This window comes from Mucilaginibacter sp. UR6-1 (assembly GCF_020880975.1).
GTDB lineage: Bacteria > Bacteroidota > Bacteroidia > Sphingobacteriales > Sphingobacteriaceae > Mucilaginibacter.
Genome location: NZ_JAJIWP010000002.1, coordinates 346,028 through 807,400 on the forward strand (window position 1 = coordinate 346,028; position 461,373 = coordinate 807,400).

Annotated in this window: 439 protein-coding genes and 4 tRNA genes (2 of these 443 only partly in view); 213 read left to right on the forward strand and 230 right to left on the reverse strand. The window is 44.3% G+C overall.

The window, feature by feature from the left end:
• From LJ707_RS06700 to LJ707_RS06715, 4 genes are all read right to left on the reverse strand, one after another.
• A protein-coding gene (locus LJ707_RS06700; RefSeq protein WP_228950040.1) for a DUF262 domain-containing protein crosses the window boundary here: on the reverse strand, positions 1–121 show its start. The gene continues 1,469 nt to the left of window position 1, outside the view; the window shows 121 of its 1,590 coding nt (coding positions 1–121); its start codon is at positions 119–121; the stop codon falls past the left edge of the window.
• Between the two features lie 2 nt (positions 122–123).
• Complete coding sequence (locus LJ707_RS06705; protein WP_228950041.1) at positions 124–1,110, reverse strand: hypothetical protein; 987 nt, start codon at positions 1,108–1,110, stop codon at positions 124–126.
• On the reverse strand, positions 1,100–2,338 hold the full coding sequence (locus LJ707_RS06710; RefSeq protein WP_228950042.1) for a DUF3696 domain-containing protein: 1,239 nt from the start codon (positions 2,336–2,338) through the stop codon (positions 1,100–1,102). The genes LJ707_RS06705 and LJ707_RS06710 overlap by 11 nt, the downstream gene beginning before the upstream one ends.
• Before the next feature lie 584 nt (positions 2,339–2,922).
• The gene (locus LJ707_RS06715; protein WP_304610897.1) at positions 2,923–3,249 is read right to left on the reverse strand and encodes a hypothetical protein; all 327 of its coding nucleotides are present in this window, start codon (positions 3,247–3,249) and stop codon (positions 2,923–2,925) included.
• A gap of 207 nt (positions 3,250–3,456) precedes the next feature.
• On the opposite strand from LJ707_RS06715, the gene LJ707_RS06720 reads away from it, so the two are divergent.
• The 7 genes from LJ707_RS06720 to LJ707_RS06750 all read left to right on the forward strand — a co-directional run bounded on the left by LJ707_RS06720 (position 3,457) and on the right by LJ707_RS06750 (position 10,580).
• A complete protein-coding gene (locus tag LJ707_RS06720) occupies positions 3,457–4,566 on the forward strand; it encodes an adenine-specific methyltransferase EcoRI family protein (protein ID WP_228950043.1) in 1,110 nt (369 codons plus the stop codon).
• Between the two features lie 4 nt (positions 4,567–4,570).
• A complete protein-coding gene (locus LJ707_RS06725; RefSeq protein ID WP_228950044.1) occupies positions 4,571–5,593 on the forward strand; it encodes a DNA adenine methylase in 1,023 nt (340 codons plus the stop codon).
• Between the two features lie 3 nt (positions 5,594–5,596).
• Positions 5,597–6,157: a hypothetical protein gene (locus LJ707_RS06730; RefSeq protein ID WP_228950045.1), complete on the forward strand. Its 561-nt coding sequence runs from the start codon at positions 5,597–5,599 to the stop codon at positions 6,155–6,157.
• Positions 6,147–7,301, forward strand: a complete 1,155-nt coding sequence (locus tag LJ707_RS06735; RefSeq protein ID WP_228950046.1) for an AAA family ATPase — start codon at positions 6,147–6,149, stop codon at positions 7,299–7,301. The genes LJ707_RS06730 and LJ707_RS06735 overlap by 11 nt, the downstream gene beginning before the upstream one ends.
• Positions 7,301–8,566, forward strand: a complete 1,266-nt coding sequence (locus LJ707_RS06740; RefSeq protein WP_228950047.1) for an McrC family protein — start codon at positions 7,301–7,303, stop codon at positions 8,564–8,566. Before LJ707_RS06735 ends, LJ707_RS06740 begins: the two co-directional genes overlap by 1 nt.
• 330 nt (positions 8,567–8,896) lie before the next feature.
• Entirely contained in the window at positions 8,897–9,253 is a 357-nt protein-coding gene (locus tag LJ707_RS06745) for a MobC family plasmid mobilization relaxosome protein (RefSeq protein WP_228950048.1), read from the forward strand.
• Positions 9,228–10,580 carry a relaxase/mobilization nuclease domain-containing protein gene (locus LJ707_RS06750; RefSeq protein ID WP_228950049.1) on the forward strand — a complete coding sequence of 451 codons (1,353 nt, stop codon included), beginning with the start codon at positions 9,228–9,230 and terminating at the stop codon, positions 10,578–10,580. The genes LJ707_RS06745 and LJ707_RS06750 overlap by 26 nt, the downstream gene beginning before the upstream one ends.
• A gap of 8 nt (positions 10,581–10,588) precedes the next feature.
• On the opposite strand, the gene LJ707_RS06755 is transcribed toward LJ707_RS06750, so the two are convergent.
• Both LJ707_RS06755 and LJ707_RS06760 read right to left on the reverse strand, forming a co-directional pair.
• Entirely contained in the window at positions 10,589–11,380 is a 792-nt protein-coding gene (locus tag LJ707_RS06755) for an enhanced serine sensitivity protein SseB C-terminal domain-containing protein (RefSeq protein ID WP_228950050.1), read from the reverse strand.
• A gap of 38 nt (positions 11,381–11,418) precedes the next feature.
• The gene (locus LJ707_RS06760; RefSeq protein ID WP_228950051.1) at positions 11,419–11,847 is read right to left on the reverse strand and encodes a helix-turn-helix transcriptional regulator; all 429 of its coding nucleotides are present in this window, start codon (positions 11,845–11,847) and stop codon (positions 11,419–11,421) included.
• 192 nt (positions 11,848–12,039) lie between these two features.
• On the opposite strand from LJ707_RS06760, the gene LJ707_RS06765 reads away from it, so the two are divergent.
• The 3 genes from LJ707_RS06765 to LJ707_RS06775 all read left to right on the forward strand — a co-directional run bounded on the left by LJ707_RS06765 (position 12,040) and on the right by LJ707_RS06775 (position 14,927).
• On the forward strand, positions 12,040–13,458 hold the full coding sequence (locus LJ707_RS06765) for a HEPN domain-containing protein (RefSeq protein ID WP_228950052.1): 1,419 nt from the start codon (positions 12,040–12,042) through the stop codon (positions 13,456–13,458).
• A gap of 241 nt (positions 13,459–13,699) precedes the next feature.
• Positions 13,700–14,221 (forward strand): hypothetical protein, encoded by a 522-nt coding sequence (locus LJ707_RS06770; RefSeq protein ID WP_228950053.1) that lies wholly within the window; start codon positions 13,700–13,702, stop codon positions 14,219–14,221.
• Entirely contained in the window at positions 14,214–14,927 is a 714-nt protein-coding gene (locus LJ707_RS06775; protein WP_228950054.1) for a nucleotidyl transferase AbiEii/AbiGii toxin family protein, read from the forward strand. The genes LJ707_RS06770 and LJ707_RS06775 overlap by 8 nt, the downstream gene beginning before the upstream one ends.
• Positions 14,928–15,187: 260 nt before the next feature.
• Here LJ707_RS06775 and LJ707_RS06780 read toward each other — a convergent pair whose 3' ends face one another.
• Positions 15,188–15,463, reverse strand: coding sequence for a helix-turn-helix domain-containing protein (locus LJ707_RS06780; protein ID WP_228950055.1), 276 nt, complete (start codon positions 15,461–15,463; stop codon positions 15,188–15,190).
• Positions 15,464–15,744: 281 nt separating this feature from the next.
• On the opposite strand from LJ707_RS06780, the gene LJ707_RS06785 reads away from it, so the two are divergent.
• The 4 genes from LJ707_RS06785 to LJ707_RS06800 all read left to right on the forward strand — a co-directional run bounded on the left by LJ707_RS06785 (position 15,745) and on the right by LJ707_RS06800 (position 18,490).
• Positions 15,745–16,026 carry a helix-turn-helix domain-containing protein gene (locus LJ707_RS06785; RefSeq protein WP_228950056.1) on the forward strand — a complete coding sequence of 94 codons (282 nt, stop codon included), beginning with the start codon at positions 15,745–15,747 and terminating at the stop codon, positions 16,024–16,026.
• Positions 16,027–16,112: 86 nt separating this feature from the next.
• The gene (locus LJ707_RS06790) at positions 16,113–17,282 is read left to right on the forward strand and encodes a site-specific integrase (protein ID WP_228950057.1); all 1,170 of its coding nucleotides are present in this window, start codon (positions 16,113–16,115) and stop codon (positions 17,280–17,282) included.
• A 45-nt stretch (positions 17,283–17,327) separates the two neighbouring features.
• Positions 17,328–17,822, forward strand: a complete 495-nt coding sequence (locus tag LJ707_RS06795; protein ID WP_228950058.1) for a plasmid maintenance system antidote protein — start codon at positions 17,328–17,330, stop codon at positions 17,820–17,822.
• A 5-nt stretch (positions 17,823–17,827) separates the two neighbouring features.
• The gene (locus LJ707_RS06800; RefSeq protein ID WP_228950059.1) at positions 17,828–18,490 is read left to right on the forward strand and encodes a nucleotidyl transferase AbiEii/AbiGii toxin family protein; all 663 of its coding nucleotides are present in this window, start codon (positions 17,828–17,830) and stop codon (positions 18,488–18,490) included.
• Between the two features lie 48 nt (positions 18,491–18,538).
• Here LJ707_RS06800 and LJ707_RS06805 read toward each other — a convergent pair whose 3' ends face one another.
• Positions 18,539–20,161, reverse strand: coding sequence for a site-specific integrase (locus LJ707_RS06805; RefSeq protein ID WP_228950060.1), 1,623 nt, complete (start codon positions 20,159–20,161; stop codon positions 18,539–18,541).
• Positions 20,162–20,422: 261 nt separating this feature from the next.
• Positions 20,423–20,496, reverse strand: a tRNA-Asp gene (locus LJ707_RS06810).
• A 395-nt stretch (positions 20,497–20,891) separates the two neighbouring features.
• Here LJ707_RS06810 and LJ707_RS06815 point away from each other — a divergent pair.
• The 4 genes from LJ707_RS06815 to LJ707_RS06830 all read left to right on the forward strand — a co-directional run bounded on the left by LJ707_RS06815 (position 20,892) and on the right by LJ707_RS06830 (position 23,781).
• Positions 20,892–21,908: a sugar kinase gene (locus LJ707_RS06815; protein WP_228950061.1), complete on the forward strand. Its 1,017-nt coding sequence runs from the start codon at positions 20,892–20,894 to the stop codon at positions 21,906–21,908.
• Positions 21,901–22,560, forward strand: a complete 660-nt coding sequence (locus LJ707_RS06820; RefSeq protein ID WP_228950062.1) for a bifunctional 4-hydroxy-2-oxoglutarate aldolase/2-dehydro-3-deoxy-phosphogluconate aldolase — start codon at positions 21,901–21,903, stop codon at positions 22,558–22,560. Before LJ707_RS06815 ends, LJ707_RS06820 begins: the two co-directional genes overlap by 8 nt.
• A 96-nt stretch (positions 22,561–22,656) precedes the next feature.
• Positions 22,657–23,064, forward strand: coding sequence for an Rrf2 family transcriptional regulator (locus LJ707_RS06825; RefSeq protein ID WP_228950063.1), 408 nt, complete (start codon positions 22,657–22,659; stop codon positions 23,062–23,064).
• Positions 23,065–23,130: 66 nt separating this feature from the next.
• Positions 23,131–23,781: an NAD(P)-dependent oxidoreductase gene (locus LJ707_RS06830; RefSeq protein ID WP_228950064.1), complete on the forward strand. Its 651-nt coding sequence runs from the start codon at positions 23,131–23,133 to the stop codon at positions 23,779–23,781.
• An 80-nt stretch (positions 23,782–23,861) separates the two neighbouring features.
• Here the strand turns inward: LJ707_RS06830 and LJ707_RS06835 are convergent, their stop codons facing one another.
• Positions 23,862–24,479, reverse strand: a complete 618-nt coding sequence (locus tag LJ707_RS06835; RefSeq protein WP_228950065.1) for a hypothetical protein — start codon at positions 24,477–24,479, stop codon at positions 23,862–23,864.
• A 243-nt stretch (positions 24,480–24,722) separates the two neighbouring features.
• On the opposite strand from LJ707_RS06835, the gene sucD reads away from it, so the two are divergent.
• A complete protein-coding gene (gene sucD / locus LJ707_RS06840; protein ID WP_228950066.1) occupies positions 24,723–25,601 on the forward strand; it encodes a succinate--CoA ligase subunit alpha in 879 nt (292 codons plus the stop codon).
• 232 nt (positions 25,602–25,833) lie between these two features.
• A complete protein-coding gene (locus LJ707_RS06845; RefSeq protein WP_228950067.1) occupies positions 25,834–26,199 on the forward strand; it encodes a methionine-R-sulfoxide reductase in 366 nt (121 codons plus the stop codon).
• Here the strand turns inward: LJ707_RS06845 and LJ707_RS06850 are convergent.
• From LJ707_RS06850 to LJ707_RS06860, 3 genes are all read right to left on the reverse strand, one after another.
• Entirely contained in the window at positions 26,196–26,609 is a 414-nt protein-coding gene (locus LJ707_RS06850; RefSeq protein ID WP_228950068.1) for an HIT family protein, read from the reverse strand. The two genes, LJ707_RS06845 and LJ707_RS06850, sit on opposite strands and share 4 nt — an antisense overlap.
• A gap of 156 nt (positions 26,610–26,765) precedes the next feature.
• Positions 26,766–27,239, reverse strand: coding sequence for a transcription elongation factor GreA (gene greA, locus LJ707_RS06855; protein WP_228950069.1), 474 nt, complete (start codon positions 27,237–27,239; stop codon positions 26,766–26,768).
• Positions 27,240–27,526: 287 nt separating this feature from the next.
• Complete coding sequence (locus LJ707_RS06860; protein ID WP_228950070.1) at positions 27,527–28,459, reverse strand: NAD(P)-dependent oxidoreductase; 933 nt, start codon at positions 28,457–28,459, stop codon at positions 27,527–27,529.
• 70 nt (positions 28,460–28,529) lie between these two features.
• Here LJ707_RS06860 and LJ707_RS06865 point away from each other — a divergent pair, with 70 nt between their 5' ends.
• Positions 28,530–29,684 carry an acyltransferase gene (locus LJ707_RS06865; protein WP_228950071.1) on the forward strand — a complete coding sequence of 385 codons (1,155 nt, stop codon included), beginning with the start codon at positions 28,530–28,532 and terminating at the stop codon, positions 29,682–29,684.
• Positions 29,685–29,708: 24 nt separating this feature from the next.
• Positions 29,709–30,260, forward strand: a complete 552-nt coding sequence (locus LJ707_RS06870; protein WP_228950072.1) for an EcsC family protein — start codon at positions 29,709–29,711, stop codon at positions 30,258–30,260.
• 3 nt (positions 30,261–30,263) lie between these two features.
• On the opposite strand, the gene LJ707_RS20400 is transcribed toward LJ707_RS06870, so the two are convergent.
• Genes LJ707_RS20400 through rsmA form a run of 3 tightly spaced genes read right to left on the reverse strand, consistent with a single transcriptional unit; the run spans position 30,264 to position 31,575 of the window.
• Complete coding sequence (locus LJ707_RS20400) at positions 30,264–30,557, reverse strand: type II toxin-antitoxin system RelE/ParE family toxin (protein WP_370632380.1); 294 nt, start codon at positions 30,555–30,557, stop codon at positions 30,264–30,266.
• Positions 30,541–30,777, reverse strand: coding sequence for a hypothetical protein (locus LJ707_RS06875; protein ID WP_228950073.1), 237 nt, complete (start codon positions 30,775–30,777; stop codon positions 30,541–30,543). Before LJ707_RS06875 ends, LJ707_RS20400 begins: the two co-directional genes overlap by 17 nt.
• A gap of 18 nt (positions 30,778–30,795) precedes the next feature.
• Positions 30,796–31,575, reverse strand: coding sequence for a 16S rRNA (adenine(1518)-N(6)/adenine(1519)-N(6))-dimethyltransferase RsmA (gene rsmA / locus LJ707_RS06880; RefSeq protein WP_228950074.1), 780 nt, complete (start codon positions 31,573–31,575; stop codon positions 30,796–30,798).
• A gap of 186 nt (positions 31,576–31,761) precedes the next feature.
• Between rsmA and pdxA the strand changes: the two genes are divergently transcribed.
• The 12 genes from pdxA to LJ707_RS06940 all read left to right on the forward strand — a co-directional run bounded on the left by pdxA (position 31,762) and on the right by LJ707_RS06940 (position 43,041).
• Positions 31,762–32,817, forward strand: a complete 1,056-nt coding sequence (gene pdxA / locus LJ707_RS06885) for a 4-hydroxythreonine-4-phosphate dehydrogenase PdxA (protein WP_228950075.1) — start codon at positions 31,762–31,764, stop codon at positions 32,815–32,817.
• 224 nt (positions 32,818–33,041) lie between these two features.
• Positions 33,042–33,566 carry a DUF177 domain-containing protein gene (locus LJ707_RS06890; protein WP_228950076.1) on the forward strand — a complete coding sequence of 175 codons (525 nt, stop codon included), beginning with the start codon at positions 33,042–33,044 and terminating at the stop codon, positions 33,564–33,566.
• A 17-nt stretch (positions 33,567–33,583) separates the two neighbouring features.
• Positions 33,584–33,775, forward strand: coding sequence for a 50S ribosomal protein L32 (rpmF, locus tag LJ707_RS06895; RefSeq protein ID WP_194102421.1), 192 nt, complete (start codon positions 33,584–33,586; stop codon positions 33,773–33,775).
• 18 nt (positions 33,776–33,793) lie between these two features.
• Positions 33,794–34,732: a phosphate acyltransferase PlsX gene (gene plsX, locus LJ707_RS06900; protein WP_228950077.1), complete on the forward strand. Its 939-nt coding sequence runs from the start codon at positions 33,794–33,796 to the stop codon at positions 34,730–34,732.
• Between the two features lie 15 nt (positions 34,733–34,747).
• The gene (locus LJ707_RS06905; protein ID WP_228950078.1) at positions 34,748–35,737 is read left to right on the forward strand and encodes a beta-ketoacyl-ACP synthase III; all 990 of its coding nucleotides are present in this window, start codon (positions 34,748–34,750) and stop codon (positions 35,735–35,737) included.
• 181 nt (positions 35,738–35,918) lie between these two features.
• A complete protein-coding gene (gene accB / locus LJ707_RS06910; RefSeq protein ID WP_228950079.1) occupies positions 35,919–36,413 on the forward strand; it encodes an acetyl-CoA carboxylase biotin carboxyl carrier protein in 495 nt (164 codons plus the stop codon).
• Between the two features lie 143 nt (positions 36,414–36,556).
• Positions 36,557–37,900 carry an acetyl-CoA carboxylase biotin carboxylase subunit gene (accC, locus tag LJ707_RS06915; RefSeq protein ID WP_228950080.1) on the forward strand — a complete coding sequence of 448 codons (1,344 nt, stop codon included), beginning with the start codon at positions 36,557–36,559 and terminating at the stop codon, positions 37,898–37,900.
• 68 nt (positions 37,901–37,968) lie between these two features.
• Positions 37,969–38,838 (forward strand): twin-arginine translocase subunit TatC, encoded by an 870-nt coding sequence (gene tatC / locus LJ707_RS06920; RefSeq protein WP_228950081.1) that lies wholly within the window; start codon positions 37,969–37,971, stop codon positions 38,836–38,838.
• Between the two features lie 44 nt (positions 38,839–38,882).
• On the forward strand, positions 38,883–39,317 hold the full coding sequence (gene rpiB, locus LJ707_RS06925) for a ribose 5-phosphate isomerase B (RefSeq protein WP_228950082.1): 435 nt from the start codon (positions 38,883–38,885) through the stop codon (positions 39,315–39,317).
• 77 nt (positions 39,318–39,394) lie between these two features.
• Positions 39,395–41,005, forward strand: a complete 1,611-nt coding sequence (locus tag LJ707_RS06930) for a M28 family peptidase (protein ID WP_228950083.1) — start codon at positions 39,395–39,397, stop codon at positions 41,003–41,005.
• 93 nt (positions 41,006–41,098) lie between these two features.
• The gene (locus LJ707_RS06935) at positions 41,099–42,487 is read left to right on the forward strand and encodes a LutB/LldF family L-lactate oxidation iron-sulfur protein (protein ID WP_228950084.1); all 1,389 of its coding nucleotides are present in this window, start codon (positions 41,099–41,101) and stop codon (positions 42,485–42,487) included.
• A gap of 8 nt (positions 42,488–42,495) precedes the next feature.
• Complete coding sequence (locus tag LJ707_RS06940; RefSeq protein WP_228950085.1) at positions 42,496–43,041, forward strand: dihydrofolate reductase family protein; 546 nt, start codon at positions 42,496–42,498, stop codon at positions 43,039–43,041.
• A gap of 2 nt (positions 43,042–43,043) precedes the next feature.
• On the opposite strand, the gene LJ707_RS06945 is transcribed toward LJ707_RS06940, so the two are convergent.
• Entirely contained in the window at positions 43,044–43,898 is an 855-nt protein-coding gene (locus LJ707_RS06945) for a DUF4198 domain-containing protein (RefSeq protein WP_228950086.1), read from the reverse strand.
• 171 nt (positions 43,899–44,069) lie between these two features.
• Here LJ707_RS06945 and LJ707_RS06950 point away from each other — a divergent pair, with 171 nt between their 5' ends.
• A complete protein-coding gene (locus tag LJ707_RS06950) occupies positions 44,070–45,272 on the forward strand; it encodes a cation:proton antiporter (protein WP_228950087.1) in 1,203 nt (400 codons plus the stop codon).
• Here the strand turns inward: LJ707_RS06950 and LJ707_RS06955 are convergent, their stop codons facing one another.
• The gene (locus tag LJ707_RS06955; protein WP_228950088.1) at positions 45,273–45,977 is read right to left on the reverse strand and encodes an SDR family oxidoreductase; all 705 of its coding nucleotides are present in this window, start codon (positions 45,975–45,977) and stop codon (positions 45,273–45,275) included.
• A gap of 11 nt (positions 45,978–45,988) precedes the next feature.
• Positions 45,989–46,939: a lysylphosphatidylglycerol synthase transmembrane domain-containing protein gene (locus LJ707_RS06960; protein ID WP_228950089.1), complete on the reverse strand. Its 951-nt coding sequence runs from the start codon at positions 46,937–46,939 to the stop codon at positions 45,989–45,991.
• Between the two features lie 126 nt (positions 46,940–47,065).
• On the opposite strand from LJ707_RS06960, the gene LJ707_RS06965 reads away from it, so the two are divergent.
• From LJ707_RS06965 to LJ707_RS06985, 5 genes are all read left to right on the forward strand, one after another.
• Positions 47,066–47,935 (forward strand): carbon-nitrogen hydrolase, encoded by an 870-nt coding sequence (locus LJ707_RS06965; RefSeq protein ID WP_228950090.1) that lies wholly within the window; start codon positions 47,066–47,068, stop codon positions 47,933–47,935.
• Positions 47,936–47,991: 56 nt separating this feature from the next.
• Complete coding sequence (locus LJ707_RS06970; RefSeq protein WP_228950091.1) at positions 47,992–48,354, forward strand: four helix bundle protein; 363 nt, start codon at positions 47,992–47,994, stop codon at positions 48,352–48,354.
• Positions 48,344–49,426 (forward strand): agmatine/peptidylarginine deiminase, encoded by a 1,083-nt coding sequence (locus LJ707_RS06975; RefSeq protein WP_228950092.1) that lies wholly within the window; start codon positions 48,344–48,346, stop codon positions 49,424–49,426. Before LJ707_RS06970 ends, LJ707_RS06975 begins: the two co-directional genes overlap by 11 nt.
• 177 nt (positions 49,427–49,603) lie before the next feature.
• Positions 49,604–49,945 (forward strand): hypothetical protein, encoded by a 342-nt coding sequence (locus LJ707_RS06980; RefSeq protein WP_228950093.1) that lies wholly within the window; start codon positions 49,604–49,606, stop codon positions 49,943–49,945.
• A gap of 60 nt (positions 49,946–50,005) precedes the next feature.
• Positions 50,006–51,541, forward strand: coding sequence for a DUF4394 domain-containing protein (locus LJ707_RS06985; protein ID WP_228950094.1), 1,536 nt, complete (start codon positions 50,006–50,008; stop codon positions 51,539–51,541).
• A gap of 203 nt (positions 51,542–51,744) precedes the next feature.
• On the opposite strand, the gene LJ707_RS06990 is transcribed toward LJ707_RS06985, so the two are convergent.
• Positions 51,745–53,226, reverse strand: coding sequence for a glycine--tRNA ligase (locus tag LJ707_RS06990; protein ID WP_228950095.1), 1,482 nt, complete (start codon positions 53,224–53,226; stop codon positions 51,745–51,747).
• A gap of 407 nt (positions 53,227–53,633) precedes the next feature.
• Here LJ707_RS06990 and LJ707_RS06995 point away from each other — a divergent pair, with 407 nt between their 5' ends.
• The 8 genes from LJ707_RS06995 to LJ707_RS07030 all read left to right on the forward strand — a co-directional run bounded on the left by LJ707_RS06995 (position 53,634) and on the right by LJ707_RS07030 (position 61,334).
• Positions 53,634–54,353 (forward strand): ATP-binding cassette domain-containing protein, encoded by a 720-nt coding sequence (locus LJ707_RS06995; RefSeq protein ID WP_228950096.1) that lies wholly within the window; start codon positions 53,634–53,636, stop codon positions 54,351–54,353.
• Between the two features lie 209 nt (positions 54,354–54,562).
• Positions 54,563–55,183 (forward strand): porin family protein, encoded by a 621-nt coding sequence (locus LJ707_RS07000; RefSeq protein WP_228950097.1) that lies wholly within the window; start codon positions 54,563–54,565, stop codon positions 55,181–55,183.
• Positions 55,184–55,319: 136 nt separating this feature from the next.
• Positions 55,320–57,713, forward strand: coding sequence for a gliding motility-associated ABC transporter substrate-binding protein GldG (gldG, locus tag LJ707_RS07005; protein ID WP_228950098.1), 2,394 nt, complete (start codon positions 55,320–55,322; stop codon positions 57,711–57,713).
• Between the two features lie 39 nt (positions 57,714–57,752).
• Complete coding sequence (gene dnaN, locus LJ707_RS07010) at positions 57,753–58,877, forward strand: DNA polymerase III subunit beta (protein ID WP_228950099.1); 1,125 nt, start codon at positions 57,753–57,755, stop codon at positions 58,875–58,877.
• Positions 58,878–58,948: 71 nt separating this feature from the next.
• Positions 58,949–59,179 carry a hypothetical protein gene (locus LJ707_RS07015; RefSeq protein WP_228950100.1) on the forward strand — a complete coding sequence of 77 codons (231 nt, stop codon included), beginning with the start codon at positions 58,949–58,951 and terminating at the stop codon, positions 59,177–59,179.
• Between the two features lie 63 nt (positions 59,180–59,242).
• Complete coding sequence (locus LJ707_RS07020) at positions 59,243–59,896, forward strand: DUF4397 domain-containing protein (protein ID WP_228950101.1); 654 nt, start codon at positions 59,243–59,245, stop codon at positions 59,894–59,896.
• A 14-nt stretch (positions 59,897–59,910) separates the two neighbouring features.
• Positions 59,911–60,642: a DUF4397 domain-containing protein gene (locus LJ707_RS07025; RefSeq protein ID WP_228950102.1), complete on the forward strand. Its 732-nt coding sequence runs from the start codon at positions 59,911–59,913 to the stop codon at positions 60,640–60,642.
• Positions 60,643–60,680: 38 nt separating this feature from the next.
• Positions 60,681–61,334, forward strand: a complete 654-nt coding sequence (locus tag LJ707_RS07030; protein WP_228950103.1) for a DedA family protein — start codon at positions 60,681–60,683, stop codon at positions 61,332–61,334.
• 12 nt (positions 61,335–61,346) lie between these two features.
• Here the strand turns inward: LJ707_RS07030 and LJ707_RS07035 are convergent, their stop codons facing one another.
• The gene (locus tag LJ707_RS07035; RefSeq protein ID WP_228950104.1) at positions 61,347–62,234 is read right to left on the reverse strand and encodes a zinc dependent phospholipase C family protein; all 888 of its coding nucleotides are present in this window, start codon (positions 62,232–62,234) and stop codon (positions 61,347–61,349) included.
• Positions 62,235–62,362: 128 nt separating this feature from the next.
• Here LJ707_RS07035 and rpsT point away from each other — a divergent pair, with 128 nt between their 5' ends.
• The 3 genes from rpsT to LJ707_RS07050 all read left to right on the forward strand — a co-directional run bounded on the left by rpsT (position 62,363) and on the right by LJ707_RS07050 (position 63,827).
• Positions 62,363–62,617: a 30S ribosomal protein S20 gene (rpsT, locus tag LJ707_RS07040; protein ID WP_194103699.1), complete on the forward strand. Its 255-nt coding sequence runs from the start codon at positions 62,363–62,365 to the stop codon at positions 62,615–62,617.
• 235 nt (positions 62,618–62,852) lie between these two features.
• Complete coding sequence (gene radC / locus LJ707_RS07045) at positions 62,853–63,551, forward strand: DNA repair protein RadC (protein WP_228950105.1); 699 nt, start codon at positions 62,853–62,855, stop codon at positions 63,549–63,551.
• A 57-nt stretch (positions 63,552–63,608) separates the two neighbouring features.
• Entirely contained in the window at positions 63,609–63,827 is a 219-nt protein-coding gene (locus LJ707_RS07050) for a hypothetical protein (protein ID WP_228950106.1), read from the forward strand.
• A 9-nt stretch (positions 63,828–63,836) separates the two neighbouring features.
• Here LJ707_RS07050 and LJ707_RS07055 read toward each other — a convergent pair whose 3' ends face one another.
• Together LJ707_RS07055 and rlmN are read right to left on the reverse strand one after the other, a co-directional pair.
• Complete coding sequence (locus tag LJ707_RS07055; RefSeq protein WP_228950107.1) at positions 63,837–64,535, reverse strand: ComF family protein; 699 nt, start codon at positions 64,533–64,535, stop codon at positions 63,837–63,839.
• A 3-nt stretch (positions 64,536–64,538) separates the two neighbouring features.
• A complete protein-coding gene (gene rlmN / locus LJ707_RS07060) occupies positions 64,539–65,600 on the reverse strand; it encodes a 23S rRNA (adenine(2503)-C(2))-methyltransferase RlmN (RefSeq protein WP_228950108.1) in 1,062 nt (353 codons plus the stop codon).
• A gap of 149 nt (positions 65,601–65,749) precedes the next feature.
• On the opposite strand from rlmN, the gene LJ707_RS07065 reads away from it, so the two are divergent.
• Positions 65,750–66,925: an amidohydrolase family protein gene (locus LJ707_RS07065; protein WP_228950109.1), complete on the forward strand. Its 1,176-nt coding sequence runs from the start codon at positions 65,750–65,752 to the stop codon at positions 66,923–66,925.
• Positions 66,926–66,977: 52 nt separating this feature from the next.
• Here the strand turns inward: LJ707_RS07065 and LJ707_RS07070 are convergent, their stop codons facing one another.
• From LJ707_RS07070 to LJ707_RS07110, 9 genes are all read right to left on the reverse strand, one after another.
• Positions 66,978–68,858, reverse strand: a complete 1,881-nt coding sequence (locus tag LJ707_RS07070) for a DNA topoisomerase IV subunit B (protein WP_228950110.1) — start codon at positions 68,856–68,858, stop codon at positions 66,978–66,980.
• 79 nt (positions 68,859–68,937) lie between these two features.
• Positions 68,938–69,576, reverse strand: a complete 639-nt coding sequence (locus LJ707_RS07075) for a hypothetical protein (RefSeq protein WP_228950111.1) — start codon at positions 69,574–69,576, stop codon at positions 68,938–68,940.
• Positions 69,577–69,721: 145 nt separating this feature from the next.
• Entirely contained in the window at positions 69,722–70,711 is a 990-nt protein-coding gene (ftcD, locus tag LJ707_RS07080; protein ID WP_228950112.1) for a glutamate formimidoyltransferase, read from the reverse strand.
• Between the two features lie 40 nt (positions 70,712–70,751).
• Positions 70,752–71,249: a hypothetical protein gene (locus LJ707_RS07085; RefSeq protein WP_228950113.1), complete on the reverse strand. Its 498-nt coding sequence runs from the start codon at positions 71,247–71,249 to the stop codon at positions 70,752–70,754.
• A 4-nt stretch (positions 71,250–71,253) separates the two neighbouring features.
• Entirely contained in the window at positions 71,254–71,556 is a 303-nt protein-coding gene (locus LJ707_RS07090; RefSeq protein WP_228950114.1) for a hypothetical protein, read from the reverse strand.
• Between the two features lie 26 nt (positions 71,557–71,582).
• The gene (locus tag LJ707_RS07095) at positions 71,583–71,993 is read right to left on the reverse strand and encodes a DUF6157 family protein (RefSeq protein ID WP_228950115.1); all 411 of its coding nucleotides are present in this window, start codon (positions 71,991–71,993) and stop codon (positions 71,583–71,585) included.
• Positions 71,980–72,486 carry a hypothetical protein gene (locus LJ707_RS07100; RefSeq protein WP_228950116.1) on the reverse strand — a complete coding sequence of 169 codons (507 nt, stop codon included), beginning with the start codon at positions 72,484–72,486 and terminating at the stop codon, positions 71,980–71,982. Before LJ707_RS07100 ends, LJ707_RS07095 begins: the two co-directional genes overlap by 14 nt.
• Before the next feature lie 5 nt (positions 72,487–72,491).
• Positions 72,492–72,878 carry a DUF3037 domain-containing protein gene (locus tag LJ707_RS07105; RefSeq protein WP_228950117.1) on the reverse strand — a complete coding sequence of 129 codons (387 nt, stop codon included), beginning with the start codon at positions 72,876–72,878 and terminating at the stop codon, positions 72,492–72,494.
• Positions 72,856–73,647, reverse strand: coding sequence for a HipA family kinase (locus LJ707_RS07110; protein ID WP_228950118.1), 792 nt, complete (start codon positions 73,645–73,647; stop codon positions 72,856–72,858). Before LJ707_RS07110 ends, LJ707_RS07105 begins: the two co-directional genes overlap by 23 nt.
• 192 nt (positions 73,648–73,839) lie before the next feature.
• Here LJ707_RS07110 and LJ707_RS07115 point away from each other — a divergent pair, with 192 nt between their 5' ends.
• Positions 73,840–76,125 (forward strand): prolyl oligopeptidase family serine peptidase, encoded by a 2,286-nt coding sequence (locus LJ707_RS07115; RefSeq protein ID WP_228950119.1) that lies wholly within the window; start codon positions 73,840–73,842, stop codon positions 76,123–76,125.
• A 20-nt stretch (positions 76,126–76,145) separates the two neighbouring features.
• Here the strand turns inward: LJ707_RS07115 and LJ707_RS07120 are convergent, their stop codons facing one another.
• A complete protein-coding gene (locus LJ707_RS07120; protein WP_228950120.1) occupies positions 76,146–79,646 on the reverse strand; it encodes a family 43 glycosylhydrolase in 3,501 nt (1,166 codons plus the stop codon).
• Positions 79,647–80,520: 874 nt separating this feature from the next.
• Here LJ707_RS07120 and LJ707_RS07125 point away from each other — a divergent pair.
• Genes LJ707_RS07125 through LJ707_RS07135 form a run of 3 tightly spaced genes read left to right on the forward strand, consistent with a single transcriptional unit; the run spans position 80,521 to position 83,549 of the window.
• Positions 80,521–82,755 carry a cation-translocating P-type ATPase gene (locus tag LJ707_RS07125; RefSeq protein ID WP_228950121.1) on the forward strand — a complete coding sequence of 745 codons (2,235 nt, stop codon included), beginning with the start codon at positions 80,521–80,523 and terminating at the stop codon, positions 82,753–82,755.
• A 20-nt stretch (positions 82,756–82,775) separates the two neighbouring features.
• Positions 82,776–82,988, forward strand: coding sequence for a heavy-metal-associated domain-containing protein (locus LJ707_RS07130; RefSeq protein ID WP_228950122.1), 213 nt, complete (start codon positions 82,776–82,778; stop codon positions 82,986–82,988).
• Between the two features lie 6 nt (positions 82,989–82,994).
• On the forward strand, positions 82,995–83,549 hold the full coding sequence (locus LJ707_RS07135; RefSeq protein ID WP_228950123.1) for an AraC family transcriptional regulator: 555 nt from the start codon (positions 82,995–82,997) through the stop codon (positions 83,547–83,549).
• 6 nt (positions 83,550–83,555) lie between these two features.
• Here LJ707_RS07135 and LJ707_RS07140 read toward each other — a convergent pair whose 3' ends face one another.
• The 3 genes from LJ707_RS07140 to LJ707_RS07150 all read right to left on the reverse strand — a co-directional run bounded on the left by LJ707_RS07140 (position 83,556) and on the right by LJ707_RS07150 (position 85,630).
• Positions 83,556–84,152: a DUF4202 domain-containing protein gene (locus LJ707_RS07140; protein ID WP_228950124.1), complete on the reverse strand. Its 597-nt coding sequence runs from the start codon at positions 84,150–84,152 to the stop codon at positions 83,556–83,558.
• A gap of 51 nt (positions 84,153–84,203) precedes the next feature.
• The gene (locus tag LJ707_RS07145; protein WP_228950125.1) at positions 84,204–84,785 is read right to left on the reverse strand and encodes a TetR/AcrR family transcriptional regulator; all 582 of its coding nucleotides are present in this window, start codon (positions 84,783–84,785) and stop codon (positions 84,204–84,206) included.
• Between the two features lie 95 nt (positions 84,786–84,880).
• Positions 84,881–85,630 carry an SDR family NAD(P)-dependent oxidoreductase gene (locus LJ707_RS07150; protein ID WP_228950126.1) on the reverse strand — a complete coding sequence of 250 codons (750 nt, stop codon included), beginning with the start codon at positions 85,628–85,630 and terminating at the stop codon, positions 84,881–84,883.
• Positions 85,631–85,843: 213 nt separating this feature from the next.
• Between LJ707_RS07150 and LJ707_RS07155 the strand changes: the two genes are divergently transcribed.
• On the forward strand, positions 85,844–86,929 hold the full coding sequence (locus LJ707_RS07155; protein WP_228950127.1) for a hypothetical protein: 1,086 nt from the start codon (positions 85,844–85,846) through the stop codon (positions 86,927–86,929).
• A 327-nt stretch (positions 86,930–87,256) separates the two neighbouring features.
• On the opposite strand, the gene LJ707_RS07160 is transcribed toward LJ707_RS07155, so the two are convergent.
• The 6 genes from LJ707_RS07160 to LJ707_RS07185 all read right to left on the reverse strand — a co-directional run bounded on the left by LJ707_RS07160 (position 87,257) and on the right by LJ707_RS07185 (position 90,926).
• Positions 87,257–87,329 (reverse strand) — tRNA-Phe (locus LJ707_RS07160).
• A gap of 111 nt (positions 87,330–87,440) precedes the next feature.
• The gene (locus LJ707_RS07165; protein ID WP_228950128.1) at positions 87,441–88,421 is read right to left on the reverse strand and encodes a type I phosphomannose isomerase catalytic subunit; all 981 of its coding nucleotides are present in this window, start codon (positions 88,419–88,421) and stop codon (positions 87,441–87,443) included.
• Between the two features lie 16 nt (positions 88,422–88,437).
• Complete coding sequence (locus LJ707_RS07170) at positions 88,438–88,782, reverse strand: DUF86 domain-containing protein (RefSeq protein ID WP_228950129.1); 345 nt, start codon at positions 88,780–88,782, stop codon at positions 88,438–88,440.
• Positions 88,775–89,026, reverse strand: coding sequence for a nucleotidyltransferase family protein (locus LJ707_RS07175; RefSeq protein ID WP_228950130.1), 252 nt, complete (start codon positions 89,024–89,026; stop codon positions 88,775–88,777). The genes LJ707_RS07170 and LJ707_RS07175 overlap by 8 nt, the downstream gene beginning before the upstream one ends.
• Before the next feature lie 119 nt (positions 89,027–89,145).
• Complete coding sequence (locus LJ707_RS07180; protein ID WP_228950131.1) at positions 89,146–89,613, reverse strand: hypothetical protein; 468 nt, start codon at positions 89,611–89,613, stop codon at positions 89,146–89,148.
• Positions 89,614–89,696: 83 nt separating this feature from the next.
• The gene (locus tag LJ707_RS07185; RefSeq protein ID WP_228950132.1) at positions 89,697–90,926 is read right to left on the reverse strand and encodes an NADP-dependent isocitrate dehydrogenase; all 1,230 of its coding nucleotides are present in this window, start codon (positions 90,924–90,926) and stop codon (positions 89,697–89,699) included.
• A 194-nt stretch (positions 90,927–91,120) separates the two neighbouring features.
• Here LJ707_RS07185 and LJ707_RS07190 point away from each other — a divergent pair, with 194 nt between their 5' ends.
• The gene (locus LJ707_RS07190; protein WP_228950133.1) at positions 91,121–91,834 is read left to right on the forward strand and encodes a hypothetical protein; all 714 of its coding nucleotides are present in this window, start codon (positions 91,121–91,123) and stop codon (positions 91,832–91,834) included.
• A 64-nt stretch (positions 91,835–91,898) separates the two neighbouring features.
• On the forward strand, positions 91,899–92,360 hold the full coding sequence (locus tag LJ707_RS07195; protein WP_228950134.1) for a hypothetical protein: 462 nt from the start codon (positions 91,899–91,901) through the stop codon (positions 92,358–92,360).
• Between the two features lie 202 nt (positions 92,361–92,562).
• Here the strand turns inward: LJ707_RS07195 and LJ707_RS07200 are convergent, their stop codons facing one another.
• From LJ707_RS07200 to LJ707_RS07210, 3 genes are all read right to left on the reverse strand, one after another.
• Positions 92,563–94,398 (reverse strand): DNA polymerase III subunit gamma/tau, encoded by a 1,836-nt coding sequence (locus LJ707_RS07200; RefSeq protein ID WP_228950135.1) that lies wholly within the window; start codon positions 94,396–94,398, stop codon positions 92,563–92,565.
• Positions 94,399–94,656: 258 nt separating this feature from the next.
• Positions 94,657–95,052, reverse strand: coding sequence for a DUF1801 domain-containing protein (locus LJ707_RS07205; RefSeq protein WP_228950136.1), 396 nt, complete (start codon positions 95,050–95,052; stop codon positions 94,657–94,659).
• Positions 95,053–95,125: 73 nt separating this feature from the next.
• Positions 95,126–95,368, reverse strand: a complete 243-nt coding sequence (locus LJ707_RS07210; RefSeq protein ID WP_228950137.1) for a hypothetical protein — start codon at positions 95,366–95,368, stop codon at positions 95,126–95,128.
• 212 nt (positions 95,369–95,580) lie between these two features.
• Between LJ707_RS07210 and rpsF the strand changes: the two genes are divergently transcribed.
• The 4 genes from rpsF to mtgA all read left to right on the forward strand — a co-directional run bounded on the left by rpsF (position 95,581) and on the right by mtgA (position 97,541).
• Entirely contained in the window at positions 95,581–95,946 is a 366-nt protein-coding gene (gene rpsF / locus LJ707_RS07215) for a 30S ribosomal protein S6 (protein WP_228950138.1), read from the forward strand.
• A complete protein-coding gene (gene rpsR, locus LJ707_RS07220; RefSeq protein WP_067054791.1) occupies positions 95,946–96,209 on the forward strand; it encodes a 30S ribosomal protein S18 in 264 nt (87 codons plus the stop codon). The genes rpsF and rpsR overlap by 1 nt, the downstream gene beginning before the upstream one ends.
• Before the next feature lie 15 nt (positions 96,210–96,224).
• Positions 96,225–96,668 carry a 50S ribosomal protein L9 gene (gene rplI, locus LJ707_RS07225; protein ID WP_228950139.1) on the forward strand — a complete coding sequence of 148 codons (444 nt, stop codon included), beginning with the start codon at positions 96,225–96,227 and terminating at the stop codon, positions 96,666–96,668.
• Positions 96,669–96,830: 162 nt separating this feature from the next.
• Complete coding sequence (gene mtgA, locus LJ707_RS07230; RefSeq protein ID WP_228950140.1) at positions 96,831–97,541, forward strand: monofunctional biosynthetic peptidoglycan transglycosylase; 711 nt, start codon at positions 96,831–96,833, stop codon at positions 97,539–97,541.
• Here mtgA and LJ707_RS07235 read toward each other — a convergent pair.
• The 5 genes from LJ707_RS07235 to LJ707_RS07255 all read right to left on the reverse strand — a co-directional run bounded on the left by LJ707_RS07235 (position 97,538) and on the right by LJ707_RS07255 (position 101,004).
• The gene (locus LJ707_RS07235; protein ID WP_228950141.1) at positions 97,538–98,119 is read right to left on the reverse strand and encodes a 2'-5' RNA ligase family protein; all 582 of its coding nucleotides are present in this window, start codon (positions 98,117–98,119) and stop codon (positions 97,538–97,540) included. The two genes, mtgA and LJ707_RS07235, sit on opposite strands and share 4 nt — an antisense overlap.
• Positions 98,119–99,081: a nucleotidyltransferase domain-containing protein gene (locus LJ707_RS07240; RefSeq protein WP_228950142.1), complete on the reverse strand. Its 963-nt coding sequence runs from the start codon at positions 99,079–99,081 to the stop codon at positions 98,119–98,121. Before LJ707_RS07240 ends, LJ707_RS07235 begins: the two co-directional genes overlap by 1 nt.
• Positions 99,082–99,293: 212 nt before the next feature.
• Positions 99,294–99,767: a hypothetical protein gene (locus LJ707_RS07245; protein WP_228950143.1), complete on the reverse strand. Its 474-nt coding sequence runs from the start codon at positions 99,765–99,767 to the stop codon at positions 99,294–99,296.
• A gap of 12 nt (positions 99,768–99,779) precedes the next feature.
• Entirely contained in the window at positions 99,780–100,400 is a 621-nt protein-coding gene (locus tag LJ707_RS07250; protein ID WP_228950144.1) for a YdeI family protein, read from the reverse strand.
• Between the two features lie 130 nt (positions 100,401–100,530).
• Positions 100,531–101,004, reverse strand: a complete 474-nt coding sequence (locus LJ707_RS07255; protein ID WP_228950145.1) for an ABC transporter ATPase — start codon at positions 101,002–101,004, stop codon at positions 100,531–100,533.
• 46 nt (positions 101,005–101,050) lie between these two features.
• Between LJ707_RS07255 and LJ707_RS07260 the strand changes: the two genes are divergently transcribed.
• Positions 101,051–101,536 (forward strand): hypothetical protein, encoded by a 486-nt coding sequence (locus tag LJ707_RS07260; RefSeq protein WP_228950146.1) that lies wholly within the window; start codon positions 101,051–101,053, stop codon positions 101,534–101,536.
• A gap of 16 nt (positions 101,537–101,552) precedes the next feature.
• On the opposite strand, the gene LJ707_RS07265 is transcribed toward LJ707_RS07260, so the two are convergent.
• The 3 genes from LJ707_RS07265 to LJ707_RS07275 form a co-directional block, all read right to left on the reverse strand.
• A complete protein-coding gene (locus LJ707_RS07265) occupies positions 101,553–103,934 on the reverse strand; it encodes a PAS domain-containing protein (RefSeq protein WP_228950147.1) in 2,382 nt (793 codons plus the stop codon).
• A gap of 78 nt (positions 103,935–104,012) precedes the next feature.
• Positions 104,013–104,381 (reverse strand): response regulator, encoded by a 369-nt coding sequence (locus LJ707_RS07270; protein ID WP_228950148.1) that lies wholly within the window; start codon positions 104,379–104,381, stop codon positions 104,013–104,015.
• A gap of 123 nt (positions 104,382–104,504) precedes the next feature.
• Positions 104,505–105,074: a thymidine kinase gene (locus LJ707_RS07275; RefSeq protein ID WP_370632381.1), complete on the reverse strand. Its 570-nt coding sequence runs from the start codon at positions 105,072–105,074 to the stop codon at positions 104,505–104,507.
• 74 nt (positions 105,075–105,148) lie between these two features.
• Here LJ707_RS07275 and LJ707_RS07280 point away from each other — a divergent pair, with 74 nt between their 5' ends.
• The 3 genes from LJ707_RS07280 to LJ707_RS07290 all read left to right on the forward strand — a co-directional run bounded on the left by LJ707_RS07280 (position 105,149) and on the right by LJ707_RS07290 (position 107,195).
• Positions 105,149–106,351, forward strand: a complete 1,203-nt coding sequence (locus LJ707_RS07280) for a hypothetical protein (protein ID WP_228950149.1) — start codon at positions 105,149–105,151, stop codon at positions 106,349–106,351.
• 30 nt (positions 106,352–106,381) lie between these two features.
• Positions 106,382–106,765 (forward strand): hypothetical protein, encoded by a 384-nt coding sequence (locus LJ707_RS07285; RefSeq protein WP_228950150.1) that lies wholly within the window; start codon positions 106,382–106,384, stop codon positions 106,763–106,765.
• A gap of 244 nt (positions 106,766–107,009) precedes the next feature.
• Positions 107,010–107,195 (forward strand): hypothetical protein, encoded by a 186-nt coding sequence (locus LJ707_RS07290; RefSeq protein WP_228950151.1) that lies wholly within the window; start codon positions 107,010–107,012, stop codon positions 107,193–107,195.
• A gap of 415 nt (positions 107,196–107,610) precedes the next feature.
• On the opposite strand, the gene rodA is transcribed toward LJ707_RS07290, so the two are convergent.
• The 6 genes from rodA to purH form a co-directional block, all read right to left on the reverse strand.
• A complete protein-coding gene (rodA, locus tag LJ707_RS07295) occupies positions 107,611–108,882 on the reverse strand; it encodes a rod shape-determining protein RodA (protein WP_228950152.1) in 1,272 nt (423 codons plus the stop codon).
• Positions 108,869–110,866 (reverse strand): penicillin-binding protein 2, encoded by a 1,998-nt coding sequence (gene mrdA / locus LJ707_RS07300; RefSeq protein WP_228950153.1) that lies wholly within the window; start codon positions 110,864–110,866, stop codon positions 108,869–108,871. Before mrdA ends, rodA begins: the two co-directional genes overlap by 14 nt.
• Positions 110,867–111,382 (reverse strand): rod shape-determining protein MreD, encoded by a 516-nt coding sequence (locus LJ707_RS07305; RefSeq protein WP_228950154.1) that lies wholly within the window; start codon positions 111,380–111,382, stop codon positions 110,867–110,869.
• Positions 111,375–112,208, reverse strand: coding sequence for a rod shape-determining protein MreC (gene mreC / locus LJ707_RS07310; protein ID WP_228950155.1), 834 nt, complete (start codon positions 112,206–112,208; stop codon positions 111,375–111,377). Before mreC ends, LJ707_RS07305 begins: the two co-directional genes overlap by 8 nt.
• A 116-nt stretch (positions 112,209–112,324) precedes the next feature.
• Positions 112,325–113,347: a rod shape-determining protein gene (locus tag LJ707_RS07315; protein ID WP_194100907.1), complete on the reverse strand. Its 1,023-nt coding sequence runs from the start codon at positions 113,345–113,347 to the stop codon at positions 112,325–112,327.
• Positions 113,348–113,443: 96 nt separating this feature from the next.
• Positions 113,444–114,970, reverse strand: a complete 1,527-nt coding sequence (purH, locus tag LJ707_RS07320; RefSeq protein ID WP_228950156.1) for a bifunctional phosphoribosylaminoimidazolecarboxamide formyltransferase/IMP cyclohydrolase — start codon at positions 114,968–114,970, stop codon at positions 113,444–113,446.
• A 109-nt stretch (positions 114,971–115,079) separates the two neighbouring features.
• Here purH and LJ707_RS07325 point away from each other — a divergent pair, with 109 nt between their 5' ends.
• Positions 115,080–115,328, forward strand: coding sequence for a hypothetical protein (locus LJ707_RS07325; RefSeq protein WP_228950157.1), 249 nt, complete (start codon positions 115,080–115,082; stop codon positions 115,326–115,328).
• A gap of 11 nt (positions 115,329–115,339) precedes the next feature.
• Positions 115,340–115,624, forward strand: a complete 285-nt coding sequence (locus LJ707_RS07330) for a type II toxin-antitoxin system RelE/ParE family toxin (protein ID WP_228950158.1) — start codon at positions 115,340–115,342, stop codon at positions 115,622–115,624.
• Between the two features lie 33 nt (positions 115,625–115,657).
• Here the strand turns inward: LJ707_RS07330 and purN are convergent, their stop codons facing one another.
• The gene (gene purN / locus LJ707_RS07335; protein ID WP_228950159.1) at positions 115,658–116,236 is read right to left on the reverse strand and encodes a phosphoribosylglycinamide formyltransferase; all 579 of its coding nucleotides are present in this window, start codon (positions 116,234–116,236) and stop codon (positions 115,658–115,660) included.
• Positions 116,237–116,301: 65 nt separating this feature from the next.
• The gene (locus LJ707_RS07340; RefSeq protein ID WP_228950160.1) at positions 116,302–116,793 is read right to left on the reverse strand and encodes a hypothetical protein; all 492 of its coding nucleotides are present in this window, start codon (positions 116,791–116,793) and stop codon (positions 116,302–116,304) included.
• Between the two features lie 162 nt (positions 116,794–116,955).
• Between LJ707_RS07340 and LJ707_RS07345 the strand changes: the two genes are divergently transcribed.
• Positions 116,956–117,999, forward strand: coding sequence for an NAD(P)-dependent alcohol dehydrogenase (locus LJ707_RS07345; RefSeq protein WP_228950161.1), 1,044 nt, complete (start codon positions 116,956–116,958; stop codon positions 117,997–117,999).
• Between the two features lie 55 nt (positions 118,000–118,054).
• On the opposite strand, the gene LJ707_RS07350 is transcribed toward LJ707_RS07345, so the two are convergent.
• The 3 genes from LJ707_RS07350 to panB all read right to left on the reverse strand — a co-directional run bounded on the left by LJ707_RS07350 (position 118,055) and on the right by panB (position 119,840).
• Positions 118,055–118,198 (reverse strand): hypothetical protein, encoded by a 144-nt coding sequence (locus tag LJ707_RS07350; RefSeq protein WP_228950162.1) that lies wholly within the window; start codon positions 118,196–118,198, stop codon positions 118,055–118,057.
• 15 nt (positions 118,199–118,213) lie between these two features.
• A complete protein-coding gene (locus LJ707_RS07355; protein WP_228950163.1) occupies positions 118,214–118,912 on the reverse strand; it encodes an RluA family pseudouridine synthase in 699 nt (232 codons plus the stop codon).
• Positions 118,913–119,024: 112 nt separating this feature from the next.
• Complete coding sequence (gene panB / locus LJ707_RS07360; protein ID WP_228950164.1) at positions 119,025–119,840, reverse strand: 3-methyl-2-oxobutanoate hydroxymethyltransferase; 816 nt, start codon at positions 119,838–119,840, stop codon at positions 119,025–119,027.
• Between the two features lie 291 nt (positions 119,841–120,131).
• Here panB and carA point away from each other — a divergent pair, with 291 nt between their 5' ends.
• The 5 genes from carA (at position 120,132) to LJ707_RS07385 (ending at position 124,506) form a co-directional block, all read left to right on the forward strand.
• Positions 120,132–121,232, forward strand: a complete 1,101-nt coding sequence (gene carA / locus LJ707_RS07365) for a glutamine-hydrolyzing carbamoyl-phosphate synthase small subunit (RefSeq protein ID WP_228950165.1) — start codon at positions 120,132–120,134, stop codon at positions 121,230–121,232.
• A 197-nt stretch (positions 121,233–121,429) separates the two neighbouring features.
• Positions 121,430–122,323 carry a LiaF domain-containing protein gene (locus LJ707_RS07370; RefSeq protein WP_228950166.1) on the forward strand — a complete coding sequence of 298 codons (894 nt, stop codon included), beginning with the start codon at positions 121,430–121,432 and terminating at the stop codon, positions 122,321–122,323.
• Between the two features lie 47 nt (positions 122,324–122,370).
• On the forward strand, positions 122,371–122,706 hold the full coding sequence (locus LJ707_RS07375) for a DUF4288 domain-containing protein (protein ID WP_228950167.1): 336 nt from the start codon (positions 122,371–122,373) through the stop codon (positions 122,704–122,706).
• A 19-nt stretch (positions 122,707–122,725) separates the two neighbouring features.
• Complete coding sequence (locus LJ707_RS07380; RefSeq protein WP_228950168.1) at positions 122,726–123,760, forward strand: sensor histidine kinase; 1,035 nt, start codon at positions 122,726–122,728, stop codon at positions 123,758–123,760.
• Positions 123,757–124,506 carry a LytTR family DNA-binding domain-containing protein gene (locus tag LJ707_RS07385; protein WP_228950169.1) on the forward strand — a complete coding sequence of 250 codons (750 nt, stop codon included), beginning with the start codon at positions 123,757–123,759 and terminating at the stop codon, positions 124,504–124,506. Before LJ707_RS07380 ends, LJ707_RS07385 begins: the two co-directional genes overlap by 4 nt.
• 613 nt (positions 124,507–125,119) lie before the next feature.
• On the opposite strand, the gene LJ707_RS07390 is transcribed toward LJ707_RS07385, so the two are convergent.
• Positions 125,120–125,419: a septum formation initiator family protein gene (locus LJ707_RS07390; RefSeq protein ID WP_228950170.1), complete on the reverse strand. Its 300-nt coding sequence runs from the start codon at positions 125,417–125,419 to the stop codon at positions 125,120–125,122.
• A gap of 312 nt (positions 125,420–125,731) precedes the next feature.
• On the reverse strand, positions 125,732–127,057 hold the full coding sequence (locus LJ707_RS07395) for a DEAD/DEAH box helicase (protein WP_228950171.1): 1,326 nt from the start codon (positions 127,055–127,057) through the stop codon (positions 125,732–125,734).
• A 277-nt stretch (positions 127,058–127,334) separates the two neighbouring features.
• Here LJ707_RS07395 and LJ707_RS07400 point away from each other — a divergent pair, with 277 nt between their 5' ends.
• The 10 genes from LJ707_RS07400 to LJ707_RS07445 all read left to right on the forward strand — a co-directional run bounded on the left by LJ707_RS07400 (position 127,335) and on the right by LJ707_RS07445 (position 139,028).
• Positions 127,335–128,717, forward strand: coding sequence for a pitrilysin family protein (locus tag LJ707_RS07400; RefSeq protein WP_228950172.1), 1,383 nt, complete (start codon positions 127,335–127,337; stop codon positions 128,715–128,717).
• An 18-nt stretch (positions 128,718–128,735) separates the two neighbouring features.
• Positions 128,736–130,070 carry a pitrilysin family protein gene (locus LJ707_RS07405; protein WP_228950173.1) on the forward strand — a complete coding sequence of 445 codons (1,335 nt, stop codon included), beginning with the start codon at positions 128,736–128,738 and terminating at the stop codon, positions 130,068–130,070.
• A 114-nt stretch (positions 130,071–130,184) separates the two neighbouring features.
• Positions 130,185–130,397: a DUF2945 domain-containing protein gene (locus LJ707_RS07410; protein WP_228950174.1), complete on the forward strand. Its 213-nt coding sequence runs from the start codon at positions 130,185–130,187 to the stop codon at positions 130,395–130,397.
• A 270-nt stretch (positions 130,398–130,667) separates the two neighbouring features.
• A complete protein-coding gene (locus LJ707_RS07415) occupies positions 130,668–131,429 on the forward strand; it encodes an ABC transporter ATP-binding protein (RefSeq protein ID WP_228950175.1) in 762 nt (253 codons plus the stop codon).
• A gap of 141 nt (positions 131,430–131,570) precedes the next feature.
• The gene (locus tag LJ707_RS07420) at positions 131,571–132,752 is read left to right on the forward strand and encodes an ABC transporter permease (protein ID WP_228950176.1); all 1,182 of its coding nucleotides are present in this window, start codon (positions 131,571–131,573) and stop codon (positions 132,750–132,752) included.
• Between the two features lie 123 nt (positions 132,753–132,875).
• Positions 132,876–133,577 carry a DUF2490 domain-containing protein gene (locus LJ707_RS07425; RefSeq protein WP_228950177.1) on the forward strand — a complete coding sequence of 234 codons (702 nt, stop codon included), beginning with the start codon at positions 132,876–132,878 and terminating at the stop codon, positions 133,575–133,577.
• A 95-nt stretch (positions 133,578–133,672) separates the two neighbouring features.
• The gene (gene eno, locus LJ707_RS07430; protein WP_228950178.1) at positions 133,673–134,968 is read left to right on the forward strand and encodes a phosphopyruvate hydratase; all 1,296 of its coding nucleotides are present in this window, start codon (positions 133,673–133,675) and stop codon (positions 134,966–134,968) included.
• Positions 134,969–135,098: 130 nt separating this feature from the next.
• On the forward strand, positions 135,099–136,628 hold the full coding sequence (gene guaA, locus LJ707_RS07435; protein ID WP_228950179.1) for a glutamine-hydrolyzing GMP synthase: 1,530 nt from the start codon (positions 135,099–135,101) through the stop codon (positions 136,626–136,628).
• Complete coding sequence (locus tag LJ707_RS07440; protein WP_228950180.1) at positions 136,585–137,862, forward strand: ABC transporter substrate-binding protein; 1,278 nt, start codon at positions 136,585–136,587, stop codon at positions 137,860–137,862. Before guaA ends, LJ707_RS07440 begins: the two co-directional genes overlap by 44 nt.
• Positions 137,859–139,028, forward strand: a complete 1,170-nt coding sequence (locus LJ707_RS07445) for an RsmB/NOP family class I SAM-dependent RNA methyltransferase (RefSeq protein ID WP_228950181.1) — start codon at positions 137,859–137,861, stop codon at positions 139,026–139,028. Before LJ707_RS07440 ends, LJ707_RS07445 begins: the two co-directional genes overlap by 4 nt.
• 2 nt (positions 139,029–139,030) lie before the next feature.
• On the opposite strand, the gene LJ707_RS07450 is transcribed toward LJ707_RS07445, so the two are convergent.
• The 5 genes from LJ707_RS07450 to LJ707_RS07470 all read right to left on the reverse strand — a co-directional run bounded on the left by LJ707_RS07450 (position 139,031) and on the right by LJ707_RS07470 (position 145,327).
• Positions 139,031–139,606, reverse strand: coding sequence for a MarC family protein (locus tag LJ707_RS07450; protein ID WP_228950182.1), 576 nt, complete (start codon positions 139,604–139,606; stop codon positions 139,031–139,033).
• A 20-nt stretch (positions 139,607–139,626) separates the two neighbouring features.
• Positions 139,627–140,778 (reverse strand): MFS transporter, encoded by a 1,152-nt coding sequence (locus tag LJ707_RS07455; RefSeq protein ID WP_228950183.1) that lies wholly within the window; start codon positions 140,776–140,778, stop codon positions 139,627–139,629.
• 92 nt (positions 140,779–140,870) lie between these two features.
• Positions 140,871–142,355, reverse strand: a complete 1,485-nt coding sequence (locus LJ707_RS07460; RefSeq protein WP_228950184.1) for an amino acid permease — start codon at positions 142,353–142,355, stop codon at positions 140,871–140,873.
• A 138-nt stretch (positions 142,356–142,493) separates the two neighbouring features.
• A complete protein-coding gene (locus LJ707_RS07465) occupies positions 142,494–142,892 on the reverse strand; it encodes a response regulator (protein ID WP_228950185.1) in 399 nt (132 codons plus the stop codon).
• 200 nt (positions 142,893–143,092) lie between these two features.
• Positions 143,093–145,327, reverse strand: a complete 2,235-nt coding sequence (locus LJ707_RS07470; RefSeq protein ID WP_228950186.1) for a sodium-translocating pyrophosphatase — start codon at positions 145,325–145,327, stop codon at positions 143,093–143,095.
• Between the two features lie 251 nt (positions 145,328–145,578).
• Here LJ707_RS07470 and LJ707_RS07475 point away from each other — a divergent pair, with 251 nt between their 5' ends.
• Positions 145,579–147,033 carry an APC family permease gene (locus LJ707_RS07475; protein ID WP_228950187.1) on the forward strand — a complete coding sequence of 485 codons (1,455 nt, stop codon included), beginning with the start codon at positions 145,579–145,581 and terminating at the stop codon, positions 147,031–147,033.
• The gene (gene dacB / locus LJ707_RS07480; RefSeq protein ID WP_228950188.1) at positions 147,005–148,417 is read left to right on the forward strand and encodes a D-alanyl-D-alanine carboxypeptidase/D-alanyl-D-alanine-endopeptidase; all 1,413 of its coding nucleotides are present in this window, start codon (positions 147,005–147,007) and stop codon (positions 148,415–148,417) included. Before LJ707_RS07475 ends, dacB begins: the two co-directional genes overlap by 29 nt.
• A gap of 3 nt (positions 148,418–148,420) precedes the next feature.
• Here dacB and LJ707_RS07485 read toward each other — a convergent pair whose 3' ends face one another.
• The 16 genes from LJ707_RS07485 to atpD all read right to left on the reverse strand — a co-directional run bounded on the left by LJ707_RS07485 (position 148,421) and on the right by atpD (position 166,201).
• Positions 148,421–149,008, reverse strand: a complete 588-nt coding sequence (locus LJ707_RS07485; RefSeq protein ID WP_228950189.1) for a DUF4230 domain-containing protein — start codon at positions 149,006–149,008, stop codon at positions 148,421–148,423.
• 369 nt (positions 149,009–149,377) lie between these two features.
• Entirely contained in the window at positions 149,378–149,797 is a 420-nt protein-coding gene (locus LJ707_RS07490) for an OsmC family peroxiredoxin (RefSeq protein WP_228950190.1), read from the reverse strand.
• A 141-nt stretch (positions 149,798–149,938) separates the two neighbouring features.
• Positions 149,939–151,009: an NADPH dehydrogenase NamA gene (gene namA, locus LJ707_RS07495; RefSeq protein ID WP_228950191.1), complete on the reverse strand. Its 1,071-nt coding sequence runs from the start codon at positions 151,007–151,009 to the stop codon at positions 149,939–149,941.
• Between the two features lie 129 nt (positions 151,010–151,138).
• On the reverse strand, positions 151,139–152,389 hold the full coding sequence (gene ilvA, locus LJ707_RS07500) for a threonine ammonia-lyase IlvA (protein WP_228950192.1): 1,251 nt from the start codon (positions 152,387–152,389) through the stop codon (positions 151,139–151,141).
• Between the two features lie 6 nt (positions 152,390–152,395).
• Complete coding sequence (locus LJ707_RS07505) at positions 152,396–153,559, reverse strand: 2-isopropylmalate synthase (protein ID WP_228950193.1); 1,164 nt, start codon at positions 153,557–153,559, stop codon at positions 152,396–152,398.
• Positions 153,560–153,696: 137 nt separating this feature from the next.
• A complete protein-coding gene (locus LJ707_RS07510) occupies positions 153,697–154,455 on the reverse strand; it encodes a class I SAM-dependent methyltransferase (protein WP_228950194.1) in 759 nt (252 codons plus the stop codon).
• Between the two features lie 140 nt (positions 154,456–154,595).
• Positions 154,596–155,666, reverse strand: coding sequence for a 3-isopropylmalate dehydrogenase (gene leuB, locus LJ707_RS07515; protein ID WP_228950195.1), 1,071 nt, complete (start codon positions 155,664–155,666; stop codon positions 154,596–154,598).
• 82 nt (positions 155,667–155,748) lie between these two features.
• The gene (gene leuD / locus LJ707_RS07520; protein WP_228950196.1) at positions 155,749–156,342 is read right to left on the reverse strand and encodes a 3-isopropylmalate dehydratase small subunit; all 594 of its coding nucleotides are present in this window, start codon (positions 156,340–156,342) and stop codon (positions 155,749–155,751) included.
• Positions 156,343–156,361: 19 nt separating this feature from the next.
• Positions 156,362–156,799 carry a GxxExxY protein gene (locus tag LJ707_RS07525; RefSeq protein WP_228950197.1) on the reverse strand — a complete coding sequence of 146 codons (438 nt, stop codon included), beginning with the start codon at positions 156,797–156,799 and terminating at the stop codon, positions 156,362–156,364.
• 14 nt (positions 156,800–156,813) lie between these two features.
• The gene (gene leuC / locus LJ707_RS07530; protein WP_228950198.1) at positions 156,814–158,232 is read right to left on the reverse strand and encodes a 3-isopropylmalate dehydratase large subunit; all 1,419 of its coding nucleotides are present in this window, start codon (positions 158,230–158,232) and stop codon (positions 156,814–156,816) included.
• A 188-nt stretch (positions 158,233–158,420) separates the two neighbouring features.
• A complete protein-coding gene (ilvC, locus tag LJ707_RS07535; RefSeq protein ID WP_228950199.1) occupies positions 158,421–159,479 on the reverse strand; it encodes a ketol-acid reductoisomerase in 1,059 nt (352 codons plus the stop codon).
• Positions 159,480–159,659: 180 nt separating this feature from the next.
• Positions 159,660–160,307, reverse strand: a complete 648-nt coding sequence (ilvN, locus tag LJ707_RS07540; protein WP_228950200.1) for an acetolactate synthase small subunit — start codon at positions 160,305–160,307, stop codon at positions 159,660–159,662.
• A 59-nt stretch (positions 160,308–160,366) separates the two neighbouring features.
• Positions 160,367–162,106, reverse strand: a complete 1,740-nt coding sequence (ilvB, locus tag LJ707_RS07545) for a biosynthetic-type acetolactate synthase large subunit (RefSeq protein ID WP_228950201.1) — start codon at positions 162,104–162,106, stop codon at positions 160,367–160,369.
• A gap of 175 nt (positions 162,107–162,281) precedes the next feature.
• Entirely contained in the window at positions 162,282–164,015 is a 1,734-nt protein-coding gene (gene ilvD / locus LJ707_RS07550) for a dihydroxy-acid dehydratase (RefSeq protein ID WP_228950202.1), read from the reverse strand.
• A 311-nt stretch (positions 164,016–164,326) separates the two neighbouring features.
• Positions 164,327–164,575, reverse strand: coding sequence for an ATP synthase F1 subunit epsilon (gene atpC / locus LJ707_RS07555; RefSeq protein WP_228950203.1), 249 nt, complete (start codon positions 164,573–164,575; stop codon positions 164,327–164,329).
• Positions 164,576–164,695: 120 nt separating this feature from the next.
• Complete coding sequence (gene atpD / locus LJ707_RS07560) at positions 164,696–166,201, reverse strand: F0F1 ATP synthase subunit beta (RefSeq protein ID WP_228950204.1); 1,506 nt, start codon at positions 166,199–166,201, stop codon at positions 164,696–164,698.
• A 469-nt stretch (positions 166,202–166,670) separates the two neighbouring features.
• Here atpD and dapA point away from each other — a divergent pair, with 469 nt between their 5' ends.
• Positions 166,671–167,552, forward strand: a complete 882-nt coding sequence (dapA, locus tag LJ707_RS07565; RefSeq protein WP_228950764.1) for a 4-hydroxy-tetrahydrodipicolinate synthase — start codon at positions 166,671–166,673, stop codon at positions 167,550–167,552.
• A 60-nt stretch (positions 167,553–167,612) separates the two neighbouring features.
• Here dapA and LJ707_RS07570 read toward each other — a convergent pair whose 3' ends face one another.
• From LJ707_RS07570 to mraZ, 15 genes are all read right to left on the reverse strand, one after another.
• The gene (locus tag LJ707_RS07570) at positions 167,613–167,789 is read right to left on the reverse strand and encodes a histone H1 (RefSeq protein WP_194101056.1); all 177 of its coding nucleotides are present in this window, start codon (positions 167,787–167,789) and stop codon (positions 167,613–167,615) included.
• A 320-nt stretch (positions 167,790–168,109) separates the two neighbouring features.
• Positions 168,110–169,696, reverse strand: a complete 1,587-nt coding sequence (ftsZ, locus tag LJ707_RS07575; protein ID WP_228950205.1) for a cell division protein FtsZ — start codon at positions 169,694–169,696, stop codon at positions 168,110–168,112.
• A 126-nt stretch (positions 169,697–169,822) separates the two neighbouring features.
• Positions 169,823–171,172, reverse strand: a complete 1,350-nt coding sequence (ftsA, locus tag LJ707_RS07580; protein ID WP_228950206.1) for a cell division protein FtsA — start codon at positions 171,170–171,172, stop codon at positions 169,823–169,825.
• Position 171,173: 1 nt separating this feature from the next.
• Positions 171,174–172,046 (reverse strand): cell division protein FtsQ/DivIB, encoded by an 873-nt coding sequence (locus LJ707_RS07585; RefSeq protein WP_228950207.1) that lies wholly within the window; start codon positions 172,044–172,046, stop codon positions 171,174–171,176.
• Positions 172,036–173,394 carry a UDP-N-acetylmuramate--L-alanine ligase gene (gene murC / locus LJ707_RS07590; protein ID WP_228950765.1) on the reverse strand — a complete coding sequence of 453 codons (1,359 nt, stop codon included), beginning with the start codon at positions 173,392–173,394 and terminating at the stop codon, positions 172,036–172,038. The genes LJ707_RS07585 and murC overlap by 11 nt, the downstream gene beginning before the upstream one ends.
• A 50-nt stretch (positions 173,395–173,444) precedes the next feature.
• Positions 173,445–174,599 (reverse strand): undecaprenyldiphospho-muramoylpentapeptide beta-N-acetylglucosaminyltransferase, encoded by a 1,155-nt coding sequence (gene murG / locus LJ707_RS07595; protein ID WP_228950208.1) that lies wholly within the window; start codon positions 174,597–174,599, stop codon positions 173,445–173,447.
• A gap of 41 nt (positions 174,600–174,640) precedes the next feature.
• Positions 174,641–175,792: an FtsW/RodA/SpoVE family cell cycle protein gene (locus LJ707_RS07600; RefSeq protein WP_228950209.1), complete on the reverse strand. Its 1,152-nt coding sequence runs from the start codon at positions 175,790–175,792 to the stop codon at positions 174,641–174,643.
• An 89-nt stretch (positions 175,793–175,881) separates the two neighbouring features.
• The gene (gene murD, locus LJ707_RS07605) at positions 175,882–177,252 is read right to left on the reverse strand and encodes a UDP-N-acetylmuramoyl-L-alanine--D-glutamate ligase (RefSeq protein WP_228950210.1); all 1,371 of its coding nucleotides are present in this window, start codon (positions 177,250–177,252) and stop codon (positions 175,882–175,884) included.
• Between the two features lie 134 nt (positions 177,253–177,386).
• A complete protein-coding gene (gene mraY, locus LJ707_RS07610; protein WP_228950211.1) occupies positions 177,387–178,628 on the reverse strand; it encodes a phospho-N-acetylmuramoyl-pentapeptide-transferase in 1,242 nt (413 codons plus the stop codon).
• A 141-nt stretch (positions 178,629–178,769) separates the two neighbouring features.
• Positions 178,770–179,072: a four helix bundle protein gene (locus tag LJ707_RS07615; RefSeq protein ID WP_228950212.1), complete on the reverse strand. Its 303-nt coding sequence runs from the start codon at positions 179,070–179,072 to the stop codon at positions 178,770–178,772.
• Positions 179,073–179,151: 79 nt separating this feature from the next.
• Positions 179,152–180,612, reverse strand: coding sequence for a UDP-N-acetylmuramoyl-L-alanyl-D-glutamate--2,6-diaminopimelate ligase (locus LJ707_RS07620; RefSeq protein ID WP_228950213.1), 1,461 nt, complete (start codon positions 180,610–180,612; stop codon positions 179,152–179,154).
• Entirely contained in the window at positions 180,609–182,711 is a 2,103-nt protein-coding gene (locus LJ707_RS07625) for a penicillin-binding protein (RefSeq protein WP_228950214.1), read from the reverse strand. Before LJ707_RS07625 ends, LJ707_RS07620 begins: the two co-directional genes overlap by 4 nt.
• Positions 182,701–183,111 carry an FtsL-like putative cell division protein gene (locus tag LJ707_RS07630; protein ID WP_228950215.1) on the reverse strand — a complete coding sequence of 137 codons (411 nt, stop codon included), beginning with the start codon at positions 183,109–183,111 and terminating at the stop codon, positions 182,701–182,703. Before LJ707_RS07630 ends, LJ707_RS07625 begins: the two co-directional genes overlap by 11 nt.
• Entirely contained in the window at positions 183,108–184,013 is a 906-nt protein-coding gene (gene rsmH / locus LJ707_RS07635; protein ID WP_228950216.1) for a 16S rRNA (cytosine(1402)-N(4))-methyltransferase RsmH, read from the reverse strand. Before rsmH ends, LJ707_RS07630 begins: the two co-directional genes overlap by 4 nt.
• Entirely contained in the window at positions 184,006–184,470 is a 465-nt protein-coding gene (gene mraZ, locus LJ707_RS07640; RefSeq protein WP_228950217.1) for a division/cell wall cluster transcriptional repressor MraZ, read from the reverse strand. Before mraZ ends, rsmH begins: the two co-directional genes overlap by 8 nt.
• A 354-nt stretch (positions 184,471–184,824) precedes the next feature.
• Between mraZ and LJ707_RS07645 the strand changes: the two genes are divergently transcribed.
• The 3 genes from LJ707_RS07645 to LJ707_RS07655 all read left to right on the forward strand — a co-directional run bounded on the left by LJ707_RS07645 (position 184,825) and on the right by LJ707_RS07655 (position 186,458).
• Positions 184,825–185,388, forward strand: coding sequence for a hypothetical protein (locus LJ707_RS07645; RefSeq protein ID WP_228950218.1), 564 nt, complete (start codon positions 184,825–184,827; stop codon positions 185,386–185,388).
• 64 nt (positions 185,389–185,452) lie between these two features.
• On the forward strand, positions 185,453–185,707 hold the full coding sequence (locus LJ707_RS07650; RefSeq protein ID WP_228950219.1) for a hypothetical protein: 255 nt from the start codon (positions 185,453–185,455) through the stop codon (positions 185,705–185,707).
• Between the two features lie 25 nt (positions 185,708–185,732).
• Complete coding sequence (locus LJ707_RS07655) at positions 185,733–186,458, forward strand: DUF3667 domain-containing protein (protein ID WP_228950220.1); 726 nt, start codon at positions 185,733–185,735, stop codon at positions 186,456–186,458.
• Positions 186,459–186,506: 48 nt separating this feature from the next.
• Here LJ707_RS07655 and LJ707_RS07660 read toward each other — a convergent pair whose 3' ends face one another.
• The 8 genes from LJ707_RS07660 to gcvH form a co-directional block, all read right to left on the reverse strand.
• Entirely contained in the window at positions 186,507–187,676 is a 1,170-nt protein-coding gene (locus LJ707_RS07660; protein ID WP_228950221.1) for a glycoside hydrolase family 172 protein, read from the reverse strand.
• 100 nt (positions 187,677–187,776) lie between these two features.
• Positions 187,777–188,160 (reverse strand): hypothetical protein, encoded by a 384-nt coding sequence (locus tag LJ707_RS07665; RefSeq protein ID WP_228950222.1) that lies wholly within the window; start codon positions 188,158–188,160, stop codon positions 187,777–187,779.
• A 92-nt stretch (positions 188,161–188,252) separates the two neighbouring features.
• A complete protein-coding gene (locus LJ707_RS07670) occupies positions 188,253–188,672 on the reverse strand; it encodes a hypothetical protein (RefSeq protein WP_228950223.1) in 420 nt (139 codons plus the stop codon).
• Between the two features lie 65 nt (positions 188,673–188,737).
• The gene (locus LJ707_RS07675) at positions 188,738–189,325 is read right to left on the reverse strand and encodes a SprT-like domain-containing protein (protein ID WP_370632393.1); all 588 of its coding nucleotides are present in this window, start codon (positions 189,323–189,325) and stop codon (positions 188,738–188,740) included.
• 66 nt (positions 189,326–189,391) lie between these two features.
• Entirely contained in the window at positions 189,392–191,506 is a 2,115-nt protein-coding gene (feoB, locus tag LJ707_RS07680; RefSeq protein WP_228950225.1) for a ferrous iron transport protein B, read from the reverse strand.
• Between the two features lie 11 nt (positions 191,507–191,517).
• Positions 191,518–191,733 (reverse strand): ferrous iron transport protein A, encoded by a 216-nt coding sequence (locus tag LJ707_RS07685; protein WP_228950766.1) that lies wholly within the window; start codon positions 191,731–191,733, stop codon positions 191,518–191,520.
• Positions 191,734–191,945: 212 nt separating this feature from the next.
• A complete protein-coding gene (locus LJ707_RS07690) occupies positions 191,946–192,332 on the reverse strand; it encodes a VanZ family protein (RefSeq protein WP_228950226.1) in 387 nt (128 codons plus the stop codon).
• Positions 192,333–192,340: 8 nt separating this feature from the next.
• Entirely contained in the window at positions 192,341–192,721 is a 381-nt protein-coding gene (gcvH, locus tag LJ707_RS07695; protein WP_228950227.1) for a glycine cleavage system protein GcvH, read from the reverse strand.
• Positions 192,722–192,864: 143 nt separating this feature from the next.
• Between gcvH and LJ707_RS07700 the strand changes: the two genes are divergently transcribed.
• The 3 genes from LJ707_RS07700 (at position 192,865) to LJ707_RS07710 (ending at position 195,113) form a co-directional block, all read left to right on the forward strand.
• On the forward strand, positions 192,865–193,455 hold the full coding sequence (locus tag LJ707_RS07700; protein ID WP_228950228.1) for a DUF4142 domain-containing protein: 591 nt from the start codon (positions 192,865–192,867) through the stop codon (positions 193,453–193,455).
• Between the two features lie 104 nt (positions 193,456–193,559).
• A complete protein-coding gene (locus tag LJ707_RS07705) occupies positions 193,560–194,576 on the forward strand; it encodes a Gfo/Idh/MocA family oxidoreductase (RefSeq protein WP_228950229.1) in 1,017 nt (338 codons plus the stop codon).
• 9 nt (positions 194,577–194,585) lie between these two features.
• Positions 194,586–195,113: a redoxin domain-containing protein gene (locus LJ707_RS07710; protein WP_228950230.1), complete on the forward strand. Its 528-nt coding sequence runs from the start codon at positions 194,586–194,588 to the stop codon at positions 195,111–195,113.
• A 3-nt stretch (positions 195,114–195,116) separates the two neighbouring features.
• Here the strand turns inward: LJ707_RS07710 and LJ707_RS07715 are convergent, their stop codons facing one another.
• The 7 genes from LJ707_RS07715 to LJ707_RS07745 form a co-directional block, all read right to left on the reverse strand.
• Complete coding sequence (locus tag LJ707_RS07715; RefSeq protein WP_228950231.1) at positions 195,117–196,112, reverse strand: transglutaminase family protein; 996 nt, start codon at positions 196,110–196,112, stop codon at positions 195,117–195,119.
• Between the two features lie 12 nt (positions 196,113–196,124).
• The gene (locus LJ707_RS07720) at positions 196,125–197,060 is read right to left on the reverse strand and encodes an alpha-E domain-containing protein (protein ID WP_228950232.1); all 936 of its coding nucleotides are present in this window, start codon (positions 197,058–197,060) and stop codon (positions 196,125–196,127) included.
• A 94-nt stretch (positions 197,061–197,154) separates the two neighbouring features.
• Positions 197,155–198,603: a circularly permuted type 2 ATP-grasp protein gene (locus LJ707_RS07725; protein ID WP_228950233.1), complete on the reverse strand. Its 1,449-nt coding sequence runs from the start codon at positions 198,601–198,603 to the stop codon at positions 197,155–197,157.
• Positions 198,604–198,845: 242 nt separating this feature from the next.
• On the reverse strand, positions 198,846–199,532 hold the full coding sequence (locus tag LJ707_RS07730) for a DUF4397 domain-containing protein (RefSeq protein WP_228950234.1): 687 nt from the start codon (positions 199,530–199,532) through the stop codon (positions 198,846–198,848).
• Positions 199,533–199,779: 247 nt separating this feature from the next.
• Positions 199,780–200,565 carry a succinate dehydrogenase/fumarate reductase iron-sulfur subunit gene (locus LJ707_RS07735; protein ID WP_228950235.1) on the reverse strand — a complete coding sequence of 262 codons (786 nt, stop codon included), beginning with the start codon at positions 200,563–200,565 and terminating at the stop codon, positions 199,780–199,782.
• Positions 200,566–200,654: 89 nt separating this feature from the next.
• A complete protein-coding gene (locus LJ707_RS07740; RefSeq protein ID WP_228950236.1) occupies positions 200,655–202,589 on the reverse strand; it encodes a fumarate reductase/succinate dehydrogenase flavoprotein subunit in 1,935 nt (644 codons plus the stop codon).
• Between the two features lie 56 nt (positions 202,590–202,645).
• Positions 202,646–203,440, reverse strand: a complete 795-nt coding sequence (locus tag LJ707_RS07745) for a succinate dehydrogenase cytochrome b subunit (RefSeq protein ID WP_228950237.1) — start codon at positions 203,438–203,440, stop codon at positions 202,646–202,648.
• A gap of 171 nt (positions 203,441–203,611) precedes the next feature.
• Between LJ707_RS07745 and LJ707_RS07750 the strand changes: the two genes are divergently transcribed.
• Together LJ707_RS07750 and LJ707_RS07755 are read left to right on the forward strand one after the other, a co-directional pair.
• Positions 203,612–204,757, forward strand: a complete 1,146-nt coding sequence (locus LJ707_RS07750) for a thioredoxin-like domain-containing protein (RefSeq protein ID WP_228950238.1) — start codon at positions 203,612–203,614, stop codon at positions 204,755–204,757.
• A gap of 4 nt (positions 204,758–204,761) precedes the next feature.
• The gene (locus LJ707_RS07755; RefSeq protein WP_228950239.1) at positions 204,762–205,256 is read left to right on the forward strand and encodes a GNAT family N-acetyltransferase; all 495 of its coding nucleotides are present in this window, start codon (positions 204,762–204,764) and stop codon (positions 205,254–205,256) included.
• Positions 205,257–205,341: 85 nt separating this feature from the next.
• Here LJ707_RS07755 and LJ707_RS07760 read toward each other — a convergent pair whose 3' ends face one another.
• A complete protein-coding gene (locus LJ707_RS07760; protein WP_228950240.1) occupies positions 205,342–207,774 on the reverse strand; it encodes an ABC transporter permease in 2,433 nt (810 codons plus the stop codon).
• Positions 207,775–208,031: 257 nt separating this feature from the next.
• On the opposite strand from LJ707_RS07760, the gene LJ707_RS07765 reads away from it, so the two are divergent.
• Entirely contained in the window at positions 208,032–208,616 is a 585-nt protein-coding gene (locus LJ707_RS07765) for a lipopolysaccharide assembly protein LapB (protein WP_228950241.1), read from the forward strand.
• Here the strand turns inward: LJ707_RS07765 and LJ707_RS07770 are convergent, their stop codons facing one another.
• The 3 genes from LJ707_RS07770 to LJ707_RS07780 all read right to left on the reverse strand — a co-directional run bounded on the left by LJ707_RS07770 (position 208,617) and on the right by LJ707_RS07780 (position 211,486).
• Positions 208,617–209,573, reverse strand: a complete 957-nt coding sequence (locus tag LJ707_RS07770; RefSeq protein ID WP_228950242.1) for an MBL fold metallo-hydrolase — start codon at positions 209,571–209,573, stop codon at positions 208,617–208,619.
• 43 nt (positions 209,574–209,616) lie between these two features.
• Positions 209,617–210,708, reverse strand: coding sequence for an AI-2E family transporter (locus LJ707_RS07775; protein ID WP_228950243.1), 1,092 nt, complete (start codon positions 210,706–210,708; stop codon positions 209,617–209,619).
• Between the two features lie 91 nt (positions 210,709–210,799).
• The gene (locus tag LJ707_RS07780; RefSeq protein WP_228950244.1) at positions 210,800–211,486 is read right to left on the reverse strand and encodes a GDSL-type esterase/lipase family protein; all 687 of its coding nucleotides are present in this window, start codon (positions 211,484–211,486) and stop codon (positions 210,800–210,802) included.
• Between the two features lie 75 nt (positions 211,487–211,561).
• On the opposite strand from LJ707_RS07780, the gene LJ707_RS07785 reads away from it, so the two are divergent.
• The 3 genes from LJ707_RS07785 (at position 211,562) to LJ707_RS07795 (ending at position 216,756) form a co-directional block, all read left to right on the forward strand.
• Positions 211,562–211,732: a DUF6496 domain-containing protein gene (locus LJ707_RS07785; RefSeq protein ID WP_228950245.1), complete on the forward strand. Its 171-nt coding sequence runs from the start codon at positions 211,562–211,564 to the stop codon at positions 211,730–211,732.
• Between the two features lie 323 nt (positions 211,733–212,055).
• Complete coding sequence (locus tag LJ707_RS07790; RefSeq protein WP_228950246.1) at positions 212,056–215,070, forward strand: SusC/RagA family TonB-linked outer membrane protein; 3,015 nt, start codon at positions 212,056–212,058, stop codon at positions 215,068–215,070.
• A 24-nt stretch (positions 215,071–215,094) separates the two neighbouring features.
• Complete coding sequence (locus tag LJ707_RS07795; protein WP_228950247.1) at positions 215,095–216,756, forward strand: RagB/SusD family nutrient uptake outer membrane protein; 1,662 nt, start codon at positions 215,095–215,097, stop codon at positions 216,754–216,756.
• A 35-nt stretch (positions 216,757–216,791) separates the two neighbouring features.
• On the opposite strand, the gene LJ707_RS07800 is transcribed toward LJ707_RS07795, so the two are convergent.
• The 14 genes from LJ707_RS07800 to LJ707_RS07865 all read right to left on the reverse strand — a co-directional run bounded on the left by LJ707_RS07800 (position 216,792) and on the right by LJ707_RS07865 (position 234,391).
• Positions 216,792–218,891: a M48 family metallopeptidase gene (locus LJ707_RS07800; protein WP_228950248.1), complete on the reverse strand. Its 2,100-nt coding sequence runs from the start codon at positions 218,889–218,891 to the stop codon at positions 216,792–216,794.
• A gap of 107 nt (positions 218,892–218,998) precedes the next feature.
• Complete coding sequence (gene mgrA / locus LJ707_RS07805) at positions 218,999–219,988, reverse strand: L-glyceraldehyde 3-phosphate reductase (protein ID WP_228950249.1); 990 nt, start codon at positions 219,986–219,988, stop codon at positions 218,999–219,001.
• Between the two features lie 69 nt (positions 219,989–220,057).
• Positions 220,058–221,353, reverse strand: coding sequence for a folylpolyglutamate synthase/dihydrofolate synthase family protein (locus tag LJ707_RS07810; RefSeq protein WP_228950250.1), 1,296 nt, complete (start codon positions 221,351–221,353; stop codon positions 220,058–220,060).
• 107 nt (positions 221,354–221,460) lie between these two features.
• Complete coding sequence (locus LJ707_RS07815; protein WP_228950251.1) at positions 221,461–222,270, reverse strand: energy transducer TonB; 810 nt, start codon at positions 222,268–222,270, stop codon at positions 221,461–221,463.
• Between the two features lie 150 nt (positions 222,271–222,420).
• Positions 222,421–222,822 carry a biopolymer transporter ExbD gene (locus LJ707_RS07820; RefSeq protein WP_194101102.1) on the reverse strand — a complete coding sequence of 134 codons (402 nt, stop codon included), beginning with the start codon at positions 222,820–222,822 and terminating at the stop codon, positions 222,421–222,423.
• A complete protein-coding gene (locus tag LJ707_RS07825; protein ID WP_228950252.1) occupies positions 222,819–223,523 on the reverse strand; it encodes a MotA/TolQ/ExbB proton channel family protein in 705 nt (234 codons plus the stop codon). The genes LJ707_RS07820 and LJ707_RS07825 overlap by 4 nt, the downstream gene beginning before the upstream one ends.
• Entirely contained in the window at positions 223,520–224,806 is a 1,287-nt protein-coding gene (locus LJ707_RS07830; RefSeq protein WP_228950253.1) for an SPOR domain-containing protein, read from the reverse strand. The genes LJ707_RS07825 and LJ707_RS07830 overlap by 4 nt, the downstream gene beginning before the upstream one ends.
• 21 nt (positions 224,807–224,827) lie before the next feature.
• On the reverse strand, positions 224,828–226,633 hold the full coding sequence (locus LJ707_RS07835) for a TonB-dependent receptor (protein WP_228950254.1): 1,806 nt from the start codon (positions 226,631–226,633) through the stop codon (positions 224,828–224,830).
• Between the two features lie 34 nt (positions 226,634–226,667).
• A complete protein-coding gene (locus tag LJ707_RS07840; protein WP_228950255.1) occupies positions 226,668–229,763 on the reverse strand; it encodes a tetratricopeptide repeat protein in 3,096 nt (1,031 codons plus the stop codon).
• 146 nt (positions 229,764–229,909) lie between these two features.
• Positions 229,910–230,278 carry a PleD family two-component system response regulator gene (locus LJ707_RS07845; RefSeq protein ID WP_228950256.1) on the reverse strand — a complete coding sequence of 123 codons (369 nt, stop codon included), beginning with the start codon at positions 230,276–230,278 and terminating at the stop codon, positions 229,910–229,912.
• An 845-nt stretch (positions 230,279–231,123) separates the two neighbouring features.
• Positions 231,124–231,477 carry a PleD family two-component system response regulator gene (locus tag LJ707_RS07850; protein ID WP_228950257.1) on the reverse strand — a complete coding sequence of 118 codons (354 nt, stop codon included), beginning with the start codon at positions 231,475–231,477 and terminating at the stop codon, positions 231,124–231,126.
• Between the two features lie 254 nt (positions 231,478–231,731).
• On the reverse strand, positions 231,732–232,949 hold the full coding sequence (locus tag LJ707_RS07855; RefSeq protein ID WP_228950258.1) for a BamA/TamA family outer membrane protein: 1,218 nt from the start codon (positions 232,947–232,949) through the stop codon (positions 231,732–231,734).
• A 112-nt stretch (positions 232,950–233,061) separates the two neighbouring features.
• Complete coding sequence (locus LJ707_RS07860) at positions 233,062–233,361, reverse strand: YMGG-like glycine zipper-containing protein (RefSeq protein ID WP_228950259.1); 300 nt, start codon at positions 233,359–233,361, stop codon at positions 233,062–233,064.
• Between the two features lie 55 nt (positions 233,362–233,416).
• Positions 233,417–234,391: a GlxA family transcriptional regulator gene (locus LJ707_RS07865; protein ID WP_228950260.1), complete on the reverse strand. Its 975-nt coding sequence runs from the start codon at positions 234,389–234,391 to the stop codon at positions 233,417–233,419.
• A gap of 144 nt (positions 234,392–234,535) precedes the next feature.
• On the opposite strand from LJ707_RS07865, the gene LJ707_RS07870 reads away from it, so the two are divergent.
• A complete protein-coding gene (locus LJ707_RS07870; RefSeq protein WP_228950261.1) occupies positions 234,536–234,970 on the forward strand; it encodes a nuclear transport factor 2 family protein in 435 nt (144 codons plus the stop codon).
• Positions 234,971–235,070: 100 nt separating this feature from the next.
• Positions 235,071–236,300 carry a multidrug effflux MFS transporter gene (locus tag LJ707_RS07875; protein WP_228950262.1) on the forward strand — a complete coding sequence of 410 codons (1,230 nt, stop codon included), beginning with the start codon at positions 235,071–235,073 and terminating at the stop codon, positions 236,298–236,300.
• Between the two features lie 197 nt (positions 236,301–236,497).
• Here the strand turns inward: LJ707_RS07875 and LJ707_RS07880 are convergent, their stop codons facing one another.
• Positions 236,498–236,899 (reverse strand): hypothetical protein, encoded by a 402-nt coding sequence (locus LJ707_RS07880; RefSeq protein ID WP_228950263.1) that lies wholly within the window; start codon positions 236,897–236,899, stop codon positions 236,498–236,500.
• A gap of 248 nt (positions 236,900–237,147) precedes the next feature.
• On the opposite strand from LJ707_RS07880, the gene LJ707_RS07885 reads away from it, so the two are divergent.
• Complete coding sequence (locus LJ707_RS07885; protein ID WP_228950264.1) at positions 237,148–239,022, forward strand: SPFH domain-containing protein; 1,875 nt, start codon at positions 237,148–237,150, stop codon at positions 239,020–239,022.
• Positions 239,023–239,079: 57 nt separating this feature from the next.
• Here LJ707_RS07885 and LJ707_RS07890 read toward each other — a convergent pair whose 3' ends face one another.
• The 4 genes from LJ707_RS07890 to LJ707_RS07905 all read right to left on the reverse strand — a co-directional run bounded on the left by LJ707_RS07890 (position 239,080) and on the right by LJ707_RS07905 (position 241,546).
• Positions 239,080–239,571: a hypothetical protein gene (locus LJ707_RS07890; RefSeq protein ID WP_228950265.1), complete on the reverse strand. Its 492-nt coding sequence runs from the start codon at positions 239,569–239,571 to the stop codon at positions 239,080–239,082.
• On the reverse strand, positions 239,552–240,037 hold the full coding sequence (locus tag LJ707_RS07895; RefSeq protein WP_228950266.1) for a hypothetical protein: 486 nt from the start codon (positions 240,035–240,037) through the stop codon (positions 239,552–239,554). Before LJ707_RS07895 ends, LJ707_RS07890 begins: the two co-directional genes overlap by 20 nt.
• 79 nt (positions 240,038–240,116) lie before the next feature.
• The gene (locus LJ707_RS07900) at positions 240,117–241,034 is read right to left on the reverse strand and encodes a DUF6263 family protein (protein ID WP_228950267.1); all 918 of its coding nucleotides are present in this window, start codon (positions 241,032–241,034) and stop codon (positions 240,117–240,119) included.
• A 44-nt stretch (positions 241,035–241,078) separates the two neighbouring features.
• Positions 241,079–241,546, reverse strand: coding sequence for a DUF4126 family protein (locus LJ707_RS07905; RefSeq protein WP_228950268.1), 468 nt, complete (start codon positions 241,544–241,546; stop codon positions 241,079–241,081).
• A 333-nt stretch (positions 241,547–241,879) separates the two neighbouring features.
• Here LJ707_RS07905 and LJ707_RS07910 point away from each other — a divergent pair, with 333 nt between their 5' ends.
• Positions 241,880–242,353, forward strand: a complete 474-nt coding sequence (locus LJ707_RS07910) for a hypothetical protein (protein ID WP_228950269.1) — start codon at positions 241,880–241,882, stop codon at positions 242,351–242,353.
• Between the two features lie 84 nt (positions 242,354–242,437).
• Here the strand turns inward: LJ707_RS07910 and LJ707_RS07915 are convergent, their stop codons facing one another.
• From LJ707_RS07915 to LJ707_RS07925, 3 genes are read right to left on the reverse strand one after another with little or no spacing between them, the layout of a single operon-like run.
• Positions 242,438–243,424 carry an MlaD family protein gene (locus LJ707_RS07915; RefSeq protein ID WP_228950270.1) on the reverse strand — a complete coding sequence of 329 codons (987 nt, stop codon included), beginning with the start codon at positions 243,422–243,424 and terminating at the stop codon, positions 242,438–242,440.
• Positions 243,425–243,438: 14 nt separating this feature from the next.
• A complete protein-coding gene (locus LJ707_RS07920) occupies positions 243,439–244,212 on the reverse strand; it encodes an ABC transporter ATP-binding protein (protein WP_228950271.1) in 774 nt (257 codons plus the stop codon).
• A gap of 1 nt (position 244,213) precedes the next feature.
• Positions 244,214–245,020, reverse strand: coding sequence for an ABC transporter permease (locus LJ707_RS07925; protein WP_228950272.1), 807 nt, complete (start codon positions 245,018–245,020; stop codon positions 244,214–244,216).
• A gap of 200 nt (positions 245,021–245,220) precedes the next feature.
• Here LJ707_RS07925 and LJ707_RS07930 point away from each other — a divergent pair, with 200 nt between their 5' ends.
• Entirely contained in the window at positions 245,221–245,475 is a 255-nt protein-coding gene (locus LJ707_RS07930) for a hypothetical protein (protein WP_228950273.1), read from the forward strand.
• Positions 245,476–245,492: 17 nt separating this feature from the next.
• Here LJ707_RS07930 and LJ707_RS07935 read toward each other — a convergent pair whose 3' ends face one another.
• The 3 genes from LJ707_RS07935 to LJ707_RS07945 all read right to left on the reverse strand — a co-directional run bounded on the left by LJ707_RS07935 (position 245,493) and on the right by LJ707_RS07945 (position 248,037).
• Positions 245,493–246,404, reverse strand: coding sequence for a DUF4131 domain-containing protein (locus LJ707_RS07935; RefSeq protein ID WP_228950274.1), 912 nt, complete (start codon positions 246,402–246,404; stop codon positions 245,493–245,495).
• 70 nt (positions 246,405–246,474) lie between these two features.
• Positions 246,475–246,918 (reverse strand): hypothetical protein, encoded by a 444-nt coding sequence (locus LJ707_RS07940; RefSeq protein ID WP_228950275.1) that lies wholly within the window; start codon positions 246,916–246,918, stop codon positions 246,475–246,477.
• A 99-nt stretch (positions 246,919–247,017) separates the two neighbouring features.
• Positions 247,018–248,037, reverse strand: a complete 1,020-nt coding sequence (locus LJ707_RS07945) for a fatty acid desaturase (protein ID WP_228950276.1) — start codon at positions 248,035–248,037, stop codon at positions 247,018–247,020.
• Between the two features lie 198 nt (positions 248,038–248,235).
• Here LJ707_RS07945 and LJ707_RS07950 point away from each other — a divergent pair, with 198 nt between their 5' ends.
• The 5 genes from LJ707_RS07950 (at position 248,236) to LJ707_RS07970 (ending at position 251,164) form a co-directional block, all read left to right on the forward strand.
• On the forward strand, positions 248,236–248,484 hold the full coding sequence (locus LJ707_RS07950; RefSeq protein ID WP_228950277.1) for a hypothetical protein: 249 nt from the start codon (positions 248,236–248,238) through the stop codon (positions 248,482–248,484).
• 46 nt (positions 248,485–248,530) lie between these two features.
• Positions 248,531–248,722, forward strand: a complete 192-nt coding sequence (locus LJ707_RS07955; protein ID WP_228950278.1) for a hypothetical protein — start codon at positions 248,531–248,533, stop codon at positions 248,720–248,722.
• A 200-nt stretch (positions 248,723–248,922) separates the two neighbouring features.
• Entirely contained in the window at positions 248,923–249,444 is a 522-nt protein-coding gene (locus LJ707_RS07960; RefSeq protein WP_228950279.1) for a DUF2911 domain-containing protein, read from the forward strand.
• 84 nt (positions 249,445–249,528) lie between these two features.
• Positions 249,529–250,620, forward strand: a complete 1,092-nt coding sequence (locus LJ707_RS07965) for a DUF3810 domain-containing protein (RefSeq protein ID WP_228950280.1) — start codon at positions 249,529–249,531, stop codon at positions 250,618–250,620.
• A 58-nt stretch (positions 250,621–250,678) separates the two neighbouring features.
• Entirely contained in the window at positions 250,679–251,164 is a 486-nt protein-coding gene (locus LJ707_RS07970; RefSeq protein ID WP_228950281.1) for a hypothetical protein, read from the forward strand.
• 3 nt (positions 251,165–251,167) lie between these two features.
• Here the strand turns inward: LJ707_RS07970 and LJ707_RS07975 are convergent, their stop codons facing one another.
• On the reverse strand, positions 251,168–251,971 hold the full coding sequence (locus LJ707_RS07975) for an alpha/beta hydrolase (RefSeq protein ID WP_228950282.1): 804 nt from the start codon (positions 251,969–251,971) through the stop codon (positions 251,168–251,170).
• Between the two features lie 102 nt (positions 251,972–252,073).
• Here LJ707_RS07975 and LJ707_RS07980 point away from each other — a divergent pair, with 102 nt between their 5' ends.
• Positions 252,074–253,747, forward strand: coding sequence for a glycosyltransferase family 39 protein (locus tag LJ707_RS07980; protein WP_228950283.1), 1,674 nt, complete (start codon positions 252,074–252,076; stop codon positions 253,745–253,747).
• 161 nt (positions 253,748–253,908) lie between these two features.
• On the opposite strand, the gene rfbA is transcribed toward LJ707_RS07980, so the two are convergent.
• The 11 genes from rfbA to LJ707_RS08035 form a co-directional block, all read right to left on the reverse strand.
• Positions 253,909–254,769 (reverse strand): glucose-1-phosphate thymidylyltransferase RfbA, encoded by an 861-nt coding sequence (gene rfbA, locus LJ707_RS07985; protein ID WP_228950284.1) that lies wholly within the window; start codon positions 254,767–254,769, stop codon positions 253,909–253,911.
• 44 nt (positions 254,770–254,813) lie between these two features.
• Positions 254,814–255,674 (reverse strand): dTDP-4-dehydrorhamnose reductase, encoded by an 861-nt coding sequence (gene rfbD / locus LJ707_RS07990; protein ID WP_228950285.1) that lies wholly within the window; start codon positions 255,672–255,674, stop codon positions 254,814–254,816.
• 17 nt (positions 255,675–255,691) lie between these two features.
• On the reverse strand, positions 255,692–256,246 hold the full coding sequence (gene rfbC, locus LJ707_RS07995; protein WP_228950286.1) for a dTDP-4-dehydrorhamnose 3,5-epimerase: 555 nt from the start codon (positions 256,244–256,246) through the stop codon (positions 255,692–255,694).
• Positions 256,247–256,255: 9 nt separating this feature from the next.
• Complete coding sequence (gene rfbB / locus LJ707_RS08000) at positions 256,256–257,308, reverse strand: dTDP-glucose 4,6-dehydratase (RefSeq protein ID WP_228950287.1); 1,053 nt, start codon at positions 257,306–257,308, stop codon at positions 256,256–256,258.
• 209 nt (positions 257,309–257,517) lie between these two features.
• Positions 257,518–258,432 (reverse strand): tRNA (adenosine(37)-N6)-dimethylallyltransferase MiaA, encoded by a 915-nt coding sequence (gene miaA / locus LJ707_RS08005; protein ID WP_228950288.1) that lies wholly within the window; start codon positions 258,430–258,432, stop codon positions 257,518–257,520.
• Between the two features lie 102 nt (positions 258,433–258,534).
• Complete coding sequence (locus LJ707_RS08010) at positions 258,535–259,182, reverse strand: plasmid pRiA4b ORF-3 family protein (protein WP_228950289.1); 648 nt, start codon at positions 259,180–259,182, stop codon at positions 258,535–258,537.
• Between the two features lie 36 nt (positions 259,183–259,218).
• Positions 259,219–260,631 carry a CCA tRNA nucleotidyltransferase gene (locus tag LJ707_RS08015; protein WP_228950767.1) on the reverse strand — a complete coding sequence of 471 codons (1,413 nt, stop codon included), beginning with the start codon at positions 260,629–260,631 and terminating at the stop codon, positions 259,219–259,221.
• Between the two features lie 67 nt (positions 260,632–260,698).
• Positions 260,699–261,265 (reverse strand): L-threonylcarbamoyladenylate synthase, encoded by a 567-nt coding sequence (locus tag LJ707_RS08020; protein WP_228950290.1) that lies wholly within the window; start codon positions 261,263–261,265, stop codon positions 260,699–260,701.
• Positions 261,258–262,244, reverse strand: coding sequence for a lipopolysaccharide heptosyltransferase II (gene waaF, locus LJ707_RS08025; protein ID WP_228950291.1), 987 nt, complete (start codon positions 262,242–262,244; stop codon positions 261,258–261,260). Before waaF ends, LJ707_RS08020 begins: the two co-directional genes overlap by 8 nt.
• A gap of 95 nt (positions 262,245–262,339) precedes the next feature.
• Positions 262,340–263,155, reverse strand: a complete 816-nt coding sequence (locus LJ707_RS08030; protein WP_228950292.1) for a 2,3,4,5-tetrahydropyridine-2,6-dicarboxylate N-succinyltransferase — start codon at positions 263,153–263,155, stop codon at positions 262,340–262,342.
• A gap of 55 nt (positions 263,156–263,210) precedes the next feature.
• Positions 263,211–263,675, reverse strand: a complete 465-nt coding sequence (locus tag LJ707_RS08035) for a hypothetical protein (protein ID WP_228950293.1) — start codon at positions 263,673–263,675, stop codon at positions 263,211–263,213.
• Positions 263,676–263,793: 118 nt separating this feature from the next.
• On the opposite strand from LJ707_RS08035, the gene LJ707_RS08040 reads away from it, so the two are divergent.
• Complete coding sequence (locus tag LJ707_RS08040) at positions 263,794–264,213, forward strand: RNA-binding S4 domain-containing protein (RefSeq protein WP_228950294.1); 420 nt, start codon at positions 263,794–263,796, stop codon at positions 264,211–264,213.
• 101 nt (positions 264,214–264,314) lie between these two features.
• Here LJ707_RS08040 and LJ707_RS08045 read toward each other — a convergent pair whose 3' ends face one another.
• A complete protein-coding gene (locus LJ707_RS08045; protein ID WP_228950295.1) occupies positions 264,315–264,935 on the reverse strand; it encodes an OmpH family outer membrane protein in 621 nt (206 codons plus the stop codon).
• Positions 264,936–265,082: 147 nt separating this feature from the next.
• Between LJ707_RS08045 and gyrB the strand changes: the two genes are divergently transcribed.
• Entirely contained in the window at positions 265,083–267,041 is a 1,959-nt protein-coding gene (gene gyrB, locus LJ707_RS08050) for a DNA topoisomerase (ATP-hydrolyzing) subunit B (protein WP_228950296.1), read from the forward strand.
• A 53-nt stretch (positions 267,042–267,094) separates the two neighbouring features.
• Here gyrB and LJ707_RS08055 read toward each other — a convergent pair whose 3' ends face one another.
• The 3 genes from LJ707_RS08055 to LJ707_RS08065 form a co-directional block, all read right to left on the reverse strand.
• On the reverse strand, positions 267,095–267,535 hold the full coding sequence (locus tag LJ707_RS08055) for a retropepsin-like aspartic protease (protein ID WP_228950297.1): 441 nt from the start codon (positions 267,533–267,535) through the stop codon (positions 267,095–267,097).
• A gap of 588 nt (positions 267,536–268,123) precedes the next feature.
• Positions 268,124–270,409 carry a BamA/TamA family outer membrane protein gene (locus LJ707_RS08060; RefSeq protein ID WP_228950298.1) on the reverse strand — a complete coding sequence of 762 codons (2,286 nt, stop codon included), beginning with the start codon at positions 270,407–270,409 and terminating at the stop codon, positions 268,124–268,126.
• A gap of 4 nt (positions 270,410–270,413) precedes the next feature.
• On the reverse strand, positions 270,414–275,567 hold the full coding sequence (locus LJ707_RS08065) for a translocation/assembly module TamB domain-containing protein (RefSeq protein ID WP_228950299.1): 5,154 nt from the start codon (positions 275,565–275,567) through the stop codon (positions 270,414–270,416).
• A gap of 239 nt (positions 275,568–275,806) precedes the next feature.
• Between LJ707_RS08065 and dnaE the strand changes: the two genes are divergently transcribed.
• Both dnaE and LJ707_RS08075 read left to right on the forward strand, forming a co-directional pair.
• A complete protein-coding gene (gene dnaE / locus LJ707_RS08070) occupies positions 275,807–279,397 on the forward strand; it encodes a DNA polymerase III subunit alpha (RefSeq protein ID WP_228950300.1) in 3,591 nt (1,196 codons plus the stop codon).
• Positions 279,398–279,447: 50 nt separating this feature from the next.
• Positions 279,448–279,759: a hypothetical protein gene (locus LJ707_RS08075; protein ID WP_228950301.1), complete on the forward strand. Its 312-nt coding sequence runs from the start codon at positions 279,448–279,450 to the stop codon at positions 279,757–279,759.
• Positions 279,760–280,119: 360 nt separating this feature from the next.
• Here the strand turns inward: LJ707_RS08075 and LJ707_RS08080 are convergent, their stop codons facing one another.
• The 9 genes from LJ707_RS08080 to LJ707_RS08120 all read right to left on the reverse strand — a co-directional run bounded on the left by LJ707_RS08080 (position 280,120) and on the right by LJ707_RS08120 (position 287,597).
• Positions 280,120–280,614, reverse strand: a complete 495-nt coding sequence (locus tag LJ707_RS08080; protein ID WP_228950302.1) for a hypothetical protein — start codon at positions 280,612–280,614, stop codon at positions 280,120–280,122.
• A 2-nt stretch (positions 280,615–280,616) separates the two neighbouring features.
• Complete coding sequence (locus LJ707_RS08085; protein ID WP_228950303.1) at positions 280,617–281,444, reverse strand: hypothetical protein; 828 nt, start codon at positions 281,442–281,444, stop codon at positions 280,617–280,619.
• Between the two features lie 66 nt (positions 281,445–281,510).
• Positions 281,511–282,068, reverse strand: a complete 558-nt coding sequence (locus LJ707_RS08090; protein ID WP_228950304.1) for an RNA polymerase sigma factor — start codon at positions 282,066–282,068, stop codon at positions 281,511–281,513.
• 29 nt (positions 282,069–282,097) lie between these two features.
• On the reverse strand, positions 282,098–283,063 hold the full coding sequence (locus LJ707_RS08095; protein WP_228950305.1) for a transketolase family protein: 966 nt from the start codon (positions 283,061–283,063) through the stop codon (positions 282,098–282,100).
• A 140-nt stretch (positions 283,064–283,203) separates the two neighbouring features.
• Positions 283,204–284,079: a transketolase gene (locus LJ707_RS08100; RefSeq protein ID WP_370632394.1), complete on the reverse strand. Its 876-nt coding sequence runs from the start codon at positions 284,077–284,079 to the stop codon at positions 283,204–283,206.
• Between the two features lie 42 nt (positions 284,080–284,121).
• A complete protein-coding gene (gene bcp / locus LJ707_RS08105; protein ID WP_228950307.1) occupies positions 284,122–284,583 on the reverse strand; it encodes a thioredoxin-dependent thiol peroxidase in 462 nt (153 codons plus the stop codon).
• Between the two features lie 5 nt (positions 284,584–284,588).
• The gene (locus LJ707_RS08110; RefSeq protein ID WP_228950308.1) at positions 284,589–286,301 is read right to left on the reverse strand and encodes a M23 family metallopeptidase; all 1,713 of its coding nucleotides are present in this window, start codon (positions 286,299–286,301) and stop codon (positions 284,589–284,591) included.
• Positions 286,302–286,309: 8 nt separating this feature from the next.
• Positions 286,310–286,921 carry a fumarylacetoacetate hydrolase family protein gene (locus LJ707_RS08115; RefSeq protein WP_228950309.1) on the reverse strand — a complete coding sequence of 204 codons (612 nt, stop codon included), beginning with the start codon at positions 286,919–286,921 and terminating at the stop codon, positions 286,310–286,312.
• Positions 286,922–287,111: 190 nt separating this feature from the next.
• Positions 287,112–287,597, reverse strand: coding sequence for a T9SS type A sorting domain-containing protein (locus LJ707_RS08120; RefSeq protein ID WP_228950310.1), 486 nt, complete (start codon positions 287,595–287,597; stop codon positions 287,112–287,114).
• A gap of 190 nt (positions 287,598–287,787) precedes the next feature.
• Between LJ707_RS08120 and LJ707_RS08125 the strand changes: the two genes are divergently transcribed.
• On the forward strand, positions 287,788–289,731 hold the full coding sequence (locus LJ707_RS08125) for a KUP/HAK/KT family potassium transporter (protein ID WP_228950311.1): 1,944 nt from the start codon (positions 287,788–287,790) through the stop codon (positions 289,729–289,731).
• Between the two features lie 59 nt (positions 289,732–289,790).
• Here LJ707_RS08125 and LJ707_RS08130 read toward each other — a convergent pair whose 3' ends face one another.
• Positions 289,791–290,519, reverse strand: a complete 729-nt coding sequence (locus LJ707_RS08130) for a DUF1080 domain-containing protein (RefSeq protein ID WP_228950312.1) — start codon at positions 290,517–290,519, stop codon at positions 289,791–289,793.
• An 11-nt stretch (positions 290,520–290,530) separates the two neighbouring features.
• Positions 290,531–291,901 (reverse strand): Gfo/Idh/MocA family protein, encoded by a 1,371-nt coding sequence (locus LJ707_RS08135; RefSeq protein ID WP_228950313.1) that lies wholly within the window; start codon positions 291,899–291,901, stop codon positions 290,531–290,533.
• 253 nt (positions 291,902–292,154) lie between these two features.
• On the opposite strand from LJ707_RS08135, the gene LJ707_RS08140 reads away from it, so the two are divergent.
• From LJ707_RS08140 to LJ707_RS08270, 27 genes are all read left to right on the forward strand, one after another.
• Positions 292,155–292,403 carry a hypothetical protein gene (locus LJ707_RS08140; protein ID WP_228950314.1) on the forward strand — a complete coding sequence of 83 codons (249 nt, stop codon included), beginning with the start codon at positions 292,155–292,157 and terminating at the stop codon, positions 292,401–292,403.
• A 115-nt stretch (positions 292,404–292,518) separates the two neighbouring features.
• The gene (gene ubiE, locus LJ707_RS08145) at positions 292,519–293,250 is read left to right on the forward strand and encodes a bifunctional demethylmenaquinone methyltransferase/2-methoxy-6-polyprenyl-1,4-benzoquinol methylase UbiE (protein WP_228950315.1); all 732 of its coding nucleotides are present in this window, start codon (positions 292,519–292,521) and stop codon (positions 293,248–293,250) included.
• Positions 293,247–293,990: an outer membrane beta-barrel protein gene (locus LJ707_RS08150; RefSeq protein ID WP_228950316.1), complete on the forward strand. Its 744-nt coding sequence runs from the start codon at positions 293,247–293,249 to the stop codon at positions 293,988–293,990. Before ubiE ends, LJ707_RS08150 begins: the two co-directional genes overlap by 4 nt.
• 76 nt (positions 293,991–294,066) lie before the next feature.
• The gene (locus LJ707_RS08155; protein ID WP_228950317.1) at positions 294,067–294,831 is read left to right on the forward strand and encodes an SDR family NAD(P)-dependent oxidoreductase; all 765 of its coding nucleotides are present in this window, start codon (positions 294,067–294,069) and stop codon (positions 294,829–294,831) included.
• 234 nt (positions 294,832–295,065) lie between these two features.
• Positions 295,066–295,515 (forward strand): GatB/YqeY domain-containing protein, encoded by a 450-nt coding sequence (locus LJ707_RS08160; protein WP_228950318.1) that lies wholly within the window; start codon positions 295,066–295,068, stop codon positions 295,513–295,515.
• 108 nt (positions 295,516–295,623) lie between these two features.
• Entirely contained in the window at positions 295,624–296,385 is a 762-nt protein-coding gene (locus LJ707_RS08165; RefSeq protein ID WP_228950319.1) for an alpha/beta fold hydrolase, read from the forward strand.
• A gap of 3 nt (positions 296,386–296,388) precedes the next feature.
• Positions 296,389–297,051, forward strand: a complete 663-nt coding sequence (locus tag LJ707_RS08170; RefSeq protein WP_228950320.1) for a CBS domain-containing protein — start codon at positions 296,389–296,391, stop codon at positions 297,049–297,051.
• Positions 297,052–297,061: 10 nt separating this feature from the next.
• Positions 297,062–297,943 carry an NAD kinase gene (locus LJ707_RS08175; RefSeq protein ID WP_228950321.1) on the forward strand — a complete coding sequence of 294 codons (882 nt, stop codon included), beginning with the start codon at positions 297,062–297,064 and terminating at the stop codon, positions 297,941–297,943.
• 9 nt (positions 297,944–297,952) lie between these two features.
• A complete protein-coding gene (locus LJ707_RS08180) occupies positions 297,953–298,744 on the forward strand; it encodes a DUF6089 family protein (RefSeq protein ID WP_228950322.1) in 792 nt (263 codons plus the stop codon).
• Between the two features lie 96 nt (positions 298,745–298,840).
• Positions 298,841–299,368, forward strand: coding sequence for a biopolymer transporter ExbD (locus tag LJ707_RS08185; protein WP_228950323.1), 528 nt, complete (start codon positions 298,841–298,843; stop codon positions 299,366–299,368).
• A 216-nt stretch (positions 299,369–299,584) separates the two neighbouring features.
• Complete coding sequence (locus LJ707_RS08190; RefSeq protein WP_228950324.1) at positions 299,585–300,319, forward strand: isoprenyl transferase; 735 nt, start codon at positions 299,585–299,587, stop codon at positions 300,317–300,319.
• Between the two features lie 63 nt (positions 300,320–300,382).
• Complete coding sequence (bamA, locus tag LJ707_RS08195; RefSeq protein WP_228950325.1) at positions 300,383–302,911, forward strand: outer membrane protein assembly factor BamA; 2,529 nt, start codon at positions 300,383–300,385, stop codon at positions 302,909–302,911.
• 15 nt (positions 302,912–302,926) lie between these two features.
• Positions 302,927–303,457 (forward strand): OmpH family outer membrane protein, encoded by a 531-nt coding sequence (locus LJ707_RS08200; RefSeq protein ID WP_228950326.1) that lies wholly within the window; start codon positions 302,927–302,929, stop codon positions 303,455–303,457.
• 52 nt (positions 303,458–303,509) lie between these two features.
• Positions 303,510–304,019 carry an OmpH family outer membrane protein gene (locus tag LJ707_RS08205; RefSeq protein WP_228950327.1) on the forward strand — a complete coding sequence of 170 codons (510 nt, stop codon included), beginning with the start codon at positions 303,510–303,512 and terminating at the stop codon, positions 304,017–304,019.
• Positions 304,020–304,083: 64 nt separating this feature from the next.
• The gene (murI, locus tag LJ707_RS08210) at positions 304,084–304,914 is read left to right on the forward strand and encodes a glutamate racemase (protein ID WP_228950328.1); all 831 of its coding nucleotides are present in this window, start codon (positions 304,084–304,086) and stop codon (positions 304,912–304,914) included.
• Between the two features lie 328 nt (positions 304,915–305,242).
• The gene (gene nuoH / locus LJ707_RS08215; protein WP_228950329.1) at positions 305,243–306,313 is read left to right on the forward strand and encodes an NADH-quinone oxidoreductase subunit NuoH; all 1,071 of its coding nucleotides are present in this window, start codon (positions 305,243–305,245) and stop codon (positions 306,311–306,313) included.
• Between the two features lie 124 nt (positions 306,314–306,437).
• Entirely contained in the window at positions 306,438–307,025 is a 588-nt protein-coding gene (locus LJ707_RS08220) for a 4Fe-4S binding protein (protein WP_228950330.1), read from the forward strand.
• Entirely contained in the window at positions 307,022–307,570 is a 549-nt protein-coding gene (locus LJ707_RS08225; protein WP_228950331.1) for an NADH-quinone oxidoreductase subunit J, read from the forward strand. The genes LJ707_RS08220 and LJ707_RS08225 overlap by 4 nt, the downstream gene beginning before the upstream one ends.
• Positions 307,567–307,872: an NADH-quinone oxidoreductase subunit NuoK gene (nuoK, locus tag LJ707_RS08230; RefSeq protein ID WP_255678801.1), complete on the forward strand. Its 306-nt coding sequence runs from the start codon at positions 307,567–307,569 to the stop codon at positions 307,870–307,872. The genes LJ707_RS08225 and nuoK overlap by 4 nt, the downstream gene beginning before the upstream one ends.
• Positions 307,873–307,874: 2 nt before the next feature.
• Entirely contained in the window at positions 307,875–308,345 is a 471-nt protein-coding gene (locus LJ707_RS08235) for a hypothetical protein (RefSeq protein WP_228950332.1), read from the forward strand.
• A gap of 2 nt (positions 308,346–308,347) precedes the next feature.
• Positions 308,348–310,405: an NADH-quinone oxidoreductase subunit L gene (locus LJ707_RS08240; RefSeq protein ID WP_228950333.1), complete on the forward strand. Its 2,058-nt coding sequence runs from the start codon at positions 308,348–308,350 to the stop codon at positions 310,403–310,405.
• Between the two features lie 7 nt (positions 310,406–310,412).
• Positions 310,413–312,014: a NuoM family protein gene (locus LJ707_RS08245; protein WP_228950334.1), complete on the forward strand. Its 1,602-nt coding sequence runs from the start codon at positions 310,413–310,415 to the stop codon at positions 312,012–312,014.
• An 84-nt stretch (positions 312,015–312,098) separates the two neighbouring features.
• Entirely contained in the window at positions 312,099–313,949 is a 1,851-nt protein-coding gene (locus LJ707_RS08250; RefSeq protein WP_228950335.1) for a DUF4139 domain-containing protein, read from the forward strand.
• A complete protein-coding gene (locus LJ707_RS08255; RefSeq protein WP_228950336.1) occupies positions 313,950–315,455 on the forward strand; it encodes an NADH-quinone oxidoreductase subunit N in 1,506 nt (501 codons plus the stop codon). It begins immediately after the preceding gene.
• A gap of 107 nt (positions 315,456–315,562) precedes the next feature.
• On the forward strand, positions 315,563–316,870 hold the full coding sequence (locus LJ707_RS08260; protein ID WP_228950337.1) for an ammonium transporter: 1,308 nt from the start codon (positions 315,563–315,565) through the stop codon (positions 316,868–316,870).
• A gap of 71 nt (positions 316,871–316,941) precedes the next feature.
• On the forward strand, positions 316,942–317,994 hold the full coding sequence (locus tag LJ707_RS08265; RefSeq protein WP_228950338.1) for an acyltransferase: 1,053 nt from the start codon (positions 316,942–316,944) through the stop codon (positions 317,992–317,994).
• A gap of 107 nt (positions 317,995–318,101) precedes the next feature.
• Positions 318,102–320,009 (forward strand): class II glutamine amidotransferase, encoded by a 1,908-nt coding sequence (locus LJ707_RS08270; RefSeq protein ID WP_228950339.1) that lies wholly within the window; start codon positions 318,102–318,104, stop codon positions 320,007–320,009.
• An 86-nt stretch (positions 320,010–320,095) separates the two neighbouring features.
• Here LJ707_RS08270 and LJ707_RS08275 read toward each other — a convergent pair whose 3' ends face one another.
• The gene (locus tag LJ707_RS08275; protein ID WP_228950340.1) at positions 320,096–320,752 is read right to left on the reverse strand and encodes a LysE family translocator; all 657 of its coding nucleotides are present in this window, start codon (positions 320,750–320,752) and stop codon (positions 320,096–320,098) included.
• 170 nt (positions 320,753–320,922) lie between these two features.
• Between LJ707_RS08275 and LJ707_RS08280 the strand changes: the two genes are divergently transcribed.
• Both LJ707_RS08280 and LJ707_RS08285 read left to right on the forward strand, forming a co-directional pair.
• Complete coding sequence (locus tag LJ707_RS08280) at positions 320,923–322,533, forward strand: MFS transporter (protein WP_228950341.1); 1,611 nt, start codon at positions 320,923–320,925, stop codon at positions 322,531–322,533.
• Between the two features lie 166 nt (positions 322,534–322,699).
• On the forward strand, positions 322,700–323,164 hold the full coding sequence (locus LJ707_RS08285) for a dCMP deaminase family protein (RefSeq protein WP_228950342.1): 465 nt from the start codon (positions 322,700–322,702) through the stop codon (positions 323,162–323,164).
• Here the strand turns inward: LJ707_RS08285 and cmk are convergent.
• A complete protein-coding gene (cmk, locus tag LJ707_RS08290) occupies positions 323,154–323,831 on the reverse strand; it encodes a (d)CMP kinase (protein WP_228950343.1) in 678 nt (225 codons plus the stop codon). The genes LJ707_RS08285 and cmk overlap by 11 nt on opposite strands.
• A 58-nt stretch (positions 323,832–323,889) precedes the next feature.
• Between cmk and arfB the strand changes: the two genes are divergently transcribed.
• On the forward strand, positions 323,890–324,300 hold the full coding sequence (gene arfB, locus LJ707_RS08295; protein ID WP_228950344.1) for an alternative ribosome rescue aminoacyl-tRNA hydrolase ArfB: 411 nt from the start codon (positions 323,890–323,892) through the stop codon (positions 324,298–324,300).
• On the opposite strand, the gene LJ707_RS08300 is transcribed toward arfB, so the two are convergent.
• The 3 genes from LJ707_RS08300 to lon form a co-directional block, all read right to left on the reverse strand.
• Positions 324,297–325,250, reverse strand: coding sequence for a lipid A deacylase LpxR family protein (locus LJ707_RS08300; RefSeq protein ID WP_228950345.1), 954 nt, complete (start codon positions 325,248–325,250; stop codon positions 324,297–324,299). The genes arfB and LJ707_RS08300 overlap by 4 nt on opposite strands.
• A 59-nt stretch (positions 325,251–325,309) precedes the next feature.
• Positions 325,310–325,876, reverse strand: coding sequence for a hypothetical protein (locus LJ707_RS08305; RefSeq protein ID WP_228950346.1), 567 nt, complete (start codon positions 325,874–325,876; stop codon positions 325,310–325,312).
• A 104-nt stretch (positions 325,877–325,980) separates the two neighbouring features.
• Positions 325,981–328,455 (reverse strand): endopeptidase La, encoded by a 2,475-nt coding sequence (lon, locus tag LJ707_RS08310; RefSeq protein WP_228950347.1) that lies wholly within the window; start codon positions 328,453–328,455, stop codon positions 325,981–325,983.
• A gap of 339 nt (positions 328,456–328,794) precedes the next feature.
• Here lon and LJ707_RS08315 point away from each other — a divergent pair, with 339 nt between their 5' ends.
• On the forward strand, positions 328,795–329,427 hold the full coding sequence (locus tag LJ707_RS08315; protein WP_228950348.1) for a hypothetical protein: 633 nt from the start codon (positions 328,795–328,797) through the stop codon (positions 329,425–329,427).
• Here the strand turns inward: LJ707_RS08315 and LJ707_RS08320 are convergent.
• On the reverse strand, positions 329,424–329,960 hold the full coding sequence (locus LJ707_RS08320) for a hypothetical protein (protein ID WP_228950349.1): 537 nt from the start codon (positions 329,958–329,960) through the stop codon (positions 329,424–329,426). The two genes, LJ707_RS08315 and LJ707_RS08320, sit on opposite strands and share 4 nt — an antisense overlap.
• Complete coding sequence (gpmI, locus tag LJ707_RS08325; RefSeq protein ID WP_370632382.1) at positions 329,947–331,470, reverse strand: 2,3-bisphosphoglycerate-independent phosphoglycerate mutase; 1,524 nt, start codon at positions 331,468–331,470, stop codon at positions 329,947–329,949. Before gpmI ends, LJ707_RS08320 begins: the two co-directional genes overlap by 14 nt.
• A gap of 98 nt (positions 331,471–331,568) precedes the next feature.
• Between gpmI and LJ707_RS08330 the strand changes: the two genes are divergently transcribed.
• The 5 genes from LJ707_RS08330 to LJ707_RS08350 are packed head-to-tail and all read left to right on the forward strand — an operon-like array spanning position 331,569 to position 335,152.
• Positions 331,569–331,964: a DUF4783 domain-containing protein gene (locus LJ707_RS08330; protein ID WP_228950350.1), complete on the forward strand. Its 396-nt coding sequence runs from the start codon at positions 331,569–331,571 to the stop codon at positions 331,962–331,964.
• Positions 331,965–332,009: 45 nt separating this feature from the next.
• Positions 332,010–332,852 (forward strand): carboxylating nicotinate-nucleotide diphosphorylase, encoded by an 843-nt coding sequence (nadC, locus tag LJ707_RS08335; protein ID WP_228950770.1) that lies wholly within the window; start codon positions 332,010–332,012, stop codon positions 332,850–332,852.
• Between the two features lie 47 nt (positions 332,853–332,899).
• A complete protein-coding gene (gene plsY, locus LJ707_RS08340) occupies positions 332,900–333,547 on the forward strand; it encodes a glycerol-3-phosphate 1-O-acyltransferase PlsY (RefSeq protein WP_228950351.1) in 648 nt (215 codons plus the stop codon).
• Between the two features lie 29 nt (positions 333,548–333,576).
• Positions 333,577–334,362 (forward strand): M48 family metallopeptidase, encoded by a 786-nt coding sequence (locus tag LJ707_RS08345; RefSeq protein WP_228950352.1) that lies wholly within the window; start codon positions 333,577–333,579, stop codon positions 334,360–334,362.
• A 40-nt stretch (positions 334,363–334,402) separates the two neighbouring features.
• Positions 334,403–335,152 (forward strand): YqjF family protein, encoded by a 750-nt coding sequence (locus LJ707_RS08350; RefSeq protein ID WP_228950353.1) that lies wholly within the window; start codon positions 334,403–334,405, stop codon positions 335,150–335,152.
• Between the two features lies 1 nt (position 335,153).
• Here the strand turns inward: LJ707_RS08350 and LJ707_RS08355 are convergent, their stop codons facing one another.
• The 6 genes from LJ707_RS08355 to LJ707_RS08380 all read right to left on the reverse strand — a co-directional run bounded on the left by LJ707_RS08355 (position 335,154) and on the right by LJ707_RS08380 (position 341,360).
• Entirely contained in the window at positions 335,154–335,552 is a 399-nt protein-coding gene (locus LJ707_RS08355) for a type II toxin-antitoxin system VapC family toxin (protein ID WP_228950354.1), read from the reverse strand.
• Complete coding sequence (locus LJ707_RS08360; protein ID WP_228950355.1) at positions 335,540–335,776, reverse strand: hypothetical protein; 237 nt, start codon at positions 335,774–335,776, stop codon at positions 335,540–335,542. Before LJ707_RS08360 ends, LJ707_RS08355 begins: the two co-directional genes overlap by 13 nt.
• 63 nt (positions 335,777–335,839) lie before the next feature.
• The gene (locus LJ707_RS08365; protein ID WP_370632383.1) at positions 335,840–337,102 is read right to left on the reverse strand and encodes an anthranilate synthase component I family protein; all 1,263 of its coding nucleotides are present in this window, start codon (positions 337,100–337,102) and stop codon (positions 335,840–335,842) included.
• 69 nt (positions 337,103–337,171) lie between these two features.
• Complete coding sequence (locus LJ707_RS08370; RefSeq protein ID WP_228950356.1) at positions 337,172–338,455, reverse strand: adenylosuccinate synthase; 1,284 nt, start codon at positions 338,453–338,455, stop codon at positions 337,172–337,174.
• A 36-nt stretch (positions 338,456–338,491) separates the two neighbouring features.
• Positions 338,492–338,959, reverse strand: a complete 468-nt coding sequence (locus tag LJ707_RS08375) for a Fur family transcriptional regulator (protein ID WP_194101335.1) — start codon at positions 338,957–338,959, stop codon at positions 338,492–338,494.
• 175 nt (positions 338,960–339,134) lie between these two features.
• Positions 339,135–341,360 carry a bifunctional (p)ppGpp synthetase/guanosine-3',5'-bis(diphosphate) 3'-pyrophosphohydrolase gene (locus tag LJ707_RS08380; RefSeq protein ID WP_228950357.1) on the reverse strand — a complete coding sequence of 742 codons (2,226 nt, stop codon included), beginning with the start codon at positions 341,358–341,360 and terminating at the stop codon, positions 339,135–339,137.
• Between the two features lie 111 nt (positions 341,361–341,471).
• On the opposite strand from LJ707_RS08380, the gene LJ707_RS08385 reads away from it, so the two are divergent.
• Genes LJ707_RS08385 through bshB1 form a run of 3 tightly spaced genes read left to right on the forward strand, consistent with a single transcriptional unit; the run spans position 341,472 to position 343,330 of the window.
• Positions 341,472–342,095, forward strand: a complete 624-nt coding sequence (locus tag LJ707_RS08385) for a DUF4294 domain-containing protein (protein WP_228950358.1) — start codon at positions 341,472–341,474, stop codon at positions 342,093–342,095.
• Position 342,096: 1 nt separating this feature from the next.
• Positions 342,097–342,600, forward strand: a complete 504-nt coding sequence (locus LJ707_RS08390; protein ID WP_228950359.1) for a glutathione peroxidase — start codon at positions 342,097–342,099, stop codon at positions 342,598–342,600.
• 7 nt (positions 342,601–342,607) lie between these two features.
• Positions 342,608–343,330 carry a bacillithiol biosynthesis deacetylase BshB1 gene (bshB1, locus tag LJ707_RS08395; RefSeq protein ID WP_228950772.1) on the forward strand — a complete coding sequence of 241 codons (723 nt, stop codon included), beginning with the start codon at positions 342,608–342,610 and terminating at the stop codon, positions 343,328–343,330.
• 3 nt (positions 343,331–343,333) lie between these two features.
• Here bshB1 and LJ707_RS08400 read toward each other — a convergent pair whose 3' ends face one another.
• From LJ707_RS08400 to LJ707_RS08415, 4 genes are all read right to left on the reverse strand, one after another.
• The gene (locus LJ707_RS08400; RefSeq protein ID WP_228950360.1) at positions 343,334–343,759 is read right to left on the reverse strand and encodes a hypothetical protein; all 426 of its coding nucleotides are present in this window, start codon (positions 343,757–343,759) and stop codon (positions 343,334–343,336) included.
• Between the two features lie 194 nt (positions 343,760–343,953).
• Positions 343,954–345,285 (reverse strand): L-lysine 6-transaminase, encoded by a 1,332-nt coding sequence (gene lat, locus LJ707_RS08405; protein WP_228950361.1) that lies wholly within the window; start codon positions 345,283–345,285, stop codon positions 343,954–343,956.
• A 140-nt stretch (positions 345,286–345,425) separates the two neighbouring features.
• Positions 345,426–346,316, reverse strand: a complete 891-nt coding sequence (locus LJ707_RS08410) for a 1-aminocyclopropane-1-carboxylate deaminase/D-cysteine desulfhydrase (RefSeq protein ID WP_370632384.1) — start codon at positions 346,314–346,316, stop codon at positions 345,426–345,428.
• An 87-nt stretch (positions 346,317–346,403) separates the two neighbouring features.
• Complete coding sequence (locus tag LJ707_RS08415; RefSeq protein WP_228950362.1) at positions 346,404–346,763, reverse strand: hypothetical protein; 360 nt, start codon at positions 346,761–346,763, stop codon at positions 346,404–346,406.
• A gap of 125 nt (positions 346,764–346,888) precedes the next feature.
• On the opposite strand from LJ707_RS08415, the gene LJ707_RS08420 reads away from it, so the two are divergent.
• Together LJ707_RS08420 and LJ707_RS08425 are read left to right on the forward strand one after the other, a co-directional pair.
• Positions 346,889–347,932 carry an RluA family pseudouridine synthase gene (locus tag LJ707_RS08420; RefSeq protein ID WP_228950363.1) on the forward strand — a complete coding sequence of 348 codons (1,044 nt, stop codon included), beginning with the start codon at positions 346,889–346,891 and terminating at the stop codon, positions 347,930–347,932.
• Between the two features lie 71 nt (positions 347,933–348,003).
• Entirely contained in the window at positions 348,004–348,837 is an 834-nt protein-coding gene (locus LJ707_RS08425) for an aminotransferase class IV (protein WP_228950364.1), read from the forward strand.
• Between the two features lie 3 nt (positions 348,838–348,840).
• Here LJ707_RS08425 and LJ707_RS08430 read toward each other — a convergent pair whose 3' ends face one another.
• Positions 348,841–350,061 (reverse strand): FtsX-like permease family protein, encoded by a 1,221-nt coding sequence (locus LJ707_RS08430; protein ID WP_228950365.1) that lies wholly within the window; start codon positions 350,059–350,061, stop codon positions 348,841–348,843.
• A 6-nt stretch (positions 350,062–350,067) separates the two neighbouring features.
• Between LJ707_RS08430 and LJ707_RS08435 the strand changes: the two genes are divergently transcribed.
• Together LJ707_RS08435 and fmt are read left to right on the forward strand one after the other, a co-directional pair.
• Entirely contained in the window at positions 350,068–351,396 is a 1,329-nt protein-coding gene (locus LJ707_RS08435; protein ID WP_228950366.1) for an exo-beta-N-acetylmuramidase NamZ domain-containing protein, read from the forward strand.
• Between the two features lie 86 nt (positions 351,397–351,482).
• The gene (fmt, locus tag LJ707_RS08440; RefSeq protein WP_228950367.1) at positions 351,483–352,400 is read left to right on the forward strand and encodes a methionyl-tRNA formyltransferase; all 918 of its coding nucleotides are present in this window, start codon (positions 351,483–351,485) and stop codon (positions 352,398–352,400) included.
• An 86-nt stretch (positions 352,401–352,486) separates the two neighbouring features.
• Here fmt and LJ707_RS08445 read toward each other — a convergent pair whose 3' ends face one another.
• Positions 352,487–353,242 (reverse strand): hypothetical protein, encoded by a 756-nt coding sequence (locus LJ707_RS08445; protein WP_228950368.1) that lies wholly within the window; start codon positions 353,240–353,242, stop codon positions 352,487–352,489.
• A gap of 117 nt (positions 353,243–353,359) precedes the next feature.
• On the opposite strand from LJ707_RS08445, the gene LJ707_RS08450 reads away from it, so the two are divergent.
• A complete protein-coding gene (locus tag LJ707_RS08450; RefSeq protein WP_228950369.1) occupies positions 353,360–354,151 on the forward strand; it encodes a DUF3050 domain-containing protein in 792 nt (263 codons plus the stop codon).
• Positions 354,152–354,154: 3 nt separating this feature from the next.
• On the opposite strand, the gene LJ707_RS08455 is transcribed toward LJ707_RS08450, so the two are convergent.
• From LJ707_RS08455 to abc-f, 3 genes are read right to left on the reverse strand one after another with little or no spacing between them, the layout of a single operon-like run.
• The gene (locus tag LJ707_RS08455; RefSeq protein WP_228950370.1) at positions 354,155–354,682 is read right to left on the reverse strand and encodes an acyl-CoA thioesterase; all 528 of its coding nucleotides are present in this window, start codon (positions 354,680–354,682) and stop codon (positions 354,155–354,157) included.
• Between the two features lie 48 nt (positions 354,683–354,730).
• Positions 354,731–355,996, reverse strand: a complete 1,266-nt coding sequence (locus LJ707_RS08460; protein ID WP_228950371.1) for a DUF5103 domain-containing protein — start codon at positions 355,994–355,996, stop codon at positions 354,731–354,733.
• A gap of 51 nt (positions 355,997–356,047) precedes the next feature.
• Positions 356,048–357,958, reverse strand: a complete 1,911-nt coding sequence (abc-f, locus tag LJ707_RS08465) for a ribosomal protection-like ABC-F family protein (protein WP_228950372.1) — start codon at positions 357,956–357,958, stop codon at positions 356,048–356,050.
• 195 nt (positions 357,959–358,153) lie between these two features.
• Here abc-f and LJ707_RS08470 point away from each other — a divergent pair, with 195 nt between their 5' ends.
• A complete protein-coding gene (locus LJ707_RS08470; RefSeq protein ID WP_228950373.1) occupies positions 358,154–359,191 on the forward strand; it encodes a quinone-dependent dihydroorotate dehydrogenase in 1,038 nt (345 codons plus the stop codon).
• Positions 359,192–359,230: 39 nt separating this feature from the next.
• On the opposite strand, the gene LJ707_RS08475 is transcribed toward LJ707_RS08470, so the two are convergent.
• The 3 genes from LJ707_RS08475 to LJ707_RS08485 form a co-directional block, all read right to left on the reverse strand.
• On the reverse strand, positions 359,231–359,401 hold the full coding sequence (locus LJ707_RS08475) for a spore protein (protein ID WP_228950374.1): 171 nt from the start codon (positions 359,399–359,401) through the stop codon (positions 359,231–359,233).
• Between the two features lie 35 nt (positions 359,402–359,436).
• A tRNA-Cys gene (locus tag LJ707_RS08480) sits at positions 359,437–359,507 on the reverse strand.
• A gap of 49 nt (positions 359,508–359,556) precedes the next feature.
• Entirely contained in the window at positions 359,557–360,306 is a 750-nt protein-coding gene (locus tag LJ707_RS08485) for an RNA methyltransferase (protein WP_228950375.1), read from the reverse strand.
• Between LJ707_RS08485 and LJ707_RS08490 the strand changes: the two genes are divergently transcribed.
• Positions 360,297–362,690: a BamA/TamA family outer membrane protein gene (locus LJ707_RS08490; protein WP_228950376.1), complete on the forward strand. Its 2,394-nt coding sequence runs from the start codon at positions 360,297–360,299 to the stop codon at positions 362,688–362,690. The genes LJ707_RS08485 and LJ707_RS08490 overlap by 10 nt on opposite strands.
• Positions 362,691–362,705: 15 nt before the next feature.
• Here the strand turns inward: LJ707_RS08490 and LJ707_RS08495 are convergent, their stop codons facing one another.
• Both LJ707_RS08495 and LJ707_RS08500 read right to left on the reverse strand, forming a co-directional pair.
• Entirely contained in the window at positions 362,706–363,236 is a 531-nt protein-coding gene (locus LJ707_RS08495) for a hypothetical protein (protein WP_228950377.1), read from the reverse strand.
• 44 nt (positions 363,237–363,280) lie between these two features.
• The gene (locus LJ707_RS08500; RefSeq protein ID WP_228950378.1) at positions 363,281–363,781 is read right to left on the reverse strand and encodes a TspO/MBR family protein; all 501 of its coding nucleotides are present in this window, start codon (positions 363,779–363,781) and stop codon (positions 363,281–363,283) included.
• Positions 363,782–363,857: 76 nt separating this feature from the next.
• On the opposite strand from LJ707_RS08500, the gene LJ707_RS08505 reads away from it, so the two are divergent.
• Together LJ707_RS08505 and LJ707_RS08510 are read left to right on the forward strand one after the other, a co-directional pair.
• The gene (locus tag LJ707_RS08505; protein ID WP_228950379.1) at positions 363,858–364,220 is read left to right on the forward strand and encodes a hypothetical protein; all 363 of its coding nucleotides are present in this window, start codon (positions 363,858–363,860) and stop codon (positions 364,218–364,220) included.
• A 22-nt stretch (positions 364,221–364,242) separates the two neighbouring features.
• Entirely contained in the window at positions 364,243–364,632 is a 390-nt protein-coding gene (locus LJ707_RS08510) for a transmembrane 220 family protein (RefSeq protein ID WP_228950380.1), read from the forward strand.
• On the opposite strand, the gene LJ707_RS08515 is transcribed toward LJ707_RS08510, so the two are convergent.
• Complete coding sequence (locus LJ707_RS08515; protein ID WP_228950381.1) at positions 364,629–365,474, reverse strand: transglutaminase family protein; 846 nt, start codon at positions 365,472–365,474, stop codon at positions 364,629–364,631. The two genes, LJ707_RS08510 and LJ707_RS08515, sit on opposite strands and share 4 nt — an antisense overlap.
• 3 nt (positions 365,475–365,477) lie before the next feature.
• Complete coding sequence (locus LJ707_RS08520) at positions 365,478–366,221, reverse strand: peptidase (RefSeq protein ID WP_228950382.1); 744 nt, start codon at positions 366,219–366,221, stop codon at positions 365,478–365,480.
• A gap of 275 nt (positions 366,222–366,496) precedes the next feature.
• On the opposite strand from LJ707_RS08520, the gene LJ707_RS08525 reads away from it, so the two are divergent.
• On the forward strand, positions 366,497–366,676 hold the full coding sequence (locus LJ707_RS08525; protein ID WP_228950383.1) for a hypothetical protein: 180 nt from the start codon (positions 366,497–366,499) through the stop codon (positions 366,674–366,676).
• A 20-nt stretch (positions 366,677–366,696) separates the two neighbouring features.
• Positions 366,697–367,542, forward strand: a complete 846-nt coding sequence (locus tag LJ707_RS08530; RefSeq protein WP_228950384.1) for an SPFH domain-containing protein — start codon at positions 366,697–366,699, stop codon at positions 367,540–367,542.
• Between the two features lie 45 nt (positions 367,543–367,587).
• On the opposite strand, the gene LJ707_RS08535 is transcribed toward LJ707_RS08530, so the two are convergent.
• The 3 genes from LJ707_RS08535 to LJ707_RS08545 all read right to left on the reverse strand — a co-directional run bounded on the left by LJ707_RS08535 (position 367,588) and on the right by LJ707_RS08545 (position 372,302).
• Positions 367,588–369,579, reverse strand: a complete 1,992-nt coding sequence (locus LJ707_RS08535) for a PAS domain S-box protein (RefSeq protein WP_228950385.1) — start codon at positions 369,577–369,579, stop codon at positions 367,588–367,590.
• Between the two features lie 133 nt (positions 369,580–369,712).
• Positions 369,713–371,449: a phospho-sugar mutase gene (locus LJ707_RS08540; protein ID WP_228950386.1), complete on the reverse strand. Its 1,737-nt coding sequence runs from the start codon at positions 371,447–371,449 to the stop codon at positions 369,713–369,715.
• Positions 371,450–371,615: 166 nt separating this feature from the next.
• Entirely contained in the window at positions 371,616–372,302 is a 687-nt protein-coding gene (locus tag LJ707_RS08545; RefSeq protein WP_228950387.1) for a GNAT family N-acetyltransferase, read from the reverse strand.
• Between the two features lie 160 nt (positions 372,303–372,462).
• On the opposite strand from LJ707_RS08545, the gene LJ707_RS08550 reads away from it, so the two are divergent.
• Positions 372,463–373,911 (forward strand): MAC/perforin domain-containing protein, encoded by a 1,449-nt coding sequence (locus LJ707_RS08550; RefSeq protein WP_228950388.1) that lies wholly within the window; start codon positions 372,463–372,465, stop codon positions 373,909–373,911.
• A 187-nt stretch (positions 373,912–374,098) separates the two neighbouring features.
• Here LJ707_RS08550 and LJ707_RS08555 read toward each other — a convergent pair whose 3' ends face one another.
• The 5 genes from LJ707_RS08555 to LJ707_RS08575 form a co-directional block, all read right to left on the reverse strand.
• The gene (locus LJ707_RS08555) at positions 374,099–374,737 is read right to left on the reverse strand and encodes a hypothetical protein (RefSeq protein WP_228950389.1); all 639 of its coding nucleotides are present in this window, start codon (positions 374,735–374,737) and stop codon (positions 374,099–374,101) included.
• Between the two features lie 95 nt (positions 374,738–374,832).
• A tRNA-Arg gene (locus tag LJ707_RS08560) sits at positions 374,833–374,907 on the reverse strand.
• 62 nt (positions 374,908–374,969) lie between these two features.
• Positions 374,970–375,773, reverse strand: coding sequence for an AraC family transcriptional regulator (locus LJ707_RS08565; RefSeq protein WP_228950390.1), 804 nt, complete (start codon positions 375,771–375,773; stop codon positions 374,970–374,972).
• Positions 375,774–375,845: 72 nt separating this feature from the next.
• Positions 375,846–376,730 (reverse strand): oxidoreductase, encoded by an 885-nt coding sequence (locus LJ707_RS08570; protein ID WP_228950391.1) that lies wholly within the window; start codon positions 376,728–376,730, stop codon positions 375,846–375,848.
• 96 nt (positions 376,731–376,826) lie between these two features.
• Positions 376,827–377,408 carry an HPP family protein gene (locus LJ707_RS08575; protein WP_228950392.1) on the reverse strand — a complete coding sequence of 194 codons (582 nt, stop codon included), beginning with the start codon at positions 377,406–377,408 and terminating at the stop codon, positions 376,827–376,829.
• A 99-nt stretch (positions 377,409–377,507) separates the two neighbouring features.
• Between LJ707_RS08575 and LJ707_RS08580 the strand changes: the two genes are divergently transcribed.
• The gene (locus LJ707_RS08580) at positions 377,508–378,929 is read left to right on the forward strand and encodes a hypothetical protein (RefSeq protein WP_228950393.1); all 1,422 of its coding nucleotides are present in this window, start codon (positions 377,508–377,510) and stop codon (positions 378,927–378,929) included.
• A 65-nt stretch (positions 378,930–378,994) separates the two neighbouring features.
• Here LJ707_RS08580 and LJ707_RS08585 read toward each other — a convergent pair whose 3' ends face one another.
• The 6 genes from LJ707_RS08585 to LJ707_RS08610 all read right to left on the reverse strand — a co-directional run bounded on the left by LJ707_RS08585 (position 378,995) and on the right by LJ707_RS08610 (position 387,459).
• On the reverse strand, positions 378,995–380,695 hold the full coding sequence (locus LJ707_RS08585) for a sodium/sugar symporter (RefSeq protein WP_228950394.1): 1,701 nt from the start codon (positions 380,693–380,695) through the stop codon (positions 378,995–378,997).
• A 77-nt stretch (positions 380,696–380,772) separates the two neighbouring features.
• Positions 380,773–382,263, reverse strand: a complete 1,491-nt coding sequence (gene araA, locus LJ707_RS08590) for an L-arabinose isomerase (RefSeq protein ID WP_228950395.1) — start codon at positions 382,261–382,263, stop codon at positions 380,773–380,775.
• A gap of 34 nt (positions 382,264–382,297) precedes the next feature.
• Positions 382,298–384,205: a glycoside hydrolase family 97 protein gene (locus LJ707_RS08595; protein ID WP_228950396.1), complete on the reverse strand. Its 1,908-nt coding sequence runs from the start codon at positions 384,203–384,205 to the stop codon at positions 382,298–382,300.
• 14 nt (positions 384,206–384,219) lie between these two features.
• A complete protein-coding gene (locus LJ707_RS08600; RefSeq protein WP_228950397.1) occupies positions 384,220–384,921 on the reverse strand; it encodes an L-ribulose-5-phosphate 4-epimerase in 702 nt (233 codons plus the stop codon).
• Positions 384,918–386,618, reverse strand: a complete 1,701-nt coding sequence (locus LJ707_RS08605; RefSeq protein WP_228950398.1) for a ribulokinase — start codon at positions 386,616–386,618, stop codon at positions 384,918–384,920. Before LJ707_RS08605 ends, LJ707_RS08600 begins: the two co-directional genes overlap by 4 nt.
• Positions 386,619–386,748: 130 nt before the next feature.
• Positions 386,749–387,459, reverse strand: a complete 711-nt coding sequence (locus LJ707_RS08610) for an NUDIX domain-containing protein (protein ID WP_228950399.1) — start codon at positions 387,457–387,459, stop codon at positions 386,749–386,751.
• A 280-nt stretch (positions 387,460–387,739) separates the two neighbouring features.
• Here LJ707_RS08610 and LJ707_RS08615 point away from each other — a divergent pair, with 280 nt between their 5' ends.
• From LJ707_RS08615 to LJ707_RS08655, 9 genes are all read left to right on the forward strand, one after another.
• Positions 387,740–388,903: an aldose epimerase family protein gene (locus tag LJ707_RS08615; RefSeq protein WP_228950400.1), complete on the forward strand. Its 1,164-nt coding sequence runs from the start codon at positions 387,740–387,742 to the stop codon at positions 388,901–388,903.
• Positions 388,904–388,944: 41 nt separating this feature from the next.
• A complete protein-coding gene (locus LJ707_RS08620) occupies positions 388,945–390,486 on the forward strand; it encodes an alpha-N-arabinofuranosidase (RefSeq protein ID WP_228950401.1) in 1,542 nt (513 codons plus the stop codon).
• Positions 390,487–390,514: 28 nt separating this feature from the next.
• Positions 390,515–392,488, forward strand: coding sequence for an alpha-L-arabinofuranosidase C-terminal domain-containing protein (locus LJ707_RS08625; RefSeq protein WP_228950402.1), 1,974 nt, complete (start codon positions 390,515–390,517; stop codon positions 392,486–392,488).
• 51 nt (positions 392,489–392,539) lie between these two features.
• Positions 392,540–394,171, forward strand: a complete 1,632-nt coding sequence (locus tag LJ707_RS08630) for an alpha-L-fucosidase (protein ID WP_228950403.1) — start codon at positions 392,540–392,542, stop codon at positions 394,169–394,171.
• A 15-nt stretch (positions 394,172–394,186) separates the two neighbouring features.
• The gene (locus LJ707_RS08635; RefSeq protein WP_228950404.1) at positions 394,187–395,188 is read left to right on the forward strand and encodes a glycoside hydrolase family 43 protein; all 1,002 of its coding nucleotides are present in this window, start codon (positions 394,187–394,189) and stop codon (positions 395,186–395,188) included.
• Between the two features lie 8 nt (positions 395,189–395,196).
• The gene (locus LJ707_RS08640; protein ID WP_228950405.1) at positions 395,197–397,548 is read left to right on the forward strand and encodes a glycoside hydrolase family 127 protein; all 2,352 of its coding nucleotides are present in this window, start codon (positions 395,197–395,199) and stop codon (positions 397,546–397,548) included.
• A gap of 4 nt (positions 397,549–397,552) precedes the next feature.
• On the forward strand, positions 397,553–398,533 hold the full coding sequence (locus tag LJ707_RS08645; protein ID WP_228950406.1) for an arabinan endo-1,5-alpha-L-arabinosidase: 981 nt from the start codon (positions 397,553–397,555) through the stop codon (positions 398,531–398,533).
• 193 nt (positions 398,534–398,726) lie between these two features.
• Positions 398,727–399,626: a hydroxypyruvate isomerase family protein gene (locus LJ707_RS08650; RefSeq protein WP_228950407.1), complete on the forward strand. Its 900-nt coding sequence runs from the start codon at positions 398,727–398,729 to the stop codon at positions 399,624–399,626.
• 39 nt (positions 399,627–399,665) lie between these two features.
• Positions 399,666–403,046: a ThuA domain-containing protein gene (locus tag LJ707_RS08655; protein ID WP_228950408.1), complete on the forward strand. Its 3,381-nt coding sequence runs from the start codon at positions 399,666–399,668 to the stop codon at positions 403,044–403,046.
• Positions 403,047–403,104: 58 nt separating this feature from the next.
• Here the strand turns inward: LJ707_RS08655 and LJ707_RS08660 are convergent, their stop codons facing one another.
• From LJ707_RS08660 to ychF, 4 genes are all read right to left on the reverse strand, one after another.
• Positions 403,105–403,626 (reverse strand): hypothetical protein, encoded by a 522-nt coding sequence (locus LJ707_RS08660; RefSeq protein WP_228950409.1) that lies wholly within the window; start codon positions 403,624–403,626, stop codon positions 403,105–403,107.
• Positions 403,627–403,654: 28 nt separating this feature from the next.
• Positions 403,655–404,266 (reverse strand): papain-like cysteine protease family protein, encoded by a 612-nt coding sequence (locus LJ707_RS08665; RefSeq protein WP_228950410.1) that lies wholly within the window; start codon positions 404,264–404,266, stop codon positions 403,655–403,657.
• Positions 404,267–404,412: 146 nt separating this feature from the next.
• Positions 404,413–406,185, reverse strand: coding sequence for a DUF885 domain-containing protein (locus tag LJ707_RS08670; protein WP_228950411.1), 1,773 nt, complete (start codon positions 406,183–406,185; stop codon positions 404,413–404,415).
• 310 nt (positions 406,186–406,495) lie between these two features.
• Positions 406,496–407,596, reverse strand: coding sequence for a redox-regulated ATPase YchF (gene ychF / locus LJ707_RS08675; protein WP_228950412.1), 1,101 nt, complete (start codon positions 407,594–407,596; stop codon positions 406,496–406,498).
• Positions 407,597–407,793: 197 nt separating this feature from the next.
• Here ychF and mgtE point away from each other — a divergent pair, with 197 nt between their 5' ends.
• Complete coding sequence (mgtE, locus tag LJ707_RS08680; protein WP_228950413.1) at positions 407,794–409,164, forward strand: magnesium transporter; 1,371 nt, start codon at positions 407,794–407,796, stop codon at positions 409,162–409,164.
• A gap of 4 nt (positions 409,165–409,168) precedes the next feature.
• On the opposite strand, the gene LJ707_RS08685 is transcribed toward mgtE, so the two are convergent.
• Positions 409,169–409,768, reverse strand: coding sequence for a Crp/Fnr family transcriptional regulator (locus tag LJ707_RS08685; protein WP_228950414.1), 600 nt, complete (start codon positions 409,766–409,768; stop codon positions 409,169–409,171).
• A 227-nt stretch (positions 409,769–409,995) separates the two neighbouring features.
• Between LJ707_RS08685 and LJ707_RS08690 the strand changes: the two genes are divergently transcribed.
• Together LJ707_RS08690 and LJ707_RS08695 are read left to right on the forward strand one after the other, a co-directional pair.
• Positions 409,996–410,580: a hypothetical protein gene (locus tag LJ707_RS08690; RefSeq protein ID WP_228950415.1), complete on the forward strand. Its 585-nt coding sequence runs from the start codon at positions 409,996–409,998 to the stop codon at positions 410,578–410,580.
• Between the two features lie 145 nt (positions 410,581–410,725).
• Entirely contained in the window at positions 410,726–411,241 is a 516-nt protein-coding gene (locus tag LJ707_RS08695; protein ID WP_228950416.1) for an SMI1/KNR4 family protein, read from the forward strand.
• 59 nt (positions 411,242–411,300) lie between these two features.
• Here LJ707_RS08695 and LJ707_RS08700 read toward each other — a convergent pair whose 3' ends face one another.
• Both LJ707_RS08700 and LJ707_RS08705 read right to left on the reverse strand, forming a co-directional pair.
• A complete protein-coding gene (locus LJ707_RS08700; protein WP_228950417.1) occupies positions 411,301–411,618 on the reverse strand; it encodes a DUF3276 family protein in 318 nt (105 codons plus the stop codon).
• 131 nt (positions 411,619–411,749) lie between these two features.
• Positions 411,750–413,534 (reverse strand): ABC transporter ATP-binding protein, encoded by a 1,785-nt coding sequence (locus tag LJ707_RS08705; protein ID WP_228950418.1) that lies wholly within the window; start codon positions 413,532–413,534, stop codon positions 411,750–411,752.
• A gap of 199 nt (positions 413,535–413,733) precedes the next feature.
• Here LJ707_RS08705 and nusB point away from each other — a divergent pair, with 199 nt between their 5' ends.
• The 8 genes from nusB (at position 413,734) to LJ707_RS08745 (ending at position 418,682) form a co-directional block, all read left to right on the forward strand.
• The gene (nusB, locus tag LJ707_RS08710; RefSeq protein WP_228950419.1) at positions 413,734–414,681 is read left to right on the forward strand and encodes a transcription antitermination factor NusB; all 948 of its coding nucleotides are present in this window, start codon (positions 413,734–413,736) and stop codon (positions 414,679–414,681) included.
• A gap of 38 nt (positions 414,682–414,719) precedes the next feature.
• Positions 414,720–415,163 (forward strand): DUF1573 domain-containing protein, encoded by a 444-nt coding sequence (locus LJ707_RS08715; protein WP_228950420.1) that lies wholly within the window; start codon positions 414,720–414,722, stop codon positions 415,161–415,163.
• 33 nt (positions 415,164–415,196) lie between these two features.
• A complete protein-coding gene (yajC, locus tag LJ707_RS08720) occupies positions 415,197–415,493 on the forward strand; it encodes a preprotein translocase subunit YajC (protein WP_228950421.1) in 297 nt (98 codons plus the stop codon).
• A 66-nt stretch (positions 415,494–415,559) separates the two neighbouring features.
• The gene (locus tag LJ707_RS08725) at positions 415,560–416,507 is read left to right on the forward strand and encodes a YbbR-like domain-containing protein (RefSeq protein ID WP_228950422.1); all 948 of its coding nucleotides are present in this window, start codon (positions 415,560–415,562) and stop codon (positions 416,505–416,507) included.
• A complete protein-coding gene (gene coaE, locus LJ707_RS08730) occupies positions 416,508–417,101 on the forward strand; it encodes a dephospho-CoA kinase (RefSeq protein ID WP_228950423.1) in 594 nt (197 codons plus the stop codon). It abuts the gene before it with no gap.
• Positions 417,101–418,039, forward strand: coding sequence for an MBL fold metallo-hydrolase (locus LJ707_RS08735; protein ID WP_228950424.1), 939 nt, complete (start codon positions 417,101–417,103; stop codon positions 418,037–418,039). The genes coaE and LJ707_RS08735 overlap by 1 nt, the downstream gene beginning before the upstream one ends.
• Positions 418,039–418,197: a DUF5522 domain-containing protein gene (locus LJ707_RS08740; RefSeq protein ID WP_255678805.1), complete on the forward strand. Its 159-nt coding sequence runs from the start codon at positions 418,039–418,041 to the stop codon at positions 418,195–418,197. The genes LJ707_RS08735 and LJ707_RS08740 overlap by 1 nt, the downstream gene beginning before the upstream one ends.
• Before the next feature lie 35 nt (positions 418,198–418,232).
• Positions 418,233–418,682: a MarR family winged helix-turn-helix transcriptional regulator gene (locus LJ707_RS08745; protein WP_228950425.1), complete on the forward strand. Its 450-nt coding sequence runs from the start codon at positions 418,233–418,235 to the stop codon at positions 418,680–418,682.
• A gap of 2 nt (positions 418,683–418,684) precedes the next feature.
• On the opposite strand, the gene LJ707_RS08750 is transcribed toward LJ707_RS08745, so the two are convergent.
• On the reverse strand, positions 418,685–419,392 hold the full coding sequence (locus LJ707_RS08750; protein WP_228950426.1) for a ZIP family metal transporter: 708 nt from the start codon (positions 419,390–419,392) through the stop codon (positions 418,685–418,687).
• Positions 419,393–419,400: 8 nt separating this feature from the next.
• On the reverse strand, positions 419,401–419,964 hold the full coding sequence (locus LJ707_RS08755) for a phosphatase PAP2 family protein (RefSeq protein ID WP_228950427.1): 564 nt from the start codon (positions 419,962–419,964) through the stop codon (positions 419,401–419,403).
• Positions 419,965–420,219: 255 nt separating this feature from the next.
• Here LJ707_RS08755 and LJ707_RS08760 point away from each other — a divergent pair, with 255 nt between their 5' ends.
• The 6 genes from LJ707_RS08760 to LJ707_RS08785 all read left to right on the forward strand — a co-directional run bounded on the left by LJ707_RS08760 (position 420,220) and on the right by LJ707_RS08785 (position 425,690).
• On the forward strand, positions 420,220–420,402 hold the full coding sequence (locus LJ707_RS08760; protein WP_228950428.1) for a hypothetical protein: 183 nt from the start codon (positions 420,220–420,222) through the stop codon (positions 420,400–420,402).
• 6 nt (positions 420,403–420,408) lie between these two features.
• Positions 420,409–421,449 carry an LPO_1073/Vpar_1526 family protein gene (locus LJ707_RS08765; protein ID WP_228950429.1) on the forward strand — a complete coding sequence of 347 codons (1,041 nt, stop codon included), beginning with the start codon at positions 420,409–420,411 and terminating at the stop codon, positions 421,447–421,449.
• 317 nt (positions 421,450–421,766) lie between these two features.
• The gene (gene glmM, locus LJ707_RS08770) at positions 421,767–423,152 is read left to right on the forward strand and encodes a phosphoglucosamine mutase (protein ID WP_228950430.1); all 1,386 of its coding nucleotides are present in this window, start codon (positions 421,767–421,769) and stop codon (positions 423,150–423,152) included.
• 91 nt (positions 423,153–423,243) lie between these two features.
• Positions 423,244–424,380, forward strand: coding sequence for a cysteine desulfurase family protein (locus tag LJ707_RS08775; RefSeq protein WP_228950431.1), 1,137 nt, complete (start codon positions 423,244–423,246; stop codon positions 424,378–424,380).
• A 129-nt stretch (positions 424,381–424,509) separates the two neighbouring features.
• Positions 424,510–425,142, forward strand: coding sequence for a hypothetical protein (locus tag LJ707_RS08780; protein ID WP_228950432.1), 633 nt, complete (start codon positions 424,510–424,512; stop codon positions 425,140–425,142).
• 146 nt (positions 425,143–425,288) lie between these two features.
• Positions 425,289–425,690 (forward strand): hypothetical protein, encoded by a 402-nt coding sequence (locus LJ707_RS08785; protein ID WP_228950433.1) that lies wholly within the window; start codon positions 425,289–425,291, stop codon positions 425,688–425,690.
• 63 nt (positions 425,691–425,753) lie between these two features.
• Here LJ707_RS08785 and LJ707_RS08790 read toward each other — a convergent pair whose 3' ends face one another.
• Positions 425,754–426,539 carry an SDR family oxidoreductase gene (locus LJ707_RS08790; RefSeq protein ID WP_228950434.1) on the reverse strand — a complete coding sequence of 262 codons (786 nt, stop codon included), beginning with the start codon at positions 426,537–426,539 and terminating at the stop codon, positions 425,754–425,756.
• Positions 426,540–426,721: 182 nt separating this feature from the next.
• Here LJ707_RS08790 and LJ707_RS20405 point away from each other — a divergent pair, with 182 nt between their 5' ends.
• Together LJ707_RS20405 and LJ707_RS08800 are read left to right on the forward strand one after the other, a co-directional pair.
• Complete coding sequence (locus LJ707_RS20405) at positions 426,722–429,523, forward strand: ATP-binding protein (protein ID WP_228950435.1); 2,802 nt, start codon at positions 426,722–426,724, stop codon at positions 429,521–429,523.
• A gap of 509 nt (positions 429,524–430,032) precedes the next feature.
• Positions 430,033–431,613: a M20/M25/M40 family metallo-hydrolase gene (locus tag LJ707_RS08800; RefSeq protein ID WP_228950436.1), complete on the forward strand. Its 1,581-nt coding sequence runs from the start codon at positions 430,033–430,035 to the stop codon at positions 431,611–431,613.
• A 66-nt stretch (positions 431,614–431,679) separates the two neighbouring features.
• On the opposite strand, the gene LJ707_RS08805 is transcribed toward LJ707_RS08800, so the two are convergent.
• On the reverse strand, positions 431,680–431,889 hold the full coding sequence (locus tag LJ707_RS08805; RefSeq protein ID WP_228950437.1) for a hypothetical protein: 210 nt from the start codon (positions 431,887–431,889) through the stop codon (positions 431,680–431,682).
• Positions 431,890–431,952: 63 nt separating this feature from the next.
• On the opposite strand from LJ707_RS08805, the gene LJ707_RS08810 reads away from it, so the two are divergent.
• Positions 431,953–432,426, forward strand: a complete 474-nt coding sequence (locus LJ707_RS08810; RefSeq protein ID WP_228950438.1) for a response regulator transcription factor — start codon at positions 431,953–431,955, stop codon at positions 432,424–432,426.
• A 110-nt stretch (positions 432,427–432,536) separates the two neighbouring features.
• Positions 432,537–433,070, forward strand: coding sequence for a DUF4199 domain-containing protein (locus tag LJ707_RS08815; protein ID WP_228950439.1), 534 nt, complete (start codon positions 432,537–432,539; stop codon positions 433,068–433,070).
• A gap of 173 nt (positions 433,071–433,243) precedes the next feature.
• On the opposite strand, the gene LJ707_RS08820 is transcribed toward LJ707_RS08815, so the two are convergent.
• The gene (locus LJ707_RS08820) at positions 433,244–434,683 is read right to left on the reverse strand and encodes a DUF3943 domain-containing protein (RefSeq protein WP_228950440.1); all 1,440 of its coding nucleotides are present in this window, start codon (positions 434,681–434,683) and stop codon (positions 433,244–433,246) included.
• Positions 434,684–434,924: 241 nt separating this feature from the next.
• On the opposite strand from LJ707_RS08820, the gene LJ707_RS08825 reads away from it, so the two are divergent.
• The 8 genes from LJ707_RS08825 (at position 434,925) to LJ707_RS08860 (ending at position 449,533) form a co-directional block, all read left to right on the forward strand.
• Positions 434,925–436,139, forward strand: coding sequence for a Pycsar system effector family protein (locus tag LJ707_RS08825; protein WP_228950441.1), 1,215 nt, complete (start codon positions 434,925–434,927; stop codon positions 436,137–436,139).
• On the forward strand, positions 436,129–438,180 hold the full coding sequence (ppk1, locus tag LJ707_RS08830; protein ID WP_228950442.1) for a polyphosphate kinase 1: 2,052 nt from the start codon (positions 436,129–436,131) through the stop codon (positions 438,178–438,180). The genes LJ707_RS08825 and ppk1 overlap by 11 nt, the downstream gene beginning before the upstream one ends.
• Positions 438,164–439,051 (forward strand): SdiA-regulated domain-containing protein, encoded by an 888-nt coding sequence (locus tag LJ707_RS08835; protein WP_228950443.1) that lies wholly within the window; start codon positions 438,164–438,166, stop codon positions 439,049–439,051. The genes ppk1 and LJ707_RS08835 overlap by 17 nt, the downstream gene beginning before the upstream one ends.
• A 26-nt stretch (positions 439,052–439,077) precedes the next feature.
• Positions 439,078–439,707, forward strand: coding sequence for a phosphatase PAP2 family protein (locus tag LJ707_RS08840; protein ID WP_228950444.1), 630 nt, complete (start codon positions 439,078–439,080; stop codon positions 439,705–439,707).
• Complete coding sequence (locus LJ707_RS08845; RefSeq protein ID WP_228950445.1) at positions 439,697–443,308, forward strand: BamA/TamA family outer membrane protein; 3,612 nt, start codon at positions 439,697–439,699, stop codon at positions 443,306–443,308. The genes LJ707_RS08840 and LJ707_RS08845 overlap by 11 nt, the downstream gene beginning before the upstream one ends.
• 15 nt (positions 443,309–443,323) lie before the next feature.
• Positions 443,324–445,669, forward strand: coding sequence for a hypothetical protein (locus tag LJ707_RS08850; RefSeq protein ID WP_228950446.1), 2,346 nt, complete (start codon positions 443,324–443,326; stop codon positions 445,667–445,669).
• Positions 445,670–445,708: 39 nt separating this feature from the next.
• A complete protein-coding gene (locus LJ707_RS08855) occupies positions 445,709–448,285 on the forward strand; it encodes a BamA/TamA family outer membrane protein (RefSeq protein WP_228950447.1) in 2,577 nt (858 codons plus the stop codon).
• A 231-nt stretch (positions 448,286–448,516) separates the two neighbouring features.
• Entirely contained in the window at positions 448,517–449,533 is a 1,017-nt protein-coding gene (locus LJ707_RS08860) for a LacI family DNA-binding transcriptional regulator (protein WP_228950448.1), read from the forward strand.
• Positions 449,534–449,542: 9 nt separating this feature from the next.
• Here the strand turns inward: LJ707_RS08860 and LJ707_RS08865 are convergent, their stop codons facing one another.
• Positions 449,543–451,918 carry a mechanosensitive ion channel family protein gene (locus LJ707_RS08865; protein ID WP_228950449.1) on the reverse strand — a complete coding sequence of 792 codons (2,376 nt, stop codon included), beginning with the start codon at positions 451,916–451,918 and terminating at the stop codon, positions 449,543–449,545.
• A gap of 194 nt (positions 451,919–452,112) precedes the next feature.
• Between LJ707_RS08865 and LJ707_RS08870 the strand changes: the two genes are divergently transcribed.
• The 3 genes from LJ707_RS08870 to guaB all read left to right on the forward strand — a co-directional run bounded on the left by LJ707_RS08870 (position 452,113) and on the right by guaB (position 456,593).
• Positions 452,113–453,390 carry a pitrilysin family protein gene (locus LJ707_RS08870; RefSeq protein ID WP_228950450.1) on the forward strand — a complete coding sequence of 426 codons (1,278 nt, stop codon included), beginning with the start codon at positions 452,113–452,115 and terminating at the stop codon, positions 453,388–453,390.
• Positions 453,391–453,505: 115 nt separating this feature from the next.
• Positions 453,506–454,786, forward strand: a complete 1,281-nt coding sequence (locus tag LJ707_RS08875) for a pitrilysin family protein (RefSeq protein ID WP_228950451.1) — start codon at positions 453,506–453,508, stop codon at positions 454,784–454,786.
• A gap of 337 nt (positions 454,787–455,123) precedes the next feature.
• The gene (guaB, locus tag LJ707_RS08880) at positions 455,124–456,593 is read left to right on the forward strand and encodes an IMP dehydrogenase (RefSeq protein WP_228950452.1); all 1,470 of its coding nucleotides are present in this window, start codon (positions 455,124–455,126) and stop codon (positions 456,591–456,593) included.
• 98 nt (positions 456,594–456,691) lie between these two features.
• On the opposite strand, the gene LJ707_RS08885 is transcribed toward guaB, so the two are convergent.
• A complete protein-coding gene (locus tag LJ707_RS08885; protein ID WP_228950453.1) occupies positions 456,692–457,093 on the reverse strand; it encodes a DUF1573 domain-containing protein in 402 nt (133 codons plus the stop codon).
• Between the two features lie 131 nt (positions 457,094–457,224).
• On the opposite strand from LJ707_RS08885, the gene LJ707_RS08890 reads away from it, so the two are divergent.
• From LJ707_RS08890 to LJ707_RS08905, 4 genes are all read left to right on the forward strand, one after another.
• The gene (locus LJ707_RS08890; protein ID WP_228950454.1) at positions 457,225–459,657 is read left to right on the forward strand and encodes a thiamine pyrophosphate-dependent enzyme; all 2,433 of its coding nucleotides are present in this window, start codon (positions 457,225–457,227) and stop codon (positions 459,655–459,657) included.
• 230 nt (positions 459,658–459,887) lie between these two features.
• Positions 459,888–460,148 carry a hypothetical protein gene (locus LJ707_RS08895; protein ID WP_228950455.1) on the forward strand — a complete coding sequence of 87 codons (261 nt, stop codon included), beginning with the start codon at positions 459,888–459,890 and terminating at the stop codon, positions 460,146–460,148.
• A 360-nt stretch (positions 460,149–460,508) separates the two neighbouring features.
• A complete protein-coding gene (locus LJ707_RS08900; protein ID WP_228950456.1) occupies positions 460,509–461,090 on the forward strand; it encodes a nitroreductase family protein in 582 nt (193 codons plus the stop codon).
• A gap of 195 nt (positions 461,091–461,285) precedes the next feature.
• On the forward strand, positions 461,286–461,373 hold the 5' end (the start) of the coding sequence (locus tag LJ707_RS08905) for a murein L,D-transpeptidase catalytic domain family protein (RefSeq protein WP_228950457.1). The gene runs 722 nt beyond the window's last position; the window shows 88 of its 810 coding nt (coding positions 1–88); its start codon is at positions 461,286–461,288; the stop codon falls past the right edge of the window.

Below are 461,373 nucleotides of genomic sequence, written 5' to 3' on the forward strand. Positions count from 1 at the left end.
CCAGTTTCTCCTTTTTTCCCCAAACAAAGTCGCGCTGAAAAGTAGGAATCTGTAATTTACCCTCTTCGATATCCCTGATATAATTTATCAGTCGTGTTACTTTTGGTGTTACTTTTAGCATCCTTACAATAGCTTTTTTATTTTGTCCAAAACTGTTTCGAGTTCGTCCGGATTTGTTCCCTGATGTACCACCCTTTGCTGAAGGTTATCACGATTAACTTCATTGTGTAAAAACAGTTTTGGAAAATCCAGTTTGAAGTTATCCATTTTTATCCCACCTTTTCGAAAAATCTTCATATCTGCCTCGCTGACATCGCCAAAAAGCTCTTGAATTTGCTGATCATAGTGGTTTAAAGGATTAACAAACCCATTTTCCAGATCAAAATAGTCCCGTTGTAGAGGATTAAGTCTTAAGTAAGCCGAAATGATATCGTCGTTGTTGTCAATTAATGCAAATCCTTCGTCAGGCATATAATTCTCCATTTCCCTTTTTACCAGTACATGGTAATCGATATCAAGTGTGGTTAATAAAGTTTTTAATTCTGCCAACTCGTTTGATTCATGCCCAGGGTATTTGCTATCACTGTCGACAAGCACAAAACATCTGAGATAAAAATTTGGCGGCTTAGGACGATTTTCAAAGGTCGCAAGCTGTTCGTTGATTACGTGCTTGATATTCCCGCGACCACCACCATTAACAATATTAATCCACCTGTGCTCCTGATAGCGACTTATCTTTTTGCTTCTTTTTTTAAAATTCTTTACTAGTGATTCTAAAAAAGGTTTATCATTCAGACTATTTTCAACGATGATAGAAAGCGGTTGATTAAAATAGATGATACCCTCAACCAAACTTAAAACGTCATCATCTGGCTCTATGGAAACAAAATAATCTGGTGCAACGCTTTGTGTGATAAATTGGTTGTAATAATACTCTAATGTTTCTTTGTCATTTTTGCTCAAGCTGATATATAGCATGGATTCGCGTATCAAACTTAAATCCACAAAGATATCATAGCGATGATCGATAGCGCTTAAATGCAATAACAAACAGAACTGGTTATGATTGGCCTCAGACTCAAAGATGGCCGGGTCAAATTCAATGATCATCTTTCTTATCGGCTGAAGCGGTTCGAGTGGCAAGTTGAGCTGTTCGGATAGCTAGCGTTTCATCCAAAGTTTCGCTAAAGACATTTTCAGGCCAAAAATCAACCTCTCCAGATGCGTTGACATTGATTTCTTTTAAAGAACTGGAGTTGGTTTCTCCGTCGTAATCGACCCAATACATTTTAAGATCTTCCGGATCAAGCTTCCCTTCTGCAATCATCCTTCTTAATCTCAGCACAAAGTTTTGCGAATGGGTCTCAATCAGGTATCGTTTACTCAATTTTTGGGTGGCTTCCGCAAAAAGCTGCGCCAGGTTGCCATGGGCAGCAGGGTGTAGATGCAACTCGGGTTGTTCTATGATCGTGAGATAATCATTTCCCGGCAAATGCGCATTAACCACCAATGGTAAAGCCTGACTCATACCCTGACCCGCATCAGCAATATTGACATTAAATTTTTTATCTTCTCTGGTAAGTTCAACCTTACAAAATGATTGAAGGTTGTTATTTACGGTCAATCCCCAGCCGTCAAAATTTGCCTTATACCAATCACTAACCGCCTTGACAAGCTCACCTTCTGATTTCAGAGAATCAATACCAAGAATATAATAGGCATCGATACCATCTACACCAACCTTGTCTATCGCCCGGAACGTCCGCAATTGGAATGTCCGCATGCTATTTGCATACACACGAAAGGGTCCAATATAATCGGTTTTAATCCTGATATCGTTTAGCCATAAGTGCCGGTCTGTTTCACTACCATCAGCATTTCTGATCTCGTCCAGATTAAATCCCTCAAATGTCAGTAAATACTCTTTCCCATCTACCGCATCTTTATAATTGTTGGTGGCGGCTGAGTAATTAAAATCGCCCGTGTTGTTTAACCGCCAAGAGTAAATATTGGGTATTGTATTTTTTTCAAAATCAGAAACAATCTTAATGTTTAGCACATTATTTTGGGCCGAGGTCACCTCAAATTCCAAAACAGCATTTGGAATTCGCCCATAAAAGATATCACGATAATCGTCTCCAAATTGTACGCCGTCATAATCCACCGTAAATGGTTCACCGATAACATTATTAAAAGAATTATCGATCAACACCGGAAGCTTTGTAACCGCGCTTTTGCCAGAACTGTTTTTACCGATAATGATCGTCATCGGTTTTAGCTCAAGTTCCTGGTAGTCTTTGAATGATTTATAATTTTTAAAGCGAATCTTATTTATCATAGGTTTCTTTTGAGCAAAACAAAACTAACTAATTTAAGAAAGTTATTTGGTCTCTCTTTTGAAAATCCCGAACTAGATCAATAATAAGATATTGCGACAAGTTGAACGTGGAAACTGCTGATTTCAATCGAACTAAATTCGCTTTAAAATTTTGACTCCCCCGTTGGCTGCTTACCTTACTGTTGCTATCCTTTAGGAAATAGTCATCGAATCACTTTTTGGAGGTTTTAAAGCTTTCCGGTTAAGCGACGACGACGACAGTGATACTCCGACCTTTAATCTTTCTTTCAACTACCTCTTTATTTCCATATTGGGGGTTGAATTAAGCACATAGCCGAATTATTGCCCGAACTACTTTTCTTTTTAAAGAAAAGTAGCAAAAGAAACATTAGTTTAGACAGATCAGTTATTTGCTAATGGATAGAATTTTTATTTCACCTGGGGTGTAAATCAATTGAGTTAGCGCGGTGTCTCGGATTTGGGAGGTAGCCATTTTGAATATTCTAAAACATCATAGGCACCGTTCCACTAAATTGCAGCAAAGAAATAAGTTTAAAAAGGAATGCTGTTGCCGGTTTACCAGGTTAAACAAAATCGTAGTCATCGTTATCTGGAATCAAGTTAAAGTAACCATGAGCTGCAATACAACCTATATCTAACACGTTAAGTTCCTTTTTTAAGCTGTTCTTTAAAGCTTCTCCTATACCAGGCGTCCAATCACTTTCAAAAGTTAAAATACCACCAATTATCTTAATAGGTGGCTTTGCAGCGTACGTACCACCCGCGTGAGGTATCGGCAAACTGGTTCTATGTAGATCTCGCACTGTTTTAAGCTTCTCGGCGGCATATTTAACATATTGGGCGTTGATTGTTTGCTTGGCCTCAAAACCCGCATAAAGGGTTATTCGCAAAATTCATAATGACTTGTGATTTATGAATAAGCCATGAGGCAGTAAAGTTTTTTCTTATTCCGTCAGTGAGCTAATGGGTTTTTACTAACTTTTTTAGTGGCACAAGACCGGCATTTTAACTAATTTAGCACAGATTTGGAGTGAAGTGATGTCAATCACGCAAATGCATCCATTAATCGCTGAGATTAATTATTATATCAAATGACAATGCACTATGACAAATACCATCAGACAGAATCAATCCTTGAAAATGTATCTTTTCAAGAGTCTGAAATTTTAAAAATTAAGAATACTTCGACTAGAAATCAGGATTTTCAACAAGCTAAACAAGGGAAGAATGACGAGTTTTACACCTCTTTAGAAGATATAGAGCTAGAAATGATTCATTACACTAATCACTTTACGGGAAAGGTTGTTTATTGCAACTGTGATGATCCTCGTGAAAGTAATTTCTTTCGATATTTTTATAAGAACTTCGAAAAACTTGGTCTAAAAAAATTAATAACATCGTGCTATAAGAGCCTAAATGCAAATTCATTTAATAGCGAGATATCAGAAAAAGCGGTATACCTTGAATATTGTGGCAGGGAAAGTTATAATAATTATTCAAAAGATGAATTTGTACACACAAAACAATTCGAAGGGGACGGCGACTTTCGTAGTGATGAAAGTGTAGAACTACTACAACAAGCAGATATTGTTGTAACGAATCCTCCGTTTTCACTTTTTAAGGAATATTGCGCTCAATTAGTGCGATACAAAAAAAAGTTCATCATAATAGGTAATATGAACGCTGTCACCTATAAGGATATCTTTCCGCTAATTCAAAATAATGAATTGTGGTATGGTCCAAGTATTCGAAGTGGTGACAGGGAATTTCGTGTTCCTTCTACTTACCCACTCGCAGCATCAGGAACACGAAAAGATGAGGACGGAAACAAATATGTTCGGGTTAAGGGCGTGCGTTGGTTCACTAACCTTGATTTTCAAAGCAGACATAGGGATTTACCCCTCGAAAAAAACTACTCCCCTATTAAAAACCCAAGGTATGCAAATTATGATGCTATAGAAGTTAGTAAAACGAAAGATATACCGTTCGATTTTGAAGGACAAATGGGCGTCCCCATTTCATTCTTAGATCAGTATAATCCCGATCAATTCGAGATACTTGGCACAAGTAGAACCTTGAGTCGACCAATGTCTGAAATAGCGAAAAAAGGGACATACTCACAAGGTGGCCCACGTTTCTATTTGCCCAATGGTGATGGTACCTATCGTCGAATGTATGAACGAATAATTATTAAAAAAAAAAAGTAAAAGTATGTCATTCCGTTATTTGGGAAACAAGACAAAACTTACAGATTGGATAATTGGTGAGATAAGTAAGGTAATACCTTCTGGTTCTTCAATTGCGGATCCTATGTGTGGTACTGCATCTGTTTCATTAGCGTTGGCTCAAGCAGGATATTCTGTGACTGCTGCAGATTCTTTAGCTTTTCCGGTTATTCATGCCCGCGCTCGTTTGTTAGCCAAAAAACCTCCAGCATTTAAAGCTTTTGGAGGATATGATAAAGCAATAACTTGGCTTCGATCCGTTCCATCAAAGGAAGGATATTTTTTTAAAGAGTTTGGTGATAAGGGGCAACCTGCTAATGGACGTCAGCCTCGTTTATACTTCTCTGCTGATAATGCTGCACGTATCGATGGAGTTAGGGAAGCTATACGCGATTTAGCAAGGTCTGGCGATTTAGATGAACTTGAACATAGCTTGATGCTTCATAGCTTAATATTATCAACTAATAAAGTTGCTAATATTAGTGGCACTTATGGCTACTTCTTGAAAGAGCTATCCAAAAATGCTCAACAGACAATAACATTCGAACCTCTTTACTTTGAGGAAACGCCTGGCAATCATTCTGTAATGTTGGGCTCTATTGAAAAACACGCCTCTAGCATTTCTACAGATGCAGTTTATCTAGATCCTCCTTATACAAAAAGACAATATGCCGGTAATTATCACATTCTCGAAACTTTGGCCAGAGAGGATGAGCCAATAGCTGAAGGCGACGGTGGCCTCAGAGCATGGCAAGAGCACGCATCGGACTTCTGTTACCGGCGCTTTGCTGGTCAGGCGTTTCGTAAAACTCTTGAACTTCTAAGTGTTCCTCATATATTTATATCTTATAGCCAAGATGGGCAAGTTCACGAAGATGAACTTCTTGCAATTTTGCAAGATTATGGAAAAGTGACAGTACATGAAAAATTCTATAATAGATATCGTAGCAACAAAAAGGTGCAAGCAGGCAATCTTTTAGAGCGCCTTTATCATGTTGAAAGATTTTAATCCATGGCAACAAAATTAAATATTGAGAGTATCTGGTGGCGAAACGTACAGCCAGGAGAATTTTATAACATAGAGCGCCACCACAGGATTGAGGGTGGTGGAGGGTCATTATATATTGAAATCCCTAGTTCTATGGTTCCTCAAACTCTTAATTTCCTCGATGTTACAGAAACCGACTTTAATTCTATGGCATCTTTAGTTATCGAGGCTTTTGTTATTGGAAATCCTAAAATATCTGGACCGATTGAATTTCGCAGTAAAGCCGGTGGACGTATGCGCATAGCGAATCAAAATCGACGACAACCTAGCTCACAAAGACATCCAGCTTGGACATCTACGCTTGGTTTCCCTAGGGCGTCAGACGAAGTATCTAATAAAAATGAAGCTTTAGAATTTTTTCCTGAAGGTGGCTTGCGTATTTATATCGCCAAGACTGTTGATGGAAACTATTATGCAGGTTTTACCAAAGGGCATCGTCCCTCCAATATAAAAGAAAATAACCCAATGTTCGAACTTTATAGTACCAATGTTGGCGGAGTAATTAATGCAAAACATGACAGATAAACTGAGTGATATTCTTGCCTCGTGGGAAGAGGGGCGGAATGTATTGTTATATGGCCCTCCGGCAACAGGCAAAACAAGATTAATAAGTGAGCTGTTCCAAATATTGAAATCATCACATGAGAGTGATAATGGTATTGTTCTCGATCCAGATGATGCAAACGCTCCATTTAGCAGGCCAGAACAAGTTTTACCGATTCCGAAGCCAGTTAAAGTTATTTGGACTACATTCCATCAATCTTACGGTTATGAGGATTTTGTTCTAGGATTAAGACCTGAAATAACAATATCAGGTACTAAGCTTAAGCCATTTGCTGGAGTTTTTCTTGATGCTGCTTTGGAACTATCCGACACTTCATCAAAATACAAATCAGTCGTGATTTTTATTGATGAAATTAACCGAGGTAATGCGGCTCGCATTTTTGGCGAGTTTATGACATTTCTCGATTTTGATTACCGTAGCGACGGTCGTTCACCCCTTCCTATACCGCTTCGACAACTCAAGTACATAGACGGCCAAAGTGAAGATATTTACCGAGCCGAAGGGCAAGTTGCTAAAATTCCCGTTGGATTTGAATTTCCAAAGCACATTTATATTATCGCCACGATGAATAGTGTCGATAGAGCTGCTGTACCAATTGACAGCGCTCTTGCAAGAAGATTTGACCGAATTGAAATGCGTCCAGATCCATCGGTGCTTGCACAAAAATGGGGATTAAACGAAAGTTTGCTTCGTGCTCCAACAGATGATAACTGGGAAGCTTTAAGTCCTCTGGAATCTGCATATCTGATTCTCGATCGTTTAAATTTAGCCATTGCTGCTGACCTTGGAACTGAATTTGAGCTTGGTCATGGTCTACTTACCCAGCTGTCAATTAGTGATACAGCAGACGATGCTATCTGGCAAGATCTAGCTAAGTCATGGGATGAAGTTATTTACCCTCAACTGGAAGACAGATATTCAGGTAGGCCAGAACAATTAATTGAATTACTTCGGGTTGATACCGCGCCGCCAAATGGTGATTATGCATGGACACTTCGATCCCAATTAGGTAGTAACATACAGGCGAGAACTCTAACTCCAGTTCGCGTAAGCGAGCTTACTCCTGAAGTAATAAAGAGGTCATTTAGGTGGCTTACTCGTTGATGGAAAATAAAAGAATCCAACTCCAAGAGTATGGAGAACCTGTTGTTCTTCGATCTAATGAGATTGATATTCCAACTCTTATCGAAGCAAGTAATCGTTGGAGAAAAATTTTAGGCCTTTCTGGTGAGCCTTTTAAAATCGAAACTATCGCAAATGGGCAAATTCAATTGCGTGCGGAAGCAATTACAGGCGTGGTACGAGTTGGAAATACAGATATTGAGATTGCACCAAAGTTTTTAGATTCTTCCGAAGGAATTTGGCAAAGCGTACTTTGGAGAATACTTATGGTAGTTGAGGGTGGATATATTGATACAAACTTAACCTCAGCTCACCATGGTACAGCGTTATCCATTCCAGACCTTCTCGCTGAAATGTTTTTAGCATCTTATGCGCAAGGTGCGGCACGTGGGTTACCAAGAAACTATTTATCCGAGCAAAATCAAGGTGAATGTCTCAAAGGAGCATTTGATGTGTCTCGTATTAGTGAGTGGGTTTCCCGACCATGGATTATGCCCTACGTGGCTGACTATTTCACAGATGATACAACTCTAGCAAGATTACTTTATTGGTCGGCAAGGTGCCTATCCGCAACAGTAAAACTTCCAAGCAGGGCTAAGTCGTTGCGCGAGATTGCATCTAGCCTTGCTCATGTTGGCAGGCATCCACCGCATTTAATAGAAGCAAGACGAACTCAACTTAGTGCTCAGCATCAAGGCCTCGAAGCTGCAAGAATGGTTGGATTGCTGCTTTTGGAAGGCGCAGGAGTGAACTATGCTAAAGGTAAACATGCACTTTCAGGTTTTTTGTGGAACTCGGACGCCATCTATGAGAACTACATCTTTTGGGTCTGTCAACGAGCAGCAAACAGACGAGCGATGAAAGTAACAAAAAATGAATTAATTTTTGGTAATGTTCAAAATGGATTAGGTAGTAAGCTAAAAACGACACCCGATGTAGTATTCCGAGACGCAAGTGGCAAGCCTTTTGCCATAACTGACGCGAAGTACAAACTCCTGGGTTCTCGCCCGAAAGCATCAGATATTTATCAAGTTTTTACCGCAGGCCATATCTTGGGCTGTCAAAAAGTATCGCTCACTTATCCTTCATCCAACAGTCGAGAACCAACGGTTTGGCGCATTCCCTCTGCGTTGGAAGGGAAAGATATAATATTAACAGCCCTTCCAATAAATTTGATGAGTTTGTCTACGCCACTTGGGCAAGAAGCATTAATCGAAGATGTCGTTTGTTGGCTAGATGCTGAATGAAAGATTTACCCTTTCTGTAAAAGGCTATAATAGAGAAGCAAATTTACTAGGCCTTTTCGCATTAAATATTTACTGGATTACATAACAAAATAGTTATTGACCTACAGATAATGCTGACTTAATGTGCAGCCCTACTTGATAGTCAAGCAAGCCATGTTTTGGGCAGCCCAAAACGTCTTGCCGGGATACCCGGACCCGATATACCTCACTTCGTTCCGCATATCAAAACTAACTAATGCAGTTTAAAGGGTTTAACGGCTTGTAACAAACAGGCGCCTTGTTACGCTTAATGCTAAACGGCAGTTTAAAGCCGCAGAAGATTAATTGAACATGGCGCGACCAAAAGTATCGGAAGAAGCAAAGCGAAAATATAAAATAACCGTCCGGCTGAACAGCAGGGAACGGCTTCGCATTGAAGAGGCCGCTAAGACTACCGGCGTGTCAACTTACCGGCTTGTTCGTGATAAACTTTTGAAAGGCAAATTCCCTGAACCGAAAATAGCCAAAACGGACATCGGCGTGTATATCGAGCTGAAGCGAATCGGCAACAACATCAATCAACTGGCGAAACACGCCAATACAGGCAAGTTTTCGCCAGATATACGCTCCACGCTGTCGCAACTGCGTGAGCAGCAGCAACTCATCTTAAAGCTCTTACTTTATGATAGCGGTTCAAAAGATCGGTAAGAGTTTTATGGGAGCGTTTCGGTACAACGGGAAAAAAACGCTTCACCCGGATAAGAACAAACGGGCGGTAGTGTTGGACAGCAACTTTACGGCTATTGACCACTGGGGCATCCAAAGGGAAGTGGACATGGTCCGTAGCCTGCGGCCGTCACTTAATCGCTATGTTTACCATACCAGCCTGAACTTTCATAAAGATGACCGGCTTGACAACAAGACGCTATTGGCGATAGCGCATGATTACCTAATAGCTAATGGTTTTGACGATAACCAGTACATGATCTATCGCCATCACGATGCCGATCACCCGCACCTGCACTTGTTGGTCAACCGTATACGCTATGATGGAAGCGTGGTTTCAGATAGCAACAATTACCGGCAAAGCGAAGTCATACTCCGAAAGCTCGAAGAACGCTATAACCTGGCAACTGTAGCATCAGCGCATCAGGTAACGAAAGAGCGGCGTAGCGGCAAATCCAGCGAACTAAAAAGCTATGCAATCAACGATCAACGTAACAATAGAACAAGCTATCCGGATAACTATATATCCGCTGAGTCTGGTAGCAATAGAGCAAAAAAGCCATATAACGCTAATACAACATATCAAGATACCGACATAGCTTGGGATCGGAATAACACAACAGCCAAACGGGCGCCGACAAAGGACGAGCTGGAAATGATGAGCCGTACCGGACATGTCTCTGAAAAGCTCTTGCTACAGGAAAAGCTAACGATGCTGGTACCGCTACACAATGTAACGATCGAGCAATTTATAGCCGCCTGTAAAAAGGAAGGCATAGACCTGCTTTTCAACCAGGCATTGACCGGCCGGGTGAGTGGTATTACTTATTTTCATAATGGCTTCAAGATACGAGGCCAGGCATTAGGCAACCGTTTTAAGTGGGGCGAAATCATCAAACACATAGACTATGAACAAGGCAGAGACAGCGCGGCAATTAGCGCAGCAAATGATAATACAAGAGCAAAATACGACCAATACAAGAGCGGCGAAGGAAAAGGTGCCGCAAGACGAGATCGATATCGCATTGAAGGAGTTCCTGCAAACGATAAAGGAACACACGGAGAAGACAGCGATCAATCAGCCGTTACTTCGCGAGCTCATACAGCGGCAGGAAGCTATGCATCAAACTCTGAAACGAAACAGGGCTTATCAAACAGTACTGATCTACTTCATCGTGATGAGCGCTATCCTGAATATGATAGGCTGGATACTCCTTTGAATATTCAGATCGCGGATGATGTGGATGATGAAGCCATCAACGGGATGAAACGGCGCAGGCGGGACATGCCTCGCCGAAACAGGCGATGAATGATATTTTATCTTTTATAAAAAGGGGTTGTCGAACGGAAATAAGACGATATACCGTTGTCTTTGCTTACCAGGATCAGATCAACTATCTCGCCGGGGCCAAGGTGGCTTTGCGCAAGAAAGCCCACTTCATTATTTACCGTTTGGTCGGCGCTATCCATGTCAAGACCGATGATGTAATGCGGTTCGATGCCGGAGGAAGGATCATGTATAAATGCAAGAAAAGCCGCTTTTACTGCCGGTTTAGTGGCTAACAATATTTTTAGTGATTCGACCAGCTTTTCGGGATAACTCGCCGGTTGGCCAATAAGAACCTGCGTTTCCTTTTCTACCGTGATCTGCTGGTGTACAGGTTCTAAGACCGTTCCATTAAGCATGTTTGTTATTTCTTCGGCCAGCAACTCCTTGCCGTAATCCGAATAAGGGTTTAGGATAAACTTTGCACCGGAGGTCATCTTGAACAGGTCTTTACCTTTCATGGCAACGAATGGGACCTGATGTCTGATCACCCCTTTATCGAATATCCTATCCGTAGAGGTAAAGACAGGAACCCGCCCGTCGCTGAGGGTCGCGATGCTGATAGTGGTATTTTCTTCAGCTATGAAACTACCTTCAGGCAGCCCGGTATCCTGTGTGATGACAACAAGGTCTTCAGAAAGTAACAGCTGGTAGAATTCCAGCCTGTAGGCAGGTTCACTTGCGGCTTTTTGGAGGACCGCTTCCAGCCGGTTAGCAGGCTCAGGCACTTCGAGGGGTGCAGAAACTTCCTTTTTCGTTTTCAGCCAGTCAAAGATGCCCATGGTTGGTGCAGGGTGTGATTCTAATCGGGTTAAACGAGTTACGGTTTGATTGCGCTTTTTAACAGTTCAACCTTTTCCCTTTCGCTGGCAAGGAGTTGTTCGTAGAGATTTTTGTTGGCTTCATACAACTCTATAACTTTGTCAATAGGATTAAAAGTAGGTTGATAATTTATAGCATTTAGAGTAGAGCTGTCTTGACTTGTAAATGTGTTTGAAATAATATTTAGCGCACTTTCTTCATTGAAGTTCTTTATTGCCTCTTCAGGAACTTTCAAGACTTCAGCAATCGCCTTGATAATATCATCTTCTATTACATCCTTCCCTTCCAGCAGGGAAACACGTTTTTGATTCCAATCACCACCCAGCTCGAAAGCAAGGGCTTCCTGTTTCAGCCCCAGCATTTCGCGAAAGCGCTTCACATTACGGCCTTGATGTATCTGGTTTGGTCTGTCTGCTGTAGTACTCATCGATGTAAATGTAAGGTCTTAAACAAATATAACAAAAAATGCCCTTCAGGCATCCTGTAGCCAAAGAGACAATTGCAAAGCTAAGTTATCCCGGTGCCATTCTTCGATAGAAAGTGCAGGAATAGTTTAGAAATAATGCCTTGCTGAAATTTGATAAGCTTGCCAATACCGACAGGCATAATTCAATCTATTATGCAAGCAGATATCGTTCAAACCACTAAATACTATAAAGCAGACGGCCTGATGCAGGCGCTTTCCGATTTCTTCGATGACGACTGGCTGCCGGAACAACTGGCGCAGCTGGAACGCTGGCGGGACTACATCCTGAAGAATGATTATTACGTCGACGCCAAAGGCAATCCCGGGGGCCTATTGACCTTTTATGAGCTTAACGTATCGCTGATAGAAGCGATGTGGGAACTGTTTAAACATGCACAACCTATTGACTTTTATGACAGCAATACCATTACCACCGAACAAGCCAACTGGCGTGATTATCCGAAAAACCTCGCAGAGCAGGAACTGATCGACCCGCTGCTAGTGATCACGTTCTTTTTTAAAGACTATTCCGTAGACGATTACCGCAAGCAGCTGCGCGAGTGGCTAGAGCATGGTCTCAACCGGATCAGCGCCGATGGCTGGATCAACGCAGGGGATATTGTCAGGGTGTATGAGAACCTGCAAAAGCTTTATTCCGCCGCATGGATCATCTACCAGCGTTCCAGCGATACGCCGCACCTAAATAACAATATAGCTATTGACCCCGATATCCCTATAACTGTAGAGCAGCGTAGCGATGTATCGTTGTACCGGCTGAACAATGTAATTCCGTCTGTTTATAACGAAATACTCAAAGAGCTGGTAAAGATCATCATTCAAAAAGTGCCTTTGGTCCAATGCGTATTTTATCTCGGCGTCAGGCCGGATATAGCCGACTGCATTTTCCTGTTTCTGCTAACATCCGACAAGGAAGACCGGCAGGCTTTTGAGATCGCGAACCAGGTTGAGGAAAATTGCAGGCCGGTTTCAAAAGTAACCATACTGGTTCACCACGCATCCATGTTGTTTACGGCTATCAAGCGTCAGGATCATTTCTTCAATCATGCGTTGAGCTGCCCGGTCGTTTACCTTTCAGGTGAACTGTTGCCGCCACCGCCGAAACCAGATAGCTCATTGCGCTCGGAAAGTGCCGTAGCTTTTAATTGGGACAGGTGGAAGAAACAGGGTGATGACTTCCTGTCAGGCGCATCGCATCATATGATGAACAGGGCTTATAACGCGGCCTTGTTCTGTCTGCACCAATGTGCCGAGTGTCTGCTGATCGCCCTGGTTAGGGGTGTGCTGGACTACCGGGTAAATAACCATAACCTGTCAAGGTTGCTGTCGATAAGCAAGATGTTTACTGCTGACCTTTCAGCCTTATTTGACCTTGATGATGCAAGCGATAAAGAGCTGTTCGACGTGCTAAAGAACGCCTATGTTAACGTTCGTTACCGTGACCATTATGAAGCTGATGCGCAAACGGTAGCAGAGTTGGAAGAGCGGGTAAGACGGCTTATTGAGGTATGCCAATCGGTATACGCAAAAAACTTGTTGAGTAAAGGGTTGTAGCCCTTACCGACGCTCCTGCAGAAGCCGCATCGGTTTTTCTATAGGATTTGATTCATTCCGTTCAAACCCTGTGCACAATGCTATATCTTGTTAAGGTAACAATTCCTACGATATATAGTTATAGTTTATTCCTTGCAGTATTGATGGTTGCATAGATGTCGAATTAAATTAGTGTATGAGTAAATGACGAGATTTTCAATTCGCGATTTGCAAATTAACTGGGTGTTTCTTATCTTCGGATATGAAAGCACATAATGGTATGCGTCCGCATGATGTCGTCGTGTTATTAAAAATCGCTTTGTCTGAAGAACCGGTCTTAAACAAAGAACTGGCTTCGAGCCTGTACATCAGTAATTCGGAGATCAGCGAGTCCCTGAATCGGTCGATGATCGCAAAGCTGATCAGCCCGGACAAACGGAAAGTGTTCAAAACGGCGTTTTATCGTTTCATTGAACACGGCCTGAAGTATGTGTTTCCGGCGGAACCAGGAGCAATCGTTAAAGGAATACCGACCGCGCACAGCGCACCGGTACTGAAGGACTTTTTCGTTTCGGATGAGCAATACGTTTGGCCGAGTACCGAAGGGAAAGTAAGGGGACAACTGATCTTGCCGCTGTACCCGAACCAGGTACTGGCGGCACTGAAGGACGAGCGGCTGTATGCGGGTCTCGCTTTGATCGACGCTATTCGCGTTGGTAAGGTAAGGGAACAGCAGAAAGCACTGGAACTGTTAAAACTTTCATTTGAATCAAAATATGCATGAAAACCTGATCAGGATCAAAGCGGTAAACCAGGTATTACAAGGCCTGGAGCATGAGTTCGTTTTTGTCGGTGGGGCCACAGTTGCATTGTACGCGACGTCGCCGGAAGTTGCCGAGGCCGTTCGCCCGACTGATGACGTCGACGTCATTGTGGAACTGGCCGGTTACGGGGGCTACGTGGCCCTGGATGCCCGGTTACGTGAGATCGGCTTTCGTAACGATATTCAATCAGGTGTGATCTGCCGGTATAAAATACAGGGCATTACCGTTGACGTGATGCCAACGCAGCCGGAAGCTATCGGGTTCAGTAACTTTTGGTACCCGGAAGGCTTCCAGCATGCGGTGAACCGCCGACTGGACGACGATACGAGCATCAAAATATTTTCCCTGCCATACTTTATCGCATCAAAGTGGGAAGCATTCAAAGGACGCGGCCGGGACTACCGCACCAGCACTGATTTTGAAGATTTGGTTTACGTGTTTGAGAATGCGGACGACTTGGAAGCGCAGTTGAAAGCATCACCTCGACATTTGATTGCATACTTACGCGATGCCTTCGCGCCGCTGCTTGACCGGGACGACTTTGAGGAAGGGTTGTATTCACATCTATCAGGCGGTTACGGTGGTATCGACCCGAATTACATTCGCAACAGGCTGATCGACGCTTTAAATATTCCCAGGAAAAGATTCAGAGGATTCACGCGTTAGCCCCGCCGCTAAGTCTGTTATAGTGCGATACCGATTATCTTGGTGAACCTGCATGACATCGCGCGCACAAAATTAGCACCGCAGGGAATTAGTAAAGAGTATAGTAAATGGCGCAATCCGGTTTCAGCCTTTACTGCGCCACCCTTGACAAATTCCCTGCTTACGCTTCCGGTTGTTCAAGCGCAGTAATGCCGTCGTGAATGTGTTGCATTTAAGTGTATCGGCTGACTTGTATGCAAGCACGCTTACGGGTTGATCCTCTACTTGTGCTTCCCTTTTTGCTTTCCCTCCAATAGTTTCAGAATGTCCTCGTGTTTGTAATAAAGAATACCGCCGATCTTTGTATAAGACAAGGTGCCGTTCACCCGCAGGGTCTGCAGCGTTCCGGGTGATATCCGCAGCATATTCTTAACCTGGTAGCTCTTTAGCCATTTCTTCGGCTCGGGAGTCGTGTTGCCAAGCAGCTGTTCTATTTTCTGGAGCAAGCGCTGCTCGAATTCCTCCAGGTCGTCTTTGGTGATGATTTCTGTTGCCATAGCTTCTTATTTTTTTCAAAGCTAAAGGGGCTTAGAATTATTTATTCAGTAGTTCTTCGTACTACCGAACGATTTATTTTTTGACCTCAAAACGGTGCAAACCCGGCTTTTTATAGGTAAATGGTGCTAAAATTTTCTGTTTCAGCCGCTGCAGTTTGATTTTTCGGTAGTTGTTCGGTAGTACGAAAAAGTTAAAATCGATCATATACCGAGATAAATTAGAACGCTGCTGATTTTTTTATCCTGACGCCAGCCAGTATGTTCGCCGAAAACAATTCATTGTGACCCCGAACGATCTGCTTACAAAACAGGATTTAGAAAAATTCAAAAAGGAACTGTTTGACCTGCTCAAACCGTTAACTGAATCAAGACAAATCAGCACTCAAAAATGGCTGCGCAGCAAGGATGTCCGTGAGCTGTTAAATATCTCTAACGGTACGCTACACCATCTTCGGGTCACCGGCGCGTTGGCTGCCCGCAAAATGGGAAGTATTTATTTCTACAGTGCGGAAGACATCGACAAGGAACTGAACAAAGCTGAAAAAAAAAGCCCGAAGAGCTGATCGAAATTAAAAGAGGTGTCCCTTTTAGTGTTCTTTTTTATCCAAAATCAAGGCCGGGACAGGTAAAGCCGCAGCGTCCTATTTACATGCGTATTACCGTAGACGGCCTACGTACAGAATGGTCGACCGGTCGCCATTGTGACCCGGCAGAATGGGACAAGCATACTAAACGGGTACGTGGCACCAAAGAACAGGCCCGCTCGGTCAACAGTTGGCTGGATGTATTATACTCCCGGGCGCATGCCTGCAGGCAGGAACTCTATCTTGCGGGTAAGCGTTTTACCCCGCAGCACATCCGCAAAATGATGCAGGGCGAAGAGTTGGAACCACCGAAAATGCTGTCGGACGTCTGGAACTATCATACCAACCAGATCGCTGGCCTGCTGGGCAAAGGCTACACACCGGCAACACTACAAAAGTACAGGTCAGTTTTCCGGATCCTGCGAAAGTTCCTTTTTTCACGAAACAAGCAGGACGATATCAAACTGGATGATATCGACTTTCAACTGGTCAGGGATTTTGATTATTACCTGAAGACGGAACATAAGGTAAAAATCAACACCGCTGTGCAGATGGTGAAAAAGCTGCGCACGGTGATGAAGCTTGCTAACGAGATCGGCTGGGCCAAACGCAATCCCTTTGCCGCTTACCGGGCAAAAAAGGAAGAAGTACACCGGGAATTTCTGACCACCGTGGAACTGAACGACCTCGCAGTTAAGAAACTGAAAAAGCGGCTGGTGTTAACGCGTGATCTTTTTCTTTTCAGCTGTTATACAGGTCTGTCGTACTCCGATATCGTCAGCTTGAAAGCGGAGGATATCCGCAAAGGAGAGGACGGCGGCATCTGGCTGGAAACGCACCGAATCAAGAACAACAACCGCGTGCGTGTGCCCCTGCTGTCGCCAGCGCTACGTCTGATCGAGCATTATAAAAACTATCCGCGCATATTGGACGAGGATTTCCTGCTGCCGAAAATCAGTAATGCGAGGGCAAACTATTACTTAAAAGAAATCATGAAAGAAATGGGCTGGACAAAGTGGCTCACCTTCCATTGCGCCAGACATACCTTCGCTACAACGGTTACGTTGACCAACGGCGTTCCCATTGAAACCGTCGGACAGATGCTTGGCCATAAGAATATCCGGTCTACGCAGATCTATGCGCGTGTGACGGATACCAAGGTCAGCCAGGATATGAAACCCCTGAAGAAAAAGTTTGCCCGGCAGGAGTTGACGTTGACACAAAAGGAAGATTAATTAAAATAAACTTTTTTAGATAAACAAAATTGTTTATTTTAGAATATGCAAAACACTTTTGAAAGTTATTACGGGATACATCCGGGAAGAGTACTCGAAAGGGAGCTGAAGAAAAGGCACTTAAAAAAAGGCCCTTTCGCCATATCCGTTGGTGAATATCCACAGGTGATCAATGAGGTAACAAAAGCCAGGCGCGGTCTATCGCCGATGCTTTCGCTTAAGATCGATCAGGCGCTAGGATTGGAAAATGGCGCTTTTTACCTGTTACAAGCGCACTATGATATTGACCAGGCTCAGAAAAAATTAAATAAGCAGGAAGCGCCCGCATTCCGCAAGGAGTTGTTTTGGGATACTGACATGAAGAAGATCGACTGGTCGAAACAATATAAAGCGGTTATACAACGGGTATTCGAGAGAGGTAATGAAGACGAAAAACAAGCCGCTTTAGATTATTATGGTAGTGATAAAATCCTGGAAGTGACAGGAAGGGATAATATAGATGGCATTTCTTTAAAAATTATGGCTCACACACAAACCTGATTGATATGCTTTACTGGAATACGGTGTCGCCGGCTTTAAAAAAAAATCTCCTTACAATCATGCAAGGACAACCATTCGGAGAATTTCGATTAGTTGGTGGCACTGCGCTAAGTTTATATTGGGGACATCGGATGTCAATTGATATAGATTTATTTACTGATGCACAATATGGCAGCGTTGACTTTGCTTCAATTGAAGCTTATTTGAGGCAGGCCTTTCGCATTGTTCAAGGCGATTTCGGTGCCAATCCGGCTATTGGTAAATCGTACCTGATTGGTGACAAAGAAAATGAGCTCATTAAGTTGGATGTTTACTATTCGATGGATCCTTTTCTATGGCCATCCAATATGCTGGAAGGGGTACGAATGGCAACAGTGGAGGAGATAATTGCAATGAAAGTGGATGTTGTTCAACGAGGGGGAAGAAAGAAAGATTTTTGGGATTTGCACCAGGCGATGCGGATTTATACGATTGACCAAATGGTAAGCCTGCATCAACAGCGCTATGAATGGACGCACAACAGCGAGTTGATAAAACGAAATTTTATTGACTTTTCATTGGCGGATAATGACTTTGACCCTATCGCATTGACTAATAATGAGTGGGTTTTTATCAAAGAGGACATAGCCGCTGCGATTGAGTCTCCACGAAGAAGGCGCGGGCGCTAGTTTTTCAACAGTAAGAAATTTAAAAGCGGTTGGATATGTCAGTACATATCAAATTAAGACCCATCTATGCAAACCATCGTCTGTCGGATTTAACATCAATTTTGCTTTCAGATTTCTCTCTAAAAAGTAAAAGGATGAATCCAATGTTTGCGCGGCATACCCAAGTTTCTCCGACGGGCCGAGATAGTTAATTATTAGCGCAAAAGGGGATACGCTATCTAGTTGCCTATCCCATTCGATCAAATTCTCCTGCCGGTATTTCAAATACGCGCGGTAGGAAACCCAGCTGATTGAAACCTTCAAGCCTTTAAAATCGTCCAACTCCCGAAGAATCGGTGCAATGAAAGCTACAGTCTCTTCATATGCTTTATTTCGTACATCAGTTACATTGATAGCCGCTTTCGCCATATCACCCTGGCTTGTTGGTGCGGCCTGACTAGATTTTGAATCCAAACCTGACCTCAGTATTTTCATATCGTTACTTACTTTTCTGTCTTTAACCCTGGAGTAAATTTGTGTGGTAGTGATCTTGGTATGCCCAAGCATCTTGCTAACGGATTCAATTGGTATTCCATTTTCTAAAGTCACGGTTGTTGCAAAGGTATGCCTGGCCGTGTGGGTAGTTAGCTTTTTGTTGATGCCACATAATTCCGCTATTTCGTGTAAGTACTCATTCATTTTCTGGTTGCTTCGCATTGGCAACAACCTGTTTCTCGTGGTACACAAAGGGTGCTCTTTGTATTTTTCGATAATGGCTATAGCTTTCTGCATCAAGGGTACGTTTGCTTCAATTTTTGACTTGGTGCGCTCTGTGATGATCCAGAGTTCGCCGTCTGTTTTACGAACAACGTGCTGTGGCGTCAGTTTACAGGCGTCGACAAAGGCATATCCTGTGTAGCAAGAGAATAAATAACAATCAGCAATTTCTTTTAGCCTTTCAGTAGTGAAAATTTTAGATTCCAGAATTTGCAATTCTTCCGATTCAAGCTCTGTACGGGAAACCTTATGGGTGGTGCAGACGAATGCTGCAAATGGATTATGGGCGATCCATTTATTTTGACAGGCGATATTTATAATCCGCTTTACTCGTTTAATGTAACTCATCGTTACATTGTGACTTATATTATCATGCACTTTCAGATAATGTTCGAAATCGGTTATAAACGAATACTGTAGGGCATCTAGGTACATGTCCGGGACTTTGTATTGGTGCCTTAGGAATTCAGCAACTTTAACCTTTATGGTTTCATATTTCGTATGCGTCGCCTTGACCACCCCCTTGCCGATCAATTCGTACATCTTCAGGTTATGCTCTTCGAATACTGCGAGTAGTTTCCGTCGCGCATCTACTTGCTTGTCTTTACCAAGATATTTTATTTTAATGAGTTCTGCCGAAACAGTCGCGTCCGCATTAATAAGTCGATCGAAAGTCCGTTCGATCTCTTTTTTAATTACGCCAATTTCTGTGTTGATCTTCTTTGACGAAGCGCTTCCATCCATCATCAAACCATAACTCGCACTCCAGTTATTCAACTCCACTCTTAGATTTGTTGAGATTTCAGCCCGTTTTCCTAAATAAGTAAGTCTGACGTAGAGGGGAACCAGATTATCCGGTGACTTTCTTGCCCTGTTAGCCCATACTAAAACTGATAAATTGCCTGCATTGTTCATTTGTTGCTCCTTTTAAGCCTTTTGTAATTGAATTAATTGATGCCTTTTGGTTCGTTTTAGATTGATTTTATTCGCTCTAAAACTCTATAAGTCAATTAATTAAAAGCTTATTCGGTTAACAAATATAGCAGACCTTCCTTGTTAACCGAACTGTTAACCGAGGATGGCATTTTAGATGATTTGAAACGAGTGGTTTTGACATAAAAAAACCGCTTAATTCGTTGAATTAAGCGGTTTCGGTGAGTTTTGAAACTCTCTAAGCGGAATGGACGGGACTCGAACCCGCGACCCCATGCGTGACAGGCATGTATTCTAACCAGCTGAACTACCACTCCTTGTTCGTTTTGGTGGTGCAAATATACGCACGATTTGATATTCTGCAAGAGGTTTTTGAAAAAAATGTGCGATTGTGTAGCGTTACTTAACGTTTTTTTATTGTAAATATTTCATAATCCATAGGTTAGGCTCATGTAAAAAAAAATAATTTTTTTACATGAGGAGATTAATTGATGCTTGCTTTGCAGCAAGAGTGTCAAAATCGTGATCTAACTTTACAATAGGGTTTGGTTGCGGCACAGTAAATAGCGGTTATCGCAAATATTCGTCAAGGTATGTATTGATTGGGCAGTTTTAATAGGCGTGGCTACTTAACAATTTGGTTGCAAATGCCTGCAAAAAACTCGTTATTTGATCAACAGGCACGATCATCTGCCGCTCCTGTAAATATTTTATGGAAAAAAACATTCTTTGTTTTGGTGAGTTGCTGTTACGCATTACCCCGGATGCGGGTGGCGACTGGTTGAATACTAACAATTTGCCATTTTTTATAGGTGGTGCAGAATTGAATGTGGCCACCGCGCTTGCTTTATGGCAGTTACCGGTGCAGTATTATACCGCTTTGCCCGATAATTATCTGTCTAAACAATTGCTTGGTCATCTGCAGCAAAATGGTATAGTTACTGATAAGGTCAGGTTCTGGGGTGATCGTATAGGGTTGTATTACCTCACCAAAGGTCAGGATGTAAAGCATGATGCGCTGATCTATGACAGGGCGCATTCATCCTTTTCCGAGTTAAAACCGGGTATCATTAACTGGGATGAGGTGCTGGCTGATGTAAGCTGGGTTCATTTTAGTGCCATATCGCCCGCGGTTAGCCAAAGCGCGGCTGATGTTTGCCTGGAGGCGGTTAAGGCGGCTTCGGCAAAAGGTATTACCATATCGGTGGATCTGAATTACCGGGCCAAGTTATGGAAGTACGGCAAATCTCCTGTCGAAATTATGCAGCAGTTGTTACCATATTGCGATGTGGTGATGGGCAATGTATGGGCGGCCGAAGCGATGCTCGGCATAGAGGTAGTGCCGGATATTCATGAAAGCGGCCAAAAAAGTATTTATTTAAAAGAAGCGCTCAATACGTCCGAAGAAATAGTTAAACGCTACCCAAAATGTAAAGCAGTGGCCAATACCTTCAGGTTTGGTAATGATAACGATATCAATTACTATACCGCACTGTACACAGCCGGCCAATTTATCAGTTCAAAAGAATATTCATCAAACCAGATAGTTGATAAGGTAGGCAGTGGCGATTGTTATATGGCCGGGCTTATTTATGGCATGTACAACAATTGGGCACCTGCTGAAGTGCTGGAATATGCTACAGCCGCCGCCTTTACCAAATTATTTGTAGAGAGCGATACTACTAACAAAACCGTTAACGACATACAAAAAGCGATAAGCAATGAATAAAAAGGAACAGGTACTTGACAGCATTATAGCGCAGGGCATGCTGCCGCTGTTTTTTTATGAAGATGCACAGGTAAGCGTTGATGTTACCAGCACGCTTTACAAGGCAGGAGTAAGGGTGTTTGAGTATACAAACCGTGGTCCGCAGGCTTTGGATAATTATCGTGAACTGAAAAAATTACAGAAAAAGGAATGGCCTGATCTGTACCTGGGTATTGGCACTATTAAATCTGTTGATGAGGCCGAGGCATTCATTAGTGCCGGTGCCGATTTTATTGTATCGCCCATAGTTAACCCGGAGGTGGCCAAAGTAGCTCAAAAACACAAATTGCTGTGGGTGCCCGGTTGTATGACGCCAACCGAAATATATACCGCCCAGCAGCACGATGCCGGCCTGATAAAGCTTTTTCCGGCGGGTACATTGAAGCCGGATTTTTTAAGCGCTATAAAAGAATTATTCCCGGGGCAACTGTTTATACCTACCGGTGGTGTTGATACCACAAAGGAGAGTATTTTAGCCTGGTTTAGGGCAGGCGTGTGCGCCGTAGGCATGGGCAGCAAGCTTATCAGCAAAAAGGTGCTTGAGGAAAAACTGTACGATCAATTATATACCGATACCGTTTACGTTACCGAACTCATCCAAAGCTGTAAATAACACCGATGGTCATTTTTTTGTAATTGTATGATGTGTAGCTATTGGCATATCAACCAATAATTTACATTTATACTGTAATAAAAAACATTACAGTTAATGAACAACGTAAGGTTTTCAACAGCGCTACATATTTTAACCCTCCATTATTACATGAAGGATGAAATGCTTACGTCGGATTTTATAGCAGGCAGCATGAATGTAAATGCCGCTATTGTACGTAAAGAAACCAGCAACCTGCGCAAGTGCGGGTTGGTCACCACTAAAGAGGGCAAGGGTGGAGGTACCATGCTGGCAAAACAGGCAAAAGATATCCGCCTTTCCGACGTTTATAATGCCGTGCGGCAAACATCCCCGTTAGGAAAAAAAAATGTACCCAACCCTGCTTGTCCGGTTGGGAAACAGATAAATACCGAACTTGACATTTTGTACAACAAAGCTGAAGAAGCGATGGTGAGCAAATTGGCCGCTGTTACGCTGGAGGCTTTTTGCAAACCGATAATATAAATTTTTTAATTAATACTGTAATTATATAGGTTACAGTTTTATCAAACAACTTAAATAAACATAAAAATGAAAGTAGCATTAATTGGCGCCACAGGCTTTGTAGGTACCGCCGTATTGAACGAACTGGACAAAAGAGGGCATGAGGTTATAGCCATTGCCCGTAACATTGACAAAGTAAAGCAGGGTGCTAAAATTACCCCTGTTAAGGCTGATGTTTATAATGAGGATGAAGTGACCGCCGCCGTAAAAGGTGCTGATGTGGTAGTGAATACCTTTAATTCCGGCTGGACTAACCCTAATATTTATGATGACTTTTTGCGCGGATCAATAGCCATACAAGAAGGTACTAAAGCAGCAGGCGTTAAGCGTTTCTTCACCGTTGGCGGTGCAGGTAGTTTATATGCGGCACCCGGTGTGCAATTGGTGGATACCCCACAGTTTCCGGCTGAATACAAGGCAGGAGCAACCGCGGCACGCGATTACCTGAACCATATCAAAAACGAAACTGAGCTTGACTGGACATTTTTGAGTCCGGCTATTGAAATGCACCAGGGTACGGCAGGTATTATTAAAGGTACCTACCGCGTAGGGCTGGATGAGCCTGTTTTTGACGAGAACCACCGCAGCATCATCTCGGTTGAAGATATGGCTACCGCTATTGTTGATGAATTGGAAAACCCGAAACACATTCGCCAGCGCTTTACGGTGGCTTATTAATCAATTCCGGAGGCGATATAAAGTAAATCTCCGGTTAAAGGAAACGGGCGTTACACATTGTTAGTAACGCCCGTTTCTTTTTATTTTTTAGGATCGCAAATAGTAGTGAGTTTTTTGGTGTAGTCGGGCTCAAGCGGCTCGTTGGTTTGGGCCAGGCGCTGGGCGCCTACATTTGCCGGGCAAGCTATACCATAGGGGGCATCATAAATAATAGGGTCATTACCGGCTTTGTCTATCAATTCTTTCGGCACAAATATTTGTACTTTGGTTATGGAGTATCCCTGCGGAATGTAGCGGATGTAATACCCATCCGGGTGTAATGCCCACGTGCCTGATGGGTACTCGCTATTGTTATTAGGAGCTATCCCGGCCAGCACCGCGTACTTTTCCATCTCCTCGTAACTGGTCATTTCGTACAGTCCGGCGCATAATATATAACCGCCACCTGTTGCTTTAGGTAGCAGGTACAGGGGCTGAGCTGTAACACCTTCCTGGAATGATGGGGGTTTTGAACCGGTAACAATGGCATCATCCTTAAAATTGGTGGTGATAGCGGCCGGCTGTTTAATGATCTTATTCAGATTAAGGCCACTGCTGCCCAGCATATCGCTGCCTTTTTTTAGTAAACCGCCCAACTGCGCGTAGCCGGGCTGTGTAATGGCAATACAGGTAATTATTGCAAATAATAATCTTTTCATGGTAATAGGTGTGTTTTAGAGTTCCGAAAGATATTAATAGCTTTTTGTAGGCGCAATAAAAAGTTTCCTGTAGATTAAAAAACAACAGGCGAAACGTATTTTACATGGGGTAAAGCTGACGATATGATAAAGTATAACAACATCATTTAAATGTTAGATTGTAAAAAAAAGATGCCATTACCTGCGTAGGGTAGCTTAGTTAATAAAATAATTTTAGCTTTGCGTTGAATAAAAAAAAAGCCAATGAGTGTTCTTGTAAATAAAGATTCCAAAGTAATAGTTCAGGGTTTTACCGGTAACGAGGGTACTTACCATGCCTCGCAAATGATTGAGTATGGTACGCAGCTTGTAGGTGGTGTAACACCTGGCAAAGGCGGCCAAACGCATCTTGATCGTCCGGTTTTCAATACCGTTAAAGACGCTGTTGATACCACAGGTGCTGATGTATCTATCATCTTTGTGCCTCCGGCTTTCGCGGCCGACGCTATTATGGAAGCTGCTGAGGCAGGCATCAAAGTTATTGTTTGTATTACCGAGGGCATCCCTACAAAGGATATGATCCAGGTGAAAGAATATTTGACAGACAAGGATTCTCGTTTGATCGGTCCTAACTGTCCGGGTATCATTACTGCCGATGAGGCTAAGATCGGTATCATGCCGGGCTTTATCTTCAAAAAAGGCAATGTAGGTGTGGTTTCAAAATCAGGTACCTTAACTTACGAGGCGGTTGACCAGGTGGTTAAAGCCGGGTTAGGTATCACTACCGCTATCGGTATCGGTGGCGACCCGATCATCGGTACACCAACTAAAGAAGCTGTTGAGTTGTTAATGAACGACCCGGAAACTCACGGTATCATCATGATAGGTGAAATTGGCGGTGGCATGGAAGCTGAAGCTGCCCGCTGGATAAAAGAACACGGTACTAAACCGGTAGTAGGCTTTATTGCCGGCCAAACAGCGCCTCCGGGCCGCCGTATGGGCCATGCCGGTGCTATTGTTGGCGGTGCTGATGATACTGCCGCAGCTAAGATGAAGATCATGGCTGAGTGTGGTATCCGTGTTGTAGAGTCACCTGCTGAAATTGGTGCGGCTATGGCTGAGGAACTGGCTAAGTTAGCATAAGGCTAAAAGCGTAAAGGCGAAAGCTAAAAAGCTATTATAATATTGAAAATCCTGGTTGAAAGACCGGGATTTTTTGTTTTGACAGGTGATGTCAAACTCATGTAAACAACATGGCGAAAAAAACTATTGGTCTTAAAATTGATTATATTTATATATCGATAAAACCAATATAACAGTGAAATCACCTAAGTAATCGGTGAAATCATAATCAAATCAGTGTAATCTAAATAATATGAAATACAACGAACTGACACCCGACGAAGAAAGGGTAATACTTTATAAAGGCACCGAGCGCCCGTTCACAGGCTCGCTGTTAAATAATAAAGCGCAGGGTATATACGTGTGTAAGCGCTGCGATACGCCGCTCTATCGGTCTGACGATAAGTTTGAGAGCTTTTGCGGCTGGCCAAGCTTTGACGATGAGATACCCGGTGCCGTGCAACGCATAACGGATGCCGATGGCCGCCGTACCGAAATACTTTGCGCTAACTGCGGGGCACACTTAGGCCACGTGTTTTTGGGCGAAGGCTTTACCTCCAAAAACACACGCCATTGTGTAAACTCAGTATCGATGAAATTTGTTCCGCTGGAAGATTAAATGTCCTCGGAGTTTTGGCGGAGGGCTTCCTTTATCTGGTCTTTGGTGGCTTCAAACTGCTCCGGGGTAAAGCTTAGCTTCGGACGGGAGAAGTTAATATCATCCACATGATTAACCGGGATAAGGTGTATATGCACATGCGGCACCTCAAGGCCTATAACCGCTACGCCGATACGCTGGCAGGGTACGGCCTTTTCAATACCCTTGGCTACTATTTTAGCAAAAATGTGTAAGCCGGTATACGTTTCATCATCAAGATCAAAAATATAGTCAACCTCTTTTTTGGGGATCACCAGTACATGACCCTCAGCCAGCGGAGAGATATCTAAAAAGGCTAAAAAATCATTGCTTTCGGCAACAACATGGGCCGGTATTTCGCCCGCTACTATTTTTGAAAATATACTTGACATGAATGTAGTTATTGATTTATTGAGGGAGTGAATTATTGATTCAGTTAGCTTTTTATTATCGAATAATTGAAGGATTGAATTAGTGAATTGTTTTTTTAAAATCAATAATTCACTAATTCAATAATTCAATAATTCAATAAATCATCCCTCCATAAACTATCTGCTTATTTCAAGCACCTCAAATTCTATTTTACCGGCAGGTACGGTAATTTCAATTTTTTCACCAACTGATTTACCTAATAAGCCCTGGGCAATAGGTGAACTTACCGATATTTTACCTGCCTTGAGGTCAGCCTCGGTTTCTGATACCAATTGGTAGCTCATGGTCGCGCCATTCTTCACATTTTTGATCTTTACGATAGAAAGCGCTAATACTTTTGAATTATCCAATTTTGACTCATCAAGCAAGCGTGCGCTGGATAGTACCCCTTCAAGTTTGGCTATCTTGCCTTCGTGCAAGCCCTGCGCTTCTTTAGCGGCATCATATTCGGCGTTCTCTGAAAGGTCGCCTTTATCGCGTGCTTCGGCAATTGCTTTGGCAATGTTAGCACGGCCTGTAGTTTTTAAATACTGTAATTCTTCCTTTAATTTCTCTAAACCATCTTTGGTATAGTATGATACCTCTGCCATAACGCACTAATTAAAATTTTAAAACTGTTAATGTTGTTGGTTCGTGTCAAAAAAAAACCGCCCTTCCTTTTCATCACAAAAGAAGGACGCGACTCTTTTAAAAAACAAACAAGACTATGTGAGCCATGAGCACGCATAGTCTTGCTTTGATATAAAACGAAGATAAAGGATTTAAATTTTATTCTCCAAATTTTTTATCGGTTTTGAGGGGAGTTCATGGTTCATGGATCATAGTTCATGGGTATAATTATTCTTAAGATACCATTCTAACTATGATCCATGAACTATCAACTATGAACTACAAAAGGCAGCTTCCCGGCCAGTACCTCGCTTATTTTTCGGTATGATTCAAAGGTCCAGCCGGCAACGTGCGGGGTCAGGATCACCTTGTTGGTTTTGCACAAATCGGCATACCATTCCTGCTCGCCCAGGGCCGGGAATTTTTCAACCTCCAATACATCCAGCGCGGCGCCTATTATTTTGCCCTGCTCAATAGCATTCAGTACCGAACGTACCTTGGCCGTTTTACCGCGCGAGGTATTGATGAAGAATATCGACTTTTTAAAGTGAAAAAAATATTCATCATTGGCAAGGTACTGCGTTTCGGCAGTAAGCGGCACGTGCAGGCTTAGTATATCGCTGTGCTTAACAATTTCTTCCATACTTACCTCGCGGGCGTATTTATCGCTAAAGCCGGTTTTATACTTATCGTAAGCAATAACGTTAACCTCAAACCCACTTAGCTTGCGGGCAAAGCTTTGGCCCATGTGGCCATAACCGATAATGCCTACGGTGCGGCCCTTCAGTTCGTAACCGCGGTTTTCTTCACGCAGCCATTTGCCATCGCGCACCTCAAGGTTGCCAATGTTAAACTTGTTCATCAGCGCCAGCAGCATACCTACGGCATGTTCGCCAACGGCATCTGAGTTGCCCTCAGGGGCATTATATATTTCGATGCCTTTTTGGGCGGCATAGTCGCCATCAATATTATCAATACCGGCACCGGCACGGGTAATAAAACGCAGGTTAGGGGCGGCATCCATAAAGGCTTTATCAACCTCAAATTTTGAGCGGATAGCCAGTCCCTCATAATCAGCAATTACGGCAAGGGCATCGGCCAGTTTATAATCAGGGTGATAATCGCAGGTGTAGCCCTTAGCCCCGGCTATTTCCATGTACGACGGATGCAGGTCGTCAACTATTAAAATGTTATTTTTCAAAGTCAAACTGTTATATTCGGCAGCCAAATTACAAATTATTATCGCTCATAAATCCGCACCGGTTACAGTTATGACAATCAATCAACCAGTGCCTGCCACTGATGCTCCTAAAAGCAAGCTTAGTTATATCAATAATGTAAAAGTACTGCTTACCGGCCTTGTTATTATACACCACGTGCTGGTTACTTATGGCGCGCCGGGCGGTTGGTATTATTCTGAAAAAACAAGCCTCGCAGGTGCCCTTATTCCCATGACGATAGTTGTTGCCATCAATCAATCGTTTTTTATGGGTTATTTTTTCTTTTTGTCGGCGCTGTTTGTGCCATCATCCTATAATAAAAAAGGTGCCGGCCGTTTCATAACCGATAGGTTGCTGCGCCTGGGTATTCCGTTAATGTTTTACTCGTTTGTTTTATCACCCTTTATGAACTACCTTGTTTATTATTACGCCGGTGAACATCATATCTCCTTTGGCCAATATTTAAGCGGGTATGATGATTGGGTGAGCTTTGGCGTAATGTGGTTTGTGGTTGCCTTACTGTTATTTACTATTTGCTACGCGGTTATCAGGCTTGTATCAAAAAGCGCCATAACTATAAGGATCAATCTGCCATCTAATAAACGCATCCTGCTTTTTGCAACAGGCGTAGGGGTAATAAGCTTTGCCGTACGAATAATTTTTCCGGTTGGCTGGGTGCTTAAACCGCTGGGCTTTCAGTTGGGGCATTTTACGCAATACATAGCTTTATTTACGCTGGGTATAATAGCGTCTAATAATAACTGGCTCGGGCAGATTAGCCAGGAGCAGGCACGCCGTATGCGGCGCATAGCCATCAGCATCGGCGGCTTGGGCCTGTTATCCATCTATGCCATTAAAGTTATATTTAACGTGCCAATTGAATGGTTTAGCGGTGGTTTTAATTATATCTCGCTACTTTATTCTGTTTGGGAGCAGCTTACCGGTTTTGCTATTTGCGTGGCTGTAACAGGCATAGCCAAATATCGTTGGGATAACAGGTCAGCCATGCTTGGCAATTTGTTGCGGGCGGCATTTGCTACTTACATTTTTCATCCGCTGGTGCTTATCGTGTTATCTATACTTTTCAGGCCTTTGGCTATTGATCCGGCTGTAAAAGCGTTGCTGGTAGCTCCGCTGGGTGTTGCGGGCAGTTTTGCTTTGGCACTGCTTTTGGTACGTATGCCATTGGTGAACAGGGTTATTTAAAGCCTGCTTGCCGTTACTTACCAAATGAGATCATTTAAAGAAATTACCGCCGGCCTGAAGCATCAGGCTGACACACTGGCACAACGCGGCTTCAGGCAGATATTTGATCGTATAGATCAGTTCAACATAAAAAAAGGCGTTGATAAACTGGGCCTCGAAGGTTTTATTAACCAATGCGCTTACCTGGCAGCGGGTACCGGTGTACTGTCGGGCACTGGTGGTGTACTTACCATGGCCCTGGGTATTCCGTTTGATGTGGTGAATCTTATCACACAGCAATTCCGCATTACCATGGCTATAAATTACTACAAAAAAGGTACGTATAAAATCAGCTTTGATGAGTTTATGAAGATTGTTGCGGCATCCCTAAAAGTAGAGGCCAGCATAGCCCTCACCAAAAATGTGCTCGAAGCTGTAGCCGAAAAGTTAATGCTGAAACTTGGCGCACGTGCTGCCCAGCGCCTGGTGCCCGTAGTAGGCGCGGTAATTGGCGGTACTGCTAATTATCTTTTTATCAAACGCATGGCCGAATCTGTTAAGGATTTGCATGGTAAGGATGAGGTGATTAAGCTGTAAGGCTTAGTATTTGCGTTTATCGGGGTTTTGTCTGTTATCCCAAAATTGAAGCAAAAAAATCTCGTCTGATCGGATAATGTAGAACAGTGAGTTTTGCTTACCGATTGTGGCTTTACGGATTTGTTTAATGGATGAGGCTTTAAATAGATATGGCTGGATGGAAATATTATTTATTAATGCGTTTACACATTCATTAAAGTATTCAACATCTTTTATTGTCCATTCTTGTTGTAGATAGGAGATAATGCTTTCGTAAGAGTTTACAGCCTCTGTAGTCCAGTTAACCTTTAAGGCCATATTTGTTTCTCATGTCACGCATTACTGATTCATGATCTCTTACACGGCCATTGTTCATGTCATCAATACCGCGTTCAATACCAGTTTTTACATGTCCAGGCAGATCATTGTAAAAGTCATAATCGTCTTTTAGTACAGCCTTAACTTCATTAAGCGTGCGTTCATCCTCTACATCTAATAAAAGCCGAACTAACTCTATTTTTTCTGCCTGTAAGTCCATATTCAAATATAACGAATATTACCTCGTTTCAGTTATCCTATTTGTCAGCGCTACAAAATCATTAACCGTCAATCTTTCGGCACGGAGTTCAAGCATGGGTTCATCGGTAAGCTTTTCTTTGTTGATGAGTGATGAAAGAGCGTTACGCAACGTTTTTCGGCGCTGATTAAATCCTGCTTTAACTACCTGCCAAAACAGCTTTTCGTCACAACCTAATTCCTGCACCTCGTTGCGTGTCATGCGTATAACGGCCGATAGCACTTTTGGCGGCGGATTAAATACCCCGGCTTTTACCGTAAACAGGTATTCTACCTTATAATAAGCCTGTAAAAACACACTTAATATACCATATTCCTTACTGCCTGCTTTGGCATTACAGCGCTCGGCAACCTCTTTTTGGAACATGCCCACTACTTCGGGCACCTGGTGGCGGTTATCCAGTATCTTAAAAAGTATTTGTGATGATATATTGTACGGAAAGTTACCAATAACAGCCAGCGGCCCGTTAAAGGTAGCCGCGAAATCCAGCTCCAAAAAGTCGGCATTGATCAGCCTGCTGCCCAACTGCGGATATTTTTTACCTAAAAACTCGTACGATTCGGTATCAATATCAATCAGGTAGGTTTCATAATCTGTTTTTTGTAACAGAAAATCCGACAGGATGCCCATACCCGGACCAACTTCCAGCACCTGCTTGTAACCTAACTGCGGCCTTAATGCTTCCACAATTTTTGAGGCGATATTTTTATCGGTAAGAAAATGCTGGCCGAGGTGTTTTTTAGCCCTGACTATTGACATGGTGAACAAATATTTGGCAAATTAAGGCATATTTGTGCTTTTATCAGGCAGTTTAAACCTAAAAATATTTAATTTGCGTGATTATTGCCTCACCTCGCAATAACTGTTTTGGCAGATATTTCAGGCTTTGGCAATTAAAAAACCGGTGAAAACAAAAATCATCACCGGTTAAAAATCATAAACAGTATGAGCGGTAAAATAAAGGTTGGTATCAGTATAGGCGATGTTAATGGTATTGGTTTAGAGATAATTATAAAAACCCTGTCAGAAAGTAAGGTATATGATTATTGTACGCCTATTGTGTATGGGCACACCAAAGTAGCCTCCTTTTACCGCCGTTTAAGTAATACCAGCGAATTTGTTTTTAACGTGATAGGTGATGCATCTCAGGCTCAGCACCGCAAACCCAACATGATCAATTGCTGGGAAGAGGATGTAAAGCTGGAGCCGGGCATTATCAATGCAACAGGCGGCAAGTACGCTTTGCTCTCGTTAGAACGCGCTACCAATGATCTGCTGGCCGGTGAAATTGATGTACTGGTTACCGCGCCGATCAATAAAGAGAATATACAAAGCGAAACCTTTCATTTTCCGGGCCATACCGAGTATTTGCAGGAGCGTGATAACGCCACCGATTCGCTCATGTTTTTGGTGAGCGATAACATCAGGGTAGGGGTGGTTACAGGGCATATTCCTATCTCGCAGGTGTCAAACAGTATTACTGCCGACAAAATATTGAGTAAGCTAAAGCTGATGGAAGCCAGCCTTCGTAATGATTTTTGGATACGTAAACCCAAGATTGCCGTACTGGGCCTTAACCCGCATGCCAGTGATAACGGACTGATAGGTGATGAGGAGCAGAAAGTGATCATTCCGGCTATTGAGGAGGCGCGTAACAATGGTATTCTGGCTTTCGGGCCTTACGCTGCCGATGGCTTTTTTGCCAGCGGCGCCTATAAACAGTTTGATGCCGTGCTGGCCATGTACCACGATCAGGGTTTGATACCTTTTAAACAAATAGCCTTTGAGGATGGGATTAATTTTACGGCAGGCCTAAGCTTTGTACGTACCTCGCCCGATCATGGTACCGCTTATGATATTGCCGGCAAGAACCAGGCATCAGAGCGCTCGTTCCGTGAGGCGTTGTTTGCTGCCCTGCACATCATCCGCAACCGCCGCGAAAATGCCGAGCTTACTGAAAACCCGCTAACCCATCATAAACTGACGAGGGACAGGGATTAATTTGGGCATTTGTCAATAGGCATTGGTCATTATATTTGTCATTAGGCAATAATAATTAGTCATTGTTCTGTTGTTTGGCAATAATTATTGGTTGGTAATTACCAACCATAATTATTAATGCCTTATGTCCAATAACTAACGCCCCAATGCCTAATCACTATAAATAAAAAAACACTTTCCACATTTAGGAAAAATCCCTACATTTGCGGGCTAATTGTTGCTCATTGAAATCACTAAGGAAATATACGATACCATTTTCCGGCTTAAAGCTGGGTAAGCATCGTTTTGACTTTGATGTTGATGATTCCTTTTTTGAGGAATTTGAATATTCGCTGGTAAAAAAAGCTAAGCTTGTATGCAATGTTGAGCTTGATAAACAGGAAACTATGATGATCCTGAATTTCGAGATAGACGGTTGGATAGAGCTTACCTGCGACAGGTGTTTGAACGAGTATCAGCACCCGGTACATTCACGCGAACAGCAGATAATTAAATTCAGTGAAGAAGAGATAGATGAGGATGATGAGATCATAACCCTCGGAAAGAATGACCATGAGATAGATATTTCAGGTTTGATATACGAGTATGTTACTGTAGCCGTGCCCTTTATAGCATCGTGCAGTGGTGACGATAGTACAGATAAGTGTAATAAAGAAATGCTTGATAAGCTTAACGCGCTATCGGGCAGTGATGATGATAAGAACGAGGCGCCTGACCCGCGTTGGGACGCACTCAAAAACATTAAGTAATAATTATTTAGGAAATTATGCCAAATCCAAAAAGAAAACTCTCGAAATCAAGAAGAGATAAACGCAGAACGCATTACAAAGCCGAAGCGCCAACTTTAACAACCTGCCAAACTACAGGTGCTGTTCACCTGCCACACAGAGCTTATACTGTTGATGGTAATGTTTACTATAACGGTAAATTACTGATCGAGAAAACAGCAGTAGCTTAAGCTTAATTTTCACATCTGATGAAGATTGGCTTAGATATTATGGGCGGTGATTACGCCCCTAAAGCAACTGTTTTAGGAGCTATTGAAGCCCGTAAATCCCTCTCGCCCGAACAAACGCTGGTGCTTATCGGCGATGAAAACGTGGCGAAAGAGATTTTGCAGCAAAACAACGTCAGTGCCGACCTTTTTGAGTTTGTGCACACCACCGAGGTGATCGGCATGGGTGAGCACCCTACCAAAGCCATTGTGCAAAAGCCGGGTGCCAGCATAAGCTTAGGCTTTAAAATGCTAAAGGAAGGGCAAATAGCGGCTTTCTCATCAGCAGGCAACACAGGTGCCATGCTGGTAGGAGGCATGTTTAGCGTAAAAACTATTCCGGGTGTTGTACGCCCGGCCATGACTACCATTGTACCCAAACTGAAAGGCGGTTTGGGTATTTTGTTGGATGTAGGCGCCAATGCCGATTGCAAGCCCGATAACCTGCTGCAATTTGGCGTACTGGGCAGTTTGCTTGCCGAAAGCGTTTACGGCATTGATAACCCGCGCGTGGCGCTCATGAACATTGGCGAGGAGGAAGAGAAAGGCAATATGCTTTACCAGGCCACCTACCCGGTGATGAAAGACACCAACATGTTTAACTTTGTGGGTAACATTGAAGGGCGCGACCTTTTTGGCGACAAATTTGATATTGCCGTGTGCGATGGCTTTACCGGTAACGTAATACTTAAACTAGCCGAATCATTCTACGTAATTACCCTTAAAAAGGGATTAAAGGACGAGTTTTTTGACCGTTTTAATTATGAGCAGATAGGCGGCAGCCCGATACTGGGCCTTAACGCGCCAGTTGTTGTAGGGCACGGCATCTCAAGCCCCGAGGCCATCAAAAACATGGTACTCCTCTCAAAAAATATGGTTGAAAGCAACCTGATCGAAAAAATTAAGCAAGCATTTCATTAAATTTATTTAAATAAAATGAGCAAGATTCATGCTGCGATAACAGCTGTTGGCGGATATGTTCCTGATTACGTATTAACCAATAAGGAGCTTGAAACCATGGTTGATACCAACGACGAGTGGATAACCTCGCGTACCGGTATCAAAGAGCGCAGAATACTAAAAGGCGAAGGTTTAGCCACATCAGACCTTGCCGTGCCCGCGGTAAAGCAACTGCTTGAAAAACGCGGCATCGGCGCTGATGAAATTGACCTGATCATATTTTGTACCACCACACCTGATTATCCTTTTCCGGCAACGGCAAACCTGTTTGCTGATAAAATAGGCGCTAAAAACGCTTGGGGCTGGGATCTGCAGGCTGCCTGCTCGGGCTTTGTGTTCGGTTTAACAACCGGCGCGCAGTTCATTGAATCAGGCAAGCACAAAAAAGTGCTGGTGGTAGGTGCCGATAAAATGTCGGCCATGGTTGATTATACCGATCGTGCTACCTGTATATTATTTGGCGATGGCTGTGGTGCTGCCCTGCTTGAGCCTGATTATGAAGGTTACGGCGTGATTGACTCGATACTTAAAAGTGATGGTGCCGGTATACCTTACCTGCATCAAAAAGCGGGCGGCTCATTACGCCCTGCAAGCCACGCTACCATTGATGCCCGCCAGCATTATGCTTACCAGGAGGGCCAGGCCGTATTTAAATTTGCGGTTACCAATATGGCCAATGTTGCTGCCGAAGTTATGGAGCGTAACAACCTTACTGCTGATGATATTGCGTGGTTAGTGCCGCACCAGGCCAACAAACGCATTATTGATGCCACGGCTAACCGTACCGGCGTACCGGCAGATAAAGTAGTAATAAATATTGACCGTTACGGAAATACCACCAATGCCACCATACCACTTTGTTTATGGGAGTGGGAAAGCAAATTCAAAAAAGGCGACAATATTATATTGGCAGCCTTTGGCGGCGGCTTTACCTGGGGCTCGGCATATTTAAGGTGGGCTTACTAAATCAGCTTTAATAATGGTACTGTTAACAGCCGCAAATGTTGTTAATAGTGCTGAACATTATTTTATCTGATTTGTTAACCAATAATTGCCTGCATATCTGCATATTTGCAAGTACGCAACTGTCGTAACTAATTTTAGATAATATAAATTTATCCAAGAGAAAACCTATTAACACCCCGATATGGATATTAAACAAATACAGGATCTGATCCGCTTTGTTTCAAAAGCAGGCGTAAACGAAGTTTCAATTGAGCAAGAGAATTTCAAAATAACAATTAAAACTAACCAGGCGCCAACCATAGTTAATGCAACTATTCCAACAGCACAGCCTGTTGTTTCGGCTGCGCCAACAGCTATACCGGCTGCTGCTGCCAGCGTTGCTGAGCCTGTTGCCGCTGCTGCCGCCGCGGTTTCTGCTGCTGCCGATACATCAAACTACATCACCATCAAATCACCAATGATCGGTACTTTCTACCGTTCGGCTGGTCCGGATAAGCCGTTATTTGTTAACGTTGGCGACGAAATAAAAGCCGGTACAGTAGTATGTATCATAGAGGCTATGAAATTATTTAACGAGATCGAGTCTGAAGTTTCAGGCCGTATTGTTAAAGTACTGGTAGATAATTCATCACCGGTAGAGTACGATCAGCCATTGTTTTTGGTTGAACCGGTATAAATGTGCAAATGAGTAGATATGCGGATGTGCAAATGTTCCATCTGTGGTATCACCTTAATTTGTTAATTTTTTAATTGTGTTGCGTGCGTATTCAGATCATCTGCATATCTGCACATTTAAAATCAGCACATCACATTTAAATTATGTTTAAAAAAATACTGATAGCCAACCGTGGCGAAATAGCCTTGCGCATCATCCGTACTTGTAAGGAGATGGGTATAAAAACGGTAGCTGTATATTCAACTGCCGATCGTGAAAGCCTTCACGTACGTTTTGCCGATGAGGCCGTATGTATAGGGCCGCCGCCAAGCAGAGATTCATACTTAAATATACCAAACATCATCTCGGCTGCAGAACTTACCAATGCCGATGCTATTCACCCGGGTTACGGCTTTTTATCAGAGAATGCCAAGTTCTCCGCTATCTGTGCCGAGTATGGTATCAAATTCATCGGTGCTACCGCTGATCAGATCAACGCCATGGGCGATAAGGCATCAGCGAAGGAAACCATGAAAAAAGCCGGTGTACCGACTATCCCGGGGTCAGACGGTTTGCTGAGCAGCGTAAAGGATGGCATTGCCATAGCGCGTAAAATTGGTTACCCGGTTATACTTAAAGCAACTGCCGGTGGTGGTGGCCGTGGTATGCGCGTGGTATGGAATGATGAGGAGTTTGAACCGGCCTGGGATTCAGCCCGTGCCGAATCAGGCGCCGCTTTTGGTAATGATGGTATCTACCTCGAAAAATTTGTTGAAGATCCGCGTCACATCGAAATACAGATAGTAGGTGATCAGTATGGTAAGGTATCTCACCTGTCTGAACGTGACTGCTCTATACAGCGCCGTCACCAAAAGTTGGTTGAAGAATCACCTTCGCCGTTCATGACTGATAAACTGCGTAAAAAAATGGGTGATGCCGCCGTTAAAGGCGCTAAAGCTGTTAAATACGAAGGTGCCGGTACCATAGAGTTTTTGGTTGACAAGAACCGCAATTTCTACTTTATGGAGATGAACACCCGTATACAGGTTGAGCACCCGGTTACCGAAGAGGTTATCAACTTTGATTTGATCAAAGAGCAAATAAAAGTTGCCGCGGGTATCCCTATCTCAGGTAAAAATTACGAGCCGACAATGCACGCCATTGAATGCCGTATAAATGCCGAAGATCCGTACAACAATTTCAGGCCGTCACCCGGTAAAATCACCAATTTTCACTCACCGGGTGGGCATGGTGTAAGGGTTGATACGCATGTGTATTCAGGCTACTCCATCCCGCCAAATTACGATTCAATGATAGCCAAGGTAATTTGCGTGGCCCAAACCCGCGACGAAGCCCTGAGCACCATGGAGCGCGCACTGAGCGAATTTGTGATAGAAGGTATAAAAACAACCATACCATTCCATCTGAAATTATTGAAAGACCCTAACTTCCGCGCCGGTAACTTTACCACCAAGTTTATGGATACTTTCGAAATAAACGAGAATTAAAAACTATCCTGATAAAATAAAACGTAAATACCCTTGTTAGTAACAGCAGGGGTATTTTATTTACATAGATGAGCGATAACAAACTTATAAAGGCGATAAAGGATAAAGGCAAAAATATTGAGGCCGAAATGTCATTCTTTGACCATTTGGAGGCCCTGCGCTGGCATTTGATCAGGGCATCAATAGCCATTGTTTTATTTACCATACTGGCCTTTGTTTTTTATGATTTTGTTTTTGATACGGTAATTATGGGCCCAATGGACCCGCAATTTTTTACCTACCGTATGCTATGTAAACTGGGCGATTATCTTAACCGCCCCGGTTTTTGTATCGATAAAATACCGGGTAAGATCATCAATACCGAAATGGCGGGGCAATTTACCCTGCAGATCAATTCGGCGCTGCTTATCGGCATTACACTGGGCTTTCCGTACCTGTTGTTCGAGATATGGCGCTTTGTTAAACCTGCCCTGCACGAAAATGAGCGTAAGGCAGCCAGTGGTTTTGTATTCTATGCCTCTATGCTGTTTATCCTGGGCATATTGTTCGGTTACTATGTGGTTACACCCGAGTCGATCTCCTTTTTGGCGGGTTACCAGGTAAGTAAGGTTATTGAAAATACGTTCACTATTGATTCATATCTCTCATCAGTATCAACACTTACCTTAGCCACAGGTATTGTATTTGAGCTGCCTATATTGGTTTACGTACTGTCAAACATTGGCATACTCACCGCTAAAACTATGCGCCAGGGGCGCAGGTACGCCATTGTGGGTATATTGATAGTGGCGGCGGTTATTACCCCTACACCCGATGTGCTTACCATGATGGTGGTAACCATACCGCTGTTCCTGCTGTATGAGGTGGGTATAGTGGTGGCGGGCACGGTTGAAAAGCGCAGGCTTAAACGTGAGCGCGACGAAGCCGCAAAAGCATAATAACGTTACTTTCCATTTAAAATATTATTGATATTTTAGAGCCCATGAAACAAGGGCTTAAAATAGCTATAGGCGCAGATCATGCCGGCTTTGAATTAAAAGAAGTTTTATTGGATGGTGTTGAAGGCATCGAAGTGAAAGACTTTGGTACCTACACTCCCGGGTCTGTTGATTATCCGGACTTTGCCCATTTGGTGGCATCAGCAGTTGAAAAAGGCGAGGCCGATTACGGTATCCTGATCTGCGGATCAGCAAATGGTGTAGCCATGACAGCCAATAAGCACCAGGGCATCCGCGCCGCATTGTGCTGGAAACCTGAAGTTGCCGAGCCTGCCCGCAGCCATAACAACGCTAACGTATTATGTATACCTGCAAGGCATGTAACCGTTGAGGAAGCGCGCGAAATTGTAAACGTGTTTTTTACTGTTGAATTTGAAGGCGGACGCCACGCTACACGTGTGGATAAGATCTCATGCTAATATAATATCTCATATAAGTCCTGGCATTTGGCCGGGATTTTTTTATCATACGAATTTTTTTTAACTGACCATTTTTAATGAAAAGAGTACCATTATTATTCTTAGCCCTGGCGGCAGCCTCATGCAGCTATGCGCAAAAAGATCCGAACGCGGTAAAGTTCGCAAAGTATATTACCGTTGAGGATGCAACAAAACATCTTTCCATACTCGCGTCTGACGAGTATGAAGGCCGCGAAACCGGTAAAGCCGGTGCCGATAAGGCCGCGAAATACATCGCCAACGAGTTTAAAAAATTAGGACTGCAAGGCCCGGTTAAAGGTTCGTACTTTTTAGATGTACCGCTTACCGAAAACTCCTTCAAGGTAAACCCTATAACAGTAGGAGGAAGCACCTTTACCAACGGTAAGGATTTTTACTCGCTAACTGCGGCCCCTGCCAATACCGTTAAAGCTGCTGATATTGTATTTGTAGGCTATGGCATAAGCGATGAAAAATATGACGATCTGAAAGGTATTGATATTGCCGGCAAGGTAGTTTTGGTAATTAATGATGGCGAGCCGATGAAAAACGGCGTGTCATTAATAACCGGTACCGCTACCCGTTCGCAATGGAGCATTAGCCGTGGCAAACGTGTAGGAGCGCTGCAAGCTAAAAAACCTGCGTTGATACTTGCCGTTAACCCGATTGTTGCCACTAACCTGCAACGTTTTGGTTCAAGTATCTTAGCGCCGCGTATGGGCATCAAAAAGGAAGGTGCTGCTCAGGCTAACACCGGTGCGGTAGTAATCAACATCACTGCTGATATGGCTAACGCGCTGTTAAAAAGTACAGGCAAAACTTACACCCAGTTAAAAGAAGAAATTGATGCTGCCGGCGCACCTAAAACCCAGGTTGTAAAAACTCCGGTTGAAGTAAGCTACAGCACCGAAGAAAATGCGGTGAAAGCGGTTGATGTATTAGGTTACCTGCCGGGCTCTGACGCTAAATTGAAAAATGAAGTGCTGGTGATCTCTGCGCATTATGACCATATTGGTATAGAGCCGGAAGGCAGCACTAAAACCGACAAGATAAATAACGGTGCCGATGATGACGGTTCAGGAACTACCGGTATGCTTGAACTGGCCCGTGCTTTCAGCATGGCTAAAAAAGCAGGTAAAGGACCTAAACGCAGCATCCTCTTTTTGGGTAATGTTGGTGAAGAGAAAGGCCTGTTAGGTTCTGAATATTATTCTGACCATCCTGTATTCCCGCTGGCTAATACCATTGCCGATCTGAACATTGATATGATTGGTCGTGTAGGCGAAGAGTATGCCGGTAAGCCTGATTCAGCTAACTACGTATATTCAATCGGTTCAAAAATGTTAAGCACTACCTTGCACAAAATAGGTGAGGACGCTAACAATACCTATACCCAAATGAAACTGGATTACAAGTATGACGATCCGAATGATCCGAACCGTTTCTACTACCGTTCAGATCATTATAACTTCGCGCGTTATAACGTGCCGATCATATTTTACTTTAACGGTGTACATGCCGATTATCACCAGCCGGGCGATGAAGTGAGCAAAATTAACTTCCCGCTGCTGGTTAAACGCAGCCACCTGGTTTACTACACTGCCTGGGAACTGGCTAACCGTGCCGAACGCCCTGCGGTTGATGTTAAAACAGAACAGGGTGTAAAATAGTTATAAGGGCTATCAGCCACTGTTAATAAATTGAAAAGGGATGATTAAAACTCATCCCTTTTCGTTTTTATAAAAAACACTACTTTAGCTTTTATGGGTAACACTGCCGATGATTTTTTGATTGCTGCTGAGGATAAGGCGTTTGATGCAGCCCATCGTAATATAATAAACTATAATATTGGTAAGTATGATGCCGCGGTAGACCGTGGCCTCTCTCGCCTGGCTAATTTGGATGTAGCAAAAAAGAAGGGTCATCTTATTAAATGGAAGGCCATGGAAACGCTGGATAAGCTGTTACCCGAGTTTGAGGCCAATTTTCAGCGCAGGGGCGGCAAGGTAATATGGGCCAATGATGCCGAAGAAGCTAACCGCGAGATACTGAACATACTGCAAAAGGCAGGTGCCAAAACCATTGTCAAATCAAAATCAATGGTTACGGAAGAGATTCATCTGAACGAGTTTTTGGAGCAAAACCAGATTGAGAGCCTTGAAACTGATCTGGGAGAATACATTGTTCAACTGCTTGGCCAGCCGCCTTACCATATTGTTACCCCGGCTATGCACCTCTCCAAAGAGGATATTGCGCAGCTATTTAACAAGCACTTTGGCACCCCCGCGGATGCCACCCCCGAACAGCTTACCCAAAAAGCACGCGAGTTGTTGCGCGAAAAATATTTACAGGCTGATGCCGGCATAACAGGCGGTAACTTTTTGATAGCTGATAGCGGGAGCATCGCCCTTAGCGAAAATGAGGGTAACGCCAGGCTAAGCACCTCGTTCCCTAAAATACATATAGCGGTTGTGGGTATCGAAAAGATCATTCCGTCACTGGTTGATCTCGACCTGTTTTGGCCCATGCTGGCCACCCACGGCACCGGGCAAAACCTTACGGTATATAATACCATACTAAGCGGGCCCCGCCAGCCTGATGAAACGGATGGCCCGGAAGAAATGTATGTAGTACTACTTGATAACGGGCGTACTAACCTGCTCGCGCAAAAAGATCAGCGGCAAGGCTTATATTGCATACGCTGCGGAGCTTGCTTAAACGCCTGCCCGGTATATAAAAACATTGGCGGCCATAGCTACCAAACTACTTACAGCGGCCCCATCGGTTCGGTAATTACACCGCATACCAAGGGGATGGAAGATTTTAAGCACCTGAGTTATGCCTCAAGCCTTTGCGGCAAATGTACCGAGGTATGCCCGGTTAAAATAGATATACACAAAATGCTGCTGCTTAACCGCCGCGACGCGGTTAAGGATGATAAGGTAAGCAAAACTGAAAAGTGGGGATGGATGATCTGGAAAAAAGGAATCCTCAGCCGTAAACTGGTCGATTTTTTTGGTGGTAAAATGAAAAACCGTTTCATAAAACTGCTGTTCAACAAAACCTGGGGGCACTACCGTGATATGCCGCGTGTGGCTGAAAAATCATTCAGCAAGCAATGGCAGGAGCGGGGTAAAAACGATCTTCATTAATAACACCGATGCGCAAAATAATTTTAAATGTAGCTGTAAGCCTCGACGGCTTTATTGAGGGCCCCAACGGTGAATATGATTGGTGTTTTACTGACCAGGATTATGGCATAGAGGCATTTACAGCCGATACCGATGCCGTTTTTATCGGCAGAAAAAGCTACGAAGTTTTGCAGGAGTACGGTAACCCATGGCCGGATAAAATGCTGTATATATTTTCGGATACGTTAACAAGCGCGGACGGTAATGCCGAGATCATACGGTCAGACGCATATACTGAGCGTATTGATGCTATCCGCCATGCCGATGGTAAAAACATCTGGCTGTTTGGCGGGGCTAACTTGCTGTCGCAATTGCTTGCCAAAAATTACGTGAATGAGTTGCTGCTATCAGTACACCCTGTAGTATTAAGCACAGGTACCCCGCTGTTTAAAGATCTTACCGAACGGTTGGAACTAAACCTGCTTGATAGCGCGGTATATGATACAGGCCTGGTACAGTTAACCTATTCGCTAAAGCCACGCTTTGATCTGGATATGCTGCCCGAGTTAGATTAAGCTTAATGCTTATTACCAAAGCCAAATTCCTTATAAGTGTTCGGCAGTTCGTTAGCGCTGCTAAAGGCAAAGCTGTATGATGTCCACCAGGTTTCAAAATCAGCATCCTTACCGGTTGCCGCAACATCCGTGCGTGTAGCGCGCAGCATATAAATACCCTCGCGGCTCAGTTTAAAAAATACCTGGCCTTTTGCATTCGATGATAGATTTTCAGGGTAAATAGTTCCTTTAGGTGTTTTTACATACAGTTTTAATGGGGCTGATTCCAGCGGCTTATTTTGAAAGTAAACAACAGCGGTAACATCATCACCGTAATTCATTTTATACGGATTGGTTTTAAGGATGATCTCAAACTCATCACCCACCAGCTTTTCATAAGCGTTGCCTGATGGTTTATCAACCATTACCAGTGTTTTTATGGAACGGTTATATTTTTCGCGCACGTTCATAGTATGAAAGCTCTTGGCCTTTTTAACCGATTCTTCATTTCCGTCGGCCTCCAGGTGTTTCAGGAATGTTTCGCGGTCTATCTCCTGCGTTGCCGATTGGCTTAATTGAAGCAGGGCAAGGCCGCCATTTTCAACCTGGTAATCCTTAATGGTAACAACGGTATCATTAGCCACAGTGGTGAGCGGTATTTTTTTTGAACCCTCGTAAAGTGCGAATTTGGCATCTTTGGCTTCGGGGGTTTCGTAATCATCGTCGGTATTGGTTACATTGGCCTTGAACATACGCACGCTCAGTTTATCGCCTTTGTGCAAAAAAAAGTTCTCGGCCAATAAGAAATCCTCATTGGTGGCAGCAGTAAAAACGGCTGCGATGAACAGGGCGGCTGTCAGCAGGTAAAAACGCTTCATGGGTATAAATAGTGATGGAGTACCAAACATACAAAGTTTTAAAAACATCAGTAGTTTAGCAGGGTAATTTTTGCGTTATCGTTACAAAACTTACATTGCCGTGCCTTAACACGCCGAACAATTTATGCAAACTGCCGTTTGCTTTGTTTACATTTAATAAAATTTAGCCTTTTGAGTACGTATACTACCTTAATGATTTTATGCGGACTGGTGATATTTTCATACCTGTTCGATTTGATAGCCGGCAAAACCAAGTTGCCATCGGTGTTACTATTGCTTTTTTTGGGTATGGCCATTAGGCAGGTGGTGGTTTACTTTAACTGGATTACACCTGATTTTAATAAGATATTGCCCACCCTGGGTACGCTTGGCTTAATACTTATTGTATTTGAAGGCGCGCTCGAACTTAAATACACACCCGAAAAAAATACGGTGATCAAACGGTCGTTCCTATCAGCATTATGTATATTGTTAGGTACAACAGCCATCATCACTACCATATTCTATTACATATCCGGGGCGGGTATTTACCGGTGCATCATCAATGCTATTCCGTTTTGCGTGGTCAGTTCGGCCATTGCAATACCCTCGGCATCGGGCTTGCCAAATGATAAAAAGGAGTTTATTATTTACGAATCATCATTCTCTGATATCCTCACCATCGTTTTCTTTAACTTTATGCTGAGCAATAAGTACTTCAATTTTACAGCGTTCAGCAGTTTAGGGGGCGAGTTGTTGCTGATACTGTTCTTCGCGGTGGTATCGTGCCTGTTGCTGTTGTATCTTATCAAGAATATAACACATCACGTTAAATTCTTTCTTATCATATCCATCATCATCATGGTATATGCTATAGGGCAGTCATACCATTTATCGGCATTGATAGTTGTGCTGGCTTTTGGGTTGTTTTTAAATAATGCCAGCCAGATACGGTTTCCCTGGTTCCGCCACAATTTTTTGTACCCACAGTTGGGGCATGAGTTAAAACAGTTGCTGCAGCTATCAGCAGAGAGTGCCTTTTTAATGCGAACCTTCTTTTTTGTGCTGTTTGGGTTTACGATGAACATCAATCAGCTTAATGATGTAGGATTGCTGGTGTTGGGTGTGTTGGTGTTGATCGCTATTTATTTAGTACGATTTCTGTACATCAAACTGGTTTCAAAAACCGATATGATGCCCGAACTGGTTTTGATACCCCGCGGGCTGATCAGTGTATTGCTTTTTTATAACCTGCCTCAAAAACTCCAACTACCGCAGATAGATACCGGCTTGTTGTTTATCGTTATCCTGTCAACCAGCGTGATCATGAGCCTGGGCTTGTTGGGTAGCCGCAAGTACAAAATTCCCGAAGGGCAGGAGTTTAATAACGTTTAACTATGGCGTGGTGAGCGCTACCGGCAATATTTTGCCGTTAAAGAATTTATGCCCGGTCAGCGCAAAATCGGCAATGTACTTGCCCATCTCAAAAGCCATAACAGGCGATTGATAACCCGGAAAAGCCTTCTCCAGCATCTCGGTCTGCGCCGAGCCCAAGGCCAGGCAGTTAACACTGATCTGCTGTTCGGCAAGCTCTTGCGCTAAACATTCGGTGAATACATGCAGGGCTGCCTTGCTGGCTGAATAGGCTGATAATCCGGCAAATTTAGCGCTGCCCTGGTAGCCGCCCATGCTGCCTATGTTCACAATATGGCTTCCGGCAGGCATCACGCCTAATAGGGCTTGGGTAATGCGTACATGGCTCAGGTAATTGCTTTGCAGCATATCCACAAAGTCAATTTCTTCGAGCTCCTGAAAAGGTTTATTGATCAATACCCCGGCATTGTTAATCAGGGCATCAACACGGTTATCCATGTGTGTGCCGATGAATTGCAGTAGCGCGGCCGGGTCATCACTAACCAGGTCAAAAACTATCGGGTACAAAACACAATCAGGGTTTATGCTGCGCGCTATCTCGAACAGGCGCTGCAGTTTATCCTGCGAACGGGCAATGGCCATCACCTTGTGCTTGCCCGATGTAATGAGTTCAATCACGGCTTCAAAGCCTACGCCACTGCTGGCACCGGTTATAATGATGTTCATGGTAGTAGTGGTTAGTTGGTAGCTGGTTTAACTTCTTCTTCTTCGTGTTCTTCAATGCCTGGTAAACCTTCTTCCAATCTACTGGTACGTATTACATAGTAAACGCCTGTAAGCGCCACCAGCAGCGAAATAATGTAGAATGATATACTTAAAAATACAGCCAGGCCAACATCCATGTTAAAAATGCCTGATAGCTGTGTGAAGATGGTTTCGCGCGCGCCTGCGCCGCCGATGGTGATGGGCACTACCGCCGCCAATGCCGATACCAGGAATGATAGCAGGTATGGCGCGAACTTACCATCAAAATCCTGACCTAAAAGCACAAAGATGATACACAGCACCTGCAAGCCTTGTACCAGTACAGCCTTAGCATGTGCCTGGAAAAAGTATTTAGTGTATTCGCGAAAGAATTTATAAGCCACGAAGTAATACACTGCCGATCCGGCTAAAAATATACCCCCTGGTATGGCTAAATGCACATCAATCTGGGGGATGAAAATAATAAGCGCGCAAATAATAAAACCGATGGCCCATAACCCGCTCAGCCTGTCAAACAATATGGCCCAGAACATTTTTTTTCCCGGTAGTTTATAGCGTTTGTTCAGCAGCCATATTTTGTAGCCATCGCCGCCAATACCGCCCGGAAGCAAAAAGTTATAAAACATACCAAGCATGTACAGGCGCATATTAAAACGCGGGTCAAGCCGCAGGTTTATCGATTTAAAAAAGCTCAATAACCGCCATGCCGAAACTACCATGGAGCCAAAAAATGTTATCAGCGCCACGGCCATCCACCAATAGTTGGCGTGTAACAGCCTGTACTTCACCTTTTCGATAGGCACTTTGCTGAATACATAGTACAGCAGTGCCGAGGTAACAGCTATTTTTAGTATCAGCTTTGCGGCATCCCACAATTTTTGTTTCCCGGTTTTAGGCTCCGGGGCATCGGGCATATTTGTCATTACCGCAAAGCTAATAAAATCAGTACATTTTGTCCGGCATATTCCTGATAGGGGTATAACATTTAGGCCTGGTTTTTGACATACAGGTTAACATTAAAACCGTATTTTTGCGCAAAATTTAAAGGGATGAGCAAAGTTAAAGTTGGTATTGTACAAATGAGTTGTGTTGCCGATAAGCAGCAGAACCTTGAAAAAGCTATTGTTAAAGTGCGTGAGGCCGCGGCCAAAGGTGCCCAGATAGTTTGTTTACAGGAACTTTTTACATCACTGTATTTTTGTGATGTAGAGGATTACGACAATTTTAAACTGGCCGAGGCTATCCCCGGCCCTTCAACCGAGGCTATTTCGGCTGTTGCCGCTGAGCTGAATGTGGTGGTTATCGCTTCACTATTCGAGAAACGCGCGCAGGGTGTTTACCACAATACCACCGCCGTTATTGATGCTGATGGTGCTTATCTGGGTAAATACCGCAAAATGCACATTCCGGATGATCCGGGTTTTTACGAGAAATTCTACTTTACCCCGGGCGACCTGGGTTATAAAGTATTCAATACAAAATATGCCAAAATAGGCGTGCTCATCTGCTGGGATCAATGGTACCCTGAAGCTGCCCGTATTACCTCATTAATGGGTGCCGAAATACTGTTTTACCCAACCGCTATCGGCTGGGCAACCACACAGGATGAGGCAACCAATACCGAGCAGTATAACGCATGGCAAACCATACAACGCTCGCACTCGGTAGCTAACGGTGTACACGTGGTAAGCGTGAACAGGGTAGGCGAAGAGGCCGGATTGAAATTCTGGGGCGGCTCATTCGTATCAAACCCATTTGGTTCAGTGCTTTACCAGGCATCACACCAGGACGAAGAAGTGACCGTACATGAGCTTGACCTCGACAAATCCGACTATTACCGCAGCCATTGGCCATTCCTGCGCGACAGGAGGATCGAAACCTATCAGCCGATAACAAAAAGACTTATTGACGAGGATTAATTTAGTCCGAAAGTCGGTAAGTCCGGAAGTCCGAAAGTGAAAAGAAAATAGAAGGTATGGCTTTTAAATTCGAGAAATTGATCGTTTGGCAAAAGGTTGTTGAGTTATCTGCCAACATACATGATCTATGTAAAGGGTTCCCAAAGGATGAATTATTTATTTTAACCGGACAGATCAAAAGAGCTGCTGATTCAGTTTCTTTAAATATCGCTGAGGGATCAACAGGGCAATCAAATGCGGAGTTTAATAAATTTTTAGGTTACGCACTGCGTTCAAATATTGAGGTTGTAGGCGCGTTGTATCTGGCTCGAACAAGAAAATTGATAAACGATCTGGAGTTTTCAAAACTGTATCAGCACTGCGAGGAAATATTAGTTATGTTAAACTCGCTGCGTAATTCTTTAAATAATGATAAATAGAGATATAAATCTTCCGGACTTCCGGACTTCCGGACTTTCGGACTCGCTGAAAGGCTTCCACTTCCCTGCCGAATGGGCCCCGCATGTGGCTACCTGGCTTAGCTGGCCGCATAAGGAAGCATCATGGCCGGGTAAGATACAGATGATATACCGCCGCTATTGCGAATTTATAAAGGAGATCGCCGTAGGGGAGTTTGTGCGCATCAACGTGGTGAATAAGGAGATGGAAGCCTTTGCTCAGCAGCAGCTTACTTTGGTAGGGGCTGACCTGAGCAAGATCGAGTTCTTTGAATTCCCTACCAACGATGCCTGGTGCCGTGATCATGGTCCGGCGTTTTTGATCAATCCCGAAACCAAACAAAAGTTAGTGGTTGATTGGGGCTACAATGCTTGGGGCGATAAATATCCTCCGTATGACCTGGATGATGTGATACCAACCCGCATTGCCGAATATTATGATCTGCCGGTTTATCATCCCGGAATTGTGATGGAAGGCGGCTCGGTTGATTTTAACGGCAAGGGCACGGTGCTTACTACAACAGCCTGCCTGTTAAATAAAAACCGTAACCCGCATTTAAACCAGCAGCAAATTGAAGGCTATTTGCAAAACTACTACGGCGTTGAGCAGGTACTTTGGCTGGGCGATGGTATTATTGGTGACGACACCGATGGGCACATTGATGATATTACCCGTTTTGTGAACGAGGATACCGTAGTTACCGTTGTTGAAGAAAATAAGAACGACGAGAACTACCATATTTTACAGGAAAACATGCAATCGCTTAAAACCATGCGCCTGATCAATGGCAAGCAGTTAAATATTGTTGAACTGCCCATGCCTGATCCGGTGATATATGACGATCAGCGCCTGCCTGCATCATACGCCAACTTTTATATTGGCAATGCCGCTGTAGTAGTACCAACCTACCGATGCACCAATGATGATAAGGCTTTAGATATATTAACGCAATGCTTCCCCGACCGCAAGGTGGTAGGTGTCGACTCAACCGACATTATCTGGGGTTTGGGCAGCTTTCATTGCCTGAGCCAGCAGGAGCCGGAAATAGTATAAATGAATGAGGCTGTGACTGAAACAGCCTCATTTTAATAACTTTCTAATAAGTACTGCCAAAAGTACTGTCTTTTAAAACTACTTTACTCTAAACAGCTCTAATCGGATTTCCTTAAAAACCAGAGGTATGGCCTGAACGTAATTGAAAGCAACATCTACCAAGTTGTTTAACATTACGTGAAAGCGAAGCTGTACCATAGGGCCATTTATCTGCGTATTGCCACCGGCATGTTGTTTGTCCTGTTGATAGGATTTAAAACGGTGTTGCCCGTGTTCATCGCGTCAATGTATGCCGATAAGGAATTTGCTACCAACGCCGATGAAGATGGTGGTGAGAAAAAAGCCGAGAGCGCCTTTCCGCACGAAAAAGAATTTACACGCCCCTCAAATTATATCTCCAATAATGTTTTTTGGGATAGTTATATTGAACATTGTACTATCTACAAAGGCAGTTATCAATCATCGTATTACCAAAAGATCACTATTCCGCCTCCTGATAGTGCTCCTCATTATTGCTAAACAAGCTTAACCACGGCATATCGCCGTATTGTATTTACTTATAATCTATCTTTTTAAAAAATGAAAACATTTAACCTTTCTGTGCAAAGGCTGGCTATGTTATGCGCCGCCGCAATTTTATTGATCACCACGTCGTGCTCTAAGGATAACGATATTGATAATTCTATTGAGGGCTCAATAACAGGCCCAGACATGGCGGTATATGCTTTAACATCAAACAATACCCTGGTGAGTTTTAATGCTAAAAATCCATCATCAGCCACCAAAACAACCAGTATTACCGGTTTACAAAGCAATGAAACTATTTTAGGAATTGATTTCAGGCCTGCTACCGGTGAGCTTTACGGCTTAGGCAGCAGCAGCCGGATTTATGTAATCAACACGCAAAGCGGCTCGGCACGTGCTATAGGTGCTGGAGCCTTTACACCAGCTATAAACGGTACTGCCGTAGGTTTTGATTTTAACCCAACGGTTGACAGGATCCGTTTGGTTACTTCAAGCGGGCAAAACCTGCGCCTGCACCCTGAAACAGGCGTGGTTGCTTTTACGGATGGTGTGCTTAACGGCGCAGCCAACGCGAGTGTTACTGCCGCTGCCTATACCCAAAATAAGGCCGGTGTAACCACTACCGAGCTTTTTGTAATAGATGTTGCCAACGACAAGCTTTATAAACAAGATCCGCCTAATGACGGTAAACTTGTTGAAATAGGCAGCCTTGGCGTTAACGTTGAGCAAGCCGGTGGTTTTGATATCAGTCCGGATGGAAAGGCTGCGCTGGCCGCGTTAGCCGTAGGAGGTAAAACCAGCTTGTACAGCATTAACACTACTACAGGCAAGGCTACCAAAATACAAAATGATTTTGCAGGCACTGTAACAGGCCTGGCCATACCTACCGAGCCGGTAGCTTATGCCGTAAATGAAGCCAATGAACTGGTGATATTTAACCCAATGAGCCCGAGCCCGGTGGTTAAACCCATAAGCGGCATAGCCGGCGGCGAGAATATTCTGGGTATTGATTTTCGCCCGGTTAACGGGCAGTTATATGCTTTGGGCAGTTCAAGCAGGTTGTACACCATCAATACATCATCGGGCGCAGCAACCGCGGTTGGTGTAGCACCTTTTGCTACCTTACTTTCGGGCACACAGTTCGGGTTTGACTTTAACCCTACGGTTGACCGTATCCGTGTGGTAAGCAACACCGGCCAAAACCTGCGACTGAACCCTGATAATGGTCTTTTGGCTTTTGTTGACGGGCAGTTATCTCCGGGCAGCCCATCAGTTACCGCCGCGGCATATACCAATAATTTTGCCGGTGCAACCTCAACAGTGCTTTTTGATATCGATACACAAAATAATACCCTGTACAGGCAGGACCCGCCAAATGATGGTACGCTGGTTAGCGTTGGCGCATTAGGCGTAACCGCTACCGCTACAAACGGGTTTGATATTGGCAGCACCAGCGGCACAGCTTATGCTTTACTTAATGTAGGTGGTACCACTAAAGTATACACCATTAACCTAACCACCGGCGCGGCAACCGCGGGCGCAACGGTTACAGGTAATTTTAAAGCATTTACTTTAGGTTTAGGATTTTAATTGAAATTGCCATAAACGTAAAACGCCGGGTAGTATTCACTACCCGGCGTTTTACGTTTTATATCACAACCACGTCATTGCGAGGTACGAAGCAATCCCTGAGTGATTTGCTTGAACAATATTCTAAAGAGATTGCTTCGTACCTCGCAATGACGTGTTTGTCTTGCTCCCTCTCCTTCAGGAGAGGGCTGAGGTGAGGCTTCTTATTTCAACACCGTTTTCCAGCTCACCATATCACCGATGATCTTCTCCAGTTGATCGGCAGCCACGCGTTCCTGTTGCATGGTGTCGCGGTAGCGTATGGTTACGGTATTGTCTTCCAAAGTTTGGTGATCCACCGTGATGCAAAAAGGTGTACCAATAGCATCCTGACGGCGGTAGCGTTTACCGATAGCGTCTTTCTCCTCGTACTGAACATTGAAATCCAGCTTCAGCTTGTCCATAATTTCACGGGCCTTTTCAGGCAGGCCGTCTTTTTTGGTAAGCGGGAATATAGCGGCCTTAACCGGTGCCAGTACAGGCGGCAGGCGCAGTACGGTGCGGCTGTCCTGTTTCTCGTCGTTGCTCAGGTCTTCTTCCTCGTAAGCGTTGATCAGCGTAAGCAGGAACATTCTGTCTAACCCTATTGAGGTTTCAATAACGTAAGGTATATAGTTACCAAAAGGCTTGCCTGTTTCAGGGTCAACCTCCGGGTCAAAATACTGCATTTTTTTGCCCGAATACTGCTGATGCTGGCTCAGGTCGAAATCGGTACGGCTGTGTATCCCTTCCACCTCTTTAAAACCGAACGGAAAGTTGTATTCAATATCAAAAGCGGCATCGGCATAATGCGCTAATTTAGTATGCTCGTGGTAACGGTATTTTTCGGGAGCGGTACCAAGGGCAAGGTGCCATTTAAGGCGAGCTTCTTTCCACTGGTTAAACCATTCCTTTTGCGTGCCGGGGCGAACAAAGAATTGCATCTCCATTTGTTCAAACTCACGCATCCGGATGATGAACTGACGCGCGATCACCTCATTACGGAAAGCTTTACCTATCTGAGCGATCCCGAAAGGGATCTTCATACGGCCTGATTTCTGCACGTTCAGGTAGTTTACAAATATACCCTGCGCGGTTTCTGGGCGTAAGTATATCGTGTCCGACTCATCAGCAATTGCGCCAACCTGCGTGCTGAACATCAGGTTGAATTGGCGTACGTCTGTCCAGTTACGTGTGCCGCTTACCGGGCAGGCAATCTCCTGTTCAATAATCAGCTCTTTAAGGCGGGGCAGGTCTTCTGCTTTCAGGGCATCGTCCATTGCGGTTTGTAAAGCAGCGGCTTTTTCGGTTTTACCTTCTGCCTCATATTTGGCAATACGGTCTTCCAGTAATTGATCGGCACGGTAACGTTTCTTTGAATCCTTGTTATCGATCATCGGGTCGCTAAAACCGTCAACGTGTCCGCTGGCCTTCCAGGTGGTGGGGTGCATAAATATGGCGGCATCAATGCCCACAATATTTTCGTGCATTTGCACCATGGCTTTCCACCAGTAAGTTTTAAGGTTGTTTTTTAACTCCGAGCCGTTTTGCCCATAGTCATAAACAGCACTGAGGCCATCATATATTTCGCTCGACTGGAATACGAAACCATACTCCTTAGCGTGTGATATTACGTTCTTAAAAAGTTCGTCGGTTGCTTTACTCATAACATGGCAAAGATACAATTTAAGGTGAAAGGCAAAAGGTAAATGGTATAATGCTAAAAGTATTGCATTCAATAGTTTGTTACCTGTCCTCAACTTCTTTTGTGCAGACAAAAGAAGCAAAAGCTGCCGGCTACGCCCTGCCCGGTTAAAGGGTGTGCGTTAGCAAGGCTTGTGCTACTCCGGGCATTTCTGATGCCGGAATTTCAGGTAATTAACGGTTTGTGCTTTTGTTTTTTAGCTCTGTTTCTTATAAGAGGGGCTGGGAAATTAAATCGAGTAATTTCATTATGCCCTGTTCGAAATAAAAAAGTGCTTTCTCCTTTAACCTTTCTGCTTTTGGCTTTCGCCTTTCGCCTTTAACCTTTCTCCTTTAACCTTTCCCCTAAACCCGTATCTTTACCGCCATCATGAGTATCCGGGTATCAGCACTTACCAAAGTATATGGCAGCCAAAAGGCGGTTGATAGTATTTCATTTACTGCTGATAAGGGCGTGCTGGGTTTTTTAGGGCCGAACGGCGCAGGCAAATCAACCACCATGAAGATACTCACCGGCTTTATACCACAAACATCAGGCACAGCCGAAGTTTGCGGGTTTGATGTAAGCAAACAATCGCTTGAGGTTAGGCGGCACATAGGCTACCTGCCCGAAAATAATCCGTTGTACCTGGATATGTATGTAAAGGAGTCGCTGGGTTTTATTGCGGGTATTCATAAAATGGTATCACCCCAACAGCGTATCAGCGAAGTAATAGAACAAACCGGGCTGGGTGTTGAGCAGCATAAAAAAATCGGCCAGCTATCTAAGGGCTACCGCCAGCGTGTGGGTTTGGCGCAGGCTATATTGCACAACCCGGAAGTGCTGATACTTGACGAACCTACAACCGGCCTTGACCCTAACCAGCTTATTGGCATCAGGCAACTGATCACTGAACTGGGTAAAAGCAAAACTATCATCCTATCAACCCATATTATGCAGGAGGTTGAGGCGGTTTGCAATAAGGTGATCATTATCAATAAAGGAAAAATAGTTGCCGATAATAACTTACAAGCCTTAAAGGAACAAAATGGCAATTCTTCTCTCGAAGATGTATTTATCAAACTAACTAATAGCAATTTTTATAGTTGATTTTTAATGAGTTATAATTTTTTCATATAGATGGATGTAACCTTTTGCCCTAAGCAATGTCTATGTTCCTGAGTTAAAAATAACAGTTAAAATAAAAGTATAGTTTACTGGCCCGGGTTGCTTATTAAGAAATGGGAAAGTTTGATATTCAAAATTAATTTTACTTTTGACTCCGAAAAACAACTTAAATTTTAAAACATTCAACTACAATGAAAAAAACATTACTTGCGTTAGTAGTACTAACAGGTGCGGCATTCAGTTCATTCGCACAAACCAGCAAACCGGTATCTTTTGGTATTAAAGGTGGTTTAAACTTATCAAAACTTACAGCATCAGGTGGCGGTGAGTCAATGTCAACAGGAACATTAACCTCTTTTCATGCAGGTTTATTTGCTGATGTTGCCGTTTCAGAAACCTTTTCAGTACAGCCGGCTTTATTGTTCACTCAATTAGGTTCAAAAGAAACCGAAGGCGATGCTTCAGCAAAAACTACCATTAATTATTTGCAGTTACCGGTAAACGCTATTTATAGCGCCCCTACAGGTACCGGTAAATTTTTTATAGGTGCTGGCCCGTTCTTAGGTTATGGCTTATCAGCTAAATACAAAATCAGCGGCGCTGGTGAGGCTAACGGTTCTGCCGATATTGATTTTGGCGACAATGGTCTTAAAAGAGTAAATGTTGGTGTAGGCGCATTAGCAGGCTACAAACTGGAAGACGGATTTTTATTAAACGTAGGTTACGATTTAGGTTTAACCAATATTGCTGATACTGATGGCGGTTCATTAAAAACACGCGCTTTCACCGTGTCAGTAGGTTACGCTTTCTAAAAGTAGAGAAACCTCATAAATTAAGCAACAAACAAAAAGCCCTGCAGGTCATCTGCAGGGCTTTTTGTTTGTTTAATATTCAACATCGGGTAATCAACCTAAATTATCGTAAATTCGGCGTTTACATTGTTTATTTGTGTTAAGCATCTTTAAAAAAGAAATATCAGCCTATTTAAGTTCACTGGTAGCCTATATCACCATTGGTGTTTTTTTGCTGGTGATGGGGCTTTTTTTATGGGTATTCCCTGATTCGAGCATACTGGAGTACGGCTACGCCAGCCTGGAGAGCTTGTTCAATACGGCGCCTTTCCTGTTCATGTTTTTGATACCGGCCATCACCATGCGCTCGCTGGCCGAGGAACGCCGTGAGGGCACGTTTGAGCTGCTGCTTACCCGGCCGCTTACCCATTTACAAATTGTGTTGGGCAAATATTTGGCTTGCCTGCTGCTGGTGCTGTTCGCGTTGCTGCCAACACTGGTTTACTACTATTCGGTGTATACACTCGGCGCTACCGAGGGTAATGTAGATACCGGTGCGGTTATCGGCTCATACATCGGCTTGTTTTTGTTGGGCGGAGTGTTTGTAGCCATCGGCCTGTTCGCATCGTCTATTAGTAAAAACCAGATCATCGCTTTTACTATTTCAGTATTTCTTTGTTACTTTTTCTTCAGCGGGTTTGATTCGTTGAGCCGTTTGCTCTCCCTGCAAAATACCGATATTCAAAGCCTGGGCATTACTGAGCATTACGAGTCGGTTAGCCGTGGTGTGTTGAATACGCGCGACCTCGTTTATTTTGTTTTGCTTGCCGCTTTGTTTATTTGGTTAACTGTATTTGTACTCATCATGCAGCAGCAAAAAAGCATCAGGGGTACAGTTATGCTAAGCGTTTTGAGCCTGTTTTTCCCGCTTACGCTGATGGCGACCAAAGCATTTACACGGTTTGATTTTACAAAGGAAAAACGCTTCACCCTTTCAATAATAAGCGAGAACGTGATGGATAGCCTGGCTGCGCCGGTAAAGGTTACCGTGTTTTTAGAGGGTGATAACTTTCCGGGTGGATTTAAGCGCTTGCAGCGTGCCACGCGCGATATGCTGAGCGACCTGCAATCCTACAGCCATGGTAAAATGGAGTTTGATTTTGTTGACCCTCTGGATGGATTAAATACTGAAGAGCAAAATACGGCCATCGCAAGTTTCCAGGACAGGGGCATTGAGCCAACCAACCTAAGCGTGAAAACAGATGACGGCCTGTCGCAAAAAATGATATTCCCGGCGGCTATGGTGTCTGCCGGTGGTAAAGAAATTCCGGTAAAGCTGCTGCAAACCCGCATCGGCCTCTCGCCCGATGAAGTGCTGAACAACTCCATCCAGAATTTAGAATACGCCTTTACATCAGCCATAAAAAAAGCAACCGGCGGCGGTAAGCCACGTGTAGGTTTTACCGAGGGGCATAATGAGTTAAGCAACCTGCAATTAAATGATGCGCTGCGGTCATTATCCGATGGTTTTTTGGTTGGCAGAGTTGACCTGAAAAGCATTCCTTTTGATAGCCTTAAAAAACTAAGCCTGCTGGTTATACCCAAGCCGGATGCGCCGTTTACCGAGACCGAAAAATTCAAACTGGATCAGTACATCATGAATGGCGGCCGTGTGCTTTGGGCCATTGATCAGGTTAGCGCCGAACTGGATAGCCTGCGCGGCAAGGGCGGCGAGCAACTCGCCTTTCAAAAGAAACTTAACCTTGACGATCAGCTTTTTCGTTATGGCATTCGCATCAATGCCGACCTGGTGGCCGATATGAGCTGCTCACAAATACCTGTCGCGGCGGGTAATGTGGGCGGACAGGCGCAGATCCAGCTTGCGCCCTGGCTGTTTTACCCGGTGTTTATCCCGCAATCAAAACATCCGGTAGTAAAAAATGTAGACGGTATAACCAGTCAGTTTGCCAGTACCATTGATACTATCTCGGTTAAAAACGTAAACAAAACCATACTGCTCAGTACTTCGCCTTATGCTAAAAAGCTCACTGTACCTTATATGTTAACCTTGCAGGCTTTGGAGCAGGAGCCCGACCCAAAGGAATTTTACAGCGAGCCAAAAACTACAGGTGTATTACTTGAGGGCAGGTTTGCCTCAAACTTTCGTAACCGCCCGGTGCCCGAAGGGGTTGAGCATTTTACGGTGCTGCCCGAAAGTAAGCCCACAAAAATGATAGTATTTAGCGATGGCGACCTTTTCAAAAACCAGGTGGCTGCCGATGGCTCACCTTACCCGCTGGGGTACGACCGCTATAGCCGCCAAACTTACGGAAATAAAAACCTGCTGCTTAATATTGCCGATTACCTGACGGATGATTCGGGCCTTATTGAGTTGCGCGGCAAGGAGATACAGTTGCGCCTGCTTGACAGGGCTTTGGTTAGGAGCCAAAAACTGTACTGGCAAATAATAAATATGAGCCTGCCATTGGCAATAGTGTTAATATTTGCTATTTTTCAACATTATGTGCGCAGGCTAAAGTATGCCCGCTAATTTTTATACTTTTGATTGACTAAGATTTAAGAAAAATATATGCGATTTATCGTTTCTACATCAACATTGCTTAAGCAGTTACAGGCTGTTAGCGGTGCTCTGAGCAACAGCACGGTTTTGCCCATTCTGGAGAACTTTTTGTTCGAGATAAAAGATGGCAACTTAACCATATCGGCAACCGACCTGCAAACCAGCATGACCACATCGCTGGCGGTAGAGGCTAAGGAGAACGGCCGTATAGCTATACCTTCGCGTATATTGCTCGATACCCTGAAATCATTGCCTGAGCAACCTGTAGCCTTCTCGGTTGATGATACCACATTCGCTATTGAAATAAGCGCCGGCGACGGTAAATACAAACTAAGCGGCGAAAACGGTGAGGACTTCCCGAAAATTCCGGTAGTTGAAAATGCATCGTCAGTTAACCTGCCTGCATCAGTATTGGCCGAGGCTATCAATAAAACCATCTTCGCGGTAAGTAATGATGAGCTGCGCCCTGCCATGACAGGCGTATTCTGCCAGTTATCGCAGCAGCACCTTACCTTTGTAGCTACTGATGCGCATAAGCTGGTACGCTACCGCCGTAAGGATGCACAGGCGGCCAGTGCTACCTCATTCATATTGCCTAAAAAAGCGTTAACCCTGTTAAAGGCTGCTTTGCCGGCTGATGATGTAAACGTATCAGTTGAATATAACAACACCAGCGCCTTTTTTAAATTTGGCAGCATTAACCTGGTTTGCCGTTTAATTGACGAGCGTTACCCTGATTACGAAGCGGTTATTCCGTTAAATAATCCTAACAAATTAAATATTGACCGTTTGGCATTCCTGGGCTCACTTAACCGTGTGGCTATTTATGCTAACAAAACCACGCACCAGGTAAGGCTGAAGATAAACGGTAGTGAGTTGCATATCTCGTCAGAAGATATTGACTTTGCCAACGAGGCGCACGAACGTTTAAGCTGCCAGTACGAAGGTGAGGATATTGAAATAGGTTTTAACGCGCGCTTTTTAATTGAGATGCTTAAAAACCTGAGCAGCGAAGAGGTGGTATTGGAAATGTCGACCCCTAACCGTGCCGGATTATTGTTACCGCAAGGCGGAGATGAAAACGAAGATGTGCTGATGCTGGTAATGCCGGTTATGCTTAACAGTTATGCATAAGTTGTAAACTCAAATTATAAATCCAAACTAAAAGCCGTGCACTTGTGCATGGCTTTTTTAATAACAAGGCCATGCGTAAAACATCGGGAATAATTTTGATTGTGTTGAGCTGTTTGATTGTTGTTTTCGCTATTGCTGATCAGCTATCATTCCAAAAATATAGCAGTGCATCGGGCACTGGCGAAAAGCTGGGTATTGCTTTAGATATAAATGGTTTGCTATTATTTGGTGTTCTTTTGGTATTGGCAGTGTTTATGTTTATAAGAGGCAGAAGGTTGCTTTTACAGGCTAACAATGCATAATAAGATCAACTTTTTGCTTTCAACTATAACAAACATCACAAACATCAGTTATATATTAGCGCCATGAAATTTAAGGTTACTGTTATTGTTTTAGCTGTTGTTGCAGCGTTGGTATCCTGCCAGGATGAGGATGTAGCGCCAACCGTGCCGCCATCAGCCGCCATTAGCTTGGTGAACGTTAGCGCGCGCAGCTTTAACTTTTTTATGAATGGTACCCGCCTTAACAATACTTCAACCATTTATCCGGATGGTATATCAGGTTACCTTGAGGTTTACTCAGGCCGGCAAAATTATCAGTTTAAAAATGATGGCTCGGCTGAGGTAGGCCTTGCCTTGCCGTTATCTCTTGATTCGGCAAAGAGCTACACCCTTTTTGCTGCAGCGCTTGATACGGCCAACATCATCCTGGTTAATGATGACCTTACGGTTGATACCGGCAATGTGGCCATGATACGTTTTGTGAATGCATCGCCAAAAGTTAACCCGGTTGCGCTTTCACTCAATGATACAACAAAGGTTAACGCCGCGGCATATCGTTCGGTGTCTGATCTGATCCGCATAACTCCGGGCATCAAAAAGCTTTCTGTTACCGGAGGGGGTAAAACAGTAAGCGACAGTGTTACCTTTACCCGGGGCAATGCGTATACCATATATACAAAAGGCGACCCGGCCATAACCGGCGACGGTGGATTTAGCGCGGACATTATTCAAAATTAATGAGGCTCAAGTAAATGAATAACCATAAAAGTAACCTCCTGTTAACCCTTACACTGCTTGTTGCGGGTGTAATGTTCTTTCCGCTTATATCATCGTGCACCAAAAACGGTAACATCAACCCAACCGAAGCTAAAATAGAATACCAGGTTATTAATTTGAGTTATGATGCTTTGCCGCTTAACCTGTATGTAAAACTGCTAAAGCAAAATACCAGTGTATTCAGGTATCCTACACCATCCGGCTATTTCGGGCTAACAACTATTGATACACCTTTTCAAATACGTTCGGCCGCTACGGGAAGCGTGGTTAACCTGCTTAAAATTGATAGTACAAACCTGTCGCGCGAAACAAAGTATTCGTTATTCATTACAGGTTCACGGGCTCAAAATACTTTGAGCTACATATTTTTAGTTGATACCAGTACGGTTCCACGTGTTGGCCGGGGCAAAATACGTTTTGTTAATGCCTCGCCGCGAGTGAATGGGGGGGCTGACGGTTTAGTGTTAACTGCCAATGAAACAGAAGCTTTTAAACAGCAAAAATTTAATACAGCGAGTGATTATATTGAACTGCCAGCAGGGATATATGATTTTAAGATAAAGCCCTTTGGCTCACCTACGCAAACGCTTGAAGAAATTGAGAATACCACTATTCAGGATGGTAGGTTGTACACAATTTACGCTTATGGCCGGCCCTCTTTTACTGATTCAACAGCGTTTGGCGCAGCTATTTTAACCAACAGATAGTCGATTTTATTTATATTTTTACGGCAAAATTTACCGCTGTGGAAGTAATAAAGAGCATCATTGATTTTATACTGCATATTGATAAGCACCTTGCCCAAATCTCGCACGATTACCAGGGCTGGACTTACCTGATACTTTTCCTGATCATTTTTGCTGAAACAGGCTTTGTTGTTACCCCGTTCCTTCCCGGCGATTCCTTACTTTTTGCCGCGGGCGCACTTATAGCCGGTGAACAAACCGGACTTAATATTTACCTGCTGGCCTTACTGCTTGTGGTGGCAGCGTTTTTGGGTAATACCGTTAATTATATGCTTGGTAATTACCTCGGCCCCAAGGTTTTTAAAGAAGACAATAAAATACTTAAGCTTGATTATTATCTGCAAACCAAGGCCTTTTTTGATAAGCATGGCGGTAAGGCAGTAATATTCAGCAGGTTTTTGCCTATTATACGTACCATTGCACCATTTGTGGCAGGCGTAGGCAGTATGCCTTTCGGCAGATACAGCCTTTATAACATTGCCGGAGGCTTTGCATGGGTGATCAGTTTTTTATTCCTGGGTTTCTTTTTTGGTAATATCCCGGTAGTAAAGGAGAATTTTACGCTGGTGGTATTCGCCATAATATTATTCTCGATAGTGCCGCCAATATGGGCCGCCATAAAAAGCAGGAGCAACAAAAAAAAGAGTATCTAAAATTTTGCCGGGTTAATTAGTCGGCTTAACTATCAATTTACTCAAATCAGGCTGCCCGGCATCAACCCAGGCTGAAAACCAATAACTCGCAGCCTCATACATAGCCGAGCGCATTTGCCGCTCAACCATGCCTTTTAACAGGGTATGATAGGCCCGGCAATATTCGGGCGCGTATACTTTTACCTTACGTTGCCCGCGTTTTTCAATAGCGTATTTTTTATCAGCCGGGAAGCGCTTGTTGAGTAATCGCTCCAGCCGCAACACACTATCAGCTTTGCCGAATGATCGCTGGCAAATAACGAAGGCCTGGGTAAGAGGATTATTAATATATTTTGCCTTTTTAACCGGATAACGATACTTGTCAGCAAATAATTCAGGCAGGCGGCTTTCCCATAAAGCGTGGATGCCGTCCTGGCCGCTCAGTTGCCCGTCATGATTCAGCACCAGGTGCAGGGGCACATGAGCATCGGCCACGTAGTGTGCCAGGTCGGCTGAGTTGCGCAGGATGGAGGTGGTATCATGCTCCTTAAATGCCTTTACCAGCCAATAGTAACGTTGTTGTATGGTCCAGGGCAGGGTGCCGTGTTTCAGTAAGGTATCGTGCGTGTAGCGTTTTTCAAAATCCTTCCACTTACGTGGAATAGTTTTGAACGGGGTTTTGCCATAGCGGTCGGCATTAAAAAAGTGGCGGGGTATCTCAGCCGAGTCAACATAACGTCGTTTATCGGCCGTGGTGGCATGTTCAACAATAAAATCAATATTAGCCTTGTAAAAAGATGCCATGGCTTTGGGCAGGGCCAAAACGGCCATGCGGTTAATACGCTGATGGGCATAATAGCCCCATGAGGATAGTATTAAAAGGGTTAGGATAGCCACCGCGCTGTACGCCGCTCTTTTCATACCCAAATATGCTGATTAACTTTAACATGCAAAATAAAACGAATTTTAAAAAGGCTTTGTATAATTAAAAAAATCCTTCTATCTTTGCAGTCTTAAAATTCAAGAAATAAAGGATAACAAGCTATAAGATGGCAAATCATAAATCATCATTAAAAAGAATCAGGGCAAATGCTGCGAAGCGTCTGCGCAACAGGTATCAGGCTAAAACCACCCGTAACGCAATCAAAAAATTAAGGGGTGCAACAACTAAGGCTGAAGGAACAGAGCTTTTAGGTAAAGTAATTTCAATGCTTGACCGTTTAGCTAAAAAGAACGTTATTCACAAAAATAAAGCATCAAACAATAAATCAAAACTTACTAAATTCGTTAACGGTTTAGCATAAGCTTTATTTATTAAATAATATTGAAGGGGATAGTGCATTGCATTATCCCTTTTTTTGTTGATCGGTTTTTTATTATACACGCTATAACTCACCCCGCCTACGCTTCGCTGGACACCCCTCTCTGCGTAAGCAAAGAGGGGAACTTGTTTAAATCCCCCTCTCTACCGCAAGGGGTGTCCAGCGAAGCGTAGGCGGGGTGAGTTATTTCCGATAAATTCCATAAATTCGAGTCCTGATGAGCAATTACCAGAACCATATCAGCATTAAGGCATGGGCCGAGGAGGATCGTCCGCGCGAGAAATTGAGCGGACAAGGAAGGCGTTCGCTTACCGATGCCGAGCTGATAGCGATACTCATCGGTTCGGGGAGCCGTGATGAATCGGCAGTTGAACTGAGCAAACGCATACTGCACCATTACGAAAATGACCTGAACAAGCTGGGCAAAGCATCCATTAGTGAGCTTTGCCGGTTTAAGGGTGTAGGGGAGGCTAAGGCTATCTCTATTATAGCAGCCCTTGAGGTTGGCCGCCGCCGTAACGAAACGGAGAGCAAGCCGCCCGAGGAGGTAAAAGGCAGCCAGGATGTTTTTAAGCTAATGCGCCGCCACCTGATGGACCTGAACCATGAGGAATTTTGGATAGTGCTGCTCAGCCAGTCATCAAAAGTACTGTCAAAAGAGTTGGTGAGCCGGGGCGGTATATCAGGCACGGTGGCCGACCCGAAGATCATCTTTTATATGGCCTTACAGCAGCAGGCCAGTGCCATTGTGCTGATCCACAACCACCCATCAGGTAATTTGAAACCCAGCCAAATGGATATTGACCTTACCAAGAAGGTAGTGAATGCCGGTAGGATGCTGGATATTAATGTGCTCGATCACCTCATTATTACCGACAAAGGTTATTTTAGCTTTGCGGATGAGGACCTGTTATGATATTTTTGAAACAACCAGCTAACTGTGCCGTTGTACTAACAATAAAACACAAACACCATGATAGAGCCAGAAGACGACGAATTACAACAAGACGATCAGTTAAGTCAAAACGACGAACAAGCCAGCCAGCAGGATATTCATTCCAATGGGTTTGACGATACCGTTGAGGATTTTGGCGAGGTTGATGAAACCTCTAAAGCCGAGCAGGCTTATGATGCTTCAGAAAGCTCATACCTGCTTGATTTTGGTGATGATACCGACCCTGACGAAGATTAATAATTATACTTACTCGGCGTAAGCAATAGTAGCAATACTTAGTTTAAGGCCGGGTACTTTAAGCAATTCAATACCGCAGGCTTCTAAAGTGGAGCCTGTGGTTACAATATCATCAACAAGCAGTACATGTTTGTTGATGAGTTTAGCGGCATCAGCAACGGCAAAAACCTGCTGCATATTCTCAAACCTTGCAAACCGCGATTTCCGGGTTTGTGTTTCGGTAGCCATAGTTCGTATCAGGTTATCAACCTCAACAAGCGCATTAAGTTTTTGGGCTAAGCCATCAGCAAATAACCTGCTTTGGTTGTAACCCCGTTTGCGTAGTTTGCTTTTATGCAGCGGCACCGGTATAATGTAATCTATTGTATCGGTTTGATGAATGGTTGTAAGTTGTTCACCTGCAATATTGCCTAATAGTACGCCTATCTGTTTCTCGCCATCGTACTTAAAACGGTGTACCATGTTTTGCACTTTGCCACCTTTGGTAAAGTATAATAGTGCATAAGCATGCTCAACTTTAAGCTTACCCCAAAACTGGCGGGCAACAATATTATCCTTATGCTGATGAAAATTGGTATAAGGTAAATCATACCGGCAATGGGTACAAATAACTTGTTCGCCTTTTATCAACTGCCCGTTACAGGCGGCACAAAGGTCGGGGAATATGAGCGCAATAAAATCGGCCAGGTAGGTGTTACGCAGCCACATGTATTATACGGCTTTTTCTTTCTCTTTAATAGCAAGTTGTCCGCAGGCGGCATCAATATCCTTGCCACGGCTGCGGCGCAGGTTGGTAATAATGCCCTGCTTGCGCAGGTAAGCGGCAAAGGCCTCAACCTTATCCTCGCCCGCGTTAATGTAGCTGGCAAAAGCTATGGGGTTATACTCAATAATGTTAACCTTGCAAGGCAGGTGCTTGCAAAAACGGGCAAGCTCAATAGCATCCTGAATATTGTCATTAACACCATCAAATATAATGTACTCGTACGTTACCGGGTTTTTGGTTTTGGCGTAATAATATTTAAGCGCGTCGGCCAGTGCTTTTAATGAGTTTTGCTCGTTAATAGGCATAATGGTATTGCGCTTTTCATCATTAGCGGCGTGTAACGAAAGCGCAAGGTTAAACTTAACCTGGTCATCACCCAGTTTTTTGATCATTTTGGCAATACCCGCGGTTGATACCGTTATGCGTTTGGCGGCCATGTTCAGGCCATCCTCTGACGTGATCTTTTCAATAGACTTCATTACATTGGCATAATTAAGCAGCGGCTCGCCCATGCCCATGTATACTATATTGCTAAGCGGCTGATCATAATTTTCACGGGCCTGCTTGTCAATCAGCACAACCTGGTCATAAATCTCATCAGGATTTAAGTTGCGTTTGCGCTCCATATAGCCGGTAGCGCAAAATTTACAGGTAAGGCTGCAGCCCACTTGTGATGATACACAAGCCGTCATCCGCTCTGGCGTTGGTATTAATACACCCTCAATTAAATGGTTGTCGTGTAAAATAAAAGAATTTTTTATAGTTTTATCACCACTTAGCTGTGAGGTATGAATTTTAACATTGTTAATGGTGAAATTCTGCTCAAGCTTGGTACGCAGTTCTTTTGAAATATTGCTCATTTCGTCAAATGAAAAGCAAGATTTTTTCCAGAGCCACTCGTATACTTGTTTAGCTCTGAACCCCTTTTCGCCCATTTGGATGAATTTATCCTGTAAAGCGTTGAGGGTTAAGCTTCGGATGTCAGTTTTAACAGTTGCAGTGTTCACGGTATAAAGGTACTTAAATTTAAAAGTTTTTGTGTTTTTGTAAAATCATTTCTTTTTATTTGATTAAAAAACAACAACTATAAGTTAATTGTATTAAATACATGGGGCATATTTGGAAAGAAAGTTTGAGAAGATGCTAACAGATACCAATGAGAAATTTTAGAGCCGATTACGTTTTTCCAGTTTATGCCGATCCGATAAAGAATGGTATCGTTACCGTTGATGATAATGGTAAGATATTAGCGATCTCCGACGATCCTTCAACAGTTACAGGTGATATAGAGCAATTGAGCGGCATTATTTGCCCCGGCTTTGTAAATACTCACTGCCATCTGGAGCTTTCGCACATGAAAGACAAGATAGCTTCAGGCAACGGGTTGGTAAACTTTGTAAAAGAAGTGATCACAATGCGCCGTACCGTTGTTGCTAATGAGCGGCAAGTAACGGATGCCGCCATTGCTGCCGATAAACTGATGTATGACAATGGTATTGTTGCCGTAGGCGATATATCAAATACTGATGTAACCGCGCCTGTAAAAAAGGCAAGCAAGTTATACTACCATACGTTTGTAGAAGCCATGAGCTTTATACCCGAACGGGCGCAAGCGGTTTTTGACAGTGCCCTGCAAACGCTCGAAAGCTTTAAGCCCCTGCCGGTTTCTATCACCCCTCATGCGCCGTACTCGGTATCAAAGGAGTTATTCAGGCTGATAAAGAAGTATAGCGATACCGGTAAAAATCTTATCAGCATACATAACCAGGAGTGTGAGGACGAGAACAAGTTTTACCGCTACAAGCTTGGCGAGTTTAACGATCTGTATAAATTTTTAGAGATCGATATTGATTACTTCAAACCGCAGGCGCGCAACTCCGTACAATCTATTGTGCCTTTGCTAAGCAATAACCAGGAGATACTGCTTGTGCATAACACCTGCACCAACTTAAAGGATATATATTTTGTACGCCGGTTTGATAAGCGGGTAAACTGGTGCTTTTGCCCCAATGCCAACTTATATATTGAAAAGCGCCTGCCAAAAATAAACCTGTTTATTGATCAGGGCTTTAATATTACTTTGGGTACCGATAGCCTGGCATCAAACTACGGGCTTAGCATATTGAGCGAGATGGCCACTGTGCAGCAACATTTTCCGCAGATAAGCACCGAGCAGTTAATAAAATGGGCAACCATTAATGGTGCCGAATTTTTAGGTATCGATAAAAAATATGGTACGCTGTTACCGGGCAGGTCGCCGGGGTTGAACCTGATCACCGGGCTTGATAATTTGAAGATAACCGCCGAAACCCAGGTAAAAAGGTTGATATAAAAAAAATGCCTGCTTAGTATAAGCAGGCATTTTTTTATGGAATTCAGTTTACTTAAACTGCCACGGCTAATTCGGCATCGGCAACAAGCGGGTTAATGCTTTCATCATCCTTTTCAACACGCAGGTTTTGCACAATGTGCTGCTGACGGGCAGGCGTATTCTTGCCCATAAAGTATTCTAACAAACCTTTGATGTTGGCATCCTTTAAAAAAACCGGGTCAAGGCGTATATCCTTACCTATAAACAGGCCAAACTCATCCGGAGATATTTCACCCAAGCCTTTAAAGCGGGTTATCTCGGGTTTGTTGCCCAGTTTGGCAATGGCGTTGCGGCGTTCTTCGTCGCTGTAGCAATAAATGGTTTCCTTTTTATTACGCACGCGGAAAAGCGGGGTTTGTAATATGGATACGTGCCCGGCCTTTACCAAATCTGGGAAGAACTGTAAAAAGAAGGTCATCAGCAGCAGGCGGATGTGCATACCATCCACATCAGCATCGGTAGCTATCACAATATTATTGTAGCGCAGGTTATCAATACCATCCTCAATATTTAAGGCGTGCTGCAGCAGGTTAAATTCCTCGTTCTCGTAAACTACCTTTTTGGTTAAGCCAAAGCAGTTAAGCGGCTTGCCTTTCAGGCTGAATACAGCCTGCGTCATCACATCGCGGGATTTGGTGATCGATCCGCTGGCCGAATCACCCTCGGTAATGAACAGGGTGGTTTCCTGTTTGCGCTCGTGGTTATCATCAAAATGCAGCTTGCAATCCCGCAGTTTGCGGTTGTGCAGCGATGCTTTTTTGGCACGCTCGTTGGCCAATTTTTTAATGCCGGCAATATCCTTACGCTCACGCTCTGATTGCAGTATACGTTTTTGCAACTCATCGGCAACGGCCTGGTTTTTATGCAGGTAATCGTCGAGCTCCTTTTTAACAAAATCATTAATAAAACCACGTACAGTAGGCCCGTCAGGCCCAACGTTTTGCGAGCCCAGCTTGGTTTTGGTTTGCGACTCGAACACCGGTTCCTGCACCTTAATGGCAATTGCCGCCACAATGGATGCACGCACGTCGGCCGCGTCAAACTCTTTTTTATAATACTCGCGGATGGTTTTTACCACCGCCTCACGGAAAGCCGCCTGGTGTGTGCCGCCCTGCGTGGTATGCTGTCCGTTAACAAATGAGTAATACTCCTCGCCGTATTGCTGCCCGTGCGTCATGGCTATTTCGATATCCTCACCCTTCAGGTGGATGATAGGGTAGCGAATGGTATCCGGGTTGGTATGGCGGCTAAGCAAGTCGTGCAGGCCCCGTTCCGAAAAAAATTTTTGCCCGTTAAAGTTGATGGTAAGCCCCGAATTAAGGTAAACATAATTCCATATCATGTTCTCCACAAACTCCGGTATAAAACGGTAATGCCTGAAAATGGTATCATCGGGCATAAAGTTTATGGCCGTACCATTGCGCTGGCTGGTTTCTTTTTCAGGTTCGTCCCTAACTATCTCTCCTTTGGCAAACTCAGCTATCTTGGTGCGCCCGTCGCGGTATGATTGTACGGTGAAAGCGGTAGACAAAGCGTTTACCGCCTTGGTACCCACACCATTTAACCCTACCGATTTTTGAAAGGCTTTGCTATCATACTTACCACCGGTATTTATTTTTGATACGCAATCAATCACCTTACCCAGCGGTATGCCACGCCCGTAATCGCGCACGCTAACCTTGTGGTCGCTCATGTTTACCTCAATGGTGCGGCCGCTGCCCATCACAAATTCATCTATCGAGTTATCTACAATTTCTTTCAGCAACACATAGATTCCGTCATCATACGCCGAGCCATCGCCCAGTTTACCAATGTACATGCCGGGGCGCAGGCGTATGTGCTCTTTCCAGTCGAGGGAGCGTATGCTATCTTCACTATAATTCGGTTCAGCCATATATGCAAACGTTGTTTGTTGGGTGCAAAAATACACCCGGTTAAAGCAAAAATAAAGTTTTACATGAGTTAGTCAGTCCTTAATCTGCTAACTTGTTAACATTTTGGGGTATCGGTTTAAATTTGAGGCTGCTGCCGGCGCGCTCAACATTCTTGTAAAACTCCGGATCTTTTTGGTTGGTAAAGCAAACTATCAGTATAGTGCCGGTATGATATTTTTGCAGGGCAATAAGCAAGGCATACTGGTAATGCTTGGTTTCGGGCATATCCTCCAGTGTTAACATGTACGACCGGCCTGCATCGGCATTGTAACGTTTAAGCGCCGCAGGCGGCAACACGCGTACAAAGGAGTTACGCTGCCCGGTAAAAGCAATGGCATGGGCACGGGCAATGTCCTTATATATCGAATCGGGATTAGCCAGTTTCAGTTGCTCGTCAGACTTAAAGCGCTCATAACTTGCCCAATTCTCCTTTTGCGATCGCACCTGGTACCATACCTCAAATTCATGGCCGGGTATATCCATGGCGTAATCAAACGTAAAGTCTTCATTATTTAAAGCAGGTACTTCCCTGAAACCGTTTGGCGCTTTAAAGCTCACGTTGGCACGGTTGGCAATGCTGTCAAACACGGTGTATTGCGTGGTTGCCTTTGTTTTTATGGGTTGTTTTTGGGAATGCTTTACCTGGGCACTGGCAGTAATACAAATGGCAAATAACATGTACAGCAAAACTAATTGCGTTATTTGTATTTTACTTAGCCTCATTAATTACAGGAGATATTAATCGAATGTAGAACAAACAATTTTTAAATCAAAATAATATTCGGCAGTTGTTTACGAAGTATGAAAAGAATGAAGAAGTTTCTTAAATATTTAAGATGTACTCGATCACTCTTTGGTCAACCTCAAACTTTCCCAACGCGCCGAGTTTTAATTCGTTTACGGCTGTTTCTACGTTAAAATTTTCGTCCGGGTTATAATTTATTCCCTCAAGCTCTAAAAAATATTTGCCTGCTTCAACTAAGCAGCTAAGCGGTATCAGGCCGATAAGCTCACTGCCGGTAACATTTGCACCAAGCTTTTGAGCCTGCCTGCGCACTTCCTCAAATACAATATGCACCGGTGTATGCTCAATGTTAGTGAGATTCATGGATACCTGGGCGGCATTATATTCATCCATATACCAGCCTATGGCCTTAACAAATTTAAGGCTGCCGGGCGCGCCCTTATAACCGCTTTCGCGCACGGCATAAGCTATTTTTTTTGCTACGTCTACAGATTTTGTATCAAGTGTAATGTTATAAGCCACCAGGTAATTGCGTGCGCCGATCACGGTTGCGCCACGTTTGGCATCCATTTCGTCAGGGCCGTAGTCGGGCTGCCAGCCGGGTTGATTAATCTTATCAAAAAAACCTTCATACTCGCCCGAGCGGATGACAGACAAATTGCTGCGACGATTATCGGGCTGCGAATTTTCGTACAGGTAAACGGGTATCTGTAACTCTTCGCCAACACGGCGGGCCAGTAAATCGGCATATTTAACCACTTCATCCATGCTGATGCCCCGCACCGGTACCAGCGGACAAACATCGGTAGCGCCCATGCGGGGGTGCTCGCCCTTCTGGGTGCGCATATCAATCAGTTGGCCTGCCGTTTTAATGGCGGCAAAGGCAGCATCAACCACGGCCTGCGGCTCACCAGCAAAGGTGATCACCGTGCGGTTGGCATCGTGCCCGGGGTCAACATTAAGCAGGCGTACACCCTCAACACTACTTATGGCATTGGCTATCGCGGCAATAGTTTCGGCATTGATGCCCTCGCTAAAGTTGGGTACGCATTCTATGATTTGTTTCATGGGGATGATGTCGAATTTCAATGATCGTTATATTGATCGGTCATTCCTTACTTAAAGTGTCAACTTTTTTCAATAAGTCAGGCATTCGGTTATAACCTTTCATTTCTCTGATTATTTGGGTTGCTTCTTTCAAGTTTATTCCTACTGATGAAACATACAATGGTTTTTGGCTCTGTCCGCGTAATAGCTCGTCTACAGTAGTAGAGTTGTTTTGAAATTTTGCCTTTGCAACACCAATTATAGCAACCTGTCCATTTAACGCTTCCCAAAGCTTACCACCTAAGCCATAGTTGCCATTATCATCAATAAATACATGACCATCGATAATAATTACATCTATATCACTAAGCCTTATTTTTGAAAGAAGTTTAAGAATGCAAGGAAGCTCCCTTTTGTAAAATCTCCCAGGTTCGTAATCTTCAATATTTGCAGCATATTCTACTATTGTAGCTTTTACTTCCTCCGAGCCAGGTATAAATATCAAACCAACCGCTTTTGCAATAGTACCTACGTAGTATACATCTATAGCTAAATACATAATTTTAGGGCTTGGGACCAAAGTCAAACTCATCAATCAAGTTACCCTGCTCATCCCATTCACGGTACAACCCATAACGTTTATTAAAAGCTATGAACCACTCTTCTTTGATTTGTCCGTTGAGATAATAATCCCTTTGTGCGCCTCCTAAATGACCATTTTCAAATTCCTCTTCACTTACCAGTATTCCGTCAATATATTGCACTATCGTGCCGGTAAACGGCTGCCCCTGATAATATAATATTTCTCCCCCGCCAGCGTCAAATCCTTTGTTCTCAAGATCTTCGTATGCTACTCTGAGTTCCATATTAAAAAATAACTTATATGTTAATATTAAGCTCTTTTCGAGCGCATGGCCTTTACCTGTTTCAACTGTTTGTTTTGGCTGAGCTGCTCATACTCGTCACTGCCCAAACCAAAAATTGCAACCTTTCCATCGGCATTGCTGTGTATGCCCCAGCCGTAGCGCTTGGCCAGGGTTGACGAGCGCAGACAGGCTTGCCCTTTTGAAAAATATTGTTTACGCCCGGCAGCTTTTTCTGTTCCGCTGATATTATTCTTCAACGCGTAAGCCTCAAATATCACATCATCCGAAGTAAACTCATACGGATGATGCGCCATCATATCAAACTGAATGTTGGCGATTGATTTATTATCACCCTTTACCGGCGGAACCTCGGCCACCGTAACCGGACAATCGTCAGCTACCCGAATAAATGTATCGTAGTAATTAGTGGTGTGCATTGGGTGATGTTTTGTACGCTTCTTTAAAACTATTATGATAAAATTTTAATAGCTTATCTAATGTTCGCCGATTAACATTCAAGTCTTCTACCAAAAATTGTTCATGACCTTTGGGGTGTTTATAAGTTAAATACGTTTTAGGGTATTTATAGCTTCCGGCGCGTATTGTTTTTATCCCTTTAATCTGATTCCATGTATAAAATGAAGTTGATGCTGTTTGTACACCTTTATTGTTAAGTATAATTTGAGGGGCAGGGTTGGTTGCTCGTCGATATTTCTTTACACCCAAATAAGCGCCTGTACATGTCAATACAAAGCCAATCGGTTGTTCGTTAAATACTGTTAAATAAATAATTCCAGCTATAGCGATGATTATGCTTATAGTCATCTGGATTAAATTAGATGGTTTTGAATAATAAATGATTGTTTCTTCGGGCAACAAGTCGCTGTCATAACTCACTGCATCATCAGTAAATCGTTTAGTTTTTTCCATCTAATTTACAAAACCAATTTCTCAAACAATATCTTCAACTTTTGCGCCGGGTCACCATCGCATAAACCCGGGTGTGTTTTTGATGATTGTACCACCGTGCTGCGGGTAGCGGTTAACCACCTGAAACGTGAGGCTACATCCAGCGTACCGATAGGCCCACCGGCCTTGCTGCCCAGGCTGATCTGCTCAAAGGCGGCAAAGTGATGCTGCAAATCGTCAATATCAAGCTCGCTGTACAGGGCTTTCAGCCGGTCGGCATCAAGCTTGTACTCAAAGCCCAGATATTTTTGCTTCGGGCAATATAATATTACTCCTACGTTGATGAATTCCTCGCGTTCTACCCTGGGTACTACGCGCACTACGGCATACTCAAACAGTTGCGGCTCGGGCATGCTGTACCTCCTTTACAAAAACTTCCGACGCGGCAATGCGGCGGATCAAAAATTCATAATAAACATCTCTCCGCGCCTCGGGCTCCTCATCGCCCAGCCAGCTAACGGGTATCAGTTCAACTATTTTGCGGATGCGCTCATTGGTCAGTATGGCTTTAAAGTCCGCATCGGCCTGTTCTATCTGTGTAGCTAATGGCAGCAGCACATGGTCTTTTATCTGCGCGAAAGGGCGCAGCGCCATTTCCTGCCAGTTATCCCACGAGTGGTGGAAGTATAAGGATGCGCCATGATCTATCAGCCACAACTCCTTATGCCAAACCAGCATATTGGTATTGCGCGGCGTGCGGTCAACATTGGTGAGCATGGCATCCAACCATACAATACGCGAGGCTAACTGCTCATCCAGGCGGGTAACCACCGGGTCGAACGTTATAGCGCCCGACAGGTAATGCAACGCCAGGTTAAGGCCAACGCTGGCTTTCAGCAGGTCCTGTATCTCCTCGTCGGGTTCTGAGCGGCCAAAGGCAGTATCCAGGTTAGCGAAAACCAATTCGGGCACCCTGAAACCAAGCAGGCGGGCCACTTCGCAGCCTATCAGTTCGGCAATCAGCGCCTTAACGCCCTGCCCGGCACCGCGAAATTTGAGCACATATAAAAAATCGTCGTCGGCCTCGGCAATGGCCGGGAGCGAGCCTCCCTCGCGCAGTGGTGTAACGTAACGGGTTACGTTTACCATGCGCAGCTCCGGCTTAAAATCCGCGTTCTCCATCCCGCTAAAATAAGGCAATAATGTTGAATTATATAGCCGCTTTGCAGTGCTTTGTAACAGCAATATAACCAAGCCGCATTAAATATTACCTGATAATCTTCGGATTTTAACCGATGTGCCGCGGGTTGGTGTTTTTACTGTTTTGGTGTTGTAATTTAACGTCATATAATCCCCTAAGCAATATTAAATATAATGAAGATCAGCTCAGTTATACCCTGCCTCGCTGCAATGTTGTTGATGCAAAACACGTTTGCCCAGCAGCAAAAAACCACGCCTTATTTACCTACACAACAGGAGGTGCTACAATCGTTCAAAAAAGCTAACGAGTTAGATACCGCACTGAAAAACATAAGCGTAGTAACCAACATTACCCCCAACTGGCAAGCTGATGGTAACAGCTTTTGGTATCGCAAACCGCTTGATAACCGTGAGGCCGAATACTACCTGGTAGATGCCGCCACCGGCAAAAAACAGTTAGCGTTTGACCATGAACGCCTGGCTAAAGCCATTACTAAACTGACGGATAGAAAAACAGACGCGCAAAAGCTATGGATAAATGAGCTGTTTTATAGCGATGATAAAAGTAGTATAACCTTTAAAACAGGTAACGACTGGTTTAAAATAGACCTGAAAAATTATAAAGCTGAAAAAGCTACCAAGCCCGACCAGCAGGCTTACAACCCCAACCGTCCGCTGCAACACCGCCGGTACCGCTGGGGAGGTTTTAATACCGATTCAGTATCGCCGGATAAGCAGTGGACGGCCATGCAAAAAAAAGGTAACCTTGTAATTAAGAATGCTAAAACCGGTAACGAGATAACATTAAGCACCGATGGTACAACCGAAGCGCCGTATGGCGAGTTCACCTGGTCGCCGGATGGGCAATACGTTGTAGGCTATCACATTAACTACAAAAAAATAAAGGATGTTTATTATGTGCTGAGCTCGGTACCGGGTACCACCCGCGGGCAATTGCGCACCCGCGATTATGCCCAGCCCGGAGATGACTTTACCAGTTACGAGCCCTTCATCTTCAACACAAAAACAAAAAAACAGTTAAAGATAGAGGCCGATAAGATAGACTTTTTTGGCGCGCCCGAACTGCATTTTCGGGAGGGTAACAGCCGCTATTTTACGTTTGAAAAGGTTGACCGCGGGCATCAGCGTTTCCGCCTGATAGAGGTGGACGGCCAAACCGGCAAAACCCGCAATATTATTGACGAGCGCACTAAAACGTTTATATATGAGCAGCGGATATTTACCTATTATCTGCCCAAAACCAACGAGGCGGTTTGGGTAACCGAGCAAGATGGCTGGCGGCATGCTTACCTGGTAAACACTATTACCGGTAAACAACAACTGATAACCAAGGGTAACTGGGTATTGCGCGATATTGATAGTGTTGATATACAAAAAAGGCAGCTATGGTTTAAAGGCAGCGGCATGAACGCAGGGGAGGACCCTTACTTTATACATTACTACCGCATAGGTTTTAATGGCAGGGGATTGATCGATCTTACTCCTGAAAAAGGCAACCACCAGGTAACTTACTCGCCCGACCGTAAGTATATGATCGACGCTTACTCGCAGGTTGATGTGGCACCGGTGGTGAGTTTGCGCAGCACGGCAACCGGTAAAAAGATTGCGGATATTGAAAAGCCCGATCTGGCAAAACTATTGGCTACCGGCATTAAACTGCCCGAGGTTTTTGTGGCCAAAGCCCGCGATGGTAAAACAGATATCTGGGGGGTAATTTATCGCCCGGCCAATATGGACCCAAACAAGGCTTACCCGGTTATCGAAAATATCTACGCCGGTCCGCAGGACTCATTTGTACCCAAGAATTTCGCGGCAGTTAACGAGATGCAGAGCATTGCCCAATTGGGTTTTATTGTAGTACAGATAGATGGCATGGGTACTGCAAACCGCTCAAAGGCTTTTCATGATGTATGCTGGCATAACCTGGCCGATGCGGGCTTTCCTGACCGTATATTGTGGATGAAGGCGTTGAACGCCAAATATCCGCAGGCTGATATTGATAGGGTGGGCTTATACGGTACATCAGCCGGCGGGCAAAATGCCGCAGGCGGTTTATTGTTCCATCCCGAATTTTACAAGGCTGGCGTGGCCGCCTGTGGTTGTCATGATAACCGCATTGATAAGCAATGGTGGAACGAACAATGGATGGGTTACCCGGTTGGCCCGCATTATGGCGCGCAATCAAACATTACCAATGCTGCCAAGCTGCAGGGCAACTTAATGCTGATCGTAGGGGAGGCCGATGAGAACGTTCCGCCGGAGTCAACCCTGCGCTTTGCGGATGAACTTATAAAGGCTAATAAGGATTTTGATTTGCTGGTTATACCCGGCATGGGCCATAGCGATGGCGGGGTATATGGCCGCCGCAGTAAAAAGAACTTTTTTATAAAACACCTGCTCAAAGCCGAATCGCCGGTTAGGGGTGCTGAAGGGATTTAGTAAAACAACAACTGCCGGGTTTACCTGGCAGTTGTTGTTTTAGGCTGTACCAGTTTAAAATATTTAAACCTGCCATAAGCGCTGCGCCCGCCGTAAATGGCCTGATATAAGCCGATCTGTAACGATTTGCCATCCAGGTCAGTACGTAGTATCGGGCTGCCGGGCAGGTTATTCCAATGCTTGCCATCATTACTGCCACGCAGGTAAAACAGGCTGCCGCTGCGCTGTATCTGCAAGTACGGGTAAAAATTAAACCCCGACTGGTTGTTGCTTTGCATACGGTTACCGTTTTGCAGGTTGGTAACCAGGTTGCCTACACTCCATGCGGTAAAAATGCCGTTCTGTACCAGTTCGTCGGTTTTGCCTGAGCTATCTGCAACAAGCCTAACCATTAAACCCGCTTCGTTTGATCCGGACACTTTCTTCTCAGTCAGGCCGCTTACATCAGTAACCTGAGTTTCGGCAACAAAATCGCCTTGTAGGGTTTTGTATAAAAAAGGGCCATTGGGTTTGTTTCCATCCCATTTTGAGTCGGTTGATGATAGCAGTAAGCCGTTGGTGTCAACAGTTATTTTATCAGCCGTTTGCTGTGTGCCTTTGCCGATGATGCCATCCCAAATGCTACCTTTTGTTCCGGTGTTTAAATAGCTATGTGGCTTGTTGAAATCATCGTGCAGCGTAACAAAATTTTTGGCTGACGTATTTACGTTGAATGCTTTAGTGCTTGCGGATATATTACCCGAAGCATCGCGCGTTTTTAAGGTATAACTGTAACCGGTATTAGGCTGCAGGCCATCGTTCACAAAATAAGGTTCATCTGTCCATCCGCTTGAGCGCCCACCGGCATGGCCCGATGTTTCGGTAAAATAATATTGCCTGCCGCTATTAACTGTTGTGTCCGCTTGCATGGCAATCATGTCCGCGCTTAGCGCTGTCGGAGCTTGATCCATCATTGGTGCTTTAGATGATATTTTTAGTTTATTCTGCCATGCTGCGGTGAGCGATTGTAGTCCGCTATCACCCAATGTTTCGTTGATTATGATCAACCCGGCAATACTGTTAACAGCTACACGCTTTCCGTTTATATCGATAATGGATGGGATGGCATACCCACCGTTATTTTTAATAATCAGAGAACCGGCGTTTACTTCCTCGCCATCTAAAAGCGTTTTAGTGCTGTTGCCGTTTACCGCTGTAGCTAAGTAATGCCAACCTTTTACACCGTTTATTTGCGCAAATATTGCCATGCCCAGCGTATAGTTTTGTAATGGAACGCTGCTATTTATACTGATATTTTTGATATTTGAAACCGTCATCCGCCCGGCTTCATCCTTAATTTCGGTGTTGTCTTCGCCTGAAAATTGCCCGCCCGAGGCGCCTTCATTTACCCACATATTAAGCCTGCCATAATTAAGCTTGGACGCGTCAAAATAATAACCGATGTTCTCTTTTTTGTTAGCGGATGCCAGAACCGTTATCGCCGAATCCGTAAGTGCATAGTCATACACCTGCAAGGCCGATATCGCCCCGCTAAACCCGGCACGGCCATCATCCAACCCGCCAATCAGCATGTTTTTGGCCGGGCGTAAAAAAAGCATCTTGCCTTCGCTGTTATCCGGCTTGCCGTCAATAAATGTCTTTTCCACGCTGCCATCAAACGTAACGGCCATGTGGTGCCATTTTGCCGCCTCGGGTACGTTGGTGTAAGCGATATCGCCCCAGCCCCAATGCTGTACCGCGCCAAAATCCTTACTGCTGCCGTAGCCAAAAATAGCGTTGCGCAGGTCGTAATCGCCGTTGGTCCAGGTGAGGTAAGGTTCTTCCGGCTGGATAGCAGGGTTATAGATCCATGCCGATACGGTATAGCTGCTATTGCCGGTTAATGACAAGGGCACTTCAAAATCAGATGCCAGCCTTTCTATGCCGGTAAATACCAGTGCTTTGCGCCCGGCTACCATGTCTGCTACCGGCGCGTTGCTTCCCGCAGTAAAGTTTCCGCCTTGTTTGCCGTGGTTTGTCCACTGTTTAACAGCTTCGCCCGGCATCAGTTTATCAGCAGTCAGATCTACTACTAAACCATGATGTTGCACATCGGGCTGTTTGGCTGAGGCTGCGATGTCGCTTTCAGGCAGATCAAGATCAGCACCATAAACCTTAACATTCCATATTGCTTTGTACAGGCCGGGGTATTCGGTGTTATTGATGGTGATCCTTATATAACGGGCTTTAACGTTTGCTTTATCAACCATCGGGCTGCCATGCTGCAGGTTGTCGGTTCTGTCGGCAAAGGTTTGCCACTGTTTGCCATCGGCCGAATATTCTATTAAATATTGGTAATACCAGGTAGGATATTCAAACTGCGTAAGAATGGTTTTTACGGTTTGTGTTTTACACAGGTCAACCTGCAGCCAGGCAGGGGATTGGTTATCGCCCGATTTCCAAAGGGTGCCATTGTTATTATCCAGGGCAAATTCCGGCTTAAAATCATCGCTGTAATATGAGGAGGCCGTAACCGGTTTTTGATATGCCAGATCAGCAGCGGTGATTGTATTCTTGGCCAATAAACCAATGCCAATATGAGTGGGTATTACTTTTTCAATATTGCCATCTTTATCAAAAACCAATTTATCGGCACATACCTGCCGGTGAAAACCGCCGCCCGAATGCGGGTTGTTATGCCGGTGATAAACGATGTAATACTCGCCCTTAATCTCAATCACCGATTGATGGCCCGGGCCGTGTACCGTACCATCGGCATTGGTGGTAAGTATAGGGTTGTTTTTACCGTAGGTGAATGGCCCCATCGGGCCTTTGTTACTCATTACATATTGCACGCGGTAAGTTTCGTTTTCGCAATAGCCCGATGAATAGGTGAGGTAATAAATTCCCTTACGTTTAAACATGAACGGTGCCTCAAAAAAATCTTTGGCGATGGTATTAGGTATCTTATCCAGCGCCGAAAAAGTTTTCATATCGGCATTAAGCCTGCCAACGCCCACGCCGCTGTTGGGGTATATGCCCCAGGTGCCCCAATGCATGTAAAACTGCCCGTCGTCATCTCTAAAGGTTTGCCCGTCAAGCGTGATCACATTGGGTATCATTAAGTTGGTTACGATGGGTTTATTGTCTGCGTTCAATGGTGTCCAGGGGCCTATAGGGGTGTTACTCCATGCGCCGAAAATTTCAACCGGCTGGCAATAGTACATGTAGTATTTACCATCGTTACCCAAAGTAACATCGGGCGCCCAGATGAACTTAGTGGTAGGCCAGTTCATATCGTGCATGGTCCAGTTCACAAAATCCTTTGATGTCCATACCTGCGATGGGCCGTGTCCGCCGCCATTGCCATCGGTAGTGGCGTAAATGTAGTAGGTGTCGCCAAATTTTTTCACTGTAGGGTCGGCAAAGTAGCCGGGGATGATGGGGTTGCCATTACCGGGCTTCTGGGCGGCATTGGGCTGTGCAAATAATGGATAACCAAACAACATCATTATCAGCAACAGGCAGGCATTACGCGGCATATATAATCAAGCTAAGTTTAAACCGACCAATGTAGTTAACCTTGTAGGTTGTTTTTTAACTGAAATTAGCTGTTAGTTACCGTTAATTAACCTCAGCCCATCCCTCTCCAAAGGAGAGGGAGTGTGCGCTTTAACAACAATCATGTCATTTCTCCTTGCACAACCCCTCCTAAATCCTCCCGAGGGGAAAACAGGAGGACTTCTACAAAACTTTAAATATAGAAAAGGAGCGTAGGCCTGCCGGGAAACCGGGCCAAGGAGTATGGCCTGTGCGGATGAAGGTTTTTTCCGGCTTGATGTTTGGTTACTTTCGCACCAAGGGAATTAACTGGCCTCTGCGGCCAAGAGCAGACTGACGATGGTTAAAGCATAAATCCATCATAAAGCATAGCATCTTCACTACCTGTCCTCAATTTCTTTTGAGCGATCAAAAGAAACAAAACTCGCCGGCTACGCCCTGCCCGGTGAAAGTTTGTGCTTTGGCAGGGTTTGTGCTGCTCCGGGCATTTCTGATGCCGGTAATAGAGGTTATTTAAGGTTGTGCTTTTGCTTTGTGGAGCTAAATCAATTCCCTCCTTGTGGAGGGTAGGGAGGGGTTTCACCGAATTTTAATTTCTACTTACTTCGCTCTAAAAATTTATGTCATTTCGAGCGCCAGCGAGAAATCTGTACGCATTCAGTAGCAAAGCGACAGATTTCTCCTCGTACCTCGTTCGAAATGACAAGAGTTATAAAGCCATTATCAAAGTCCTCCCCCTGGGGGAGGACTTAGGAGGGGTTGAGGGGTTCAATATTCTATAAATCTTTTACATAATGATGTAAGAGATGAGCACCTTGCTATAGGTAAATTTGTAATGTAAATTAAAGGATCATTATGGCGGCACATAGTTTAAAAACAGAAACCTTCCCGGTAACGGGCATGAGCTGTGCGGCCTGTGCAAACAGTGTTGAAAGTATGGTGGCAGCGCAGGATGGGGTTAAGGAAGCTGCCGTAAATTATGCCGCCCAAACACTCCGGGTTACTTATAACGATGTTGACGTAGATCCTCTTGCCATGCAAAAGGCGGTTCAGTCCATAGGGTATGACCTGATAGTAGATACCGAGAACGCCAGCGAAAAGCAGGCCGAAGCGCAGCAGGGTCATTATAAAAAGCTAAAAAATAATTTTATTTACGCGGCTATACTAACCCTGCCCGTGGTAGTCATCGGTATGTTTTTGATGGATCTGCCGTATGCTAACTATATTATGCTGGCGCTTAGCGCGCCGGTGTTGTTTGTGGCAGGCCAAGGTTTTTTTGTGAACGCCGTTAAGCAGGCATCACACGGCAAGGCAAATATGGATACGCTGGTGGCCATGAGCACTGGCATCGCTTTTTTGTTCAGCCTGTTCAATACTTTTTACCCGCAATTTTGGCACAGGCAGGGGCTGCATCCGCATGTGTATTACGAGGCTGCTTCGGTGGTGATCGTTTTTATTATGCTGGGGAAATTGCTGGAAGAAAAAGCCAAATCCAACACCTCATCGGCCATAAAAAAACTAATGGGTTTGCAACCCAATACGGTTTTAGTGTTAAAGAATGGGGCAGAGGTTGTACAGCCGCTTGCCGAAGTAAATGTTGGCGACATCATCATCGTTAAACCCGGCGAAAAGGTAGCGGTGGATGGCACAGTGACCGAGGGCAACTCATTTGTTGATGAAAGCATGATCAGCGGTGAGCCTATACCGGTTGAAAAGCAAACGGGTGATAAAGTGCTGGCCGGTACCATCAATCAAAAGGGCAGCTTCCGTTTCAGGGCCGAAAAGGTTGGTGCCGATACCATGCTGGCCCACATCATTAAAATGGTGCAGGATGCCCAGGGCTCAAAAGCGCCCGTACAAAAACTGGTTGATAAAATCGCGGGCATATTTGTGCCCGTGGTAATTGTAATTGCCCTGATAAGTTTTGCCGTTTGGCTGATAGCGGGCGGACAGCATGCCTTAACCCACGGCTTAATGGCCTTGGTTACGGTACTGGTTATTGCCTGCCCCTGCGCGTTGGGCTTAGCCACGCCAACGGCCATTATGGTAGGTGTGGGCAAAGGTGCCGAAGAAGGTATTTTGATAAAGGATGCCGAAGCGCTTGAAATGGGCCACAAGGTAAATGCCATTGTATTTGATAAAACCGGAACCCTCACCATAGGCAAACCCGAGGTAAATGAGTTGTTATGGACTAACACCTCCACGCACAATGTATCAACCCTTAAAAGTATCTTTCTTAGCCTTGAGAAATACTCCGAGCATCCCTTGGCCGGGGCTATTGTGGTGTTTGATGACCTGAAAGAGGCTTTACCTGTAAGGCTTGAGGCTTTTGAAAGTATAATCGGTCGTGGCGTACAGGCTGCATATAATGGCGTAAATTATTACGCAGGCAGCCATAAGTTGATCGCCGAAAAGCATCTCAATATTCCGGCTGACCTGGGCGAGGCTACGGCCCGTTTTAAGGGTGAAGCAAAAACTATTATTTACTTTGCTGATGATAAGCAGGTACTGGCCATTGCCGCTATAAGCGATGCTATAAAGGATGGTTCGGCAGAGGCAGTACGGCAATTAATCCGTCAGGGCATAGAAGTATATATGCTTACCGGTGATAACCAGCAAACCGCCGCCGCCATTGCCCGGCAGGCCGGTATAAAACATTACCAGGCTGATGTATTGCCATCAGATAAAGCCGGTTTTATAAAACAATTACAGCAACAGGGTAAAGTAGTAGCTATGGCCGGCGATGGAATTAACGATAGCCAGGCGCTGGCGCAGGCTGATGTAAGCATAGCCATGGGTAAGGGTACTGATATAGCGATGGATGTAGCCAAAATAACCCTGGTTTCCTCTGATCTGCGACAGGTACCAAAGGCACTTCGCTTATCACGCTTAACAGTGAAAGCCATACGGCAAAACCTGTTTTGGGCGTTTATTTATAACCTGATAGGCATACCCGTTGCCGCGGGTTTATTGTATCCGGTTAACGGTTTTTTACTCAACCCCATGATAGCGGGTGCTGCCATGGCGCTGAGTTCGGTATCGGTAGTGAGCAATAGCCTGCGGTTAAAATTTTCAAAACTCTACATTTAATTTTGTTATTATTAACATATATGGAAACGTTAAAATTTAAAACCAACATAAAATGCGGTGGCTGTATAGCCGCTGTTACCCCGGCGCTTAACAGTTTAGAAGGTGTTAAAGACTGGCAGGTTGACGTAGCCTCGCCCGAAAAGGTGCTGACCATAAACAGCGACGATATGCTATCTGAACAAGCTATTATAGCCGCGCTTAAAGAAAAAGGCTACCAGGCCGAAGCAATCTGATCACCGATGGTGCTGTATATAAAAAATATGGTATGCGATCGTTGTATACTCGTGGTACGGCAGCAACTGGAAAGCCTGGGCTTTACGGTTGCGGATATTGACCTGGGTAGTGCTACGGTACAGCCCGAACCGGATGCCGCTGCCATTGCATCAGCATTAAAAGTATTGGGTTTTGAGCTGATAGATAATGAGAAGGATAAACTGGTTGAGCGTATCAAAAACCTGATCATCGAAAAGATACATCATAGCGATTTGGCGGAGCAGCAGATGAATTTTTCAACTTACTTATCAGAAAACCTGCATAAGGATTACGGGCAGCTAAGCCGCCAGTTTTCAGACGGTGAGGATACTACCATCGAGAAATTCATTATCCAGCAAAAAATTGAGAAGGTTAAAGAGCTGCTTGAATATGGCGAACTCAACCTTAACGAGATTGCCTGGAAAATGGGCTACAGCAGCAGCGCGCACCTTTCGGCACAGTTTAAAGCGGTTACGGGTTTAACGCCGAGCCAGTTTAAAAGCGATAGCAAAGGCAGGCGTAAGGCGTTGGATAAAATATAGTTCTACTTATTTGGTCATGCGGGTAAGCGCCTGCTTGATCAGCTCTAAGCCACCCTCGGAGTAATTTAATTTTAAAGCGAAACTGTGCCCGTGCGCGTCCATCTTTAAAAGAGATTTGTAAAGGATGTTTACCATCTTCTCCGGGTCACCCTCGTATTTTTTGCGGAAGTCTTCATACTGATACTCCAGGAAAACCAGGCAAAGCGCGTTCTCCATGGTTTGTACCTCGGCATCAACCTTAATACGTTTTTTCAGGATGATCTCGCTTACACGGGCAATCTGCTCATCGCTGTAACCGGCCTGCTGCATTAGCCGGGCGGTAACGGTAGCGTGATGCTGGGCAAGGTCTTTACGCCATTTCAGGTATGGTTCACGCCCTTCGGGATAGCTTTCGCGCGGCATTTCCCAGCGGCCAATGTGCTGGCTGCGCGATGCTAAAAGCAATTCCTCACCGGCATCGGGCTGTAGTTTTAATACCCAATCATACAATCGCAAAGCATACGCATACTCAACGGGATAGGTAGTGCCTTCCCATTCCAGCGTGCGCGGGTCGTGCATGTTGTACTCATCAAACAGCCTGAATGCTTCCTGTAGCTTGCTCATGGCTGCAAAATAACATGTTTTAGTTAAAGTAAAAAGATAAGGTATGTGAAATCAATCCAGAACGGATAAGGTGGTGTTGATCACATCGTCAAAAAACGCCTTATCGGTACTTGATTTTGCCAGCACTTGTATACCTTTTACGGCGTTGTATAAAAAACGGGCCAGCGCCCTTGCATCCTGTTTACTGGTGATTTCACCGTTTTCCTGCCCTTTTTTTATAGCGATATAAAAGCTTTCCTCGGTACGCTGCACGGTTTTGCAAACAATATCGCGCACCTCGGTATCATGCGGGGCAACTTCCACCTCGGCATTTACCATAAAACAGCCCTTTTGCTGGGCGTCACTTAAAAGCGCGGTAGCGGTGTATTCCAGCATCTGGCGTATAGCTTGTTTTGCGGGTATGGGGCTGTTGGCTATATCGCACATGTGGTTGCTGCCCGAGTTTTGGTAATGTTCAAGCGCCTTAATGTACAGCGTATGTTTATCGCCATAGGTATCGTACAGGCTTGAGCGGCTTATGCCCAGGGCATCCACCAAATCCTGCATGGATGTAGCATTGTAACCCTTATGCCAAAATGTGCATACGGCCTTCTTCAATACCTCTTCTTCATCAAAATCTTTACTTCGTGCCATAACTTAAAAAGCTTTGCCCTTTAGTGGGCAAAGCTAATTTATTTAATTTAAATGTTAACAGCCGCGCACATTTACATGTTTGCGACGGTTAATGTTTAGCGTACGCCGCCGCTCACTACCAGTATTTCGCCGGTTAACCAGCGTGAATCGTCAGATGCCAGGAACACGGCTACAGGGGCAATGTCATCCGGCTGACCGATACGGCCAAGCGGGGTGGTTTTTACTGATTCGTGGTGGAAATCACTGCCGATAACACCTGCGGTGTGTGTGCCTTCAGTTTCAACCATACCCGGGTTAATTGAGTTTACGCGAATGTTTTTAGGCCCAAGCTCTTTTGAATGCACCTTGGTAATGGCATCAACCGCGCTTTTTGTAGCGGTGTAAATTGAGCTGCCCGGAATGTTCAGGTTAGTTATTGTTGAGCCGATGTTGATAATGCTGCCACCATCCTCGCTAAAGTTTTTAACCGCGGCCTGGCTTGCAAGCAGTAAGCCTAAAACGTTGGTATTAAACTGGCGGTGATATTCGTTCTCGTCAAAATCTTCAATGGTGCCAAAACTGTATACACCGGCATTGTTTACCAGTATATCCAGGCGGCCATAAGCTTGTTTAGCTTCAGCAAACAAACGCTGTACATCGGCAGCCTTGGCTACGTCGCCTTGTACAGCTATGGCCTTGCCGCCGTTGCTTACAATTTCGGCAACTACTTTTTCAGCACCTTCTTTTGATGATGCGTAATTTACTACCACGGCGGCACCTGCTGCTGCCAGATCTTTAGCTATACCGGCACCTATACCTTTTGATGCTCCTGTTATTATCGCTACTTTGTTTTCTAACTTTTTCATTTTTGTGATCTTGTTGAATTATGTTTTTTGGAATAATCGTTCCGCAAATATATATTCAATTCGGAATGAATGTTCCATAATAATGTCATGTGATTTGAAGATGGCAATAGGATGACTATTAAGAAAAACAGAAGATAATAAAGCAAGCTATATGCAAGGCTTATAATAAAATCCTGTTCCGCAGGTTATTTATATACCGATGATCTTACACTTATGAAAGCCGGAATACTATTATTTATCATCATTATGCTTGCACCGGGCCTGTTATTCAGCCAGGATAAAAGCGTATGGACATCTTTTTGGAACAGTGATACCACGCTGAGAGGTTTTAAAGACGCAGCGGGCAAGGTAATGATCGCGCCAAAGTTCGCCCCGATCACATCGGCCAATAAATTCATCAATATAATAGCCGCAGTAGAAAAAAAGGGCGATAAATGGTTGTCTTATTATTTAACCAAATCAGGCAGAAAGGTTGGCCAGGATCAGCTTTATGTTTTTGATATTACTCCTGATTGCGAATGCGAAGGTTACATTCGTTTCAGGGATGCTGTAACGCATAAAGTAGGTATGTTTAACGGAAAGGGAGATATAGCTATACCTGCGGAATACAATAATCTAATGCCCGTTGCCAACGGACTGATCGTAGCCTTAAAAGGCGGAATCTTTGACGCAAGTAAAATAGACGAACATAACCAATACCCCTGGGTGGGCGGTAAAGAGGTGCTGATAGATACGCGGAATAAGCTGCTGATTAACGATTTTAAATATGATGCGGACATTAACTTTTATTCGCTTAAAGTATTAAAGCAACCAGGCAATGACCCGGGAAGGGATAATTTTAAAACCCTGACAGGCGAGTATTACTCGTTCATTAATTACGATAAGGAGTTTAAGGCATGGTTAAAAACCGCGCTGCTGGACGATCTCACTCCCGAACGTTTGCTTAAAGCGGCGTATATCAATGTAATGGTTAATATAAGCGCTGATGATAAGGAATGGAACCTCGATAAGGCCCGCTTTGTGGATGAATGGTTCAGCATCATTCGCCTCAAATTATTGGAATTGAATAAACCCGGAGTTGAATACCATATTTTTACCGAGGGGTTAAATCCATTCATCTACGATTACACATCAGCAGCGTTTGAAAAATACTTTGACAACTGCGGCTCCGCATTACATAACAAATACCCCGTTAAACAAGTGGTAATAACGCGCCACGTAAACGGAGAAATCAAACAAGATCATTTTGAATTTTTACGTACTGACAGCGGCTATAAGCTTATATCGGTGTCTTTATAGATTGTTATATATGTATGAATGCGGTTTTGTACGGTTTTATCAGCCCGCATTTAAATTGATTGCATTTTTAATACCCTGCTATAGCTGATCCCTATTACCACCAACTCGTCAGCAACGGCTCAGTATGCCAAATTGTACCTAAACCTTGTCGCTCATTATATTCAGCTTGCCCAAACCGACCGCATGTTAGTATTCGAGAAATTTTATAAGCCAAAGCGCTGTTAAAGCCGCCGCCGCGTGGGTAAAGCATATAGCGGACAGGTTGGTGAGGCGTGGTGGCCATAGGCGTAAAAAAAAGCCTCTCAGATTTCTCTGAGAGGCTTTTTGTGGTATCAGCTGGAATCGAACCAGCGACACAAGGATTTTCAGTCCTTTGCTCTACCAACTGAGCTATGATACCGCTCCCGTTTTTGGGTCTGCAAATGTAGCTTGTTTTTTTGTTTATGGAAACTTTTTTTGAAAAAACATTCGCAATACGGGTTAACTGCCTGTAATGCAGCTAAAATATTTTTTACGGAACGTAGCTCTCCAATATTTTAAAGCCACCTTCGGTAGTAATATCAATATGGTTAATGTTTTTTGGCAGTAATATGCTGTCGCCCATTTTAACATCAAGCGTGCCGCCATCATATTTGATGGTATACGCGCCCGCTACGCAAACGTGTATTACAAACGAATCAATACTGCTGTAATCGCGCGTGGTGCCCTCGGTAAAGTCAAGTACGCTGGTGGTGAAATACTGGCAGCTAACAGCTTCTATAGCCTCATTTTGCGTGTGCTCGTACGCTGTTTTGTATTCAGGGTAAAACTTGTAGTCAATAGCTGCTAAGGCTTCTTCAACGTGCAATTCGCGTTTGTTGCCTTTATCGTCAACACGGTCAAAGTCGTATATACGGTACGTAATGTCTGATGTTTGCTGAATTTCAGCGATCAGCAGGCCCGCGCCAATAGTGTGTACACGCCCGGCCGGTAAAAAGTAAATATCGCCCGCGGTAACATCCTCACGGTTCAGAATATCAGTAAGGTGGCCGCTGTTAAATTTTTCGAGATAAACCTGCTCGTTCACTTCCTGGTTAAAGCCCGTGATCAGCGTAGCACCCGGATCAGCCTCAATAACATACCACATTTCGGTTTTACCAAATGAGTTGTGGCGCTCCTTGGCCAGTTTATCGTCAGGGTGCACCTGTATAGATAAGTCCTCATTGGCATCAATAAACTTAACCAGCAGCGGGAAGGTATTGCCAAAGCGCTCGTACACTTTTTCGCCTACCAGTTCGCCTTTGTATTCTTCAAGCAAATCGGCTAATGAACGGCCTTCAAGCGTGCCATTGGCCACTACGGATACATCACTTTTAACGCCCGATATTTCCCAGGTTTCGCCGCAGTTTGGCAGGCTGCCAAAATCTTTATTTAAGTATGTTCTTATTTTCTGGCCGCCCCAAATTTTGTCTTTGTAGATGGTCTTGAATTTCAGAGGATATAATGCTGACATGGATAATGAATTTATATTACTTGTAATTATTTGATAATGTTATTATTTGAGCGATAAGATTAGCTAAATAATCTTGTTTTATAGACCATATTATGTTATAGTCAATGCCGAAATAATCATGCACAATCCGGTTGCGAAGACCTCTTATTTTGTGCCAGTCAATTTCGGGATTAGCGTCTCTAAAATCTTCAGGCAAGCGATTAGCAGCTTCACCAATTATTTCAAAATTTCTTACAACAGCATCGATAGTTTTACTATCGTTTATAAATTCTTCATAATTTAAAGATGCCGTGTAAGCAAATATCTTTTCAGCACTTTCCAGTATGTCTTCCAATAAAAGATTCGGCTGACGTTTAGACATAGATAATTTCAGGCTCGATTAGTTTGAGGTATTTTAGTTTTATACCACTTTTTGATACGAGGTCAATTTTGCGTTTCAGGCTATTTTCTAATTCATCTGCCAGTGTAATAAACTCAATCCCTATTGGTTTATTAAAATCCACGATAATGTCAATGTCACTTGAGTCGTTGAAATCATCACGTACAACAGAGCCAAATAAGCCAATGGAGTTGATTGGATATTTAGAAATCAGCTCGGGTTTCATAGCTGATAAGGTCGTTCTTATTAAATCAAGATAAGACATAAAGCAAAGATATAATTTATCTTAATAGGCTTGCGTTACTAATCAAGTTAATATCCATTATGCCCAACACATCAAATTTATTACCTCTTCTTAACAACCACAAAATAGCTGCTCTTTAACGAGTCGGTAAAATTTTGCTGGTTGTATTTAAAGGCCGTGGTTTCAAAGGAAGTGCAGCAATCTTTTTTTAACTCAATGTTTGCCGCGAATATGGTATCCTGATCGGTACTGTTAAGCTTTACAATTAAATTGGTTTGTCCGCCAAACGGGGTACTGAACCCTAATTTTATCCTGCTGGGGTTTTTGCCTGATCCTTTGGGTACGATGCCTACGATGCCATTGTTCAATTCCTTGATCCTGGTTGTATCATAATAATTGGGCGTTGCCGGGTTAAGCAAGTCGCGACCAATGGAATCTCTTAGCTCAAACACAATAGCCGGTGCAGGGGTAAAGCAGGCCACATTACCACAATTATTACGTACACAGCCTATGCCTGCAATAAGGGGGGCAAAAAGTGCGAACAAATGTTTTAAGCGTATAGGTTTCATGGTTTTAAATATAATTATAAAAATAAGCAGGCCGCAAATATTTAACATTTGCGGCCTGCTCAAATATAATTATTGTGCTGTAATTACTTACCCAATTTAGCTTTCAGGTTTTCGTCAATAGCAGCAAGGAATTCTTCGGTATACAGGTAATCAACACCATGCTCAACCTTGGCTTTAGCGGTAATGGCCAAATCCTTGGTCATTTTGCCACTCTCAACAGTTTCAATACAAACCTGCTCAAGGGTGTGGCAAAAATCAATCAGTTCCTGGTTGCCATCCAGCTTACCACGAAACTCCAAACCACGTGTCCACGCGAAGATAGACGCGATAGGGTTGGTTGATGTTGGCTTGCCGGCCTGGTGATCGCGGTAGTGGCGGGTTACGGTACCATGTGCAGCCTCAGCCTCCATGGTTTGGCCATCAGGGGTAACCAGGGTTGAAGTCATTAAACCTAACGAGCCAAAGCCTTGCGCTACGGTATCGCTTTGTACGTCGCCATCATAGTTTTTGCAAGCCCATACAAAGTTACCGTTCCATTTAAGGGCGGCGGCCACCATGTCGTCAATCAGGCGGTGCTCATAGGTAATACCGGCAGCGTCAAACTTCTCTTTATAATCGTTTTGATAGATCTCTTCAAAAATATCTTTAAAACGGCCATCATATTTTTTAAGGATGGTGTTTTTGGTTGACAGGTACAACGGCCAGCCTTTCATCAGCGCCTGGTTAAAACAAGCGTGCGCAAAGCCTTTTATTGATTCGTCGGTATTGTACATGGTAAGCGCCACACCATCACCTTTAAAGTTATATACTTCGTATGATTGTTCAGGGCTGCCATCCTCCGGGGTAAAAGTTACGGTAAGCTTGCCTTTGCCTTTAGCCAAAAAGTCGGTAGCGCGGTACTGATCGCCAAAAGCATGACGGCCAATGCAGATAGGGGCTGTCCAGTTAGGCACCAGGCGAGGTACATTGCTCATTACAATAGGTTCACGAAATACGGTACCGTCCAGTATGTTACGGATAGTGCCGTTTGGCGATTTCCACATTTGTTTCAGGCCAAACTCCTTAACGCGGGCCTCATCAGGTGTAATGGTAGCGCATTTAATACCAACACCATACTGTTTAATAGCGTTAGCGGCATCAATAGTAACCTGATCGTCGGTTTCATCACGGTACTCAATACCCAGGTCAAAGTATTTTATATCCAGATCCAGATACGGGAAAATCAGTTTATCCTTAATGAATTTCCAGATAATGCGGGTCATTTCATCGCCATCCAGTTCAACTACCGGGTTTTCTACTTTAATTTTTGACATAACTATCTGTTATTAGGTTTTTTTAAAGGTTTCAAATATATAAAATACCCATTATGATGTTCCAAATAAAAAACTATTTTGCCATGTAAAACAATCGGTTGCTATATAGTGCAAATACAGCTTTTTACCTTTAATAAAACTATATTCATTATTCTGCCGTTTAAGGAGGGACACTTTACCACAAAGCGCTATCTATGATTATAAAATTTACCAGACTGTTAATGCTAACGGCTATTGCTGCCATGGCAACCCTTACCGCCAAAGCGCAACTCGGGTTTAATTACAGCCAGCACGATCTGGGTATCGGCATCAGCAATAACCAGGTATTTGGCGATGCCGAAAAAACTACTTCAACCCTTTCGGGCAGTTTAAGTTATACCTACAACGCTACGCCCTTTGTAAATTATATAGTTGAGTTTCAGGCCGGCACTTTAAAAGGGGGCGATTCTGTTGAATACCGATCAGGCAGGCAGTTTAAAAACAACTTTATTGCCGGTACGCTACGTGCGCAGGTGCAGGCCGGCGAATTTATTGATTACTCATCGAGCGCGCTGATGGACGGGCTGAAAAACATTTACGGCTCAGTAGGGGTGGGTTTGGTTTCAAACCGTATTAAAGAGGTATCCCGCAACTCAAACACCATTCCGGGGTATTATACGCCCGGTAAGGATGAAAGCACGGAGTTCTACATCCCTTTAAAAATAGGTTATGAGTACAAAATATTTAATAGCTATAACGAGCCTTCTGTAAAAATTGACCTGGGTTACCAGGTAAACGTAATGACCGGTGAAAACCTCGACGGTTTTGATGCCGGATCGCGCAGGGATATATGGACACAGCTAACCCTTGCTGTAAAATTTTCTATCGGCAGCGTAACCTCCTATCGCAAACCGCTTACGCGCGACTAATGCTATTTGATTAAAACTTTGGCAGGGTTTTTAATGTTAGATATTTATATTAAAACTGAAACCTATGGACCCAAAAAATCAATATCCGGGCTTTAATGATGATGATAGTCCGGAAAACGACAATGATCTGCGTAGTGAAATAGATGCTGACAGTAACCGTGATGCAGATGTAAATAACTCAACAGATGTTGAGGACCTGAAATTTAATGAAGATGCGGGTAGCTTTGAGCTGGACGTAGATAGTGAAGACCCGGATTACGACCATCCCGATCCATACAATTCGGTTGCTAAAAATGGTGATGATTTTGATTCGACCTATGACGAAGCCAATCCTTATGCGGTTGATGAATATATACCGAATGAAAACCTGGAAACTGATGTTGATACTTTAGGTATGCACATTGATAGCGGCAAAATTACCGAGGTTGACCCGGTTGATGAAGCCATATCACGCACACCCGAAGATGACCGCGATGATCTTGACGAAGAGGGTTATCCGAAAAATGACGGGGAATATTTAAAGTAGGATACATTAAATATTGCAAAGAGCCGGAAGCAATGCCGGCTCTTTGTGGTTATAGACAGTCGTCATTGCGAGGTACGAAGCAATCTCTTTAAGACATTCGGAATTTGACCGGCTCAAAGAGATTGCTTCGTACCTCGCAATGACGGATGAATTTTAATATAATTTCAGCTTCCTCTCCTTTAGGAGAGGGCTGGGGTGAGGATCAATCTATCTCCAGGTTCAACTTATTTTTCAACTCCACCAATTGCGGGTTTTTGGCGGCCATATACTGAAATATTTCCTTGGCACCATAAGGTTTGCGATTGGCCTGTACTTCATCAATACGGGTAATAATATCCAGATCAAAGTTTTTGAGGTTGCTGCGCAGATAGTTCAGCAAAAAGGGCCGTTCATCACGCAGAGATGCTTCCTGTACCTTGGTTTCAATCACTATCTCATACAAAACGGGGTTCATCATCACCGGCTTACCGGTAAATATGGTTGAGAGTATCTTTTTACCTTCGGATTTTACACGCTCGCCATACAGGTTCCAATAGTGTACAAATTGGTCGGGGGTAAATGCCTCCTTGTCCTCACCCTTTAAATAAGGGTCCTCCTCCTCAACAGCCACGTCATCAAGCGCGCTCAAATTACTAAGCGATGGTATTTTGATAGAGGTGGATGGTGAATGCAGGTTGGGGATAAAAACCTTCGGCTTATCTACCGGCGGGGCTAATGCAGGGTTAGCTTGTGCTACAGGCTGAACAGGCTCCGGCCGGGGTGCCGAAACCGGCGCAGCAACAGGTGCCTGTGTTTTAACAGTATTATAACTAACCGGATTTTCGCTCACAACCGGTAGCGGGTTAACTTCAGTGGGTTTAACTACCGGTGGGGCGGTTATTGCTGGGGTATCAGGTTTTTTTTTTACCTCCCCTTCGGGCAGTGATGTATTGGCGGCGTTGAACAGGGCGGGTAAATGGCACATTTTAAGTAGTGCCAGCTCAACCTGCAGGCGCTGGTTTTTGCTCAGTTTATAGCTCAAATCGCACTGGTTGGCAATATTTAAGGCCGATAGCAGAAATGACACCGGTGCCGCCTGCGATTGCTGCAAATAACGGTTGCGGATATTTTCGCTTACCTCAAGCAGTTTTAAGGTCGAAGCATCCTTGCCTACCAATAGGTTACGCAAATGTTCTGAAAGGCCTGATATAAAGTGCGCGCCATCAAAACCTTTGCTTAATATCTCATCAAACAGCAGCAGCGTTTTGGCACTGTCGCCGGCCAGCAGGCTGTCGGTAACGTTAAAGTAGTAATCATAATCAAGTATGTTCAGGTTATTGATCACCGACGAATAGGTAACGTTGGCGCCTGAAAAACTTACGATCTGATCGAACATGGAAAGCGCGTCGCGCAAGCCGCCATCAGCCTTTTGGGCGATGATGTGCAAGCCGTCGGGCTCATAGTTCACCCTTTCCTTTTGGGCTATTGATGCCAGGTGCGATGCCATATCCTCCACACGGATGCGGTTAAAATCAAATATCTGGCAGCGCGAAAGGATGGTAGGCAGTATTTTATGCTTCTCGGTAGTGGCTAATATAAATATGGCGTAATTAGGTGGTTCCTCCAGCGTTTTCAGGAAGGCGTTAAATGCCGCCTGAGATAGCATGTGCACCTCATCAATAATATATACCTTATAACGGGCTGCCTGTGGCGGTATACGCACCTGGTCTATCAGGCTGCGAATATCATCAACCGAGTTGTTTGATGCTGCATCGAGCTCGTGGATGTTGAATGAATTACCGTTCATGAACGAGCGGCACGAATCGCAGGTGCCACAAGCCTCGCCATTGGGCTGTAAATTCTGGCAGTTAATGGTTTTTGCCAGTATACGCGCGCAGGTTGTTTTGCCCACACCACGTGGCCCGCAAAACAAAAATGCCTGCGCCAGTTGGTTGTTCTTAATAGCGTTTTTGAGGGTGTTGGTTATATGTTGCTGGCCAACAACGGTTTCAAAAGTAGCCGGGCGGTATTTGCGTGCCGAAACTATAAAATTCTCCACAGGCATAAAGGTAGCTAAAAACTTTGGTAACGATAAACAGGTGTTGGTAAAATTAGCGGTGCTATAAACCTCACCCCGGCCCTCTCCTAAAGGAGGGGGAGCTGAAAATTAATAAATCTGTCATTCCGAACGTGGTACGAGGAGGAATCTGCCTGCGTTCATAACCAAGCGACGGATTTCTCGCTATCGCTCGAAATGACAGAATAAATATTGTTAGGCGGTTTGCTATCTCTCCTGCAGGATAGGGCTGGGGTGAGGTTACTTTAATCTTTCCAAAACGCCCCTGCGTTTTACAATATTTTTATAGTCCCACTGTATATCGCGAGCCTTGGTAAGCCAACGTTGCAATGTTTGGCCATCTATTTGCGCTGCCGATGTATACCGCGCTTCGGCGGCTTTGAATTTGCCCTCGTTTTGCAGGCCGGATTCCTCAAACGTCTGTCCGCTCCAAAACAGCAGGCGAACATTACCTTTAAGTTTGCTGTAACCGGCCACCGGGTTGCCATCTAAAAACCAAACAGGATGCGCGTGCCATATCTTTGATTCGGCCTCGGGCAGTCCGGATGCAATGGCATTGGCCAGCAGGTTGCATATCTCCTGATCGGCGGGTGTTTGCTGGTTGTTGTAGTCCTGTACTTCTTGCGTAATAGCCATTTGCTTTTAGGTTTAATAAGGTAGTAAATTTACCCATACATCCCATAAAAGCAAATGGCTGATTTAAAAGTGTTTATTGCAAATCGTCATCAGGCAGGTGGTCATCATCATCTTCGTCTATCTCGTCCCAGTCGTTTTCCTGGCGTATGCGGTGCAGGTCGTTCCCGGTGCCCATCAGGTCATCAAATTCCTCATCATCTTCATCGTCCCAATCGCCTTCGAGGTCATCATCTTCGCCGGGAGTAAATAATATGGTATTTATGATGATGCCTGTGTTTTTTAATTGGGTATCGTTATTATATAATTGTGTTTGCATGGCTTAAATTCTGTATCACAAACATGCAAAATTGCCGCCTTATATTTAATAGCATATCAATACTTTGAGCCTTCTTTTTACTTTGCAATAACTTTTAAATATGTGCGAACGATGTTTGAGTACAATAACTCATTGAATATTTGACCAATTGAAAAAAACTTATTACTTTTGCAGCCCCGTTAATAGCGGGTAAATAACAAATTAACAAACAAATGCAACAGTACGAAACCGTAGTAATTCTTACCCCGTTGCTGTCAGAAGAAGTAGCGAAAGAGGCAATTGCCAAATTCACTAAGATCTTAACCGACGGCGGAGCCGAAATTGTCCAGGAGGATAATTGGGGTTTGAAAAAATTAGCGTACCCTATTCAAAAGAAAACAACAGGGTATTATCACTTAACTGAATACAAGGCTCCGGGTGATTTAATCAACAAATTGGAAATTGAATTCAGACGTGATGAGCGCGTTATGCGTTTCCTGACCATTGCATTGGACAAACACGCCATTGCTTACAACGAGAAGAAACGTAGCGGTGCTTTCAACCAAAAGAAAACTAAAACAGAGGAGGCAGCAGGCTAATGGCAAACGATCAGATTAAATACGTTACCGCTCCAAAAGTGGAGGATAACCGTAAAAAATACTGCCGTTTTAAAAAGAACGGTATCAAGTATATCGATTACAAGGATGCTAACTTCCTTTTAAAGTTTATTAACGATCAGGGTAAAGTATTACCTCGCCGTTTAACAGGTACTTCATTAAAGTTTCAGCGTAAAGTAGCCCAGGCTGTTAAGCGTGCACGCCACATCGGTTTGTTACCTTACGTTACAGATTCATTAAAATAATCAGGAGGTAGAGTAATGGAACTTATTTTAAAACAAGATGTAAAAAACCTTGGCGATAAAGACGACGTAGTAAGCGTTAAGCCGGGTTATGGCCGTAACTACCTTATCCCTAAGGGTTATGCTATATTAGCAACTGTATCTGCACGTAAGGTTTTAGCTGAAAACCTGAAGCAAGCTCAGTTCAAACAAGAAAAAATACGTAAAGATGCTGACGCTATCGCCGCTAAACTGGAAGGTGTAAAACTTACCATTGGCGCTAAAGCCGGCGAAACCGGTAAAATTTTCGGTGCTATCAACACTATCCAGATTGCTGATGCATTGAAAAAAGAAGGTTTTGAGGTTGACCGTCGTCGCATCACTTTCGATCAGGAACCAAAAGTAATTGGCGAGTATGTTGCCAACGTTAACCTGCACAAAGAGGTTAAGGTAAAAGTTCCTTTCGAGGTTGTAGCTGAGTAATTGAATTTCGGAATCCGGAGTTTCGATTTCGGATTTTGATACCTGATATTGGCTATAGAAGAATCAACAATATTTCGAAATCGAAAATTCGAACTTCGAAATTAAAATAAAAGGGTGTTTGGTATTTTACCGGGCACCCTTTGTTTGTAATTTGCTTTTTTTATGAAGCGTAAACGGATAGTTAAAAATAGTATAGTAAGGCTGTTGCTGCGGGTGGTTAAGCTTATCCTTATATTTTTTGTGGGCGCGAGCTTGTTTGGCGTTCTGCTGTTCAAATTCATTAATCCGCCCTTTACCTGGCTGATGATTGAGCGTGGTTTTGAACGTAAGCACGCGGGTAAGGATTGGAAGATAGACAAGGACTGGAAAGACTTTGATGAAATATCCGACAATATGAAACGTGCCGCCGTAGCCGCCGAAGATCAGCTATTCCTGGAGCATCACGGTTTTGATTTTCATGCCATAGAAAAAGCTATCAACAAAAACATGCACAGCAAAAAGCTGATGGGCGGTAGTACAATCACCCAGCAAACGGCTAAGAACGTGTTTTTATGGCAAGGCCGGTCATTATTGCGTAAAGGGCTGGAGGCATGGTTTACGGTACTGATCGAGGCCTTTTGGAGCAAGGAGCGCATTATGGAGGTTTACCTCAACGTAATTGAAATGGGCGATGGCATCTACGGTGCCGAAGCTGCCGCGCAGGCTTACTTCCATAAGTCGGCATCAAATCTTACGCAAAGGCAGGCAGCAGCAATAGCTTCCATATTCCCGAGCCCGTTAAAGTGGTCGGCCACCAAGCCAAGCAAATACGTACGGCATCGCCAGTTTCTGATACGCAAAAATATGCGCAGGTTGGGGCCTTTGAGTTTTTAAAGTTTTACTAATGAGTCGAAGCAACTTTTGATTATCTCAATTTTTTTCTTGGTGTTGTTCTTGAATACGGAAGGATTAAGCTTATCCCAGTCTATACCCGTTATTTCTTTTATAATTCCAAAATTTATACCCATCGTTAATAAAAGAGATGTGCCTTTTTTACTTGTGTCATATAAAATCAATTCTGAAGCATGGAAGTGTAAGTAAATGTTATAATCTTTGATTGCACTATATAAACTGTTTGCAAATTCTTGATCTTTTCCATCATAAAGAGTAAGATGTGGATTATAGCCATAACTGGTTTTTTTCCAAATTTTTCTTAAATATTCACTGTCGCATTTTATATATACAGTGTTTTGTTTTTCATTGAAAAAGGTTCCAACGCCGTTCACTTCGATCAATTTATTTAATATTTGCTCACTATATCTTTGCACTAAAGTACCAGCTAATTTCTTTTCATAAGGACCTCTTACAGACAAATGAACTTCCGTTTTACTTGTAGGTTCGCATATGTACTTAACGAAATTTAATATTGACGCAATTCTCTCGTCTTGAATTTTAACTGCATAAATTATCATTATATGGTATAAAATTTTAATAAATCCTTTGATGTTAATTCTATCAAATTATAGAACAAGTCATGATATTTTACAGCATTTTCATTAACTATAGTTTGATTTTTTGCATCACTAATCCACTGTATATTATCTTTAGTTTCGTTATCAGTAATATCAAGAAACCAACGGTATATTTCAAGCATGTTGGCGATAATTGTAGTTGATTTTGAGTCGGCCTTTGATATATAACTTAACCTCTCAATAGGTGTCAGTTGTATTAAATTTTTCAAATCACTTGGGGTAGTTTGATCTCCCTTTTTTAAACAGCATAACAAAGAATAACAAGTTGTCAATCTTGAAAATTTAAGCTTAAGATTTTTAAGTCGAGCTTTATTTTTTTTAAAAGTATCTGTTATATCGTTTTTAACTCGCTTCTGCTCATAATTTAAACACATTGTTTTCCAAAATCTCATAATATCGTTAGCAAGAAAAATAGGCGAAAATGTTTCTTTGTGATCAGGATAATCATTATAGTAAACATCAATTATGTTAGATATAGCTATATCATATAATTCATCATTAAATAATGGCTTTGATTCTAATAATAAAAGAAGACGAGCAGTAAAATAATTATAATAGTCGTCTGAAGGCGAACCTAATTTTTCTATTATATCCTCTAAATGGTGAATAGTAAGATACTCACCATCGCCAGAAAAATCAGGTAGGTTTAATTCTCTTATTATTTTAATTAAATCTGCTTTGAGTATAATTTCATCGAGATTTTTGATTTTATTGTCTTTTCTACCGATGAAAAATATATCTACGTCAGAGTGTTCTGAAGCTTCACCTCTTGCGAATGATCCTGTAGCATAAATACAAAGTGAGTCTTTTAAGTTATCTATGTAGCTTAAATCAAGAATTTTTTTTCTTAATTGGTTAACTATTTGTTTCGAAAAGGCATCACGCTTTTTAATTAAATCCATAATGTGATTGGTTGGTTTTATTAGCTAATCTACAAAATATATCGGAATGCAAATTCCTTGTACTTTCAATTTCGCTGTTTGCCCTCGCTTATCCATTTAATAGTTTGTTCTAACATTTTGCAGTGTTGCTTCGGTTTCAGCTTCGATAAATTAGGTAACGTATTCCTTTTTGGCCTATCGACTAATTTCCGAACAAGTCCATGTCCTTTAATCTAAGCCGTAAGCGCTTGCCTAAAGCGTTCAATAGCCTTATTACGGACTATAATATACAACCCATGTATAAACAGCCGAAAAGCTACAGCGCCGAATACCAGCAGCAAAAAGGGGAGGGGCGAAAATACGTAGGTGGATTTTAATAAACCAGGCACTATGGCCGCCGCGGTTACCACAAGCACCCAAATCAGTATCAGCCAGATGAATACCCTTTGTGTGCGTGTTTCAATATCAATGTGCGTATTGTTCTTTCCGGTACCCCTGCTTAATTCACCGCGTAATGTGCAGGCAATACCAACGGCAGAGGATGATATGATGTTAAAGCCAGCAGCATCAACACTACCGATGAATGCCTTGTTTGTTTTCTCGGGTGTTAGTCGATCTTTAACAAGGGTGTTATTGGTAATCCGTTGCCTTACCTCAGTAATAGATAGGTTTGATGTAAAGTGAAACGTATTTCGTCCGAATGCCATGTATAGATTTACCTAACGCTTATACTTCCAATTACGTTGCTTGCCCTCGCTTATCCATTCAATGGCCTGGTCAAGGCGCTTTTGCAGGGTAGCTCCAGTTTTGGCATCGATAAACCAAGTAATGTATTCCTTTTTGGCTGATGGGCTAAATTTTTCAAACACGGCCATAGCCTGTGGGTTTTTAATAAGCAATTCCATAAAATAAGCGGGTGTTTCAACCATTAGCGGTGCTTTGGCAACAACCGGTTTTTTGGCGGCGGGTTTTTTAATATCCTGCGCGTTAATGGCAACCATTTCGGCAATATATTCAATCAGTATATCGTCATTCGGCAGGTCGTTCAGGCTGCTGATCTTGCCAAAGCTGCCCGCGCCGCTGCCTTCTTCTTCTTTTAATACCTTATGCGGATCGCTTAACCGGCTACTCTTCCAAAAGCCGAAGGCACAGTGCTGCTTAAATGCCGCTATGTAACAAACCGGGCCGTTGCACTCAAAAAAAGGCATGCTCCACTTGGTAGTTTCTGCAATTTCGGGTACCGTACAATGTATCAGATCGCGCAGGTGCAGTAATATAGGTTTAGCAAAATCGGCAGCCTTGTCAATATAGGCTTCAATGCGTGGATCGTAATTGGGCATGGGGGTGGTGATTAGTCAGTTGTCATTGGTCATTAGATTATTTAATTGACTATATAAAGGTAATAAATAGATAATTAAAGCATAAAATATTGGCCACACTAACATTCAACCAATGCCTAATGACAACTACCTAATGACTAAAAACCCTCGCATGCCAGCTTTCCTTAAAGGGTACTTCCCAACTGGTGTTAAGTTCGGCAACGTTTTTAGCAAGGTTGTTAAATACAATGGTATCGGCAGTAACCGTTCCCTGTTTTATCAGTTCCTCAAACTCGTTACGATTGGCTGATAGTATGGAATCGCCGCTGCGGTATGCCATGTTAAAGCGATCAAAAAGGTTGATATTATATTGCTGCTCCAGTTGCTGCATATAGCGTACCGACTTATCAATTGAGCATCCGCTGGCACCGGCCTGTTCTTCATCAACAATCAGTATCAGGAAACGATTATAACGCACTTCGGCTGTTGCTTTGAGTTGGTTATTGTGCGCTGTCCATATGTTAGTAAATTCTGTTAAACTTTTTTGAATATCAATCGTTTCAGCATCAGATAATTGCCTGTTCGACTGGTATATCCACACTCTTGAATTTTCGGAAAACTGCATGTGCAAAGTTATTAATTTGTTAAATTAGATACCGGATTTTGTTGTCATGTTAAAACCACATATGCCCGCGGCCGTAAAGTATGTTATTACAGGCTTGCTTATGCTTGCAAGTAACGTTAATTATGGTTTTGACCCTGATGCTTCGGAGCTGAAAATGCTTGGCTGGAGCAATCGCTGCCTTACACAAAACTATGATGCCGGTGCAACCGGTAAGCTAAAAAAATGGGAACTTACCCTTACCGCAAACGCTTTTATACGCATGAGGCGCACTTACCAAACCGGTAAACAAGAGTACTTCTCTTTCCAGTTACAACGGCTTGATGATATGGATTATATAGGTACGGTTAACAACGGCACCATAAAACTACGCACTACCGATGCTGATGTTATTGTTCAAACTTATAATGACCGTAAAGGTGGCGATGTTGACAGCATGGCATCCGTATTATCCATCCCCGTAAAAAATATGGAACCTGAAATGCTTGATAGTTTGCGCAACGTACTATTATATTTTAAGAAGCGTAATATGTAAGTACTTACGTAAATAGTTACGTAACCGGTATCTCAAAATTAAAGGTTGCGCCCTGCCCTGTTTTACTCTCTACCCAAATGCGGCCTCTATGGTATTTTATAATTTCGGCACACAGGTAAAGCCCTATGCCAAAGCCTGATATGGTTTTAGTGAACGGGCTGTTAACACGGTAAAAGCGATCAAATAGTTTATCAATATCAACAGCTTTAACGCCAATGCCTTCATCCTTTACAGACACTCTTACCATATCGGCATCCTGGTAGCATTTTATAATGATGTTGCTGCCGCGCGGCGAGTATTTGGTAGCATTGCTGATCAGGTTATTAAGCACCTGGCCTATTTTTTCACGGTCGGCAACTACATCGGTATGGCACTCATCATCAAAAACAACGTGGTGCGAATCCATAGTGATGGTGGCTTCTTCAACAGCCTCCTTGATCAGATTATTCAGGTTAAAGCGCTCCACGTCAAGGTGTATCCGGCCCGATTCAAGGCGCGCTACATCTAAAAAACCTTTAATAAGGGTATTCATTTTATTTACCTGCAACAGTGATTTATCAAGCGCTCCGCCAGCAAAGCCATCATTAGCTTTAAGGGCTTTTGCCTGTAATACCTGTACGTAGGCTTTTAACGAGGTAAGCGGCGTTTTAAGCTCGTGGCTTACCATGGCAATAAAGTCGTTCTTACGTTGCTCATCCTCCTTTTTATCGGTTATATCCAGCACAATGCCTATAAAACGCATAGGCTCGTTGTGCTCATTAAAAAACACCTTACCCTTGGCACTTACCCAGCGCAGTTTTTTGTCCTCAAAACCTATGGTGCGGTACTCTACATCATAATTACCATTACTTGCGGCTTTGTTAAATGAGTTGTTGATCACCTCGGTTACATGTTCCCTGTCATCAGGGTGCAGGCCCATCAAAAAGTCGTGTTCGTAAGTAACCGTGTTATTGTGCGATACACCGAACAGCGTGCGGCAACGTTCGTCCCAGTCAAGCGTACCTTTGGTAAGATCCATATCAAAAGTACCCAATTGGGCGGCATCAACAGCCATGCGTCCGCGTTCCTGTACGTGCAGCATCTGCCTGCGCGATTCAACTCTTTCCGTTATATTATTAACGGTTGCCAGTATGGCTTCTACATTGCCGTCGGCGTCAAACAAAGGGTCGTAGCTAAAATCGAGGTAGTATTGTACAACCCGGCCATCACCAAGATCCACATCGGCTGTTGTTTCGTCCATGCCAAAAGGCTGGCCGGTATCAAACACCCTCTGCAGCATATCCGGAAAAGGCTGGCCTATCAGTTCCGGAAATATCTCCAGCAGGCGTTTGCCTGTTACCTGATCTGTAGTTCTGTTCCAGATAGTCAGCATGTTCTCATTGGCTATCTCGATCACAAGTTCCCGGCCTTTTAAAATGGTCATGCCTATGGGCGATGCCATTACCATACGGTTAAGGCGGTGTTCACTTTTTTCGATCAGCCTGCGGGCGTTTATTTGCTCAGTAACTTCGGTTGCCACCACAATAATGCTTGCTGTATTGCCCGAAGCTTCTTTAAGCGGATGATAAACAAAATTAAAATAAGCATCCTCAAGTACACCCTTACGTACCAGCGATGCCTTTACCTCGCTGCCATAAAATGGCTCGCCGCTGGTGTAAACGTCATCAAGTATCTGTAAAAAAGGCTGACCCTGAAGCTCGGGCAGGGCAATATGTAAAGGCTGGCCTATTATTTCGGGGCCTTTGCCCCAGATTTCAAGGATGTATGAATTAGCGGTATCAATGATCAGGCCGCGCTCATCAAGCACGGCTATGGCTACCGGCGCCTGGTTCACCGTTTCCCTGAACCATGCCTCACTTTCGCTAAGCGACTCATTTAAAAGCCGCAGATCATTGTATGATTCCTTTAGCTCCTCGTTGGTAGCCAACAATTCTTCATTTGATGATGATAGCTCCTCGTTTATGGCAGCAAGCTCCTCGTTCAGGTCCTTTTCGCGTTGCTTACTTTCCTGTATCTCCTGCTGGCTTAACATACGGTCGGTAACATCAACCGCTGTATGTAGTATACAGCGCATTTCACCTGTAGGGTGTTTTACAGCACGGTATTCGTAATTAAAATAGCTGCCTTGTAATTCGCCGTTCTTTTCTAATTCGGCATAGGCATTGGTATCTACATGGGTATTACCGGTAAGCCATACGTTTTTCAGAATATCCAAAAAGGGCTGTCCTTCCAGTTCGGGTAAGGCTTCTATCATCGGTTTACCTATTACCGATCTGTTTTTACCCCAAAGGCCTATCATAGCCTCGTTGGCAAATTCAATTATAATGTTTTCAGAAGTATAAATTGCGGTGGCGTTGTCAGATAACGAAAGTACTTCCAGCAACTGTTGGCTGTTCATCAATGTATAGTGATTGTACGGGTAAATATATAAATTTTACACCAGCTATACTGATGTTACTGCCTTTGAATTTAATATTCAGGCCGTGAATTTTTTCACCATGTTTACAAGCTCACTTACATCAAAAGGCTTCATCAGGTAACCATCGGCCAAACCTGCCTCAGCAATCTCTTTCACGTTGCTTACAGCCGAAATAATGATCACCGATATATGGCTTGTTGCCGGGTTACTTTTCAGTTCCTTGCTTAGTTGCTGGCCATTGGCATCACTTTTCCAGTCGGTAAGCCAGTTATCAAGTAAAATAATATCAGGCTTTTCGGAGTCAACAGATCGCAACAGTTTTGAACTTTCCGAAGCAAGCACTTCATAGCCTTCCTCCTCAAGTACATATACAATAGTTTCGCGAATGTCGCGGTCGTCCTCAATCACAAATACCTTTTTAGCCATGGTTTAAAAGCTGTAATACCTCAAATAAACTTGTGTTAAACACCACTCATAATGCTTAACTATTGTTTATAACAATTAAAAGGGGGCTTTTTGTTTTAAACTGAGGGCTAAAAAACTAACCTGTTATATAAAATAACAATTGCGGCAGCGCGGCTCATAATGTTCGGTTTCACCAAGCAGTATTTTTTCTTCGTTTGATGCCAGGCGGTAGGAGTACAGCGCCGGGTTGCCGCATTTTACGCAAACGGCGTGCAGCTTGGTTACTGATTCGGCCGCGGCCATAAGCGCGGGGATTGGCCCGAAAGGGCGGCCTTTAAAATCCATATCAAGCCCGGCCACAATTACGCGAACACCTCGATTGGCCAGCGTATTACAAACATCCACCAGGTCGGCATCAAAAAACTGGGCCTCATCAATGGCCACCACCTGTTCATCGTTATAAAACAATAGTATTGATGCCGAATTATCAATAGCCACACACGGAAAACTTTGCATGTTGTGCGATACTACGGCATTTTCATCATAGCGTGTATCTGTTTTAGGTTTAAATATCTGTATGCTCAGTTTGGCTATACGCGCACGGTTAAGCCGCCTCAATAATTCCTCGGTTTTGCCCGAAAACATTGACCCGCAGATCACCTCGATACTACCCCCGGTTTCGTTCTTACGTTTGAAAACTTCTTCGTTAAACACGCTTTTTGACAGTTAAATTGGAAACTAATATCAGTATTAAATGTTATTTTTGATAGATATTATTATAACAAGCTATGAAGCAACAGGATGTATTTAACAAGATAGGCGCCATATTAAACGAACTAACCGAACAATACGATTACCTGAAAAAAGATACTTCACAACTTAACGAGCTTGAACTGGAGCTTTTTGTGGCCAATGCCCATTTTTTGATGGATCACGCCGATATTCTACGTAAAATAAACGCCCAGGCAGTTGCCGACAGACCGGCCTTGCCGCAACCCGAAACCTTCCGGGTAAATATAGAACACCAGATTGAAGTACCTGAGCCTGTTTTTTTACCCGCGCCGGATATTGCCCCCAAAGCTGATTTGCCTGCTTTTGAAAAAATTGAACCGCCAAAGGCCGCAGAATTTTTACCGGATACACCCGCGCCATTAGCAGAGCCCGAAATTACAGCGCCGGAGATCATCGAGCCGGAGCCTGCTACCGAAGCTGAACCCGAAGTGCCTAAGCCGGTTATTGAACAGCCCGCTGCTGTAAAACCTGCCGAGGTGCATGAGCAAAAGTTTTTTGAACCGGTGGTACAGCAACTAAGGCCGGTAGTAACCAACGAACTGAAGGATACGCCCAAACCTGTTGAATACATAGAGGATGAAGAGCCAACCCGCCCCGATGACCATACCACCATTGATGCCGACGGTACAATACGCCATGAACTGGTAATAGATGATACTGACGACAGTTGGGAAGAAGAGGAGCAGCAGGTTGATGAACCCGAACTATTTGAGGAGGAAGATGTGATAGAGGTAGAGGCCGACGAACCGGAAGCTGAGCCTGAAACGCCGGTATTCATTCCCGAGCCGCCTGCAAAGCCTGTTGCCGTTGAGCTGGAACCGGTAAAACCGGCACAGCCGGAAATACCCCCTGTAGTTATTGCCCAAACCATAGCGGTTGATGATAAAAAGGATGAACAGGTATTTACTATAAACCAGCGTATATCGGTACAGATGGCGGAGAAAAGCACGCCGGTTGCGGCACCCGTAAGCGACCTGAAAGGCGCCATTACACTGAACGATAAACTGCTTTACGTGCAGGACTTATTTAACGGCTACAGCCTGGCCTACAGCGAAGCCATTGATATACTTAACCGCTTTAACAGCTTTGCCGAAGCCGAACGCTTTTTAACCACCAACTACGTAACCAAAAATAACTGGCAAAGTAAACCCGCCACTGCCGAAAAGTTTTATGCGCTGCTGAAAAGGCGGTATGCTTAATTAATTCCTAACCTTACACATAATAGTAAAATGAAAAATATCGCATTATCCGTATTTGGGTTTATTGTATTGTTAATGATCGGTTGCAGCGGATCAGACACTTATCAGGGTAAGTGGAAAGGCATGAGTCCTGCCGGTGATAAAGTACAGATTACCTTTGAACCCAAGAAATTTACCATAACTGATAGCACTAATAAGGCTAAAACATATAGCTATACCCAAAACTCTGTCAGTATTAAAAATGGCGTTGAAACCTACGGTATAAAGCTGGACGATGGCCGTGGGTACCAAGTTCACTTTCCGGTTGCACGTAATGAAAGTATTGGCCTTATCATAGCCGACAACGGAAACGTTTTATACTCCATCAGCCGTAAGGACTATATTAAAAGCGAGGATATATATAGCTTGAAATAGTTTAAAAGCTGATTTTAGTAATCCATATAAATACTGCTATTGTTAACGTTTGTGGGTACTGAGTTCGAACCTCAGCGGGGTCACATTAAAAACAAGTGCATCCCATCGGGCGTTGTTTTATCTACATGGCAAACAACAAAACAATACTGGAATAAGTTAACGCCGCCGTTGCCGTCGGGGATAATGAGGGCTTTTGTTATTGAAGCGTAATTGTAGTTGGTAAGAGGTATAAAAAGCACATCGAATGAGTAACAAGCTAATCTCTTTAAGCAAATCACTCGGGGGGTGCTTCGTGCCACGCAAGGATGTGATGATAAAAAAGCTAAATTTTAAAATCGCTAACCGTAAATACTCTACATTACCGGCATCAGGAATGCCCGGAGTAGCACAAGCCCTGCCAAAGCACAACCTTTCACCGGGCAGGGCGTAGCCGGCAGCTTTTGCTTTTTTTGTCTGCACAAAAGAAGTTGAGGGTAGGTAATGAAGATGCTGTACTTTATCAAAGGGTATACTAATCGAAATGACTGTAGCTTTATATTATCGTCAGTCTGCTCTTGGCCGCAGAGGCCAGTTAATGCCCTTGGTGCGAAAGTAACTAAACATCAAGGCAGAAAAACCACAAGGCTATACTCCCGGCCCGGTTTTCTGTCAGGCCTACGCTCTTTTTTTAAAGCGTCATTGCGAGGTACGAAGCAATCTCTTTAGGACGATCTTCAAACAAATCGCTTGGGGATTGCTTCGTACCTCGCAATGACGGGTTTATTAAAGTCCTCCCCTTTGGGAGGATTTAGGAGTGGTTGAACGCGTAGAGATTTCTCTCTATAGCATCAACAGAACTTTCTTAATTAATACGTATACCCCGTTCTGTTTGAATCCAGCTTCAGCAAAATAAACAACAGCGCCGTAAAGCTTATCAGGGATGATCCCCCGTAACTGATAAATGGCAGCGGGATGCCGATAACCGGCATAATGCCGATGGTCATGGCGATGTTGATGAGCACGTGGAAAAAGATAATGGACGCTACCCCGTAACCGTATATGCGTGAGAAAGCCATATGCTGCCGCTCGGCTATCTGAATTATCCGCAATAACAAAAACAGGTACAACCCGATAACTACGGTTGAGCCTACAAAGCCCCATTCCTCGCCAACGGTGCAAAAAATAAAGTCGGTACTTTGTTCGGGTACAAAAGAGTATTTGGTTTGCGTGCCCTGTAAATAACCCTTGCCCCATAACTGGCCGGAGCCGATGGCTATTTTTGATTGATTAACGTTATAACCTGCTCCGCGCGGATCAAAGGTGATGCCCAGCATTTCATCGATACGGGCACGCTGGTGATCCTGCAGTACATTGCTGTACAATGGTTTTACAGCCATTACAAAGCCTAACGAGCCAACTATCCATACCAGTAAGCCAAAAATGAATTTACGGTTACGCAGGTTAAAAAATACCAGCAGTGCGCCAACCACTGCAATACCGGCCACCAGCAGCCACGGGTTTACCAGCAGGGACAAAACGAACAGCGTTATTGAGAGCGCGATGATAATTAAAAAGTATGGTGACAAACCCTCGCGATAGAGCACAAATATAAGCGAACAAAATACCAGGGTTGAGCCTGTATCGGGCTGCAGCATAATAAGTGCCATAGGCAGTATAATAATGCCCGCAGTTATAAAAAATGATTCGGTATCGGTTATCTTGATATTAGTACCGCTCAGGTATTTGGCCAGTACCAGTACCGTGGCCAGCTTAGCAAACTCCGAGGGTTGCAGCCTGAAGCCGCCGCCAAGCGGTATCCAGGCCTGGTTACCGCCCACATTGCGGCCTATAACCAGCACCAGTATAAGCAGCAGCACGGTAACAATATAAATAGGCGGTGCCAGCGCGCTAAAAAAGCGGTAATCAAGCAGTAAAATGATCATGGCCATTACCAGCGATACGATGATGAATATGAATTGCTTACCATAGTTAGTGCTAAGGTCAATCATGCTGCGGTGCTCCTCGTCATAAACAGCGGCATGTATATTAAACCAGCCTATGGTACACAGGCACAGATATAGCAGTATGGTTATCCAATCAATATTACGGAAAAAGCCGCGCTCGTTACTGCTCATCATTCCTCCTCGCTATGGGTTGGTTAGCGTAATAAACTGCCGAAGGTTGCTTTTTAGCCTTGCGTTTGGCGGCCTTTAAAACAGGCTGCGGTTTGTTGGCGCTATCGGTTTTCGCTTTTTTCAGGCTATCAGCTTTGGTTGGTTTAGCTTCCTTTAACTTGCTGCCTTTTGGCGGCGGCAGCAGGTTGGCATTCATAATATATTCAACCTGTGCTTTAGGCTTGGTAATGGTATCGCGCAGGTACTCCTCAACCAGGTAGCTGGCAATAGGTGCCGCCCATGATGATCCGAAACCCGCATTTTCAACCACTACGGCAATGGCAATTTTGGGGGTATCCCTTGGCGCGAAGGCCACAAAAATAGAGTGGTTTTTGCCATGCGGGTTTTGTACGGTGCCTGTTTTACCGCACATTACAATACCCGGTATACGCGCCCCGGCAGCCGTACCGTGTTCAACCACTTGCTGCATGCCATCTATCACGGGCTCAAAATACTGCTGGTCAACCCCAACATAATTGCGTTCGGTATATTCCTTTTTGGTGATCTGTTTATCACCAATGGCCTTGATCAGGTGCGGGCGGTAGTAAAAGCCACGGTTGGCAATGGTACATTCAATATTAGCTAACTGCAGCGGCGTGGCTAACAACTCACCCTGCCCAATGGCCAGGGATATGATGGAGCTTGAACGCCAGCGGTTTTCACCAAATATTTTATCGTAACGCTCTGGGGCGGGTACGTTACCTTTCTTTTCGTTCGGTAAGTCCACATCCAGCCTCACACCAAAACCAAACTTGTTTACCTTGGCTTTCCAGTCAATAAAAGTTTGGCGGGTGCGTTTAGGGCCGTTGCGGCTGATCAGCCTGTCAAACACGTTACAGAAATAGGTATTGCATGACATGGCTATGGCCTTGCGCAGATCGGTAACACCATCAAAGTGCTCGCAACCTACACGGTGGTTACCTGCCATATAATAATGCGGACAAAAGTAGGTGGTTTGGGGGTTGATGATACCTTCCTGTAAGGCGATCAACCCATCCAGCGGTTTAAATGACGAGCCCGGCGGGTAGTAAGCCTGTATGGGGCGTATCAGCAGGGGGTTGTAAGGGTCTAAATACATGCGGGCCATGTTGTTGCCACGCTCGCGGCCAACCATCATGTTAGGGTCGTAAGTAGGGCTGCTCACAAAAGCCAGTATCTCCCCGGTTGATGGCTCGATGGCTACAATGCTGCCAACTTTGTTGCGCATCAGCTTTTCGCCGAGTTTCTGAATTTTCAGATCGAGCGATGATATCAGCCTTTCACCGGCAACGGCGGCTGTATCATAAGCACCGTTAGCATAACGGCCTTTGGGTACGTTGCGTGAGTCAACCATCTGGTTCTCCACGCCTCGCTGACCGCGTAGCACATCCTCATAAGCCTTTTCAACACCGGTAATACCGATGTAATCGCCCAGGCGATAGTAGCCGCCCGATTTTTCAATATCCTTATCCCTAACCTCACCGGTATAACCCAAAAATTGCGCGGCAGCCGAATCAGGGTAGCTACGCACCGAGCGTAATTGCCCGTAAAAGCCGGGAAAATCTGAAAGCTTTTCCTGTAATGATCGGTATAACGATACCGACATTTGTTTTTCAAATATTGATGCCAGATACAATGAGTGGCCTTTGGCTTTTTCAAAACGTTTGTGGAAGCCTTCTATATCAATACCAATCAGCTTACAAAACTCAACGGTATCAAAAGGTTGTACCTGTTTGGGGATGACCATCAGATCGTATACCGGTTCGTTTTGTACCAGTATTTTTCCCTTACGGTCAAGTATGGGTCCGCGGGCCGGGAACAGTACCTTTTTACGGATAACGTTATTATTGGCAAAGTACAGGTAGCGATCGTCAACAATCTGTATATAAAACAAACGGCCAAGCAGTATAACCATAAAGGTTATAAATATTGCCGCTATTACATACCTGCGTTCAAAAAAATTGTTCATTTACGCCCTTTTCTTCCTGAAAAATAATAAACCGGTAATTAACATCAAAAGTATTGTAAATACAGAACTCATTAAAAAGCGGCTTAGTGTATACTCCATCTCTGACAAGCGAAAAACCTCGAGGTTGAACAAAAAGAAATGATGTACCAGCGTAAGTATGGCAGAGTAGGTGAAGAACCACCTGAAACCCATGCTGCCCAGCGTAGGTTCGGGCTCGTTATCAAAGCTATCCTTTTGTACGGTTATGCTGATGAACAGCACGCGCACCATAGCAAGCAGTACAGTAGCCGCGGCATGTAAGCCCGGAGTATCATAAAAGGCATCAATACTTAAACCCATTAAAAAAGCCAGCGGAAAGAGCACGATGTTTGGCGTTTCAAACGGCAGCAGCATCACAAACAGGATGTATGGGTACGGCACTGCCAGATCGTAAACAGTAACGTTTTTGAGCAAAAATGCCTGGATGAACACCAGCACCACAAAGCGGATGAAATTTGCAAATAATACCCTACTCATTTGTTTTTTGCAGGGCCTCCAGTCCCTGTTGCTCCTGCGCGAATTTATTGTTGATCACGTAAACATATTCCAGCTTACTAAAATCAACCGACAGCTTAACTTCCATATTAAGAAAAAAGCCGCCTGTTTTGGGTTTAAGATTACTTACCCTGCCCAACTGTACACCTATCGGGAACAGCGAATGCTGATCGGTAACTACAGTATCGCCAAGGTGAGGCTGGGCGCTGTTGGCCACATCATACAGCAGGCCTTTATGCGGGTCCATATCTTCGGCCCACATAAATGAGCCGCCCTCTTTTGAGTTGGCTAACATGGCGCTGATACGTGTATCCTTATGCAGCAGCGAACGTATTACCGAAAAATGAGGTGATGCCTGCATTACAATGCCCACTACACCGCCATCGGCAATTACACCCATACCCTTAGCAATGCCGTTAAGGCTGCCTTTGTTGATGGTAATGTAATTCATGCGCTTGTTTACCGAATTATTAATAACGCGGGCCTCAATGTAGGTGTATTGTTGCTTGTAAACGGAATCGTTTATTTTTTTGCGCCCGGCGGTGTCAACATATAGAGACGACATCAATTGATTACGCAGAAGGGCGTTTTGCCGGGCAAGGCTATCATTGATCTCCTTAAGTTTCAGATAATCATTTACATTGCTGATGTTACGGTACAGGTTGCCCGTAACCTCGTTGCTGGTATTGATGAATGACGCACGCTGAAAATCGTTATAATTGATAAAGATGTACAGCGCAATAGCTTCAAATATCAGAAACAGGAAAAATGCGCTATACTTGGTGATAAATATCAGCAGATTACGCATTCTTTATAGATTTGAGATATTAGAAATTAGAGATCAGTGATTGGTGATTAGAGGTTAGTGATAAGTATCATTCCAATAAACTAATCACTAACCTCCGATTACTAATCACCACAAAACTATTGCATTAAAAACTTAAAGTTACCTATGTTTTTAAGGGCGGTACCTGTACCGCGTACTACGGCACGCAGCGGATCTTCGGCTACGTGTACAGGCAGCTTGGTTTTAGCGGCCACACGCTTATCTAAACCGCGCAGTAACGCGCCACCACCGGTAAGGTAAATACCTGTTTGGTAAATATCAGCCGAAAGCTCGGGAGGGGTGATCTCCAATGCCTTTAAAATAGCTTCTTCAATTTTTGATATTGATTTATCAAGGCAATGCGCTATCTCGGTGTATGATACCATGATCTGTTTCGGCACGCCGGTCATCAGGTCACGGCCCTGTACGGCAAAGTCGCCCGGAGGGTCGGTTAGCTCAGGCAATGCCGCGCCAACTTCAATTTTGATCTTTTCGGCAGTACGCTCACCAATCATGATGTTGTGCTGGCGACGGATGTACTGTACAATATCAGCATCAAAATTATCACCGGCTACACGGATAGATTGGTCGCACACGATACCTGAAAGGGCGATAACGGCGATCTCGGTAGTACCGCCGCCGATATCAATGATCATGTTGCCCATCGGCTCCTCAACGTCAATACCGATACCTACGGCGGCTGCCATTGGCTCGTGGATCAGGTAAACCTCTTTGGCGCCTGCACGCTCGGCTGATTGGTGTACGGCGCGTTTCTCCACCTCGGTAATGCCCGATGGAATACAGATAACCATACGCAGCGACGGGAAGAACCAGCCTTTGCCTGAATTGATCATCTTGATCATACCGCGTATCATGTACTCGGCGGCATCAAAGTCGGCAATAACGCCATCCTTTAGCGGGCGTATGGTGCGTATGTTATCGTGGGTTTTGCCCTCCATTTGCATGGCCTGGCGCCCAATGGCTATAACCTTGTTGGTTTTACGGTCAAAAGCTACTATTGATGGTTCATCAACAACAACTTTATCATTATGTATGATCAGCGTATTCGCTGTACCTAAATCTATGGCGATCTCTTGAGTAAAAAAGTTGAACAGGCCCATTTGCTATATGCTTCAAATAATTTGCGGGATATAAAACTACACTAATTTAGTGGTACTTTATAGCGTCAAATCACGATGATTATTGTGTTACGTTAATTAATGTTTAAAATGGCGTACACCTGTTGTAACCATTGAAATATCTTTCTGGTTAGCCATGTCTATCGAGTCCTGATCTTTTATTGAACCGCCCGGTTGCAATACCGCTGTAATGCCTGCTTCGGCTGCCAGCTCCACACAATCCGGGAAGGGGAAAAAGGCATCAGATGCCATTACCGCGCCGTTAAGGTCAAAGCCAAAACTGTTGGCTTTAAGCACCGCCTGCCTCAATGAGTCAACCCTTGAGGTTTGGCCCACGCCGCTTGCCATTAACTGGTTGTTTTTGGCAAATACGATGGTGTTTGATTTGGTGTGCTTAACAATTTTGTTGGCAAAATACAGGTCTTTCAACTCCTGCTCGGTCGGTTTGCGGTTGGTAACCGCGTTCATTTGCTCAGGGCCTTCAATAACGGAGTCCTTATCCTGCTCAATTACACCGTTAAGCAGTGTTTTAAACTGTTTAACAGGTAGTTCGGTACGCTGGCGAACCAGTATAATGCGGTTCTTTTTTGATTGCAGTATGCTCACAGCCTCGTCTGTATAAGCAGGGGCTATCAGTACTTCATAAAATATTTTGCTGATCTCCTCGGCGGTGGCCGCGTCAATCTCCTCGTTGGCGATAATTACACCGCCAAATGCCGATACCGGGTCGCAGGCCAGGGCATCAATCCACGCCTCTTTAATAAATGAGCGGGAAGCTACGCCGCAGGCGTTGGTGTGTTTTAGTATGGCGATGGTTGGCTCGGTAAATTCATCAATAAGGGCAACGGCGGCGTCAACATCAACCAGGTTGTTGTATGATAGCTCCTTGCCGTGCAGTTTAGTGAACATGGCATCAAGGTTACCGTAAAAAGTACCCTGCTGATGCGGGTTTTCGCCATAACGCAGCACCTGGCTGCTTTGTATGCTTTGTTTGAGTACCGGCAACGGTTCTTCTTCATTAAAATAATTGAAGATAGCGGTATCATAGTGTGATGATATGTTGAACGCGTTACGGGCAAAAGCTCGTCGCTGATCAATGTTGGTTTGTCCGTCCTGCGTTTTCAGGATGTTCTCCAAAGTGCCGTAATCATCTTTTGAGGCAACGATAACCACATCCTTAAAGTTTTTGGCCGCGGCGCGAATGAGTGATATACCACCGATATCGATCTTCTCGATCACATCTTCCTGCCCGGCGCCTGATTGTACGGTTTCTTCAAACGGGTACAGGTCAACAATCACCAGGTCAAGCTCCGGAATTTGGTACTGAGCAAGCTGCTGTTCGTCGCTTTCAAAGCTGCGGCGGGCTAAAATGCCACCAAATACCTTTGGATGCAAGGTTTTTACACGTCCGCCCAGTATTGATGGGTAAGATGTAAGGTCTTCAACAGCTACTACATCAACACCAAGGTTACGAATAAAGGTTTCGGTACCACCGGTTGAGTAAATGGTTACCCCAAGCCTGTTCAACTCATGAATAATAGGCTCAAGATTATCCTTGTAATAAACTGAAATTAAAGCGTTTTTTATTTGAACGGGATTGCTCATGTACTACTGCGAATTTTAAGCCGCAAAGGTAGTGATTAGCAGCCTTAATTAGGTTATCCGCTCAAACAAAAATTAAATCAGTATTAAAAAGTTTTAGTAATTTAGTGTCATGACCATTGTAATCATAAAATCTGATTCGGAAACCAAAACCGATCTGCTTATAAAATTGGCTAAAGAACTTGGTTTGGAGGCCGAAATGCAGCCCGATTTTATTGAACTTGATGCCAAGGCTTTAGCGTTTGGTATAGGTAGGCCTGCAACGAATGCTGAGTGGGAGCATTATTTTGAGAAGCATAAGGATGAGAAATTCATTGATATTGATGAGGCTTTTTCTAAATATTCAGAAGACGATAAATAGGTATTAAAGTTTTGAAGGCAATAATTTCTGAAAGAGCTTTAAGTACTATTGATAGTATCGCAAGGTTTGTTGAATCACAAAACACAAAAGGAAGTGGTGCCCGTTACGCCCTAAAGTTCAAAGAAGCAATTAAAAAATTAGCTATACCAAATGTGCAATATACTTTATGCAATCACAAAGTATTCTTGGAAAGCGATTATTCCTGCTCGCATTTTAATGATTGGGTAATTGCTTTTAGAATTGATGGCAACAAATTAGTTGTGTATGAAATTGTGCATGGCTCATTACTGGCCTAAAAGTTCACTATTCACCACTCCCAACTCACCAAATCAGCTCTTCATCTTCTTCAGCAAATTCTCAACCACTCGCGGAAAATGGTGGTGTTCCAGTTGCTGGCCTTTGAATTTTACTATTTCGAGGGTATCGCCGGGTTCAATTTTAAAGCGTGATTGGTGGATCACCTCGCCCTCGTCAAACTGCTCGTTCACAAAATGGATGGTAATGCCCGATTCTTCTTCGCCCGCCGCCAGTATGGCTTTGTGCACATTATCGCCATACATGCCTTTGCCGCCGTATTTGGGTAACAGGGCCGGGTGCAGGTTGATGATCTTGTTAGGGAATGCCTTTAACAATGATTGCGGTACCAGCCATAAAAAACCGGCCAGTACTATAATATCAATATTGAGGTTTTTAAGCAGGCGTATTACATCATCAGTTTCGTAAAACTCCTGGCGGTTAAATACATGGGATGGTATCTCAAAATTATCAGCCCGTTGCAAAACGTAAGCCTGCGGGTTGTTGGTGAGTATAATGGCTACTTCGGCATCACTGTGCCGTTTAAAATGCTCCATTATCTTTTGAGCATTTGAACCTGATCCGGAGGCGAAAATAGCTATACGTTTTTTCAAGTGCAGGGTATTTTGGTGCTACAATATGGTCAAATATAAAATTTTGAACAAATTGTTTGGTATACTTAGTTATTTCTTTGCCTTATAAAGCTGTATTGTACCACCCTGCGTACTTTATTGGGCTGGTTGGTTTCCTGGAAGTCGCCGGTTTGCAGTACCATAGAGTACTGGCCAAGGTTGAGTATTTTGGTGTTGGTGAACGGCTTTATGCTCCCCGCTGCCGTGGTATCCTGGCAGGTGATCTCTGATATAAGGTAAAGCTTGTCCCTTGATAACGACCATGTACCTGTGGCGGTTTGGTCAACACAACTGTAATTAGTATAGGTGCAGGTATTATCATCATTAAAACGGAATACCTGCTTTACATCGCAATCGCGGTTCAGTGTATCAGTTTCGCCCTGGGTGGTACCTATATAATTAAATACCTGGAGTGATGCAAGCTCCCATGGCCCGGCGGTGAACAGGTTACGTATATTGGTAGGGTCATCCTTTTTGCACGAGTTGTACAACGAGATCACAAAAAATGCTGCTATGAATAATATGGCCGATCGCTTCATTGTATATTATGCCTTCAAAAGTAAAAAAATATAACGGCTGTTGGTTATTAATAATTGAGCGTTGCCGCTGTTGAAAAACGTAAATATTACTTTTCCATTATCTTTTATAAAAACATACGCCCATATTTTTGTTGCGATTACTAAACACATACCACCAATATTATGATTGCAACAAAAGCGTACGCTGCTCCCGCAGTAAGTACCCCGCTGGCTCCTTTTAAGTTTGACCGTAAAGAGGTAGGCCCGAATGACATACAGATAGAGATATTATACTGTGGTGTTTGCCACTCTGACCTGCACCAGATACGTGATGAATGGGGTGGATCAATTTTCCCGATGGTGCCGGGCCATGAAATAGTAGGCAAAGTAGTTAAGGTTGGCGATGCCGTTACCAAGTTTAAGGTAGGCGAAACTGCCGGCATAGGCTGCTTTGTCGATTCGTGCCGCCACTGCCCAAGCTGCGAGGCCGGTGAGGAGCAATACTGCGACAATCACCTGTCATTCACCTATAACGGTACTTATAAGGATGGTGCCCCAACTTACGGTGGTTATTCTGACCAATACGTTGTAGATGAGCAATATGCCCTGCATGTGTCAGACAAATTACCACTGGAAGGTGTAGCGCCGCTGCTTTGTGCCGGTATTACTACCTATTCGCCGTTAATGACCTGGAAAATTGGCAAAGACCACAAAGTTGCCGTTGTTGGTTTAGGTGGCTTGGGCCATATGGCGGTTAAGTTCGCGGCATCATTAGGTGCCGAGGTTACCGTGTTGAGTACCTCTGCCTCAAAAAAGGAAGACGCGCTTAAATTGGGTGCCCACCACTTTGTAGTAACTAAGGATGAAGAACAGGTAAAAGCTGTTGCCGGTACTTTCGACTTTATTTTGAACACCATTTCGGCACAGCACGAGTATAATTTTTACCTGCAGATGCTGAAACTTGATGGCACCATGGTGCTGGTAGGCATTCCGCCGGAAGCACCGCAGGTATCAGCCTTTAACCTGATCGGCAAACGCCGCCGCATAGCAGGCAGCATGATAGGCGGCATCAAAGAAACCCAGGAAATGCTTGACTACTGCGCCGAGCACGGCATCGTGTCTGATGTGGAAGTGATCAACATCGACTACATTAACGAAGCCTACGAACGCATGATCAAAAATGATGTTCGCTACCGTTTCGTTATCGATATCGCGAGTTTGAAGTAAGCGACATTGTTAAAAAAAATGCCCCGTCAAATAACGGGGCATTTTTTTAACGGGATTACAACTTTTTCTCAATATCGTCCATAGCTGTATCAAAATCTTCCGGCTGTTCTTGATTGGCAATACGTTCGCGTACTAATTCAATATGCCATTCAGGGATATTAAAATTTTCATTCTTTACGTCGATTTTTTCAAGTTTCATTGCATCAACAAATACCTACTCCATTAAATGTGCAAACTTATCCCAAAAGCCATCCTTGGGTAGCGGGGCTTTGATCTCCACGGGTTCGTTTTTTACCGGGTGGATGAATTGCAACTTACGGGCATGCAGGCTGATGCTTCTGCGCAGGCTGCCGCGCGGATAACCGTATTTATTATCGCCTACAATGGGGCAATTCAGGGTTGATAGCTGCACCCGTATCTGGTGCGGCCGGCCTGTTATGGGGTTTACTTCGATCAGATAATAGCCATTGGCTTCGCCGGCCAGGCGGTAATGCAGTTCGGAGCGCATACTGCCCGGTACCTCATGCCCGTGGGCTTTGGTCACATTTTTTTGCTGGTTTTTTACCAGCCAGTGTACCAGGTCGCCATACTCAGGTTCGGGTTTGTTGCGTACCACGGCGTAATAGGTTTTGCGTATCTGGCGGGTTTTAAACAGTTGGTTCATCCTGTCCAAAGCCTTGCTGGTTTTGGCGAACAGAATTACGCCGCTAACGGGCCTGTCAAGCCGGTGCACTACGCCTAAAAACGCGCCGTTAGGCTTATTGTATTTTTGGGCGATGTATTTCTTTACCTTCTCGTCCAGCGGCTCATCGCCGGTTTCATCTACCTGCACAATATCACCCGCGCGTTTGTTAACGGCAATCAGGTGATTATCCTCATATAAAATATCGTTATCGGTAATAGGTTCGCTCATGTTTGTTTTAAATGGATCATGGTTAATAGTTGATGGTTCATGGTATTTAGCCCAAAGTTTTACGATGAACTATGAACCATCAACTATGAACTAACTACTAACTACTAACTGCCTAATATTGTTCCTTCTCGTTCGGGAAATCTGCCGATTTTACGTCGGCCACATAGTTTTTAATAGCATCGTTCATTACATCATACAAACTGGCATACTGGCGTAAAAAGCGGGGCTTAAAGCCTTTATTAATGCCCAGCATGTCATGTATCACTAATACCTGTCCATCACAATGCTGGCCTGCGCCTATGCCTACGGTAGGTATGCTCAGGCTTTCGGTTACTTCTTTAGCCAGCAACGCCGGTATTTTTTCAAGCACTATGCCAAAGCAGCCAAGCTCCTGGAGTGTTAACGAATCGTCGCGCAGTTTTTGCGCCTCAGCATCTTCCTTAGCCCTTACCGTGTAGGTGCCGAATTTGTATATTGATTGCGGCGTAAGGCCCAGGTGGCCCATAACCGGTATGCCGGCGGCTAATATGCGGGTAACTGATTCGGCTATCTCAATGCCGCCCTCCAGTTTTACGCCGTGCGCGCCCGACTCCTTCATGATGCGTATGGCTGAATTCAGCGCTTCCTTTGAGTTGCCCTGGTATGAGCCAAAAGGCAGGTCGACAATAACCAAAGCCCGTTTTGCCGCACGCACTACTGATGCCGCATGGTATATCATTTGGTCGAGCGTAATAGGCAGGGTAGTTTCATGGCCCGCCATTACGTTCGAGGCCGAATCGCCCACCAGTATAATATCAACCCCGGCATCATCAACTATGGTAGCTAATGAATAATCGTAAGCGGTAAGCATTGATACTTTTTCGCCCCGCATCTTCATCTCCTGTACGGTGCGGGTGGTTACGCGTTTAATCTCTTTATTAACAGACATGGAATTAGCTGATTTTGATGTCAAAGGTATGGAATTGTACATCGCTTTTTAAACAATGAATGTAATGTTAAGGCCTGCAAGTATTTGGCCATAATTTGAGCGCGGTTAATACAGCGTTAACAAGCCATTATTCAAATATTAAAAAATGCAAAAACATACTTTAAAATTACACTGCTTTGCCCTATCTTTGCGGCGTGAAAATGGAAGTGCCTTACTTCATTAATTCTATAAGTTTTATCGGCGCGTCGCACCAGGCAAACCGGGTTTTTAAATCATTTAATTTATTTTATAATGACCAACTACACCAAACTACCGGCTGTATTATTACTGGCTGACGGTACAGTTTTTCATGGCAAAGCTGCCGGAAAGATCGGCACCACTACCGGCGAGATCTGTTTTAATACCGGTATGACCGGCTACCAGGAAATTTTTACCGATCCTTCTTACTTCGGGCAAATTATGGTGACCACCAATGCCCACATTGGTAACTATGGCATCAGCAACGAGGAAGTTGAATCAGGAAAGATACAGATAGCAGGTTTGGTTTGTAAAAACTATAACATTGCCTACAGCCGCAAACAGGCCGATGAGTCTATTCAGGATTATTTTCAGGAGCAGAACATTGTAGGTATATCAGATATTGATACCCGCCAGTTGGTGCGCCACATACGCGATAAGGGTGCCATGAACGCCATCATCTCATCAGAGATACTGGACGTTGAGGAGTTGAAAAGCAAACTGGCAGGTGTACCATCAATGGATGGTCTGGAGCTTTCATCGCAGGTGTCAACCACCGAAACTTATACCTTTGGTAAAGAGGATGCGCCTTACCGCGTTGCCGTGCTTGACCTGGGTGTGAAAAAGAACATACTGCGCAACTTTGCCGATCGTGATGTTTACGCCAAGGTTTATCCTGCAAAAACCAGCTTTGCCGAAATGGAAAAGGATTTTGCCCCGACAGGTTACTTTATTTCAAACGGCCCCGGCGATCCATCAGCCATGCCTTACGCGGTTGATACCGTTAAGGAGATATTGGCTGCTGATAAACCGATGTTCGGTATATGCCTGGGTCACCAGTTGCTGGCGCTGGCTAATGATATCCCTACTAAAAAAATGTTTAACGGTCACCGCGGCTTAAACCACCCGGTAAAAAATATCATTAAAGATCATTGCGAGGTTACTTCACAAAACCACGGTTTTGGTGTAGTGCAGGAAGCTGTACGCGCTTCGGACAAAGTGGAGATCACGCACGTAAACCTGAACGATCAGTCCATCGAAGGTATCCGTGTGAAGGATAAAAAGGCGTTCTCGGTGCAATATCACCCTGAATCATCACCAGGCCCGCATGATTCGCGTTACCTGTTCGATGACTTTATCGACCTGATGAAATAGTATCATCCAAACTGAAATATACAGCGGCCGGTTAATTACCGGCCGCTTTTTTTATGGCCGATTTTTATGCGGAGGAATTTTCACCGCTAAAAAAACCGTGTTTACCGAGTTGTTACCTTATACTACCCAATAGATGTTTGCACGTTATAAATGTTATAGTAGTTTTATATCATCAAATAATTGTAGAGAAAACTAACATGAGCAATAATATAGAATATAAAAGAGGACCACGTAACGGCAAGGCTATCGCCGGCGTGATCTTGTTGGTGCTGGGTGTAGGGATGCTCATCCAACAACTAAATATAGTTTTATTTCCGGATTGGCTAATTAGCTGGCCGCTATGGTTGTTAATAGCACCGGGCCTGTACATAGGTACCCGCAGTAATTTTCAAAAATCGAGCTGGTTTGTACTGGTGGGTTTGGGTTTAGCCTTTATGGTTAAAGAAGCGCTTGATAGCTATAGCATAGATGGCGATGGCGTAATTTGGCCCGTAGCGTTTATCGTGTTTGGTATATGGATAATATTGCGCCGCAACAATAAACACGATGTTGCCGAGTGGGATAAGTTTAATCGCGGCAGCAAAAAACAACCGGTTGATTTTGGTACGCCGGCATCAACCCCGCCGCCATTTGCGCCCCAACCTGTTGCTGATTACCGTGTAAGCCCCGAGCCTGAACAACCCGCCGCTGCAGAACAGCCAAAAACCGAAGCGCCTAATGAGCCCTTCACCATAAAAGGGAAGGTTTACAGTGATGATATACTGGATGCTACAGCCGTTTTTGGTGGTGTGGACAAGATCGTTTTGTCAAAGGATTTTCGCGGAGGCGAGATCGTAAACATATTTGGCGGCAGTGAGATAGATTTGACCAAGGCGGATATACACGGCCATATAATGATAGAGGTTACCCAGGTTTTTGGTGCAACAAAGCTGATCGTTCCGCCGCACTGGCATGTAATATCTGATGTGTCGGCCATATTTGCCGGTGTTGATGATAAGCGCATGCGCCATACCACTACCATAACTAATGATAAGGTGCTGATAATAAAAGGAGTAAGTATATTTGCCGGCATCGAGATACGCAGCTATTAATTATATTAAACTAACCGCACAATTAATATATACTAACTATTACCGATATGAACTGGTACGTAACAAAACTTATCTTCAGGATAATTAGCGGCGATGGTAACCATCCCGCTCAGTTTGACGAGCAATTGCGCCTAATTAATGCCGATAATGAGCAGGCCGCCTTTAAAAAGGCCAGCAGCATTGGTATTGATATACAGGATAGCTTTACCAATGCCCAAAAACAAATGGTACGCTGGCAATTTGTTGATGTTACCGAGGTAAACCCCATAAACGGACTAAATGACGGTGCCGAGCTGCACTACCAGATACACGAGGCTCCTGATGCCGACCTGTACATTGCCTGGGCTCACCATAGATCGGCTTTGCTGGCTATTAATAACTAATTTATAAAGGCGCACCGTTTTGGCTATCTCAAAAGCAGAAATATCCCGTGTTTACCTGGCTATTGCCATAGGCGGTGTTGCGTGGGCGGCATTGCAAACCTATATTATTCATAGTTTTGGGTTTGACTGGTATATGGCTATTGTTGATGGCGTAGGCAGCTCATTACTGCTTAGCGGTGCCTGCTGGTTAATAAACAACAACCTGCGTTACTATCAACCGGGCAGGGGTAGTTATATTAACCTGTTTATTTGGTGCGTGGCGCTGGCCGCTATATGTGCCGCGGGAGCGCGCTATTTGCTGCCGCTGTTAAAACCCGGCGATGTATATGTGAATTTTTTGCAGCAGTCGCTTATCATCCGCCTGTTCACTAACTTTTTGGCTATAGGCTGGATGGCCATGCTGAGTGCCATATGGTTTTCGCAGCTCGATCAAAAGGAAACCGAGAAACGCCGTAACGAGGCCGAAAGCCTGGCCCGTGATGCGGAGTTGTATAACCTGCGCCAGCAACTCCAGCCGCATTTTTTATTCAACAGCCTTAACTCCATCAACGCGCTGATAGGCTTTAAGCCCGACCAGGCCAGGATGATGATCCATCAACTGTCTGACTTTTTGCGCGGTACCCTGCGCAAGGACGATCAGCAAAAGATAACCCTGAACGAGGAGCTTGCACACCTTAACCTCTACCTCGAAATTGAGAAGGTACGCTTTGGCCACCGCCTGCATACCGAGATCAGTTGCGACCGTAACTGCGGCGAAGCTATTATGCCGGCTATGCTGCTGCAGCCTATTGTAGAGAACGCCATAAAATTTGGTTTGTACGATACTACCGGCCAGGTAACCATCAGCATACGCGGCGAAATGGACAATAACTACCTGGTAATGATGGTGCAAAACCCGTACGATCCGCAAACATCGCGCCCTAAGCAGGGTACAGGTTTTGGGCTGCGGGGAGTGCAACGCCGGTTATATTTGTTATTTGCCCGTAATGATTTGATGGAAACTCATGCAAATGATAATATATTTACAACCATTATAAAGGTACCACAGGGATGAAACGCGCATTAATTATTGATGATGAGCCATTGGCACGGATGGTTGTAATGGAGTATTTGCTTGATTTTAAAGATCAGATTGAACTGATACAGGAGTGTGGCGATGGCTTTGAAGGGTTAAAGGCTATTCAGCAGCACAAGCCCGACCTGATATTTTTGGATGTGCAGATGCCTAAAATAACCGGCTTTGAAATGCTCGAACTGGTTGACCAGCCGCCATCAGTAATTTTTACCACCGCGTTTGATGAATATGCCATTAAGGCTTTTGAAGCCCACGCTATTGATTATTTGTTAAAGCCTTTTAGTAAGGACCGCTTTAGCAAGGCTATCGAAAAATATCTGGCGCTATCCGCCGCGGATACCAAACCTGCCGCCAAAACCGAAAAGTTATTGGAGGATGTAGCGCAGGGCCATGCGCAGCACGAGCGTATTGTGGTTAAAACCGGCACAAAGGTTAAGATCATCCCGGTGCGTGATATTTTGTACCTGCAGGCTGATGACGATTACGTAAGTATTATTACCGCCGAGGGTGCATACCTGAAAAACAAGACCATGAGCTTTTTTGAACAAACGCTTGATGGTTCGCAATTTGTGCGCGTACACCGCTCATACATACTAAGTGTTGCCGAGATAACCCGTATTGACCCATATGAAAAGGATTCGCATCTGGCTATCCTCAAATCGGGCGCCAAGATACCGGTAAGCAAAACCGGTTATGCTAAGTTAAAGCAGGTATTAGGTATTTAAAATCATTTCAGTGATTTTTTTATCCTGTCATTCCGAAGCGATAGCGAGAAACTTACACACGTTCATAATAAAGCGACAGATTCCTCCTCGTACCTCGTTCGGAATGACAATTGGTGATTGACAAAAAGAGCGTAGGGTTGGCAGAAAACCGGGCCGGGTGTATGGCCTCGTGGGTGGAAGGTTTTTTCTGCCTTGACCTTTGGTTACTTTGTGTCTAATACAAAGTAACTGGCCTCTGCGGCCAAGAGCAGGCTAACGATAGTAAAAACATAGCATCTTCATAAAAGCACAACCATTTAATAAAAGCAATTACCCTGCTCATGAGCACAAGGATGCACTTTGTTTATCGTTAGTGGTTGTCACTTTTTTTTATAGCGTATGATTGGTTTGTGATTTTGTATACTGATAGATATTAATTCCCTCCCTGGGGAGGTTAGGTAGGGGTTAGCAACTATTTAGTAATAACGGGGTAGAGCTATTATTTCGAGCGTCAGCAAGAAATCTGTCTGCATTGAATAGCAAGGCGAAAGATTTCTCCTCGTACCTCGTTCGAAATGACAAAAAAATTGAATGGAAAGACAAGCTAATGTTTACCGGGAAATTTAAATAAAAACTATTCTTCTTTAGCTTCCTTGCTCACCATGTAAACATCCTCATTCTCTTTTTTCATCAGATATTTTTCGCGGGCGAATTTTTCGAGGTGGCGGGGATCTGAATTAAGCTCATCAAGGTCTTTGGTAACCTTGTCGGTTTCGGTTTTATAAAAATCACGCTCCTGCTCAAGCTTGTTCAATTGCTGGTGATACTCATATCGCGAAAGCAGATCGTTAGTATCAAAAAATATCATCCACACCACAAAAGCAACCGTTACCAGGAAGAACTTGTTGCTGAACAAGGCAATAAGACGTTTCATTTTTTCGGGCGCTATAATATTCATCTAAAGCTATCTATATTTTTTGACGGATGCAAATATCATTATTAACTAATTAACATAGGTATGTGTTTTTAAGTAAATTATGAAAGTGCTGATGGTGAGGAAGTAAATTTAGACTCACCTTCGCAAAAGAAAAAAAATAATAAAGCATCACTGCGAGGTACGAAGCAATCTCTTTTGAGCAAATCAAATACTAATCGCTGTAGAGATTGCTTCGTACCTCGCAATAACGTGAATGTTTATTTATGTAAAGTGGTTCTCCCCAAGGGAAGATTTAGGAGGGCTGGAGGTTTACCCCCTTTTGTTACCGCCAGGCCTTGCGCCACTCATGCCGCTGCCGCCACCTTTACCTTTACCGGCACCAACGCGGTTGCTGTTGTTGCGGCGTTTATTGTTGCGCTGCTTCTCGGCTGATGATGGTTTATTATGGTGAGGCTGTTTTTTCAGATCCTGTAAAATGCGTTGCTCGCGGGTAAGCTGAGCTAAAGGGTAAGGGTGCGAATCGTTAACCGCAACTTTTACGCCGATCAGCTTTTCAATATCCTTTAAAAAATCTTTTTCTTCCTCATCGCAAAATGAAATGGCCTTGCCGCTTGCACCTGCACGCCCGGTACGGCCAATGCGGTGTACATAAGTTTCGGGTATGTTGGGCAGTTCATAGTTAATTACAAAGGCAAGCTCATCAATATCAATACCACGGGCGGCAATATCAGTAGCCACCAATACACGGGTGGTATGCGCCTTAAAGTTGTTAAGGGCACGCTGCCTCGCGTTTTGCGATTTGTTGCCGTGTATAGCTTCGGCAGTAATGCCCACCTTGTTCAGGTCTTTTACCACCTTATCGGCACCGTGCTTGGTGCGGGTAAATACCAGCGCGGTTACAATGGTTTTATCCTGTAATACAAAGTTAAGCAGGCTTTTTTTATCGCCTTTGGCAACAAAGTACATTTCCTGCTGTATGGTTTCGGCGGTTGATGATACCGGAGTTACTTCAACACGTTCGGGTTTGTTCAAAATGCTGTCGGCAAGTTGCTGTATCTCTTTTGGCATGGTGGCCGAAAAAAACAGCGTTTGCCTTTTGGCAGGCACCTTGGCTATAATCTTCTTAACATCGTGCACAAAGCCCATATCCAGCATACGGTCGGCCTCGTCTAATATAAGCATCTGTATGTGGTCAAGGTGAATGAAACGCTGGTTCATCAGGTCTAACAAACGGCCGGGCGTGGCCACCAATATATCAACGCCTTTTTTAAGCGCGTCAGTTTGCGGGTTTTGCGATACACCGCCGAATATTACCAGGTGTTTAAGGCCGGTATGTTTACCGTATGCGCTAAGGCTTTCGCCAATTTGTATGGCCAGCTCGCGGGTTGGGGTTAAAATTAGCGCCTTAATGGTTTTTTGCTCGCGGTGCTGCTGGCGTTGCTCATAAAGCAGTTGCAATGTTGGTATTGAAAAGGCCGCTGTTTTGCCGGTGCCGGTTTGGGCGCAGCCCAGCAAATCCTTTTTTTGTAGTATAATGGGTATTGATTGCGCTTGTATTGGGGTAGGTTGAGTATAACCCTCGGCTTGTAACGCCTTTAATATAGGGTCAATTAAATTAAGTTGCTGAAATGACATGTATTATAAATTATTTGCTGGCTGTGTGCTTCATCTGAGCCATTGTTGAGGCGATACGCCTGTAAGCGAGCGGGTAGTTAAATTTTATACAAAGATACAATTAATTATTCAACAACGCATTGGCGCTTTATCGGCATAAAATTGCTATATTTCTTTTCTGTAAGCTGTAACGTATTTTTTATTTCAGCGTCTATTAAATACGCGCAAGCTTTTGCGCAAAGCCCTGCTGTTTTTAATTATATCGATATATTTATATTCTAATTAATTAACTGTTTATATGACCTCACAATTTACCAAGCATTTATTGTTAAGTGTTACAGGGCTGTTTTGTGCCTTGTGCGCTGTGGCGCAGCCCAGGCTGCCCGAAGGCTATTTCTGGAAAAAGCTGCCCAACGGCCTCGAAGTAGTAGTAATTGAAAACAGCAAGGTGCCCCTGGCCACTATTGAAATTGCTGTAAAGAATGGTGCCTATACCGAAGGCCCGGAATACAGTGGCCTCTCGCATCTGTTTGAGCACATGTTTTTTAAGGCTAATAAGGATTATCCCGACCAGGAAAAATTCCTGAAACGCACACAGGAATTAGGTGCGATATGGAATGGCACCACCGATGTTGAACGCGTTAATTACTTTTTTACGTTTGATCGCGACAGCCTGAAAGCCGGTTTGAAGTTCATGAACGCCGCCATCCGCTTCCCGATATACCGTGATGAGGATATGAAAAAGGAACGCCCTGTGGTTGACGGCGAATTTCAGCGTGCCGAAAGTAGCCCTTACTTTCAGTTATGGTACGAATCGCAAAAGAAAATGTGGGGCGACCTGGTAACCCGCAAAAACCCTATTGGCGACCACGAGGTGATCAATACCGCTACCCCGGCCAAAATGATGATCATCAAGGATAAATATTACCATCCTAACAACAGTATACTGGTTATTTGCGGTGATGTTAAACATGATGCTGCTTTCGCCCTGGCCGAAAATATTTTTGGCGACTGGGCATCAAGCGGTTTTGATCCGCATGCTAAATATCCTATACCGCCGTTTAAGCCGCTTACCAAGGATGGGTTTTTTGTAAAGGAATCAACCATAGCCAAAACACCTTATATCATGTATTCATGGCATGGCCCGTCCTACTTAACCGACTCGGCCGCTACCATCGCTGCCGATGTTTTCTCGACCATAGTAGGATTGAATTCATCAAAGTTACAACAAGCGCTGGTTGATAAAGGCCTGGCATCATCTGTTGATGTTAGTTACAGCACCAACAAGTACGTAGGCCCGATAACTATATTTATTGAACCTACCAGTGCCGAAAAAATTAAGGAGTGCCACGAAGAACTGATGAAACAGATCGCTATGTGGGATAAGGCCGATTATTTTACTGACGAACAGTTTAAGGACGCTAAAGCCATTTTGCTGCGCAACAATCTTCGCCGTAAAGAAAAACCTTCATCGCTGGCAAGCCAGCTAACTTACCAGTGGTGCAGCACATCGCTTAACTATGCTACCGATCTGGATGATAACTACCAAAAGGTAACCCGTGCGGATATTAAAGCTTATGTAGATAAATACATCATTGGTAAACCAAAAGTGGCAGGCGTTATCCTGCTGCCCGAAGCAAGCAAACAACACAACGTGGCTTCGTTTTTTGTAGCTAAGTAAACCTTAAATTTTATTACGATGAAGAAATACATATTTGCATTACTGGTTGCTTCGGCAGCAATATATACACAACCGGCTTCTGCCCAGGATGAAGCCTATGAGATGACGGTAAGCGGGGTAAAGGTGATCGTTCAGCCTACCAAGAACGAAATTGTAGAGATCCAAACCGTGATCAGGGGTGGCGTGCAAAACTACCCGGTAACTAAAATCGGTATCGAATCGCTGGCCATGACGGCCCTAACCGAGTGCGGTACCGACAAGCATGATAAGAACAGTTTTAAAAACGCGCTTGACAAGGTAAGCGCCCAGGTATACGGTTACGCCTCAAAAAACTATGCGGTTATACGCATGAATTGTCTTAAAGGTGATTTTGATGCCGTTTGGCCATTGTATGTTGAAGCCATGACCGAGCCTAAGTTTGACGCTACCGAGTTTGACCGCATTAAAAAAGTAGCCATATCCCGACTGAAATCAGAGCAATCGCAGCCTGACGCGGCCATTGATAAATTTGCCGACAGTATCGCCTTTAGGGGTCGTGATTATGCAAAAGATCCTTCAGGCAGTGTGCCCTCGCTAACCAAACTTGGTCCGCAGGAAACCAAGGCTTATTATGAGTCGGTATTCACTAAATCACATTTACTGATTGTTGTGGTAAGTAACCTTGACCGCGCTACTATTGAAAGCAAGGTAAAAGGCATGCTGAGCGGTGTTAAGCAGGGCGCGCCGTTTACTTTTAAAAAGGATTTTTTCAGGGTGTATAAAAACTCGTTCAATGCGGAGTCGCGCGATCTGGCTACCAACTATGTTGAGGGCGTAAGCAGCGGCCCGCAGCCAGGAACTACTGATTTTGACGCGTTCAGCGTAGCCATGCGTATATTCGCAAACCGTCACTTTTTAGATGTACGTACTAACAATGGCCTGTCATATGCGCCACAAGCCTGGTTCAGTACCGGCTCAACATCGGTAGCAAGGTTCTCGGTATCAACCACCCAGCCTGATAAATATATCGCCGTGTTTGATAAACTGGTTGACAAGATCAAAACCCAAGGCTTTGATGCCGACGAGGTAGCCAACATGAAGGTTACTTACCTTACCGGGTTTTACTATAAAAATGAAACCAACAGCGCGCAGGCATCATCAATGGTAGCTAACGAGGTGTTGTTCAATAACTGGAAACGCTCGTTAACTATGGTGAACGATATTAAAAAGTTAAGCGTTGCCGATATTAATAACGCTTTCCGCAAATACATAGGCAACATGATATGGGTATACCAGGGCGACACGAAAAAGGTAACGCCTACCATGTTTATAAACGGAACACTTAAAAAAGGGGATAATCCGGTAAGTCACTAACACATCTCACTATTTAAAAGCAAGTGCCCGCGAAAGCGGGCATTTTTGTTTTATGGTTGTAAGCAACTTAAAACTAATGCCTTTTGATGCTGTTATTCAACTAAACAGCATACCATGAAAAAGGGCGATACCGTACACTGGAACTGGGGCAGCAGCGAGGCTGAAGGCAAAATTGAAAAAAAGCACACCGGGAAGGTGGAGAAAACCATAAAGGGCAGCAAAGTAACACGCAACGCCAGTAAGGATAAGCCAGCTTACGAAGTAAAGCAAAAAGATGGCGGCAAAGTGCTTAAATCAGAAAGTGAACTGAAGAAGGGCGGTAAGTAACACCCCCTCGCACCACACCCCAACCCTCTCCATAGGAGAGGGAGTAATAAAAAAAGCCGTCCTATTAATGATGTACGATGAGAAGTCAGTATCGTTTGGTATGGCAACAGGTGCGTATTCCCTCCCTTGGGAGGGCAGGGAGGGGTTAGTAAATACGCAAACGCAAAGCGGCTCCTCCAAAAAGAAACCATTAAACCAACCGCTGTAAAAATTCCGTCAATTAGGTTAAAAAATTGTGATAATATCAATAATCTGTGCCATTTTTACGGCATGGAAAAACAGCCTATTATCAGCGTAAAAAACCTGGTTAAAAACTATGGTGATTTTGAAGCTGTAAGGGATATAAGTTTTGAGGTTTACGAGGGGGAGATATTTGGCTTGCTTGGGCCAAACGGCGCGGGCAAAACCACCACGCTCGAAATTATTGAAACCTTGCGCGATAAAACCTCCGGCGAAATTATTGTTGACGGCTTTTCGGTAGATACTAATGCCGAAAGCATAAAACAGCGCATAGGCGTACAACTGCAAGCCGCAGGCTATTATCCAAATCTTAACCTTTCCGAGCTTATTGATCTTTTCTCCGGACTATACGGCATCAAAAAAAAGCCTTTGGAAATGCTGGAAATGGTAGCACTTACCGACAAAGCTAAGGCCAAATACAAGCAACTTTCGGGCGGACAAAAACAGCGGTTCTCCATCGCTACTACACTTATCAATAACCCACGCATAATTTTTTTGGATGAACCTACTACGGGGCTTGACCCTCAGGCACGCCGTAATTTGTGGGATCTGATCATCAAAATACGCGACAGCGGAACCACCGTGGTGATCACTACACATTATATGGATGAGGCTGAAGTATTGTGCGACCGTGTGGCCTTTGTTGACGGCGGCAAAATTGTAGGCATTGATACGCCTGACAATTTTGTTGATAAGCTGGTAGCATCAGGTTTTGAACGTAAAAAAGAGGTAAAGGCAGCCACACTGGAAGATGTATTTATTGATTTGACGGGCAAGGAGTGGAGAGGATAATCAGTTTGCAGTTGGCGGTTTGCAGTGGGCAGTAAACAGTTATCAGTTGCCGGTTTGCAGTTTACAAATTAGTTAGATATTATATTAATCAACATACATTAAAAATCCCCTCCCCCCCGGAGAGGGGTTGGGGTGAGGTTTATGAGTAAATACGATCATGTTGGGGCCACGCTGGCCATTGCGAAAGCCAGTTTAAGATCAATACTGCGCAGTCCGTCGTCGGTGGTTTTCACGTTGGCGTTCCCGCTGATATTTATTTTGGTGTTCGGCTTTATTGGTGGCGGCGGTGTAAAGGTTGATGTTGGCGTGGCGCCGGGTACTGATACCGCTAACCCTATCTACAAAGCCCTTGCACAAACAGCCATCATCAAACTCCATAAGGGTTTGGATACCAAGTCGCTAAACCAAAACCTGTCAAAAGGTAGTTTGGATGCCGTATTGCAAATTAAATCGAACGGCTACGTTAAAACCGGAGATGGTAAAATGCGTCTTACATCCGGCAATGCTCCTTACACCGTTAATGTAAACTATACCACATCATCAGCCAAAGGCGATATATTTAAATCGATAATCACCAACATAAAAAATGAGGTGAACATCAGGTTTATGCAGCAAGTGCTGGCAAGCCGTTCTGGCGGCGATGCCGATGCTGCTGCACAGGCAGCCGCCGGTTTCCAAATGGCCGAAGTGCGTGAAAGTACCATTACAGGCCGCGCCTACAAAACCATCGATTTTATTTTGCCCGGCCAGTTAGGTTTCTCGTTACTGAGTACAGGCGTATTTGGTACCGCATTCGTATTCCTGAGTCTACGCATTACATTGGTTATCAAGCGCTTTTTTGCTACGCCGGTTAAACGGGCGAGCATTGTATTGGGCGAGGCGCTGGCGCGTATTTGCTTTTCGCTTATCGGGGCGCTGTTTATTATCATTATCGGTCACTTTGCTTTTGGCTTTACGCTGGTGCATGGCGCGGTAACTGTAATAAATATGCTGATACTGTCTGTCATCGGGCTGATCGTGTTCATGGGTTTTGGTTTCACGGTATCCGGCATCGCCAAAAACGAAAGCTCTGTACCGCCTATCGCCAATATTATTACCCTGCCGCAGTTCCTGTTATCGGGTACTTTTTTCTCTATTGATAATTTTCCGACATGGCTGCAGCCGCTAAGCCGCATTTTACCTTTAACTTATCTTAATGATGCCATGCGCAAAGTGGCGTTCGAAGGTGCTGGGCTTGGCGATGTTACCCACCAGCTATTAATATTGTTTATTTGGGGTGTGGTGATCTATACCATCGCTGTAAAAACCTTTAAATGGGAGTAGTAATTAACATTAAAATAATATTAGGAACTTCTCACTTAACATTCAGATAACATTGCCGAAATACATTTGCAGCATAATGTTAATCTGATGTTAAAAAATACCCTTTCCGGCTTATTATCAATCTTGATATTAATTTTTTGTTCGGTAAATGTTAAGGCGCAAAACAGCAAAACAGGTACCTGGGGCATAGTTACCGTGGTTTTACCCGGCGATAGCGCACATAAATGGGGGGGCTATATTGAGCTGCAAACCCGTACTAACACCCTGTTTAACGAGGCATTTTATTATGAAGTAAAAGGCGGCATCAGTTACGATATCGCTAAAAATTATACCGCCCTTATTGGCACCGGCCGTTACATTACTTATGATTACGAAAACCTTGACGAGCCGCCAACCGCCCTTGAAACCCGCTTGTGGGAGCAGTTAACCGTTAACCAGTTTCTGGATCGCATAAAAATAGAGCACCGTTACCGCGTAGAGCAGCGCTTTTTTGAAAAAACAGGCTACCGTAACCGCTTTCGCTACAGGCTTAACCTGGCCATCCCGTTAAATCATCGTAAGGTTGACCCTAAGACCTGGTATGTAGCCGTTTTTGATGAGGTGTTTTTTAATAACAAAGCTCCGCATTTTGAGCGTAACCGCTTTTCGCTGGCGTTGGGTTACCAGTTTACCAAAGCGTTAAATGTGCAGGCTGGCTGGATGAACCAGTATAACTACAACCTTACATCGGCAGGGGCGAAAAATAACCTGGCCATAAATGTACAGTACCGCTTTAACCGTAAAAACGTTAAGCCACGTGAGCATATACCATCAATACACGATTAAATAATCATTAAATACTAAATTGTAATTGCGTTTTAGCTAATTAGCTTTAACTTAGCGCAGTTTAAAGTTTTATCAAAAAAACGCTAATAATAACTATGAGTATAATAATTGATGTTCATGCACGCCAGATACTTGATTCGCGTGGTAACCCTACAGTTGAAGTAGATGTATTAACCGAAAATGGTGCACTTGGCCGCGCCGCAGTACCTTCAGGCGCATCAACCGGTGCCCACGAAGCTGTTGAATTAAGAGACGGCGATAAAGCTGTTTACCTTGGTAAAGGTGTTTTAAAAGCAGTTGCCAACGTAAACGAAAAAATTGCCCCTGCATTAAAAGGCGTAGATGTATTTGAGCAAAATACTATCGATGACATCATGATCCAGTTAGACGGTACCGAGAACAAAGGTAACTTTGGTGCCAACGCTATATTAGGTGTATCATTAGCGGTAGCTAAAGCTGCAGCTCAGGAGAGCCGCCAGCCTTTATACCGTTACGTAGGTGGTGTTAACGCTAACACTTTACCTATCCCGATGATGAACATTGTTAACGGTGGTTCGCACTCTGATGCGCCTATCGCTTTCCAGGAGTTCATGATCATGCCTATCGGCGCTACTTCATTCTCTGAGGCTTTGCGTTGGGGTGCTGAGGTGTTCCATACCCTTAAAAAGATATTGCACGATCGTGGCCTTTCAACCGCGGTAGGTGACGAAGGTGGTTTCGCGCCAACCTTTGGCGGTACTGAAGATGCTGTTGAAACCATCATCCAGGCTATCGAAAAGGCAGGTTACAAAGCAGGTGAGCAAATTTACCTGGCGTTTGATTGCGCTGCTTCTGAATTTTACGTAAACGGTAAATACGACTATACTAAGTTTGAAGGCGATAAAGGTGCTATCCGCACCAGCGCTGAGCAGGCTGAATATCTGGCATCATTAACTGAAAAATACCCAATCGTATCAATCGAGGACGGTATGGCTGAGGATGACTGGGATGGCTGGAAATTATTGACAGACCGTATCGGTAAAAAAGTACAGTTAGTAGGTGATGATTTATTTGTTACCAACGTTAAACGTTTGCAGGATGGTATTGATACCGATACTGCTAACTCTATCCTGGTAAAAGTAAACCAGATTGGTTCGTTAACTGAAACTATCAACGCGGTAACCTTAGCGCAAACTAACGGTTACACTTCAGTAATGAGTCACCGCTCAGGCGAAACTGAGGATGCTACCATTGCCGACCTTGCTGTTGCCCTTAACTGCGGCCAGATCAAAACCGGTTCAGCTTCACGTTCAGACAGGATCGCGAAATACAACCAGTTACTGCGTATCGAAGAAGAATTAGGCGAGAACGCCCGCTTCATCGGTAAAAATTTCAAATTTTTGAAAAAGTAATCTCCTTGCGGGATTCGATCATAAAGCCGGCTAAGTTAAATTAGCCGGCTTTTTTGTTAACCGCCCCATTGAATTCATATTATCTTCAATCTCATTTCTTACATTTCGCATCTAAATCCTATCTTTGCCCATGCAAGAAAAAATCCTCATTCTTGACTTCGGTTCGCAGTTCACCCAATTAATAGCGCGCCGTGTCAGGGAGCTTCGCATTTACTGCGAGATCCATCCCTTCAATAATTTTCCTGAAGTTGACGGCAGCGTAAAGGGCATCATCCTTTCGGGTTCGCCTTATTCTGTTCGTCAGGACGATGCGCCGCACTTTGATTTCGCCAAGTTTCATGGCTCATTGCCTATACTTGGCGTATGTTATGGCGCGCAGTACCTGGCCCACTTTAACGGCGGCGAAGTATTGCCATCAAGCACGCGCGAGTATGGCCGTGCCAACCTGCAATACATCAACCACGAAAGTCCGTTGTTGAAGATGATCCCGGCAGACTCGCAGGTGTGGATGTCGCATGGCGATACCATTGCCCGCCTGGCTGATAATTTTGAGGTAATTGCAAGTACCGATAGTGTACGTGTTGCCGCTTACCATGTAACCGGCTCACAAACCTACGGTATACAGTTTCACCCCGAGGTAACCCACAGTGTTGATGGCAAGCAATTGCTGCATAACTTTTTAGTTGATATATGCGGATGCGCGCAGGACTGGACCCCCGATTCATTCGTTGAAACCACCATCGCGCAGCTTAAAGAAAAACTGGGCGATGATAAGGTAGTGCTTGGTCTTTCGGGCGGTGTTGATTCATCAGTAGCTGCCGTATTGTTGCACCATGCCATCGGCAAAAACCTGCACTGTATATTTGTTGATAACGGCCTGCTGCGTAAGGATGAGTATGAGCTTGTGCTCGATTCGTACAAGCACATGGGGCTTAATATAAAAGGTATTAACGCCAAGCAACGTTTTTACGACGCGCTTGCCGGTTTAACCGACCCTGAATTGAAACGCAAGGCTATTGGCCGCGTGTTTATTGAGGTGTTTGATGATGCCGCGCACGAGGTTCAGGATGTAAAATGGCTTGGTCAGGGTACCATCTACCCGGATGTGATCGAGTCGGTATCAGTAAAAGGCCCTTCGGCAACCATTAAATCGCACCATAACGTAGGTGGTTTGCCTGATTTTATGAAGCTGAAGGTAGTTGAGCCGCTGAACACCTTGTTTAAGGATGAGGTGCGTAACGTAGGTAAGGCCTTGGGTATTGATCCTAATATTTTAGGCCGACACCCATTTCCGGGCCCGGGATTGGCTATCAGGATATTAGGTGAGGTAACACCCGAAAAAGTACATATATTACAGGAAGCCGATGCGATTTACATCAACAATTTAAAGGCTGCCGGTGTTTATGATAAAGTTTGGCAGGCAGGCACCATATTTTTACCGGTACAATCGGTAGGGGTAATGGGCGATGAGCGCACCTACGAAAATGCGGTAGCGCTGCGCGCGGTTGAATCAGTTGATGGTATGACGGCCGATTGGTGCCATTTACCGTATGAACTGCTGGCCAAAATATCAAACGAAATTATCAATAACGTAAAAGGTATAAACCGGGTAGTATATGATATCAGTTCAAAACCACCGGCCACTATTGAGTGGGAATAAGTGGTTACTTATTTTAGTTGTTGCACTTGCTGCCGCGTGTTCGCCAAAAACACGCCCGGTTGGTAAGGGTACAACTAAACCGACTGAAAAAACATCAGATAAGCCCGGCAATAAAGCCGATAAGGATAAAAAAGAGGATAAGGATGCCAAAAAGGTATCTGATAAAAGGGTATCAACCATAGCGATGATACTGCCTTTTGGCCTTGATCATTTAAACCCCGGCGCTAACTATAGCGCCGCGGGTTTAAAAAAAGCCGCCTTGGCGCTTGACTATTACCGTGGCTTTAAACTCGCGCTTGACTCACTTACAAGCGAAGGAGCAAACTACCGCCTGCAGCTTTTTGATTCAAAAGATGAAACCTCGCAGTCGCACAGCCTGGCGCTTAATCCGCAGGTAAAAGGCAGCGACCTTATTGTAGGCCCCGTTTTTCCGGATGGTATGAAAGCCTTTACAACCGTTCCCGGTAATACTAAAAAGCTTATCCTTTCGCCGCTGTCGCCATCGGCACCAACAACCTACAATGTTCAAAACCTGATAACTGTTATCCCGCCGCTGGAGTACCATGCTTTGCGCGCCGCGGAGTTTGCGGTCGCTAAAACAAAAACAAAAAAAATATTCATACTTACATCGGGCTATAGTGCTGAGCTTCCTTACATTAAATACTTTAAAAAAGCGGTTGACAGCCTGAGCAAAAAAAAGGTAAAGGTAATTCAGCTAACGGTTTCGCGTGGCAATCTTAAACCCGCTATGGCGCAAATGACCAAGTTTGACCGTAACTTCATGGTCATACCATCAACCAATCAATCGTTTCTTAAAATTACTTTGTACTCGTTGGATACCCTGTCAAAGCATTACCCGGTAACGCTGATCGGCCATCCCAATTGGGAGAAGTTCAGCTTTTTGAAAGCAGACCAGATGCAGCGCCTGAACGCGTACATTACCTCGGCGGACAGGGTGAATTATAAATCGCAGGCTACTGTTACGTTTGTGCGTAACTACCGCCGTTTATACCGTGCCGAGCCATCGGAATATGCCATTAAAGGGTTTGACGAGGGGCTGTACTTTGGGCAGTTACTTGCCGAGGAGGGTGATAAACTGAAAAGCCTTGACGATAATGAGTTTACCGGACTGCATAACAGCTTTGACTTTATATACAAACCGGGGCAGGGCTGGGTGAACAAGCACGTTAACTTATTGCATTACGAAAACTTTGAATTAAAGAAAACCGAATGAAGGCGCTAAATCAGCTAAAAACGTTTATGCGTATTTTGGATGAATATCCTGCTGATGTGCCTTTAGGTAAATTTTTGCCTGGTTTTTATCGCCAAAACAAGCAAATGGGCTCAACCGACCGTAAGGTGGCCGGGCGTTTGGTGTATAACTATTTCAGGCTGGGGAGGGCTTTGCCTGCACTGCCGCCCGAGGAGCGCCTGATGGTGGCCGAGTTGTTATGCAATACACAAACAAACTCCTTTTTGCAGCATTTTAAGCCCGACTGGGCAGCATGTGTTGGTTTTACCATTAACGAGAAGATAGCTCTTATAAAAACTAATTATCCTGATTTTAAGGTGGATGATGTTTTCCCGTGGATAGGGGAGCTTTCGGCTGAAGTTGATAAGGATAAATTCCTTCGCTCCTTTTTTATTCAGCCTGACCTGTATATACGTGTTTTACGTGGGTATGAACCACAGGTGAAGGCCGAACTGACCAATGCGGGTATTATTTTTAAAGATGAAGGCAACAGTTGCTTTTGCCTGCCTAACGGTACAAGGCTGGAGAACATCTTTCCACGGCAACAGCATATGTTTGAGGTGCAGGATCATTCATCGCAACAAACGGCCAAATATTTTAAACCCGAACGCTGGGACAAATGGTGGGATGCCTGCGCGGCATCGGGCGGCAAATCACTATTACTGCACAGCCTGCAACCGGATGTAAAGCTGGTAGTTTCTGACGTGCGCGAATCTATACTGGCCAACCTTGATGAACGCTTTCAGCAGGCCGGTTTGCTCAAGTACCAAAAAAAGGTGCTTGACCTAACCCAAAACCCCGACCAGGAAATGCACGATTATGAGTTTGACGGCATTATTTTAGACGCGCCATGCAGCGGCTCGGGTACGTGGGGGCGTACACCCGAAATGATCAGCCAGTTCAACCCGCAGCGTATCGCTTTTTTTCAGCGTTTGCAGCAAAGCATTGCCCGCAATGTGGTAAAGTATTTAAAACCCGGCAAGCCGCTTATTTACATCACCTGCTCGGCATTTAAAGCGGAGAATGAAGAAGCCGTTAGCTTTTTAACTACTGAACTTGGCCTTAAACTTGAAAGTCAGCAGATACTAAAGGGATACGAGCGCAAGGCCGATACCATGTTTGTAGCCAGGCTCACCCGCCCCGAATAAGGTTACAATCCGCTATTACTTCTGAACAGTTTTATCGCGATAGCTAAAAGTATTACACCAAAGGCTTTGCGTAAAATACTTAGCCCGGCCTTACCCAGCAGGTGCTCCAGCCATTTTACATTTTTTAGTACCAGGTAAACTATCAGTGTGTTGATAATGATTGCGACCAGTATATTCTGGGTTTGATATTGCGATTTCAGGGATAGCAACGTAGTCATGGTACCGGCACCGGCAATAAGCGGAAAAGCCAGCGGAACAATAGATACTGTTTGCGCCATATCAGGATCATCCTTAAAAAACGTGATACCTAATACCATCTCCATCGCGATGATAAATATTACGATAGAGCCCGCTATAGCGAATGAGGAGATATCCAGCCCGATAACGTTAAGCAACTCATTACCTACAAATAAAAAGGTTACCATAAGCACCAGTACGGCAATACTCGCCTTTTCGGATTGTATGTGCCCTGCCCGCTGGCGTAGTTCAATTATTACCGGTATTGATCCTAAAATGTCAATAATAGCGAACAGGATCATGGTAACCGATAGTACCTCTTTAAATATAAGTGGCTGCATAAATTATAATTAAGGTCAGTTTAGCATTCCTGGCGTTTTAGCTTAAAGCTAAGCGCAAAAGCAACCAGAATGTACAAAGATGCTAAAAAGAAAATACTATGCAGTGATATAGCCGTAACAAAACCTGCCGTAATAGGGCCAAGCGTTTGGCCTATCGAGGTGTACGATTGGTTGATGCCTAATACTTTGCCCTGTTCATCGCTGCTTGTTTTATCAGCAATGATGGCATTAAGCATGGGGTTGCGCAGGCCGTTAAAAAGTCCGTATACGCCCACCGCCACGGCAAATAATATTAAGCGCGTTGCAAAGCCTGCGAGTATCATAGCACCCAGACATACCAGTGTTGACAGCAGAAGTATCAATGATTTTGACCGGCATATTTTAGTAAAGAAAGGTACCAGTAACTGCATGATGATGCCGGTAATTCCGAAGCCTGCATAGAGCATACCCGTTTGCGCGGGCGATAGTTTCAAGTCATCAGTAGTAAAAGTTTGGAAACCTACGATCATGGCAAATTGCGCCATGGTAAGCAAAAAGCCTATGAATATGCTTACGCCGATGGTATTTTCTTTAAGGATAGTGACCAGTGATACAAAGCTGAATTTGTAGGATTGCTGCTTGCCTTTGTTTTGATTGGTTTCCTTTAGTAAAAACACGGTGAGCAATACCCCTATGAGCGCTATACCCGCCGCGAAATAAAACGGCACGTGCATACCATACTTACTAAGCAGGCCACCCAGTGCAGGCCCGGCCACAAACCCAAACCCGAATGCCGAGCTAAGTATCCCGAAGTTTTTGGCACGCTCTTCGGGTGAGGACACATCAGATACCATTGCTTGCGCTACGGAAATGTTGCCCCCTGTTAATCCATCCAGAATACGTGCGGCAAATAACATGATAATACTGCGTGCCTGCGCAAAAAGGATAAATGATATGCAGGTACCGATGAGGCTGATAATAAGCACCGGTTTGCGGCCCCACTTGTCAGACAGCGAACCCAGCAGCGGCGTGGCAAAAAACTGCGCTATGGAAAAGGCCGCGGTAAGCAAACCTAAAGTTTCGGACGTGACACCAAATTTTTTACCGTAGCTGTACAACAACGGCACCACTATGCCAAAGCCCATGGAGTTGATAACGCATATAACAGCCAGTATCCACAGGCCTTTCTTCATTTAATTTAGTGTTGGTTTATGTAGAAGTACAAAAAGCAAAAAAGGTTCTGAAATATTTTTCAGAACCTTTTTTAATATAGTGTATTAACAATTTATTCAGTGTATTTAGGATTTGGCGGATCATTAGGCAGGTTAACAAGGCCTTTACGGATAAGTGAATTCTTTTTACCGTAAACCATGTAAATAACTAAACCTAATATCATCCATACGGCCAAACGTATCCATGTATCGGCCGGTAATGAAACCATCATCGAGATACAAATAACGATACCTGCAATTGGCACGAAAGGAACCCATGGCGTGCGGAAAGGGCGAGGCGTATTAGGGTCGCTTTTACGCATCACCATAACGCCAACGCAAACCAGTACGAAAGCGAACAGGGTACCGATAGATACCATCTCGCCCACTACGTGAACCGGTACAAAGGCAGCAAATAAGCTTACAAATACCGCGAACAGTAAGTTTGATTTGTATGGTGTCTGGAATTTTTTGTGAACCTTAGCGAATACTGAAGGGATCAAACCATCTTTTGACATGGTATAGAATATACGCGACTGGCCCATTAACATCACCAGGATAACTGAAGTATAACCAGCTAAAATGGCCAGGATAATGGCTTTTTGTAACCAGGCGTAAGGTGTTTTAGCGATAGCTACGGCAACCGGCGCGGCACTGTCTTTAAACTCTTTGTAGTTGGCTACACCCGTCATTACGTGCGAGAACAATACATATAATAAGGTACAGGCCAATAATGAGCCGATGATACCTATTGGCATACCGCGTTTAGGATCTTTAGCCTCTTGAGCGGCGGTTGATACGGCATCAAAACCAATAAAGGCAAAGAATACCACACCTGCGCCACGTAACACACCCGACCAGCCGAACTCGCCGAACTTGCCGGTATTTTCAGGGATGTAAGGTACGTGGTTTGATGGGTTGATATAGCCCCAGCCCACAGCGATGAATACCAGCACCACGGCAACCTTTAATACTACCAGTATGTTATTTACAAATGCCGACTCTTTAGTACCCCTGATAAGTAGCAGAGAAAGGCAAACGATGATAAATACCGCAGGCAGGTTAAAGTAACCGCTAACTACGCTGCCATCAGCCATGGTAACTGATTCCCAGGGCGACATGGTGAGCTGTGGCGGTATTTGTATGCCATATAAATGGAGAAATTTTGTTAGATATTGCGACCAACTGATGGATACGGTTGCAGCACCAAGCGCGTATTCAAGTACAAGGTCCCAGCCGATGATCCAGGCCATAAATTCGCCCATGGTTGCATAAGAGTAAGTGTAAGCTGAACCCGCGATAGGGATCATACTGGCAAACTCGGCATAACAAAGGCCTGCAAAAGCACAACCTATAGCGCCAATAACAAATGAAATAGTAACGGCAGGGCCGGCATTGTTGGCCGCAGCCAAACCGGTTAACGAGAATAAACCCGCACCAATAATAGCTCCGATACCCATTGTTACCAAGTTGAAACTGCTAAGCGTACGGCGTAAAGTGCCTTCGCCGCTTGCTGCCGCTTCTTTTAGTAATAAATCAAGTGGTTTTTTAAATCTCATATATAATGTCAGTTAATATATCAAGTCCAAACCTACTTAATTTTATTGATATGATAAAGAACTGATTGCATCAGTAAAACAAAACAATGTTTTTTGTGTATCTGGTTATAAATATTTCACAAATGTTACTTTTAAGGCTTAAACCTTACCGCAATCATCATGTATTTTAACCAAAACATCTTTACTTAACGGTTTTACCAGGTACGATTTTACCAACGGGTAGCTTTTTGCCTTTAACATATCATCCGCATCAATTGATGATGTTATAATATAGATATCAATTGGCTTGGTGATTTGCTGTTGTAACGCTTTGTACTGATCTAAAAACCCCCAGGCATCAATGTCGGGCATATTAATGTCAAGTAATATCACATCAGGCAATTCATGTTGGTTTTGTAAATTATCCTTAATGTATTGCAAGGTTTCGTAACCGTTGGTTACATGCTTGCTGTTGCCAAAAAGCCCAACGTTTTTAAGCAATTTAACTGCTATAAAATGCTCCATCGGGTTGTCGTCTATCATCACTATTCTGTTCATCTCGTTTTTATTATATAAACAGTTATTCAAATACTGTTCCCTTATGCCAAAGTTTGTTTTTAAGCGTTTTAAGAGGGTTTTATAATTTTTGTTGAGTAATTGTTGGGGAAAAATAGCATCTACAATTTGTAGAATGTAGAAACGTTGCCTTGTTAAAGTTGGGCATGGTCGTGGTGTTTGCGGCCATGCCCAACTTTGCCTCACAACCGGTGACCGTGTTGCTTGATGGTGGTTTTTTCTAAAGATTGCTCTTTTATTTGTTTTTGAATGCGCTCGCTGGTGTTAACCTCCTGGTGCAGGTGCGGCGCTATTACCAATGATACGATAGACATGAGCTTGATCAGGATATTCATGGATGGGCCCGAGGTATCCTTGAACGGATCGCCAACAGTATCGCCTGTTACTGAGGCTTTATGCGGTTCAGATTTTTTGTAGTAAATCTCACCGTTGATCTCGGCACCTTTTTCAAATGATTTTTTAGCATTGTCCCACGCGCCGCCTGCGTTGCTCTGGAAGATGCCCATCAGTACGCCCGATACGGTAACACCCGCCAGCAAACCGCCTAACACCTCTGGCCCAAAGGCAAAACCGATAACGATAGGGGTGATAAGGGCGATGAGGCCCGGTGCCACCATCTCGCGGATAGAAGCCTTGGTTGATATGGCTACGCATTTTTCATACTCCGGCTTGGCTTTGTACTCCATAATGCCCGGTATCTCCCTAAACTGGCGGCGTACCTCCTCAACCATAGCCATGGCTGCCCGGCCTACTGCTGATATGGCCAGCGCCGAAAAGATGAACGGTATCATTCCCCCAACAAATAAACCGGCCAGCACATCGGCCTTATAAATATCAATATGCTCAATACCTGCCACGCCTACAAAAGCCGCGAACAAGGCCAGCGAGGTAAGTGCCGCCGATGCGATAGCAAAGCCTTTACCGGTAGCGGCAGTGGTGTTACCTACGGCATCAAGGTTATCGGTTCGGTGCCTTACCTCTTCGGGCAGGCGGCTCATTTCGGCAATACCACCGGCGTTATCAGCAATTGGGCCAAATGCATCAATAGCCAATTGCATGGCGGTTGTGGCCATCATACCCGCGGCGGCAATTGCAACGCCATATAATCCCGCAAAATGGTATGAGCCATATATACCCGCGGCCAATACCAGTATGGGCAGCACGGTTGACTCCATACCTACCGACAGGCCGCCGATAATATTAGTTGCATGCCCGGTTGATGATTGCCTGATGATACTCAGCACAGGGCGCTTGCCCATAGCGGTATAATATTCGGTAATGATAGACATGAGGGTGCCTACAATAAGGCCTACAATAATGGCCAGGAAAACTCCGGTTTTATCAAACTCCTTAACGCCTTCTTTCAGGGTATCGGTTCCGGGTATCAAATCGCGGGTGAGGTGCAGGTTGCCATCCGGCAGCATCCAGTTCACTACAAAAAATGTGGCTATAGCCGTTAGTATGATGGATGCCCAGTTGCCTATGTTAAGGGCATTTTGCACACTGTCGGTTTCATTTTTAATTTTTACGAATGATGCACCAACAATGGAGAACACCAGGCCTAAACCCGCGATCACCATCGGCAATAAAACCGGGGCAATACCGCCAAAGGCATCAATGGATACAATTTCGCGCCCCAGTACCATGGTTGCCAGCATGGTGGCTACGTATGAGCCGAAAAGGTCGGCACCCATACCGGCTACGTCGCCCACGTTATCGCCCACGTTATCAGCAATAGTGGCCGGGTTGCGCACATCATCTTCGGGGATGCCGGCTTCAACCTTGCCCACCAGGTCGGCACCTACATCGGCAGCTTTGGTATAAATACCGCCGCCCACACGGGCAAACAAGGCGATAGACTCGGCACCCAGCGAGAACCCCGCCAGCACTTCGAGCGCCTTTTCCATGTCGGCGCCGTTAACTTCTGAGCCTACATACATTTTGTAGAAAACGATGAACAGCGATCCTAAACCTAAAATAGCTAAACCGGCAACGCCCAGGCCCATCACGGTGCCGCCGGTAAATGATACTTTAAGTGCTTTAGCCAAACTGGTGCGTGCCGCTTCGGTAGTGCGTACATTGGCTTTAGTAGCTATGCGCATACCTATGTAACCCGCGAAGGCGGATAAGAAAGCGCCTATTACAAAAGATACTGCGATAACCGGGCTTGAGGTAGCCACCGTAGTGCCTGACCACGCCAGCAGTATCACCGCGATAACTACAAAGTAGCTCAATACCTTCCACTCGGCACGTAAAAAGGCCATGGCACCCTGGGCTATATAGCCTGCAAGCTCGGTCATGTTGGCATCGCCCGAGGGTTGTTTGCTTACCCAGGCCGCTTTAACAGCCATTACTATGATACCCACAATGCCTAACAGTGGGATCAGGTAGATCAAGTAATTGTTTAAAAACTCCATAAAATAGGTTATAATTTGGTTTATAATACCCCGCAGAAGAAGAGGTGGGGTTAAATGCAAATTAGTAAAAATAATATTACAAAGATGTGATATTAAACTTTTTAAAAAGTGACGGTGCAACTAAAGTAAGCAGGGCAACACAGTATTATTTAATGCCAAATATTGGTGCTAACCGGATAATTTACGTGCTTTTGGTTACTAAAATTTATAACTATCTTAACCCACATATTAACTAACCTCAAAACAATTGTATGAAAGAAAACACTTCTTCCTCCGGAATGAAGCACGAACTTGGCCTGCTTGACGGCACCATGCTGGTTGCCGGTTCAATGATCGGGTCAGGCATTTTTATTGTAAGCGCTGATATCATCCGCAACGTAGGTTCGGCAGGCTGGCTGATAGCCGTATGGCTCATCACCGGTTTCATGACGCTTACCGCCGCTGTAAGCTACGGCGAGCTGAGCGCCATGTTCCCTAAAGCGGGCGGGCAGTATGTTTATCTTAAAGAGGCATACAACAAGCTGATAGGTTTTTTATACGGATGGAGCTTTTTTGCGGTAATACAAACCGGTACCATCGCGGCGGTAGGGGTGGCATTCTCTAAATTTTTCGCCTACCTGTGGCCGGCCGTAAGTGAAGACAATGTTTTGTTCAGCTTTAATTACTGGGGCGATAAAACGTTCAACTTTAGCGCCGCGCAACTTGTATCTATCATCCTCATTATTTTACTTACCTACATCAATACCAAAGGTGTTAAGGGCGGCAAAATCATACAAACTACTTTTACCATTACCAAACTGGTAAGCTTGTTCGGCCTCATCATCTTCGGTTTTATTATGGCCAAGGGCGATGTTTGGACGGCTAACTGGACGAATGCCTGGGATTTGCATAACCTGAATAAGGATGGCTCTACCGTTAACCTTACCATGGTTGCGGGTTTAGGTGCCATAGCGGCATCGCTTGTTGGTTCAATATTCAGCAGCGACTCGTGGAACAGTGTAACTTTTATTGCCGGGGAGATGAAAAACCCGCAGCGTAACGTAGGCCTGAGTTTGTTTTTAGGTACGCTTATAGTAACCATTATATATGTTGCGGCTAACGTAATGTACACCTCGGTATTGCCATTGCAGGATATCGCTAACGCCGAGAAAGACCGTGTGGCTGTAGCGGCTTCAACGGTGATATTCGGCAACATCGGTACCTTACTTATTGCTGTTATGATCATGATATCAACCTTTGGCTGTAACAACGGCTTGATTTTGGCAGGTGCGCGTGTGTATTACACCATGGCTAAGGATGGCTTATTCTTCAAAAAAACAGGTACGCTTAACAAATTTTCGGTACCTGAGTACGGCCTTTGGCTGCAATGCGCGTTAGCCTGCGTTTTATGCTTGAGCGGTACTTACAGTAACCTGCTGGATATGATATCATTAGTTGTGGTGATTTTTTATGTACTTACAATCATCGGTATATACATTCTCCGCGTAAAACGTCCTGACGCGCCGCGCCCTTACAGGGCATTTGGCTACCCGGTGCTGCCTGCTATATATGTGGTAATGGGTATTACGTTCTGCGTGCTGTTACTGCGTTACAAGCCTGAATATTCATTCTTTGGCCTGCTTATAGTTTTAATTGGCATCCCGATCTACTATATTGCAAAGCGAAATATTAAAGAGGATGATGAGAAAACGGAGCTGGTTAATTAGTTTTTTATTAGTTACAGGATATGCCCATGCCCAAACGCTGCAGCAGCAATTGCAAACAGCGTTTGGCAAATTACAGCAGGATAGTCAATGCCGCTACGCATCAGTATCATTAACCGTACTTGATGCTAAAACCGGCGAGCAGGTATTTGCCGCCAACCCCAATATGGGGCTGGCCACGGCATCAACCTTAAAAACCATAACCTCGGTAACTGCCTTTAACCTGTTAGGAGCCGATTATCAGTACCAAACTACCGTAGGCTATACCGGCAGCATTGGCGCTGATGGTACACTAAATGGCAGCATCATTATAAAAGGTGGCGGCGACCCAACATTGGGTAGCTGGCGCTGGAGTACTACTAAGGAGAACTATATACTTAACCTGCTGGTTGCCGCGGTACAAAAAGCGGGAATCAAAAAAATAAACGGAGCCATTATTGGCGATGATAGCGCCTACGGTACACAAGCCATACCCGATGGCTGGATATGGCAGGACGTAGGTAACTACTACGGGGCGGGCATCAACGCCCTGTGCTGGCACGAAAACCAGTTTGATATTAAGCTGCGTACCGGCGCTGTAGGTTCGGCTATTACGGTTGACCGTACCGTGCCGCTAATGCCATACCTGGGTTTTAAAAGCGAACTCACCAACGCGCCTGCCGGTACCGGCGACCGTGCATTTATCTATTTGCCCGTGGGCGGTAAGCTGATGTACCTGCGTGGCACTTACGCCATTGATCAGACCAAGAAAACGGTATCAGGCGCCATACCCGACCCTGCTTTTGACGTAGCCCTGCGGTTGACCGATACCATGAACCGCCTCGGCCTAAATGTAAGCGGCGAACCGCAATCAACCCTCACGCTGGCCGTTAAAGGTGAAACCGCGCCTGCTATAGCGAAAACACTTACGGTTATCGAGTCGCCGGAGTTAACCAAGATCATTTATTGGCTTAACCAAAAAAGCCTTAACCTGTATGCCGAGCAATTGCTGAAAACTATTGCCCTGAAGGCAGGCAAGGAGCCGACCACACCCAATGGTATTAGCGTGCTACAGGATTTTTGGAAAGCTAAAGGCATCGACGTAAAAACACTGAATATATATGATGGCAGCGGCCTCTCGCCGGGTAACCGGGTAACAACGCTTACTATGGCGCGCATATTGCAATCGGCCAAAGGCCAGGCCTGGTATAAGTTTTTTTATGAGAGCCTGCCGATATATAACGATATGAAGATGAAAAGCGGCAGCATTGCCGATGTACTGGCTTATACCGGCTATCAAACCTATAAGGGCCGCGAGCTGTGTTTTTCCATTATTGTAAATAATTACAACGGCACCACCAAAGGCATTAAGGAAAAAATGTTCCGAGTGCTGGATGTAATGAAGTAGCGCTTATTTAAATTTCAGGACCACCTTTTTACCCGAAATGCCTTCGAGCAGGGGTTTAAATATCAGTTGGGCATTATCTCGTGCTTTGCCGGTAATGTTCATCTTCTTGCTTTCTTCCAGGATCTTTTTCTCGGCTATCTTATAAACATCCTCTACCATATCCCTCGCATTGCTCGGGAACCAGGCTCCGGTAATATCGTACACTTTTGATTGTTGATGATCAAGCTTGGCATAGCATATTTCAGGTTGTGGCAAAACAACAATTACGCTGTCTTTAGTTTGGGTGATGTCTTCCTGCTTAACTTTGGTCAGGTCTATACAGGCGGTAACCTCACCAACAGCCAGGAACAATACTTTTTCGTCGGGCAAAAAAGTGTGTACTTCTTTCTTCTCCACAATATCTTTCATGGCGTACTTAACCAGTTCGAGCTTGCCCATGCTGGTTATTTTTTGCACCATTACTACCTGGCTCACCTCGGTTTTAGTTTCGGTAAACTGGCGCTTAATGTAAAAGAAAAGGTAAGCCAAAAAGCCTGCTATCGCTATTAAAATAATAAGGCTGATGGATACACGGCTGCGGGTACTTGACATTTTTAATTTGTTTTAAACTTACGTATTCGGGAATGCGTCATTGCGAGGTACAAAGCAATCTCTTTATGCACAAACTACGTCGGAATGTATTAAAGAGATTGCTTCACCATCGTTCGCAATGACGTGGTTGAAACAAAAACACCTTTGTCATTTCGAACGAGGTACGAGGAGAAATCTGCCGCTTTGATAACCTCACCCCAGCCCTCTCCTGAAGTAGAGGGAGCTAAAAATATCGGCTTTAGGACATCAACAGTTAGATTTCTCGCTATCGCTCGAAATGAAAAGGGTTAAACTATATCATTAAAAAACATGTTAAACTAAAAGAGCAGACCTGAATCTGCTCTTTTAGTTTAATCACGGTATTTAAAATTACGCGTAGGTTACATTCAGGCTGATAGGCACGCTCAAAGCTTTTGAGATGATACAGTTTGCTTTGGCACCTTCGGCTACTTCTTTAAATTGCTCCTCAGATACACCGTCGATAACTGATGCTTTCAGTTCAAGGTGAATGGCGGTAACTTCAAGTTTAACCATGTCAAGCTCCAGGATAGCTTCAGTATTCAGATCACCGGCAGTAATGCCTTGCTGGGTTAATGTAGCGCTAACCGCCATAGTGAAACAACCAGCATGAGCGGCAGCTAAAAGCTCCTCAGGGTTAGTACCCACGCCAGACTCAAAACGGGTTTTAAATGAATATTGTGTTTGGCTAAGGGTAGTGCTTTGTGTGCTTAATTCGCCTTTACCTTCTTTTAAATTTCCGGCCCAGTGGGCGGTTGCTGTACGTTTCATAGTTACTGATTTATGTTTAGTTTGTATGTAAAGTTAGATATTTTGGTCAATAGACAATAGTCATTTGTCATTAGTGTTTTTGTTAATTTTTAGTACATATATTAACCAAGCACTGACCAATGACTATTGACCAATGACTGATCAGCTCCACTTCGCGCGCTCATATTGCAATGGCCATGTTATCTCCTGGCCAAGTTGGTGGGCGGCACGTAATGGGAAGTGCGGATCGCGTAGTAGTTCGCGGGCTAAAAGTACAATATCGGCCTGTCCGCTTTCAATAATAGCGTTTGCCTGTTCGGGTTCGGTTATCATCCCTACGGCACCGGTAAGTATGCCGGTTTGTTTTTTTATGGCTTCGGCAAATTCAACCTGGTAACCGGGTTTCACAGGGATTGATGCCCGCGGTACGTTACCGCCGGTTGAGGTATCGATCAGATCTACACCGGCCTCTTTCAGTTTTTTAGCCAGCTCGACAGAGTCTTCAATAGTCCAGCCGCCCTCTGTCCAGTCTGTTGCCGATATGCGCACGATCAATGGCAGGTTAGCCGGCCATGTTTCTTGTACGGCTTCAACAACCTCAAGCAGCAGGCGGATGCGGTTTTCAAAACTGCCGCCATATTCATCTGTACGATGATTGCTTAACGGCGAGTAGAACTGATGCAGCAGGTAGCCGTGCGCGGCGTGAATTTCAACCACTTTAAAACCCGCGGTCAACGCCCTTGCTGTGGCGGCCTTAAAATCAGCTTTAATTTTTTCAATACCTACTTTATCCAGTTCAGCCGGAGCCTCGGTACCTTCGGCAAAGGGTAGGGCACTTGGGGCTACGGTAGGCCATCCGTTCGGCTGATCTGACGGGATAAGCTTGCCGCCTTCCCATGGGCGTTGGTGGCTTGCCTTGCGGCCGGCGTGTGCCAGTTGTATACCGGCTACCGCGCCTTGCTCATGTATAAAACCGGTAATCTCTTTTAGTTTTTCGATGTGTTCATCTTTCCAGATACCCAGGTCGGAGGGAGAGATGCGGCCCTCCGGTGATACTGCCGTAGCCTCGGTAATCAGCAAGCCCGCGCCGCCAATGGCCCGGCTGCCCAGGTGTACCAAGTGCCAGTTATTCGCAAAGCCATCCGTGCTTGAATACTCACACATTGGCGATACAGCGATACGGTTACGCATCGTAATATCTTTAATAGTTATAGGTGAAAAAAGTGTGCTCATTATTTAAATGTTTCAGCAAATATGAACACAGGATTTTTGGTATTGTTCAGCAGATTGTAAAATGGAAAGCCGGATCACGATGGCGATCCGGCTTTAACTATATACTTTACCTGCGTTTGACCAAACGGGTTACACTAAATACTCAAACAAAGTTTGATCGCGGTTGATCTCGATCACATCAAAACGGTGGGCGGCCATGCGTTGCAGCAGGGCAGGGTAGTCGTCGGCCGATTTTAGTTCGATACCTACCAGTGCCGGGCCATTCTCCTTAGCGGTTTTTTTGATGAACTCGAAACGGGTAATATCATCGCCGGGGCCAAGCACATTGTTCACAAACAATTTAAGCGCGCCCGGGCGTTGCGGAAAGCGAACGATGAAGTAGTGTTTAAGCCCTTCGTACAGCAATGATTTCTCCTTGATCTCGGCCATACGGTCAATATCATTATTACCACCGCTAATAACGCAGACTACTTTTTTACCTTTTATCTGTTCCTTACACAAATCAAGCACGGCAACTGAAAGCGCTCCGGCAGGTTCAACTACAATGGCATCCTCATTATAAAGTTTCAGGATGGTAGTACATACCTTGCCTTCAGGTACCAGCAGCATATCGTTCAGCACCTCGCGGCACATCTGGTAGGTGAGCGCACCCACACGTTTTACCGCGGCGCCGTCAACAAAGCGGTCTATCTGATCGAGCGTTATCGGCTCATTATGCGCGAATGCGCCAACCATTGAGGGGGCACCTTCGGGCTCAACACCAATAAGCAATATGTTTGGATTGTGCTGTTTTAAATAAGTACCTACACCGGCAGCCAAACCACCGCCACCAACGGGCATTATCACGGCTTCAACATCGGGTAGTTTATCCAGTATCTCGACGCCTACCGTACCCTGCCCCTCAATAACACGTTGTGTATCAAAAGGGGGAATAAAGGTCATGTTATTAGCTTCAGTGTAGGCTAATGCTTCGCGCAGGCAATCGTCAAACGTATCGCCGGTTAGTACTATCTCTACGTTATCGCCGCCAAACATTTGCGTTTGTTTTACCTTTTGCTTGGGGGTAATTTCGGGCATAAAAATCACGCCTTTGGTACCCAGCCTGCTGCACGAAAAAGCTACGCCCTGCGCATGGTTACCCGCGCTGGCGCACACTACGCCACGGCCAAGCTGCTCAGCATTTAACTGGCTGATCATGTTATAAGCGCCGCGCAGTTTGTATGAGCGTACTACCTGCAGGTCTTCACGCTTCAGGTATATCTCACACTCGTATTTAGCCGACAGGCCGGCATTATATTGCAGGGGCGTATGGTTAACTACCCCGTCAAGGCGTTGGTAGGCCTGTTCAAAATCAAGCTGATGTTCGGTTTCAGTACTCATCGATCTTTATTTTACTAAACGATAAGTCATTAAACCTTGCAGATCGGTATCGTTTATATCCAGTTTGCTGTCAGCCAATGTTAAAAAACGTTGGTAGGTATCAGCCAGTTCTTCTTTATTAAGCTGGAAGCCTAAGCGCTCCAGGTGGAATTTTAAAGCATGCCTGCCGCTGCGTGCCGTCAGCACAATGCTCGCGCTCGGGAAGCCTACATCTTCCGGGCGTATGATCTCATAATTCTCACGCATTTTCAGGAAACCATCCTGGTGTATGCCTGAGCTGTGCGCGAAGGCGTTAGCCCCAACAATAGCCTTATTCGGCTGAACCGGCATACGCATTTGGGTGCTTACCATACGGCTCATCTCGTAAAACTTGGTGCTGTTGATGTTGGTATGCAAGCCCAGCGTTTGGTGTGTTTTCATAATCATCACTACTTCTTCAATAGAAGTATTACCCGCGCGCTCGCCAATGCCGTTGATGGTACCCTCTATCTGGCGGGCACCGTTTTGTAAACCGGCAATGGAGTTCGCAGTAGCCAAACCTAAGTCGTTATGGCAATGTACGGATATAATGGCCTGATCGATGTTACGTACATTCTCTTTCAGAAAACGGATCTTGCTGCCATATTGGTCGGGCAGGCAATAGCCGTTGGTATCGGGTATGTTTACTACCGTTGCACCGGCGCCAATAACGGCCTCAACCATTTTAGCCAGGTACTCAATATCAGCACGACCGGCATCCTCGGCGTAAAACTCAATATCCTCAACAAATTTTTTGGCGTATTTAACAGCATCAACAGCACGCTCTAATATTTCTTCGCGTGTGCTGTTAAATTTATGCTTGATGTGCATATCGCTTGAGCCGATACCCGTGTGTATACGCGGACGTTTGGCATATTTAAGCGATTCAACGGCGGCATCTATGTCGCCTTTATTGGCGCGGGTAAGCGCGCAAACGGTAGGTTCTTTTACGGCTTTTGATATTTCAACCACGCTTTGAAAATCGCCGGGGCTTGAGATAGGGAAGCCCGCTTCAATAATATCCACGCCGAGCGCTTCCAGTTCGCGTGCTATCTCAATTTTTTCGGGGGTTGTTAACTGGCAACCCGGTACCTGCTCGCCGTCGCGCAGCGTGGTATCAAAGATGTAGACTCGGTTGGGATCGTGTAACATGTTCTTTTTTTTAGATGTGAGATATTAGATTTTAGATATGAGATAGTTGCATTCACACCAAAAAACCAATATCAATTTTATTTCTTTTTATCTTATTTATTGTGAGAAAGATCATCTCAAATCTCACATCTCAATACTCAAATCTCTTTTACCGCTATAAACCTCAAACGCTTATAGTCGGCATACCATTGTCCGCCTTCGTTGTAGTGCGGTTCAAGCAGGGCGGTAACTTCCTGCAGCATTTGTTGTTTTTCATTTTCGGGTACGCCTACCAGGTATAGCGGCGCAAACATGGTGATCCATTTGGCTACGCCCTGATCTCCATCCTGCAACGGTGTCTTGCGGTCAAAATGAGCCGCATAAGATACCCTGAAACCATGCGCCTCCAGTTTGGTGGTATATTCGCCAACGGACGGAAAATACCATATTTCGCTTTTGGCTTGTTGGTGATACCCGTGCTGCTGCAATACTTGCTTGGTTGCGGCTATCAGGTGCTGTACATTGCCCTTGCCACCCATTTCGGCCACAAACCTACCGCCGGGTTTAAGGCTTTTGTACACACAATCCATCATGGCATCGGCATTTTTTATCCAGTGCAATACCGCGTTGCTAAAAACGGCATCATACTTTTCGGTCGCTTTAAATTTAGTGGCATCCTCAACCGCGAAATCAACACCAGGGTAATTGGCTTTTGCCTGGCGGATCATTTCCGCCGAGCTATCAGTACCCTTCACCTTAGCGCCCAGATCATGCAGTTGTTGCGTGAGATAGCCGGTACCGCAGCCCAGGTCGAGTATATGCTCACCGGGTTGGGCATTCAGCAATTCCAACACATTCTCTCCGTATTGAAATACGAAGGCATGTTTCTGGTCGTATAATTCAGCGTTCCACTTCATAGTTTACTGATTGCACTGATTTTTATATGATTTCACCGATTACTGTTTGGTGATTTCATTGATCATTTCTTAATTCAATTATTATCTGGCACATGTACTCATCTGCACATCCGCACATTTGCATATCTGCACATTCAGGTCTACAAATATTCCAACACCTTTTGCCCCATGGCGGCGGTGCCTAATATTTTGGCTTTGTCGGTATGGGCATCGGCAATATCGCCGGTGCGGTAGCCGTCTTTTAATACCTTGTCAATAGCGTCGGTTATCTTTTTAGCTTCCTCCTTCAGGCCGAAGCTGATCTCGAACATAAGTGCTACGGATAGGATAGAGGCCAGCGGATTGGCTTTGTCCTGCCCGGCAATATCATGCGCCGAACCATGGATAGGCTCAAAAAAGCCCGTACCATCACCCACCGATGCCGATGCCAGCATCCCCATTGAGCCCGCGATTTGCGATGCCTCGTCGGTCAGGATATCACCAAAAAGGTTGGCGGTGAGTACCACATCAAACTTTTTAGGGTTTTTAACCAGTTGCATGGCGGCGTTATCAATAAACATGTGTTCGGTTTCAACGTCAGGGTAGTTTTTGGCTACTTCCTGCACTACCTCACGCCACAGGCGCGATGCCTCTAAAACGTTGGCTTTATCAACCGAACAGAGGCGTTTACCGCGTGCACGGGCAGCTTCATAAGCCTTTGTAGCAATGCGCTCTACCTCGTAACGGTGATAGATCATCAGGTCCGACGCCGTATTGCGGTCCTCACTGCGTTTTTTCTCACCGAAGTAAACATCGCCGGTCAGTTCGCGGAAGAATAGAATATCTGTTCCCCTTAATATTTCCGGTTTCAGGCTCGATGCATCCAGCAACTCATCAAACAGCATGATGGGGCGCAGGTTGGCATACAGGCCAAGCTCCTTGCGTATCTTCAACAATCCCTGCTCCGGACGTACTTTTGCCGATGGATCGTTATCGTATTTTATATGGCCGATGGCGCCAAACAGGATGGCATCACTGGCTTTAGCTTTTTCTAAAGTTTCATCAGGCAGCGGGTTGCCTGTAGCCTCAATGGCAGCATGGCCCATCAGCGCTTCGTCAAACGTAAATTCATGACCGCCTGCCGCGCCAACCTTTTCAAGCACCGCCTTACCCCAGGTAGTAACCTCCGGCCCGATGCCGTCGCCTGGTATTACTAAAATGTGTTTTTTCATTTGCCCCCTAACCCCCTAAAGGGGGAATAAGTGTTTTTTAATATGTATGTTATAATTATTGAATCGGCTCTCCGGTTCCCCTTTAGGGGTTAGGGGCTTTTTCAAATTCCTCTACTGCTGCCCTGTTGCTCAGTATATAATCAATATCATCGTACCCGTTTATTAAGCAGGCTTTTTTGTACGGATTGATCTCGAAGCTTTCCTGCTCGCCGGTTGATGATATTTTGATCACCTGGTTCTCAAGGTCGATATCAACCACGGTGGTATGATCGGCAAAAACTGCGTCGAAAATCTTTTTCAGAAAATCATCGCTCACCTGTACCGGTAACAGACCGTTGTTAAGGGCATTGCCTTTAAAAATATCGGCAAAAAAGCTGCTTACCACGGCATCAAAACCATAATCAGATATGGCCCAGGCCGCATGTTCCCTGCTACTGCCGCAACCAAAATTCTTGCCTGCCACCAGCACCTTGCCGCTATAGGTAGGGTGATTTAGTACAAAGTCCTCTTTCGGCTGATCGTTCTCGTCAAAGCGCCAATCACGAAACAGGTTATTGCCAAAACCCTCGCGGGTAGTAGCCTTCAAAAAACGCGCGGGAATGATCTGATCCGTATCAATATTCTCGATAGGCAGAGGCACCACGCTGGTTTGTATATGTTTGAATATTTTTGTCATGGACTCGAATTTTTAGAATTTAAGAATTTGCAGAATTTTGATGCTGCGAACCACTTAGTGAATTATATTTCTTGTTTAGCAAGCGCTTAAATTGCAAGCTTTTGCTGCCAAAATTTATCAGTAATCCTGTTTTTAAATTATAGGCTTCCAGGTAATTTATTCCTTGTGCAAGGTGAACATCCTCAAGATTGATTAGTGCTTTTAATTCGACTATGATCTCATTGTCAACAAAAAAATCAACACGCCTGCTGCCGATCAGGATACCTTTATAAACAATCGGCATATCCATCTCTCTTTTATGATCAAGCCCTGCTTCGCGCAGCTCTATTTCTAACGCTCGTTGATAAATTACTTCCTGAAACGCATTACCTAAAGCTGAATGAATACGCATAGCACAGCCGATAATGCTACTTGTAGCATCATTAAATTCTTCGGCTGTGCGCTTGGTTACATTCATTCGGGTAATTCTAATTATTCCTGAAATTCGAGTTCTGACAACATTTCCCTCACATCCGTAACCCTACCTGTAATAGCTGCTGCCGCGGCTGTTAATGGGCTGGCCAGGAATGTACGTGAGTTTGGTCCCTGCCGGCCTTCAAAGTTGCGGTTTGAGGTTGATACGCAGTATTTGCCTGCCGGTATCTTGTCCTCGTTCATGCCTAAACATGCGCTGCAACCCGGTTCGCGCAGTGGGAAACCTGCCGATTCGAATATCTTATCCAAACCTTCGGCTATGGCCTGCTGCTCCACTTGTTTTGAGCCGGGCACTACCCAAACCACTACGTTATCTGCCTTATGCTTGCCTTTTACAAAGGCTGCCACCTGGCGCAGATCCTCAATGCGTGAGTTGGTGCAACTGCCGATGAAAACATAGTCGATAGGTTTGCCTAACAACTGCTCATCATCATGCAGGCCCATATAGTCAAGGGCCTTTTTGTATGATCCTTGTTCCTTTGGTTCAAAATCCTCAGTAGCCGGTACGTGTTGTGTAACACCAATACCCATACCCGGGTTAGTACCATAGGTGATCATCGGCTCAATATCTTCGGCCTTAAAGGTTAATACCGAGTCGAATTCGGCATCCTCGTCAGAGTAAAGCGTTTTCCAATAAGCTACGGCTTTATCCCATTCCTCGCCTTTAGGGGCAAATTCACGGCCTTTTACATAGTCGATGGTCGTTTGGTCGGGCGCTATTAAACCACCGCGGGCACCCATTTCGATGCTCATGTTGCAAATGGTCATGCGGCCTTCCATGCTCAGCGAGCGGATGGTATCGCCGGCATATTCAACAAAATAACCCGTGCCGCCGGCAGCCGATATTTTGCTGATGATGTATAGTATAATATCTTTTGCACCCACGCCTTTTTGCAGGGTGCCGTTAACTTCAATTTTCATGCGTTTAGGGCGCGATTGCAGTAAGCACTGGGTAGCCAGTACCTGCTCAACCTGTGAGGTGCCTATACCAAACGCTATCGACCCGAAGGCGCCGTGGGTAGAGGTATGGCTGTCGCCGCAAACATAAGTGCTGCCCGGGCGGGTTATGCCCAGCTCAGGGCCTATTACGTGCACAATGCCCTGGTAAGGATGGCCGAGGCCATAAAGCTCAACGCCAAATTCGGCGCAGTTTTTTGTAAGCATATCCACCTGGTAGCGTGATAGCTCCTCCTTTATCGGCAGGTGCTGATCCCAGGTAGGTACGTTGTGGTCGGCCGTGGCAACGGTTTGCTTTGGCCTGAAAACAGGTAATCCACGCTGGCGCAATCCGTCAAAAGCCTGCGGACTGGTAACCTCGTGGATGAAGTGTGTATCGATGTACAAAATATCCGGGAATCCCTCCTTGCTGCTAACAACGTGCGCATCCCAAATCTTATCAAATAATGTCTTTGCCATTTTTCTTTTTAAAATTCAATAACGTCATTGCGAGGAACGAAGCAATCTCGTTTAAGCTTGTCCTCTTCGGAATATCCTAAAGAGATTGCTTCGTACCTCGCAATGACGTGCGGTGTGGTTGTTACCAACCGACTTTTATTTTTTTAATCTGCACATCTGCGCATCCGCACATTTGCAAATCAATAAACTTACGCTTCTACTGCCTGGTTCTCCGGGCGAAGGCTGCGTACAGTTTTACCTGCCTGCCATAGTTCGCTATCACGTAGCTCAGCAAGCTCGGCGTTAAGTTTTTCACGGTAATCAGGCTGGCTGTTTGAGTCGATAGAACGTTGTGACTCTTTACCGGTAGCAACGCTGTTGTATAATTCTTCAAATACAGGCTTGGTAGCGTCGCGGAATTTCTTCCACCAGTCAAGCGCGCCGCGTTGAGCAGTGGTTGAGCAGTTGGCGTACATCCAGTCCATACCATTCTCGGCAACCAGTGGCATTAATGATTGAGTTAATTCCTCAACAGTTTCGTTAAATGCCTCAGATGGTGTGTGACCATTGCTGCGTAATACATCGTACTGAGCGGCGAAGATACCCTGGATACAACCCATCAAAGTACCACGCTCGCCGGTAAGGTCGCTGAATACTTCTTTCTTGAAATCAGTTTCGAACAGGTAACCGCTACCTACAGCGATACCCAGGGCAATAACACGCTCCCATGCTTTACCGGTAGCATCCTGGAAGATAGCGAAGCTTGAGTTCAAACCACGGCCTTGCAGGAACATACGGCGCAGTGAAGTACCTGAACCTTTAGGTGCAACCAAAAATACGTCAACATCAGCCGGAGGAATAATGCCGGTTTGCTCGTTAAAAGTGATACCGAAGCCGTGAGAGAAATATAATGCCTTGCCAGGAGTTAAGTGTTTTTTAACAGTTGGCCAAAGCTCAATCTGCGCAGCATCGCTAAGCAAGTAGCAAATAATAGTACCTTTTTCAAGGGCTTCTTCAATTTCAAACAGAGTTTCGCCGGGTACAAAGCCGTCGGCAATCGCTTTATCCCAGGTTTTTGAGTTTTTACGCTGACCAACAATAACGTTAATGCCATTGTCTTTTTGGTTTAAAGCCTGGCCCGGACCTTGAACACCGTAACCAATAACGGCTACAGTTTCATTTTTAAGTACGTCCTGCGCTTTTGATAAAGGGAACTCCTCGCGGGTAACTACATTTTCTTCAGTACCGCCGAAATTTAATTTTGCCATGTTTTTTGTTTTTGTTGTGTGATGCACCTACAGGGCAATCACTTTGATTTTATTGTTTAGTTCTTAGTTGTTTTTGTTTCCCGTCATTGCGAGGTACGAAGCAATCTCTTTAAGCTTATCCTCTCCGGAATGTCCTAAAGAGATTGCTTCGTACCTCGCAATGACGCTTATAAAAAGGGCTTACATCGTAAACACTTTCTGCCCTTGGTTTAAATATTCGTTCTCTATCACTTCTTCACCCGGTTCAAGCCTTTCAAATTCACGCAGTTTGGCGTTAAAGCCTTCGCTATCCTTAATGATAGCTACACGTGCGCTGCGTACAAACTCTATCAGGCCAAAGGGCTGTAGAATTTTTATCAGCGACTCGGTTTCCTCACGGTGACCGGTGGTTTCAAACACCGTGTAATCCTTGCGGATCACTACCGCGCGGGCACCGTTCTCGCGCAATAAACGCTCAACGCTAACCTGCTCGGCAATTACGTTGGTCGATACCTTGTAAAGCGCCATTTCCTGCCATATCACATCGGCATTGGTATGGTAGTATACTTTCAGCACCTCTACCTGCTTCTCTATCTGGCGGCACAGCTTACGCACCACATCCTCAGTTTCGTTTATAACAATGGTGAAGCGGTGTATGCTGTCAATTTCTGACGGCGAGGTGTTCAGGCTGTCGATATTGATTTTACGGCGTGTAAATATAATAGCAATTCGGTTTAAAAGACCAATTTGGTTTTCGGTATATACCGTTATGTTGAATTCCTGTTTAGCCCCACCTAAATCCTCCCCGGTAGGGAGGACTTTTTTATTTTCAGTTGATATGTTTGTCATGATCTAAATTCTTTTGAAAGTTTTATCTCACCTCCCCATTGGGGAGGTTGGGAGGGGTGTTATTTAAGCCTGATTTCAGATACGCTGCAACCTTGTGGTACCATCGGGAACACGTTGTTCTCTTTGGTAACCATCACTTCCAGCAGGAAAGAGCCATCATGGTTTAGCATCTGCTCTAACGCCGGGGTTAGTTCGGCGCGGTCGTTTACAGTTTTACCCGCTATGCCGTAGCCGCTTGCCACGCGCACAAAATCCGGACTTTGAATATCTACAAATGAGTAACGACGCTCATTAAACAATTCCTGCCACTGGCGTACCATGCCTAAAAAGCGGTTGTTCAGGATGATGATCTTCACATCAATACCGGTTTGCATAATTGTACCCAACTCCTGCAACGTCATCTGGAAACCGCCATCGCCAATAATTGCAACTACCGGACGATCCTGCGCGCCAAATTTAGCGCCTATGGCAGCAGGCAGGGCAAAGCCCATGGTACCCAGGCCGCCGCTGGTAACGTTGCTGCGGGTTTTATTGAACTTAGCATAACGGCAGCCTACCATCTGGTGCTGGCCAACGTCGGTAACTATAACGGCATCGCCACCCGTAAGCTCGTTCAGTACCCTTACCACTTCGCCCATAGTCATTTCTTCGGTTGATGGGTTCAGTTCGTTATGAATAACAGCTTCCACTTCCTGGCGGGTATAATCATTGAATTTTGCCAGCCATTCGGTATGCTGTTTCGCTTCTACCAGTTCGGTAAGCAGGGGCAGGGTTTCTTTACAGTCGCCCCATACCGGTACGGTGGTTTGTACGTTTTTGTCGATCTCGGCCGGGTCAATATCCAGGTGGATCACCTTGGCCTGTTTGGCATACTTATCTAAACGGCCGGTTACGCGGTCGTCAAAGCGCATACCTATGGCTATCAATACATCGCACTCATTGGTTAATACGTTAGGGCCATAGTTACCATGCATACCCAGCATACCCACGTTCAGCGGATGATCTGTCGGAATAGCGCCTACACCTAAAATGGTCCATGCCGCTGGTATGCCCGCTTTCTCAATAAAAGCCTTGAATTCCTGCTCAGCACTGCCTAAAATTACACCCTGGCCAAATAGTACAAACGGTTTTTTAGCCTGGTTGATCAGCGCTGCAGCTTCTTCAACATACTGTTTACGCACTATAGGTTTTGGCCTGTAGCTGCGTATGTGGTTACAGGCGGTATAGCCCTCAAAGTTGAATTTTTGTATTTGAGCGTTCTTGGTAATGTCGATCAATACCGGGCCCGGGCGACCGCTGCGGGCAATATAAAATGCCTTGGCAATTACTTCCGGAATTTCATTGGCATCAGTTACCTGGTAGTTCCATTTAGTGACCGGGGTGGTGATGTTGATCACGTCGGTTTCCTGGAAAGCATCGGTACCCAGCAGGTGCGCAAACACCTGGCCGGTTATGCAAACCAGCGGCGTGCTGTCTATCTGCGCGTCGGCCAGGCCGGTAACCAGGTTGGTAGCGCCCGGGCCGCTGGTAGCGAACACTACGCCAACCTTGCCCGATGTGCGTGCATAGCCTTGTCCGGCGTGAATACCGCCCTGCTCATGGCGCACCAGCACATGGTTCAGTTTCTCGTTATAATCATACAAAGCATCATAAATAGGCATGATAGCCCCGCCCGGATACCCGAAAATGGTATCGGTACCCTCGGCTATCAAAGACTCAAGTAATGCTACTGAACCCGAAACCTCTACAGTTTCTTTGGTTTTGGCTGGTGCAGGTAATTCCTGTTGTGCAACTTCCATGATAATTTTGTTTTATTTCGAATTTCGAATGTTCAATTTCGAATGTGATTCTCTTTGTTTTTTTGAATTTGTCTTGAACCAAAATTTTTAGAATTTAAGAATTAACAGAATGAATGTTTTTTATTCAAATTAAATTCTGCCCATTCTCAAATTCTGAAAATTCTGATTCAGACCCTTACTCATCCGTAACACAACCTTCGGCGGCTGTGCTTACTGTTTTTGCATATTTATATAGCAGCCCTTTGGTTACTTTAAGCGGTGGTTGCTGCCATTGTGCCCTGCGGGCGGCTATTTCCTCGTCGCTTAGTTTTACGTTTATGGTGTTAGTGATGGCATCAATCTCTATCCTGTCCTCATCTTTCACCATGGCTATCAGGCCCCCTTCAAATGCTTCGGGGGTGATGTGGCCAACCACAAAACCATGTGTGCCGCCGGAGAAACGCCCGTCAGTTATCAAGGCTACCGAGCTGCCCAAACCCGCGCCAAATATGGCCGATGTTGGTTTAAGCATCTCTGGCATACCGGGTGCGCCTTTTGGCCCAACGTTGCGGATCACCACCACATCACCCGGTTTGACTCGCCCTGACATAATGCCATTTATCAATTCAAACTCACCGTCGAATACACGGGCGGGGCCTTCAAAGCGCTCACCCTCTTTGCCGGTAATTTTAGCAACGCTGCCACCCTCGGCAAGGTTGCCATATAAAATTTGCAAGTGGCCTGTAGCTTTTATTGCCTGGTTAACCGGCAGAATGATCTTTTGCGTATCGAAATCCAGCTCAGGTACTTCGGCAAGATTTTCAGCCAGCGTTTTACCGGTTACGGTTAAACACTCCCCATGCAGCCAGCCTAACTTCAATAAATATTTCATTACGGCCGGTACACCGCCTACTTTATGCAGGTCTTCCATCATGTACTTACCGCTTGGCTTCATATCAGCAAGTAGGGGAGTACGGTTGGTCAGTTCCTGGAAATCATCCTGGGTAAGTTTTACGTTAACACTTTTCGCTATCGCAATAAGGTGCAATACGGCGTTGGTTGAGCCGCCCATCACCATAATGGTGATGATAGCGTTCTCAAAAGCCTCGCGCGTCATGATGTCGCTCGGCTTAATATCTTTTTCAAGCAATATCTTGATGGCCTTACCGGCCGCGCGGCATTCCGCTTGTTTTTCTTCGCTCAGTGCAGGGTTTGATGATGAGTAGGGTAAGCTCATACCCATCGCCTCGATAGCCGCCGCCATAGTGTTGGCTGTGTATATACCACCGCAGGCACCCGCGCTCGGACAGGCATTTTTCACTACGCCCATAAAATCAACGTCATCTATCTGGCCGGCTATCTTTTTACCAAGGGCCTCAAATGCCGATACAATGTTCAGGTCCTCACCCTTCCAGTGGCCGGGTTTAATGGTGCCACCGTATACCATGATTGACGGACGGTTAAGGCGACCCATGGCGATCAGTGAGCCCGGCATGTTTTTATCGCAGCCCGGCAGGGTGATCAGGCCGTCATAATATTGCGCGCCGCAAACAGCCTCAATAGAATCGGCAATTACATCACGACTAACCAGCGAGTAACGCATACCTTCGGTACCGTTGCTCATGCCATCGCTTACGCCAATGGTGTTAAATATTAAACCTACCAGATCTTCATCCCAAATTCCTTTTTTAACAACTTTGGCCAGGTCATTCAGGTGCATGTTGCAGGTATTGCCATCATAACCCATACTCGCTACGCCCACCTGCGCCTTCTTCATATCTTCGTCGGTAAGGCCAATGCCGTAAAGCATGGCTTGGGCCGCCGGCTGGGTAGGGTCCTGCGTTAGGGTTTTGCTGTATTTGTTTAATTCAACAGCCTGCAAAGTATCGGTAGTATCGCTCATTATCTTTTTAAATTTTGGTATCGACATTAGGTATGTGATCGATATTGTTAAGGTATAAACACCAGTTTTTTAAAGCAATAGCTTTTGTAAAAATTTAAATTTGATATTATATTCTAATTATATTATAAATTCAATATTTAATTCTGATTTATATTTATTATAAAGAATAATATATTTATCAAATTATACCAAAGTGTAAATTGGTATTCGGTATAAAATCTATGCTTGCATAATAAAATGCTCAAATTCTGCTTAAAATGGGCTTCAGCTAAAATAAAGTGCAAAAAAAACGCCCCGGTAAACTTGTTACCGGGGCGTTAGCTTTATTCTTTTAAAGGTTAGTGCGAAATACCTTCAGCCAGTACGGTAACTTTATTATTGGCAGCTTCAACAACCCCACCTTTAATAATAAAGGTTTCTTTTTGTACCGAACCACCGCGCACTATCAATTTACCATCCTGAAGGATAGAAATAATAGGGGCGTGGTTATTAAGTATTTCAAAAGCACCCAGTATGCCGGGTACGGTAACCGAGGTTGCCTCGCCTTCAAATACTGTTTTATCTGGTGTAAGAATTTCTAAAGTCATCTCTTTTATTGATGTGCAGATATGCTGATGTGCAGATATGCAGATGTTTTATTGCTGATGAGTAAATATACAATGTACATTATCTGCGCATTTGCATATCTACTCATCTGCACATTATAATTAAGCGTTAGCTTCAGCTAACAGTTTTTTACCTTTTTCAATAGCGTCCTCAATGTTACCTACAAGGTTAAAGGCAGCTTCAGGGTATTCATCAACTTCACCGTCCATAATCATGTTGAAACCTTTGATGGTTTCTTTAATGTCAACCAGTACACCTTTTAAGCCGGTGAACTGCTCGGCAACGTGAAATGGCTGTGAAAGGAAACGCTGAACACGACGGGCGCGTGATACAACCAGTTTATCCTCTTCAGAAAGCTCGTCCATACCCAGGATAGCGATGATATCCTGAAGTTCTTTGTAACGTTGCAGGGTTTCTTTAACGCGTTGAGCAGTGTTGTAGTGCTCATCGCCTAAGATAGCCGGGCTAAGGATACGTGAGGTTGAATCCAGCGGGTCAACCGCAGGGTAGATACCCAGCTCAGCAATTTTACGTGAAAGTACGGTAGTAGCATCCAGGTGGGCGAAGGTTGTGGCCGGCGCAGGGTCGGTCAAGTCATCCGCAGGTACATATACCGCCTGTACTGATGTAATTGAACCACGTTTGGTTGATGTGATACGCTCCTGCATCAAACCCATCTCGGTAGCAAGGGTTGGCTGGTAACCTACCGCTGATGGCATACGGCCTAATAGTGCCGATACCTCAGAACCTGCCTGGGTGAAACGGAAGATGTTATCAATAAAGAACAGGATATCACGACCTTTACCACCTTCTTCATCACCATCGCGAAAATACTCGGCAATGGTTAAGCCTGAAAGTGCCACACGTGCACGTGCACCCGGAGGTTCATTCATCTGGCCGAATACGAAGGTTGCTTTTGAATCTTTCAAAGCTTCGGCATCAACCTTTGAAAGGTCCCAGCCGCCTTCTTCCATCGAGTGCATAAACTCGTCGCCATATTTTATAATGCCTGATTCAAGCATCTCACGTAAAAGGTCATTACCTTCACGGGTACGCTCGCCTACACCGGCAAATACTGATAAGCCTGAATACGCTTTTGCGATGTTATTGATCAGCTCCTGGATCAATACGGTTTTACCTACACCGGCACCACCAAACAAACCAATTTTACCACCTTTAGCATAAGGCTCTAACAAATCGATAACTTTGATACCGGTAAACAGTACTTCACTTTCGGTTGACAGGTCTTCAAAACGTGGCGGCTGGTTGTGTATAGCACGACCGTTTGTTTTGTCAAGAGCGGCAATACCATCAATAGGATCACCAACTACGTTAAATACACGGCCTTTGATAGCTTCGCCAACAGGCATTTTAATACCTGAACCTAAGTCGATAACAGGCATACCGCGTAATAAACCATCGGTTGAATCCATGGCTATGGCACGTACCCTGTCTTCGCCAAGGTGTTGCTGTACCTCAAGCACAATTTTCTGACCGTTTTGTTTAGTGATCTCTAAAGCGCTGTAAATTTTAGGAAGAGAACCTTCGCTAAAGCTTACGTCAACTACGGGACCGATGATCCGCGATACTTTTCCAGTGTTTGGCATATTATAACCTGATATTAAAATATTTTAGTGTGTTGTATAGTATATTGTTACAATGATACTATTCGAGGCGCAAAGTTATGATTTATAACGAAATATTTATAGCCTGTTGGTAAGATTTTTCGAGTGTTAATTACAGAGAGGTGTTGATGGATCATAGATCATGGTTCATGGCCGGAGGATTAAGCATATGACATAAATTTACATATTATCTTCAACAAGCTTAGCGTGACAAGGCAGCTTTTGTGATAAACGCTATGTCATGCTGAGCCTGTCGAAGCATAAGCTCGTTGTTCAGGCCTCCCACTCGCCCTTCAACAAGCTCAGGGTGACAGGCCAGCTTTATGATAACAGCTATGTTATGCTGAGCCTGTTGAAGCCTCATCACACAATAAAATAGCTAAATAAAAAACTCTACCATTCTGCTCTACAATTTTCAATTTTACTATCTTAGCAGGCTTTAAACATAATGATGAATAAATTCTTCGGAACAGGGGTTGCAATGGTTACTCCTTTTCAGCCAGACGGACAAGTGGACTTTGACGGGTTAAATAACCTGATCAGTCATTTAATTGACGGCGGGGTAGAATACCTTGTTGTTTTAGGTACAACCGGCGAAAGCGCCACCCTTAACAAGGAAGAGAAGAAGAAGATATTTAAGTTTGTTTCAGAAAAAGTAAACGGCCGTGTGCCGCTGGTTGCCGGTATTGGCGGTAATGATACGCTTGAGGTTGTTGAACTGGTAAAAGCTTTTGACAGTACCGGCTATGATGCCATACTATCAGTAAGCCCGTACTATAACAAACCTACACAGGAGGGTATATACCAGCATTACAAGGCTGTTGCCGATGCCGCGCCGCTACCCATTATATTATATAATGTACCCGGCCGTACCGGCAGTAATATTGCCGCCGAAACAACCGTACGCCTGGCTAATGATTTTGATAACATTATAGGTATAAAAGAGGCCGCCGGTAACTTTGATCAGTTTAACCAGATATTGCGCGATATGCCCGAGGGTTTCCTTTTCATTTCGGGCGATGACCCGGTAACACTGCCATTGATAGCGATGGGCGGGGCAGGCCTTATATCAGTTGTAGGCAATGCCTTACCGCGCGAACTGAGCGACATGGTGCGCCAGTGCCTTGCCGGTGATTTTAAAGCGGCGCGTAAAGCGCATTTTGATCTGATAGAGTTTACCCGCTTAATGTTTGTTGAGGGCAACCCGGCCGGCGTTAAATCGGCCCTTAAATATATTGGTATATGCAGTGATAACCTGCGCCTGCCATTGGTGCCTGTAAGCCCTGCAACCGCACAGGCTATCATCAGCCAGATCAAAAAGATAAAAGCATAGAAACAGAAAAACCGGCTTCGGCCGGTTTTTAATTGGTCAGTGCTTTAAAAGATCCTGTAACTACTCTTTGTTCTTGGTGTCCTGAACTTCCAAACGGATTGTTTGAGCTAAGTTTTTCAGATCCTGCAAACCTTTGCGTAAACGGGTGCCAGCAGCGCTATTGCCTTTACTGTAGAATTTTTCAGCATCAGTCTCCAGCGAGGACACGAGCTCTTTCAGTTCGCTAAATTTTTTCATTTTAGGTTACTCCTTTTTAGATAATTGAGTTTAATTGTTTTACTGAGGCTAATCTAAAATTGTTTTTATTGAAAAAAAAATTTTACACATCAAAATCTAATCTCAAACGGCTGATTTTTTCCACATTTTGACTGATTGACAGTTATTTAGACTGTTTCTGCTTAAAACGCGATATAACACAGGCTTAATTTTAACTTCATATCCCCAATTAGGGTGATTTTAATTTTTGAGTTTTACCTTGCCTGATTGAAAAAGCACGCTATAAAAAAAGCCTCTGCAAGGGGGATGCAGAGGCTGAACAAAAGTATGTTTGGGTATAGTTAATCTACATTATCGTGTAAAAAGGAATTGTTGTTCCTGATCTCGGTCTTACCTTCATCATCAGGTAATAACGAGAAGCGTGAGATCTGGCTTTCATTTGATGCCGGAGTTTGCTGCAGCGCGATCTCCTTACGTTTATAAGCCGGTACATTCTCCAATTCCTGCAGGTTGCCTGAACGGAGTTTCATGCTCAGGTCCTTCAGCCTCATAATGCGCTCGCGCGATTTACGCAGTTGCTCCTCCATTGATTCCTCTGTCTTGTCATCATCAGCACCGGCAACAGGTTCCGGGGTTGGTTCGGGCTCGGGCTCAATGGTTTGGTACTGCATTACCGATTCGGTTATCTTAAAGGTAAAGTCAGTAGCTTCAGGTTCGGCGGCAGCTTTAGGCTCTTCCGGTGTTAACTGGTGCCTTACTACAGGCGCGGCAGCCTCTTCGGTAGCGCGATTGCCAAACAGATCAAACAAACCGGTTTGTTTGGGCTCTTCCTTGGCCTTCATGTAAGGCTCGGCAACAGCGTCAGGTTTAACCGGGTTAATAAATTCGTTTACTGGCTTAACCATTGGCGCATCTTCCGGCATCAGCATTGAAACTACTTTCTTATTGCTGATCTCTTTCTCGCGCTCATCCTTGGTTTGGAAACCGGTAGCAATGATAGTAACTGATATTTTATCACCTAAATTCTCATCGCGGCAGTTACCCCATATCAGGTCGGCGGCAAGGCCGGCTTCTTCCTGTATGTAATCGGTAATTACACTTACCTCATCCATCGTTACCTCTTTATCGCCCGAGGTAATGTTTAACAGGATGTAGCGTGCGCCTTCAATCTCGTTATCTTTTAACAGTGGCGATGCCAGGGCACCTTCAACCGCTTTAAGGGCACGGTTTTCGCCATCGGCAGCACTGCTGCCCATTATGGCTACGCCGCTATCCTTCATTACAGTGCGCACATCCTTAAAGTCAACGTTTATATAACCCGGTAAAGTAATAATCTCGGCTATGCCTTTGGCAGCCGTGGTTAAAATATTATCGGCCTGGCCAAATGCTGAGCCCAGGGTAAGGTTACCAAATATCTGGCGCAGCCTGTCGTTTGAAATTACCAGGTACGAGTCAACATATTTTTTCAGCTCCTCCAGGCCTTCCTCGGCCTGCATTTTACGGCGTTTGCCTTCAAATGAGAAGGGGGTAGTTATAATACCTACGGTTAATATATCCAGTTCGCGTGCAGCTTTGGCAATGATAGGGCTTGCGCCTGTACCGGTGCCACCACCCATACCTGCTGTAATAAACAGCATTTTGGTGTTGGTGCCAAGCATCTCTTTAATATCGTCAATATTTTCGATAGCTGAGTTTTTGCCAACTTCGGGTATTGAACCTGCGCCCATACCTTCGGTAAGGCTGGCACCTAACTGTACTTTATTGGGGATAGGGCTAAGCTCTAAAGCTTGTGCATCGGTGTTACAAATTATGAAGTCGACACCGGTAATTCCCTGCCTGTACATGTGGTTTACAGCGTTGCCACCACCACCGCCAACACCAATTACTTTGATGATTGACGATTTTTCTTTTAACATCTCAAACTGCATATCTCTTGTTTTCAGCTAAATGTATTTTGACGATCAGTCAGAATTCTCTATCGTAATATTATAACTTTTTCCACAATGTTTTTCCACAATTGTCGATATTGTGGAAAAGTTTTCGTTTGTGAATAATTACTTCAGGAAGTCCTCATCCTTTATATCATCCTTAATAAACTTTTTACCGCTCTCTAATATTTTACTTAGCAGGCCATATTTTTTTTCCTCGCCGGTGTACTTAACCTTTTCAGGTTTTGCCGCGGCCGGGGCGGTCAATGTCAGGTTATCATATTCCATTTTCTGGATGCCTTTTATCAGCAGACCTATACCTGTGGCAAAAGTCGGGCTTTGCAGTTCCTCATAAATGCCTTTTGGTAAAACCTCGTTTTTAGCCAGGTGCTCGTTAGGGTAGCCCACGCGGCAATCCAGCCCGGTTACGTACTCAACCAGTTGGGTAAGGTGTTTAAGCTGCGCGCCGCCACCGGTTATTACAATACCTGCTATCAGTTTCTTCTCATAGCCTGATGATTTGATCTCGTAGTACACATGCTCAATGATCTCCTCCATGCGGGCCTGGATAACGAATGCCAGGTTTTTAACCGATATTTCCTTTGGCTCACGACCGCGCAAACCCGGTACGCAAACTATCTCGTTCTCCTTGTTCTCATCAGCCAGGGCTGAGCCGAAACGTACTTTTAACTGTTCAGCAATGTTGCGCATTACCGAACAGCCTTCGCGTATATCCTCAGTTACACTGTTACCGCCAAATGGAATAACGGCCGTATGACGGATGATACCCTCATGAAAGATGGCCACATCAGTAGTACCGCCACCAATATCAACCAATACCACACCGGCTTCTTTTTCTTCATCGCTCAGTACCGACTCTGACGAGGCAAGCGGCTCCAGTATAAGCTCAGAGCTTTCAAGATGTGCCTTGTTAACACATTTTACTATGTTTTTGATAGCAGTAACCTGGCCTGATATAATGTGGAAGTTAGCCTCCAAACGTACGCCTGCCATACCGATAGGGTCTTTAATGCCGGGTTCGTTGTCAACAGTAAACTCCTGCGGCAATACATGGATGATCTCCTCGCCGGGAGGCATCACCAGGTTATACATATCTTCTATCAGCTTATCAATATCCTTGCGTGATATTTCGCTTTGCAGATCGCGGCGGGTAATCAGGCCACGGTGCTGCAAGCTTTTTATATGCTGCCCCGCTATACCCACGTTCACTACCTTAATTTCAACATTTGATTGCGCACCGGCAACATCAACAGATTGTGAAATGCCCTGTACGGTTTTATCAATGTTTGATACCATACCACGGGTAACACCGGCCGATTCAGCTTTGCCTATACCCAATACCTCTATCTTCCCGTTTTTGCTGCGGCGGCCAACAATGGCGCATATTTTTGTAGTCCCGATATCCAATCCTACAATGATCGGTGAACTTTTTTCCTGTGATAAACCCTTGTCCATTTTACTGTTGTTTTATTTGCGATGTGTCGTTATTCAGTTTGGTTGTAGTGTCCCTTTTTACCGGGGCACTTTTCTTTTTTGCAGTGTCTGTTTTAATATCCTCGTTCTTTATCCCTATCACCTGGTTTGTGTATTTAACATTCAAAGCCTTGTACTTATCCCAACCTACCTTTGGCAAGGCCTGTGTATAAAAAGCCTTCAGGTTGCGAAATTTTATGTCGAGCGAATCGGCATTGCCTAACAATATCTTTTGGTTGCCCACGCGTGGTATCAACTCTATCTCGTGTGTTTGGTTAACGTATATCTGCGCAACCTGCGCATCCCATAACGAGTCCTTGTGTATATACTGGGCCGTTTTGTAAATAGATGCCGCCAGTTTGGTGTGAAGCGTATCAACACGGTTGGCAAAAAGCTCATCAATGTATCCGTTGGCTACAACCACACGGGCGGTATAGTTGTTTGACAGGGGCATTTTTAAACCATGCTGATCTACATAAAAATCCTGATCGAAGCGGTTAATAACACGCAGTATGGGCTGGCGTTGCGTAATCTCTACCTTGATCATGCCATCCATATCCGTATAAACCTTGGCAAACTCTACAAAGGGATTAGCCTTTAGCTGGTTTTCCAGTTCGTGTATGTTAATATTCTCCAGCCTGCGGCCTTCAAGGGTATGGCTGGTGGTGTGCAAAATGTTATCTACCTCCTGCCTGTCAATAAAATATTGGTTGCCGGGTATGTATACCTTAATGCCCTTGCATACCACTTCGGCCTTTTTTATCTCGATAAAACTCATGAGCGCAACCAGGCCACCCAGGCAGAGTACCCAGGCCGAGCCAACAAGTATGCGGTTCCATATACGTTTACCCGACATTTTCAAACACCTTTTTTAATGGTTGCACCAACTGGTCAATATCACCCGCGCCTACCGTTAAAAGTAGCTCAGGTTTTTCATTTTCTATTATTTCTATCGCGTCTTGTTTTCCACATTTGCGCTTATTCCACAATTTCATCTTGCTGAGTATCAGCTCAGAATTTACACCTTCAATCGGCAGTTCGCGGGCGGGGTAAATGTCAAGCATCAGCAGTTCGTCACACATGTCAAGCACCTCGGCAAAGCCATCGGCAAAATCACGGGTACGGGTATAAAGGTGCGGCTGGAATATGGTGGTCAGCTTTTTATCCGGATATAATGTTTTTACGGATGATATAGCCGCGCGCAACTCCTCCGGATGATGAGCGTAATCATCAATAAAAATGTGTCTGTCATTCTTCACGATATACTCAAAGCGGCGTTTAACCCCCCTGAATGATTCAAGGGCGCTCTTTATGGCGTCGGCAGGTACATTGAGGCGTAACGCAACTTTAATTGAAGCTACAGCATTTTCAATGTTATGCAACCCGGCAATACCCAGGCAAATGTTATTTATAGCTACAGTACTGTTTTTAAAGTCGAAATAGAAATCACCATTCTCAACCCTGATGTTTACAGCTACGGCATCGGCCTCGCCATTTATGGTGTAGGTAGCGCCATTTGCCAGCGGTAACCCTTGTTTATGTATCAGTTGGCCGCCCTGCTTTATCTGCGAGGCAAACAGCGTGAACGACTCAGTTAAATGTGAGTGATCGCCATAAATATCCAGGTGATCGGCATCCATTGAGGTTACTACGGCAATATCCGGGTGCAGGGTCAGGAACGAGCGATCGTACTCATCAGCCTCAACCACTACAATATCATTTTTACCGAACAGCACATTGGTTTGGTAATTGGATGATATACCACCCAAAAATGCCGAGCAATCCGTACCCGAATCTTTCAGGATATGGGCGATCATGCTGGAGGTAGTGGTTTTGCCATGCGTGCCGGCTACCGCTACGGTATACTTGCTGGCGCTAATTAAGCCTAACACCTGCGAACGTTTGTATAGTGTAAAGCCTTTATCGGTAAAAAATTTCAATATGGCCGAATCCTTCGGAATAGCAGGGGTATAGATGATGAGCGTGCTATCATCCGGCTGCTGAAAGTTCATCGGGATCTCGCCCGGCCTATCCTCAAATATAATGCATATGCCTTCGTTATGCAGGCTATCGGTCAGGTCTGTAGGTGTTTTGTCGTACCCGCACACAACACAACCCAACTGATGGAAATAACGCGCAAGGCCGCTCATGCCTATGCCGCCAATGCCCACCAGGTAAACTCGTTTTATGTTGCTTAATTCCATCATCACTTAAAATAAGGCCCCTCTACTTGCAAAGAGGGAAACCTTATTGTTTAATTGTTAATTGTTATTTGGATAACTTCTTTCGCAATTACTTCATCGGCATTGGGCATAGCCAGTTTGCCAATGTTGCTGCTTAATATTTTTTGTTTCTCTTTATCTTTTAATAATTCCAGTGTTTTGTCAACCAGTTTGGCCTCGGCATCCCGGTCGGCTACAAACTTGGCGGCATTTTCCTGCACCAGGGCCAGGGCGTTTTTGGTTTGATGATCCTCGGCCACGTTTGGTGAGGGTACCAGTATCACGGGCTTTTTAACCTCGCAAAGCTCAGCTATAGTACCCGCCCCGGCGCGCGATATAATTACATCTGCCGCGGCGTACACCAAATCCATACGGTTTAAAAATTCACGCACCTGTATGTTGGGGTGAATGTTTTCGCCCAGTTGCTCTATAATGCTTTTGTAGTAATACTTGCCGGTTTGCCATATTACCTGCACATCGGCATCAATAAATTTTTGCAAACCGGCCTTTATACTGTTATTCAGTGTACGGGCACCCAGGCTGCCGCCTAATACCACCACTGTTTTTTTATGTGCCGACAGGTTGTACAGTTCCAATGCCTGCATTTGCTTACCCGCAATGTTTACAGACTCCTCACGTACCGGATTGCCGGTTTTAATAATACGCTCGGCCGGGAAGAATTTATCCATCCCATCAAACGCTACACATATTTTTTTCGCTTTTTTACCCAGCCATTTGTTGGTTACGCCCGCGTAGGAGTTTTGCTCCTGTATAAGTGTTGGTATGCCTTTTAATGATGCCGCGTATAATAATGGACCCGAGGCATAGCCGCCAACCCCGACAGCGGCATCAGGTTTAAAATCTTTAATGATTTTTAATGCTGCGCGTACACTGCCTATCAGTTTAAAAGGAAACATGAGATTTTTAATGATAGAACCACGCTGTATACCCTGTATATTCAGGCCGATGATCTTGTAGCCAGCCGCCGGAACTTTCTCCATTTCCATACGGCCATTGGCACCTACAAATAATATTTCTGTTGATGGATCGAGCTTTTTCAAGGCATTGGCAATTGATACCGCCGGGAAGATATGCCCGCCCGTACCGCCGCCGCTTATAATAATACGTCGCCCCCCGGCTCCCTGAAGGGGTAGGTTTGCGTTGTTTGTATTTTTAGTCTGATCCATTATTTAATTCTTTTTTATTGCTCCCCTTCAGGGGCTGGGGGCTAAACCGCTACTTCCCTTATTTCGCCTACTACTACCTTTTTAGGTTCCTCAATATCCCTGCTTACTGATAGTATGATGCCAAAGGCTACGCTTGTAAATAATATGGACGTACCACCCATACTTACCAGTGGCAACGGTACACCGGTTACCGGCCCTAAGCCCACAGCAACGGCCATATTGGCGAATGCCTGTATAGTTAAGCTGAAGCTAAGGCCTGCCGCCAGTAGCGCGCCAAATGCCTTAGGGGCTTTAGTTACTATCTTGATACATCGATACAACAGAAAGAGGTAGATGCCTACCAATGCTATGCCGCCTATCATGCCATACTCTTCAATAATGGTTGCGTATATAAAATCCGAATAGGGGTGTGGCAGGTAGTTACGCTCGGTGCTGTTGCCCGGGCCTTTACCAACAAATCCACCGGTCGCGATGGCGATTTTGGCGTGGTCAGACTGGAATGACTTATCGGGATCGGCCTTTTCCGGGTGCATAAAGGCATTGATACGTGATACGTAGGTGTCACGACGGCCACCAAACAGCATTACTCCTGCCAGCAATACTAAACCCGCTAAACATACCAGTGATATTTGCTTGATACTGATACGCCCTACAATAAGCAGCAGGATGCTCACACCAAACAGCATGATAGCTGTTGACAAACCCGCCGGCGCGATAAGCACAAACACCACACATACCGAACCCATAATAGGCACGAATGATTGCTTAACATCCTTGATGTTCTCCTGCTTGCGCGATAGTGTACGTGCCAGATAAGTTATCAGGGATAGCTTGGCCAAATCCGATGTTTGAAAAGTTAATCCACCGGGTAGGGCAATCCAGCGGCTGGCATCGTTTACGTGGTTACCAAACAGCAGTGTGTAAAGCAGCAGCGGTATGGTAACAATCATGAGCAACTTTGATATACCGGCGTAATAACGGTAATCCAGCTTGTGCGATATGTACATGAGCGCGATACCCGCCACAATCATGGCAAGGTGCTTCATCAGGTACGATTCGGCACCGGTGCCATGTTTATAAGCGATGGTACCGGTTGAACTGTACACCGCCATTAACGAAATAACCGACAGCACAATCACGATCAGCCAGATCCAGCGGTCGCCTTTGGTGTTATTTAGTATCGCGTTTAACATATTTACCTCTCCCAACCCTCTCCAAAGGAGAGGGCTTTTTATTTTTTAATATTTAAAACTCCGGTTCCCCCTTCAAGGGGGTTAGGGGGTTATAATTCCCTTACTGCATCCTTAAATTGCTGGCCGCGGTCTTCGTAGTTCTTGAACAGATCGAAGCTGGCGCAAGCCGGTGACAGTAATACCGTATCACCTTTCTCAGCCAGGTGGAAGGCTATCTGCGCCGCTTCCTGTGCCGAAAAAGTGTTTACTATCACTTCAACATCATCTTCAAAGGCATCATGTATGCGTTTGTTGTCCTTACCGAGGCATACAATGGCTTTTACCTTTTGCTTTACCAGATCCTTAAGCATACCGTAATCATTGCCTTTGTCAACACCGCCAAGTATCAGCACTACATCGCTGGTCATGCTCTCCAAAGCGTACCAGGTTGAGTTAACGTTGGTAGCCTTTGAATCATTAATAAAGCTGATGCCCGATATTTTAGCAACAAACTCAAGCCTGTGCTCGATGTTCTTAAAGTTGCCCATGCTCTCCCTCATACGCTCATTCCGTAATTCAAGCACCTTGGCCACAATGCCCGATGCCATTGAATTATAAATGTTGTGCTTACCCTGCAGGGCCAGATCTTTAATTGACATTGTAAAATGTTCTTGATGAATGTTGATGACAATATTGTCGTTCTCCAGGTATGCGCCCGGTTGTATATTCTTCTCGATAGAAAAAGGCAGCATTTGCGCGCCAAAAGTGCGGCTTTGCAATCCTTTCAGTGTTTCGGCATCATCGGCACAGTATATAAAATAGTCGTGCTCTGTTTGGTTCTGCGTAATGCGGAACTTTGATGCCGCGTAATTTTCCAGCTTATAATCGTACCTGTCCAGGTGATCGGGTGTGATGTTGAGCAATACCGCTATATCGGCCTTAAACTCATACATATCATCCAGCATAAAGCTGCTGATCTCTAACACATAATAATCAAAGCTTTCGGTAGCTACCTGGTAGGCAAAGCTGTTGCCAATGTTACCGGCAAGGCCTACGTTCAATCCCTCGTTTTTCAGGATGTGGTAGGTAAGGCTGGTGGTAGTGGTTTTTCCGTTTGAGCCGGTAATGCAGATCATCTTAGCCTCGGTATACCTGCCCGCGAACTCGATCTCGGATATTACCGGAGTTTTTTGTTCGCGCAGCTTTTTAATGATCGGGGCTTTTTCAGGTATACCCGGGCTTTTTACCACTTCGGTAGCGGCCAATATTTTGGCCTCGGTGTGTTGCTGCTCCTCAAAGCGAATGTTCCATTGCTGTAACTGTGCTTTGTATTTATCGGCAATCGGCCCAAAGTCTGAAACGAATACATCAAAACCCTTTTGCTGCGCAAGGTATGCGGCACCCACGCCGCTTTCGCCGGCGCCAAGCACCACAAGCTTTGCCTGTGCTTTTAAGGTTGGTATGTTTTGTTGTTCGCTCATTTTATGATTTCACCGATTGCTTTCTGATTTCACCGATTTTTTGTTTCTATTTATTCTCTAATTACTAATCTCTAACCTATAATTACCAATCACTACTGACTACTCACCATTCACTATTCACCACTCACTAATCCCTACCTCAACTTCAATGTTATTATCGCCATTATCGCCAGCATGATACCTAAGATCCAGAAACGGGTAACTATCTTGGATTCGTGGTAGCCCTTTTTTTGGTAATGGTGGTGCAGGGGCGACATCAGGAATATCCTGCGGCCCTCGCCGTATTTCTTTTTAGTGTATTTAAAGTACGATACCTGCATAATTACCGACATATTCTCGACAATGAAGATGCCGCAGAGGATCGGCAGCATCAGCTCCTTGCGTATCATGATAGCGAATACCGCTATGATACCGCCTATTGCCAAACTGCCCGTATCACCCATAAAAACCTGGGCAGGGTAGGAGTTGTACCATAAAAAGCCGACACACGCACCCACAAAGGCACCGGCAAAAATTACCAGCTCGCCGGAGTTGGGTATGTACATTATGTTCAGATAATCGGCAATTACCGTATTGCCCGATACATAAGCCAGCAGCGCCAGCGTAATACCTATAATGGCCGATGTGCCTGTTGCCAAGCCGTCAATACCATCGGTTATATTGGCCCCGTTGGATATACCGGTTATGATGATGATCACAAAGAACAGGAAAACCACCAATGCGTATTGCTCATAATCTTCGCCAGTGAATTTTAACACCTTGCTGTAATCGAACTCATTATTCTTGTAAAAAGGCAGGGTAGTGATGGTCGACTTTATATCCTGTGTATAAACGGGCACATTATCGCGCATATGGAATGATACCGGGGCATCATACGTTACAGGTAGTTTTACTTCCTGGCGGATGATGATACTATCGTTAAAGTACATCGTCCAGCCTATAAAAAGGGAAAGTATAACCTGCCCGGTGATCTTGAAACGACCAGCCAAACCCTCTTTGTTCTTTTTAAATACCTTTATGTAATCATCCAAAAAGCCGATAGCCCCCAGCCATATGGTGGTTACCAGCATCATGATGATGTAGATATTTTCAAGGCGGGCAAACAAAAGTGTTGGCACCACTATACCCAGTATAATGATGATGCCACCCATTGTAGGCGTGCCTGATTTTTGCATTTGCCCTTCAAGGCCAAGGTTGCGTACGGTTTCGCCTACCTGTTTGTAGCGCAGGTAATCGATCAGCCTGCGGCCGTATACCGTTGTAATAATTAACGACGTAATTACCGACATAGCCGTACGGAACGTGATGTACTGAAACACCCCCGCCCCCGGAATGTGGAATTTTTCGTTGAGGTATTGAAAAAGGTAGTACAGCATGGTTAATATTTATTAGTAAATGTGCGAATGTGCAAATGTGCAAATATGCGAGAGTGCGGATGTGCTGATGATTTTGCTCATTTGGTATTTACTTAGTTTCTTATTAATGTGTTGATGAAATAATCTTTCCTAATACTTTTATTATCGACTGTATGTCTTCAAATAAACCATCCTCAAATGGGTAGCTTTTGGCATGTTACATAGCCTAAGCCAATACTTTGTTTCTTCGGCCTCTTTATATGCAATTTTGCATTTGTGCCTAAAGTCATCTTTGCTTTGTGCGCCTTGTGCCTCACTTACATTTGCCCCTATTGATGTACCGCTTCTGAATAGTTGATTCGCCATATTGAATTTTCTTTTGCTTTCCAAAAGCTCAGTAAACTCAATGATTTTCAAAGAAAAGTCAAAGGTCAAATCAACAATCAAATTCGGTTTGCTATCCATACTTATGTTATCTGTTTATCTAATCATTTAACTAACCTTTACATCTGCATATCTGCACATTTACACATCTGCACATCCTCTACACCATTTCTTTAAAAAGCGCTACCAACTCTTCCATATCGTCAAAGTGGTTGCGTACGCCGTTAATTTCCTGGTATTTTTCGTGGCCCTTGCCGGCAAGCAATATTACATCTCCGGGTTTGGCTAAAGTGCAGGCTGTTTTTATGGCCTCGCGCCTGTCGGTTATGCTTAATACATGGCGTTTAAATGCCGGGTCTACGCCTGCTTTCATATCTTCAATAATTTGCGCAGGGTCTTCGCTGCGCGGATTATCTGAGGTAAGGATTACGTTATCGCTCCATTCGCAGGCTACCTTTGCCATTACAGGGCGTTTGGTTTTATCCCGATCGCCGCCGCAGCCAATTACGGTGATCACCTTCTCGTTACCTTTGCGTATGCCATGAATGGTGCTCAGTACATTCTGCACAGCATCAGGCGTATGCGCGTAATCAACAATGCCTATTACCTTGTTGGGTGCAACTATATAATCAAAGCGGCCTTCGGCACCGGGTAGTTTGCTTAGGCTGGTTAAAACCTTGGCCCTGTCCTGGTCAAGCAGCATGGCGGTAGCGTAAACCGCCAGCAGGTTGTAAGCATTAAAAGTGCCCACCATCCTGAACCACACTTCATCATTATCAATATTGAGCAGCAGGCCGTCAAATTCACTTTCCAGTATCTTGGCTTTATAGTCGGCCATGCTTTTAAGGGCATAGCTTTTTTTGTGCGCTTTGGTGTTTTGCAGCATTACGCTGCCATTCTTATCGTCGGCATTGGTAAGCGCGAAGGCATTTTTAGGCAATCCGTCAAAAAAAGCCTTTTTAGCATCACGATAGGCCAGGAACGTTTTATGGTAATCCAGGTGATCGTGCGTAAGGTTGGTAAATATGCCACCCGCGAATGTTAAACCTTGTATGCGATGTTGTGCTACGGCGTGCGAGCTTACCTCCATAAAGCAATAATCGCAACCCTGTGCAACCATTTCGGCAAGCAACTCATTAAGCGCTACCGGATCGGGTGTGGTATGGGTGGATGGAATGATGGTGCCGTTTATCTGGTTTTCAACGGTTGATAACAATCCGCATTTATAACCCATATCTCGAAATAATTGGTATAATAGCGTAGCGATAGTGGTTTTACCATTAGTGCCTGTTACGCCAACCAGTTTAAGGTTTGATGAGGGATTTTCGTAAAAATTGGCGGCAACAATACCTAAAGCCACGGCAGAGTCAGCAACCATTAAAAAATCAACCTCACCGGTAACGTGCGCAGGCAGGTCCTCACAAATTACGGCTGCGGCGCCTTGCTTTACGGCTTGTTCAATATAATTGTGCCCGTCAACAACAGTACCCCTTACGGCTACAAACAACGAGCCGGGCACTACCTTGCGCGAATCAAAAACAACGGCCGTTATTTCAACATCCGCGCTGCCTTGTAAGTCGGTAAATGCAAGCCCCTCAATTATATCGCTTAAATATCTCATTGCAGTTCCAGTATAATTTTAGATCCTCTTGGTATTATGCTCCCGCCCGTAACCGATTGTTTTTTTACCATGCCGCTGCCGCGCGCGGTTACTTTATAGCCGGCGTTGCCCATTACATACAGTGCATCACTCAGGCCCATGCCGGTAACGTTGGGTACCGAGCCTTTTTTAACCTTGGTATCTTCAAACGCTATACCGCTGCTGGTATCAATGCCGTTTTCCAAAGCATTTACCGAGGCGTATAATGGTTTAAGACCAAGCTTATTATATACCTGTTTAAGTGCTTTTACATTACCTTGTTTAACATCGGGCATGCTGGTATTGCCTACCAGGTGCTCGGTTTGGTTTTGGTTAATGTGCATATCGGCAGCATAAACCTTATCGGCTATTTCCCTAAAAACCGGGCCTGATACTGCGGCGCCATAGTAGCCATTCTTAGGGTCGTTAATAACCACGATCAGCGAGTACTTAGGCTTATCAGCAGGGAAGTAACCGCAAAATGATGCCTGGTATTGCCTGTTTGCCTTGTAACCGCGGTTACCATCGGCCACTTGCGCAGTGCCTGATTTACCTGCAACCTTATAAACCGGGTTGTTAATAATGTTTTTACCGGTACCCTCGGTTATTACACCCTCAAGCATCGCTTTCATTTTGCTCAGCGTAACGTCCGAGCATATTTTGGGGTTCACAACTTTAGCGTTAAAATGCTCAACGGTATTACCTAAACGACGAATCTCGCGCACAAAAATCGGCGAGATATATTTGCCGTTATTGGCTATAGCGTTGTAGAACGACAGCATTTTTAATGGTGTAAGCTGCATCTCATAACCATAAGCCATTTGCGGTAAGCTCATGTTTTTGTTCCAGCTACGATTGTTAGGGTTTTTTACAACCGGTTTTGCTTCACCCGGAATTTGCAGGCCCATTTTTTCGTTCAGCTTCCAATCATATAAATGATCGGTGAACTGAGATTGATTTTCATGGTAAGCGGTATTCACCAAATAGGCAACCGCCGCGTTTGACGACTCCTCAAATGCCTTTTTAACGGTTACGCGGCCAATGCTGCCGTGCGAATCTTTAATGTTATGGCCCTTGATTGGATATACACCGGTGTTCACCATAGTATTGGTATCTACCTTGTTATCCTCCAGCAAAGCCATGTACGATGCTACCTTAAAAGTAGAACCAGGGTCCTGGTTACCGGCAATGGCGTAATTGAATTTCTCTTTGTAAACGCCATCCTCAACTTTGGTAAAGTTGGCCACCGCGCGAACCTCGCCTGTGGTTACTTCCATTAATATAGCGGTACCATGGTGTGCATCGCTTTTGATCATCTGCTTTTCGAGCGCGGTTTGCACCACATCCTGAAAGTTTACATCTATAGTAGAGATAATGTCAGCACCTTCTTTCGGGGCAATATCATAGTCGCCGTCATTCACGGGCATCCATATGCCACCGGCAATGCGCTGCATCAGCCTGCGGCCTTTTTCGCCGTTGATGTAACCCGCGTAAGCGCCCTCTAAACCAACCGGGTTTTGCACGTTATCATTTTTATAACCTATGGTACGTGCCGCCAGTGTTTGGAAAGGCATAATGCGCTTGTTTTTTTGCACCGCAATTAAACCTCCGCGGTATTTACCCATATTGAAGATGGGGAACTGGCGTACTTTTTTTAATTGCTGATAAGTTACCTTGCGTTTCAGTAAAAAATAACGGGCTTTTTCGTGCCTGGCCTCACGCAGTATGCGCGCGTACTGGCGTGCGGATTTATCAGCAAATAACCCCGAAAGCTTACCGGACAGCGAGTCAACCTTATCGTAAAATATCTTGTCGTTTTCAATAGCTCCGGCAAGCATATCCATACGCAGCTCATACTCAGGTACTGAAGTAGCCAGCAGGCTGCCATCAACCGAGAATATGTTACCACGACCGGCCTCCACATCCATGTTGCGTACTGAAAGGCTATCGGCCATGGAGCGCCATTTTTTACCTTGTACAACCTGAACACGGCCAAGTTGAAATACAACGGCAATAGCAAAAAGCAGGATCAACCCGAAAGCAAGGTAAACCCTGAGCAGTATGTTGGTCCTAATTCCCATTTTGATCCTCCTTAACGGTTATTTTTTGAGGTGGTTCAATAGATTGTTTTATGCCGATGGTATCGGTACGTTTAGCTACCTCGGTCAGCGTGCTTTTGTAAGCCAGCTCAGCCTTCGCCGATTTATAATCCCAGGTAAGCTCCTTTAATTCTTTACTTACTTTATCAATTTCGCGCAGGTTTCGCTCAGCCAAATGCCTGTTGGCAATGTAAAGCATACACAAAAACGCTACATATAAAATAAAAGGCAGGGCCTTAGTGGCCTCCTCGGTGGTTACAAAGCCTTTGTTTAAAAATTGCGTAAAAAAGTTGTCCGGTATTTCACGCACCGGCTTTTCTTCCACAATCAGTTGCTTTTCGGCTACTTCTTCCTCAATTTCACTACGTAGGCGGTTCGTCATTTCTTTACAGCTATTCTAAGTTTCGCGCTGCGCGCCCTGTTGTTATCTTTTATCTCATCCTCGGTTGCGGTAATAGCGCCACGGCTCACCGCGTCCAAAGGTTTTTTATCATTACCATAAAGGTCTTTCTCTACCTCGCCGCTAAATTTGCCTTTGGCGATGAAGTTTTTTACCAGCCTGTCTTCCAGTGAATGGTATGACATTACCACCAGCCTGCCGCCGGTGCCCAGTACCTCAGCCGATTGGGTCAAAAAATCCTTTAATGCTTCCAGTTCCTGGTTTACCTCAATACGCAGCGCCTGGAATACCTGTGCCAGGTATTTGTTTTCCTTGCCGCGTGGTATCAGGTTGATGATGGCGTTTTTCAGATCGGCAATGGTATTAAGCGGCGTATTCAGCCTTGCTGTCGCGATGGTTTTAGCCAGCGATTTAGCATTCTGTATCTCACCGTAAATACCAAAAATGCGGTGCAGCTCGGCCTCACTGTAAGTATTCACCACTTCCTTAGCGGTCAGGGTGTCGGCCTGGTTCATGCGCATATCCAGCTCGGCATCAAAGCGGATAGAAAATCCGCGGTCGGCCTGGTCAAACTGGTATGATGATACACCCAGATCGGCCAGTATTCCATCAACCGGAATAGCATCATGTAAGCGGCAAAAGTTTTTCAGGAACCTGAAATTCTGATCAACAAAAGTGAAGCGTTCATCGTCGGGGATGTTCTGCTGCGCGTCGGCATCCTGGTCAAATGCGATCAGGCGGCCCTGGGGGCTTAAATGTTTCAGTATTTCACGGGAGTGGCCGCCGCCGCCAAAAGTAACGTCAACATAAGTGCCGTTGGGTTTTATGGCCAGTGCGTCAATACATTCCTTAAGCATTACAGGTACGTGGTAAACGTTATTCATCGTTCCTCCTTCCTGCGCTGCCCATTACCTGCTCGGCCATCGCGGCAAAATCATCCGGGATGCTGTTCATCAGCTCATCATAAGCGGCCGGTGCCCATAGCTCAATTTTATTAAGCTGGCAGGCAATAACCACCTCGTTGCCAATACCGGCATAATCAAGCAGTGCTTTTGGCAACAGTACACGGCCGGCGGCATCCAACGATAAGCCCATGGCTCCACGGGTGAAAAAGCGCACAAAATCGCGGCTTTTCCTGTCGTATTGATTAAGTTTGCTCAGGTCGTTCACCGTATTTTCCCATTCTGTTTTGGTATATATCGTTAACTGTTTTTCAAAGCCACGCAAAATCACAAGACCCTCTCCTTCAACTCCGGGGAGTTGTTTCTTGAGGTCCGAAGGGATCATTAAGCGCCCCTTGGCATCCAGCTTGCAATCATATTCACCTAACAGGAATGACATCTATGGTATATCGGCAATATTTGTAACGTAAAAGTAAATCACTTTTCCCACTTTCTACCACTTTTCCCCACTAAAAGTTTTCAACATTTTTAGTGCGCTTTTTGTTGCATTATTTTTATAAATAATTTGGCTGTAAAACAGCTATTTACAGGGATGAGTAGTGCGGTGGGAAAAAGTGGAGCAGAAATGCGGCTTATTCACCAAAATTAGATGAGATCAGCAATTAAATCGCGAACCTGATTACTGAAAATTTAAGATCGGTGTTTGTAGGTCCCATTTTTTTTTCGATCGTCGGGTCTGTTATTATATTTGAGAGCCGGATGGTATTTAAGCATATCCCGGGCAAAATCAGTTATGCGAAAAATATTGATATTAGTTTTTATTGTTATAGTTACGATCGGCCTGGTTGGTGTGCTGGCTACTTATGTCAGGATAGATAGTTTTTCGTTTGCCTGGGCTTTGAACTTTCTGTTAATGACGGGTGTGCTTGCTTTTACTGAAACATTGAAAAGCGAACTGAATTCATCCTACTATGATGAAAAGAACTGGGAGCGCGGCGGAAAGATATACGAACAGTTCGGGGTGAATTTTTTCAGGAAATTACTGGTTTGGATAGGTTGGGAAAAACTGAATAAAAAGAATAATCCGGTAGCAAAAGATACCGCGGCTTTGGTTAATTTACATTATCAAACAAAAAAATCGGAGTTAGGTCACGTAATTATCCTGTTCATTGTGTTGGGATTTAATGTTTATGTGGCAATTCAATTCGGTTTTATCAAATCGTTATCATTGCTGATATTGAATATATTACTGAACCTTTACCCGGTCTTTCTCCAGCGATATAATCGTCCGAGAATAGCAAGGGCTATCAATCTAAGCAAACGGAGATCAGGGATCGTTGTAATAGATCTGCACTAAAGTTCAGCATACAATTGCCTCTGTTTTTGATTTTTGCATATATTGCAGCTTATCACAATTAAATATGGAGCAACTGTCCGCACTCACCACAGAGGAGCTTATAGCCCGTAAGAAAAAATTAAAAGGTATCCTGATCGGTTTCATGGTTATTGCCGGCATGTTGGTATTGGTTTATGCCTACAGGTATTTTGTAATATCAAAACCAATGTCGGTAGGTACATTTGTGCCTTTGATGGTGCTGCCTATTACCTGGCTACCCATGATTACCTCATTGCGCTCGTTAAGTGCCGAGATCAATTCCCGCAAAAAAGCAATTTAGTAAACAACTAACCTTCACAATTAACATGGTAAATTGCGGCAACTGCAATACTGAAGTCATTTATAAATACTGCCCTGAATGCGGGCAACCAGCCAAGCTTAAAAGGATAGACGGGCATTACATACAGCACGAGCTGTTGCACGTACTGCATTTTGAAAAAGGAATACTCTATACGATCAAGGAACTTTTGCTGAGGCCGGGCAAGAATGTTCGTTCGTTTATTGCCGAAAACAGGAGCAGGCTGGTAAAGCCCATTATATTCATCATTATATCTTCACTGCTATACACTATCATCAGTCATTTTTTTCATACCGAAGAAGGGTATATCAATATAAAGGGTGATAAGGATTCTGTAACTTATTCCATTAATTCATGGGTGCAAAACCATTACGGTTACTCCAACATCATTATGGGGATATTTATCGTCTTTTGGCTTAAGTTGTTTTTCAGAAAAAGCACTTATAACTTTTATGAGATATTAATACTGCTGTGTTTTGTAATAGGTATTGGTATGCTCATGTTTACCGTTTTTGCAATTATTGAAGGTGTAACACATCATAAATTAATGGCTGTTTCGAGTGGGATCTACATTATTTATGCCACATGGGCTATCGGGCAGTTTTTTAACAGCGGGAATACATTTGTACGCTATACTAAAGCTTTTATAGCTTACCTGTTAGGGATGGTAAGTTTTACTGTAATTACGTTAGGTATAGGCATAGCCGCCGACCTTTATTATCTTTATAATTAACCATTAAAGTTGTAAGCCTCCAAATGCGGAGGCTTTTGTTTAATCAGCTCAATTCACTTCCAGCAGGTCCTTCTCGGGCAGTTTCGGGAATTTGCCGTGCGGTTCGCGCTGGTACCAGTAGGCTACCGTTATAATGTCTGATTTTTGGGCGAGGTACCTGCCGCCATCGCGCCAGCCCAGGTCCTGTATGGTTACTTTTAAGTCCTTATCAAACCTTATCGGGTCCATAATATGCCAGCGGTACATGCCAAAGCGTTGCTGGGCTTTGTAAACGCCATCGGGGCGTATAACCTGGTGCAAACCGGCATAGGGTGTTGTAAACTCGGTGTACTTTCCGCCGCGGTCAAAGTTGTACGATCCGCAAAAATAGTCTTCCGTGCCTGTGCCGGCTATGGTTGGATACTCCTTGTCGCCATCCATAAAAAACTTGATCTCGCCTTCGCCCCACCAGCCGTTATTATTTACGCCTATGCCCATGTAAGTGCCCACGTACTGGCCTTTACCTTTTACATTATCCAATATGGTATGCAACGATGTGCTGTTGGGGTTTGAACGGCGGTACTGGGCATGAAAGTATGCTTCATCATCACCAATGGTAGTTAGTGTATAGTTTATCTGGTAATATAGGCGCATGGGTTCGGCCTTGTTGATATTCTCCAGCGTAACCCGGCATTTTTTGCGGAATGGCATCTTCCAGTAGCAGTTAAAGGCACTGCCCGGGTTCACCGTAACAGGTAATGAATTGAGCGGTGCATACTCGTTACCCCAACCCATCCCAAAAAACGCACCAACCGGCGACTCAACCGATGGCTCAGTTTCATCATCCCAATAAAAGCGAAGTATAGAGAACTGCCAGTTGCCGGTAGGGGTCATCCATATTTGCTGTATGGCGCCGGGGCCTTGCATTTCGGCAATGGTAATGGTTTCGCCGGGGTTTACAATAATAAAGGGATTTACTTTCCAGCCGATACCGAGATCGCGGGCCTCATTGGCGGCATTCGCCACGTTGCGCTGCCCTTTGTTCTTCACCGGATCGGCCATGGCGCCCTTGCCCTTGCCGCCGGTAAAATTTTCCGGACTAATGGATCTCGTTTGCGCGTCGGATAGGCGGGATAGATTGCCCAGGTTCATATCCAGCCCATTAAATTTTTCGGGTTGCTGGGCTTTTGCTGTTATACAGGCAGCGGTAGCTAACAAAGCTAAGAGCAGTTTTTTCATAAGCGGTATCTGTTAAGTATAATTGGTAAGCCGATGCTTAGCGCCGGCCTACCTCAAATTAACGGATATTGAAAAACTTTAGCAACCCTTAACGCCGATGTTACTTAAAGCTGATCTCGGTAGGGCCTGATACACGCTCCACGTGGCAGGCGCATTTACCGCCCGATATTTTTACGGTATCCTTACGGGTAATGTTGGTTGCGCTATCGGTTGCGGTAAGCTCAATATCATCACCGCCTTCCGTCAGTTTTTTTCGGTCGGCATCATCAACAATAGTAAAGGTTGTGCCGGTGGTTTGATCCTTACGGGTAAGGTTTTGACCGCTGCGCAGGTTAACAGCCTTAAAATCCTTAACCGTTTTATTGTACGTAACCGGTACGCTTGCAAACATCATGGTGCAGGGTTTATCGGGGCATTTTTCTTCGGATTGATTACAGGTGTTGATAGCCAGTATGGCCAAAAGCATTACAGGTAACTTGGTCATTGTAAATAAAAAGATTGATTAAAAAATGGCCCGGCTTATTAAGGTCGGGCCTTCACAACAATTAAACGCTATTTATAGATAATAGTTCTTGTTTAGTTAAACTGCAACTCATCCGGGCCGGAGAGTTTTTTGATATGACAGGCGCACGCGCCGCCCGCAACTTTTATAATGGCTGTTTTGGTTTGGGTGCCGGTGCTGTCTGTCGCGGTGATCAGGATATCATCCCCGCTTTCGGATAGTCCCTTGGTTGAACGGTCGTCTATGATCAGGTAATAGCCCGGCGTGGTATTTATAGTGGCAGCCGAGCCACGGTCAACAGGTTGGTTTGTGCGTTTATTGATTACAGTTAGCTTGCTGAGGGATTTTACCGGGCCATCTTTGTCCTTAAATAGCATCAGTATCATGGCAAATTCTTCGGTACAAACTTTATCCTGGCAGGTAGATACGTTCTTTTTACCGCATGATAACATTGTAGCAGCTACAAATACAATTAGCAAAGCTTTTTTAAACATAATAGCAGGTTTTAAAGCCATTACGCAGCGCCGAATGATAACGCTACAGTATGATAAATAAAAACCTACTGATCTGCGGGTAGTACTTCCACCTCGGCAACGGGACTGAACAGGTAAATGCGTTTGGTAGCTACTTCTACGCATTTGTAGCGCTTGCGCAGCTTTTCGCCTTTTTGAAATACACGGCCATCTTTTAGTTTGAACAGGGTATTGGCGGGTATTTTTTCGACGGTGTGGATGGATTCCTGCGGAGCATCATACAAGCGCAGCGAACGGTACAGGTTAAGATCAGAACAGCTTGAAGCGGCCGGATTATTCAGATACTTCACAATAGCCTGCTTAACATCCGGCGGAAATACGTCCTTCTCAAAAAAAGGCTGCATCATCTTCTTAAAATTGTTCTTCCACTCGGTGCCGTGGGGCTTGGCCTTGTGCTTGTGCTCGTTCCAGGTGTGCAGGTGCGCAAACTCGTGCACGGTAGTTACCAAAAACGCGTAGGGGTTTAAATTATAGTTGATAGATATGCGGTGGCCCTTACCATCAAACGGGGCGCGGTAATCACCAAACTTACTGCTGCGCCCGCGCGATATTTTGAACTCGCATTTAAAATAATCTATCCACCGGCCAATAAGCGGCGCGGCATCAGGCGGCATGTAACGGGCAAGAATTTGTATTTTATCCAAAGGTAACCTCTGTGTGCAAAGATACTAACCAACTGCCTATTTTAAAAGCTGGTAGGTAATAAAGGCTACCCCGTAAGCAAGCACCGCCATGTAGGCGAATTGTATGGCAGGCCACTTCCAGCTTTTGGTTTCGCGGTATACAACGGCAACCGTACTGGCGCATTGCATGGCAAAGGCGTAAAACATCATGAGCGAAAATGCCGTGGCCAGCGTAAATACCGGCAGCCCGGTTTCGGGGTTACGGGCGTTGCCCATTTTTTGTTGTACCGATTGTATGTCGTCCGTATCGCCCTCTACACTATAAATGGTAGCCATGGTGCCCACAAAAACCTCGCGCGCGGCAAATGAGGTAATTATGGCTATGCCGATCTTCCAATCGTAACCCAAAGGCTTTATCACCGGCTCAATGGCATGGCCCAGCATACCGGCGTACGAGCTTTCTAATTTCTCTGAGGCGATGACGCGGTTAAGCTCTTCAGGGCTGTTGGTTATTTTGAATTCGGTGCTGCTGTATTTCTGTTCTATCTGCTCAAACTTGTTGCCCGGCCCGTATGATGCCAATACCCAAAGTACGATGGATACAGCGATGATTACTTTACCTGCCTGAATTACGAATGCTTTGGAGCGATCATACATCGCGAAGATCACGTTTTTCCACCTTGGCATACGGTAAACGGGCAGCTCCATAATAAAGTAACCACGCTCACGCACCTTCAGGATGAATTTCAACACGAATGCCACAATAATAGCCGATACCAAACTGAATACATAAATGGCCGTAAGCACCAGGCCCTGCATATTAAATATGCCCCAAACCGACTTATCGGGTACAACCAAAGCAATAAGCAAGGTATAAACCGGCAAGCGTGCCGAGCAGGCTACCAGCGGGGTAACCATAATGGTGATCATCCTGTCCTTCCAGTTCTCGATGGTACGGGTACCCATAATGGATGGTACAGCGCAGGCAAAACCACCAATAAGCGGCACTACCGATTTGCCGCTCAGGCCTACCTTGCGCATCAGCTTATCCATCATAAAGGTTACGCGAGACATGTAGCCCGTATCTTCAAGTATGGATATGAAAGCGAAAAGGATAGCAATTTGGGGGATGAAAACCAGCACGCCGCTCAAGCCGGCCAAAACGCCGTCAATAAGCAGGCTGGCCAGCGGCCCTTCGGGCAGCAGGTTGCGCATTACATCCTCGGCCCAAACAAAAGAGGCTTCAATAAGATCCATCGGGTAGGATGACCATGCGAATATGGACTGGAATATGAACAGCAATATCCCCATAAAGATGATAAAGCCCCATACTTTATGCGTTAATATATGATCTATCCGGTTGCTGAAACTTTCGTGCTGCGCGGCTTCGGGCGTTTTAACCGTATCGTACAGCAAATCATTGATGAAATTGTAGCGGGCAACAGTTTCGGCAGCCTGTGCTTTTTGCGAGTGGAAGGCGTGCTCCTGCTCCAGCGTTTCAATACGCTCACTTTGCTCGGCTGATAAGTAACGCAGGTGTTCATGCTGGTGTGCCAGTTGCAAGGCCAGATAGGGGTTATCAACCTGTAGCTCATTGCTGATCTGCCCGATAAGCCCGGGCGCGAAAACATTAACATCAATACTATCAGGTTGCAGGGCAACCTTGTTGGCATAGGCAATGGCCTGTTTTAGCTCGGTAACGCCTTCGCCTTTGCGCACGGCCATGGGTACCACAGGTACGCCCAGTTTTTTTGAGAATTGCTCAACATCAATTTGTATGGCCGATGTACGCGCCATATCCATCATGTTGAGAGCGATAATAACCGGTATTTTAAGGTCGGCTATCTGGGTATATAGTAACAGATTACGTTTAAGGTTGGTAGCATCTAAAACAACAACCACCAAATCGGGGCGGGCTGTGTCTATCTTATCGGCCAAAACCGAAAATACAATGGATTCATCCTTGCTTTTAGGGTAAAGGCTGTAGGTGCCGGGCAAATCCACCACTTCGGCCTGGCGGCCGTCGGGCAGTTGCATAAAGCCCATTTTTTTATCAACCGTAACACCCGGAAAGTTGCCTATTTTTTGGTTTAAACCGGTAAGTACGTTAAAAAGGCTTGATTTACCTGTATTGGGGTTTCCGGCTAATGCTACGCGTATATCGGCTTTCAAATCCTGAAAAACTATTGTAAAATGATGGTTGACGCTTCCAGTTTGCGGAGGCTGAGCTGGTAGCCTGAAACAGTTATCGCTATCGGATCGCCAAGCGGGGCAACACGGGTAACTTTTACAGTTTCGCCGGGCAGGCAACCCATCTCCATCAATTTTACCGACATTTCAAGATCGGTAAACTCCTTTACTATGCCGGTTTGGCCAACTTCAAGCTGCGATAGATCCATCATTAGTATAAATTAACCCTGCAAATATAGCCTTATTTATACCCGATCCAAATAAGCTGGCGCTTAGCGGAGATAATCTTTTTATAATGATCTATGGATGACGTAATGTTTTGCCTTGTGCGTAGCCAAAATGCGGGCAATTGCAATCCTTTTTAAATATACCGCATGATGACAGCAGGAGCGAGGCACAGACCAGCGCTACGATGTGTAACTTAATTTTTTGCATATTTTATTGCGTTACTGGTAACCAATATGCTGAACATTGCCATACAGATGCCTACCGTATCAGCAAACAGATCATTCCAATCCGCACTGCGCCAGGTAAAAATGTATTTCTGTAATAGTTCAATGGCACCGCCAAAAGCAACCATTGCAAGTACGATCAGCACTGCTGTTAATACGGATAAGCCTCTTTTTTTGTTGTGCTTTACATAGCCGCTACTGTATAAAACCGTCATCGTAAAAAACAGGCCGCAGTGTACCAGTTTATCAAACCCCTCAAAAAAGGTGGGCGAGTGGCTTACGCCGCCCATCTTAACATCGCAGATGAATAAAATAAAAAAGGCCCACAAAATAGCGGGCCAATAATTTTTTAGCATAGTGCTCATTAAGCGCCTACCAGGCTTTTATATTCATCGGCTGATAAAAGGCCGTCAATGTCGGCAATGTCAGCAGGAGTGATCTTTACTATCCAGCCTTCACCATAAGGATCGCTGTTCACCAGTTCAGGCTGGCTATCTAAAGCCGGGTTAACTTCGCTAACGGTACCTGTAACCGGGATAAACAGGTCTGACACGGTTTTAACAGCCTCAATGGTGCCAAAAACTCCTTCTTTAGCCACTTCTTCACCAACGGTGTTAATGTCAACATATACAATGTCGCCCAGTTCGCCTTGTGCAAATTCAGTAATGCCAATAATAGCTTGGTCACCTTCAACTTTTATCCACTCGTGGTCTTTAGTGTATTTTAATTCGGCCGGAAATTCCATTTCAGTTAATATTTAAATGTGCCCAAAAATAAAAAAACTTTGGCTTTAAAAAACACTATGCAGGTGTTTCGCAAAAATTAAATGCGGTTACAGTAAGCAATGGTATAAATATTGTTAACTATTAGCAAATAACATATACTACCATGAAAAAACTAAGTTTAGTAATGATGATGGCGCTTGGCGCTTTCACTTTTCAGGCCTGTCAAAACTCGGGCAGCAAAGATGCCGTTGAAACAGCCGACAGCCTGAACACTAATACCGACACAAGCACAAGCGCATCAGCGGCTGACAGCGGTACCATTGCCGATGAAGATTCAAAATTCTCTACCGAAGCAGCTAATGCAGGTATGGCCGAAGTAGCTTTGTCTGAATTAGCTACAAAAAAATCAACTAATGCTGATGTTAAAGCGTTTGCACAAGCTATGATTAAAGATCACAGCGCAGCTAACGAAAAATTGAAAGCATTAGCTACCGTTAAAAACATTACCCTGCCCGCTGTAGTAGGTGAGGAAGAGCAAAAAGTTGCTGCTGACCTGTCAACTAAAGCCGGTGCTGAATTTGACAAAGCTTATGTTGACCAAATGGTGAAAGACCACGACAAAGCCGTATCATTATTTGAAGAAGGTTCAAAAGACGCCAAAGATGCTGACTTAAAAGCTTTCGCTACCGAAACATTGCCAAAGCTTAAAGCTCACCAGGAGCACATCAAGGCTATTAAAGATAAGCTCAAATAATCCATTGCGATATTTTGAAGGTAAAAAAGCGGCAAGCATCATGTTTGCCGCTTTTTTGCTTTTTACAGACGGAACAGCAGTACTAAAATTTGTAATATTGCATTATGTCATCACCTATAGTAGCCGGTTTAATGGCTTTCGGCATGTCGGGCAGGGTGTTCCACGCGCCGTTTTTAAACACCAGCGAAAATTTCAGGCTGAAAGCCGTTGTTGAACGCAATCAAAAAAAAGCACAGGAGTATTATCCTGACATCATCAGCTATAATGCTATTGATGAATTGCTGAACGACAGGGAAATAGAGCTGGTGGTGATCAATACCCCAAATTATACGCACTATGATTTGGCAAAACGGGCGCTTAACGCAGGCAAGCATGTGCTGCTTGAAAAACCGGCCGCGGCTACTACCGCCGAGGTGAAGGAGATGTTTGACCTCGCCCACAGTAAAGGGCTTAATTTACTGGTTTACCAAAACCGACGTTGGGATAGCGGCTTTCTGTCCGTAAAGGAAGTGATTGAAAGCGGCCGACTGGGTGATCTGATCGAAGTGCATTTCAGGTTTGACAGGTACCGCGCGGCAATCGGCCCAAAAACGTTTAAGGAAAGTAAGGATATGGTGGCCAACGGTATATCGTATGACCTTGGTCCGCACCTACTGGATAATGCCATAGCGCTTTTTGGCCGCCCGCTTAGCTGGCATAAAACTACGGGCAGCTATCGTAAGGGCTCGCAGGTTGATGATTATATTAATTTGCACCTTAAATATCCTAACCAGGTTAATGTATACCTCACCGCCGGTTTGCTTATTGCCGAACATTTACCTGCCTTTGTGGTGCATGGTACACTGGGCAGCTTTGTTAAGCCGCGTACCGATGTTCAGGAAGACCAGCTTAATGCCGGGATGATGCCAACCGATGCCGCCTACGGCATTGAGCCTGATGGCAGCGAGGGCAAATTGGTTACATTTGACGAGAACGGAGATAAATTAACAGAGATGGTTCCATCAAAAAAAGGGGATTATAAAAATTTGTTTAAGGCGGTATATCACACCATACGCGATGGAGCGTTATTTCCGGTAACAGAGGAACATATTGCCTGGCAGATAGAGATACTGGAGGCTTAATTTAACAGGATGATGAAGAAATTAATATACGTAACACTTGTAGTGGTTGCCGCCATTGGCTGCATCCAGGCTAAAAATAATAATACTGAAAACACCAATACCGAACAGGCACCTATACGCAATACCGAAAAGCTGGCACCCTTTAAGATACTGACTACTGATAGTACGTATTTCAGCTATAAAGACTTAAAACCCGGCAAGCCCGTGCTGCTGATATATTTCGCGCCCGATTGCGGCCATTGCCATGATTTGATGAAGGAACTGAAGCCGCAATTTAAACAGCTTGCCAAAGTGCAGGTGGTATTGGTTACCTGGACAAAATATGAATCGCTTAAACCCTTTTATAAGGAGTTTGAACTGGCCAAACAACCCAACTTTAAAGTAGGCACCGAGGGCTACGATATGCCGGTACAAAAGTATTACCAAATAGCCCAAACGCCGTTCACCATATTGTATGACAAAAATGGCAAGCTGGTAAAGGCATTTGCCAAAGCCCCAAAGGTTGATGAGCTTTTGGCCGAGGTTAAAAAAGTTTAAAGCTTATTGCTGTAATTGCTTCTCCTGCTGTTGCTGCTGTTGTTGCTGCTGCATCTGTATCATTTCCATATAGCGCTGATAGCTGTTCTTGGTAAATTCAGTTACCTGGTCGGCTATAGGTACTTCAATAACCTGGTGCTGATTGTCCGGCAGGGCTTCCTGATCTACTGATACGGTTACGCTAAGCTTATGATTTGATGAACCCTTATAAACGCCTTTAACCGGCGAACAATCCGAAAAGTTACGGCCAACAGCCAAACGAACATGGGTGTCATTAGCTATGCAGTTGTTGGTTGGGTCAATACCCAGCCAGCCATAGTCAGGTATATAGGCCTCAACCCAGGCATGGGTAGCGCCTTCGCCGCGCATACCGTTGCTGTTGGTGCAAATGTAGCCACTTACATAACGGGCAGGTATCTGCAATATACGCAGCATCTCAATTAAAATATGGGCAAAATCCTGGCAAACGCCCTGTTTCATTTTCCATATCTGGTCAAGCTTGGTATCAACGGTGGTTACACCTTTTATGTACTCAAAATTATCAAACACGTACTGGCAAAAGCGCAGTACTATCTGGTATGGGGTATCATCGCTCTTACGCTCGGTATTTACCACTTCCTGCAATTCGCTCAGTCCGTCAAAATACTCCTGCTTTAAAAAATCTATATAGGGTACTACGCTTTGCAGGCGCTTCAGGTCTTCCCATTGGTGCGATGGAAAAATATCATTTACCGGCAGGGTGCGATGTTTGGTTGCTACCAGCACACGCGAGTTGATCAGCATTACGTTATGCGGATCGGTATAGGTAAAGCTGCCTATCTGGTTGCCAAAGTAATCGGTATGTACATCAATGTTGGGGTTACCTGTAACGGTAACTTCCTGCCGTACCACTTCCTGGTAATCATCAACAATAGGGTAGAGGATGATCTGGTTGGCGCTGTCGCGCACGGTTCCTTCGTAAATATAACGGGTGGTGTGTTGTATCTCAAATTCGGGCATAATGTACTGTTTTTAGGAGTTGGCAAAATAATACTCATTCATGGCGTTACCTATGCCGTAAAGTTCGCTGCGTATCTGCGTTAAAAAGGTATGCAGCCCTTCCTGCCTGATGCTGCGTACCGAGTTGTATTTAATGCGGCTTTGCAAACGACCGATCTGGAATGACATTTCGCGGAAATTCTCCAGGTTGTTATCATTCTTTAACCGATCAAAATAGCGCTGTATATTATTTACCGAGTAGATAACCGAACGCGGAAAATCATTATTTAAAACCACCTGTTCCAATACGTTCTCGGCCTCAAAACCCTCACGGTAGCTTTTAAGGTAGAGCTCATATCCGCCTAATGATAGCAGCAGATGTTTCCAGTAGCTGGTATCGGTAAGCAAGTCGGGGTTATCATTTATGGATACAAATTTCATATCCAGTATATCAACCGACTGTATGGCCCTTTCCAGGTATTTACCTATGTTCATAAAGCTGCGCCCTTCGCCGCGCTCCATGGTAATTTCAACAGTGCCGTAATAAAGCATTACCTGTTTTATCAGTACATCCAATATACCTATCGGGTCTTCGCGCTGCAAGGCGCGCTCCAGGCGGCTATCCTTTACAGCATGGTAATACTCGTTAAGGCATTGCCAAAGGTCCTTGGTAATATGTTCCTGCACGCTGCGGGCATTCTCGCGGGCGTGGGTTATAATATTCCATATGCTGTTTGGATTGGTTTTGCCCGTTACCATGTACTTTAACACCGCGCGGGTATCATTCTCCAGCTTTTGAGCTTCCTCGTCATCCAGCCCGGCAAAAAGACGCACCACCGGTTCCCAGGTAAACTCCTGTATGGTATCCTGTGATGAAGCATAATTTATTTTGAGCATACGTAATATACCGTCGCTACGCTCAATGTAACGGCTTAACCAATAAAAACTTGCTGCTACTCTACTTAACATCTTTGGCCCCCAAGCCCCCTAAAGGGGGTATATATTTTATTCTGTTATAATTAAAAATCTTTTCATCAACTCCCCCTTTAGGGGGTCGGGGGGCTTACGCTAACACCCATGTATCCTTACTGCCGCCCCCCTGCGAGCTGTTTACCACTAAGGAACCTTCTTTAAGGGCTACCCTTGTTAAGCCACCGGGTACTATCTCGATACCGCTTGGGCCAAACAGCGCGTATGGCCGCAGGTCAATACGGCGGGGGGTAAGCTCGCCCTGCATGTAACACGGTGCTGCCGACAGGTTGATGGTTGGCTGCGCTATAAAATCACGCGGGTTTTTAATGATCTCCTGTTTGTATTCATCGATCTCCTGCTCGGTTGAAGCATGGCCCATCAGCATACCATAGCCGCCGCTGCCGTTAGTGCGTTTCACCACCATTTTGTTGATGTTGCCAAACACGTGTTCCCGCTCGTCGCGGTTGCCTAACTGGTAGGTGGGTACGTTTTTAAGTATCGGCTCCTCGTTAAGGTAATATTTTATCATGTCGGGCACGTAGGCGTAAACAGCCTTATCATCGGCTACGCCGTTACCTATAGCATTTACTATAGCCACATTGCCTTTGCGGTATGCACCCATAATGCCGGCTACACCTAACATGCTTGATGGGTTGAACACCAGCGGATCGAGGTAGTCATCATCAACACGGCGGTAAATAACATCAACCTGTTGCAGGCCGGTGGTGGTTTTCATGTATACCTTGTGGTTGTTTACCACCAGATCGCGCCCCTCTACCAACTCCACGCCCATTAAGCGGGCAAGGGTGGTATGCTCAAAGTAGGCCGAGTTATAAATACCCGGACTAAGCAGTACAATGGTAGGGTTATGTATTTGCCTTGGCGATAAGGCCAGCAGGTTTTTGTATAATATGGATGGATATTCGGTTACGCTGCGAACGCCGCACTGCGGCAACAGATCAGGAAATAAGCGTTTGGTGATCTCCCTGTTCTCGAGCATGTAACTCACGCCCGATGGCGTACGCAGGTTATCTTCAAGTACATAAAAAGTACCGTCGTAATCACGTATCAGGTCAATACCCGAAATATGGATGTAAATATCATGCGGAACCTGCAGGTTGTACATCTCGCGCAAAAAATGCGGGCACGAGTAGATCACTTCTATCGGGATAATGCCATCCTTGATAATGAACTGGTTACTATAAACATCCTTTAAAAACAGGTTGAGGGCTGTTAACCGTTGCTTGATGCCCCTTTCAACAAAGGCCCATTCGGGCGCTGTTATAATGCGCGGAATGATATCGAACGGAAATATTTTTTCGATCCCCTCGCCGCTATTGTAAACAGTAAAGGTAATGCCCTGGCTCATGAACAGCCTTTTGGCCAGTTCTTCTTTTTTATTCAGATCATCGGCAGACTCGCGCGAAATATAATCGATCACCTTGCGGTAATGGTCGCGCACGTTGCTGTTTTCTCCGTACATTTCGTCCCAAACACCATTTATGGGATTGTATTTATTAAAATATGCCGATTCCTCCATAAAATGCCCGATACGCTTGCGTTGTTTTTTAGATCTGTGTAATTAAGTATGGTAATTTATAAAGTTATTGGCATAGTTGGCAATAGTTTCTTTACTTTTTTATAATTATATTCATGTATAGTTGTGAAATATTTAATAAGTCACGCAAAAATTAATAAATAGTAAAATTTAGTTTGGGGCTTTTAAATAAAAAAAGCCATTGGTCATCCCAATGGCTTTAGTTTTTATAAAAATAATACTGATTAATTTTCAGCTATTACATGGTATTTTAATGTAATTGCAGTTGAACCTGATACATAGATAGTATAGATTTTACCTGCTTGTACTTTAGTATCCAGGTCAAGTACAACATTGGCCTGACCGGCAGCATATAAAAATAATTGAGTGTTGGCATCAATTTCCTTATAAGCTGTTATTGCTTTATAAGCTACACCTGTAAACAATTTTTCGGTAGCACTAAAGCCCAAATCAACATTGTTTTGCACTGCTGATGCCAGGTGAATAAAACGTACTTTAGCTTTGCCTGATGATGGCGCTTTTCTGTCATCTTTTGCTACAACGTAAGTTTTAGCATTGGTATTACCTGCATAATATAAGCTGTAATGATCGTCATCGTCCAAATCAACATTGAATGATACATTGGCAGATGATGAACCCACGTTGCGGAACTGTACGGCTTTGTTATCGCCTGATGCTGTTTCTATGTAGTTTGATGTTTCTCCGTAAGCCACTGCTGAAGTATTCAGTTTAGTACCGCCAATATATACTTCCTGCGATAATGAACCTTCAACGGCATTGGTTATACGTACTGAAGCGCTATCCGCATCAACGTTTTCATCATCATTTTTATCACATGATGTTAAAGATACAGTTGCAAGTAAGATGAATGACAGTGATAAAAGTTTGGTGTTTTTGATTTTGTTAAACATTTTCATAATTGTAAATGATAGAATTTATAATATTTAATATTATTTATATATGCCACCATTAGTTCAAACGCTATACCGTATTATGTAAAATGTTGTTTATGATGATATTAATCATATTTTAACATTTAATTAATGTATGGTTAAATGAACAACCTGTAGCTCTGAGTAAACTTTTTCATCAAAATTTCACCATAAAAAAAGCGCCTCTTGTAAAAGAGGCGCTTTAAAGCTGTAAGCGTTATAAATATTATTGTGCGTGATCGTGCACACCTTCTTCCCTGAATAGTTTGGCGCTGAAAAAATCATTGTTCATGCGGCCAATGTTGGTAAGGCTGATCTCCTTAGGGCACTCAGCCTCGCAGGCACCGGTGTTGGTACAGTTGCCAAAACCTTCCTCGTCCATTTGCGCTACCATTGATTGTACGCGGCTCCAGCGCTCAGGCTGGCCCTGAGGCAACATACCTAATTGCGATACCTTAGCTGATACGAACAACATGGCCGAAGCATTTTTACATGCAGCAACACAAGCGCCGCAACCTATACAGGTAGCTGAGTTGAAAGCCTCGTCGGCTATAACTTTAGGGATAGGTATCTCGTTGGCATCAGGCACGCCGCCCGTGTTGATGGATACGTAACCACCGGCTTGCTGTATACGGTCAAAAGCCGAACGGTCAACCGCTAAATCCTTAATTACCGGGAAAGCAGCGGCACGCCAGGGCTCTATAGTGATGGTTTCGCCATCTTTAAAAGAGCGCATGTGCAGTTGGCAGGTGGTAATAGCGCGCTTAGGGCCATGCGGACGGCCGTTAATATAAAGCGAGCACATACCGCAGATGCCCTCGCGGCAATCGTGGTCAAAGTAAATAGGTTCTTCACCTTTTTTGGTAAGGCTTTCGTTCACCACGTCAAGCATTTCAAGGAATGACATGTCTTCTGAAATACTCTCAGCCTTGTAGGTCACAAACTTACCCGAGGTTTGTGCATTTTTTTGGCGCCATACTTTAAGCGTCAGGTTCATATTTCCGTTACTCATCTTTATTTAGATATGAGATGTGAGATATTAGATTTGAGAATCAGGATAGGAGTTTAAATTTCTTGTCTATGATTCTTGCTCCTCAAATCTTACTTATAGCTCCTCTGTGTCAATTTAACATTTTCAAATATCAGCTCCTCTTTGTGCAGCTCCTCGGGTTGGTTTTCACCTTTAAATTCCCAGGCTGCCGCAAATGCGAAGTTCTCGTCGTCTCGCAAGGCTTCGCCTTCTTCGGTTTGCGATTCAAGGCGGAAGTGGCCACCGCATGATTCCCTGCGCATCAGCGCATCGTCAACCATCAGTTCGCCAAGTTCAATAAAGTCGGCTACACGGCCCGCCCTTTCAAGCGCGGCGTTTATCTCCTCGTTCTCGCCTGTTACGATAGCGTTTTTCCAGAAGTCGGCTTTAAGTGCCTGTATCAGGCCTTTAGCTTTGGTCAAACCTTCTTCGGTGCGTGCCATACCGCAGTACTCCCACATAATGTGGCCAAGTTCTCGGTGATATTCAACTACTGTTTTATTACCTTTTAAGGCCAGTAATTTGTTTATATGTGCAATAGCATCCTGTTTGGTTTGTTCAAAAGCAGGGTGGGTTTTATCAACCGCTTTAGGGCCGATGGTAGCCAGGTAATCACCCAGAGTATAAGGGATAACGAAGTACCCGTCAGACAGGCCCTGCATCAGTGCCGAAGCACCAAGGCGGTTAGCGCCGTGATCAGAGAAGTTACACTCGCCTAAAGCATACAGGCCCGGTACGTTAGTGCTCAGGTTATAATCAACCCAAAGGCCACCCATGGTGTAGTGTACCGCAGGGTAAATACGCATTGGCTGGGTATATGGATCTTCAGCAGTGATCTGCGCATACATGTCAAACAGGTTACCATATTTGGCAGCAACCGTTTCCTGTCCTAAGCGCTTAATAGCGTCGGCAAAGTCAAGAAATACGGCAAAGCCTGATGCGCCTACACCTTTGCCTTCATCGGCTAACTCTTTCGCGTTACGTGATGCCACGTCGCGCGGTACAAGGTTACCAAAGGCAGGGTATTTTCTTTCAAGGAAGTAGTCGCGGTCGTCCTCCTTAATATCGCTGGCTTTTAATTTACCTGAGCGTAACTGCTCGGCAATCTCAACCGTTTTTGGCGCCCATACGCGTCCGTCATTACGTAACGATTCAGACATCAGCGTAAGCTTTGACTGATGATCGCCGGTAACCGGGATACAGGTGGGGTGAATTTGCGTATAGCAAGGGTTAGCGAAGAAAGCACCGCGTTTATGTGCCCTCCAGGCCGCGGTTACGTTTGAGCCGATAGCGTTGGTTGACAGGTAGAACACGTTGCTGTAACCGCCGGTACATAACAATACTGCATGGCCTGCATGTGTATCAATTTCGCCGGTTTTTAAGTTACGGGTAACAATACCTTTAGCCTGGCCATCAACCACAACCACGTCAAGCATTTCGTGGCGGGTATACATTTTAACTTTGCCATGGTGTATTTGGCGGTTAAGTGCCGAGTAAGCACCTAAAAGCAATTGCTGTCCGGTTTGGCCGCGGGCGTAAAAGGTACGTGATACCTGTGCGCCACCAAATGAACGGTTATCAAGCAAACCGCCGTATTCGCGTGCAAAAGGTACACCCTGTGCCACGCACTGGTCAATAATATTTACTGATACCTCGGCCAAACGGTGAACGTTGGCCTCGCGGGCGCGGTAATCACCACCTTTAATGGTATCATAAAATAAACGGTAAACGCTGTCACCGTCGTTTTGATAGTTTTTTGCTGCGTTTATACCACCCTGTGCGGCAATAGAGTGCGCACGGCGTGGGCTGTCCTGAAAGCAAAACGCGGTAACATTGTATCCAAGCTCGGCCAAAGTAGCCGCTGCCGATGCGCCTGCCAAACCCGTACCTACAACAATAATGTTGTACTTACGCTTGTTGGCCGGGTTAACCAGCTTCAGGTTAAATTTATGCTTGCTCCATTTTTCGGCCAAAGGGCCCTGGGGAATCTTAGCATCTAAAGTCATCTCTTACAATTATATTTTTGACAAGCCATGCGGCTCCATCATATCAACAATAAACCTTATCTACAAAAAAAATATATAACTGGCATTGCCGCGAAACCAAGCGGAATGATCACCGCGAACAACCATGTACCGATAAAGTAAATGATAGGTTTGTATTTACGGTGAACCCAGCCCAATGTATGGAACGCGCTTTGAAAGCCATGCAGTAAGTGGAATGATAGCGCACCTAACGCGATAACATAAAACGCCACATACCACCATTGCTTAAAGGCCACTTCAACGGTTTGGTTAAGGTCTTTAGCTACCATGGTTTCAACACTGCCTTCGGTATAAATGGCGTACTTGTAATCGCCCGGGGGCAGGTCTCGTGCTGAAAGCTGCTTGCCTGTTACCAGGTCGGTTTTGTATTCCTTAAACGGAATAACGTTTGTGCTTTTACCGGCAAAGTCATCCTGGTGGTATTTAAACCAAAAATCCTTCATGTGTATCACAATGAAAAGCAGCAGGATTGAACCCAGCAAACCCATGTTTTTTGATGACCATGAAACCGGTGATTTTGTTGCCGAAGCATAACCGATAGGGCGGGCTTTACGGTTGCTAACCGTTAAAACAATAGCATAAATTGTGTGCACCAGTATTGAAAGGTACAGCAGGTACGATACCACCCTGATAGGCGGAAAATGCGTCATGAAGTTGGCGTAGGCGTTAAATGCCTGGCCGTTATCATGTTTGAACAATGCAAGGTTACCGCTAAGGTGAACAATTAGGAAAGTACACAAAAACAAGCCTGTTAAAGCCATGATCAGCTTCTTGCCCAGCGACGAGTTAAAGGTTTGTTTAAATTCGCTCATTATAAAATTTTAGATTATTTCCCGGCAAAAGTATCTATTAAATACTAAAACATTACAAATGGTTCACACAATATGGGGGTATATAAGTTATTTAGAAACAATCTAAGCACTATATTGAATGCTGCATTTTTGAGGGCATAGCGGTATATTCGCCCGCACATATTTTATAACATGAAGTATATATACCTATTACTTATTACAGTACTGGCGGCAGGTTGTAACCGTGCCGACCGGATAGAGATCGAGGGTACGGCCCCCGGTATTAAAAACGGCGTTTTTGGTATTGTTGATGTATTGAACAAACCTGTTTACGGCGACAATATTGTTGACGGAAAGTTCAAGGTGAACGAAATACTGGGATATGCCGGTTATTACCGCGTTAAGGTTACCAATATGCTCGATACCAAAATAACCCATATACCTTATGAGGTTTACCTGGAGGATGGTAAATACAGCATCGAGGTAAACGGTACCGACCTGACCAAGTATCCGAAGATCAAAACCGAATCAAAGATACAGAACGAGTTATCCGCCTATTACACACTTGCGGATGAACTGGTTGCAGGCATTGCACAAAAGGTAAAGGAAGAACGCGCCTTTTTAAAAAGCAGCGCTGGTAAAAGCCTTGAAGGTACCGCTTACCTGGCAAGGGTTGACAAGCTGAAGGATTTGCAGCAGCAACAAACCGCGGTTGAGGCTACGGTTATTGAAAAGTTTATCGAAAAATATCCTAAAAGTACCATAGCGGCACACTTTATTAAAAATGTGGAATATAAGGATGACGCTGTACGTTATTTCGCGCTATATAATAAACTGAGCGACGAAGCTAAAAATACCGAAGAAGGTAAAGAGATAGGCGCTAAACTTGCCGGTTTGGCCAAGCTTGAAGCCGGACAAACCGCCCCCGATATTTATGGTACCGATGCCAGCGGTAAGGCCTTTGACCGTAAAGCATTCGCGGGGAAAAAGATAATCCTGATTGATTTTTGGCGTGCCGGTAACGAGGTTAGCAGGCAAAACCACCTGCAAATGAATAGTAAGCTTTTCTTCCAGGTAAATAATGATAAGGCCTTTGGTATCATCAGTATTGACCTTGATGAAAACAAGGAGTATTGGCTGAAAGCCATTAAGGAAGATGCCATGAAATGGCCGCAATTTTCGGATCTGAAAGGTAATGAATCAAAGAACGTTGAGGCCTGGGGTATAAGCCGGGTACCTACTTACTACCTTTTAGATGGAAACTGGAAGATATTGAAACGCGATATTCCATATAACGATATATCATTCGAGATAACCGATTACCTGGAGAAAAAATAAGCCGATGCTAAAATTATGGGGATTTGATAATGTGCCTGCGGAGCGGCTGCAATTGCTTGCCGACAACGCGAATATTGCCCGTAACCTGCGCGATATCTTTCCGCACCCGTACACCGTTACTGATGCCGAGGAATTTATTGATGCCGCGGTGCAAGGTAACATACCCCATGTGTTTGGTATATTTGAGGATGATGAATTTATTGGCGTTGGCGGCATAACTGTAAAAACAGATATTCACCGTAACAGTGCCGAAGTTGGCTATTGGATAGGTGAACCTTACTGGGGTAAAGGCTACGCCACTACCGCTGTTAAATTGCTGACAGAATATGCTTTTAACATTGGCCTTATCCGTGTATTCGCGGGTGTGTTTGCACATAACAAGGCATCGCAGCGGGTGCTCGAAAAGGCGGGTTATATCCTCGAAGCCGTGCTGCGATCAGCCATTACCAAAAACGGGGAGGTGATGGACGAGTATTTATACGCCATTATAAAAAGCTAAGCATACTATTTTGATATAAAACAAAGGCATTTACCAAGTGGTAAATGCCTTTGTTGTTAAGGGGTTTGGGTAGATTGATTATTTATTATTCGGACCGGAGATTTTTAATCGGGTTTACAAGTGCCGCGCTCACTGCCTGCCAGCAAACGGTTACCAGGGCAATAATGATCACGATAATGCCCGATATGGCAAAGATATCCCAGCTTAAATTAATGCGGTACACATAATCTTCCAGCCATTTGTTCATGGCCAGCCAGCCAATAGGTATGGCAATAACCAGCGATATTAATACCAGTTTCAGGAAGTTGCCTGTAAGCAACGCGAACAGGTTGGTTACAGATGCCCCCAGCACCTTGCGTATGCTTACCTCCTTGCTGCGCTGCTCGGCCATAAAGGCAGCCAGGGCAAACAAGCCAAGGCAGGCCACCACAATAGCGAGTATTGAAAAGCCGGTAAAAATGTACTGGGTGCTCTGCACGTCACGGTACATGGCGGCATAGCTCTCATCTAAAAAGTTGTACCGCATGGTTTGGTGTGGCTGAAACTTTTTCCACACATCTTTTATGGCGGCAAGGGAGGTGCTCATGTCAGCACTTTTTAGTTTGATGGCTACCATGCTGTTGCTGTTGCCTAATATCATCACCATAGGGTCAACCTGTTGTTTTATTGATTCGTAGTTAAAGTCATCAATTACGCCAATAATCCTCAGGTGTTCGGGGCCGTTGGTAATTATTTTGCCCAGCGGATCTTTATAGCCTAACTGCTTAACCATGGCCTGGTTAATAATGGTGGCCTGCGAGTCGGTAGGCATATCTGTACGAAAATTGCGGCCTGCTACCAGTTTCATGCCCATTGTAGCCAGGTAATTTTCATCAATAACCCAGTGTTGGGTACGTATTGGCGCGTCTTCTTTTTCACGGCCTTCCTTAAAAAAGGAATTGCCGTTACGCTTGGTTCCACTAACGGGCAAATAATCACTAACGGTTACATTTTTTATAAACGGAAGATTAAGCAATTCACTTTTAAACGATGCCGTTTGCGGGCCAAGGGCATCAGCTCCCTCAATGGTTACTACCTGCTCTTTATCAAAACCTATTTTTGAATTAAGAATATATTGCATCTGCTTAAAAATAACAGCCGTGCCGATAATTAGTACGATAGATACCGTAAACTGGAATATAACCAGCCCGCTGCGTAAGCCCGAGTTGCGGCTGCCCATGCTCAATGCGCCTTTCAGGGTGGTGGCCGGCTTAAAGTAGGACAAGTAAAAGGCGGGGTAAATGCCTGCAATTAAACCGATAACGATGGCGCTTGCTGTTAAGGCAGGCAGTAACCACCATTCCATCCAGGGTACGTTAAGCTGTGTACCGGCAACTTTGTTAAATACAGGCATCACTGCCGAAACAAGCACGATACCCAACACAAACGAGAAAAAGCTGTACAATAATGATTCGGTAAGAAACTGCCGGATCAGGTTGGCACGAGTTGAGCCGATTACCTTGCGCACGCCTACCTCGCGGGCACGATTGGCTGAGCGCGCTGTGGACAGGTTAAGAAAGTTGATACAGGCCAGTACCAGTATAAAGCCGGCAATGCCTGCAAAAAGCCATATAAAACGTATATCGCCATGTTTTATATCGTTTTCATCAATATTGTATGAGTTAAGGTGAATATCGGTTAGTGGCTGCAGGTATAGTTTGGCATTTTTTCTGATTTCATCCACATTACTGCGCCCATTTTCCTTCATGGATGGGATAACATACTTATCAAGGATGCCACTGGTCATTTTTTTATTGAACGCGGCAACATTCACCCCGGGGTTCATCTGCAAATAAATACCATAGTTGCTTGCATACCAGCTATCCTGTTCGCCATCCCAAAAATTAAGTCCTTTTAATGATATAAACCCCCTGAACTGCATGTGCGAGTTGTTTGGGAAATCTCGCATTACGCCGCCGACAACAAGCGGTACGCTGGTGTTATTATTAAATATTAAGGCCTTGCCTATCGGGTTTTGACCGGGAAAATATTTATCGGCCATGCTTTTGTTCAGCACCACCGAGTTAGGATTGTTTAACGCGGTTAGTTTATTGCCATAAACCATTTGTACATCAAGTATATCAAGTACTGATGTGTCTGCAAAGCAAAAGCCATTCTCGAATGTGTTGTTGGCCTGATCAGTGCGGCGTATCTGATTTTCGGTGCCACCAAAAAGTTTGCTGTGAAGTATGCGGCCGGCTTTTTTTACCTCCGGAAAATCATTCACCAACGCTTTTGACATAGGTGGCTGGAAGCTGATGCCACGAAACAAGGTACCCTGTAGTTTTATTTCACCAACCACACGGTAAACATCGTTCTTATTAATGTTATCCTGATCGTAACTGGTTTCGTTACGTATATAGAGCGAAATTAAAATACACGCGGCAATGCCGATAGCGAAGCCGCCAATGTTAATTGCCGCGTACATTTTTTGCTTCTGCATATTGCGAAAAGCTATTTTGAGGTAATGTGTTATCATGGTAATGGCTGATAATATGTTTTTTTTAAAATTGTGTTTTCAGGTGGTCAGTGCTGCAAATAATGCTAATAATATGCCATGTTGTTAAATTGCTATAATTCAGTTATTTGCGATTGATTTGATGCTCAAAAAGCGTTCGGTTTCGTTACATGTACTGTTCGCTTCCGTAAAGATGACTAAGCCTGTTTAAAATTTAAAAATACTTGTTGGTTAGCGTAATAGCACTATATTTAAATATAAACCGTTAAACATTTATCGTGCTTAAAAAAGTAATGTTTTGTGTGGCCATACTGATGTGCAGCATTTTTGCTAAAGCGCAAACAGTTGATAGCGCCGCTGTTTTTGATAGTTACCTCGACCTTAACATGGCCATGTTTGAAGGTAATACCGATAATGCCGAACGCGTGGCCGAACAGATAATGGCTGATACCGCCGCCCTGCCGCCCAAAGCCCGTATCAATTACTATAATATTTTAGGTAAGCTCTACGAAGAAAGGCAACCGGCCGAAGCTAAAGTGTATTACGAAAGAGTAGTGGCCCATGTGCCTAACTTTTATGTAGCACATTTGGCGTTGGGTTATATTTATGTAAAGGAGGCCGAGGATAACGAGAAGAAAGTTAAGGCCAATTCAACTACCGACACCCGGTGGGCGCACATCGCTACGGTAAAAAAGGCGATAGCCCACCTGGAAAAAGCTCAGGCCTGCGACCCGAATGAGGATACCATGAATACTATTACCTCACTTTATAAAAAGATGAATGATGCCGCTGGCTTAGCCGGAGTAAAGGCAAGCCTCGGCGCATTATCTAAAAATTGTGTCGATCTGCTCGAAACGCAATAGCTAAAATTGTAAACGCTTGCCCTGCTGCGGGAATATCAAATTCAAGCCTAATGTGTTTTGCTGTTTAAGCTGCTGCTTTAGCTTGTTAATGTTTTTTTGCGGAGGTTTAATGTGGGTAATTACCAGGTTAAAGCCTTTAAGCTTGCCCTCGCCGGTAAAGCTTTGCAATACCTGCATTTCCTTCATCAGCCATTTGGGCGTGAGGTGCCCGAACAGGCTTTTATCGGGCTGCTCATTCGGGTATGATACTTCGATCATAACGGCCTTTAACTGCCCTTTGGTAATCAGCGGAGCAACGGCTTGCCACAGCTCACGCAGTTTTGTGCTTTTTTCTACCTCATCAGGCCCGGTATCGCCCAAATAAAGCAGATAGGCATCATTGTTTTTTACCAGGTAAGCCGCCCCTGTAAGGTTGGAGTGGCTGAGCGGAAATACCTGCACGTTTAGCCCGGTACCCTCAACAGACACCGGTTTACCCGGTTCCATAGGTTTATATGAGTATTTTTTGAGTGCCGGTTTTTCGCCCTCGTCGGCAAAATTGGCCCAGCTATCCCAGGTAAAGTAATGCGTTTTGATAGTTTCGAGGCACGATGCCAGGCCGTAAATGCTCTTGGTACTATCCTCCGGAGAGTTGATGATTAGTCCCGAAACATGATCCAAATGCGCATGCGAAATAAAATAGCCCTTGATATATTGCCTTAGCACCGTTTCGGCAGGTACATTAAAGGTATGCTTGCTTACCGCTTTTTCAATACCATAATGCAGGGTACCCGCATCCATACATAAATAGTTGTTGCTGCCAGCGGCACCAACCATATAGGCCGATAGGTTACTTTCGTCAATACCACCCTTTACACCAAGCGGTACAATGTTGAAAGAGCGTGCCTTTTTTTGCGCTGACGTTGATACAGATAATACCAGGAGTAGGGTTAATAAGCTTAAAAATTTACCGTGCATAGCATAGTTGTGTTGATGTGCGAAATTACATCAAAGCAAGCTATTATTCGGTTTTCATTTCTTTTTGGGCTTTGTCTTCATACTCATATTCACCACCAAGCAGGTAGCCCCAAGGCTTCAGGCTTGGCACGCGGTCAAATATGATCTTAAAAATGGCGATCACGGGGATAGAAAGGAACATACCCGACAGCCCCCATATCATCTCGCCCACAATAATACCAATAAAGGTGATCAGCGCGTTAAGCCGTACTTTTGAGCCAACAATAATGGGCAGCAACACGTTGGCATCCAGCGCGTGAATGCCTATTACTGATACTGCTACCGTTACGGTTTGCTGTATGCTGCCAGTAGCAAAAGTAACTACGGTGCTAAGCAATAACGCGGTGAAAATACCAATGTAGGGTATAATGTTAAACAAGCCTACCAATATGCCAAGCAGTACGGCGTATTTTATGTTGAATATCCAGAAAACAGCACAGGTTATACCCGCAACTACCACCATCTCCAGTATCAGGCCTACAATATACTGGCGTAATATTTTTTGTATATTCTCCACAATATCCATCACCACGGTTGAGTTATCCTCACTAAAAACACGTACCACAAAACGCAGCAGCAGCCTGCGATAAAAAAGGATGAAGAAGGTAAATATGAGTATAAAAATATAGAACAATAGCAATGATGATACCGCGCCGAATGTAGTACCCAGCACTACCGTACCCGATTCCATGATCTTTTGCGTGGTATCGTGCACATAGTTCATCTGTTTATCAGTATTGATGTGGAAAGAGTTTTCTATCCAGCCCTGTATGTTTACAATAGATTCGGTGATCTGTGTTTTAAGCATGGGCCAGTCTGATGCCAGGGATGATACCTGCGAACCCACCAGGTAACCCACCAGGCTAATAAATCCAACAAACAATATAATGGCCGAAAAGGATGATATGCTGCGCGGAAAGTGTAATTTCCGTTCCAGAAAGTTAGCCACAGGCAGCAAAAGCACCGCGAATAAAAAGCCGAACATCAGCGGGTCAAGTATCTCTTTGCCTAATATTACCAGGTAACTGAGGGAGATGATGCCAATAAGCACCAGGGCAAGTTGTTCATAAAAAGGGGGGAGTAGTTTTCTTGTCATAATGTTAACAGAATTAACTCCCTAACAGGTATTTACAGCTAATGTTTTAAATGCTTAGCGTATAAATGCTTATACAACTTTAAGCTATGCGTTAATCATTGAGCAACAGGCTTAATGTTCGCGGATAGCCAATATTTTCACCTGCGGTAAGGCTGTCGCCAATGCACATAATTGTAGTATAATCATTTTGCGAAAAGGTAGCTTTTATAAACCCGGCTACTTTTTTTGCGATAAATGCGGTGCCTGCCCGGGTCAGGTGTATTCCATCGGGTTTGCCGGGGTTATTGGCCGGGTTAAATATTAAACTGCTTGCAGTAGGGTTAGGAGTACCTGCATCCTTAAATGCCTGGTTCATGTTTATATAATAAACATTATTAGCCTTGCTTAGCGAATCGTTTATCAACGCGAGCGTATCATTGCGGCCATTCCAATAATAGGCCGGGGATGTGATCACATCAATACCACGGGGCGGAGGGCTCATCAATATAAGTTTTGCACCGCTGTTGGTTATGCAATCAATAATATACTTCAGGTTATTAATATATTCTTCATACGGTCTGCGGGCTGTAATATCATTAGTGCCTATCATCAATACTACTATGTCAGCCGGAGATTTCAGTTCGTAATCAATCCGCTTTGACAGGTCGTTTGAAGTATTGCCAATGATGCCCCTGTTTACAACCTGTATTGTTATTTTGTTATCATCAATTTTTTCAGTTGTTGATTTACTGCATGATACAAGCAATATTACCAATGCGATAGCCCAAATTGATCTCATAAACCGCGATGATGTTTTAACTTTACATTTTGGCAATTAATTTGCTTTACAGCTTTACCTGAGAATAATATTGCCATGAAAAAGTACTCTGATAAAACACAGGAAAAGGTTAGTGAAACCCTCCACGAAATGAAAGAAGGAAAGCTTAAAAGTGGGAGCGGAAAAAAGGTAACCAATAAAAAGCAAGCCATTGCCATTGGTCTGTCTGAGGCACGTAAAGAGGGTGCAAAAGTTCCCAAAAAGTGATCATACAGCTCTATGTGTTCTGCACGTACAAGTTTGTGTATGATCATTCTGCTTTTAATTATTAGTTATTGGTGTTGTTTTACTTAATAGTTGCTAAAAGGGTTTAATTGTAACTTAATTTTTACAAAAAGTCTATTTTGTTGTAAATAAAACGGTTTACCAATATTTTCGAGCTCATTTATTCCCAATTCAGCATTGTTTTAAATGTTGAAAAAAAATCTTGTTGTACTTAAAAAAATAAAGCTTTAGGTTAGAGGCCGATTTAAGCTATTCGACACATGCTCTCTCCTGGCATGTAATTTTTTACCTTATAAATTTATTTTATGAAAGCCAGTTCCAACCAGGCGGGAGTACATCCGCATGTAAAAAAGTGTACGTCTGATCAGGGGCCACCTCTGAAAAAAGCCACAATTTTTTTAGCTGTATTATTTAGTTGTTTGTTTTCGATCCAGGCCTTCGCACAAAAAAAGGTAACGGGTACTGTATTTGACAAGCAAAAGCTTCCGTTGCCGGGTGCAACCATTAAAATCAAAGGATCAACAACTGCTGTAGCTACCGATATGGATGGTAAATTCAATATTACCGTTCCGGGTGATAACGCTATCCTTACTGTATCATCTATCGGTTTTACCTCTAAAGATGTACCTGTAGGTACACAAACAAACATCAATGTAACACTGCTTGAAGAATCGCGCGGATTGAATACCGTAGTTGTGGTAGGTTACGGCGCGCAAAAGAAAGGAGAGATCACCTCAGCAACAGGTCACGCTGATACTTCTGACTTTAGGCAGAGCGGTGCCCGTAACCCGCTTGATTTGATTCAGGGTAAAATTGCCGGTTTACAGATCAGTCGCTCAGGCAGTAACCCTAACACGGGTACAAGTATACAACTGCGTGGTGTTACAACGTTAACCGGCAGTGCATCGCCTTTGGTAGTAATTGATGGTATACCGGGTGGTAACCTCGATCTGCTGCAACAAGATGATATCGCCTCTATAGACGTATTGAAAGACGGTTCGGGCGCGGCTATTTATGGTACCAGTGCTAACGCCGGTGTAATTTTAGTAACCACTAAAAAAGGGAAAGAGGGGCCGCCGCAATTCAGCTACTCAAGCTATTATCGTAAAGAGTATCTGGCACGAATTCCTGATTTTATGGATGCCGACCAATTTAGAGCCCGTTTAGCTTCAGGAGAGTTACGCGGTACTGACTATGGCCATTCAAATGATTTTTTTGACCAGTTAGTTAATCATGGTAACCTGTCTCAAAATCACAACCTTGCCCTAACCGGAGGTACCAGTAAAACCAGTTACCGTGCAAGTTTAAACTACCGTGATCTTCAGGGTTTTGCCAAGGAGAACGGTCGTAAGGAATACTCGGTTAGGTTAAGTGTTAACCAAAAGGGGTTAAATGATAAACTGAATATGCAGGTTAATTTAGCCGGCAATTTTGGCAAACTAAATTTGTTGGGTGGCAGCGGTTGGGAAGACCAACTGATACGCAATCCAACATTATCAAATTATAATGATGACGGAACTTTTTACTTTGAAAGAACAAGTACTAACCAATTTGCCCGTTTACAGCAGGAAACCAATAAAAGGCAGCAATCTACCATATCTGCAGATGGTAAGGCAGAATATGAGTTTATACCTGGTTTAAAGGGTTCGGTGTTCGGTTCAGTACAGCGTAACAACTATATTGACGGCTTATACCGAAGCATATACGGCGAGTTTTCACTTGAAAATGATATTTACCGCGGTGGTGGTTATGCTGAACGTACTACCCAATTAAACTTGAATTATGCTTTTGAGCCAACCATTCAATATAACAAGGTAATAGCCGATGATCATAACCTGACCGCTATATTGGGTTACAGTTATCGTTATAACGTTAATGAAGGGTTTTCGGCAGGTAACTATGGTTTCCTGAACGATCGTTTTATGGAAAATAACCTGGGGGCAGGTAACCAGTTGCAAACAGGTAAGGCGGTGATGTCGAGCTTTAAAAATGATGATAAGCTAATAGCATTCTTTGGTCGTGTAAATTATGCTTATAAAGACAAGTATTTGTTACAGTTAACCTTACGTCGTGAGGGTTCATCGCGTTTTGGCGCAAATAATAAATGGGGTTACTTCCCTGCGGCATCTGCAGGCTGGACCATAAGCCAGGAAGATTTTATGAAGGATGTTAACTTTGTAAATAACCTGAAACTCCGTGTTGGTTATGGTGTTACCGGTAACTCAGGCTTCTCAAACTACGCATCTCTTGTAACATTGGGTACAGGTGGTATCTATCTGTATCCTGACGGGCAATACCGGGAAACCTACGGCCCTGACCGTAATCCGAACCCGAATTTGCGTTATGAAAAGAAAAAGGAGCTTAATATTGGTGCTGACTTCACCTTGTTCAACAACCGTATAACCGGTGCTATTGATGTATTTCAACGTAAAACACAGGATCTGTTAGATACTTATACCACACCGCAGCCACCTTATGTACGTAACAACATATATGCAAATGTTGGTACCATCTCAGCAAAAGGTATTGAGATTGCGGTAAGCTTTGCTGCCATTAAGCATAAAGGCTTTACCTGGAATATGGACCTGGCCGCAAGTACTACCAAAAACACGTTAGACTCATACTCTGATGATATATTCAAAGTACAGTTGCGCACATTTGGAGATATTGGCGGTGCCGGTGCTTTAGGTAACGCTATACGTACATACGAGGGCGGGCCGCTCGGCGAATTTTGGGGTAAACGCTTTGCCGGATTTACCGAGGATGGTAAATGGTTGTTTTACACCCGAAATGGTGAAAAGGTAAGTAATGATAAGATCAATAACTCTGAGTTTAAAGATCAAACCGACCTTGCACCAATTGGTAATGCTATACCTAAATACTATGCCTCGTGGACAAATAACTTTAAATACAAAAACTTCGATCTGCGTTTGTTCTTCAGAGGTAAATTTGATTTTGATATCCTAAATACCACTGCTATAGCTTATGGCAATAAGGTATCTGGCACAAATTTGCTTAATGATGCCTTTACTAAGTATGCGGAGATCAATGATACTTACATGTATTCAGATTATTACCTGGAGAATGGCTCCTTCCTTAAACTGGATGAGGTGACATTTGGCTATAACTTTAAAATCAGAAACAAGACCATCCGTAATCTTCGTGCTTACGTAACAGGCCAAAACCTGCTTACAATAACCAGCTATAGCGGTAACGACCCTGATTTTGTGCCTGATACCGGCCTCGGCCCGGGAATTGATGGCCGTGGCCCTTATCCAAGCACACGTTCATTTTTATTAGGTATCAGCCTTGGATTTTAATAACCTCAATTCGCAAAAAAAGTCATGAAGATAAAAAATAACATATTAAAAATAGCCGTAGCCGGAACCATGCTTTTATCATTGGATGCATGTACCAAGCTCGACGAAACTACATATGATACGCTTAGAAGCGATCAGTTTTATACCAATAAAAACGAGATTATCTCGGCCGTATTAAGGCCGTATACCCATGCCAATGCCTGGGCAACACCATCGGGCCAGGATGGCTGGTGGAGGCCAAGTGAACTTTCAGCCGATCAATTGGCATGGCCAACCAAAGGTCGCCATGGAGAGGATGGTGGTAAATGGAAAAGATTGCACTACCATACCTGGACCGTAGATGAAGGAGGGTTAAACAATGCCTGGAGTTTGATGTATTGGGGTATAGGTTTATGTAATGTGCCAATTCAAAATATTGAAAAGCAGGATGCCGCTGCAATAGGCCTCACTGATGCTGAAAAAAACTCGTATATAGCTGAACTTAAATTACTGCGGGCCTATCATTACCTAAAATTGATGGATTTGTTTGGTAACATACCTATAGTTACCGAAAGTCCGTCAGAACCTATACCGGTTGAGCAGTATCCTGCAAATTCAACTCGTAAAGAGGTGTTTGATTTTGTAGAAAAAGAAATTCTGGACAACATCGATCAGGCGCCTAAATTATCAAAAGGAATGTTGGGCCGTATGAGCCAGGCCGGCGGTTATGCCATGCTGGTTGAGCTTTATTTAAATGCCGAAGTATGGTCGGGAACTCCGAGGTGGGATGATTGTATTGCTGCGGCTGATAAGCTTATTAACAATCAGGCAGGTGGCCTGAATGGGGCAATGATGCTTGATTCCAATATTAACGACGCTTTTAAACCTAATAATGATCTTTCAAAAGAAAGTATATTTTCTATAGCTTATGAATTTAAGATGGCTAATTTCCAACCATCATGGACAGGCGAGTTTTATCACTTTAACCAGGATTTGATTTATGGTGGCAGCCGTACCGGTAACGATGGTGTTGTGCTTGTGCCGGGTGTTTATACTACCTTTGATAATGCCGATAAACGTAAATCAGAGTGGTTGCTTGAAGGCCCAATGGTTCGTTTTGATAATGGTAAACCTGTTATTGCAACCGGTGGTAATGAGTACGATGGCCAACAACTGGTATTTGTTGATAACATCAGGAGGAATAAACTGGGTGAAACCACATCAAACATGAGTAATGGTGAAGAAAATAGTGGTGTCCGTTTTAATAAATATAAATTAGGCAATCAGGTACCAAGCGAAAGTGGCATACCTGCTGACCCTAATTATAATAATACGGATTGGAACCTGTATCGTTTAAGCTGGATATATTTTGCTAAAGCTGAAGCCATTATGCGTAAAAATGGTGGTGTTGCCGATGGTGTTGCCGTTCAATTAGTTAATGATTGTAAAAAACGTGCATATGCCACTGCTGATTGGGCAGATAATGCTTATACTACGGCAACATTAACACTAAATGAGCTGCTGGCTGAACGCGGCCGTGAGTTTATATTTGAAGGCTTCCGTAGGGATGACCTGATACGTTTTGGCAAATTCACAACAGCAAGCTGGTGGGATCATACACCAAGTGCCACATTCCGCAACCTGTTTGCTATACCACAGCAGCAGGTTATATTAAACCCGCAGTTGAAACAAAACGCAGGGTATTAATAGCATACTAAAATATCTATAACAAAAAAGCAGGCTTATATGCCTGCTTTTTTGTTGAATATGGTAAGCTGAAGTTCAAGAAGTTGCTTTTTTAACTTAAATGTGCGTTCGTTCACAATACTGAGATAGCTTCCGAGGGCTTCTTCAAGTACGGCAATGGCTTCATTATCATAGTTTGGATGCACAAAGTAAGTCCAGGTGTTTGAAAGGTATTTATCAACCGCTTCGGCTTGTTCAGTGTCTGTAACTGTTTTGTAATTGTCATCCGCCCTTATCTCCTGCAAACGTGTTTTTAAACGTTTCTCAACCTGGTATAATTGCTTTACTGCTTTCTCTATTTCAAAATAGGGCATGGTATTAAACAACGGTGAAAGGGCTGCCCACACATTGTTGTATATTTCGTAATCGCCGCTATCCTGTTGCTGGTAATTAAACAAATGGGTATAATCATTTTGTAATTTATGCCTTTGTTCGGTATTGGCATTTATGTAAGCGGTTATAAATAATTGCTTGTCCAGTTCTTTCACCTGGTCTTCGGCATCCTGCAGCTCCTGCGTAAGCAATTCTTTTATTGCGGCTGCTTCACTGTTGTTATACTTTGTTCCTTTAAAATCAAATGTCTTTATACTGCTCTCAATGCGATTGTCAATAATAGCATCAAGCTTGTCAATATCATCGCCAAGCGAAAGGATACGTTTCGGCAGGTTGCTCTTTTCGTCAGTAAAAATATGCTTAAAAGTAAGCGTATCGATACCCTGTGCGCGTTGTACAGCTTCGTCAATATCAAAACTATTTACCAGGCGGCTGTTGTAATAGCCACGATATTCCGGGTGATAGTTATTTTCATTTATCTGCTTATAATATTGTGTTTTAAAGGTGGTAAAGTCAACCTTTTCAAATTCATCGCTATCGGTTATTACAGCATACATCTTATCCGTAAATTTACCCTGTAGTTCTTGCGCACAGTTAAACAATGTCCAGGCGCTATCCGCCTCAACCGGTTGTTGAATATTGAGTATTTCAAGGGCATTTTCACGGTCCTTGCTTGCCGGATGCGATGCCCACTGATCTTCTATTACCACGTGTTCATTATCAAGTACGGCTATACGATGGTTTACAACGGGCAGTCCGTTGGCATCAGTTGTAAGCTGGTTCAGTTCTGAAAAGTATCTGATGATCTCGCTGTGCTGCGGGTAAAAGTTATCGGCGCGCTTTTTGTTCTTTACTTCAACATTCCAATAGTTTAATATAGTGTTGTAACACATGTTGCCAATATCAAGTCGCCTTGATGCGGTGATGGCATTGTTTGAACCGGCAACATATGCTGATATAGCATCGGCATGAAACTCCATTTGCCGCGAAAGGCCCATATGGTTCTTGTTTAAAAACACGTATACCTTTTGCAGTATGTATTGTATGCCTTTGATGATCTGAACATTCAGCCAGGCTGTGCCTCTTAAAAATGAGTGAAAGCTCGCCCATCTGTCAATAATACGCTCATAGCTATCGTTATCATACAGCATATTGTATATTACTTTGTTCATGTTATATACATAACTGCCAAACTTCATGCTGCGTTGCGAAAAGTGCCCAAATTCATGTGCTAATACGGCCCTGAATTCCGATCTGTTAAGGCTGTTCACCAGGCCTAAACCAATGGTCAGGTTTTTTTTAACAGGCAAAAACATGCTCCAAAAGTTAGAATTGTAATTTACATACGCGTTCACTTCGGGCGAGAGATAAATATGTTTAGGGAATGCTGTACCGGTTTCATTGGTTAACTGCCTGATAAACTTAAACAGTTCAGGCTGATCAGCCTCAAATATCTCAAATTGCTCACCGGTGTTTTCCTTATTGCGTTTAAAAATGAATTTAATAACAAAGTAAACCAGCATTAAGCCCGAAAATATCAGCCCTGCGCCGAACACGAATGTTATCCAATGCGCTTTTAACGCGATGATGCCCACGCCCAGCGCGCCAAATATAATGGCGCAAACAATAGCACCTAATAATAGCAGTAAATAAACAATAATAAAAAGCAGTATGGCATTTACTGAACGAGTGATCTGTTGCCTGAAAGCTTTTGAGGGTTGGATAACTGACCTGTCCGGTTTAGCGTTTTGTGTGGTATTCATGAAATAAAGTAAAGGTTATTACCGCCGTTAAATTAGGGAGTTTTCGGCTAATAAAAAGCAAAGGCCATGTAATTATTACATGGCCTTTCCATTAATTTATCAGGTAACTACTTCAAAATATCTTCAATCCTCGTAAGTTCTTCAGTTGAGAATTGAACGTTATCAAGCGCTTTCAATGAGTCAGCCAGTTGTTCGGGTTTGCTGGCACCTATCAGTACCGAGGTTATCCGTTCGTCCTTTAATAACCAGGCAAGGGCCATTTGTGCCAGGCTTTGGTTTCGTTGTACGGCAATATCATTCAGTTGTTTTATCTGGCTGATGCGTGCCTCGGTAACCTGATCCTTCTGTAAAAAACCGGTTGACTTTGCCGCACGCGAATCCTCCGGTATACCGTTCAGGTATTTGTTGGTAAGCAGGCCCTGCGCCAATGGCGAGAAGGGGATACAGCCTACGCCGTTATCTTCCAGTACTTCCAGCAAGCCACCTTCAACCCAACGCTCAAACATGGAGTATTTAGGCTGGTGGATAAGGCATGGTGTGCCAAGTTGTTTTAATATTTTGATGGCTTCTTCGGCCTTGTCTGCCGGGTAGTTGGATATACCGGCGTATAAGGCCTTGCCCTGGCGCACGATCAGGTCAAGCGCCTGCATAGTTTCTTCAAGCGGCGTATCAGGATCGGGGCGATGGTGGTAAAAGATATCCACATAATCAAGCTCCATGCGTTTCAGGCTTTGATCCAGGCTGGCTACCAGGTATTTTTTTGAACCCCAGTCGCCATAAGGGCCATCCCACATGGTGTAACCGGCCTTGCTTGAGATGATCATTTCGTCACGATAACCACGGAAATCCGCTTTCAATATCTTCCCAAAATTCTCCTCGGCCGATCCCGGGGGCGGGCCGTAGTTGTTGGCAAGGTCAAAATGGGTTATTCCGCTGTCAAATGCCAGGTGCAGTATTTTTTGGTAGTTATCGTAAACATCTACATGGCCAAAGTTATGCCATAGGCCTAATGATATGGCCGGTAACTTAATACCGCTTTTACCGCAGCGGCGGTATTGCATATTCTGGTATCTGTTATTTGCAGGTTGATATGTCATTCTGTTTAATGAGTTGGTTGGCGGTAAAAATAAGTTTTTACGGCATTCCCTCATGTAAAAAAATGAGTGCTATTCAACTATTTCGGCAACCACAAAGGTGCTGCCCCCGGCAAATACCAGGTCATGATCTTCTGCAGCCATCTGCGCGGCATTAAGTGCTGTTTTTACAGATGGGTAAGTGCCTCCCTTTAAGCCAAATTTGTTAGCGGTAAACTGTAATTCATCCGCAGTAAGTCCCCGCGGAATGTCAGGCTTGCAGAAATAGTATATAGCATCCTTCGGCAGCATAGCCAGTACCTTGCTGATGTCCTTATCATTCACCATACCTATCACAAAGTGAAGCTGTTTGTAGTGTATAGTGGCTATGTTTTTCAATACTTCGGCTATACCATCGGGGTTATGGCCTGTATCGCAAATGGTGAGCGGTGAGGTACTGAGCACTTCCCAACGGCCATGCAAGCCGGTGAGCAATTTTACCTGTTTAAGTGCTTGTTGTATATGTTCGTCGGTAATGGTATAGCCTTGCGCCCGCAATTGTTCTACAGCCTCTAAAACACCTTTTATGTTTTTTTGCTGATAGGTGCCTGTAAGGTCGATATCCAAGGTGTAGGTTTTGCTGCTATTACGGGCAATAACATTTTTATGGATCAATGTATCATCCTGTAATGCCGCCATCTCTACCTGCCAGGTATCTAAGGCAAAGGTAATAGGGGCATTCAGCTCATTAGCTTTATTTACAAATACATCAGCAACTTCATCCTGACGTTCGCTCACTATCACCGGTATGTCCGTTTTAATGATACCGGCTTTTTCTCTGGCTATCTCGGGCAGGGTATTGCCCAGCATGTTCATGTGGTCCCAGCCGATGTTGGTGATGAGGGATAGCAGGGGAGTGATTACATTTGTTGAATCGAGCCTGCCGCCCAGGCCAACCTCAACAATGGCTATATCTACTTGCTCTTTAGCGAAAATATCAAAAGCTAAAGCCACTGTCATCTCAAAGAATGAGGGTTGTATGCGCTCAAAGTCGGCCTTATAATTCTCAACAAAATCAATCACCGTTTGCTCGGCTATCATTTGTCCGTTAATGCGGATACGCTCCCTGAAATCTTTTAAGTGAGGGGAGGTGTACAGCCCGGTTTTATAGCCTGCGGTTTGCAATATGGCGGCCAGCATGTGCGATGTGGAGCCCTTGCCATTGGTACCGGCTATGTGTACACTTTTGAATTTTTTATGCGGGTTGCCCAGCAGAGTGCAAAGGGCAATAGTGTTATCCAGATTATTTTTTATGGCCGATGCCCCGATGCGCGTAAACATAGGCAACTGGCTGAATAGATAATCGAGAGTTTCAGCGTAAGTAGTCATTTGTCAATTGTCATTAGGCATTCGTCATTAGGTTGAACACTTATTTTAAAGTAACTGATGACCAATTACCCTATCAAATGACTAATGCCCAATGCCTAATGACTATCTTATTTCGCTTTAAATACAAATACCTGGGTATACTTGCGGCCATCTGAAGCGCTTGATGATGGTGTTACTTTCGCGTTACGTACAGCCTGTATACATTTTTCAACTAAAGGTCCGTCAATAAGTTGCGATCCTCTACCCACACCTGCACTAACCACATTACCATTGTTATCAACTTCAAACTCAATAACCACTTTGCCATTGTAACGATTGCCTACATCAGGTTTGGCAGGAGCTCTGTCCCAACCGGGTGCTGATGTAGCACCGCCGCCACCGCCTGAGCCTGTGCCATCATAACTGTTGGTAAGCGTGGTACCGGTGGTTTTGCCCTGATTGCCCGGCGTACTGCCTGTACCATCGCCGCTGCCGGTGCCATTATTGGTTTTGCCCTTAAATAAGGCATTTTGGTTTACCACCGGTTTTGTTTCGGTTTTATTGGGCTTGGTGGCTACTGTTGGGCTTGGTGTTTTAGTGTTGGCCGCTACTTCGGGCGCGTCCTCGTTATTTTGGGTAACAACATTCTTGTCGCTGTTATCGGCCTGTACCTTTTCTTCGGTTGGTGGTTCAGGCGTAACTTTGTCGGGGCGGGTGTTGTTGGCCTTTTCGGCTACTGATGGTTCTTCCATGCTCATGTAAGCATCGCCCATACCTTCATCAACAGTACCATAGTTTACTAAAATACCCCCCGTGCCATCGGCTTGCTTGGGCAGCGAGTGCAGCACTATAAAGTAGCTCAGTGCAAGCACCACAGCCAGTATAATGCCTGTTGCCAGGAACGCCTTGGGATAATTATTTTCTTCGCGGTAATCCATTTTTTGATTTCGGATTTCGGATTTTCAATTTCGAATTTATTTTCAGTTTGCAGTTTCCGGTTGCCAGTTATCAGTTCGCGGTTTTCAGTTCTCAGTGTGCAGTAATATTTGCCAACTGCAAACGGCCCACTGCAAACCGAGCAAACTGAACTATCCTTTCTTCTCCGTTGCTAATACCAGTTTAATGTTCAGCTTTTGCGCTATATCCATTACCTGCACCACATCCTGTATGGCTACGGTACGGTCAACGTATAAAACTATGGTCAATTCTGTTGCCAAACTTTTATAACCGCCCAGCGTAGCTTCCAGTTGATCAACAGGGGTTTCCTTTTTATCAACGTAATATTTTAAGTCTTTGGTTACCGATACCGTAATGGTTTTTTTAGAAACCGATTGGCCTGATGATGATTTTGGCAGCATCAGCTTGATTACGTTAGGGTTGGTAACTGTTGACGCGATGAGGAAGAACAGCAGCAGGAAGAACATGATGTCGTTCAGCGCTGAGGTATGCACCTCGGCCGTTACGCGTCCGTGTCTTTTTCTCAGGTTCATTTGCTCGGTTCTTCTAACAGGTCAATAAATTCAATAGCATCGGTTTCCAGTTTTAGGATCACCTTGTCAACCATCATATTCAAAATATGGTGACAAACGTAAGCTACGATACCCACAAACAAACCAGCCGCCGAGGTTACCATCTTTACGTACAAACCGCCTGATATTACACCCATGCTGATGTTATCAGTTTTTGAGATGTTATAGAATATCTGGATAACACCCGCGATTGTACCAAGGAAACCAAACATGGGCGCTATACCGGCTACAATGCCGATGATGCCGATGTTTTTTTCAAGTTTTGATACCTCCAGCTTGCCAACGTTCTCAATAGCGCCTTCAATATCTTTTATAGGGCGACCGATACGCAACAACCCTTTTTGCAGCATACGGCCAAGCGGTGTATTGCTGTTGCGGCATATAGCCACGGCTGATTGCAGGTTGCCCGACATGATGCTGGCACGTACCTGCGCCATAAGGCTCGATTCATCCTTAGCGGCTTTACGTATTGTAAAATATCTTTCAAAAAATATAACCAGGCCCAATACAGCTAAAATACCAATGGGAATCATTACCCAGCCGCCTTTCAATATCAGGTCGCCAAAACGCAAATCATCTGCCGGTACGGTTGGTACCGCCGCGTTGTTCACTGTGTCAGCCATTTGTGCAGCCGTATCTGCAATCTGTAGTAATAGTGTCATCGTTTTTTAGTGATTTCCAGGGTGTATGCATCTTCCCTGAGCTTTTTTGATTGTATGAGTTTATTTTTTTCTTTTAGTGCTTCAGTTAGTGTTTTGTAAGTGCCAACTACAACTTTACGCTTTTTTCCATATCCGGGCTCAGCCAAAATATGAGCTTCAACACCTATTTTTTTATAGTTGATTATACATCTTTCAGCTTCCTCAACAGTAGCGAACGACCCACCGATAATTACCGTGTAAGGGTAGCTCATTGCCGGGGCGGTGTTTATTGCAGTTGTTGATACCGGTTTAGCTTTTTCAATTACCGGTTTATCGGCCTTGGTTGCTTCCGGTTGCTTATCAGTTCCCGCCTGCGGATTGATCAAGGTTGTTTTTACCGTATCGTTCAGGCTCATGTTTGCCTGGGCTTCCGGCTGTGCTACGGTATCAGCAGCATTGCTTTTTACCGTTGTTGTTTCAGGCTCCTGTGTTACTGTATCAACCTCATTGGCCGGTGTATCAACAGGCGATAATACCGCCGCCTCCCTGTTGTTGCCCATGCCCAGCAGCCCGGGGTTATACATGTACAAACCAATACCTGCTATAGCTAACAAAGCAATTACTATAGCTGTAATTACCCAAACGTTTAAACCGCGTTTTTCGTCTTCAACAAATTCAGCCTCCGGGTTTTCAACCACAGGGGGAGTATATTGCATTGATGGCTGTGGCTCGGGTGTAACAATAACCGGTGGTAAAATTGGTTCAGGTGTTACTGCTGCCATCACAGTTGCCTGTGGCTGTTCAACAACCGTTGTGGTTGCTGGCACCTCCGGCTCCACAATAACCGGTAGGGGAGGTGTTAATATAACCGTTGTTGTTTTAATTACCTGCTGCCCTTTTTTAGGCAGATCAAGCGCCGGTAAACCAAAATAAGCATTGCTGCCTGCCGCTTCGCCGGTGTTTTTAAAAACTATCCGGGTACCATCATTACGCAGCCAGCCTTTATCGCCAACGGCAAAATCACGAATGGCGGTTTCCTGCACAACATCATTCACATAGCGGTCAACAAAATACCTTGCTGATGCCATCGAGATATTCTTTTTTTGCGAGATGAACCCGGCAAAATCATCATTACCCGTTGCCGGCTGCTGCTCAAACTCCAGCTTTTGGGCCGGCGGATATATGCGTGCCTCATCAGCCTTGTATGCGGCATTTATCCGTGTATAGAAGAAACGCCCCAAGCCCGGTATACTTACCTCGCCACGCTGCCCAAGTAAATCAATTAAGTAGTAGGCTAAGTCCATTCCCGTAAAAGTACAAAAAAACTAAAACGCGTAACCTACGCCGCCAAAAATATTAAACCCGTAATTGTTATAGTACAAATAGGTAGGGTTTGAATTATTAAGGATGTTGTTTACCTGCACAAATATGGACAGTTGCTTGGTTGCCTTGTATTCGGCACCGCCGTTAAGGTCAACGTACGATTTAATCTCGACAGCACGGGGCTCAGTGAACGTAGTGCTCAGCGGATCAAAAATCCTGTCGTAAGCATTACCGCGTACCAACAACGAGCCGTTAATGTTAACCTTATCGCTTATGCGGATAATGGTGCCGGCGGTAAGTTTAAATTTAGGCAGGTTCCAGGCTTGCTCCTCGGTATCCATCTTATAATCCTTAAACTCGGCACGGCCAAATATGTTCAGGTCATCAGTGGCCTTAAAATCCAGCTCGCCGGTAAAGCCGCTAACGGTGGCGGTGCCGTCATCATAAATTACAGCGAATTTATTGTTGGTGCTGTTGGTGTTAAAGTTGGCAATGTACAGCGGCATATCCTTAACCCTGTTACGGAAGAAGGTAGCCTTAAAGCCCAAACCCGGTGCCAGTGTGCCTTTTAAACCGGCGCTAAGCGCTAAACGGTCGGCAGAGTTTTTAAGGGTGATGTTTTCGGCTATGAAAGGGTTAGCTTCGGCAAAATCGCGTATGGAAGCCTTGTTGATATCGCCCTTTGCCTCGGCAAACAAGCGTACATATTTCGGTATAACCTGGAACTCCAGCTTAGCTGCCGGGAAGATGGAGAAACGGCTGCTCAAGCCAAATTCCTTGGTGATGTTCACGCCCGCGTCTATCTTATATTTTTCGCCCTGAAATTTGATGTATGGGTTAAGGCGAATGATGCTGTTGCTGTAAGAGTACAAGCTATCCTTTTGCGTACCCAAATCAAGGGATGCGGCTAAACCTGCATAAAACTGCTTAACGGTTTGGTTTACAAAACCTGATAGCACCAGGTTATTTTCTTTAGCGTTGAATGAGTTGTTAAACACATACCCATTTAATTTAAGCGCGTAGGTAAAATCGTTCTCTACATCGCGGTAGTTTTTGGCCAGCTCACCTTCGGCAGACAGGGTATTGAACGCCTGCTTTTGCGGATTAAATTCCGGCAGCGGCGGCTCAATATCGCGGTTGTAGCCATAAAAATTTACGCCGCGGCGTTTGTAGTTAATGGTACCCCGCAGCGTATGCTCGTCGGTAATGCTTTTACCAAATACGCCCAACTCGTTGCGGCTCTCATTTTGCTTATTGAATGATGATGAACCTTGCGAAAAGTGTTTAACGTAACCCCCAACCTGCAAAGCCTCATCGGCACCGTTTGAGAAATAACCCTCGCCAAAAGTAGTTTTCATGCTGCCCAAACCGCCTTTAACATAGTTATTGGTTGGTATCGAATCGCGTTCAGGCGGGCGTTTCATGGCCTCAAGCTGCTGTATCTCGTTGTCCTTTGTGAGGCGCTTGTCTACCGAACTATAGGTCAGCGGCGCTTTAAAAGGTGTTTTATCTTCCAGGTCCGGGTTCCTGCGAATCTTCACCGCGTCAGCCAGTACCGGTTTGTATGATGTGGTCACTACGATCTCCTCAGATATAGCGCCGGCTTCGTTAGGGTTTTGCCCTGCTTTTTTCGTAGTATCCTGCGTGGTTTTCGAGGCAGCGTCACCCAGTTTTTTGGCATTGTTTTGTGATGCCGGGGTGTTTGTTTTTTGCCCTTTTTTGGTAGTGCTCTTAACCTGCGCTGTTGCCGGTACAAAGTAGCAGGCCGTTAACGCGGTGAACAATATATAGGTGTATTTTAATTTCATGTGTCTTTGCTCTTTGGTTCGTTGAATGCTCCTGTTATTGCTGGGTGGTGTCCTGCACGGCAGTACCGGTACTGTCGGTCTGCGTAGTTTCAGGTGTTATCTTGATACCTTTAAGTTTAGCCAGTTTTTGTTTTGCTTCGGGCAGTATATCATCCTTGGCACTGTAATTATCAATAATACTTTGCAGGGTGGCCGTTGCCTGGAAATTATCCTTCAGTTTGATATAGTTATCAGCCAGTAGTATAAATGTTTTGGCCGACCAATACTCGTAGTTCTGGAAATCCTTGGCTATTTCAAAACATGTTTTTTGTGATGCCTTGTATTTGCCCTGATTGTACTCAATTAACGCGATGTTGTATTTAGCCTCGGCTGCCGCAACGGTTTTAGTATTGCTCAGGGTGTAGTTAAACTCCTTAATGGCAGCTTCGGTATTGCCCAGTTCAAGGTTAGCTTTACCTGCATACAAGCCCGTGCGGAACTTATCTTCCTGGCCTGTTTTTTCGTTAGCACGAACAATGGCTACATATTTCAACACATCGTCAGACATCTGCATCTGATCGTAGCAGTAAAGCAGCGTGTTAACCGCGTAGGTATAATCGGCCTTGTACTCTGAGTTTGTTTCCAAACGTTTCAGGAAAACCACAGCATCGTTATACTTTTTTTGCGATATATATAGCTTGGCCATGCTGATCAGCGATTTCTCGGTATAAGCGCTTGTCCAGTCGTTCAGGATAAAATTGTAGTCAACCACGGCTTCCTGTGTACGGCCCAGGTTGGTAAGGCCCTGCGCGCGTAGATAACGTGCCTGCTTATCATAGATCTGCTTGGTCGGGAATTTATCGAGGTAGGCATTTACCGCGTTCACGGTACCCTGCCAGTCGCCTTTAAGATAAAGGTTGTTGGCGGCGGTAATCATGATGCTTTCCTGCTCGGCAGTAGTATAGTTGCCGATAGGGGTAGTGCCAGCATAGTTAATGAAAGTTTGCGCGTCGCCTTTATCGGTGTAGATCTTTTCAACCTGTTTAAGCGCCTGCTTGGCCTCATCGCTTGATGGGTAGTCAGACACTACCTTTTTGAATGATTCAACTGCCGCGTCATCCTGGTTGCCATTATAATCGATCAAACCAATGGTAACAATGGCACGCGGTACATAGCTGCTGCGCGGATATTTTTGGATCATGGCCTGCAGGTCAGTTTTCGCACGCGGTCCGTCATTCTTTAAAAAGTAGGTGTAGGCTATCTCAAATGAGGCATCATCGGCGTAATCAGAGTTAGGGAACTGCTGCAATACATCATTCAGCGTTGATATTTTAGCATCATAATTACCCTGTAAGCCCTGTATTACCCCACGCTGAAACAAAGCATAATCCTCGCCCTTGGTTTTTTGTGATATAATGCGGTTATAATACTCCAGCGCCTTGCCATAGCTCTTCATTACAAAGTAACTGTCGCCAATACGGGTAGTGGCATCATTAACTGTGTTCGGGTCTTTTTCGGTACCCTGTAAAAAGCGCTCAAAGTATTTGGCTGCTTTGCCGTACTGATCGTCATAAAAGGCGGCATAGGCAAGGGCGTAGTTAGCATAGTTGCTCAGGTTGGTTTGTTTAGCCTCCGGCATAGCCAAAAACTTCTCGAAGTTCTCAACCGACTCGCCATACTTGCGCACCTCGTACATGGCCTCGGCCATCCAGTAAGTGGTAAGCGCTTCGATCTGCGGATCAACCGGCGCGGTAAGTGAGCGTAAAAACACACCAATGGCATTCTCAAACGCGCGCTCGTTATAAAACTCCAAACCGCGATAATAGGTTACTTTTTGGTAAGCCGTACGCGCGCTTATTGATTTGTTCGGGATAGGCTCCAATATCTCTACCGCCTCGCGATAATTGCGGGCGTTCAGCAATACTTCGCCCAATAAAATCTTTACCTCTTCGGTACGGGCCGAGCGCGGGTAGTTTTTCAGGTAACTGCGCGTAGCTTCGAGGGCCGCAGTATTAAAATCAAGCTCGTAGGATAGCTTTGCGTAGTTGAACAAGGCATCTTCCTGTATCTGCTTGTCAAAATCAAGCTTTGAGGCGGTTTGGTAAGCAGCGCGTGCGCCTTGTTTATTGTTTTGTTTTAAAAAGATATCGCCCAGCGTGTAGTTACCGCTTTGGCTGTAAGTATCATTTTGCCCAACCAGTTTTTTAAGTTCGGTAGCGGCTTTGTTAAGGTTGCCTGTTTTGTAATGGGCATAACCTATCTGATAGCTGTCCTGCGTGTTTTGGGTTTTGTTCTGGTCGCGATCCTGGAAACGGTTATAATAACTTACCGCCTGTGGGTAATTGGCCTTGGCAAAGTACGATGCCGCTATAATGCGCAGCATTTCGGTTTCGTTTTGCTGCTTGGTGTTGTTTACAATAGGTACGGCATAGCTCAGTACATCATCATAGCGTTTATCTAAAAAGTAAACGGCTGTAATATAGTATGGATAGCTGGCCTCATATTTTTTTGAATTTTTTAATTTTTCAAAATTGGATAGTGCAAGGTGATAATCCTTATTAAGATACGCGATGTAGGCAAAATAGTACGTAGCATCCTCAGTATAGGCCGAACGTTTGTTCTTTACATCAGCAAACAGCTTTTGGGCATTCACATTATCGCCGGTAGCAAAATAGGCGTAGCCCTTACGAAATTTGTACTCGGTGTTTTCACGGCCGGTTAATTCGCCCGACTCAACTTTGTTGAACCATTCAAGCGCCTCTTTATACTTGCCTTGTTTAAAATACGATTTACCTACCTGGAAATAAGCCAATTTGGATAGCGGATTCTCCGGGTGCTCTTTAATAAATCGCTGAAACATGCTCTCGGCATCATCACTGCCTGATTCAAGTGCGCAAAGGGCTTCGTAATAATGTGAGTTTTCTTTAATAAGTGATATTTCAGACTCAAAGCCCGGCTGGTTGCCGGTGCGGATCTTTGAGGCTTCCACAAGCTTGAATTGCTCAGCAGCGGCAACATATTTACCCTTGTCCAAAAGGTCAAGCGCGGTATGGTATGTTTTATAAATATGGAACGACGGATTTTGCTGAGCCTGGGCTTGTGATACTAATAATACTGCTGCGGGCAGTACAATATATTTAAGTTTTATCATACGGTGCGTACTTACGGTTGCGCTAAAATAGCTAAACGGCAAAGATGCAATCCACCTTAGTATTTAACAAGTGTGGAAAACAATTTTTTAACGCAAGTATAGTAAGTATGTTATAGATGTTGAAAAATATAGCCTTTGAAAAGTGTTTAAGCGGCTATATGTGATTGTACGGTATCAACCAAATCATCAATATCAAAAGGTTTTGCAATAAAGGCATTGGGTGCACCTTTTTTATGCTGAGCAATACTTTCGGCCATGTTGTGGCTTGCGGAAATAAGCACTACCGGTATGTTACTGGTTTCGGGTAGGTTTTTAACCTGCTCACAAAGTTCGCGCCCGTCAAGGTCTCCAAGCATTATATCCAACAAGATCAGGTCGGGGTTTATTTCCTTTATTTTTTCAAACAAATTATGCCCGTTGGTTAGGGTTTCAACTTCGTAACCACAATCTTCAAGTATCAGCTCAATTATTTCTAATATATCCCTGTTGTCATCAACAGCCAGTATCCGTCTCATAAATTTGTTCCCTGCAATCCTTTATCTCTTGCTTTCACTTATTTATAACAAATCCTGTACCAAATTATTTATTAGCAATTGTTTATAAGCATGGTGGCACAATATTATATGGCACCCTTATCTCGTGATTTAAAAATGTAGTATGAGCGTTGGCACCGCGCGCAAAAGTATTTTTTAAAAGGTTTGATCATTGAAAAAAGCCGTTCAAAAAAATTACGATGTTGCTGAAAATGAAATATCTGGCCGCAGGTGTTACAGCGGTACTCTTTTTTAGATTTATATGTATTATCCAAGAAATTCAGATTTAGTGCATTGTAAAAATGCTAAATCACCTTGGATAAATCATACAAATAGCGTAAAAAATTAATATTAATTTAATATAAATATTATTGGTTTAATATCCTTGCATATTAGTTAATCCACACGTAGCTTTTTTTGCTGCAGCGGTAACACATATAACGCTTAATTGGCAACCAGAACAGAAAATTCTTGACGAAGAAACCCCGGTGTACACGATCGCCCGAAAGCTCGCTATGGCAATGAGGGCATACAAAGGTTTTTTTATGCGGATGGCTTAATGCCTCATTAACTTGTTTTTCCATTATAAATACAATTTGAGGGGTAATACTTGTATTATTTTGCAGATACTCAAATATACAATTTTGTAATTGTATTAATAATAGTAACAAGTTATTAAATTGTTTATTGCAGAGGTTGATGTAGAATTTGAAATATGTTAATTAAAAAGGTATTTTAACTAAATATTCTCAAATTGAGTAAGGGCTGTTGCTGTAGAAATATGATATTGGCAAAAAAAGAAATGGGGTGACAGGCAGATGGATATATCAGATCAGGTTGTTCACTTTATCAACCAATTCGCCAAGGTCAAAAGGCTTGTTAATAATAGCGTCACAGCCATAAGCGTTCAATTCGCCGCTGCTGTTTATGTATGCCGAAAATATGATCACAGGGATGCCGCCGTATTCGGGATGGGTTTTGATCTGTTGGCATATTTCACCACCATTCATGCCTGACACACGATAATCAAGGATCACTAAATGTGGTTTAAAATCTTGTATAAGTGGCAAAACATCTTCTCCCTCTGCCGTACCCTTAACCTCGAATTGCTCGTACGACAAGGTTTCCTGAACAATTTCCAGAATGTCCTCGTTGTCGTCTAATACTAATATGCGTTTCAAATTTTATTTTTTACTGCTGAATTTCCAAAAGACTGTATGTGTAGCAGGATATCGTTAAATAGTTCGCAACGGCTAAATCAATCGGTTCTTTTATGCTGCAAAAATAATAAAATTTATTTAACCGCTCCTTAACCGGGCAATACACTCATAAAATGAATTTCATATTATAAATATACAATTGTTCGTTATTGGGTATATGGATAATTTATTAGTTAAACATATAATTATTACTATAAATTTCCGTATCAATAAATTTAGAATGCCTCACCCAAATTAAGCATTATGGTTGAAAAGCCCTTGCTTAAACCGTAATCAACCCCTATGTTGGTGCCTGAGTTTTTATTGAACTTTACACGCAGCCCGCCACCTGCCGCCGGATGCCAGTATTCAAAACTACGTGTGTTTTGCTGGGTAACCGAGTTAACGCTGGCAAACAGCACATACCCCAGTAAGCCATTTCGGGTAATATCGCGCCGGTATTCGCCCTCAAAATAAAAAAGCGCGTCGCCGCGATAGCGGTTCTGCTCAATACCACGGCCAGACCGATTGTAAGGGTCCCAGCCAATACTTGGTAAATTAAGGTAAGGGGTGCCGGGTGTCAGGGTTGTCCAGTAATAAGTCCACAAGGCCAGTACATTTTTTTTACGCGAACCGTGAGATAGGGAAATGTACTTACGCATATCAAAGTATAACGATTGCCAATGGTTGTTACTGCCAAATACAGGGCTGCTAAACCTGTATACCAGGTTGGCGTAACAACCCGGCAGCGGGTTTATTGAGTTATTGCGGGTATCATACAGTAAGTTAATGCTTGGGCCTGATGAAAAAGAATTCTTGCTGTCCTCAGTGCCCGAATCATAGCCTGTAAAATTTCTTAACGCGTTGGTTTTGTTGGTTTCAATATTAATGTAGTAATCAAGATTATAGCCTATCCCAGCGAAAAAATAGGGTTTTATTTGTTTGAGTGCGCTCTGGTAAAAGCGGAAGTACCGGTAATCCAGCAGCAGTTTATTGTTGTTATCTCTGCCGCCGCCAATGCCCCAGGTATATTGGGGGTATTTAAGTACGCGGGTATCACCCATAATGTTCCATGAGTTATTTTTTAGCCAAACATTTGAGCGTATAGGCAAACCATACCTGCCCTTAAAATTGAAATAGGGCGCGAATGTAACGCTTGATATATAGGTTGTGCTGCGCTCGCCCATGTAAAAGCCGGCGGTGGTTGAGGTAAACAGCGCCTTGCCGCCACCCGGTACAGCGGTTGATACGGGCAGAAAAGAAAAATAGAGTTCCTTATCCTCTTCGGCCTCTACCTTTTTAGGTTTTATGTTGAAGAGTTCTTTACCAATATCTATCAGGTCACGCTGGCCTTCGGTATTAATCACTGCGGCGGTATCTTTATACATGCGTGGCTGGGCCAGCACACAGCATGGCACAAGCATGGCAATAAATACGGCTAACAGTTTGGTCATGTAATATGCTGAACGGAAATATACTAAAAAGCGTTACTACTAACGGTAAATTTTTTATACAAAACAGCCCCGCTATTAATATAACGGAGCTGTTTTTCTTTGTGATTAACAATTACTTGTTTTTAGCAGCACTATCTCTCTTGGCCTGTGCTTTTTTCTCTTTGCTTTTTTGCTTTTCATTGCCGATGATGTAGCCACCACCAGCACCCAGCGCACCGCCAATAAGGGCGCCTTTTACATCACCGCCGATAAGGCCACCGGCCACGGCACCACCGGCACCGCCGATAATTGCGCCTTTACCCTGCGAACTCATTTTCTTTTTTTTGGTAGTGTCCTGCTGCGCATGCGCGGCATCGCCTGCCGATATAATGGTAGCCATCGCCAGGCTTAAACATATTGCTAACTTTTTCATAGGTATTACTGTTTGTTAGCCTGGTAAAGCAAATAGTAAGCCAAGTTGCCTTAACTTAATTAGTACGGATGATATTGAACTTATCACGATACTCCTTTGGTGTAAGGCCAACGCCCTTTTTAAATAACTGCCTGAATGATTTTACATCATTGTAGCCTGAGTTGTACATCACTTCGGATATGCTTTGGTTGGTTTTTTCAAGCAGTTTTTTAGCCCCTTCAAGCCTGGTGCGTTGCAGGTACTCAATGGGGGTTATGCCGGTGGCGTGTTTAAAGCGGCGCACAAAGTTACGCCGGCTTGATGGTATATCGCCAATGATCTCCTCAATGGTGGCTGATTTGTTATACTGCTCTTCCATCCGTTGCTGGGCAGTGGCTATCAATGTGTCGGTATGATCTTTAGTAGGTAAAAATGTGGCAAAATAGTTTTGCCTGTCCCTATCCATATCAATAGCAAATAATTTGGCAATTTGCACGGCTACCTCACGGCTGCAATATTTCTCTACCAGATATAACAGCAGGTGAAAGGTATTGGTAGCCCCGCCGCTGGTATAAATACCACTGTCATGCGTAACCACTTCTTCGGGCTGTACATCAATCTGCGGAAAATTGCGGGCAAGATCGTAAGTGGCCAAAACATGTGTAGTAGCTTTTTTGCCGTTAAGCAAACCTGTGGCTGCCAGCAGGAAAGCGCCTGTGCAAAAACTGGCCACCTCGGCACCCTGGTGGTATTGCTTCATTATCCAGGGTATAAGCTCGAGGTTTGCGTTAATGTTATCCTTAATGTCCCCATCGTCTGATTTAAATGCCGGTATCAGTATCAGTTTGGCATTGGCGGCATCTTTAACGCGCAGGGTGTTGTACTTGTTATGTATCACGTTTTCGGTATCGTGACTAACCAGTTGTATATCAAAAGCGGCGTTTTCACCCCGGCGGAGCAATGCTGAATTTACGCTTTCAAATACATCTAAAATGGCGGCTATGCTCAGGGGGCGGCATTGGCGCGTGTACATTACAGTTACAGGTATCATGTTAATAATTGGTGATTGTATGCTAATTTATAAATAATATGTCCTATATGCACCCTCAGCATAACTTTTTATCGCCTTATTATTAACAACATAGCGTTGTATTTAGTATCATTGAATAACGCTTGGCTCATTAACCGTAAAACTATGAAAGCAAAATATCTTATCACTATTGCAACAGTAGCCACACTTAGTGCCTGCATTAAAACCGATGATCGTGGCCAGGCTAATGCCGAAGCTGCAAAAAGCATGTTTACTGCATTTAACCGGCACGATTGGAAAGCCATGGCCGACCATTATGCCGATACCGCCAGTTTTTTAGACCCTGCGTTCGGCCCGGCATATGTTAAAAAAAACCGCGCCGAAACAGCAGCAAAGTATGCGGATATGCAGAAAATGTTTGCCGATATTAAGGATGATATTGATGCCATACACGCCACCGGCGATGTAGTGGTGGTGGAGTTTACATCAAGCGGAACACCTGCCGGAGGCCAAAAATGGCATTTGCCTATATGTTCAATACTTACCTTTAACAAGGACGGCAAAATTATTAAGGATGCTACTTATTACGATAATGAATAACCCTTTTGGTTGTAATTGTGGAATTTACATTCCGCTTATTATTTATTAAAAAGCTTACCGCATCTTTGCTGCCCCGATCAACACACCGGCTTATTACAGCATGACCAGACAACGATACATCTCCCTTATATTAATATTAGGTACGCTAACCGCTTTAGGTCCATTCTCTATTGATATGTATTTGCCCGGTTTTCCGGCTATTGCCAAATATATGCATACTGATGTGGCAGGTGTGGCACTATCGCTTTCGAGTTTTTTTATTGGGCTTGCCGCCGGGCAATTGCTATATGGGCCGCTGCTGGATAAATTCGGCCGCCGCAAACCTTTGTTGTTTGGGTTGAGCTTTTATATTGTAGCATCTGTGGGCTGTGCTATGGCAACATCATTAAACGCGCTCATTATATTGCGTATCATACAGGCTATAGGCAGTTGCGCGGCGGCGGTGGCATCAATGGCCATGGTGCGCGATCTGTTCCCGGTGAATGAAAATGCAAAGGTGTTTGCCTTGCTGATGCTGGTTGTAGGCGCATCGCCCATGGTGGCGCCAACTATAGGCGGGTATGTAACCGCGGGGCCGGGCTGGCAGTGGGTGTTTATTGTGCTGGCAGGTATGGCCGTGTTAATATTGCTGGCCGTTATATTTGTACTGCCCGATAGTTATCAGCCCGATCCAACCATCTCTTTAAAGCCCCGGCCTATTATTAATGGCTTTTTAAACGTGCTTAAAATACCGCAGTTTTATACCTATACGCTCACCGGCTCATTCGCATTTTCAGGGTTGTTTGCCTATGTGGCCGGTTCGCCGCTGGTATTTATGGAAGTATTTGGCGTAAGCGATACCGTTTACGGCTGGATCTTCGCAGGTCTGTCTGTCGGCTTCATCGGCTCAAGCCAGGTAAACAGCTTGCTGCTGCGCCGGTTTACCAGCGAACAGATAGTTAAAGTATCATTACCCGCACAGGCATTGGTAGGGGTATTGTTCCTGATCGGATCGTTATTGGGCGTATTAGGTTTTTGGGGTACTATCGTGATGATATTCCTGTTCCTGTGCTGCCTGGGCATGACAAACCCTAACGCCGCCGCCTTAACCTTGGCACCATTCTCTAAAAATGCAGGTACCGCCTCATCATTGTTCGGAGCAATTCAATTAGGTATTGGGGCCCTTGTATCAACCAGTGTAAGTTTGTTTGATAGCCTTTCGGTAGTGCCTTTAGCCGCCGTAATGTGTGTTACAGCGGTAATCGCCTTCATCATACTATTCACCAGCCTCCGTGTAAACCGCGGCAAATTCACCGGTGTAAGCGGAGAGGCTGCTGTTATGGTGCATTAGTCATTGGTTCATGGCCGGAGATTGGGTTAGTTCATAGTTTATAGATCATGGTTCATAGCCAGAGAGTGGAGGATATGAAATTATTTTAGTATCGATACAATACACGATTCCAAAACGTAGTTCACTTTATGAACCATGAACCATGAACCATGAACCATGAACCATGAACCATGAACCATGAACCATGAACCATGAACCTACTCCCTCACCGCCGTTACTCTTGATCCATCGGAGCCCATGGTTTCAAATACGATTTCTTTTTCGGTAAGTTTTGATACATAAAACGGAAACTCACGGGTTTGCCCTTCACTAAGCTCCTCTTTAAAACGGATGTTGTGGGCTTCGATATGGTAAGTTCCTTTTGATAGTACCTTGCCGTTCCAAACTATTTGTAGTTTATTGTTGCCCGTAAACTCGATGTAGGGCTTTAACTCCTCCAGTTGCATGGTTGATACGCTGTCGGGTGGATTGGCTTTCGGATTAAAAACTTTTACATATTTCCATTTTCCACGCAGATTTTCGGGTTTTAGGTCGCCGGTGCACCCCGTAATCAAAAAAAGCAACATGATATTTATTGACAGAATGATATTTTTTGCCATTTGGAAAGGCTTATAATTAATAAGTGAATTGTAAAAATATCACTTTATTACAACTTAATTAAATATTTAAAAACTCTTGACGGGGGTTAAAAACTGTGCAATATTTGGTCAGTAATATTTATACAAATGCGACCGTAACTCTACTCAAATCCTAAACAGCTATACAGCTAAGGTTTTGAAAATAAAGCTGTAAGCTTTTCTAAAAGGCCCCAACCTTATGGGCTTATCATTTTAAATTCATAAAAAAAATGTCTGGTTTATTTATTAACCTGTGGTGGGCTGTGCCTATCGTAGTAGCCCTTATTATGTACAAATTTGTACTCAGGGTTTTTTGCGGAATGGTTATCGTGCCTGATGACCGTATTGGTTTAGTAATAAAAAAGTTCACGCTTAACAACAGCAAGCGCATGCCCGACGGGCGCATCATTGCTACGCATGGCGAAGCCGGTATGCAAGCTAAAGCGCTCGCCCCGGGGCTATACTGGCGCTTATGGCCGTGGCAGTACGAGGTAATTATGGCGCCTTTTACCATTATTGAACAGGATAAGCTCGGCCTGGTAAAGGCGAAGGACGGTGCCTCGTTAGATACCGGCCGTGTGCTGGGTAAGCCTGTTGATTGCGACAAATTTCAGGATGCTATCGCTTTTTTGGATAATAATGGGCAGAAAGGCCCGCAGGCGGCATTCCTTACGCCGGGTAGTTACCGAATCAATACCTTTTTGTTTGAGATACAAACCGTGCCTATTACCCATATTAATGATAACAAGGTAGGCATCATTACCACGCTTGACGGCGAACCGCTGGATAAAGGCGAAATAGCCGGAGAATCCGTACATGGCCATAAAAATTACCAGGACCCCATAGCATTTATTAACGCCGGTGGCCGCAAAGGTTTGCAGGAGGACGTGATACTTTCGGGTACCTATTACCTTAACCCCTGGTTTGTAAGTGTTGAACAGGTGGATATGGTTTATATACCGATAGGTTACGTAGGGGTGGTAAACTCCTTTGTAGGCCCCGAAGGTAAAGACACCAGCGGCGACAGCTTTAAACATGGTAACATAGTAAAGCGCAACGAGAAAGGTGTTTGGGATGAACCGCTTGACCCGGGCAAGCACCCGGTGAATATTTATACCCACGCGGTTGAGATAGTGCCTACCACCAATATTGTACTTAACTGGGCCGATAGCCGTACCGAAGCGCATGAGCTGGATAAGAACCTGTGTACCATCACCGTCCGCTCGTCTGACGGGTTTACGTTTAATCTTGATGTATCGCAGATCATCCACGTGCCGCGTAATGAGGCGCCAAAGGTGATTGCCCGTTTTGGTAAAATGAAAAACCTGGTATCGCAGGTTTTGGAGCCAACTATTGCCAACTACTTCCGCAACTCGGCGCAACGCAGTGATGTGATTGGCTTTCTTGCTAACCGTATCCAACGGCAAAATGATGCTAAAGATCATATCAGCACCGTGTTAGCTGGTTATAATGTGGTAGGGGTGGACACCCTGATAGGCGACATTGTGCCACCCGCGGCGCTGATGAAAACCCTTACCGACCGTAAAATAGCCGAACAGGAAAAGGTGACCTATGAGATACAGCGCCATGCGCAAATTGAACGTAAGGAATTTGAAAGCGCCAAAGCCGGTGCCGATATGCAGCCCGAGGTGGTAAAATCAACCAGGCAGGTAGAGATCAATACCCAGATGGCGGCATCAAAGGTGGCCGCGGCCAAAGGTGAGGCCGAATCAAAAACCATAAATGCCAAGGCCGATGCCGAGGTAAAGACCATCAATGCTAAAGCCGACGCCGAAGTAAAGACGGTTAACGCCGCCGCCGATGCTACCGCTACCGAAGTTAACGGTGTTGCCGAAGCAGGCAAGATCAAAGCAATAGGTTTAGCCGAGGCCGAGGTTACCAAGCAAAAAACCGAAGCTATGGGTACCGAACAGTATGCCGTGGTGCGTGTAGCCGAGGCGTTGGCCAGCAACAACATCAAGCTGGTGCCTGAAATACTGGTGAGCGGCAAGGATGGCGGCTCCGGCGGAATGATCGATGCGCTGATTGGCAACGAGATGCTTAAAAAACTGCAAAAAGACAACGCTGCAACAGCAACCGAATAAAGATACCCTACCTAAACCCTTATCACATCAAGCAAAAAGCGCCCTTTCGGGCGCTTTTTATTGTGTTGATTTTAATTGTTTAAGTTCTGTTTTGAGCTCGTTCATCTGCTCGTTCATTTGCCTGTTCTCCAGGTAATAATAAATAGCGAAACCCAAAAATATCTTACCTAATACAAACACCGCGGCAAACACCCACCGCCATGCTTTGTGTATGCGCATGTGTGTTGCTTCCGATTCAATATCAATGTATTGAGATTTGTTATCGGTTTCAGTATTTTGCTTTGGCTGTTCGCGGTAAATCTGCGGTTTTAAAGGCTCGCGCATGGTTATCTCGTTTATCTCATCGGCTATTTTAGGCCAAAGGTTGGCGGGCGGCTCAATAGCCATTGATGCAGCCAGCTTTTCCATATCATCCTCAAGCGCAAGTAAAGCATCCTTAACTTCAGGGTGTTTCTCCTTCATGCTAAGTACTTCCTGCACCTCCTGCTGCGAAGCACAGCCTAATACATAGGCTTCAAGTATGCCGCTGTTAATGTACTCCTGCATCATTACTTCGTCTAATAATTAAAAATGCTTCTTTTAATAATCTTCTCACGGTATCTTCTTCCTCATTCATTTCGGCGGCAATGGCTGTAACGTTTTTACCATGATAATGTATGCCGCAAAAAACGGTTAACTGCCTGGTATTCATGCTGCTCAAAAATTTATTAGGCCGATTTTTTACCGTTTCGTTAACATCACATTCTTTAACAGTATCAAAATAGCTGGTCAGCTTTTTACGTGCAAGCAGTTGCAGCTTGCAGTAAATGTTCTCGTCTGTAGTTTTTAATACATCAGGTATGGCCGCTACAGCAATAAAAATATCAGCCAGATACTGCTCAGCCATTTTGTGATCCTTCACTACATCATATATATAACCCATTAGCATGCCTGCATACTGGTCATATATATGCTGTACATCCTGCACCTTTGCATGCACAGATGTATCTGCAGAAAATTGTAAACGTGTGTTCAAATGATATATGGGGTCTGTAAAGCATCTCAAATATCACTATTTTTTTATTTAAAATAAACAAAGCTAACCTATTATTCTTTCAAGGTGTAATTACTGTAAGGGTGGTGCTTATGGCAACGGGTATCGCCAGTCCGCCGGGTAGCTTAGGATTGTCGGTCACAATAATATTCCCCTTTAAATTTTGTGTTACTTCGGCTGTTTTCGGCCAGCCGTTTCTTTTATTTATGGTAATCGTCGAGGTGGTATTGCCTGCCAGGTTACGTTTAACCGGCATTCCGTTAAGTTGAACGGTATCGTTTGTTAGGTTTGTTTGAGCAGTGCCGTTGCCGCGGATAGTGATATCCGTAAGCGTGGTGTTTTTAACAAAGTAAAAATTGTGTACCATAAGGGGTATTTCACTATCAACATTATTAGTAAGCACCCATTTATCAGTTTTATTGATTGTTGATGGAGGGAAAATATAGATCAGTTTCCCCAGCAGATCAACAATAGCATTGCCACCTAATGATGACTGAAGTTGTTTAAATGCCTGCTCCCTTTGCGCTGCAGATACCTGTAAGGTGTTGGTTATTTCGGTCAGGTTTTTCTCCGCCTCATTAGCTGCTGCCACCTTGCCTGTTCGTGTTAAAATAAGCCGGAAGGGCAGGGCTTTCAATTTAGCCAGCACCTTTGAATAGAGGTTGGCCGTATCTGCATGTTCTGAGCTGAATTGAAGGTTGCCATTGGGCATATCCATTTGCAGGCTAACGCTGTCGTACTTTGCCTTAACTGTATATAAGGTGTCCTGCACGTCAGTCACTGTAAAACTCATTTTTGCCGATAGTATCAAGCGTGTTTCCAGCGGGCGTTCACGTATGGTTTGGTTGGTGGTGGTGGTTTGTTTAAGTATGAGCGTATAGGTGTTACCTTTGGTAAGGTTTAAGGCAGGCCGCAGCTTTTGGCCGGTAGCCAAAAAAGTAAAAAGCAGCAAAAAAGCAGTGCCCCAAAGTTTTTTCATGTGCATTGGCCCTGCCTTAAAAACGGAGCGAGTGAATATACAACTTATTTAAGTATTAGCCGGGCCAGTGCTATTGCCAGTGCATCTTCGGTGGCTCCGGTTACATAGTCCTTTACATGCGGGCGGCTGCTTATGTACCTGCGCAAATAAAAGCACGCATAGGTTGATGCCAGTGCCGCGCCACCGCCTATAAGCGCGCCGGTGAGTACGTTTGATTTGCTTGCCTTGCTTAAGGCTGCTGCCGATAACGCGCCATTAACCACACGGCCAATCAATCCTCCTAAAGCAGTACGGTTTGGCGCCGCCGGAAGTTTATCACCCACCAATTCACCGGCGCTTAGCGCTTGCAATACCCTCACACCGGTGGTTGATCGCAATATTTTTATCGCCGTATTATCATTATCGGTAGCAGGTTGGTTAGCGAGGTAAGTAGCCGTAGCTGCCGGAGCAAGCATGGCACGCATACCGGCTACAATGCCAATGCCTATGGCTTGTTTAAGTTGTTTATTCATCTGTAGTGTATTTAATACACAACATCTGAAAATTACAGCGGTTTTAGTTAAGTGTTTATTAATTTAATCAATACAAATTTTCGATTAAATAAAGCTGAGGCGCTTTTAGGGATAATTTGTATAAAAAAGCGAACATAAGTGTTTGATGTATTTTTTAAAAAAGCTAATTGATGAAATTAAATTTCTTTTAGGGAAATATAAAAAGTAACAAATGTGTCACAATTAACCGGTGGTAAAACTACAGGGAGTAATGCACAAATTTTAAGAATTAGTTACCAACATCCGGGTTTTATGGCAACATGTTTGGCTATGGTGTGTAGGAAATCTATGGCTATGAAAACAAATTTTATTTTTAACAGATACAAAGCTTGTATCCATAATGCCAATTGGACATTTAATCATTATTACAAGTACAGTAATTGTTATTCAATACGCTCTGTTGATGAAGAGATGCAATCAATACTGCATAAAGTAGGTATTGCTTACGCAAGGCTTATAAGCTTTGTTAAATTAAGAAAGAACAACGACCTCACCGAACCAGGCATTACCGATATTATAGATGAATGCGAAGTGTTAATGCAAAACAAAGGTTCGTTTTTTTTAAAGGTGCTTAACTTTTTAAATACAAATTATGATTGGTTACTAAAGGTTTTTGATAGTGAGTACTTTTTAAAGGTTATTAGCAAGGAAATTGAAGGACTGGAAACTAACCTGGCTTATGCAAACAAACTGGTAAGTAAAATGGATGTGATGCTTAAAACATCACAACATGTTTACGACACTACGCTGCAATTAAAAATAGCCTGAATGACTAAATTGTGTTTGAAATAAAAAAAGCCCCGCCCATTTGGGCGAAGCTTTCAATTAGATCAGGCAACTGTACCCTGTATATTATTTGCCTTTTAAACTATCAGCGCGGGCTTTCTCCCGTTTCTTAAAAAATCCCCTCAACAAAAAGTTGTGCTGAGCGGCCTCAAGGTCATCATTCAGTTTAATTGAACTTTGCTCAAGGTAATTAAGCGTATTTTGCATTTTAACGGCCGTTTTACGGTCATTAAGTAAAATACCCAACGCGTTATCGGTAGTATTAAGTTTTGATGATGCCTTGTTCAGGTTATCGGTAAGCATACTGGCGTTGGCAGCGGTTTGCTGTAATTGCGCAACCGACTGGCGTATTTGCGCAAAAGTAGCCGTATCGGTAAGCAGCTTATCAGCCAGGCCGCCTTTAGTATTCATCTTGTTGCTAAAGTTATCTAACTGTACAGCCATACGCGATGCGCTTTCGGTAGTTGATTGCAGGTTTTTCATGGCACTGCGCAGTTGCAGGGCCATGGTGCTATCAGCCAATAACGCGCCAACGGTGCCTTTGCCCTGTAATATCTGGCTGCTTAGTTGCTTAAAATCTTTAGTGATAGATAGCAGGTTGCGGTTATTCTCCTGCAAGGTGCTCATCATCTCATCAGTTGATAGCATTTTTTCTGACTGTATCCTGTCGCCATCCTCAATTGCCGGTGCCTGCGGGCTGCCGCCATCAAGTACAATGATCTTGTTGCCGATCAAACCGTCAGACCCAATTTTGGCCTGCGTGTTACGGTGGATGTAAGGTTGTACCGCGGCATCAACTGACATTACCACCTCAACCTGTGAGTTGCTGCTGAAGGCGATCTCTTTAACGGTGCCTATCTTAACACCCGAGAACCAGATGTTGCTGCCTTTTTTTAAGCCGGCTACATCGCTAAAGGTTGAGCGTATGTTAATGCTCTTAACAAATGATTTTGATGAACTACCCAGCGTAAGTACCCCCACCACAAATATGATGGTACCCAGGGCAATAAATATGCCCACTATAATCGCGTTTTTTCTTTCTGAAGCATCCATTAGTATGGTATGTTTTATTGAATAAAGTTATAATCATAAAAAGGTTTCACGCGCGCGTCATCTGTTTCAAATATTTCATCAAATGAGCCAACGCGCTGAAACTGACCGTCAAGCAGCATGGCTATACGGTCGCCTGTGCTTTTGGCACAGGTAAGGTCGTGCGTAATAATGATAGACGAGGTATGATAGCGTTGCTGAACTTCATTGATCAGGTCATTGATCTCGATACAGGTTATCGGGTCGAGGCCTGCCGTGGGTTCATCATACATCATTATTTCGGGATTAAGTATAAGTGTGCGTGCAATACCTATACGTTTGCGCTGCCCGCCCGAAAGTTCTGACGGCATCTGGTTGATGGTTTGCGAAAGGCCAACGCCCTCAAGCACTTCCTCAACCGCCACGTTTATTTCTTTACGGGTAATGCCCTTGCGGTTACGTACCAGCGGAAACTCGAGGTTTTTACGCACCGTCATGCTATCATAAAGTGCGCTGTTTTGAAACGAGAACCCAATACGTACGCGCAATTGCTGCAATTCCTTATCATTTAAGGCAAGTACATTGTTGCCTAATACATTTATGCTGCCTTCTTCGGGTCTTAATAAACCTGATATTAATTTAATTAATACTGATTTACCGGTGCCCGAACGCCCAAGCACCACCAGGTTTTCGCCCTGAAATATATCCAGATCAATACCTCGTAAAACATGGTAATCACCAAATGATTTCTGAAGGTCACGTATGCTTATAACCGCGTTATTATAGTCGATATGTGCTGTTGACTTTTCCATATTACCTGAACCAGCCGGTTATTTGAACAATCAGTATCTCCTCAATAAATATCAAAAACATGGCAATTACTACCGCGTTGTTAGCCGCTTTACCTACGCCCTCGGTGCCTTTGTTTGAGTGGTAGCCCTGGTAACAGCCAACCAGGCCAATGGTAAAGCCGAATACTATAGCCTTTACCAATGATTGATTGATGTCGATAAAATCTATCGGATCAAACACTTCACCCATAAACGCGCTGTAGCTGATACCTTCGTTAGCGCTGATGTTAAGGTAAGCGCCTAATAAGGCTATTAACGCCGTATAGGTAGCCAGCAGCGGTATAGTAAGCGTAGTAGCCAGTACACGCGTGCAAACCAGGTATTTAAACGGGTTAGTGCCTGATACTTCCATAGCATCTATCTGCTCGGTTACGCGCATTGAGCCAAGCTCGGCACCAATACCTGAACCTACTTTGCCCGATGCGATGATGGCCGTAACCATAGGTGCCAGTGCCTTTAATATAGCGATGGACACCAGCGATGGCAGCCATGATGTAGCGCCAAACTCAAGCAGCGAAGGCCTTGATTGCTTGGTGAATATAATACCGATAATAAAACCTGTTAATGATATAAGCGGCAGCGAACGCACACCTAACTGATAGCACTGATGTATAAGTTCCTTAAATTCAAAAGGGGCTACAAAAGCCTCCTTAAAAAAGCGCGCTGTAAACCCGCCGATGCGGTACAGGTCAACAAAAAAGTCGGCAACGCGCTTCCTGATCTTTGAGCCGGGGTTGTGTTGCGGAGGTGTTGTACTTGCTGTATCCATTAATGCGCGCAAAGGTATTATTTATGCCTTATAAATAAGTAACGCATACCTTACAAATTAAGTGCCATATTGTTTATAGCGATTAATATTAAACTTTACTGACATTTAATTAGCTGCAAGGGGTACTAAAAAATTACTTGCTCTTAAAACTTTAAGTTAGGTTATCGCTTTAATCTACAAAAAGAAATAAGTATTTGATAATGGGAGCTTATAAGCAAAAGTGGATGCAAATTTTAAACAGGGCGAATTTGCAGGGATGGACAATTGAAGAAACAGATGATGCTATATATATAAATATGCCTAATGTTACTGACCTGAAACTGATACGTGATAACATACCGAATACCATAGCCGCTTTAACGCTTGATATTGACGCCCCGAAAGAACGCCTGAAATTTATTTTTCATAACGGGCACGAAACCTTTGATTATATACTTAACCCCGACGAGGAGTAGATAAGTAATAGCTGAATTTAAAAAAAGCCCGGCGTTTTATAATAATAAATAGGCGCGTAGGCACCTTCGCTGGTGGTAAAGTAGCCGCTGCCGCCCGGCGTAAAGGCAATGGCCTCACCTAATTTTTCCTGCTGATACGGCAGCTCAAGTGGTTTGCGTTGCAGGGTTTGCCATATTGCTTCGCCCGGTTGGCGTTTCCAGTAAAATACCTTTTGATAATTTTTAACCAGCACCTGTTTACCATCCTTTGAAATGTCTGCAGCGGTTATCCATTTAAGGGGTTTTAAACCGGCAAAAAACAACTTGCAGCGTTTGGTAAGCTTCAGTGTATCATTAGGTTTATATTTTAACGGTGCTGTGTAAACGCTAACACTGTCATACCTCTTGGTAACAATATACATCAGTTCATCAACCGGATCTATCATCATGGCTTCGGCATCCTTTGCCCCATCCGGATAGATGAGGTTTATAGCCACTGCTTTGGTATGTGTTTCCTTTTGTATTATAAATGATGGCCTGTCCCTCAGCCTGTAAATAGTTACAAAGGGCCTCGCCGAAAAGTTGTCGCCAATATCGGCAATGTAAATATAGTCGGCACCTTTTATAGGCCCGGGGCCGGTGCTTATATCTTCACAGTCATGCCCGCCCGGCTGGGTGGTGTGCTGCCAGTTATAGTATATGGTTGATAATATTTTGCCCTCGGTAGTTATAGCAAAAATGCGACTGGTATCGCCGCTGTCATTATGTGCATAGTACACATCCTTATTTATGGTTGATGCCGTAATGCCCGATATCTCATCAGCCTCCTTGTTTTGCAGCCGACCGGATATGCTGTACTTTTGGCCAAGGTAACGGTGCCAGCCATACGCCGAAAAAAATACCACCATTACAATTGCCAATAACACCCATATTTTTTTTTGCCTGCTCATTTTGAGTATTTAACAGGCAAAGTAGCTATTTATTGTTAAGTTTTTAATGATAAGAGGTAATTGTTATTAATTAATGAGCGATGGCGGTGTGCTGATGTTGTGTTTCCTGTTCTATCTCATCAAATGTACGGTAATCGGCCAGGCCCAGCTCATGCACATACTTGCAGTTATGGTTACTGCCCGGAGCAATAAATACCGGCATATCAAAACCCAGTTGCTGGTAGTAGGGGATGATGAACGATTGTACAGGTAAACTATTGGCTGTATCAATAATTTTTTGAGTGAGTTTTTTCAGCGGTTTAAGTAATAGCTTAATATCGTTAAGCAAAATATCGTCAGACAGGGGTACCCAACGGTTTACGCCTTTAATTTCAATAAGCAAGGCATTGTTACGTACGCCCTGCAGGCTGCCAATAACATTACGATCATTACTTAAAAGGCTGTTTACCACCACCAGTTGCCCTATATAACGGCTAAACACCATTACCCGCTCATGCACGCTCACTGCTATCATATTTGCTAATTTTATTAGCAAATATGCAATAAATGTTATTTAACCGCAAGGCTTATTTACAAAAAAATCCCCTCCTTAGCAGGAGAGGATCAATATGTTTTAAACCACAGCGGCGGGTTTTTCTATCTGAATTTCCGCATCAGGGCGCGATTGGTCTTTCAACGGCACTTTGCCCCTGTCCTTGCGCACAATGCGGCTGAACAGTGATATTTCTTTATCAAATAAAAAGCGGAAGAATAGCACTGTCCAGGATTTATGTGATATTAAAGTATCATAATAAACCGGCGCGGTTTTTTTAATTCTTGGTAAACGGTTCCATGGTATTGATGGAAAATCATGATGCTCATTATGAAAACCTACGTTAAATGATACCGTATTTAAACGGCCGTAATAGCTGTAAGTTTCCTGCTCCTCGTTATGGGTAAGGTAATGCTCCTGTATCCAGCGTGCGCCAAGCGGGTGTAAACCTACCGAGAACATAAAGCTCAAAAACAGGTAACCAACGGCGGCACCGCCAAAAAAGTACCATATGGCCGCTGTAAATACAACTTGTACCAATACGTTTGCTACTATCCACGAGTCGAAATTTTGGATCTCTTTTAACCTTGATATACGGAATACCTGGAATACCGGGAAGAAAAGCAGCCAAACAGCCTTGCCTAAAAATGAGTTATTGATCAGTTTTGCTTCCCAGCGGTTAGGCAAATCGGCATCAAGCTCATGTATACCCTGAAAGGAATGATGTTTGATGTGATAACGCTCAAACGACACAGAACTTGGAAATATTTGCGGCATATTGGCCAGCATACCGGCCCAGCGGTTAAGTTTTTTGTTTTTAAACAGCAGGTGATGCGCGCACTCGTGTATCATTACAAACAGGGAATGATCAGCAAAAGCGCCTAATAAATAAGCCGCGCCTACAATTACCCACCATGCCTGATCGCGTACCAGCCATGCCATTACTACCTGGAAAAGCACCAGGCCTAATATAGCAAAGATGGTAGTTGGGTTTCTGCCGATAAGGTTACGCACCTCTGGGTGCTCCTTTAATATTTTTTTTGTACGTATGCGGTGCGGTTCCGAATACTCCGAATAAATGAAGTCAGTTTTTTTTGTCATACCCTTGTAAATATAGACATAACGTTGATATTACACAATCGGTATTAAAGAAAGTGATTATTGTTTGCATTAATTTTTTTAAAATCATGTTAAAATTGACGTATAATCTACTCTAATGTTATTTTAATGTTAAGCATTGGTGAACTTATGATGTAATGTTAATTGATGTTTGCTTAACATCCTTGTTACATTTGCATCATGCCGAACGCTACTCTTCCAGCCTATGCCATTGTTGAATTATTAATACGTTTATCCGGGATCAATAAGCAAATAGGTGATTATAAAGGTCACACAATACGTAACGGCTTTATAAATGTTAAAACTACCGGGGGTACGGTAAAGCTTACACCCGATCTGGTAATGCAGCAATTTAACGCGCCCGAACAAATAGGTGTAGAGCAGTTAATATTAACCGCAAGCTCTTTCAGGCAGCAGCGCAAGCCGTAAAACTATTTACATTATATGCTGTTAAGTTTCATAAATACAGGCATATATGAAAACCGACAAACACTATAAGTTTATTAACAGCGTTACCGGTTATTGCATATTTCATTACTCAATAAGCGGAGAGCTCACACCCGAGCAGGTAAAGGCTGAACTTGAAAAAGTTAAATCGCAGGTGGCCTCAAATAATCGCCTGTTGCTTAATACCGTTTACTGGGAAGAGGTGAAGGATGGTAATTGATCACATCCCCTAAAAAATAAAACCCACGCCCTGTTAAAGGCAAGAGCAAAAAATCACAACCATTGTTTAATCTTACGGTCAATTCCTAACTGCAAGGTGATATTGAGTAGCAGGGGGGATAATTGTTTATTTATTTGCCGATACAATTTGCCAAACCAAACCGTTAATTACCTTTGCAGTAACTAATTTTAAATACCACCATGAACAAAGCATTAAAATTAAAGGCGTTTGCAGTTGTGCTTATCGCCATGTTCTTTTCAATTACCACCAAAGCGCAGGATGCTAAACCTGTTGCCAGCCCGCGCGACAGTGTTAGCGGCAAAGCCGGTAAAGCCAACATCTCTATTAACTATGGTAGTCCATCAGTAAAGGATCGTAAGATTTGGGGATCGCTGGTGCCTTACGGCCAGGTATGGCGTGCCGGTGCTAACGAAGCTACCGTTTTTACTACCGATAAAGCAATAAAGGTTGAAGGTAAAACCCTGCCCGCAGGTACTTACAGCTTTTTCACTATTCCAACCGAAGGTGAGTGGACAGTAGTATTTAACAAAGTGCCGAAACAATGGGGTGCTTATAAATATGAGCAAGCTCAGGATGCTTTGCGCGTAACCGTTAAACCGGTAAAATCTGACGCGAAGAAAGAGCGCCTGGTTTATGCCATTAACCCTAAAGGTTTTACTTTAAGCTGGGATGAATTAACTGTACCGGTATCTGTAAAGTAATTAACCCGCAGAATATTTTGAAGCCCTTGCAAATGCAGGGGCTTTTTGTTGCAGCATGGTTGCCGTTATGTATATTTACAGCTAATGTTTAAACCTCATTCTCCCCTTATTAAATTACTCATTACTGTATTTACATTGGGGCTTACTATTTACCTGCTCATGGTATTTGCTGATCATCCGCAGGCGGTGGAGCAATATTATTCGCAGGGTTTGTACCGGGGTATAGCTTTGGTGCTGCACACGCTTTTTAACTGGCTGCCATTTAGTATTGGCGATGTGCTATACATCGCGGTGTCGCTTTGGCTGCTGTATGTTGTTTTCAGTATAATAAAGCAGTTGTTTAAAAAGCGCTTTAAAGGCGCTTTATATACTGCGTTGCGTTTGGTTATTGGTATACAGGTTGGGGTGGTTGTGTTTTATCTGTTTTGGGGATTGAATTATTTTCGCCCGCCGGCCAGCGTACGTTTAGGGCTTACCGATACCGCCTATACTGTTACCGACCTGAAGGCCGTTACCCTGGTGCTGATAGATAGTGCCAACCAAACCCGGCAAAAACTATCGCCCGCGGATATGGACGTACCTAACGATAGTATTTATACATCGGCAGAACAAGCGCTTAAAAACCTGTCAGATTCGTCGGCACAGTTTAAAACCTATTACCCGGGTGTAAAGCCGGCCATGCTAACCTTTGTTATAAATTATTTAGGTACATCAGGCTATTATAATCCTTTTACTGGCGAGGCGCAAATTAATTACCAGATGCCGGTTTATATGCGCCCGTTTGTGGCCTGCCATGAACTTTCGCACCAGGTAGGGTTCGGGCCGGAGGATGAAGCCAACTTTGCCGGCTTTTTGGCGGGCATAAAATCAAAGGACAAACTGCTGCGCTACTCGGCTTATTATACCGGCATGACGGAGTTTATGTATGCCCTGCGCGCTGCCGATACCACCTCATTCAAGCTGTTTAAAAAACGCATCAGCAAAAACGTAATGGCTGATTTGAAAGCCGAGAGAAAATACTGGGAGTATTATGAAGGCAGACTGGACGCGGTGAGCAGTATTTTTTATGATAAGTTTTTAAAAGTGAATAACCAGCCGCAGGGATTGCTTACCTATAACCAGATGATTACGCTTGCAATGGCCTGGTATAAAAAACAGCCGCAGGCAGGGCGCTAATTACCTTGTGTAACAAATAAGTAACAAATGCTTATATTTGAGGGAGTTTAATGTTGAAATGAAAAGAGTGCTCCTTATCATGCTGCTATTTACCTGCGGATACGTGCAGGCACAAAGCTTAACCCTTAATGACCTTACCAACCTTGCCCAGCTAAGTAACGGCGAGGCGCATGATTACCTGGTTATATCGCGTAAATTTAAGCGCGATTATATACAGAAGATTGATGGCAAACAGGTAGAGAACTACAAAGGCCTTAGTGATACTACCAAACGTGAAAGCGTTATAATAGGCGACGGCCAAAAGCTGGGTAACGGCCTGCTGCTGCGCAATGTATACTACGCCACCAACAACCGCAAATTTTTACTGAACCTTATAGCGCAGGCTAAGCAATCAAACTTTAAGCTGAGCTTTACCGGTATGGATGCAGGCAATAACATTTTTATGTTTGATGACGATCTGTATCACATCATCATCAACGTTGGGCGCGGTAAGGGTACCGGTTCTGTTAGCGTAAAGCAAAAAGAGTTTGCGGGCGTTTATTAGCGCTTAGTTTAGCGTACCGGGTAAACGTTTTATATATTCCTCATTTTTATCAATACCGTTATGCTTTTGTCCGTTCAGGATGATAAGCTGATCTCCCGGCTTAAAATGCTGTTTTAATCGTAATGAAGATTGATGATAGATGGTTTCATCCGCATTGCCATGAAATATGATTACCGGGGATTTGACCTTTTCAATATAACTATAAGTATTTAACTGGTATTTAGAGATAAATGCCGGCAAATAAGGGTATAAGTGCTTTGCCAGATCAGTAAAGCTGTAATAGGGCGCCAGCAGTACGAGTTTATCGGGCTGGTTATTAGCCGCCAGCCATGCCGCCGGGCCGGTACCGATAGAAAAACCCATAATAATGATCCTTCGGCCGCGGTACTCATTCTTCAGCGTGTCATAAGCGGTTTGTACTGCGGTTAACAATTGGGCCTCGCTGCTGATATGGCCGGTGCTTTTGCCAAATCCGGGATAATCCAAAACAAACATATCGTAATTTTTGGCGGTATGTTCGGGCGTGATATCACCCCAATCGTCAGCATTCCCCGCGTTGCCGTGCAAAAAAAAGATCAGCCCTTTGGCGGTATCAGCCCTAAATAAAACACCGCTTAAAGTATCATTACCATTCTTGATGCTATATTCCTTAAACGGATAATCAAACTTAAATTGATGGTTACGCGGCAGCTTTGCTTCGTGAAAGATCAGCTTATCCTGCTCAAAATAAAAATAACAGCAAACCGCTATATAAAGTGCCGCGGCAATGCCTGCAAGCCAGGCAATCAGCTTTAAAAGTTTGTTCATAAAATGCGGTCAAGTTATGTAAATGCAAGGGTTAAATCAAAGCCTTTACAAACCGTTCTAACGTAAAAAATCTGTTTATCTTTACCGCCAAGCGTTTATACTATGCCCCAAACACCGGCACTTAACAAGTGGCTATATTTATTTTTAGGATTAGCGGTAGCCGTTAACTTTAGCGGCCTGTTCGTTCCGCTCATGAATCCGGATGCTACATTGTACGCCACCATTGCCAAAACTATGGTGCTACGAAATGATTATGTGAACATATACGTTCGAGGTATCGACTGGCTGGATAAACCGCACTTTCCATTCTGGATAGCTGCCTTTTTCTTTAAAATGTTCGGCATCAACACGTGGGCCTATAAGCTGTCGGGCATTGTATTTATGCTGATGGGGGCGGTGTATACCTGGCTGTTCGCTAAAAGTTTATACAATAAGCAGGTGGCCATATGGGCGGTGCTGATATTATTGACCGCACAGCATATTGTACTATCAGATAACGATGTACGTGCCGAGCCTTACCTTACCGGGTTAATTATTGCTTCGGTGTATCACTTTTACCGCTCATATACCAAGCCCTCATTTTGGCATTTGCTGATTGCCTGCCTGTTTGCCGGTTGCGCGGTAATGACTAAGGGGATATTCGTGTTGATTACCATAGGCGGTGCCATTGCGGGTCATCTTATCATCACCAAACAATGGAAACAATTATTTAACCTGCGCTGGCTGTTGGCTGCTGTATTGATATTTATTTTTATACTGCCCGAGGTATATTGCCTGTATGTACAGTTTGATGCGCACCCCGAAAAGCTGGTGTTTGGTCAGCATAATGTATCGGGTATAAAATTCTTTTTTTGGGATAGCCAGTTCGGCAGGTTTTTTAACACCGGTCCCATAAAAGGTAGTGGCGATCCATTCTTTTTTGTGCATACCACGTTGTGGGCTTTTTTGCCTTGGTCGTTATTATTATTCGCTGCCATTTATCAGTTTATTAAAAAGGGTGTCAAAAATGTGCAGTCTACAGAGTGGTTCAATATCTGCGGAGCCATGCTTACCTTCGTGATGTTTTCGGCCTCAAAGTTTCAGTTGCCGCATTATATCAATATTGTGTTTCCGTTTTTCGCGATCATTACGGCGCAGTATATCTTTAATGTCAAATCTGTGAAAAGTGTAAAGGCTATCAACATTACGCAATGGATAGTAATAGCGTTGCTTGTTATGGTTTTAATTGTATTGCATCTGTACTATCAGCCTGAAGTAAGTATTGCGTTACTGTTTACGTTAGTACTTACGTTATTGCTTACGCTTTTTATTTTACCTGTCCGGATTGCAGGTAATTATTGGTACGAGCGGATGGGCTACCGCAGCATTATAACATGTGTTGTTGTAAATCTATATCTCAATTGGGCATTTTATCCGGATTTGCTAAAGTACCAGGCCGGGAGTGAGGCAGGCATGTATGTAAATAAGATGAAAGATCTGAAAAGAATACCTCTGCTGCAATGTGGCGACGATGTAAATTTCGCCATGGAGTTTTACCTCGACCGGCCGATGCTTACCATACCTGCTGATGGTTCGGTTAAATTGCCCGATAACGTGTTTATGCTATACGCCCCCGCTGATGTGGTGAACGCTGTTTTGAATGGCAGAAAGTTGCAGATTTTAAAAGAATTTGAGCGTTATGCCATTACCCGTTTAAAGCCGTCCTTTTTAAACAAAACTACCCGGAGCGGGCAAACTACACGGATGGAATTGGTGCTGGTGGAGGCGGTTAGGTAGACTCACCCGGTCTTCGCTTAGGTGGATCACCCTCTCTGCCTTGCGGGCAAAGTGGGTAGTAGATAATTGTATTAGCCAGTGGGTAATACAATTGGTATAAAAACAACCCCTCTCTACGCTTGCGTAGAGAGGGGTGACGAGCGAAGCAAAGTCGGGGTGAGTTAGCTAAGAAGCTTTTGCAAATACTTACCGTAACCGCTCTTAATATATCGTTGTGCCAGGTTGCTTAACTGCTCGGCGTCAATAAAGCCCATGCGGTAAGCTACCTCTTCAATACAACCAATTTTAGTATCCTGGCGTTTTTCAATTACACGTACAAACTCGGTAGCATCGCTCAGTGAGTCGAAAGTACCGGTATCCAGCCATGCGGTACCGCGGTCCATAACACCAACCTGCAGTGTACCTTGTTCTAAATAAACCTTGTTAACGTCGGTTATTTCGTACTCTCCGCGTGGAGATGGTTCCAGATCAGCCGCTATTTGTATTACGCTGTTATCATAGAAATACAGGCCCGGTACCGCGTAGTTTGATTTTGGTTTTTCCGGTTTTTCTTCAATAGAAAGTGCTTTAAAATCTTTATCAAACTCAACCACGCCATAACGTTCAGGGTCGGCCACAGGGTAGGCAAATACAGCCGCGCCCACTACATCGTTAAAGCTCTGTATCAGCTTACTGAAGCCTGAGCCGTAGAATATGTTATCACCCAATATAAGTGCAGCTTTGTCATCGCCGATAAAATCCTTACCTATAACAAAAGCCTGTGCCAGGCCGTTCGGTTTTTCCTGAATAGCATATTCAAAGCGGCAACCCAGTTCGCTGCCATCGCCCAGTAGGCGTTTAAAGCCTTCGTTATCCTCGGGCGTGGTAATGATTAATATCTCCTTGATATCAGCCAGCATTAAAACAGAAAGCGGATAATAGATCATCGGCTTATCATAAATAGGCATAAGCTGTTTACTGATGGCCTTAGTGATAGGATATAGCCTGGTGCCTGATCCGCCTGCTAAAATAATACCTTTCATATAGATGCGTGGTTAGTGTTGGTTAACGGTTTGTAATTGTTTTGTTAGTTGTTTTTAAGCCTGTTGATACAGATTGCCAGGCTGTCGCGCCAGTAAGGGATCTCGATGCTCAGCGCATTTTTGATCTTGCTTTTATCCATTACCGAGTAAGCCGGGCGTACCGCCCTTGTTTTGTACGCGCTGGTAGGTATCGGCAGGGTTTTAACATGCGTTTCCGACAAATCAAAAATAGCCTTTGCGAAATCATACCATGATGCCACACCTTCATTACTGTAATGGTACAGGCCGTAAGCTGTGCTTTCAGTTTTAATGATCTCCAGAATAGCGTAAGCCAGGTCGATGCCATAAGTAGGTGTGCCTACCTGGTCGGCTATAATGGTTAACTGCTCGCGTTCCGCGCCAAATTTCAGCATGGTTTTAACAAAGTTATTACCATACTCCGAGTAAAGCCAGCTTGTACGCAGAATGAAATATTTTTCTAACACACTGCTGATCGCCAGCTCGCCATCCAGCTTGGTTTGGCCGTAAGCATTTATAGGCGCGGCAATATCTTCTTCGGTACGCGGCGTAGGCTCGTTGCCTTCAAAAACAAAATCAGTTGATACGTGGATAAGCGTAGTGCCGTACTCGGCGCAAAATTTGGCCAGGTTGGCGGCGCCTACCTTATTTACTTTATCGGCAGTTTCATAATCATCCTCAGCTTTATCAACCGCGGTGTAAGCGGCACAGTTGATAGCGTATACGGGGCGCTGTTCTTCAAAAATGCTTTTCAGCGCGTTCTCATCCAAAATGTTCGCTTCCGTTTCGCCCGGAAAAAAAATATCGGTTATCCCTTCATTTTCGGCTATTTGCTTAAAGCAACTGCCTAACTGACCGGATGCACCAAATATCACAGTGTTTTTCATATTTTTATATGTAGATGTTAAAAGAATGGTTCCTGAACGTCAGCAAGGTAAGGTAATATCCTGTCCTTTTCTGATGTTTGCAGTACGTCTGCCGGCAGTATCCAATCTATATTCAGCGAAGGATCAGCATAGTGCAAACCACCCTCTGATGCTTTGTTATAAAAATTATCGCATTTGTAGGCAAAAATTGCGGTATCACTCAACACCACAAAACCATGTGCAAAGCCGCGTGGTACAAACAACTGGTGCTGATTTTCCTCACTTAAGCGCGCGCCATAGTATTGGCCGTATGTGGCCGAACCCGGACGAAGATCAACCGCTACATCAAGTACCTCACCTTTTACAACACGTACCAGTTTGGCCTGTGCATGTTCACCCTTTTGCAGGTGCAGGCCGCGCAATGTGCCTTTTGATGAAAAAGACTGGTTATCCTGCACAAAGGTGGTGTTGGTGCCGGTTAGCTCGTTAAAAGTTTGCTGGTTATAGCTTTCAAAAAAATAGCCACGGTCATCATTAAATACACGCGGTTTTAGCAGTACGCAACCCTCAAGCGGAGTAAGTTCAATGGTCATATCAGGTGGTTAGCGTTTATCGTATTGTGTTTCGTAATAATCAGCGTAAGCGCCGCTGGTTACATGCTCAATCCATGCTTTGTTGTTCAGGTACCAGTCGATAGTTTCTGACAGGCCTTGCTCAAAAGTTACTGATGGCTCCCAGCCGAGCTCTTTGTTGAGCTTGGTAGCGTCAATAGCGTAACGTGCATCATGACCCGGACGGTCCTTCACAAATGTGATCAGCTTTTCGTTGGTGCCGGCATCACGACCCAACTTTTCGTCCATCTGGCGGCAAAGTACACGTACCAGGTCAATATTGGTCCACTCGTTAAAGCCACCAATGTTGTAGGTATCGCCGTTGTTGCCTTTATGGAATATCAGGTCAATAGCGCGGGCGTGGTCAATTACATATAACCAATCGCGCACGTTTTTACCATCACCGTAAACAGGTAGTGGTTTGCTGTTTAATATATTGTTGATCAGCAGTGGTATCAGTTTCTCGGGGAAATGGTTTGGCCCGTAGTTGTTTGAGCAGTTTGATACGATGGCCGGTATGCCGTAAGTATCATTGTAAGCGCGCACGAAGTGATCGCTTGATGCCTTGCTGGCGCTGTATGGCGAGTGCGGATCGTACTTGGTAGTTTCGGTAAAGAAACCCTCGGTACCTAATGAGCCGTAAACCTCGTCAGTTGATATATGGTAGAAAAGATGTTTTGAGTAGTCTTCTTTCCAGTATTTCTTTGCCGCTTCCAGCAGGGTAACCGTACCTATAACGTTGGTATAAACAAAATCAAGCGGATGGGTGATCGAACGGTCAACGTGCGATTCGGCAGCCAGGTGCACCACATCGGTAACGTCGTATTTCTCAAATATCGCGTTGATAGCATCCGCATCCTTAATATCTGCACGCTCAAAGGTGTAATTAGGGTGGTTCTCTATATCATTCAGATTTTCTAAATTACCGGCGTATGTGAGGGCATCAACGTTAATGATTTTGTAATCAGGATAATTTGTAACAAACCGCCTTACTACGTGCGACCCGATGAAACCAGCGCCCCCGGTAATTATTATTGTCTTCATATAGATTGTTTAAAATATAATTATAATTATTATTTGCCGAAAATAATGATAAAATTGTAACGGAACTAGGAGTTTATAATTTTTTTATTAAATATAATAGATAGTTCATCTTATTTTTATACTGATAAGTTGAAGTATAATACTTGCATTTAAAGCCGGTCAGCATAAATGTAAAAACTAAATCATCAACACCAAAACTTAAAGCAGTATCATAACGTGCCAATCTGTTCAAGCATTATGGGCAGTATATCTCCCCTGGTTGTTTCTATCCACTTTATATGCGCATCTCGCCTGAACCAGGTAAGCTGCCTTTTTGCAAAACGGCGGGTGTTTTGTTTTATGAGCGATATGGCAGTGGCTATATCTGTTTTACCGTCAAAATAATCAAACAACTCCGAATAACCTACCGTATTTAAGGCATTCAAATGCCTGTAAGGTAATAGCGATCTGACCTCTTCAACCAAACCCTGCTCCACCATTACATCAACCCTGTGATTAATGCGGCTGTACAACTGTTCGCGCGGCATGGTTAATGCCAGCTTAATAATGTTGAACGTGCGTTTATTAATATTGGTTGTGCGATAGGATGAAAAAGGCTTTCCTGTGGTGTCAAAAACCTCAAGGGCACGTATAATACGCTGCGGATTGTTCAGATCTACCTGGTTGTAATAATCAGGGTCGGCATTTTTAAGTTTTTCCTGTAAATAGGTAATGCCGTGCTGTTCTAATTCAGCATTCAACTTTTCACGTAGCCCCTCGGCAGCTACGGGCAGGTCATCAAAACCTTCGCAAACAGCTTTGATGTATAAGCCCGAGCCTCCGGCTAATATCACTAAATCATGTTCTCTGAATAATTCGTTTAACAGTTGGAGCGCCTGCTTTTCGTAATCGCCAACATTAAAATCGTCGGCTATGGAGTGCGAATTGATGAAATAGTGCTTCGCTGCCGCGAGTTCATCAGTATCAGGTTTTGCCGTACCGATGCTCATTTCCCTGAAAAACTGCCGCGAATCTGCCGATACCACCACTGTATTATAATGCCTGGCCAATTGTATGGCAGCCGCAGTTTTACCTACTGCCGTTGGGCCTGCTACTACAATAAGTGTTTTTGGTTGATCAGCCATCGGCTTAATAAAGGTTTTAAAATTAAATAGCGATGGGTTTAAAGCCATCGCTATTTGTTATATTCTTTGTCTATAGTCCATTGACCGTAGTCTATGGACTAATTAATAATCATCCCTGCTGCCACGGCCGCGGTCATCTTCCTCAAAGCCTTCATTGTCTGAAAACTCGCTGCCAAATTCATCCTCCTCGGCTGCTTCTTCTTCCTCATCAACAACAGCTTCGCCGGTTTCGTCAACCTCTGTAAAATCCTCAGTGTCCTCGGGGTTATACTCCATCTCATTCAAAAAGTCAAACTCCTCGCTGGTTGGCGGCAGTATGGTTGGATTGAAAACGTTGCCGAATTGCTTAGGCGCTTCACCTACCGAGCGTACTACCTGCGGGTACTCAGCTTTTGGTGATTCATCCAAAATGATCTTCATCAGCTCGACATGAAAATCAAACGGACGGTCGAAGTTGAAGGTGTAATAGAATTTCTGGTGCGGATCATCAATAAAACTGCTGAGTTTTACCTTATCCATCAGGGCTATGCCGCGATCAATTTTACGCTGGTTAGGCATAAAGGTGATCTCCTCGCCCTTGGTCCACTGGTCATTACTGATATAAAACGATGAAGAATAATCGGGATTATACCCGGTAGATTTATGTATCGCATGATGAAGATCCTGAAAAGTCTGGTTCGATTTTACATCGATCTCCCTTACAATATCATCATAATCCTCAAAAGTGACCCTGAACCTATATACTGCCATTTGTTATATTTTTATCAAAATTAATAATGTTTTGTTTTATTTGGATTGAGCAACAACTTTTAAGCCAATTTGTGTGCCTTTTTCAATAGTAAATGCAATGGCGGCTTCACGGGTGTTAGGTATCTCGCCCTCAAGTATGGCTTCACGTATCTGATTTTTGATGATACCAACCTCGCGGCCCTCTTTCAGGCCGAATAATTCCATAATATCGGTGCCGGTAACAGGGGGCTGCCAGTTGCGTATGCTGTCGCGCTCCTCAACATCCTTTAGCTTTTGCTGCACCAGCTCAAAATTTTGGCGGTATTTTTTAACCTTGTATTCATTTTTGGTGGTAACATCGGCCTTACATAATTGCATCAGGCTGTCAATATCATCACCCGCCTCAAAAAGTAAGCGCCTGACGGCCGAATCGGTAACAATGGATTGCGACAGTACGATAGGGCGCAGGTGCAGTTGTACCATTTTCTGCACAAACTTCATCTTATCATTAAGCGGCAGCTTTAGCTGGGCGAATATTTTGGGCACCATGCGCGCGCCTTTATCCTCATGGCCGTGAAATGTCCAGCCGTGGCCGGGTTCAAAGCGCTTGGTAGGCGGCTTGGCAATATCGTGCAATATGGCAGCCCAGCGCAGCCAAAGGTCGGCAGTGGTTTCGCAAATATTATCCAGCACCTGCAAGGTGTGGTAAAAGTTATCCTTATGGCCTTTGCCATTGCGGTACTCAACGCCATACAGCGCTACCATCTGCGGGAATATTTTGTGCAGCAAACCGGTATCAAACAGGTATTCAAAACCGATAGATGGCTTTGGCGACAGGATGATCTTGTTCAGTTCATCCGTAATACGCTCCTGCGATATGATCTTTATTCTATCAGTATTGGTTTTTATGGCCTGAACCGCCGCATCGTCAATCTTAAAATCAAGCTGTGTGGCAAAACGTATGGCGCGCATCATCCGCAGCGGGTCATCGCTAAAGGTTTCAACCGGGTTAAGGGGCGTTTTGATCAGTTTTTGTTCCAGGTGCGATATCCCACCAAACGGATCGAGCAGTTCCCCCAAATTATCAGGATGTAATGATAGCGCCAGCGCGTTGATGGTAAAATCGCGGCGGTTTTGGTCGTCTTCCAAAGTACCATCCTCCACAATAGGTTTGCGTGAATCGCGGCGGTATGACTCGCGCCTTGCGCCTACAAACTCCACTTCAAGATCGTGATACTTAAGCATGGCGGTGCCAAAATTTTTAAATACCGATACCTGTACGTTTAGTTTTTTAGCCACCGCCTCGGCAAAGGTAATGCCGTTGCCTATAACTACTATATCAATATCCTTTGAGGGGCGTTTTAAAAACAGATCGCGCACGAAACCGCCAATAGCATATACCTGCGCATTTTGCTGACCGGCTAATTGCGCTATTACTTTAAATATATGATGTTGAAGATGCTCTTTCATGCCTGCGTATGCCGGGTAGGCATTGTTGAAAGGTGCAAATTTAGAAAAATAGGCTATAATATACCTATCAACGGCGTATAAACTCAAACCGGCCATCGGGCGCTAAACGCATAATGGTTGATGGTTTTTTTAACGAGGTATCGTGTTGGTCAATATCCACCACATAATCAACCCCTTCTATAATTTCAGGGGATATTTCACCAAAATTTTGGGGAGATGGCTGTCCGCTTATATTGGCCGAGGTTGATACCAATGGTTTGCGCAAACGTTGTATCAACTGTTCGCAAAACGGATGTTTGGCAACCCGTATTCCCACACTGCCGTCAGCGGCTATTAACGCTTCGGATATATTTTTAGCACCGGGCATCACCAGTGTTAGCGGGTTCTCGGCAAACTCTATCAGGTCATATGCAATGTCAGGCACCTCGCGTACGTAGCTTGGCAATTTATTGTCGGTATCCAGCAAAATGATCATGCTTTTGGCTTCCTCGCGTTGTTTAAGGGAGAAGATCTTTTTAACGGCCTCGGTATTGGTGGCATCGCAGCCAATGCCCCAAATGGTATCGGTAGGGTAGAGGATGATGCCGCCATCCTGTACAATTTTAAGGGCTTTTGCAACTTCGTCTTTAAGCATGATTCAAGTATTTACTCAGGGCTTCAATAATTTTTGTTTCGTTAAGCAATTGCATACACTTGGGTATGCCGTAAAGTTTGCAGGTGTTGCGCACACAAGGTTCACAGCTAAGTTCACCGGCACGTATCACGGTCATATCATCCAGGTTAAACGGCTCGGTATTGTGTTCGTTACCGGCACCAAATAATACTACAACCGGCAAGCCTATGCTGTTTGCCAAATGCGCCGGGCCTGAATCAACCGTTAACAGGGCCGCAGTTCCCGCCATTAATGAGGCAAGGTTATTCAGGCTGGTTTGCCCGGCATGGTTCACTATTCTGTCCTGATCTGTAACTCCTGCAAGTATAGCGTTTACATGCTCAGCATCCTTGGGCGCACCTATCATGCCGATGGTAATATCAGCAAAGGTATTCAGCAGCAAATTAAGCAAGGCAATGCCCTTATCAACCGGCATACGGCGAGATTCCGCTTCTGAGTTAAAATTAACCAGCAACTGTTTAGGCTCGTTAACTAATGCATGGGCTATAATTTTTACAGGTTCGGATGGTACAGGCTTTCCGGTAAATTGTTCCAGCAGGGAGATATATTCGCGAACACGGTGTACATTCTGTGGGTGTTTACAAGCTTTAGTGAGCAGCAAAAAGCCACCCTCTGTACCAAAACCTACGCGTTTTTTTGCGCGGGTGGCAAAAGCCATAGTAGCTGATGACAATGACGGCGGCAGGTTAAAAAAAATATCGTATTGCTGATTGCGTAAGGCTTTGCCAAAACGGTAAACACCGCTAAGGCCTTCAAATTCCTGTTTCGAAAAAGGGTAAACGTTATCAATACCCGGTATAAGGTTAACAATGCCCCGCAGCTCCTGCTTAATGATTACATCAATCTGCGCACCAGGATAAAGCTGCTTTACCGCAGTAACGAAGGAGGTGCTCATCACCACATCGCCAAGCCAGTTAGGCAGCCTTATAAGTATCTTCATTTTTTAGATATGAGGATTGAGATATAAGATGTGAGATAAGTTTTTAGTGTTAATTCACTATCTCAAATCTCACATCTTATATCTCAGATCTAAACTTAAACCGCTACGTTGTTTTCACGCAGGGCATCGTTAAGCGATGTCTTTTTATCGGTTGATTCCTTACGTTTGCCGATGATGATGGCACAAGGCACCTGGTACTCGCCTGCGGGGAATTTTTTGGTGTACGAACCCGGAATTACTACAGAGCGCGCAGGTACACGGCCTTTATATTCAATCGGATCTTCGCCGGTAACATCAATGATTTTGGTTGAAGCGGTTAATACCACATTAGCGCCAAGCACGGCTTCGGCCTCAACGTGTACGCCCTCTACCACAATGGCACGTGAGCCAATGAAGCAGTTATCTTCAATAATAACCGGCGCAGCCTGTACAGGCTCCAAAACACCGCCAATGCCCACACCACCACTAAGGTGTACATGTTTGCCAATTTGCGCGCACGAGCCTACAGTAGCCCAGGTATCAACCATGGTGCCTTCGTCAACAAAAGCGCCTATGTTTACGTACGAGGGCATCATGATAACACCTTTGGCCAAATGCGCGCCGTAACGGGCAATAGCATGAGGTACTACGCGCACACCGTTTTGCTTGTAATCGGTTTTAAGCTTCATTTTATCATGAAAAACAAACGGACCGGTTTTGATCTCTTCCATGTTGCGGATAGGGAAGTACAGGATCACGGCTTTCTTAATCCAGTCGTTAGTATGCCAGCGGCCGCCAATAACCTCGGCAACGCGGTATTCGCCTTTGTCTAACCTTTCAATAACGGTTTCAATGGCATCTATGTATTCATTATATTGCAGCAGGGCGCGGTCTTCCCAGGCTTCTTCAATAAGTGTTTTAAGATCTTGCATGGTATAAATTAAACTTTGGGCAAATTAAAGGATTTTTAAGCAAAAATGCAGGATGTTATTGGGCTCTTAACTGTTTCATGGCTTCCGGATCAAGGTAAAAGGTAAGCAATACAAACGCTATTGAAAGAATCAAAGCTATACCCAGCGCGCCCCAGATGCTTTTAGGATAGTAATCACTTTCCGGAAAGTAGCGTTTAAAAAAGAATTCGCCATATAAAAAACCTCCCAGCAAATTGGCAACTAATACTAATGAGGTTGCCTGTAATAACATAATGGCCGCGTATGACGCGCACGAGTAGGCTACTGCAAAAGCCACAATACCAAATGCCGCCCTTTTAAAGCCCGAAACCCAAAGGTTACGTATCAATAGCGCCGCGCCAAAAAAGCTCGAAAAAAATATGCTGAAACCCCATATACTCCATTTGGAGTATAGTTCTATGTATTCGCCCTCCGGTTGCTGTTCATTATCTTCGTACTCTTCTTCCAAATCGTCGTCGTATCTGTCGTTCTCTGTAGCCATGTAATTATAGTATAAATGCAAAAATATAAATGTGTTTTTAATTGAGATGTTTTTACTCAGATAGATTATATAAGAATTATGCACTAATTATTGTTAAGTAACCTTTAATTTTGCCCTTATGCCTGAAAAAGAAAAACTACGTATTGATAAATACCTTTGGGCCATACGCCTGTTTAAAACCCGTACGCTGGCTGCTGATGCCTGCAAGGCGGGGCGTGTTAAAAAGGATGGACAGAACCTGAAGGCATCCTACGAGGTTAAGGTGGGCGATACATACAACGTATCAAAAGGACTGGAGCGTAAGGTGGTGAAGGTTACCGGCTTGTTGGAGAACCGTGTGGATGCCAAAAAGGCTGTTGATTTTTATGAGGACCTTACCCCGGTGCAGGATACCCATTCGTTTCAATCTATGTTTCAGGCACCCACTTTACGTCGTGATCGTGGTGCAGGCCGGCCCACCAAACGCGACCGCCGCGAGATTGACGATCTGCAGGAAGGTTTTTTTGAAAACAACACCAAAGACAACGACGAAGAATAACTCGAAAATATACGCCCAACAAAAAAGCCGCAGTTCAAAATAGAAGCTGCGGCTTTTTGTATTATAACTCCCTCTCCTTTAGGAGAGGGTTGGAGTGAGGTTTATTTCTTGTTATATTCCTCGTTAAGGCGTTTTACTACATCGGCAGTAACGTCAAGGCTTTCATCGCCATAAAGTACAGTAGGGTTCATGCGTGAGTAGCTCAATATCATTTTGTAGCCTTTTTCTTTAGCGTACTTTTTAGTGAATTCGCTTACCTTGTTAAATAATTTATCGTTTTCATCACCTTGTGTGTTTTGAAAAGCGGCGGTAGCATTTTGCTCATAACTCTGTATCTCCTGCGCTTTTTTCTGTAAACGCTGCTCGGTAGCGGCACGTTGGTCAGCGCTCATGGTAGCCGCATTTTTTTGGTATTCAACAAACTCGCGTTGTACGGCTTGTTTGCGCGAATCCACATCACCCTGGGCAGCCTTTCCTTTTTTTTGCAGGCGGTCGCCCATGTCTTTTACATATTCGTATTTTGATAGCAGGGTATCCTGGTTTATGTAAACTATGGTTTCCTTAGCAACAGCAGTGCTGGTGGTTGAGGCAGTGCTTGCTGCCGGTTTGTCGGCAGGTTTTTGCTCGTTGTTGCAAGCCGCTAACGTTCCGGCTATTAACAATGCTGCAGAGGCAGCTCCTAAAGTCAGTTTTGAAAAGTAAGAGGCTTTGTGTATCATCATCCTTCAGTAAAAAATTTCACAAATATAACTTTTACCAATTACTATCCTAATCATTTACCAGGCAAGTTTCCACACCGGCGTATTTATCAACATAACGGTAATCTCGTTTATTTTTCGTATTTTTGAAGGTTATTCTTTCAAATATTTATGAGCGAACAAAATCAGGATAAATCAAATTACTCAGCAGATAATATACAGGTTTTAGAGGGTTTGGAGGCCGTGCGCAAACGCCCCTCGATGTACATTGGCGATACCGGCGTTAAAGGTTTACACCACCTGGTATATGAGGTGGTTGATAACTCGATAGATGAGGCACTTGCCGGCTATTGTGATGATATAAAGGTTACCATACACAAAGGAAACTCCATTACGGTTGAAGATAACGGCCGTGGTATCCCAACAGGTATCAACACTAAAGAAAATAAATCAGCACTCGAAATTGTAATGACCGTACTGCACGCAGGCGGTAAATTTGATAAGGATACCTACAAGGTATCAGGTGGTTTGCACGGTGTGGGTATCAGTTGCGTTAATGCGCTCTCAACCCATGTAAAAACCGTTGTACACCGCGAAGGCAAAATATTTACCCAGGAGTATGAGCGCGGCAAGCCGTTATTTGATGTAAAATCAATAGGCGAAAGCTCACGTACAGGTACTATACAAACCTTTCAGCCCGATCCGGAGATATTTACCACTACTTTAGAGTATAAGTACGATACCTTGGCCGCACGTTTACGTGAGCTGGCCTTTTTGAACAAGGGTATACGCTTAACCTTGACCGACGAGCGCGAAGAAATGCCTGAAGGTGGTTACGTTGCCGAGGAGTTTTTCTCTGAAGGCGGCCTTAAAGAGTTTGTTAAGTTTCTGGATGGGACCCGTGCATCTATTATTCCGGAGCCTATCTATGTAGAGGGCACCAAGCAAGGCGTACCGGTTGAGCTGGCTTTACAATACAACGATAGCTATTCAGAGAATGTACACTCGTACGTAAACAACATTAACACCATCGAGGGTGGTACACACGTGGCCGGTTTCCGTATGGGGTTGACTCGTACCCTTAAATCATACGCCGATAAAGAGGGTTTGCTAAAGAATGTTAAGGTTGAAATTACCGGTGATGACTTTCGCGAAGGACTAACCGCAATTATCTCAGTAAAAGTGGCAGAGCCTCAGTTTGAGGGCCAAACCAAAACCAAGCTGGGTAACAGCGAGGTAAGCGGCGCGGTAAACGTTGCTGTTGGTGAGATATTGAGCAATTACCTGGAGGAGAACCCGAAGGAAGCTCGCATGATCGTGCAAAAGGTGATCCTTGCGGCTACTGCACGTGCCGCGGCGCGTAAAGCCCGCGAAATGGTGCAGCGTAAAAACGTTATGGGTGGCTCAGGCTTGCCTGGCAAACTGGCCGATTGCGCTAACAGCGATCCGGCATTGTGCGAGATCTACCTGGTCGAAGGTGACTCGGCGGGTGGTACTGCCAAGCAGGGCCGTAACCGCGATACACAGGCCATATTGCCTTTGCGTGGTAAGATATTGAACGTAGAAAAGGCCATGGAGCACAAGATCTACGAGAATGAGGAGATCAAGAACATGTTTACAGCGCTGGGTGTAAGCATTGGTACGCCAGAGGATGCTAAAGCTCTTAATATCGCTAAGCTTCGTTATCATAAAATTGTGATCATGACGGATGCCGACGTTGACGGTTCGCACATTACCACGCTTATCCTTACCTTCTTCTTCCGTTATATGAAGGAGCTGGTTGAGTTTGGTTATGTGTACATTGCATCGCCACCACTTTACCTGGTTAAAAAAGGTAAAGAGCAGGAGTACTGCTGGACAGATGAACAGCGTGACACGGCTATACAGCGCCTTAAAGGTGCCGGTAAAGAGGATAGCGTACACGTACAACGTTATAAAGGTTTGGGTGAGATGAACGCCGAGCAGCTTTGGGAAACTACCATGAACCCTGCCACGCGTACACTTAAACAGGCTACTATTGAAAACGCCGCCGAGTGCGACCACACCTTCAGTATGCTGATGGGTGATGAGGTTGCCCCACGTCGTGAGTTTATAGAGAAGAATGCTAAATACGCTAAAATCGACGCTTAAGCGCCTGATCAGTACAAATACTAAAAAGCCTCTCAAATTTTGAGAGGCTTTTTTTATGATTTTCGCTTTCTGGTTTTCAGGGTAATCTGTCGTTTGCCATAATCAATTACAGCCTTGTACTTCATCAATACATCGCCGCCTAACACTCCCAATACCTTGGGGTGATTAAGTTGCTCGTAAGCTATATTAATGGTTGAAAGATCAAGCACGGCTACATCAAAACTATCCAGCTTTAATTCGCCCAGATGCATATCACTCAATGTTGCGGTAAATGATACCATGGAGTTGGTGCCCAGCCCCGTAGATAACTTATCGCTGGCCAAAATAAAATCTTCTCCATTGGCTTCAGCAAGCAGGGTTTTGTCAAGCGCGGTGCGAGATGCGCCGGTATCAAGCACCAGTTTATAGCTTTTGCCAAAAAGGGTTATATCTATCAGCGGATGGAAACCATCGCCTTGCAGGTCAATTATATTTAACGGTATGATGTATTGCATTGGGATAAATATAGTGCTTTAATTAATGAGGTAATGTTATCATATACTAATCCTAAAAAGGATGATAAAACTCTTAGTTAAGTTCATTACCTATCCTAAACTTCTTTTGTGCGAACAAAAGAAGCAAAAATCGCCGGCTACGCCCTGCCCGGTGAACGTTTCTACTTTTGCAAGGCTTATACTAATCCGGGCATTGCTGATGCCGGTAATACAGGTTGTTGGCGGTTTGTGCTTTTTGATTTTCTTGTTGTTTTTTCACTACGTTATTGCGAAGTACGAAACAATCTCTTCATAACATCCCAGAGAATATCGCCCGGGGGATTAGTGCCTCGCAATGACGCTATTTACACTATATTATCAAAGCTGTCATCTCGAACGATAGTGAGAGATCTGCCTGCGTTCATAGCAAGGTGATGGATTTCTCCTCGTACCTCGTCGAAAGGACAAAGGTTTGATTAGAGGAGGCTAATTGTCAATTAAAAAACAAATGCCGTGTTAGTTACACGGCATTTGTAAAAGTAGTATTATGATAGGCGATCAGTACAAGCGAATTGTACCTAACTGCACACACTGCCTGTCGTAAATTGTTTAGAAAGGATAGCCGATAGCCAGGTTGAATACCAGATTTTCGTGGCGCCATGCGCTGCTGCCAAAGTCGATCTTATCAACCACCCAGCGCTGGCCTTCAGGCAACCAGGGCTTACGGATAGGGAAGCCAAGGTCAGTACGCAGTACCAATACGGTAACATCAAAACGTAAGCCTACACCGGCATCCACCGCGAATTCTTTGTAAAAATTCTTACTAAAAGTAGCGCCTTGCAAGCCATTATTACGCATCATCCAAATGTTACCGGCATCAACAAATACGGCACCCCGCACTATGCTGAATAGTTTTGGTCGCCATTCCACATTGCCTTCAATACGGATATCTCCAGCCTGATCGGGCAGGAAACCGCCATCATCAGGTCGGCCTGCATAATAAGTACCCGGGCCAATTGAGCGCGCCCTGAAACCGCGTAAACTATTTGAGCCGCCTATAAAAAACTGCTGGCTGTAAGGCATCACCGTAGAGTTACCAAACGGTATACCCGCGCCAACCATCAACCGGGTAGCTATTGAACTGTTCTGACCTGTTTTGTGATAAAAGCGAAGATCGTTCTCGATCTTTACATACTGATTAAATGGTGTACCTAATACAGTTCTAACCGTGGCAGGTGTATCTGCACCTGTAACCAAACCGGTTATTACTGCTGATGAGCTTACCCTGGCATTGTAAAATAAGGTATTGGTACGGTACTCTTCGGTAGTATTGGTAAAGGTATAACTATAGCTTGGGCCAAAGGTAAATTGCTTATCAATAACGTGCTGTAATGCCGGGTTGTTGCTACCCTTTATGCTGTCACGGTAAAGTTGTGTTACATTTGCGGGGCTCACCAGGTTAACATTTAATATATTTAATTCATGGCTTTTGTGTACGCTTTGTTTCCAGTCATACCCAAATGAGCCGTTGAAGGAGTTAAGAGTATACAGGTTGGTACGATTGATAAGGGTGTAGCCCAATGTAAGGTTGGTATGTGGAATGTACGCATTGTCTGACCGTATGTTCACCGGGGCTATAAACCTTGGCCAGGTCAGCTTCATTTCACCACCTACCTGGTAAACGTTAAAGCCACCGCCCTGCCCCGAGAATTGCACATCCGAACTTCCGAATAAGCGGAAGGTAAGCAACTCGGCACCTTTAAAGGCGTTACGGTGTTTCCAGTTGATGTTGATCTGGGTACCCGTAAAGTTGGCCGAGTTGGTACGGCCGAGTACATCAACCTGGATTGATTTTTTAGGGTAGGGGGTTAAAAAATAAAAAACATCAAGTTTTGATGAATCGCCGGCGGCGGGTTCAAACCTGTTCTTTACAAATTTATAAGGGCCGAGGTTCACAAAACGGTTAAGCGAGTTGTTATGGGCGGTACGGTTATACACTTCGCCAGGCTGCATCAGCACGGTATTTTTAAAAGCGAACGGGCGGATGGTTTTTCGCCTGTCAACCACATTATACCAGCGATATGATACAGCTTCATCCAGATGAAGCGCCGTATCACGCAGCGAATAATTAGGATATACGTATAGTTTATTAATGGTATATATACGGCGGTCGCGGTCATTAACCTTGGGTTTTACCGCAACAAATATATCTACCTGATGATTGGCGAGGGTGCTGTCTATCCGCATAATAATATCCTCCGGAGCAAAGTAAAAGAAACCCTTTTCTTTAAGCTTGGCATCAATGCGCAGGCGCTCGTTTTTTATCACATCCAGATCATACTTTTCGCCCGGTTTAAGCAGCGTTTCGCCGGCAGTACCAGCAATAGCTGTATCCAGATCTTCATTCCCTTTAGGGAAAGTTACACTGCGTATTTTATAGGCCGGGCCGGTATTTACAGTATACTCCGCCCGGGCTGTCTTTTTCTTGCCGATGGTATCGCCGCTTACTGTTGCCTGGAAATAGCTTTTGTTTTGCAGGCGGTTTTGTAATATCTCGCTGTTCTTTTCGAGGTTTACCTGGCTGGCCAAAACAGGCGGCTCACCAAATTTAGTGTTAAGCCAATGCTTAAAGCCCTTGGTTTTGTTGGTGCGCGTTTTATTATAGATGTACAGTTTTACCCTTAAACCCAGCAGTGATGAATTTGGCTTGGGCCTGAGCAACGGAGTCAGATCAGATTCAAGGGCTTTGCGGTCGCTTTTTTTCAGGCTGTCATTGTCAACAATTTTAACCTTGCCGCCGGTATATAGCTTTTGCCCCGGCTGCAGGTATTTGGTGTTGCTGCAGGCACTTAAAAATATGGTGAGTACTAAAACGTATTTTATATTTTTTATCATGAGTTTAGTTTGTAGGTTGCTCTTTCTTCTGTTGCTCTTCTTGCTGTTGTTGTTGCTCGTCCTTACGTTCAAGTGCTTCGTTGCGTTTGTCTTCTTCCTCTTTCTTGCGTTTTTCTTCCTGCTTGTATTTGCGTCGGAGAGCTTTCTCCTCAGCGGTACGTTTGCGGAATATCTCGCTAAAGCGGTTATAATCCATTGTTAAGGTAAAGCCTAAACCTGTTTCAACTATCTGGCCCTGTATTACCACAAACTGATCGCGGCGGTAAGCACGCAAGGTATAGCGTCCGTCACGGCTCAACTTGTAATTAACTGATACGTTACCGGCTATGTTGGTGGTTTTTTGCCCGGCCTGCGCGCCTTCCAGATTAAAGTTGTTACCTACTGATACTGTGAGCCTGTCGCTCAGGAAACGTTTGGATACCCCAACATTCAGGTCCGTTCGGTTTGTGGCCGTTCCGGATGAATAATCCTCGCCTGATGTTAATCCGAAATCGAGGTCAACACCGGTTATCAGGCCGCCTGCCAGGTTGTTCAACTGGTCGGTAAGTAAGCCGCTCACACTGTTACGTATAGCCCCCTCAACACCTGCGCCACCGCCCTGGCTCTGCAATGGGTTATCACCAATAAAGTGGCCCAGTATCAATACACCCAATACCTGTTTGTTCAACTCGTTCGGGTCCTGGCGTACCTGGGCAAGCTTATTTTCAACTATGGTAAGTACCGTTTGCGGCATCGAGTAATTACTGTCAGGCAAAATAATGTCAAAGCTGATGTTTGGTTTTAAAAGCTCGTTTTTTAGGTTCAGGTTAACATTGAACGGTAGCTTTTGCTTGGCCATCACCAATGTTTGCGCATCACTTTGGCTGGCTATTAAATCAACAGGCGGCACATTGGCAATGTAAATAGCCGTTAAATCAATGTTAGCGCTGGTAGGGTCGCCCGTCCATTGTATGGTACTGCCGCTTTTAAATAAAAACTGACGTTTAACCGTGGCGAACGACAAATTGTACGAGCCATGGTTAACCGTATAAGTACCAGTTAAATTGATCTTTCCGCTTGGGTCAATACCACCGTTAAGACTGGCTTCACCGCGCAGGTCTTTCACCATATCGCCGCTGCGTTCGTCAACCACAATATTAAAGTTGGCATTTTTATTTATGTTGATGGTTGCCGAAACATCCATACCGGTAACGTCAGATTTGCGTAGCGAGTCCAACTGCCGCGCCAGCAATATCGAGTCGAGCTTCGGCGCGTCCTTATCAATAAACTCGACAACGCCCTCACGGTCTTCAACACTTGGGTCGGCCGTTGGCAGTACAAAGGTCATGTCGGTTTTATCGTTCACGGTCAGGGTCGCGTCAACCACCGGCGAATTCATATCACCCCGAACCTTAATGTCGGTATTAATATATAGTTTACCCCAAAACAGCTTGTTATCTGCCTGGGTAGAGTTGATCACCCTGAAGTTGTCGGCCTTGATATTCATCCCAAAGGCAAAATCAGTATAAGTTTTAGTATATACACTGCCCGATACTACGGCTTTATTACCGGTTGAATCAACAAGGGTAAAGTCATTAAAGCGGATGCCTTCATCATTAAAGGTGATGCTCTCCTGCGGCATACGGAAGTAGGAGTTAAGCATAGATACATTAAAGCCAACCTTGTTAAAATTAATGTCGCCCCGTACCGCCGGTGCTGATGGTGTGCCGGTGATTTTCAGCGCGCCGGTTATATCACCACTGGCATTGCGTATGGCACCAAAGCTAAAGCCTTGTATGCTCTTCATGTCCAGTTTTACAATGTTCAGGTTCATATCCATGCGGCTCTCCGGCGCGGTGTAATATAGGCCGTTCAGGTCAACCTGGTTGCCCTTGCCGGTAATGCTCACATTGGCGGCATAGGCGTTGGCGGTTTGGTTATCAACTTTAATGGCAATGTTACCCACGGTGTCACCTTTAAAATTAAAGTCGCCTACGTTAATGGCGGCTGTAAACACCGGCGATGCTTGCAGGTTGCTCACATTAGCATCACCGTTTATGGTACCGCCCACCTGGAGTGAATCCTGCTGGGCCATTTTGGTCAGGGTTTCTATCTTAAAGTTGCGGAATTGCACATCAATAGGCGAGTTTGCCTGCTGCGGGTTACTGTTAACACTTAACACCTGATTGGCGTTGGTAATGGTAAAGTTGCGGGCCAGTATACCTTTGTTACCAAATTGCAGGGCATTATCGGCGTTAACAGCCCAGGGCATATAATCCAGCAATAAGCCATCCTGCACAAAGCTAAATTGGTATTGTTGAGGTAATACGCTTAACGTACCGGCAATACGATAGCGTTCCTTACGTTCGCGGTCGCGCACCTGTAAACTGGTAAACAATTTATCATTTTTCAGATTGCCTGATATTGAGGTATACAGAATATCAATGGATGGCGAAACCTTCACCTCATCAACAGCGAGCTTATAGTTAAGCGCACTGTCGGTAGTATTAACATCAAGCGCCATGTTGTTCACCACCTGCTCGCCGTACACTACTTTGGGTATAGCGCCTTTTACCAGCAATTCGCCGGTGGTGCTGTTGAATCTGCCGTTGATCAGCACCGGGTCAAGCGTTTTAAGGTTCGGGGCGAATTGCTCCACCAGCGGGGTTTTTACAAAGCGAATATCAAACGCGAATTGCTGCGGCGGGTATTTAACCTTTGGCGCAGGCTTGGTACCGGTTGCCAATGCGGTGTTAAAATACTTGGCTATTACATCCTGCATGGCAGGAGCAATGCCGGTAAGGGTGTACTTGCCGCCCATGTGCGCGGTAAGCATCGGGGTTTTTAGCCATAGCGAGCTGCTATCCGCGGTAGCGGTTGATTTCAGGCTGATGGTATCCAATTGAATACGCTGCGCTTTTTGTATCAGCAGCATATCGGTCAGCATAATATCGGCATTCAGGTAATCCGGGTCGGCAGTAGGCACATCGGCCACCAGCTTACCATGAAAACGCATCGGGTCTTTAGTCAGTTTAAGGTTTTGCATGTTAATGCTGTCAACCAAAAGCGTAGCATTTACCGATGGGTACTTTTTGTTCATGTTAGCCTTTGCATCCAGGTTAAAGTTGATGTTGGGGTCTTTCATAAACGCTTTGGCTACATAGCTGCCATTGCTGGCGCTGCCCCGCAGTACCAGGTTTTGATAGTTATAACCTTTTACGTAGGCTTTGTTCACGTTGCCATTAAAATTAAGGCTGGCATGTTTAGGATCGAGGCTTACCCCTTTTACATTGGCCGATAACGTTACCATGCCCACCATTTGCGGTTGCTTGGTAAGCGCGCCAACATTTAGGTTAACCGCCCTTATGTTGGCCGAATATTTTTCTTTGCCCTTACGTTTACCGCCGCGCATATTTGCCGTCAGATCAACCGCGCCATAGCTTGAGCGGAGGGCCATTTTGGTATCAAAATCCGTCATGCTGCCTTTAAAGGTACCCTTTAGGTTGATGTTGGCCGGAATGCTCACTGTAGACGGTATCATGCCTGCCGATGCCAGTTTGTATATATCGGTACGGGTGGTGTTAAACTCCTTCAGGTTTACATTAAAATAAGCCTTGTTCATATCAGGCAGGCCGCGCATATCTGCAGATGCCCTGATGCGGGTACTGCCAAAGCCTAATAGTTCCAGGTCGCGGATGTGCAGATCGCTCACCTTGCCGTTTACCTTGCCATTTATGCGGAATACGGCATTGCGCAGGTTTCGCATTTGCGGCATAGTAGCCATGGCGGGCATCAGGAGGGTAACATCCTTCATGCCCAGGCGGCTGCCGTCAAGGTTGGCGTTTACACCCAGCGAACCGATATTTTTGCTGATGGCATCAATAGACGGATAGCTAACCTCAACCGATTTTTGCAGCACGGTATTCGGTGTCTCCACCAGCAGATCCTTCAGGTAAGCGCTTTTGGGGCCGTAAAAAAAGTCGGTATTGAATTTTTTAAGGACGAAGCCGCTTTTCTCGTTAAAGGTTACGGCATTGATGCGCCCTGATGAGCTATCCGGATTGTAGGATACATCTTGTATATCAACATTCAGGTTTTTAATGTACATGTGCCCAGGGTCAAGGCCTGCTTTTAACGGCTTTTGGGCATTATTATCAAACCTGATATTATTATTATTAATAGTGAACTTTTTAAGCGTAACCGCCCATGCCGATTTGGTTGGAGATGATACCAGTGTATCCACCGTTTTAACCGCTTTTTCGGCAGCCTTAACTACAGTTTGCGGTTTGGCAAAGGTTACCGAGGCATTGGTTTGGTCTAAGGTAATATTGGCGATGCCTACCTGTTGCTTCTTCAGATCTATCTTATCAAGTGCAACCAACAGCTTGCCCAGGTCAACCTTGGCGGCCATTTCGCCACTACGGTAGTCAACCTTTACTTTTGATATGTCTACCTCATCCAGGTCAAGCTCCATGTTCAACGGTTCGGTAGCGGCGGTATCGGTAACGGCGGTTTGGGCAATACTGCTGCCCTTAGGTGTTTGTATAATGGTAGCGTTAACGCCCGACAGGTTGATCTTCGGGATGCCGAACTTCATCTTATCCAGGTCAAAATCCTTAATGCGGGTATCAAAGTGCCCTAACAGGAATTTGATATCGTTGCCGGTTGTTTCGTCCTTATATTTTATGTTGATGCGATCGAGGATGATATCGCCCATGGCAAATTTCATGGTTGATGTGGTATCCTCCGGTTTTACTTCCTTTTTTTGCTCCCCGGCAAAAGCTTTTAGTATATAGTCGAAATTAAAGAGGCTGTCAGGCCCGCGGCTTATGTTGGCAGTAATGCCCTGCAGGTTAATCTCATTTATTTCAACCGTATTGTCAAGCAGTTTAAACAGGCTTATATCAACCTTCAGCTTATCACCGGCTATCAGGGTATCCCGTTTCTGATCCTCAAAATAAACATTCTCTAAAACTATAAGCTTTGGTAAACCTAACGATAGGTGACCGATCTCCACCTTAGTGCCTATCTTTTTTTGTAAAAATGTTACTGCTTTATTTTTGGCAAAATTTTGTACAGCGGGTACCTGTATCAAAATAACTACAAGTAGTATTAAAAATATAACACTTGCAATTATCCAGAGAAGGGTTTTAAGGGCGATGCGTCCAAATTTTTTCAAAATTGTAATATATTTTAGGGTGAAGAAAATACTGCGTGTTTAACATCAAATAACGTGCAACGTGAATTTTACCGGTAACAAACAAAATGGGAAAAGGCAACAAAAAGGGGCATTTCGGCACAAAAAACGAATTTTTGTTCGCTAATAATACGGTACTTAGTTTTTCAACACTTGATAGGTTAAAGTTGTTTTTTAATAACTTTGTATTTCTGCCTTTAAATTGATTTGGAGTTGTTGCTATGCCTGATTTTTCCCATTTACACGTACATACCCAGTTTTCGCTACTTGATGGTGCCGCCGATATAGGTAAGCTTTACAAAAAGGCCGCTGCCGATGGCATGAAAGCCCTTGCCATTACCGATCATGGTAACATGTTCGGCGTATTCAAGTTTGTGGCCGAGGCGGGTAAGCACAACGTAAAGCCTATTGTGGGCTGCGAGTTTTACGTGGTTGAGGACAGGCATATCAAGCAGTTTACCAAAGAAAAAAAGGACGTTAGGCGGCACCAGTTGCTGCTGGCCAAAAACCCCGAAGGTTACCGCAACCTGGTAAAGCTATGTTCGTTGGGTTATATGGAAGGGCTGTACAGCAAATGGCCGCGTATTGATAAGGAACTGATACTAAAATATCACAAAGGCCTTATTGCTACAAGCTGCTGCATAGGCGCGTCAATACCGCAGGAGATATTAAAGAACGGTGAGGAAGCCGGTGAGCGCGAGCTGAAATGGTGGCTCGACCTGTTTGGTGAAGATTTTTATATAGAACTGCAACGGCACAATATACCCGAGCAGGAAATTGTAAATAATGCCCTGCTTAAATACGCCAAAAAGCATAATGTAAAGGTGATATGCTCCAATGATTCGCACTACGTGGATCAGCAGGACTCTAACGCGCATGATATTTTACTGTGCGTAAACACCGGCGATATGCAGAGCACCCCTATTGCTACTGACGAAGAAGGAGGCAAAGGCTACCGTTTCGGCTTTCCGAATGACCAGTTTTATTTTAAAACGCAGACTGAAATGGGCAAGCTGTTTCATGACCTGCCCGAATCATTAGATAATACCAACGAGATAGTTGACAAGGTAGAAACGCTTAAACTGAAGCGCGACATCATGTTGCCTAACTTTGTTATACCCGATGAATTTAAGATACACAATACCCCTGATGCCGATACACTTAACCAGTGGGAATACCTGAAACACCTTACCTATACCGGTGCTAAAGAACGCTATATAGATATTTTACCCGAGGTGCAGGAGAGGATAGACTTTGAGCTGTTCACCATACGTACCATGGGTTTCGCGGGTTATTTCCTCATCGTGTCTGACTTTATTAAGCACGGGCGCGAAATAGGCGTGTTTATTGGTCCGGGTCGTGGCTCGGCGGCGGGTTCGGTGGTGGCTTATTGTACAGGTATCACCAATATCGACCCGATAAAATATAATCTCCTGTTCGAAAGGTTCCTGAACCCCGACCGTAAATCAATGCCCGATATTGATACCGACTTTGACGACTCCGGCCGGCAAAAAGTTATTGATTACGTGGTTGATAAATATGGCAAAAACCAGGTAGCGCAAATTATCACCTATGGCTCCATGGCTGCCCGTACCAGCATTCAGGACGTTGGCCGTGTGCTGGATATGCCATTGGCCGAGGTGAGCGCCCTTAAAAAGCTGGTGCCCGATACTTTGGGCATCACCCTGAAACAGGCCATAGAGCAGGTGCCCGAGTTGCAGTTGATCTACAAAGCCAATGACCTGAAAGGCACCGTACTGCGCGAGGCCGAAAAGCTGGAAGGCTCGGTACGTAATACGGGTGTACACGCCGCGGGTATCATCATAGCGCCTGATGACCTGACCAATATTGTACCTGTAGCCACCGCCAAAGATTCTGACTTGCTGGTTACCCAGTTTGACGGGCGGGTAATTGAGGATGCAGGCGTTATCAAGATGGACTTTCTGGGGCTTAAAACCTTAACTATTATTAAGGATGCCCTGCGCCTCATCAAACAAAACCATGGAGTTGAAATAGATATTGACTATATACCGCTTACCGATCAAACTACTTTTGAGCTTTACCAGCGCGGCGATACCAACGGTACTTTCCAGTTTGAAAGTGACGGTATGCAAATGTACCTGCGCGATCTTAAACCCGATAAGTTTGAGGATTTGATAGCCATGAACGCCCTTTACCGCCCGGGGCCGATAGAGTACATTCCTAACTTCATCAAGCGTAAGCATGGCCAGGAGCCTATCACTTACGATTTGCCGGAGATGGAGGAATACCTGTCCGAAACCTATGGCATTACCGTTTACCAGGAGCAGGTGATGCTACTGTCGCAAAAGCTGGGCGGCTTTACCAAAGGTGATGCCGACGTTTTGCGTAAGGCCATGGGTAAAAAGCAGATAGAGGTACTGAATAAAATGGAAGCGCAGTTTATGGATGGGGCCATGGCCAAAGGTCACCCCAAGGATAAGCTGACCAAAATATGGAACGACTGGAAAGCCTTTGCGCAATACGCGTTCAACAAATCGCACTCTACCTGTTACGCTTTTGTAGCCTATCAAACGGCTTACCTGAAAGCGCATTACCCGTCAGAATACATGGCCGCGGTATTAAACAACCAGAACAGTATCGATAAAATTTCCTTCTTTATGGAGGAGTGCCGCCGTATGGGGGTGGTTGTGCTGGGGCCGGATATTAATGAGTCCGAAATGTCATTCGCGGCAAACCGGAAAGGGGAGGTGCGCTTTGGCCTTGCCGGTGTTAAGGGTGTGGGCGAAAAGGCGGTTGAAAGTATTATTGAAGAGCGTATGGAACGTGGCCCGTATGAATCTGTTTATGATTTTGCCCGCCGCTCAAACGTGCGCAGTGTTAACCGAAAATCATACGAGAACCTGGTTTATGGCGGTGGCTTTGATGAATTTGGTTATAACCGCGCGCAGTTTTTCGCTAAAACCGAGAATGGCCTGCTATCCGGTGTGGAGCGTTTGATAAAATACGCTAACGATTACCAGAATACGCAAAATAGTTCGCAGGCATCACTGTTTGGCAGCTCGGTGGCCTCATACATTCCTGAACCGCCAATGCCTGATGCTGACGAATGGCCGTTGATAGAAAAGTTAAAGTACGAGAAAGAGGTAATAGGTATTTACCTTACCGGCCACCCGCTGGATAACTATAAACTCGAACTCGAAAAGTTTTGTAACACCACCGTGTCAGACCTTAAGCTGATGCAAAAAGCACGCTCAGGCGAGGGGGGCGATGATGTAGCCGCGGCCTTTGCCCAGCTACGTAAGCGCGGCGAAATATGCGTTGGTGGCCTGATGAGCAATGTACAGCATAAAACCACAAAAACAGGTAAGCCATTCGGCACCTTTGTGTTGGAGGATTATAATGACTCTTACGAATTTGCCTTGTTTGGGGAGGATTACATCAAATTCCGCAATTTGCTGGTAGATGGTTTTTTTATGCACATCAAAGGCAATATCGAAGAAAAATTCAGGCAAAAAGATAACTGGGACCTGCGCATTATGGTTATGAGCCTGCTTTCCGAAATGCGCGACAATCGAAGTAAATCCATCGAGGTGCCGCTAAGCCTGCATGATATTAACGGGCAAATGATCAACGCGCTGCTGGGCATCATCCAGCAAAACAATGAAAAGTACCCGGTAAAAAACTGCGGCCTGCGCATCACTATCAAGGATCTGGAGGATGACCTGATCACTGCCGGTACCTCAAAAGTATTTAAGGTAAACCCGAGCGATGATTTAATGCAGGAAATATTTGCCCTTACCAGGGTACAACCTGTGTTGCATACTAAGTAGTAGCATAATGTTTGAGCTTGCTGCGTTTGCTATCGTATATGGCATAACCAATGATGCCCGTAAGTGTTACTGAGGTAACGTTGAAAAAAAGCATCAATATAGCAGCGCTCATTGGGCCGGTAAGGCAACGTATTTTATCGGATGGTTCTTTATTAATAGGATCAATTATTAAATGGGTGGCTGCTATGCAAAAGCCAATGGCCGTTAAAAGCATCAATACTGTGGCCGCTCCTATTGGTATTTTTGTGCGATTTTTTATTCGCTGTACAATTAATATTATTTGTAGCAAAGGTGCTGCAAAAAATAAGATCAATTCCGTTATAAACAATAATTGGCCCATGTGCTATTGGTTTTGCTATTAATACAACAAGTTGAAATAGGTAACCTTTATTGTCATTTTGATTACCTGTCCTTAACTCCTTATGAGGATCAAAAGAAACAAACCTTAGTGTTAGCGATCTCATGAGCGCAATTAAAAAAAATAACAGCCAATATATTGCAGGCTGTTTAATTTTCTGTGAACTTAATGCTTCAACCTACTACCCGGAAAAGGCAGGATTTATAGAGAATATGGGGTTTGTACATGCAGTTTTTACGTCATCCGATAGTAAGCAATGTCCAAGCAGATATTAGCAATCATTCAGGATGGCAGATTGGTATATCAAACCCATTAAATTAAAGCTGACTTAATTCAATAACTCAATAATTCAGTAAATCAAAAATTAATTCCCGGCTCTTTCACTGCGCTCACTGAGTTGTTTGAGCACTTCGTCATTAAATTGCTTTTCGCTTTTGTAGAGTTCGCTTACCTTTTCGGCAGGGAGTATTTTCATAAACTCCTCGTTGTAGCGTTTGTGGATGTTAACCAGTTCGGTTTCATAGTACAGCTCTTTTTTTACCTGTTCTTCACCGTTAGGCTGCGCGCTTGAGTTGTTGATGCGTTTAAGGTGGCGTATATTAATGAGCTGCTGCTGGTACTGACGGTACAACGGCCAAAACTTTTTTGATTCGGCGGCGGTAAGGTTAAGCTGGCGTTCAAAATAATCTTTTTTAGCATTGGCCAGTTTGGCAAAGCGCGATTGTGTTGCAGCGTTATTGGTTTTATTTTGCTGATAACGCAGGCCACGGGCGTTATCAGGTACCTGCGCTTTAGTATTTAAGCACATGCCCAGCACAAACAATATGATAATATATACTCCTCTGGCCAGATTGCTCATTATTAAAGTTCAGTATTTATATAGTCTAACAATTCCTCGTCGCTAACGTTTTCGCTAATGTACGATTGTGTTTCGCCAGCGTCCAGGTTTTGCTCGGCATAGCCGCGTATCTCGGTCAATGGAATGTTTGACAGGCGGCTGTGCAAAAACGAATCAGCATGTTGGTTTGTATTTGATGCAGCCTGTGGTGCCCTGTTAAAAAAGAAGGTTGCGCCAATAGCTATGGTAACACATGCCGCGGCAGCATACCGATACACTCCCGAGGTAAAGAACCTGCGTACCACACCATGCTGTTGTTGCGTAGCGGCAGGCACTTGTTCGGCAGGCTGCTCCTCAGCCCCGGTAGTTTTGCTTAAAATAGCAGCATTAAGTTTATCAAAATAACCGGCAGGTACGGCAAAAGGCTCATCGGCTGTTACGGCCTCTTCAATAGCAATGCGTGCGGTTATGTTTTGCTGCAGGTTGTTAAAGTAACCTTCGGGCACCTCAAACCCTACGCTTTCGCTGCCTGCTGCCTCTTCAATGCTTATACGGCTTTGAATATTGCTGCTCAGTTCATTAAAGTAGTTATCAGGCAAAGTAAAGCCTGTATTATCTAAATTTAATGCGGCGGCTACGGTAATGCGGCTGTTAATGTTACTGTTTAGCTCCTCAAAATAATTTTCAGGAACAGTAAAACCGGCTTGCCATGCAGTTATATCATCTAAATTTTTAAGGGAAAGAGTGCGTTCGCGAAGGTCATCGAAATAGCCTGCAGGCACTGTAAACGGGTTATTTGGGTTAACCTGTTTTAGTGCTGTAAATTCATTTAGCCAATCTCTTGTTTCCATATCGCTCTTCATACCCTCATTAGATTAATACTTTCGCAAAAGGTTTAAAGTGATTTATAAAAAATATTACAATTCTGATGATAGTAAGTAGGCCTCAATTTTTTTCACCGCCAAATGGAACGATGCCTTTAGCGCGCCTACGCTGGTACCCAATACCTCTGATATTTCTTCGTATTTCATATCATCAAAATACTTCATGTTAAACACAAGTTTTTGCTTTTCGGGTAAGGTGAGCAAGGCCTGCTGCAATTTTTGCTGGGCCTTGTCACCGTTAAAATATGTCGAATCGGCCAGTGTATCGGCCAGTTCATAGGCTACATCATCCAGCGGTACATTATTTTTCATTTTCTTTCTGTTCAAAAATGTAATGCACTCGTTGGTGGCAATGCGGTACATCCAGGTGTACAACTGCGCATCGTTCCTAAAGCCGGGCAAGTTCTTCCATATCTTTACAAAAACATCCTGCGTCAGGTCATCAGCATCGTCGTGGTCAATAACCATACGGCGAATATGCCAATAGATCTTTTGCTGATACTTTTTAAGTAACAGATTAAAAGCCTCGTTCCTGGTACGCTCGTCACGGAACTTACTTAGTATTTCTTCGTCTTCAGCCTGTGCGGCCATATCAAATCTTTATACCCTAAATAAAGAACTTAGCTGTTTTGTTTTTTGCGTGCTATTACTTTTTTAGCAGCCGCAATGATGTGCTCAGCATCCAAACCATATTTGGTCATTAACTGTGCAGGTGTACCGCTTTCGCCAAAGCTGTCGTTCACAGCCACATACTCCTGCGGAGTTGGGGTGTTAACAGCCAGTAATTGTGCAATGCTATCGCCTAAGCCACCTAAACGGTTATGCTCTTCGGCAGTTACCACGCAACCTGTTTTTGCTACTGATTTTAAGACAGCCTCAGCATCCAAAGGTTTAATGGTGTGTATGTTTATGATCTCGGCATCTATACCTTCTTCGGCAAGTTTCTCGCCTGCCTGTATAGCTTCCCATACCAGGTGGCCGGTAGCGAAGATAGATACATCAGCACCCTCGTTCACCATCCATGCCTTACCGATCTCGAATTTTTGATCGGCATCAGTAAAGATTGGCACTACCGGGCGGCCAAAGCGCAGGTATACCGGGCCATGATGCTCGGCAATAGCGATGGTTGCGGCTTTTGTTTGATTGTAATCGCACGGGTTGATCACCGTCATTCCCGGCAACATTTTCATCAAACCGATGTCTTCAAGTATCTGGTGTGTAGCGCCATCCTCGCCCAGGGTTAACCCGGCGTGTGATGCGCAAATTTTTACGTTCTTGTCAGAATAAGCTACCGATTGGCGAATCTGATCGTAAACACGGCCGGTTGAAAAGTTAGCGAAGGTACCTGTGAACGGAATTTTACCGCCAATGGTTAAACCTGCCGCCATACCGATCATATTTGCCTCGGCAATACCGGTTTGGAAAAAGCGCTCAGGGAATGCCTTGATAAAGTCGGCCATTTTTAATGAGCCTACCAAATCGGCACAAAGTGCAACCACTTCGGGGTTACGTTTACCGGCTTCAAGCAGGCCATCGCCAAAACCCGAACGGGTATCTTTTTTATCTGTGTAAGTATATTTTTTCATAACCTCACCTAAATCCTCTCCGGGGGGAGAGGACTTTTTATTTTTTTTATTGTGATATGATATTATTTAGATCAAACTATCTGCAATTGTAACTGCTACTGCAGCCGCAACTGCCACCCCCCTTCAGGGGGCCCGGGGGCTTAATAATCGCCCAGTGTTTCCTCAAGCTGAGCTAAGGCTGCTGCTAATTGCTCATCATTAGGTGCAACACCATGCCATTTATGGCTGCCCATCATAAAGTCGACACCGTAACCCATGCCTGTTTTAAGCAGGATAGCGATAGGTTTACCTTTACCGGTTAAGCTTTTGGCTTTTTCAAGCACAGCTACTACGCTGGCCATATCATTACCGTGTGGTTCTTCAAGCACTTCCCAGCCAAAGGCCTCGAATTTTGCTTTCAGGTTACCTAATGAAAGTACCATTTCGGTAGGGCCATCTATCTGTTGGCCATTATAGTCAACCGTAGCTATCAATCTATCTAATTTATTATGCGGAGCAAACATGGCGGCTTCCCATATCTGGCCTTCCTGTAACTCGCCATCACCATGCAGGGTGTAAACAATGCTGTCGTCACCATTTAAGCGTTTAGCCAAAGCAGCGCCGATAGCTACTGATAAACCCTGGCCTAATGAACCCGATGCGATACGCACGCCCGGTAAACCCTCGTGGGTGGTTGGGTGGCCTTGCAACCTTGAATTCAGTTTACGGAAGGTGCTTAATTCTGATTTATCAAAATAACCGGCATGTGCCAGTACGCTGTAAAATACCGGCGAAATATGGCCGTTTGAAAGGAAGAACAGGTCTTCGCCCTTGGCATCCATGTTAAACGACGGATCGTTATTCATGATGTTGAAATAAAGGGCTACCAAAAAGTCAGTACAACCTAATGAACCGCCCGGGTGGCCTGACTGACAGCCATGTACCATCCTTACGATGTCACGACGCACCTGGGATGCTGTTTGTTTTAATTGCTCTATGTCTTGTTTCATTAAATGATAGGTTTTATTGCAATAAATTTAAATTTCGGCTAAAATAAATATTAATCTGATATATAGGTGTTATTTCAACACATCTAATATCTGCTGCGACGAGTTTTTGGTATCAACCTTATCAATAATTTTATCGATAATACCATCTCCGTTAATTAAAAACGTTTTACGCGCGGTACCCATGTATTTTTTGCCGTACATGTTTTTTTCAACCCAAACGCCGTAGGCTTCTACAATTTCCTTGCTCTCATCAGCAATAAGGGTAAAGGGCAGGCTGTATTTGGTTTCAAATTTTTTGTGTGATTTTTCGTCATCCGTACTTACGCCAATTACCTCAAAGCCCTGGCTAATTAATGATTGATAATTATCTCTGAAACTGCAGGCCTCGGCAGTACAGCCCGGCGTGTCGTCCTTCGGGTAAAAATAAAGTATCACATTTTTGCCTTTAAAGTCGCCCAGTGATACGGCTTTGCCGTTTTGGTCTTTCGCGTTAAAATCGGGGGCTTTATCGCCAACTGCTAATGTTGCCATGTTTTTTATCGGTAAAAGGTAGCTTTAAATTGCGACGCGTTGTCCTTCGCGTCGGTTACTGTCAGTTCAAATGTATGTTTTCCGTTCTTAATATTATCATCAAAATAATATCTTAACAATTTAGTCTTGTAGTCGTGCTCAACCAATACCCACTTGCCGTCTATCTTGCCGGTATAGCTTTTTACGCCCGACAGGTTATCGCTCATGCGGAGGTTGATGCTTTTCGCTGCCGACAAATTGCTGCCGTCATGAATATTAACCGGCGTAATCACCGGCGGTACGGTATCAACCTTAATATAATAATCGCCAAAAAAACGGCACTGGCCTTTAACATAGCCATCCTCAAACTTGCCTATAGCCAAATTACCGGCAGTATTTATCAACACGGCCTTATCTGCATTGTGGCCGATAGTACTGTCGGGCTTTATCCACAGGCTAAAGGTTTCGTGTATGGGTGTAAAGCGGTTATGTATGCGATGGGTTTCTGAGTAAGCGCCCGGTTTGCGCGGCAAGCGGGCGTAGTTAAAGTCGAGGTTATCATACAAATTACCGGGCGTAACAATCACCTTTACCTTGTCATTATTAAACTCGTTGGTTTTATCGTACTGAAACAGCGGGCCTTTGGGGATGAATGGTTTAACGTCGCTTTTTGATGATTTAACCTTTACAGTGAGTGTTGAGGTATTGCCGGCCACATCGCGCACCACGTATTGCACCTCGTGCATGGCATCGTCATCAAAATTAATAATACCCCGGTTTACCGATTGCGGGTATAACGATACATTGCTGCCCGGCGGCACAAAGCACTTTTGCATCCAGCGGCGCGAGGTAAGGAAGGCCGGGTAATCAAGGTAAGCATTGATAGCCCGGGTTTGATCGAACCCGAAACGCTCCACCGCGAAGGTGTACACCGTGCTGCCATCCAGTTTTAACTCAACCGAGTAAATGCCGTTATGGTTGGGCGATACGCTATTCATGTCATACGCGGTAAGGCCAAAGCCAATCGCGCCGCTTAAATGTATCGGCTGGTTATTTTTTAGACGATATTGGCCGTTGGCACCGGTAAGCGCCAAAAACATGTGCGGCGTTTTTTCGCTAAAGGGAGCGCCATCGGCAAAATTGTAAGTAGCTATAGCCTGTAATGTTGGTGGTACCTTATCGGGTATGGTGAGGCCGAACAATTGGGGGTTAATGGTTTGCTCGGTTTTACTGTCGCGCAGCTCAAAGTGCAGATGCGGCCCCGCGGATGCGCCTGCATTACCCGTCCAGGCAAAAACTTCGCCTTTTTTGAGGGGGAGCTGCAAAGGCAGCAATTGAAAATCAACCTCGTAGCTTTGCTGTTGTACCTGGTAATCACGTATCAACGCCTCAATAGCCGGGCTAAATCTTTCCAAATGCCCGTATACCGATGTAAAGCCATTAGGGTGGGTAATATAAACTGCCCTGCCAAACCCGCCGTATTGAATGCGCAGGCGTGATACAAAACCATCTAAAATTGAATAGATGGGGTAGCCCGTACGCTGGTTGGTCTTAAAATCGAGCCCGGAATGGAAGTGGTTAGGCCTAAGTTCGCCAAACGAGCCTGCCGTGCTGGGCGGCAAATCAAGCGGGTAACGAAAAACATCCTTGGGGTAAAAACTGGTTTGTATAACATCCTGCGCCAGCGCGGCAGTGCAAATCCATAAAAGGGCTGTAAGCGCCCCAAGCTTTTTTAGCATATCCGGTTTTATTTCACGTAAAAATCAAGCATCTTATCATTTTCAACAAACCCTTCCAGGTGGTCGCCTATGGCCACCGGGCCTACACCTTCGGGTGTGCCTGTAAAAATAAGGTCGCCTTTTTTTAGGGTGATGTATTGTGATACGAACGCGATGATACGTTCAAACGAAAAAAGCAGATCTTTTGTGTTGCCCGCCTGGCGCTTTTCGCCATTTATATTGAGGCTAAAGTTGATGTTATACATATCGGCAAACTGGCTCTTCGGTAAAAAGCTGCTGATAGGTGCCGAGCCGTCAAAGCTTTTGGCCAGTTCCCAGGGCAGGCCTTTTTCCTTGTGGCGGGCCTGTATGTCGCGGGCGGTAAAATCAATGCCCAAGCCTATCTCATCATAATAATTAGCGGCAAACTTCTCGCTGATGTGCTTGCCCTCTTTGCATATTTTCAGCACAAGTTCGGCCTCATAATGCACATCGGTTGAAAATTCGGGATAATAGAACGGTTTATTCTCTTTAAGCAACGCCGTATCCGGCTTCATAAATATAACAGGCGTAGTTGGTACCGGGTTATTCAGCTCTTTAGCATGCTCGGCATAGTTGCGCCCAATGGCAATAATTTTCATAATAGCAATGGTAAAACGTCAAAGCTAATTATTTTGAGGGAGAGATTGGTGATTAGAGATTAGTAATTAGTAATCAGTAATCAGTAGCTGGTCAGAGATTAGAGGTTGAGGACAATAGTTAGTTGTAAATAGTAAGGAATAAAAGGATAAAGCTATTATTCAACAATGACTAATGTCCAATGACTAATTACTATAGAACAGAAAGACGCTTAATGGTAGACTCGGTACCGGCTATGATGCGGAGAAAGTAGAAGCCGCGGCTAAGTTTATTGTTGATGATATAGGTGAATTTTTGATCGCCTGAGTCAACACGTTGCGAAAAAATGGTAGCCACATCATTACCCAGCATATCCACTATCTTAATGGTAACGTTGGTGTTGCGAGACAGGTCATACCTCAGGTTGATCTGGTCTGTTACCGGGTTAGGGTATATCTGTACATTGCTCAGCAGCTTATCATCCTGGCGGTTAACGCTTAATTTGGTGGTTGATACGGTGCCCGGTTTTAAAGGCGGCAGAGTAAAGGGGAGGCCGCTTTTTAAGTAGGATGTTTTGCTTTTCTTTTTAAGGATAAGGCTATCCTGCGAAGCCGTTGTACCTGCAAAAGCAAAATTCATGGTCACCGCTATCGCGATCACAATTGTCCATAAATTAAATTTAGTAAATTTTTGCTTCATACAGTTACACTGCTACAAATGTATAAATTACACCAAGCCTATTCAAAAAGTTGGCCTTTATATTTAATATTTAACAATTTTTAACAAAATGAATGTAATATTGTAATGATATATATACTGACTTATACGAACTTAATAAGTTTAAGTTTATGTATATAAAATTTATAATTTTGCATTTTTATACAACATAGTGTCAAGTCATAAAGACCTTCAGAAACTGACAGTCCCCGGGCTGCTCATTAGTTTAGGGATCATCTACGGCGATATCGGTACTTCACCGCTATACGTATTCAAAGCAATTGTTGGTGCACAAGCCATAAACGAAAGCCTTGTACTGGGCGGCGTTTCGTGCATCTTCTGGACGCTTACCCTGCAAACTACCGTAAAATATGTATTAATAACCTTATTGGCCGATAACAAGGGTGAGGGTGGCATCTTTTCTCTTTTTTCGCTGGTGCGCCGCAAGGCACGGTGGCTTATTGTGCCTGCCGTGGTAGGGGGCTGCGCCTTGCTGGCCGATGGCATCATTACCCCGCCCATCACCATATCATCAGCCATTGAGGGATTGCATACCCGTTTTCCGCAGATGACGCTGCCCACGTACCAGATTGTGCTTATCATCATTGCCCTGTTGTTCATTATCCAACAGTTTGGTACCTCGCTGGTGGGTAAGGCATTCGGGCCTATCATGTTTCTGTGGTTTACCATGATGGGCGTGCTGGGTGTTTTGATGGTTGCACAAATGCCCTGGGTGCTTAAAGCGCTTAACCCTTATTACGCTTACGATATTTTGAGCAACAACCCCAACGCCTTTGTAATATTAGGCGCGGTTTTTCTGTGTACTACTGGTGCCGAGGCGCTGTATTCCGATCTGGGGCACTGCGGCCGTTCAAATATCCGCGTAAGCTGGATATATGTTAAAACCTGCCTTGTGCTTAATTACCTTGGCCAGGCGGTATGGCTTATAAACCATAACGGCGAATACCTGGGTAATAAAAACCCTTTCTATCTGATCATGCCCGAGGGTTTCCTGATATTTGGTATCGGCCTGGCAACAGTAGCCGCTATTATTGCCAGCCAGGCGCTGATCTCCGGCTCGTTTACGCTGATAGCAGAGGCGGTAAGGCTTAACCTTTGGCCTAAAGTACGCATCAATTACCCTACCGATCAAAAAGGCCAGCTATATGTACCAAGCATTAACTGGATACTTTGCGTGGGTTGTATCATAGTAGTATTACTTTTTGAAAAATCAGAAAGAATGGAGGCTGCTTATGGTTTAAGTATCACCGTAGCCATGTTGATGACGACTATACTGGTATCTAAATTTTTGCAGCGCCGTAAGGTGCCTGCCTATTTAATAGGGCTGTTTTTTGTAGTTTACTTACTAATTGAGGGTACCTTTTTATTAGGCAACCTGGTTAAGTTTGTGCATGGCGGCTGGTTCACCCTGTCCATCGGCTTTATGCTGTTTGTGGTGATGTGGACATGGCATACCGCCCGCAAGATCAAGAACCGCTACGTGAAATTTATTGAGATTGAGGACTACTTCCAAATCATCAATGAGTTGAGCGACGATGAAACCGTACCCAAGTATTCATCACAATTGGTGTATTTAACCAGCGCCAATTTTAACTCGGAGGTTGAATCAAAGATCATATATTCCATACTGCAAAAGCAACCCAAGCGAGCTGATGTTTATTGGCTGGTACACGTTGACGTGGTTGATGAACCTTATACCCGCGAGTACGAGGTTGACTTTTTAGTGCCGGGCAAACTTATCCGTATCGATTTTAAGCTGGGCTTCCGTGTGGAGCAGCAGATCAACGTATTGTTCCGCAGGGTGGTTGAGGATTTAGTGAAGAACGGCGAGGTGAATATTACCAGCCAATACAAATCACTAAGCAAGCATAATATTGTTGGCGATTTCCGTTTCGTGGTGATCGAAAAAACATTGTCACGCTCGCATAACCTATCGTTTTACGAGCAGTTGATCATGGATATTTATGTGCAGCTTAAAAAGGCCAGCTTATCTGAGGAACGCGGTTTTGGCCTCGACCTCAGCTTTGTAACGGTTGAAAAGGTACCGCTGATGCTCACCACGCCTGATAACGTGGATATGCGAAGGATACAATAAAAAGAGAGCGGGAACCCGTTAAAGGTTCCCGCTCTCTTTTTTATGCTGATGATGTATGATCAATCAGCCAGCTCCATTATCTTAATGTTTTTGAAGGCTATTTTACCGCCATGGGCCTGCAAGGCTATACGGCCTTTTTTGGCCATGCCATAGTCGGGGTCATCCTTCCATTTACCGGTAGTTTTCTTTTCTGTCCACTCCGGCGACCATGCCTCAAATTCCAGTATTTTAGCGCCGTTAAGCCAGTGTTCTACATGGCCTTTGTTAAATATAATTTTGCTGGTGTTCCACTGGCCAACCGGTTTTAGTTTCTTCTTTTCGTTGGGCAGGTGCATGGCGTAATCGCATCCGGCTTTTTGCCAGTCCTCCAGCTTGCCGTCCCAGCCTACCTCATCTATGAGTTGATATTCGGGGCCGGTAGTAAACGTGTACGGGTATTTGGCATCCTCAACCACATGGTACATTACGCCGCTGTTGCTGCCTTTGCCTATCTGCCAATCCCAGGTAAGCTCAAAGTTGCCATACTCCTTGTCGGTAACAATATCGCCGTTGGTGGCTTCATGTTCGCTTCCAACGCAGGTAAGTATACCATCCTTTGCTACCCAGTTTTCAACTTTAGTAGTTTTATTGTAGGCATGCCAGCCGTTAAGCGTTTTGCCATCAAACAGGCTAACCCATCCCTTTTTTGCGGGATGCTCCGCTTTAGGTTTTTCATCAACGCTATGGGCAATAGCCGCGGTGCCAAGTAAGCCGGCGGTTAGTAATACACTGATCGATCGTAGTTTCATATTCATGGTAGTTATTGTTTTTTAGTGATCTGCATTTTTTCGGGGTCCCAAAGTATGGAGCGGTCCTGGTGGTAGCTGTCATTACACAGCAGGGCAGGGGCTGCCGCACGATAGCCGAATATGGCATCCTCAACCACCTTTTTATTCTCGCGTATGGCGGTAAAAAAGTTAACCATATGGTCATAAGGGCCGCCCTTGTATCCCTTTTCGGCGGCGTAGGTCATTTGCTCGGGCGGTAGTATCATTTTTCGCCCGGCATTGCCATTGCCTGATTTACGTAGCTGCTCCAGGTAAAAAGGATCATCGGAGGCAAATGACTTATTTCTTTTCAGTGTGACATCATCCCAGGTAACATCCATTGAGCCCTCGCTGCCCACCAGGCGCAGGTAGGTAGTTCCGCTGGTGCCATCCACAAAGTTGCAGCGCAAGGACAGGTTAAATGCCGGGTGTACATCAGCCTTCGGATAATCAAAGGTGCCTAATAACACGTCAGGCACTTCGCGGCCATCATTCCAATATCTTAATCCGCCCGAAGCATAAATTTTATTTGGCCCGTGCGAACCGGTAACAAAGTGCAGACTGCTGAACAGGTGAACAAAAAGGTCACCTGCCATGCCGGTGCCGTAATCGGTATAATTTCTCCAACGAAAAAAGCGCTTCTCGTCAAAAGGGCGCTTTTTGGTATTGCTAACGTAAGTATCCCAGTCAAGCGTTTGGGTGGAGGCATCAGCAGGTAAGGGGTACTGCCAGGCCTCGATGGGGTTGCGGCGTGCCCAAAAGCCCTCGGCATAATTAAGCTGGCCAATAGCGCCCGAAGCGAGCAGCTCCTTAGCTTTTTCGTTCCCTAATGATGATACGCCCTGGCTGCCTACCATAAATACCTTACCGGTTTCCTTTTGCGCTTTAATAACCGCGGGGCCTTCATCAACCGAGTGTACCATGGGTTTTTCGCAATACACATGCTTGCCGGCCCGCATCGCGTCTACTGATATTTGCTGATGCCAGTGGTCGGTAGTGCCAATAATTACGGCATCAACATCCTTACGGGCTAATATTTCTTTATAGCTGCGGGTGGTAAAAATATCGGCACCCCAGCGTGCTTTGGCGTCTTTAAGGCGGGTATCATACAGGTCGCATACGGCAACCAGTTTTACGCCCGGTACCTGCAGGGCAACAATGGCATCCTGCGTACCCATGCCTCCGGCGCCAATAAGAGCAATGTTTATGTTATCATTAATGCTTACAAACGGCTGGCGTTTTAAACACAAAAAAGGTTCATGCTTTTCGGCGGCTATTACAGCCGTTCCGGCGGCCACAGCGGCCGCGGCGGTGCCTAACTTTTTAATGAAGCCCCGGCGCGAGGCATTCTTTTTTTCTTCCATACGGTTTAATTTGATAGGTGATCGAGGCGTAAAATTAACAGATAATTCTATTCAAAATCACAGTTAAATATCCATTTAATGCAGAATATGAGTGTATTAAGGATAAAATATTATAATAATTGAATAGCCGGGGAGATCAGCAGAACAGAACAAACATATACCTGCCGGGCAACCGCCCGCCCGGCAGCGGCATTAGTAAAATTGGGTATGTTACGTATATTTGAGAGGCGATACATTTTCAAAAACCTAAAAAATGACACAAGAGGAATTGGCTCAATTAACGGACGAAGAACTATTACAGCGGGCAAAAAAGCTTAAATCAATATATTTTTTTGACGCCTTGATATTCGGTGTACTAATAGGTATTGCGGTTTTTAGTTCAGTTAAAAACGGCTTTGGCTTGTTTAGTTTTCTCCCCCTCATCTATATACCGGTGGCAGCCAGAAACAAAACAAAGAATAAGCCGCTTGAAGATGTTTTGAAAGAAAGGAACCTGAAATAGGCATTCCCAATCAGGCATTTGTAAAAGTGCCCGGCATATAGGGTGTATTGCTGCAAACGGCATTGGCGGGCGGTGCATTTAATTTACTAATGCCTATATTTACCGCCCACAGGCCATGAGCAAAGTAGTTACTCCATACCAAAACGAGCAGGTTACCAAAAAGGAGCAGGTAGCCGATATGTTCAACAACATATCAAAAACATACGATTTTCTGAACCACTTTATGTCGCTGGGGATTGATATCATCTGGCGCAAAAAGGCGATCAACGAGTTAAAGCACGATAAGCCCGGGCATATACTGGATGTAGCCACAGGTACCGGCGATTTCGCTTTTGAGGCCCTGACCATATTAAAGCCCGAAAAAATTACAGGCGTTGATATATCAAGGGGAATGCTTGATATTGCTGAGCAAAAAATAGCAAAGCGCAAGCTGGGTCATAAATTCTCAGTAAAGCTTGGCGATTCAGAAAAGCTACCATTTGGCGATACTGAGTTTGATGCCGTTACGGTGGCCTATGGTGTACGTAACTTCGAGAACCTGGAAGCCGGTATGGCCGATATATTTCGTGTGCTGAAGCCCGGAGGTAAGGTAGTGGTGCTGGAGTTCTCCAAACCACGTACATTCCCGGTAAAACAGTTGTATAACTTTTACTTTAAATACATTACGCCGGGTATAGGCAAACTTTTTTCAAAGGATGCAAGGGCGTACTCTTACCTGCCCGAGTCGGTAGCTGCCTTTCCGGATGGTAAGAACTTTACCGCCGTTATGGACAAAGTAGGTTTTAAAAATACCAAAAACCGTGCTTTAACGTTTGGTATCTGTTCAATCTACACAGGCGTTAAATGATAAAAAGCTTTTACACAGCGTTAATTTTTGTTTTTTGCTTTACCGGGTTGGCCTTTGGCCAACGCCCGCCCGCATGGGGTGGCGGCGCCGATCTGAACGATTTTAGTTTCGGTTTCTCATTCAGCTATATCAGCAGCTATCTCAAAATAAATAAACAGCCCGACTGGACAACACCTTTTGCTGATCCTGAAACCGGCGCGCCTTTAACAGGTAACGCTACCAGCATCAGTTCGCCAAACTCACCCGGATTTGCCGTTGGTTTTTTGGCGCGCTACAGGTTGACCGATCATCTTGAAGCACGTGTAACGCCATCGCTGGTGTTTGCCGACCGCAAACTGATCTACACCTATGATTCGCCTGACCCGGAAACCCAGGTAATTACCAAACAAATAAATACTACAGGCTTTGATCTGCCGCTGCAACTCAAATTAAAGTCGGATCGTATTGGCGATCTGCGTGGTTACATGATAGGCGGAGTGAAGTTAAGCCAGTCGTTGGGGCGTAAAAACCCTGATGCTGATAAAGGCCTGCTTGAAAAAACGGTGAAGATAGATCGTACGTTCGCGTCATACGAGGTTGGTTTGGGATGCGATATCTATTTTGAATTTTTTAAACTATCGCCCGAGATAAAAATATCCAATTCATTCGGTAATGTGCTGGTGCCTGAAAATCACCCGGCCTCATACCCGCTCAGCGGCCTGCGCCTGCATACGCTGCAGTTCAGCCTGTACTTTGAGTAATACCGCATCCTTACGGTAAGGCGACATATTGTTGCTCCGGAAAACATATTTTCGCTGCCGATAGTTATATAAACTTATGGCAAAAATTGCATTAATAACAGGGGCAACCGCCGGTATAGGCGAGGCTTGCGCCCATGTATTCGCCCGCGAAGGCTATAATTTGATACTTACAGGCCGCCGCCGCGACAGGCTCGATAACCTGGCATCGGCAATAAACACTCAATATAATGTGGAGGTGGCCGTTGCTTCGTTTGATATTCGTAACCGCCAGGCGGTGATAGATAACCTGGAGAATTTGCCCGCCGAATGGAAAAAAGTTGATGTGCTGATAAACAACGCCGGCCTGAGCCAGGGCCTCGATCCCATACAAAATGGTGACCCCGGTGACTGGGATACCATGATTGATACCAATATTAAGGGTTTGTTATACGCCAGTAAAATAGTATCAAACTGGATGATAGCGAACGGTTATGGCCACATCATCAACCTTGGCTCAATAGCCGGTAAAGAAGTTTACCCTAACGGCAATGTGTATTGCGCCACCAAGCACGCTGTTGACGCGCTTAACAAAGGTATGCGCCTCGATCTGCTGCCGCATGGTATCAAGGTAACAGCCGTACACCCCGGTGCGGTTGAAACCGAGTTTTCTGAGGTGCGTTTTAAGGGTGATAAGGATCGTGCTAAAAAAGTATACGAAGGCTTTGAGCCGCTGGCAGCGCTGGATGTTGCCGAAACCATCTGGTTCGCGGCATCGCGCCCTGCGCACGTTAATATTAATGAGCTTACCGTAATGCCAACCGCGCAGGCAGGTGCTACAAGTATATTCAGGAAAAACTTGTAGATGTGCGGATGAGAAGATGTGCAGATATGCAAATGAGTAGATGTGCAGATGAGGAAATGTGCGGATATGCAAATGGGTTACGATTAATTGATCGATTTTGAATTCAATAACTCAATAATTCACTAACTCAGTAAATATTCACTAATCAATAACTCAATAATTCAGTAAATCAATAATTGATTAGCTTTGCAGCTTAAATCCGAAATTGAAAATTCGAAAATCCGAAATAAACAGATGTCATTATCAACCCAAATAGATCAGGATATTAAACAGGCCATGCTGGCCAAGGATGCTGATAAGCTGCGTGGCTTGCGTGCTATAAAGTCAGCTTTGTTATTGGCTAAAACCGAGAAAGGCGCGGCCGAAGAGGTTAGCGAAGAGGCAGAGATAAAGGTGCTTCAAAAACTGATAAAGCAACGCAAGGAGTCGGCTGATATATATAAGGCCCAAAACCGTGAGGATCTTTATGAGATAGAAGCTGCCGAGATGGTGGTGATTGAAGCTTACCTGCCAAAACAAATGGACAGGGCCGAGCTGGAAGCTTATTTAAAAGAAATGATAGCGCGTGTTGGTGCAACATCAGTAAAAGATATGGGCAAGGTTATGGGCACAGCCAATAAGGAGCTGGCCGGTAAAGCCGACGGTAAAACCATATCTGAAGTTATTAAGCAGATTTTGGCATAATGTAAAACCTGCTATTGCAACTAAACAGCAATAAACTATTTTTACAGCAATAATAACAGCAAGATTAGCTAAACTTGCAACTATATTAATTGAATACAGGCAGTATATATGAAGTTCGCACTTAAACAGGAAAAAGATTTTAATTATATTGAAGAGGGCGAAGGCGAAGTACTGCTTATGTTACATGGTTTAATGGGTGCCCTTAGTAACTGGGAAGATGTTATTGAGGAGTTTAAATCGCAATACCGTGTAATTATACCTGTTTTGCCTATTTACGATTTGCCCCTGCTTACCACCGGTGTTAAAAGCCTTAGTAAGTATGTGCATAAGTTTGTAAAGCATAAAGGCCTTACCAACTTTACTATACTGGGTAACTCGCTTGGCGGGCATGTGGCGCTTATTTATATCCTGTCGCACCCTGAATATGTAAAAGCTTTGGTGCTTGCCGGTAGTTCAGGCTTGTATGAGAATGCTTTCGGCGGTTCGTTTCCGCGCCGTGAGAGCTATGATTTTGTGAAGGAGAAGGTAGAATTTACTTTTTACGACCCAAAAACCGCGACAAAAGAGCTGGTTGATGATGTTTTTCAAACAATAAACGACCGTAATCGCGTTATCAGAATACTGGCTATGGCAAAATCGGCCATAAGGCATAACATGGCCAAGGATTTGCATAAGATAACCATACCGGTAGGATTGCTGTGGGGTAAAAACGATAAGATAACGCCGCCCGAGGTAGCCGAGGAGTTTAACCAGTTGCTGCCAAATGCCGAGCTGCACTGGATTGACGAATGCGGCCACGCCCCGATGATGGAGCAGCCCGAGAGATTTAACATACTGCTAAGGCAGTTTTTGGATAAACTAAAAAAGTAACACATGTTTGCGATTGACCTGATCGGGAATGCCATACCACCACTCCACACGTCTGACACGGTGCAGAAAGTGATGGACAGGATGGCCGAGTTCAAGGTCAGTCACCTGCCTGTTGTTAACGAGGAGCAGTTTCTGGGCCTTGTATCAGAGGATGACCTGATTGAGGAGCCGGACTTTGAAACACAAATAGGTTCGTTGTCGCTTTCGCTGGTAAACCCTTATGTATTTACTGATCAGCATATATATGATGTTATCAGGATATTTAAGGAGTTAAAACTGAGCGTGGTGCCTGTGCTCGATAAAAAGAACAATTACCAGGGCGTGGTTTCTATCAACAGCATGAACGAGTATTTTGCCGAGCTAACATCAGTATCGGTGCCCGGCGGTATCATTGTACTGGAGATCAGCAACCGCAACAACTCGCTGGCGCACATGGCGCAGATCATCGAGTCAGACAATGCGCAGGTACTCAGCTCATACATCCGCACTTTCCCTGATTCAACCCGGATGGAAGTTACCCTCAAAATTAATAAGCTGGATATATCAAACATTGCCTCTACCTTTTTAAGGTACAATTATGATATTAAGGCCACCTTTAATCACTACAATCAAAACGATAATTCAATGGAGCGTTATGATTCGCTGATGAATTATCTCAACTTATAACCCCCCGCAAATGAAGATAGCAGTATACGGCAGGCCGTTTAGTGATAACGAGGTGTTGCCATACATACAGCAGGTGTTTGATAACCTGAAACAACACGGGGTTGAAATATATGTACACAATCGCCTGCACCAATACCTGCAGGATAAAATAACCAATGTTAATTATCGTGTACTTGCCGAAGGGGAGCCCTTTAAGGGAATTATCGATCTGTTTTTGAGTCTTGGCGGCGATGGTACCATGCTGGATACCGTTACCCTGATACGCGATAGCGGTATACCCGTTATAGGTATTAACTTTGGCAGGCTGGGCTTTTTGGCCAGTATTAACAAAAGCGATATCGCCGCGGCCATACATGCCGTAGTTAATCAACAATATACGCTTGATAAGCGGGCCATGTTGCGTATCGACTCGGATGTGAAACTTTTTGGTGAAGATAACTTCGCGCTGAATGAGATCACCATACACAAACGCGACGATTCGGCCATGATCACCATCAATACCTTTCTGGATGGTAATTTTTTAAACTCGTACTGGAGCGATGGCATCATCGTATCAACAGCTACAGGTTCAACCGCGTACTCGTTAAGCTGCGGCGGGCCTATCATCTTCCCCGAGTCGAATACAGTGGTGCTTACGCCAATCTCTCCGCACAACCTTAATGTAAGGCCGGCAGTATTGCCTGATTGCTGTACCTTGTCCTTTGATGTGGAAACACGTAGCGCCAACTACCTTATCTCGTGCGATTCGCGCGTGGCGGTGCTTGATCAGCCGGTGCGTATTAATGTGAGCAAAGCTGATTTTCAGCTTAATCTCATCAGGCTGAATAATGAAAACTATTTATCAACGTTAAGACATAAGCTATTGTGGGGCCTTGATACCCGTAATTATTAGCCTTACCGGATGCAGAAATATCTACTTACATTAATAATATTATTTACCGCCGTAACACTCAAAGCCCAAACCTGGGAAGTAGGGGGCGGTATTGGTGGCGCAGGCTACATGGGCGACCTTAATCAACACAATCCCCTGCAAATAAGCGGCCTTGCCGGCAATGTATTCCTTAAAAGAAATTTTAATGGCTATTTATCCGCAAAGCTGCAGTTTACCTATGGTAAGATAGGCGCTGCCGATAGCACTTCAAACAACCAGCAGCAGCGCGACCGTAACCTTAGCTTTACCAACCGGCTGATGGAAACCAGCCTGATAGGCGAGTTCAACTTTATGCACTATATACCCGATGCAGGTAAAAATGTATTTACCCCCTTTGTATTTGCCGGGATAGGCCTTGTAGCCCATGCACCACGTGCAGAATATAATGGTAATGAGATAGGCTTGCGCAGGCTGCGTACTGAAGGTCAGGAGAAACAATATTCGGGTACGGTACTATCTGTACCTTATGGTGCAGGTGTTAAATATAACATTGGCGGCAAGTGGACGCTGATTGCCGACCTTGGTTACCGCTGGGCTAATACTGATTACCTGGATGATGTAAGCGGGCTGTATGCCGATAAGGAAACCCTGCCTACACGATCATCTGTATTACTGTCTGACCGTACCGGCGAAAAAACCGGCGTATACACAGGTACAGCAGGTACGCAGCGCGGTGATCTGCGTAAACGTGACAGCTATTTGTTTTTAAACCTCTCTATATCATTTACTTTTGTTACTGAGAAATGTTATTACGAAAATTGATCTAATAAAGAATAAAATTTTATAAAATATATATAATAAAAAATTTAATTTTGCGTAATAGTTATATTACATATCTAAACTATTATTATTATTATTATGGCCGAATTAAACACATCTGCCGCCGGATCAGGCAGAAAAGCAACCCGCAAGCGCGCCTCAACCCGCGTAGATCTCACAGCAATGGTTGACCTTGCTTTTCTTTTAATTACCTTTTTTATGCTCACTACCACGCTGAGTAAATCCAAGATGATGCCGATAGTAATGCCGGATATACCAGGAGAGACGGGGTTCTCGGTTTCGGAAAACCGCACACTCACTGTATGCCTGGGTAAGGATAACAAGGCACTTTGGTATTTGGGGCGGGCGGAGCAGCCTATACTTAAACCTACCGTAGCAGGATATGGCAAAAACGGCATTCGAAAAGCTTTGCTGGATGCCAGGGCCTATGTTAAAAATAATTACGGTAAAACGCTGATGGTAATTGTTAAACCTGCCGACAGTTCGAAGTACGAAAACCTGGTGAACACTATTGATGAGCTGGATATAACACAGGTGCCGGCCTACGCCATTGCCGATATAGCCCCGCAGGATATTGAGCTTTTAAAGCAAAAGGGTATGTATTAACAGTACTTTATAAATTCACGTCCGGGCCTGTATGCCCGGCTTTTTTGTTGAAAAAAAGCTTATTTTTTCTTTTACGCCGTCATACTAAAAAAATACAAAGTAAGTTTTACCTTTGTAGCCTGAAAAAACAGGCTTATTTTAAATAATTTAAATAGCTGAGCGCTTACTTATTACAATTATAGCGCCATTAACTTACCGCTATTTAACACGGCAGGAATGAAAGACCAGATCGATTTGTTGAAATTGCCCGCGCACATTGCCATTATTATGGATGGTAACGGCAGGTGGGCAAAAACCAAAGGAAAACTCCGGGTATTTGGCCATCATAACGGTGTGCTTGCCGTAAGGGATGTAGTTGAGGGATCATGCGAACTGGGCCTGAAATATTTAACGCTATACGCTTTTTCTGCCGAGAACTGGAACCGCCCCAAGCTGGAGGTAATGGCCCTGATGGAGCTTATGGTAAGCACCATTAATAAGGAGATAAGCACCTTTATGAACAATAATGTGCGCCTTAATGCCATCGGCGATCTGAGCATGCTGCCTGCGCGTAACCACCGCGAACTTACCAAGGCTATGGAAAAAACCGCCGGTAATACCGGGCTGGTACTTACACTGGCGTTGAGCTACAGCTCACGCAATGAGATGGTTCATGCTGTAAAAAACATTGCTCAAAAAGTAAAAGATGGCGAGCTTAACCCCGACGATATTACCGAGCAAATTTTTGCTGATAATTTATATACCCGTAATATGCCTGATCCTGAATTGATGATCAGGACGAGCGGCGAACACCGTATAAGCAACTACCTGCTTTGGCAAATTGCTTACACCGAGCTGTATTTCACTCAAAAATTATGGCCCGATTTCAGGCGTGAAGATTTGTTTGAAGCTATACTTGATTACCAGCAGCGCGAGCGCCGTTTTGGGATGACAAGCGAGCAGCTTAACTAAATTTTTACTTTTAACACTATTTAACAACTGTTTAAATTATTTTTAGCCCACTAAAATATCCGAATGTATAAATATATAGTTGCTGTATTTTCTTTGCTGATAAGCTCTATCACCGCCATGGCGCAGGTTCCGTCAGGCTCGGCAGACAGCTTGAATTATCTTAATCCTAAAGAGTATATTGTTGGTGGCGTTACTGTTACCGGGGCTAAAAACCTTGATAAGGAAGTACTCCTTACTATATCAAAACTTAACAAAGGCGACAGGCTGATATTACCCGGCGAAGCAAACGCACGTGTAGTTAAAGACATGTTTTCGCAGGGATTGTTTGATGATGTTCAGCTTAATATCACTAAAATAAATATGGATACCGTATACCTGGAGATAGCCGTGATTGAAAGACCGCGCCTCTCGAGGTTAAAAATTACCGGTATTAAAAAAGGAGAAATTGAGGATGTTACCAAAAAGCTGAATGATAAAACCGGCAAAATAGTAAACCAAAATCTTATCAATACCACTACGGGTATCATAAAACGCCACTTTAACGAGAAAGGCTACCTGTTTACCGAGGTAAAAATGAACCCGCAGCCTGACCCGGGCGATTCAAGCTCAGTTATATTGAATGTGCAGGTTGATAAAAAAACCAAGATCAAGATACACAGCATTGAATTTGATGGCAATAAGGCATTTTCAGATAAGCAACTGCGCAAGTTTTTAAAGAATACCCGTACCAAGAAATGGTATAACATATTCGGTTCAAAAAAATTCAAGGAAGACAAATTCCTTGAGGATAAACAAACGCTTGTTGAAAAAATGCAGGCCGAAGGTTACCGGGATGCACAGGTGGTAAGTGATAGCGTTAGCCGCCACGATGACCGTACTGTTGACGTAAAGCTAAAAGTTTACGAAGGCCCTAAATATTACTTTGGTAACATCAGGTGGTCTGGCAACGCCAAATACACAACCGAGTTTTTGAACAGGGTACTGCGCATCAAAAAAGGCGATATATTTAGCGAAGAGGAGCTGACCAAAAGGCTGTCAGGCCCAACGCCAAGCAATGATGACGTATCAACCCTGTACCTTGACGACGGATACCTGACCTATAATGCTGACCCGGTGCAAACACGTATTTATGGCGATACCATTGACCTGGACATCCGGATATATGAAGGCCCGCAATATACCATTAACCGCGTAACCGTTAAAGGTAACGATGTTACTAATGATAAGGTGGTAATGCGTGAAATACGTACTAAACCAGGCCAAAAATTCAATAAAACCCTGTTGATACGCAGTACCCGTGAGCTTTCGCAACTGGGTAGCTTTGATGAGCAGAAGACCGAACCACGCCCAACCAACATTAACCCGGCAGAGGGTACGGTAGATATTATTTACAACGTGGTTGAAAAACCGTCAGATCAGATCGAGCTTTCGGGTGGTTTTGGTGGTGGCCAGTTGGTAGGTACGTTGGGCTTATCGTTCAACAACTTCTCGTTACGTAACCTTTTCAACTTAAAAGCTTACAGGCCGCTGCCAAAAGGCGATGGACAAAGGCTAAGCATACGTGGCCAGTCAAGCGGTCGTACGTATCAAAACTTCTCGTTCACGTTCTCTGAGCCGTGGCTGGGTGGTAAAAAACCCATATTCTTTAGCTTATCAGCTTATACACAAGGTAGCTCAACCGGGCAATATTATCCAAAATCAAGCCCTTACTACAACAAGCTGCGTATTAACGGTATTGGTGTAACCCTGGGTAAACGTTTAAACTGGCCGGATAACTACTTCCAGTTAAACTACTCGGTTAACTTTGATCATTATTACCTGGATAACTATTCAGCTTACCTGTTCCGTAACGGTACATCATACAACATTAAGTTTACACAGGAGTTGAGCCGTAACTCATTGGACGTGCCTATTTACCCAACTTCGGGTTCAAACATCAGGTTCACGGTACAGGCTACGCCGCCATACTCATTGTTTAACAATACTAATTATGCTATCGCGACGCCAGAGGAGCGTTACAAATTTGTGGAGTACCACAAATGGAAGTTTGACGCGCAATGGTTTCAGCGTATTACAGGTAAACTGGTACTGATGTCGCAGGCGCGTTTCGGTTTCCTGGGATCGTATAATTCAAAAGTAGGCCCTTCACCGTTCGAGCGCTTTAAGTTAGGTGGTGATGGTATGCAAACGTACCAGTTTTTACAAGGCAGCGAGATCATCGGTATGCGTGGTTACCAAAACTTCTCGGTAGTACCGGTAGGGTCGCAATATACCGCTAATGATAACCCTGGTAACGCTATTTACAATAAGTATACGCTTGAACTACGCCACCCGGTTATCGCGAGCCAGTCGGCAACCATATTCCTGCTGGCATTTGCCGAGGGTGGTAATACATGGGATAGTTTCAGCCGCTTTAATCCGTTTAACGTAAGACGTTCGGTAGGTATGGGCGCGAGGATATTTTTACCTATCTTTGGTTTACTTGGTTTGGATTACGGTTATGGCTTTGATCAGATACCAGGCCAGCCTGACGCGGGTAAGGGACAATTCCACTTCTCAATATCTCAAAGCTTACAGGGTGGATTTAATTAATTGTGTAATTATTTTATGAAAAGGATAATTTTAACAACAGCATTAACGTTTATAGCATGTTTAGGTGCATTTGCGCAAAGGTTTGCTTATGTTGACTCGGAATATATTTTGAAACATATACCCGATTATACATCGGCACAAAAACAACTGAGCGCGCAATCGCAGCAATGGCAAAAAGAGGCCGATGCTAAATTTCAGGAGATTGACCGCTTATATAAGGCTTACCAGGCTGACCAGGTATTAATGACCCCTGAAATGAAAAAGCGCCGTGAGGCAGAAATAGTGGGTAAAGAAAAGGCCGCGAAGGATTTTCAGCGTTTGAAATTCGGTCCTGACGGTGAACTGACACAAAAAAGCAATACCTTGATTAAACCAATTCAGGATCGCGTGTCAAAAGCGGTACAGGCAGTGGCTGAGAGCGAAAATCTTGATATGATTTTTGACAAGAACAGCGAGGTAATGATGTTATACGCTAATCCTCGTTATGATAAGAGCGCCGCGGTGATTACCCGTTTAGGATTAAAACCAGGAACATTTGCCCAATAAATTTTTATTTTATAAAATAGCGAACTATTATATTAAACACACAGAACAAAAAATGAAAAGATTATTTAAGGTTGCTTTGGTTGCGGTAAGTATGTTATTTGTGGGAACGTATGCAAAAGCACAAAAGATCGCGCACATTAATTTTAACCAGTTGATTGAGCAGATGCCTGAAACCAAAACTATCAGGACACAAATGGAAGCTTACCAAAAAACCTTTGTTGATACTTACACTACTATGGGTAATGAGTTTCAAACTAAAGCCCAGGCTTACGAAAAAGATAAAGCTACGATGAATGATGCAACCCGTACTGCTAAAGAAACAGAATTACAGGATCTGCAAAAACGCATTCAGGATTTTCAAAAAGATGCTCAAGGTAAAGTAGAGGCTAAAAGCAATGAGCTGACCAGGCCATTATTTACCAAAGCGCGTGCTTCAATAAGCAAAGTTGCTAAGGCTAAAGGTTACACTTACGTGCTTGACTCATCACAAACTGAGCTTTTAGTATCGCCGGATGCTGATGACCTGTTAGTACCGGTTAAAACTGACCTTGGTTTAAAATAAGAACTAAACAAGATATTGAAACTGAAGCGCCCGCATTACCGGGCGCTTTTTTTATTTTTGCAGTGTGGCAGCAACAAAACCTATAGGCATATTTGATTCGGGCTACGGCGGCTTAACTGTTTTTCGCTCTATTGCCGATCAGTTACCGCAGTACGATTATATTTATCTTGGCGATAACGGCCGCTCGCCATATGGTAACCGTTCGTTTAAAACCATACACGAGTATACCTGGGAGTGTGTGCAATGGTTATTTAAGCAGGATTGCCCTTTAATTATACTGGCATGTAACACCGCGTCGGCAAAAGCGCTGCGTACCATACAGCAGCAGGATATGCCCGGCAAGTTTGATGATAAACGCGTTTTAGGGGTTATACGCCCAACAGCCGAGGTGATAGGTAATTATACAAAAACCGGTGAGATAGGCGTATTGGGAACAAAAGGTACGGTGCAGTCACAATCATACCTGTTGGAGATAGAAAAATTCTTTCCGGAGCTTAGCGTACATCAGCAGGCTTGCCCCATGTGGGTGCCGCTTATTGAAACAGGCGAATATGATAAACCGGGTGCTGATTATTTTGTAAAGGAATATCTGGATGCTATACAACAGCAATCAGCAAATATTGACACACTGCTGTTGGCCTGCACCCATTACCCGCTGTTGCAGGATAAAATAAAGGCTTATCTGCCAAATAATATACAGGTAGTTGCCCAGGGCGATATTGTGGCTGCAAGCCTGACCGATTACCTGCACCGCCACCCTGAAATTGAAGAGCAGCTAACACCAAACGGCATCAAGCAGTTCTATACCACGTCAGACGATACAACGGATTTTGACCATCACGCTTCCGCGTTTTTTGGTGAGCCGGTTGTGGCGGAGTATGTGTCGGTGAAGTGATTCCGCAGGATTTAATAGTAAAGAAGTCTAAAATTTTGTCATTTCGAGCGACAGCGAGAAATCTGTCGCTTGCCTATTAATTGGATAGATTTCTCCTCGTACCTCGTTCGAAATGACAAGCCCATGAGGAGTATAATTTTATAGGGTAGGATGTGGTAGATTTATACTACAAGAGATACGAGATTAAGTAACTCCGCAATATAACTTCCGAATTCCGAAATCAAAACCCTCTCCCGATTTCATAAATCAAAAAGCTGCTATAATCTACCAAATACATAGAATATTTAGCTGGCATTTGCTAAGTTTGCACCCAAGTGATTTTTGGACGTTGAGTAATTACCTGATATATTTTCTTGTCGCTGCCGGGCTGTTCGCCTTTGCCGCCCTGTTTGCTCTATTCGGAGTATATGCGGAGCGTAAGATCTCGGCGTATATACAGGACAGGCTTGGCCCTACCGAAACCGGGAAATTTGGGTCGCTGCAAACGTTTGCTGATATTTTAAAGATGGTCCAAAAGGAACTGATCATCCCCGCGAAAGCGGATAAGTGGCTGTTTGTACTGGCACCTGTTATTATATTCGTAGCAGTTTACATGGGTTTTGCCGCATTACCGTGGGGGCCTGGTTTGGTACCGTCAAAAATCAATATCGGCCTGTATTATGTGTTCGCCATTATCTCTATAGAAACATTGGGCATACTGATGGCGGGCTGGGGCTCCAATAATAAATACTCCATTTTAGGCGCTATGCGTTCGGCCGCGCAAATCATCTCATACGAGATACCGGCCGGTTTCGCCATTATATCCGCGGTGATGATCGCGCAATCGTTGGATCTGCAGGTGATTTCCACGCAGCAAGGAGTAGCATCAACAGAAACTATTAAGTTTTTTGGTTTTTGGGATGTTACCCATATTGGTGGCTTGCTGAGCTGGAACATTTTCAGGGCGCCGCATTTAATTATAGCATTTGTTATTTACTTTATATCATCATTAGCCGAAGCTAACCGCGCGCCGTTTGATATACCGGAAGCGGAGTCAGAGCTGGTGGCAGGTTTTCATACCGAATATTCGGGCTTGGGGTTTGCGTTTGTGTTTTTGGCCGAATATTCGATGATGTTCCTGGTATCAATGATAGGCGTGGTGCTGTTTTTAGGTGCCTGGAATACTCCGCTGCCTAACATCGGCGCGTTAAAATTAGCAGATTGGACAACTAATATTTGGTGGGGTATATTTTGGGTGGCGATTAAAAGCCTGGCCCTGGTTGGTGTACAAATGTGGATACGCTGGACGCTGCCCCGTTTACGTGTAGACCAACTGATGAACCTGTGCTGGAAGGTATTAACCCCGCTGGCATTCGCGTGTATACTTATATCGGGCGTGTGGCGGTTATGGTTGATGTAGAGGTTGGTAATTAGTGGTTAGAGATTAGTATTTAGAGTTTAGATTTTAGTGTTTAGGATTTAGAAATTAGCACTTAGTGTTTAGATTTTAGGATTTAGAAATTAGCATTTAGAATTTACAAAGCATGTTTAAAAGCGCGATAAATGGCTTAACTACTGCATGGAAGGGGATGACCCTTACCATTGGCCACTTGTTTGCGTCGAAAAAAACACGTGAGGTTACCCGGGTAAGTGATGATAATTACTTTAAAAGGCTTGAGGGAACCAATACCATACAATATCCCAAACAACAACTGCCTGTACCCGAAGTGGGCCGTTACCAGTTGGATGTGGAAATGGATGATTGCATTGTGTGCGATCTTTGCGCCAAAATTTGTCCGGTTGATTGTATCGATATAGAAGCGATAAAAGCTACGGAGGCTATCGGCCAAACGTCTGATGGTACCACCAAGCGCCTGTATGCCGCCAAGTTTGATATTGACATGGCCAAGTGCATGTATTGCGGCTTGTGTACTGTTGTTTGCCCGACCGAGTGCATCACCATGACCAATACGTATGACCGTACGGTATTTGAGTTGAGCGACCTGATCTACGAATTTTCGGACATGACGAAGGAGGAGGCCGACGAAAAACGTGCGCTCCTTGAAAAGCAAAATGCCGAAAAGCAAGCCGCCAAGCTTGCCGCCATGAAAAAGAAGGAGGAAGGGCAATGATGCTGGTGAAGATCATGTTCTATATCCTGGCTGCCGTAGCGCTGGGTTCTGCCTTATTTGTGGCTGCGTCTAAAAACCTGGTACGTTCGGTATTCATGTTTTTTGTTACGCTGTTCGCGTTGGCGGGTTTATATGTACTGGCTTTGGCTGATTTTGTGGCCATTACCCAGATCGTGATCTATGTAGGTGGTATTCTGGTATTAATACTTTTCACATTCATGCTTTCGGGCCGCGAAACGCTGGATGCCATTCAACAGCAAAAAAGCAAGTTGATCAACCTTAATAAATTGCCTGCCATAGTGCTTGCCGTATTATTTTTTGTGGTGATGTTCATTGTACTGCGTCAGGCTGATGTTAATGAACTGGATTGGGTAAAAGTAGCTGTTGCCGAGGGCAACGTGATTAAACCCGATGGCATCCAGATAGAGAACATCGGCGTAAACCTGATGACCAGTTACCTGCTGCCATTTGAGGTAATATCAATATTGCTGATGATCGCACTTATTGGCGCTGCGCACTTATCCAGAAAGGAGCAGGAGGCATGATCTCTTTGAGTGATTTCCTGCTGTTGAGTGCGGCACTGTTTTGCATTGGGCTGTACATGGTGGTAGCCAAGCGCAACGCCATACAAATACTGATAGGTATTGAGCTGATGCTGAATGCCGCCATATTAAACCTGGTGGCTTTTGGTAAGTACGATAAGCTCAACAACAGCGGTCAGGTATTTGCCCTGTTTGCTATAGTGCTTGCCGCGGCCGTTACTGCCGTAGCGCTGGCTATAATACTGAATGTATACCGGCAGTATAAAACTATCGATCCGTCTAAAATAAATAACCTGGGAGATTGAGTATGCGGAAAGTTGTTTACATCGTAATGCTGATGGCATTGTTCGGGGGAAAGATAAATGCTCAAAACAGTATAGTCCGCGAAAATGGGGAAGCGCCCTTGTACATTTTGGACGGATTGATAACAACTCACGCGATAACAGCGAAGATAGATTCGTCCAACGTTAAAGGAATATGGGTTATAAAAAGCAGGAGTGAACAGGAAAAATATGGATATGCCGGTCGTAATGGTGTTGTAATCATCAGTACCAAGAGCTCAAAATTATCTAAGATTGATACATCAGCCAATAATTACCCTTTGATTTTAATTGATAGTGTTGAAGTATATTCTGAAGATATGAAAAAAATATCTCCGGATGCTGTGGATAACGTACAGGTTATAAAAGATGCGAAAGCACGTGATATGTACGGATTTAAAGGTGCAAGAGGAGTGGTGATTGTAACCACAAAAAGTAATAAGAAAGCAAAAAAATAACATTGATACCCGATCAGGCACATACAGCTCATATACAAACGTTCCACACGGTGGTGGCGGTGGTATTGCCGTTGCTTGCCGCGGTTATCAATAACTTTATTCCTAATAAGGTAAAAATCACCGGGTGGATATCAACCATCGCCATATTATTGAGTGCCGCCTTTGCTATCAGTGTTTTTGCCGCTGTTTGGAATACTACAACCGTGCATACACAGCAGCTATGGTTTACCATTGGCGCTACCAAGGTTTATGCCGGGGTATGGCTCAATAACCTATCGGTTATGATGCTGGCCCTGGTGCCGGTTATCGCGCTGCCGGTACACATTTACTCCATGGCGTACATGAGGGAGGATGAACGCTTTAACCGCTACTTCACCTACCTCAGCTTCTTTTGTTTCAGTATGCTGGCCTTGGTTGTGGTTGATAGCACCGTATTGCTTTATGCCTTTTGGGAGCTGGTGGGTTTTTCATCATACCTGCTTATAGGTTTTTGGTTTACGCGCGATAAAGCGGTACAGGCCAATAAGAAAGCCTTTATCATGAACAGGATAGGAGATATAGGCCTGCTCTCGGCCATCATCATCCTGTTTGCGCAATATGGTACGTTTGATCTGGTTCAACTATTTGGCGATGGTGGCTTGGTATCACGATCTGTTATTGAAAATGGTTTGTGGGTAGCTCCCGCCGGACAATTACCTGCCATATGGCAATATGTAGCTTTTTGGGGGATATTTTTAGGCATGGCGGCTAAGTCGGCACAGTTCCCTTTACATACCTGGCTGCCCGATGCTATGGAAGGTCCAACCTCTGTTTCAGCCCTGATACATGCTGCTACCATGGTGGCCGCGGGTGTATTCCTATTGGGCAGGGCATATCCATTATTCACGCCCGAAGAACTGAGCGTGTTTGCCGTTATAGGCTGCTTTACCGCCTTTATGGCCGCGAGCATTGCTCTCACACAAAACGATCTGAAACGCATACTGGCTTACTCTACCATATCGCAGTTAGGTTTTATGGTGCTGGCCATGGGGGTAGGGGCTTATGCTTCGTCGTTGTTCCACCTGGCAACGCACGCTTTCTTTAAATGTCTGTTGTTTTTGGTGGCTGGTATCGTTATCCACGAGATGCAGCACGTTAAGCACGAAAATCATCTTGACATCGACCCGCAAAATATACTGTATATGGGTGGTCTGCGTAAAAAGCTGCCGCTTACGTTTATAGCCGCCGTAGTGGGTAGCCTGGCACTAATAGGCTTATTGTTCACATCGGGCTATCTGTCTAAGGATGGTATACTGATCCAGGCCTTTGAATGGGCTGAAGGCAAGGCATGGTATTTTCAACTGGTGCCAGCAGGCGCTTTGCTAACCAGTTTGCTAACCGCGTTTTATGTCAGCCGATTAATCGTAAAAGTGTTCTTTGGTAAGTTCCGTTTGTTGGATGTTCATCCCGGTATTAAACTACATATCAGCGATGGGGGCTGGAATTATAAACTGCCGCTGGTGTTGCTGGCGCTTTGCAGTTTGTTCCCGCTGTTCTCGTTGCATCCGTGGTTGTATGAACATGCTTGGCTTTACCAGGGTTTCCTTCCGTCTAATCATCTGGAAAGGATGAATATTTACCATACGTTAATCCCCATAGGGGTGAATATTTTTTGTGTGATGGTGGTGTACCTGGCTTACGCGATGTATGTAAAACGAAATTACGTGGCACACCAAAATAGTAGGCTGTTTAAACTATCATACAACCAGTGGTATATTGATGCATTCTACAATAAAGTTATTGTAAACAGTGTGCTGGCATTAAGCCGCCTGCTTTACTGGTTTGACCGTACTGTTATTGACGGACTGGTAAACTTGTTACGCAATATTGTTGGTGAACTCTCCTCTTTAGCCCAGTGGACAGATCGCTATATTGTGAATGGCATTATATACCTTATCACTGTTTTGGTAAGGCGTATTGGCAATCTGGCCCGCCTGTTTCAGGGGGGTAAGGTGCAATATTACCTGTACAGTATGCTGGCCGTAGTGCTTTTAGTGTTTATATTTAAATTACTCATCTGATAAACTGATGAACCTTTTAACGATACTGATATTTATACCCATAGTGTTCGGCGCGATAATATTGCTGCTGCCGTCATCACTGCGGGCAAGCTTTAAATATATTACCCTGCTGGCAACACTCATTCAGTTTGCGCTGAGTATATGGATATATCTTGACTTTAAAACAGGTGCCGGGTTTGGCGGTGTTAATCACGAAGATCAGTTTCAGTTTGTACAAAAGCTGCCCTGGATCCACCTCGATCTTGGTGCTATGGGTGCCATGCAGATAGATTATTTTGTAGGAATTGATGGTATATCGCTGCCTTTGCTGGTGATGACCACCCTGGTGATGGTGATCGCTACCATTGCATCATGGGAGATAACCAGTAACCTGAAAGGCTTTTTCGCTTTGTTTTTATTGTTGGATATGGCCGTTATCGGCGTGTTCTGCGCGTTGGATTTCTTTTTGTTCTACCTGTTTTATGAGTTGATGCTGCTGCCATTATACTTTTTGATTGGTATGTGGGGCGGCGTTCGGCGAGAGTACGCGGCTATTAAGTTTTTCCTGTATACCTTGTTCGGTTCGGTATTTATGCTGTTGGTAATGGTAGGTTTGTACCTTTCAGTTACTGATCCTGTAACCGGCAACCATACCTTTAACATTGTACAAATGATGAACCCGGCTAATTATAGCGAAGGTTCAATATTTTCTGTCGCAGCACAGCAAACCATATTAGGTATGCCTGCCCGGTTAGTGGGGTTTGTAGTGCTATTCATCGCCTTTGCCATTAAGGTGCCGGTAGTGCCGCTGCACACCTGGCTACCTGTGGCCCACGTGGAAGCGCCAACGCCAGTGTCTATCATACTGGCGGGTGTATTGTTAAAGATCGGCGGATATGGTATTATCCGTATCTGTTTGGGCATCTTCCCCGAAGTTGCCGCTGACGGTGCATTCTGGTTGGGCTTACTCGGCGTTGTTTCCATATTATACGGAGCACTGAATGCCCTTGCACAGCGGGATCTGAAACGAATGATAGCCTACTCATCCGTATCGCACATGGGTTTTGTGTTGCTGGGTATTGCCTCGCAAACTGCCGAAGGTATCAGCGGCGCGGTATTGCAGATGATAAGCCACGGCTTTTTATCATCCATGTTGTTTTACCTGGTAGGGGTGGTGTACAACCGCGTACACGACAGGGATATCTATAACTTCCGTGGCCTCGGTAGCATTATGCCCAGGTATACGGCCTTTGTCATGATCGCTTTCTTCGCATCGCTGGGTCTGCCGGGTTTTTCGGCATTCGTTGCCGAAGCATTTACCCTTGCCGGAACGTTCAAATCATCAACCACTAACGGTTTGCTGCCTTACTGGATGGCCATAGGCGGTTCGGTAGGTATATTGTTAAGCGCGGCCTACTTTCTGTGGACGCTGCAACGCATGTTCTTTGGTCAGCCACTGTTAAAAGGCGGCGAGGTGTGGCGCACCGCCTTGCATGACATTAATTTTCGTGAAACAGCCACGCTGGTACCATTAGCTATTATGGCACTGGTGCTGGGCATATTCCCATCATTGGTATTGGATGTGGCTAACGGTAGCGTATTGGCTTTGGTGGAGTTTTTAAAAAAATAAAAACGCTTTCCTTTATGGAAAGTCGCATGATCGTGCATCTTCTGAATATAACAACAGGAGAATTCATCTAAATCTGAAACGATCATGCTTAAAGAATTATTTATGGCTGCCTGCATATTGTTTGCGGTGCAAATGGCAAAAGGCTACGAAGGACAAAAAGTAAGTTCAAAGGTTACCAAAGTAACCGTGTTTTTAAATAGCGCACAGGTAACACGTACGGCAACGGCGAGTATTGTGCCCGGAACATCAACACTGGTATTCGAAAATATATCGCCTGATGTAGATGTACAAAGTATACAGGTAAAGGCCGCGGGTGAGTTTACCATATTGTCGGTTAAGCATGAGATTGATTTTTTGAACGAGCAGGTTAAAGAAAAAAGGATTGAACAATTAGAAGAGCAAAAGAAACTGATACAGGATAAGCTGGACATGCAGAATAACCTATTGAACATATACCAGGAAGAAAGTGCCATGCTGCTCAAAAATCAGCAGGTATCGGGGCAAAATAACAACCTCGATCTGGTAAAGCTGCGTCAGGCCCTGGAGTTTCAAACTGCCCGCTTAACTGATATCAGAAAGAAACAGCAAGCTATTAAAAATCAGATTTTGGTTTTAAATACCGAGTTACGTAAGTATGACAAGCAGATCAATGATCTGGATGCCGGTAACAGCAAAGCAACCAGTAATATACTGGTAACCGTAAATTCCAGAACCGCGCTTCAATCATTGTTCACACTCAACTATGTGGTAAAAAACGCATCATGGTTTCCAACGTATGACATCAGGGCAAAAAACGCAAGCAGCCCGATTAACATAATTTACAAGGCCAACGTATCGCAGCAATGTGGTGAGGATTGGCAAAATGTAAAGTTAACGCTCTCTACAGGTAACCCAACTACAAGCGGTTCAAAGCCTGAATTAACACCCTACTATCTTAATGTGGGTATGTATGCCTTAAATGATACCCGATCCGTTATTACCAGGGTAACAGGTAAGATTTTTAGCGGTAGCCAAGTATTGCCGGGCGCAACTATTAAAGTTAAAGGAACGTCAATAGGCACAGTTACCGATGCTTCGGGTGCGTACTCGATACAAATACCTGCCGGTAACCCCGTATTAGAGTATAGCTACATTGGCTATGAAACGCGTGAGCTACCTGCCACACAGCCGGTGCTTAACGTAAATTTGAACGAGAATAAAAATTCCCTGAACGAAGTAGTTGTTACCGGCTACGGTAGCAGCGCGGCTAAAACGCTGAGAGGGAGAGTAACCGGGCTCACCATTACTGATAATACCATACCCGTGATGGTAAAACAGGTTGAAAATCAAACTAACGTGGAATTCGCTATTCAAAACCCATATAGCATTCCGGGTGATGGCAAGCAGTATCTGGTTGAAATAAATAATTTTGAGCTGCCTGCCGAGTACAAATATTATGTAGCGCCAAAGCTAAGCACCGATGTGTTTTTAACCGCTACATTAACTGACTGGAACAAGTACAATTTTTTATCAGGCGAAGCCAACCTCTTTTTTGAAGGAACTTTTATAGGTAAATCGCTGATCGATACTTACTCAACCAGTGATACGCTGAACCTTTCACTGGGTATAGATAAAAGCATAGCGGTTACACGTACCCTGAAAAAGGATCTGAAAGAGAAAAAGAATTTTGGCTCAACTAAAAAGGAAACACGCGACTGGCTCATTTCCATCAAAAATCGTAAAAGCCAGCCGGTAAATTTGCTTGTGGAAGATCAGGTTCCGGTATCGCAAAATTCTGTTATCGAGGTGGATGTGCAGCAATCATCAGGTGCTGACATGGATAAGCTGACCGGCAGGCTTTCATGGAGTTTTATGCTAACTTCGCAGCAGGACAAAAAGCTGGAATTAAAATACCTGGTAAGTTATCCTAAAAATCAATCTGTTATTGTTGAATAAATGCACGACCTGTTACCTACCATACCCGAGCAGCTAAGCAAGATATTGAACGACGTACACTTTTTTGTGCCCGAGTTATACCTGAGCGCGCTGTTTATTTTGGTTCTGCTTGCCGATCTGTTCATTGGCAAAAATTCCGAAAAGTATTGCCGGGCCATTGCCATGGCGGGTTTGGTAATTGTTTTTTTTAAGGATTATGAGCAATACACTTTAACCGATGAGGCTGGTGGTACCGTTTCGCTTTTTAGCGGTATGTTGCTGCTTTATGGCAAGGCGGTATCTTTTAAGGTGATTATTGATCTGCTTACCTGTTTGTTATTATTATATTTTGCCTGGGACAATAAGCTCAGCACACATAAAAAGGGACTATCTGATCTGTATACAATCATCATAGGCTCGGTATTAGGGTTGCATTTAATGACGATGGCCACTAACCTGCTTTCAATTTACCTGGCTATCGAGATGGTGTCCATCGCATCCTACCTCATGGTGGCATACCGCTCCGAAAATGGTTTTAGTGCCGAGGCAGGCTTAAAATACGTGCTGTTTGGCGCTGCTTCATCAGCAGTATTACTTTACGGCATATCGCTGTTATATGGTTTTACCGGCACGCTCGACATCTGGGACCCGAAGTTTATGGTGAACCTGTCCGGGGCAGGTAGCGCAGGTGTGGGGCTGGCGCTAAGTTTAGTACTGGTAGGCATCGGCTTCAAGCTGTCATTCGTCCCTGTACACTTTTGGGTGCCCGATGTTTACGAAGGAGCTGCAACACCGGTTACGGCCTACCTTTCAACCGTGCCTAAAATTGCCGCCTTTGCCTTGCTCATCAACTTTGTAAATGCATTTGTGGCTGTAGTGCCGCATCCTGATTTTGATTTCAGGCTGGCGCTGTCCATAATTGGTGTAATCACCATGATAGCCGGTAACTTTGCTGCCGTAGCGCAGCAAAATGTAAAGCGTATGCTGGCCTATTCAAGTATAGGGCATACCGGTTTCGCTTTAATGGCTGTTGTTACTTACACACCGCAAGGGTTAACATCCCTTATTTATTACCTGGCGGTATATGCTGTCGCCAATATTGCAGCGCTATTGCTGGCTACCTACTTTACCAACCAAACCGGTGCCGAAAAGGTAGGCGAATACAAAGGTCTGGGTTTTAAATACCCGATTGCTTCGGTTTGTTTTGTGATTATCCTGATCTCGTTAACCGGTTTGCCGGTTTCGGCGGGTTTTACAGGTAAGCTGTTCGTGTTTTCGTCAGTTTACGTGGTGTATCAGCAAAGCCATGATGTTTGGCTGCTTATTTTAATGATCACCGGGGCAGTAGTAACCGTGGTATCGCTGTTTTACTATATCAAAATTCCGTTAAACTTATTTTTACGTAAGAGCAGCGTAGTGTTTACGCCCGATTATTCTGACAAAAAAGTAATTGTTTTGGCCGTTGTATTATCATTGTTGTTGCTTTTATTCGGAATTTTCCCTGATTGGTTGTATAAAACCTTGTAGAGATCATATTTTATTGCTTCTTTTCTTGAAAATTAAAATTTTGGTAGTGATTTTATAATAAAAATCATATTTTCACGCCTTTCTAAATCTAATTGTTTAAGAAATTGATGAAACGGTACTTTCCCTTCCTTCTGATCCTGATCGCTTTAGTACTTACTTTTGTTTTTCCTTCGGTTGAGCTTAATACCACCGAAAAATCACAGTTCAACGGAGCTGACATTGCCTGGATGCTGATGTCGACGGCGCTTGTGCTTATCATGACACCAGGACTTGCCTTTTTTTATGGCGGCATGGTCAATAAAAAAAATGTGATCTCAACCATGCTGCAAAGTGTGGTCTGTATGGTTATTATTACGGTTATCTGGGGGATATTTGGTTTTAGTTTGGCTTTTGGCGAGAGCATAGGCGGGGTTATAGGCAACCCGGCAACCTTTTTTATGATGAAGGGAATGCTGGGTACGGCAACCTGGCCGGCAGCACCAACCATTCCGTTGCTGCTGTTCGCCATGTACCAGTTAAAGTTCGCCATTATTACTCCGGCGCTCATTACCGGCGCCTTTGCCGAACGTATCCGTTTCAATTCATACATCATCTTCCTGATCCTGTTCTCAATCTGCATATTTTCGCCGCTGGCGCACAGTACCTGGCATCCCGATGGCATCCTGGCTAAAATGGGTGTGCTTGACTTTGCCGGTGGCACGGTGGTGCACATGTCGGCAGGCTGGGCAGCTTTAGCATCTGCTATCTACTTAAAACGCCGTAATGAGGCCACGCATTCGCCCGCCCGCATTACTTATGTAATTATCGGTACCGGTTTGTTGTGGTTTGGCTGGTTTGGTTTTAATGCAGGTTCAGCTTTGGGCGCTAACCCGTTGGCGGTAACGGCGCTGGCAACAAGCACCACAGCATCAGCCGCGGCTGGTATTACCTGGATATTTTTTGATATGCTGCGCAAACGCAAGCCATCAGCCATGGGTACATGTATAGGTGCTGTAGTAGGGTTGGTGGCCATTACACCGGCCGCGGGTTTTGTATCGGTGCCGCACTCGCTGGCTATCGGCATTATATCGGCCATTGTAAGCAACCTGGTGGTTGAATGGCGCACACGTACTTCAATTGACGATACGCTGGACGTTTTCCCTTGCCACGGCGTTGGCGGTATGGTAGGTATGCTGCTTACTGGTGTGTTCGCTCATCATAATGTCAACCCGGGCATAGCCAATGGTAACGGCTTGTTCTTTGGCGAAACAAAATTGTTCATGATCCAGTTGGTAGCGCTTATCGGCACATCAATATTCGCGTTCTTTGGTTCATTATTATTGTTAAAGATCACCGATATGATATCACCCCTGCGGGTATCAATGGAAGAGGAAATAGTAGGACTTGATGTTAGCCAGCACGGCGAAAAACTGTAACAAACAGTAGACAGACTACAATATTTAAATGCTTATGACTACTTTACAACGTCATAAGCATTTTTATTTAGATGAAGCCCCATTACCCTATACTTGATGGATTGCGTGGTACGGCCGCTATACTTGTGGTTATATTTCACATACTTGAGGTGAATTTTCCGCCCGAAACCCATCCCATGAACCACGGTTACCTGGCGGTTGATTTTTTCTACCTGCTATCTGGCTTTGTGGTGGGCTATGCTTATGATGATCGCTGGGGTAGCATGAGTGTTGGCCAGTTCCTTAAAATAAGATTCGCGCGCCTGCATCCAATGGTGATATTTAGTATAACCGTTGGCGCGATAGCCTTTTGGTTCGATCCGTATCACGATAGTTCATTTAACATGAGCCTGATGAAACTGATTGGTGTGATGCTGATCGGTTACACAATTTTGCCGCATCCCGACGTTCGGGGATGGGGTGAAACTCATTCGCTTAACGGGCCGTGTTGGTCGTTGTTACAAGAATATATTGCCAATATTATTTATGCGCTCATTGGCCGAAAGTTAAGTAAAGCCGCTTTATTTGTGGTACTTATTATTACCGGGGCGGCTTTGATTATAATGGCCCTCAAACAAAATTATATGGGCCTGGGCTGGAGTTGCGAAACTTTATGGGCGGCACCTATACGCATGCTGTTCCCGTTTTTTGCAGGTTTGCTGTTGTTTCGCATAGGTAAGCTGATCAATATCCCGATGGCCTATCCGCTACTATCGTTACTGCTGATCGTGGTATTTTTTATGCCGAGGTTTCAATATAACGGCCTGTACGATGTAGCCTGCGTAATTTTGCTGTTTCCGCTGGTTGTAGCTGCCGGCGCAGGCGGGCAGGTAAGCGGCACCTGGGCAAAAGTATGCAAATTTGCAGGTGAGCTATCATACCCGCTATATCTTATCCATTATCCTTTCATCTACATTTACGGCTATTGGATCAGCGTAAAAAAGCCAACGGTAGAGCAGAATGTACCTATAGCTATTGGCCTTTTTGTATTTTTTATTGTTTTTGCACTGGCTACCCTGAAATTATACGATGAGCCGGTACGTAAGTGGTTACGGCAAAAGCTTGTTCCTGCCCGTGCAGTGTGATGGTTAAGCGAGTGTTAAATTAATATCAATATTAATGCTTTTTTAATGACAATAGGATAGAAGATAATCGCTAATAAAAGTTTACTTTTGCAACCTCATTCCAAATCATGAGCGATCAGATTAAACATGAATGCGGTGTGGCATTTATCCGCCTAAGAAAGCCACTCTCTTATTATCAGCAAAAGTACGGCACTGCGCTGTACGGCTTAAACAAACTGTACCTTTTAATGGAAAAACAACACAACCGCGGCCAGGATGGCGCAGGTGTTGCTACCATTAAACTGGATATTGAACCCGGTAAGCGCTATATAAGCCGCCACCGCTCAATGGCCTCAAATGCGGTTGCTGATATTTTTGAGTACATCCAGAAAAAATTTGCTGACATTCAAAAGGAGTTTCCGGAAAAGCTGGCTGATGCCGATTGGCTGAAAGAAAATGTGAGCTTTACCGGTGAAGTACTTTTAGGCCACCTGCGTTATGGTACGCATGGCAAAAATAGTATCGAAAACTGTCACCCTTTTCTGCGTCAAAATAACTGGAAAACCCGTAACCTGGTAATTGCCGGTAATTTTAACATGACCAATGTTGATGAGTTATTGCAGCAGCTTTATGATCTTGGTCAGCATCCAAAGGAAAAGGCCGATACGGTAACCGTTTTGGAAAAGATAGGTCATTTTTTAGATACCGAAAACCAGGGCTTGTTTGACCAGTACAAACGCGAAGGGCATGATGATAATATGGAGATCAGCAAACTGATTGCAAATGACCTCGATGTTGCCAAAATACTCCGTAAATCAGCCAAAAACTGGGATGGTGGCTACACCATTGCCGGTATAATGGGCCATGGTGATGCCTTTGTAATGCGCGACCCGGTAGGCATACGCCCGGCATTTTACTATTATAATGATGAAATAGTTGTTGCCGCTTCAGAGCGCCCGGCTATACAAACCGCCTTCAATATTCCGGTTGAGGAGATCAATGAGATAAAACCCGGCCACGCCCTTATTGTTAAAAAGAACGGCGATGTATCTGAAGATATGTTCAGCGAGCCGCAGGAGAAAAAATCATGCTCATTTGAGCGTATTTATTTTTCGAGAGGCAGCGATTCATCTATCTACCGTGAGCGTAAACAATTAGGCAGGCTGTTATGCCCGCAAATATTGGATTCAGTTGATAACGATATTAAAAATACCGTATTTTCATACATACCCAACACCGCCGAAGTGGCTTTTTACGGTATGGTTGAAGGGGTGCATAAATACATCAAAAAATACCAGCGCGACAGGCTGCTTAACCGTGCCGACAAGATCAGCGACGAGGAATTGACCGAGGTGCTGCAGTTAGCGCCGCGTGTTGAAAAGATTGCCATAAAGGATGTTAAGCTGCGTACCTTTATTACCCAGGATGCTGACCGGAGCGAGATGGTTGCCCACGTTTACGACACCACTTATGGCTTGATAAACCGTGGTACCGATAAGCTGGTTGTGCTTGATGACTCTATTGTACGTGGTACAACGCTTAAACAAAGCATCCTGAAGATACTGGACCGTTTAGGCCCTAAAAAGATCGTGGTAGTATCATCAGCCCCGCAAATACGTTACCCGGATTGTTATGGCATCGATATGTCTCGCATGGGTGAGTTTGTGGCTTTTGAGGCCGCGGTAAGCTTGCTTAAGGATGCCGGTAAAGAAGATATATTATTAAAAGTTTACCAGCAATGTAAAGACAGCGCCAAGCTGCCTAAGGAGGAAGTGGTAAACTACGTAAAGGCCATTTACGAGCCTTTCACGGATCAGGAAATATCTGACCGTATTGCACAGATCATCACTCCAAAAAATACAAAGGCCGAAGTTCAGGTGATTTACCAAACGCTGGATAACCTGCACATTGCCTGCCCTGACCATACCGGCGACTGGTATTTCTCGGGCAATTACCCAACCCCGGGTGGCAACAAGGTAGTTAACCGCGCTTTTGTTAACTGGATGGAAGGCAAAAATCAAAGAGCTTACATGTAAGCCACACTTTGATTAACCTGCACACAATTTTTCAGAACGCCCCGGCAACGGGGCGTTTTTTGTTTGTAAAGTTTTTTTATAATATTTTAAGATACCTTGTCAGGCGCGAAAACGAAGTGGGTAACCAGCCTGTCAAACAGGATGAAAGAGGCGATAATAAGCGCGATGCCCGCCACCTGGTTAAGTTTGTGTACCAGCGTTACTGATATACGGTCGCGCAGTTTATTGGCGTAAAAAGCCTTTAAGGTATCTAAACCGAACTGTACGATGAGTACCGTTAAAAACATAATGGCAATTTTTAGCTGGCGGTGGGGTATACCCTCATGGTATGTTGTGCTGGCCGTGCCGATAACCATCATCCAGTGAAAAAGGATGGTAGGGTTAAAAATGCACATGATAAATCCCTTTAAAAAATACCCGGTGCGTTTAAGCTTTGATGGGGTGGCATTGTTATAATTAACATCGGCCTTTTTAAAAATGTAGTAAATACCAATGCCAAGTAAAATAACACTGCCAACAACACCGGCGTATATTTTGGTTTGCGCGGTAATATCAACCAGTTGCGAACCAAAAAGGATGGCACCAACAAACACCACATCAGTTGATACCACGCCGAGGGCGAAGGCAACGCCTGCCTGAAAGCCTTTTTCAATACTAACCTTGATCAGCGAGAAAAATACGGGCCCGGTTATAAAGGTTAGTATCAACCCAATACCGATTCCTGAAATAATGGCTGCTATCATTAACTATATCTTAAACGGCGTTTTTTGACCATGCGAATATGCGATTTTATCTCATAACGCAAACAAAAAATGTATGTGCCGCGGTAATAAAATGTAATCTTATAACAGGAAATTATAAAAATTGATTTATGTTAGTGCTTTAAACAAAATTCGTACAACCAACTTATAAAATGGAACAAAACAAAACGAAAAGCTACGGATCGGCGCTGTATACCATAATTACAGTGTTCTTCTTCTGGGGCTTCCTGGCAGCATCTAACGGTATTTTTATCCCGTTCTGTAAAGCTCATTTTAGTTTAACGCAATTTGAATCTCAGCTTATTGACTTTACCTTTTACGGTGGTTACTTTATTGGTTCACTTATTCTGTACTTTGCCTCGGCAGCTACGCGTATTGATATTCTGAACAAAATGGGATACAAGAATGGTATTATCGTGGGCCTTATCATATCTGCCGTAGGCGCGCTTATCATGGTGCCGGCCATCAATTCGGGTTCTTTCGCGTTCATATTGGTAACATTCTTTATTATAGCATTAGGCTTTTCGTTACAGCAAACGGCGGCAAACCCGTTTGTTATAGCTCTGGGTAGCCCCGAAACCGGTACACACCGGTTAAACTTTGCCGGCAGTATCAATAACTTCGGCAGTATAATGGGCCCTATCATTGTAAATATTGTTTTGTTTGGCTCGGCAGCGGCAAAAATTCCGGCTTCTGAGGTTAAAATAGCTTCGGTAAACAGTTTGTATTTGATACTGGCAGGCTTATTTATCGCGGTGGCTATCTTCTTCTGGATCTCAAAATTACCAAGTGTAACCAGCGATGAGGAAATTGAACCAAGCAGCAAGGCCAACAAGCCCCTGGGCATTCTGTTTATCGCGTTCCTGCTTATCCTGGCGGCTGATCCGCTTAGCAATACAACGGGTGTGCCACAACCTTACTTTGTATATGCTTCATTAGCTATAATTTTAGTTACGCTTATCGGTTCGGTATCGGCATCAAGCAAAAGCAAAATTGGCTGGGGTGCTATGCAATACCCGCAATTGGTTTACGGTATGCTGGCCATATTTACTTATGTAGGCGTTGAGGTAACTATACAAAGCAATATGGGGGCCTTGTTAGAGAATCCTTCATTCGGTGGTTATACAACAGATCAGGTTGCTCCGTTTATATCATTATATTGGGGTAGTTTAATGGTTGGCCGCTGGACAGGGGCTATTGCAGCCTTTAACTTATCTAAAACTGCTAAATTGATTTTGACCATTGTTGTGCCTTTTGTGGCCTTCGGTGTAATATTGGGTGTTAATGCCGCCACGGGTACCAATGTATCCAATCTTTACCCGTATGCAATTTGCGTAGCTATACTGATTGTAGGCTTCCTGATCGGTCAGCAAAAACCGGTACGTACCCTGGCATTGTTTGGTATATTAGGTGCTATCGCGATGATTGTAGGTTTAATGACCACAGGCATGGTAGCTATTTTCGCATTTTTAAGCGGTGGTTTATGCTGCTCTATTATGTGGCCTTCAATATTCTCACTATCAGTTACCGGTTTAGGCAAATACACCAGCCAGGGCTCAGCGTTCCTGATCATGATGATATTAGGTGGATCGATCATTCCGCCGGTGCAAGGTATCCTGGCTGACTCAGAAGGTATTCACGCTTCATATATCGTTCCGGTTATCGGCTTTGCTTATCTGGCTTTCTTTGCCTGGAAAGCAGGTGCCATACTTAAATCACAAGGTATAGATATTGACAGTGTAGAAGCCGGGGGCGGGCACTAATTCTTTGGTCATTCGTCAATAGTCATTGGTCAGTTGTCAGTAGTCATTGTATTTACAGGACACTGATAACTGACCAATGCTTTTATAACATAAAGCAGTTTAATTAAAATTGACCGATGACCAGGTAATCAACCCCAATAACTAATGACAACTGACTAATAACAAAATGAAGCCCAGTTTCGATAACATATTTATGAACCTCGCGACCGACTTAGCCCGTCGGTCGCATTGCGTTAAGGCGCATGTGGGTGCGGTGTTGGTGAAAGATACGCGCATCATTTCAATAGGCTACAACGGGCCACCTTCGGGTACCCACAACTGCGATGAGGAATGGCCTGATACCGGCTGCCCTCGCGATGCCCGCGGAAGCTGCTCATTAGCATTACATGCCGAGGAGAACGCGATATTGTATGCCGTTAAGAACGGTGCCAACCTGCAGGGCGCTACGCTGTATACCACGCTGTCGCCATGCCTGCCATGCGCCAGGCTGATATTTTCGGCAGGTATAAAGCACGTGTTCTACAATAAATCGTACGCGGCATACAAAGGCCTGCCCAGCGATGAGGGGGTGGATTTTTTAAACCGTTTCGGTGTAAATACCGAGCGGTTTGATGGTGATATTATGCCTTAATAAAGGGTGTTATCTTATCCAGCGCAAAAGTTAGCTGTTCATCGGGGGTAAGGTAGCTGTTGTCCAAAACAATGGCATCTTCGGCCTGTACCAGCGGGCTTTCCTTGCGGGTGGTATCATCATGATCGCGCAGGGCAAGGTTATCAAAAACCTCTTCCATTGTGATGTCCGGCTGCTTAACCACCAGCTCCTTGTAACGGCGTTCGGCACGAATTTTAGGGTCGGCGGTCATAAACAACTTAACCTGCGCATCCGGAAATACGGTAGTGCCAATATCGCGGCCATCCATTATAATATTGATGGATTTACCCATCAGTTGCTGTTGCTTTACCATGGCGTGGCGCACGGCTGGTATGGCGGCTATCTTGCTAACATTTGAGGCCACATGCATCTGCCTGATCTCCTCTGATACATCCTCATCATTCAGAAAAATATTTACCTGCCCGTCCTGTGTTTTAAGGGTGATATGAATATTGTTCAGGGCGGTTTCAACTGCTGTTTCATTGGTAACATCAACCTCATTACGCAAAAAGTAAAGCGTAACGGCACGGTACATGGCACCGGTATCAATGTAAACAAAGTCGAGTTTTTTTGCTAAGGCTTTGGCAATGGTACTTTTACCGCACGACGAGAAACCGTCAATGGCTACAACTATATTGTTACTCATAGTGCATCCAAGATACAAAATATAAGCATTGCCCCTATAAACAATTTATATTTGCCGCATGAATGCAAATAAGGCAGAGCTGCAAAAGGAGGTGGCATACAAAACCTCGCGCAGCGGCGGCAAGGGCGGGCAAAACGTTAACAAGGTATCAACCAAAGTGGAGCTGCTTTTTTCGGTAGATGATTCATCGTTATTTAATGAAGATGAAAAGCAGCTCATTAAAGGTAGGCTGCAATCGCGCTTTAACAAGGATGGCTTTGTACAGGTTGTGTGTGATGAGGAGCGCAGCCAGTATTTAAATAAAGAGAAAGCGCTTGAAAAGCTGATAGGCCTGCTAACAAAAGCCATGCAGGTTGATAAACCCCGCAAGCCAACAAAAGTAAGCCGTTCTGTAAAGGCTGCCCGTGCGGAAAACAAGCGCCAGCAATCGGCCAAAAAGGAAAGCCGTAAACGTAACTACGATTATTAATTAAAGCGGTACAAAATAGTAGCCGATCCCCATTGGTGGGCTTTTAGCATCTCCTTAGTGTCCTTGGTTTGAAAGATGGCCGACAGATCAAAGATCCAGCGCTCGCCGCCATAACTGATACCAACCTGCTGGCTGAATACAATGGGCTTACGGGTAAGCGTAACCTCAACGCCATTAGCATTGTTGTTAAACAGGCTGCCCTCTATAGTAGCATCATAAGCCACGTAGCGCAACATCGGGCGCAGGTAAAAAAAGAATTCGCGCTTATTTAGCGGCTCAAACCCGCGTTGTTTAATAGCGGTACTCTGTGTACTCACCGAGTTGAATAGCTGGTTAAAGTTACCCAATCGCACCAAAAAACCAGCACCCGCGCCGGTAAAGCCTGTACCCAGGTTAGCATATGTATTTAATGATATATCGGCATCTTTGCCCGCACGGCCAATCAGCCGGTTGTATTCGCCCTGTAAATTGAACTGAAAATTATTGCGTATCTGGTATTCCCAGCCCTGCAATTCATAAAAGCCAAAGGTATTGTGTATCACCTCCTGCGCCTGGCGGCCAAGCGCGGCAGGGCCAACCATGCCTATCTGCGCACCCAGTTTCAGGTTGCTCTCGTTACTATATAAAAGGTTGAGGTTGGCACCCGCGTATAAGTAACCGGCAAAAGGGCGGTCAACCAGTTCACGGTCGGGTGTTTGGCCGCTTGCAGGGTTAAATATTTTTTGCCCGGCTTCAATACCTAATACTTTATTTTTAAAGCGGGTGGTATCATCAACATTCAGTCCCCGTCTAAAAAATACGAACAGGCCATTGGTATAATAACGGTCAGACCCTTGTGCCAAAAAGGAATCATTATCACTTTGAAAGCCAAATTCGTTACGGTGTGTTTGCGCAAATGTATTAATACCCGAAAATAGGCATACAACAAACAGGATAAGTTTATTTTTCATTCAGAAAATTACAGATGTGCTAATGTAAAGAAAGGAGGGATAGTTATATGACTAAATTTTTAAAATGCGTAGCCAAAACTTATATAAGGCCAGTAGGGTAAAAACCGCTCTGAGTTTATTACCGGGCTAACGCCTCCTCTGAATGAAAAACCACCATCAACCGGCTGATAGCGATAGCCAAAGTTCAGGGTGCCAATAATGCCGCTGTTAACGTCATCCGCGCTGTTACCGTAGTTCGTGTTGTCAAAAAATAAATCGTTTGAGTTTACATTATAGTAGGTAATACCACCGCCCACCTCAAAATATTTTCCGTTTTTACCGGCCAAGTAGTTTACTACTAAAGGTACGGTAAAAAGGTGCTCACCCGCATTGGCATAATAGCTGATACCTGCACGGCCTCCCCAGCCATTCTGCTGCTTTTTAAAGCGTACATCATAGTTAACAGAGTATGCGGCACCCGGGCCAAGCAATTCAAAAAAGAAGGTTTTGGCTCTCTTGTTGGCATCTGTATATTTAGCAGAATCTGCCTGCGGCAGTTTTTGCGCGGTTGCAGATATAAAACTGATGCATAAAGCAGTAAGTGCGAGATATTGTAAATGTTTGATCATTCGGCGTTTAAATGCCATGAAGATATCGGTTTAGATTAAATAAACCGTAAAGTTTAAATTAAAAAAGCAGGAGTATGGCTCCTGCTTTTTATTATGTAGATTTCCCCTTGAAGGGAGTACGATCAATTTACCTGTTGAACTTCCTTTTCCTTTATGGTGAGGTCGATAGGTTCTTTTACCTTTTCGTTAAGCAAGGCAAGGTTGATTACCTCGCGCATATCGGTAACGTAATGAAAGGTCAGATCCTTAATATAATTCTCCTTGATCTCCAGTATGTCCTTCTGGTTTGATTTACACAGGATGATCTCCTTGATATTAGCACGTTTCGCAGCCAGTATCTTTTCTTTAATACCACCAACAGGCAGCACACGGCCGCGCAGGGTGATCTCACCCGTCATGGCCAGGTTTTGCTTAACCTTACGCTGTGTAAATACCGATGTAAGGGCTGTTAGCATGGTGATACCGGCTGACGGGCCATCCTTTGGTGTTGCACCGGCAGGCACGTGTATGTGTAAGTCCCACTGATCGAACAGGCGGGCATCAATATCAAAATAAGAGGCATGCGCACGCAGGTAAGCAAGGGCTATCACAGCCGATTCCTTCATTACATCGCCCAGGCTGCCTGTAAGCGTAAGCTTGCCTTTACCGGGGCTCAGGCTGGCCTCAATAAATAAAATATCGCCGCCTACGGATGTCCAGGCCAGGCCTGTAACTACACCGGCAACATCATTGCCTTCGTACAAATCCTTATCATAAACAGGGGCACCCAAAAAGGTTTCAATATCCTTTTTGTTAACATTGCTGTTGTAGGGTTCTTCAAGCGCAATACTTTTGGCTATGCCACGCACTACCGAGCCTATCTTTTTTTCCAGAGATCGTACGCCCGATTCGCGGGTATAGTCCTCTATTACCTTTTCAATAACATCACCTTTAAGGGAGATATCTTTAGCTTTAAGGCCATGGGCTTCACGCTGCTTGGGCAGCAGGTGCTGCTTGGCTATCTCTATCTTTTCTTCAATGGTGTAACCGTTTACTTCGATGATTTCCATACGGTCAAGCAAGGCCGGCTGTATGGTGCTCAATGAGTTAGCTGTAGCGATGAACATCACGTTAGACAGATCGAAATCCAGCTCAACGTAATGGTCATAAAAAGTACTGTTTTGTTCAGGGTCAAGCACCTCAAGCAAGGCCGATGACGGATCGCCCCTGAAATCATTACCTACCTTATCTATCTCATCCAGAATAAATACCGGGTTAGCGGCACCGGCTTTTTTAACCGATTGAATGATACGGCCCGGCATTGCGCCGATGTATGTTTTACGATGACCGCGTATCTCAGCCTCATCGCGCACGCCACCAAGGGCCATACGTACATATTTACGCCCAAGCGCTTTAGCTATTGATTTACCCAGGCTGGTTTTACCCACACCCGGAGGGCCTACAAGGCACAGGATAGGGGCCTTCATGTTATGCTTTAATTTAAGCACGGCCAGGTACTCAATTATACGGCGCTTAACTTTATCCAAACCAAAATGATCCTTATCCAGCACCTTTTGAGCGCGTTTAAGGTCAAAGTTATCTTTGGTAAATTCGTTCCATGGCAAATCAAGCAACAACTCCAGGTAGTTCATCTGCACCGAGTAGTCGGCAGCGGCAGGATTGGTGCGGGCCAGTTTTTCAAGCTCCTTGTTAAAGTGTTCGCTTACTTCTTTAACCCATTTCTTTTTTAGGGCACGCTGGCGAAGGTTCTCTATCTCAAGGTCCGGACTGCTGCCACCAAGTTCTTCCTGTATGGTTTTAAGCTGCTGGTTCAAAAAGTAATCGCGCTGTTGCTTATCAAGGTCAACACGTACTTTGGTTTGTATCTGGTTTTTAAGCTCCAGCATCTGCAGGTCAAGCGTAAGATGCTCAAGCACCATATTGGCACGGTCGCGCAGGTTTGAAACCTCAAGCAGGCGTTGTTTGGCCGCCATATCGGCATTCATGTTTGATGCGATAAAGTTAATCAGGAATGCCGTGCTCTCAATATTCTTTATGGCGATACCAGCCTCGCTCGGTATGTTTGGCGATAACTGGATAATGCTCATGGCCATATCCTTTACGGATGAGATCATGGCTTTGAATTCTTTATCCTCTTTGCCCGGTACATCACGGTACGGCTCAATGGTTGCCCTCAGATAGGGTTCGCTTTGCAGCTCATCTTTTAGCAAAAAGCGTTTTTTACCCTGGATGATTACCGTAGTATTGCCATCAGGCATTTGCAGTACCTTGATAATAACGGCAACAGTACCTACATTATATAACTGGGTGAAGATCGGGTCTTCAATAGATACATCCTGCTGTGCAACAACACCTATCATGCGGTCGCCTTTGTTAGCGTCGCGTATCAGTTTTATAGATTTATCACGCCCTACGGTGATAGGGATAACCACTCCCGGAAACAATACAGTGTTGCGCAAAGGCAATATCGGTAATGAATCGGGTAACTCCTCGTTGTTCATCTCCGCCTCGTCTTCGGTAGACATCAGCGGGAAGAATTCTGATTCATCATTTATGATCGGTAAAGTATTTTTAAAGTCAAACGGATCGTAACTCATTAAATTAAATTTTTAGCGCCATATTGTCAGCATGGGGTATGCCCTTGCATTTAAAATGGTGCTATTAAACAGTTGTAATATATGGTTCAACACCTGTGCCAATAATCAATATAATTGCAGCTTTATAGCCTTAAAGTGCTAATGTGCTGTAAATAAAGGTGTCAGGATAAAGTTTGGTTATTTAGCGCGGTAATACTATATACGGAAAGTGCTGAAAAAAAGTCACCTCGGTGGGGTTATTTATACCGGATATAAATATCACAATTAGTGTATAACCACATAATATTTTGTTGCAAAGTTAGTTAATGTTATACTAATTTTGTTCACCCGCAGGCTATTGTGAAATTATCGGCTATAATATCGTTGTTACTTATTTCATCCATTGAAACATCAATGGCCCAAAGCGCCTATGTAAAACTTGGCGAGCAGGCATTGCTGGATGGTAATTTTAAAGCCGCGGTTAAGCAACTTGAAAAGGCCTGTCTTGTTGATTCGAGCAATGCAAATGCCTTGTGGATGCTGGGCTACTCGTACTACCACAGCGAAAACTATAAAAAATCTATTGTTGCCTATACCAAGGTGATCTCTATAAAACCTGTTGATGCTTCGGCATATTACTACAGGGCCCGTTCAAAAAGTTTTTTAGGGCGGGATGTTTCACTCCCGGTACCCGAAAAGGAGAAGCACTTGCTCGGTGCCATACAGGATCTGACAAAGGCCATAGCCGTTAGTGCCGATCCGAATGATATGAAGCTTTACCAAAACCGGGGCATAGCTTACCGCGAGTATGGTTTATTTAAGCTGGAACATGCTGCCAGCGGTGCCGACAAAAATCGTGGTGTAAACTCTCTCCGTGCTTCTATCGCTGATCTGGAAAAGGTAATGGAAAGTAATCCAAGCCGCAGCGATATATCAACGCTGATTGATCTATCCAAAGAAAAACTCGCTACCGCAACCGGCAAACGCAATTAAAATTTACTGTCAATATCGTAGCTGTTAGCGCCAAGCAGGCGTACATGCTGCACTTTGCTGATGTGGTAGGCCGAATCCGGATAATACATCAGCTTTTCGGTGCTTGAATACAGCAGGTTACTGGTGTGGTTAACAATCAAAATTGAGCGGATGCTTTTGCCATTGTTCACCACGGTGATAGACCGGGTTTTAAGATCAGGTTGTTTGGCTTTGTAAATGGTGGTGTTGCCGCGCTTTATTACGGCGTAACTGCTGCGCCAGGCCGGTTTATTGATGTCTGATCCGGCAAACAGCCCTAATTCATCCTTCCAGCTTGCAATGGCAATGTCCTGGCTCTCGCCATCAAGATTATGTTTAACCGTTTTTTTTACGCGCGGATGCTGCTTGGTCAGCCGGTCAGCCTCGTGGCCAAAATAGCCCTTAACATCAAAATATTGCGCGTTATTAACGGTCACATCAGGCTTGCATGCGCTAAAGCCCGATGTGATCGCTACGGAATATATAAATGTTTTAAAATGCTTATACCAATACATCACCCGTCATTTCGGCCGGGATATTAACGCCCAGAATTTTAAGTACGGTTGGGGCAATATCGCCAAGCTTTCCGTCTTTTACTGTTTTAACATCATTATCAATAATAATACATGGCACCAGGTTAGTGGTGTGCGCCGTATTTGGCGATCCATCCTCGTTTATCATAAAATCAGCATTACCATGGTCGGCAATGATGATGAAAGAGTAACCATTTTTTAAGCCGGTTTCAACCACTGCCTGTGTACAGGCATCAACAGTTTCTGCCGCTTTAACCACCGCTTCAAACACGCCGGTATGGCCAACCATATCGGTATTGGCAAAGTTAAGGCATACAAAATCAGGCCATTTTTGCTCCAGTTCAGGAATGATGGCATCGCGTATGCCCTGCGCGCTCATCTCCGGCTGCAAATCGTAAGTAGCAACTTTTGGCGATGGCACCAGCAGGCGTTTCTCGTTATCAAACTCACGCTCACGGCCTCCTGAAAAGAAGAAGGTAACGTGCGGATATTTTTCTGTTTCGGCAATACGTATTTGTGTTTTACCGGCATCCTGTAATACCTCGCCAATAGTTTTGGTCAGGTCTTCCTTACGGAAGATCACCTCAACATCCTTAAACGTTTCGTCATACGATGTCATGGTTACATATTTTATCTTCAGCGGATGCAGGTTGTATTCAGGGAATGGCTTTTGTGTAAGCGCCAAACTGATCTCGCGGCCACGGTCAGTACGGAAGTTAAAGCAGATCACCACATCGCCCTCCTTAATAACCGCTACCGGAGCACCATTGTCATCAGTTTTTACTACAGGCAGTATAAACTCATCGGTAACTCCTTCCGCGTACGATTCTTTAATGGCATCAGTAATACTTTGTACTGTTTTGCCGGTACCGTTCACCAACAGGTCATAAGCTTGTTTTACGCGTTCCCAGCGGTTATCGCGGTCCATAGCATAATAACGACCGATGGCAGATGCCAGTTTTGCCGAAGTAGGGGCAATGTATTGCTCCAGGTCAGTAACAAAACCCAGGCCTGATTGCGGGTCGGTATCTCGGCCATCTAAAAACGCGTGGATAAATACCTTATCAAGCCCGTATTGCTGCGTAACATCAACCAAACCTTTAAGATGATAAATGTGCGAGTGCACACCCCCGTCAGACACGAGGCCGATGAAGTGTACATCCTTGCCGTTTTGTTTGGCATAATCAAGGGCTTCCTTAATTACCGGGTTACCGGCAAGCTCTTTCTCATCAACCGCTTTGTTAATGCGGCCAAGCTCCTGGTAAACCACGCGGCCGGCGCCAAGGTTCATGTGCCCAACTTCGGAGTTACCCATTTGCCCGGCAGGCAAACCAACGGCCGTGCCCGATGCTTCGAGTTTAGAATTTGGATATTGCTGTAACAGCGAATCAAAAAATGGCGTATTGGCTGTATATATAGCGTTAGACTGATCCTGACGGCCATATCCCCAGCCATCAAGTATCATCAGTACAAGTTTTTTATTAGTTTCCACATCGCAAATATAAAGGCATCGGGTAAACTTTAATAAATTATAAGTAGTAATATGCTTGTTTAATTGTAATAATTTGTTGTAAATTGCTATTGAGGATTATGAGAAAGCTGCAATTTTTGCCGGTATTGATTATTTGCTACCTGTTGCCGATGGCTGTAATGGCCGATCAGATAGATGGCATAGCGGAGTTGTTTAAACAAGCCAACGCTACCGAGCTTACCAAAAAGCTGGCACCGGTACTTGATGTTTCAATACTTAAAAAGGAAGAAACATACTCTAATACTCAGGCTGGTATCATATTAAGTAAATTCTTCACACAAAATAAACCCAAAAGCGTTAAAGTACTTCATCGGGTTAATACCAGCAACACCTACCGGTTTGGTGTTTTGTTACTGGTTACTGATAAAGGCACTTTCCGGGTATCGCTCACTTTAAACAGTGTTAAAGGCGAACTCCAGATCATTGATTTGCGGATTGAAGCCGAAAAAGCTTAATAATTGTCAATTGTTCTTATTTTTGAGGGCATTAAACAAGCAGATTTGGATAAGGAACTGATCAAAGACTTTATTGTCAACTCATTACAGGAAGATGTAGGTGATGGCGACCATACCTCGTTAGCCACAATTCCGGCCGGTACCACAGGCAAAGCCCGTTTACTGGTTAAAGATGATGGTATTTTAGCCGGTGTTGAACTGGCGCTATACATATTTAATATTGTAGACCCCACGCTTAAAGTAAGCACCTTTTTAAAAGATGGCGACAGTATAAAAGTAAAGGATATTGCTTTTGAGGTTGAAGGCAGTGTGCACAGTATACTGGTTGCCGAGCGCCTGGTACTGAACTGTATGCAGCGCATGAGCGGTATTGCCACCCGTACCCGCCAGATAGTTGATCTGCTGAGCGGAACTAACACAAAAGTGCTCGATACCCGAAAAACTACCCCCGGCCTGCGTTATCTCGAAAAATGGGCCGTACGTATTGGCGGCGGCGTTAATCACAGGTTTGGTTTGTATGATATGATACTGATCAAGGATAATCATGTTGATTACTCGGGAGGGATAAGGGCTGCCATTGAAAACGCGCTTGAGTACACGGCTACCCATAAAAAACTGGCCATTGAAATTGAGGTGCGCAATATTGATGAGCTGGAGCAGGTATTGCAAACCGGCGGTGTTGACCGTATATTGCTTGACAATTTTAAGTTTGATGAATTAAAGCAAGCCGTTAATATTATAAACGGCAGGTATATTACCGAGGCATCAGGCGGTATCACTATTGATAATGTGCGTGATTACGCGGCATGTGGTGTTGATTACATATCAATGGGTGCGCTAACACATTCAGTAAAAAGCCTCGACCTTAGCTTAAAAGCAGTTAAATAGATGATAATAAACTTTACGTTTAATAACTTTATTCACACAGCGGGTATATGATATCCATTTATTCAATTACAGCACTTATACTGGCTTACCTTTGCGGGTCTATACCAACGGCTGTTTGGATAGGTTTATCATTTTACGGTATTGATGTACGTGAGTATGGCAGCGGCAATGCCGGTGCAACCAATACCTTCAGGGTATTGGGTAAGCAGGCGGGCATCCCCGTAATGCTTATTGATATACTGAAAGGATGGACAGCCACTAATCTTGCCTATCTTATTGGGGTATCAACCACAGGCCCGTATAATTCAGTAGCGTTTACCAATTACGCGCTTGCCCTGGGCATAGCCGCGGTAATGGGCCATTTGTTCCCGGTATTTGCCGGTTTTAGGGGCGGCAAAGGCGTGGCCACACTGTTTGGAATGATATTGGCTATAAACCTGCACGCGGCCCTGCTTTGCGTAGTGGTATTTATTGTTGTGCTGCTAATAACCAAATATGTGTCATTAAGCTCAATAATTGCCGGTTTTACTTATCCCATCGGTGTAGCGTTCATTTTTCCGGTGTATATAAAATCGGTCATTATTTATGGCATGTGCATTTGTTTGCTGGTACTGGTAACACATCAAAAAAATATCGAACGCTTATTAAAAGGCAAGGAGTCGAAAGTTAATTTATTTAAAAAAAAAGTCACTTAAACTCTATGAAACCATTTAAACCAATTGCAATGCTTGCCTTAGTTGTAGGTATTGTTGCTTATTCGTGTTCAACTGTACCGCTTACCGGCCGTAAACAGCTTAGCCTTGTAAGTGATGACCAGATTAACCAGGCAGCGGCACAAAGCTATCAGCAACTACTTTCCGATCCGAAAACAAAAGTGATTAGTGGTACAAGTGATGCGCAGCGCATTAAAACAATAGGCGGCAGGCTTGCTGTAGCTATCGAGAAATATTTAAAAGATAATGGTTACGCCGATCAGTATAACTTTAAATGGGAATTTAACCTCATACAAAGCCCTGAAATAAATGCCTGGTGTATGCCGGGTGGTAAGGTGGCTGTATACAGCGGTATATTGCCGGTAACCAAAACTGATGCCGGTTTGGCCGTAGTAATGGGCCACGAAATTGCCCACGCCATAGCCCGCCACTCGGCCGAGCAAATGTCAAAACAAATGGCTGCCCAGGCTGGTGGTGCTGTAGTAGGCGCGGCAACCGGTGGCCAATCTCAGGCAACACAGGCTATAGTTGGGCAATTATATGGCGTAGGCGGCCAGTTGGCTATGCTAAAATACTCACGCGATAACGAATCAGAGGCTGACAGGCTTGGTCTGATCTTTATGTCAATGGCGGGTTATGACCCAAATGAGGCTGTCGCTTTTTGGCAACGTATGGCTGCATCAAAACAAGCAGGCGGCGCTCCACCCGAGTTTTTGAGCACTCACCCTTCGGATGCTACCCGTATCCGCAACATACAGAACCGCATACCGGAAGCGATGAAGTATTATAAGAAATAACAATCATATATCCCGCCCTCAAAAAGCGGGATTTTTTATAATGGCTAAAATTAAATTTCTTACTGCCACCTGGAAAAACCTTGTAATGATCAATTACGAGGTCGATCATGAAATATTGAAACCATATTTACCCGCCGCTACCGAGCTTGACCTATGGCAGGGCAAATGCTTGGTGAGCATGGTAGGCTTTCTGTTTTTAGATACGCGTGTGCTGGGTGTAAAGTGGCCGGGACATATAAATTTTGAAGAGGTAAACCTGCGTTTTTATGTGCGCCACTTTGACGGTACTGAGTGGAAGCGCGGAACTGTTTTTGTAAGTGAGATAGTGCCGAAGGCAATGATACCACTGATTGCTAATACGCTGTACAAGGAGCATTACCGCCGTTTGCCCATGAGGCATAAAATTACGGCGGTTGATGCCAACCATACATCATATCTTTATGAATGGAAACTTAATGGCAGATGGAACAAACTTGGCGCAACCGTAAATACTGATTTTGCACCAATGTTGCCGGGTAGTGCCGAAGAATTTATATTAGAACACTATTGGGGCTACAACCGCCGTAGCGATGTAAATTCCATGGAGTACCAGGTGGAGCATGTGCCCTGGCATGTAGGCAAGGTTACTGATTTTGTTTTTGAGGCCGATGTTAAAGAACTATACGGCCAAGCCTTTGAGCCGTTTTTGACGGTTAAACCATATTCGGTATTTTTTGCTGAGGGATCGGAGATCAGTGTCAGGGCTGCAACGCGAGTGCTGATTAATTCGGTTATTAAAAATAACAAATAAACTATATGTTATAAGGGTCTACCGTTAAAACCTCTTTTATAATCTCGAAATCTTTGATATTGCGTGTAACCAAAATGGCATCATTTACTATGGCTGTTGAAGCAATTATAGCATCAGGAAGCTTTATTTTGTATCGTTTACGCAAATAAATGGTTTGAGCTGTCACCTTTTCAGTCAATCCCCAAATATTACTTTGATCAATAAAACTATTCAAAGTATCAGTCGACGAAGGATGTCCCAGGACTTCAATTTTTGTTATTATAGATATATTAAAGCCGTTCTCTAAAATATCAGTTATGAAATTTTCACTCTCTTTTGGTAGCAGTCCACCTATGTAATCAATCAAAACGTTACTATCAACAAGATAGATTTTGGGTTGTGCTAATTTCACTTTTCCCATTCGTTACGGCTTTTTTCAATATCTGAATTAATTTGCCTGGCAGCATCTTTAGATAAGGCTCCAATAAAATCTGAGATATTTTTTTTGGGTGCAGGAATGTTGGTTTTAGGTGATGACAGATCGTTAAGGTCGCTATGACGGGACTTTATCTCATTCCACTCAGCAATAGGTATTACTACTGCGATATCATTACCCGCTTCATCTGATATATATTGTAATGACATGTTGTTTTCTTAATTTGTGTCTATCAAAAATAAGCAATTCATTCCAAAATAACTTAATACATATTATCTCCCTAATACTTCCAAAATAGCCTTAGCCTTTAACAAACATTCTTCATATTCCTGCTCCGCATCGGCATTAAAGGTTATGGCGCTGCCGGTTTGAAAGGAGAGATATTGAGTTGATGCATTGTATAGCAGCGTACGTATTACTACATTAAAATCAAAATCACCATCAGCGCTAAAATAGCCTATAGCGCCCGAGTATACACCGCGTTTACTGCGTTCATATTGTTCCATCAATTGCATGGCGCTTACTTTGGGTGCGCCGGTCATGCTGCCCATCGGAAAGGTGTTTTTTATGGCCTGCACATCGCTGATGGCTTTATTCTTTTCGCACACCACTGTCGAGATCATTTGATGCACCTGTTTAAAGCTGTACAGCCCAAACAGCTCCTCGGTTTTAACAGTACCCTGTTTGGCTGAGCGGGTCAGGTCATTACGTACCAGATCCACGATCATTACATTCTCTTGCAGTTCCTTGGTGTGTTGCTTTAATGACGCTTTTTTGGCCTCATCCTCGGCAGGGTTATCGCTGCGTTTTGCAGTGCCCTTTATGGGTTGTGATATGAGTTTATCACCACGCCTGGCCATAAACCGTTCCGGCGAGGCGCATACAATGTATTTATCTCTCAGCTTAAAGTATGACGAGAACGGGTTAGGGGAGATACTGTTTAGTTTATTATATATGCTAAGCGGATCGATCGTAGTATTCTCAGCATAAAACTCCTGGCAAAAGTTAGTTACATAAATATCCCCGCGGGCTATGTGCTGCTTAATTCTGTTGGCCGTTTGCAGGTATTCCTCCTTGCTGAAACGGGCTTTTATATGAGCTGATACCGGTTGATCGGTTGAGTGTATTGATGCCTGTTCGATATTTTTTAATATAGTATCCGGCTCATCACTGATTATCTCGGCCTCAATACCTCTTATGATTATAAGGTGCTTTGGCGCAAAAAAGTAAAGATCCGGAAAGCGTAATCCGTCAGAATTGATTGATGACAAACTTTCCACCTCATTTTTCAGATCATACCCGAAAAAGCCGGTTACCCAACACTGATGCTTTTGCCTGAATTGATCTAAATGCTCAAAAGCTTTGCCTGTATCGGCGGTTAATTCATCTTTTACGCCTGCCGCTATCAGCGCTTCAAACTTGCCGTATTTATCCGTAAAATTATTTGAATTTAAGCAGCAGGCCACATCAAAACCATCAGCCCATGCAAATGCTTTCTGCTTAAATTCTTCGGGATTTTTGAGTGTGATAATCACTATGCAAAAATAGTAAAAACAAAAGGCCGGATTAACCGGCCTTTGAGTATATCTGAATTTATTTATGTCTTAGTCCTGGTGTAAAACTAATGTTTGCACTCTATCAGGGCCAACAGAAAGATATTTAACGGGAACACCTAATTCTGCTTCCAGAAAATCGATGTAAGAGGCCAGCTTGGCAGGTATTTGGTCAAGCTCGGTAATGCCGGTAATATCCTCGTGCCAGCCGTCAATTTCCTTTAAAACAGGTTTCGGCTCAATAGTACAAATATCATACGGCATGTAGTCAATAATTTCATCTGCATAGTCATAATGCGTGCAGGCATATATCTTCTCAAAACCGCTTAATACATCGGCCTTGGTCATTACCAGTTGGGTAACACCGTTAAGCATAATGGCGTATTTTAAAGCAGGCAGATCAATCCAGCCTGTACGGCGTGGCCTGCCGGTAGTAGCGCCAAATTCATGGCCTATTTTACGCAGCTCTTCGCCGGTTTCGTCGTGCAGTTCAGTTGGGAACGGGCCGCCACCAACACGAGTGCAATAAGCTTTAAAAATACCAATTACATCACCAATCTCTTTAGGTGCTATACCTAAACCGGTACAAGCGCCGGCGGCGGTAGTGTTTGATGAGGTAACAAATGGATATGAGCCAAAATCAATATCAAGCATGGCGCCTTGTGCACCTTCGGCCAGTACTTTTTTGCCTTGTTTAATATAGTTGTTAACCAAGTGCTCCGAGTCAACCAATTCAAACTGTTTAATCAGATCAATGGCTTCAAAAAATGCTTGTTCACGCTCGCTGAAATCAGCCACATCGCCGTAAAGTGATTGCAGCATTGATTTATGTTTTTCAACCAGTTTGTCGTAACGTTCTTTAAAATCAGGCAAGGTAATGTCACCTATACGCAGACCGTTACGACCGGTTTTGTCCATATAAGTAGGGCCAATACCTTTAAGCGTTGAACCAATTTTGCCTTCGCCCATCTTTTTTTCTGACGCGGCATCAAGCAATTGGTGGGTAGGCAATATTAGGTGCGCTTTTTTAGCGATCACCAGGTTTTTTTTCGCCAGCAGGTCATGCCCGGCATCTTTTAACTTATCAAGTTCCTTTTTAAGGGTTATAGGGTCAATAACTACACCGTTACCTATCAGGTTAAGGGTGTTATCAAAGAAAATGCCTGACGGTATGGTGTTCAATACAAACTTTTTACCATCAAACTCCAGCGTATGGCCGGCATTGGGGCCGCCCTGAAAACGCGCTATAAGATCATATTCGGCGCTTAGTACGTCAACTATCTTACCTTTACCTTCGTCGCCCCATTGGAGGCCTAATAAAACATCAACAGCCATTATTTAAATTGCAATATTGTGTGAAAGGCGGCAAAGTTAAACTTTTCTGTCACAAACACCTTCTTTTAATTTAACACAATTTCCGTACAGGTTAAGCGAGTGGTGTTTTATCTCAAATTTTAGGATATCGCCCATCATGCTTTGTATCTGCTGTATGCGCGGATCGCAAAATTCAACCACCTTGCCGCAGTCAATACAAATAATGTGGTCGTGCTGCTTAAAGCCGTATGATTTTTCAAATTGGGCCATGTTTTTACCAAACTGGTGTTTGGTAACCAAATCGCATGATACCAGCAGCTCTAAGGTGTTGTAAACCGTAGCGCGGCTAACGCGGTACTTTTTATTTTTCATGTGGATATATAGTGATTCCACATCAAAATGGTCATTACGCGAATATATCTCTTCCAGTATGGCGAAGCGCTCAGGTGTTTTGCGCAGGCTTTTATTTTCAAGATAGGCCTCGAATATCTTTTTTACCAGTGCTATAGTTTCCTGTTGGGGCATAAATTTAGTAGTGCAGTAAAATAAAAAGTAAAGGTATTAATAAAAGGTGATTAGTGGTTAGTTATTAGAGATTAGTATATAATTATGATTTTGAATTGAAAATCAGAAGGGAAAAGCTTCAAAGCCTAAATGCTAAGCCGACATTCTAATACAAATCACTAATCTCCACCAATCACTAACTCACCGCTTTTTCGGCAACCGAGTCAAAACGATCAACCGAGGTTACACCGCGCACCTGTTTAAGCTTCTTAACCAGATCTTCAAGATGTTGGGTGTCATTTACATAAACCATTATCGAGCCTTCAAAAATACCGTTGTCGCTATCAACCGTGATGGAGCGCATGTTTACCTTAAAATCATTTGATATTACGGTGGTCAGTTTGTTGATCAAGCCTACATCATCAATACCGCGTATACGCAAACCGGTTAAAAATGCCAGTTCCTGCTGGTTTGTCCAACGGGCTTTCACAATCCGGTAGCCATAGTTTGCCATAAGTTTAGCGGCGTTAGGGCAGTTGGTGCGGTGTATCTTTATACCTTCGCTCACTGTGATAAACCCAAAAACATCATCACCGGGTATAGGGTTGCAGCAGTTGGCCAGCTTGTAGTCAATCTTCTGCATATCCTCACCGATCAGCAGCATATCGCTGTCTTTGGTTTTTATGCTCTTGATCAGGTTTTGCACCTGGTCGGCCTCTATCTTATCCTGCGGTTTGTTTTCGATCACCTTTTCAGATGCCTGGTACTCCTTCAGGTCCTTCATGTCAATCAGGCCTTTGGCTACATTGTAAAACAGGTCCTGGGTTGATAGTAGTTTAAAATAATAGCTCAGCTTATGCAGGTTGTCGGAGTTGTAGGTTATCTTGAGCGATTTCAGTTTGCGCTCAAGTATCTCCTTGCCATCCTCGGCAATTTTGCGTTTTTCCTCTTTAAGGGCCGATTTTATTTTGGCTTTAGCCTTCGCGGTAACCACAAAGTTAAGCCAATCCTCTTTAGGCGTTTGCTTGCCCGAGGTGATGATCTCCACCTGATCGCCGTTTTGCAGTTTATAGTTAAGCGGTACCAGCTTATGGTTCACCTTAGCGCCAATACAGCTCGCGCCAACGTCAGTATGTATCTCAAAAGCAAAATCAAGCGCGGTGGCGTTCAGCGGTAATTGTATAAGCGCGCCTTTCGGGGTAAAGATGAAAATCTCGTCCGAAAAGAGGTTCATCTTAAAGTCGTCAATAAAGTCGAGCGCGTTCGAGTCAGGGTTCTTTAACAGCTCGCGTACCTTGGTTACCCATTGGTCAAGCCCGCTATCGCTGCTTGATTCCTTGTACTTCCAATGCGCGGCAAAACCTTTCTCGGCAATCTCATTCATGCGGGTGGTACGTATCTGCACCTCCACCCATTGGCCTCGCGGCCCCATTACCGTAGTGTGTAATGATTCATAACCGTTTGCCTTTGGCGATGATATCCAATCGCGCAGACGGTCAGGGTTGGGGCGGTACAGGTCAGTAACTATTGAATATGCCTTCCACGAGTCTGATTTTTCATTTTCAGGCGTGCTGTCCAATATAATGCGGATGGCAAACAGGTCATATACCTCCTCAAAAGGAATGGCCTTTTTTTTCATCTTGTTCCAGATGGAGTGTATAGATTTTGGCCTGCCAAAAATATCAGCATGTAATCCCTGCCCTTCAAGCGTTTTTTTAACAGGTTCGATAAAATCGCGGATAAATTTTTCGCGCTCGGCCTTTTTCTCGTTTAGCTTGCGCTTAATAAGCTGGTAGGTATCCTTCTCCATGTATTTCATAGAGAGGTCTTCCAGTTCAGATTTTATAGCATATAAACCCAGGCGGTGGGCGAGGGGGGCATATAGGTATACCGTTTCTGATGATAATTTAAGCTGCTTATCCCGCGGCATAAATTCCATGGTGCGCATGTTGTGCAGCCGGTCAGCCAGTTTTATCAGTATCACCCTAACATCATCGGCCAGGGTAAGCAGCATCTTACGAAAATTCTCGGCCTGTAATGAACTGTTGGTATCAAACACGCCCGAAATTTTGGTAAGCCCATCAATTATCTTGGCTACTTTTTTACCAAACTCGCGCTCAATATCATCCAGTTGTACATCAGTATCCTCAACCACATCATGCAGCAGGGCGCATACAATGGATGTGGTGCCCAAACCTATCTCCTCGGCAGCTATTTGCGCTACCGCTATAGGGTGGTATATATAGGGCTCGCCTGATTTGCGGCGCATATCCTTATGGCTTTCAAGAGCCATATCAAAGGCCTTGCGTATCATGCGCTTATCACCCTTTTGCAGGGTTGATTTGCTGGCACGCAGCAATGCCCGGTAACGTTTTAGTATCTCCTTTTTCTCAGCTTCCAGGTCAATCACCAAATCTTTCATGTATAGCCTTGCAGTGTAAGTATTTATAATTATTTTGTAACAAAAATTGTAAATTGCGGGTAATAACCAATTACCTGAAAAATTGCACTAATTTTGCATACAAGTAAATATATGAAATTTATCGGTTTTATACTGTCATCGTTTTGTTGTTGTTTACCCATGCTGGTAGCAGCGCAAACTGATAGTGCCAAACCGCAAATGGTGATCGGCAAAAACGATACCATCAAAACTTACCTTACCGAAAATAATGGTGAGCTGATGCCATGGATTGTTTTGCCCGACATTAAGATAGTTGACACCCGTATATTTGCCAGCGAAGAAGATCGCCTGAAATACAAACGCTTGCGTTATAATGTAATGAAGGTTATGCCATACGCCCGCTATGCCGGCGAGAGGTATCGCCAGTTACAGCGCGACCTTGCATTAACATCCGACAAAAAGAAACAAAAGGAACTTGTTAAGGCTTGCGAAAAGCAGATAAAAGACCTGTTTAACCGCGAGATAAAGAACATGACCATTAGCCAGGGCGAGGTACTGATAAAACTGATTGACCGTGAAACGGGTAACAGCAGTTATGCCATGCTCAAGGAGTTAAAAGGTGGGCTTAATGCCTTTATGATGCAATCCGTAGCGCGAATTTTTGGGCATAATTTAAAACAAGAATATGACCCTGAAGTTGAAAGGGACATTGAGGAGGTTATCCGCGCATCCGGATACGACAGGGCTTATTATTAAAATGACCGAGAACACCATTTACCAGTACGATATACAAAAGCTTAACGGCGATCAGTTAAATTTATCAGCTTTTAAAAATAAGGTGCTGCTGATCGTTAATACCGCGTCGCAATGTGGCTTTACCCCGCAGTTAAAAGATCTGGCTGCCTTAAAACAAGAATTTGCCGGACAGGATTTTGAGATACTTGCCTTTCCATCCAATGATTTTGGCAAGCAGGAGCCCCTCGAAGGCCAGGCACTAAGTGAATTTTGCGAAGTGAACATACCTAACTACATGGTTTTTGACAAGCTGCGTGTACGCGGCCCCTATGCGCACCCCCTGTTTAAGTTTTTGGCCGATAAAAAGCAGAATGGCGTTTTAAGTTCAACCCCTAAATGGAACTTCCATAAATACCTGGTTGACCGAACCGGCCGGGTGGTCGACTTTTTTTACCCGTTCACTAATCCCACATCATCAAAGATCCGCAAAAAAATAACCCGGTTATTAGAGGCCGGTAAACTATAAATATATGTTGAAATTAGATATACTGGTATTGTCTGTACACCCGGACGATGCTGAATTAGGTTGTGCCGGTACCTTGCTTAAACATATTGCCATGGGCAAAAAAGCAGGTATTGTTGATTTAACACTTGGCGAACTGGGCACACGCGGTACCGCCGAGATACGCGCCGCAGAAGCTGCCGCATCCGCCGAAATATTGGGCCTTGCCGTACGCGAGAACCTGGAGATACCTGACGGATTTTTTCAGAACACCAAAGAGTATCAGCTTAAAGTTATCGAGGCCATACGTAAGTATCAGCCCGAGATCATCATCACCAATGCTTATCATGATCGCCACCCCGATCATGGCCGTGCCAATCAACTGGTAGAGGCATCTGTTTTTCTTTCGGGCTTACGCCGTATCGAAACTTTTAATGGGGGTGAATTACAGGATGTATGGCGCCCTAACCTGTTGCTGCATTTTATACAAGACAGGTATATTGAGCCCGATATTGTGATAGATATTACTGAATACTGGGATACAAAGGTTAAAAGCGTAATGGCTTTTGGCTCGCAGTTTCATAACCCGGATTGGGATCCTAATGAGCCGCAAACCTACATTTCATCGCCTGATTTTATTAAGGTTGTTGAAGCGCGCGCGCTTGAATTTGGTAAAAATATGGGTGTTAAATATGCTGAAGGTTTTACCTCCGCTAAAATATTAGGGGTTGATAACCTGTTTAATTTACGTTAGGGCTCAGGCCTTAACGTAATCAAAGCGATTGTTATCCCGGCTTTTCTCACGGCGAAGCTTATCCTCGTTCACCAGTTTTAGCAGGATGCCTGATAGTTCGGAGGTTTTAAAGTCCGAATCGTAATTTTCTTTACAATAGTTGGCTATTGAGGATATAGAACGCGGCACATCAAAAAAATCTGTAGCAAGCAACTGGTTGAGTACACGGGTAGCGCCCGGCTTTTTGCGGACCAGGCCGGTAGTTTCGCCATCGGCCCTGAAACGTTGAGCACGTTTGCTCAGATCGCCATCTTCAAACCTATCCGCATCAATAAGAACATCGAACAGCTTTTCGGCAATTTTTACCTGCACGGCCTCTGATTTAAATGTATTCACAACCTCCGAAATTTCGGCGAGTTGTTTTTTCAATTTCTCCATTTGTTTGTTCATGACAGGATAGATCTTTTTTAGTCAGTACTACTTTAAAAAGCAAGGGTATCACTACATTTTTATATTATCCCGCTTTGTTGGATAGTAATAATACCTGTTAAATAACGTGTTGTAACGATTATAGTATTTTTAACACAAAAAAAGCGCCTTTTTAGTATCAAAAAGGCGCTTGTAGCAATATTATTACACTAATATTATATGTGGCTACATATTTTTTCGAGCACTTGTAAGCCTTTGTCAATATCGTTTTGTTGAATGATTAACGATGGCCTGAAGCGTATGGTACGCTCACCGCAACCTAAAAACATCACATCATGGTCAAGCCCTTGTTGTAAAAAATCATTCCGGGTTTCCTGGTCCGGAAAATCAAAGGCGGTAAGTAATCCCTTGCCGCGTATGTTGCTGATTGCAGACGTTTTTTCGGCAATACGGGTCAGTTGTTCCTGCAAATAACCGCCCACATTAGCCGCATGGCCGCATAGGTCATCTTCTTCAATGATCTCCAGTATCTTGGTGGCGCGCACCATATCGGTAAGGCTGCCGCCCCAGGTAGAGTTTAGCCGCGATGAGGTATTGAACGTATTATGCTCCACCTCGTCAATACGGGAGCCGGCAAGGATGCCGCATATCTGCATCTTTTTACCAAAGGCTATAATGTCAGGCCGGGCGTTTTCTCCAAAATGCTCGTGGCACCAAAATTTGCCTGTGAGGCCAACCCCTGTTTGCACTTCATCGTATATCAGCAGGGCTTCGTACTCGTCGGCAAGCCGGCGCAATTGTTCGGCAAACTCCTTACGCATATGGTTGTCGCCGCCCTCGGCTTGTACAGGTTCAACAATTATAGCGCATATATCATCCTTATTATCTTCAAAAGCCTTGCGTATTTGCGCTACCGAAGCCGCTTCACGCTCCAAAACACCATCTATAGCGGCATCAGTAAGCGGGTAGGTAACATACGGAAATGATACCCTCGGCCAATCAAACTTAGCAAACCATTTGGTTTTTACCGCCTGGGTGTTGGTAAGGCTAAGCGTATAGCCCGAACGGCCGTGAAAAGCATGTTCAAAATGCAGTACCTTGTGGCCTTTTTCATGTGTATAACCACGGGCAAAGTTTTTTTGTACCTTCCAGTCCATTGCCGCCTTTAAGGCATTTTCAATAGCCAGCGCGCCTCCCGAAATAAAGAAGGCATGCGGCAGGTAATCGGGTATACCAACGCGGGCAAAAGTGCTTACAAACTGGGCGTATTGCTCTGTATAAATATCCGAGTTTGATGGGTTGGTAAGCGCGGCCAACAGCAGGTTCTTTTTAAACTCCTCATCGCCCAGCATCTTGGGGTGGTTATATCCTAAAGGAACAGAGGCGAAGCAGGAAAAAAAGTCAAGGAGTGTGCGCTTATTTTTTGAGTCGTAAATATGCACGCCCCGGCTTTTTTCCATATCAAAAGTAAGGTCGAAACCATCGGCCAGAATATGTTTAGCCAAAACGTTGTGCACGTTTTCAGGAGGTACTTCTAAATGATACATAACTTAGTAGGTTTATAAGCAAACTTACTAAAAAGGGCTAAATAATGAAATTTAAGCGGTTTTTGAACCGATAGCTTAAAAAGTAAGTTTAAATTGTTTAAACCTGTATTTTATACCGGATGATGATATGGTACACGGTTTCAGAACTTATTTTTCATCCCCAATATGCCCATTAAGCCGCCGGAGTGTATGGCAAGTATACGGCTGCCCGGAGTAAACTTTGCCTGCCTTATCATATCAAACAAAGCATATATCATCTTCCCGGTATACACAGGCTCTATCATGATACCGGTTTGTGAAGTGAATAATTTTACAAATTCAATAAGTTCGGGTGTGGTTTTGGCGTAGCCGCCAAAGTGGTATTGGGTATGCAGGTGGTATGGCGCCGGGTTATCAAGATATTTATCAATATCAGCCCTTAAAAACTCAGCGCCTTTTAAGGCCGCTATCGCATGAAATTCGGTATCAAGCTTATGTTTTTGTAAGCCATTAATAATGCCTGCCGCCGTAGTGCCGGTACCGCAAGCGCAAAACAAATGGTTAAAGGTAAAGGGTAGTTCATCAACCAGTTCGCTGCAACCTAATGCGGCTTCGGGCGATGCGCCGCCTTCGTCAATAAATATGGCATCTTTATCATTTGCAAAATGGCGGTCAAAAAGTGCGTTTTTATCACGATAGCTTTCACGATCAGTAAATATTAGTTGCATACCATGCAGGCGGCATAAAAAAAGGGTATCATTCTCCACCTCTTCGCCGCGCACAAAGCCTGTAGCCTTAAACCCGAATTTTGCCGCTGCGGCAGCCGTTGCCAATAAATGATTGGAGTAGGCACCGCCAAAGGTAACCAGGTGGTGTTTTTTTTCGGCTTGCGCGCGCCTGAGTAAATATTTTAACTTACGCCACTTATTGCCAGATATAAGCGGATGGATCATATCGTCGCGCTTTATAAATACCTCAACACCATATTCAGTAAATAAGGGCAGCTTTACCTGTTGTAGCGGACTAAATATATCCAGATCCAAATTCATCATATTGCATACGGCTTAACCGTATGCAATATTAGCCATACAAACCGTTATTTGTACCAAAAAGCTCAGATACATCAGCGTAAATAAATATTATTCTTCGCCAACAAACTGTATTATCAGTCGGGCCTTATCAATGGTAAAGTACCATTTAACCTGATCCTCTTGGTACATGTTGTGTTTATTAGAGTGGTAAGAATGCTCAAGCGCAAAACTGCAAAGCATGGTACCTGCTAAACTCTTCAGGTCAAAACTTACTTCATCTATCAAAACGTGAGATATTTCAGGCAGATCGCTTGTATCGTAGCGGTAATAAAGGCAACTGGTTTGTAATACTTCATTGTTTTCCTCATCCAGGAAAATACCTTTAATGAAATCCTCTGCACCGGTTTTTTTGTTCAATAATTTGCTCAAATAATCTTCTGATACAGAGATCGTAAATTCTTCTTTCATGTGATGATGGTTAAGATAATTGGTTAAATAAACACTTAATTTTACGGTAACATAAACTTTAAGGTTACATTATCCCAAAAATGAACAAGTAACATTATCGTTAAAAAAGGCTTACTTTTGCGCAAATGGCCGAAGATATAGAACTCATAGAACAGGAAGAGCAGGATTTGTACGAACACCTGCGCATAGTGGTTGATAAAGGTCAATCGCTGTTGCGTATTGATAAGTTTTTGATGCACCGTGTTGAGAACGCCTCACGCAACCGCATACAAAACGCTATTGACCTGGGTAACGTGCTTGTTAATGATAAGCCTATTAAATCGAGCTATAAGGTTAAGCCGCTGGATGTTATATCGGTAGTGTTGCCGCATCCGCCGCGCGATACCGAGGTTTACCCTGAGGACCTGCCTATTAATATTGTTTACGAGGATGATGACGTGCTGATAGTGAACAAAGAACCGGGCATGGTGGTTCATCCAGGTTATAATAATTATACAGGTACCCTGGTTAACGCGCTGGTACATCACTTTCAGCAACTGCCAACCATGCCGGGTAACGACGGCCGCCCGGGCCTGATACACCGTATTGATAAGGATACCTCGGGCTTGCTGGTGATCAGCAAAAATGAGCGCTCCATGAACTATCTGGCCAAACAGTTTTTTGACCATACCATTTACCGGAGGTACATTGCCCTTGTTTGGGGCGATATTGCCGAGGACGGCACCGTTACCGGATATATTGGCCGCAGCCATAGCGACAGGCGCGTTATGAGCGTATATGATGACGAGGAAAAAGGTAAATGGTCGGTAACGCACTACAAGGTATTAGAGCGTTTAGGCTATGTTACGCTGATAGAATGCCAGCTTGAAACCGGGCGCACCCACCAGATACGCGCGCACATGAAGCATATAGGGCACCCCTTATTCAGCGATGCTACTTACGGAGGTGATAAAATATTAAAGGGTACCGTTTTTACCAAATACAAGCAATTTGTTGATAATTGTTTTGCCATGATGCCCCGCCAGGCGCTGCACGCGCAATCATTAGGGTTTAAGCATCCTACACAAAAAAAGCAGGTGAGCTTTGAGGCACCCTTACCGGCTGATTTTGTATCGGTATTAGATAAATGGCGTAAGTATGTGGCCACGGCTAATCATGATAACTTGTAATTTGCCCGAAACAATCTAAGGTTATCGTTGTCTAAAAACTCATATTAAACACCAAAACGCTGCAATAGGGAATGCCTTTGTTCATCAATTTTAATGGCGAAATTGTACCGGCCGATACCAAACTGTTAACTACGGGTAATCGTGGTTTCAGGTACGGCGATGGTTTGTTTGAGAGCATGCGCCTGATGAAGGGTAAGCTTAAATTTGCCGATATGCATGCCGACCGCCTGCAACGGGGGATGAAGGCGCTTAAAATTGACAGCTACTCGCAAACGGATGCCTGGTTCCTGAAAAATAAGGCCGAAGAGCTGGCTACCCGCAATAAAGTAAAACATGCCCGCCTGCGCCTTACGGTGTACCGTGATGCTGAGGGACTATATACCCCATCACAAAATAAGATGGGCTATTGCCTGGAATTGCAGCCGCTTGATGAGCCCCGTTATTTTTTAAACGAGAAGGGCCTGATCATGGATGTTTTTACTGATTTGCCCAAACCATCCAACTACCTGTCCAATATCAAAACCTGCAACTCGCTGATTTATATAATGGCGGGCATTTATAAGGAACAGAACCGGCTGGATGATGTTTTTTTGCTGAACCAAAATGGCTACCTGTGCGAGGCCAGCAGCTCCAATATTTTTATATGGTATAACAACCACCTGTATACGCCCGCGCTTAGCGAGGGATGTGTGGAGGGCGTTATGCGCCAGGTAGTGATCAACCTGGCCAGGGTAAATAACATAGAGGTTACCGAAGCGCAGATAAACCCCGAGATATTGTACGAGGCCGACGAGGTTTTCCTCACCAATGCCGCCCGTGGCATACAATCAGTAATGGGTTTTGGGGTAAAACGCTACTTTAACCGCCTGAGCAAAGGTTTGCTTGACGAACTGAATAAACTATAAATTTTATTTAAAACGGATGGCCTTAACCGGCTGTATCTTGCTCACTAATGCCGATGGTATCAGCATAACCAGCAGGCAAATTATCAGTGTGCCGATGTTAAGCAGAATTACATCCATGGCGTTGAGCTGTACCGGTACGAATGACATGTAATAAGATGCCGGATCAAGCTTGAAAAAGTGCGTTTTAAATTGAAAAAGGCTTAGCCCCAAACCAAATATATTGCCCAGTATCAGCCCAAGTCCTATCAGGTAAAAAGCATTGTATAAAAATATTTTTTGTATGCGCCAGTTGTTAGCACCCAATGCCTTGAACATGCCTATCATGGAGGTACGCTCAAGTATCATGATGAGTAATGCCGATATCATGTTTATCACCGCCACTACCAGCATCAGTACCAGCATTACACGGGCGTTAACATCAAGCAGTTTAAGCCATTCAAATATAGTAGGGTAGTTTTGCTGTATGGTGTATGATTTGAGGCGTACAGGTATCACCGTATCTAAAAACTCATCGGCATAAGCCAGTTTATCAAAGTTAGCTATGCGTACTTCATATCCGCCTATTTCGTTGCTTTCCCAATTGTTTAAACGCTGTATAAGCGCCAGACTGCCGATAACAAAGGTTTTATCAACCTCATCAACCCCTGAGCTGTAAATGCCGCTGATGGATAGTTTACGCTTACGCAGCGGCTCCTGCACAAAATACATCAGTATATCATCACCCACCTTTAGTTTGAGCCTGTCGGCCGTATGGCGCGATACGATGATCTGCTCGTTGGCTTTAACCGAATCACTAAAATCAATCACTTTACCCTCAAGCAAGGTTTTATTAAAAACATGCCAGTCGTACGTTTTATCAACGCCCTTCAGTACAATACCTTCTATTTCGTCATTGGCCTTTATAATGGCGGGTTTTGTGGCAAAGGGTTTTATGCTGACGATCTGTTTATCCTTTAATGCTTGTTTTACAAAGCTGTCGTCCTTAACAAAAGGAGAATTCTCGTACGAGTTGTTCAGATCAAACTTTACCACCTGCATATCGCCGGCAAAGCCGCGGATTTTTTCGCGTATTTCCTGCTTAAAGCCTTTTACAATGGCTATTGAAAGTATCATCACCCCCAGGCCGAGCATAATACCCACCACGGCAATACGCACAATCAGTTTTGAGAACGTACGTTTGGACGTAAAGGTGATGCGGCCGGCAATAAACGACGAAAAATTCAAAGCAGTATGATTTTTGTAACTTCGCAAATATGCGGTTTTACCGCTAAAAAACGTTTACTTAATTACCATAAGAAAAACATACGTATGATACATACCACCATTTTATTACGTTTAGCCACAACCGGTATGCTGCTGGGTGCTACCACCTGCGGCCAGCCATCAACAGAAAGCAATACAACTGTTGCCAAAACAGATACCATTGCGGTAAGCGGCAACGCCCCGGCAAAAATTGTTACCGCTGCCAACCGCACCGAAGCTTACATCGATCAGCTTAAAGGTAAAAATGTGGGTATGCTGATCAATCAAACATCTATTATAGGTACAGCAGGCAAGCTTACGGTTGATAGCTTGCTTAAAAGGGGCATCAACATTAAAAAAATATTTGGCCCCGAGCATGGTTTCAGGGGTAATGCCGCCAACGGTGCAAAAGTGGGTGACGAGGTAGACCAGTCGACAGGTTTGCCGGTTGTATCACTTTACGGCAAGCATTATAAACCTACCGCCGAGGATTTTAAGGGTATTGACCTGATGGTGTTTGATATTCAGGATGTAGGTACGCGCTTTTATACCTACATATCAACCCTGCATTACGTAATGGAGGCTTGTGCCGAAAATAATATACCACTGATGGTGCTTGACAGGCCTAACCCAAACGGATTTATCATAGACGGGCCAATTATGGAGCCTGCCTATAAATCTTTTGTGGGAATGCACCCTATACCTATCAGTCATGGCATGACGATGGGCGAGTACGCCCAAATGATAAACGGCGAAAAGTGGCTGAACAAAGGTGTACAATGCGAATTAAAAATAGTGAAGATGACGGGCTATACCCATCAGTCGGATTATACCTTGCCCGTACATCCGTCGCCCAACCTCAATACGCAGCAATCCATATTGCTTTATCCGAGCACCTGCTTGTTTGAAGGTACTACATTTAGTTTGGGCAGGGGCACACCATTCCCATTCCAGGTGGCGGGGCACCCGTTGCTGAGGGGTAAATTCAATTTTTCATTTACGCCGGTTAGTATCCCGGGGGTGAGTGATAACCCGCCGCAAAAGGGCAATACCTGTTATGGTATCGATCTTCAAAAATATGACGCATCGGTATTCAAAAAAACAGGTAAGCTGAATTTAACCTGGCTGATAGATATGTACAAGGCCTTTCCGGACAAGACTAAGTTTTTTAACGCCTACTTTTTAAAATTAACGGGTACCAAAAAACTACAGCAACAAATTGAGGCCGGTAAAACCGAAGCTGTGATTCGGGCAAGCTGGGAGCCGGGGCTGAGTAAGTTTAAAGAGATGCGAAAAAAATATTTGCTGTACCCGTAAAATGGCATAAAACTGAACATTGGCTATAAAACATTTACACGCTTTGTTTATTTTTATACGATACATCTAAAAAGAGGACAAATACCATGAGAATTGTATTTATGGGCACGCCGCAATTTGCAGTAGCATCATTAGACGCTTTAATAACAGCCGGTTGCGATATTGTGGCCGTAGTTACCGCGCCTGATAAGCCTGCCGGTCGCGGTCAAAAAATTAATGAAAGTGCCGTAAAGCAATATGCCGTAGCCAATGGTATAAAGGTGTTGCAGCCCGAAAAGTTAAAGAGCCCTGAGTTTTTAGAGCAGCTTGCCGCCCTCAAGGCCGATTTGCAGGTAGTGGTGGCTTTCCGCATGTTGCCCGGGGTGGTGTGGAGTATGCCCGCCAAAGGAACCATAAACCTGCATGCCTCGCTGTTGCCGCAATACCGTGGCGCCGCGCCAATAAACTGGGTACTTATAAACGGCGAAAAGGAAACCGGTGTTACCACCTTTTTTTTAAAGCATGAGATAGATACCGGCGACGTACTGTTCACCGAAAAAATAACCCTTACCGGCCAGGAAACCGCAGGTGAACTGCATGACCGCCTGATGAACAAAGGAGCAGGTTTGCTGGTAAAAACGGTTAAGGCTATTGAAAGCGGCCGTTACCATGAACACCCTCAGCACCAGTTAACAACAGGCGAAGAGCTGCAACATGCCCCAAAGCTCACTAAAGAGCTGGGCGCTATAGACTGGACACAACCTGTGCTTAAAATATATAACCTGATACGCGGCCTTAGCCCCACACCAACGGCTTATACCACACTTAACGGTAAGGTGTTAAAAATATTTAATGCTGAATATACTGAAACAGAACCCGGCATACAACCCGGCGGCTTTTTAACCGATAATAAAACCAGCTTTAAATTTGCCGGCCCCGATGGCTTCATCAGCGTGACAGATGTACAACTGGAAGGCAAAAAACGCATGAACATCGAGGAGTTTTTGCGAGGGGTAAGGCTGTAAAAGATTATACAGATGAATTTAAATAAAAGCGGCAGGTAAAGTAATTACCTGCCGCTTTTATTTAATATAAGTTAAGTATTTCAAAATCAAGATCCGGTACGCTCTTCAACCTCTGTATCACCGTACATGGGCAATACTTTTGCTTCCTCCCTTAAATGTTTCAGGCGTTTTTTCATATAGGTAAAACCATTGAGGCGATAGATGAACAGGAAAATAAATGAGGTGGCTATAGCGCCGAAGGTATGCCATAAAAAATGCGTACCCATGGGCAGCAATGCCTCGGTATCCACTATACGGAAGAACAAGGCAAAGCCAAAGCTCACAAAGGCCGCCGCTACTAATATTCCGTTTCGCCAGCGGGTTTTTATCAGCAACATAAGCAATGGCAACACTATCATCATTACCATAACGCCATAATTTATGCTGAACATAATATGCTTATCATAAGCCATATACAATTGGCGCAGGCCAACCTCAACCAGACCAAAAGCCACCACCGCTATAGCGGCAGATTGCCACTTGCCCGTAACTTTGATGATAAAGAACATGCTGGCCAGCATACACAATAAGGCGATAGGCACCCAATCCAGGTACATAAAAAACCGCCATTGCCTGAAGCCATGGTAAACCGTGCTGCCTATACAGCCGGTAAGCATCAGCATGGTGGCTATGCTTAAAAAGGCATGTTGCTTGTTAAAGCCTTTTAATTTTATAAGCCAGTATATTCCGGGTATTAAAAACAGGGCAGACGAAACCATGTTCCACGGCTCGGGAAAAAGGTTGTGCATATTGGTTTCAGTATACAGGGCTGAACCATCGGCAGGTAAAATATCTGTCAGCATGTAAAGGCAATTTTTATATCTCAACACAGCATTTAAAAAAATGTTGTGCGAATATCTAATTTATCACCATCAGGAATAATGACAAACGAAAAATAATTCAGATGTTAATTTTGCGGCATGAAGCACCAGGAAAGGATAGAACAGTTAAAGCAGGCTATAGCGCCCCTGCGCGGGCAATTGATAGATCATGAGTTATATATGCAGATGCAAAATGCTGATGATCTGCGTATTTTTATGGAGCATCATGTTTTTGCCGTTTGGGATTTTATGTCGCTTTTAAAAGCATTGCAGCAAAAGTTAACCTGTACCAATGTGCCCTGGGTGCCTGTGGGCAGCGCCAATACCCGTTACCTGATTAACGAAATTGTTACCGGCGAAGAAAGCGATATTGACCAGCATGGTAACCGCATAAGCCACTTTGAGCTTTACCTGCAAGCCATGGAACAGGCCGGTTTTAACATACAGCCTGTAAATAACCTGTTGCAGCAATTAGCGCAGGGTAAAAATGTTAATGATGCGTTAACTGCCTATGGTATACCATCCGCAGCCGCTCAGTTTGTAAAACACACGTTTGATGTAATAGCTACCCGGCAGGAATACCTGATAGCAGCCGTATTCACCTTTGGCCGTGAGGATTTGATACCGGGCATGTTCATCAGCATGGTTAAGCAAATAAGCAACAGCGCGCCGGGCAGGATAGATACCTTTGTTTATTATCTTGAACGCCACATTGAGGTCGACGGCGATCACCACTCGCACCTGGCGTATGAAATGACAGCCGAACTTTGCGGCGATGATGATACCAAATGGCAGGCAGCTACGCAAGCGGTTAAGCAGGCATTACAAGCCCGTATCAATCTGTGGGATGGTATCCTCACCGGGATAAAGGCACTCAAACAGGAAGCGTAAGTTTTAAATATCTTTTTTGGCGGCTGTAAACAAAGCTTTAAGCTCGGTGGCATCATCAGGGTGCATACGGCCGCCAAGTATTAAACGCAGTTGCCTGCGGCGCAACGCGCCAGCGTACAGTTCCAGTTCCTTTTCGGTTTGAGGCTCAATTTCAGGCACTGCTATGGTACGTCCGTTTTCATCAAGGGCTACAAAGGTGTAGTAGGCCTCGTTGCATTTTATATTGGTGCCCGATGGCATGTTTTGTGCCCAAACATCCAGCTTAACCTCCATTGAGGTAGTGAACGCGCGGGTAACCTTGGCCTCAATATTAATTACATCGCCCAGTTTTACAGGCTGCTGAAAAGATACATTATCAACCGAGGCGGTAACCACAATACGGTTGCAATGCTTTTGCGCCGATATGGCGGCGGCAATATCCATCCAGTGCAGCAGGCGGCCCCCCATAAGGTTGTGCAGGTAATTGGTATCATTGGGTAATACCAGTTCATTCATTATGGTAAGCGAGTCTTGCGGGGTTTTTAATTTCATATTTATAATTGGCGATGGTTTGCTGCAAATATAGCAAAATACAAGCCGCTACCGGTTTTGGTTTTTGGCAGTGCTAATTTGCTGCAGGCCTGCCAGCTCTTCCCAGCGGGCACCTGGAGGGCGGTAGTAAATAAATAGCTGGTAATCATTGCCGGTTTCGTAATGGCTGCCTTCTATTACCGTATCATCCGCTTTTTTGGTGGTATTGTTAACCCATAGGTACCCGTAATCATACACACCCTGTTTTAGCTGTAGCATAGCGGTAAACCTGCCGGTAGCCGCATCAAATTTTAACATGCTGCCGGCATCAGGCTTAAAGTTGTTAAACCTGCCTATGATATAAGGCGTGCCATCCGCGGCGCTTTTACGGGCATCCAAACTAAAATATACCCGGGCATAGTCAGCATCAACCCGCGGGTCGCTGCCATCCTGGTTCAGTATAAAATAGTTGCCGTTATTGTCGAACTGAAACTCGTAAGGCTGCCCGTTGCGGTTAACATCGGTGTTTAATTGTACCGAAAACCCTGTATCACGATAAATGCGGTTAATACCATGCGCCCCGGCTTTTAACGATCGCATATCAAAATACCTAAACTCGTTACGACCGGGAAAATCATTAGCGTTAACATCATTATAAACCAACTGGGTGCCGCGTATGCTCATTGGCTCGCGGTTTAAAATGCCGGCATCGGCACGATAGTTTTGCATAACAATCACCCGCATATCAGTAGCCGGGTTTTGTATGCGTAGCTGGCCATAATCAACTGTAAAATTCAGTTTTTGGTTAGTTTGCCTATACTGTACGTTGTTTGATGGTACCACATTAGCCGCTACCGTTACCCGCGAATTAAGCACGTACAACTTGCGTGTAAACACCAGCTTTTGCTGATCGCCATCCTCATACACCTTTAAAATATAATTACCGGCATATTTGGGTATAATGTTGCTGTTGGGGAAGATGATCTCGTAATGCACATATTTTTGATACGTACCTGATGAATATTTATAGTTGATGATCTGATCCTCAGTAAAGCCTTGCAGGTACTCGGCAGGGGACAGGCGTGAGGAGTTCCAAAGCGCATCGCAATGCTCAAGGGTGTAGTAAAAATTACTGGTTTGGCCTGTCAGGTCATCAAAACCCAGTACCAGCTTATCGCCCGAGTTAAGGTTGATCACCGGCAGAGACCCCGCTTTACCCTGGTTATAAAGCTCAATGCTTTTTATGTTAGGGCGATATACGCTATCGGTATATTGTTGCCCAAATGCAGTTAAATAAAAAAGAAAAATAGATAAAAAAGTTACTAATCCTTTCATAGCTGCAAAAAATAAAAGCCTCCCTTTAGGGGAGGTTTGGAGGGGTGGGGCTTACTCCAACTCCAATATCTGTTCGGCCAAGCCTTCCCATTTTTCTTTCACGGCACCCAGCTCATTCTTTTTTTGCTGATAAGCTGTGTTGGTTTGCTTTAAGCGGTTTTGATCCGAATAAATTTTATCGTCGGCCAGCTCGGTCTCCAGTTTTTTTACCTCGGTTTCCAGATCAGCTATCTGCTTTTCCATTTTACCCAGATCCTGGTTCAGCTTTTTTAGTTGCTGTGCCTTATCGTCGCCCTGTTGTTTAACAGGCTCGGGCTTTTTTTCTTCCTTTTTAGGCGCAGGCGGAGCGGCCACTTTTTCAAACTTGCGTTTTGAGTTCCACTCCTCGTATTCGGCATAAGTACCAGGATAGATCTTGATCTTCTGGTCTTCAATAAACCATATCCTGTTGGCTACATTGTCAAGAAAATACCTGTCGTGCGATACCACTACAACCGTACCCTCATATTGCTGTATGGCCTGTATCAATATGTTTACCGATTGTATGTCAAGGTGGTTGGTAGGCTCATCCAGTACCAAAAAGTTGGCATCAGCGGTAAGGGCCTTGGCTAATGCCACGCGGGATTTTTCGCCACCCGACAGTACCTTGATCTTTTTAAATACATCATCACCGGTGAATAGGAACGAACCCAGTATGGTGCGCAATTCCGTATCCGTATGCTTTGGCGCGAATGATTGCAGTTCGCTCAGTATCTCGTTCTCCAGATGCAGTGATTCCAATTGGTGCTGCGCGAAGAAGGTTGTTGAAACGTTATGGCCTGTGGTTACCGTGCCGGTAAAATCCTTATCGGCATTGGCTATGATGCGCAACAGGGTTGATTTACCACGACCGTTAGCACCGATCAGGGCAATCTTGTCGCCTTTTTCAATCACGGCCTCAGCGTGATCTAAAATGTCAATAGCCGGATATTTCTTGGTGATATCCTCAAGGGTTACAACGTGCCTGCCCGATTGCTTGGAGAAACGGAAGGTGAAGTTAACCGTTGGGTTATCATCGTCCACATCGTCCACACGCTCCATTTTATCGAGCATTTTAATGCGCGATTGTGCCATTTTAGCTTTAGATGCCTTGGCACGGAAACGCTCGATCAGGCGTTCTTCCTGCCTGATTTTTGATTGCTGATTTTTGAACTCACCGCGTTGTATCTCCTCACGTAAAGATTTTTCTTCCAGGTAAAAAGAGTAATTGCCCGCATAAACAGTCAGTTTGCCCTTGCGCGATTCAACCGTACGGTTAATTACCTTATCCAAAAACCACCTATCGTGCGATACGATAATCACAGCGCCTTCAAAATCTTTCAGGTACTGCTCCAGCCATTGTATTGATGGTAGGTCAAGGTGGTTGGTAGGCTCATCCAGCAACAGTATATCCGGTGCCTGTAATAAAATTTTAGCCAGCATAACGCGCATGCGCCATCCACCCGAAAAGGTGCTCAGCTTGCGGTGCGTATCAGCCTCGCTAAAACCTAAACCCGCTAAAATTTCGTGGGCTTTGTATTCAATATTGTAACCGTCAAGCGCCTCAAATTCGGTTTGCTTGTCGCTTAGTTTGTGTAATAAGTCTTCGCTGTAATCTGTTTCCAGTTTTTTGAGGAGGTTCTCAATTTCGGTATGTAACTGGTTCTGGCGCTCAAAAGCCTCCATTGCCACATGCAGAATATTTTTCTCCGACGCGTACGATAGCAGATCCTGGTTAAGGTAACCAAGCGTAAGATCCTTAGCCATTGATATGGTGCCGGATGTAGGCTTGTATTCGCCCACAATCATGCGCAGCAGCGTGGTTTTGCCCGTACCGTTAGCGCCTATCAGGCCTATTTTTTCACCGGGTTTAATATGCCAGTTAGCCTCGTCATACAATTTCCTTGCACCTATCTCAAACGTCAGATTATTTATTGCGATCATTTGCGCGCAAAGATACGATTTTTGAGGCAGTCTACAGCAGAAAGCTGAAATACCAAAGCTGAAAGCTTTTTAAGTTTTAGAAAGCCTTTTAGCCAACCCATAAGTTAAGCTTTTAGATATAGCTTTCAGCTTTGGTCTTTTAGCTTTCTGCTATCTTCCCTTTCAGCTTAAACCATAATACAATACCTTTGCGGCATGTATAGTTTACTTAAACCATTGCTGTTTCAGTTCGACCCGGAGAAGGTGCATTATTTTGTTACCCGCAACTTGCGGAGGGTTAATAATTTTCCGGGTGGAGCAGCCCTGAGCCGTGCCGCATGGGATATGAAGGATCTGCGGTTGGAAAAAGAGGTATTCGGCTTAAAATTTATCAATCCTGTTGGCCTTGCTGCCGGGTTTGATAAAAACGGCGAAGTAATAAGCGAGATGGCCAACCTGGGCTTCGGCTTTGTTGAGGTGGGTACAGTAACACCGTTGCCGCAGCCGGGTAACCCTAAGCCTCGTATGTTCCGCCTGCCGCCCGATGAGGCGCTGATTAACCGCATGGGTTTCAATAACCTGGGCGTTGATGTGGTTGCCGCACGTTTAGCTGCCTATCGCAAAAACCGGCCGAAAGGGCAGGAGGGGGTTATTATTGGTGGTAACATCGGCAAAAATAAAGTTACCCCTAATGAGGATGCCGTAAGCGATTATATAAAGTGTTTTGACAGGCTTTTTGATGTGGTTGATTATTTTGTAGTGAACGTAAGCTCGCCAAATACACCCGGCCTGCGTGCCCTGCAGGAAAAAGAGCCGCTGATGCACATCCTGAATACGCTGCAACAGCGCAATAATAAAAATGGTATCAGCAGACCGATATTGCTAAAAATAGCACCTGATTTGACTGATGACCAGCTAAACGATATTGTAGAGATAGTAACCGAAACCAAAATAGCAGGCGTTATTGCCACCAATACCACGATCAGCCGTGATGGGTTAACCGGAAAATATAAAGGTGAAGCCGGCGGTTTAAGCGGTAAACCACTAACCAAACGCTCAACCGAAGTGATCGCTTACCTGCATAAAAAATCAAACGGCGCATTCCCCATTATCGGGGTAGGTGGTATCCATTCGGCTGATGATGCTATGGAGAAGCTGAACGCCGGGGCATCATTAGTGCAATTATATACCGGCTTTATTTACGAGGGGCCGGGATTGATAAAGCGTATCAACAAAAAAATCCTGTCGGTATAAACCAACAGGATTTTTTTGTTTAAATAAGATCTTAATTGCTTATTTGCTCAGGCTTGCTAAAACTTCGTTGTTTTTAGCTAACTGATCTTTAGTTGATTGAGCTGAACGGCTGCCTGGTTGCAGGTTAGTAGCCAGTTTCAGGAATTGAACTTCCAAACGTGAGAAAGTTTTATTTCTTCTATCTTTTCTTTTTAAACGAGTAACGCCCATGATACTTAATTTTTTAATACTTTAATAATCCTGTGAGGTCGGGAGCGGATTCGAACCGCTGTAAAAGGTTTTGCAGACCTCTGCCTAGCCACTCGGCCACCCGACCATTTTTTAAGGAACGCAAAAGTAGCAAATATTTTTGTTGACTACCAACTTTATTTAAATGTATTTCTTTTTATTTCTGAACAAAATATGGCAGTGGCTATGCCAACGTTCAGTGATTCAGCCTGCCCGGCCCTTGGTATGGTTACCGCTTTTTGTATCAGCTTCTCAACCGATGGCCTTATACCGTTGCCCTCATTACCCATTACAATGAGGCCTTCGCTGCCAAATTGGGTTTCGTAAATGTTTTTTCCGTTAAATAAAGCGCCGAAAACCGGCATTTGCACACGCTGTAAAAAAGGTTCTATATCAATATAATGTACATATACGCGCGATAGCGAACCCATGCTTGCCTGTACTACCTTGGGGTTATAGGCATCAACCGTATCTGCCGAGCAAATAATATCGGTAATGCCAAACCAATCGGCCGTGCGGATGATGGTACCCAGATTGCCGGGGTCCTGTATGCCATCTAAAACGATTGAAAACTTTTTGCTTAACGTTTGGTTATTAAGTGCGGGCCATTCAGGTATCTTTACCAGTGCAACAACATCCTGCGGTGTTTTTAAAGCGCTGATCTTTTCCAGATCGTTCAATGATATTTGCTGACAGTTTATTTTTTGGGATAAATTCAGCAATTTTGGGTCGGATGTGTACGTTTGGAAAACGGTATCAACCTGGTATGCCGAATTGGCGAATTCATTTACCGATTTGTGGCCCTCAACAAGGAACAGGCCATGCTCGGTACGAAACTTTTTATGTTGTAAGGACTTTAATAAATTGATCTGAGATTTTGAAAGCATACATTCACCCTGCTAAATATCACCTTACAATATTAACTATTCTTTTGCTCATAATAGGCTCGGGTTGCAGTTTAACCCGTAAACTTAAAGATGATCAGGCACTTGTACGCAAGGTAACCATACAGGGTGTTGATGATGATTTTAAGGATCTGGCACATAATTATGTGGATAAGGAGCAGCAGCCCAATAACTGGCTTAACCTGCAGTTTTATTACCTGTTCAGTAAAAATGGTAAAAAAAACATCGGTGAGCCCCCGGCGATACTTGATAGCAGTTTGGTAGAATATTCGCGCTTGCAGATAGAGAAGTTTTTGCAGAACAAGGGTTACCTTAAAGCAAAGGTTAGCGATAGCATCCACATAAAAAATAAAAAGGCCGAACTGATATTTACCGCCCAGCAGGGGCCAATGTTCAAGGTGCGCAACTATACTGACAGTATTGGTGATCGCCGCATACGCTCGTTGTATGAAGGGTATAAAGGTAAGGCACACGTTAAGCAGGGCAGCCGTTTTGACAGGGATAGCCTGGCTTATGACCGTGATGAGCTGTATACCGTGATGAAGCGTAATGGTTATTACGATTTTTACCGCCAGTACATCAGCTACGATTATGATTCGACATACAACAATAGCGTGGTTGATGTAAAGGTGATCATTGATAATCCGCCTGGCAGGAATGAGCACCCGATATATAAAATTAATAATACGCTGATCACTATCGCCCGCAGCACGGGGCGCACCACGGGGCAAGCGGATACCTTGCAGGTTGACTCGCAGTTCAGGTTTGTTGATTACTCGGGCAGGTTTAAACCACGTACGGTAACTGATTATATATTCCAGAAAAAAGGAGAGTTGTATAATATCGACAGGCAACAGCTAACAACAGCCCGCCTTTCAGAGCTCAACGTTTTTCGTAACGTGCCCAACCCAACCTACACCAAACTGGCCGACAGCAGCAACAGGCTGGATACCCGTATAGATATTATTCCGCTGAAACGGATGAATGACCGTATTGAGGGAGAGTTTTTGTTTAGCAGTGGCAGGTATGGTTATAACATTGGTAACACGTTTACCAATCGTAACATGTTTAAGCAGGCAGCCACTTTGCAGCTTAAAATAAACTGGAGCGTATTGTTTGATAATGGTAGTAATTCAGCATCGCGCGGAAGCATCGAGAACCAGGATTTTAAGGTGGGCCTTAGCCTTAGCTATCCGAGGTTGATATTGCCTTTTAAAGCGCCTATATTGGGTAAATACGGTGTGCCGCACACCACCTTTGCCAGTAATTACCAGTTGTTCTATCAAAAAGGCCTGGTTAAGCGCCAAAGCTTTGTAAACTCCATTACCTACGATTTTTTTGAAACACCGGATAAACGCCACACCATTACGCCGCTGTTTATTGAATTTTCGCGCGGTACAATTGACCCGAACGCATATAGGTTGTTGTTGAGCCAAAACAGGTTCTCATATATCTACCTTATCGGCCGTACCATATTAACCTCGGGCAGCCAGTATACTTATCAGCTTAATGCCAATAAACTGAACTGGCTTACTGATTTTCTTTACTTTAGGGGGAGCCTTGATGTAGGCGGTAATGCTTTTAGTTTATTAAGCCATTTGTTTAATACCAAGGCTGACAGTACCGGCAGGCGCACCATGTTTGGCTATACTTACGCGCAGTATGCTAAAACAGAGATAGACCTGCGTTTTTACCGCACCTTTACACACGAGCGCCAATTCATCTTCCGGATAAACCCGGGTGTTGGTATACCCTATGGCAATAGCAGTGAGCTGATATTTGAGAGGAATTTTTATGCCGGTGGTGCTAATGATATCCGTGCATGGCTGCCGCGCACGCTTGGCCCCGGCCAGTTTAACAGGGCCAGTTATGGCAGCAGTACCCTGTCTGATACCCTGCGGAGCCAGCTAAAGTATATTGACCAGGTGGGTGAAGTTAAAATAATTGGCAATGCCGAGTACCGCTATTTGCTGGCAAATAACTTTTTTGGATCAAAGTTAAAGGGTGCTTTCTTTATGGATTTTGGTAACGTTTGGCGTTTAAAAAAGCAGGAAGATAGCCCCAATGGTGAGTTTAAATTAGGCAACCTGTGGAATTCAACAGCCATAGGTATTGGTACCGGCTTACGTTTTGACCTACAGTTCTTTGTATTCAGGTTTGATATCGGCTTCAAGTTTAAGGATCCGCAGTTTACCGGTTCAGACCAATGGGTAGTGCTTAAACATGGCGACGAACTATTTCGTACCGGCGATTTTAAACGGGCTTACAAAGAAGCCAACAAAACCGGGGTTGATAAAGATGGTAACATTCTTGGCGATGGTTATAGCTTTATGCAACTTAACTTTGGTGTCGGGCTGCCTTTCTAATCAAACCAGCAGGGGTTAAAACATGCCTTTTAACCCGTCAACTATACTTTCAAAAAAGCGGCCCACGCTTAAACCGTTGTGGTGGTTAAAGTAAAAAAAGATGATGAAGATGATTACCGCGATGATAATAAACCGCTTAAACATATAAGCAAGTAATATTAATACGCAGGGTATGGCAAGCAATAAAACCCAGCTAATGTGCCATGGTGCTAACTTGCTGCCGTTTTTATATACGTAATACAAAATAGAGTGGGTGCCGTTATCATTAACATGCTTGGCATACAAAAACGTTGATTTTTCTATTTTATGCCGGTAAAACGCGGTGCCCTTATCAAACTGTAGCGTTTCGTTAAAGCCATTCATTGAAAAATTGAAGGTGCCGTTAATACCCTCACGTACCTTGCCCAGCGAATCTGTTGCCTGCACGGCTACTTCATCCTGCGCGAAAGGATTTTCAACAATTGCAAAATGATCGATAGCTATCGTATCTGCAAAGGCGGGTACAAAAAATATCAGGGTTATTACGGTAAGTAAAAGTTTTTTCATGTAAAAGGCCAGTTGCTTTCGGCAACTAAAATTAAGCTTTTGCATTATTTGTTGTGCAAATAAACGCTAAAATTTAATGCCGATGCAAAACTCACCCATAACAGGTAGGGTGCCATTAACCATGATGCCGTTTTGCTGAACCTTGAAAAGCCTGCAATGCAGCCGATTATGCTTAGCCATAACAACACAATTATCACAAAGGCCCAAAGCATTTGGTGCATACCAAAAAACACAACAGACCACGAGAAATTCAATATCAGTTGTAAAATGTAAATATTGCGTGTTGTAGTATAAGCCTTACTGCCATCGCGCTTTTGCCAAACCAGGTAAGCCGCAATGCCTATAATGATGTAAAGGCTTGTCCACACCGGGGCAAACAGCCAGTTAGGCGGACTAAACGATGGCTTTTGCAGGCCCGCGTACCATCCTGGTATTTCGGGCCGGGTAAAATAGGAGGCGGTAAAGCCTATAGCTAACGTAATTAATATACTGATGATAAGCGCGCCTATGTGCGTGCTGCGCCGGTGTTGTGTTACAGTAGTCATGATAACATAAAGCAACAACTACACCCGATGATAAGTTTGCGGTAATATTGTACTTTAGCAGGCAGTACTATATACTATGATAAAAGCTATAAAACTATATACCGGAGATGACGGGCACTCGCATTTTATAACAGGCACATTGGCTGAAGAAGAACTGCACAGAGCCGGTAGTATACGCTTTCGCGAATCACCTGCAGGCTCATCATACGATTGGCATAACGCGCCTACCGAGCAATATGTGATATGCCTTACCGGCACGCTTGAATTTGAAACCCGTTTGGGCGAAACATTTACATTAAGGCCGGGTGAAGTGCTTATTGCGCTTGATACTACCGGTACAGCCCACCGCTGGAAAATGATCGACAACCAGCCATGGAAGAGGGCGTACGTAGCTTTTGATAAGAACGACGAGATAAACTTTATACCTGACGAGGCTTAATGCCACTGATAATCCCTCTACGATGAAGCTATTTAACATCCTGTTCATCATCCTGTTTGTTATATCGGCAGGCTTACAATATAACGACCCAGATCCGTACCTGTGGGTACCTATTTATCTGTACGCGGCATTAATTTGCTTTTGGGCGATAAAAGGCAGGTATTATCCGGCAATGTATTATGTGGGTTTGATAGGTTACGTGGGCTATGCCATTTACAAGATATTTGACAGTAATGGCGTAATAGACTGGGTTACCCTGCACGATGAGGAAAGCCTGGTACAAACCATGAAAGCCACAAAGCCCTGGGTAGAGGAGGCGCGCGAATTTTTTGGCCTGCTGATTTGCTGGGCGGTATTGCTTATCAACTTTATTTACTTTAAGCGTAAGCAAAAAACCAGGTATTCCTTTTAAAGGTAGCTGAGGCCCTGCAGGCAATTGTCATAGTAATAGTGCGGCACAAAGCCCTCGTCATTCAGCGTGCAGTTAACCAGCATGGTATCAAAGCTTATATCGCCAAAAATATTGGCAATGGCGGCATCGGCGGCATCGCTACCGGTGGCAATTTTAACCAGGCCATTAAGCGGCACCAGCTTGGTGGCATCAAACAATATCCATTCACCGGCAATGTAAGCCTCAAAACAGGCATGAAAATCTGCCGGTTGCAGTTTGTAGGCATAACCAGTAAAGTATCGGGCGGGTATGGTAAGCGCCCGGCACAGGGCTATGCCCAAATGGGCAAAATCACGGCACACGCCTGATTGCTCGGTAACCGTATCAAACGCCGAGGTTTGCGCATTTGTGGAGCCGCTAAGGTATTGAACATTGGTATGTATCCACTCCACCATAGCTAAAACCGTTAAAAAAGGGTTCTCTGTATTACCGAACATGTTATTCGCCAGCCTGAATAATTTGTCTGACTGGCAGTACCGGCTCGGGTTAAGATATTGCAGTACTTCGGCAGGTAACTGATAAACGGGTGTTTCTGTTATGCCTTCCATATTTACCAGCTTCCACGCGTTATCAATAGTGGCGTGGTAGTTTATGGCAATATTGCAGGGCTCTTCTACCTGTAAACGTATCAGGCGGTTTTCGCCGTTAACATTAACCAGTTCTTCGGCTTTAATGTATGGCTGTATGGTAAAGTTTTCCGCTATAACTGTTTGCGTAGGGGTTCGCAGGGCATGTATGTTCAGTATAAGCGTTCCGGCAGAGTTTGCCGTATAAGTCATATCAGCCAGTACATCAAATTTCATATATTATTTACTTTCTTTAGTTTCCGTATCCGGGAGTTTATCAAAGGCAACCTCCATCCATTCTTCTGATACATTGATCAGCGCGTTCTTCAGCTCATCATCCCATTGTGATGATATGGCTGCCAGATCGCGCGACTCATAACGCTGCTCAATGATCTCATAGGTATCCTTTTTGTAAAGTATCACATCTATCGGGTAATCAACATTGTTTGAGCTTACCCTGGTCGAATCAAAAGACAGGAAACCTGCCTTCAATGCCAGCCTCATGCTTGAGCTTTCGCTTAGCACGCGGTTAAGTATGGCTTTGCCATGGCCCGAATTGCCTATAACCACGTAGGGCGCGCCCTGTCCAAGTTCAACCCAATTACCTTCAGGGTATAACAGGTATAATTTATGTTCGGCATCATCCTTTAACTGTCCGCCAATAATGGTATGCAGGTCAAATTTAAGGCCTGCTTTTTCAAGCGCCGCGCCATCCTCTAAAGCCGCACGTTTTACCTGAACACCAAAGGCGTTAACCGCTTTGTACAGTTTATTAAACTCCTGTGTTTCCATCAGTTCATTAAAGTAAACCATCGCTTTATCCCGAACTGAGCGTAACCCGCTGGTCATGATAAAAAGAGAGAAATTATCTTTTTGTTCAATGGTTACCTTTTTTTTGTTGGTGGTTTCGGTGCCCGATGTTATGCGGGTATCAGCAATAGCTACCAGGCCTTCTTTAACTTTTATACCTAAACAATAAGTCATAATAAATATGCAGTGGTGTTTAAAGGCAAAGTAAGCAATTAAGCGCTATAAAAGTAGCTTAATGCAGGCTTTTGTAACATTTGCATCGCGCGTTTATCTAACGTAAGCTGAAATTTTTACGTATTTGATAATTTAAAAACAAAGGCTGATTAAAAAAGTAAGCCGGGTCAGGCGGGACCCGGCTCGGTTATAATGTGTTTTATGAAAACAGAAAAAACACATGCAAATATACGCAACAACCCTTTTTTCGCCGAAATGAATTTATATTTTTACATATGAAGCACATTTTTATTCTTTTGCTGGATGCTATATTGGCCGTTTTGTTGTTCTCGTGGGCGGCAAATAACCTGTCAAAACCAAGCAATTTGTATGTAGCCATTGGCGTATTCCAGGCCATTCTGGGGCTGGTTTTTGTGTTTTACATAGTGCGCTACATTTATCGCAAATTAAATTAACAAGCATATTTTATTCATTAATGGAACCTAACAACCTTAAACGTATATTCCGCATAGGCGGAATCGTGATCGTACTCGTAGTAGCTTTATTTATTCAGCCCTTTACTTATGAAAATATTGATGCCGGTAACGTGGGCATCAAAATAAACCTGTATGGTAGCGATAGGGGCGTAGATAATATCACCATTGTAACCGGCCGTGTATGGTACAACACCTGGACAACCAAAATAGTGGAATTTCCTACCTATACACAAAATGTGGATTATGAGCCTTTTGTGGTAACTACTAAAGATGCCGCCGAGTTTCAGGTAGACCCTAAGCTGAACTACCATGTTAACGCCACTATGGTGCCTAACATTTACCGCCAGTACCGCAAGCCGCTAAACGAGATAGAGCAGCAGTTTATGCGGAATACTATTTATGATGCTTACCGTATTGTGGCCAACAGCTTCACGTCAGACAGTGTGATGAGTAACCGCGAACGTTTTGAGGATAAGATACAAACGCTGCTTACCAAAAACCTGGCTAAGGACGGTTTTGTATACGATCAGTTAACATCGGCCATTACACCGCCCGCATCATTACGCCGTATGATCGACGAAAAGAACGCATCGATACAAGCCCGTTTAAAGGCTGAGAATGAGGCCAAACAGGCCATTGCCGAAGCCCAGGTTATCAAAGCCAAGGCCGATGGTGAGGCAACCGCATTACTGATCAAGGCGCGTGCCGAATCTGAAGCGAACAAACTGAGGCAGCAAAGCCTTACGCCCTTGCTGGTACAAACCCGCATGATAGAAAAATGGAACGGACAGTTACCAACTTACGGTACCGTGCCCCAGCTATTTAAGGATATTACCAAAGAGTAAACGTTCTATACAAAAAAACTCCCGGTTGACAGGCCGGGAGTTTTTTTATGCCCTGAGCGGAAGCTCAAAATAAAATGTCGACCCCTGCCCAAGCTCGCTGTGTACCCACAGGCGGCCTTTATGCCTGCTGATGATCTCGTTACATATATATAAGCCTATACCAAGGCCCGAAATATGTGCGGCAATATTATCAACCCGGTAAAAGCGTGAAAATATACGTTCGTGGTCATCCTGATCTATGCCAATGCCGAAATCCTGTATAGCTACAACGGCATAACCATCGCGCTCAAAAAGTTTGATGTTCACCTTGCTGGCATCCGGTGAATATTTTACCGCGTTTGATACCAGATTGATAATCACCTGTTCAACACGTTGCTGATCGGCATTGATGGTTAATGGTTTGCCGTTATCCTCAATGGTTAAAGTATGGCTTATATGCGTTTGCTGCAATATCTCAACAGACTCGGCCAGTAGCTCCCCAAGGTCAAAATCAGAATGCGAAAGCGGTAACTGCCCGGTTATGATCTTTGATACATCAAGCAAATCGGCAATAAGGCTGCTGAGTTTGCTTACCTGCATACGCGCTTTGGCTATAAAGGCGGTGTTGCGGTCATTACCGGGTAATGATCGTTCAATGATTTGTAAATAGCCGTTTATGCTGGTAACCGGCGTTTTAAGTTCATGGCTGGCCAGGCCTATAAATTCATCTTTTTTGGCATTCAGCATCCTTACTTCCTCATAAAGCTTTGCATTATCAAGCGATACCGCTGCTTGCGATGCCACGCCTGTTATCAGCAGTTCGTGCTCATGAGTAAATTTTCCGGCCTCGGGATGGCCATAAAGTAAACCACCTATAACGGTGCCGTCTTTTGAAATTACAGGCACGGCCATGTAACTTACCACGGGCAAATGGCCTGTTGGCATACCGTTGTGCGGGGCATTGTTGCCGTAGCGTGGGTCTTTGGTTATATCATTAACCCTGATAATGCCCTCGCCCTTAAATGTTGGTTTAAAAACTGCCGTATTGCGCGGCATGCCAAGCTTTTCAAAAGCCTCCTTTGTTGCGCCAGACAGTGTGTAAAGCATATACGCCTCACCATTTTCATTTAGCTTGTTGTAAAAAAAGGCGCCAAATTTCGCGCCTGTAAGCTGCGTAGTGGCATCAGTAACTTTTTGCAGTATTCCCTGTACATCCAGGTCTTCAGAGATCTCCTTTCCAAAGGAATTTAATATTTCGAGATTTTTGGCATAATGCTGAAGTTGCTCTTCGGCTTGTTTTTGCCTGCTTATATCGCGGGCTATTTTGGAGGCACCTATCACATTGCCTTTGCTATCCTTAATTGGCGATACTGTGAGCGATATTGGTATAAGCGTTCTGTTTTTATGCTTTCTCAGTGTTTCAAAATGCTCAACCCCCATATTATTACGCACACGGTCAATAATCAGCTCTTCTTCGCTTAACCTGTCATAAGGTATCACCATGATGATTGACCGGCCGATGGCCTCCTGCTCGGTATAGCCAAACAGTTTTTCGGCTGCCTGGTTCCAACTGGTTATAATGCCATCAAGCGTTTTGCTTATAATGGCATCATCAGATGATTGTACAATGGCTGCCAGCATGGCCTGCTTACTTTCATTCTGTTTTTGAGCCGTTATATCTATCAGTGTATTGGTAATGCCCGTTATTTCACCGCCTTCACCATACATAATAACCGGGTGGTGCAACACATAGCTGGTTGTACCATCGGGGCGTTCAATAATAACCTCATCCCCGGTAACAGCAACACCCGTTAACATGGTGCGGGCTGCAGCATTTTGCTCGGGCATAAGGGGCAGGCCGTTAGCACTGTATGCGCGGTGTGCGCCACACCATTTAGTTTTGCCTGCCGGTGGCTGCGTACCCCAAAGCTTTGCCGCCGCGGTATTATAAGCGGTTATATAGCCATTGGTGTTGCAAATATAAACCGCTATGGGTAAGCTGTTTATTTGTACTGATGCAGTATCAGTTATAGCAACTTTTCCCTGGGTACTTGTCATTATTAAATTGGTGTGTTGTGGTATTGATGTAAATATAATCTATAAAAATTAAAAGTATTTACTGTATATAACAAAAGCGCCCGTTTAGCAGGCGCTTTTGTTATATACAGTAAATGTGTTTGAGCCGGGAGTGTTATACACCCAGATCCTGCATTATCGCATCTATCTTGGCTTCCAGTTGCTCGTCGGTTTGCTTGTAAGCCGCTTTGCTTTCCAGCTTACCATTCACGCTGCAATAAAATTTAATCTTCGGCTCGGTACCTGACGGGCGTGCCGAAATAATGCTGCCATCCTCGGTGATGAATTGTAACACATCCGATTTAGGCAGTTCGATAGGCGTAGTGTTATTGCTGGTCAGATCCGTTTCCACGCGCAGTTCATAATCCTTCAGGGTAATAACCTTTGAACCACCCAGGGTTGCAGGCGGGTTGTTGCGGAATTTCTCCATCAGCGCCTTAATCTCTTCGGCACCGGTTTTGCCTTTTTTGGTGATCGATATCAATTTTTCTTTATAAAAACCGTACTCAATATAAGTATCCAGCAAAGCCTCGAATAAGCTGCTGCCTTTATCTTTATAAAAAGCCGTCATCTCGGCAATAAACGCTGCCGAAACCACAGCATCCTTATCGCGTACAAACTCACCTACAAGGTAGCCGTAGCTTTCTTCGCCGCCGCCAATAAAGGTTTGTTTGCCTTCAAATTTGGTCATCAGTTCGCCAATGTATTTAAAGCCGGTAAGGGTGTTGTAATAAGTAACCCCTTTGGCACGGGCAATGGCTTCGATCAGGTTTGAGGTTACAATAGTTTTAACTATGTATTCGTTGCCTGTAAGCTTACCGCTTTCCTGCCATGCGGTTAGCAGGTAGTTAATCAGCATACTGCCGGTTTGGTTACCGTTAAGCAAAATAAATTCGTTGTCGGTATTTTTTACGGCGATACCCACACGGTCGGCGTCAGGGTCGGTTGCTAAAACAAGGTCGGCATCCACTTCCTGCGCTTTTTTAAGGGCGAGGGTAAGGGCCTCTTTTTCCTCCGGATTAGGGTAAACCACGGTAGGGAAGTTACCGTCAGGCGTTGATTGCTCCTCAACCAGTACCACATTTTCAAAGCCGAATAACTCTAATGCTTTTGGCACAAGGGTAATCCCGGTACCATGAATAGGCGAATAAACGATCTTTAAATCCTTTTGGCGCTTAATGGCCTCCGGCGATACGGATAGGGTGACTATTTTTTGCAGGTATTGCTCGTCAATATCTGTGCTTATCAGTTCAATATTGCTGTCAACACGGTCAAATTTAACCTCGTCGATGCTTTTAATGGCTGCTACTTCGTCCATCACGGCCTTATCGGCTGGTGATACAAACTGACCGCCATCTTCGCCGTAAGCTTTATAACCGTTATACTCTTTAGGGTTGTGTGATGCGGTAAGCATTACGCCGCTTTTGCAGCCCAGAGTACGTATAGCGAAAGACAGCTCAGGTGTAGGGCGCAGTGCCTCGAAAAAGTAAACGTAGATGCCATTGGCCGAAAAAACCTCGGCGGTAATCCGCGCGAACAGATCAGAATTGTTGCGGCTATCGTGCGCTATGGCTACCTTAACCTGCTCGTTAGGGTAGGTTTTTTTCAGGTAATTGGCAAGGCCCTGCGTAGCCGAACCGATGGTGTATTTATTGATGCGGTTTGAACCCGGACCCATAACACCGCGCAGGCCGCCGGTGCCAAACTCAAGGTCACGGTAAAACGAATCGGTAAGCTCGGTATAGGCTTTATCGTCAAGTAATTTCTGGATTTCCTGTTTAACCTGCTCATCATAATTGCCCTCGAGCCAGGTATTAACTTTTTGAAGGATGATAGGATCTATTTCCTGCATATGGTGATGTTTTTTGATTATTCAATGATAAGCATTTTTGAGCAATAAGGCATGGCCGTACTGCTAATATGCTTACAAATTTCAGCTTTTGAAAGCCTTAACAAAACCATTTGATATTAAGTTTTTGTGACGAATAAAAACCCGGTCAATTTATATAAAGCGTGGATTATTTAGCGGTTTTGTGTATCACGTGAAACAAAAGCTCACGGCTGATCTCAAACCCCAGGCTTTTGTAAACATTGATGGCCCGCTCGTTATCGTGCTTAACATGCAGATAAGGAATGCCCGATGCGGCTGTAATGCGCCGGATATGATGGTTAAGTAATGTTTTAGCATAGCCTTTACCTAAATGATGCGGGTGGGTACAAACCGCGCTGATCTCGGCATAAGGCGATGGGTTAAGGCGCTGCCCGGCCATAGCAACCAGTTTGCCATCAGCGTAAATGCCCCTGTAATAGCCAAACCTGATAGTTTCCGCGCTGAATGGCCCGGGGTTGGTAAGCTGTGTTAGTGCCACCATATCCGGTATGTGGCTTTCATTAAGTTCAATAACTAATTCTGCGCTGTCCGGTGGTAATGTTGTGCCTTGCCAAACCAGTTGGTAACAATTCACACAGTTTAGCACCTGCCATTCAGGTGGTACGTTAACTTGTTCCTCGCTTATAAAAATACTGATACCTTCATCAGGTACCATACCCGCCAGTTCTGTAAGATGATCGACGGTATTTTCTTCAAGGCCTACAAACGGCGACACATTTTTATCAAAGTATTTTACCCTGTTATTGCCCTGCGCCAAATTCGCGTTTCCGGTTGACAGGGCATACCATGCAGGGTTTCTGAGAACATCAATCATGGTGGCGAAACTATGCTATTTTACCTTACATATTAATTTAATTTTACATGCGCTTTTTATTGTTAAAATGTATTGAGTATTACAATTACATTAATAAATTACATTATGATTAAATCGTATTGATTTTTTTTTGGTATTTTTTGCGAAAAAATTAATTTTTATGAAAAAAATCTACTCCTTATTACTTTTTGCAATTCTCAGTTCGTGTACAAAGGATAAAATTAAATCAGATACCAGTAACGAGAATAAGTCTGGCAATGACAGAGCATTGAATACAAAATCTGCTGGTGACGGTGTTTATGATGTGTTAGGATATGGTTATGATGTTTCCGGCGATTATCTTAGTGCTGTAAGTGTGAAAAGCCCAGTTCTTGATATAGCAAAATATGAGCGCGATTTTAAATCTCGAATCATCACAGGTACTCCTTCATATGGTTTTGATGAGTTTTATTCTGGATATTCTTCGTTAGATTATTTATCTGATATAGCTAAAACAACTAACGTTAAGGCATCAATCCCACTATTTAAGGCATTTACTGGAACAATATCGACAAATAACTTCTTAAAAAGTACTTATTCTTATTCAACAAAGTATTCATTTGCAAGTTTAGATGCTGTTCGAAATAAGAAATACATACGTATAAATGACGAATTAAGCAGGATGGCTCAATACTTATCTCCAGAGTTTGTGGAAGATCTTGGAAGGTTAACAGCAGATCGTTTGGTAGAACGTTATGGAACACATGTTTTAACTGATTTTACTATAGGTGGACGTTATAAGTTAATGTTTAGATCTGTAATCAGTAAAACGATGGATAATGTGAATAAAAAGATTGCTGTTGAATCTGGCTTAACTGGACTTATAGATAAGATTGGTTTAAGTATTAATGTTGAAACCAATACAGAAACAAATGAGAACTTAAGTAAAGAAAATCATAACAAAGAGTTATATGTATCATTTTACGGTGGTAATGGTACCGCATTAAAATACGATTTGGAAAAAGGCTTACCAAATAGTGTTGATATACAGGGCTGGGAAAATACGGTTAATCTTCAAAACGCGGGTTTAACAAAAGTAAACTGGAACGAAACTTATCCAATTTATGATTTTATTACAGATCCAGTTAAAAAGGCTGAAGTCAAAGCGGCTGTAGAAAGGTATCTTACATCAAAGCAATTAACACTGTTAGATATCGTTCCGTTATATCGTTATCACAGTGGATCGAGATCAAATCATATTTATTTAACAGAATGGAAAGGGGACTCGTTTGACAATGGAATTTACAGATTTGAGCGAATTGAAGCATATGTCTTAAAAAACCAAATTACAGGTTCTTCGCCTTTATACAGATATTACAACGAACCCACAACCAGTCATTATTATACAGCAACATGGGAAGGGTCACCTATACCAGGAAAAGCTAACTTTAAATATGATAATGTTATCGAAGGTTATGTGTATAAAACACAAAATTCTGAAACAGTTCCCTTTTATCAATATTACAAGGCATCAACAAATGAGTATTTTTACGTGACTCCTTTTGACTCCTCATTGCAAGACTTTGTTTATCAAAAGATTGCGTTTTATGCTTACCCTGGTGCTCAATAAAATAAAAGTTTTGGCTTAACTTATTGAAACTCAAAATGGCCAAATAATATTATTTTTAATCAAAAGTATCTGTTAAGACAAAGCCCTGAAGAATGATCTTCAGGGCTTTATACTAAACTTGTCCCGTCCTGAAATGTCTTTAAAAATTTAACTGTGTATACACAAGTGTCCCCAACCAAATTCGGATTTATTCCATCAGGTTTGGGTATTTACCTACTGACCGCCGAAGATTCAATACCCCATTTTTATCATAGCCGTCTATATTAACCATGTGTCCGCTGTAAGTGAAAGCTGTGCTACCTATACTTTTAATTTTTCCTTTATCCTCGTCGCGGCCAAAACGGTCGTAGTAAGTAATGTTTACGTTGCCGATTGATTTGATCAACCCCTTGGTTTCGTCCCAGCCAAAGCGGTCAAAATAAGTAAAATTTATATTGCCTATTGATTTGATCTTACCCCGAAGTTCGTCCCAGCTAAAACGGTCGTAATAAGTAATGTTTAAATTGCCGATGCGTTTTAAACGGTCGCTTAGTTCCTCAAAAATATAGTTGTGCGGGTAATACTCAACCCCGCCAAAACTAAAAGTATCCTCACTATGTAGCGGGTCATAATAACTATCGGTATCATCTGAATAAACATCCCTCAGGCGGCCAAGGTTATCAATGTAAATCGTAATCCCTGTGTCTTTCAGATAAACTGAATTGATGCGGACATTTCCGCGTGCCAAATCGGCACCTATTTTAATGTTGTCCTGAGCGTTACTGAAACCGCAGGTAATTAAAATTAAAAGTAATAAAAGGGTAGAGCGTTTAATTATAGTGTTCATGGTTCGGTTGTTATAAGGATAGGATTATAAAACGCTGTTTGGGTTTAACAGGCAACAAAATAAAAAGCCTCTCCTTAAAAGAAGAGGCTTTTACCTGGTGTTCCCGACGAGATTCGAACTCATATCATCAGAACCGGAATCTGACATTCTATCCATTGAACTACGGGAACAGTGGCGCAAATATAAATTTATTTCCTTTCGGTTGTGATAAATAAAAACGCTTGATCGTCTTTTATCCCGCAATTTTTGAAGGCGGCGTACCGTACATCTTTTTGAACGTGAACGAGAAGTGCGATAAGTCCTCAAAGCCAACCTCCAGGTACACATCAGATGGGGCACGGCCTTTCTCCCTTATCAGGTAGTATGCCTCCTGTAAACGGCGCTGCTGTAGCCACCTGCTTGGCGGGCTGTGAAAAATATGCTCAAAATCGCGTTTAAAGGTAGCCAGGCTGCGCCCTGTAAGGTAAGCAAAGCGGTTAAGGTGCACATTAAAATGGAAGTTTTTATTCATAAAAGCCTCCAGGTCTATTTTGCCGGGCTCGTTAAAATCCAACAAAATATCCTTCAGTTGCGGGTGCGACCGCAGCAGCAGCATAATCGCTTCACGTTGTTTCAATGTTTCCAGTTGTGGGTCAGCGGGCTGGTCGCCTTCAATATATGGCATCAGCGAACCCATAAAAGCTTTTAAAAACGGATCTCCATTCAATTGTATTACAGGATCGTTAATCGCTGTTTTGCTATGCCCGGCATCCTGCCCGTATTCACGACTAAAATTTTGCAGTGCTGCTTGGTCAAGGTATATAGATACGGACTTAAACACCCCGCCAAGCGGTGGTTGTTTAATGAATTTGAGTAACTGGTTGCGCCGCACAAAGCGAAAATCGCCCTCGTTGAATATAAAATCCTTATCGCCGTTATTTACGGTAAGCGTGCCCGATATCTGGTAGCTCAGCACATGTTCGGCTACAAACTGCTCGCCAGATCGGTTTCGGCTGTAATAACAGGAATACGTTATGGGTGATCGTGTATCGGCCATTATCAAATTTACAAAAAAGCAGGCAGCACAAGGTGTTTCAACCCACGCCGCCTGCAAGAAACAAATTCCTGATTACTTTTTGTTGTTTTTAGTATACCATTTACCTTGCGGCGTATCTAAAAAATCACCTGAATCATCATGGTCGGTTGAGAGGCTTACCGGCAGCCAGGCCTCCATCTCAGCATCACGGGTTTGGTTGGCATTTTTAAGGATGCCGATAGCCTCGCTGCCTAATATCAAGTGTGCGGGAGGCGCAGGGTGTACAGCCAGGTCGATCATGGCCTTAGCCGCCTTATCGGGGTCACCAACCGGGATGAAGTTGCCGCCCTTAAAAAAATCGGTACGCTGTTTAACGGTATCATAGCCTTCAATTTCGGGCGCGTAACTCATAGATGCACCCGCCCAATCCGTACGGAAACCACCCGGCTCAACACTGGTTACATAAATACCCAGCGGTGCAACCTCTTTGGCTAAAGCTTCGGTAAAACCACCCAGGCCAAATTTAGCGGCCTGGTACATGGTAAGGCCGGGGTTGCCTACACGCCCGCCAATGGAGCTGATCTGCAATATACGGCCGCTGCCTTGCTTGCGCATATAAGGTAATACTGCGCGCGTAATCTCAATAGGGGCGTAAAGGTTGGTTTCCAACTGACTGCGTACCTGCTCATTAGTATAAGCTTCGGCTGCGCCAATAATGCCGAAACCGGCATTGTTCACCAGCACATCAATGTGGCCAAAGTGTTTAACCGTATCAGCTACGGCCTGGTAAACCTGCTCATAATCGGTAACATCTAATTGTATGGGTAATATCTGTTCGCCATATTGGGTTGCCAGGTCATCCAACTGGCTGATGTTACGTGCAGTGGCGGCAACTTTATCGCCGCTTTTTAAAACCGCTTCGGTTAGGCTGCGTCCCAATCCGCGGGAGCTGCCTGTTATAAACCATATTTTTGTCATTGTCTGTTATATTTAATTACAACACAAAAGTATGGCACTTTTAAGCCCGGCGCTTTGTTGTGTGGCTCAAGTTTGCTTTGTTAAAAAGCTCATGAATTAGTTATACCTGCGGAGCCAGAATTTATACCAGCCCTTATTTTTAGGATAGCTGCGGTGCGACGTAGCATTATTGCATATTATAGCAACAATAAACAGTATCAGCACACCCAACAACACAGGGCTCAGCACATAAAAGTAGCCCAGTGCCCGTATTTTGGCCGAACCGATATTGGCAATAAGTGCCGTTGCACCGCCAGGCGGGTGTAATGTTTTGGTGATCTGCATGGCAACAATGGATAATGATACTGACAATGCGCAGCTAAGCCATAGCTCACCTGGTATGAGTTTATGAATTGTAACCCCGATAATGGCGCAAACCACATGCCCGCCAATTAAATTACGGGGCTGTGCCAACGGACTATTTATGGCTCCATATATCAATACCGATGATGCACCGAACGAGCCGATCAGGAAAAGGTTATCATAAGCGGTAAAGTATTTACTGTTTAAAAAACCGATAATGCCGATGCCTAAAAACGAACCGATGAACGTCCAAATATGCTCCCTGGTATCAATTAATGTTTCTTTGTAGATGATGTATCTGGCTCTTTTTGCGTGATGCTTAATGATTTTTCTCATAAAAACATTGCAAATGTAATATCATGAGTTGGTAACAATGGTTAATGTTAATTAATTTATTTGCCTAAACAAGCTCGTAATGGTTTGTGTTAAACAGATATGATACCTATTAAATTCATTAGGCTTGTTGTATTAGCATGGTGCATTCAACTGTGTACCAATATGGCTTATGGCCAAACCAAAGTATTAAGCGGCGTTTATGCCGGTGTAAAACTGATGCCCTCGGTAACGCCGGGCGGAGGGATGAACCGTATTGACGAGGTGATCCTTTTCAGGCCCGACGGAACATTTAACGATGAACTTGATAAGCCCGACTGGCAAAAGCGCACTACCGGCAGGTACAGCATCGCCGGTAAAAAGCTGACGCTGAAATTCAGCAAGGATGGTGACGTGTCTGACTATGAGATACAGAGCAGTGATAAGATAGATGCAGGGAGCTTTATTCTTTTTAAACATCCTATGGATAACAGTGTGCCCAAAGGTTTTCTTGAATTTAAAAAGCTGAGCAGCATGGGCGGTATCGGTACCAACATGGCTTTTGTGGGTACATCATCAATCCGTGGATTGTATTTTGATGGTAAAGGCCGGTTCAGTACCAATAGCGAAAATACATCCGTTGTGGCCGGTGATGGTATTGGCGGCGGCGGAGGTAACAAGAGCAGTGGTGCAGGTACTTATAAAGTAAGCAATGGTACACTAACGCTTACTTTTGATAACGGCAAAACGCAGGTGCACTCTTTTTACTGCCGCCCATCGCAGAAACCGGTAATGGCCGTTATTGACGGCGATATTTATTTTATGAAAGATGAAAAGGAAATAGCTGCTGATAAAGCTTCATCTGCTACCCAACGTAATAAAAGTTCATCTGCTACAAACAGTAAAGCGAATACCAATGCAACGGGCAACCTTGCTGATGCCAAGACTTTATTATTGAAAGCTAACGCCACGCATGGCGGCACAAAGCTGGATAATATTAAAACGATTACCTTTGAAGCTACCGTACAGGGTATACTGGCTACCGGTTATGTTGATGTTACAGGAGAGCGCCTGCGCTTAGAGATGAGCAAGGGTGGTAAACTACTACAGGTGCAGCAACTGGAAGGCGGCAGTGGCTGGGAGTGGCAGGCCGGAAAATCGGCTCCATTAAGCACTACGCGTGCAAACGAGATGCGAACATCATTTTACACCGGCATTTTAGGTTTGCGCAAATCAGAGATTGAGGCATTAACGGTAGAGAGCGTTAAAACCGGGAAGGCAGGCACCGCGATAGTTTGTATGCAGAATGGTAAGCGTTATGCGTTTATCATAAACGATAAAGGGCAAATGTCGGCCTCGGGTGACCTGGCAACACGGGTGCCTTTAACAACGGTTTACTCAGACTTTAGGCAGACTGATGGCATATTGATGCCTTACAACGAATTGAATACCGCTGGTAAGCAGCGCCTGTCTACACAGTATTCAAATTTCCGTATTAATCCGATGATACCGCCGCAAACCTGGGATAAACCCGGTGCTAACTAAAAAAGCAGCCCCGGATATAATCCGGAAGCTGCCTTATGTAGTTATTAATTAAGTGCGATCGGTTTTTACCAAAAGCGTACGTATAATGCCGCTATCACCATCAGGGTAACCACAATAAGTACCATGGTTGATGGTGCTACCTTGAACATAGCGGTATCAAGCGCAAAGGCTTTTGGGTTTACTTTTGGTCCGCGTAAGCTGATCAGGATCATCACGATCATGGTGAACAGGAATGATAAGCCCATACAGATCAGGAACGGTATTTCATAAGTACCATCACCTTTAGGGTAAGCTGTGTACAAAAAGGTTTCGTTACCGAAAAGGCGGGGAGCATAGTTGTTAAACAATACCGACATACCAAAACCTGTAAGTATACCTGCTATAGCCGCCGTGCCTGTAGTACGTTTCCAGAACATACCTAACAAAAACATAGCGAATATACCCGGACTGATAAAGCCTGTATATTTTTGGATAAAGGTAAAACCACCCTCGCCGCCAATGCCTAATAAATCTTTCCAGGTAAGGAGGATAGAAAGTACCATGGCCGCAAGAATTGTAATACGGCCTACAATTACCAGTTTCTTTTCACCTGCTTCGCGATTGATGTATTTTTTGTAAATATCCAGCGTAAATATGGTTGATATACTGTTGGCTTTACCCGCCAGTGATGCCACAATGGCCGCGGTTAAAGCCGCCAATGAAAGGCCTTTTAATCCGGTAGGTAAGAAGCCTAAAATGGCCGAATATGCGTTATCCGCATTGAAGTGACCGCCCGGTGCCATTTCAGCCTGTATGCCGCCGTTTTTGTACAATACATAAGCAGCAATACCCGGCAGCATTACAATTACCGGCATCCCCAGTTTCAAAAAGCCCGCGAATAAAATACCGGTACGTGCCGTTTTCAGATCGGCACCTAAAGCGCGCTGGGTGATGTATTGGTTACAGCCCCAATAGTTCAAATTTACTATCCACTGGCCGGCAAAATACATGGCAATGCCAGGCAGCATCAGGTATTTGTTGATCTCGCCCTGTGTTGCGCCCGGTTTTGGTTTTTCGATGATCATTTTAAAGTGGTCGGGGGCATCCTTCATCATGGCAGTTACACCGCCCCAAACATCCTTACCCAAGCCAAATTGCTCGCTTACCAGGGTTAGCGCGATGTAGGTTGTAGCCAAACCACCGATGATCAGTACCAATACCTGTATTACATCGGTAAAGCCAATCACCTTCATGCCGCCAAGGGTAATAACGAGTGCGAAGATGGCCATCACGATGATGATAAGGTGGAAATAACCACCGCCCGCAATATTATCAATAGCCAGGGCGCCCAGGTACAGGATGGAGGTAAGGTTAACAAATACATACAAAAACAGCCAAAACACGGCCATAATTAAGCTCACCGTTTCGTTATACCGCGTTTCGAGGAACTGCGGCATGGTGAATATTTTGTTTTTAAGGTAGACCGGGATAAACCATACTGCCACAATAATAAGGGCGATGGCTGCAACCCATTCGTATGCCGCAACGGCAATACCTACCACAAAGCCGTTACCACTCATACCGATAAATTGCTCGGCAGAAATGTTGGAGGCGATGAGCGATGCGCCGATAGCCCACCAGGTGAGCGATCCTTCGGCCAGGAAAAAGTCTTTTGAATCGGATACGCCTTTGTTTCGTTTAAGGCGGTATACCCATATACCGTAGCCCGTTACCAACACAAAGTAGATAACGAAAACAACGATATCAATAGTTGAGAATTTACTCATAAAAAATTAGGGTTAAAAAATTGGTAAAAAGGCCGGCACTCAAAATCCCATCCTGAAATGCCGGCCTGCTAATATAATTATTTGTAAGCTACTTCGTTCCAGCGAAGTTCGTTACGGAAACTTTCGATAGTTGTGCCTTTGCCTATGCGTAAAAACTCAATATCAGCCATGTCAGCAAAGTCCTGTATCACTTCAGCATTCAGGTTTTGGCTGTAGGCGGTATGGTGCGCGCCACCTGCATAAATCCATGCGGCACAGCCGGTTTTCATATCAGGCAGTGGTTTCCATAATACACGGGCAACAGGCAGGTTAGGCAGATCATTTTGCGGTTCAACAGCCTCAACTTCGTTCACCAATAAACGGAAACGGTTGCCCATATCAATCAACGACGCGTTTAATGCGGCACCACCGGCAACATTAAATACCAACCTTGCCGGATCAGCCTTGCCGCCAATACCCAATGGGTGAACCTCTAAACTTGCTTTGCCGCTTGCCAGCGAGGCATCAACCTCCAGCATGTGCGAGCCTAATACCAGCGCGTTGTTCGGGTCAAAGTGATAGGTGTAATCTTCCATAAAGGCATTACCGCCCGGCAGGCCGCTGCCCATCACCTTAAAGGCACGCACCAGCGCAACGGTTTTCCAGTCGCCTTCACCTGCAAAGCCGTAGCCATCAGCTAATAAACGCTGTACGGCTAAGCCCGGTAATTGCACCATACCATGCAAATCCTCAAAGGTATCGGTAAAGCCTTTAAAGTTACCGTCCTCTAAAAACTTGCGCAGGCCAAGCTCAATTTTAGCTGCCTCATATACTGATGAATGCCTTGCACCGCCGCGTTTCAGGTCATCGGCAAGGGTATAAGTGCTTTCATATTCGTTAAGTAATCCATCAATAGCTTCCTCACTAACGCTGTCTATCAGCGCTACCAGATCGCCAATACCATAGCTGTTTACCGCGAAACCAAATTTAAGTTCGGCCTCCACTTTGTCGCCATCGGTAACGGCAACATAGCGCATGTTGTCGCCAAAGCGGGCAAACTTAGCGCCCTGCCAATCGTGCCAGCCGGCGGCAGCGCGGGTCCATGATCCTATCTGGGTCAACACCTCTTCATCCTGCCAGTGGCCAACCACAACCTTACGGTTTTTACGCATACGCGATACCATGAAGCCAAACTCCCTGTCGCCGTGTGCGCTTTGGTTAAGGTTCATGAAATCCATATCAATTGAGCTCCACGGAATATCACGGTTAAATTGGGTATGCAGGTGCAGCATCGGTTTTTTAAGGATGCTTAGGCCGCGAATCCACATTTTAGCCGGTGAGAAGGTGTGCATCCAGGTGATGATGCCGATCACGTTTTCGGCAATGTTAGCTTCCTGAATGGTGGCATAAATTTCTTCAGTAGTTTTTACGGTAGGCTTAAACACCACCCGTACCGGAATTTGCGAAGCACTATCAAGTGCCGCGGCTAATTGTTTTGAATGCTCGGCTACCTGGTTCAAGGTTTCTTCGCCATATAAGTGCTGACTGCCGGTTATAAACCAAACTTCAAATGTTTTCAGATTTATCATGTTCGTATTTAGTATTTATCAGTTATTCGGGTTGTTATTCTAACACCAGTACAAAGCCGCCGTTACCTTTCATGGTAATTTTTGCCGGTTGATCTGCCGGTACATCGCTTTGCGTAAAGCTCAGCGGTTCGGCACCATCGGTTATCAGTTTGGCTTTGGTGGCTTTAAAATCTTTAAGGCTGATGCTTACTTCTTTACCTGTGTTCTCGCCATTAATACCGGCTATGTACCACTTGTTACCGCTTTTACGTGCTATAACCGCGTACTTACCCGGAAAGCCGTCAACAAACTTTACATCATCCCAATAATTGGGCAGGTTTTGCAGAAATGATACCACGTATTCAGGCACATGCGTCATTCCCTCCGGCGATTCGGCATAATGCTGTATGCCCGACAGGAATAGTACGCTTGTTGCAAGTTCAAAGCCGCTGGTGGTTTTGCGTTTTACGTGCGTAGGTATTTTGTACAGGTTCATGGGCGTAAAGTCCATCGGGTCAAAAGCGTTACGCGTAAAGGGTAGCATAGCGCAGTGATTGGCCTCGTTATCGGCACCTACCTGCTCAAAGGTTATCATTTCATAACCGCGTACCGCCTCGGTGGTCATCAGGTTAGGATAGGTACGTGCCCATCCCCGCGGCAATGTTGCGCCATGAAAGTTTACCAATAAGCCATGCGCCGCGGCATCCTTTAAAATATCTACATAATACTGGATCATGGAGCGTCCATCGCCGCCAAAAAAATCTATCTTAACGCCCTTTATACCCATTTCATTCAGGCGCGAAAATTCCTTCTCCCTGTCTTCATGGGTAAGCAGTTTATCTTTCGGCGTATATTTTACGGTATTCCATGGGCCTGCGGAATTATACCATAATAGTATACCCACATTTTTGGTTTTGGCATAGTCGGCAAGTTTTTTGATCTTGTCGTAACCAATTTTTCTGTCCCAGTCGGCATCAACCAGGCAGTACTGCCAGTTCATTTTGGCGGCAAGGTCAACATAGCGTACCTGCTCGGTATAAGTAATGGAGTCATCCTTGCTCATGATCCAGCTCCAGGCGGCTTTGCCGGGTTTGATGATGGATGTGTCGGTCAACTTAATTTCAGGTGTAGCAACATCAGTACCCAGGGTTGATTCAATAATGGTTTTTAAACCACCTACGGTAATTACCCGCCATGGTGTGTAAGTCACATTTTTAGGCAACAGATCTCTGCCGGTAAAAATTTCACGCTTATCCGGAAAGTTAATATGGTAGGTGCTGCTCAGCGAATCATTTTTTAAGGTAGTGCCGCAGTAGCTGCCATCCATACCTGCTTCGGTTATCAGTGCCCAGGTGTTGCCGGTTTTAAACAGTGCGGGGTATATCCAGCCGGTTTTTGAATATTTGCCCGCGGTAACATCCTGCTCGTAATACTCCTCGTACGATGGATTGGTATGTTCCCACCCGCTTTTAGCCTCGGCTTTAGGCTGCAACCAGGTTTTGGTTGATGGCGCGAAACGGTATTCGGTATATTCTTTATTGATAACCGCATCATTATTGCCGCCAGCCGGAAAGTAATAACGAAAAGCCACCCCATCATTTGATACCTGGAATATTACATCCATTTGTTTACCCGCAGCATTAACAAGGCTGTAGGTGCGCCTGGCAAATTTGTAATTAATGTGGTGCTTTTTGGCGTTCACCATAGTATAAAGCTGACCGCCCAAACTTATTTTTGAAACGCTTTTAAGCTTTAAACCACTATAAAAATTACCATTGCTTTTAGCTATGCCCAAAGCTGATTGTGCAATTACAGGTTTGCCTTTGCTGGCAACTGTATAAAACGGCTTGCCCGCATTCAGGCTAAAATTTACCGTAATGTTTTTATCAGGACTGCTAACAGTTTGCGCCTGTGCACAAACCGTCAGCATACTGATACTCAATAAAAATATATATTTATACATATAGGGGGCTTGGTTTATTGGCCGTAATAAGAGTTAGGGCCATGTTTGCGCTCAAAGTGTTTTTTGATCAGGGCATCCTTCAGTCGTGGCGATTGCGGGTTGATCTGCTCGGTAAGGTATGCCATTTGCGCAACGCTTTCAAGCACGGCGCTGTTATATACGGCTTTATCAGCGGTTTTGCCCCAGGTAAAAGGGGCGTGATTACCTACCAGTACCATTTCTACGTCCTCATAGCTCAGGCCCTTTTCATTAAAGCAGTTCATGATCTGAAAACCGGTTTCGTACTCATAATCGCCTTTTATCATTTCATCATCCATTGGCGGCGCGCAGGGCACATCAACCGTAAGGTGGTCGGCGTGTGTGGTACCAAAAATGGGTATATCACGCTGGGTTTGCGCCCAGGCGGTAGCGTAAGTAGAGTGCGTGTGCACAATGCCGTTGATGTTTTCCCAATGCTTGTAAAGCACGGCATGTGTTTTAGTGTCTGATGATGGCCTCAGGTCGCCATCAACAATATTACCGTCAAAATCAACGATCACCATTTTCTTGGGCGATAGCTTTTCGTAAGGTACGCCGCTGGGTTTAATGGCAAATACACGTTGCTCACGGTCGGCGGCGCTAACATTACCAAAAGTAAATAGTACTAAACCCAGTTTGGGTAATTGCATGTTAGCCTCGTAAGCGCTTTCTCTTATATCATGATATTTTTTACTCATGCCGTTACAGTGGTTTTTTCTTTATCGGTTATTTGTTTGGCAATGTCGGCTCCCAGTGTTTTGTACTGCTGGTACCTGTCGGCATAAACAGCGGTATTGTCAGGATTAGGGGTGTACTCCACATCAAAACCACGGCCCATGGCCTCCATGGCCTCTTCGGTAGTAGTATATATACCTGCAACCACTGTGGCAAACATGGCCGCGCCCAAAGCACAGGTATGTTTAAATTGGTGGATGCGTATAGGCATACCCAAAATATCGGCCATCATCTGCATCACGAACGGCGATTTTTTAGCCACGCCACCTATACCTATGATACCTTTAACGGGGATACCTTCCTCAATAAAACGGTCAACAATGCTTTTTGCGCCAAAGCAGGTAGCCTCAGCCAATGCCCGGAAAACGCGCGGCGCATCGCTGCCCAGGCTTAACCCGGCTATGGTACCTGTAAGTAATTGATTGGCATCCGGTGTACGCCGGCCGTTAAACCAGTCGATAGCCAGTTCGCTATCGCTTTCAACAGGCAGCAAGGCGGCCTGGCGGCTTAGTTCGGGGATGATTTGGTCGGCTATTTCTTCTTTCAGCTTTTCGGCAGTAGCCTCATCAATCACTTTTGAGTTTGCCAGCAGATTGTTAAGCGGCCAGCTCAACAGGTTCTTAAACCAGGCATAGGTATCGCCAAAGGCGGATTGACCGGCTTCAAGCCCGATCATGCCGGGTATTACCGAGCCATTTACCTGCCCGCAAATGCCGCGTACGGTTTTGCCTTCAATATCGGCAGTGGGTACCACCATCATATCGCAGGTTGATGTGCCCATCACCTTGCTCAGGTAATAAGGCTCTATCTGCCCGCCTACGGCGCCCATGTGCGCGTCGAAAGCGCCAACGCCAACCACAACATCGGTTGATAAGCCTAACTTATCGGCCCACTCGGCACTCAATGTTCCGGCGGCAACGTCGGAGGTATAGGTATCTTTAAAAAGCTTACCGGTAATGCCGGTCAGCAATGGGTCTAATGATGAAAAGAATTCATCAGGCGGCAGGCCGTCAAATTCTTCGGCCCAAAGGGCTTTGTGCCCGGCTGCGCAACGGCTGCGTTTTATCTGCTTAACATCGGTACCGCCGGTAAGCAAAAATGGAATCCAGTCGCAATGCTCAACCCACGAGTGCAGGGCGCTGTTTACCTGCTCATCCACGCGGATTACATGCAGCAATTTTGCCCAAAACCATTCGGACGAATAAATGCCGCCTACATATTTAAGGTAGTTGGTATCAAATTTTGTGGCATGTTCGTTTATCTCGGCGGCCTCATCAACTGATGTATGGTCCTTCCATAAAACAAACATGGCGTTCGGGTTCTCCTTAAATTCAGGGCGTAAAGCCAGCGGATGGCCGGTAGCGTCAACCGCTACTGGAGTTGAGCCTGTAGTATCAACAGAGATGCCTTTAACAAGCGCGGCAATATCAGCGCCGGCCTGGCTAAGGCAATCCTTAATGGTTGTTTCCAATCCCTCAATATAGTCGAGCGGGTGCTGGCGAAACTGGTTCTCGGCAGCGTTGCAGTACACGCCTTTTTGCCAGCGTGGATAATTATATACTGATGAAGCTATTTCCTGCCCGTCGGCGGCATCAACAATAACCGAGCGTACGGAGTCTGACCCATAGTCGACCCCGATCACGTATGCTTTATTACTCATGATTAGATTTATAATTAGTGTCGAATTAACACTTAAATTTTGATAAATAAAAATTTTGCAGAACTTTTTTTTCAAAATCTGCAAAAGGGTTTACTGTATCAAAAACGAAATGGCCGGGTGCTAAATTGCATCAGGATGCCGAAATGCTGTCGGGGTTAGGTATAAAGTTCATAAACGCCTGGAATTTAGAGTAGTAATTGTGCATATTTAACTGGTAGTAATATGCGCCGCGTTTTGAGCCTGCCTTATCTTTTTCGTTTAGCTTAATAAGCAAGCCTGTGGCCAATACCCTTTTGCTGAAATTGCGCTTATCAATCGCGGTGTTAAAAACGTTTTCGTACAGGTTTTGTAATTGAGGGATGGTAAATTTTGAGGGAAGCAGCTCAAATAATATAGGGTGCATGGCAGCCTTGTATCTTATGCGCTTCTTGGCCTGCTCCACCATTTCCTGCTGATCGAAAATTACTTTTGGCGTACGTTTAAGAGTAAACCATTCGGCGTGGTAGTCATCACTTATCTGCTTTTCGTATTTGTTAATATCTATTAAAGCAAAATAAGCTACTGATACTGTGCGCTCAATCGGGTCGCGCTGCGGGTCGCCAAAGGTGTGCAGTTGCTCAAGGTAAACACCCTCAAGGCCGGTAAGCTCCTTTAATATACGGTTTGATGCCTGGTCTAAACTTTCTTCGGGCTGCACAAAACCGCCCATTAAACTCCAGTTGCCTTTCTCGGGTTGAAAGCCTCTTTTAATCAGCAAAATCTTCAAAGCTTCACCGTCAAAACCAAAAACAATACAATCAACTGCAAGTAGTATACGGGTTTGTTTGGAGTATTTCTGCATTTTTTATTTGTAATAAAGGCTGTTGCGTAAGTGCAAATGTAATTATTAAGCTTAAAAAAGTAAATAAGTTTAATTATGCCTGGTATGGTACTAATAAGTTCGATTTAGCAATATTGTTTGCGATGATTTATCAGCTCCGCTGAAACAAAAATGTAATTTTTTTAAGTGTTTTTATAACAATTAAATTTTTATTTTATACTTTCGGAGCACTGCAGGGAATAAAACCACCCCTGTCCATGTCGAGCCAATTATAATCTTTAAACCTGTTAATATTCGTTTTATGAAAAATAAATCTGTACAGATAATTATGAGCTTAGTAATAGCCACAGCCATTACCGCCTGCGGCGGCCCATCAAAGCAAACTGCTGAAAATACCGACACTGTTACCGCGGATAGTACAACCAATAATATCAAGGGTACCGTTGATGGTAAAGAGGTTAGCCTGTATACGTTAAAAAACAGCAATGGCGTAAGCGTAGGCATTACCAATTATGGCGGACGGGTGGTTAGCCTGAACGTGCCTGACAAGGATGGTAAGTTTACTGATGTTGTTTTAGGATACGATTCGCTTAAAAGCTATCAGAAAAAAGGCGAGCCTTATTTCGGCGCGTTAATTGGCCGTTATGGTAACCGCATTGCAAAAGGCAAATTCACATTGGACGGAAAGCCTTATCAGTTAGATATTAACGATGGCGTTAACACCCTGCATGGTGGTTTTAAAGGCTTTTTTTGCCAGGTTTGGGATGTTAAAAAGGCCGATGACAAAACGCTTGAACTAAGCTATGTTTCAAAGGACGGCGAAGGTGGCTATCCGGGTACGCTTACCGTTGATGTTACCTATGAACTTACTAATGATAATGAATTAAAGATAGCCTATAAGGCAACTACCGATATAGCTACCGTGGTAAACCTTACCAACCATGCTTACTTTAACCTTAACGGGCATAACGGCGCGGCAATTACCAACCATCAGCTTTATATTAATGCTGATAAATTTACCCCGGTTGATGCTACATTGATCCCGACAGGTAAATTACAAGCCGTAAAAGGTACCCCGTTTGATTTTACTGCGGCCAAAGCCATTGGTAAGGATATTGAGGCTGACGATCAGCAATTAAAGTTTGGTAAGGGGTACGATCATAACTTTGTACTTAACCAGCACGATCTTGAAAAACCGGTAGCCACCGTTTCAAGCCCCGAAACCGGCATCAGCATGGAGGTTTACACTACCGAGCCGGGTGTGCAGTTTTACAGCGGCAACTTTTTAAACGGTGCCGATAAGGATGGCAAAGGCGGTGTAGCTTATGGGCATCGCTCGGCATTGTGCCTGGAAACACAGCACTTTCCGGATTCTCCGAATCAGCCAACGTTCCCCACTACTACATTAAAACCGGGGCAGGAGTATAAAACCTATACTATCTACAAATTCTTAACAGCCAAGTAATCCAATCCAACCAACTTACTAACCATTAAATAAACCTGATTATGAACTTATTTGGTAAGCCTGCAAAGGTTTTATTACTATTATTAATAAGCGGCAGCACTTACGCCCAGCAGCAAAACACGGTAACGGTACATGCAGGGCAGGGCAAAACCACCATTAGTAAATACATTTACAGCCACTTTGCCGAGCATTTAGGCCGTTGCATATATGGCGGCTTTTATGTGGGCGATACATCAAAAATACCTAACACCGCGGGTGTGCGTAATGACATTGTTGCCGCGCTAAAAAAAATGAAAATACCATCGCTGCGCTGGCCGGGTGGCTGCTTTGCCGATACCTACCATTGGAAGGATGGCATTGGCCCGAAGGATAAACGTCCATCCATCGTAAATAAATGGTGGGGCGGCGTTACCGAGGATAACAGCTTTGGCACGCATGACTTTTTGAATATGTGCGAACTACTGGGCACCGACCCTTACCTGGCCGGTAACATTGGCAGCGGCACCGTGCAGGAACTTGCCGACTGGGTACAATACGTAGGCTCAGATAATAAGAACCCGATGTCAAATCTTCGTCGCGAGAACGGACGTGATAAACCCTGGGACGTACGCTTTTGGGGCGTAGGCAACGAGGCCTGGGGCTGCGGTGGTAACATGACACCTGAATATTACGCCAACGAGTTTAAAAAATACGCCACCTTCATGACGGGCGATAAGCTGTTCCGCATAGCATCAGGCGCTAACTCAGCCGATTACCACTGGACCGAAACTTTGATGAAGACTATACCAGGCCATTTGATGGAGGGCGTGGCGCTGCACCATTACTCGGTTATTGAATGGAATAAAAAAGGCCCGGCAGTTAAGTTTACTGACGAGCAATACTTCCGCACGATGAAGAGCGCCCTGTTTATGGAAGAACTGGTTACCAAACACTCGGCCATAATGGATAAGTACGATCCGCAGAAAAAAATAGCCCTTGTTGTTGATGAGTGGGGCGGATGGTACGATGTGGAAGACGGTACTAACCCGGGTTTCCTGTACCAGCAAAACACCATGCGCGATGCGCTGATAGCCGGTGTAACGCTGAACATATTTAATAACCATGCCGACAGGGTACGCATGGCCAACCTGGCGCAGGCCATTAACGTGTTGCAGGCAGTGATACTTACCGATAAGGAAAAAATGGTACTTACGCCAACATACCACATTATGGAAATGTATAACGTGCACCAGGATGCTACACTGTTGCCGGTAGAGGTAAACACTAAGGATTATGTGTTCGGTAACGAAAAGCTGCCTGCCGTATCAGTTTCGGCATCGGTAGATAAGGCAGGCGTGGCACACATCACCCTAACCAACATTGACCCGAAGAACGCGCAGGACATTGATATTACCCTTGATGGCTTAGCATTTAAAGGAGTGACCGGAAGGATACTTACCTCAAAATCATTACAGGATCATAATACTTTCGCGGTGCCTGATAAATTAAAGCCGGCCGCTTTTAAGGACGCGTCTGTAAAAGGGGGTAAGTTAAAAGTAAAATTGCCGCCAATATCAATAGTGGTTTTGAAGCTTAAAAAGTAAATTGAATCGGTATAAAGTTTAATAACTAATGATAAATTTTAAAACAGGTAAAATAGCCTTGGTTGTGGGCGCTGTGTGCTTATCAGCAAGTGCGTTTGCCCAAACAAGCGCCGTTTATACGGTTGATCCTACGCAGCTAAAGGCAACCATACAGCCAACCATGTACGGCATCTTTTTTGAAGATATAAATATGGGTGCCGATGGCGGTTTATATGCCGAACTTGTTAAAAATCGCTCGTTCGAGTTTGATAATGCCCTAATGGGCTGGAAAGTTGCCGGTGATAGCAGCGCCGTAAAGGTGGTTGACCGTAAGGCCGAACGCCCCGATAATCCGCATTATATTAATGTAACGGTACCATCAGCTCAAGGTATAGGCCTGTCTAACGAGGGTTTTCGTGGCATGGGTATTCGCAAGGGTGAGGGTTATAATTTTTCGGTGATTGCCAGGCAGGCGGCAGGCAGCAACGTTACTATACAGCTTGAACTGCGGGACGAAAGCGGAAAAGCAATAGGCAGCGCTGTTGTGCAACCTAAATCGGCACAATGGAAAAAGTTTAACGTAAGCCTTACCGCTACCGCGCAGGCGGCAAAGGGTAGCCTTTATATTACGCTAAAGGGCAGGGGGAATATCGATCTGGATATGATTTCGCTGTTTCCGCAGCATACTTGGAAAAACCGAGCCAATGGCTTGCGTGCCGATCTGGTACAGATGCTGGCCGATATGAAACCCGGCTTTATCCGCTTTCCGGGTGGATGTATTGTTGAGGGCAGATACCTGGTTAATCGTTATCAATGGAAAAAAACCATAGGCGATGTGGACAAACGCGAAACCATCATTAACCGTTGGAATACCGAGTTCAAGCACCGCTCAACGCCCGATTATTTCCAGTCTTTCGGCTTAGGGTTTATGGAGTACTTTATGCTGGCCGAAGATATTGGTGCCGAGCCATTGCCGATATTGAATTGCGGCATGGCCTGCCAGTTCAACAGCGGCGAGCTGGTTCCGGTAGATCAGATAGACCCTTACGTTCAGGACGCGCTCGACCTTATCGAGTTTGCCAATGGCGATGCCAGTACCAAATGGGGTAAGCTGCGCATCAGTCTGGGGCACCCGGCTAAATTTAATTTGAAGATGCTGGGCGTGGGAAACGAGAACTGGGGCCCGAATTATGTTGAACGCTGGACATTGTTCCGCGACGCCATCAAGAAGAAATATCCGCAGGTAAAAATAGTTACCAGTACGGGTACTGACCCTGATGGAGCAAGGTTTGATACGTTGAACACCGCTTTTCGTGGTTTAAAGGCCGATATATTGGATGAGCATTACTACCGTCCGCCGCAATGGTTCAGGGATAATGCCAAACGTTATGATAGTTATGATCGTAACGGCCCTAAAATATTTGCTGGTGAATATGCTGCGCATGTACCGGGCGTTGATGATGCTCTAAAGAAGAACAACCTGGAAGCCGCACTGGCCGAAGCCGCCTTCATGACCGGCCTTGAGCGTAACGCCGATGTGGTGAACATGGCATCGTACGCGCCGTTGTTTGCCCATGTGGATGCATGGCAGTGGGCGCCCGATCTGATCTGGTTTGATAACCTGAAGCACTACGGCACACCAAACTACTATGTGCAAAAGTTATACTCGCTTAATAAAGGCACAAACGTGGTGCCTATGCTGCTTAACGGTCAGCCTATAGCTGGTCAGGATGGTATATACGCTAATGCTACCATCAACAAAAACACTAAGGAATTGCTGATAAAAGTGGTAAATGTTTCCGGCAAAAGCCATAAGGCCAGTCTGGATATCAAAGGACTAAGCAACTATCAAACCAAAGCATGGGTAACCACTTTAACCAGCGATAAGCCCGATGTAGTGAACTCGCTGGAGCAACCGCAATTTATTGCCCCGGCAGAAGGTAGTGTGAATGTTTCTGGCAGCAGCTTGGTTGTTGATGCCGAGCCTTACTCATTCAAAGTGATCAAATTAAAGATGAAGTAAAACCGCCTGTTATGCACTAAGGGCATAATTAGGGCAAAAAAAATATAAATAATGAACAGAAGATCGTTATTGAAAACAGGACTGACGGGGTTGTCGGCATTGTACCTTTCAAAATCAAAAGCGGGCGGGCTGCTAAATTTAGCCGGGGATGCTAAAGGCCCTTTTCAGCCTACGTGGGCGTCCCTTGAAAAATATGAAGTGCCTGACTGGTTTCGTGATGCCAAGTTTGGCATTTGGGCACACTGGGGCCCGCAATGTCAGCCCGAACATGGCGATTGGTATGCCCGTGGAATGTATGAGGAGGGCAGCGACCAGTATAAATTCCACTGTGAAAAATACGGCCACCCATCAAAATTTGGGTTTAAGGATGTAATAAACGAGTGGAAAGCCGAGCGCTGGAACCCCGAAGAAACGGTAGAACTATACAAAAATGCCGGTGCAAAGTATTTTATGGCGCTGGCCAATCATCATGATAACCTTGACCTGTATAATAGCAAACACCAGCGCTGGAATTCAACACGTGTTGGCCCTAAAAAGGATATATTAAAAGGTTGGGCCGCCGCCGCCAAAAGGCAGGGCTTGCCGTTTGGGGTGAGTGTACATTCCGCCCACGCCTGGAGATGGTATGAAACCGCGCAGCGATCAGATAAAAGCGGGCCGTATGCCGGTGTACCTTATGACGGGAAACTAACCAAAGCCGATGGTAAAGGAAAATGGTGGGACGGCCTCGATCCGCAGGAACTATATGCCCAAAACCACCCGTTAAGTAAGGATAGTTTGGATGGTGGTTCAATACATGGTCAGTGGGGTTGGCAAAACGGGGCATACCCGCCTTCAAAGGCTTATTGCGACAATTTTTATAACCGTATGATCGACCTGATCGACCACTATGACCCGGAACTAATGTACTTTGATGACACCGCGCTGCCGCTATGGCCGGTGAGCGATGTGGGCTTGAAGGTAACCGCCTATCTGTATAACAAAAGCCTTAAAAAATATGGTAAAAACCGTGCCGCTGTTTTCGGTAAGATACTTGACGAGCAACAGCGCAAATGCATGATATGGGATATTGAGCGGGGGCAGAGCAACAAAATAGAATCATTCCCGTGGCAAACCGATACCTGTATAGGGCAGTGGCATTATGACAGGCGCGTGTATGACGGTAATGGCTACAAAACGCCAAAAACGGTTGTTCATACACTGGTTGATGTAGTGAGCAAGAACGGTAATTTACTCCTCAACGTTCCGCTTAGGGGCGATGGCAGTATGGACGAAAAAGAGCGCGCCGTAGTTGATGGCATCACCGCCTGGATGAAAGTGAACAGTGAATGTATTTACGGTACCCGCCCCTGGAAGGTATATGGCGAAGGACCTGCCATGGCATCCGAAGCGCCATTGAGCGCGCAGGGTTTTAACGAGGGTAAAAATAAGCCTTACACCGCTGAAGACATCCGTTTTACCACAAAAGGCGATGCTGTTTACGCTACGCTGCTGGATTGGCCGGCTAACAACAAAAGTATCATCAAAACAATGGGTAACACGGGTAAAGTTAATAATGTGCAATTGCTGGGCAGTAGCGCTAAGTTAACCTTTCAGCAAAGTGCGGATGGGCTTAGCGTTGATTTGCCTGCCGAAAAGCCTTGCAATGATGCCTATGTATTAAAAATAACCGGAGCGGTTTAACAACAAAAACGACAGATGAATATCAAATTTTTAAAGGTATATGTGTTAATGGCTTTAGCCTTTGGTCAGCTAAGCGCTGCTGGCCAGTCGGCCAAAAAAGGTAAGGGTGCCGATGTGCCTGATACCCTGGCGCGTAACCCCATCATAAAAAATAAATATACTGCCGATCCGGCTGCCTTTGTTTATAAGGATAGCGTTTACCTGTATACCGGGCACGATTCGCCGCCTCCCGGTAAGGATTATTATTACATGAGCGAATGGCTTTGCTATTCGTCTGCTGATATGGTGACCTGGAAGGAGCACCCATCGCCATTAAACGTAAAGGAGTTTAAATGGGCCAAGGCTGATGCATGGGCGTCGCAGGTAATTGAGCGTAACGGCAAGTTTTACTGGTACGTAGCGGTTGAGCATGGTACTATCCATGGTAAAGCCATCGGCGTTGCCGTGTCTGACAGTCCGACCGGCCCGTTCAAGGATGCCCGTGGTTCGGCGCTGATCACAAATGACATGACCAAGCAGACAGGCATCACCTGGGATGATATTGATCCATCAGTAATTATTGATAATGACGGGCAGGCTTACCTGTTTTGGGGTAATACGGTTTGCTATTATGCCAGGCTAAAACCCAATATGACAGAGCTTGACGGCCCTATACAAGCCATTACCGGCCTGCCAAACTTTACCGAAGCGCCGTGGATACATAAGCACAAAGGCTGGTACTATCTGTCATACGCTTACCAGTTTCCTGAAAAAATAGCCTATGCCATGAGTAAAAGCGTTAATGGCCCGTGGGTATTTAAGGGTATTATTAACGAGGTGGCAGGTAACTCTAACACCAACCACCAGTCGATAATTGATTTCAAGGGTAAGTCATATTTTATCTATCACAACGGCTCGCTGCCAACCAATGGAGGCAGTTACAGGCGGTCGGTTTGTATTGATTATTTGTACTACAATGCCGATGGAACCATACAAAAGATACAAATGAGTACGCAGGGTGTTAAACCTGCAAAATAGTTTACGTGATGAGGGTATTGAGCGTGCCGTTAATGGCGGCGGTTATTTTAGGGATTAGCTTAACTAATGTAAAAGCGCAGCGCGTTCAGCAATTCCCTGTATCGCAGGTGAGGTTGCTGCCGGGACCTTTCATGTCGGCTCAGCAAACTGATCTGAAATATATTCTGAAACTGGATGCTGACCGGTTATTGTCCCCATACCTGCGCGAAGCAGGGCTTATACCCAAAGCCAAAAGCTACACTAACTGGGAGAACACCGGGCTCGACGGGCACATCGGCGGGCATTACCTTTCAGCGCTTGCATACATGTATGCCTCAACCGGCGATAAGCGTGTAAAGGAGCGGTTGGATTATATGGTAGCTCAACTTGCCCTGTGCCAGCAAAAAGATGGCGATGGCTACATTGGCGGTGTTCCGGGCGGCAAGGCCATGTGGGCACAGGTGGGGGCAGGAGATATCCGGGCCGATAACTTCTCTCTCAATAAAAAATGGGTGCCGCTATATAACATCCATAAAACCTTTGCCGGGTTGATAGATGCTTACCGTGTTGGTGGTAACCAGCAGGCCAAAACTATACTGTTAAAATATGCCGATTGGGCTTACAAGCTCACATTTAAACTAAGCGATGCGCAGATACAACGCATGCTCACCAGCGAACATGGCGGCATGAACGAGGTTTTTGCTGATGTTGCTGCCATAAGCGGAGATAAAAAATATTTGGAACTGGCCAGACGCTTCTCGCACCGTAAAATATTAAACCCGTTATTGCACCGTCAGGATTCGCTCACGGGCGTACATGCCAATACGCAAATACCCAAGGTTATAGGCTACATGCGCGTGGCCGAACTGGCGCATGATACGGCTTGGGCAAACGCCGCTGACTATTTTTGGCATGATGTGGTAGAGCATCGAACCATATCCATAGGCGGTAACAGCGTGAGCGAACACTTTAACCCGATAAATGATTTTTCTGGGATGATAGAAACCCGCGAAGGGCCAGAAACGTGCAACTCGTATAACATGCTCAAGCTTACGGGGCATTTGTTTTTATCAAAGCCATCTGCAGTATATATGGATTATTACGAGCGCACGCTATACAATCATATCCTTTCCTCACAAAATCCTAATGGTGGCTTTGTTTACTTTACGCCGATAAGGCCGCAGCATTACAGGGTATATTCAAGTGCGCAGCAAAGTTTTTGGTGTTGTGTAGGCAGCGGGCTTGAAAATCATGGCAGGTATGGTGAATACATTTACGCGCATGGGGCAAAGGATATTTTTGTGAACCTGTTCATCCCATCAACTTTAAATTGGGCCGAAAAAGGATTACAACTTGAGCAAAATACTGAGTTGCCTTATAATGATGAATCAACCATTAAAATCACTATAAAACAGCCGCGAAATTTTGCATTACACATACGCTGCCCGGCCTGGGTAAAGGATGGTGAAATGCAGGTTTGGCTCAACAATAAACCGGTAAAGGCTGACCGCAATACCGATGGCTACATCGCCATTAACCGCAAATGGCAAACCGGCGATTTAGTAAAAGTAAAACTCCCTATGCAAACCAAGGCCGAGGCCTTGCCCGATGGCTCTAACTGGGTATCATTTGTACATGGCCCGGTAGTACTTGCCGCCGCTACGGATACCACACAGCAAAACGGATTATTTGCCGATGATAGTCGCATGGGGCATGTGGCCGGTGGGCCATTACGTCCTTTAGATGAAGCGCCATTAATAATAGCCGAAAGGAATAGTTTAGCCGCAGCAGTACAGCCTGTTAATAACCGTAAATTAGAATTTACGGTTAATGGTATCGATCAGCCTCAGTATAAAAACTTAAAGCTGGTGCCTTTTTACAGCCTTTACAACACCCGCTACATGTTGTACTGGCCGTACACCAGCAAAGCCGGGTTAATCGCCATGAAGGATAGTATCCGCAAAACCGAAGATGCCAAACTAAAACTGGATACCATTACCGTTGACCGCCTCACCGCGGGCGAACAGCAACCCGAAAACGACCACGCCTTTAAAGGAGAAGAAACCTGGACGGGTATTTACAAGGACAGGCATTACCGTACAGCAAGAGGGTGGTTTAGTTATATGCTTAAAAACCCGGGCAACTTAGCCAAAGCTTTAACGGTAACCTACAGCAAAGCTGATAACCGTGCCTTTGATGTATATATTGACGGTGAAAAAGTACCAGCGGCAAAACTTGGTGATGCTGATGGTAAAGGGTTTTACACAGCCGAATATGCTATACCGGCGACAGTAAAAAGCAAAAAGAATTTTGAACTGATATTCAGGGCGCTGCAGGGTTCACAAACAGCGGATGTTTTTGAACTAAGGCTGATTAAATAACCACATGAAAAGTATTGCTAAACCGGTTGTTATTTTTGCCTTGCTGATACTCTCCCTTGCAGCAGTGGGGCAGGGCCTGAAAAAGGATATCTCCGTGCATGACCCTGTGATGATTAAGCAGGATAGTGTATACTACATCTTCTGTACGGGCAATGGCATTGCGGTTTGGTCGTCAGTTGATATGCTCAACTGGAAGCGTGAAAAACCCGTATTTGCCGAAGCGCCCAAATGGGCTGTTGATACTATTGCCGGTTTTAAGGGGTACATATGGGCACCTGATGTATCTTATCACAATGGGCAGTATTACCTGTATTATTCAGTCTCCGTGTTCGGTAAAAACACCTCGGCCATTGGTGTAGCCACCAATAAAACATTGCATCCTGATAGTCCCGGTTTTAAATGGGTAGATCATGGCTTGGTGATCCGATCGCATCCCGGTAAAACCAATTGGAATGCCATCGACCCTAATTTGATCACAGATGATAAAGGCACACCATACCTCGCTTTCGGCTCCTTTTGGGATGGTATTAAAATGGTAAAGCTTGATGCTGACAGGCTGACTTTTGCAGAGGATATTGCCGGTATATCAACTATAGCCAGTCGTAAAAAAGATGCCTCATCAGGAGCGGCTAATGCTATCGAGGCGCCGTTCATCTTTAAAAAAAGCGGGTATTTTTACCTGTTCGCCTCGGTTGACTATTGCTGTAAAGGCCCGGAAAGTAATTATAAAATGATTGTGGGGCGGGCAAAAAATATAAAAGGCCCTTATACGGATAAGCAGGGCATTGCCCTTATCAAAGGTGGCGGTAGTTTAGTATTACAGCCGGATAGTAACTGGTATGGTGCCGGGCATAACGCGGTGGTAAGCTTTAATGGTAATGATTACCTGGTGTTTCACGGGTATGACGCGCATGACAATGGCAGGCCAAAACTGAGGATATTAAAACTGACATGGAAAAAAGGCTGGCCTGAAGTTTTTAACTAAGTATTTTTAATGTTACATTATAATTTTACTGTGCTGTTGTAACCTCAAATTAGCTGTTTATTGCATAATATTGACCGAATTGAATACTATTTTTTGATATGAAAGCTAAAATAGTAGTTTTGACAATTATACCTTTTATTGTACATTTAAAAACCATCCGTTAAACCCAGGTATATAACCCTTTACTCAAAAAATGAAAAGCGAAAATCACAACTCTTCATCCCGCAGAGATATGATAAAAAAAGTGGCTGCCACCTCGGCAGCAGCCTTTGTTGGCCAAAGTTTATTTAACCGTGTATCAGCCGCAGAGGCACTGCTCAGCGATGATTTGAAAGGACACATCAACCACTCCGTATGCCGTTGGTGCTATGGCGATATCTCATTGGATGACCTTTGCAAAGGTGCCAAAGCCATGGGCATTAAATCAATTGACCTAACCGGGCCCGAAGAATGGCCTACCTTAAAAAAATACGGCTTGGTTTGCGCGCTTACACAAGGCGCGGGCAAAGGCATTGGCGAGGGTTTTAATAACCCCAAACTGCATGATGAACTGGTGAAAAGCTATGAAGAGGTGATACCCAAAGTTGCGGCAGCCGGTTTTAAGCAGATCATATGTTTTTCGGGCAACCGTAACGGTATGGATGATGCCGAAGGACTAAAAAACTGTGCCGTTGGCCTTAAACGCCTGATGCCGATAGCCGAAAAACATAACGTGGTAATGGTAATGGAGCTGTTAAACAGTAAGGTTGACCACCACGATTACATGTGCGACCATACCAAATGGGGCGCCGCACTGTGCGATGCCGTAGGCTCAGAATACTTTAAGCTGCTGTACGATATTTACCACATGCAAATTATGGATGGCGACGTAATTGCTACCATCCGTAAATACAATAAGTACTTTTCACACTACCATACCGGTGGTGTACCAGGCCGTAACGAGATTGATGAAAGCCAGGAACTTTATTATCCGGCTATCATGAAAGCCATTGTTGATACCGGTTTTAAAGGTTACGTAGCGCAGGAGTTCATCCCTAAAAGAAAGGATAAATTGGCCTCGTTAAAGCAGGGTGTTCAAATTTGTGATGTTTAATTAAAGGCTTAAAACGCCATTTCATAATAAACAAGTTGTATGTTTAAAACTGTTTACCACAAAGTATTATCATTAGTACTTATAACCGGCTGTATATCGGCCGTTTTTTATGCCTGTAAAACGGTATCACCGCAAAAGGGCTCCAATAAAACACCAAGAATATTGGTGTTCAGCAAAACCAAAGGCTGGTACCATACCTCTATACCAAAAGGCATTGCCGCATTGCAGGAGTTAGGCAATAAGAACGGCTTTATTGTTGATACCACTAAAAATCCCAATTATTTTGTTGACGACAGCCTGAAAAATTACAGTGCTGTAGTGTTTTTAAGTACCACCATGAACGTGCTTAATGCCGATCAGCAGGTGGCTTTTGAACGTTATATTGAGGCCGGCGGTGGTTACGCGGGCATACATGCCGCTGCCGATACCGAGTACGATTGGCCTTGGTATAATAAACTGGTAGGCGCTTACTTTAGCAGCCACCCAAATAACCCGAATGTGCGTGCCGCGGCTATTGATGTGCTGGATACTACCCACATATCAACCAAAGGTTTGCCAAAGCGCTGGGAACGTACCGACGAATGGTATAACTACAAAAATATTCAGCCCGATCTGAAAGTGTTGGCTACTTTGGATGAGGATAGCTACGAGGGCGGTACCAACGGTGCCGAGCACCCTATTGCCTGGTACCATGAGTTTGATGGCGGCCGCGCGTTCTATACCGGTGGCGGCCATACCGACGAGAGCTACAGCGAACCGTTATTTTTGCAGCACGTATTGGGCGGCATTAAATACGCCATTGGCAGCAATACCCCGCTTGATTATTCAAAAGCTTATTCAGAGAAAAAGCCTGAAGATAACCGCTTTACCAAAACCGTCCTGTCAAATGATTTAAACGAGCCGATGGAACTGGCCGTAGCGCCTGATGGCCGTGTGTTTTTTATTGAACGTGCCGGTAATTTCTATGTTTATACCCCATCAGATGGTAAAACTACGCTGGTATACAAATTCCCGGTTAAGGCGGTTGATGAATACCTTAACGGTTTGCTGGGCATGACCATCGATCCGGATTTTGCTACCAACAACTTCCTTTACTTCTTTAACACCGCGCAAGCGGATGGTAAAACCAAGCAGCATATTTCACGCTTTGCCATCAGCAAGGATAACGTGCTCGATCTGAAATCAGAAAAAGTACTGATAGAGATACCTATCGAGCTTGAAGTGAGCGCCCACACCGGCGGTTCATTGGCATGGGACAGAAACAAAAACCTGTTTATCTCAACCGGTGATAATACGGTGCCTTTCGAGTCAGAAGGTTACGCGCCGATAGACAAGCGCCCAAACCGTGTTACTTTTGACGCGGAGCGCTCGGCAGGTAATACTAATGACCTGCGCGGAAAGATCCTGCGTATTCACCCTGAAGCTGACGGTACTTATACCATCCCTGAAGGAAACCTGTTTAAAAAAGGTACACCTAATACCCGCCCTGAGATTTATGTAATGGGCTGCCGTAACCCTTACCGTATGTCGGTTGATACGGCCACCTCATTTGTTTACTGGGGCGAGGTAGGCCCGGATGCCGGTAATGATGGCAAGCAAGGTCCGCGCGGTTATGACGAGTTTAACCAGGCCCGCAAACCGGGCAACTATGGCTGGCCATACTTTGTAGGCGACAGCAAGCCTTATAAGGATTACGACTTTGCTACAAAAGTGATCGGTAATAACTTTGACCCTAAAGCGCCAAAAAACACATCACCATATAACACCGGTTTAAAAGACCTGCCGCCTACTACAAGCGCCATGGTTTGGTACCCATACGCATCGTACTCAGAATTCCCGATGCTGGGTCAGGGTGGCCGTTGTGCTATGGGGGGGCCTGTTTTCCATTTTGATCCGAAAATTCAATCGGCCAATAAACTGCCTGAGTATTTTGACAAAGGCTGGTTTGTGTACGATTGGATGCGTAACTGGGTGTTTGTTATCCGTATGGATGAGAACCACAACTTTAAACGAATGGAGCGCTTTATGGAAACCAATGGCGATTTCCGTCGCCCGGTTGATATGGAAATTGGTACTGACGGGTCGATCTATATGCTGGAGTACGGTTCGGTTTATGGTATTGACAACGTGGATGCCCGCCTGGTACGTATTGACTACAATGGTGGTAACCGCGCGCCGTTCGCTAAGATTGATGTTAAGGATACCATTGGGATAGCGCCTTACAAAGTTGCATTCAATCAAAAAAGCTTTGATTATGATGACGAGGATAAGCTGACCTACGAATGGCATTTTGATGGCGACCAAGCAGGTTCAACCGAACTTAACCCTACCTATACTTTTACCAAAAACGGTACCTACAACGTTACCCTAAAAGTTACCGACAATGCAGGTAAGAGCAGTGTAGACACGGTGAAAGTGGTAGTAGGTAACACTATACCGCAGGTAGCTATCACTACTGATAAAAACGGTACCTTCTTTACCCCGCAAACGCAAACCCTGAAATATAAGGTTGATGTTAAGGACAGCGAAGATAAAACCGTCGATCCTAAACAGGTGCGTGTAGTATTGAATTACATTGCCAAAGTACAAAGTAATAAATCATTGATCGGCCACCAGGCATTAACGCCAACTTACAATTACGGTAAGGAATTGATTGCCAATAGTGATTGTAAGGCCTGTCACCAGGTTGATGCTAAATCTGTAGGCCCGTCATTTGTGGAGGTAGCCAAACGTTATGCTAATGATAAAGGCGCCGTTGATAAACTGGCCGATAAGATCATTAAAGGTGGCGGCGGTGTTTGGGGCGAGCACTCAATGGCTGCGCATCCGCAACTGTCAAAACCTAACGCGCAGGAGATTGTGAAATACATACTGACGTTGAATAACCGTAAAGAGGATGTTATACTGCCTGCTCAAGGCAGCATAACCTTTGATCAACATCTTAAGAATGCTGATGAAGGCCGTTACATCTTATCAGCCGCTTACACCGATAAGGGAGCTACAAATGCGCCTAAACTTACCGGTGGTAAAAGTTTGATTTTTAGACCGGCCAAGGTTTACGCAGGTGAGGCCGATGTGCATTATAACATGAGCGTGCAGGGTAAAAAGATAGGTGAAGTAGGCAATAAGGCTTTCTTTGTGCTAAAAGACGTTGATTTGAAAGGCATAAACGAACTAACCTACCGTTACTCATCACTTAACCGTGCAGGTACTGTTGAGGTGCATGTAGGCTCAGTTAAAGGGCAACTGATCAGTACACTTAATTTTACTCCAACCGGTGATTGGAACAAACACAATGAGCAAAGTACAACGGTTACTGATCCGGGTGGCCGTAACGATCTGTACTTTGTATTCATTAAAAAGGATAAACCAAACCAGCACCTTATCAGTGTGGATTGGGTAACTTTTGGCAGCAAGTAAAATAACTTACCCATAATAAACAAAAAGGCTGCGCAAACATGCGCAACCTTTTTGTTTATTATTGAAAGGGATCTTGATTTTTACTTTTATATATCTCAACAAGGCGCGATATTGCCTTTTCTACACTTTGGCGTCTGTCCTTTGGGAATATTATATCAAAACTATCTTCATAATCAGGCTTGTCTGATATGCCATCTGTAACAAGCACCCTTTTTAAATTGGATGTAAAGTTAATGGTGAGTATCATAAGGTCTTCGTTAGTAAGTTCATACGAATCTGCAACTTTTATAGACTTAAAGGTATGCCAGGGTATTTCAGAGACGGTAGATTTAATATCTACAAAATCTGTACTACCATCCTCTTTATAATTCGCCATAGTAACAATACTGTTATTGCTGCATTTAACATTGGTTATAACGGTAACATCACCATCTGTGTATATTTTTTTACCTATCAGTAATTTAATAGTCGATTCTAAATACTGAAAGGTTTGAGCTTCTGTAGCTTTTGACTGGCCAAACCCCCAGTTTGTTGATAATAAAAATGCAATAATAAGTAGCGACAGTTTACAGGTTTTCATGTTTAAAGGTTATTGGTTTGAAAGATTATTAATTAATTCTGATATACCAATGTGACATTATCAGATTGGCGAGGTTGTTGCCAGGATATTCAACTCTACCAAGTGTTGAAATATTTTGTTGACTTGGCCATGGATCGCGCACAATAATTGTTTGTATTTGTGGCCCGGATGGTGTTGCATAGTAGCTTACAGCAGTAATTACCACCGCATGACCCGAAGATGGCCCGGAGCGATAACCTACTAATACCGGCCTTTGTGCTTGGAGCTCATTTATAAGAAATGTAGGAGTTGGCGCTCCCCAATAAACAGATGATTGTACAATGTAGGTACGACCATTGTTGTCAATGTTACTGTTATTTAAATTAGCAGTAATAACAGGAATACTTCCTGTCCAATTGGGTAAATTTCCATAAGGATCAGATCCGTAACTTCTTTGTACAATCTGATCCTGACGGATGTTAATGCCGTAATAGTTGAATATCATTTGTAATGACGCCGCCCAGCACCAGTTAGAATTTACTTGTGCTGCCGAGTAATAATTAAATGTATTTGACGGTATACCAACATACTGTAATTGTGCAAAAGAATTTCTGCTGCAAAGAGAAATAAAAATGAGTAGTGAAATTTTTAAAGTTTTCATGATCAACAGTTTAGGGTGGTTTATTGCATGAAGTTAATTAAAACTTATAGGAATATTACAATAGTTTATTATAATATTTTTGATAATAAAAGCAAAAGGCCTGAGTTGATAAAACTCAGGCCTTTTTGTGTAACTTGATATAAAGCTTATTTACGCTTATTTTCCATCGGGATAAATTCATCCATTACTGCCTGGCGTATCAGCTTGGGTGGTAGTAAACCTTGGGACAGTATGAAATCATGAAAGCGCAGGGTGTTGAATTTACTGCCCAGTGCTTTCTCTGTATCCTTACGTAATTGTATCATTTTGGTAAAGCCGTAAAAATAGCTGTTAGCCTGGCCGGGGGCGCGGTTGGTATAGCGCTCCACTTCCTGCTGTGCAAACGCGTGCGATTGTACCACATCTTTCATCAATACATTCAGTGCCTGCTCCTGGGTGATCTTTCCGGCCTGTAGTTCCGGATCGAGAAAGGCACGGGCGGCGCGCAGCAGGCGATAATCCAGTGATACCAGTTGTCCTTCCAACGGCATATAAGGTTTGGTGATGTACTCGGCATACAAACCCCAGCCCTCGGCATTGGTAGAGTTGAAGGCATACAGCGAACGCGCGGTTGATACACCTTCTTCAACCATCTTATCAAACTGTAGTTCGTGGCCTGGTCGTGCCTCGTGGGCTACCAAAGTCCATGATGCGGCATCGAAGGTAAAGTCATCGTACTTGTCGGCTTTCTCACCCGGTTTGGGTGGCATATTAAGTGGCAAAACAAATACACCGCGCTGGCCGGTATTGTTCAAAAATGGCGGCGGTTGCATGTACGGCGCCGGGCGCTGTGCCGTTTCTGCCTCGGTAGCCAGGCGGATGATGGCCGGGCGGTTAGGCAGCGTAACCAGTTGCTCCTTACGGATAATATCTTCAACACCTGCAAGAGTACGCTTGTATAACGGCATTATCGAATCGCCATGTACCTGTGCCTTTTTCAATTCGCGCATTACATCACGATAATCGGTTGAGGCCAGGTTACGCTTTTTCGCGATCTGTATGGCAATGTCCTTCATCTGGTTCTGTATATCCGTAAAAGCGGTATGGGCTATTTTGGCAACCTCGGCAGGAGGTATGTCAATACCATAACCCTCTAATTCCATAGCATATTCCTCGGCAGGTAAACGGAAATCGGTACGGGCTTTGGGTAGTATGGTGGTCTTGGTCCATTCGTCAAAAGCTAATAGTTGCTTCTTGAGCTGGTTGTAGGGTTTTTCCCAGCCTTTTAATTCATACTTTTTGCATAGCTCGGCAATGCCCTCAACCACACTCGCATTGCGCGACAGATCAGTTTCCATGCGTTGTTTTGCCGGATAGATCATGTTCGGCTTTGCCATTTGCTGCTGGGCGCGTTCCTTCAAAATATCAACCATCGGGCGGTATCCTTTTTCTAAACCTGCGTACTTGCGTAAACGTGCCACCGCCGCTGCATGGCGCGAGGCTTCAGTTTGCTCATCAAGCAGCGCTTCTAAACCGCCGTAAACCGAAGTAGTCGGGTTATAAAACGGTACCTTGCGGCCACGGCTAAAATCCTGCTGGCGGAACCCTAATTTAAGGTGGTCTATCAATATTTGCAGATCCTGCTGTACATGTATCTCCTTTTTGGTTTGCAGGGCTTTAGTATAGGCATTTACCAGCGCCTCTTCATCCTTGCGTTCGGCCAGGTCATTAGCCAGAGTAGGTATAGCGATTAGTGTATCATACTGAGCCAACCCCTGCGATGAGCCATACTCCGGCGAGTACTTTTTATCCAGTTCGATCAGCATCTGCGTGTACTTGTCAGATGTTTTTACCCAGTCTTTGTTGTGCTGGGCTTGTACCGCGGCAGGCAGCAGCGAAACAGCCAGCGCAGCGGTAAATAAGTGTGAAGGTTTTATCATGTATGAGTTATTATCAGTTAAGGTAAGATGGCGATTTACAAGATAAGTTACAAAAAGAAAGCCACCCAAAGGTGGCTTTTATGTTACATTAATTATTTCGTTGTTTATCTGTCATTTCGACGAGGTACGAGGAGAAATCTGTCGCTTGATTATAAACGCGGATAGATTTCTCGCTATCGCTTCGAAATGACAAGTGAAAAAAGAAACGCGTCATTGCGAGGTACGAAGCAATCTCTTTATGCTATTACACCGGAATATCCCGAAGAGATTGCTTCGTGCCTCGCAATGACGTTAAAGTGGTTAGATGCGCTTACACATTAAACCTAAAGTGCATAATATCACCATCCTCAACTACATAAGTTTTGCCTTCAACAGATAGCTTGCCGGCTTCTTTACAGGCGGCTTCTGAACCGTAGTGTACAAAATCCTTGTACTTGATAACCTCGGCGCGGATAAAGCCTTTCTCAAAATCGGTATGGATAACACCTGCGGCCTGCGGAGCTGTAAAGCCCTGGGTGATGGTCCACGCGCGAACTTCCTGCACACCGGCGGTAAAGTAGGTAGCCAGGTTAAGCAGTTTGTAAGCGGCCTTTATCAGTTTGTTAACGCCCGATTCGGCAAGACCAAGATCTTCCAAAAACATCTCGCGCTCCTCGTAAGTTTCGAGCTGCGCGATTTCAGATTCTATCTGTGCAGATATAATCAGCACCTCGGCATTTTCTTCCTTAACCGCTTCGCGTACGGCTTCAACATAGGCGTTACCGGTATTTACCTCGGCTTCGCCAACGTTACAAACGTACATTACAGGTTTGGCGGTAAGCAGCCATATATCAGCAATGTGTTCCTTATCCTCTTCTTCAACAGGAGCAGTACGTGCCGATTTGCCCGAAAGCAGGTGATTTTTATAAGTAGTTAATACTTCAAAAGCTTTTTTGGCTTCCTTATCATTACCTACTTTGGCAGCCTTTTCAATCTTTTGGATCTTTTTCTCTATTGAGTCCAGATCCTTTAATTGTAGTTCGGTATCGATGATCTCTTTATCGCGGATCGGGTCAACCGAGCCGTCAACGTGAATTACGTTATCGTTATCAAAGCAACGCAATACGTGGATAATGGCATTGGTAGCGCGAATGTTGGCTAAAAACTGGTTGCCCAAACCTTCGCCTTTACTGGCTCCTTTAACAAGGCCGGCAATATCAACAATTTCGATAACGTTAGGCACTACGTTTTTTGGATTTACCAGTTCGGTAAGCTTGGTAAGGCGCTCATCGGGCACCGTAATTACACCCACATTGGGCTCAATAGTACAAAACGGAAAGTTGGCAGCCTGCGCCTTCGCGTTTGATAAGCAATTAAAAAGTGTTGACTTGCCCACATTCGGCAAACCTACTATACCACATTGTAAACCCATTTGAAATATCTAAATACTAAATTCTAATTTATTGAAAGTCAGTAACTGGCAGTTATGCCTGCAAGCAACGACCAATGACCATTGCCCAATGACTAAAACGCCGCAAAGATAACACAAAAAAATTCCTGTATTTTGAAAAAATAAACGACTTTTGCCAGCGGAAAATCAGGTTTATAACAATGTAAAAAATAGGGCTTATGGAAGAAATGGTTGAACAGGTAGAATTAATACTTGAGCAGGAAGATGATGCGGCGCTGCAGGAGTACCTGAACAACCTGAATATATCAGATGTGGAACAACTGATAGATGAGCTTCCGGAGCATGGCCCAAAATTCATCGAGATACTCTCCGTAAACCGTGCGGTAAACGTTTTCAGGATACTGGACTTTCGCAAGCAGGAGCGCATAATCAAAAAAATTTCAGGAGGTAAGGTAGCCGAAATCATTAACGGCCTGCCGCCGGATGACCGTACCGCACTTTTTAGCGAGCTGCATGGCGATGCCGTTGCCAAGCTGATATTACACCTGCCGCCCGCTGATCGCAGGGAGGCATTATCCCTGTTGGGGTATGAGGAGGATAGCGTTGGCCGTTTGATGACGCCCGATTATATCGCCGTAAAAAAAACCTGGGATGTAAACCGGGTGCTTTCGCACATACGCCGCTTTGGTAAAAACTCCGAAACCATTGATGTTATTTACGTGGTTGATGATAACCGCGTGCTGCTTGATGATATACGGATACGCGAGATACTGCTGGTAAAACCCGAAACCAGTGTGAGCGACCTGATGGACGGCCGGTTGATTGCCCTGCACGCTGCCGATCCGCAGGAAGAAGCTATTAATACCTTCAGGATGAATAACCGTGTGGCACTGCCCGTGGTTGATGATGATAACGTGCTGCTGGGTATAGTTACCGTGGATGACATTTTGTGGATAGCCAACGAAGAATATACCGAGGATATACAAAAAATTGGTGGTACCGAAGCGCTTGATGAGCCTTACCTGGATGTATCACTTTTTACCCTTGTAAAAAAGCGCGTGGGCTGGCTGGTGATACTATTTTTAGGGGAGATGCTTACCGCTACCGCGATGGGTTTTTTTGAAAAGGAAATTGAAAAGGCGGTGGTGCTGGCTTTGTTTATTCCGCTCATTATATCCAGCGGGGGTAACAGCGGGTCGCAGGCTTCAACGCTGATTATCCAGGCTATGGCTTTGGGTGAGGTTACCCTGAGCGATTGGTGGCGGGTAATGCGCCGCGAAATTATGGCAGGGCTGATGCTTGGCTTTGTGTTGGGCTGTATTGGCTTTTTAAGGATATACGTGTGGTCGTTATTTTCAGATATATATGGTCCGCACTGGTTTTTGGTGGGCTTAACCGTAGGTATTACATTAATAGGGGTTGTGCTATGGGGATCGTTAAGCGGATCTATGCTGCCCATCCTCCTCAAACGTTTGGGGGCCGACCCTGCTACCTCATCCGCGCCGTTTGTGGCTACATTGGTTGATGTTACCGGCTTGGTGATCTATTTTTCGATAGCGGTACTGCTGCTGCGGGGTATAATGCTTTAAAGGCTTATTCAGCCCTCTTTTTTTCGATGCGCTTGCGCATACGGCTTAGCGATGGGTTGGTGATGCCCAGGTATGATGATATGTGATAAGCCGGGATACGCTCAATAATATGCGGATGCTCGTCAAGTAGCCGGAGGTAACGTTGCTCGTGCGAGAAGAAGATAAATTCCTCAGTACGGGTTTGCGCTATCGAAAAAAATGATTCGGCTAATATCCTGCCGAATTTGCTCCAGTTAGGGTGGGTATCGTAAAGCCCGTTCAGGTCATTGTATGAAATAAAAAATATCTCCGAATCTTCCATCGCCTCAATAAAATACCAGCAGGCAGTTTGCGAGATAAAACTCCGGAATGAAACCACGAACTGATTTTCGGAGAAGAAAAAGATGTTCTTATCCTCATTTGTTTCCGGGTTACGGTAGTAGATGCGGAAGATGCCTTTTACTACCAGCCCCAAATCCTTGCATACCATGCTTTGCATATTAAAATAATCGCCCTTGTTTATCTTCCGGGCTTTCCAAAAAGGTTGGCTGTCGCTGATATCCTTATCATTAAGCGGAGCAAATTTTTTAAGATGCTGAAATATATCATCATGTATAACGGCCATTGTGTATGTTATTTGTTGGGTGTGTAATGCAAAACCGCAAATCTCGGTATTATCATTCTATCGAAATTTAACTAAGGTTAAAAAACGGTAATTATTTACAGAACTGATTTTATTTCAATATGATAACTGCAATTGTAATGTCAGCTTTTATTTGTATTTTAACCTAAGTGAAAAACGGGTACTGTGAGAAAGTAGATTTTTGAACCAACATAAACATTTTAAAAATCATGACAGCAAGTACACAACCTACAACAACAGTAGCCGGGGGCGCTGTTGCAACTTCCACATCATTGCGTAATCTTTATTTTACGCGTGCAGCATTCTCCATAGTATGGGTTATTTTGATGGCCGTAGTTGGCAAAGTCCGAACAGACATTGCCGAAATTCTACTTATAATATACCCCGCCTGGGATGTTGTAGGCACCTTTTTAGATATGCGTGCCAACCACGGCAGTGCGCCAAAAACAACACAATATGTAAATGCCGCCATTAGTACCATAACCACCATTGCGGTAATTTTTGCCCTGCAAAAAGGTGTTCCTGAAACGTTGATAGTTTTTGGCACCTGGGCAATAGGCACCGGATTGATCCAATTAGTATTGGGGTTGCGTCGCCGAAAATATTTAACCGGCCAATGGCCCATGATCATCAGCGGGGCGCAATCAACACTGGCCGGTAGCTCATTTATCCTCCTGGCGCATGATCCAACCAAAGGAATTACCAGCCTGGCAGGTTATGCCGCTTTTGGTGCATTTTACTATTTGTTGGCAGCATTCAGACTGAATAAAACGGCTAAGGTTGCTGCCGCGTAAAGCGAATATTAATAATGATCTGTATAAAGCTCCGCATAGTTGTGGGGCTTTTATATTTATAACAGATTTTTAGAATTTTAAATAATCTGTTGTAGTGTTATTTTGTGGGACATAAATCATTTTAAAAACCGATTAAACTTTATTGATGAAAGATCTGCTTAAAGAAATATCCAAACTCGCGATACAGTCCCAGGCATTCGGCTTAACAAATGAACATAAACAATCAGGTTGGTTAGGTAATAGCCCTGCAACAATGGAGGGTATCCTGAAAGCGGAGCGTAGATTAGGTGTTGAATTGCCTAATGATTATAAAGAGTTTCTTTTGCTTACAAATGGCTTCTTTACTCCTTGTGATTCAACAGAGCCAATCTTCGAGGCAATAAACAATATTGATCATCTTAAAAATATTGATGCCTATTTACTTGAAATTTGGAATGAAGGAGTATTAATTGATGTAGGTAAACAACTCAATAGAGCTATTGTAGTTGCAGGGATGGAAGATGAACAATATTTTTTGTTGATCCCTCCGGATTATTCGGTTAATAAGTGGCAGTATTGGAAATTTGCCAATTGGATACCCGGCGAAGAACGTTATGAAAGCCTGAAAAAATACTTTACCTCAGTATTAAACTTTATGAAAGACCATTCTGAAAAGTCATAAACAAAAAAGCCCCGCTGTTGCGGGGCTTGGTATAAGGAGTTTATTTTAACAAGGGTTGTTTAAATCTCGAATGAAAAGTCTTCGTCGGCTTTGGCGGTTTCGTTAAACTCGTAACGCTTTTCGTTAACTTCCTGGTTGGCTTTGATGTACTCAACAGTATCTTTCAGGCCTTCGGCAAATTTTTCAAAGTCCTCTTTGTATAAAAATATCTTATGTTTTATGAACGCGCCGTCTTCAAGTCGTTTCTTACTTTCAGTAATGGTAATGTAATAGTCGTTTGACCGGGTTGCCTTAACATCAAAAAAATAAGTTCTTTTCCCTGCTCTTACCTTCTTTGAAAAAACCTCCTCACGCTCTCTGTTTTCAAAATCTCCCATGTTAACAAAATGTTGTGTTTTAGAATTGACTGGCATAAATATAAAGAAAAATTCAAATAGCAACTATTTTCATAGCAATTATGTTAATTTTTTCAAACATTTATAATTAACTTTTGTATAAACGGGCTTGGTTAAGCGTTTTCCTCTTCTAATAACTGCTTTTCGTATAAAGCAAAATAAGCGCCTTTTTTATCCATTAATGTAGCGTGGTTGCCCTGTTCAATAATGCGGCCCTCATCAAGCACTAATATATTGTCGGCGTTTTTTATGGTTGATATGCGGTGGGCTATAATAACACTTGTTTTGCCCTGCATCACCTTGCCAAGGTTATTGAGTATTTCTTCTTCGGTACGGGTATCAACGGCCGACAGGCAATCATCGAATACCATGATCTGCGGATGCTTTAGTATGGCCCGCGCTATGGATACGCGCTGCTTTTGCCCGCCGGAGAGGGTAATGCCGCGTTCGCCTATCATGGTGTCAAAGCCTTGTTCAAGCTCTATAATATTATTATAAACGGCGGCATCTTTGGCCGCCTGCTCCACACGCGGCATATCCATTACATCAATAGCGAAGGCAATATTACGGGCAATGGTATCCGAAAACAGGAAAACATCCTGCGGTACAAAACCGGTTTGCGAGCGGTAATTATCAAGGTCAAGGCTGCGTATGGGCGTGCCGTCTATCAATACCTCGCCGCCGGTACTGTCATACATGCGCATCAGCAAATTGGCAATGGTTGATTTGCCCGAACCGGTACGGCCAATAATGGCCAGCATCTGCCCTGGTTGTATAGTGAACGATACCCCGTTCAATGCCTTTATACCCGTTTCGGGATAAGTGAAGGATACGTTATTAAATTCGATAAGACCTTTAACGGTGGTTTTAATGCCATTTACAGAGATGATCTCGGGCTGCTCATGCAAAAACTCATTGATGCGCTTTTGCGATGCGGCGGCTCTTTGTATAAGCGAGGTTACCCAGCCCAAAGCCATCACCGGGAACATTAACTGGCTCAGGTAAACAATAAATTCAGCAATGTTACCGGGCGTAATGTTGCCCTTCATAACTTCAATACCGCCTATATATAGTACAATAACATTGCTTAGGCCAACTAATAGCAGCATCAGCGGGTAAAACATGGCCTGCACACGGGCAAGTTCCATGGAGTGGGTTTTATAATCCTCGCTTTCGGCAGCGAATTTTTTACGTACAAAACCCTCACGCACGTATGATTTTACTACCCTTATGCCCGAAAATGTTTCCTGCACAAAGCCCGACAGGGATGACAGGCGCTCCTGGATCTTCTCGCTGCGGCTATTAATAATATTGTTAACATAGTAAATAATACCCGCCAATACAGGCATCGGTAATACCGAATAAATGGCCAGCCTAACGTTAACTGTTAACATGGCATATATCACCAAAATAAACAGCACTATTGTATTTACGGTATACATAATGCCCGGGCCAAGGTACATGCGCACGCGGCTAACATCCTCGGTAACACGGTTCATCAGGTCACCGGTATTGTGGCGGCGGTAAAACGCCATGGAGAGGGCCTGGTAGTGGTTATATATTTCGTTTTTAAGGTCGTACTCAATATGCCGCGACATGAGGATGATGGTTTGCCGCATAAAAAACAAAAACATGCCCCGTATAAGCGCCAGCACCAGTACCAGTACGCCAAAAAGCATCAGGCTCGCGCCAAATATATCATATATAATATGCTGGCGTTCAAAGCCATTGTACAGGCGGTAAAGGTCAATGTTTTCGGCAACAAGATCAAACGCTACGCGGATAACCTGCGCAGGCAGCACCCCGAATATGTTGGAGGCTATAACGAAGAGTATGCCCGGCAACAGCCGCCAGCGATACTTTAAAAAAAACTTATTGAGGTAAGCCAGGTGTTTCATAAGCCGGGAGGCAAAGATAGGTAATTTGTATTGGCATGGGCAGTAATAAACTTGTGCCATTTTTTAGTGACACAGTATTCAACAGTAAATGATACTTGGCTACTACAAAAAAAACACCTACTTTTGCGGCGTATAATATTTAGCAGATAAATACGTACAAGAATACAAACAAGCTCAATCAACTGATCGTTCTTACACAATGTTAAACAGAAGGCACTTACGCGTAAAGGTATTACAGTCGTTATACGGCTACCACCAGTCGAGCAACCGCGACATCAAAATCCATCAAAAAACTTTATTAAACAGTGTTGATTCGGTGTACGAAATGTACATCTGGATGCTTTCACTCATTCAGGAAGTGGTAGGCTACGCGGCAAACGATGCCGACGAGCGCGCCAACAAACACCTGCCCACAGCCGAGGATCTTAATCCTAATCTAAAAATTCTTAATAACCGTTTCATAGCGTCATTAGCCGTTAACAAGGAATATATTGCCGCGGTTAAAAAATATAAGATAGACTGGACGTTTGACCCTGAACTGTTCAAATCACTGTTTAATACACTGAAGGCCGCCCCGGAGTACAAGGAGTATTTGGATAAAACAGAAGATAGCCTGCACAGCGATAAGGATATCATCAAGTTCATCTTTAAAAAGGTGATCCTGAAATCATCATTAGCCGAGCAGGTTTTTGAGGATAAATTCATCAACTGGCCGGTTGATAAGGATGTTTTGCAGGCATTGATCGCCAAAACATTCAAAAACTTCTCAAACGATAATTATGAGCTTAACAAGCTTGCCGAAGTTACCGTTAACTGGGAAGAGGACAGGGAATTCATCATCGATCTGTTTGATAAGTGCATTCGCCATGATGAGGAATATCAGGCGCTTATAGCTGTTAAAACCCAAAACTGGGAGCCTGAGCGTATTGCCATGATGGATACCCTGCTGATGAAAATGGCATTGACCGAGTTTCTTAACTTTTCATCAGTACCGGTTAAGGTTACTATAAATGAGTACCTGGAGATCTCAAAGGAATTCAGTACACCAAAAAGTAACTCATTTATTAACGGCATACTTGATAAGATACTGGCCGAACTAAAAGCCGAGAACAAGATCAAAAAAACCGGTAGAGGTTTAATTGAATAATTGTAATATTGAACTGAATTCAACCAATATTATAGATAATGAAGAAAGTACTATTCAGCCTGGCCGCCTCAGTATTAATCCTGGCTGCCTGCAATCAGCGTAACTCAGGCAATGCAACCGGCATTGATTCAAACAGCACCGCCGCTACCGAGGTTGACTCGGCAAACGCGCCGGTAGTTAAGTTTGAGGTTGGAACGCATGATTTTGGCAAGGTAAAGCAAGGCGAAAAGGTAAACTTTGAATACAAGTTCACCAACACGGGTAAATCTCCGCTGGTAATATCAAACGCTACGGCAAGTTGTGGCTGCACCGTGCCCGAGTGGCCTAAAACCCCGGTAAAACCCGGCCAAAGCGCGGCCATAAAGGTTACTTTTGACAGTGCCAACAAAAGCGGCCTGCAGGATAAGCTGATAACCGTTACCGCCAATACCATACCTGCCCAAACCGTAGTGCATTTGGTGGGTGAGGTAACAACCAAATAATTTTTCAAGAAACAATAATTAAATACAAAAACTATGGGTTCTAATCCGCAATCATTAATAATGATGGGCCTCATCATACTGGTGTTTTACTTCTTTATGATACGCCCGCAGATCAAAAAGCAAAAAGACCAGAAGAAATTTGTTGATGACCTTAAAAAAGGCGATAAGGTAGTTACTACCGCAGGCATACACGGCCGTATAATTGATCTGGCCGAAACTACCATACTTATTGAAGTTGAAGGCGGTACCAAAATTCGTTTTGATAAAACAGCTATCTCGCTTGATGCCTCAAAAGCGCTTAACGCGCCGGCCCCGGCAACAAAATCATAAAATAAGTTGTTAAATTTATATGCCGTTCAGTTTTTTATAAGTTGAACGGCATTTTAATTTATAGCAATGCCCATAATAAAACTATCACCGGCGGAAAGAAGACGGCTTACGGCATTTACAACCTGTATTATACTGGCTGTGATTGCCTGGGTGTTTGCGGTATTATCAAACCCGCATAACTTTACCGTACCCAAGGTGATCGTTTTTAAGAACGCGCCGCAGCGCAGGGCTTTCCACTCGCTACAGTCTGACACTATTAACGCCACGGTACAGGGCAACGGCTGGCAAATGCTGTTTTCCCGCATTAATGACGATAACAATACCATATCTGTTGACCTGCATACGCTTGAGCAGCGCGATTATGTGGTACTGGGCTCACAATTGCGGCGTATCAATACCAGCCAGCCCGCAAACAGGCAGATCATCGCTTTTGATCCAGATACCTTATACTTCGATTTTTCGAGCCGCAGGGTAAAAAAGGTGCCGGTACAATTGTTAACCTCTATTGAGTATAAAAAACAGTTTGACCAATCGGGAGATATTGCGCTCAAGCCTGATTATGTAACCATCAGCGGCCCGTCTGAACTGATAAGCCGCATAACCGCCTGGAATACTGATACCCTGCAAATGGATAACGTGGGCGAATCTGTAAATAAACAGCTTAAAATGCAATCGGTAAAAGAGGTGAACATGACGGTTTACCCCAAAACCATACAGGTAAAAATACCCGTTGATGAGTTTACAGAGAAAACACTGGAGATACCCGTAAAGGTTATCAATAACCACAACTATTATAACGTTAAAGTATTGCCGCAAAAGGTTAAGGTAACTTTTATGACCTCGCTTACCGATTACCCCGATATGGACGATGCTTTTTTTGAGGCCACGGTCGATCTTAATTTGTGGGAGCAAAAGGGATACCATACGCTGCCGGTAAATCTTAAAAGGATACCTCCGTATTGCCGCATCGTAAAAATTGAACCGGCTGTAGTTGATTTCATCATCAAAAAATAAATGCTTAAAATAGGATTAACAGGTAACATAGGCAGCGGAAAAACCACCGTTGCCAGGGTATTTGAAGTGCTGGGCATCCCGGTGTTTTATGCTGATGATGCCGCCAAAAAAGTAATGGTTACCGATGCCGGGCTGATAGAGGGAGTAAAGCAGGCTTTTGGCAGCGATGCCTATTTTGCCGATGCCACGCTTAATCGTAAGCATATCGCCAATATAGTTTTTAATAATGCCGATGAACTGGCTAAGTTGAACGCTTTGGTTCATCCCGCTGTTTTCAGGGCGTTTTATGCGTGGGCCGCTACAATTAGCAATGCTCCGTATGTAATAAAGGAGGCCGCGATATTATTTGAAAGCGGATCGTACAAATTGTGCGATCAAACAATATTGGTTTCGGCACCGCTTGAGCAGCGTTTACAAAGGGTAATGCAGCGCGATGGCATTAGTTATGATGAAGCTGCCAGCAGAGACGCGCGCCAAATGAGTGAAGACAAGAAAATAAAGCTGGCCGATCATGTTATTATAAACGATGGCGGCCGGTTAGTTATACCGCAGGTGCTCAGCCTGCACCAGCACTTTACAGCGGTTAAGGGCTAATGATTTTAGATGATTTTGTGCTTTTTGATGCCCATGGCCTCTACTGCAAATACGGTAATTTTTATATAGACCCTGTACACCCGGTTGATAGGGCCGTAATATCGCACGCCCATGCCGACCATGCCATAGCAGGTAACCGCGAGGTATGGTGTACCGGCGGCACGCAGGCGTTTATGCAGTTGCGTTACACTGAAAATGCCGCGCGTATATTTAATATTGTTGCTTACAGGCAGCAATTTAATGTTGGCGGGGTAGAGATAACCTTTATACCCGCGGGCCATATACTGGGTTCGGCGCAAATACTGATGGCCTACCAGGGAATTACATACCTTTATACCGGCGATTTTAAGTTACAGGCCGATGCTACCTGCGAGCCTTTGGAATGGGTTAAGGCCGATGTGCTGATCACTGAAAGTACCTTTGCCAACCCCGCCACCCGACATCCTGAGCCGGTAGCGGAGATAAGCAAGTTGAATGATATCAAACTGAATATATTGTTAGGTGCCTATGGTTTGGGTAAAAGCCAACGACTGATACGTTTAATAAACGATTATGCGCCGCAAAAAACTATTTTGGTACATCACCGTATAATGCCGTTGAATAGCGTTTACGAAAAGGCGGGCTTTAGCCTGGGTAAGCACCAGCTATACAACCGTAAGCTGATGAAAACCCAGCAGGAGTATGTTTACATTGTGCCGCCATTTACGTTTGATAGTTACATCAGGGCTAAGGATGTAAAGCGACTTTTTGCCTCGGGCTGGAAAAATTTGCAGGTGAATAGCCAGGATACCCTCTATATATCAGACCATGCCGATTGGAACGATATACTGGAGATGATAAAACAGGTGCAGCCAACACAGGTTTGGACTCTGCATGGCGATGGCAAATACCTGCGCGAGCATTTTAACGGTACCCTGTTTGTAAAGCTGCTTAACTAATGCTTACTGAGAATATTGATTATTATTTTAATGCCGACGGATTAATGGTTTTTACCAAAGAATATCATTTAAAACGCGGTTATTGTTGCAAAAACCAATGTTTGCATTGCCCATGGAATTTCAGGGTGAAAAAACGTTATACTCAAATTAAAAAATAATAAACATATTTGCCTTTTAGGCATTTATATACACTATGCGAATAGAGGAAGAGATACAAAGTACTAATTTTGAGGATAATTACCATAAGGTAATTATAAATGTTGCATACACGCAAAGCTGGTTAAGCAACATCTCGCGTGCGCATTTTGAGAAGTATAATCTTACATCGCAACAGTTTAATATACTGCGCATTCTACGTGGGCAGTATCCTAAACCGGCAACCGTTAACCTGCTTAAAGAGCGTATGATCGACAAAATGTCGGACGCGTCGCGCATTGTTGACCGCCTGGTGCAAAAAGGCCTGGTATCACGCTGCACCAACTCAAAGGACAGGCGCGCGGTAGATATCCAGATCAGTCAGCATGGCTTGGATACATTAGCCAAGATGGATGTTGAATTCAAATCAAAGGATTTGCTGAAAGATCAGCTTACCGAAGAAGAAGCCGCACAATTAAGCGACCTGCTGGATAAGATGAGGGGATAGTATTACAATAAAAATCCCGCCAGGGCTATACCTATACCCAACAGTACAGCTATCATTTTGCGCAGGTTAAATTTATGATCGGCGCTTGACTCAAACAGTATGGTGGTTGATATGTGCAGGAATATACCGATCACTACACCCATTATCCGGTTAAAATATTGTTGCAGGTTGCCAATACCGCCATTGCTCAATGCGTTGCTCAACAGGTAACCGGCAGGTGCCATCAGGGCAAAAAGCACTATAAAAAATACGATACGGCTTTTACTTTGATTGTGCGCCAGCAAAACGCTGCCCAAAGCGAATGAGGCAGGTATATGGTGCAGCGCGATACCGAAAACCAATTCGTGCTGATGGCCTTCGGCTATGGGCATTCCTTCTAAAAAAGCATGCAGGCACAGGCTTACCATAATGCCGAACGGAAAAGCATGATCGTGCCCGTGCTTATGAATATGCCCGTGCTCAATACCATCCGAAAATTGCTCAAGTACGATCTGAAATATAAAACCGATCAGGATGAATACCCCCACCAGGTTGTCATCGCCGTGGTAAGCATCAGGTATAAGGTGTAAAACAGTGATGCCGAACAGGTAAGCACCGCTAAACGCGAGCACAATTTTTAATAGTTTATGATTGCCTCCTTTAAATAAAAAAACAGCGGTACCGCCTAAAAAGGCGCTGAAAAACAGGAGTAATAATTGCAGGTAGCTCATTATTTAAGTTAGAAGCCGGGTTGAAATTTTTTAAATAGTTTGGCCATGCCAAAGCCCACAATAAGGCCGAACAGTGCGCCCCCCATTACATCAATAGGGAAGTGTACGCTTACATATACCTGTGCAAAACAGATACTTGCCGCCCAAAGCATACTTACATACCATATCCATTTACGGCGGCGGCCAAATACCAGGCTCATAAAGGCAGCCATGGCAAAATGATCGCTGGCATGTGTTGACGGGAAGCTGTATCCCGAGCCACAGCGTACACGGGGTATGTCCTTTTCGGCGGTAACAGGATCTCGGCAGGGGCGTACCCTTTGAATGATGGGCTTGATGATGCTTGCGCTAACAAAATCGGCAACGCCGGCGCTGGCCGCCAGCATTAGCACAATAACAACACCCACCTTACGATATTTGTAGATACAAAAACCGATAATGAAAATGTATAGTGGGATCCAAAAACGGGGATTACGCAAAAGTGGCATCAGCCAGTCGAAAAACGGGTTCGAGAGGTCGTGATTAATAAAGTAGAATAAATGCCGGTCGAGTTGTAAAAGTTGTTCAGGCATCAGGATAGTATTAGCGCCAAATTTTTGCGAGTGCAAATATAGCCATTAAATTGTCGGTTAAAACAACATCGGTATTACATTGTGTCAGCTAAGCATAATTACTTTTGTTTTTATTGATTTTAAGCTATTAAAGAGGTAAAGGATAAAGTTTAGCTTAAGCCTTAAGCAGCGAGTGTTAAGGGTTTTATATTTACTAAATTTGCGCTACTAAGTAATATCAAAATTTGTATTTTTAACAACCAAAACTTATCTAATATGAACTGGATATCTGAAAATAAGGAGATTTTATTTGGCGGCATTTTAGCTGCCATTGTCGGTGCCGTCATCACTGTCATTTTTCAAAAAACTGTAAAAAGTAAATCCAGTAAGCAATCTCTTAAATCCGGATCAAACTCTAAAAACATTCAGGTAGGAAGAGATTATAATCAAAAACCATAAATGACTATGCGGTTAGAAGCTGGCGAAAATTCTGAAAATATTCAGGCTGGTCGTGACGTAGTAATAAACGGTCTTGATTATCAATCAACAAAGGCGGTAGCTTTAGATGTATTCAACGCCAATATTGAAACGTTCGTTAAGAAAGCTGTGGAAATTGCGCAACAAAGAAATGAAGAATTTACCGAAAAATTTGTTAGAAAAACGTTTGAAGAAAATGCCAGCTTAGCTGAAAAGTTTCAAGAACCAGCCGTTCAATCTTCAATATTTAATGCTCAAAAAGAGTATGCAAAAAGCGGGGATATAGAGTTGGAAAGTCATTTGGTTAAGTTATTAGTAGAGCGAATCAAGGCTGACGAAAGTAGTTTAGAAAAAATCGTTTATGATGAGGCTTTATTGTCTATTTCAAAATTAACCTCGCAACAGCGTAATCTCTCAACGCTAATATACTTGATCTCGTCAATAACCTATAACAATATAAATAACGTTCCTCTGTTAGATGAATATTTCAGACAACGACTATTAATCTTTTATTCAGGCGAAATATTCAAACAAGCAAATATAAGTCATTTGCAATTTTGTGGTTGTTGCATTCTACTGGCAGAGGGAAATTCTTATAAATCGGTAGCAGAACTTCATTTATTGAGGTATAAAGGACTTTTTTCTAAGGGATTTAGCCTTGATCAACTTAAATCAAGGATCCCAGATATTCATGTGTTCGAGAATTTGTTAATTAAATGCTTAAGAGATCCAAGTTTAATACAAATTGGAACGTTAACAGACAGTGATTTAACGGAACAATTGAATGAATTGATATCTCCAAACATTCAAGTATTTAGGTCTCTCTGGGAGGAAAGTTCAATGTCCAGCGAAGAAGTCGAGCAGTTGTTATCAGAATCATATCCAAATGCTCGAGAGCTACAACACGACTGGAAAAAATCTTCGGTAAAATCAATGCATTTAACACCTGTTGGGCAAGTTATTGCTATTTTAAATTATAATCAATACGTGCAAAATTATCAAATGCCTTTAACATTAGCATTTAATTAATACGTTAAAAACAAACATTTCTTTTGATAAGGTTCGCCTATTTTTTATTTATCATTCAAGTCACTTTAATAAATGCATACTTGATAAGATTGATTATTAACGCATGAAATTTGAAATTAAATAATATTGAATGCGTGATAAGCCACTAATTGTTTGATGTTCTTAGCTTAGCAATAGGGATAAAATACTCAGTAAGGGGACAAAAGTGGATATTTCTAAAAAGTAAAATATGCATTTTTACTCCTTAAAAGCTGTTTTTTATAGAGTCATGTTATATCTCTGGAATATAACTACTTTTGCCGCAAACTTTATTTGCATTGACACTAATCAAATCAATAAGCGGCATCCGCGGCAGCATCGGCGGCGCAGCCGGTGAGGGCTTAACGCCGCTTGACATTGTAAAATTCACCTCTGCCTATGGTAGCTGGGCGGTAAAAAAGGCAGGCATTAACAAGATCGTCATCGGCCGGGATGCCCGCATCTCGGGCGAAATGGTAAGCAGCCTGGTAACCGGCACCCTGCAAGGCCTGGGCATAGATGTGATCGACCTCGGCCTGAGCACCACACCCACGGTAGAAATAGCCGTACCACTGGAAAAAGCCGCAGGCGGCATCATCCTGACCGCCAGCCATAACCCCAAACAATGGAACGCCCTGAAACTGCTGAACGAAAAAGGCGAGTTCATCAGCGATGCAGATGGCAAAGAAGTACTGGACATAGCCGAAGCCAGTGACTTTAGCTACGCCGATGTAGACAGCCTGGGCAAAGTAATCCAGGACGACACTTACCTGCAAAAACATATCGATCTGATACTGAACCTGCCACTGGTGGATCAGGAAGCGGTAAAACAAGCGAACTTTAAAATAGCGATAGACTGTGTAAACTCCACCGGCGGCATCTATGTACCGGCACTATTAAAAGCATTAGGCGTACAAACCATTTACGAGCTGTATACCGAACCCAACGGCCACTTCCCCCATAACCCTGAGCCGCTGCCTGAGAACCTGACCGCGATAGCCGAAACGGTAAAGGAAAACAAAGCTGACCTGGGCATTGTGGTAGACCCTGATGTAGACCGGCTATGCTTTGTAAACGAAGATGGCAGCATGTTCGGCGAGGAATATACTTTAGTAGCGGTAGCCGATTACATCCTGAAACATACCCCGGGCAATACGGTATCCAACCTGTCATCCACAAGAGCGCTAAGAGATGTAACCGAAGCAAACCAAGGCAACTACACCGCCGCCGCGGTAGGTGAGGTAAACGTGGTGAACAAGATGAAGGAAACAAATGCCATCATTGGCGGGGAAGGTAACGGCGGTATCATTTATCCGGAGCTTCACTACGGCAGGGACGCGCTGGTAGGCATCGCCTTGTTCCTGACGCACTTGGCAAAGGAGAAGAAAACCATCTCCCAGCTCAGAAAAACCTACCCGGAATACTACATCTCGAAGAACAAGATCGAGCTGCAGGCGGGTATGGATATTGACGGCTTGCTCAGGCAGGTAGAAGAAAAATACAAGGATCAGCCTTACAGCACAATAGACGGATTAAAGATAGAATTCGGTAAAGAATGGGTACATTTGCGCCGGTCGAACACGGAGCCGATCATCAGGATCTATTCGGAGTCATCAAGCGAGGCAGCAGCAACTGCTTTGGCCGAAAAGCTCATTGCTGATATGAAAGCGATTCTGGGTATATAATAAAGGCTTTGCACGGTATATTTACCGTTAATATATAGGACGTAAACAACCGTGAGCGGAGCGATCTGCCCACACATAACTGATCAATATAATGCGTGTTTATTTTGATAACGCGGCCACTACGCCGCTTGACCCGGAAGTATTAAAGGAAATGTATAAGGTAATGGAAAGCCAGTTTGGTAATCCATCATCAATACATGCGCATGGCCGCGAGGCACGTACGCTTATTGAGCGTTCACGTAAAACCATTGCCAATTTACTGCATACATCACCCGCCGAAATATTTTTTACCAGCGGCGGTACCGAGGCGGATAACATGGCCATTAAATGCGGCATTGTTGACCATGGTTTAAAACACGCCATTACAAGTCGCTTAGAACACCATGCCGTGCTGCATACGCTTGAGGCGATGGAAAAGGCAGGTGTTATAAAACTAAGCTTTGTAGATACCGACCATAAAGGCAATGTTGATTACGCCCATCTTGAAAAACTGTTGCAGGATAATGAGCGCAGCTTTGTATCATTGATGCATGCCAATAACGAGATAGGTACACTTACTGATATTGAGCGTGTGGGCGAGCTATGTGAGCAGTATAATGCCTTATTTCATAGCGATACGGTGCAAACCATGGGGCATTTCCCGCATGATCTGAGCAAGCTTAAAGTGCACTTTTTGGTATGTGCCGCCCACAAGCTGCACGGGCCAAAAGGGGTAGGCTTTTTACATATCAATCATCGTATCAAAATAAAACCGATGATACACGGCGGTTCGCAGGAGCGCAATATGCGCGGCGGCACCGAAAATGTGTATGGTATTGCCGGTTTAGCCAAAGCGCTTGATATGGCCTATGCCGATATGGAAGCGCATCAGGCACATATACAAGGCCTTAAAAGCTATATGCTTGAGCAATTAAAGGCGGAGATACCGGGCGTAAGTTTTAACGGTGAAACTGACCCCGGAAAAAGTTTGTACACGGTGCTCAACGTATCATTCCCTGAAATGGATATGGCCGATATGTTGTTGTTTAATCTTGATATAGCGGGTATTTCGGCTTCGGGCGGCAGCGCCTGCAGTTCCGGTACTGATATTGGTTCGCATGTATTAACCGCTATCGGCGCAAACCCTTCTCGCGCGTCGGTAAGGTTTTCTTTCTCAAAATATAGCAATAAGGAGGAGGTTGATTTTACAGTGGCTAAACTTAAAGATGTTTGCCTGGTGAAAGCCTGACAGGCTGCTGTGATCGTTATCAACAATTCTTAACAGAATATATTTAAACGGCCAATTGATTTTCTGAATAAAAGAAAACAATTGGCCGTTCGTATAGGTTTGTTAATTAGAAATTAAAATTGATAACCTATGACAACAATAAATGAGATGGCTTGGGATGATCGCAACGATCAGCTAAAGCAAAATGAAACTGGCTATGCCGGTCAAAACTATACCGCTTCAGACAATGCTGTTGATCCGGATGAGGATGATCTGGATGAAGAGGATGAACTTTTGTATGAGGAAGAATTGGATACCGAACTTGAAGATGATGAATTAGATACCAGTATTGAAGATGATGAGGTAGCTGCTACCGACCCTTTATATGACGAAGAGGATGAAAGTACAACCTCCGGGTATACCAATACGCTAAGCAACGATGCCGCTTTTGATCGTGAATATGATGAAAACGAAGGTAATGGCTTGGATGAGGATAAGGACTTTGAGGCTCACCTGGCCCCGGAATCAGTAGACCCTGACCCGAATGAAATACCTGAGGAAGGCGAATCAGATAACGAAGGATCGGGCTATACACCAAGCCGCGAATATAGCGAACCACAGGAAGGTAATGATGCATCGTACAGTGAACAAACTGACGTAACGCCACCTAATCATAAAGAGTTCCCGTCCGAAGGCCCTGCAAAGGCCGATTTTGAGGCCCGCCCTCATGGCCGTACCACTGGCCGCATGATAGGCCACGAGCCTGGTACCGAAGGGATATAATTATTACAGATAATGAAATGAAGAGCCGGTTTTAACAAGCCGGCTTTTTTTGTCTGCAATTTGTCATTCTGCGTCCATTAGTAATTACGGATTAAACTATCACTATTGAACACAGTCATACCTATACAAAACAACGATAGAATACAATGAAAAAATTAATGCTGATGATAGCTTTTGTTGCTGGGATAGGTTTAGCGGCAAATGCGCAAACAGAGGTTAAGCCACATAAAACACCGCAGCAAAAAGCGGAAATGCTGAGCAAAAAAATGCAAACTGAACTGAGTCTTACTCAGGAACAGTCGACCAGGATACATGCTATATTGTTAACCCAGGCTACCCGTGTGGATAGTATAAAGGCAGCAAATGCTGATGGCGATAAAAAACGCCATGACCGCAAGGCTGTAAAACAGATAATGCAAAACACTGATAAGCAAATAACCGGTGTGTTAAATGCTGATCAGCTTAAAAAATATAACCAGCTAAAGGCCGATAAGGTGTATAAGATGCAGAAGAAGAGAGCCGAACAAGCTGGTAAAGTGCAAGGTTGATTTGATGTGGTAGATTGATTATGTTTAGTGAGAAGGAAAGCGGGCGAAAGCCCGCTTTTTGTTTTATATGAGGTTATGAGTAAAAGTGTAATGCAGCAATTTAGAGATGTTAACACTGTCAATCTGTTTCCACTCCTTTAGTTCATCTATAAATTCAGGTACAGCTAAATTTGCCGTTTGGGCGGCCTTTGTATAAAATTCAGCTTTGTGCGGGTGTTGGGGCGAGCACGCATTAAACGTATGCCCGAATGCCTGCTTTTGTAAAATGGCATGGCTGATGCCCAGGCAATCATCCAAATGTATCATGTTTACAGGTGCCTGGCCGTTGGGGATATCCTTTTTACCGGTAAAAAACCTACCGGCCTCGCGGTTTGGGCCAAATAAACCGCCGAAGCGGACGACGGTCATATCAAACCCGTTTTGCGCTTTAAGCAGATCTTCTACCGCAAGTAAAGCCTTGCCTGATTCAGTTGTAGGATTGGGCGGGTCAAGTTCAGTTACCTTTTGGTTGTTATCACCATATACCCCGGTTGAACTAATGTATATAACATGCTTTACCGGGCTGTTGCCGATAAGGTTAACCGCCTGTTGAATTTTTGTATGATAATCGCCACCGCTTCTTACTTTAGGGGGAATGGCTATCCATATAACATCGCACTCAAAAAAAGCAGGATCGTAATTTGATAGGGCAGTACCCAAGTCAATAATAAAAGGTGCTATGCCGTATTGTTGTAAAACAGGTAGCTTTTCGGCAGTGGTGGTTGATCCTTTTACGAGGTGACCTGCCTCAACTAATGATTTTGCTAAAGCAAGGCCATACCAGCCGCAACCTAAAATGCTTATCGTCATACTCAATATTTATAGGCTACAAACCTACTAAACATTTCACGGCTATTATAAGTATGCTGAAATCTTGAATAATATCTATTAACTTGATGTTAAATTACCAATATTTAAATGAAAGTTTGTTTTTAACGACAGATTTATAATAATATGCATGGTTAATTTGTATTTTAGTAGCACTTATAGTTGTGCGCAATTTTTTTTACCCCTTATTAATTGTTGTTGCATTAATAACCCTGCTGGTTGTTATTGATGCTGATGCTATTGCTCAAACTCCTGTTGATACGCTCGTAAAAACAGTTAAAACCATTAAAGATCCGGCTTCGGCAATGGCCTATGCTGATGCGCACATAGCGTTAGGCAGGCAGCGTAAGGATCGCTCTTATGAGGGTCGCGCGCTCTATGCAAAATCGTACAGACTTTACATGAATGGCGATGAGCTTAAAGCGCTTGAACTGGCGCGCCAGGCTAATCGCCTTGTTTCCCCCCGTGATTCATTTGTATATATCAAATCGGCAACCATGATAGCCTATATGCTGGGCAGGCATAGTAAAGAGCTGGAAGGATTACAGACGGCCTTTAGGGCTTTAAAGGTAGCTGAGGCTAAAAAATGGAAACGCTTAAGTGCCGATTGCCATATTTGTATAGCTGATATTTACCGTTCAATGGATAGGCCTTCGCAGGCATTGAACCATGCGCAGCAGGCTGCCGCTGATATGAAGGCCGCCAAGGATACCGCTATGTATATCATCGCGCTTAGTACACTGTCAAACGTTTACTCGCAGCATGCTTTTCAAACAACTTATAATATAGCCAGGGCGGTTGAGTATATGGAGCTGATACTTAAAGAGCCATATGTGCAAAAGCTTACCATTTTTGAAAGGGCACGATATTTAAGCAACCTTGGCCGACTTTATGAAATGCAGAAGAGGTTTGATAAGGCCGGTAAAGTATTACTTGAGGCTGTTGATATATGCCATCGGGAGGATTTTCCGGCTATTGAAAAACACGCGCTTAATGAGCTGGCTACCCTGCGCAATGATCAGGGCCGCTACCGCGAAAGTATCGAATTTTCGCAAAGGGCACTGGTCATACAGTCTGACGCGCAAACCAGTCGCATTATGCAGCGTAATATTTATAACAGGCTGAGCGACTCGTACGAGGGATTGAATGATTACAAACAGGCATTTAAATATTTTAAGCTTTACCGTAACCTGAGCGATACCATTACCAGCCTGGGCCTTACAAATGCCGCGGCCGAGCTTAACGAAAAGTACAAGCTTGATAAGCGCCTGCTACTTGAAGAAGCTAAATCAAAACTGGCCACGCAGCAACGTAACTTTAGTGTTATTATCGTGGTGCTTGTTATTATCGGTTTTGTGATCATGTACCGCTGGTATTATTTTAAACGGCAGCGCGAAGCAAATCTACTCGCTAAAGAACATCAGCAACTGGCGCGCCTTGATGCCATGAAAACCAGTTTTTTTGCCAACATCAGCCATGAGTTGCGAACACCGCTTACGCTTATTATGGGGCCGCTTGATGTACTGGTCAATCAAAAAATATTGAGTGAAGAGAAGCGAAATGTGCATCTGGAAACAGTATGGCGCAACAGCAAAAAGCTGCTGGGTATGGTAAATGAGTTACTTGACCTTGGTAAGATAGAAGCAGGCAACCTGCCCGTACGTTTACAAAAGGTGCATTTGCTGCCTTTTATCAGGGTGCTTTACCAGGGCTTTGCTTCGGCGGCGGAGCACCGGCAGATACGTTACTCCATTATTTGTAATATTGATGATAAGCTGATTGTAGAGGTTGATCGTGAAAAGCTTGAAAAGATCATAAATAACCTGATATCCAACGCGGTAAAATTTACACCGGCATATGGTGCCATATACGTTAATGCCAAAGCTAAAGCCGGGCGCCTTGAATTTACTGTTGCCAATACCGGCACAGGTATTCATCCTGATGATCTGAAACATATTTTTGACCGTTATTACCAGGGTAGTAAAGCCACTGCCGAAGGCGGTACAGGTATTGGTTTAGCCATATCGCGAGAATTTACTGAACTGCTTGGCGGTAATATTGAAATTGAGAACGACTGGGGGCGCGGTGTAGTTTTTAAAGTAAATCTACCTTTAACTGTACTTGATGAAGTACCCGACAGGGCTGATGATGGCGATGATACCGATAATGATGAGGCCGCGGCACAGTTACCGGGCACATTTACGGTGATGGTGGTTGAGGATCATACTGAAATGGCCCATTATATTGCCAGCATACTTAAACCTAATTATCATGTGGTAACCGTAAATAATGGTGTTGAAGCGCTTGATAAGCTTGAAGCCATGCCGCAACCGCCTGATCTGATCGTGTCTGACGTGATGATGCCATTGATGGATGGTTTCGCCTTGCTTGAACATCTTAAAAAGCACGATGCTTATTACCGCATACCAGTGGTGATGCTTACCGCGCTTGCCGATGCGCAAAACAAACTGAAAGCTTTAACCATAGGGGTAGACGATTATATTACCAAGCCATTTTTAAGCAGTGAATTACTTGCCAGGGTAGCTAATCTGCTCAATAACGTGTCAAACAGAGCCGTTGAAAGTGTAATGGTTCAGGATGAAGGTTTTGATGATGATGATACAGGCGAACAGGCTGCATCATCACCGGCAGACCTGGTATGGTTGGCAGAACTTGAAGCGTTAGTGCGCCGCTATGTAGGCAAAACCGACCTTAACATTGCTATGCTGAGCTATGAGCTTAACATAAGCGAACGGCAACTGAACAGGCGTATAAAGGCCATAACCGGCCTCACTCCAAATAAGTATATAAGGGCTATACGTTTACAAATAGCACGTGAGGCTATTGATAGTGGTAAGTATCGTACCATAGCCGAAATCTCGTACGCCGCGGGGTTTGATACACCTGCTTATTTTTCAAAACTTTTTAAAGCACATTACGGGCGTGATGTAAACGAGTTGCTGTAATGCAATACGTGTCTGTTTCCTTATTGCTTGATTTAATGCGGGTTATGTTTTTATGGCAGTTTTATTCAGGGCTTGTTTGGCAGTTCTGTTAAGCTAAATGTCCGTTTTGTTAAACTCAAAACACCCACATTTGAGTGTATTTAAACTATTAGCTAAATGAATTTTTTAATTGACGAGCAAAACTTAACAAGCATGGTTGCTACCCCTAAATCCAGAGCTGTTGTTACGTGCCCGCGTTGTAATAATGATCAGTGCGACCGTATACCACGAAGTAAAATAGTAAAGATTTTATTTTCTGATAACATGCGTCATTATAAATGTAGCCGTTGTTTCAAAAAGTTTTATAAATCGGCATAACATCTAAAACATACAAAACCATCTTTATAAACTTAGGTACCCGTTCTTTATAGCGGTTTTAATGTGATGCTCTCCGGCAACGGAGGGCATTTTTTTTGGTAAAATACCTGTTGCATCATTGGTGTGATTTTAAATCTTTATAAATTAACAGCATGAAACTAACTGACCTTTATTCAAAACCGGCCAAAACCCTTATGGCCGCATTGTTTATCTCGGGCGCAATGTGCAACTACGACGCTTATGCGCAAACCAAAGATGCCGTTGTAGATAACATTGTTAAAGAAGCTAATGAAAACTCACAGCTAAAAAACCTTGCCCACGAGTTGCTTGATGTAGTAGGCCCCCGCCTGGTAGGCACACCGCAAATGCAGCAGGCCAATAACTGGGCTGTCGAAAAATATAAAGGCTGGGGCATTGCCGCCCGTAATGAAAAGTGGGGCGAGTGGCGCGGCTGGGAGCGCGGCATATCGCACATTGATATGATATCGCCGCGGGTGCACACCCTTGAAGCTACGCAGTTAGCCTGGAGCCCCGGCATGAAAAAGAGCGTAACTGCCGAACTTATCATCATCCCTGATGTGGCCGACTCGGTAGCCTTTAAAAAATGGCTGCCCGCGGTTAAAGGTAAATTTGTACTAATATCAATGATGCAGCCAACCGGCCGGCCCGATTATAACTGGAAGGAATTTGCCACGCCCGAATCATTTGAAAAAATGAAAAAGGAGCGTACTGCGCAAACAACAGCCTGGGCTGCCCGCATAAGCAAAACGGGTTATAACGGCCGCACCCTTCCTGTGGCGCTCGAAAAAGCAGGCGCGGCAGGCGTAGTGATCAACAACTGGTCGGCAGGCTTTGGGGTTGATAAAATATTTGGCGCTTACACTAAAAAAGTACCAACCATTGATGTAGCCCTTGAAGATTATGGCCTGTTGTACCGCCTGATCGAATCAGGACATAAACCAAAGATCCGCGTACAAACCGAATCAAAAGAAAACGGTGTAGTGCCAACCTTTAACACTATTGCCGAAATTAAAGGCAGCGAAAAACCTAACGAGTACGTAATCCTGTCAGCCCACTTTGACTCATGGGATGGTGGCACCGGCGCAACTGACAATGGTACCGGCACGCTTACCATGATGGAGGCCATGCGTATCCTGAAAAAGATATATCCAAACCCAAAACGTACCATACTGGTAGGCCACTGGGGCAGCGAGGAGCAGGGGTTGAACGGCTCAAGGGCTTTTGTGGAGGATCATCCAGAAATAGTAAAAAATATACAGGCTGTATTTAACCAGGATAACGGTACCGGCCGTGTGGTTAACCTTAGCGGCCAGGGTTTTCTGAATGCTTATGACTACCTGGGCCGCTGGCTGAGCAAGGTACCTGATAGCATCCGCACGCAAATAGAAACCTCATTCCCCGGCGCGCCTGGTCGTGGCGGGTCTGATTTTGCCTCGTTTGTAGCGGCAGGTGCACCGGCATTTTCATTGAGCTCAAACAGTTGGTCGTACGGCAATTATACCTGGCACACCAATCGTGATACGTATGATAAAATAGTATTTGACGATTTGCGCAACAACGCCATGCTGGCCGCCATATTGGCTTACCTGGCCAGCGAGGATCCGGCTAAAACATCAAACGAGAAAAGCGTAATGCCAGTTAACCCACGCACCGGCGAACAGGTTAAATGGCCTGAACAAACATCCCCAACCCGTCGTGGCGGTTTAGATTAATTATCGCCGTTAACTAATAAAGGCACCTGGTAAAAGGTGCCTTTATTAGTTAAGTATGTTTATACATCACTTTTTTGATGTGGCTACAATAACTATCCCGCCTATTAGCAACACGCCCCCGAGGTAAGGCGGCCAACTTACGGTTTTCTCCTTATCTGCCGATACCTGTATAGGGCCGGCATCTATTACCTTTTCCTTTTTGGTATAGGTAAAGCCCGTCCATATCAGCATGGCTGCGCCTATAACTATCAATATAATTCCAGTAACTCTGTTCATTATCTTTTTGGTTTATGTAAATGATAAGTAGCACAGGCGGCAAAATGTTTTATTTTTGATGACATGACCACCGCCTTCTGGCTCAAATACCGATCAACTTTGCTGTACGGGCTTTTATTAGCCTTGCTGCTATTTTTGCTTAAATGGCTTGAACTGCGATTGATAATGGTTAACCACTCGTTTGAAATATATGCAGGCAGCATTGCTATTATATTTACTGCACTGGGTATATGGCTGGCTGTAAAACTTACCGCCCCAAAAGTAAAAACCGTAGTAGTTGAAAAGCAGGTTTTTGTTGATAACCACGCTGAATTTACATTTAATGCGGATGCGCTGCAAACCACGGGCCTTAGCACCCGGGAGTTAGATGTGTTGCAACTGATGGCGCAAGGTTTAAGCAACCAGCAAATTGCCGACCGTTTATTTGTATCATTAAATACCATTAAAACCCATACCTCAAAAATATTGGAGAAGCTGGAAGCAGGCAGGCGCACCCAGGCGGTTGATAAGGCACGCAAGCTGGGGCTTGTACCATAAAAGCTCATTATTTAGTATGATGTAAAGCGTTTATAAGCAAAATCACCCTAAAGTATGAGCGTTAACAACGCCGGGATAACCACTTTTACAGCCACAAAACTTTATAACACATGAAAAAATATGTAATTACTTTCGGGATCATTGCCGGCATTATTGTAAGCGCGATGATGGTTTATTCAGCTACATCATGCTATAACACGCTCGATTTTGAAGGCAGCGAGGTAGTGGGCTACAGCTCCATGATCATTGCCTTCTCATTCATTTTTGTAGCTATAAAAAACTATCGTGATAAAAATAACGCAGGTATCATTTCATTTGGCAAAGCATTCAGGGTAGGGCTTTTTATTACCCTTGTGGCATCAACCATTTATGTACTGGTGTGGCTGATATACTTTTACAACTTTATGCCCGATTTTATGGATAAGTATACCGCGCACGTCCTGCAGCAGGCTAAAGAAAGCGGCTTATCGGCCGCGGAGTTGAAAGAGCAGACAGCCCAAATGGACAGCATGAGTGAGATGTATAAAAATCCGGTATTTGTAGTGTTGTTCACTTATATGGAGATCATGCCCGTAGGGCTCATCATTTCACTGATAGCCGCGCTGATATTAAAGCGTAGAACAGCGAAGGTTGTTGCAGTTTAGTAGTTAGAGTAAGCGTTATTGCAACAGTTTTTCTTGTCATTCCGAACGATAGGAGGAATCTGTCGCTTTGTTATTAATATAGACAGATTTCTCCTTGTACCACGTACGAAATGACAATTTTATAAAGCAGTTAGTCAAAGTCATCCCCCACAGGGAGGATTTAGGAGGGGTGCCTACAGATCAAACGCGTAACGTGCCGATAGCCGCAGATACGGATACTTTTTATTCACATCCGGGTGCTCATCATACTTGCCCTCTAAAATAAAATAGCCCGGCTCGGCCACTACCGAAAAGTTTTTTACAACCCGGTACCTGAACTCGGTGGTAAGTGTATGCAAAAAGTAATGCGAGTTATTACCGTTAACGGTAGTGAGCCACGCCCCGCGGTAATCAAGGCCGTAAAAAAAGCGGTTGTTAATATTAACACTGCCGCTTGCCCCAACACTCGCGCCGGAGGTATAATCATAATTACGCTCGTTATAAACATACGTGTTTGGCACAGCGGCCAGTATTACAGGCCCTGCACTGAATGCGGTGTTTAGTTTTACGTTATCAAGCAGTTGATACTCCGAAAAAAGGTTCATTTTTACGCTTTGCCCGCCATAAAAAAAGGCCTCATTCTCAATGTAATCGTAATTGGCTGATAGGATGGCCAGGTGCTTCATCTTCTCGCTGTTGCGCAGTTCCCAACCGGCAAGGGAACCATAAACATTGATCATATTTACTTTTGAGCTGTCATCCTGCCCCAGTTCAACATTGATAATAATGTTACTGAAAGGCGTGCTGTAATCATCATACGGGTTACCATAAATAAACCTCGCCCGGGCAAACCAGCCAAATTTGCCCTTAGCACCGGGCAGGGCATAGCTGTTAGGGTTAAACCGGCGTGCGCCAAGGTCAAGCTCTACACTAATTTTGGTAGAGTCAAACCCTGCGGCATTACGGCTAACCTTGCCCCATTTGCCGTCTATTATGCGGTTAAGGCCGTTCATGGGGTTTACAATAAAGCCTATCACCTCGTTCATTTGCCGCTTAAAACCTGTTGCCCTGTTGTTTACAATGCGGTTAGCCAGGCGGTGCGTCATCTCCCCTAAAACCACGCCGCCAAATGTAGTGTTCACAAAATCATTAGGTGAGGGGGCTTCGTTCTCGCCAAAGGTTTCCCAAAGGTAGCTGCCCGCCGCGGTTGCCAGTGCCGATTGTGTAAAGTTGTAGCCGTTTGAGCGAAACGCGTTAAAATATAAACTGCCATGATAAGGGTGCCCGAATTGGTTGGTTTTAAAAATATCCTTATCCCATGCCCAACTGCCGGGGTTAAGGTTATGTTTTATGGAACTCCAGGTAACATTGGCATATGGCGCCTTTGATATGAATTTGCTGTAGCTGAATGGTATGGCTTCGGCAAGCAGCAGTTCGCCGCCGGCGCGTAAAAAATTCTTTTTTCGAGGCTGCCGGTTCAATGATGATTTAAACTCAAGCGTATCGGCTATGATCTTTTCGGCATCAGTAGCTTTTTGTGCATAAACGGGGTGGCTAAAAGCAAATGCGAAAAAAGTGAGTGCGCAAAAAACCGTAAATGTTTTTGCAAGTTTATAGGGGGTATAAAAAAACATATCAATAACTGTTGCAACGGCTAACTGTTGAATTTGGATAGCTATTAAATAAATAAATTGTTAAGATTGTTTTAAATAGCGGGGTAATTAACCTGTGCATTTACGCTGATGATAAGCTCAATTATATCCTATAAATGTCATCTGATAGAATAAAGTAATTTAATAAGCGTTAATAGGCCGTCCTTATTTTGCATAAACACACTAATAAGCGATATTTATATCATATTCACCAAACACACACATGAACTACAAGCAATTGCTGGACGAGGTAAAGGAGCATGTTATCAAATTTTTTCATGCCCACAATAATCCCGATCTGGTATACCATAATCTTAACCATACTAAAAACGTGGTGGCGGCCGCCATGCAGATATCCAACCACTATCAGCTTAATGATGAAGACTACTTTATAGTGATAGCCGCTGCCTGGTTTCATGACATGGGCTACATGATAGATGCCTCCAGGCATGAGCAAAGCAGTGCCGAAGCCGCTACCGATCATCTGAAACATAAGGGTGTTGATCCGGCGGTTATCGCCAAAATTCAAGGGGTAATAATGGCTACCAAAATGCCGCAAAGCCCGAATGGATTGCTGGAAGAAATTATGTGCGATGCCGATCTTTTCCACCTGGGTACGGCCGATCAGCGCAAAACCAGCCGCCAATTGCGTGAGGAAATGCTGCTGTTCTGCAAAAAGGATATAAACAAGGCCGACTGGCGTAAAAAAACCATTGAACTGATGGAAAGCCATCATTACTTTACTGATTACGCCCGCTTGTTGCTTGACGATCAAAAAGCCAGAAACCTTGCCGATCTGAAAGAAAAACAGGATAAAAGTGATGCCAAACAGCAGGATGTAGTGGTTTTTGATAAGCAGGCCGAAACTACCAAAGCCGATGACGAGCCGGAGAAAAAGAAAAAGGACAGGCCCGAGCGTGGTATCGAAACCATGTTCAGGATAAGCTCAACCAACCATCAGCGGTTGAGCGATATGGCCGATAATAAGGCCCATATCATGATAACGGTTAACTCCATCATTCTTTCGGCCATCATCAGTTTGGTGCTGCGCAAGCTGGATCAGGATAGTACATGGCTTATACCTACCGTTATGCTTATCTCTGTGAGCTTGCTTACCATTACCTTTTCAATATTGGCCACGCGCCCTTCAATACCCGATGGCCGCTTTACGCTGGATAACCTGAAAAATAAGGATGTTAACCTGCTTTTCTTCGGTAATTTTTACCGAATGTCATTAGACGAGTATAGCGCCGGTATGTTCCAGTTAATGGAGGATAAGGAGTTTTTGTATGGCAACCTCATTCGCGATAACTTTTCGCAGGGCGTAGTGCTGGGTAAAAAATACCGTTTGCTGCGTATATCATACAACATATTCATGTTCGGGTTGATTGTATCGGTTTTAGCTTACATCATCGCGTCAATACTTAATGGAGATTAATAATCTGTTTAATGACCGTGACCTGAGCTGGCTCTCGTTTAACGGGCGTGTGCTGGCCGAGGCCACAAAAACCGAGGTACCGCTGCTGGAACGCATCAAGTTCCTGTCCATCTTCTCATCAAATTTGGATGAATTTTACCGCGTGCGGATGCCGGTATTGGCGGCCTTTCAAAAAATTACCAGTGATGGTGATGGGGCTGATACCGCTAACTTGCAGCAGGCGCGCGATACCATATTGGCGCAGCAGCAGCTTTTTGGTAAAACATTGTTGTCGCATATCATCCCCGAACTGAAGGAGAATAATATTCACCTGTTTTATAACGAGGCTGTGCCTGATAAGTATAAGCACTTGCTCACCGCTTATTTTTACAGTGACGTGCTCGGGTTTTTACAGCCTGTGTATGTGGGTGTAAATGATATAAACTTTTTTCCGCAAAATAACCAGCTTTATTTTTTGGTTACGCTTGATGCGGGCGGTAAGAAGGCCGAAACGGCTATTGTTAATATCCCTTCGGACAAGGTACCCCGCTTTTACACCATCGAAATGGATAATGAAACGGCGGTGTTTTTTCTGGATGATATTATGCGGCTCAATCTCGATCTGCTTTTTCCGGGCAAAACGGTTATGGGCTGCTACAGCTTTAAAATAACCCGCGATGCCGAGCTGGACCTGAAGGATGAATATACCAGCGATGTTGCCGAGCAGGTTGAAAAGCAACTGAACAAGCGCGACCAGGGTTTGGCCACCCGCTTTTTATTTGAGCCGGGTATACCCATGCATAGCCTAAATTTAACTACAGAACAGCTTGGCCTGGCTAACGCCGTGAGTGTAGAAGGCGGCAGGTATCATAATTTAAAGGATTTTGCCGACTTCCCTGTAAAAAATACCGGGCTAAGCTATAGCCGCTGGCCGGCAGTTGCCTGGCCACAGGTGCCGCAGGATGTTACCTTATTACAATATCTTGACAGGCGCGACGTTTTATTGAACGTACCATATCAATCATACCATAGCATTTTACGTTTTTTTAATGAGGCGGCTACACATCCCGATGTGGAGGAGGTATACATAACGCTTTACCGCGTGGCCCGCGAATCAAAAATTGTGAACGCGCTCATCAGCGCGGCTAAAAACGGTAAAAAGGTAACCGTAATGATCGAGCTGAAAGCACGGTTTGATGAGGCCAACAACATTAAGTGGGCCCGCAAAATGAAGGACGCCGGTGTACGTATTATTTACAGCATAACGGCGCTAAAGGTACACGCTAAGGTAGCGCTGGTAAAACGCAGGCAAGGCGACAGGATAAAATATACAGGCTTATTGGCAACGGGCAACTTTAACGAGAGCACGGCATCATTTTATACTGACCATATTTTAATGACAAGCAACCCGGCGCTAACACGCGAAATGGAGTTGCTGCTATTGTTCCTTACCAAAAGGCAAAAACCATCCTCGCCGGACCTGATACCATTCAGCGAATTGCTGGTATCGCAGTTTAACCTGCAGAGGCGTTTTTTGGAACTTATTGACCTGGAGATAGCGAATGCGCGGCAGAGATTGCCCGCATCCGTCATTATCAAGATGAATAACCTGGAAGAGAAGGTGCTCATCAGCAAGTTATATGATGCCTCACGCGCAGGCGTGAAGATACAGTTGATTGTTAGGGGGATATGCTGCATAGTGCCCGGTGTTGAAGGTATGAGCGAAAATATCATTGTGCGCCGCATTGTTGACCGCTACCTGGAGCATGGGCGAATATTTATATTTGAGAATGCAGGAGAGAAGGAAATTTACATGGGCTCGGCTGATTGGATGAACAGGAATATTTACCGCCGTATAGAGGTGTGTTTCCCGGTTTATGATGCCGGCATTAAAGCGCAGATATTGCATTTGATCGATCTGCAATTACAGGATAATGTTCAGGCGGTTTACATTGATCAGGCTATGAGCAACAGGCCGGTTGAAAAGCAGGGCGAGGCGATACAATCGCAACAGGCCATTTATAGTTTTTTGAAGAATAATAAATATGAAGCAATTATATAAGGAGTTTAAATTTCAGTCGGTATTTGTATTGGTGCTTTCGCTGGTGTTCATCAGCTTTTCGTGCATGCAAAAAAAGGAAGCGGCGAAAAATCCACCGGGATACGATCTGTCAAAACCACAAAAATTTGTGATGCCTGCCAGTCTTACCGAAATATCAGGCCATACCTTTTACAAAGGCGACGCGGCAGTGGTTTACGCGCAGGAGGATGAAAGCGGCAAGGTATACTTTTTTAAGCCCGGCGCTAAGGATGTAGCATCAACCCAATTTGCAGGCCCGGGCGACTATGAAGACATTGCCATTTGCCGTGAGCAGGTAATTATGCTGCGCAGCGATGGCGTATTGTTCATCTTTCCATTAGCACAGGTTAAGGCAGGCAAGGTTACATCGGTTAAAACCATCAACAATATACTGCCTAAGGGCGAATATGAGGGCATGTATGCCGATGAAAAAACAGGCACCATCTACATCATCACCAAAAATAGTAAAGCTGACAAAAAAATGAATATTACTGCCGGGTATAAATTCAACCTTTTGGCCGGTAATAACGTAAAACAGGCAGGTGAGTTTAGCATATCAACCGGGGAGATAGCGGCCATTTCCGGAGAGAAAAAGAAAAAGAAGAAGGAAAAGTTCATGCCTTCGGCACTTACCAGAAACCCGCTTACCAATGAGTGGTACATACTATCATCCATCAACAAAATGATAGTAGTTGCCGATAGTAATTGGAAAGTAAAGGACGTTTATCCGCTCAACCGATCACTTTTCCCGCAGCCTGAAGGCATCGCTTTTGACAGGCAGGGCAACTTATATATTTCAAACGAAGGTGGTAAAGGCAGCGGTACGCTGCTTAAATATGTGTATAACAGGTAATTTGTATATTTTAAGTAAATTAGCGTATGCGTATAGTGGTTAAGTGTTTTTTGCTGTTTATTTTTGCTGCTGTTGTAAGCTTTTGCAAACCGGTTTATGCCCAGGGATGGGATGCCAAATTGCTGAACAAGATCAACCCCGACAGGCCAACATCACAGTACTGGATAAATACCAGTAACTCGGTTTATTGGGCAAGCGCGGCAGTGCCGGCAGGTTCGCTTATTTATGGATTAATAAGCGGCGATGAAAAGGCCAAGCACAGCTCGGTTGATCTGTTTATAAGCCTGGGGGCTAACATGCTGGCTACTGATTTGATGAAGCGATCATTTAACCGCACGCGCCCCGGCGATAGATACCCGAACATGATTTTTCCGGTATCGCCAACAACTGATATGTCAATGCCGTCAGGCCATACAAGTATGGCTTTTGCAACGGCAACAACCATGTCATTACAATATAAAAAGTGGTACGTTACGGTGCCTGCCTATGCTTGGGCGGCATCAGTAGGGTACTCACGCATGTATTTAGGTAAACATTACCCCTCAGATGTATTGGGCGGCGCGGCGTTAGGGATAGGAGCGGGTTATGCAAGCCATTGGCTTAACCGAAAATTATTTAAACGCTACTACACCACACCAAAGCCCTATGCGCAATAAACTTACCCTATTATTAATACTGATTTTTAGCATACATAACGCCATTGCGCAAAAAGGCCCGGTAAGTTACCGGGTCATTTTTATTGGTGACGCCGGCGAAATGGACACCCAGCAGGGTGCAGTGCTTGCACATGCCACCGCGCAAACCATACCCGGCAAAAGTATGGTGATGTACCTTGGCGATAATATTTATCCCCGTGGTATGGGCCTGCCCGGCAGCCCCGAGCAAAAACAAACCGAAGATATACTTAAATCGCAGTACCAACCTTTCAGGGCTAAGGGTGTGCCGGTATACTTTGTACCCGGTAATCATGATTGGGACCGCATGGGCCCATTGGGCCTTGCCAAAATAAAACAGCAATGGGCATTTTTGGATGCACAGCAGGATAGTTTACTCAAACTTGTTCCGCGGGATGGCTGCCCCGACCCGGTGGAGATAAACCTTACCGATAGCCTAACCATCATCGCGTTTGACAGTGAATGGTGGTTGTTTCAATATAACAAGGATAACCCGGATGCGGAGTGCGATTGCAATAACCGCCAGGATGTTATAGCACGGATGCAGCAACTGTTTGAAAAAAATAAAGGGAAAATGATATTGCTGGCATCGCATCATCCCTTTAAAACTTATGGTACGCATGGCGGCTACTTCTCGTTAAAAGACCACATATTCCCGCTTACAGCCGCCAAAAAGAATTTATATATCCCGCTGCCGGTTATCGGCTCACTATATCCATTACTGCGTACGCTGTTCACTAACCCTGAAGATACCGGCCACCCGCTTTATAAGAATATGATAAAGGGTATAGATGGTGTTTTCAATGGCTATCCCGACCTCATCCATGTGGCAGGGCACGATCATGGCTTGCAATTCATTAAAAACAAAAACATGGTGCAGGTAGTAAGCGGCGCCGGTGCAAAGCGTACCTATGCCAAAAAGGGCAAGTATTCGCTTTTTGCCGATGCTACCCAGGGCTATGTTACTGCCGATATGATGCAGGACAAGAGCATCGTATTTACTTACTACATTTTTACCGCTGGTGTAGTAAAACAGGCTTTTACCTACACGCAGCCATATGTTGCCGTAAATTACCGCGATTCAGTACCAAAACCCATTACTGTTGATAGTACCATTATTGCCGTAAGGCCTGAATATAACAAGGGCGGCAGTATGCACCGTTTCTTTTTCGGCGAGAACTACCGTAAAGAATGGGCGCAGCCAACTAAGCTACCGGTTATCCGCCTGTCGCAAATACATGGAGGGTTAAAGCCTACACAATTGGGCGGCGGCTACCAGTCAAAATCATTGCGTTTAGTTGATAAGAGCGGTAAGGAGTGGGTATTGCGCAGTGTAGAGAAAAGCCCTGAAAAGGTACTTCCCGGCGAATTGCAGGAAACCTTTGCCAAGGATTGGGTGAACGATGCCATGAGCGCCCAGCACCCATACTCGGCATTAATTATACCGCCAATGGCTGATGCTGCAAGAGTGCCTCATTCAAACCCGATCATCGGGGTGGTATCGCCTGATGCAAATTTGGGTAAGTATGGTGCCATATTCAACAACATGGTGTGCTTGCTGGAGGAACGCGAACCTATTGGCGATTCAAAAAATACTGTAAAAACCATCAAAGCACTTAATAAGGATAACGATAATAAGTTTGATGCCCGCGAATTTGTGCGCGCCCGTATGCTTGATTTGCTGGTGGGCGACTGGGACCGCCATGAAGATCAATGGCGCTGGGCCGAAAAGAAGCAGGGCGACAATACCGTTTATACCGCCGTTCCGCGCGACCGCGACCAGGCTTTGTATGTAAACCAGGGCTTGTTTCCGGGTATTGCGGGTTTGCCGTGGGTAGTGCCCACTTTGCAGGGTTTTGATGGCGATATACCAAGCGTAAAATGGTCTATATTTAAATCGAGGTTTTTAAATATGTATCCGCAGGCTAACTTTAGCTACCAGGATTGGATGAATATGGCCACCGAGTTTGTATCGGCCGAAAGTGATGAGGTGCTTGAAGCCGGTTTGAAAAGATTGCCTGCCGAAATTTACGCCATTCGCCACAAGGAGCTGCTGGCCAAACTTAAAGAGCGCCGCAATAACATCCCTGCCGCCATGGCCAAGTATTACAGGTTTGTTAACAAGATAGTTGATATACGCACCACCGATAAAAACGAACTGGTTGAAATAACCGGCGATACGGCACGGTCATTGAAAGTGGTCATCAAAAAAATAAACAAGGATGGCAAAGCGGAAGATTTGCTGATGAACAACACCTTTAGCCGCGATATTACCAAAGAGATAAGGCTTTATGTTGAGGATGGCGACGACCATGTTGTTATCAATAACAAAACATCACCTATAAAACTGCGTGTTATTGGCAAAAAGGGCGATAAGGTTTATGAAATAGCCAATACCACCAAAAGCATCCCGCTGTATAACAAGGGCAACAACATTACCTTTAAAGGTGATAGCACCCGCTTTAAAAAACATTTAAGGGCTGATAGCGCCAACACGGCCTTTGTACCGATTGAACTTTACAACCGGCTTATACCATTGGCAACAGGTGCTTTAAATGCTGATGATGGTTTGATATTTGGTTTGGGTTTCAAGTATATACACCAGGAAGGTTTCCGCAAGGCGCCTTATAATGATTCGCATCAGGTGCTGGTCAGTCATTCATTTGCAACAAAAGCCTTCCGCATAAAATATAATGCAGAGTGGATGGAAGCAATTGGAAAAGCCGATATAACTTTGCAAACGTTAATACAAGCTCCTGATAATACGGCCAACTTTTTTGGCCGCGGTAACGAAACTGATTTTGACCGTGTTGGCAACTGGAAGCGTTATTATCGCACCCGGTTTAATACGGTCGAGATAGATCCGGCGCTGAGGTGGCGAACCTCGCCGGGTACATCGGTAAGCATTGGTCCGTCATTCCAGTACTATCATCTTGATAAGGATGATAATGCAGGCAGGTTTATCAACAATACGCCGCTTATCGGTTCGTACGATAGCGCTACGGTTGATAAGGATAAATTACATGCAGGCGTGGTGTTCAACTTTATAAGTGATAAGCGCAACAACCCGATACTACCAACATGGGGCAACGTAGTTAACATAAAAGTGGAGGGATATGCAGGGTTAAACAGCTACTCAAAATCGTACATACAAATACTGCCCGAGGTGGCCTTTTATAAAAGCCTTAACTCAAGTGGTTCAATAGTACTTGCCGATAGGGTTGGCGGTGGTGTAACCATTGGCAAAACGGCATTCTATCAATCATTGTTTCTGGGCGGCATACAAAACCTGCAGGGTTTCCGTCAATACAGGTTTGCCGGTCAGCACAGTGCCTATAATAACCTGGAACTGCGTATTAAACTTGGCGATTTTGCCAGTTACATATTACCGGGGCAATTTGGCATAACCGGTTTTTTTGATGTTGGCAGGGTTTGGGAAAAAGGCGAACAAAGCGACAAATGGCATATTGGCAATGGCGGTGGCATTTATTTTGCACCGGCACGTATGGCAGTGGTACAGTTAGTCGCCGGGCATTCTGACGAAGGCTGGTACCCCTACATATCTATGAAGTTTAGATATTAAGATAACACACCAAAAATGCACACCGAAATACTTGAAATAAACCAGGATCAATGCGTTGTTTGCCAGGTTGAAACAAGGCTATCCTTTAAACCGCTGGTAAACCATTTAAAGGAGCGGCTTAAAACCGAGCATCCTATAAAGGCGCAGTTCTATAAATTCCTGCTCGAAAAACTGAGCGAACTGGAGGCTGATGATTATATTGTAAGAGTTGCTGATATTGAAAAACACCAGGAAACGCTGGTGCTGATATATACCATACTTACCCCGCTTGTGGCCAGCGAAAAAGAATTTTTTTGGGCTATGAGTACCCCCGTACCCGATAAAATATTTTTTAGCACCGATGCTTTTTATGATTTTTATACCAATAACGCGGAGGTAGCCCATGTTGATGGTTATGAGGAAGAAGATCATATCCAGAAAAAGCAACTCCAGTTTATTTATCAGCTTATACTTAAACGGTTTTACAACTTTACATCCCTGTTTAAGGATGAAAAGATACTGAACTATACCGACCCGGTAACCCACATCAGTAAGTATTACAGCATACATGCCGATACCAGCTTTATAGATATTTTTGTGGATGGCGAACTGCCCGTGCTTGACTTTGAAACCATAGGCGAGCAGATGCACGAAGGCAATGAACTCGAAATACTGGTTAAGTTGCTGCCTTTAAACCTGTTTAGGCTGGAAGGGTTTACCATACTTACGCTTACCGATATTACCATGACGCGGGCTATTGACAACCTGCGCTCCATACTGGTTGAACATACTGACGAGCGTACCGCTTACCCGCAGGTAATACAGTCGCTTAAAACACTTGCCGGTAATGATGAGATAGAATTTGGTATAATGCCGTTTCTTACCATTAACGATAAGCTGGTTTTTGACAGCGATGAGTGCAAGGATAGCGTATTGCTTGATGCCGCCTCTGAGGCTGGTATTGCCGATGAGGTAATGTATGCCCTGGTAGAAGAGTATCGCAAAAATCCGCGGCCTATCATCTACACTAAAATTACCGATGAAAAAGCGGTAGATAATGTAATGCTGCGCATTGTTAAGAAGGCCGGCATATGTGCTTATACACTTATCCCGATCTATTACAATAAAAAACTGGCCGGTGCCATGGAGCTGCACTCCAAAAAGGAACTTATCATTGATGAGGTGCTGCTCTCAAAACTGCAGCGGGCTATACCATTGCTTGCACAGTTGTTTCAGTATAGTATTGACAGGTTTAACTCGGCCATTGATGCTATTTTAAAGGATAAGTTTACCGCGTTGCAGCCATCCGTGCAATGGAAGTTTAATGAGGTGGCTTTAAATTATCTTAAAGGCTTAAAAAATAACGATCGTATTCCTGTTATTGATACCGTGGTGTTTGAGGATATGTACCCGCTGTTTGGCGCTATCGATATCCGCAATTCTACCATCGAGCGTAACATAGCCTTGCAGGAAGACTTAAAGCAACTGCTTAATGTGCTTTGTGAAACGCTTAAAGCGGTAAAAGAGCATGTTGATATGAGCCTGATAGATAAACTTATATATAATGTGGGTGAATGGCAGGTACGCATAAGCGAGTATACCAACGCTAATGACGAGGTAATGCTTCGCGCGTTTCTGGATAGCGAGGTTGATCCGTTGCTGAAGCATATACGCACCGGGCATCCCGCAACTGCGGCTGTTATTAATGGGTATTTTAGCTCGGTACGCGAGGAAAGCGGCATAGCCTACCAGCGCCGCCGTGAGCTGGAAACGTCAATGCAATTGATCAATACCTCGGTAAGCCATTACCTGGAAAAGGCGCAGGCCATGCTGCAAAAGTCGTATCCATGTTATTTCAGCAAGTTCCGTACAGATGGGGTGGAGTATGATATCTACATCGGCCAATCCATAGCGCCCGAGATGCCTTTTAATAATGTGTATCTTAAAAATCTGCGCCTGTGGCAAATACGTTCAATGGTTGAAATAGCGCGGCTAACTGCCGGTTTATCAAAAAAAATGGTGAAACCGCTGTACACTACGCACATGATATTTATCCATTCTAATCCGATCAATATCAGTTTCAGAAATGATGAACGCCGTTTTGATGTGGAGGGGGCCTATAACATACGTTACGAGGTAGTTAAAAAACGCATTGATAAGGTATTGATAAAAGGCACTACCGAACGCCTTACCCAACCCGGCAAAGTAGCGCTGGTATATTTTAACCAGCAGGAGGCAGGCGAGTACCTGGAGTACATACAGTATTTACAGGAGCAGGGTTTTTTAACAGGCGAGGTTGAACAGTTGGAATTAGAGGAATTACAAGGCGTATCGGGCTTAAAAGCCATACGTGCTGCTGTAAAATACATTGATACCGAATAAAAATTATTAGAATTGCATTAGAAAAACATGCAAACCGCTATGAATAAACTTTACCATATTTTTTTATTCATAGCGGTTTTGTTTTTTAGGCCGATGCTATCGCTCGCGCAGCAAAACACAACTGCTGATAGTATTACGGTGGCCATAGCGCCCGAATATAATAAGGTAAGCAAATTGCACCGCTTTTTTTTAGGTAACCATAACCGGGCAATATGGGCGGCACCGGTAAAGCTGCGCGTTATCCACCTGTCAACAGAAAAGGGGGGATTAAAAATAATACAGTTGGGCGGAGGCATGCAAACCCGCTCACTGCGTTTGCAGGACCCAAGCGGGCAGCAATGGGTATTACGTACCCTGCAAAAATATCCCGACCGTAAACTTCCCGATAACCTTAAAAAAACCGTAGCCAAAGATATTTTGCAGGATCAGGTATCATCAGCGCACCCCTTTAGTTCGCTGGTTGTGCCGCCACTGGCTAAGGCTTTGAATATACCGCACGCTAATCCTGAAATAGTTTACGTGGCAGACGATGCTGCATTGGGTACCTACCGTAATGATTTTTCAAACCAGGTATTTTTATTGGAGGAACGTGAACCGCTTGATGCGGAAAAAACCTACAATACTGATAAGGTGCAGGATAAGATACGCGATGACAATGATAACAAGGTTGATGAAAAGCTGGTTTTGCGTGCCCGCCTGCTTGATATGCTGCTTGGCGACTGGGACCGCCATGAAGACCAATGGCGCTGGGAAAAAACCGAAGGTAAAAAGGGTGATGTTTACAAACCCATACCCCGCGACCGCGACCAGGTGTTTTATTATACCAATGGTGTTTTTCCGTGGATAGTATCGCACCAATGGCTGGCCTCAAAGTTTCAGGGTTATGGCGATCACATTCGGGATATTGATGGATGGAATGTGCAGGCCCGTTACTTTGACCGGTATTTTTTGAATCAGCTTGATGAGGACGATTGGAAAAAAGAAATTACCCATGTGCAAAAAACGCTGACCGATGAACTGATCATATCGGCGGTAAAACGTATGCCCGATACGGTTTACAAAATATCGGGCGACAGGATAGTAGCCAACTTTATATCACGCCGGAACAAGTTGATGGAGCAGGGCCTGGAGTATTATCGTTTCATATCAAAATATATTGAGATACCTGCTACCGATAAGCACGATGGTTTTACCGTAACCAATAATGCCGATGGCAGCCTGAAGGTTGCCGTTAACAAAATAAAAAAGGATGGGAGTATTGACCACTCCACCTACAAACGCACCTTTTACCCCGATGTAACCAAAGAAGTGCGCCTTTATGGTTTTGATAACAGCGACAGATTTACAGTAAGCGGATCGCATCCCTCAAAAATAAAACTGCGTATAGTGGCCGGTACCGGTAATGATACGGTGCGCATTGCCGATAGCCTGCACAACAAGGGCAATATCTATATTTATGATCTGAAACAGGAAAGTAACGTGCTGCCATCAAGCTCACAAGCCAAACTGCGGCTTTCTGCCGATAGCGCGGTAAACAGCTACGATAAGCAAAGCTTTAAGTATGACAGGTTTGCCATTGTTACCCTTGCCAATTACGGGGTTGATAGGGGTATATCGCTTATCGGTGGTTTTTCGTACGAGAAGCATGGCTTCCGTAAGGAGCCCTACGCTTACAGGCATGAGTTTTTAACGGAGTATTCGCTTGCCCGAAAATCATTTGTATTTACCTACACCGGCGATTTTATAAAGATTTTTGGTAATACCAACCTGATGGTAAACCTTAAAGCACGCGGCCCCAATAACGTAAGCAACTTTTTTGGCCTGGGTAACGAGAGTGTTTTTATAAACCGTGGCAGGCGCGAAATTGGCTACTACCGTAACCGGTACGATCTGGTAACCGGCGATGTTTCGCTTTATCAAAACATTAATAACTGGCGCTTTAGCGCTGGTGTGGCGGGGCAATTTTACACCGCTTCGCGCGATAATAATGAGCGGAAATTTCTGTGGCTGTACGATGAACAGAACCCCCGGCAGGAGGTATTTGCCGACAGGGCGTATGCAGGTTTTGTAACCAATGCGCAGTTAGATACCCGCAACAAATCGCTTATACCAACGCAGGGTGTTTTTTGGAACACCACCTTTTCGGGCTATGCCGGGGTAAGCGGCGGGCATAATAAATATCTGCAGCTACAGTCGGAATTTGGCTTTGTTGTCAATCCGGATCGTGATTCGGTATGGGTGATCATTAACCGCACCGGCGGCGGGCATATTTTTGGCGATGCCGAGTATTTTCAAAAGGTAAAGCTTGGCGGGCTGGCTAACCTGCGTGGCTTTCATACCAACCGTTTTACCGGCGAAACCATGCTGTACAATGATCTGGAAACGCGCGTAAAGCTTTTTGATTTTACTTCGTACCTGCTGCCGGGTTCAGTAGGTTTGATCGGGTTTACAGATGCAGGCCGCGTATGGTCGCCGGGTGAAAGCTCAAGCAAGATACATGTAGGTTATGGCGGCGGTTTTTACGTGATACCGGCGCGGTTGGTATTGATCGAGGCTATGATGGGTTTCTCGCGCGAGGGTGCCATTCCTTATATATCATTAGGCCTGCATTTTTAAATGATACAGCGCATTATACGCACTGCTTAAATACAAACTGCTAAAACATTTTAAATAATTTATAAAAGTTTGCTTCAAAGTGTATACTTTACGATAAATTTGAAATACAACCACAGGCTGTAATATTTTGTGATAATTCGAATATTTGTAAAAAATGGTTTTATCCATCATCAGCAACATAGTGGCCGGTAAACCTTAACTAAATTATTGAAGATCTAATACACCAACTGCATGTCGAAAAAAAGGCTGTCTATCGTTGATATTGCCAATAACCTTAACATATCAAAAACAACGGTATCATTTATACTTAACGGTCGGGCTAAAGAGAAGCGCATAAGTGCCGATATGGTTGAAAAGGTGCTTAAATATGTTAAAGAGGTTGGCTACAAACCCAATTCGCTGGCTAAAAGCCTGCGTACCGGCAAATCAAACACCATAGGCCTGATCGTAGAGGATATTTCAAACCCGTTTTTTGGCAGCATAGCCCGGTTGATTGAGGATAAGGCTTACAAGAACGGTTACAAGATAATTTATTGCAGTACCTATAACGATACACAGAAAACCAAGGATATGATCAGCATGTTTCGTGACAGGCATGTTGATGGCTATATTATTGCCCCGCCCGAGGGTGTGGAAGAGGATATCACCTCGCTGCTGAACGAATCAATGCCCGTTGTATTGTTTGACCGTTACCTGCCTACTGTTGATACGGATTATGTAGTAGTGAACAACCAGTTTAGCGCCTATAATGCCACACAATACCTGGTAGGCCAGGGGTATAAAAACATCGCGCTTATCACCTTCTCTACAGATCAAACCCAGATGGTTGATAGGATAAAAGGCTATAAAATGGCGCTGAAGGAGCATGGTTTAAAACAGATCATCAAAGAGCTGCCTTTTTATGAGGATCTTACCGAATCGATCACCGCTTTCCTGAAATCGCGCAAGGGTATTGATGCCATTTTGTTTGGTACCAACCGCGATGCTACCTACGCCCTTAAAATAATGCATAGCCTCGGCATCAGCATACCTAATGATATAGCCGTAATATCCTTTGATGATTCGGACGCGTTCGAGCTGCATACGCCGCAAATAACCACCATTGCCCAGCCCATTGAGGATATGGCCGAACACATTATCACCATACTGCTTGATAAACTGAACAAGAACGGTGCTGATATAAAAAACCAGTCCATCATATTACATACCGATCTGGTGGTAAGAGGTTCTTCGCAGCGTGCAAAGTGATAGGCTGAACTACATTGTTTTTATTTCGATCTCCTTAAAGCGGGTAAGCAATTGCTGCAGCAGCCTGCTTTTAAAACCGGCCTCGGCATATATATTGGTTATCCATACCAGTATTTTAAGCTCAATGCTATCTGCCCCAAACGAGTTGATAAGCAGTTCGGGCGGCAGATTTTTTACCCTGTCGTCGGTTTTATTTACTTCCTCGTCAATTATCTTTTTGATGGCTTCCAGATCGGTATCTATCCCCACCTTAAAAACGATCTCTGTTTTCAGATAATCGTTGCTCAGGGTCCAGTTCACCAGGCGGCCCGATAGCAGATCGCCGTTAGGGATGATCACCTCGCTGCCCTGCGGCGTAAGCATTTTGCTTGAGCGGATGCCAATGTCCTGCACCTTGCCTTTTTTATCAGCCAGTTCAACGTAATCACCAATACGAAACGGTTTCTCAAAAATAAGGATAATGCCCGATACAAAGTTGTTCACAATGTTCTGCATCCCCAGGCCAATACCAACCGAAAGGGCACCCAAAACCACGGTCAGCTTATCAAGCGGAATACCCGAAGCGGTTATGGCTAACAATACGCCGATGATAATAATAACCAGCCTTATCAAGGCCAGTTTTGAACCTTTGTGCTCTATTTTATCACTTATGGTGCTGCTTGTGCCGCCTTCGCCAAATAATACGCCCACATGTTTTTGCAATATATTGGCGAGGTACACAATAACGGCAAAAAACAGTACATTGCTCAGCGTGAACTTAACACTGCCAAATGCCCGCTCTTTTATAAGCACCTGTTGTGTAAAAGCGTATATGCCACCGGCAATGCTCAGGTTAATCATAAACACCAGCAGCCATAATATTACAGCTACTACCGTAAGGGCTTTTTTAAATGATGCGCGCGAGCGGCTCACGCTGATGCGCGAAAATAATCCTTCGGAACAAGCACTTACCTTGATCTGTAACTCCAGGGCATCGCTTAGTATTTGTATAAATATCGCCAGCCCTATTATTTGTGTTAAGCCGATAATAGCCGTAGTGCTGTAAACCTTAGCCAGGCTTATACGGCCAAAAATATTGAGTATAACGGCCAAGCCGTTGAGTAATACAAATATGTATAGCACCGGTTTGGTAAGCTTTTGCGATACACCCTCCTCGCGTAGCCGCCGGGTAAACAGAATGCCGGTATAAATGGCAAACACATTTAATCCCATTAGCCACAAGCGCATCCATACGGCATCCTGCACTACTGATGTGGTGAGCACAATTACTATGTACAAACCCGTTACAAACACCCAGTATTTTATATCATTTTTACTCAGATCCCGCCAAAACAGAACGGTTAACACCGCTAACGATAAAAACTGTGTAAGCTCAATATACAGCGATGGCGCATCGGGCTCAAACAATGGTGCAAGGTTTAGTACAAGCATAATTGTTGCCAATACCGGGTACGGGCTGATGTATTTAAAGTTGATTTGGCCCACCTTGTCGCGCAGACTGGTTTGCCTGATCTTTTTGAAATTGCGAAACACCCATATATAAAACGCTATACCGGCAAGCAGCAGCAGCACACGGTTATCCCACGATGAATCAAAAAAATAACCTAATATTTTGTTCTGCCCCTCAAAGGATGATGAAATCAGTTTAAACAGATCGTTATTCTGGCTTTTTGCCGGTGCCGACCATATATAAGGCGCTTCGCGGCCAAGCGCGCTCCGGCCCGATTGCTGCAAACGCTCATCAATAGCGCTTTGCATATCGTTAACGGTAAGGTATAGTGCCGATACATCTGCCAGTAGTTGGCTTATGGTATCTAACCCGGCACTGGTTACCTTGCCTGCCCCCTGTAACCTTAATTTTATATTCGCTAATTGTGATGAATAAAGCCTTTTCTGCGTGGTGTCCCTGTTATCAACCGTCAGCAGCGAGTCGTTACTTAGCGCCACCACCTTGTCCGCCCGCTGTTGCAGTTCGCTATTAAGCTTGGTGAGCCTTGTTTGCCAGTCGGTTAGTTTTGATTGCGCATCTTTCAGTATCAGGTTATAACTTAAAAGGCTTTTGGTATCAATTACTTTTTTGGTAACGGCAAGGTCGCTTTTAACAGGGTTAACGTTGGTTATAATCTCTTCAAGTCCGTTGCGTATGCCATCAATCCGGTAGCCTTTTTTGTTGGCTGAGTTAATATCCGTTATGGCTGCCTGTGCCTGCTGTATCTTAAAAAGCAGGGTATCCGGTATGGTATTTACGGTATCGGCGGTGGCGTGTTTATCCTGCGCGTGTGTGGTTTGGTAATTTGATAACAGGGAAAATATACCGGCCATCAGCCCATATAAATACCGGTTAAAGTTTGTATTGAGTATAAATGTTCCTGTTTTTATTACCATAACAGCAGTTTTTATTATAACCTGATTTATAAAACTTGTTTAATTGGTAATGGTTTTCTTAATATGAAGTATGAGTTAAATTCAGTGTTAAGCCAGTGTGCGCTTTTTTACAAAATCAAAACAACTTAGCTGCGCTTCAATACCTAAAAATTATACCTTTACCACATTCTGAAAAAATAGATATATACTGATACATGGTTAAATTCAACCGTTTTACATTGAGCAATGGCCTGCGGGTAATTGTTCATGAAGATAGCACTACACCCATGGCGGTGGTTAATATATTATATGATGTTGGCGCACGTGATGAAAACCCCGGGCAAACCGGTTTTGCGCACCTATTTGAACATTTGATGTTTGGCGGCTCGGTTAACATACCGGCCTATGATGAGCCCTTGCAGCGTGTAGGCGGCGAAAATAATGCCTTTACAAGTAACGATATTACCAACTATTACATCACCCTGCCATCGGCCAACCTGGAAACAGCCTTTTGGCTGGAAAGCGACCGCATGTTAAGCCTTGCCTTTAGCGAGAAAAGCCTTGAGGTGCAGCGTAACGTAGTGATAGAGGAGTTTAAACAGCGTTATTTGAACCAGCCTTACGGCGATGTATGGTTAAAACTGCGCCCCATGGTGTATAAACAGCACCCTTACCGCTGGGCTACCATAGGGCAGGAGATAGCCCATATTGCCGATGCTAAAATTGAGGATGTAAAAGCATTTTTTAAAAAGCATTACAACCCGCAAAACGCCATTATGGTAGTGGGCGGAGATGTGGACACCGAACAGGTAAAACAGCTTGCCGAAAAATGGTTTGGCCCTATCCCGGCAGGTGAAAAGTATAACCGTAAATTGCCTGTTGAGCCCGAGCAGCACGAAGAGCGCCGTGATACAGTTACAGCTAAAGTACCTTTAAATGATGTGTACATCGCTTTCCAGATGTGTGGCAGACTTGATGAAGGTTACCATACTGCAGAGCTGATGTCGGATATTTTGTCGCGCGGTAATTCGTCGCGCTTGTATCGTAGTTTGGTAAAGGAGAAGCAATTATTCAGTGAGGTGCATGCATACATTACCGGTAGTTTGGATAAAGGGATGTTTGTGCTGGAGGGTAAGCCTTTGGAAAATATAACCGTTGAAGCCGCCGAGGCTGCCATTTGGCAGGAGCTGGAACGCCTTAAAAGTGAAGATGTACCGGCTGATGAGCTTACCAAAGTGAAAAACAAAACAGAATCGACTATGGTGTTCTCAGAAATGGCGCTGCTTGAAAAGGCCATGAACCTGGCCTGGTTTGAGCTGTTGGGCGATGCCGAAATGCTGAACCAGGAAACAGACAAATATCTGGCTATCACTACGCAGCAGGTAAGGGAGCAGGCTAACACCATCTTCAGGAAAGATAACTCCTCAACATTAATTTACCTGGCCGAGAAATCAGTTTTAAGCAATCAGTTGACAGTTGATAGTGAGCAGTAATCAGTTTGCAGTGTGCGGTTTGCAGTTGACAGTTTGCAGTAATTAGTTTGCGGTTACCAGTATGCAATGACTAATGACCATTGCCAATGACTACTGCCCAATGAAAGAATGACCAATGACAATAGATAGAACCACAGCGCCTGAATTTAAGGCGATAAATGATATAAGTTTGATTGAGCCGCAGCATATTAAGCTGGCCAACGGCTGCAATGTATTTTGTTTTAACAACGGCGGGCAGGAGTTGCTGCGCATGGAGTGGGTATTTGGTAACCTGCGTTTTGATGCCGCCAAACCTATGCTTAATCAGGCCATAATGGCCCTGCTTACAGAGGGTACGCAAAACTATACCTCGGCGCAAATTGCCGATAAGGTTGATTTTTACGGCGCTTTTTTACAGGCCGAGTATGGGTTTGATCATTCGCAGGTTACGCTGTTTAGCCTTAACAAGCATTTAAGCGAAACCCTGCCGATGGTTAAGGAGGTGCTGACCAATGCCATCTTTCCGCAAAAGGAGGTAGAAACATATGTGCGTAACCAGCAACAAAAATTGCAGGTAAGTTTGCAAAAAAATGATGTTGTAGCACGTCGTGTATTTAATAAAGCCTTAAATGGCGATACTATTTATGGTTTTGCCGGTGAAGCTGCCGATTACCAGGCGCTTGACCGTGCCGACCTGCTGGAGCATTACAAACACATGTTCCGCCCGGATAATTGCACGCTCATCATCGCCGGTAAAATAGAAGAGCAGGCGCTGGATATGATCAATGATCTGTTTGGCAAAAGCTGGGAGAACACAGGTGAACCGGCCGACACCACTCAGCCCGAAGTAGTACGAAGCCCTGAACGTTTTTATTATACCGAAAAGCCGGATGCCCTGCAATCGGCCATACGTTTGGGTATACCGGCAGTTAATCGTACGCATCCCGATTTTCCGGCTTTGCAGGTGCTAAACACCGTTTTAGGTGGTTATTTTGGTTCAAGGCTCATGACCAATATCCGCGAGGATAAGGGTTATACCTATGGCATAGGCTCGGGTATCAGTTCGTTAAAGCACAACGCCTTGTGGTTCATCGCATCCGAAGTAGGGGCTGATGTATGCAAGGCCGCCGTTGCCGAAATAGAGAAGGAGCTTAACCTGCTGAGTACAGAACTGATAGCCGATGATGAACTGGAGCTGGTAAAAAATTATATGCTCGGCTCATTGCTTGGCAGCCTGGAAAATGTTTTCTCGCATGCTGATAAATTCAAGAATGTATATTTCGCCGGTATCGGGCTGGATTATTACAGGCAATACACCGAAAAGGTAAAAGCTGTAACAGCTACTGAACTGCAGCAATTGGCTAACCAATACCTAAACTTTGATAACTTTTATAAGGTTATTGTGGGTAAGTATTGATAGGTGTTAAGTTGCGTTTGGGGTAGACTCACACGGTCGTGGCTACGCCCGACCACCCTCTCTTCGCCTGCGGCGAAAAGAGGGTAGGTATAATACTAAGTAGGCAGTTTATTAATAATCATGATATAAATTCCTCTCCCTCTTTGCGCTTGCGCAGAGAGGGAAGTCAAGCGTAGCGAAGACAGGGTGAGTCAACCTATGAGTCAACTTTATCCCGTCATTATCACCCCAAAGCAATAATAAGGTTACCGGGTACGAATTAGTTACCCGGTATGCTAAAAATCAAAATAAAATCTTACCTTTGCCCGGCAAATAATAACTCCTAAAATTATTTGCTATGCAGCCAGACTCCTCAAAATTTGTCGCCGAAGGTTTAACGTATGATGATGTATTGCTCTTACCGGCATACTCTGAAATACTCCCACGCGAAGTTGACACATCCTCTTATCTTACTAAAAAAATAAAGCTGAACGTGCCGTTGGTTTCCGCCGCTATGGATACCGTTACCGAGGCGCAGCTTGCTATTGCCATTGCACAGGCAGGCGGCTTGGGCATGCTCCACAAAAACATGAGCATACAACGCCAGGCCGATGAAGTGCGCAAGGTAAAACGTTCAGAAAGTGGTATGATACAGGACCCGGTTACCCTTAACGTAAACGCTTTACTGGCTGATGCCTTTAAAATTATGCGCGAGTTCAGGATAGGCGGTATCCCGGTAGTGAGTGATAATGGCGAGCTTAAAGGCATCATAACCAACCGCGATCTGCGTTTTGAGAAAGACGGCAACAAAAAGGTTGAGGATGTAATGACCAAGCTTAACCTGATCACCGCGCCAAAAGGCACTACGCTGATACAGGCCGAGGAGATATTGCAAAACCACAAAATTGAAAAACTGCCTGTAGTTGATGATCAGAATATACTAATCGGTTTGATCACCTTTAAGGATATCCAGAAATTTAAAAACTTCCCTAACGCCTGTAAGGATGAGCATGGCCGCCTGCGTGTAGGTGCCGCGGTAGGCGTAACCGCCGATACTATGGAGCGTGTTGACGCCCTGGTTAAAGCCGGTGTTGACGTTATCGCTATTGATACGGCCCACGGCCACTCAAAGGGAGTTATTGATAAACTGAAAGAAGTAAAAGCAAAATATCCTGACTTGCAGGTTATAGCCGGTAACATTGCCACTGGTGATGCTGCCAAGGCCCTTGCTGATGCCGGTGCCGATGCCGTTAAGGTTGGTATTGGTCCGGGTTCAATTTGTACTACCCGTATTATAGCCGGTGTAGGTGTACCACAATTATACGCTGTTTACGAGTGCGCCAAAGCTCTTGAAGGTACAGGCGTACCGGTAATAGCCGATGGTGGTATAAAGCACACAGGTGATATTGCGAAGGCTATCGCTGCCGGTGCAAGTTCTATTATGGCAGGTTCGTTGTTTGCCGGTGTTGAGGAGTCGCCGGGTGAAAGCATTATTTACGAAGGCCGCCGCTTTAAATCATACCGTGGTATGGGTTCAATAGAGGCTATGGAGCAGGGCTCAAAGGATCGTTACTTTCAGGATGTTGAGGATGACATTAAAAAGCTGGTACCTGAAGGCATTGTAGGCCGTGTGCCATACAAAGGCACCCTGGCCGAAATAGTTTACCAATATGTAGGTGGTTTACGCGCCAGTATGGGTTACTGCGGCGCTAAGGATGTACCAACGCTGCAAAAAGCAAAATTTGTACGCATCACCGCTTCAGGTATCCGCGAATCGCACCCGCATGATATTACCATCACTAAAGAAGCACCGAACTATACCCGTTAATCAGGATTAGTTTTATTCCATAAAAAAAATCCCTTACCGTAATGGTAAGGGATTTTTTTGTTAAGAGAGATTTTCATCTCCCGGTATTAAAGTAAAAATTATCTTGTTGTCGCTTTGGCATCCTTAGCGGTGACTTCGCCCACAATAATCAGATTTTTTTGCGGAGTTTTAGCGTTTGAGGTTACCACAATGGTTTTGCTGAATGGTGATACCGCGGCTGCATTATAAGTTACCTTGATATTACCTTTTTCGCCCTTTTTAACCGGGGTTTTGGTAAAATCGGCAATAGTACAGCCACATGTTGGCCTTACATCAGCTAAAATTAACGGCTCATCGCCCACGTTGGTAAACACAAATACGGTTGAAACCGGTGTGCCTTGCGGAATTTTGCCAAAATCGTGTTTTTCTTCAACAAACTTAAATTCAGGTTTGGTGTCTTGCGCCGAAGCTGTTAGGGCAAAGCCGAATACAACAGCGCATATTAGTAGTAACTTTTTCATATTCATCATAGTTGGTGTAACAAATATACTTATATTAACAGTAAACATACGTTAATTGACCGTTGTTTGATTGTAAAATATAAATTTACAAAATAGAATTTTATAATTTTACCGCTCAAACGGAATTTTATATGTCAAAAACTGCCCTCTATACCGCCGGAAATGATGATGCTGCCGAGCTCAGTTTTGATGATTTTAAAAAGATCGTCATTAATGATTACCGTGTAGGCTTTGAAAGCCGACAGGCAAGTTTGCTTGGCCGCCGCGAAGTGCTTACCGGCAAGGCCAAGTTCGGCATATTTGGCGATGGTAAAGAAGTGGCGCAGATAGCCATGGCCAAGGCCTTCCGTAATGGCGATTGGCGCGCGGGTTATTATCGTGATCAAACCTTCATGTTCGCTACGGGCATGAGCAATCTTAAAGAATTCTTCGCGCAGCTATATGCGCATCCTGATACTGAGAAAGAACCTGCCTCGGGCGGCAGGCAGATGAACTGCCATTATGCTACCCGCTATGTTAACCCTGATGGTACGTGGATAAACCAGGCGGAGAGCATGAACTGCTCGTCAGACATGTCAACCACAGGCGGGCACATGCCGCGTTTGCTGGGTTTGGCCTATGCCTCAAAGCTCTACCGTCAAAACCCGGATTTGCACCAATTCAACAATTTTTCGGTAACCGGTAACGAGGTTGCCTTTGGTACCATAGGTAACGGCTCCACATCCGAGGGTTTGTTTTTTGAAACCTTTAACGCCGGCGGCGTATTGCAGGTGCCTATGGCAATATCCGTATGGGATGATGCTTATGCCATATCGGTACCGGCAAGCCTGCAAACTACCAAGGAGGATATATCCGAAGCATTACAGGGCTTTCAGCGCGAAAAAGGCACCAACGGGTACGAGATATTTAAAGTACGCGGCTGGGATTATGTAGCACTTTGCGAAACTTACCAATATGCCATACGTCTTTGCCGCGAACAGCATGTACCGGTAATGATACACGTTACCGAGATGACGCAGCCCCAGGGGCACTCTACGTCAGGCTCGCACGAGCGCTATAAATCAAAAGAGCGACTGGCATGGGAGGATGAGTATGATTGCCTGAAACAGATGCGTAAATGGATGATAGAATCGGCCGTTGCTACTGCGGAGGAGATAGACGAGATGGAAGCCGCGGCAAAAAAATACGTGCGCGACTGCCAGCGTGAAGCCTGGAACGAGCTGACCGCCGAGATAGAGGCCGAAATGGATGAAACCGTTAAGCTGATAGATCAGTTGGCTATGTATTCATCAGCAAGGGATGAACTGAACACTGTTATAGCACACCTGCGTGCCGGTGTTGATCCCGGTCGTAAAGATATGGTTGCCGCCGTGCGTAAGGCCCTGCGCTTAACCACGCACGAGCAGCTTGCCGAGCGCCAGGCCTTGCTTGACTGGCTTACCGATGAAAAGGAAAAAAATAGCCAGCGTTATAATTCAAAACTTTTTTCAAATACCCCATTCTCGCCGCTTAACGTACCTGTTATTGCAGCCGAGTATGATGATAGCGCCAAAGTGCTTGACGGTAGAGAGGTGCTAAACGCATGCTTTGATGCCAACTTTGAGCGCGACCCGCGTATAGTTGCCTTTGGTGAGGATGTTGGTGCCATAGGCGACGTAAACCAGGGATTTGCCGGTTTGCAAAGCAAGTTTGGCGATTTGCGTATTACCGATACCGGCATTCGCGAATCAACCATTATAGGGCAGGGGGTAGGTCTGGCCATGCGTGGTTTGCGCCCGATTGCCGAAATACAATATATGGATTACCTGCTCTACTCCATCAACGTATTGAGCGATGATTTGGCCAGCCTGAGCTACCGTACCGCCGGCGGACAAAAAGCGCCCCTGATTGTACGTACACGCGGCCACCGTTTAGAAGGGATATGGCATTCAGGCTCGCCAATGGGTTTGATACTGAACTCAATGCGTGGCCTGCATATTTGCGTACCCCGTAACATGACGCAAGCTGCCGGTATGTATAATACCCTGTTGCGCGGTGATGAGCCTGCATTGGTAGTGGAATGCCTTAATGGCTATCGCCTGAAGGAAAAACTACCTGTAAACGTAGGCGATTTTACCGTACCATTAGGTAAGGCCGAGGTATTACATGAGGGTATGGATATTACTGTGGTATCATACGGCTCCACCTTGCGTGTGGTGCAGGAAGCATTGCCCGAACTGGAAAAGCTGGGTGTAAGTGTTGAACTGATCGATCCGCAAACGCTTTATCCGTTCGATCTGGATAATGCCTGTGGTGCATCCCTGCAAAAAACCAATAAGCTGTTGGTGGTTGATGAAGACCTCCCCGGAGCGGCATCGGCTTATATCCTGCAAAAAATAATAGAGAACCAAAACGGTTATTATTTTTTAGACGGTCAACCCAAAACACTAACGGCTAAAGAACACCGCCCGCCTTACGGCTCGGATGGTGATTATTTTACCAAACCTAATGTTGATGATGTGATAGAAGCGATATACACAATGGTAAGCGAAAGCAACCCAACTAAATTTCCGCCAATATTTTAAATAGAATACACTAAATAACAATGCCTTCCTGATTATATTTGGGGAGGCATAACTGTTTATATGAGATACCTCATCCTTATCCTCCTACTAATCTCCGGGCTTAATGGTTACGCCCAATATCCGTTTGAGAAATATCCGAAAACTAAGTATAAGGTTGTGCCTTTTAATGTAGTATTGCAGAATGATACTCAGTTTGTAGCGAAATCTGCAGAATATAACAATACGTTGTCATGTTAAATAGTAAAGGTGACATGGCAGAGGTCTTATTATATCATCGAAATAAGATTATCAAAAAATTTAAAGTTGATTTAGGTTTGCTTTGGATTGCTTTCCCATCAGATTCTGCTTTATATGCAGCCGATATCGATGGCAACGGTTTGATCGATTTTAAACTTAGAACTTATAACAATGGTAGTGGCTTGGCCGGTTCACTAATGCACAAGCTGTTTTTATTTAATAGAGGTAGTAACAAGTTCTCGGGTGTACATTGATATTGATTTGTTTGATAACGACGAACGTGACTTAAACAATAATGGGCGTTATGAGATTATAACTCAGCATTATTTGCAGTATACTCAAAATAACCACGCTTATTGGGTTTTTGATCTGTTCAACTTTCGAAATGGGAAACTTTTTAACGTTGGTGCAGCAAATAATTATCCCATATTGGTTCAGTTTCTTTATCGGGATAACTACAAAATAACCAATCACTTTACCCGGAAGCAAATGAAAAAGTTCTCAGTAAAAACACCGCAATTTTTCGAGTATTTCGAGTAATTAAGCCATAGCTATTACACCACGCCGTAAAATTTATTTAATTTGCGCCCGTTTTAAAACAAGAATATATTTTTATGGATAACAACACATTTTCAACCATATCAACCGTAATTAAAACCCGCCGTACTATTAAGCCGGGCACAATGAACGGTCAAAAAATTCCAAACGGGCATATCGCCGCTATACTTGAACTGGCCGACTGGGCACCAACCCACGCCTTTACCGAGCCATGGCGCTTTGTGATCTATGAAGATCCGACCGTATTTTGTAAGCAACACGCCGAATTATACAAAACACATACTCCGGCCGAAAACTTTAAGGAGGCTACTTATACCAATCTGCAAAATATTGGTAATAATGCATCGCATGTGGTAATCGCTGTCATGAAGCGCGGCAGCAACCCTAATATTCCGGCCCTTGAAGAGGTTGCGGCAGCATCAGCGGCTGTACAAAACATTTTGCTGGCTGCAACATCGTTAAACATCGGTTCATTTTGGAGCACCGGCGGCATGACGCTTAAACCGGCCATGAAGAATTTTTTGGAGCTTGCCGAAGAAGATGCTGTGCTTGGTTTGCTTTACTTAGGTTATACTGATAACCAGCCCGAAGGCAGACGCGTAACCCCGCTTGAAGAAAAAGTAAAATGGGTAAAATAACGCTGTTGGTATAACTGATTGATCTTAAATAGCTTTAAAAGAAATTTTATTTCTTTTAAAGCTATTGTGTTATTGGGGTGACAATAAAGCAGCCATTTATACGTATATTTGTATAACAATTTGTAATTATACAATCCTTTCTAACCTAAATCTCGACGCTTTTAAAATTATTAACTGAACTAATTTTAATTGAATATGAGAAAATATTTTTTGTGGGTAGCCTGCACTATTTTGATCGTGTTTTCAATAGGTTTTATTAGTTGGAGCCCTGCTTCAATCAATC

Bases quoted from the DNA above. Each gene is read 5' to 3' on its own strand.
- rpiB (WP_228950082.1), top strand. From the start codon at position 38,883: ATGAAACAAGGGCTTAAAATAGCTATAGGCGCAGATCATGCCGGCTTT.
- LJ707_RS07510 (WP_228950194.1), bottom strand. From the start codon at position 154,455: ATGAAGTGGAACGCTGAATTATACGACCAGAAACATGCCTTCGTATTT.
- LJ707_RS08635 (WP_228950404.1), top strand. From the start codon at position 394,187: ATGAATATCAAATTTTTAAAGGTATATGTGTTAATGGCTTTAGCCTTT.
- LJ707_RS07620 (WP_228950213.1), bottom strand. From the start codon at position 180,612: ATGAGATATTTAAGCGATATAATTGAGGGGCTTGCATTTACCGACTTA.
- LJ707_RS07795 (WP_228950247.1), top strand. From the start codon at position 215,095: ATGAAGATAAAAAATAACATATTAAAAATAGCCGTAGCCGGAACCATG.
- LJ707_RS07925 (WP_228950272.1), bottom strand. From the start codon at position 245,020: ATGGATACAGCAAGTACAACACCTCCGCAACACAACCCCGGCTCAAAG.
- LJ707_RS07140 (WP_228950124.1), bottom strand. From the start codon at position 84,152: ATGAGCAAGCTACAGGAAGCATTCAGGCTGTTTGATGAGTACAACATG.
- mtgA (WP_228950140.1), top strand. From the start codon at position 96,831: ATGAAGCGTAAACGGATAGTTAAAAATAGTATAGTAAGGCTGTTGCTG.
- LJ707_RS06935 (WP_228950084.1), top strand. From the start codon at position 41,099: ATGGGTAACACTGCCGATGATTTTTTGATTGCTGCTGAGGATAAGGCG.
- LJ707_RS08510 (WP_228950380.1), top strand. From the start codon at position 364,243: ATGAAGCTATTTAACATCCTGTTCATCATCCTGTTTGTTATATCGGCA.
- LJ707_RS08850 (WP_228950446.1), top strand. From the start codon at position 443,324: ATGCACACCGAAATACTTGAAATAAACCAGGATCAATGCGTTGTTTGC.
- LJ707_RS07370 (WP_228950166.1), top strand. From the start codon at position 121,430: ATGAGCAATAATATAGAATATAAAAGAGGACCACGTAACGGCAAGGCT.
- LJ707_RS07950 (WP_228950277.1), top strand. From the start codon at position 248,236: ATGCCGAACGCTACTCTTCCAGCCTATGCCATTGTTGAATTATTAATA.
- LJ707_RS07460 (WP_228950184.1), bottom strand. From the start codon at position 142,355: ATGAGATTTAAAAAACCACTTGATTTATTACTAAAAGAAGCGGCAGCA.
- LJ707_RS08585 (WP_228950394.1), bottom strand. From the start codon at position 380,695: ATGAGTAAATTCTCAACTATTGATATCGTTGTTTTCGTTATCTACTTT.
- dnaN (WP_228950099.1), top strand. From the start codon at position 57,753: ATGCGATTTATCGTTTCTACATCAACATTGCTTAAGCAGTTACAGGCT.
- arfB (WP_228950344.1), top strand. From the start codon at position 323,890: ATGAATGCAAATAAGGCAGAGCTGCAAAAGGAGGTGGCATACAAAACC.
- LJ707_RS07525 (WP_228950197.1), bottom strand. From the start codon at position 156,799: ATGAATGTAACCAAGCGCACAGCCGAAGAATTTAATGATGCTACAAGT.
- LJ707_RS07685 (WP_228950766.1), bottom strand. From the start codon at position 191,733: ATGGATCTATCGCAGCTTGAAGTTGGCCAAACCGGCATAGTAAAGGAG.
- LJ707_RS08380 (WP_228950357.1), bottom strand. From the start codon at position 341,360: ATGAAAGATTTGGTGATTGACCTGGAAGCTGAGAAAAAGGAGATACTA.
- LJ707_RS07875 (WP_228950262.1), top strand. From the start codon at position 235,071: ATGACCAGACAACGATACATCTCCCTTATATTAATATTAGGTACGCTA.
- LJ707_RS07670 (WP_228950223.1), bottom strand. From the start codon at position 188,672: ATGTTTAAAAAAGCTTTGCTAATTGTATTTGTAGCTGCTACAATGTTA.
- LJ707_RS07800 (WP_228950248.1), bottom strand. From the start codon at position 218,891: ATGAATACCACACAAAACGCTAAACCGGACAGGTCAGTTATCCAACCC.
- yajC (WP_228950421.1), top strand. From the start codon at position 415,197: ATGGGTTCTAATCCGCAATCATTAATAATGATGGGCCTCATCATACTG.
- LJ707_RS08225 (WP_228950331.1), top strand. From the start codon at position 307,022: ATGATGCTGGTGAAGATCATGTTCTATATCCTGGCTGCCGTAGCGCTG.
- LJ707_RS07865 (WP_228950260.1), bottom strand. From the start codon at position 234,391: ATGATACCTGTAACTGTAATGTACACGCGCCAATGCCGCCCCCTGAGC.
- LJ707_RS08075 (WP_228950301.1), top strand. From the start codon at position 279,448: ATGATGCCCGTAAGTGTTACTGAGGTAACGTTGAAAAAAAGCATCAAT.
- LJ707_RS08610 (WP_228950399.1), bottom strand. From the start codon at position 387,459: ATGCAGAAATACTCCAAACAAACCCGTATACTACTTGCAGTTGATTGT.
- LJ707_RS07665 (WP_228950222.1), bottom strand. From the start codon at position 188,160: ATGACCAAGTTACCTGTAATGCTTTTGGCCATACTGGCTATCAACACC.
- LJ707_RS06780 (WP_228950055.1), bottom strand. From the start codon at position 15,463: ATGGCAACAGAAATCATCACCAAAGACGACCTGGAGGAATTCGAGCAG.
- bamA (WP_228950325.1), top strand. From the start codon at position 300,383: ATGTATAAATATATAGTTGCTGTATTTTCTTTGCTGATAAGCTCTATC.
- LJ707_RS08250 (WP_228950335.1), top strand. From the start codon at position 312,099: ATGCTTAAAGAATTATTTATGGCTGCCTGCATATTGTTTGCGGTGCAA.
- LJ707_RS08885 (WP_228950453.1), bottom strand. From the start codon at position 457,093: ATGAAAAAGTTACTACTAATATGCGCTGTTGTATTCGGCTTTGCCCTA.
- LJ707_RS06845 (WP_228950067.1), top strand. From the start codon at position 25,834: ATGAAATACAACGAACTGACACCCGACGAAGAAAGGGTAATACTTTAT.
- leuC (WP_228950198.1), bottom strand. From the start codon at position 158,232: ATGGCAAAGACATTATTTGATAAGATTTGGGATGCGCACGTTGTTAGC.
- araA (WP_228950395.1), bottom strand. From the start codon at position 382,263: ATGATAAATCTGAAAACATTTGAAGTTTGGTTTATAACCGGCAGTCAG.
- LJ707_RS07095 (WP_228950115.1), bottom strand. From the start codon at position 71,993: ATGCACACCACTAATTACTACGATACATTTATTCGGGTAGCTGACGAT.
- rfbC (WP_228950286.1), bottom strand. From the start codon at position 256,246: ATGACCATTGAACTTACTCCGCTTGAGGGTTGCGTACTGCTAAAACCG.
- LJ707_RS07260 (WP_228950146.1), top strand. From the start codon at position 101,051: ATGTTAAAACCACATATGCCCGCGGCCGTAAAGTATGTTATTACAGGC.
- LJ707_RS07645 (WP_228950218.1), top strand. From the start codon at position 184,825: ATGCGAAAAATATTGATATTAGTTTTTATTGTTATAGTTACGATCGGC.
- LJ707_RS08080 (WP_228950302.1), bottom strand. From the start codon at position 280,614: ATGAGCAATCTGGCCAGAGGAGTATATATTATCATATTGTTTGTGCTG.
- LJ707_RS07340 (WP_228950160.1), bottom strand. From the start codon at position 116,793: ATGAAGCGATCGGCCATATTATTCATAGCAGCATTTTTTGTGATCTCG.
- LJ707_RS07405 (WP_228950173.1), top strand. From the start codon at position 128,736: ATGAAGAAATACATATTTGCATTACTGGTTGCTTCGGCAGCAATATAT.
- LJ707_RS08735 (WP_228950424.1), top strand. From the start codon at position 417,101: ATGATTTTAGATGATTTTGTGCTTTTTGATGCCCATGGCCTCTACTGC.
- namA (WP_228950191.1), bottom strand. From the start codon at position 151,009: ATGAGCACACTTTTTTCACCTATAACTATTAAAGATATTACGATGCGT.
- ychF (WP_228950412.1), bottom strand. From the start codon at position 407,596: ATGGGTTTACAATGTGGTATAGTAGGTTTGCCGAATGTGGGCAAGTCA.
- LJ707_RS07770 (WP_228950242.1), bottom strand. From the start codon at position 209,573: ATGCACGGTAAATTTTTAAGCTTATTAACCCTACTCCTGGTATTATCT.
- LJ707_RS07315 (WP_194100907.1), bottom strand. From the start codon at position 113,347: ATGGGCCTGTTCAACTTTTTTACTCAAGAGATCGCCATAGATTTAGGT.
- LJ707_RS07960 (WP_228950279.1), top strand. From the start codon at position 248,923: ATGAACAAAGCATTAAAATTAAAGGCGTTTGCAGTTGTGCTTATCGCC.
- LJ707_RS06745 (WP_228950048.1), top strand. From the start codon at position 8,897: ATGGCGCGACCAAAAGTATCGGAAGAAGCAAAGCGAAAATATAAAATA.
- LJ707_RS08485 (WP_228950375.1), bottom strand. From the start codon at position 360,306: ATGCTTTCAAAATCTCAGATCAATTTATTAAAGTCCTTACAACATAAA.
- LJ707_RS08045 (WP_228950295.1), bottom strand. From the start codon at position 264,935: ATGATGATACACAAAGCCTCTTACTTTTCAAAACTGACTTTAGGAGCT.
- LJ707_RS08540 (WP_228950386.1), bottom strand. From the start codon at position 371,449: ATGCAGGAAATAGATCCTATCATCCTTCAAAAAGTTAATACCTGGCTC.
- LJ707_RS06770 (WP_228950053.1), top strand. From the start codon at position 13,700: ATGAAAGCACATAATGGTATGCGTCCGCATGATGTCGTCGTGTTATTA.
- LJ707_RS08890 (WP_228950454.1), top strand. From the start codon at position 457,225: ATGTCAAAAACTGCCCTCTATACCGCCGGAAATGATGATGCTGCCGAG.
- carA (WP_228950165.1), top strand. From the start codon at position 120,132: ATGACCAACTACACCAAACTACCGGCTGTATTATTACTGGCTGACGGT.
- LJ707_RS07110 (WP_228950118.1), bottom strand. From the start codon at position 73,647: ATGGAGAACGCGGATTTTAAGCCGGAGCTGCGCATGGTAAACGTAACC.
- rsmH (WP_228950216.1), bottom strand. From the start codon at position 184,013: ATGAATAACGTTTACCACGTACCTGTAATGCTTAAGGAATGTATTGAC.
- mrdA (WP_228950153.1), bottom strand. From the start codon at position 110,866: ATGAACAATTTTTTTGAACGCAGGTATGTAATAGCGGCAATATTTATA.
- LJ707_RS08095 (WP_228950305.1), bottom strand. From the start codon at position 283,063: ATGAAAAAATATACTTACACAGATAAAAAAGATACCCGTTCGGGTTTT.
- LJ707_RS07570 (WP_194101056.1), bottom strand. From the start codon at position 167,789: ATGAAAAAATTTAGCGAACTGAAAGAGCTCGTGTCCTCGCTGGAGACT.
- LJ707_RS07965 (WP_228950280.1), top strand. From the start codon at position 249,529: ATGTTTAAACCTCATTCTCCCCTTATTAAATTACTCATTACTGTATTT.
- LJ707_RS08615 (WP_228950400.1), top strand. From the start codon at position 387,740: ATGAAAAATAAATCTGTACAGATAATTATGAGCTTAGTAATAGCCACA.
- LJ707_RS07860 (WP_228950259.1), bottom strand. From the start codon at position 233,361: ATGAAAAAGTTAGCAATATGTTTAAGCCTGGCGATGGCTACCATTATA.
- LJ707_RS08435 (WP_228950366.1), top strand. From the start codon at position 350,068: ATGATTTTTGTAACTTCGCAAATATGCGGTTTTACCGCTAAAAAACGT.
- LJ707_RS07165 (WP_228950128.1), bottom strand. From the start codon at position 88,421: ATGTCAGCATTATATCCTCTGAAATTCAAGACCATCTACAAAGACAAA.
- atpD (WP_228950204.1), bottom strand. From the start codon at position 166,201: ATGCCAAACACTGGAAAAGTATCGCGGATCATCGGTCCCGTAGTTGAC.
- LJ707_RS07660 (WP_228950221.1), bottom strand. From the start codon at position 187,676: ATGAAAAAACTGCTCTTAGCTTTGTTAGCTACCGCTGCCTGTATAACA.
- LJ707_RS06820 (WP_228950062.1), top strand. From the start codon at position 21,901: ATGAATAAAAAGGAACAGGTACTTGACAGCATTATAGCGCAGGGCATG.
- LJ707_RS06705 (WP_228950041.1), bottom strand. From the start codon at position 1,110: ATGATCATTGAATTTGACCCGGCCATCTTTGAGTCTGAGGCCAATCAT.
- LJ707_RS07820 (WP_194101102.1), bottom strand. From the start codon at position 222,822: ATGAACCTGAGAAAAAGACACGGACGCGTAACGGCCGAGGTGCATACC.
- LJ707_RS08135 (WP_228950313.1), bottom strand. From the start codon at position 291,901: ATGGAAGAAAAAAAGAATGCCTCGCGCCGGGGCTTCATTAAAAAGTTA.
- ilvA (WP_228950192.1), bottom strand. From the start codon at position 152,389: ATGAGTACTGAAACCGAACATCAGCTTGATTTTGAACAGGCCTACCAA.
- LJ707_RS06800 (WP_228950059.1), top strand. From the start codon at position 17,828: ATGCTTTACTGGAATACGGTGTCGCCGGCTTTAAAAAAAAATCTCCTT.
- LJ707_RS08725 (WP_228950422.1), top strand. From the start codon at position 415,560: ATGCCCATAATAAAACTATCACCGGCGGAAAGAAGACGGCTTACGGCA.
- LJ707_RS07740 (WP_228950236.1), bottom strand. From the start codon at position 202,589: ATGACTTTAGATGCTAAGATTCCCCAGGGCCCTTTGGCCGAAAAATGG.
- guaB (WP_228950452.1), top strand. From the start codon at position 455,124: ATGCAGCCAGACTCCTCAAAATTTGTCGCCGAAGGTTTAACGTATGAT.
- LJ707_RS08750 (WP_228950426.1), bottom strand. From the start codon at position 419,392: ATGAGCTACCTGCAATTATTACTCCTGTTTTTCAGCGCCTTTTTAGGC.
- LJ707_RS07835 (WP_228950254.1), bottom strand. From the start codon at position 226,633: ATGAAATTAAAATACACCTATATATTGTTCACCGCGTTAACGGCCTGC.
- LJ707_RS08645 (WP_228950406.1), top strand. From the start codon at position 397,553: ATGAAAAGTATTGCTAAACCGGTTGTTATTTTTGCCTTGCTGATACTC.
- mreC (WP_228950155.1), bottom strand. From the start codon at position 112,208: ATGCGTAATCTGCTGATATTTATCACCAAGTATAGCGCATTTTTCCTG.
- rpmF (WP_194102421.1), top strand. From the start codon at position 33,584: ATGCCAAATCCAAAAAGAAAACTCTCGAAATCAAGAAGAGATAAACGC.
- LJ707_RS07755 (WP_228950239.1), top strand. From the start codon at position 204,762: ATGCTAAAATTATGGGGATTTGATAATGTGCCTGCGGAGCGGCTGCAA.
- LJ707_RS07830 (WP_228950253.1), bottom strand. From the start codon at position 224,806: ATGGACTTAGCCTACTACTTAATTGATTTACTTGGGCAGCGTGGCGAG.
- LJ707_RS08655 (WP_228950408.1), top strand. From the start codon at position 399,666: ATGTTTAAAACTGTTTACCACAAAGTATTATCATTAGTACTTATAACC.
- LJ707_RS08400 (WP_228950360.1), bottom strand. From the start codon at position 343,759: ATGAACAAACAAATGGAGAAATTGAAAAAACAACTCGCCGAAATTTCG.
- LJ707_RS08670 (WP_228950411.1), bottom strand. From the start codon at position 406,185: ATGATAAAACCTTCACACTTATTTACCGCTGCGCTGGCTGTTTCGCTG.
- LJ707_RS08035 (WP_228950293.1), bottom strand. From the start codon at position 263,675: ATGGCTACAGAGAACGACAGATACGACGACGATTTGGAAGAAGAGTAC.
- LJ707_RS06775 (WP_228950054.1), top strand. From the start codon at position 14,214: ATGCATGAAAACCTGATCAGGATCAAAGCGGTAAACCAGGTATTACAA.
- LJ707_RS07710 (WP_228950230.1), top strand. From the start codon at position 194,586: ATGATGAAGAAATTAATATACGTAACACTTGTAGTGGTTGCCGCCATT.
- LJ707_RS06970 (WP_228950091.1), top strand. From the start codon at position 47,992: ATGGCTTTTAAATTCGAGAAATTGATCGTTTGGCAAAAGGTTGTTGAG.
- LJ707_RS07785 (WP_228950245.1), top strand. From the start codon at position 211,562: ATGAAAAAGTACTCTGATAAAACACAGGAAAAGGTTAGTGAAACCCTC.
- LJ707_RS08865 (WP_228950449.1), bottom strand. From the start codon at position 451,918: ATGGTAATAAAAACAGGAACATTTATACTCAATACAAACTTTAACCGG.
- LJ707_RS07735 (WP_228950235.1), bottom strand. From the start codon at position 200,565: ATGAGTAACGGAAATATGAACCTGACGCTTAAAGTATGGCGCCAAAAA.
- rpsR (WP_067054791.1), top strand. From the start codon at position 95,946: ATGGCAAACGATCAGATTAAATACGTTACCGCTCCAAAAGTGGAGGAT.
- LJ707_RS08840 (WP_228950444.1), top strand. From the start codon at position 439,078: ATGCGTATAGTGGTTAAGTGTTTTTTGCTGTTTATTTTTGCTGCTGTT.
- LJ707_RS08280 (WP_228950341.1), top strand. From the start codon at position 320,923: ATGGAACAAAACAAAACGAAAAGCTACGGATCGGCGCTGTATACCATA.
- gcvH (WP_228950227.1), bottom strand. From the start codon at position 192,721: ATGGAATTTCCGGCCGAATTAAAATACACTAAAGACCACGAGTGGATA.
- LJ707_RS07180 (WP_228950131.1), bottom strand. From the start codon at position 89,613: ATGAAACCTATACGCTTAAAACATTTGTTCGCACTTTTTGCCCCCCTT.
- LJ707_RS07125 (WP_228950121.1), top strand. From the start codon at position 80,521: ATGGCGGCACATAGTTTAAAAACAGAAACCTTCCCGGTAACGGGCATG.
- LJ707_RS08375 (WP_194101335.1), bottom strand. From the start codon at position 338,959: ATGCCCCAACAGGAAACTATAGCACTGGTAAAAAAGATATTCGAGGCC.
- LJ707_RS07415 (WP_228950175.1), top strand. From the start codon at position 130,668: ATGGAAAAACAGCCTATTATCAGCGTAAAAAACCTGGTTAAAAACTAT.
- LJ707_RS07075 (WP_228950111.1), bottom strand. From the start codon at position 69,576: ATGTTATTTGCCATTTGTATTACTGCCAGTGCCCAGGTAAAGCATTCC.
- fmt (WP_228950367.1), top strand. From the start codon at position 351,483: ATGAGAATTGTATTTATGGGCACGCCGCAATTTGCAGTAGCATCATTA.
- LJ707_RS08040 (WP_228950294.1), top strand. From the start codon at position 263,794: ATGCCTGAAAAAGAAAAACTACGTATTGATAAATACCTTTGGGCCATA.
- LJ707_RS08595 (WP_228950396.1), bottom strand. From the start codon at position 384,205: ATGTATAAATATATATTTTTATTGAGTATCAGTATGCTGACGGTTTGT.
- LJ707_RS08345 (WP_228950352.1), top strand. From the start codon at position 333,577: ATGCTTGCCTTAGTTGTAGGTATTGTTGCTTATTCGTGTTCAACTGTA.
- LJ707_RS07505 (WP_228950193.1), bottom strand. From the start codon at position 153,559: ATGTTACACGATCCCAACCGAGTCTACATCTTTGATACCACGCTGCGC.
- mgtE (WP_228950413.1), top strand. From the start codon at position 407,794: ATGGAAGAAATGGTTGAACAGGTAGAATTAATACTTGAGCAGGAAGAT.
- LJ707_RS07585 (WP_228950207.1), bottom strand. From the start codon at position 172,046: ATGTCGGGTAAACGTATATGGAACCGCATACTTGTTGGCTCGGCCTGG.
- LJ707_RS08685 (WP_228950414.1), bottom strand. From the start codon at position 409,768: ATGGCCGTTATACATGATGATATATTTCAGCATCTTAAAAAATTTGCT.
- LJ707_RS07035 (WP_228950104.1), bottom strand. From the start codon at position 62,234: ATGAAAAGAGCGGCGTACAGCGCGGTGGCTATCCTAACCCTTTTAATA.
- leuB (WP_228950195.1), bottom strand. From the start codon at position 155,666: ATGAAAAAACACATTTTAGTAATACCAGGCGACGGCATCGGGCCGGAG.
- LJ707_RS06960 (WP_228950089.1), bottom strand. From the start codon at position 46,939: ATGACAAATATGCCCGATGCCCCGGAGCCTAAAACCGGGAAACAAAAA.
- LJ707_RS07065 (WP_228950109.1), top strand. From the start codon at position 65,750: ATGAGAAATTTTAGAGCCGATTACGTTTTTCCAGTTTATGCCGATCCG.
- LJ707_RS07195 (WP_228950134.1), top strand. From the start codon at position 91,899: ATGGACCCAAAAAATCAATATCCGGGCTTTAATGATGATGATAGTCCG.
- LJ707_RS08220 (WP_228950330.1), top strand. From the start codon at position 306,438: ATGTTTAAAAGCGCGATAAATGGCTTAACTACTGCATGGAAGGGGATG.
- LJ707_RS07205 (WP_228950136.1), bottom strand. From the start codon at position 95,052: ATGGCTATTACGCAAGAAGTACAGGACTACAACAACCAGCAAACACCC.
- LJ707_RS08115 (WP_228950309.1), bottom strand. From the start codon at position 286,921: ATGAAAATTATTGCCATTGGGCGCAACTATGCCGAGCATGCTAAAGAG.
- eno (WP_228950178.1), top strand. From the start codon at position 133,673: ATGAGTATAATAATTGATGTTCATGCACGCCAGATACTTGATTCGCGT.
- LJ707_RS07385 (WP_228950169.1), top strand. From the start codon at position 123,757: ATGAAACGCGCATTAATTATTGATGATGAGCCATTGGCACGGATGGTT.
- LJ707_RS07395 (WP_228950171.1), bottom strand. From the start codon at position 127,057: ATGTCATTTCAGCAACTTAATTTAATTGACCCTATATTAAAGGCGTTA.
- LJ707_RS06755 (WP_228950050.1), bottom strand. From the start codon at position 11,380: ATGGGCATCTTTGACTGGCTGAAAACGAAAAAGGAAGTTTCTGCACCC.
- LJ707_RS06990 (WP_228950095.1), bottom strand. From the start codon at position 53,226: ATGAGTAAAGCAACCGACGAACTTTTTAAGAACGTAATATCACACGCT.
- LJ707_RS07955 (WP_228950278.1), top strand. From the start codon at position 248,531: ATGAAAACCGACAAACACTATAAGTTTATTAACAGCGTTACCGGTTAT.
- LJ707_RS08285 (WP_228950342.1), top strand. From the start codon at position 322,700: ATGAAGCCCAGTTTCGATAACATATTTATGAACCTCGCGACCGACTTA.
- LJ707_RS08805 (WP_228950437.1), bottom strand. From the start codon at position 431,889: ATGAACAGAGTTACTGGAATTATATTGATAGTTATAGGCGCAGCCATG.
- LJ707_RS08875 (WP_228950451.1), top strand. From the start codon at position 453,506: ATGACAATAGATAGAACCACAGCGCCTGAATTTAAGGCGATAAATGAT.
- LJ707_RS08150 (WP_228950316.1), top strand. From the start codon at position 293,247: ATGATAAAAAGCTTTTACACAGCGTTAATTTTTGTTTTTTGCTTTACC.
- guaA (WP_228950179.1), top strand. From the start codon at position 135,099: ATGCAAGAAAAAATCCTCATTCTTGACTTCGGTTCGCAGTTCACCCAA.
- LJ707_RS08895 (WP_228950455.1), top strand. From the start codon at position 459,888: ATGTTAAATAGTAAAGGTGACATGGCAGAGGTCTTATTATATCATCGA.
- LJ707_RS07625 (WP_228950214.1), bottom strand. From the start codon at position 182,711: ATGGGAATTAGGACCAACATACTGCTCAGGGTTTACCTTGCTTTCGGG.
- LJ707_RS08530 (WP_228950384.1), top strand. From the start codon at position 366,697: ATGGAACCTAACAACCTTAAACGTATATTCCGCATAGGCGGAATCGTG.
- ilvN (WP_228950200.1), bottom strand. From the start codon at position 160,307: ATGACAAACATATCAACTGAAAATAAAAAAGTCCTCCCTACCGGGGAG.
- LJ707_RS08705 (WP_228950418.1), bottom strand. From the start codon at position 413,534: ATGAAACACCTGGCTTACCTCAATAAGTTTTTTTTAAAGTATCGCTGG.
- LJ707_RS08010 (WP_228950289.1), bottom strand. From the start codon at position 259,182: ATGGCAGTATATAGGTTCAGGGTCACTTTTGAGGATTATGATGATATT.
- atpC (WP_228950203.1), bottom strand. From the start codon at position 164,575: ATGACTTTAGAAATTCTTACACCAGATAAAACAGTATTTGAAGGCGAG.
- LJ707_RS20400 (WP_370632380.1), bottom strand. From the start codon at position 30,557: ATGGCCTTAAAGGTTAACTGGACTACAGAGGCTGTAAACTCTTACGAA.
- rodA (WP_228950152.1), bottom strand. From the start codon at position 108,882: ATGATGAGCAGTAACGAGCGCGGCTTTTTCCGTAATATTGATTGGATA.
- LJ707_RS07170 (WP_228950129.1), bottom strand. From the start codon at position 88,782: ATGTCTAAACGTCAGCCGAATCTTTTATTGGAAGACATACTGGAAAGT.
- LJ707_RS08030 (WP_228950292.1), bottom strand. From the start codon at position 263,155: ATGCAAGATCTTAAAACACTTATTGAAGAAGCCTGGGAAGACCGCGCC.
- LJ707_RS07700 (WP_228950228.1), top strand. From the start codon at position 192,865: ATGAAAAAACTAAGTTTAGTAATGATGATGGCGCTTGGCGCTTTCACT.
- LJ707_RS07840 (WP_228950255.1), bottom strand. From the start codon at position 229,763: ATGATAAAACTTAAATATATTGTACTGCCCGCAGCAGTATTATTAGTA.
- LJ707_RS08420 (WP_228950363.1), top strand. From the start codon at position 346,889: ATGGCCGAAGATATAGAACTCATAGAACAGGAAGAGCAGGATTTGTAC.
- LJ707_RS08085 (WP_228950303.1), bottom strand. From the start codon at position 281,444: ATGGAAACAAGAGATTGGCTAAATGAATTTACAGCACTAAAACAGGTT.
- LJ707_RS08565 (WP_228950390.1), bottom strand. From the start codon at position 375,773: ATGGCCGATACACGATCACCCATAACGTATTCCTGTTATTACAGCCGA.
- LJ707_RS08015 (WP_228950767.1), bottom strand. From the start codon at position 260,631: ATGAAAGAGCATCTTCAACATCATATATTTAAAGTAATAGCGCAATTA.
- sucD (WP_228950066.1), top strand. From the start codon at position 24,723: ATGAGTGTTCTTGTAAATAAAGATTCCAAAGTAATAGTTCAGGGTTTT.
- ilvC (WP_228950199.1), bottom strand. From the start codon at position 159,479: ATGGCAAAATTAAATTTCGGCGGTACTGAAGAAAATGTAGTTACCCGC.
- LJ707_RS06750 (WP_228950049.1), top strand. From the start codon at position 9,228: ATGATAGCGGTTCAAAAGATCGGTAAGAGTTTTATGGGAGCGTTTCGG.
- LJ707_RS08235 (WP_228950332.1), top strand. From the start codon at position 307,875: ATGCGGAAAGTTGTTTACATCGTAATGCTGATGGCATTGTTCGGGGGA.
- LJ707_RS08140 (WP_228950314.1), top strand. From the start codon at position 292,155: ATGACACAAGAGGAATTGGCTCAATTAACGGACGAAGAACTATTACAG.
- LJ707_RS08090 (WP_228950304.1), bottom strand. From the start codon at position 282,068: ATGGCCGCACAGGCTGAAGACGAAGAAATACTAAGTAAGTTCCGTGAC.
- LJ707_RS07870 (WP_228950261.1), top strand. From the start codon at position 234,536: ATGAAAGCAAAATATCTTATCACTATTGCAACAGTAGCCACACTTAGT.
- LJ707_RS07940 (WP_228950275.1), bottom strand. From the start codon at position 246,918: ATGATAGCAGTGAGCGTGCATGAGCGGGTAATGGTGTTTAGCCGTTAT.
- LJ707_RS08390 (WP_228950359.1), top strand. From the start codon at position 342,097: ATGACCGAGAACACCATTTACCAGTACGATATACAAAAGCTTAACGGC.
- dacB (WP_228950188.1), top strand. From the start codon at position 147,005: ATGATGAGAAAACGGAGCTGGTTAATTAGTTTTTTATTAGTTACAGGA.
- LJ707_RS06930 (WP_228950083.1), top strand. From the start codon at position 39,395: ATGAAAAGAGTACCATTATTATTCTTAGCCCTGGCGGCAGCCTCATGC.
- dnaE (WP_228950300.1), top strand. From the start codon at position 275,807: ATGCCTGATTTTTCCCATTTACACGTACATACCCAGTTTTCGCTACTT.
- LJ707_RS06835 (WP_228950065.1), bottom strand. From the start codon at position 24,479: ATGAAAAGATTATTATTTGCAATAATTACCTGTATTGCCATTACACAG.
- LJ707_RS07270 (WP_228950148.1), bottom strand. From the start codon at position 104,381: ATGGCTAAAAAGGTATTTGTGATTGAGGACGACCGCGACATTCGCGAA.
- gyrB (WP_228950296.1), top strand. From the start codon at position 265,083: ATGAGCGAACAAAATCAGGATAAATCAAATTACTCAGCAGATAATATA.
- LJ707_RS07465 (WP_228950185.1), bottom strand. From the start codon at position 142,892: ATGAACAGAATAGTGATGATAGACGACAACCCGATGGAGCATTTTATA.
- LJ707_RS08460 (WP_228950371.1), bottom strand. From the start codon at position 355,996: ATGAAAGGATTAGTAACTTTTTTATCTATTTTTCTTTTTTATTTAACT.
- LJ707_RS08515 (WP_228950381.1), bottom strand. From the start codon at position 365,474: ATGAAATTTGATGTACTGGCTGATATGACTTATACGGCAAACTCTGCC.
- rfbB (WP_228950287.1), bottom strand. From the start codon at position 257,308: ATGAAGACAATAATAATTACCGGGGGCGCTGGTTTCATCGGGTCGCAC.
- LJ707_RS08455 (WP_228950370.1), bottom strand. From the start codon at position 354,682: ATGAAATTAAAAACCCCGCAAGACTCGCTTACCATAATGAATGAACTG.
- LJ707_RS08505 (WP_228950379.1), top strand. From the start codon at position 363,858: ATGATAAAAGCTATAAAACTATATACCGGAGATGACGGGCACTCGCAT.
- LJ707_RS07825 (WP_228950252.1), bottom strand. From the start codon at position 223,523: ATGACACTATTACTACAGATTGCAGATACGGCTGCACAAATGGCTGAC.
- LJ707_RS08165 (WP_228950319.1), top strand. From the start codon at position 295,624: ATGAAGTTCGCACTTAAACAGGAAAAAGATTTTAATTATATTGAAGAG.
- cmk (WP_228950343.1), bottom strand. From the start codon at position 323,831: ATGAGTAACAATATAGTTGTAGCCATTGACGGTTTCTCGTCGTGCGGT.
- LJ707_RS08350 (WP_228950353.1), top strand. From the start codon at position 334,403: ATGGCTAAAATTAAATTTCTTACTGCCACCTGGAAAAACCTTGTAATG.
- LJ707_RS08755 (WP_228950427.1), bottom strand. From the start codon at position 419,964: ATGCCTGAACAACTTTTACAACTCGACCGGCATTTATTCTACTTTATT.
- LJ707_RS07400 (WP_228950172.1), top strand. From the start codon at position 127,335: ATGACCTCACAATTTACCAAGCATTTATTGTTAAGTGTTACAGGGCTG.
- ftcD (WP_228950112.1), bottom strand. From the start codon at position 70,711: ATGAAACAAATCATAGAATGCGTACCCAACTTTAGCGAGGGCATCAAT.
- ilvB (WP_228950201.1), bottom strand. From the start codon at position 162,106: ATGGAAGTTGCACAACAGGAATTACCTGCACCAGCCAAAACCAAAGAA.
- LJ707_RS08130 (WP_228950312.1), bottom strand. From the start codon at position 290,519: ATGAAACTACGATCGATCAGTGTATTACTAACCGCCGGCTTACTTGGC.
- LJ707_RS08870 (WP_228950450.1), top strand. From the start codon at position 452,113: ATGGTTAAATTCAACCGTTTTACATTGAGCAATGGCCTGCGGGTAATT.
- LJ707_RS07975 (WP_228950282.1), bottom strand. From the start codon at position 251,971: ATGAACAAACTTTTAAAGCTGATTGCCTGGCTTGCAGGCATTGCCGCG.
- LJ707_RS08055 (WP_228950297.1), bottom strand. From the start codon at position 267,535: ATGCAATACATCATACCGTTAAATATAATTGACCTGCAAGGCGATGGT.
- LJ707_RS08415 (WP_228950362.1), bottom strand. From the start codon at position 346,763: ATGAAAGAAGAATTTACGATCTCTGTATCAGAAGATTATTTGAGCAAA.
- LJ707_RS07120 (WP_228950120.1), bottom strand. From the start codon at position 79,646: ATGCCGCGTAATGCCTGCCTGTTGCTGATAATGATGTTGTTTGGTTAT.
- LJ707_RS07240 (WP_228950142.1), bottom strand. From the start codon at position 99,081: ATGGATTTAATTAAAAAGCGTGATGCCTTTTCGAAACAAATAGTTAAC.
- miaA (WP_228950288.1), bottom strand. From the start codon at position 258,432: ATGGCTGATCAACCAAAAACACTTATTGTAGTAGCAGGCCCAACGGCA.
- LJ707_RS06985 (WP_228950094.1), top strand. From the start codon at position 50,006: ATGAAAACATTTAACCTTTCTGTGCAAAGGCTGGCTATGTTATGCGCC.
- LJ707_RS08550 (WP_228950388.1), top strand. From the start codon at position 372,463: ATGAAAAAAATCTACTCCTTATTACTTTTTGCAATTCTCAGTTCGTGT.
- LJ707_RS06795 (WP_228950058.1), top strand. From the start codon at position 17,328: ATGCAAAACACTTTTGAAAGTTATTACGGGATACATCCGGGAAGAGTA.
- purH (WP_228950156.1), bottom strand. From the start codon at position 114,970: ATGAGCAATCCCGTTCAAATAAAAAACGCTTTAATTTCAGTTTATTAC.
- nuoK (WP_255678801.1), top strand. From the start codon at position 307,567: ATGATCTCTTTGAGTGATTTCCTGCTGTTGAGTGCGGCACTGTTTTGC.
- dapA (WP_228950764.1), top strand. From the start codon at position 166,671: ATGAATAAATTCTTCGGAACAGGGGTTGCAATGGTTACTCCTTTTCAG.
- LJ707_RS08555 (WP_228950389.1), bottom strand. From the start codon at position 374,737: ATGAACACTATAATTAAACGCTCTACCCTTTTATTACTTTTAATTTTA.
- LJ707_RS08110 (WP_228950308.1), bottom strand. From the start codon at position 286,301: ATGCTAAAAAAGCTTGGGGCGCTTACAGCCCTTTTATGGATTTGCACT.
- bcp (WP_228950307.1), bottom strand. From the start codon at position 284,583: ATGGCAACATTAGCAGTTGGCGATAAAGCCCCCGATTTTAACGCGAAA.
- LJ707_RS07210 (WP_228950137.1), bottom strand. From the start codon at position 95,368: ATGCAAACACAATTATATAATAACGATACCCAATTAAAAAACACAGGC.
- LJ707_RS07100 (WP_228950116.1), bottom strand. From the start codon at position 72,486: ATGGAAAAAACTAAACGATTTACTGATGATGCAGTGAGTTATGACAGC.
- LJ707_RS08650 (WP_228950407.1), top strand. From the start codon at position 398,727: ATGAAAAGCGAAAATCACAACTCTTCATCCCGCAGAGATATGATAAAA.
- LJ707_RS07630 (WP_228950215.1), bottom strand. From the start codon at position 183,111: ATGACGAACCGCCTACGTAGTGAAATTGAGGAAGAAGTAGCCGAAAAG.
- LJ707_RS06995 (WP_228950096.1), top strand. From the start codon at position 53,634: ATGAGTATCCGGGTATCAGCACTTACCAAAGTATATGGCAGCCAAAAG.
- murC (WP_228950765.1), bottom strand. From the start codon at position 173,394: ATGGAATTAAGCAACATAAAACGAGTTTACCTGGTGGGCATTGGCGGC.
- LJ707_RS08820 (WP_228950440.1), bottom strand. From the start codon at position 434,683: ATGTTTTTTTATACCCCCTATAAACTTGCAAAAACATTTACGGTTTTT.
- LJ707_RS07790 (WP_228950246.1), top strand. From the start codon at position 212,056: ATGAAAGCCAGTTCCAACCAGGCGGGAGTACATCCGCATGTAAAAAAG.
- LJ707_RS07085 (WP_228950113.1), bottom strand. From the start codon at position 71,249: ATGTATTTAGCTATAGATGTATACTACGTAGGTACTATTGCAAAAGCG.
- LJ707_RS08690 (WP_228950415.1), top strand. From the start codon at position 409,996: ATGACAGCAAGTACACAACCTACAACAACAGTAGCCGGGGGCGCTGTT.
- LJ707_RS06945 (WP_228950086.1), bottom strand. From the start codon at position 43,898: ATGAAGCGTTTTTACCTGCTGACAGCCGCCCTGTTCATCGCAGCCGTT.
- LJ707_RS07745 (WP_228950237.1), bottom strand. From the start codon at position 203,440: ATGAGCGAATTTAAACAAACCTTTAACTCGTCGCTGGGCAAGAAGCTG.
- LJ707_RS08450 (WP_228950369.1), top strand. From the start codon at position 353,360: ATGAAGCACCAGGAAAGGATAGAACAGTTAAAGCAGGCTATAGCGCCC.
- LJ707_RS06710 (WP_228950042.1), bottom strand. From the start codon at position 2,338: ATGATAAATAAGATTCGCTTTAAAAATTATAAATCATTCAAAGACTAC.
- LJ707_RS08170 (WP_228950320.1), top strand. From the start codon at position 296,389: ATGTTTGCGATTGACCTGATCGGGAATGCCATACCACCACTCCACACG.
- LJ707_RS08060 (WP_228950298.1), bottom strand. From the start codon at position 270,409: ATGATAAAAAATATAAAATACGTTTTAGTACTCACCATATTTTTAAGT.
- LJ707_RS07935 (WP_228950274.1), bottom strand. From the start codon at position 246,404: ATGAGCAGGCAAAAAAAAATATGGGTGTTATTGGCAATTGTAATGGTG.
- LJ707_RS08695 (WP_228950416.1), top strand. From the start codon at position 410,726: ATGAAAGATCTGCTTAAAGAAATATCCAAACTCGCGATACAGTCCCAG.
- LJ707_RS07025 (WP_228950102.1), top strand. From the start codon at position 59,911: ATGAATAACCATAAAAGTAACCTCCTGTTAACCCTTACACTGCTTGTT.
- LJ707_RS07780 (WP_228950244.1), bottom strand. From the start codon at position 211,486: ATGAGATCAATTTGGGCTATCGCATTGGTAATATTGCTTGTATCATGC.
- LJ707_RS08275 (WP_228950340.1), bottom strand. From the start codon at position 320,752: ATGATAGCAGCCATTATTTCAGGAATCGGTATTGGGTTGATACTAACC.
- LJ707_RS08665 (WP_228950410.1), bottom strand. From the start codon at position 404,266: ATGAAAACTTTAAAAATTTCACTACTCATTTTTATTTCTCTTTGCAGC.
- rsmA (WP_228950074.1), bottom strand. From the start codon at position 31,575: ATGTCAATAGTCAGGGCTAAAAAACACCTCGGCCAGCATTTTCTTACC.
- LJ707_RS07890 (WP_228950265.1), bottom strand. From the start codon at position 239,571: ATGATGCAGGAGTACATTAACAGCGGCATACTTGAAGCCTATGTATTA.
- LJ707_RS07440 (WP_228950180.1), top strand. From the start codon at position 136,585: ATGATATCAGTTCAAAACCACCGGCCACTATTGAGTGGGAATAAGTGG.
- LJ707_RS06975 (WP_228950092.1), top strand. From the start codon at position 48,344: ATGATAAATAGAGATATAAATCTTCCGGACTTCCGGACTTCCGGACTT.
- LJ707_RS08825 (WP_228950441.1), top strand. From the start codon at position 434,925: ATGAACTACAAGCAATTGCTGGACGAGGTAAAGGAGCATGTTATCAAA.
- LJ707_RS06870 (WP_228950072.1), top strand. From the start codon at position 29,709: ATGAGATCATTTAAAGAAATTACCGCCGGCCTGAAGCATCAGGCTGAC.
- LJ707_RS06940 (WP_228950085.1), top strand. From the start codon at position 42,496: ATGCGCAAAATAATTTTAAATGTAGCTGTAAGCCTCGACGGCTTTATT.
- LJ707_RS08625 (WP_228950402.1), top strand. From the start codon at position 390,515: ATGATAAATTTTAAAACAGGTAAAATAGCCTTGGTTGTGGGCGCTGTG.
- LJ707_RS07020 (WP_228950101.1), top strand. From the start codon at position 59,243: ATGAAATTTAAGGTTACTGTTATTGTTTTAGCTGTTGTTGCAGCGTTG.
- LJ707_RS07015 (WP_228950100.1), top strand. From the start codon at position 58,949: ATGCGTAAAACATCGGGAATAATTTTGATTGTGTTGAGCTGTTTGATT.
- LJ707_RS07720 (WP_228950232.1), bottom strand. From the start codon at position 197,060: ATGTTAAGTAGAGTAGCAGCAAGTTTTTATTGGTTAAGCCGTTACATT.
- LJ707_RS08845 (WP_228950445.1), top strand. From the start codon at position 439,697: ATGCGCAATAAACTTACCCTATTATTAATACTGATTTTTAGCATACAT.
- LJ707_RS07880 (WP_228950263.1), bottom strand. From the start codon at position 236,899: ATGGCAAAAAATATCATTCTGTCAATAAATATCATGTTGCTTTTTTTG.
- LJ707_RS06815 (WP_228950061.1), top strand. From the start codon at position 20,892: ATGGAAAAAAACATTCTTTGTTTTGGTGAGTTGCTGTTACGCATTACC.
- LJ707_RS07905 (WP_228950268.1), bottom strand. From the start codon at position 241,546: ATGAATAAACAACTTAAACAAGCCATAGGCATTGGCATTGTAGCCGGT.
- LJ707_RS07690 (WP_228950226.1), bottom strand. From the start codon at position 192,332: ATGCTAAAAAATTATTGGCCCGCTATTTTGTGGGCCTTTTTTATTTTA.
- LJ707_RS06955 (WP_228950088.1), bottom strand. From the start codon at position 45,977: ATGAACATCATTATAACCGGTGCCAGCAGTGGCGTAGGCTTTGAAGCC.
- LJ707_RS08835 (WP_228950443.1), top strand. From the start codon at position 438,164: ATGAAGCAATTATATAAGGAGTTTAAATTTCAGTCGGTATTTGTATTG.
- LJ707_RS07175 (WP_228950130.1), bottom strand. From the start codon at position 89,026: ATGAAACCCGAGCTGATTTCTAAATATCCAATCAACTCCATTGGCTTA.
- LJ707_RS07945 (WP_228950276.1), bottom strand. From the start codon at position 248,037: ATGACAAAAAAAACTGACTTCATTTATTCGGAGTATTCGGAACCGCAC.
- LJ707_RS07345 (WP_228950161.1), top strand. From the start codon at position 116,956: ATGATTGCAACAAAAGCGTACGCTGCTCCCGCAGTAAGTACCCCGCTG.
- LJ707_RS08260 (WP_228950337.1), top strand. From the start codon at position 315,563: ATGAAACGGTACTTTCCCTTCCTTCTGATCCTGATCGCTTTAGTACTT.
- LJ707_RS07130 (WP_228950122.1), top strand. From the start codon at position 82,776: ATGGAAACGTTAAAATTTAAAACCAACATAAAATGCGGTGGCTGTATA.
- ubiE (WP_228950315.1), top strand. From the start codon at position 292,519: ATGAGCAAAGTAGTTACTCCATACCAAAACGAGCAGGTTACCAAAAAG.
- murD (WP_228950210.1), bottom strand. From the start codon at position 177,252: ATGAGCGAACAACAAAACATACCAACCTTAAAAGCACAGGCAAAGCTT.
- LJ707_RS08575 (WP_228950392.1), bottom strand. From the start codon at position 377,408: ATGAGAAAAATCATTAAGCATCACGCAAAAAGAGCCAGATACATCATC.
- LJ707_RS08385 (WP_228950358.1), top strand. From the start codon at position 341,472: ATGAAATTTATCGGTTTTATACTGTCATCGTTTTGTTGTTGTTTACCC.
- LJ707_RS08190 (WP_228950324.1), top strand. From the start codon at position 299,585: ATGAAAGACCAGATCGATTTGTTGAAATTGCCCGCGCACATTGCCATT.
- LJ707_RS08320 (WP_228950349.1), bottom strand. From the start codon at position 329,960: ATGTATTGGTATAAGCATTTTAAAACATTTATATATTCCGTAGCGATC.
- waaF (WP_228950291.1), bottom strand. From the start codon at position 262,244: ATGAAGATACTTATAAGGCTGCCTAACTGGCTTGGCGATGTGGTGATG.
- LJ707_RS07475 (WP_228950187.1), top strand. From the start codon at position 145,579: ATGAAAGAAAACACTTCTTCCTCCGGAATGAAGCACGAACTTGGCCTG.
- LJ707_RS07055 (WP_228950107.1), bottom strand. From the start codon at position 64,535: ATGTGGCTGCGTAACACCTACCTGGCCGATTTTATTGCGCTCATATTC.
- greA (WP_228950069.1), bottom strand. From the start codon at position 27,239: ATGGCAGAGGTATCATACTATACCAAAGATGGTTTAGAGAAATTAAAG.
- LJ707_RS07390 (WP_228950170.1), bottom strand. From the start codon at position 125,419: ATGAAACGTCTTATTGCCTTGTTCAGCAACAAGTTCTTCCTGGTAACG.
- LJ707_RS07375 (WP_228950167.1), top strand. From the start codon at position 122,371: ATGAACTGGTACGTAACAAAACTTATCTTCAGGATAATTAGCGGCGAT.
- LJ707_RS07915 (WP_228950270.1), bottom strand. From the start codon at position 243,424: ATGGATGCTTCAGAAAGAAAAAACGCGATTATAGTGGGCATATTTATT.
- rfbA (WP_228950284.1), bottom strand. From the start codon at position 254,769: ATGAAAGGTATTATTTTAGCAGGCGGATCAGGCACCAGGCTATATCCT.
- LJ707_RS08185 (WP_228950323.1), top strand. From the start codon at position 298,841: ATGGCCGAATTAAACACATCTGCCGCCGGATCAGGCAGAAAAGCAACC.
- LJ707_RS07970 (WP_228950281.1), top strand. From the start codon at position 250,679: ATGAAAAGAGTGCTCCTTATCATGCTGCTATTTACCTGCGGATACGTG.
- LJ707_RS07445 (WP_228950181.1), top strand. From the start codon at position 137,859: ATGAAGGCGCTAAATCAGCTAAAAACGTTTATGCGTATTTTGGATGAA.
- LJ707_RS08630 (WP_228950403.1), top strand. From the start codon at position 392,540: ATGAACAGAAGATCGTTATTGAAAACAGGACTGACGGGGTTGTCGGCA.
- LJ707_RS07265 (WP_228950147.1), bottom strand. From the start codon at position 103,934: ATGAACAGCCAACAGTTGCTGGAAGTACTTTCGTTATCTGACAACGCC.
- mgrA (WP_228950249.1), bottom strand. From the start codon at position 219,988: ATGACATATCAACCTGCAAATAACAGATACCAGAATATGCAATACCGC.
- LJ707_RS06830 (WP_228950064.1), top strand. From the start codon at position 23,131: ATGAAAGTAGCATTAATTGGCGCCACAGGCTTTGTAGGTACCGCCGTA.
- LJ707_RS08785 (WP_228950433.1), top strand. From the start codon at position 425,289: ATGAAAAAATTAATGCTGATGATAGCTTTTGTTGCTGGGATAGGTTTA.
- LJ707_RS08160 (WP_228950318.1), top strand. From the start codon at position 295,066: ATGTCATTATCAACCCAAATAGATCAGGATATTAAACAGGCCATGCTG.
- LJ707_RS08760 (WP_228950428.1), top strand. From the start codon at position 420,220: ATGAACTGGATATCTGAAAATAAGGAGATTTTATTTGGCGGCATTTTA.
- LJ707_RS06720 (WP_228950043.1), top strand. From the start codon at position 3,457: ATGCACTATGACAAATACCATCAGACAGAATCAATCCTTGAAAATGTA.
- LJ707_RS06760 (WP_228950051.1), bottom strand. From the start codon at position 11,847: ATGAGTACTACAGCAGACAGACCAAACCAGATACATCAAGGCCGTAAT.
- LJ707_RS06825 (WP_228950063.1), top strand. From the start codon at position 22,657: ATGAACAACGTAAGGTTTTCAACAGCGCTACATATTTTAACCCTCCAT.
- LJ707_RS07410 (WP_228950174.1), top strand. From the start codon at position 130,185: ATGAAAAAGGGCGATACCGTACACTGGAACTGGGGCAGCAGCGAGGCT.
- LJ707_RS08330 (WP_228950350.1), top strand. From the start codon at position 331,569: ATGAGAAAGCTGCAATTTTTGCCGGTATTGATTATTTGCTACCTGTTG.
- LJ707_RS08300 (WP_228950345.1), bottom strand. From the start codon at position 325,250: ATGAAAAATAAACTTATCCTGTTTGTTGTATGCCTATTTTCGGGTATT.
- LJ707_RS08120 (WP_228950310.1), bottom strand. From the start codon at position 287,597: ATGAAGCAAAAATTTACTAAATTTAATTTATGGACAATTGTGATCGCG.
- LJ707_RS08175 (WP_228950321.1), top strand. From the start codon at position 297,062: ATGAAGATAGCAGTATACGGCAGGCCGTTTAGTGATAACGAGGTGTTG.
- ppk1 (WP_228950442.1), top strand. From the start codon at position 436,129: ATGGAGATTAATAATCTGTTTAATGACCGTGACCTGAGCTGGCTCTCG.
- LJ707_RS08020 (WP_228950290.1), bottom strand. From the start codon at position 261,265: ATGCTTAAAGACGAAGTTGCAAAAGCCCTTAAAATTGTACAGGATGGC.
- LJ707_RS08605 (WP_228950398.1), bottom strand. From the start codon at position 386,618: ATGAGTAATAAAGCATACGTGATCGGGGTCGACTATGGGTCAGACTCC.
- plsX (WP_228950077.1), top strand. From the start codon at position 33,794: ATGAAGATTGGCTTAGATATTATGGGCGGTGATTACGCCCCTAAAGCA.
- LJ707_RS06805 (WP_228950060.1), bottom strand. From the start codon at position 20,161: ATGAACAATGCAGGCAATTTATCAGTTTTAGTATGGGCTAACAGGGCA.
- LJ707_RS07070 (WP_228950110.1), bottom strand. From the start codon at position 68,858: ATGGCTGAACCGAATTATAGTGAAGATAGCATACGCTCCCTCGACTGG.
- LJ707_RS07090 (WP_228950114.1), bottom strand. From the start codon at position 71,556: ATGGAACTCAGAGTAGCATACGAAGATCTTGAGAACAAAGGATTTGAC.
- mraZ (WP_228950217.1), bottom strand. From the start codon at position 184,470: ATGTCATTCCTGTTAGGTGAATATGATTGCAAGCTGGATGCCAAGGGG.
- mraY (WP_228950211.1), bottom strand. From the start codon at position 178,628: ATGCTGTACTACCTTTTTCAATACCTCAACGAAAAATTCCACATTCCG.
- LJ707_RS08600 (WP_228950397.1), bottom strand. From the start codon at position 384,921: ATGAGTAAAAAATATCATGATATAAGAGAAAGCGCTTACGAGGCTAAC.
- LJ707_RS08815 (WP_228950439.1), top strand. From the start codon at position 432,537: ATGAAAAAATATGTAATTACTTTCGGGATCATTGCCGGCATTATTGTA.
- LJ707_RS07485 (WP_228950189.1), bottom strand. From the start codon at position 149,008: ATGTCAAGTACCCGCAGCCGTGTATCCATCAGCCTTATTATTTTAATA.
- LJ707_RS07455 (WP_228950183.1), bottom strand. From the start codon at position 140,778: ATGAAGAAAGGCCTGTGGATACTGGCTGTTATATGCGTTATCAACTCC.
- LJ707_RS07185 (WP_228950132.1), bottom strand. From the start codon at position 90,926: ATGTCAAAAATTAAAGTAGAAAACCCGGTAGTTGAACTGGATGGCGAT.
- LJ707_RS07115 (WP_228950119.1), top strand. From the start codon at position 73,840: ATGAAGATCAGCTCAGTTATACCCTGCCTCGCTGCAATGTTGTTGATG.
- LJ707_RS07420 (WP_228950176.1), top strand. From the start codon at position 131,571: ATGAGTAAATACGATCATGTTGGGGCCACGCTGGCCATTGCGAAAGCC.
- LJ707_RS07050 (WP_228950106.1), top strand. From the start codon at position 63,609: ATGATAGAGCCAGAAGACGACGAATTACAACAAGACGATCAGTTAAGT.
- LJ707_RS07760 (WP_228950240.1), bottom strand. From the start codon at position 207,774: ATGATAACACATTACCTCAAAATAGCTTTTCGCAATATGCAGAAGCAA.
- LJ707_RS07930 (WP_228950273.1), top strand. From the start codon at position 245,221: ATGGGAGCTTATAAGCAAAAGTGGATGCAAATTTTAAACAGGGCGAAT.
- abc-f (WP_228950372.1), bottom strand. From the start codon at position 357,958: ATGATCGCAATAAATAATCTGACGTTTGAGATAGGTGCAAGGAAATTG.
- LJ707_RS08700 (WP_228950417.1), bottom strand. From the start codon at position 411,618: ATGGGAGATTTTGAAAACAGAGAGCGTGAGGAGGTTTTTTCAAAGAAG.
- LJ707_RS07600 (WP_228950209.1), bottom strand. From the start codon at position 175,792: ATGTTAAACGCGATACTAAATAACACCAAAGGCGACCGCTGGATCTGG.
- ftsA (WP_228950206.1), bottom strand. From the start codon at position 171,172: ATGGACAAGGGTTTATCACAGGAAAAAAGTTCACCGATCATTGTAGGA.
- LJ707_RS08360 (WP_228950355.1), bottom strand. From the start codon at position 335,776: ATGTCATTACAATATATATCAGATGAAGCGGGTAATGATATCGCAGTA.
- accC (WP_228950080.1), top strand. From the start codon at position 36,557: ATGTTTAAAAAAATACTGATAGCCAACCGTGGCGAAATAGCCTTGCGC.
- LJ707_RS08810 (WP_228950438.1), top strand. From the start codon at position 431,953: ATGACCACCGCCTTCTGGCTCAAATACCGATCAACTTTGCTGTACGGG.
- LJ707_RS07705 (WP_228950229.1), top strand. From the start codon at position 193,560: ATGTCATCACCTATAGTAGCCGGTTTAATGGCTTTCGGCATGTCGGGC.
- LJ707_RS08180 (WP_228950322.1), top strand. From the start codon at position 297,953: ATGCAGAAATATCTACTTACATTAATAATATTATTTACCGCCGTAACA.
- lon (WP_228950347.1), bottom strand. From the start codon at position 328,455: ATGAGTTACGATCCGTTTGACTTTAAAAATACTTTACCGATCATAAAT.
- LJ707_RS08370 (WP_228950356.1), bottom strand. From the start codon at position 338,455: ATGGCTGTTGATGTTTTATTAGGCCTCCAATGGGGCGACGAAGGTAAA.
- LJ707_RS08535 (WP_228950385.1), bottom strand. From the start codon at position 369,579: ATGACAAGTACCCAGGGAAAAGTTGCTATAACTGATACTGCATCAGTA.
- nusB (WP_228950419.1), top strand. From the start codon at position 413,734: ATGTTAAACAGAAGGCACTTACGCGTAAAGGTATTACAGTCGTTATAC.
- lat (WP_228950361.1), bottom strand. From the start codon at position 345,285: ATGTATCATTTAGAAGTACCTCCTGAAAACGTGCACAACGTTTTGGCT.
- LJ707_RS07775 (WP_228950243.1), bottom strand. From the start codon at position 210,708: ATGACAAGAAAACTACTCCCCCCTTTTTATGAACAACTTGCCCTGGTG.
- LJ707_RS07235 (WP_228950141.1), bottom strand. From the start codon at position 98,119: ATGATAATTTATGCAGTTAAAATTCAAGACGAGAGAATTGCGTCAATA.
- LJ707_RS08780 (WP_228950432.1), top strand. From the start codon at position 424,510: ATGACAACAATAAATGAGATGGCTTGGGATGATCGCAACGATCAGCTA.
- LJ707_RS07285 (WP_228950150.1), top strand. From the start codon at position 106,382: ATGAAAAATATCGCATTATCCGTATTTGGGTTTATTGTATTGTTAATG.
- LJ707_RS06730 (WP_228950045.1), top strand. From the start codon at position 5,597: ATGGCAACAAAATTAAATATTGAGAGTATCTGGTGGCGAAACGTACAG.
- rfbD (WP_228950285.1), bottom strand. From the start codon at position 255,674: ATGAAAAACACTGTGATATTTGGTGCATCCGGTCAGTTAGGCAGTTGC.
- LJ707_RS08475 (WP_228950374.1), bottom strand. From the start codon at position 359,401: ATGGGCGTTACTCGTTTAAAAAGAAAAGATAGAAGAAATAAAACTTTC.
- leuD (WP_228950196.1), bottom strand. From the start codon at position 156,342: ATGACAAAAATATTCAAACATATACAAACCAGCGTGGTGCCTCTGCCT.
- tatC (WP_228950081.1), top strand. From the start codon at position 37,969: ATGAGCGATAACAAACTTATAAAGGCGATAAAGGATAAAGGCAAAAAT.
- LJ707_RS07250 (WP_228950144.1), bottom strand. From the start codon at position 100,400: ATGCCCAATTACGATCCACGCATTGAAGCCTATATTGACAAGGCTGCC.
- LJ707_RS07355 (WP_228950163.1), bottom strand. From the start codon at position 118,912: ATGAGCGAACCTATTACCGATAACGATATTTTATATGAGGATAATCAC.
- LJ707_RS06875 (WP_228950073.1), bottom strand. From the start codon at position 30,777: ATGGACTTACAGGCAGAAAAAATAGAGTTAGTTCGGCTTTTATTAGAT.
- LJ707_RS06725 (WP_228950044.1), top strand. From the start codon at position 4,571: ATGTCATTCCGTTATTTGGGAAACAAGACAAAACTTACAGATTGGATA.
- LJ707_RS07135 (WP_228950123.1), top strand. From the start codon at position 82,995: ATGGTGCTGTATATAAAAAATATGGTATGCGATCGTTGTATACTCGTG.
- rpsF (WP_228950138.1), top strand. From the start codon at position 95,581: ATGCAACAGTACGAAACCGTAGTAATTCTTACCCCGTTGCTGTCAGAA.
- rpsT (WP_194103699.1), top strand. From the start codon at position 62,363: ATGGCAAATCATAAATCATCATTAAAAAGAATCAGGGCAAATGCTGCG.
- pdxA (WP_228950075.1), top strand. From the start codon at position 31,762: ATGAGCGGTAAAATAAAGGTTGGTATCAGTATAGGCGATGTTAATGGT.
- LJ707_RS08425 (WP_228950364.1), top strand. From the start codon at position 348,004: ATGCCTTTGTTCATCAATTTTAATGGCGAAATTGTACCGGCCGATACC.
- LJ707_RS08640 (WP_228950405.1), top strand. From the start codon at position 395,197: ATGAGGGTATTGAGCGTGCCGTTAATGGCGGCGGTTATTTTAGGGATT.
- LJ707_RS07450 (WP_228950182.1), bottom strand. From the start codon at position 139,606: ATGCAGCCACTTATATTTAAAGAGGTACTATCGGTTACCATGATCCTG.
- LJ707_RS08200 (WP_228950326.1), top strand. From the start codon at position 302,927: ATGAAAAGGATAATTTTAACAACAGCATTAACGTTTATAGCATGTTTA.
- LJ707_RS08445 (WP_228950368.1), bottom strand. From the start codon at position 353,242: ATGCTGACAGATATTTTACCTGCCGATGGTTCAGCCCTGTATACTGAA.
- LJ707_RS06850 (WP_228950068.1), bottom strand. From the start codon at position 26,609: ATGTCAAGTATATTTTCAAAAATAGTAGCGGGCGAAATACCGGCCCAT.
- LJ707_RS08580 (WP_228950393.1), top strand. From the start codon at position 377,508: ATGATACCTATTAAATTCATTAGGCTTGTTGTATTAGCATGGTGCATT.
- LJ707_RS07000 (WP_228950097.1), top strand. From the start codon at position 54,563: ATGAAAAAAACATTACTTGCGTTAGTAGTACTAACAGGTGCGGCATTC.
- LJ707_RS08545 (WP_228950387.1), bottom strand. From the start codon at position 372,302: ATGATTGATGTTCTCAGAAACCCTGCATGGTATGCCCTGTCAACCGGA.
- LJ707_RS07490 (WP_228950190.1), bottom strand. From the start codon at position 149,797: ATGAAACGTACAGCAACCGCCCACTGGGCCGGAAATTTAAAAGAAGGT.
- LJ707_RS08255 (WP_228950336.1), top strand. From the start codon at position 313,950: ATGCACGACCTGTTACCTACCATACCCGAGCAGCTAAGCAAGATATTG.
- LJ707_RS07885 (WP_228950264.1), top strand. From the start codon at position 237,148: ATGTCTGGTTTATTTATTAACCTGTGGTGGGCTGTGCCTATCGTAGTA.
- LJ707_RS07350 (WP_228950162.1), bottom strand. From the start codon at position 118,198: ATGAAACTTGAAAAAATCGACGTAAAGAATGAAAATTTTAATATCCCT.
- LJ707_RS08205 (WP_228950327.1), top strand. From the start codon at position 303,510: ATGAAAAGATTATTTAAGGTTGCTTTGGTTGCGGTAAGTATGTTATTT.
- LJ707_RS08265 (WP_228950338.1), top strand. From the start codon at position 316,942: ATGAAGCCCCATTACCCTATACTTGATGGATTGCGTGGTACGGCCGCT.
- LJ707_RS08245 (WP_228950334.1), top strand. From the start codon at position 310,413: ATGAACCTTTTAACGATACTGATATTTATACCCATAGTGTTCGGCGCG.
- LJ707_RS07750 (WP_228950238.1), top strand. From the start codon at position 203,612: ATGAAGTATATATACCTATTACTTATTACAGTACTGGCGGCAGGTTGT.
- LJ707_RS08410 (WP_370632384.1), bottom strand. From the start codon at position 346,316: ATGATGAATTTGGATCTGGATATATTTAGTCCGCTACAACAGGTAAAG.
- LJ707_RS07255 (WP_228950145.1), bottom strand. From the start codon at position 101,004: ATGCAGTTTTCCGAAAATTCAAGAGTGTGGATATACCAGTCGAACAGG.
- LJ707_RS07725 (WP_228950233.1), bottom strand. From the start codon at position 198,603: ATGGAGGAATCGGCATATTTTAATAAATACAATCCCATAAATGGTGTT.
- LJ707_RS06740 (WP_228950047.1), top strand. From the start codon at position 7,301: ATGGAAAATAAAAGAATCCAACTCCAAGAGTATGGAGAACCTGTTGTT.
- LJ707_RS08715 (WP_228950420.1), top strand. From the start codon at position 414,720: ATGAAGAAAGTACTATTCAGCCTGGCCGCCTCAGTATTAATCCTGGCT.
- LJ707_RS07155 (WP_228950127.1), top strand. From the start codon at position 85,844: ATGAAAGCCGGAATACTATTATTTATCATCATTATGCTTGCACCGGGC.
- LJ707_RS08765 (WP_228950429.1), top strand. From the start codon at position 420,409: ATGCGGTTAGAAGCTGGCGAAAATTCTGAAAATATTCAGGCTGGTCGT.
- LJ707_RS08305 (WP_228950346.1), bottom strand. From the start codon at position 325,876: ATGGCATTTAAACGCCGAATGATCAAACATTTACAATATCTCGCACTT.
- LJ707_RS06865 (WP_228950071.1), top strand. From the start codon at position 28,530: ATGACAATCAATCAACCAGTGCCTGCCACTGATGCTCCTAAAAGCAAG.
- LJ707_RS08620 (WP_228950401.1), top strand. From the start codon at position 388,945: ATGAACTTATTTGGTAAGCCTGCAAAGGTTTTATTACTATTATTAATA.
- LJ707_RS06765 (WP_228950052.1), top strand. From the start codon at position 12,040: ATGCAAGCAGATATCGTTCAAACCACTAAATACTATAAAGCAGACGGC.
- LJ707_RS07920 (WP_228950271.1), bottom strand. From the start codon at position 244,212: ATGGAAAAGTCAACAGCACATATCGACTATAATAACGCGGTTATAAGC.
- LJ707_RS08855 (WP_228950447.1), top strand. From the start codon at position 445,709: ATGAATAAACTTTACCATATTTTTTTATTCATAGCGGTTTTGTTTTTT.
- LJ707_RS08775 (WP_228950431.1), top strand. From the start codon at position 423,244: ATGCGTGTTTATTTTGATAACGCGGCCACTACGCCGCTTGACCCGGAA.
- radC (WP_228950105.1), top strand. From the start codon at position 62,853: ATGAGCAATTACCAGAACCATATCAGCATTAAGGCATGGGCCGAGGAG.
- ftsZ (WP_228950205.1), bottom strand. From the start codon at position 169,696: ATGCAGTTTGAGATGTTAAAAGAAAAATCGTCAATCATCAAAGTAATT.
- ilvD (WP_228950202.1), bottom strand. From the start codon at position 164,015: ATGTCGATACCAAAATTTAAAAAGATAATGAGCGATACTACCGATACT.
- LJ707_RS07145 (WP_228950125.1), bottom strand. From the start codon at position 84,785: ATGGCACGAAGTAAAGATTTTGATGAAGAAGAGGTATTGAAGAAGGCC.
- LJ707_RS07715 (WP_228950231.1), bottom strand. From the start codon at position 196,112: ATGCCCGAATTTGAGATACAACACACCACCCGTTATATTTACGAAGGA.
- plsY (WP_228950351.1), top strand. From the start codon at position 332,900: ATGATATCCATTTATTCAATTACAGCACTTATACTGGCTTACCTTTGC.
- coaE (WP_228950423.1), top strand. From the start codon at position 416,508: ATGCTTAAAATAGGATTAACAGGTAACATAGGCAGCGGAAAAACCACC.
- LJ707_RS06790 (WP_228950057.1), top strand. From the start codon at position 16,113: ATGCGTATTACCGTAGACGGCCTACGTACAGAATGGTCGACCGGTCGC.
- LJ707_RS07730 (WP_228950234.1), bottom strand. From the start codon at position 199,532: ATGTTTAACAAAATCAAAAACACCAAACTTTTATCACTGTCATTCATC.
- LJ707_RS07245 (WP_228950143.1), bottom strand. From the start codon at position 99,767: ATGGCATTCGGACGAAATACGTTTCACTTTACATCAAACCTATCTATT.
- LJ707_RS08495 (WP_228950377.1), bottom strand. From the start codon at position 363,236: ATGAAAAAACTTTTACTTACCGTAATAACCCTGATATTTTTTGTACCC.
- murG (WP_228950208.1), bottom strand. From the start codon at position 174,599: ATGGATCAGACTAAAAATACAAACAACGCAAACCTACCCCTTCAGGGA.
- LJ707_RS07815 (WP_228950251.1), bottom strand. From the start codon at position 222,270: ATGGATTACCGCGAAGAAAATAATTATCCCAAGGCGTTCCTGGCAACA.
- LJ707_RS08790 (WP_228950434.1), bottom strand. From the start codon at position 426,539: ATGACGATAAGCATTTTAGGTTGCGGCTGGTATGGCCTTGCTTTAGCA.
- LJ707_RS08570 (WP_228950391.1), bottom strand. From the start codon at position 376,730: ATGACAAAAATATGGTTTATAACAGGCAGCTCCCGCGGATTGGGACGC.
- LJ707_RS08800 (WP_228950436.1), top strand. From the start codon at position 430,033: ATGAAACTAACTGACCTTTATTCAAAACCGGCCAAAACCCTTATGGCC.
- LJ707_RS08900 (WP_228950456.1), top strand. From the start codon at position 460,509: ATGGATAACAACACATTTTCAACCATATCAACCGTAATTAAAACCCGC.
- LJ707_RS07855 (WP_228950258.1), bottom strand. From the start codon at position 232,949: ATGACCAAACTGTTAGCCGTATTTATTGCCATGCTTGTGCCATGCTGT.
- LJ707_RS07190 (WP_228950133.1), top strand. From the start codon at position 91,121: ATGATTATAAAATTTACCAGACTGTTAATGCTAACGGCTATTGCTGCC.
- LJ707_RS06905 (WP_228950078.1), top strand. From the start codon at position 34,748: ATGAGCAAGATTCATGCTGCGATAACAGCTGTTGGCGGATATGTTCCT.
- LJ707_RS07290 (WP_228950151.1), top strand. From the start codon at position 107,010: ATGAGTAACAAGCTAATCTCTTTAAGCAAATCACTCGGGGGGTGCTTC.
- LJ707_RS07675 (WP_370632393.1), bottom strand. From the start codon at position 189,325: ATGCCGCCTGATGCCGCGCCGCTTATTGGCCGGTGGATAGATTATTTT.
- LJ707_RS07655 (WP_228950220.1), top strand. From the start codon at position 185,733: ATGGTAAATTGCGGCAACTGCAATACTGAAGTCATTTATAAATACTGC.
- LJ707_RS07980 (WP_228950283.1), top strand. From the start codon at position 252,074: ATGCCCCAAACACCGGCACTTAACAAGTGGCTATATTTATTTTTAGGA.
- panB (WP_228950164.1), bottom strand. From the start codon at position 119,840: ATGTCTGTTAATAAAGAGATTAAACGCGTAACCACCCGCACCGTACAG.
- LJ707_RS08270 (WP_228950339.1), top strand. From the start codon at position 318,102: ATGAGCGATCAGATTAAACATGAATGCGGTGTGGCATTTATCCGCCTA.
- LJ707_RS08355 (WP_228950354.1), bottom strand. From the start codon at position 335,552: ATGGGAAAAGTGAAATTAGCACAACCCAAAATCTATCTTGTTGATAGT.
- LJ707_RS07325 (WP_228950157.1), top strand. From the start codon at position 115,080: ATGACCATTGTAATCATAAAATCTGATTCGGAAACCAAAACCGATCTG.
- LJ707_RS08860 (WP_228950448.1), top strand. From the start codon at position 448,517: ATGTCGAAAAAAAGGCTGTCTATCGTTGATATTGCCAATAACCTTAAC.
- LJ707_RS07470 (WP_228950186.1), bottom strand. From the start codon at position 145,327: ATGGAGTTTTTAAACAATTACTTGATCTACCTGATCCCACTGTTAGGC.
- LJ707_RS07105 (WP_228950117.1), bottom strand. From the start codon at position 72,878: ATGCCCGAGCCGCAACTGTTTGAGTATGCCGTAGTGCGCGTAGTACCC.
- LJ707_RS07650 (WP_228950219.1), top strand. From the start codon at position 185,453: ATGGAGCAACTGTCCGCACTCACCACAGAGGAGCTTATAGCCCGTAAG.
- rplI (WP_228950139.1), top strand. From the start codon at position 96,225: ATGGAACTTATTTTAAAACAAGATGTAAAAAACCTTGGCGATAAAGAC.
- LJ707_RS08520 (WP_228950382.1), bottom strand. From the start codon at position 366,221: ATGACTTATTGTTTAGGTATAAAAGTTAAAGAAGGCCTGGTAGCTATT.
- LJ707_RS07810 (WP_228950250.1), bottom strand. From the start codon at position 221,353: ATGACTACTTACGCTGAAACTCTCGATTATCTATTCAGCCAGTTGCCT.
- LJ707_RS07615 (WP_228950212.1), bottom strand. From the start codon at position 179,072: ATGGATAGCAAACCGAATTTGATTGTTGATTTGACCTTTGACTTTTCT.
- LJ707_RS08660 (WP_228950409.1), bottom strand. From the start codon at position 403,626: ATGAAAACCTGTAAACTGTCGCTACTTATTATTGCATTTTTATTATCA.
- LJ707_RS07305 (WP_228950154.1), bottom strand. From the start codon at position 111,382: ATGAGTAGGGTATTATTTGCAAATTTCATCCGCTTTGTGGTGCTGGTG.
- LJ707_RS07910 (WP_228950269.1), top strand. From the start codon at position 241,880: ATGAAAACAAATTTTATTTTTAACAGATACAAAGCTTGTATCCATAAT.
- LJ707_RS08470 (WP_228950373.1), top strand. From the start codon at position 358,154: ATGTATAGTTTACTTAAACCATTGCTGTTTCAGTTCGACCCGGAGAAG.
- LJ707_RS08155 (WP_228950317.1), top strand. From the start codon at position 294,067: ATGGCAAAAATTGCATTAATAACAGGGGCAACCGCCGGTATAGGCGAG.
- LJ707_RS08525 (WP_228950383.1), top strand. From the start codon at position 366,497: ATGAAGCACATTTTTATTCTTTTGCTGGATGCTATATTGGCCGTTTTG.
- LJ707_RS07280 (WP_228950149.1), top strand. From the start codon at position 105,149: ATGAAGCAACAGGATGTATTTAACAAGATAGGCGCCATATTAAACGAA.
- LJ707_RS08740 (WP_255678805.1), top strand. From the start codon at position 418,039: ATGCTTACTGAGAATATTGATTATTATTTTAATGCCGACGGATTAATG.
- LJ707_RS07845 (WP_228950256.1), bottom strand. From the start codon at position 230,278: ATGAGACGGATACTGGCTGTTGATGACAACAGGGATATATTAGAAATA.
- LJ707_RS06965 (WP_228950090.1), top strand. From the start codon at position 47,066: ATGAGCAAAGTTAAAGTTGGTATTGTACAAATGAGTTGTGTTGCCGAT.
- LJ707_RS07900 (WP_228950267.1), bottom strand. From the start codon at position 241,034: ATGAAAAAACTTTGGGGCACTGCTTTTTTGCTGCTTTTTACTTTTTTG.
- LJ707_RS07150 (WP_228950126.1), bottom strand. From the start codon at position 85,630: ATGAAAAAGTTAGAAAACAAAGTAGCGATAATAACAGGAGCATCAAAA.
- LJ707_RS06735 (WP_228950046.1), top strand. From the start codon at position 6,147: ATGACAGATAAACTGAGTGATATTCTTGCCTCGTGGGAAGAGGGGCGG.
- LJ707_RS08500 (WP_228950378.1), bottom strand. From the start codon at position 363,781: ATGACTACTGTAACACAACACCGGCGCAGCACGCACATAGGCGCGCTT.
- accB (WP_228950079.1), top strand. From the start codon at position 35,919: ATGGATATTAAACAAATACAGGATCTGATCCGCTTTGTTTCAAAAGCA.
- LJ707_RS08745 (WP_228950425.1), top strand. From the start codon at position 418,233: ATGCGAATAGAGGAAGAGATACAAAGTACTAATTTTGAGGATAATTAC.